The sequence below is a fragment of the Brevibacterium yomogidense genome (assembly GCF_016107685.1).
In the GTDB taxonomy this organism is placed as follows: Bacteria; Actinomycetota; Actinomycetes; order Actinomycetales; family Brevibacteriaceae; genus Brevibacterium; species Brevibacterium yomogidense.
Map to the genome: position 1 here is coordinate 1 of NZ_JABASY010000001.1, position 461,373 is coordinate 461,373.

Here is a 461,373-nt window from a genome sequence, read left to right on the forward strand (position 1 = left end):
ACTGCTAGACACCGGCGGCTTCAGACCACTTCTACACTCTCTTTTACGATGAGCCTCTTTACCTCCAGCTCGGAGGCTTCGACCAGTCTCTACCTGCACTTGGAGAAGACAACGACCTCGCTTTTAGACTTCGCGCTGCAGGCCACCCAGTGCTCGACTCACATGCCATGCGCATCGCGTATCGCACACGAGACTCCGGAAGCATTCGTCGCGTTGTGGCACGGCGCTCTGCATCCGCGCACGTATTACTCTGCACTCGATACGGCGTTCAGAAGTCGTCTGCGTTCGTAGGTGGCGGCAGGCTCCTGAAGTCGACGCTGAAACTCCCGTTCGCTGCGGCCAGGATGGCAGTCGAGCCTTCCGCGCGCGACCTCGAGGGGCTGCGCGCACGCGCGGCCGGGATCCTAGGGTTTTGGATTGGCACGGTGCGATACCGGATCCTGCGTCGCACTCCCCACCCCCGTCTTGGCGTTGGCTTGCAGTGGAACAGCGGACCGGATGACGAGGAACCTGAACTGCTGAGGTGATTAGCCTGACTGGCTATTCAAGGCCCAACCTTCTTGCGCTCTTGCACCATACGTTGGTGATCCGCATGCCTCCAGAGGCCATCTGACTCGTCGATGACATCAAGGGCGCGATCCAGTGTCATCCGGATATTCCGGCGGCTGCGGCATGCGGGGTTCCATCGAACTCTGCCTCGGAGGCGCGAACCTCCGATTGTTTTGCTCGCCGAGTTCCCTCGGCGCACCGGAAGGTGGTTGAGGTCCCGGATGTTGAGGCGCTGGCGGAGGCTGAGAGGTGCCAGTGTGCGGCAGCCCCCTCGAGAGCTCGTTTCGGTATCCGGATCCGGCTGGACCTGCCCCTTTGCACACGTCTGTTGATCGCTGGTTGGACCCCGGCTGAGCATGTCCGTGGTGTGCGTGAGGACCACTTCCATGTGGAGGCCCGTACGGTGAGGCGCCACCTTGGGGATAGGCGCTGTTCGGGTGTTGAAGCGTACCCACATAAGGCGGGCCTGTGCCGCTCGTTGCGGGGTATCCTGGCACGCCTGGTCCCGCGGGAGCATACGCCGTGGTGCGGGCACCCGCGGCAGTGCTCTTCTTGCGCAGAACCAGCACCAGAATGATGACGCCTGCTGCGATGAGCAGGAAGAGAAGCACTCCACCTGCGATGAGGACGACTCCCCAGGGGAAGCTCGATGCGTCTCCAGTGGCGGTGAGAGTGTCACCGTCGTACTCGCGAAGGTTCCACGTCGCCGTCTTCCCATCCGTTTCGGCCCCGTCAGCGGCGATCACGTTTCCTGGGAAGGTGATGGAGACCCGGGCTTCATCGAAAATCGATCGAGCGGACGACGGCATGCCACTCGAACCGAACGGATCGGAGCTGTCCATTCCTGCGGTCAGCGGGTTCGCCATCGTGAAGGAGATCTCACCATCGGTATGCACGACCTCGATGCCCTCGACACCTACATCGTCAAGGCCACTGCCACCGTTCTGAAGCTCTGCGGCCGGTACCCGGTCAAAGTTCACTCCCATTCCGATGTACCCGTCTTCGTCTTCGACGCGATCGACAGTCACACCGTCGGGAAGTTCAGGATCCGCCTGGGCGTCACTGACAGCATCGTCGAGCTCACTCGACGGATTCGATCCCATGTCTTCAAGTGCGATCGGGTCGACGAGGATCTGCATGGTCCCCGTCAGGGTTTCTTCCGCGTCGACGTGGAAGTCGGCGTTGAACTTTACGCACCCACTGAGAACGAAGAGCACGAGCGCGGCGACAGCCGTCGCAACGACAGAACGCGATCGCGTACGCGCGACGGGAGCGGCCATGAAAGGCTCCATTTCGACGAGGTGTACTTCTCGCCTCAATGTATCAGCGGGTGCCGCCGCGCGTCCGAGTCACAGCACCGTCTGCTCGTAGACATGTCGCCTTACCCACGCATGCATGGCAATCGCAGCGGCGGCGGCTGCGTTCATCGACCGAGTAGAACCGAACTGCGCGATCGAGAGTACGGAATCGCACGCAGTGTGGGCTTCTTCGCTCAGTCCAGGGCCTTCCTGCCCGAAGAGAAGGACACACGAACGAGGAAGGTCGTACGTTTCCAGTGGAACCGAATCAGGGAAGTTGTCGATGCCGATGAGCGGCAGGTTGCGCTCTGCTGCCCATCCGACGAGCTCCGCGACGTCAGTGTGATGGTACAGGTGCTGATACCGGTCCGTCACCATCGCGCCCCGACGATTCCACCGCCGCCGTCCGACGATGTGCACGGCTTCCGCGTTGAAAGCGTTCGCCGTCCGCACGACCGACCCGATGTTGAGGTCGTGCTGCCAGTTCTCCACCGCCACGTGGAAGCCGTGACGACGGGTGTCGAGGTCTGCCACGATCGCTTCCATCGACCAATAGCGGTACTGATCGACGACGTTGCGACGATCTCCCTCTGCCAACAGTTGGGAATCCCATTGCGCGCCCGTGGGCAGCGGCCCTTCCCACGGGCCGACGCCCACGGGCTGCGAGTCGGTCACTTCTTGGACCGGGAGCCACCCCGCGCTTTGATCCCCGCCTGACGGCCAGACCGCCCGGCTCCCTGCAGAAGAGTGCGCCGGTACGCCGCAGAGGCGAGCCAGAACACGATGACGCCGACCACCGCAGAGGCGGCTGCAGCGTACACACCCTCCCACCAGTCAGCCTGACCCGCCATGAAACGCATCGGCATGGCGACGGGCGAGGTGAAAGGCACGTACGACAGCCAGAGCATCACCGTGGATTCCGCACGCAGCACCAGCGGTGCCAGCACACCCGCGACGGACAGGAACACAACAGCGCCGTAGCCGACCCGCCGAGCCCTGCGCGAGGCGCTCGTCGCCGCCCACAGATGTGCAGAGACCACGATGAAGACCGTCATCAGAGCGACGAGGGCGAACCAGCCCAATGCCGGCAGCAGACTGACTGCGATGTCGGTGCGCTGTCCGATCGAGAGCCCCACCAGCAGCACGCCCAGTGCGATACCGGTGAACGTCAGCGACAGCAGAGTGAGCCCATATACCCGGCCCCACGCAGAGGACCGCGCGGGGATCGTCGCAGCGATCACCTCGGCCAGCCTGTTCCGCTTCTCCGTCCGCAGGTTCTGGTAGAGGGCCGCCCCCAGTGTGAGTGCGGCAAGGAGCACGACGACGCCCATACCCCAGGCCACGGGGTCACTCACTACGGGCGCGACTGCAGGCGGCTCGAGGTAGTCCACTGGCACAGGCTGATTGAGTGTGTCCAGAATGGCCTGCGGATCCCGGTCGAGTGCGAGGAGGGACGCCGGCTGCATGCCCGTCGGGTCCATGACGTAGACGGCTCCCGCTTCGCCGCTTCGCAGCATGGCCTCACCTGCGGCCTCGTCCTCCACTGAGACGACCGGTAGCCCGATCTGCTGCGAGAACGCATCTGCCTGTTCCTGCTCCACACCCACGACCGCGAGAGTGTCGGGCGCTTCACCGACCCCGTCCCCCGCCTGCTGGAACCCGATGACGAGCGCGGAGATGACGGCAAGTCCCAGCAGCAGCGCTGAGACGTAGAAGAGCGGGCTGCGGGAGACCGTCGACGTCTCCCGGTGTCCGACGAGGTAGGCCGCCTGCGACGGGGTGAGGTCATGGAACTCGCTCACCAGTCCGGTCTTCGGGAGGGTGGACGGGTCCTGCTGCTCTTCGCGCAGTTCCTCCGGAACCTCTTCCCCGTCCTCGATCTCCACGAACTCGTCGGCAAGATCGTCCGGATCCGTGTCCTCTTCGATCGCGCTGCTCAGGATGTCGTCCGTCTCATCGCCGGGAGCGATGTCGTCGTTGCGCTTCTTGTCCACCATCTGCTTACACCGACTCCTTGAACAGGTCTGCGAGGTCCCGGTTGAGAGGACCGAATGCGTGTACGCCCTCGACCGATCTCACGATCGCGGCTGCGGCGTCGTGGTCGGCGGCGGTGAAGGTCACTTCGTTCTCGTTCGCGACAGGCTCTGCAGCTTCATCGATCCGACCCCGTGCCGCTTCCGCCGCAGCGGGGTCGGCGAAACGTGCAGTGAAGTGCTTCTCGTCGCCCTGGAGATCGCCGAATGTTCCGTGCGCGGCGACTCGACCGTGGGACAGGACGACGAGGTCGTCGGCATGCTCCTGCGCCAGTCGCCACTTGTCCGTCGTGAAGAGGACGGGGACGCCGGACTCGGCGTGATCGCGGAGGAGTCCGAAAACCGCGTCGGCGGATTCCGCGTCCAGGCCGTCGAACGGCTCATCCAGTAGAACGACGTCAGGGTCCGCAGCGAGCACAGCCGCGATATCGACGCGTGCCACCTCACTACCCGATAGGTGGCTGAGCTGAGCGTAGGCACGATCCGCCAGGTCCAGTCGTGACAGCAGGGTCACCGCGTTCTTCTCTGCAGCGCCCAGGGTCATCCCGTGCAGCCTGGCGAGGTAGACGATCTGTTCGAGAACCTTCATGCGCGGGTATCCGCCGCGTTCGCTGGGGAGGTAGCCGAAGTTCTGTCGGTCGCCGTAGCCCAACTGGGTGCCTGCGAGTTCGATCGTCCCCTCATCGGCGTCGATGAGGCCCATGATCGTGCGCACCAACTCGGTCTTCCCCGACCCGCGCAGTCCGACGACACCGGTGAGGCGTGCCGCGTCCGCGGTGAACGAGACGTCCTTGAGATAGGTCTTCCGGCCGTGGGAGACCGTCAATCCCTTCACTTCGAGCACTTGATCGTCCTTCTGCGTGTGGGTTGTGCGGGTGGTGGAGCTGAGCGCTCACGTGAGCACGGCACGTGAGCGCCTAGGTCAGTCTGGTGGCCAGCAGGGCGTCGGGCAAACCCGAACACGGCAGATCAGAGGCTTCGCGGCAACCTTCCAGTGCGGGATCAGCACCCGCTCACCAGTGTGAGCCCCCGTCGAGAATACCCCTTGTCGCGGACCGCGGGCCCTCACGAACGGGACGGCTCAAGTTCACGTCCTCTCACACACACTCAGTCGAGTCCGAGGTCGCGGATACTGATAGCAGCCAGATAGGGAACACCCGCTTCAGCTTCCACGCGTTCCTTCGCGCCCGTGTCCCGGTCCACGACGACCACCACAGCGACGACGATCGCGCCGGCCTCCCGCAATGCTTCAACTGCCTCGAGGACCGAACCGCCAGTGGTCGACGTGTCCTCGAGCGCAACGACTCTGCGGCCTTCGACCGACGGGCCTTCGACCCTCCGACCCATTCCATATTGTTTCGCGGCCTTGCGGACGACGAACGCATCGAGCGGCGTGCCGCGAGCAGAAGACCGGTGCATGACCGCAGTCGCTACGGGATCCGCTCCCATGGTGAGACCGCCGATCGCGTCCACTGCTCCGTCGCCGTGCAACAGCCCCTGTTCCCCGAGGAGGTCGAGAACGACCTCGCCGACCAGAGGCGCTGACCTGTGTTCCAAAGTGACGCGGCGGAGATCGAGGTAGTAGTCGGCCTCCAACCCCGATGCCAGAGTCACCCGGCCACGCACCACCGCGAGCTCATCGATCAGGGAAAGTAGGCGCGCACGTGGTTCTGCAGTCTCAGTCATGGTCTCCATCATATTGTGTGGACGACGTTCTCCGGATCGACAGTGCTGAACTCACGATCGTTTGCGTCGTCGTACTCCGAACCCGCCGCTCAAGCTCCTCACGAGCCCCCGTGGCACTACCTGACCGATCGCGTAGATCGCCTTGTAGCGCGTACTCGGAACACTCACCACACGTCCACGTCGTGCGTCTCGCAGCGACTCGGACACGACATGCTCTGCATCCAGCCACAGCCATTCCGGACCGGCCCGCCGTACTCGCATCCGGTCGTGGAACTCAGTCTTGACGAACCCGGGAAGCACCGCGGTCACCGTGACAGGGGTATCGATGAGTTCCGAAGAAAGTGCCTCTGTCACGAGCAGTGCCGCGCTCTTCACCGCGGAGTACACCCCGTACGCACCCAGTGCGGCGAGTGACGACACAGTGACGATGCCGCCCCTCCCCCGGTCGCGCATGTGACGGGCCGCTGCCCGGCTCAGCAGCGTGACCGCCCTGAGCATGACCATGTCGTTCGCGATCAGCTGTTCAGGGTCGGTGTCCATCAGCGACGTCTTGAGACCGAACCCGGCATTGTTCACCAGGACATCGATCCGTTCACGATCAATGACGTCGATGAGGTCGTCGATCCCTTCCTGCGTCGCAAGGTCCACGACCTGCACCTGAACGACAATCCCGTAGTGTCGCTCCAGCTCGTCGGCACAGGCTTCCAACGCTTCACGGCCTCGCGCCGCGAGGACCAGGTCGTAGCCATCTAGTGCGAGCTGCTTCGCGTACTCCCGGCCCAGGCCGGCGCTTGCACCGGTGATGAGTGCTCGAGGTCGGGTCGGGTCAGCGGCGGTATTTCGCCGGGTTGTCGCGGTCTCCATGTGGTCAGTCATCCCGCTTCACACCTGGTCCGCGCGAGTCGACCCGTGCGGCAACCGGACCGTGAGCGATTGGGCGCAGTGTGCCACGGGTCCCCTGGCATCGTGGAACACCGCGTGGGTGATGCCCATGCCGCTGTCGCCGAATCCGACGTCGATGTCCATGCCGGCCCCGCCCGGAACAGGCGACCGGAGGAAGTGGATCGTGAGGTCGACGTTGGGGAAGAAGACCTCCTGGGGATCCTCGCGGACGGCGAACCCGTTCATGGCGTCGCAGTACTTCACGAAGCCGGCGTACGGACCGTCCTCCTCATGCTCGACCAGCGGCACGTCGGTCTCGACCCAGACCTTTCGGCGCCCCGGCCTGCCGTCCGCTGTTTGCGCGCCACGGAGGGAGGCGATATAGCCGCCGGGCCACAGCCCGGAGGGCTCGAGCGGCTGGAGCTCAGTGCTGCCGGGGAACGCCGTCACTTCCGTGCCCGCGACAGTGGACGTGTCGGAGCTGACGAGGCGCCATGCCCGCGCCGTGACGGACGTTCGCGGCAGTCCTGGGCTCACAGTGGTGGCGGCGCCCGAATCTGCGGCCCGCACTTCGGTCCCGGTGTGTGCAGCCCTGTGCACCATGCGTGCTTCGACGAGCTCGATCGTGCGCCCCGGTCGGACGACGTCGACCTCGATGTCGAACTCTCCCGAATGGATGACGCCGAGGATGTCGAAGGTGACGCGTGAGATCAGCTTCTCCGACGGAAGAGCGCGCTCCAGCTCGTGGAGAACCAACGCGGATGCCACGGCCATGTGCTGCTCACCTGCCTGCCACGCGCCCTGTGAGTGGAGGGTGGAGCGGAAGGAACGGTCGCCGGTGCGGACGAAGTACGCGTGCGGAACGGGCTCCCCGTCGGCACCGATGTGATGATTGAGAGCTGCTACCATGGCACCAATCTATCGAGCGTTCAGCAGAACCCAACCTCAGCCCGTTCCGATACGGTTGTGCGCATGCGCATTGTGAACTGGAACGTGAACTCAATCAGGGCGAGGGCAGAGCGGGTCGGGGCATGGTTGGACCGGTCTGACGCGGACGTCCTGGCCATCCAGGAACTCAAGTGCAAGGACACCCAGTTCCCGCGAGAGATCTTCGATGACCGCGGCTATGAGGTGGCATTCCACGGGCTCAACCAATGGAACGGCGTCGCCATCGCGTCTCGCGTCGGGCTGGAGGACGTGGAGATTGGGTTCGACGACATGCCGGGGTTCGGTGAAGATCTGGCTTCTGAAGCCCGCGCGATCTCCGCGGTGACCGGCGGCGTGCGAGTTTATTCCCTCTACGTCCCCAACGGGCGTGAACTCGACCACCCGCACTACACGTACAAGCTGCAGTGGCTGGAAGCACTGCGCGCTGTGGCCGCCGCGCGTCTGGCTGCAGACAAGGACGAGAAGTTCGTCCTTACTGGCGACTTCAACATCGCTCCGTTGGATGAGGACGTCTGGGACATCGACGCCTTCGCCGGCGCCACACACGTGTCGCCGCCGGAGCGCGCTGCGTTCCAGGCACTCCTGGACGCCGGACTCATCGAGACGACCCGCCCTCTTGCGCCCGGCCCCGCCGTCTACACCTATTGGGACTACCAGAAGCTGCGCTTCCCCAAGAAGGAGGGGATGCGCATCGACTTCCAGCTGGCATCACCTGCGCTTGCGCCGACAGCTGCGGCCGCCATGATCGATCGTGAGGAGCGGAAGGGCAAGGGCGCGTCCGACCACGCCCCCGTCATCGTCGACTACGACGTCTGACCACGCAGCTGCTGCGAGGTTGCTGGCCCTGACGCGGTTGCAGGCTTCTCCTTTAAAGAGGGAAGCGTGAAGAGAAAACTGCTCGAGACGCGGGTGAGAAGGAGCGGGACACCATACGCGGCGACGGCGAGAACCGGGAACAGAATCCACCACGGAAGTTCCCCAATGAGAAGCCACGTTGCGCCCACAGCCCCGAAATGAACAATGTAAAAGACCATGGATTCGCGCCCCACGAATTGTAGCGCTCGGATTCGTGGGGCTCGAGGAGCAACCCAGACGATTGCAGCTACCCCCGTAGCAGATGCCAGGAAGGCGACAGGACCTCGCTCGTAAGTCCCCACAGGCGACGCCACCCAGACCCCGAACCCAGCGCTGGCTACGAGCAGAACTGCGGGCACGGGCCAGCGAACGCCTTGCCACCTGCTCGCGAAGACCGAAAGGGCTGCACCCAAGAAGAAGAACGCCCCATACCAAAGAATTCGCCGATATGAGGAAGTTCCGACGAATGGTTCTAGCATGACCATCGGAACAACCCACAGCCACGCGGGAATCCACCGTATGAGCGGACCGACCAGGTAGCACGCCAGCAGCACTGCGAGGAACCAGAGGTGCCACGACCCTCCAATCCAGGTCCAAGGGCTCGCCAGATTAGACACATGCAATAACACGAGGTTAGTGATGAGCGTCCAAAGGACGAACGGCCACAGAATGCCTCTCACCTTGCCCCAATAGTAAAGACGCGATGGCTTTGCGAGCGAACGCGGCAGAAGCATTCCCGAAAGCACGAGCAAGAGTGGCATGCGGAAGGGTTCAAGAACACGCATGAAGTCAACCCACGGTGGTGCGCCTCCACCCAGCACGACTGGGATTCCGAAAATGTGGTGAAGGATCACCAAGAGGACTGCGAGTCCGCGTAGTTCGTCCATCCAGTCCATGCGTGCAGTATCAGGCTTCTGTTGAGTCACGACTCAAGCCTATCCGCCCTACCCATCCCACGCGGCGCAGTGCGGGCAAATACACCGACACGCCAACTGACTGGACCGCCCGAATACACCACCAGCACTGGCGCGGTGACGCCGTTCAGAAGTCGATGAGTGAGCGGCCAAAGACGAGGATACTGTTAGCTGCCAGTTTAGAGCCGATCCGTCTTTCGCCGCCTTTTCGAATCCTTAATTCCAGTAAACCAAGCGACGTCACGCGCGGTCGCTGCCATCACATCACGTGACTTTTTCACCCCATCATCCAGCCGCCGGCCTAAGGACACGGACGGCTGCTCGACCCCCACCGGCGCACCGAAGGTCGGACCACCCCGACGGATGTCGCTTTCACCTTCCCAACTGACCAAGCTTGGACGAAGTACCTTGACGTTGATCCCCATCTCGCGGCGGAAGTGACTGTAATGATCGGCAACCCAGCTGACACGTCCCGGTGTGGAAGCCATGTATTGCCGAGCAGCACCACGACTCACCAGGTATAGCCCGGTGCACCAAACGTTCCCCCAGTTATGACCAACCCTGTAGGCCCGCAGCCCCGTTCGCCCCACTATTCGGGAGAAGAGAGACAGTTGAGTTGGAAAGTCGTTGGCCAGAACTACGAAGCCCACGTTCTCCACTCGCGCCGCAACTGTTGAGATCACCTCGAGCGCACCTGGCGTGAACCGCGCGTCGTCCTCTGCGACGAGCGCGAGGTCACTGTCACGACCACAAGAGTTGGCAAACCGTTTGATTATCTTGAAATGGCTGAGTGCACAACCCATCTCGCCAGGGAGCGGACTTCTGCCGTAGCGATCCTCAAACAGTGCAGAATCGAAAAGCTCCAGCCCCTCCCCCACACGACCGTCGACCGCTCGGAATCGCAGGAAGCACGAAGTGCCCGGCTGGGCAAAAAATCCGTCGATGCGATGGGAATCCTCGAGAGCAACTACATGGGACTCAACGATCCGCGGATGCAATACGGTCATCTTGCCCTTCCAGGCCCTAATTCTCAGTTGACTTCAAGTTGACAGACACCAGGAGCACTTGCTGACCTTCCACTTTCAGCATGCTCATGTGACGGACACGTGTTTCACGACATAGTGTCATGATCCCTCTCAAGATACCGCCCCGCCACTCCAACATCCACACGTAGGGGCGTCCCCCGAATACCCGCTAAAGGCGAGTGCCTCGCACTATTACGTCGACGTCTAGTGAGCTCATGTCTATGGCACCGATGTGGTCCGCTGGAAATAGGCAATCATCGCTCAAAAGCTGAATGCCACGCATCTATGGCGGGACGTTGACGCTCACAATGTCTGGGCGCTTGCCCGCCCGACATGGCTGTCAGGTGCAGACCTGCATCAGCCATGGTCGGCCGGACAACCCGATGTCAACGACGCGACGCCCGGCGCCCATGTGCCGCTGCCTGCGGTTCGCGGAGCGAATCCCTGGCGCTCTAGAACCTCTGCCGGAAAATACGAGATGAGCAAAGAGTCTCAGCGATACCCTACGAGCTGCGCGTCTCTGCCCTCCGCACACAGGCATCCCACCAACTCGGCACGGCCGCTACAATTGATCGCCCAGAGCGGGAGGGCAAAGAAGCGTCCGACCACGCGCCCGTCATCGGCGACTAGGATGTGTGGCGCTTCGCAGACGGTCAAGATACTCGACCGGTCGATGCCACCAGCGTGTGCGGTAAAGCGGCATCAGAATGGGGCGTGCGGCATCAAGCTCGTCTTTCCGCAGCTTTTGAAATTCGGGTGAACCTGAGGTCGTTCCCATCTCTGTATCGAACCTGTACCCGGCTAGCACACCGTTGGGTTTCCGTTGCTGTAAGAATAGCCAATCGTCGCCGCCCCAGATCCGAAGCGCCTTCGGGACCGGCACGTAGTCACGAACTCGCATGCACATGAACGTCCCAAAATTTCCTTTGAAGCTGAAAAAAGGAGCTATTCTGACGCGCCGACGTCCCCGAGGAGATCGATTGAAGCTTCCCTCATCCGGACCGATGACACCAAACCACCCTCGATGCAGAACCTGGTACGCGTGTGTGAGAGCGTCGTCTTCAAAACGGACGTCATCGTTGATCAACGCAAGTAGCTGGCTCGCAGCTTCTCTCGCCCCCAAGTTCCAGGCGGGGTTCACAAAGATATTTCTACCCAAGTTCAAAACCCGCACCTTCGGCAAGTCCCACCTGAGCGGCGGGTCAGTGTTGTTGACCACGATGACTTCGTGCACAAGGGCGTGTTGCGCGCATTGCGTAACGATGTCATCCAGGTCAGGGGATCGCTGAAGGGTCGGAATAACAACGGTGAATCCTGAAAGGTTCCCACGATTCTTCACCCTCTCAATCTACACTGCACTTATGAATGCTGATGCTTGCATGCAGGGCCCACTACACGTCGGTCAGTGCAACAGGGGACGAACATAGAGACTTGGGATCTATTACAACGTATTCGTCGTTGTCGAGTTGTCCACCCGCCACTGCGGACGACGGCTCTCACTGCCCGGGTCGACCACCAGCACCCGCAGCGGCGGCTCCACCGGGAACTCGAACCCACCCGCGCGCGCCTGCTCCGCCGCCCGCAGTCTCTCCTCACGGCCGTGCATCCGCAGCTGGAGGTCGCCGTAGCGGAACGGATTACAGGTGAACACCTTCCAACGCAGCGCCCACGGCAGATACTTCGGACGCTCCGGCCCGTCCGCGATCCGCCCAGTGCCGGCCGGGCCCTCCACATCGATGAGCACGGTCACCCGTCGCTGGTCGTTGTCGTCCTGATGCCTCGCCGGCGACCTCGGCACCGTCGTGACGACCACCGATCGCACGACACCGCGCAACGCACCGCGCCCCGCGACCACACCGGCCCGCCCTGGACGCGAGCGTCGGATCAGCCAGAACACGACTGCGACCACCGCACCGAGGACGACGAGGAACACCACGGCCATGACGACGAAGGCGATGATTCCCAGGCTCATGCCTTCACCCTACGACCCGTTAGCAGACGGAAGGGCCGGGAGGAGAACACTCCCTCCCGGCCCTTCCGTCATGGCGGAGCGGCACTCATGTCACCCCGCTGCACGGCTCATCGCACGGCAACCACTCACCGCACCCTCACCGCACCGCGGTGAGCCTCAGCCCCGGTTCCTCGAACTCCGCAGGACGATCCACGGTGACGGAGTCCCCGTCGTGGATGTCGCCCGCGAGGATCTGCTTCGCCAGCCGGTCGCCGATCTCCCGCTGCACCAGCCTGCGCAGCGGTCGGGCACCGTACGCCGGGTCGTAGCCCTCGATCGCCAGCCAGTCCTTCGCGGCATCCGTCGCGGTGAGCGTGATCCGCTTCTCCGCCAGCCGCTTCTGCATCGCTGCGATCTGCAGGTCGACGATACGGGACAGCTCCTTCGTGCTGAGCGCGTCGAACACCACCACGTCGTCCAGCCTGTTGAGGAACTCCGGCTTGAACGACAGGTTGACGATCTCCATGACCTTCGACCGCTGCTCCTCCTTGCTGAGCTCCTGGTCGACCAGGAACTGTGAGCCCAGGTTGGAGGTGAGGACGAGGATCGTGTTCCGGAAGTCCACGGTCCTGCCCTGACCGTCCGTGAGCCGGCCGTCGTCCAGCACCTGCAGGAGGACGTCGAACACGTCCGGGTGGGCCTTCTCCACCTCGTCCAGCAGCACCACGGAGTACGGGCGCCTCCGCACGGCCTCCGTCAGCTGACCGCCGGACTCGTAGCCCACGTAGCCGGGAGGCGCACCCACCAGGCGGGACACGGAGTGCTTCTCCCCGTACTCGCTCATGTCGACGCGGACCATCGCCCGCTCGTCGTCGAAGAGGAAGTCCGCCAGCGACTTCGCAAGCTCCGTCTTGCCCACACCCGTGGGGCCCAGGAACAGGAACGAACCCGTGGGCCTGTCCGGGTCGGACACACCGGCGCGGGACCGGCGGATCGCGTCCGCGACCGTCTCCACGGCCGTGGTCTGCCCGATCAGCCGCTGACCGATCTCGTCCTCCGCGTGGAGCAGCTTCTCCCGCTCCCCCTGCAGCAGACGGCCGGCGGGGATGCCGGTCCAGGCGGCGACGACCTCGGCGATGTCGTCCGGGGTCACGTGGTCGCCCACCATGGGGCGGCCGGTGCCCGTCCCGGAACCGGAGCCGGCGTCGGCGGCCTCTGCGGCCTCGGCGGCGGCGATCTCCTTCTCCACGGCCGGGATCTCCCCGTACAGCAGGCGGGAGGCGGTCGCGAGGTCCGTGTCGCGGCGCGCGACCTCCGCCTGGTTCCGCAGCTCGTCGAGCTTCTCCTTCAGGTCGCCCACACGGTTGAGGCCCGCACGCTGACGCTCCCACACGGCGTTGAGCCCGCCCAGCTCCTCCTGCTTGTCCGCCAGCTCCTGCTGGAGTGCCGCCAGGCGCTCCTTCGAGGCAGGGTCGGACTCCTTCGACAGCGCCATCTCCTCCATCTTGAGGCGGTCGACGGCACGCTGCAGCTCGTCGATCTCGATGGGGGCGGAGTCGATCTCCATGCGCAGGCGGGACGCCGCCTCGTCGACCAGGTCGATCGCCTTGTCCGGCAGCTGACGGTCCGCGATGTAGCGGTTCGACAGGGACGCGGCGGCCACCAGGGCGGAGTCCGCGATCGTCACCTTGTGGTGCGCCTCGTACCGCTCCTTGAGGCCGCGGAGTATCGCGACCGAGTCCTCGACGGTGGGCTCGCCGACGAACACCTGCTGGAAGCGCCGTTCCAGCGCGGGGTCCTTCTCGATGTTCTCCCGGTACTCGTCCAGCGTGGTCGCACCGATCATGCGCAGCTCACCGCGGGCCAGCATGGGCTTGAGCATGTTGCCCGCGTCCATGGAGGAATCACCGCCGGCGCCGGCGCCCACGAGGGTGTGGATCTCGTCGATGAACGTGACGATCTCACCGTCGGCCTGCTTGATCTCCTCGAGCACGGCCTTGAGCCGCTCCTCGAACTCGCCGCGGTACTTCGCCCCGGCGACCATCGCGGACAGGTCGAGGCCCACCAGTCGCTTGTTCCGCAGCGACTCCGGCACGTCGCCCGCGACGATCCGCTGGGCGAGCCCTTCGACGACGGCGGTCTTGCCGACGCCGGGCTCACCGATGAGGATCGGGTTGTTCTTCGTCCGGCGGCTCAGCACCTGCACGACCCGGCGGATCTCCGCGTCGCGGCCTATGACGGGGTCCAGCTTCCCTTCACGCGCGGTCGCGGTGAGGTCGACGCCGAACTTCTCGAGCGACTGGAACGTGGACTCCGGGTCCTCGCTCGTCACCTTTTGCCCGCCCCGCACCTGGTCGAGGACGGCCAGCAGCGCCTCCCGAGTCGCGCCGGCGCGCTGCATCGCCTCACCGACGTCGCCGGTGTCCGCGGCAGCGCCCAGCAGCAGGTGCTCGGTGGACACGAACTGGTCCCCCAGCGCCTGCATCTCCTGCTCCGCTGCGTTGATGAGCTGCATGGAGGGCCGGGCCAAGCCCGGCTGAGTTACGGAGGATCCGGAGACGGTCGGCTGGCCGTCCAGGATCCGTTCGGCAGCCCTGCCCAGGTCCGCCGCCGAGGCCCCCGCCGCTTCCAGCAGAGACACGGCGATGCTGTCCGGCTGGGCCACGAGCTGCTTGAGGAGGTGGGCCGGTTCGATGTGTCCGTTGCCGCGGGCCACCGCGTCCTTCGCAGCGGCCCCCAGCACTTCTTGGCTCTTGGTCGTGAACTTCGCTTCCATAGGTCCTTCTTCCCACAGAGATGACGTGTATGCCAGATCAACATCACCAAAGTTGAGTCTATTCCACTCAAGGCTGCTTTTCTGGCCCTCCCCTAGAATCGAAGCGTTGATCCCGCCTGCCGTGTTCCGGCAGTGCTCGCTTCTCCGCCAAGGACGTCCTCCATGTCACACGACGCACCGCTGTCGACCGAGCCGTCGTCACCTGCTGCCCCGGGGGCGGACGATGCGGCGTCGACGGTGCGTCTCTTCACGGCGGGGAAGCACATCACGATGTGCTTCGCCCTAGAGCTTGCGGACCTCGCAGAGGAGATCCGCGAGCTGTGGGCACACGTGGTGGACGACGGAGAAGCGGCCCCTGATGCACTGGAGCTGCGGTTCATGGGGCACGGCTCGACTGACACAGGCGGCGCGGGCCAGGCTGCCGCCACGAGCGCCCCCGCGTACCGCCTGCGCCCCGACGACCCGGGCAACTCCTTCATCGTGTCCGGCCGGGTGACGACCGCGCTCATCCGGGACATGGCCGGCGAACGGATCCTCCTCCACGCTGGCGCCGTCGAGCTGCCGGACCTGGGCACGGTGCTGGTCGTCGGCCCGTCCGGCGCCGGGAAGTCGACGTCGACCGCAGCGCTGGGGCAGAACGGCACCTATCTCACGGACGAGCTCTCGATCCTCGACCCGGAGGGCTTCCGCGTCACGGCGTACCCGAAGCCCGTTTCCCGCGTCATGGAGCGCGGCGAGGCACACCCGTCACGGTCGGCTGCAGGCAGCCGGAGCAAGAGCGACATCGCTCTGAGCGCGCTCACACTGGAGCCCGGCCTCCACGGGACAGCGCCGTCTCACGTCCTCCTGCTCGATCGACAGCCTGCGGATGAGCGCTCTGCAGGTGGAGGTTCTTCTGCGGGCCCCCCTGTGACGGCGGAGCGCACCCCGACAGTGGAAGCGGTGCACACGCTGTCCGCGCAATCGTCCTCGACGTGGCGCGTGGACAATGGGCTCGCCCGGCTCATGCTGCTGCTGGACCACTGCGGCGGGGCGCTGACCGTCCGCTATCGAGAAGCAACCGATCTCGTGGCGCAGCTGCCCGACCTCGTCACGATCCCTGCCCACCACCCCGAGTGGCGGCACGTGCCCGGCCGCGGCTCCGCCGCGCCTGGTCCCGGCGAGTATGCGATCACCACGTTCAGCGACGCGGTCGCGCTCGCAGAATCGTTCGTCGTCCTGAGGAAGGGCACGCTCGTGTCGACGCAGGGCCTGGGGGCTCTCGTCTGGGACATCCTGGAGCTCTCCGGTCCCCTCACGAGGGAGGCGCTCCTCGCGGAGATCATCGACGTGCTGGGTGAGAACCCGCAGGCCGACGAACTGCTGGACAGCGCACTCACGTCACTCCTGGATGAGCGGCTGATCGTCCACGGCGGTGCAGCCGAGGAGTAAGAGGCCTGCCGGGGCCGGGGGCGGCCGAAGAGCAGAAGCCCCTCCCATCGCGGGTCGCAGGCCCCTAGCATGGGGACATGTCTGATCTCATCCTGTCCTCCACGCAGAACAACGTCACGACGCTCACCCTCAACTCCCCGCAGACGCGCAATGCCCTATCCATGGAGCTCATGGGCCAGTTGCGTGACGCGCTCGTCGCGATCGGTGACGACACGTCGGTCCACGTGGTCGTCCTCGCCGCCGAGGGCCCTGTGTTCTCCTCGGGGCACAACCTCAAGGAGGTTCGTGGCGCAGACCATGCGCGGCAGCAGGAGATCTTCGACCTCTGCACGGACCTCATGCTCACCGTCCAGCGGACCCCTCAGCCCGTCATCGCCCGCGTGCACGGCCTGGCGACCGCGGCGGGAGCGCAGCTGGCCGCCACCTGCGACCTCGTGGTCGCCGCCCGGTCCGCGGCGTTCGCCACGCCTGGTGTGAAGATCGGCCTGTTCTGCTCGACGCCGGGTGTGGCTATCGCACGCGCCGTGCCGACGAAGCAGGCGATGCGCATGCTGCTGACGGGCGACCCCGTCAGTGCGGAGCGCGCACTGGACCTGGGTCTGGTGTCCGACGTCGTCGACGACGCGCAGCTGATCCGGGCGACGGATGAGCTCGCGACGAAGATCGCACAGGCGTCGTCCGCCACTGTCGCGATCGGCAAGGAGGCGTTCTATCGACAGATCAGCATGCCCGTCGAGGACGCGTACCGGGAGATGTCGGACACGATGGCGAAGAATGCCGTGATCGACGATGCGCAGGAAGGCATCGACGCGTTCCTCACGAAGCGCGACCCGGAGTGGAAGGGTCGCTGAAGCCGGCCAGGGTGAGTTCCGGCACCTCCGGCACGGCGCCTCGCGCGTGTTCGGCACGTCTGCCGACCTCGGTGCCGAGCAGGGGCTAGCCTGGTGGGCACCCGCCCCGGAACGAGGAGTCTGCTGCCCCATGACCGTCATCGTCACCGGCGCTTCCGGACTGGTCGGAGGAGCCGTCGTCCGCGCCCTGCAGACACGTGGCACCCCTGTGCTCACCGTCGGAGGCCCCGACCCGGATCTGCCGTCGCGCATCCACCACATCGACTGGGATCTGCGGGAGGACGCCCCTGTCGATGCCACCGCGCTGGCGCCTCGGGTGACCGCGGTCGTCCACTGCGCGCGGATGAGTGACGACTGGGGCGACGCGGACGACTTCCACGCCGTCAACGTCGCCGGCACGCGACGCGTCCTGGACACCTACCCGCAGGCGCGGTTCATCCACCTGTCGTCGACGGCCGTGTACGGGCTGCTCGGTGAGCACACCCGCCTCTACGAAGAGGCCGGCCCCCGCGATCAGGCCGACTACCGTGACGAGTTCGCCCGCACCGCTGCGTTGGCCGAGGCCGTCGTCACCCGCGTGCAGCCCAAGGCCCTCATCCTCCGCCCTGCCCGCATCTATGCCCCCGGCGAGGACGACGGCGTCTACGCGTCACTGTCCCGCTTCGCCCGTCGTGGTGTCTTCGCACTGCCCGGTGGCGCGAAGGTCCACACGATGCTCGCCCACGTCGACAACGTCGTGACCGCTGTGCTCGCAGGATTGGACCGCCCGCACGTCCGCGGGCCGATCAACGTCGCAGACCCTCAGCCGTACGTCCTCCACGAGGCGATCAACACCTACCTCGCACGGACGGACCACCCGCACACACCCCTCGACACGCGGCCGGCGGATCTGGCGATCGCGCGCGCGTGGCTCGCACAGAAGCGGGTGAAGACGCCCTCTGCTCAGAATCGCCCCACGCACACGGTCACAGAGATCGAGGCGTACGTCCGCGCACGCAGCTACGACCTGTCGCGACTGCGGAACCTCCTGAGCGTCGAACCCGCCCAGCACCTGGCCTCGCAGGGCTGACGACCGCCAACCCCGCACCAAACTCAAAACTCCAAATCACATTTTGAGTTGTTTTGGACTTGTGTGAGGCTCCACCACTCAGAGGTGGACGGTATCCGCTGTCGCCGCGTACTCGTCGACGGTGTCGTTCGCGAAGGCATCCTGGATCTCCGCCTGCTTGCCCTCGTCGACGTTGAGGATCGCCTGGCCGTCACCGGACCGGCCTGCACCGGAGATCGGTGCGGAGAAGAACTGCACGTCACCCGAACGGATGCTGCGCAACTCGTACGCAAGGCCCGCGATCTTCGATGCATCCAGCTTCGCGTCGACCGTCATGTACGGGGAGAAGTCACGGACGATGCCCGCGACCTTCGCCGGGTTGCCCAGGGTGTCTGCCGTGACGATCTCGTCCATGAGGCCCGTGAGGTAGGCCTGCTGGTTGCGGATGCGCTGCAGGTCGCCGTCGGCGAACATCTTCCGTGCGCGGACGAACGGCAGAGCTTCTTCGCCGGACAGCTCGTTGGTGCCCTCCGTGTACGAATGCCCGTCGATCTCGAACGCCGTCTCCGACTGGACCGTCACGCCGCCCACGCTGTCGGTGAGCGCCTTGAAGCCCTCGAAGTCCATGATCGCGACGTGATGGATGGGGGCACCGATGAAATCGCTGATCGTCTGTGTGGCGAGCGGCAGACCGCCGTAGCTCATCGCGGCGTTGATCTTCGCCTTGCCGTGGCCTTCGATGTCCACCCACGAATCGCGGGGGATCGACATGACCTGCACACCCTCCCGGTCACCGCTGATGTGCATGACCATGATCGTGTCCGACCTGTTGCCGCGCGCATCACCTTCGTAATCGACGTCCTCGTCACGGGCGTCGGAGCCCAGCAGCAGGATGTTGAGGTCCGAGTCGGACACGGGCTGCTCTCCCCCGAACACCTCGTCCTCACCCAGCTGGTTCGAGTTCTTGTCCCACAGGCTGCCCAGGTAGAACACGTAGCCGACGACTGCCGCGATGAGGACCAGCAGGAGGACGAGGAAGCCTGCGAGCACCTTCCGGCCCGTCTTCTTCTTGTGAGGGTGCCTGCTGATCCGGGACGATCCGCCGCTGCGGGAACCGCGTCCGCGCCGGGACCTGCGGTCGTCCTGGCGTTCCTCGTTGAGCGAGTCGTAGTCGTACTCCGAGGCCGAGCTGCTGGCGTTCGTCCCAGGGCCGAAGAGCGAATCGAAGTCGGAGTTCTGTGTCACGCGCCGTCCTCGTACGTGTGTGTGCGCCGGTCCGGACGGGGTGATCGTCCAGCGCGCAGTGATGTGTGCCCGGTGAAGTCTACTCGTCAGTCAGTGATTCCCACATCCGAACGACGCTAGGCTCCCCCGGTCACCTCGTCCAGCCACTCCTGGGCCCGGTCGAACGCGTCGTCTGCGACGCGCGGATCCACGGCCTTCTTCGTCCCGTTGAGCTCCGTGCGGGTGGCCGATGCCATCGGGTACGAACCCAGGAACTGCACGTGGGCGGCGACCCGGTGGATGCCCCGCAGCGCCTCGGCAACCCGCGCTTCCCGCACATGGCCCAGAGCGTCGATGGAGAACTGGTAGAGGCCCAGGCCTCCTCCGGTGGGCCGCGATTCGATGCGGGACATGTTGACGCCGCGCGCGGACAGCTGCTCGAGCATCTCCAGCAGAGCTCCTGCCCGGTCGCTGGCCAGCCCCACGACGAACGTGCTGCGGTCCCAGCCGGTGGGCTCCGGGATGGACCCCGGCCGCTGGACGCAGATGAATCGCGTCTGGGCGTCCGTGTTCTCCCCGATGTCGTCGGCAAGCACCTCCAGCCCGTACGTCTGCGCGGCCAGCATCGGGCCGATCGCCGCCTGGTACGGCACGTCGGCCGACGCTGCGAGGTCTCGCGCGGCAGCCGCGGTCGAGGACGTGGGCTGGTACTCCGCCAACGGCGCGTGCTCCTGCATCCAGAGCCGCGCCTGCGCCTCCGCGTGCGGGTGTGTCCCATAGGAGCGCAGCGTCTCGAGCGTGACGGTTCCGGGCCGGGCGGCGAGGACGAAGCGGACGGGGACGACCGCCTCGGCGACGATCTGCAGGCGTCCGTACCGGGTGAGCGCGTCCAGGGTGGCCGGCACCCCGCCCTCGACGGAATTCTCGATGGGGACGACGGCGGCGTCCACCTCACCGCTGCGCACAGCCTGGAGCATCGCGTCCGCGGACCGCATGGGAATGCGCTCCGCGGTGTCGAGCTGGCCGCGTTCGGTGAGGAGGTCGATGAGGGCGGCCTCGGTGAAGGTCGCCGCGGGACCCAGGTAGGCGTAGCGGCGGGCAGCGGGCTGCGTCATGGGGTGGTGCCTTCTGGGTCGTGCGGTGAGCCGGTGTCCTGGGTCGGGCTCGTGTCCCCGGTCGGGTTCGCGTCCTGGGCCGGGGTCGTGTCCAGCGGCGCTCCGGGTGCGAGGATGTCGTGACCCGGGCGACGGCCGCCGCTCAGACGGCCCCGCAGCTCGCGGGCGGCGAGCGCGCGGGCGACGTCCCGGTACTGGGCGGCGCGGTGCAGCTGGGCCTTGAGGTCGCGGCCGGTGACACGGTGCTGGAGGTCGCATTCGACTTCTCGCACCCGCATGCCGGCCCACACGAGGTCGATCGTCATGCCGGTCTCCACACCCCAGCCGGCGGCGAACGGCTGGGTCGCGTCGAACGCGTCCCGCGTCATGCAGCGCATGCCGGACAGCGGCTGGGTGGCTTCGAAGCCGGAGAGTCGCTCGATGCCCTTCTTCGCAAGCCCCACGACGAACCCGAAGCCGCCGCCCTTGCGCTTCTGGGCGGGCAGGATCGCGATCGTCGCGTCGGCGTCACCGGCGAGGATCGGTGCGGTGAGCGGCGCGGTGTTCACCGCGGTGCCCTCGAGGTCGCCGTCGATGAACAGCAGCGCCCTGTGGCGGGCGCGCTCACCGGGGGCCAGCTGGGAGATCTCGCGGTTCCGCACGGCGAACGACCCCGTCATCATCGCCTGGGCCTTGCCCTTGTTCGTGCGGTGGGTGACGACTTCCGCCCCGGCCTCACGGGCGTGGACACCCGTGTCGTCGGAGGAGCCGTCGTCCACGACGAGGACGAGGTCCACGCCCGGGATGCGCTGCGCCGAGGCGACGGTCGCCGCGATCCGCTGCCCCTCGTCCTTCGCCGGGATGACGACGGCGACGGAGTGCGGTGCTCCGGCAGGGCCAGCCGCACCCGAGGCGCCGGAGGCTCGCGCGGTGCTGTCCGCCCCGTTCCCCGCTGCGGTGCTCATCGGATCGTGAGCTGGCGGGACACGACGCCCGCCTTGGCCCGGCGCTCTTCGTAGTCGAGCGGCGCGGTGACGGCTGCGGCCTCGTCGAACCGGGTGCGGAACGTCGCGAGGCCCTCTTCGAGGTCGTCCGGCTGGGTGTCCGGCGGGAACTCCCAGACGGGGACGGCGATGCCGTGGGCGCGGAAGCAGCCCCGGTACTTGCCGCCTTCGGTGCCCATGTCGTTCTGGCCCTTCGCGTGGAGGCGGGCGAGCGCACCCAGGACAGTGTCCTCGGGTGCAGTGTGGGCCCAGCGGACGTAGACGCGACCCGCCATGTTCGTCCAGTAGGCGGCGGGGGCGGACACGAGCTTCTCCGTGGGGCTGATCGCCTCGTTGGCCTGATCCAGTGCGGCGACGACGTCCTCGTCCCGCAGCGATTCGTCTTCGGGCAGCCAGAAGTCGAACGTCTCGTGCACCGTGACGGTGAAGGGGACGGAGGTGTCGAGGATGTCCTGGAGGCGTGGCCCCTCACCCGGCTGGGAGGTCACCTCCCGGTACGTGCCGGGCTCACCCTCTGCGACGGCCAGCAGCGCCGCGGCGATGTCCCGCGACGGGTCCGGGGAGGAGAACGGCACCTGCAGGCCCGCCATGAGGAGGCCGTCTGCACGGTGCAGCGCCTGCCATGCGGCGGGCAGCAGGGAGGCGAACGTGACGTCGTGCCCCCCGTACTCCTCCGTGAGCTTGGCGGTCGCGGTGGCGGAGGGGACGAGCTCGCGCAAACACACGAGGTCCGCCTCGAACGGCAGCCCCTCGAACGGCCGCGGCACCCACGCGCCAGCCTGTGCCTTGGCCAAACGCTTGGCGATGATCTCTTCCTTGGACTTCTTGGACTTCTTACCCATGCGGGCCAGTCTACGGTGGAGGGGAACGGTCACGGAGACAACGGCCTCGGCAAAGGAGCCAGCATGACACAGACGCCCCGGAACCAGACTTCCGCGGAACCGACGATCATCTACCCCGCCCGCCTGGTGCGCACGATGGACCCCACCTGCCCCACCGCCCCCGCCGTCGCCGTCCGCGGTGACCGCTTCCGGGCCGTGGGGACGGTGGAGGAGCTGCTCACCTACCCGAACGCGGTCGTCGACGACCGGTACGCGGACGCGGTCCTGCTGCCCGGGTTCGTGGAGGCGCACAGCCACGCCGGCACAGGGAACGTGTGGAAGGGGACGTACATCGGCTACGTCGACCGCACGGACCCGGACGGCGTGCACTGGCCCGGCTGCCGCTCGGTCGACGAGGTCGTCACCCGCCTCCAGGCGGAGGAGGCGAAGATCGAGGACCCCGACCAGACGATGATCGCGTGGGGCCTGGACCCCATCTTCTTCGACGGCCAGCCGCTGACAGCGGTCGACCTCGACAAGGTGTCGACGACCCGCCCCATCTACATCAATCAGGCCAGCGGCCACGCCGCCACCGTCAACACCGCGGCGATGCGGAAGTGCGGCGTCGACCAGTCTGCGGGCGTGGAAGGCGTGACGCTGGACGCGGACGGCAGGCCCAACGGGGAGCTGCACGAATTCGTTGCGATGGGGCTGGTGCAGGAGCTGGCGAAGAACAGCGACCTGCTGAGCGCGGACGCTGAGGCCCTGCGGAAGTTCGGGCAGAACGCCGTGAACACCGGCACGACGACGGTGACGGACCTGGGGTCCCGACTCCTCATGTCGGATGAAGGTGTGGACACGTACCGCGGCGCCGTGGGCGAGGACTTCCCCGCCCGCATGCACGTCTTCCACTTCGGTGCGGGCGTGGGTCCGGTGTCGTCGGGGCTGGAGGCCGATGCGCAGAGGCTGATCGAGCTGCGCGACTCCTCACACGACCGGCTGCGGTTCGGCTACGCGAAGCTCATGCTCGACGGGACGCTGCAGGGCTTCACCGCCCGCGTGCGGGAACCCGGCTACTACGGGGACCAGCCCAACGGGCAGTGGAACGTGAGCCCGGAGGAGTTCCACCGCGCGTTCGAGGCGTTCCACAAGGCGGGGCTGCTCATCCACGTCCACTGCAACGGCGATCAGTCCACCCAGCTGTTCCTCGACACTCTGGAGCGCGTCCTGATCGACCACCCGCGCCCGGACCACCGGCACACGTGCACGCACTCGCAGATGTCGACGCCTGCGCAGTACCGGCGGTTGGCCGCTCTGGGTGCGTGCGCGAACGTCTTCGCGAACCACATCTGGCAGTGGGGCGATCAGCACCTGGACCTCACGATGGGACCGGACCGCGCACGGCGGAACAACGCGGCGGCGACAGCGCTGCGTCACGGGGTGCCGATCAGCCTGCACTCCGACTCCCCCGTCACCCCGCTGGGGCCGCTCGCCACCGCGAAGCACGCCACGACCCGCCTCACGCAGTCCGGCCGGGTCATGGGTGAGACGGAGCGCATCAGCGCGGAGACCGCCCTCGAGGCAATCACCCTGGGTGGCGCGTACATGCTCAAGCAGGACGACCTCGTCGGGTCGATCGAACCCGGAAAGTTCGCAGACCTCGCCGTCCTGGCGGAGGACCCCCTGGACGTCGCGCCCGAGGCCATGGGCGACATCCGCGTCCACGGAACCGTCGTGGGTGGTCAGCACTACGCGAGCAACGTGCAGGACCGGTGAGTGCCGCGGCGCAGGCGGCCGCGGGGCTGAGAGCGCAGGCGGGTGAGGGAGCAGGCGGGTGAGGGGAGTGGGTGACTGATGGGGGCCTCGGCGGCGGTGGCGAAGCCGCTCACGCTGGTGAGCGGCTACCTGGGGACGGGGAAGACGACGCTCATCAACCACGTGCTGGCCAGTGGCGCGCTGGGGCGGGCGGCGGTCGTCGTGAACGACTTCGGGTCCGTGAACATCGATGCAGCGCTCATCCGTGCGAGCGGGGCGGACACGGTCGAGCTGACCAACGGGTGCATCTGCTGCCAGATCACCGACGACGTGCAGCGGACGATGACAGCGCTGGCGGCCCGTGACGACCTGGACCACGTCGTGTGCGAGGTGAGCGGGATCGGGAACCCGGCACAGCTGGGCGCGTGGCGGACGTACCCGGGGTTCCGGCCCGGCGGAGTCGTCGTGTGCGTCGATGCGGGGGTGACGCTGAATCGGCTGCGGGACGAGTTCGTGAGCGACATCGTGCACGCCCAGATCCGGGCCGCGGACCTGCTGGTGGTGACGAAAGCGGACTCCGTGAGCGACTCACTGCTGACGAAGGTGTGGGAGACGTGCGCGCAGATCGCCGGCGATGTGCCGGTCGAGGTGGTGCGGGACGAGTCGAACGACGCTGCGCGAAGCGGTGGTGCCTGGGAGCCGGTGCTGCGGGGGCTCGTCGAACTCTCGTCGGGGCGCGCGGATGGACGGGCAGATGGGCTGGCAGGCGGTCCCGCGGATGGGCACGCGTCCGCCCACACGTCGATGACCGTGGATCTGCAGGAACCGGTGGACGTCGACCGCGTCGTCCAGGTCCTCGATGCGCACGCCGACGATCTGGTGCGAGCGAAGGGAGTGGTGCGGGCCGCGGACGGGACTCGTGTCGTCGTGCAACTTGCGGGCGGCGTTGTCACGTCCCGTCCGGGACCCGAAGTGCCCGCCGGTTCTGGAGGAACGACCACACCCGCAGTGCCGGCAGAACCCGACGGCGCGTCCGCAAGATCGTCGCTCGTCCTCATCGCGGCCGGACCCCACGCCCAGCAGGCGCTGCACCGTGCCGCGCAGGACCTGGGGGCTCAGACCGACGCGTGACGGGTGCGGCGGGTGCTCGCACCACGGGTTCGCGGCTAGGCGGCGACACCAGTTCCGTCACACGGCCTCATGGCCGGTCATCCCGCCAGGTCGAAGTTCTTCTCGTAGGCGTCGCGCAGGCCTTCCCAGCCCACCGCCAGCGCGTCCTCTCCGATGACCCGTTCGACGTCCTGCCCGTCGAGCACCAGGGTGAGCACGGCGAAGCACACGTGCCAGCCGGCGGCGGTCATCGGCACCAGATCCTGCTGCGTGAACGTCTGCGTGAGCGCGAGGTGGGTCGAACGAGTGGCGCCCTCGAGCACGTCGTCCTCGACGTGCACGTCCGATTCCGCGAGCTCCCACAGCACCTCCCCCATGCCCCAGGCATGGCGCAGGACGGTGCCGGGCTCCAGCTCGATGACCCGGGCCTCGGTCGCGGGGGCATCCGGGGTCTCCCGCGCATGTGCGGGCCCCACATCGGTGAGCGGGCGGTCCGGGACGATCGGCGACCACAGTGCCAGCAGCTCCGGCTGCGTGAGGTAGTCCCACAGCCGCGACGGCGACGCATCGACCGTCAGACCCAGCGTCAGCAGCGTGGTCCCGTGCGCCAGCGTCTGCGACTCCGCGGACACGGGGACGGATGCGAGCGCGCCGGTGACGGCGGAGACGGTCGAATCGGACAGCGGCATACAGGACTCCTCATCAGTGCGCTCGGGACGCTTCGCGGCCTGCGCTCAGGCGCATTCCACCCGACCCTATCGGAGGGCACCACGCCGGGACGGACACGTGCGAGCGGGTGCCCCGACCCTGTCGGAACACCCGCTCGCACACGCGGGACGTCAGGCGATCATGCCCGCCTGCGTGCTGCGATGAGCGCAGTCGCGCCACCGGCCACCAGCAGTGCACCCAGGCCCAGCGTCATCAGAGCGCTGGTACCCGTGCGGGGCAGGCGCGGCGACTTCGGATTGTCGTCCTCAGGCGGCGGCGCAGGCGCATCGGTCGTCTCCGACGGTGAAGGCGACGGGGACTCCGGCGTCTCCGACGGTGCCGGCGACTCCGGGGTCTCCGACGGCTCCGGGGAACCCGGCGTCTCTGAAGGCTCCGGGGACTCGGGGGTCTCCGACGGTGTCGGTGTGGGGCTCGGCGTGACGATCTGGTCGCCGTCACCCTCACCACCGGCGTCGGTGACGACGGTCTCTGCACCCGGCTCGTCCGTCTGATCCGTGACGGAGACGGTCGCCTTGTTCTCCACGACCTCGACGCCCTCCGGCACGATCGTGGGGATGATGAGCGCACCGATCTTGCCGTCCGGCACGTCGTAGATCGTTCCCTCGACGAGGGTCTCCGTGCAGGTCACGTCGTGGTTCTCCGCGAGTTCGGAGCTGTCCCAGTGGCCCTTGTCGTCCAGCGTCCAGATCTCCACGCGGAGGTCGTCGCACACGAACGTCTGCCCCTCCTGCGCTTCGTCGACGAAGGTCACCTCGTCATAGCCCAGCGGGCCCATGACGATCCACTCCACGATCCCGGACTCCGGGTAGTAGGTGCCGTGCTTCTGCCCCTTGTCACGATCGTTCACCCAGTCGCCGTCACCCGGCTCCTCGATCTCGATCTTCACCGAGTCGTCGAGGTTCCACTCGATCGTCACGTCGTCACCCGGTTCCGCGTCCTCCGACACCTCGAGCCAGAAGAAGGCGGTCCCGGACACGTCGGTGTGGTCCGCCACGTAGTCCGTGAGCGTGAAGACGACGGCACCGTCGACGACCTCCGCCGTCGCGATGACGTTCCCATCCGGGTCGAGCACCTCGAAGGACTCCTTCATGGGCAGGAGCTCGTCCGGCAGCTGCATGCTGAAGGTGTCGCCCGGCTGCGCGGAATCCGGCACTTCCCAGGTGATGTCGACGCGGAAGCGGTCACCCGGCGCCACAGACCCATCGGTCTGCACGTCGGTGATGACGTCTTCGAGCTCCGCCGCATGTGCCTCGTTCTGCGTGGGCACGAGGAACGCGAAGACAAGTGTGAGCGCCGCGATCAGGGCGACGATCGGCAGCGCGGCTGGTCGCCGCTGCGCCTGTGTCCGTATTGCAGGTTGCACGTGGGATCCTCCCGTGGACTGATGTCGTTCGACGGTGCAGTCTCCGCGGTCACGTGTGTGCGGACTGCACCGAACCGCCCTCACGATACACGGACTGCACGGTTTACGGAATGTTCACTTTCTGCGGCGCACCATGACCGCGGCGATCAGCGCGGCCAGGAGCACGAGCAGCCCCAGCGCTATCACCGCGGGCGCGCTCTTCCACAGCTGCTGGTGCCACGCGTCGGCCGCCTGCGGCTCGCCGTCCCAGGCGGCGAGCCCGTCCTGGGCCCCCTCGCCGCCCCCGTCGCCGCCGGCCCCGGCGCCCTCACCCACGGCCTCGCCTCCGCCCTGCCCGCCGGAGGAGGTGACGATGGACTCGGCGGTCGGCTCGTCGGTACGTCCGTCGACCGTGATGGCGGCGGTGTTCTCCACCTCCGTCGCGTCCTCCGGCACCAGGGTCGGGATGATGATCGCGCCGATCTTCCCGCGCGGCACGTCCCGGATCGTGCCCTGCACGTGGCCCTCAGTACAAGTGACATCGTGATTCTGCGCGAGGAGTGAGCTGTCCCAGTGGCCACCCACGTCCAGATTCCAGATCTCCACCCGCATCTGTGCGCACAGGAAGACCTGCCCGCCCTCCGCGCTGTCGTCGAACGTGACGGAGTCGTGACCCAGCGGCCCCATGATGATCCACTCGACCACCCCGGTGTCCGGGTAGTACTCGCCGTACGTCTGCCCCTTGTGCCTGCTGTTGATCCACCCCTCGTCGGAGCGAGGCATGACCTCGACCGTGGTCGCGCGACCGCCACCCCAGCCGATGTCGACGAAGCCACCCGGCTGTGCACCGTCGACGACCTCGACACCGAAGTGGATGACCCCGAACACGTCCGCGTGGCTGTCCACGTATTCGGTGAGTGTGAAGTCGACGCCTTCGTCGACCGCGGCGGCGTGGGCGATGACGTCACCGCGGGGATCCGTCACGTCGAAGGACTCCTCCAGGGGCTGCAAGGCGTCGGGCAGCTCGATACCGAAGGAGTCATCGGGCCGAGCCTCGTCCGGCAGCACCCAGTCGACGTCGATCCGGAACGCCTCACCGGGAGCCGCGCGACCCACGGTGCGCAGGTCCGTGACCACCGTGTCGAGCTGCGCCGCGCTCGCCACGACCCCCGGAGTCAGCCCCGGCGAGGCGACGACTGCAAGCGCCGCGATCAGCGACGCCCACCACGACCACGCAGCAGGCACCCGCGAAGGAAGGATCCGACCGGCTCGGATGCTCCTGAGGGTTGGATCGACGATGGACACTCCTACTGAGAACGGCACTCTCGCCGCGCGGCCCGCCCGGAACCGCCGGCGCCCGGACCCCTCCGGGATCCCGTCATGGTACACGTCCTTCCGTTTTCGTACATGGATGGGCCGAGGCCGCCCACGGCCAGCGAGATGCGTTTCCTCCAGCTGGATCATGGCCTCCAGGCCGTTGACGCGGGTGGCCGCATATGACAGATTGCCAATCAAACGATCAGTAAGTATCCGCTCGAAGGAGAGTCCATGTCTGCACGTTTCCAGAACAAGGTCGCGATCATCACCGGCGCTTCACGGGGCATCGGCCTGGGCATCGCCCAGCGCCTCGTCGACGAGGGTGCACGCGTGCTCATCACCGCCCGTGGCGAGGACGCCCTCAAGGAGGCGGTCGACCAGCTGGGCGGGCCCGACAAGGCGATCTACGCGGCGGGGAAGGCCGACGACGCAGGACACCAGGACGAGGCGATCGCGCAGGCGACGGAAGCGTTCGGTCCGGTGGACATCCTCGTGAACAACACGGGCATCAATCCCGTGTACGGGCCGCTCATCGAGATGGAGGATCGTGCGATCTCGAAGCTGTTCGACGTGAACGTCCTGTCGACCATGCAGTGGACCCGCAAGGTGTACGAGTCCTCGATGAAGCAGCACGGCGGGTCGATCGTCAACCTGTCGTCCGTCGCCGCGGTCCGCCAGCCGAACATGATCGGCTTCTACGGTGCGACGAAGTCGATGATCACTCACATCACCAAGCAGTACGCGATGGAACTGGGCCCGGACATCCGTGTCAACGCCATCGCGCCGGCCGTCGTGAAGACGAAGTTCGCGGAGAAGCTCTACGAGGCGGGTGAGGAGAAGGTCGCCGCCGCGTACCCCCTCAAGCGCCTGGGCGTGCCGGAGGACATTGCGGCCCTCGCCGCGTTCCTCCTGTCCGACGAGGCGTCGTGGATCACCGGCGAACTGGTCGTCGCGGACGGCGGTGTCACGCTGGGCGGCGGCGCCTGAGGTCACGCCCCGCACCGCAACGGCGTGGAAGATTTCGGCGGCAAGCGCCCACATAGCGACACTGCGGACCACATCGCTTATGGAGTAATGTCAAGGTCAATCATGGAGTAATCACAAGGTCGACCATGGAGTAATCCACGACCCACCTGGCACCTCTTCCGGGGTGGACGCTAGAATCCACTCCATGACCGCCTACCTCCCGCGCATCGTCGATAACGAGCTCGCGCGTGGGCTCCTGACCGTCGGGGCAGTGCACATCCGGGGTCCACGGGCCAGCGGAAAGACGAGAACGGCCCGCCAGGTGTGTGCTTCAGAGATTCGACTGGACACGGAATCCCCCGAAGCCTCACTCGCACGCATGGAACCTCAGTCGGCACTCCCCGGGCCCGTACCGCGCCTCATCGACGAGTGGCAGGCTGTACCTGCGATCTGGAACCACGTCCGCCACGAGGTGGATGACAGAGCCGCACGGGGGCAATTCGTCCTGACAGGCTCTGCCACACCTGCAGATGAGGCCCCCAGACATTCGGGCGCGGGGCGCATCCGATCTCTCACAATGAGGACGATGACGCTGCAGGAGCGCGGCGTGGACGCGACACCCGTATCGCTGGCCAGCCTGTTCGACGGGAGCCTGGAGCCGTCTAGCGGCACCCAGGCATCAGTGTCCGATTACGCCGAATGGATGGTACGCGGCGGCTGGCCCGGCTGGACGGACCTCGACCACATGGATGCGCAGGACGCTGTGTCGTCGTATCTGGAAGAGATGAGCGAGCACGATTTCCCCGAACTCGGGGGACCCCGTCGCGACCCGCGGCGTTTCACTGCGTTCCTCACTGCCTACGCTGGGTTGATCGGTCAGCCCTCGACGTTCGCCGCGATCCAGCGCAGAATGGCAGATGTCACCGGCGCAGCACCGTCCGCCGAACTCGTGAGTTCACTGCACGGCTTCGCTGAGCGTCTGTTCGTCCTTGAGGACCAGCCGTCCTGGAGCACCCGGCTCCGATCCAAGACACCCTTGGTGCAGACCCCCAAGCGGCACCTCGCCGACGTGTCTCTCGCCCTCAGCCTCCTGCGTGCTGGAAGGGATCGGCTGCTCACAGACCTCCAGACACTGGGCATCGCCTTCGAGTCCCTTGCGGTGCACGAACTGCGGGTGGCGGCTCAAGCCATTCGAGCACGTGGGGTCTTCCACCTGCGGGACACCAAAGGTCGCGACGAGATCGACATCATCGTCGAAGACGCAGACGGCGCGTGGGCGGGCTTCGAAGTGAAGCTGTCTCACCAGCGTGTCGATGAAGCGGCCCACCAGCTCAATGCTGTCGCGTCCAAGGTCGAACGTGCACCGGCGGCCCTCGCCATCATCGTGCCCAGCGGTCCGGTCGTCCGTCGCTCCGACGGAGTGTGGGTCATACCGCTGGCCTCACTGAGCCCTTGACCCTGTAGCACGCCCCTACTCCCGCGGTGTCGCACCCACCCGCGCGGCGAACAGGGCGAACGCTGCGGTGAGCAGCACGGTGGCGAGTGTCGTCCACCCGTAGGCGGTCGTCATCGGCATGAGTTGGGTGAGGCCGGCGAAGATCGTCGACAGCACCGCGATGCCCAGCCCGATCCCGGTCTGCTGCGCGGTGGCGACCAGACCACCTGTGAGTCCGGCGGCCTCGTCCGGCACTGCCGCCATGACGACGGACACCAGCGGGCCCATCATGAGTCCCTGTCCCCCGCCGATCAGCACGCCGACCAGCTGGTACCACGCGAAGAACGGCTCCACCCCGGTGAGCGCGACCGCCCCCAGGCCCACCAGGCCCACCCCTTGGACCACCGATGCCATCAGCAGCGTCCGCCGTCCACCGGTCACGGTGCCGCCCCACCGCACCACGATCCGCGGTGCCAGTGCGGAGGCGATGACGAACGCGACGGCCAGCATCGCCGTCGCCGCCCCGGACTGCCACGGCGACAGCCCGAAGCCCTGCTGGCTGAGGATCGCGTAGTTGTAGGCGAATCCGCCGATCATCATGAAGAGCAGGCAGGCGAGCGCCATCCCGGTCCGCACCGCCGGCTCCCGCAGGATCTCCAGCGGGAGGATCGAGGCGCGGCCGGACCGCTCCCGCGACCGTGCGTGCAGGGCCAGCAGTCCGAACCCCGCCGCCGAGGCCCCCAGCAGCACCGCTGTCCACACCAGCGGGCCCGGTGGAGACAGGGGTGCGGCCAATTCGATGGAGGACACGCTGGTGAGTCCGGCGATGAGGAGCAGCAGGGCCACCGCGACGAGGGCGGAGCCGCGCGCGTCGAGTCCGAGCGGTTTGGGCGACCGGGTCTCCGTGAGGTGGCGGGCTCCCAGCCAGGCGATGACCGCGAGCAGGCCCACGCTGCCGAAGGCGGCCCGCCAGCCGATGGTCTCACCGAACGCGCTGTTGACGCCGCCGCCGATCACCTGACCGGCGACGGTGCCGCTGCCGGCGAACATGCTGTAGAAGCCCACTGCGCGCAGGCGTGCCCGTCCGGTGAGGATCGCCTGGATGCTCGCGAGCACCTGCGGCGTGGTGATGGCGGCGGCGCAGCCCTGGAGCAGTCGGGCGACGACGAGGAATTCGACTGTCGGGGCCACGGCGGTGAGTGTGGCGGTGAGCGCCCACGTCAGCGTCCCGATGCGGAACATGTGGCGCCTGCCCCACCGGTCGCCCAGACGCCCGAAGAAGATGAGGCCCGCCGCGAACGTGGCCGAATACGCGCCGACCACCAGCGAGGTCCCGGAATCCGATATCTGCAGGCCGTTCTGGATGCCCGGAGCGGAGATCGCCGCGACCGCGATCGTGTAGGTCGCGAGGAACGTGACGACGTACAGCGGCCAGACCGTGGAACGTGCGCCCTCCTGCGGCTGCTCCAACGCACCCTCCCACTTACCAGTCGAACACTCGTTAAATTACGAGCCTGAGGTCACTCTAGACCACCTCGTCACCGATTCCCGGCTTGTCAGGAGCCCCGCACCTCCATGCGCTGCAGCGGCCCTCCTGCGACCACCAGCCACAGCGCGGCCGCCGCTGCGATCGCAGCACCCACGAACATGAGCAGCATGGAGCCCACCGGGTAGAGCAGTGCCGTCCACGCGAAGCCGGTCGCCAGGCCGATGAACCGTGCGGTGTTGTGCATGCCGAACGCCAGGGAGTTCTTGCCCGTCGCGGACAGGGACACGGAGAACGCGGCGATGCTCTGCCCGGCGTTCGTCGCGACACCCATGAGCAGCAGCGCCAGCACGATGCCGATCGCCTGGACGGCCGTGAGCGCGTCTCGCGGCCCCCAGTCCAGCCACACCCCCAGGAGCAGCGGGACCGCGATGAGGACGGTGAGAGCGGCGATCGAGGTCGCCCAGCCGCCCCACCGCGCCCGCAGCGCGGACGTGAGACGTGCGGACGTCGCCATCGCCGCGGCCATCGAGAAGACGATGATGCCCACTGGCCCCGGGCCCAGGTGCAGGTTCTGCGCGATCCACAGGGGCAGGGACGACAGGACGATCCCCATGATGAACATCGCCGTCGCGGCGAGCGCGGTGGCGCGCGCGTACCGCCGCTCCAGCAGCGCACGCGGCGCGACGAGGCGGTCGGACCGCCTGGCCGCGATCAGCAGGAACGCGACGCCGCTCACCAGGGCGGCACCGCCCACCACGACGTCCGGGCCCCACGGGACGCGCTGTCCGATCATCGTCGCCGCGACGACGAACAGCCCGATCGACAGCATGAGAACCATGACGCCGGGTGCGTGGATGGGCACCTTCCGCCCCGGGATCCGCGGCACGGTGAGGAGCACCGCGACCAGGAGGACGGCGGAGAAGACGCCCGCGAACCCGAAGACGCCGCGCCAGCCCAGGAACTGTGCGACGAGGCCACCGATCGGCGGCCCCATCGCCTGCCCGACCCCGATCGCCGCCGCCCACGCCGCCAGGGCGGTGGCACCCTTCGCGGGCCACAGCACGGGGAGGGACCGCTGCACGCCCGGCGGGAACGTCGCACACGCGACCCCCTGGACCGCGCGCAGCACGATGAGCATCTCGAGGCTCAGGGAGAACACCGCGGCGAGCTGCGCGACGGACAGCAGCGCGAGTCCCACGGCGACGACGCGGATGGGCCCGAAGCGGTCGCACAGCCACCCGGCCAGGGGGACGAAGACGGCCATCGCGACGGTGTAGGCGGCGACGCTCAGGACGACCCGACTGTCGGAGGCGCCGAAGTCCTGCTTGATCCAGTCCAGCGGCGCGTTGATGATCGTGCCGCCCACGGTGCCGGCGGACGTCGTGCCCAGCAGCGCGAGGTACGCGAGCCGGCCGGGAGTGCGCGACGAGGCGCGGTCACGATCCCCGCCGGGCTGCCGACCTTCGCCGGGCTGTCCCCGATGTTCCCCCGGCGGTCGGCTCATCCGGTTCAGGCCTCCTGCGCGGACGAGCCGGCCGGCGCCTCGGGCGGGGTGCTGAGCCACTGGCGGATGCGGTCCGAATCCTGCCCCAGCGTGGGAGGCGCCAGGTCGTAGGCGACCTGCGTCCTCGACAGGGTGATGGGGTTGCGGACGGTGGGGACGACGCGGTCACCCGTGCCCGTCGGGACGACAGGGTCGAGGCCCATCGATTCGGCCAGCTGCACGCCCTGCTCGACCGAGTTGATCGGGGCGCACGGCAGTCCGGCGGCGGTGAGCAGCGCGTACCACTCCTGCGCGTCCTTGTGGGAGAGCGCTTCGATGAGCAGCGGCTCCAGGTCCTTGCGGTGCGTGTTGCGGGGGAACGCGGCGGCGAACCGGTCGTCCTCGAGCCACTCCGGGCGGCCCACACCGTTCGCCAGCATCGCGAACTGGCGGTCGTTGCCGCAGGCGATGATGAGGTCGCCGTCCTTCGTGGGCATCGGCTGGTACGGGTAGAGGCTGGGGTGCTCGTTGCCCATCCGGTGCGGCACGGTGCCGCTCGCGACGTACGCGCTCGACTGGTTGACCAGCCCGGACAGTGCGGACGACAGCAGGTTCGTGTCGACCTTCTGGCCTTCGCCGGTGTGCGTGCGGTGCTGGAGGGCTGCGAGGATGCCGATGGTCGTGTGGAGGCCCGTCATGACGTCGAAGATCGCCACGCCGGCGCGGAACGGCTGCCCGTCTGCGTCGCCGGTGAGGCTCATGAAGCCGGACAGCCCCTGGATCAGCAGGTCGTATCCCGGTTGCGGGTTCGATGGGCCGAACCCGGTCACCGATGCGTACACGACGTCCGGATTGGCGTCCTTCACCGCGTCGTAGTCCAGCCCGAACTTCTGCAGCCCGCCGGGCTTGAAGTTCTCCACGATGACGTCCGCCCGGCGCGCCAGCTCACGGGCGAGCTCCAGATCGTCCCCGTCTGTGAAGTCCAGGACGATGTCGTACTTGTTGCGGTTGATCGACAGGTAGTACGTCGAGTCGTCGCCGCGGACCGGGGGCTTCCACAGGCGCGTGTCGTCGCCGCCGGGGCCTTCGACCTTGATGACGGTGGCGCCCAGGTCCGCGAGCATCATCGTCGCGTAGGGCCCCGCGAGCACGCGGGAGAAGTCTGCGACCACGATCCCGGCCAGCGGGCCCTGGCCCTCCCGGTCGAGGATCTCGTGGAGGTCTTCCGTGCTCATGTGCGTGCGTGCTCCTTGTTCGAGTGGTTCAGCGGGGTTCAGCGGGCAAGGCGGTCGGTTCAGCGGAGGTAGAGGCGGACGGTGTCGATCTCGTCGCGCAGCAGGCGGACCTCCTCGAGGGTGGGCTCCGCGGTGGACTGCACGTGGTCGGCGATCTTCAGGTCCCAGCCGGTGGCGTCCTTCACCTGGTCGACGGTGACGCCGGGGTGGGTGTGGGTGAGGACGAGTTCGCCGAACCTGTCCTCCCGCTGCAGCACTCCCAGGGGTGTGATGACGACGCTCACGCCGTGGCCCTGGGGCGGGATCCCCTCACCGGATGCCCGCGCCGCGACGGGCGACGGGGAGGTGACGAAGTCCAGTTCCGCGGGGAACGACGCGTGGTCGTGGCGGCGGATGATGACGAAGACCTCACCGGCGTTCGACATGATGTCGGAGGCGCCGCCGGATCCGGGGAGGCGGACGGTGGGTCGCTCCCAGTCGCCGATGACGCTCGTGTTGAGCGATCCGTGCCGGTCGATCTGCGCTGCTCCCAGGAAGCCGACGTCGACGTTGCCGCCCTGCAGCACGTACCCGAACAGCGCCTGCATGCTCACGACGGATTCCGCGCCGGACACCAGCACGAAGTCGGCGATGCCCTCCGCCATCTCCTCCGGGTGCGCGCCGGTCACCCCGGATTCGTAGATGAGCTCGATGTCGCGGTTGAGGGTCCGGTGGGCCAGGTCGACCGCCAGCGTCGGCAGGCCGATGCCTGCGAACACGGTCGACTTGCCGGCGAGCATCTTCGCCGCCGCGCAGACGATGAGTTCCGTCTGCGAGTAGTCGGGCGCCGTCGCCGAGGCCGCAGCCGCCTGCCCGTCGATCGTTCCTGTCATCGTTGGGTCCCTCCGTCGTCGTTGGCCGCCGAGGCCGTCTCCCCCGTCGCACGGGCCCCCGCCGAGGCCGCTCCAGCTCCCGCTGGCATCCTCCTGCCGTAGTCCACCGGCTGCGAGGGCCGGGGGGCGACGGTGAGGGGGGCGAGCTGCTCCTCCCCGATGGTCGCGAGGTACTCCTCGTGGTCCGCGGTCCCCCGCACGTGTGTATCGAGCCATTCCTGCACCCACGCCTTGTCCTTGGCCTTCTTCGGCCACATCCGGTAGAACGCGTTGTCGCGGTCGTAGGAGCCCTGGACGTAGGAGGGGTGCGCGCCGCGCGGGACGACGCAGACGGCGTCGACAGCGTGGGCGGGGATGAGGGTGCGGTTGGGGTCGGAGCGGACGACCTCGTCGTCGACGATCTCCTCGACGGTGACGATGACGCGTTCCGCGGCGTAGACGGCTTCCTGCTGGATGCCGGTGATGCCCCAGATCTGCACGTTGCCCTTCCGGTCCGCGCGCTGCGCGTGGACGATCGTGACGTCCGGGTTGAGCGGGGGCACGACGTAGGCGGAGCCTTCACCGTAGGGGTTGTCGACCAGCCGGATGTCGGGGTTGATCTTCGGCAGGTCGGAGCCCGCGTAGGACCGGATCGGGATGAACGGCAGGCGGGAGGCACCGGCGTGGTAGCGCAGCACCATCGCGTGGTGGCTGTACTCCTCGACCTCGAGCGGTGCGGGGTCGTGGTCCTCCAGCCGGCGGCGGATCTCGTAGAGGGCGCCTGCTGAGCCGGACGCGAAGAACGAGCAGACCAGCCGGTCCACGCATCCCGCGCCGATCATCATGTCCGCCAGCAGATCCGGGGTCATGCGGCAGAACGTGAGGCCGCGGCGACCCTGGCGGATGATCTCGTGGCCCGCGGCGAACGGGATGAGGTGGCTGAAGCCCTCGAGCGCGATCGAGTCGCCGTCGTGCACCAGCGCCCGGATCGCCTCTGGCAGCGGCAGGACCTTGTCCTTCGCCATGTGTGTGTCCACCCCTCGTTCGTCAGCTGTGCCGACGCCAGATTAAGTCACTTTTCACAGGGAATCCAGTATTCATACTTACCAAGATGACATAAATCATGGCATAATCGTCTGTATGGAGCTCCAGCAGGTGCGTGCATTCCTCGCCGTCGCAGAGGAACTGCACTTCGGTCGTGCAGCGGAGAGACTGGGCATCGCCCAGCCGCCGCTCAGTCGTGCGATCCGTCAGTTCGAGCAGGAGCTGGGGGCGGAGCTGTTCCACCGCACCACCCGACAGGTCGCCCTGGCGCCTGCCGGGGAAGCGCTGCTGGCCCCGGCCCGCGCCCTGCTCGCTGCGGCTGAGACCGCCCAGCAGTCCGTCCAGATGGCGTCCGCCGGTGACGTCGGCCGGGTGCGCCTGGGCCTGGGCACCCTCTCGTCGCACCGGGTCGCCTCCCGGCTGGTGGCGGAGGCGCATCGGCGCAAGCCGGGCATCACGGTCGATCTGGAGAGCAACGTGTACTCGGAGGAGGGCATCGCCCGCCTGCACGACGGCACCCTGGACCTCGCCCTCATCCGCTGGCAGACGCAGCCGCCGGGCATCGCCGGCCGCCCCGCCCTCTTCGAGCGCCCCATGGTGGCCGTCCACGCGGAGCACCGCCTCGCCGGCCGGTCCTCCGTCACGATCGAGGACCTGCGTGACGAATCGTTCATCCTCCTGCCCACCGATCCGGGGTCGACCATCCGCGACCTCACCCTCCACTGGTGCTACGAGGCGGGCTTCAGTCCCCGCATCGTGCAGGAGGCCCCGGACTCCCAGCTGGTGAGCGCGCTCGTCGCCGCGGGGATGGGCATCACTGTCACGTACGACTCCGTCATGGCGCACCTCCACGACCCGAACCTGGTCGCGGTACCGCTGTCGATCGCGCACGACCCGATCGTCGTGTACCTGGCCCACCGCGAGGGCGAGCAGGCCCCGGCGCTGCGCGAAGTGCTCGCCGCCGCCGAGGCCGCGGTCCCCACCCCGATCCCGCCCCCGCACACTGCTCCCAAGAAGGTGGGCGCCCGGCACACGGCGTCCCCGAGCGCGGCCTCCCGGGACGCGACCCCCGCGTCCCACCAGTCGTCGGCCCCCGCCACACCCCTCTGACTCATCCGCCCGTCCCGACCTCACACTCATTCATTCCCGACCGCATCCACTGATCCCCGATCCACAAGGAGACACTGTGACCCAGACCCCCGCTTCAGCGAACGACATCGTCATCTGCGAGCCGCTCCGCTCCCCGGTGGGCGCGTTCGGCGGCCAGTTCAAGGACATCGCGCCGGAGGAGCTGGGCCGTCAGGTCGTCACCGCACTGCTGGAGAAGACCGGCATCGACCCCGACGTCGTCGACGACGTCATCTTCGGCCAGTGCTACCCGCACATGGAGGCGCCGGCGATCGGCCGTGTCGTCGCCCTGGACTCCGGCATGCCGGTGACCGTCCCCGGCCGTCAGGTCGATCGCCGCTGCGGCTCCGGTCTGCAGGCGGTCGTCGACGGCATGGGTGCGATCGCGACCGGCGGCGCGCAAGTCGTCATCGCCGGCGGTGCGGAGTCCATGTCGCGCGCACCGTTCTTCAACGAGGACATCCGCTGGGGGATCCGCGGCGGCAACGTCGAGCTCAAGGACGGGCTGGTCCGCGGTCGGCTGACCGCCGGCGGCAAGAACTTCCCGGTGCCCGGCGGCATGATCGAGACGGCGGAGAACCTCCGCGAGGAGTACTCGATCGGCCGTGAGGAGCAGGACCGCCTGGCCGTCGAATCGCACCGTCGTGCGACCGCCGCCACGGACAGCGGCACGTTCGCGGAGGAGATCGTCCCGATCACGATCGCCGCGACCCGCAAGCAGCCGGAGCAGCAGATCACGCTCGACGAGCACATCCGCCCCTCCGCCAACCTGGAGTCGCTCGGCAAGCTCAGGGCGCTGCGCGGGAAGATCGACGAGAACTCCACCGTCACCGCGGGCAACGCCTCCGGCCAGAACGACGGTGCGGCCGCCACGATCGTCACGACACGGGCGAAGGCGGAGGCGCTGGGCCTCAAGCCGCTCGTCCGCATCGTCAGCTGGGGGCTGGCAGGCGTCCCGCCGCGCACCATGGGCATCGGCCCGGTCCCCGCGACCGCAGCGGCCCTGGACCGTGCGGGTCTGGAGCTGAAGGACATCGACCTCATCGAGCTCAACGAGGCCTTCGCCGCGCAGGCCCTCGCCTGCACCCGCGAATGGAACTTCGGCGAGTCCGACTTCGAGCGCATGAACGTCAACGGCTCCGGCATCTCGCTGGGCCACCCCGTGGGCGCCACGGGTGTCCGCATCCTCACGACGCTGGCACGGGAGATGGACCGCCGCGGTGCCCGATACGGACTGGAGACCATGTGCATCGGCGGCGGCCAGGGACTCGCCGCGATCTTCGAGCGCGTGGAGGCCTGAGCATGACGGCCCCCTCCACCGGGACAGGCCCGGGACCTCGGCGTCCTCTGGACGGGTTCACCGTCGTGGAGAACGATTCGTTCGTCGCGGCACCATCGGCCTGCCTGGCGCTCAGCCAGATGGGTGCGGAGGTCATCAAGATCGACCCGCTGAAGGGCGGTCCGGACATCGACCGCTGGCCCATCACCCCGGAGGGGCGCTCCATCTACTGGGGCACCCTCAACCGGGGGAAGCGGTCCGTCGCGATCGACCTCCGCTCCGAGGAGGGCCGGGAGCTCGCCCAGGCGCTCATCACCGCCACCGGCGAGGACCCGGCGAAGACCGGCATCTTCGTGACGAACAACGTGGGCCGGAGCTTCCTCACGGACGACGTGCTGCGTGCCGAGCGCAGCGACCTCATCCACGTGAAGGTGCAGGGCACCGCATCCGGCGGCCCCGGCGTCGACTACACCGTCAACGCGGAGACCGGCATCCCCGGGGTCACGGGGCCGGCCGAATCGCCGAGGCCCGCCAACCACGCGCTGCCCGCCTGGGACCTGCTGTGCGGGCAGGCCGTCGTCACCGCCGTGGTGTCCGGGCTGCTGCAGCGGTCCACGACCGGTGAGGGCACCTACGCCGAGGTCGCACTCGAGGACATCGCCCTCGCCGCGGTCGCGAACCTGGGCTGGTACACGGAAGCACTCCAGCCCGCCGGGGAGCGGGCCAAGCACGGCAACCACATCTTCGGCACGTTCGGCACGGACTTCACCACCGCGGACGGCCGCTCCGTCATGATCACCGCGATCACGACGCGGCAGTGGCAGGCACTCGTCGACGCGACCGGCATGAACGCCGTCATCGACGCGCTGCAGGCCGCACTGGGCGTGGACCTGTCGCTCGAAGAGAACAGGTATGCGCAGCGGGAGACACTCGAAGCGCTGCTGAAGCCGTGGTTCGCCGCCCGCACTGTCGCAGAGGTGACCGATGCGCTCACCGGGACCGGCGTCCTCTGGGCCCCCTACCGCAGCATCGGGGAGGTGGCAGCGGACGCTGCCGGGGCCTCGGCGGCGGGGGTCGCGACCGGCGTGCTCCGGGGGCTCGCCTCGGAACAGCTGGGTGAGATGCTCGTGGGCGCGAACCCCATCCGATTCGACGGCCACTACCTCTCCGGCGAACGGCCCACCGTCCTCGGCGAGGCCACTCACCAGGTGCTCAGCGAGAAGCTGGGACTGTCCCAGACGGAACTGGGAAGACTCTCTGACTCCGGTGTCCTGAACAGTTGATAACGTAAGGGAACCGACCCGAACGTGCGGTGCGCCACAGCGCCGTGGAAGGGGAATGCGGTTCCCAAGGAAGGATTGATCACTCCCATGCGGATTGTCACTTTTGTCAAGTACGTGCCGGACGCCGCAGGCGACCGCTCCTTCGAGGCCGACAACACTGTCGATCGCGAGACCGACGGCCTGCTGTCCGAGCTCGACGAATACGCGATCGAAGAGGCCCTCAACCTCACCGACAAGGACAAGGGCTCTGAGACCATCGCGGTCACAGTCGGCCCGGACGATGCGAAGGACGCTGTGCGGAAGGCCCTGCAGATGGGCGCCGACAAGGGCGTGCACGTGAATGACGACGCCATCTCCGGCGCCGACGCCGTGGGCACCGCCAAGATCCTCGCCGCCACCGTCCAGAAGGTCGAGCAGGACGAAGGCCCCGTCGACCTCATCATCACCGGCCTGTCCTCCACCGACGGCCAGATGTCCGTCATCCCCGTCATGGTGGCGGAACTTCTTGGCCGCCCCGCCGCGACGCAGGGCTCCGCTCTGGAGGTCACCGACTCCACGGCGACGATCCGCCGCGACGGCGACACCGCTTCGCAGTTCATCGAGGTGAACCTGCCGGCGCTCGTGTCCGTCACGGACCAGATCAACGAACCGCGCTACCCCTCCTTCAAGGGGATCATGCGGGCGAAGAAGAAGCCTGTCGCACAGTACGACCTGGGCGACCTGGGCCTCGACGCCTCCGCAGGCGGCGCCGGCGCGTGGACGCAGATCACCCAGCTGCAGCAGGCCCCCGGCCGCACCGCAGGCGAAGTCGTCTCGGACGAGGGCGACGGCGGGCAGAAGCTCGTCGACTGGCTCGCGTCCAAGAAGCTCGTCTGATCCGTCCGCCCCACATCGACCACATACGCGAAGGAAGAGAAGCGCACTATGTCTGAAGTTCTCGTTCTCGTCGACCACGCGGACGGCCAGGTCCGGAAGTCCACGCTCGAACTGCTCACGTTCGCACGCCGCGTCGGCACCCCCGTCGCCGTCTTCGTCGGCGACGCAGCCGCCGGTGAAGCCGCAGCCTCCACGCTGGGCGAATACGGTGCGGAGAAGGTCCTCGTGGCCTCCGACTCCGCCTACGGCGAATTCCTCGTCGCCCCGCAGGCAGAGCTGCTCGCAGCGCTCGTGCAGGAGCGCTCCCCCGCTGCGGTCCTCGTGACCGCCGGTACGGAGGACCGTGAGGTCGCCGCCCGTGCCGCGATCAAGACCGGCTCCGGCATCATCACGGACGCCGTCGACGTCGCCGCCGATGGCACCGCCGCACAGCAGGCGTTCGCCGCGTCCTACGACATCACCGGCAAGGTGACGCAGGGCGTGCCGTTCATCGTCGTGAAGCCCAACTCGACAGCTCCGGAAGCGGCTGCAGCCGCAGGTGCGGTCGAAGCGGTGTCGTTCGCTCCGACGGACGCCGCGAAGACCGCACGCATCGTCAAGGTCGAGGAGAAGCCGGCATCCGGCCGCCCGAACCTCACCGAAGCGGCGATCGTCGTGTCCGGCGGCCGTGGCACCGGCGGCGACTTCGCCCCCGTCGAAGCACTCGCGGATTCGCTGGGTGCTGCCGTGGGTGCCTCGCGCGCCGCGGTGGACGCCGGCTGGTACCCGCACTCCCACCAGGTGGGCCAGACGGGCAAGGCCGTGTCGCCGCAGCTGTACGTCGCAGCGGGCATCTCCGGTGCGATCCAGCACCGCGCCGGCATGCAGACCTCGAAGAACATCGTCGCCATCAACAAGGACGACGAAGCACCGATCTTCGAGCTCGCCGACTTCGGTGTCGTGGGCGACCTGTTCCAGGTCCTCCCCCAGGCCACGGACGCCGTCAACGCACGCAAGTGACCCCCACGGCGTGAGCACGTGGCGTGGGCGCGGCGTGAAGTGCGCGGCGTGAAGTGCGCAGCGTGAGCGTTGCGCCAGCGCTGACACGCCACTGAAGTGGCTGACTGCGCAAGCAGTGAAGGGTCCTGCTGGACATGAACCCCCCTTGTGGGGAACATGTCCAGCAGGACCCTTACTCATTCATCTCCGTCCATCCAGTCACCTACGTCCGCGTACACGCCACCTCTTCACCTACGTCCGCGTTCCGGACAGATTTTTCGCGTCTGACGGTCCTGTACGCGGACGTAGATTCGCGCGTTTCATCACTTGTCACGCTCATCGGTCCAGCGCCGCCGCGAGCAGGGCGACGATGCGTGAGGTGGACATCTTCTTCCCCACGCGAATGCAGATCCACCCGGCCGCCTGGAACGCAGTCGAGCGTTCGAGGTCGTGGGAGAACTGCCAGTCGTCACTCCGATGGTGATCACCTTCGTACTCCAACGCGACTTTGGCGTCCACGTACGCAAGATCCGGGTGCAGCTCACCGATCGGCGTCATGACTGCGTGGCCGACAACGGGCTCAGGCAGGCAACAAGCCACGAGCTCGAGCCGCAACCATGTCTCCCGCGGTGACCCGACCCCGGAACGCGCTCTTTCCAGGGCCTTCCTCAACCTCCTGCTGCCGGGGAACATTCGCCCGTTATCCACGACCTCCTGTATGCGTCCAGGCGTGAGGTCGTCGTCTGCAGGGCCACTCCACGGACCGCACAGAGCTTCGATCACCGCGATGAGTTCGTTTTCTGAGAACACCGGGCTGATCTGCCGGAGCACCTCTGATGGCTCGGCCACTGCGATTCCCCATTCCGTCGTGTGCGGAAGCTCCTTCACGCGATGAGCGCGGAAGCCCGCAGTGCTCACGTTCGACCGAGACGGGGTGACATCTATCGGATGAATGGAAGAGGACGGCGGTACCGGCCACCCCAAGAACCGAGCCGCAACGACGTGAGAAAGGACCGCATCCGGCCGTCTCACCTGCAAAGCCGCAATCTTCGTGCGCAGGGCGAACCACTCGTCATCGGCCCATGAAGGGACTCTCAGGATCTCGGTGCGATCAGGGTGCACGTGCACGCCTCCGATGATCGGTCGACGCGACAGACGGGTCCGCACCGTGGTCGCACGCAGACCGTGGTGGGATGCAGTCGCATAGGTGACGAGGATCGGCACAGACGCGAGTCGAGTCGCACGGCGAAAGCTGCTCATGACGGCAGAGCGTAGGAACCGGCCTCACCCGACGTCTGCGGTCGGCCGAACCTGTGGACGGGCCGACGTTGTTCACACGGGGACTGTACGCAACGAAGACCACGAGTACGACAGGGCTTCGGACGCACAACGGGTGACCACGGGGACAGGCCCCGACTCACGGCTCCTGATGCGCCTACGTCCGCGTTCCGGACCAACTTCTCGCGCCGCGCGGTCCTGTACGCGGACGTAGGTGGTGAGGGGGCAGGGACTCCTAGTGTCGCGCGCGTCGATTTGAACTGGCCAGTAGGAGTTCTTACACTTGTTCAGTCTTGAAGGCCTGGGCATCGGGTCTGCATCACCCTCACGGGAAGATGTGCCCCCGCTGCCCGGGCCTTCAGCATGTTCGGGGCACTACCGACCGTCGAGTGGAGCGATCGCGTGCTCCACGCCCAGGGCGTCGAAGGCCACGCGCGCGCAGGACACGAGCCCGGCTTCCGCATCGGAAAGCAGGTCGACCGGGACCCCCACCGCCTGCTCGAGGATCTGCCGCACCATCGGTGAACGCACCACTCCCCCGGTCGCGGGAAGGCGGGAAGGACGTGCACCCAGACGATCCAGCAGCGCGGCCACATCGTCCGCCACATGACTGACGACCTCGGCATAGGCAAGACCTGCCGCGTCTGCTCGAGTGAGTGCCGCCTCGGCGTAGGCGTGTGCATCCGGCGAATGCGGGTCGGTGAGCTCAAGGAGGTCTCGGCGCGCGTGTTCGAGCGCCTCACCCGCGGCAGGCAGCCGCGCGATGGCGAGGTGCCCCGCCGGATGCACGAGCCGGTGGTGCTGCGGGTGCTCGCCTGTTTCCGCAGGCAGCGGAAGATCCGACGCGAGAGTGGGGTCGATGAACGCCACCCACCCCGTCGTCCCCAGGTGCAGGTAGGCGCTTCCCGGCACGCTGCCGACCATCCCGTCCGTCGCGGATCCCGCATCCCCCAGCGCCATGACGACAGGCGTCCCCGCGGGGACGTCGAAGGTGCGGGCGGCCTGAGCGGTCACGTGCCCGACGACGCCGGGGTCCACGAGACGCGGCAGGCGGAGGTGCGCAGGGACCAGCGCCGTGCCTTCGGGTGACCGCAACGGGATCCAGTCATCGGTGCGCGGGTCGAAGAAGCCCGTGGTGCTGGCGGTGAGACGGTCGCACACACGGACGTTCGTGAGAGCATGCGCGACCCACCCGGCGGCGGAGAAGAGCGCTGTCGCGGATGCCGCCATGGCGTCCGGCACGTGGCGGGTGACGTGGAGAATCTTGGGCGGCAGCGAGTCCGGCCCAGGCGGGGGTGTGACGGCCACCTGCGGCAGCCATGTGGGGTTGGTTACGGTGAGGGCGGCGTGCTCGGCAGCCGCGTGCGTGTCCGAGTAGAGGACCACCGGATGGGTGGGCCGGCTGTCCTCGCCCAGGAGGATGAGGTCCTGCATCTGCCCGGTCACCGCGATCGCAGCGAGCTGCGGGGGCGAGGAGCTTGGGGCTGCAAGCACTGCGTCATCGTCGGAGGAGCAGGGCGCCATGCCGGCGGTCGCGGCGAGGCACTGCTCGATCACGTCACGGACCGCCCTCCCCCAGTCCTCGACCTGCTGGTGCATGAGACCGTCGGGACCGCGGGTCGTCGACAGCGGTGTGTGCGCCTCCGCCGCCATCGTGCCGTCCGCGCCGATGAGAGCGGCCTTCACGTGGCTGGTGCCAAGGTCGATCGCCAGGACTGCTCCGGACGGGCCCGAGCAGCGCGATGACTGCGGTGTGGAGTGGACGAAGCGTGGGGGTGAGGCGTGCGAAGTCACCGCTTCATCGTAGTGAGCGAGGCGATCGATGTTCCGCCCGGACGGATTCCGAGCAAAGGACACCTTGTGGCTATGGCGTGCGTCACGTGAAGGATAGACTGAGAGCGAACTGCTGGACGATCGGGGAGGGACGCATGAAGAAGCGGTTGATTCTACTGGCGGGCGTGGGCGTGGGGTTCGTGCTCGGCTCGTATTCCGGACGCGCCAGCTACGAGAAGCTGCGTGCACAGGTCGACCAGCTGTGGTCCGATCCTCGCGTGCAGGAGCAGTTCGAGAAGGCCGGCGAGACGGTGCGCGAGAAGGCGCCGGAAGTAGCCCAGGCCGTCAAGGACAAGGCTCCCGAGGTCGCCGCCGGTGTGCAGTCAGCCGCCGCGTCCGCAGTCGCCGCGAGCAAGGACAAGTTCGACGACCTCACGCACGGCCACGACGACGAAGACGACGATCCGCAGGGCGATGACGCCGTCGACGATGCCCCCGACGGCGCGGACCTGGACGCGGACGACCGTCCCGTCGACGATGCGCTCTCCGCCGACTCCGTCGACCCCGACATCGTCTCCGACCCGTCGACGCTGCCGGAGGAGGAAGGGCCGGTCGGCCACTCCTGATCACCGAACCCGGCTGAAGGCGCAGAGGCTCTGCGACGACCGGAGGCGCGCACCCGAGCGGGGTGCGCGCCTCCGGTGTGTCTCGGGTTGCGACGGTGCGGCTGGGAGGCTGTGGGGCCTCGGCGACGGCTCAGAGGAGCGCCGAGCCCAACCTGCAGACGTTCTCCGCATACTTCCGCATCCACGAGCGATTTCCCCACTTCTCCGCGTCGAGCGGGACGGACCACACCTGGAAGTCCTCGCGCTCCAGCGCGTACATGCGCTGCGTGAACTCCTCGTCGACGATGAAGAGGGTGACCTCGTGGTTCATCGAGAACGACCGCTCATCCATGTTCGACGACCCGATGACCGTCACCTCGTCGTCGACAAGGATGAACTTCGCGTGCAGCACCGTGGGCGAGTGGTACTGGTAGATCGTCACACCCGCCTCGACGAGTTCGTCGTAGTAGGACTCCTGCGCCTTCCCCGCCACCCAGTGGTCGTTCGTCGCACCCACGTACAGGCGGACGTCCACCCCGGACTGGGACTCCGTCTTCAACGCCGTCAGCAGGGCGGTGTCCGGCACGAAGTACGGGGAGGAGATCACCACTTCCCGGTTCGCGTTGTAGATGAGGTGTGTGAAGAGCTGCAGATTGTTCTCCTGGTCGAACCCCGGACCTGACGGCACGACCTGGGCCATGATCCCCGTCGACTCCGGCGGCGCATCCAACTCCTCATCGAACTCGCCGAACAGCGCGTCATCGGTCTCCGAATACCAGTCGGAGGCGAACACCGCATCGAGCTCGTCCACCACAGGACCCGTGCAGCGGACCATGAGGTCCTTCCACATGAGCCCCCGCCGCAGGTTCGCCTTCTTGTTGTAGGACGGGTGGATGATGTTCTGCGACCCGGTGAAGGCGACCGTCCCATCGACGACGAGGATCTTCCGGTGATTGCGCAGATCCACCCGCTGGTACTCGCCGCGCCAGGGCCTGATCGGCAGGCTGCGCCGCCACATGAGCCCCGACGAGTCCAGCAGCTTCACGAGCGACCGGTATCCGGGATAGCCGATCGACCCGACGTGATCGATGAGGATCCTCACGGCGACACCCCGCTTGTGCGCTGCGATGAGTGCATCGAACAGCGGCCGGGTCGTGTCGTCGAGCGCCACGATGTAGAACTCGAAGTGGACGTACGTCTGCGCCCGATTCACCTCTTCCGTCATCTCGTCGATGCAGTAGACGGAATCGGTGATGAGCTCGAAGGAATTGCCGTGCACCATCGGCAGCGCACCCAGCTCGTAGTTCAGCTGCGCCGCAGTGCTGAGCGGGAGCACCAGGTGATCGGACCGGCCGATGATCGCCTGGTTCCCCGTCGCCGTCTTCACCCGCTGGTTGATCTCGTGCTGCTTCTCCCGCCTGCGCTGCGGCAGCTTGGGCGACCCGATGAAGAGGAAGACGAGGATCCCCAGGAACGGGATCATGAAGATGAGGATGAGCCAGCCCAGCGCGGCCGCAGGCTTCCGCCTGTACGGGATGGTCCCCAATGCGATGATGCGCACCAGGGCGTCGATGACGAAGAGCGTGATCGCGACCCAGCCAGGAAACTGGTTCTGGATCCACGGAAGAATGCCACTGGGGTCCATCTCGCAGCCTCCTCCCCCGAATGACAGCCGCGACCACCTGCACCGTTGGTCGAAAGCCTATCGGTAAGCGCCACCCCACCGTCGGCGGGGGCGCGCGGTCACCTGACGGTCGGTGTGGCCAACCGCCGGTCTGAGCGGTCAGCCGGGCAGCACGGTCGACCGGGCAGCGCGGTGAGCCGGGCGGTGCCGACAGGCACTGTCATCCTTCGATGAGGGGGACGAAGCGGAACGAGCCGTGTCGCGTGGTGGTGTGGTCGCTCCTGTCCGGGCCCGTGCGGATGATGCGCAGCATCTCGCCTCGCACCGGGATGACCATGATGCCGTCCGGGGTGAGCTGATCGATGAGGGTGACCGGGACCTCGGCAGCTTCGGCGGACACGAGGATCCTGCCGAAGGGCGCGCGGTCCGGCAGGCCCAGCACGGCCGGATCCGCGACGTGGATCGACGCCCACGTCATGGGCATGCCTTCCCACATCTGTGCGGACAGTGCCGCGCGTGAACGGCTCACCAGTGCCTCGACACGCTCCACGCCGTCCACCTCACCGGCGGAACCGACGAGGTCGCCCAGGATCGCAGTCGTCCAGCCGGAACCCGAACCCACGTCGAGCACCCGATCCCCCGGCCGCACCTCGAGCAGCCGCAGCATCGCCGCCACAGTCGCCGGCTGGGAGTTCGTCTGCCCATGGCCGATCGACAGCGGGCGGTCCTCCGCGGCCGATGCCTGCTGTTCCGGCAGAAGGAAGTCCGTGCGCGCGCGACGCGTCATGACCGTCGCGATGCGGTCGGCGGGGTCCGGCTGGTCGATGCTGTCGGCCACTGTGCTCATCCTCCAGGGTTGCGGAACGGGCCTCGTGTGAGAGGAACGCCGCCCTGCAGCGTGCCATTCCTGGCGTCGGGTCGCCCGCACCGCGATCAGCCGATCAGAGGTGGCGACCGCCTGCGATCTCCTGGACGGTGCCGGTCATGTACGACGACATGTCGGAGGCGAGGAACAGCACGACGGAGGCGACCTCGGACGGTTCGCCCGCGCGGCCCATCGGGATCTCCGCGAGCTTCGAGTCGATGACGTCCTGACGCATCGCCGCCGTCATCGCGGTGTTGATGAAGCCGGGCTGGATCGCGTTGACGCGGACGTTCTTGAAGCCCACTTCCTTCGCCGCCGCCTTCGTCATGCCGACGATGCCGGCCTTCGCGGCGGAGTAGTTCGTCTGGCCGAGCATGCCGACCTTGCCGGAGATCGACGACACGTTGATGATCGAGCCGCCGCCCTCCTGCTCACGCATGATGCCGGACGCGGTCTTGAGGCCGTTCCAGGTCCCCCGCAGGTGGACGGCGATGACCTGGTCGAACTGCTCCTCCGTCATCTTGCGCATCGTGGCGTCGCGGGTGATGCCGGCGTTGTTGACCATGACGTCCAGGCTGCCGAAGACCTCGACGGCCTTCCTCGCCAGCGCGTCGACCTGCTCGAGCTCGACGACGTTGCAGCCCATGCCGACGGCACGGTCGCCCACGCCCAGCTGCCTGGCGGCCTCGACGACCGCTTCCTCGTTGAGATCGCCCAGGACGACGTTGGCGCCTTCGGCGACGAACGCCTGGGCGATCGCGTAGCCCAGGCCCTGAGCTGCTCCGGTGACGACGGCGGTGCGGCCTTCGAGAAGTGCCATGTGGTGTCTCCTTCAGAGAGAGTGCTTCAAAGTGTGCAAGCTTCAGGGGGTCCGGGAGGCACGTGGGCCTCACGGCGTCGGATCGACGGGTCCCCGGCAGGAGCCTTCCCACCGGGGACCGGGTCGACCACGTCTACTTGTGTGCGCCCTTGATGAGCTGACGGGCGATGACGAGCCGCTGGATCTCCGAGGTGCCCTCGTAGATCCGGAAGAGGCGGGCGTGGCGGTAGAAGCGCTCGACGCTCGTCTCCCGCATGTAGCCCATGCCGCCGTGCACCTGCACGCCGCGATCCGCGACACGGCCCAGCATCTCCGACGCGTAGAGCTTCGACGACGACGGGCCCAGCTTGCGATCGGTGCCGTCGTCCCACCGCTGAGCGGAGTCCAGCACGAGCGAGCGTGCTGCCTGCAGCTCCGTGTAGCAGTCCGCGAGCATAGCCTGCACCAGCTGGAAGTCCGCGATCGGACGTCCGCCCTGCTGTGCGTTCTTCGCGTGCTCGATCGTGTCGTCGAGGATCCGGGTGGCCTGGCCGACGCAGATCGCGCCGATGTGCAGCCGGCCCTTGTTGAGCGAGGCCATGGCCGCGCGGAAGCCGACCTCCTCCTCGCCGCCCACCAGGTAGGCGGAGGGGACGCGCACGTCGTCGAAGAAGATCTCCGAGGTCCACGCACCCGCCTGACCCATCTTCTTGTCGCGCGGGCCCACCGTGACGCCTTCGGACGCCGTGGGGACGAGGAACACGGAGATGCCCTTCGACCCGGTTGCGTTCGGGTCCGTGCGCGCGAAGACCATGAGCACGTCCGACATCGCGGCGTTCGTGATGAACCGCTTCGAGCCGTTGATGATGTAGTCGTCGCCGTCCTTCACCGCCTTGGTCGTGAGACCGGACGGGTCGGAACCTGCGTCAGCCTCCGTGAGCGCGAAGGATGCGATGGCTTCGCCGGAGGCGATCTTCGGCAGCCATTCCTGCTTCTGCTCGTCCGTGCCGTAGTTCACCAGCACCTGGCCGGCGATCCCGTTGTTCGTGCCGAACAGCGACCGGTAGGACGGGGTGGTGTAGCCCAGCTCGAAGGCCAGCAGCGCGTCCTGGCGGGCGTTGAGGCCCAGTCCGCCGAACTCCTCGGGGATGGCCCATCCGAACAGGCCCATCTCTGCGGATTCGTCACGGATCTCCTGGGGGATCTCGTCCGTCTCCTCGATCTCGAGTTCGCGCGGGACGACCTTCTCGCGCACGTAGGCGCGGACGGTCGCGAGGATCTCCTGCAGCGTCTCGTCGTCGACGCCGTCTGTCATGGGGTAGGGGTTGCTCTCTGCCATGTGCGGGCCGCTCAGTCCTCTTCGACCATGAGGGAGACGGCTTCAGCGATCGCAGCGGGGCGGTCCTCACCCTCGATCTCGAGGACGTGGTTCATGACCACCTGCACGCCGGAGTCCTTCCGCGTGACCTCCTTGAGGGTCACGACGTCGCGGACCTTCGAGCCCACCTTCACCGGGTTGGGGAAACGCACCTTGTTGAGGCCGTAGTTGATCTTCATCTTCATGCCGGTGATGTCGGTGACCTGCGAACCCAGCAGCGGGAGGAGACTCAGCGTGAGGAAGCCGTGCGCGATCGTCGCGCCGAACGGTCCGGCCTTCGCCTTCTCCTCGTCGATGTGGATCCACTGGTGGTCACCCGTCGCGTCCGCGAACAGGTTCACGCGGTCCTGGTCGACCTGGAGCCATTCGCTGGCCCCCAGCTCCTGCCCGACGAGCTGCTCGAGCTCTGCCACACCGTTGATGACGCGCACCATTGCGTTCTCCTTCTCTCGACTCAATTCTTGCAACTGCGTTACGAATGGAGACTTACTCCAGACCATTTCTGCAACAGTGTATCGTCGCGGGGCGCGTTTGTCAGCGCTTCCGGGCAACTGATCGAACGTCCGGCATGACGGGGCTACCATCGGGGAAGAAGCCCCCATCGCAGCGGGCCAGACGAATCGAGGAGAATCCATGAGTTCCGAATCCGAGGCGCCCACCGCATCGCAGGACGCCGGCTCCGAGGCCAGCGGCTCCCGGGCGACAGCCGTATCCCAGGTCGCGCCGTCCTTCGACCTCGCGGGGCTCGTCAACGGTGACGACCGCGCGGACCTGTCGGGGAAGGCGGATCACGAGGCGCTCAAGCGTGCGGCGTCGAACGGGAAGGACGCTCAGGGCCGGCCGACCCATTCCTCCACCGGCGCACTGCTGGACTACGCGAAGAGGGTTCCGGTACGCCCGGCGACGAGCGTGATCATCCTGCGGGAGGCGGACGGCCTCGAGGTCTTCGTGCAGCACCGCGTGAAGACGATGGACTTCGCCGCGGGCGTCGTCGTGTTCCCGGGCGGCCGCGTGGACCTCGAGGACGTCGCCAAGTCCGACGGTCTGCCGATCGGTGACGACGACCTCGGGCGCCACCTGGACGCCTGGAAGCAGACGGACGCGGTCACGGTGGGCCTGGGCCGCAGCCTGGCGGACCCGGATGCGCAGCCGGAGCCTGCGGAGGCGACGCCGGAGGAGGCCGCGCAGGGAGTGCGCACGCTCCTGGCCTGCGCGATCCGCGAGGTGGAGGAGGAGACCGGGCAGCGGCTGGATCCGGGGCACATGCACCCCTGGGCCAACCTCGTGACCCCTCCCGGCCGGTCGAAGCGCTTCGACACGTACTTCTTCGTCGCCGAGGGCGCGGAGCTGGAGGACCTCACCCATCAGACGACGGAGGCGACGAACTCCGAATGGCTGGGTGTCGACGAGCTGCTGACCGGCGAGGCGGAGGGTCGCTACCGCCTCATGCGCCCCACGCTCGCGCTGCTCATGGAGCTGCAGGCGCTGGGCTCCCTTGGCGCGATCCTCGGGCATGCGACGAACGGCAACCGCACCATCGAGTCGATCCGCCCCAAGGTGCCGGGTATCCACTGACTTCCGGACTCCTACGGTCGCGGCCGCACTCACGGCCGGACACGAGGGAAGTAGCTGCCGCAGCCGCCGCTCACGTCATGTAGAGGTCACAAGACCTCCCGAACGCGGCACCACCTCAGGTCACAGCGTCGTGCGCACATCCCGCTCCGTCCACAGGTTCTTGCAACCGCCGCACCCGCGGCCGACCCTGAAGCGCATGACACCACTCACTCATGACGGTCCGGGCTGGCGGGTCGCCGTCCTCGCGGAGACCCGCCAGAACTGCCCTCTCATCCGGCGGCCCCGCGAAAGCGGCACGCCACCCTGGAACATGCCTGCCAGTGGCACTAGCACCTATCCAGCCAGAGGGGGTGGCGTACACTGATGAAACCGTAGAAGACCAGGGTCGTGAAGCGTTTCCTCACGTCGCAGAGTTGGGAATTGCTGCGCACCGGCAAGGGGTCGCACGAGCTCTGGGGCGACCCCACCACAGGTGACCGCCTCAGCCTTCCGGCCGGACACGGTGAAGTGAGCCCCGGTGTCCTTCGCCAACTGCAGGTTCTCCTGCCGAACATTCCAGAACTGCAGGTTCTCCTGCCGAACATTCCAGAGGAGTGGACGTGACGAAACGCGAGATCACTGTGAAGGCGTACCGCGAGGGCACGTGGTGGACCTTCGAGATTCCCGAACTGGGGGCACCGGCGTCCAGCGGGAGCGGAGCTTTCATGATGCCCGTCGGCCAGTGCCGGTCAGCAGCCAAAGTCGCAGACGAAGCCCGGCGACTCGCCGCACTCTGGATGGACGCCTCGCCTGAGGAATTCGAGGTGACGGTGGACTTCGCCCTCCCAGAGGAGATCACCACCGCCCAGCGCATCGCTGAACAGCGTGAGGCACGCGGCCGTGCAGAACTCGCTGAAGCCGCGAAGCTGAGGCGCCAGGCCGTCCGTGCACTTCTCGCTGACAATGTGTCGCAAGTCGATGCGGCTGCGGTTCTCGGCTTGTCCAGGCAGCGCGTGCAGCAGCTCGCGTGAGCGCTTGAACGGCAAGAACTGCACCTGACCGCAGGCCCAGAGCCCCCGGGCCGCACCCCCGGCCGCACCCACAGCCGCACTCACGGCCGGGCACGCGTGTCGCCCAGCGCCGGTTCACGCCACCGCGTACCCGCCGTCCGTCTCCGCCACGAGGACGCCCCGCTCCACGAGGTCGTCCAGGTGCTTCTGGCAGGTGCTGAGCTCGACTCTGTCCGCGAATTCGGGGCGCCTGCCCGGCCGGTAGACGACGCCGCGTCCCACCATGTCCGCGGCGGTGCGCACACCGTCACGCACCAGGTCGAGGACCGCGTTCTCCCGCCGGTCGACGACGTCGGCGAACACCTTCAGCGCGTCGAGGTACTCCGCCCGATCCCAGTAGGGCCCCTTGTGGTGGGCGGCGGCGTACACCTCGGCCTCGATCTGTGCGCAGCGGTCCAGCGTCGCCCGGAAGTCGGCGATGGTCGACTCCTCGTCGCTGTAGAGCGGCCCGAACGACGACAGGTCGACGTCGCCCAGGAAGACCACGTTGTCCGGCTCGATGAAGAAGCCGCAGTGGCCGGGCGTGTGGCCGGGAAGGTGGAGGGCGGTGATCCGCACGCCGCCGCCCAGGTCGAACACGTGCCCGTCGGCGAACGACCGCGCTTCCGGCACGGGCGACCAGCGGAACATCTCGCGCAGACCCGCGATCTCGTCGTCGGGGATCTCCATCGCGGAGGCGAAGACGGCCTCGGTGCGGACGGCCTCGGCGTCGCGTTCGTGCACCCACACCTCGGGGCACAGGCCCGCGTCCACCGTGTGGTCCTCGTGGTAGTGGCTCACCAGCAGCAGGTCGGCGTCGGCGGGCGAGGTGTGCAGGCACGCGTCGAGCATCGCCGTGCGGTCGGCACCGCGCACCACCAGCGGGTTCCCGTAGGGGTACTTGCCACCGTTCTCCGGCCGCAGCTGCACCGTGTGCGGCCCCAGCCGCAGGATCTCCGTGCCGTCGGCCACGGCGATCCCCGCGCCCGAGGCCCCCTCGCCCCGCGTGCCCGAGGTCGCCGGCGCCTCCCCCACCGGGGCACCCCGGCCTCCCGACTCGTTCGTCACGTCTCCTCCTTCGCAGACGGCACCGCTGCGTGCGGCCCGCTCCCGGCGGGCCGCACGCAGCGATCCGTGATCACTGCAGTGTTGCGGTCAGTACAGCGGTTCGCTGTGGTCAGTACAGCATCAGTACAGCGCTGTGCGGTCAGTACATGGGTGGGCGCGCGTCCCCGTCGAACGGGTAGCGCGCACGGAAGTCGTCCGCGATCTCACCCATCGTCACCCACTCCACACCCTCGTGCCCACCGATGTACTCGATGAGCCGCTCCAGCATGAGCAGCACCTGCGGACGGCCCGCCACGTCCGGGTGGATCGTGATCGGGAAGATCCCGTAATCCAGCTCCCGGTACACCCAATCGAACTGGTCCTTCCACAGCTGCTCGATGTCCCGCGGATTCACGAAACCGTGCGAGTTCGCACTCGCCTTGATGAACATCATGGGCGGCAGATCATCGACATACCAGTTCGCCGCTATCTCGACCATGTCGATCGACTCCCCGAACTCCAGCGGCTTCATCCACGCCGCCGCATCCTTCGAATAGTCGATATTCGTCCACGTCTCACCCAACCGCACGTAGTACGGGATGAAATCCGCGTGCGACTGGGAATGGTCGTAATCGAAGCCGAACTCCTGCAGCAGGGCGGCGGTACGCGGCGACATCTCCCACCACGGCGCCACGTACCCGCGCGGAGCGGTGCCCGTCGCCTTCGACAGCACCTCGACGGAACGCTCCAGCACGTCACGCTCCTGCTGCTCCGTCATGTCCTTCGGGTTCTCGTGCGAATACCCGTGCGCGCCCACCTCGTGGCCCGCATCGACGATCATCTTCAACTGGTCCGGGAACGTCTCCGCCGAATGCCCGGGCGTGAACCACGTCGCCTTGATGCCTTCCCGCTGGAACATCTTCAACAGCCGGGGCACACCCAGCTCTCCCGCGTAGATGCCCCGCTGGATGTCATTGATCGAGTCCTGGCCGCCATAGGAACCCAGCCAGCCGCCCACAGCGTCGATGTCCACACCGAACGACGCGAGAATCTTCTTCCCCACGATCGCACTCCTCTCAGTCACCGATCACCTGCCCCGAGGGCCACCTCATCCGCCCCGAGGGGTCACCCTCACGCTACGCCGCGGCACACCCGAGCCCCAGACCCTCTCGCCAGATGAGCGTTGCCGACGCCACTTTCCGTGTCAAGCGATTGCTACCATCGGGTACATGGAGAATCGCGACGAGGCCCAGACCTCCAGTGAGGCCCGGGCCTCCCGTGGGGACCAGACCGCCGACGGGGACCAGACCTCCGAGGAGGCCGAGACCCACGACGAGGCCCGATGGCTCTCCCCGGAGGAATCGGCGACCTGGCTGTCCGTCTGGACGATGACCGTGTGGCTGCCGACCCGGCTGGACGCTCAGCTGCGGGAGGATTCGGGGCTGAGCCTCGTCGAGTACCACTCGCTCTCCCAGATCGACATGAGCCCGGAGCGCACTCTGCGGCTCAGCGAGCTGGCGGCCGTCACGAACATGACGCTCTCCCACCTGTCGCGCGTGGTGTCGCGGCTCGAGGACGCGGACCTGCTGCGCCGCGAACCCGACCCTGAGGACGGCCGCTACACGCTGGCGATCCTCACCGACGCCGGTCACGATCGGGTCGTCGCCGCCGCCCCGGGACACGTGGAAGCAGTCCGGAAGTACGTCTTCGACGGCTTGAGCGACGAGCAGAAGGCCGCGCTGGGCGACGCCATGGGCCCCATCGTCGAGGCGCTGGTCCCCACGCGCATCGCCCGCCGCATCTGACTCTTACGACTGGCCCTTGGCCGCCTTCCGCGCCGCCAGCTGCTCCATCCGCTTCTGCACGGCGAGCTTCTGCTCCTCCGTGCCCCGGAGTTCGCGCAGCGCCTGCTGCTCGGCCACGAGCCCTTCGCGCATCGTCGCGGAATCAGCCATGTCGACCAGCTTCTTCGCCCACACCAGAGCGGATCGCGACTTGTCCGCGATCTGCTCCGCGAGCGCGTGGGCGGTGGCGACGGGGTCCTCGGCCAGCTCGTCGACGAGCCCCCATGCGAGCCCCTGCTCACCGGAGATCGTGTCCGCCGTGAAGATGAGGCGCTTCGCCTTGGACGGGCCGATGAGCCGCGGCAGCAGCTGGGTGCCCATCATGTCCGGGATGATGCCCCACGCCAGCTCCATCGCGGACAGCTTGGCGTCGGCAGTGCTGATGCGGATGTCTGCTCCCAGCGCGAACTGGAACCCGCCTCCCAGGGCGGGTCCGTGGATCGCAGCGATGACGGGGACGGCCACCTGCGACCAGATCTCCACGGCCTGCTGTGCCAGCGCCTCGGCGTCGCCGGGGATGTCCAGCGGCGATCCGGCCATCGTCCCTTCGACGATGCGCTTGAACTCGCCCATGTCCAGCCCCGCGCAGAAGGCCCTGCCCTCTCCGCGCATGACGACGGCGTTCACGCTCGTGTCGGCCGACAGCTGCTGTCCGGCCTCCAGCAGGTCGTAGAACATGTCCGGGGTGATCGAGTTGAGCGAGTCCGGGCGGTCGAGCACGACGTGTGCGATGGCCCCGAACCTCTCCACACGCACGGTGCCGTGCTGCATCGACGCGGTGGAATCGGGTGTGCCGGCGGCGGTGTCTGTCATGTCTCTCCCTTGGGTCGAGCGCGCAGGACCGATGCCTACGCCTGAACGAACGATCGAGTCCCGGCTCACATTACCCGGCCCCGTGTTCCGGGCTTGGCACAGAATGCCCGCCCCGGCCTCGGCGAGGTGTGGTTCGATAGGAGCACAGTCTCATCCGCACCGGGTCCGGTTTCCGCTCGAACCAGACCGCACGTCCGGCCCGCACGCACCTCCAGGGAGTCCCCATGAGCCAGCAGCAGCCCTTCGGCTCCGGCCCGTACACCAGCGGCCGTGGCGCCGGCCCTCATGGCACCGTCCACTACGGCGCACAGACGGGTGGGTCGCCGGCCGGTGGGTCGCAGTCGGGAGGGTCGCAGGGCGGGGCCAGGCCCGGCGCACCGCATCAGCACGGGTCGTCGCAACACGCGTCGTCACAGCGCGGGTCGTCGCAGCGCATCCCGCAGCCGGCCGCCGCGCCGACGCGGACGATGCCCTCCGGTCCGCAGACGACGTACGGTCCGGCCGCTCACCCGCAGATCGTGCGCGCCCAGGCCGCCCACGCCTACGACAGCCGATCCGCACCCTCCGCATATGCGATGGCCCCCGCGGGTCACGGGTACGCGCCCTATGCGACACCGCCCAAGTCGTTCGTCACGACCTGGCTGCTGTCCCTCTTCCTGGGCGGCTGGGGCGTCGACCGGTTCTACCTGGGCCATGCGGGGCTCGGGATCGTCAAGCTCCTGACGGGCGGGGGCTTCGGCATCTGGGCGCTCATCGACCTCATCCTGGTCCTGGCCGGCAGCATGCGGGACGCCCAGGGGCGCCCGCTCGCCGGCTACGAGCAGAACAAGTCGATGGCGATCTGGGTGACGGTCGGCATCATCGTCGTCGAGTTCGTGCTGATCATCGTCGTCTACGTCGTGCTCTTCGCCGCGGTCGCCGCGATGTTCACGGCCTTCCTCGCCCTGATCGGCGCCACGGCGTCTGTGAGCTGAGCGCCCCTCACCCCACCAGGGCGATGAGGCCTCGCACCAGCGCGCTGAGCGCTCCCGCCCCGGCCAGCGCGATCGCGATGCGGCGTGCCAGGTCCGGGCTCACGCGCCGGGACAGCAGCCCGCCCAGTCGGATGCCCGCGATGACCGCCACGATGATCGCCCCGAAGAGCCCCACGGGCGGCAGCTGGTCGACGGTCGTCGCCCCGGTGAACAGTTTCGCGAGCACGGAGGTGAGGCCGAACATCATGAAGGTGGGCTGCATCGTCGCCGCGAAGTTCCGCTGCGGCCAGCGCGCGAACTGCCCGTACATGACCATGGCCGGCGCCGCCACGCCCGAGGCGGTATTCAGGAACCCTCCCACCGCACCCGCCGCTGCGGTGAGCACCGGCAGTCCCCGGCCGGTCACGTGGGGGACGCGGGGCATGGTGAAGGTGAGGACGAGTGCGACGAGCACCACGGAGCCGATGACGACGTTGAGCCACCCGGCGGACAGCTCGCGCACCAGGAGCGCGCCCGGAAGCGCACCCACCACCCCCACGGACGCGAACAGGCCCCAGCGCTTCCAGTCGACGTCCTTGAGCACGGCGAACATGATGAGGAACCCGGAGCAGACCGTCGTCGAATTCGCGACGAACACGCCCAGCTGCGGCCCCATCGCCAGGGCGAGGCAGGGCGCGACGACCAGGCCGACCCCCGTGCCGGACAGCCGCTGCAGCGTCGCCCCGACCACGACGGCGATCACCGCGATCGCGTAGATCCCCATCTCCACACTCCGAGCCTAGACCCCGCCTGGACCTCCGCCGTCGGCTGTGGTCGGATGGTGGCATGAGCCACATCGTCTTCTTCCATTCCGCGGTCGGCCTGGACGACGGGGTCCATGCGATGGCGCAGACCCTGCGCGACGCCGGCCACACGGTCACGACGCCCGACTACTACGACGGCCGCACGTTCGACTCCGCGGAGGAAGGGGTCGCGCACCGCGACGAGGTGGGTTTCCGCACCCTCGTCGACCGCGTGAATGAGGCCGTCGACGGCATCGACGGCCCGTTCGTCGCGGCGGGGATCTCGCTGGGATCCGCGATGGCGCAGCGGCTGGGGAAGAAGGACCCCCGCACCCGGGCCGCGCTGCTCCTGCACGCCGGTGGCGAAGCGAAGCCCGTCGACTGGCCCACCGCCTGCGCCCTCCAGATGCACTACGGGGTCGACGACCCGTGGATCGACGCCGGCATGCCCGAGGTGCTCCTCCAGTCCGCGGCCCGTGCCGGCGCCCGCACGGAGCACTTCCTCTACCCGGGCGCCCAGCACCTCTTCGCCGACCCCACGAAGCCGGACTACGTGAAGGAGTCGGCCGACCTGCTGTGGAACCGGGTGCTGGGACTGCTGGACGACCTCGGCGACGGGTGATTCCGGGCCGGCCACCGACCGGCACCGCCCCCGGAAAGGCGACTCGGTCACACCTGAGCGCCTCCTGGGTTTCGGTTCGGAGGTTCGATACTAAGATGTATCCGGACTCCTGCAATGCTCCAGCGGCCCACGCACGTGCACCACGGTGCTCACGCTCCCCCGCGCGTGCCCGCTCCAGCGCTGTCGAAGTCCTCGGGAACATTCCTCGTCGGCCGTCTCACTGACCGTCGCGGGATGCGTCCGCAGTCGTCGGCCCCCACTACCGGCCGGACCGACGAAGCGCGTCGCGCTCTGCTCACGACCGCGCACCGCAGACAGAACAGACACGGAACGGACCCTCTTGAACGGCATGAACCAGATGAATGGCAACACGACTTTCCGGCACCAGAACGTCGCACTCCTGGGGATCGCGGAAGCCGTCGCCCCTGTCGAGGTCACCTCCGACGAACTGGACGGCGAACTGGGCGACGTGCTCCAGGAGCTGGGTCTGCCGACCGGCCTGTTCCAGCGCGTGGCGGGCGTGGAGGCCCGCCGGCAGTGGGACACCCCGGACGGATTCATCACCGGCAGCGCCGACGCCGGCCGCACCGCACTGGAGAAGGCCGGCATCGAGCGTGAGCAGATCGGCCTCATGATCAACGGCTCCGTGTCGCGGAAGTCGATGGAGCCGTCCGTCGCGGTGTCCGTCCACAACGAGCTGGGCCTGGGCACCCACGCCATGAACTTCGACATCACGAACGCGTGCCTGGGCTTCGTCAACGGCATGACGATGGCGGCGACGATGATCGACTCCGGTCAGATCGAGTACGCGCTGGTCGTCGCGGCGGAGGAGACGTCGCAGCTGCGGAAGAACACGGTGAAGCACCTGCACCGCGACGGCATCACCCGCGCAGAGTACCTCGAGGAGTTCGCGTCGCTGACGCTGGGATCCGGCGCCGCCGCCGCAGTGCTGGGCCCGGCGGACCGCCACCCGGAGGGCCACCGCATCAAGGGCGGCGTCACCCGCGCGGCCACGTGGAACCACGAACTGTGCGTGGGCGGCTGGGACGGCATGTACACGGATTCCCGCGCGCTCATGGAGAACGGGATCGGCCTGGTCGTCGACGCGTGGGGTGAGGCGGCGCAGGACGGCTGGGACTGGCGGGACATGACCAGCTACGTCACCCACCAGGTGTCCTCGAGCCACACGAACGCCCTGCTCAAGGCGATGAGCCTGCCGGCCGACCGCGTCCCCACGACCTTCCCGACCCTGGGCAACGTGGGGCCTGCGGCCCTGCCCATCACCCTGGCCCGCGAGGCGGAGACCCTGTCGAAGGGCGACCGCGTCCTCACGGTGGGTGTGGGCAGCGGCCTCAACGCCGCCCTCACCGAGATCGAGTGGTGAGCACCCCGTGAACCCCCGCCTGCCCGGCCTCCCGAACCCCCGCCCCTTCCCCAGCGCGGTCGTCTCCGATGCCCGTGCAGGCATCCCGGCCGCACCCGCGCAGCTGCCGCACGAGGCGGTGGGCGCAACGTTGGACGGCTTCGACCCCGCGTGGTCGCGGTTGGTCACCGTCGACACGCTGGACGGTCCGCGCACCTTCCACGTCCTCGACACGGGCCCGGTCATGGCTGCGGCCGGCACCGCGCCGGTCGGCACGATCGTCGCGGCCCACGGCAACCCCACCTGGTCCTACATGTGGCGTCACCTGGCCGCGGAGGGGCTCACCCGGGGCTGGCGCGTCATCGCCGTCGACCATCTGGACATGGGCTTCTCGGAGCGTCTCCCCCACGCCCGCGCACCTCGGCCGTCCGATCCCGGCATCCGCCGCATCGCGGACCGAGTCGCGGACTTCGACGCCGTCGTCACGACGCTGCTGGCGGAAGGCCCCACCGCCGAGGCCGCACCCGCCACCCAGCCGACCGGCACCCCGGACGCGGTTGGCGCCTCGGCCACAGCCGGCGCCCCCGCCCACCCGGTCGTGACGATCGGGCACGACTGGGGCGGGGTCATATCACTCACGTGGGCGTCCCGGAACCAGGATCGCGTCGCCGCGGCGGTCACGCTCAACACGGCCGTGCACGTCGCGGAGGGCGATTCCCTCCCCGCATCCCTGCAGACCGCGCTGGCGGGACCCATGCTGCCGATGTCGACGGTCCACACGGACCTGTTCCTGCGCGTGACCCTGTCGCTCGCGAAGGACAAGCTCACCCCCGCCGCCGAGGCCGGATACCGCGCTCCCTACCGCTCAGCCTCCCGGCGCGGCGGGATCGGCGGGTTCGTCGCGGACATCCCGTTCCCGGACACCCACCCGTCGTACTCGGAGCTGCAGCAGCTGGGCGAGGACATCGCGGGCTTCGAGAAGCCCGCCCTCATCGTGTGGGGCCCCAAGGACCCCGTGTTCCTCGAGCGGTTCCTGCGTGATCTGCGGCAGCGTCTGCCGCAGGCGGACGTGCACCGCTTCGAGAAGTCCGGCCACATGCTGAGTGAGCAGGAGGACATGCACGGCACGGTCCTCGACTGGCTCGACCAGAAGTTCCCCGGCGGCACGATCCCGACGAACGACCCGGCGACCACGGACGGCACGGCCCCGGCCGCCACCGGCGGCGAGCCGACAGCCGGAGCCGCCGCACCTGCTGACCCGACCACCTCCTCGGCCGCCGTACCTGCGGGGCCGGCCACGGCCTCGGCGACGGGTTCCCCCCGCTACATGTTCACGGCCCTCGAGGAGAACGCCACCTCCGGCGCTCTGGCCAGCGTCGACATGTCGCAGGACCCCGTCGCGAAGCTCACGTGGCGTGAGGTGAACGACCGGGTACGCGCGATCGCGGAGGGCCTGCACGACCTAGGCCTCAAGCAGGGCGACCGGGTGTCGATGCTGGTGCCCCCGGGCAACGACCTCACGACCGTCCTCTACGCAGTGCTGCGCGCCGGCGGTATCGCCGTCGTCGCGGACGCCGGGCTGGGGCCGCAGGGCATGACCCGCGCGGTGAAGTCCGCGGACCCGCAGTGGATCATCGGCGCGGTGCCTGGCCTCACACTGTCGCGCCTCGCGGGCTGGCCGGGCCGCCGGATCAGCGTCGACGCGCTGGGTGGTGCGCAGAAGCGGCTCCTGAACGTGGAGACGAGCATCGCGGACCTCGTGGCGGACGGGACGCCAGCCGCGGCCTCGGGCACGGTCGTCTCACCGGACCGCGTCCCGCTGCCCGACCCGGATGCGGACGCGGCGATCCTCTTCACCTCCGGCTCGACCGGGCCGGCGAAGGGCGTGCGGTACACGCATGCCCGGCTCGCCGCGCTCATGGGCGTGCTGCGGGACTTCTTCCAGGTGCGCCCCGGCACCTCGCTGGTGGCCGGCTTCGCGCCGTTCGCCCTGCTGGGCCCCGGCATCTCGACCGTGTCGATCACCCCGGACATGGAGGTGACGAAACCGCGCACCCTCACCGCGACCGCACTCGCGGAATCAGTGGTCGACGGAGAGGCGACGATGATCTTCGCGTCGCCGGCGGCGTACCACAATGTCGTCGCGACCTCGGGCGATCTCACGGCTGCGCAGCGGGATGCCTTCACCCGCATCACGCTCGTCCTGTCCGCAGGGGCCCCTGTCCCACTGGCGCTCATGGACGACCTCGCGGGACTCTTCCCGAACGCCGCGATCCGCTCCCCCTACGGCATGACCGAAGGGCTGCTGCTCACAGACATCGAACGGGTGGAGGTCGCGGACGCGCTGGCGAACAGCGACGGCGACCTGGGTGTGTGCGTGGGTCGGCCCGTCGACGGCGTGCGCGTCGCGCTGGCTCCGATCGGGGACCACGGGGAACCGTCGGACACTCTGCTCGAAGGGGAGGCCGCCCGCGGCATCCTGGGCGAGTTCGTCGTCCACGCAGCACATTCGAAGGCGGGCTACGACCGGCTGTGGAAGACCGACCGGGAAGCCGCGCGTGACACGGTCGACGGGCTGCTGTGGCACCGCACGAACGACATCGGGCACATCGACCGGGAGGGCCGGGTGTGGCTCGAGGGCCGCGTCCAGCACCTCATCACCCCTCCCACGGGGCCCCTGGGTCCGGGCGGGCCCGAGGCCGTCGTCGACACCCTGCCCCACGTCTACCGCTCCGCTGCGGTGGGCGTGGGACCGGCAGGCACGCAGGCGCTCGTCATCGTCGTGGAGCCCACGGCGGACGTCGCCGCGAAAGTCGCGAACGGTCCGGCACCGCTGAGCCTCAGCTCGATGGTGCGTGAGATCGTCGCGGAGCGCACCGGCGAGGACGTCGCCGCGGTGCTCGTCTCCACGACGTTCCCCACGGACATCCGCCACAACTCGAAGATCGACCGGCCGCGCCTGGCCCGCTGGGCGGAGCGCGTGCTCGCCGGTGGGAAGGTGGGCACACCGTGACGAGCCAGACTCACGAATCAGCGAGGAATACCGATGCGGCTACGGCGGCCCGGGAGACCAGCACTGGTGCGGACGCGGGCGTCCGCGACGGGCAGGCGCACGTCCTGGTGACCGGGGCCTCGGGCCTCTTGGGATCCTCGGTGGCGCGCAGACTCGTCGAGGCCGGCCACACGGTGACGACGCTGCAGCGGCGCCCCTCCGGCGTCGAGGGCGCCAGGGACGTCCAGGGGTCGGTGACGGACCCGGATTCGGTGGCCGCCGCACTCGCGGGCGATGGCGAACTGCCTCCTGTCACCGCGGTGGTCCACATGGCGGCGAAGGTGTCGATGGCGGGTGACCCTGCCGATTTCGACGCCGTCAACATCGAGGGCACACGCACTCTGCTCGCTGCGGCGAAGAAGGCGGGCGTGACCCGCTGGGTGCACATCTCCTCGCCGTCCGTGGCGCACGCCGGGACCGCGCTCATGGGTGACGGGGCGAGCCCGGCCAGCCCCGCCCTGGCCCGCGGCGACTACGCCCGGACGAAGGCCGCGGGGGAACTGCTCGCACTCGACGCGGATGCGGACGACTTCCGTGTGCTCGCGCTGCGCCCGCACCTCATGTGGGGGCCGGGTGACACGCAGCTGACGGAGCGGATAATCGATCGCGCGCGGGCGGGCCGGATGCCGGTCCTCGGTGACGGTGGTGCGCTGGTCGACATGCTGTACGTCGACAACGCGGTCGATGCGATCGTCGCGGCACTGCCGGCTCTGGAGCGTGTGCACGGTGAGGCGCTCGTCGTCACGAACGGGCAGCCCCGCATGATCGGCGAGATGCTGGGCCGCCTGGCTCTGGCCGGTGGGGCGGAGCCGCCGGCTCTGCGCGTGCCCTCCGGTGTCGGTCTGGTCGCGGGATCCGCGGTCGAGGCCGTCTGGACCCGCCTGCCCCAGTCCGCCAAGGATGCCGGGGACGGCGAACCGCCGCTCACCCGGTTCCTCGCGGAGCAGCTGACGACCGCGCACTGGTTCGACCAGCGCCGCACCCGCGAAGTGCTGCAGTGGGAGCCCGCCGTGTCGATGGAGGAGGGCCTGGAGCGCCTCGCCGCGCACTACGGCGGCACGACCGTCTGAGGGGCTGAGGCAGGTCGTTCGACCCCGGGAGGCGCGTGTCTGCGAGGACGCGGGCGCTGGCCCCACGGTCTCGCTGCGGCAACCGCGGGGTGTCCTCCACCATCAGGTCCTCCCCCTAGAGGGATACTCGGGTTTCACGCCCACCCCTCTCCCCGAAACACCGTCGAGCGGCTCGACCCCACGCCCCGTGGCGCGGCGTGTCGGACCCTACGGCGGCGCCTCGTCGGAGATGGCCGCGCTCGCCCCCGCCCGCCCGCCACACCCCACCGGGCTGGGAACCACTCGTGACAACTCACCTCGCCGCCGGTAGTGTCTCCCCCAGACATATCGAACGAATGTTCAGTAGTGCGTTTCGTTCAGATGACCGCGCATTCGAAGGAGAATGTCGATGGCAGGGACCGCCAGCCCGTCCGCTCCGGGGAGCGCCACTGCGCCCCCGCCCTCCACGCTCGCAGAGACACAACCTGCAGCCGCACATCCCGCGTCCGCACAACCTGCATTCTCAGACGCCCGCCCCTCCTCCGCCGGTGTGTCCCGCCTCAGCAGGTCCCCTTCCCTCATCGCGCGCCTCCTCCGCCACGCGCACGAAGTCCCGGACCGCCCCGCGGTGCGCTTCGAGGGACGCGAGACGTCCTGGGCGGACCACTGCGAGGCCGTCCTGCGCACCGCTCACGACCTGCGCACCCGCAGGGTCGGCCCGGGCGACCGCATCGCGCTCCTGCTGACCAACCGCCCGGAGTTCCTCACCGTCACCCAGGCCGCTGCCGCGATCGGCGCGATCGTCGTACCGATCAACTTCCGGCTCACCGCCGCCGAGGTCGCGTACATCCTCGGCCACTCCTCACCCCGCGTCCTCGTGACGGAGCCGCAGACCGGCACCCTCGCCGCAGACGCGGTCGGCAGCCTCGCCTCCACCTCCTCCCCCTCGCCCGCCGCCGAGGTGCCGGTCACCACGGAGCCGACCACCGCCTCGGCGGCGGTGTCCGCCTCCCCCGAGGGCGCAGCCCACCTTCCCGTCGTCCTCGACTGCGAGGAGGACTGGCTGCCCGACGTCGTCGCGCACGGCACCCCGCTGGACGTCGACGACATCCACGTGCCCCACGACGACACCGAGTACGCGATCCTCTACACGTCCGGCACGACCGGCCGGCCGAAGGGCGCCGTCCTCACGCACCTCAACCTCTACAACGCCGGCGTGCAGAACGGGATGCGCTGGGGTGCGAACGAGACGAGCACCGTCATGCTCGCCCCACCGCTGTTCCACGTGGGGGCCTTCATGTCGACGCATTCCGCGCTGGCGACCGGGGCGGCGAGCCTCGTCATCCCCAGCGCCGGCTTCGATGCGGCACGGACGCTGAAGTCCATGAAGGACGGTGACGTCACCTCTGCTTTCATGGTCCCCCAGCAGTGGCACCTGCTGTGCGATGAGATCGAGCGCACCGGCGAGACGGGACTGAGCCTCACGCACGCGTCGTGGGGCGGCGCGCCCGCCACGGAGAAGCTGCTGCGCCGCATGGCCGCGTGCATGCCGCACGCACAGATCGCCGCCGTGTTCGGGCAGACGGAGACGTGCGGCACCGCCGTCACCCTGTCGTTCGAGGATTCCCTGCGGAAGATCGGTTCGGTCGGCAAGCCCACGTCGGAGACATGGATCCGCGTCGTCGATGCGGACATGAAGGACGTGGGCGTCGACGAGGTGGGCGAGATCGTCTACCGCGGCACCTGCGTCATGAACAGGTACTGGGACGACGAGGCCGCCACGGCAGAGGCGTTCGCCGGCGGCTGGTTCCACTCCGGCGACCTGGTGCGCCGGGACGCGGAGGGCTTCCTCTACGTCGTCGACCGCGTCAAGGACATGATCATCTCCGGGGGCGAGAACATCTACTGCGCCGAGGTCGAGAACGCCCTCAGCTGGCACCCCGACCTCGCCGAGGTGACGATCATCGGTCGGCCCGACGAGACGTGGGGCGAGGTCCCCGTCGCGTGCGTGGTTCCGGTCGAGGGTACGGCGGCGCCGTCCCTGGACGACCTGCGCGGCTTCCTCGACGACAGGCTCGCTCGCTACAAGCACCCGAAGGACGTCATCGTCCTCGACGCTCTGCCCCGCACGGGGATGGGGAAGATCCACAAGAAGGCCCTGCGAGGTGCGGTATGACGGATGAGACGGCCCGCCTGCTGGCGGATACACGCGCATTCCTCGAGACGAATCCGCCCGCGGTCGCGACGGAGGAGGACCGCCTCGCTCATCTCGAGGCGCGCTTCGACGCGGGTCTCGCCGCCGTCCACTACCCGGAGGGGCTGGGCGGCCGCGGTCTCCCCCGCCCTCTGCAGTCGGTGGTCGATGACGCGCTCGCGGTTGCAGGCTCCCCGGACAACCGACCCACTCGCAACGTCGTGAACCTCGGCATGGCCGGGCCCACGATCCTCGAGGCCGGTACGCAGGAGCAGAAGGATCAGTTCATGCGGCCGCTGTGGACGGGCAGGCACGTGTGGTGCCAGCTGTTCAGTGAACCGGGGGCGGGCTCCGACCTCGCGGGACTCGCGACGAAGGCGGTGCGCGACGGCGACGACTGGGTCGTCACGGGTCAGAAGGTGTGGACGACGCTCGCGCATCTGGCCGACTACGCGATCCTCGTCGCGCGGACGGATCCGTCGGTCCCCAAGCACAGGGGCATCACCTACTTCCTGCTCGACATGAAATCGCCCGGTGTGACGGTGCGCCCCCTGCGCCAGATCACGGGTGAGGCGGAGTTCAACGAGGTGTTCCTCGACGAGGTCCGCATCCCCGACTCGATGCGGTTGGGGCCGGAGGGTGCCGGGTGGAAGCTCGCGACGGTGACGCTCAGCAACGAGCGGTCCGGCAGTGGGACCGAACCGCCCCGGGAATCCGGTGCGCCCGGCAACCTGTTCCGCGCGTGGCGGGAACTGCCCGCGGCGGAACGGGAATCCGGCCTGCGGGACGAGGTCGTGCGGGCGTGGATCCGGTCCGAGGCGATCCGACTCACTCAACGCGACGTCGGCATCCGCATGGCCGCGAGCGATCCTCCGCCGGAGGCGAGCGCGCTCAAGCTCGCGAAGGCGGAGAACAGCAAGCAGACGGCGTCCCTCCTCATGCAGGCGCTGGGCGAGCGCGCTCTGGAGCATGCGGACGGGTACGCGTTCACCCGGCCGGAGGAGATGAACTTCGACGTGGGCGGGCTCTCCCCCAGCTACTCCTACCTGCGCACACGCGCGAACTCGATCGAGGGAGGGACGTCGGAGGTGCTGCGCACCGTGATCGGCGAGCGCATCCTCGGTCTGCCGCGCGAACCCCGCGGCGATATCGACGTCCCGTTCTCGGAGGTGCCACGATGAACAATCACGACTCGACGAGGGCTGCGACGTCCGGTCGCCAGGTGTCCGGTGCGTCAACCACTGCCCGCGCGTTCGGAGACGCAGTCGCGGATGTCCTCGCAGCCGTCGGTGGCAACGCCCGCACGGTGGAGGAGCTGGACGCGGTCGTCGACCAGCGGTCCGCGTCCGCGGTGCTCACCGAGCAGCGGGCACGGCTTCTCGAGACGGGTTTGCCGGGGCTCCTGGTTCCTGAGACCTCGGGAGGTTCGGGCGTGCTCGAGGAGGGCGAGGCGTTCGCCGCACTCGTCGCAGTCGCGCGTGCTGCCGGTGCAGTTCCGGGGCCCGACATCGCAGGCCCGTGGGCTGTGGCGCCCACTGTGCTGCGGCTGGCAGGGGCCGACGAGGAGCTGGTGTCCGCCGTCGCCTCCGGCGAGGAGCGGCTCGCGCTCATCGATCTGGGGGCCGGTCCCCGGCAAACGTCCCCCGGCGAACCGGGTTCGTCAGCGGACCGAGGCGCGGCAGCGGACGAGGAGGCCGATCCTTCCAGCACGGTTCGTATCGTCGATGCGGACGACGCCGACGGGGTCCTCGTGCTCGCGCCCGGTCGGGTCACACTTGTGCACGACGTGCCGCTCACCCCTGCCTCGTCCTTCGATCCGACGCGACCGGTCTCGACCGTGAGTCGCACGCGGCTGGGCGGCGGTGACGTCCTCGCCGAAGGTCCGGAGGCGGATCGTATCGCCCGGGTGGCGCGGGCAGTGGGCCGTGTCGTCCTCGCCGCGGAGCTCCACGGCACGGGTCAGGAGCTGCTGCGCCTGGCCGTCGAGCATCTGCAGACGCGCATGGCATTCGGCCGACCGCTGGGCTCCTTCCAGGCACTCAAGCACCGGGCTGCGGATCTGTGGTCCGAACTGTCGCTCGTAGGGTCCCTGGTCGACGAGGCAGCGAGCCGGCTCGAGAAGCTGCTGGCAGGGGACGCGGCTGGAGCAGCGACGACGGCCTCGGCGGACGGTGGCACGGCGATGGCCTCGGCGGATGCTCCCTCAGGCGGTATCTCGACCGGCGTCTCGGAAGGAGAGTCGGCTGACCCTGCCGCGGAAGCACCCGCGTACGCGGCGGCAGCCCTGTCGCTCGCAGCGGACACCGTCGTTCATGCGGGTGAGGAGGTCCTCCAGCTGCACGGCGGCATCGGCTACACGTGGGAGTCGCCGATCCACATCCTCCTCAAGCGCGCGGTCGCCACCCGCGGTCGCTGGGGCACCCCGCACGAACTGCGACGGATCGTGGCAACCCAGTTCGACCTGTGATCCAGTTCGACCTGTGACCCGATTCGACTGCTGACCGGCGGATGAGTGACGTTGCCAGTCGACGAGACACCGCGTGCGGGTTCGAGCCCATCCCGCAGAACACGGCCGGTCGAACACGTAGGCGGTGTCTCGCAGGTGGTGCCTCCGGTGGCCCCTCAGAAGGTGTCCTGCCCACCGCTTCGAGCACGGGGCGACCGCCCAATGACCGGCCCCGTCCACCCAGAAACGGGCCCCGCCCACCCGGAGACACACCCCGACCACCCGGGGCCCCGCCCGCCCAGGGACCAGTCACCGTTCGGGAGGACACCCGAACTCGCCTGCCCTCCGGACCGGTAACTGGTCCCTCGGGGCTGGGCCGCACCAGCCACTCATCCGCGCCCAGCCACTCACCCCCGCACCAGCTTCTCACCCCTCCGTCACGAACTCCTTGCGCAGCACGTGCTTCTGCAGCTTGCCGGATGCGTTGCGTGGCAGCGCTTCCACGACCTCGAGCTTCGTGGGCTTCTTGAAGGAGGCGATGCGGTCGGCGATGAACGCCTGGATCTCCTCGAGCGTCGGTGGGTCGGCCGGGTCCGCCGGCACGACGACGGCCAGGGGCGTCTCCACCCACTTCGGGTCGGGCACCCCGATCACGCTGGCGTCCGCGACCTTGGGGTGGGCGGCGACGGCCTGCTCCACTTCGACGGAGGAGATGTTCTCACCACCGGAGATGATGATGTCCTTCGCCCGGTCGACCACGTAGTAGTAGCCGTCCTCATCGACCTGCACGAGGTCGCCGGAGTGGAACCAGCCGTCCGCTGTCGCTTCCGCGGTCTTGTCGGGCTTGTTCCAGTAGCCCTGCATGTAGCCCGGCCCGCGGTAGACGATCTCTCCGGTCTCGCCCTGCGGCACGTCCCCGCCCGCGGGGTCGACGACCCGGACCGCGACCATGCCGATGGGCTTCCCCACGGACCCCATCTTCGTGAAGGACTCGTCGCCGCTCAGCGCACACGTGGTCGGTGACATCTCCGTCTGTCCGAAGGCTGCGGAGATGATCGCGTTCGGGAAGGTGTCCGCCATCTGCTGCAGCGTTTCCCTGCTGGCGGGCGACGCGCCCCATGAGATCGCGGTGAGCGGCAGGTTCCGCTCCTTGATGCCCGGCAGCGCGCACAGCGCCTGCCACAGGGTGGGCACGAGGAACAGCTTCGACACGTTCTCCTGCTCGATGAGGTCCGCGAGCATCTCCATCTTCATGAGGACTTGCGGCGGTGCGATGACCGTCTTCGTCCCGTTGAAGAACGCGGGGTAGAGGAATCCCAGTCCGGCGATGTGGAAGAGGGGTACGACGACCATCTGCGCCTCGCCCGTCGTCCCGGCCGGTCCCATCCGGTTCGTGTTGATGGTCTGGGACGCGAAGTTGATGTGGGTGAGCATCGCGCCCTTGGGTGCGGAGGTCGTCCCGGACGTGTACACGATGAGCGCCGTCTCCGTCTCCGCGACGTCGACATGCGTGTGCACCCGGCCGGATCCCGCGATCGCATCGAACTCTTCACCGAACGTGACGAGGGGAACCTGCGATGCCGCCGAGGCGTCGGCCAGGATCCCCGCCCCCATCTGGTCTGCGAAGCCCAAGACGGCGCCGGAGTCGGTCACGAGGTAGTCGATCTCCGCCGGCACTGAGCGGATGTTGAGCGGCACGGCGATGGCCCCGATCGTGTTGATCGCGAGGATCGCTGTCGCATAGGCGACGCTGTTGAGACCCAGGATGAAGACGCGGTCGCCCCGTGTGACGCCCCGCTCCTGGAGGTCCCCGCCGACCGCGCTCACACGGGCTTCGAGACTCCCCCACGTCTCCGTTCCGTCTGCACCGGTGAGGGCGACCTCGTCGGGGCGGTCCTGCGCGTGGAGGCTCAGCATGTTCATCCAGTGCAGGCGCCTGCTCGCGGCGAGCTGCTCGTCGGGGCTGAGGGCGTCGAGTGCGGTGGGGCGGGGATTCGGCATGGTCGCTCCTCTTTGAACGATCGTTCAGTAGCTGTCGATGACACAAGAGTAGAGGCTGGGCCGTCAGGGGACAACAGCCCACCCTGCGCGGAGTGCCGCGCGGCCCACCACGGGTACCCGGAAGTAGCAGAAAGACCGGCAACGGCGGTGCAACGGGGCAGCATTCCGAGCCGCACCGCCCCGGCGTACAGTACGACTATGACACAGGACACACATGTCACGGACACCCCCGAATCCCGCACGTACGCGGCGGTGGCGCAGGCTGCGGCCGAGGATCCGCAGGCGTTCTGGTTGGGCGCCTCACGGGCGGTCGACTGGGTCACCGCCCCCACGCGCGCGCTCGATGATTCGAATGCCCCGATCTACCGGTGGTTCCCGGACGGCGAGCTGAATGTCGCGGCGAACGCCCTGGACAGGCACGTGGAGGCGGGCAGGGGCGAGCAGGTCGCGCTCGTCTACGACTCCCCCGTCACGGACACCGTCCGCGAATACACCTACGCGGTGCTGCGCGATGAGGTATCCCGCTTCGCTCGCGCACTGTCGGATCGCGGTGTGACGAGGGGCGATCGCGTCGTCATCTACATGCCGATGGTGCCGGAGGCGGCGATCGCGATGCTCGCGTGCGCGCGGCTGGGCGCGGTCCACTCCGTGGTGTTCGGCGGTTTCGCGGCGAACGAACTGGCGGTGCGCATCGACGACATGAAGCCCAGAGCGATCATCAGCTCATCCTGCGGCATCGAGCGCGATCGGGTCATCGAGTACAAGCCGCTGCTCGATCAGGCGCTGCGGATCGCGACCGCCCAGCCGGACTTCAGCGTGGTCGTCCAGCGGGACCAGCACCGTGCGGAGCTGCGCGAGGGCTTCGACGTGGAGTACGCGGACCTGCTGGCCGCCACCCCGGAGGGCATCGACCCGGTGACGGTGCGGGCCACCGATCCGCTGTACGTCCTCTACACGTCCGGCACCACGGGGAAGCCCAAGGGGATCCTGCGCGATGCGGGCGGCTACGCGGTCGCGCTGCAGTGGTCGATGGGGAACCTGTTCGGCCTGCACCCGGGCGACACGATGTTCACCGCCTCGGACGTCGGCTGGGTCGTCGGCCACTCGTACATCGTCTACGCGCCGCTCATCGCGGGCGTCACGACGGTGCTGTACGAGGGCAAGCCGATCGGCACGCCGGATGCCAGCGCGTTCTACCGCGTCATCGACCAGCACGATGTGAACGTCTTCTTCGCTGCACCCACTGCGATGCGCGTGGTCCGCAAGGAGGACCCGGAGGGCACCCACGCCCACGCCGCGGATCTCTCGTCGCTGCGCGCCGTGTTCCTCGCAGGCGAGCGCCTGGACCCGGACACGTACGACTGGACGACGGCGACGATGGCGGCCGCGACGGGCCGGGACATCCCGGTCGTCGACAACTGGTGGCAGACGGAGACCGGCTGGCCCATCGCCGCGAACCCGCTGGGCATCGAGCGGCTGCCACTCAAGCCGGGGTCACCCACGGTGCCCGCTCCCGGCTACCGGCTGCGGGTCGTCGATCCGGCGGGCGACGACGTGGCTCCCGGCACGGAGGGCCTCATCCTCGCCGACCTGCCGCTGCCCCCGGGCACGATGGCGACGATCTGGGGTGATGACGACCGGTTCGTCTCGAGCTACCTGTCGACGTTCGAGGGCACGTACCTCACCGGTGATTCCGGGTATCTGGACGAGGACGGCTACATCTTCGTGATGGGCCGCACGGATGACGTCATCAATGTCGCCGGCCACCGGCTGAGCACGGGCGTGCTCGAGGCCGCGATCGCCTCCCACCCCGCGGTGACGGAGTGCGCGGTGATCGGCGTCCACGACGACACGAAGGGGCAGTCGCCCCGCGCCTTCGTCGTGCTGGCACCGGACACCGACACCGAGGCCGTCCCCGCCGAACTCGTCGCACTGGTCCGCAACGAGGTCGGCCCGGTCGCCGCCCTCAAGCGGGTGGACGTCGTCGATGCGCTGCCCAAGACCCGTTCGGGGAAGATCCTGCGCAAGACGATGCGTCAGATCTCCGACGGGGAGGCCGACGTCGTCGTCCCCTCGACGATCGAGGACATGGGCGTGCTCGACGCCCTGAGGGACACCCTCACCCGCAAGGGCTGAACCCAGGACTGATTGCAAAGATGTGAGGCCAACTGATTTAAATATCCCCGAAATACTTGCAAGCCTTTCGATTGCGCTCATCACATTGATCGGCACAAACGTCTGGTCAGATATTCGACTCAAAAAACAGATCGCCCACAGCGAGCACACACTGAAATTGCAGAATATCGAGTCGCGTCGACAGCTTCACGAGATGCGACGAACTGAAGAGGATCGGTGGCGTCGCCGATATATTCTGGAATCGGGCTCCGACTTCTACGCCTGCTTCAAGCGAGTCGTTGAGCTCAACAAGGTGAAATTGCGAGCACGAGGGAAGCTCGTCGACGAGTATGCGAAACAGTACACCGATGCGGTCGCCGAGATGGGGCTCGCCTCGGAGAAGTACGGATTCATTGCAACCATCGATGGCCAAGAAACTTCACTGGAGATGCGCAGGACGCTGAATAAATTCGTCGCAGAGACTTCTCGTTTCACAAACAAGCCTACGCAGTCGAATTACGACACTCACATTCAGCCCCTTCAAAAGGAGCTCGAGAACCAGATGAATCAGTTTGCCCTCATGATCAGGCGCGACGGAGGGGTCGAGCTGGAAGAGTGAGTTCGAGCGTGCCCCGTGCCTGCTCTCTGGCGATGCCTAGCTGTCTGCTCCCGTCATCGCTTGAACAGTCCACCTGTTTCTCGTTGCAGGGGTGCAACCAGTCGATCAGTCATCTACGGGCCTAGTGTCCGTGTCCGAGGACTCAGCACCAGTCATCCCGGGACCCACTCCCGTAGCGCTGGAGCTTGCACCCGCTTCGGTGGGGGCCTCGCCGTCGTCCATCGGGGCGTCGTCCTCGACCGCGGGGAGCGTGCCGGTGGTGACGGCTGCTTCCTCCGCGTCGAGGTCCACACCCTGCGTGAACTGCGACATGTAGAGGCGGTAGTACGCACCCTGCGCGGCGAGCAGCGCGTCGTGGTCGCCCTGCTCGACGATGTTGCCGTCCTCCATGACGAGGATCGTGTCCGCGTCACGGATGGTGGAGAGCCGGTGGGCGATGACGAACGAGGTGCGGTCCGTGCGCAGCGCGGCCATCGCCTCCTGCACGAGCATCTCCGTGCGGGTGTCGACGGACGACGTCGCCTCGTCGAGGATGAGCAGAGCCGGCTGCGCGAGGAACGCGCGCGCGATCGTGATGAGCTGCCGCTCACCGGCGGACACGTTCGCTCCGCCGTCCTCGATCTCCGTCTCGTACCCGTCCGGCAGGGTGTGGACGAACCGGTCGACGAACGTCGCCTTCGCCGCGACCTTCACCTCGTCATCCGTGGCGTCCAGCCGTCCGTACCGGATGTTGTCCATGATCGTGCCGCCGAACAGGACGGCGTCCTGCAGCACCATCCCGACCTGCCCGCGCAGCACGCCGCGGTCCAGCGTGCTGATGTCCACGCCGTCCAGGAGGATGCGGCCGGAGTCGATGTCGTAGAACCGCATGAGGAGGTTGACGAGCGTCGTCTTGCCGGCACCCGTGGGACCGACGATCGCGACCGTCTGCCCCGGTTCCGCGACGAGGGAGAGGTCCGTGATGAGCGGCTTCTCCTGCGTGTAGGAGAACGCCACGTGCTCGAACTCGACGCGGCCCTGCACGGGCTGCGCCAGCTCGTTCGGCTGCGGAGCGTCCGGGTCCAGCACCCCGTCACGGTCCTGGGCGGACAGGTCCTCCTCCTGCTCGTCCGCGTCCAGCAGCTCGAAGATGCGCTCAGCCGAAGCGACACCGGAGATCAGCATGTTCGCCATACCCGCCATCTCACCCAACGGTGCGTTGAACTCGCGGGAGTACTGGATGAAGGCGGTGACCTGGCCCAGCGACATCTGTCCGGACGCCACGCGCAGACCACCGACCAGTGCGATGCCCACGTATCCCAGGTACGTCACCCACTGCATGATCGGCATGATCATGCCGGAGTAGAACTGAGCACGGAACGACGCCTCGTAGAGGTCCTCGTTGCGCTCGTCGAACCGACCGCGCATCGTCTCCTGGCGACCGAACACCGTGACGAGCTCGTGCCCCGTGAAGGATTCCTCGATGTGCCCGTTGAGCCGTCCGGTGTTCTTCCACTGCGCGGTGAAGAGCTTCTGCGACTTCGACCCCACGAGTCCCACGACGAGCGCGGCGATCGGCAGCGCGATGAGGGCGATGAGGGCCAGCTGCCACGACAGCGCGAACATCATGACCGTGATGCCGACGATGGTGAGCACCGCATAGAACAGGGACGCGAACGCCTGCTGCATCGCCGTCTGGACGTTGTCCACATCGTTGGTGGTCCGTGACAGCAGGTCACCGCGCTGGCGGGTGTCGAAGTAGCTCAGCGGGAGGCGGTTGACCTTCGCCTCGATCCTCTGACGCATCCGGTACACGACGCGCATGACGATCTCGTTGAGGACGAACCCCTGCAACCAGTCGAACAGGGACGCGACGACGTACATGCCGAGTACGAACAGCAGCAGTCGGGACAGCGCCGTGAAGTCGATCGACCCTTCCCTCCAGCCGTCGAAGATCACGTCCATCGCGTCGCCGAGGATGGCGGGCGCCCACACGGCCAGGACCGTGGAGATGAGCCCGAACAGGAACACCATGGCGACACCGAACTTGTGGTCCGTGAGCGTCGCGAACAGCCTGCCCAACGACGGCCAGAACGACTTCGCCTTGCGTGGTGCGGAGCCTTCGCCCCACTCGCCGCTGCCCACGTTGTCCTGGAGCTCTGCGATCTCGTCCTCGGAGACCACGACTTCCTTCGCGGTCCGGCTGGAGGCTCCGGGGGCCTTCGACCGGTAGGCGGGCCGCGCGACGACGGGGAACAGGTCCTCAGGACGGGTCCTGCCACCCTTGCGTGCGGTCGCGGCGCCCGTGCGCGTGCCGGATCCGCTCGTACACGATGTGCTCATGCCAGCTCCTCCGCCCGGACCTGCGAATCCACGATCTCTCGGTACGTCTGCGAGGTCTCCAGCAGCTCCTCGTGCGTCCCACGGCCCACGATCCGGCCGGCTTCCAGCACGATGATCTGGTCCGCCTCCGTGATGGAGGCGACGCGCTGAGCGACCATGATCGTGGTCGCGCCGTCGGTGTATCCCGTGAGCGCCGCCCGCAGGTTGGCGTCGGTCGTGACGTCCAGTGCTGAGAACGAGTCGTCGAACAGGTAGACGCGTGGGCGCGCGACCAGTGCGCGTGCGATGCAGAGGCGCTGCCGCTGTCCGCCGGACACGTTCGTGCCGCCCTGGGACACCGATGATTCCATTCCAGTTCGCGCTCTCTCACCGTCACCGGTGGTGCGGTGGGCGACGAAATCGGTGGCCTGCGCCGTATCCAGAGCGGCCCACAGCTGCTCGTCGGTCGCGTCGGGATCACCGAAGCGCAGGTTGTCCGCGATCGTCCCGGAGAACAGGTAGGGCTTCTGCGGGACGAGGCCGACCGCCGCGGTGATATCGCCGCGCGACATCCGGGTGACGGGCACCCCGTCGATGAGGAGCTCGCCGGCCGTCGCGTCATAGAGGCGCGGGATGAGGTTGACCAGCGTCGTCTTGCCGGAGCCGGTGGAGCCGATGATCGCCGTGGTCTTCCCGGCTTCGGCGGTGAAGGAGACGTCGTCCAGGACCGGGGCCTCGGCGCCGGGGTAGGAGAAGGACACGTTGCGGAACTCGACGGTGCCGTCCTGAGTCGTGGGCGCTTCGGGAGCCTCCGGCTCCTCGACGGAGCCGACGGTGGTGAGCACATCGCCGATCCGACGCGCGGTGATGATGGCACGCGGGAACATCATGAACATGAAGGTGCCCATCATGACGGCCATGAGGATCTGCAGGAGGTACTGCATGAACGCGGTGAGCGCACCCACCTGGACGAGCCCCTCATCGACGCGCACACCGCCGAACCACAGCACCGCAGCGGTGGCCAGGTGAAGGACCAGTGTGATGACCGGCCCCATGAGCACGAAGAGCCGACCGATGCTGATCGACGTCTTCGTGAGCGCGGCGTTCGCACCCGTGAAGCGCTGCGCCTCGTGCTCCTCACGGACGAAGGCGCGCACCACCCGGATGCCGATGATCTGCTCGCGCATGACGCCGTTCACGTCGTCGATGTTCTTCTGCATCCGCTCGAACAGCGGCATGAGGCGGCTGACCAGCAGACCGACGATCACAAGCAGGATCGGGACGGACACCCACACCAGCCAGGACAGGCCGGGGTCCTCCTGGATCGCCATGACGATTCCGCCGATCGACATGATCGGGACCATCACCATGAAGTTCAGCGCCATGAGGACGACCATCTGCACCTGCTGCACGTCGTTCGTGCCGCGGGTGATGAGAGTGGGGGCACCGAAGCGCCCCATCTCCTCCGCCGAGAAGTGGTCCACGCGGAGGTAGATGGCCTGGCGGATGTCGCGGCCGATCGACATGGACATGCGCGCGCCGAACCACACGGCGGCGATCGCGGCGACCACCTGGAACATCGCGACGGCGAGCATGATCCCGCCCACCCGCCAGATGTAGTCCGTGTCGCCCGTGGCGATTCCGTTGTCGATGATGTCGGCGTTGAGACTGGGCAGGTACAGCGTGGCCAGGGTGGCGGCCAGCTGGAGCACCAGGACGGCAAAGACATGACCCAGATAGGGCCTGCCGTAATGCCGGACGAGCTTCCACAGCATGGTGTTGCTTCCGGTTGAAGGGGGGGGTGCGTCTGCCGTTGCAGACGCGCGCTCTATTCTGCCCTACCGGTCAAGACCGGAACGGCTTCTGACGGGGCCTCGGAGCATGAGGTCACGCACAGCGCAGGCGGCGCCGACGGACTGCGCTGGGGCCGGCGTCCGCACACGACTCCCCCGGCCCACGGACGTCGACGGGAGGCGGGGTACGGCACAGAGGGGGTCGGGAACCGCTGTGGTTCCCGACCCCCTCCCCGACAGGCTGTCTGCTCACCGGGTCACCCCGGCCCACCGGATGCCCGGTTCACCGGAGCACCCGGGCTCACCGGATCATCGCGTCACGCCGGATGGCGCGGCCCGACGTGTGCGCCGACCGGAGCGGACGTGCCACTCAGCTGCGCCGGCGACGTGATGCGAAGAGCGCACCCACACCCACCGTGATCGCCCCGAGGCCCGCGATCAGACCGGACAGCGTGGCACCCGTGCGAGGCAGCTGCGATCCGCCGTCACCATTGCCGTTGTCACCAGCTCCGTTGTCGCCGGAGCCGTTGTCACCGGAGCCGTTGTCGCCGCTCCCCGACCCGTCGTCGCCCGACCCGTCGTCGCCGGAGCCATTGTCGCCGTTCCCCGAGCCGTCGTCGGATCCGTCGCCTCCGCCTCCGGGCGCATCCTCGTCGGCCACGACGGAGAACGTCGCGGTGAGGCCGTCAGCGGTGTCCCCTTCGTCGCCGACGACGGGTCCGTCGCCGTCCTGGCCGGCGTTCGCCTGGGCCGCCCCGTCCGCTTCCACGGTGACGGCGTAGTCGCCGATGTAGTTGTCCGCGGCAGACGAGACGGTCCCGTAGACGACGGTCGATGCGACGCCGTCCTCGTTCGCCTGTGCACTGAGGACCGCCGGCTCCACGTTCTGGCCCGAGGTCGGGTCGACGGCGAAGTCGATCTCGTCACCCGGCTCCAGGCCTTCCACCGACAGGGCCACGCCCGTGTCGGCGTCGAGGAAGTCCGCGATGCCGACGGTGTCCGTGCTCAGCAGCAGGCGCACCCCGTCCTGGTCGTCGCCCGGCTCATCCGAGGGGTCCTCGGACAGGTCGTCGCTCGGGTCGTCCCCCGGCTCGTCGCTCGAATCGTCACCCGGCTCGTCGGACGGATCCTCACTGGGGTCCTCACTCGGGTCGTCCGACGGATCTTCACTCGGGTCGTCAGAAGGGTCCTCGCTGGGATCCTCACTCGGATCCTCGGAGGGTTCCTCAGTCGGCTCCTCCGTCGGCTCCTCCGTAGGCTCCTCCGTGGGCTCCTCACCCGGCTCCTCACCCGGCTCCTCAGTCGGCTCCTCAGTCGGCTCCTCGCTCGGCTCCTCCGTAGGCTCCTCACCCGGGAAGAGCGCGTCACGCTGTTCGTCGGTCAGCTCGACGGTGTCGCGGTGGAGGAGCGTCTCCTCTGTGACGTCGCCGTGCGCCACCCAGGTGATGACGTCGTAGTCGGCGTCCTCGCTCAGGTCCTTCGTCTCCGCGACGATCTGCTTCGAGAACGAGCCGTCGCTGATCTGCCCCTTCCAGATGAACTCCGCCTGCGCGACGTTGTCGCTGGTGACGTCGGTCGACGGGATCGACCGGTCGACGATCGCCGCGTAGACGCCTGCCGCGTCCTTGCCGGTGCTCGCGGGCGGGAGGTCCGCGTAGTCCTGGCCGTCCACGGTCACGGCGAGGCCGTCCGCGTCCGCGGAGTCGACGGTGTGGCTCGTCGCGGGTTCCGGCGCGTCCGTGGGCTCGGGCTCAGGCACCTCTTCGGCCGTGTAGTCGATCGTGATCGGGGCGGCGGTCTTCTTCACGTCGACCTGGCCCCCGGAGGTGTACCAGTACGCCGCCTGGCCGGTGTCGACGTTGAAGTCGACCCAGTCCTGCGGGAACGATCCCCACCCGTCCTTCTCGCGGTCCTGCGGGCCGGAGGTGCCGTCGTCCGCGACGTCGATCTCCACTCCGGCATACTCCGGGCTGACCTCGATGCCGTCCTCGGACACGGTGACACCAGTGAGGTCGGCGATCGTCGCGTTCGGCTTGTCCTCGAGCTTCACCCACTTGGACAGGTCGTTCATGTCCGCGCCGTAGCCGGACAGCGTGCCGGTGACCTTCCCCTCGCCGTCCTCGACGACGAGCTTGGGGTCGTTGATCGTCCAGTACGTCATCCCGCCGTAGTAGACGAGGGTGAACGACCCGTCCCACTGGATCTCCGCGGAATTCGTCGCGGGGTCGACAGTGCCGGACCCTGCAGAGATGTTCGCCTGGTTCCACGAGCTCGACCCGGCAGCCGTGGTGAGACGTTTGCCGTCCGCGTCGTTGCTGCGGTCCGCCCACGTAGCGGGGATCTGCTCACCGGAGGCGTCCGGACGGGTGATGGTCGTGTTGCCCGCTTCTGCGGTGTAGTGCTTCTCGTCTTCTGCGTCCCACACGCTGGACCCACGGCCGCGTTCGCCGTGCACGTCACCCACTTCGCCGGCGACCATCCAGTTCGCGCCGCCGAAGAACGCGCCGCCGCCGGACTCCTCATTCACCGCCCAGCTGAACGTCGCATCGTCGACCGTGGCCTCGGCGGCCTGGGCCGGGGAGAACGGCAGCGTGATGCTCGCCACTCCCATGGTCACCGCGGCTGCGAGGGCGCCGTAGCGGGCGCCTCTTCTGGAAGCAGGTGTCTTCATATCTCTCTCCAGTCGTCATCATGAGCGCCCCGGGTGCACGACCCTCGAGGGCGGAAGCGGACACGTACGCGTGTCCGCTGGACGTCGTCGACCCGGGAACGGGGAGACAACGGTTCGGCTCACCGTTTTAGGTGAGACTCCACTTGCGAAGGTTAGGCATACCTTCATGTCGTGAGTTACAATAGCGGCGTTGAGTCTTGGAATCAAATGTGAGTTCCGTGGTCACCCCATGAACACCGATGAGCCGGGCTCAGCCCCGAACCACCACCCCTGCAGCACAGTGAAGGACGCCTCCCCATGCCCGTAGGACCCCTGAGACGGGTTGTCCGCATCCACCGCAGAGCCGTGCGCCGGACTGCCTGGATCGCCGGGACGCTCGTCGTCCTGCTCGTCCTGTGGGGCAACGGCATTCACAACATCGGCTCCGCAGGCCATGCCGCGAACGACTCCTGCACGCCGATCGAGGCACAGCCCGAACCGGAGCCGCCGCGGCTGCCCGGCACACCGCGCGACGAGCTGCCGGACCCCAAGGGCATCCAGGGGCAGACGACGGCGTACACGCAGACGTCCGCGATCGCCCCCGTCGCCCCGAACCCTGAGCTCAGCCAGCGGCTGCCTGCGACCGTCACCAGCGACGACGGGCCGGAGCAGACCGTCACGGACACGTCCCGCATCCTCGCGCTCAACCAGAACGGGGGCCTCGCCGCCGCGGTCGTGGGCCTGGGCCTGGGGTGCAATCTCATCGGCCGTGACATCGCGACGAGCGTCGAGGGTCTCATGCCGGGCTCCGACGACCTGCCGCTCGTCACGCAGAACGGTCACGAGCTCAACGCGGAGGCGATTCTCGACCTGGCTCCCACCGTCATCATCACGGACACGAGCATCGGCCCGTACGACACCCAGCTGCAGCTGCGCGATGCCGGTGTGCCGGTCGTCTTCGTGCCGCTGGGCTACGAGGAGGGCGTCCACGGTGTCGCCTCGCAGGTGCGGGCGGTGGGCGACGCGCTGGGCCTCACCGAACTGGGCGAGCGCCTGGCGGAGCGCACGAACGCGGAGATCAGCCGGACGATCCAGGACATCGGCAGCACGCAGGCGCCCACGGATCCCGCCGACAAGCCCCGTGTCGTGTTCCTGTACCTGCGCGGGAGCATCTACTACTGGTTCGGCCGCGGTTCCGGCGCGGACACCCTCATCCAGGCGATCGGCGCCCGCGATGTCGCGACGGAGGTCGGTTTCGACGGCATGGCGCCCACGAATGCGGAGGCGCTCGTCAAGGCCGCCCCGGACGTCATCGTCGTCATGACGCTGGGTCTCGAATCGGTGGGCGGCGTCGACGAGGCGGTCCAGCTGCCCGGCATCAAGCAGACCCCGGCCGGGAAGAACGGGCGGCTGGTCGACATGAGCGACTACGAGGTCATGAGCTTCGGCCCCCGCACCGCGTCCGTGCTCGCCGCGCTGTCGACCGCCGTCTACGACCCGGAGCATTCCTACCAGCCCGCACACGGCCCCGATGCCGTGGAGAAGCGCGTCGACGAGATCCGTCACGACCGCGCTCAGGAAGGAGACGGCGCATGACCGTCCGCACCCCCGCCGCCGAGGCCCCGGTCACCCCTGCCCGCCCCGCGCCTCCCGTGCGGCGAACCCGTGGTACGGGCCGCACCCCGGTGAGCATCCTCTTCCTCGTCCTCTCCGTCCTCCTTGTCGCGACGACGCTCGTGTCCGCGATGATCGGGCAGCTGTTCATCCCACCGCTGGAGGTCGTCGGGTCGTTCTTCCGCGGCCTGGGGCTGAGCTTCTCGTGGCTGCCGGCGCCCAGTCAGGAGTTCGGTCACGAGGCGCTGTGGGAGGTCCGCTTCCCACGCGTCGCGATGACGGTGCTCGTGGGTGCGGCGCTGGCGATCGCCGGCGCGCTCATGCAGGGCATCTTCGGCAACCCGCTCGCGGAGCCGGGTGTCGTGGGGGTGAGCTCGGGTGCCGCCGTGGGTGCGAGCTTCGCGATCCTGTTCGGCCTCACGTTCGCCGGTTCCTTCACGGTCCCGCTGTTCGCGTTCGTGTGCGGGCTCGCGACGACGGCGCTCGTCTACGTGCTGGCGCGGTCGAACGGCCGCACGGAGGTCGTCACCCTCATCCTCACGGGTGTCGCCGTCAACGCCGTGGCGGGTGCGGCGATCGCGTTCATCGTCTTCAAGGCGCCCACGCAGGCGCGCGAGCAGATCGTGTTCTGGCAGATGGGATCGTTCAACGGCTCCCGCTGGGAGCAGGTGAGCATCATCCTGCCGATCATCGTTCTCACGTCGATCCTGGCGCTGCTCCTGTCGCGTCAGCTCGACCTCCTGTCGCTGGGCGAGAAGTCCGCCCGCCACCTGGGTGTCAATGTGGAGCGGCTGCGGATCATCGCGATGGTCTACGTCGCGCTGCTCGTGTCCGCCGCGGTCGCGTTCGCCGGCATCATCGCGTTCGTGGGCCTCGTCGTGCCCCACCTCGTCCGCATGCTGATAGGCCCCGGCCACCGCGCGCTGCTGCCCGCCTCCCTGCTGGGCGGCGCGGTCCTGCTCGTCATCGCGGACCTGGGCGCGCGCACGCTCGTCGAGTTCGCGGACCTGCCGATCGGCATGCTCACCTCCCTGGTGGGCGGCCCGTTCTTCTTCTACCTGCTGCGCCGCAGCCGCGCCGCGTCTGGAGGCTGGGGATGATCTCACTGCTCAAGGGGCCGCGCCGACCCTCCCCCACCGCTCCGGGCACACCGCTCATCAGCGTGCGTGACGCCGTCGTGGAGTTCGGCGACCGCCGCATCCTCGACGGGATCGACCTCGACATCCGCACGGGCGAGGTGCTCGCGATCGTCGGACCGAACGGCGCCGGCAAGTCGACGCTGCTCAACGTCATCACGGGCGACGCGGAGGTGGTCCGCGGCACGGTGTCCGTCGACGGCGCCGCCTGGCACGCATGGTCCGGCCGCGAGCTCGCGATGCGCCGGGCCGTCCTCCTCCAGCAGGTCGACGTGTCGTTCCCGTTCACCGCGCTCGAGGTCGCAGAGATGGGCCGGTCCCCGTGGGCCAACCTGCCGGAGTCGCAGCACGACGGCCGGATCGTCGCAGGCGCGCTGGCCCGGACGGAGACGCAGGCCTTCACCGCGCGGAAGTACTCGTCGCTGTCCGGCGGCGAGCGCGCGCGCGTCGCCCTGTCCCGCGTCCTGTCGCAGACCGCCGCGGCGATGCTGCTCGACGAGCCGACGGCGGCGCTGGACATCCGCCACCAGGAGACCGTGCTCACGACCGCCCGGCAGTACGCGCGGACCGGCTGCGCCGTCGTCGTCATCATCCACGACCTGGACCTGGCCGGCGCGTACGCGGATCGGGTCGCGGTGCTGTCTAACGGCCTCATCGTCGCCGACGGCGCCCCGGAGGACGTCTTCACCGCCGACCTCCTGTCCCACGTCTACGACTATCCGGTGACCGTCGTCCCGGACCCCACCACGGGCGCACCCGTCGTCGTGCCCGTCCGCTCACCCAAGGACACAGTCAAGGAGGAGACGCCATGAGGCCCGCACCCGGAGCCACGGCGCACACCCGCCGCACCCACCCCTCAACCCGCCCCGGCAAGCCCGTCCGCTCCACCCCGCTGTCCGCGATGTCCGCCCTGGGCGCCGCGCTCCTCGTCGCCGCGCTCGCGGTGGCGGGGATCGTCGGTCTCTCGGCACCCGCGTCCGCTGCGGCGAAGGTGTCCGTGAGCGGCACGCCGTCCGTCGACGGGGAGAGTCAGCTGTCCCTGTCCGGTTCCGGCTACCAGTCGGTGCAGGGCGGGTTCGGCGGGATCTACGTGCTGTTCGGCTGGGCCGACGACTCCGGGTCGTGGCGGCCCAGCAACGGCGGCAAGACCGGTGAGGACTACCGGTACGTGTACGACGACGAGTCCAACCCGACCGGCTACCAGTTGTTCGTCACCTTCCCGGGGTCGTCGACGGCCTCGGCGGCGAACGGGGGCGAGCTGGCCTCCGACGGCACGTGGAGCGGCACGATCCGCATTCCCGGCGCGCGGTTCACGACCTACGACCGGGCGCAGAACGAGACGACCGTCGACTGCACGGAGGTCCAGTGCGGGATCATCACCATCGGGGCGCACGGGGTCGCGAATGCGGGCAACGAGACGTTCACGCCCCTCGACTTCCCTGCCGCCGCAGGTTCCTCCGACTCCGACGACGGGTCCGCCTCCGACGGGGACGGCACCGCCGCCGAGGTCCCGGCCGCCTCCGACGACTCCCCCGCCGCCGCCTCGGGAGACTCCTCAGACTCCGCAGGCGCGGGAGACGCAGGTGACGCGGGCGGCACGGCCGACAGCGCGGACTCAGCCGGTACCGCACCGGCCGCCTCCGGAACGGTGGTCGACCCTCAGCTGGTCGCGGACCAGCAGCGCCAGCAGACGCTGCTCACCCTGCTCGTGGCGGTGGGGATCGTGCTGGGGCTGTGCGTCATGGCGCTGTCGTTCGGGGTGGGCGGCTACCTCGCGATGAAGGCGCTGCTGCTGGGTGTGAACCCGGAGGCGCTGGAGAAGGTGCGGCGGAAGCGCGAGGAGCGTGCGGTCCGTGCCGAGCACAAGCGCCGCAGACGGGTCTCCGCTCTGCGCCGGCGGGAGGAGATCCGCAGCCAGCGCTCCGAGGCCCGCAACGACGGTCGCACGGACCGCGCCGCGATGGAGAGCCGGAACTCCGGCGCCACAGCGAGAGGAGCGCACAGTTCCCGTGGCTCCGCTGCAGGTGCGACGGTCGCTGGAACGTCCGGGAGCCGGGAGGCACCGCCGTGGGGCGGTCCTGCACTGCTGCAGTTCTTCGAGGACGACGGGCAGGCCGCCTTGGCGCAGAAGGGCCGGAAGGCGCAGAACGTGCAGAAGCAGAACGCGTCCACGATCGTGCTCGATCGGGTGGATGAGCTCGATCACAGGGACGACTTCGATCGGGTGGCTGACAGAGAGGAGACCTCGTGAGGAACCACAGTAAGCCGGCGGCTCTCGCGGCGCGGTCGGGGCTCACGAAGCCGACCGTCTCCACGCAGCGGACCACTCTTCCCGGCCTGCGGGCTCTCACGAAGCGGCTGAGCGCCGGTACGGGTGCCGCGGCACTGGTCGCGGCGGTCGGTCTGGTCGGCGGTGCTGCACCGGCCGCGGCGACCTCGACGGCTGCGACTTCGACGGCGGGGACCACGGAGGATGCGACGTTCAGCTGGGCGGTGAATGAGGAGTCCGGCGGCGGTGCGTTCTTCGGCGGCGCGAACTGGATGGTCGCAGGAGAAGTGGGCGACGTCCACGGGGAACGGGACCGGGGCTCGAGCGTGTGGGACGAGCAGGACGAGAAGCACTACTCGGCGAAGGCCGGCAACACGACGATCACCCGCCCGGACGCAGGCGGGAACCAGGTGCCCGCCACCTGGGCGGACCGCAACACCGACGCGGCCGGCAAGCGTCTCACGACGGCTGCCGGGTCGAGCTCGTGGAACCAGGCGAACATCTCGTCCGGCAGCGGCACGGTCGATCCCTCGACGAACTCCGCGGAGATCCGGTGGGACGGATCCTTCACGCTCGTCTACTACGGCGGGATGACGTACTGGACGATCAACGACCCGAAACTCGTCGTGAGCAACGGGACGGGGACGATCACCGGGACGCTGTCCGGCTACGGCGCGGACATGAACGATCTGTCGAAGTGGGTGATGCTCGACGACCGGCCGCACGCGACGATCGCGGAGCTCACCGACGTGGACGTCACCGATTCCGGGATCACGGTCACCCCGGAGTACGCCGGGGTGGAGATCGACGTCGAACCCGATGGCCCGTCCGGCCCGCAGGACCGGGAGAAGAACGGGTGGGGGTCGTTCCCGCAGGACTGGATCGACTTCAACGTGGGCACGGGTCAGGCGGCGTACTGGTACACCTCTGGCGGTCAGGTCGACGTGAAGAAGACCGCCGCGCCCGTCACGATCGACTACTCGACGGATGCGCTCGAGTTCCTGGAACCCGGGAGCGCACCCGGGGCCCCGGTCGACGTGGCCGCCTCCCAGGACTCGAGCAACTCCTCGACGATCAGCTGGGCACGACCGACGGCCTCGGGAACGGGTTCCGACACGACCTCAGCCGGCTCGGTGCCCCCGGCCTACCAGGTCCAGTGGGCGACGGGCGAGCGCAGTGAGACGAACGCCGGCAACGACGGCGACTGGACCGGCCGGACGGTGAGCGGGGCGGTGACGTCGACGACGGCCTCGGGCCTGGAACCGGCGACCACCCACACGGCTCGCGTCCGCTCGATGAACCACGACGAGGGCGAGTCCGGCAGCGCCTATTCGCTGTCCAGCGACTGGCGGTACGTGACGTTCACGACCGCGGAGCGCTCCACCCCCTCCCCCGCCCCCACGCCGGAACCTCCTGAGGACGACGTTGAGAACGACGGAGGCGACGGCGACGGCACGGGCGACGACGCTCCCGGTGCGGGCGACGGCGCGGTGTTCCGCTGGTCGATGAACCGGGAGGCGGGCTCCGGCGCGTACTTCGGCGGATGCAACTTCCTGTCCGCCGGGATCTCCGGCGACCACGGGTCGTCGCAGGTGTGGGCGGATGACGCGCTCTACAGCTCCTCGGACGGTGCGACGACGATCCGGAAGGCAGACGCCTCGGGCGGGTGGACGGAGGCGAGCTGGTCGACGAAGTGCGAGGACCGCAACGGGGCGACGCTGTCGACGAACGGCAAGGACCAGTGGTCGGAGCAGCAGGTCGTCATCACCGGCGGCGAGCGGGAAGAGCTGCCCGGCGGTGGCGAGCGCATCGCGTGGGACGGCGGCTTCACCGTCGTGTTCTACGGCGGCCTCACCTACTGGTGGGCGCAGGACCCCGTACTGGAGGTCGACGCGGACGGCAACGGCACGGTGACGGCGACCGCCGGCGGCTACGGCGCCTCGATGTACGACGCGTCGCAGTGGGGTGCACTCGACGAACGCACCCTCACCCTCGCGACACTGCGCGGTGTCGACACGGAGGCGGCCGACGCGGACGGCGGCTTCACCGTCACCCCCGACTACCTGGGTGTCGAATACGACGGCACCGGCGGCGAGGGCGACGCCGGCGACAGCCGGGTGGGCAGCGAGGAGGGCAACCCGACCCAGCAGGTGCCGAAAACCGCGGACAACGAAGCGCACTGGGGTGCGTTCCCCCGCGACTTCGTCGACTTCCAGGACGAGACCGGCCAGTTCTCCTACTGGTTCTCCTCCGGCGGGCAGCGCGACCCGTTCAAGCCGGCGGAGCCGCTCACCGTCGCCTACTCGGACGACTACGACCAGGGGCCGGGCGACTACTCCGGTGAAGGGGCCGGCCGATCCGCAGGCCCCGGCGGACACGGTGCCGGAGGAGGCACAGCGGGCGGGGGCGGTGACGGGGACCCGGCCGCGGCCTCGGCGACGGATCCGACATCCGGGAAGAAGCCCGGCGACGGTGCCTCACCCGCGGATGCCGACTTCGACGAGGACCGGTCCGCGTTCTCCCAGATGGCGCAGGACGCCGCCGGAGACCCCCGCCTGTCCACCCGCACCTGTGTCATCGCGGGACTCACAGCAGGTGCCGGCCTTGCGGCGACGATCACATCAGTGGTCTACTTCCGCAGAAGGCTGGGCCTCGACCCGAGGATGTTCCTATGACCGTGCGACGACGCACCGACACGACCACCCACCCTGAGGAGACCCCCATGACCGCAGTCGATTCACGACCAGCCGACACCGCTTTCGCCGCACGGGTGAAGACCGAGACGCAGGACGCGCATGATGAGGCCGAGCATTCGGCGTTCATGGGCGAACTGCTGGGCGGGAAGCTGGACCGGCGCGCCTACGTCGCGCTGCTCGAGCAGTACCTGCACCTCTACCGCGCCCTCGAGGCGACGGAGCGGCGATTCGTGGACGCCCCGGAGCTTGCTGGGGTCCTCGACACGCGCCTCGACCGGGTGGAGTCCTTGGAGGCCGACCTCGCGGACCTGTTGGAAGGAGCCGCTCCCGCCGAGCCCACGCAGGCGACCCAGGAGTACGTCGACCGCCTCACCGCGCTGCCGGACGGCGCCCCGGAACGCTACTTCGCCCACCACTACCTGCGGTACCTGGGCGACCTGTCCGGCGGCCAGGTGATCGGCAGGCTCGCCGCCCGCCACTACGACATCCCCAAGGAGTCGCTGCGGACGTGGAGGTTCGACGGCATCGAGAAGCACAAGCCGTACAAGGACCAGTACCGTGCCGCCCTCGACTCCGCTCCGCTCACCGACGCCCAGCGGGACGCGTTCATCGACGAGGCGCAGGAAGGATTCCTCCTGGCGAAGAGGCTGTTCGACTCTTTGGCGTGAGGGGATGCGGCCGCGCCTGACATGTCCTGAACTCCCCTGAGATCCGCTGAACCTCCCTGGACCCCCGTGCCGATCCGGTGCGGGGGTTCGTCGTGCCCTGTTTGTCCCGTGAACGACGCGCATTCAGTGGTCGGTGAGAGAACGCGAAGGACCTTGACAGTTATCTGATCGTTATACTCAGTCGCGGTCATGTCACGGAACGATCACGCGCGTCTCCGTGCGGAAGGACGGTCCCGACCCCACGTTCAGGGTCTGTTCAGCCTCTTTCGCCTCCCTGCGCTGAAGCGGTGTTTCCGCGTGTTCCAGGCCTTCGGTCGCTTGTGTCGCGTCTTCCGCGGATGCCACCGTGGTCCCCGCGCCGAACCTCGGTCGCCAGGCCGAACCTCGGCCCACAGGCCGAACGCGCCGCGCCCACAGGGGCGCCTCGAACCATCGCGTCAGAGCACATCGCTGCCGCACGCGATCACGCCCGCCCGAACAGCACGAATGGAGCACGCGCCATGCCCGCATCCTCGACGAAGTCCGTGAAGCGCACGGGCCTCCTCGCCACCGCACTCACGACGGGAGCGGTGGCCGCTGGTCTTCTGCTCAGCCCCACCGCGGGCCTCGCCGCCCCGGCGGCCGGTCCGTCCGGTGGAAGCTCGGCGAACGGCGCCAGCGCGTCGTCCGCTGAGGTGACGGCAAACAGCCTCACGGAGGAGCAGATCGACAACGCACGGACGATCATCGGCACGGGGAAGGCCGAGGACATCTCCGACGACGGAATCACGATCGCACTCATGACTGCCATGCAGGAGTCGAGCCTGCTCGACCAGGAGGGCGGCGACCGCGACTCCGCGGGCCTCTTCCAGCAGCGCCCCTCCATGGGGTGGGGGTCGCATGACGACGTCGTGGACCCGGTCTTCGCGACACAGTCCTTCTTCGGGACGAACGACTCGATCGACAACCCGGGTCTCCTCCAGGTCGACGGCTGGGAGGACATGAACCGCGGAACGGCCGCGCAGAAGGTCCAGCGCTCGGCCTTCCCTGACGCCTACGACAAGTGGGAGCCGCTCGCCGAGGACCTCCTCGACGAGCACGACGACGTCGACCCGATCGACTGACCGCCGGATACTCCGCCGAGGCGGTGACGGCTCCCGTGGTCAGCCGCGGGGACCGTCGTCGGGCACGGAAGGGTCATCTTCGTCGGGCAGTGACGGGGACGCGGCCTCGGGAGGTGACGCGTTCCCGGAAGGTGACTCGAAGCTGGAAGGGGACGCGGCCTCGGCGGCGGTGTTCTCCTCGTCGCGCAGCGACGCCTTCTCCTCGGCGGTCAGCGAATCCTCGCGAGGGTAGAGCTGCTCCCACACGATGAGGACGCCGATCGCGATCGTTCCGCCCACGGCACCCCGGGAGATCGGCCCCCACGGCCTGGGCCATTCGCCGAAGCCGGTCGTGGCCCCCAGGAAGAGGAGCACGAGGAAGGCGGCGGCGATCGCGACGATGTAACGCATGCCACGATACTGCCAGCACCGCTCCGTGGTACCAAACGGGCGGCGTCCCGGTGTTCGCCGTCACCTGTCTCATGAGCGACCGATACGATTCATCTCATGGCAGATCAGACGCACGCAGCCCAGGACCGCATCCGGTACTCTCCCGCCGGCGGAACGGCGGGCGGCGGTCTGCGACGCGGCCCGGAGCCGCTCCCCCCTGCGGGACCCGTCGAGATCTGCGAGCCGGAGGTCGGCGAGGTCCCCACCCCGGCGTACGACGCCCCCGCGATCGAGAAGACCGCCGAGGTCTTCAAGGCGCTCGCTGCGCCCTCGCGCCTGCGCATCCTCCTCGTGCTCACCCAGGGCGAGGCCAGCGTGTCGGAGATCGTCGACGAGACGGGGCTGTCACAGCCGCTCGTGTCGCAGCACCTCAAGCAGCTGCGCAGCCTCCATCTCGTCGAGGTGAACCGGGTGGGCCGCGAAGCGATCTACTCCTTCAAGGACGCCCACGTCTCCCACATCCTCATCGACGCACTCGACCACAGCCTCGAGCACCCCGACGACGAGTGAGGGCCGCTGAACTGAGTGACGGCTCTCACCGCCGGCTTTCATCTCTCACTGAGGGCGATGTGGAGCGAAGACTTCCTCGAAGAGCTGTTCGCCCATCGGGGTGAAGTCCATCTCCCCTTCCTCCCACCACTCATCGAGGTCTTCGAAAGACCCGGTGTCTTCCAGCCCCAACTCTTCCGCCACGCCGCTCCACTTCAGCGACGACTCCTGGATGCGAGCGTCGATATCGTCACCCAGCAGTCCCTTCTCCTTGACTTCCTCGACCTGTTCGGACTGGGTCTCGCCGATGATCTCCTCTGTTGCGGGATCGAACGGTTCGACCGTGCCGCCGGCCTCTTTCGCCTGACGCACGCTCTCCGTGTTCCCGTCCGCCACAATGCCGACGATCCCGCCGAACGTCGCCGACGCCGCATCGAAGATGATCTGCTGATACGCCAAGGGCAGTTCCTTGAAGCTCGAGCCCGCCAGTTCTGCGCCGACCGCACGTGAAGACATGCTGAAGTCGTCACTGCTATAGCTGATGTGTGGAGCAACTTCGAGAATCCCGCTCTCTGCGGACGGAAGCAGCTGCGCGAAGGTGCAGTTGACCGTCCCGCGCTGCAGCGCTTCGAACACCTCGACGTACTCCATCGACACCGGGGAGGCGCCGAGCGCTTCGACGACCCCCAGGTGCGAGGTGCTCGCCACCCGGATCTGGCGACCCGACCAGTCATCGGGTTCCGACCCGCGATCGGTGCACACGGAGTAGTAGCCGCCCGAGGCGACGATGGGAGTGAGCGGCACAACGCCCTGCGCTTCGTACTCGTCCAGCAGCCCTTCGGACTGCCAGCCGATATCTGCCGACACCGCGTTGTAGACCGCTTCGCCCACGACCGGTGAGATCGGCAGACCGGACAGAGACGTCGCGGCGGCGTCAAAGGTCGGGTACTCGCTCGGATTGTAGATCGGCAGGTTGTACGCCAGATCGAGACGGCCATCAGCCAGAGCGTCATCGATCTCGCCATATCCGGCGATCGCCTGCCCCCAGATGACATCGAGGGTGATCTTTCCGCCGGAGCGCTCTTCGATGTACTCCTGGTAGGCGTGGGCGGCCGGAGCCATGATCGAGTTCGGCGAGGACGCCGGCGGCTGATACTTCAGCGTGACCGGCTCCAGGTCTGCGAGCACTTCGTCGACCTCTTCCTGCGAAGCTCCGTACGCGTACCCGTCTCCGCTTCCGGACTCCGATCCACTGCCGCCGGCGGCGCCGGCGCATCCGCTCAGCACGAGGGCCGCGGTCGACATGAGCACCAGTGGCACCCTCAGTCTCTTCATAGTCAGACACCTTTGTCCTTGCTATCCGAATCACCGCCGCCGGACACCACTGTCCGTCGACAGGCTGGTCGCGGGCTCAAACTTGAACCCAGACTCAACTTAGCGAATGATCACTGAAGAGCCAACCTTCCGTTGGAGCCTTATCCATTCCGAGACCGGCGTAGCTCTCGACGACCAATTGCCCATGCCCGAGCGCGGGGTCCGCCAACAAAGCAGTTTTCCAAGACGGCCGTCAGAGGAACCTCCGCATCACTTCGCGAATTTCCGCCGCGTACTTGTAAATGTCTTCAACCCGTCCGAGGTCGTAAACCGCCTCTACCCGGTCTTCATCCAGAAGCCCGAGTCGTAGCCTGCTCAGGTTGTTAAACCTCAGCCGGCAGATCGTCTGCCGATTGTTGTCGTCAAGCAAGACGGGGCAGTACGACTTAGCATCGCGATACCCGATCCGAGCAGGATCAACGTCTTGTGCAGCGATGGCCTGCACGATGCGGAACGCCTGCACCTCTTCGTCAGTAGTCTCGATACCGTCCTCTACGATTTCGACCTGCTGTTCTGCAACCGACACTGCCTCGTCTTCACTCTGACCTTCTACCTCGTCCCCGAGCGCAGCTTTCAGCCGATTGTTCACTTGGTCTGAGATGAACTGCTGGAATCCCTTACTGACCAACGGCGTCAGATCCTCACGCACACGCTGTGTAATCCGGCCCTGGTAGACGCGATTCAGCACCAAGGTCGCAAAGTCCTGAGACAGGTCCTTGAACTCGCTCGCGAAAACTCTCTTTGCGGCAGAGACATACTTCAACTCTTCGGCCGCATTCAGCACCGAGTCCAGATCAAAGTGGCGCTTACTGAGCTTCTCGATCTCCGGAATCAGCGCTGCATCAATGTCTCCGAGGCGAAGCTCAAGGAACGGACGCTCATCCATCCGGTTGGGCTCGTCAAGGTCGGTGTAGAACCGGTACTCGTCGCCATTCGTCAGGATCGCGATCCGCGCCGACGTGACGTTGAAATACCTGTACAGCTGCGAAGCGTTTTCCAGACTGAGGGGTTCTCCCACCTTTTTCGCCTCGATGAGCATCGCAACTACCCCATCATTGACGATGGCGAAGTCGATCTTTTCGCCCTTCTTGATCCCTACATCCGCGACGAACTCCGGGATCACTTCCTCGACGTCGAACACATCGAAGCCCAAAACATCCCGGATGAAAGGCATGATGAGGGTGGTTTTCGTTGCCTCTTCCGTTGCGATGCTCGAGCGAGTGTTCTTGAGCTTTCGAGCAATGAGATCCAGCTGATCCTTCACAACCATCATCGGCGCTCCTCTTGATAGTGACACTGCTCACCAGTGGCTATAAGCATTAAAGCGCACAAAAACCCTTTTAGGAAACACGCGGGAGCCCGAGTGCCCCTATGGTTCTCCGCCACCTAATTCTCACTGCAGAAGACTGCCAAAACAGTCCTAGCTGGGCCGGGTCTTCAGTCGACACACAAAGCCATTCAAGCCGGAGCGCCGAATCATCGTCGTGGAAGATAGTTCAATCACCCCCCACGCCCTCACCCGTCGACTGCGTCGAGCGCCCTGTACGCCTCGCGGAGGTACTGGTCGCTGCGGACCGAGCCGACGACTCCCGGGCCCATCTTGTTCATCATGTACGCGATCGTGACCCTGCGGTCGCGGTCCATGACGATGACGGATCCGCCCCAGCCGCCCCAGTAGCCGATGCGGCCTTCGGGCACCGACGGCATCGTCGTGGGGTCAGCCAGGCCGAAGCCCATGCCGCGCCGCAGGGGGATGTTGAGCACCAGGTCGACACCGCTGGACTGCTCCTCGAACGCCAGGTCGATAGTCTTCTCCGACAGCAGACGGACGCCGTCCACCTCACCGCCCAGCGAGATCGCGGACAGCATGCGTGCCACCGACCGCGCGTTGCCGTGCCCGTTGAGCGCGCCCATGTCGGCCCGTCGCCAGTCCGCCGTGTTGGCAGCGTTCGCGTCGGCCATCGGCCCGGTGAACGTCCGGATCATGGGGTGGTCGGAGCTCAGCCCGGTGGATCCCGCTTCGAGTGGCGGTGGAGGGATGACGTCGGAGATCCGTCCCCAGTCCTCTTCGCGGGCACCTATCTGGAAGTCGGCGCCCAGCGGACCCGCGATCTCGTCGTCGACGAACTGCTTGAGCGTTCTGCCCGTGACCCTGCGGATCACCTCACCGATGAGGTGCCCCTGGTTCTGTGCGTGGTAGCCAGCCTCGGTACCGGGCTCCCACCAGGGCGCCTGCGCGGCCAGCGCCGAGGTCGACTTGTCCCAGTCGTACATGTCCTCGACCGTGACGGGCTTGTCCCAGCCGGACACCCCCGACGTGTGCGCGAGCAGGTGCCGCACGTCGATGTCGGCCTTGCCGTTCGCCCCGAACTCCGGCCAGTACGTCGCTACGGGCGCGTACGGGTCGATCTCTCCCGCGTCCATGAGCATGAGCGCGGCGAGGTAGGTGACGGTCTTCGTCGTCGACCACACGTTCACGATCGTGTCGTCGGTCCAGGGCTGCGTGCGTTCGACGTCCCGGTATCCGCCCCAGATGTCGACGACGTTCTCCCCGTCGATGTTGACCACCAGCGACGCCCCGAGGTCCTCCCCGGATTCGAGGTTGTCGTCGAATGCCGCCCGCAGTCCTTGGAACTGCTCGGTGCTGGTGCCCTGCGAGAGAGTTGGCTGCATCATCGCTCCTCTTCCCGTGACGCTCCGTTGCCTCACGTACTCCGGAGTATATGCAGGGCCCGCCCGAACGTTCGATCGACAGCTTCGGTCGGGGGCCGGGCACGAGACGCCGCCCGGTCTCGGGCACAGTGCCGCCGAGGCCCCGGTCGCCTTCCTGCCGACGCTCCTCGGGCTGCGGCTCAGTCGGCCAGGGAGGCTTGGAAGCGGCGGATCCGGACCAGCGCCTCGGCGATGTTGTCCGGTCCTGCAGCCAGCGACAGGCGGACGGCGTTGTGGCCGTTGATCGGGTCGAAGTCGATGCCGGGGGCCAGGGCGACACCCTCGATGTCCAGCAGTGCCGAGCACCATTCCGACGCGTCCGCGAACGGCCCCAGCACGTCGTCGATGCGGAAGTACATGTAGAACGCGCCGTCGGCCGGAGCCATGTCCTTCCAGCCCAGGTCGTCCACCGCGTCCAGCACGTGCTGCCGCGCCGTCTCGAACCCTTCGACTGCGGCGTCGCACTCCGCGTACGCCTCTTCCGTGAACGCCTCGACGCACGCGTGCTGCGCCGGCACCGGCGGACACAGCGACAGATTGCCGGCGATCGCATCGCAGGGGTAGACGAGGTCCTCGGGCAGGATCGCCCAGCCCAAGCGCCACCCGGTCATCCCCCAGTATTTGGAGAACGACGAGATGACGACCGCAGAATCCCCGCACTCCAGCGCCGAGGTGCCCCGCGAATCCGTGAACGTCACCCCGTGGTAGATCTCGTCGGAGATGAGCCGCACCCCGTTCGTCTCGCACCACGCATACAGGGCGGCGAGCTCCGGCTTGTCGATCATCGTGCCCGTCGGGTTCGCCGGTGACGCGAGCATGAGGCCCTTGAGCGGACTCTGGCTGTGGGCGGCCTCGAGCATCTCCACGGTGGGCTGGTAGCGGACGTCCGGACCGCACGGCAGCTCCACCACGTCGACGTCCTGTGCGCGCAGGATGTTCGAGTAGGCGGGATAGCCGGGCGTGGCGAGCGCGACCCGGTCGCCCGCGTCGAAGCTTGCGAGGAAGACCATGTCGAACGCGCCGGACGACCCGTTCGTCACCGCGATGCGCTCGATCGGGACGTCTACGCCGTACCAGCGCTTGTAGTGCTCCGCGATGCGCTCCCGCAGCGGCACGATCCCGAAGATCTCCGAGTAGCCCAGGTCGGTGCCGTCGAGCACGACCTCCGCGGCTCGACGACGCACACCGGCGGGTGCTCCCTGCGACGGCTCTCCCACGCACAGCGAGATGACGTCGCGCCCCTTCGCACGCATCTCGAAGACGCGGTTGAGGATGGCCATGACCGCGAACGGTCTCACCCGCGTCGAGCGGAGGGAGGTCGTCGTGGTCACGCGTGAAGTCTGCATCTGGTCCATGGCCCCACTCTAGGTCGCCAGACCCTCATTCCTCGTCCGGCAGCTCCCACGTGTGGACCGGCTTCCCGGTCTGCTGGTTCTCCGTGTAGAGACGGACCAGCTTGTGGAGTGCCTCGTTGCGCTCGTCCGACCCCACGGGGGCACGGCCCGCGAACGCGTCGAGGGCCTTCCGCTGCCACCACGCGCCGTTGCGGCCGGTGCGGGCGCGGGCCTCGTAGATGCCGATGTACTCGTCGATGACGTCGTCGTCGACCTCGAGCTCCTCGAGTCCCTCGCGGGCGTGCGGCGCGAGTGTCTCCAGCACGAGCTCCGTCACGTCGAGCGTCCCGTGCCGCGGCCACGTCATGCGGGCGCCGATCCCGTCGCGTGCCCCGCTCTCGAAGTTCTCCGCGGCCTCGGCGAAGGTCATCCGCGACCACACGGGACGGTTCTCACGCACGAGGAAGGCGATGAGGCCGTAGTAGAACGCCGCGTCCGCGATCATGTCGACGGTCGTGGGGCCTGCGGGCAGGATCCGGTTCTCGATCCGGATGTGCGCGTTGCGCTTGCCCGGCGCGTAGATCGGACGGTTCCACCGCCACACCGTGCCGTTGTGCAGGTTCAGCTCATGGAGATAGGGGGTCCCGTTGTCCGTGAGGATCGGCCGGCCGGACGCCTCCCGCGTCTCCGGGAGCAGCGGCGGGAAGAACTGGACGTTCTCCTCGAAGAGATCGAACACGCTGGTGATCCACCGTTCGCCGAACCACACGCGCGGACGCACGCCCTGATGGACGAGCTCCGGGGTGCGCGTGTCGATCGACTGTGCGAAGACCGGCAGCCGCGATTCGTGCCACAGCCGGTGGCCGACGAACAGCGGGGAGTTCGCCGCCATCGCGATCTGCACACCAGCGATCGCCTGCGACGCGTTCCAGGCGTCGGCGAACCGGTTGGGGGCGACCTGGAGGTGCAGCTGCATCGACGTGCAGGTGGATTCCGGCGCGATGTCCGTGAAGTCGTGTGCGTAGTGGTCTTCGCGGGACAGGTCGATGCCGACGTACTCGCCCCGGGCCTCGACGACGGCGGTCGACAGCGCACGGTACCGGTTCTCCGGGGTGATCCACCGCTCGTCCTCGAGCAGCTCCGTCGTCACCGTGGGCAGCGTGCCGATCGCGACCGGGTCGACCCCGTGCTCACGCGCTGCCGTCCGCAGCTTCGCGATCCGTTCGTCGAGCCCCTTCTCCAACTGCTTGAGGCCCGCGTCCCGCACACGAGAGATCGGCATGTTCACCTCGACGTTGTACGCCCCGATCTCCGACTGGAAGTCGCCGTCGTCGAGCGTCTCCATGACGTCCAGGTTCTTGAGCGCCGGCGCGCCGTGCTCGTCGACGAGGTTGAACTCGAGTTCGAGCCCGATCGTCCCCTTCGACTCGAAACTCGCGTTCTGCAAGTACGTGTCGAAGGTCTCCAGGTTCTCCTGGAGCTTGCGGCGATACAGGGTGCGTTCGCGCGGTGTGTATCGGACGGAACCGACTGCTTCTCCCATGGGGACAGACTGGCACACGGACACCGGTCTCGTCTCCCGTTTCGGCATTCGGATAATGTGGGTGGGTCCACGGTTCGCGCGGGTGCGGGTTCGGGAATCTCATGGGGCCGGTCCCGTTCCAGGACGGATTCCGCCCGCTCCGTGTCCCGGCGTCATGGCAGACTCGGAACCATGACGTCTTCCGCTTCCACCCCTGGCTCTACCCCCGCACAGTCCAGCCCCGCTGGACCGGCCGCTGCGCAGTCCGGCTCCGCACATCCCGGCCCCCCGCAGTCGGCTCCAACACGCCCCGCCACCGACCACGCCGCGCTCCTGCCAGCCGCGGAGTCCCGCCTGTCGCAGATGCTCGCGGACATCGAGCGTGCGATCTCGCTCGAGACGCCGTCCTCCGATCTCGATGCCGTCGCCCGAGGCGCCCAGGACTTCGCGGCCCTCATGGCCGACCGTCTGGGCGCGACCCCGGAGGTCCTCACAGTCGATGGCGTCACGCACCTGCGCCTGCGATTCGGACAGGGGCCCGCGAAGGTCGTCCTCGTGAATCATCAGGACACGGTGTGGCCGCACGGCACGCTCGAGCGCATCCCGTTCTCCCATGAGGACGGCGTGGTGCGGGGTCCGGGCAGCTTCGACATGCTCACTGGCGCGGTCATGTCAGTGCACGCCACCGCGATGCTCATCGACCAGGCCGGGCCCGAGGCCGTCGACGGTCTCAGCATCGTCGTCACCGGGGACGAGGAGGTCGGGTCCGCCACCGGTGCCCCGCTCCTACGGGAGGAGGCCGCGCAGGCGCGTGCCGCGTTCGTCATGGAGGCCGCTGCAGGTGAGGCGGGCTCGCTCAAGCTGGCCCGGAAGGGCACGTCGATGTACACGATCGCTCTGCACGGGCGGGCTTCGCACGCGGGGCTCGACCCGGAGAAGGGCGTGAACGCGGGGCTCGAGCTGTCGCACCAGATGCTGGCGGTCGCCGCTCTCGCGGACCCAGCTCAGGGGACGACCGTCACCCCCACCGTGTTCAGCGGTGGGACGACGACGAACACCGTCCCGGCGCTGGCCCGGTTCGACATCGACGTGCGGGCGAAGACGCAGGAGGAGCTGCAGCGCGTCGACGACGCCATCCGCGCGCTCACACCGGTGCTCGACGGCGCGACGCTCGGGGTGCAGGGCGGCATCAACCGCCCGCCGATGGAGCGGGCGATGTCCGAGCAGCTGTTCGCGCGGGCGGGCGAGCTGGCCCAGGCAATCGGTGTCGCGGATCCCACGGGTGTCGAAGTGGGCGGTGCGTCCGACGGCAACTACACCGCCGGTGACGGCATCCCCACCCTGGACGGCCTGGGCGCAGTGGGCGACGGCGCGCACGCGGAGCACGAGCACGCCCTGTCCGCACACATCGCACCGCGCACCGCCCTGCTCGCCGCACTCATCGCCGACCAGCTGCAGGGCTGAGGCCGACCAGCTTCAGGGCTGAGCGGAGCACCCTTCCCGCGCCGCCCCCTCCCGCCCGTCCCCCTCACGTCCACCACCTACACAAAACTTTGCCAGCTACGCAGTTATAGCTGCGTAGCTGGCGAAGTTTTGTGTAGGGGTCAAGGTTTCCCGTAGGTGGCGGTGGCAATACGGCCCCCATCCGCCGCGTTCGCCCCCCACCTCATGCGCGCCAGCGGCACGCCTGCCTCTCCGGTGTGCTAGTCCAGGTGGCGGAGGAACCGCTGCGGGTCGTCGAGGAACAGGCGCCAGTTCCGCACCAGGTCGAGGTCGTCGTATTCGACCTGCCGCATCCCCCACTCGCCGACCTCGTGGATCTGCGCACCGGGCAGCGCTGCGAGCACCGGTGAGTGGGTGGAGAGGACGACCTGCGACCCACTCACCACGAGGTCCTGCAGGATGCCGATGAGAGCGAGGCAGCCGGAGAACGACAGCGCCGATTCCGGTTCATCCAGCACCCAGAGGCCCCGTATACGCGCACGGTCGGTGATGTAGTCGAGGAATGCTTCGCCGTGACTGCGCTCGTGAAGGGCGCAGGGCCCCAGGGACTCCAGGTAGCTGAAGTGTCCGTGCATCGTCTCAGCCCGCAGGAAGACGCCCCGTTTGGACGCGCCCGCGCCGCGGATGATCTGCAGGTGGTCGTCGAGGTCGGATTCAGTGCGGCGAGTCTCGTGGAGGGCGGAGTGCGTACCACCTTCGGGGTTGAGCCCGAACGCCGCCGCGACTGCTTCCACGAGCGTCGACTTCCCCGCCCCGTTGTCGCCCACGAGCACTGTCGCTGCTGTGAGGTCCCACCCGTCGTCGAGCATCTGCCGCACCGGTGCGAGCGTCCCTGGCCATATACCCCGGTCGAGCGGTGCGAGCCGGTGCTCCTCGACCCGCCGGATCGGCAGCATGCTGAACGCCCTGTCGCCAGTCACGGGAACTCACCGCGGCAGGTCATACCGCCGTCTCCTGCCGCAGCTCTCCCCGAAGGCCGCCCTGCAGCAGCCGCCGACCCGCTTCCCACAGCTGCGCGTACTCGTCGTCCGGCATGAGCGACCCGCCGGTGAGCCAGGCGATATGGGTGCCGGACACCCCACCCCGCACGCCCGCCACCTGTCCTGCGGCTCTCAGCCCCGCGCAGGCGGAGGGTTCCAGGCGGAGGCCGGCTGCGGCCTCGGCGACGGTGAGGGTGCGCACCAGGTCGTCGTCGGTGACGGTCGCGTAGCCGCGCACCAGATGGCCGACGGCCTTCCCCACGAACCCGGACGGCCGCCCCACCGCCAGTCCGTCGGCGATCGTGAGCGCGCCGAGGCCCACATCCGCGACCGCCACCCCGTCGTCCTTCCCCGTGAGCCTGCCCAGCAGGAACGCCGGCATGGACACCGGTTCGACGAAGATGCACCGCACCGCGTCGCCGAACACGCTGGTGAGACCGTAGGTGATCCCGCCGGGCGCGCCACCGATCCCGCACGGCAGGCAGACCGTGAGCGGATGGTCGTCGTCGACCACGACCGAGGCCGCCGCCAGCTGCCCGGCAAGCCTCCTTCCCGCAACGGCGTAGCCGGCGAAGAGGCTCTGCGAGTTCTCGTCGTCGATGAAATGGGCGTGCGGGTCGGCGTCTGCGGCGGCTCGGCCTGCGTGGACGGCCTTGGTGAAATCAGTGTCGTGCTCGACGACCTCGACCCCGGATTCCCGCAGCATCGCCTTCTTCCACGCCTTCGCGTCGTGCGACATGTGGACGGTGACAGAGAATCCGAGCACCGCGCCCATGAGCCCGACCGACAGGCCGAGGTTCCCGGTCGACCCCACGACGATCCGCCGGTCCGCGAGCTGCGCCCGCACCTCGTCATCGAGGTAGACCAGCGGACCACTGCTGAGGTCGACGCCGAGGTCCCGTGCCGCTCCCAGCGCGACCTCGAGCACCTCGTGGATCCCTCCCCGAGACTTCACCGAGCCGCTCACCGCCAGCGCGTCGTCCCTCTTCACCCAGAGGTTCGAGGGGAACTGCTGTCCGAACTCGTCCGTGAGGGCTGTGGCGAGCGCGGAGACCTTCTCGAGCGGCGACTCGATGATGCCGCCGGTGCTGCGCGTGTCCGGGAACAGCTCCTCGAAGAGCGGGGCGAACCAGCGGAAGCGGTCCTCGGCGGCGTCGATGAGGGCCGGATCGAGGGGCTGGAGAGGAGCGCTCGGCGGAACCGGAGCACTGGACGGGGCCGGGGTATTTGACGGGGTGGGGGTGCTGGCCGGGGCCTCGGCATTTGACGGGGCAGGAGTCAGCGTTGAGTCCGTGGACGGCACACCCGAGGAGTCCATCGACCCGGGGAACCACACGACAGGATGACCCGCGACGACCTCGTCGAAGATCGTCTTACGCGCATCACTGGGCAGGTGTTCGCGGAGCGGCTCGTCCTTCATGTCTTGAACGGTACCGCGACAGGGATCGGCCTGACAGGATTGCCGCATGGACACGGACAGCAGAGAAGCTCCGGAGAGATCACCCACCGAGCGCACCGACACCGAACCCTCCCGCACCGAGCCCGCCCACACCGAGCGCACGGACCCACCCGTCGTCGCGAACGAGTACGACACCGTCGTCGGCTACATCGACTTCCTCCGGCAGACCCTCGCGTGGAAGACGTGCGGACTCGACATCGACCAGCTGCGGACGATGCTGCCACCTTCGGACATGACCCTGGGCGGCATGCTCGCCCACCTGTCGTTCGTCGAGGACTTCTGGATCAGCCTCGTCGTGGGCCGGGACATGCCCGAACCATGGGCCTCGACCGACTGGGACGCAGACCCGGACTGGGACTGGCACCTCGCCGCGGCCTCGGGCGCGGAGGACCTGTGGGGGCTGTGGGAGGCGAGCGTCGCGCGGTCCCGAGGGGTCCTCGGCGACCTCGTCGAGAAGCACGGCGCCGAGGCCGTCATGACGACGACGCACGAGGACGGGGGCAGCGGCGAGCAGATGTCCCTGCGCTGGATCCTCGTCCACCTCGTCGAGGAGTACGGCCGCCACGTCGGCCACGCCGACCTCCTGCGGGAATCGATCGACGGGCAGACGGGCGAGTAGAGCCCCTTGCTAGTGTGATGTCATGCAGCTCACATCGCTCCGCCTCCACCGCGTGTCCCTCCCGCTGGTCACCCCTTTCGAGACCTCGTTCGCACGGCAGACGGAGAAGCACTGCTACCTCGTCGAAGCGACCCTCGATACGGACAGCGGACCGGTCACGGGATGGGGCGAGTCCGTCGCGATGATCGCGCCGCTGTACTCCGACGAGTACGTGGACGGCGGCATCGCGGTGACGCGCGACTGGATGGCGCCTCTGCTGTACGACGTGGAGAACCTCACCGCGGAGACCGTCGCGTGGCACCTGCGCCCCATCATCGGCCACCGCATGGCGAAGGCCGCACTCGAGATGGCGGTGCTCGAAGCGCAGCTCAAGAGCAGGAACCAATCGCTCAAGGAGTACGTGGGCGGCGTCGTCGATGCGGTGCCGTCGGGCGTCTCCGTCGGCATCCAGCGATCCGTCCCCGAGCTGCTCGAGACCGTGGGCGGCTACCTCGACGAGGGCTACGCGCGCATCAAGCTGAAGATCAAGCCCGGCGCGGACATCGCACCCGTCGCCGCACTCCGGAAGGAATACGGGGACGAATTCCTCTTCCAGGTCGACGCGAACGCCGCATACACGCTGGCCGACGCGGCACACCTCAAGAAGCTCGACGAGTACGGACTCCTCTTGATCGAGCAGCCGCTGGGCGAGGCCGACATCCGCCAGCACGGGGAACTCGCGAAGCACATGTCGACGCCCATGTGCCTGGACGAATCGATCGTGTCTGCGGAATCTGCTGCGGACGCCATCTCCCTGGGCGCCGCCGCCGTCATCAACATCAAGCCCGGACGGGTGGGCGGCTTCCTCGAGGCGAAGAGGATCCACGACCTCGCGTCCGCACACGGCGTCGCCGTCTGGCACGGCGGGATGGTCGAGACGGGGCTGGGACGCGCGGCGAACGCTGCACTCGCCACCCTGCCCGGGTTCACCCTTCCCGGCGACATCTCCGGCTCCAAGCGGTTCTTCGACGAGGACATCACCGAGGAGATCGTCCAGCGCGACGGCGCCGTCGAGGTGCCCAAGGGGCCCGGGTTCGGCGTCACCGTCGACCCCGGCCAGCTCGCGAAGTTCTCCACGGAGACCATCGACATCCCCCGCTGACCTGGTGCGGCCGGGTGCGGGGCGGAGCGCGGGACTGAGGCAGCGGGACTGAGGCAGCGGGGTCCCGCTCGAGACGCACGCCGCTCCGGCAGCCAATCTCTGTTCGGGAGCGCGGACCACGCCGGTAGGCGAGTGCGGGCCCCCGCGATAGCCCCGCGGGCCCCCCCCGATAGCCCCGTGCGGGCCCCCGCGGTAGCCCCGTGAGGGCCTCCGCTCAGACTCCCGCCCGGACCCCACTACCTTCGTTACCGCACTCTGCTCTTGCTGCTGCCCCCAATGCTCTTGCTGCTGCCCCCAATGCTGCGCTTGCCGCGGTGCCGGAAAGCGCCGCGCTGCCCGCACCCTCGCGCCGATCACACGCCGCCGTACCCACATGCCTCTGCGCGCCCCCGCGCCCCCGCGCATCCGCACCTCCGCCTCCTGCGACGAACTCCTCGCACCTTCACTTCGCGCGAGAAGTTCCGGATTAAGCCCCTTGCACCGACACTCGTTCCATTCTAGAATAGAACTGACGTTCGGATGGTTCGCGCACAGCTCACAGAGGAGCCGACTTCAGAGGAGGGGGCGAACAGCATGACTGGATCAACGGAGCAGTCCCAGCCGCTCCCAGACGACACACCCGCCGCAAGCGACCGCCCTTCCGGTAGCAGCGCTTACGCCGCTGACGGCCTGGTCACGCTGGAACCCATTACTCACATGAACGCTCTGCGCGACGTCATCCACAACGGCCACCCGATCCTTCACGATGCCGACCTCCCGGATTGGGATGAGATCTTCTCCACGACTCTCTGCAACGAAGCAGAGTCTGCGGGCTCGGTCTCAGCACGTGTCGCACGATTCGCAACCCACAGCACCGCACTGGACCGGCTGCGCGCCGTCGAACTGGTGCACACAGCTACAGCAGTACTGTCTCTCGCCCTCTCATCAGATGTCTCCTGTGAACGAGTCGCGCGGCTCTTCGAGTCCGCCTTGCCCGCCTCAACCGCCCCTGCAAGCGATGCCACGACTTCCACTACTGGCTCGGGCGACCTTAGCGAGGCGACAGCGTTCTCTAGGACTTCCTTGCCGACGGATGCCTCATACAGTGACTCGGCTCTGCCGTCCTTCTGCACCCGCGCGGAGTATGTCCTCGACACAGCGGAGGAGACTGCGATCGCTGCGCGGGTCGACTCCCGCATGGGGAACACCCGGAGACTGATCGGACACGCACTGACCGCCTACATCGGTACCCCTCTGCTGCTGCGGGCTCTGCTGGAAGGGCGCCTGCGGTTCAACCGGTGGGAAGCCGTCATCCGGAAGTTCGCGTGGTTGCCGCTGAGGCACCTTCACGCCCTCGATGAGTACATCACAGGGCTGGATCCTCGCTTCTCACTTCACCAGTTCACGCGGAAAGTCGGCGAATTCGTCGCGAGCATCGTGGAGAAGCCGATTCTCGCCGCGCGCGTGCGCAGGGGCCGCAGAACGTGGACCGAAGACCTTCCCGGCGGCGAAAGCATCTTCTGTATGAAAGGACCCACTCCTCTCATCCACGCCCACCGCAACGAAGGTGAAGCCATCGCACGAGCGGCCCTGAAAGGCCAGCTCCACAGCCTCGAACTCACGCCCGTGGAGAAGACCATCACTCCCGCAGACGGCACAGTCGCCACAACAACTGACGAGACGACGCCCATGTCCGCGACGGATGAACTTCCACCACTGGCTTCCCTCTCGGTGACGGATGAGCGGATGCTGCAACAGATGATCTTCGATGTGCTCATCGGCGCACGCCCCCGCACGGAGACCGTATTGGAAGAGGTCGACACAGGCGAAGGCACGACCACTCGCTACCGGGTGGAGATCGCCTGCCCGGACGAAGCCACTGTGCTGCGGAAGCACGCAGCAGTGGTCGTGACAGTCCCGATGACCACTCTGCTCGGAGTGGACGACCGTCCGGGCACGATCGCAGGTACACCCGTACCGGCAGACATGGCTCGGATTATCGCGTCGAAATCGACAGTCTGGTATCGGATGCTCACGGACCCAGCGACAGGTCAGGTGCTCGACGAGGTCGCATTGAAGTACGAACCGGACCGCGCCACACGCATAGCGGTGCAAGGCAAGTGGCAGACATGCACCGCGCCGGGTTGCGGGCGGCCATCGTTGCACTGCGAAATCGACCACGGTGTCCCGTTCAACCACCACCAACCGGAACGGGGCGGCCGAACAGAGCCCGCGAACCTGCACCCGCTGTGCAAACGGCACCACCAAGCCAAGACAGAGGGAAAGCTCCGAATGCGCAGAACAACCGCTGATGAGATCGAATGGCTCATGCCGATCGGCACCGCCAGCACCACGGTGGCACCCCGCATCGACGATGGTGGCCTCCTCAGCGCTGCGTGCACACCCGGCGAATCAGCGGAGCGATCAGCCGCACGCCGACTCATCGCAGAGCGCGTCGAGCTCGACCCTGCGACGCAGCAGAAAGCCGCGGATGCGGTCTACGCCAACCTGTGGGCGGAGTTCACCGCACAGCAGGAAGCATGGGATCGGAGCCTGGCCCAGCGCGTCACTGTGCGCGATGAGCTCAGAGACGAACGGAAACGGTTCGAAGCGCAGATGGAGCAGCAGCGCGAACTGCTGGCGGAGCGAGAAGCACACGTCGACCGGAAAGCTCTCGAAGCTCTGCGACGAGATGAACGGGTCATGCGGGACGAGCGTCTCCTGGCACTTCAGCGAGCACAGTTAGAACAGCGGAAGCGCGAACACGTCTGCACCGGACGGACTCCCTCTGAGGATGAGCCTGTGCCGTTGAAGACGATCATTCCAATGCGGGTGGAGACCTTCGACCTGGGCCGGGGTACCACATACAGCGTGCACTGCCCGATCTTCCCGCATCCGGCTTTTCGCAGGACACAGGACCGTGAGAACAGAGAACTGCTCGGTCGCAGCACCTCGTCGAATCGTCCCACCCAAGGGGAGTGGGAGTCTGGTGAGTTCGACGTGCGTGGTCGCGAATACGCGAGAAAGAACTCGGCCAGGGCCTCGCTCGCGCTGGAACTCTTTGCCACGGAGCTCCACGATTACGAAGAGTCCCGAGCTGGACACGTGGCCATCACGATCGACGAGGCAATGCTGACCAAGAAGCCGACCCGCCTCGACCTCTCCCGGTTCTTTGCAACGGCTGGTCGATCCCTCTCCCAGACAGACCGGCCCCTCCCTCAGGCAGACCGTTCTCTCCCTGAGACTGACCGGGCCCTCCCCGAGACTGAGCGTCCCCGCCCCGGCACGGACAGTGCCCTCCCCGGAGCTGACCATCCTCGTTCTGAGACGGACCGATCGTCCGCGTCTTCGAGTAACGCAGCTCCCCCGCCGGCAGGCTGGGAGACGCTCGGTCTGAGCGGCGACTCCGCCGAACCCCCACCTTTCTGATCATGCGGAATCCACGGCAGAGTCGGGCGCTCTCCACAACCGACCAAAAATTGTGTTCCGTGAAGAGCCAGCAGTCCGGCTGTCAGCGGCCCGTTTACCCCTGGCCCCGATGTCCGTGGCCCTGATGCCGGCGGCTCCATATGGCGTCACCGCGGGCGTTCAGAAATGTCAGTCGTCTCCGTCGGACGAGCCGTCTGGCGCGTCATCGGGATCGTCGTCCGCGGGAGTCGACGTCCCTGGGCTCTCACCTCCCGGCTGCTCACTTCCTGCGTCAGCGGACGGCTCGCCTTCCGGCACTCCCTGCGATTCAGCAGATCGATCATCCTCAGACGGGACCTGCGAATCGGCAGATGGCCCGCTCTCCGAGGTCACCTGGGACTCGTCGGGCTCACCGACACCAGTGGAGTCGCCCCTTCGGCGCCGTGACTGTCGGTCATGCTCGTACAAGTGCCGCACACGGAGTGCCTCTTCAATGAGCGCATCGACGTCGAGACCGCCCGTCCACGGGCCACTCCACGACGACCCCGCATTCGCTTCGGGGCCACCGTCCGACACCTGCTCAGCCCCACTGCCAGACTCACGATCCTCTGCAGACCGCGCTCCGTCCGCGCTTCGCCCGTCCGCTCTCCCCAGCTTGTCCGGCTCGCCCGGTTTGCCCGGTTTGTCCGGCTCGCCCGACTTATCTGATCGGTCCGCGTGGCTGGCCTTGCCGACCTCCGCGTCATCCTCGACCCACAGTCCTGCGGGAGGAGCCGCTGACCCTCGGCCACCCTCGTCCCCCGGGGCGCCGCTCTCGTACCGTGCGCCGTCGGCGCCAGTACCACTCTCACCGTTTTCCGCCTCGGCGCTGTCATCTCCAGCAACGTCCGAATCCGGGTCGCCGGGCTGGAAGCCGGCAGGCCGGCGGGAAGTACCCGGGCCTCGGCGACGCCTCCGTGAAGGGTCCCCGAACCGAGCGCGCAACCATTCGAAGAGCGCCTCCGCGTCCTCGGGCCGCTTCAAACCTCCCAGGAGTTTCCTCGCGTCCTCCGGCAGCAGATCCAGCAGGCGGGGGTCGATCGGGAACCCACTTGTGGACGTGCCCCGTCCGGCCTTCCCACCCCAGTTGCCCAAGACGTCGGAGAGTTCCGCAAGAGAATCGTTCCAGTCCGAGCCCATCCCATGCCCGGGCAGGAATCGTCCCACCGGGCCGAGCGGACCGGCACCGCTCCCATCCACCGGAGAGCCGGAACCATTCCGTCCGACGAAGAGCCCCGACCCGTACGCGTCTCCACCTTCCATCCCGCCACGAACGGCGTGGGCCTGCGCGTCGGCCAAGCGGGCGTCGGCCTCGGCCACACTCACTTCAGCATCCGCGATCCGAGCTCCAGCGTCAGCCTGCCGCGTCTCTGCCTGCGCCCGCAGTACATCCGCCTCCGCCAGAAGCACCTCCGCTTCCGCCCGGCTGGTTTCTGCTTCCGCCCTACGAGCTTCTGCGCGTGAGCACTCCTCATCAGCTGCAGTGCGCTGGGTTTCGGCTCGCACCCGCTCCGCGTCGTCCTTCACCCACTGGATCCGTGCTTCCACATGCTGCACCGACACGTCTGTCAGCCGTGTCTTCGCTGCCAGCAGGGCGGCGTCCTCGTCCGCGCGTCGAGCGTCAGCGGCTTCGCGTTCAGCCTTCGCGTCATGTGCATGCGCCTCACGTCGAGCGGCCTCCGCCTGCGCTCTGGCGAGATCCGCCTGCGCGGTCGCGACTCCGGCCTGCTCCTGTTGCAGTCCGATCCTCCGCAACCATCGCAACGCGACCCCGACCAGGAGGACGCAGCCCGCGACGACGAGCAGCAGCAGGACGAGGGTGAGGATCTCAAGCGGGTTCATCTGGAACATGTCTGTCCTCTTCGAGGGCGTAGCGGCACTCCGGACATCCAGTATGGCGGATCGCTCACGCCACGGACCCTGAGGCAAACCCCCGCATCAGACTGCAGGAACCCGCGTCTTCACAACACGCCAGACCAGAGAGACCGTCAGACAGGGGAGACCCTCGGACCGGGGCCCCCTCAGAACGGTCGGCCTCGTCAGAACGGGGGCCCGACCACCACCATGACCGTGAAGATCACGGCGACGACGGCCAGGCCCGCCACCAGCGTGAGAACCGGGCGGGTGATCGCCCACGCGATCCCCTTCTCCACGACGCCGCCCGGCGTGCGGCCCTTCGGTCCGAGCTCCCAGGCGCCGTCCAGCTTGCCCCTGCGGATCGCGGCGACCTCGAACGGGATCGTGAAGAACGGCGGGATCGCGCTGCCCAGGCCCAGCAGGATCCACTTGGCGCCCCACTTCTGGGAGACGCCGACGAAGACCGTGACGAAGCAGAACGCGATGAACATGAAACCGTGGACACCACCGCCGATCGTCACCATCACCTCGGTCGTCTTCGTGACGTATTTGAGGAACATCCCGACGAGCAGGAGGGCCCAGGTGATCGCTTCGCCGATCGCGAAGAGGGAGAACAGGCGCTTGGGAGTCATCCCGCCATCGTTCCCCCTCACGCCCTCACGCCGCGTTGACCATCTGCATCGCGAGAATCGACCGCTCAGTCCGTGGGCGGAACGCCGTGGGCCCCGGAACCTCCCACAGGAGGTTCCGGGGCCCACTCAGCGAGCGCACCCGCCAAGCGAACTCACCCGTTCGGCTGGCTCGTCGGCAACCGCGGACTCGTCCGCGGCCGCCGATTCGCCCGCCGGTCGGTTCAGCTGCGGCGACGGTTGCGGGTCACCGTGACGAGTGCACCGCCACCCACGACCAGTGCCGCTGCGGCTGCGATGAGCGGCAAGGCGTCCGCGCCGGTGCGAGGCAGCTTGCCGCCGCCGTCACCGTCGTCGTCATCGCCGTTGCCGTCGTCGTCGCCCCCGCCACCGGGAGCGTCCTCGTCCGCGACGACGGAGAACGAGCCGCTCAGGTCGTCCGCCGCCGAGGCATCGGTCGCCGCCTGCTCGGTCCCCGCGTTCGCGTCCGCGGAGTCCACGCCGTCCACCTCGACGGAGTAGTCGCCGATGTAGTTCGACGCTGCCGTCGGGTTCGTGCCGTACACCTTGGTGCTGGCCACACCGTCGTCGTTCGCCTGCGCGGAGATTACCGCTTCCTCCGTGTTCTGGCCCGAGGTGGGGGCGACGCTGAAGTCCACGTCGTCACCCGGCTCCAGGCCGGTCACCGTGAGCTCGACACCCTTGTCCGCGTCGACGAAGTCGGTGACGCCGATGGTCTCCGGTGCGATCGACAGGGCGGGGTCGTCGGACGGCTGGTCCGTCGGATCGTCCGAGGGGTCATCCGTCGGATCGTCGGTGGGCTCGTCCGTCGGCTCGTCGGTCGGCGGATCCGTCGGCTCGACCAGGTCGTACGCCAGCGTGTGTGCGGCGAACGCGATCGCGGGGACGAAGATGTCGACCGACTCCTCCGACACGTTCTCGATCGTGTCGTCGACCGAGTGGTAGTTCCGGTCGTGCTGGACGCCTTCCACGCCGCCGAACATCTCGACCTCTTCCGCGGTCTTGATGTCGTCGGCACCGGAGAACAGGCCGGACGCGGGAACGCCGTTGTCGATGAACGCCTGGTAGTCGGAGCGGCCGGAGAAGTCCGTGCCGACGTGCGGCTGCTCGTTCGCGTCGAAGTAATCGGTGAAGATTGCCTCGAGCTCAGCGGAGCCTTCCGGAACGTTGACGTCCGGCGGCACCGGGACGTCGGATCCGTCGGAGTCGAGCGTGCCGACGATGAAGTTCTCGGACCCGATCATGTCGAAGTTGAGGTAGGACTGGATGCGGTCGAGCTCACCCTCCGACAGCCCCTCGACGTACTTGGTGGAGCCGACGAGTCCCACCTCCTCAGCACCCCAGAAGCCGAAGCGGATCTTGTGGTCGACGTCGGTCGGCTGTGCGGCGAGCGCCTCCGCGGTCGCGAGCAGCGCGGCGGAGCCGGACCCGTTGTCGTTGGCTCCGGGGCCCTCCTCCACGCTGTCGAGGTGTGCGCCCAGCATCTGCACGCTGTCCGCGTCGCCCGCGGTCGTCTCTGCGATGACGCTCCAGCTCTCGACCGTCGTGAACTCGGTCTCGAGCGTGAGGTCTCCGGTGAGCTCCTCCGGCGGGTCGGACTCCGCCGCCTCGAGGATCGCGTCCCGGAGCGCCTCGCCGTCGGCCTGCTGGAGGCCGAGCGTGGGTGCGCTGCCTTCCATCCGCTCACCGAGAGTGCCGTTGACCGGCCCTTCTTCGTTGTTGTAGATGACGACGCCGGCCGCGCCGGCCTCGGTCGCGTTGGCGGTCTTCTCACCGAACGCGCACTCGCCGCGCTGCACGAGCACGATCTTGTCCGCGACGTCCACGAAGTCACCCGCGGCGCAGCCCAGTTCGCCCCCGGCGCTGTCACCGTAGGTGTCGTCGGCCGGCAGTGCGAGGACGGCGGCGGACAGCGGCGGGTCCGCCGCTTCCGTGTACGCGAGTGTCTCCACGTCGTAGTCGGTGTCTCCCACGGAGAACGCCACGTCGCCGAAGTTCTGGTCCTCGACCTCGAAGTAGTCGCGGGTCACCTCGTAGGCGCCGGTCGCCTCGAGGACCCCCTCGACGTATTCCGATGCCTTCTCGTAGCCGTCGGTGCCGAGCGCCCGGTAGCCGTCGGAGGCGTTCGCCACCGAGATGTCGGACAGCTCCTGCAGGTGCGCCATCGCATCCGCTCCCGTCACACCCATGTCCGTGTGCTCGGTCGGCCCGTCCGGGGCCGTCGTTGTGGCGAGCGCGGGCGCCACCGTGGTCAGGCCGAGGGCGGCCGCGGCTGCGACTCCCACCGTGCCGCGCAGAGCGCGCCCGGCCTTCTTCCGTACTGGTTGCATGGTCATCCTTCCGATGCCGTGTCCGTCGAATTCCTTCTGGTGGTCACGCGTGGCGGTGAACATCCGCTCAGCGACCTGTGACCGCAATCACATGAAGTACACAGTAACGGAACGATCACGACAATGGGTAACGAAGCGGTAACGACGCACAAGATGCGTTGCACCTTCGAGCCCGCCGTCGATCAAGCGCTTGCGCAAATGTTGAATTCACGGCGCGGGATTCCTAGAATCTCCCACGGAGCGCAGCAATACGACAGACAGCAGCCGCACGACGGTCGCTGAAGGGAGCATCACGCGCATGGTGGACCACCAGCCGGACGAGCACAGCGCCGCACCGAGCGGCCGGGAGCTCACCCCGGACTCGGAGCGCGACCCGTTGACGAGCCCCATCTACACCGTCTCGGACACACTGTCCGGCCCGGACCGCGCCCTGGTTCGCCGCTGGCAGAAGCACCTGGCGAACGAACGGCTCGAGGAACGCCTCTACCGAACCCTCGCGCAGCGGCGGGAGGGTGAAGAGGCAGAGATCCTCACGGCCCTGGCGAATGCGGAAGCACGTCACCAGGAGCACTGGATCACCCTCCTGGGCGACTACGCGGAACCCCGCCGCCGACCCTCGTTCGGGACCCTCGTCCTCGCATTCCTGGGTCGCGTGTTCGGCTCCGTGTTCGTGCTGGCGCTCGCACAGCAGTCGGAGTCCCAGTCCCCGTACGCGACGGACCGCTGGGCCACCTCTCGCATGGCCGCGGACGAGGCGATCCACGCCGAGGTCGTCCGGGCTCTCGCACAGCAGTCCCGCGCGAGGCTGTCCGGCAGCTTCCGCGCCGCCGTGTTCGGTGCGAACGACGGGCTCGTGTCGAACCTCGCCCTGGTCCTCGGCGTCGCCGCGGCGGGCATGGCACCGGCCGCCGTCCTCCTCACCGGTGTGTCGGGCCTCCTGGCGGGCGCCCTGTCCATGGGAGCCGGGGAATACGTGTCGGTGCGGTCGCAGCGCGAACTGCTCGAGGCCTCGGTCCCGGATCCCGATTCGAACCACGCGATCCCGCACCTCGACCTCGATGCGAACGAACTCGCGCTGGTCTACCGGGCGCGCGGGATGGAGCCCGACCAGGCGACGGCCGCGGCGGAGGCGCAGATCCGCGCCGCGCAGTCCCCGGTCCGGCGCCGTCCCGTGGGCGGGCACCGCGGTGACACGTCGTTCGACTTCGGTCGCGCCGACGCGCACGAGGAGCTCGGGACCGGGCTGGGCGCCGCCGTGTCGAGCTTCTGCTTCTTCTCCTCGGGCGCAGTCATCCCGATCCTGCCCTTCGCGTTCGGCATGACCGGCACCGGCGCTGTCGTCGTCGCAGCAGCACTCGTCGGCATCGCGCTCCTCATCACCGGTGGCATCGTCGGCGTGCTGTCCGGCCGCGCCCCACTCCCCCGCGCGCTGCGGCAGCTGGCCATCGGGTTCGGCGCGGCCGCCGCCACCTACCTCCTGGGCCTCCTCTTCGGCGGCGCCGTGGGGTGAGAGGGGCACCCGCACCCGGCCTGAGGCCGGCCCCCGCCGAGGCCGACCCCAGTCCGAAACCGACCTGTCAGATCCCGTCCGGCACGACCTCGGCGGGCCCGCGCTTCACGGTGAAGCCGGGGTCGTCACGCTTCCGGTTCGCGACGAAGACGAATCCGCACTCGACGACCACCAGCCCCAGCCCCAGAGGAGCAAGGAGCTGGGCAGGCCACTGCGGCAGCATCGTGAGGCCGGCGAGGAACGCGGACTGGTGCATCACGTGCCAGCCGGCGAACACGGCCGCGGCGACTAAGACGACACCGATGACCACGATCTCCGCGGCCACCACCGTCTGGATCGTGCGGTAGCGGGTCCGGGGCGACATCCGGGGGATCAGCAGATCCATGTTGGGCATGATCCCCGACCCGCACACCCACGCCAACGACGGGAAGACGATGAGGGGCAGCAGGTAGTTCTCGACGATCTCGAACCCACCGGGGATCGACGCGCCGCCCATGTTGCGCAGCACCACGTCCAGGACGATGAACAGCATCAGCACGAAGACCGCCACACCGCTGACCACGGCCCCGGCCGTCGTCACCTTCGTGAAGCTGCGGTACGCCCGCATCTCGCTCTCACTCATTGTCGACACTCCTTACTCATCCCGCCAGGGATGGAATCCAGGTGACCAGCTGGGGGAACAGGATCATCACGACCGCGACGACCGCCGTGGTGACGAGTGCGATCCACAGCGCATAGCGGAACACGGGGCCCGACGGGACCCCGGTCGCTCCCGAGACCGCGTAGACCGACAGCCCCACCGGCGGCGAGATCGTGCCCACCGTGCACAGCATCGAGATGAAGACACCGAACCACAGCAGGTCGATGTCCGTCTCCGCGATGACCGGGAGCAGGATCGGCACGGTCATGAGGATGACCGCCGCACCCTCGAGGAACATGAACAGCACGAAGAACACCGCGGCCAGCACCAGCAGCAGGAGGAACGGCCGCTCGACCAGGGGGCCCAGCGCGTCGATGAGCCGGCGGGGGATGAGCGACAGCGACACGAACTTGCTGAACACCTGCGCCGCCACGATGATGAGCAGCACCATCGAGGAGATCTTGACGGTCTCCGTCAGCGCCGTCCTCATGAACTCCAGGTCGACCTTCTTGAGCGCGACGGCCGACAGGAACCCCGCGAGCGATCCGACGGCGCCGGCCTCCGTCGGGGTCACCATGCCGGAGTAGATGCCGCCGAACACCACGAGGACGATCACCAGCCCGGTCGTGAGAGCGATCGCTGTGCGCGCCACCCCGATCGGCTCCGCGACGAACGGCTCCCGCGGTGTGTCCCGCTTCCTCTCGTCGAGGGCGTACAGGACGATGACGGCGATCATGTAGACGACCATCACGGCGATGCCGGGGATGATCGCCCCCATGAAGAGGCTGCCGATCGCGGTCTCCGTCGCGACGCCGTAGATGATGAGGATGATGCTGGGCGGGATGATGCCGGCGAGCGACCCGGCCGCAGCCGCCGTCGCCCCCGCCAACGGAGCCGACATCCCGTAGCGGGTCAGCTCCGGCATCGCGACACGGCCCAACGCCGCCGAGGTCGCGGACCCGGATCCGGAGACCGCACCCAGGAGGCCGCCCGCCGTCACCGTCAGGGCGCTGAGCGGCTCCGCCCGGCCCTTCGACACCCGACTGACGAGCGTGAAGACGTCCTTCACGATCCCCGATTGGAGTACGAACTGCGCCATGAGGACGAAGAGTGGAATGGTCGTGAGCGCATAGGAGGACACCCGGTTGAAGGGCTGCGGCCCCGTGATCCCAAGCATGGCCCCGGGGCCCTCGAGCAGCAGGATGCCGAGGATGCCCACCGCGAACAGTGCGGTGTGGATGTGCACCCCGAGCGCCAGAGCCGTGAGGAACAGGACGAGGGTGATGCCGATGACGATCTCCGCGCCCATATCAGTCGCCTCCTTCTTCGAGTGCGTTGTCCGGCACCTGGCCGCCCGCGTCCTCCACGGCCTTCGCCCACTGCTCGGCGGCCGCACGGCCGGGGATCCCCCGCTCTTCGAGCATGGCGGTCCATTCCGACCACGTGCCGCTCGACGAGTCCTCGATGGGGGTCCGGACCTCCTGCGGCACGTCCGCGATGTCGACGAACGACCCGCCCGCCTCGTTCTCGTTGTAGTCGCGGATCTCGTCCATCCGGTCGATCCAGGTGCCGGCCGCGTCCTCGTACGTGTCGTCGATCGCCTGCTGCATGATGTCCTGCACCTCGGGGTCCAGGGAGTCCCAGGTCTCCTCCGTCATGACCATGCTGAGGTTGAAATGACCGAAATTCACTCCGGTGAGCGTCGTCCGGTAGAGGTCCTGGAGTCCGTAGTTGGACCAGTCGGCGACCGCGGCGAATCCGCCGTCGATCGTGCCCCGGCTCAGTGCGTCGTACGCCTCCGCATTGGGGATCGAGACGGTGTTGGCCCCGAAGAGCTCTGCGGTGATGTTCTGGACGCGCGACGCCGTGCGCAGCTGGAGGGACTGCAGGTCCTGCGTGGACAGGAACGCGGTGCCGGTCGTCGACACCGAGTACTCCGGGGTCGTGTGCAGCGGCAGCGCCTTGAGACCCTTCGAACCGAACTGCCACTCGTGATAGGTCTCCCCCTCGAACACGGCGTCGTCGCTCTCGACGAGGTTCTTCCACGCGGTGGACCCGATCATGGTGTCCGATTCCCGCAGCGGCAGCATCGTCACCTCGACGAGCGGGTACTGGTCCGGCTGATACGTCGGCAGCATGAGGGCGATGTCGATGACGCCGGAATCCAGCGCGTGCGTCTCGCTCCGCAGTTCGACCAGCTCACCGCCCGTGAACGTCTCGAACGTGATCTCCCCGTTGGTCCTCTCCTCCACCTCCTCCATCCAGGGGACGGAACCGGCGGTCCAGGCGATGTTGAGGCTGCTGAGGCCGGACGACACACGCAGGACCGTCTGCGGCGACTCCGCCTCCGCGGCCCCACACCCACTCACCAATGCACACACGGCCACTCCGGCCACAGCTGCCCGCAACGGCAGCGTCCTTCTTCTCATCGCGATCTCCTCATCGAGTCCACGGGCACAGCAGGTCAGGACAGACGCACCGCGAAGCGGTGCACACCCCGCTCACACTAGTGCGGCACGTCACGCGAGGTGAGGTGGACTCATGACACCCCTGGCCGCGGGATAGTGGCTGTTTCCGCCACCCCCTCGACGAGCCTCGTCTACGAGCGCTCGCGCGGCGCCTCCGCCTCGGACAGCATGTGCAGCCGCACGGCGACCTCGAGTTCGAGCGCACGGTGCGGCGCACGCCACTCCTCACCCAGCAGCCGCCCGATCCGGTCCATGCGCTTCACGAGCGTGTTCATGTGGACGTGGAGCTCCTTGGCTGCGCGGGTGAGGTTGCCGGCACAGTCGAAATACCGCGACAGGGTCTTCACGAGCTCCGTCCCGCGCCGGTCGTCGTATTCCAGCAGCGCACCCAGCTGCTCCTCGATGAAACCCCGCAGTTCGCCGTCGCGTTCGGGATCGAACAGGATCGAGTACATCGCGAGACGGGCGGTGGACATCCCCCTGTCCTCGGCGCCGATCCCGCGCAGCACCTTCACGCTCCGCGCCGCGAGGTCGAAGGGCCTCCGGAGACTGTCAGCGGCCTCGGCGACGGGGGCGATGCACACGAGAACGGGCTGCCGCAGGGACGACCGGAGCCTGCGGTGGACGTCGTCCGCCGCCTGTTCCGGGTCGTCCGCATGCAGCAGCATCACGGCCGTCCCGAAGTAGTCCCCTGCGATTCCGGACCACTCGGGTGACATCGCATGGAGGCGCCGGGCGAGCTCCGCGGATCGCAGGGTCTGCGACTCGACCACCGCCACGGCGTTGATCAGGTCGACGTCCAGCCCCCGGGCCGCAGCCCGAGTCCGCAGCTCGTCGGCGAAAGGGCGCTGCGCGAGGACCAGCTCCGTCAGGAGCTCACCTCGCACACGCTCCTCCGCTTCGACGACCGCGTTCTGCTTGAGGGTGAGCAGAGAGAGGATCTGCGCCCCGCGCTCCAGGATGAGGCGCTCCACGTCACTGGGCGACCGGCGGTCGGAGAGGACGACCGCACCCAGGTAGGCGTCACCGGCGAGCATCGCGACGACGCAGTGGGATTCACTGTCCTCTTCGAGAGTCATCGAGCGGCCCGTGGCGCGGCTGTCGGCGAGGGCACTGCGCAGGCGCTCGCGGGGCGGAGCCGGCAGACGGACGGCCCCGGTCGTGACGACGGGCGCGTCGTCGCGGTCATAGACGGAGACCCGCCCGCCCAGGTCGTCCACCAGGAGCTCCGCGACCTCGGAGGCGCCGCCACCGGTGAGGACCACCTGGGTGAGGGCCTCGTGCACGTGCGCGGAACGCTCCATCGACGCGTAGGCCTCCTGCACCTCGGCCAGCGCGCGGCGGCTCTCGTCGTAGAGGCGCGCGTTCAGCAGCGCGACCGCCGCGTGGTCCGCGAAAGCGCTCAGCAGCGCGACCTCGTCCATCGCGAACGGCCGCTCGACGCGCTCCCCCACGAACAGCATCCCGAACACACTGTCGCTGTCCCGCAGGGGGACGCCCAGAAGGGCGACGAGGCCCTCATCGGACGCGATCCGGTCGAAGCGCTCGTCGTGCTCGAGGGAGGCGTCGTTGAGATAGTCGCTCACCCAGAACGGCGATCCGGTCTCGAGGATGCGCCCCGCCACCCCGGTGGTGGTCGGCACCTGGGCCGCGCGAAAGGCTGGGGACAGTGCCCCTTCGGCTGCGTGCAGCTTCAGGCTGTCGCCGCTCTCGTCGAGCACGGACAGATACGTGACATCGGCACCGATGAGGTCGTGAGCGTGCCGGACGATCGACGCCAGCACCGTGTCGACCTCCCCGAGCGCGGTGAGCGCCCGCGCGGTCGCGTAGAGACTGGAGAGCCCGCGCTCACGGCGCGCACGAAGCTCCCACATCTCCGGTGCGGCCCACGCCGCAGCGGGCAGAGGCGCCCCGTGGCGTCCCGGTGTCCCGCGTTCGTTCGTCACACGCGGAACGGTACAGGAGCATCGTGTCGACCTCGGGTATTCACCTGTACCACCCCCATCCGGAAGAGGTGGCGGAAACGACCATCGCTTCCCGCTCAGGCCGCCCCTACCGTGGATCCCGACGACCCTCTGCATCCCGACGACCCTCTGGCGAAAGCAATGCGATGACACACGACTCCGAATCCACAGCACCCCGGCCCCTCTGGCGCCCCGACCCGGACACGGTGGCGGATTCTGCTTACGGACGGTTCGCACGCTACGTCGACGACCGGCACCGCATCGGCCTGGACGGCGCACTCGACCACGCACGGCTGTGGCGATGGTCGACGGAGAACATCGAGGACTACTGGCAGGCGGTCTGGGACTTCTTCGGTGTCAGGTCCCACACGCCGTGGGCCCGCGTCCTCGACGACCGGAGGATGCCGGGAGCGCGGTGGTTCAGCGGGGCCACACTCAACTACGCGGAACACGTCCTGACGAACGACCACTCCGACGCGGACGCGCTCATCTGCATCCGTGAGGACGGCACGCGGGAGACGGTCACGTGGGACCAGCTGCGCGGGCGAGTGGCCTCGGTTGCAGCCGCTCTGCGCGCGGCGGGGGTGGAGGCCGGAGACCGCGTGGTCGGCTACCTCCCGCCCGGACAGCATGCGGCGATCGGGCTGCTGGCCGCGTCCTCGATCGGCGCGGTCTGGTCCCAGTGCGCCCAGGACTTCGCCGCTCCGGCGGTCATCGACCGCTTCGGGCAGCTGGAACCCACCGTGCTCATCGCCGCAGACGGGTACGCCTACAACGGCAGGGTCTACGACCGGCGCCCCGACGTGGCGCGCGTACGGGACGGCCTGCCGACCCTTGCGCACACGATCCTCGTCGACCACCTCGGTCCCGGAGCATTCGCCGATGCCACCCCCGGCACCGAAGCCGCGGACACCGACCCGACCCGCGTGCCCGACCCGACCCGCGCACCGGATCCGTCCCGACGCCCCGGCACATCCCGCTGGGACGACGTGATCGCCCAGGAGGCGGAGCTTTCCTTCACGCCGGTGCCGTTCGATCACCCGCTCTGGGTGCTGTTCTCCTCCGGCACCACGGGGCGACCGAAGGGCATCGTCCACGGCCACGGGGGCATCGTCGTGTCTCTCCTCCCGATGTACGGACTGCACATGGACGTCCAGGACGGCGACCGGCTGTTCTGGTACGCGAGCACCAACTGGGTCATGTGGAATGTCGTGGTGTCCGTCCTGCTCACGGGAGCGAGCACCGTGATCTACGACGGCAGCCCGGTGTTCCCCGATGCCCGGCGCCTCTGGCGGATCGCCGAGGAAGAACAGGTCACGTGCCTGGGCACCAGCCCCGGGCACCTGCTGGCCTCGGAGCGTGCCGGCATCCGGCCGGGCGGCGAGTTCGAGCTGTCACGGCTGCGGATGATCGGATCGACCGGGTCGCCACTCCCTGCCGGCTGCTACAGCTGGGTCCACGACCAGGTGGGCAGCAGCATCCAGCTGTCCTCGATCACCGGCGGCACGGACACGGTCGTGGCCTTCGCGTGCACCACACCGGCGACCCCCGTCTGGCCGGGCGAGCTGAGCGCACGAGCTCTGGGCGTCGCGATGGAGTCGTGGAGCCCCGACGGGGAACCGCAGGTGGACGAGGTCGGCGAGCTGGTCCTCACCCGCCCCCTCCCCTCGATGCCCGTCTCCTTCTGGGACGACCCCGACGGCTCGCGGTACCGCGACGCGTACTTCGCGACGTTCCCCGGAGTCTGGCGCCACGGCGACTGGGTGACGGTCACCGACCGGGGGACCGTCCTCATGCACGGACGCTCCGACTCGACCCTCAATCGGAACGGCGTGCGGCTCGGCAGTGCTGAGATCTACAGCGCCGTCGACCGGCTGCCGCAGATCACGGACTCCGTCGTCGTCGGCGTCGACGAGCACGACGGCACGTACTGGATGCCGCTGTTCGTGACCCTGGCACCCGGCGCCGTCCTGGACGACGAGCTGTCGGGCCTCGTGCGGAACGAGATCCGGCGGCACGCTTCGCCGCGCCACGTGCCGGACGAGATCATCGTCATGGAGTCGCTGCCGCACACCCGCACGGGCAAGAAGATCGAGGTGCCGCTCAAGCGCATCCTCCAGGGGGCGGAGCCCGGGGAGGTCGTGAGCGCGGACGCGCTGGACGACCCGGGCGCTCTCACCGCGTTCATCGCCCTGGCGGAACGGCGACGGGCGGCCCGCTGAGATCCGCGGCACGGACCGCAGGCTTACGATGGGGCGCATGCAGACAGCCCTCGCACTCATCGATGTCGACTCCGGAACCGTCACGACGGCTGATCTCGAGACGGCGCAGTTCCCGGTCGAGGACCTCGCCATCCATCGGGGCGAGGGCATCTTCGAGACGGTCCTCGTGTCGGTGGATCCCGCTTCGGGCAGCACCCGCATCCACAGCGAGGAGCCGCATTTCGCCCGGTTCCAGCAGTCGGCGGCGATGCTCGACCTGCCCGCCCCTCCGCGGGAGCTGTTCGACGAGGCCGTCGCCACCGTCATCGCCGAGGTCGTCGGCTCCCTCGAGGAGTCCGTCACCGAATTCTCGGTCCGGTACGCGATGTCCCGCGGCCTCGATTCCCACGCGGACCTGTCCGCCCACCGCTCCGTGGGCACGCCGGCACGGGCGCGTGGCTGGGCGTTCCCGATCGCGGTCGCACCGGCGCAGCGTGCGCAGCGCACGGACGGGGTGCGGGTCGTCACTCTGGACCGCGGCTACGACGCCTACCTGGGCGAGAAGGCGCCGTGGCTGCTCATCGGCGCGAAGACGCTGTCCTACGCGGTCAACCAGGCGGCGGCCCGTCACGCCGTCGCGCAGGGCGCCGACGAAGCGCTGTTCGTGTCGCACGACGGCCTCGTCCTCGAGGGGCCCACGTCGAATCTCGTGATCCTCCGCGGCGACACGCTGCTCACTCCGGACCCGCGGGCCGGACTGCTGCACGGCACCACCCAGCGTGCCGTGTTCGCCGGGGCCGAGGCCGCGGGCCTCTCCACGGAGTACGCGGACCTCACCGTCGAGGACGTCGTCGACGCGGACGCGGCATGGCTCGTGTCCTCCGTCCGCACCGCCGTCCCCGTCGTCGCGGTGAACGGCAGGCCCGTCGCCCGCGACCTCGACGCGACCTCGCGGCTGCACGCATGGGTCCGCGCCGTCTGAGCGGCGCCGTCTGACGCGCGCAGACGCTAGGCTGAGAACGACGAACGTGCCGACCATCACCAGGAGGAGAACATGGGCAAGGTTGCTTGGCAGATCATCGGTGTGGGCGGTACCGCTCTCGCCGCAATGGCGACCCGGAAGGCGCTCGCTGCAGTGTGGGAGAAGTCCACGAAGCGCGCGGTCCCCATGAACCCGAACGACGACGAGATCGGGCTGAGCGAGGCGCTCGCGTGGACCATCGTGTCCGGCGTGGGTGTCGCGGTCGTCCAGCTGACGGTCCAGCGCTACGCCGCGAAGACCATCCGCAGCCGCTTCGGGGAGGACTCGCTGCCCAAGCAGATGCGCCCCACCCAGGCACGCCTCGAGAGCTGAGCGGAACACGTACGTGACCGCGCGCCCGCCGGGGCGCGCATCATCCGCGGAGCAGGATCGACCGGACGAGGTCGACCTGCTCCGCGGTCATCTGCCCGGGTGCGGACCCCGCACCCACCGTCGCGAAAGTCGCCGCTGACCCGAACTCCCCGGCGCACAGACGGGTGACGCGGCCCAACTCCCCCATCGCGATGCCGATGACGGGGACCTCGTGCGCCTGCGATGCCCGCGCGGTCGCCCCCAGCAGAGTGAGCACGTCCTCCATGGAGTGAGGCATGACCGCGATCTTCACGACATCCGCCCCGGACGACGCCATGACAGCGAAGGCGGTGTCGAGCTGCTGCGACGAGGGAGTCGCCTCCCAGGAGTGCGCGGAGACCACCGTCGCGACACCGGCTTCCTTCGCGGCCTCGAGCAGACGGGCCGACTCCTCGCGCCCCATCTCCACGTCGACGGCGGCGGGACGAAGAGCGATCGCGGCCTCGACGGCCTCCGTGTAGCGCTCCACCGGGCAGTGGCCGCCCTCGGCCTCCGACCGCACGGTCACCAGCGTGGGAATCCGCGTGCGAGCGAACGCGCCGTACGATCGCGCGAGATCCGCGTCCCATGCGGAGCCGCCGTATTGCTCGGAGACACCGGCCTGTTCGGAGTCAGCGGCCTCAACCACGAGCGGATCGATCCGCCATTCCAGGACGTCGACTCCCTCGTGGGACGACACGGCGATCGCCTGCCGAGCGGCATCATCTCCTGTTCGCGCGAGGATCGGGACGATGATCGCAGGGAGTGCGCGGGGGGCGAATGGCAGTGGCTTCATGCGGGCACTCTACCGACGACGGGGACGTCAGAGGAGAGGACCGTGGGCGGCACCCACTCCCTCCCCACATGCTCTCCGCATCCGTGCTCGGGCTCCCACTCTCTGCGCCTCACACCTGCCCCTCACGCGCCCCTCACTGAGAAAACTGTTCCGCACCACGGGATCATGGCCACAGCTTCGCACAGTGAACGCAATTCCTGAGAGACCACCCGGTACACCCTCGGAAACCGCCTAACAATAGGATAACGAGTAAATGGGCCCATTTGCGCTGGTCAGAGACTTCCTGAACATTCTCTCACCGCACAGATTCTGCGACAGCCGGAGAATTCCACATAGTTTTCCACAAGCACAGGGCTAGACTGGGCCGATGGAATCGTGGCAACGTCTCACCCCTGGTGGCCGCGCAGCCGGTCCGGGTCTGACCTGGGCCGCCGCTCCGCCACCGCCCCACTGAGAAGTGGCCACGACGCAGCTCACGAGACAGTCCTGACAGCGGCTGCCTCAGAGGCAGCACCCACTGTCCCCGATAGGAAGGATGCGGTCACGTGTCAGTAGTCCGCGCCTCGCACGTATGGAAGGTCTTCGGGCGGAACGAGAAGGAAGTGGTCAAGCGCATCAAGGCAGGCGCTGACCGCTCCGAACTCACCGACCTGGGAACCGCAGCCGTCATCGATGCGAGTTTCGAAGTCAGCAAGGGCGAGATCTTCGTCGTCATGGGTCTGTCGGGTTCCGGCAAGTCGACCCTCATCCGCATGATCAACGGCCTCTGGGCTCCTTCGGACGGCACGGTCGAGATCGCCGGGAACGACATCAGCGCAATGGGCTCGAACGAGTTGCGTCAGGTCCGCCGTGATCACATATCGATGGTCTTCCAGCACTTCGCCCTACTTCCGCACCGCACCGTCCGCGAGAACGCCGCCTACGGCCTCGGGCTCCAGGGCGTCGCCCGCAGCGAGGCAACGGAACGCGCAGACAACTGGCTCGACACCGTCGGACTGGGCGGTTGGGGCGACAAGTACCCGAACCAGCTGTCCGGCGGCATGCAGCAGCGAGTCGGGCTCGCCCGTGCGCTCGCCGCAGAGACCGACATCCTCCTCATGGACGAAGCGTTCTCCGCGCTCGACCCCCTGATCCGCCGCGAGATGCAGGACCAGCTGGTCGAGCTGCAGGCTTCGCTGGAGAAGACGATCGTCTTCATCACCCACGACCTCAACGAGGCCATGTACCTGGGTGACCGGATCGCCGTCATGCGTGACGGGCGGATCGCCCAGATCGGGACGTCGGAGGACATCCTCACGCGCCCCACGGACGACTACGTCGCGAACTTCGTTCAGGACGTCGACCGCACCCGTGTGCTCACGGCGTCGTCGATCATGCAGGACACGAACGCGGTCGTGCGCCACACTGCGGGGCCTCGCTCCGCGATGCGGCTGTTCGAGCGCGAACGCGTGTCCGGCCTCTTCGTCATCGACAGCACGCGCCACCTGCTCGGAACGGTGTCGGACCGCGATGCGGTCCGTGCCGCCCGTGAGGGTGCGACGGTGCTGAGCGACCACATCGAGACCGACGGGATCCTCACTGTCGGACCCGAAACACCGCTGTCGGAGCTGTTCGCCCCGTCCTCGACGGCACGCGTCCCGCTGGCGGTCGTCGACGACGAGAACCGCCTGCTGGGGGTCATCCCCCGCATCGCAGTCCTCAACTCGATGTCGCAGGTGGGTCCGTCGACCTCGGAGATGCCCGCGGTGACGCCGCTGCCGGCGACCGTGGAACCGCAGGACGATGTGGAACCGGGCCAGGACGATCCCGACGCTCCCGTGCCCAAGCCGGGTATCGCCGCTGCCGGCAACGGCGCGGACGAATCCGACGACGCCGAGGCAGCAGTCGGCGAGTCCACAGCAGAGGCGGGTGGCCCCACCTCCGAAGGCCCGGCCGACGACACGATGGGAGCTGACCGATGAGTTTCCTCGACTTCCTGTACCCGCGGGTTCCGCTCGGCAAGTGGGCATCCGACTTCATCGACTGGTTCGGCAACGTCTTCGGCTGGCTGCTCGACGGGTTCTCGTGGCTCATGCAGACCACGTATCAGCTCCTCTTCAACATCCTGGCCTTCCCCAAGTTCCTCGTCGACAACGGGACGATCGCGGACTCCAGCGTCCTGCGCGCGCTCCTCATCTTCGTGATGATCCTCATCTTCGCCGGGATCGCGTGGCTCGCGGCGAACTGGAAGGTCGCACTGTTCACGGTGCTGGGCTTCTACGCGATCTGGGCGCTGGACCAGTGGGAGAACTCGATGTCCACGCTGGCGCTCGTCATCGTGGCCGTCGTCGTCGCTCTCGTCCTCGCGCTTCCGCTGGGCGTGCTGGCGTCGAAGTCGCAGACGGTGTCGACGATCCTGAAGCCGATCCTCGACTTCATGCAGGCGATGCCCGCACTGGCCTACCTGGTCCCCGCGATCGTCATGTTCAGCGTGGGCATCGTCCCAGGCGCCTTCGCCACGATCATCTTCGCGATGCCCCCGGGTGTCCGCCTCACCGAACTGGCGATCCGCCAGGTCGACGGCGAGAAGGTCGAGGCGGGTCAGGCGTTCGGCGCCACGTCCACGCACATCCTCTTCAAGATCCAGCTGCCCCTCGCCATGGCCACGATCATGGCAGGCATCAACCAGGTCATCATGCTCGCGCTGTCGATGGTCGTCCTCGCCGGTATGGCCGGCTCCGGCGGCCTCGGTGGCGAAGTCGTGGGCGCGATCAGCCGCCTCAACGTGGGCATCGGTGTGGAGGCCGGCCTCGCGGTCGTCATCCTCGCCGTGTTCCTGGACCGCATGACTGCGGGGCTGGGGCAGAAGACTCCGCTCGAGCGCGCCAAGCGCGCAGCGGCCTGAACGAACAAGACAACTACACTACGAAAGGGAGTTCAGACATGAAGGCTACAAAGCTCATGCCTCTGACCGGGGCACTGGCCGCCGGTCTCCTCGCTCTCACCGCTTGCGGTGCCACGGATGCCGGCGAGTCCGATAGCGCGGGCGCCGGCGATCCCGCGGCGGAAGGCGACGTCGATTGGGCGGACTGCACGCCCGGCTCGGAGTCCGCTGAGACGGATCTCGGATCGGACGACAACACGGACATCACGATCGGTGCGTTCAACGGCTGGGACGAGTCCTTCGCCGCCTCGCACCTCACGAAGCACGTCCTCGAGGAGGACGGCTACACGGTGAACATCGAGTCGTTCGACGCGGGACCGGCGTTCACTGCCGTGGCGGGGGGCGACATCGACTTCGTCATGGACGGCTGGATGCCGATCACGCACACCGACTACATCGAGCAGTACGGCGATGACCTCGAGACGGCCGGCTGCTGGTACGACAACGCGAAGCTCACGATCGCCGTGAACGAGGACTCGCCCGCGCAGTCCATCGCGGACCTCGCGGACATGAGCGATGAGTACGACGGCACGATCTACGGCATCGAAGCGGGTGCGGGTCTCACACGCGTGACCGAGGACGAAGCAATTCCGACCTACGGCCTCGACGACTGGGACTTCAAGGTCTCGTCGACCCCGGCGATGCTCGCGCAGCTGCAGAAGTCGACGGATGACGGTGAGAACGTCGCCGTCACGCTGTGGCGTCCGCACTGGGCCTACGACGCGTTCCCGGTCCGCGACCTCGAGGATCCGGAAGGCGCGATGGGCGAAGCGGAGGTCATCTACAACTTCGCACGTCCTGGCTTCGCGGATGACAACCCGCAGGTCACACAGCTGCTGAAGAACCTCGTCATCGACGATGACAACCTCGCGAGCCTGGAGAACGTCATGTTCTCCGACGACAACTACGGCGGCGAGGACCTCGACGGCGCGGTGGACGAATGGGTTGGCGACAACCAGGAGTTCGTCGACGACTGGAAGGCAGGCGCTCTGGGCTGACGCTCAGCGCTCCACCTGATGGCCCGGCCCCGGAAGGGGGCCGGGCCATCGTCGTCTGCCCACGCTCCCCCTTCAAGCGAACATCCGACGTCCCACGAGATTCGCAGAGAAATCTGGAGGATCTTCACAACGATTTTCGCGCGATCTCACAGAGTCGCTACGGTGGCCCGACCGAGCCGCCGCCCGGCGCTCATCGACCCGTCAACACTGTTGATGCGACCACCGTTCACAAGGAGCACGATTGTCACCTGATCAGATCGGATTCGCCATCCTCATCCTGGGGCTGGCGCTTCTCATCGGAAAAGCGATCCGCGCCAATGTGCGCTGGGTGCAGAAACTCTTCCTCCCCAGTTCGATCCTCGCGGGAGTGATCCTGCTGCTGTTCGGGCCGCAGGTGCTCGGGCAGCTGGCCGGAGGCCCGCTCGCAGAAGCCGGTCTCTACACACCGGGGATCCTCGAGACCTGGGGAACCCTCCCCGGCCTGCTCATCAGCGTCGTCTTCGCCACGATGTTCCTCGGGCAGGACCTCCCACGCATCGGGCACGCCGCGAAGCTCGCCGGCCCCCAGGTGAGCTTCGGTCTGGCACTCGGGTCCGGTCAGTACGTCATCGGTCTGCTCCTCGCCATCGTGGTCCTCATCCCCCTCTTCAGCGCGAGCCCGATGGTGGGCGCCCTCATCGAGATCGGCTTCGAAGGAGGCCATGGCACCGCCGCAGGCATGAGTCAGGTCTTCATCGACCTCGGCTTCGAATCCGGGGCGGATCTCGCCGTGGGTCTTGCGACCGTGGGCATCGTCGGCGGCATCGTGCTCGGCATCTTCCTCATCAACTGGGCAGTGCGGAAGGGGCACACGGAACTCCTCGACGGCCAGGCCGACACCTCGGTCGAGGAGCAGCGCGGGCTCTTCCGGAAGGACGAGCACTACCCTGCCGGCCAGATGACGTCGCGCCCCTCGTCCGTGGAGCCGTTCTCCCTGCACATCGCGTTCGTCTCCGTCGCGATCCTCATCGGATGGCTCATCCTCCAAGGGCTCACGTGGATCGAATCCGTCACCTACGGCCAGACGGAGGTGCAGGACGGCGTGACGCTCGAGCTCATGGGCAACGTGCCGCTCTTCCCGCTCGCTCTGATCGGTGGCGTGATCCTGCAGGCGATCGCGAAGGCGCTGAAGTTCGACAGCCTCATCGACGCCCAGATCATGCTGCGGATCCAGGGGCTCGCGCTCGACTTCCTCATCGTCGCAGCGATCGCCAACCTGTCGCTCGAAGCGATCGGCGAGAACCTGGGCGTCTTCGTGATCCTCTCGATCGCCGGGATCGTCTTCAACGTCGTCATGCTGCTGGTCTTCGCGCCCAAGGTCATCGGCCGCTTCTGGTTCGAGCGCGGCATCGGCGACTTCGGCCAGTCGATGGGTGTGACGGCGACCGGCCTCATCCTCATGCGGATCACGGATCCCGAGGGCGAGAGCCCCGCGTTCGAAGCCTTCGGCTACAAGCAGCTGGTGTTCGAGCCGTTCTTCGGCGGCGGCTTCGTCACCGCCATGGCCGTGCCGCTCATCTTCTTCTTCGGGCCGTGGCCACTGTTCATCGGAATGGTCGCCCTCTTCCTCATCGCAGTCGTCGGCGGCATGCTGGCCTTCGGACCGCAGGCCAAGAGGGAACATGCGGAACGCGCCGCAGGGGACGCTCCGTACACGACGTCACTGCAGAAGACCTGAGTCCGATGCCCTCCGGGGGGGCACGCGGCAGTCACATCTTGAGCCACACGTCGGCGCCGTTCTTCACCACGGCGCCGGCGGCCTCGGCATCCGTGATCCACGCGCTGCTGTCGCGGGACGCAGTCTCCGACGGACGCGCGGAGGCCGCTGCCCCTTCGGAAGATCGGTCGGCAACACCGTCCGCGACGACGATGAGCTCGAACCCGATCGCGAGCGCAGCGAACGACGACTGGGTCAGCGCGTCGCGCGCATTCGAACCCGCGACGATGATCCGATCCACCCCCAGGTCGTCCAGCCCCTCCGCCAGGTCGTCGATGCCTTCGAACACATCCGGCACGTCGGAGACGAGGACGAGTTCGTCGTCTCGGGTCCCGAGCGCCGAATCGATCCGCAGCCGGGGCTCCTCCGGGGCGTCGTCATCGTCCCCGTCGATGTGCCGGACCGGGAGCTGCTCCGGTCGCCCAGCGGCTTCTGAGCCCGGTCCTCCCTCAGCCGTCTCGCGCGGTCCACCCCCGGCCGCGCGGTCTTCCCCGCCCTCGGTTCCTTCGGGGGCCTCGGTCAGCTCTTCGGGGGCGACGTGCACGATGACCCCGCCGACGCCTCGGGCGCGGTCGACCAGGTCGGCGAGCGGCTGCGGAGGCGACGACGGGAACTGATCGGGTGTCGCGTCGATGATGAGAAGTGCGTCCATGCCACCAGGATCCCACGCACGGCTGAGCGACGGCGAGCGGGCTCCCCGCGCGCAAGGAGCGGGAGGCTTCAGGGGCCGACCACGGGCGCCCGGCTCCCGACTGCAGGGGGCTCTGTCCGATACTGTGACGGTATGACGACGACGACATTCAAAGAGGCACTCCAGACCGGTGCGCCCCAGGTGGGCATGTTCACCCTCGAATTCGCGACGACGGGGATCGGAGTGCTGGCGGCGCAGGGCGGTGTCGACTGGATCCTGTACGACCTGGAGCACACCGGGTGGTCGCTCGACGACGTGCGCACCTCCCTCGCGGTGTCGCGCCGCACCGACATCGCGTCCTTCGTGCGCGTCGCCGGCCACCGCAAGGACCTGGTGAGCACCGCACTGGACGCGGGCGCAGAAGGCATCATGATGCCGTGGGTCGAAACCGCCGAGCAGGCTGCCCAGATGGTGTCCTGGATCAAGTACCCGCCGGTCGGCCAGCGCGGTTCCGCGTTCGGACTGCCGCACGACCTCTACAAGGGCGGCGACCCGGCAGTCAGCCAGGCGGACGCGAACGCGTCCACCGTGTTCCTGCCCCAGCTGGAGACTCCCACCGCCATCGACAACGCCCGTGCGATCGGCGAGGTGGAGGGCGTCGACGTGCTGTTCGTCGGTCCGCTCGACCTGTCGACCAACCTGGGTGTGCCCGGCCGCTGGGACGAGCCCGTCTTCCTCGACGCACTGGACGAGGTCGTGCGCGCCGGCAAGGAGACCGGCACCGCCGTCGGGATCTTCTGCCCCTCCGTCGACTTCGCGCAGATGGCGTGGGACAAGGGCTTCACGGTGCTGTCGGACGGCGCCGACCTATCCGTGTTCGCGCGAGGACTGGCGCAGGGAGTCTCCTCGATCCGCGCACACGCCACCGGGGACACCGCAGGGGCGCCCGCCGCACCGCGACAGGGGTACTGAGACGGTGCGGAGGAGACGCGCGGTGCCGTCAGCCGTCGTCGTCTGAGGCGTCGTCAGCTGCCGTGCTGCCATCCGACCACGTGGGAGCACCGATGGACGCACCTTCCACGGTGATGTTCTCGATCGACGCGGCGGCGAGGTCTCTCGTGGCACTGTCACCGGTCGAGAAGTAGTAGACGAATCGGATCTCGTAGACCTTCCCGGCGATCGGGTAGGCCACATTGCTGCCGATCGCCGACATCCCGCTCTCACCGTTCGCACCCAGGGTCTCGTCCGCGCCCAAGTCCGCCTGGAAGGTCCAGAAATAGCCGGGCCCGGCCTGCCCCGTGTGCTCTGCCACGACCGTCGTGTCGGGATCGGTGAACTGATAGCGCTGAGAACCCGCGACCGCGTCCGACGCCGAACTCCCGTACGTATCCGAGCAGGAGACGGAGAGGCGGGGACCGTCGAGGCCCCCCTCTGCGGGAAGGGCGTTGAACGACGTCGCCGCCGCGTTGCCCGTCCAGCCCTGCGGCACGTGGATCGTCGCACGAGCCGGGCAGCTGCCCGAGAACCTCAGGTGCTCCAGAGTCTGGTCCGCCAGAGCCGGATCCTGCGTCTGAGTCGGTTCCGGCTCTGGGCCCATCGTCGGCTGCGCGTCCACTCGCAGCGGAGCCCCCGCTTCATCCGACAGGCGCACCCCCACGAGGCCGCAGCCGCTCACCGCGATGATCAGTGCCGCAACCGCCGCCGCGCGGACCGGTCGACTCCACACACGCACAGGAGGAGTGCTCACGAGGGGGTCTCCCCGTCACGGTGAACCTCCGGCTGCTGCTCCGATCGCTGCGCTCGTCGCGTGGGATAGTCACCGGATGGCGGGTGCCCGGGCTGCTGCTGGGGGCCAGATTGCTGCTGGGGGCCGGGCTGCTGCTGGGGACCAGATTGCTGCTGGACGGGGTACTGATGTCCCGGATGCTGAGGGCCAGGGGGCGGCTGGGCGGGTGCAGCACCGCCCGTGGCGAGCGAGAGACCCTGGGGACTCCCCTGCTGCCCACCGTGGGGCTGCGAGCCGACAGGCTGTCCGCCGCTGGGCTGAGAACCCACAGGTCCGTGGGGTCCCGGCACAGGAGGCTGAGCGTGCGGCGGCTTGAACCGCCTGTACGGTCCCGAATCATGGCCCGGCGCACCCTGCGGAACCGCGCCGCCGGATGAGCTGGGCGGCACATCGCCACCTGTCGGGCCGAACGTCTCGCCGGTGCTCGTGTCGACCAGGGCACCGTTGACGGTCTGCATCCGCCGTTTCGAGGTCCGGCGGGGCGTACCCATGATGCGCTGCTCCTCGGAGTTGGGCTCCCGAGGCGGCAGCAACTGGCCGGCGCCCGAACCGGAATGCACCTTCTGGTCCTGGAACGGCTGGACGGGACGGGATGCCGCAGCCGCTCGCGCACCGTATCCGTCCAGCTCCTCAGGGGGCGGAGCGTCTCCCAGCACCGGGATCACGAGGCGCACGGACGTACCGACCCCCTCCTGGCTGAACAGCTCGACGGAGCCCCCGTGCCGCGTGACGATCGCGCGCACCAGGGACAGCCCCATGCCCGAACCGGAGACGGAACGGACACGCGACCCGCGATGCAGCTCATCCCAGACCGACTGCTGCTCGTCGACCGGAATACCCGAACCCGTGTCCGCCACCTCGACGACGACCCATCGGTGCTTGTCGATGATCTGCTCGTTCGCGCGCAGCTCCACGGTGTCCGTGTCCGACGAGTACTTGATCGCATTGCCCAGCAGGTTGAGGATCGCCGACAGCAGCAGGTCCTCCTCCCCCAGCACCTCGGGCAGCTTCCACGGCGCCCGCGCGACGGTCGCGACGATCATGCGGTCCTCCGCGCCCGGGGCGGTGCGCGCATCCTCCACTGCCTGGTGGATGAGCGCATCCATGTCGACCCGGCGGAAGTCGATCGACCGCGACTCCACGTCCGCGAGCTTCCTCAGGTCGGCCAGCAGGCGGGCGACGCGGCGCGCGGAATTGTCGATCTGCCGCGCGGAGGCAGAGATGACCGGTCCGTCGGGAGTGTCCTCCTCGGCGGCCGACCGCACGGTCGCGACAGAGGTGCGCAGCGCCGTGAGCGGGTTCTTCAGTTCATGATCCAGCCGGATCAGCATGCGGTTGCGCCGCTGCAGCGCGTCCGCGTCCGCCGCCGCCTGGGTCTGGGCGACAGCGGCCTCGCGCGTGGTGCGGATCCACCGGAGCAGGAACCACACACCGATCGCGACGACTGCGACGACGACGAGCAGGAAGATGAGGAGCAGCCAGACGCGGACCTCGAGGACCAGGTAGGAATTCATCGCGTCACCTCAGGGAGTCGGCGCCGGTCACAGACGCGACGAAACGGTAGCCGCGCCCCTGCACCGTGGCGATCCACCGCGGGTCCGCCGCGTCCTCGCCCAGCACTCTCCGCAGCTCGGCGACGCGCGAGTCGACGGCTCGGGTGCCCACCGCGTCGTCGAAGCCCCACAGGACCTCCAGCAGACGGGACCGTTCGACGAGCTCATCGGCGTGCACCATCAGATACTCGAGGAGGGTGAACCCCTTCGGGGTGATGACGAGTTCCCGCTCCCCCAGCCACGCGCGGCGCCCCACGCGGTCGAGCGCGAGCCCGAACGTCGACACGAGCACGGGTGCGTTCGCGATCGGCGGACCGTCGCTGTGCGTCCGGCGCAGCACCGCACGGACCCGCGCGACGAGCTCGTGGGGGTCGAAGGGCTTGTTGAGGTAGTCGTCCGCGCCCTCTTCGAGCGCCATCGCCCGTTCGACCGCTTCTCCGACCTGGGTGAGCAGTACCACCGGCACCCAGTTCTCCTCACGACGGAGCGTCCTCAGGACCTCACGTCCGTCCGCTCCCGGCATGAGGACGTCGAGGACGCACGCATCAGGTCTGTGGCGTCGGATCTCGTCGAGAGCGAGCATGCCGTCGTTCGCGGAGATCACGCGGAATCCCGAACGCTCCATGAACGGGACGACTGCCCCGAGGACGTCCGGTTCGTCGTCCGCGACGAGAACCAGCGGGGTGGTGGGCTCAGCGCCCCGTGTCGGACTCGTCATGATCGTTCGCTGTCCTGTCTTCTCCACTCGCCGACCCGCTTGCGGGGCCTGCGGAATCCGTGTCCCGGTCCTTCTCCGCCAGCTCTCTGCGTTCCCGCTCCGCCACTTCGCGCGCGTGGGCACGCGCGACGGCGTCGTCCAGTTCGTCACGGTACAGCATGGAGCGCCTCAGGTGCTTCGTCCTGTAGCCCGCCCTGCCGATCATGTGGGCGGCGACGGGGACCGTGAAGAGCTGGAAGAACACGATGATGAACATGGTCGAGACCGGCCCCCAGTGACGGATCTGCAGACCCACCGCGAACATCACCATGACCAGCCCGAACAACTGGGGCTTGGAGGACGCGTGCATGCGCGACAGCAGGTCGGGGAAGCGCAGGGAGCCGATGCCCGCAGCCAACGACAGGAGCGCCGCACCGGCGATGAAGACCGTGGACACGATGTCGAGGATCATGCCCCGTCACCTCCCCGGAAGTCGTCTTCGCGATGGTCCGCGTCGGACGACTGCGAATCGGAGTCCGCAACCGCCTCGTGCGGTCTGCTGTTCTTCTGCGGGTTCGCGGACGACCCTCCCGAGCTGCTCGGGGAAGATCCGTCCGGAGGATCCTCAGCACGGGTGACCTCCTGGCGGGTGCCGTTCTCGTCGAAGTAGACCCGCAGGGACGACGCCTCCAGCTCCGTCTCACGGCCCTCCATGCGGGCGGCCCTGTCGGGATCCACGAGCCGTGCTTCTTCGAGTTCCACTGCGAGTTCCGGGACGGACGGCTCGATCCCTTCGACCGTGCCGATCAGACCGGTGTCGTTGTCACGGCGGTGCATCCGCCGGTACCGCGCCGTGGTCCGCAGGTCCGCGCGGGACACGTAGCGCGAGACACCGACGGCACCCACGAAGCCGAACATCGAGATGACGAGCATGACTGGGAGCAGATCGGTCCGCCCGCTGAACGCGACGACGCCGCCCACACCGCACATGATCGTGGCGAGCAGCGCGTCCGTCGCGATCATGCGATCGAGGATCGACGGGCCCTTGACGATGCGGATGATGGCGACCACCGCGGCCGCGAGGAAGATCAGCCCGATCACCAGCCCGACGACTGTGCCCGGTCCGCCGTCGAGGTTCACGAGCGGGATGCCCTGCTGCCCATTCATCGCCGTGCCCTCGCTTCCTTCGCCAGGCGTGCCCGCCGTGCGCGCTCCCGGATGGTGAGGTTCTCGAGACGCGGCTTCTGCCCGCGCTCCCGTCGTGCGTCGTTGAGCACCTCGATGTCGTGGGGTGACCCGATCGCGTAGATGAGCAGGGTCTCGATCTGATGGGTCTTGGCCCGCACCTTCTCGAGCTCCTCGTCGTCGGCGCAGTTGAGGCCGTGGACGAAGACCACGGCCCGCGCGCGATCGATCTCGATGACGAGCGAACCGGGGATGAGCCCGTTCGTCATGGTCACGAGCGTGATGAGCAGGTCCGAGCGGGTGGAGAGGTCCACCGCCATGACGGACCCGGCGTCCACCGGTCGACGCCGCACGGTCAGCCACGCCACTTCTACCGACGCCAGGAGCACGTTGAGCATGAACCAGAGGATGAACAGCGTCGCGTAATAGAAGTTGACCCGCCCCGCCAGTTGGATGGGCGGCAGGTAGAAGGCCCGCACCACAGTGAACGCGACGACGACACCGCTCACGATGACCATCCCGCTGGCGGAATCCCACAGGAAGATCCAGACGATGATGAGCACGAGCATGTAGAGGACCTGTTCGACGAGGCTCTGCCGCCTCCTTCTGCGTGCACCCATCACCCGGCCTCCCCTTCGCCGTTCGGCGGCACCGGCGCGTAGCGCCCGTCGCCCACACCGTCCGCTTCGTCGTTGTCCAGGACGAAGGCGGTGTACGAATCCGCCCCGGTCAGACCCTGAGCTGCGCGTGAGGACACCTGCCAGAGCGGCTGGGCCAGCACCGTGAGCATGCAGGAGACGACTACCATCGCCGCGGTCGCGACGATCATGAGCGACGGCGGACGCAGAGTGGACGTCCACGTACCGGTCCGCGCGAGGGACTCCCGCCGCTCCTTCGCCTCCTCCACCAGCGCCGGGGTCGGCTCGTCCGCGTCGGCGGGATCCCGCCAGAACGCCAGGTTCCAGGACTTGCCGATGACGTAGAGGGTGAGCAGAGAGGTGAGCGTCCCGACTCCCACGAGCACTCCGACGAGCCAGTCGGAGGAATGGAAGCCCGCATCGAACAGGGCGACCTTGCCGATGAATCCCGAGAACGGGGGGATGCCGGCGAGGTTGAGCGCGGGGATGAGGTACAGACCGCTCACGACGGGCGCGAGCGTCGCCAGACCGCCGACCTTCCGGAGCGACGTCGATCCGGCCCGCAGCTCGAGGAGGCCGATCGCGAGGAACATCGCGGTCTGCGCCACGATGTGGTGCAGCGTGTAGTAGATCGCGGCGGTGAGGCCCAGGTGCGTCCCCATCGCCACGCCGAACAGCATGTAGCCGATGTGGGACACGAGCGTGAAGGACAGGATTCGCTTGATGTCCGACTGCGCGATCGCGCCGAGGATGCCGATGATGAGCGTGAGACCCGCGACGATGAGCAGCGGGGCGCGCAGATCCGACGTGGCGAAGAGCACGGTCTCCGTGCGGATGATCGCGTAGATCCCCACCTTCGTGAGCAGACCGGCGAAGACGGCGGTGACCGGCGCGGGCGCGGTCGGGTAGGAGTCCGGCAGCCAGAACGACAGCGGGAAGACCGCGGCCTTGATCCCGAAGCCGATCAGCAGCGCGACGTGGAGGATCAGCTGAATGTCGATCGGCAGCTCCGACAGCCGCTGCGACAGCTGCGCCATGTTGACCGTGCCCGTCGCGCCGTAGATGAGCGCGATGGCCGCCAGGAAGATGAGCGAGGACACGAGGGAGATGACGATGTAGGTGACGCCGGCGCGGATCCGCTGGGTCGTGGCGCCCAGCGTGAGGAGCACGTACGAGGCTGCCAGCAGCATCTCGAAGCCGACGTAGAGGTTGAAGAGATCACCCGCGAGGAACGCGTTCGACACGCCCGCGCAGAGGATGAGGTACGCGGGGTTGAAGATCGAGACCGGTGTGTCGTCGCTCTTCTCCGTCTGTGAGGAGTCCTGTCCCAGCGCGTAGAAGTAGACGCCCAGCGTGACGATGCTCGACACGACGAGCATGAGCGCAGCGAGACGGTCTGCGACGAGTCCGATGCCGAACGGGAGGGCCCAGCCTCCCACTGCCAGGACGTGCGGGCCGTGCTGGTCGACCTGCACGAGCAGGATGATCGACAGGATCGTCGTGGCGCTGAGCGTCACCACGGTGATGGCGCTCTGTGCCCGCGAGCTGCGGAGGGTGATGAGAGTGGCCCCCGCGGCCAGCAGGGGGAGGATGATCGGCAGTGCGAGCATGAGTCCCGCGTACTCGCTCATCGCGCACCCCCCGCCCCATCATCGTCTTCCGTCGCCGCTCCGGACCGCCTCAGCGCGGCGCGCTCCGCCGGCGTGCCGTCCTCATCGAGGTCGGGAGCGTCCTCGTCGATCGGCGTGAGTGCCTCGTCGCCGAACTCCGTGTCGTCGTATTCGCCGCTGGTGCCGGCCTCGTCCCTCGAATCACCCGTGGTCTCGAGTGCGACCCGCATGTCCTCGAGGTCGTCCTGGAGCGATTCGTCCCGCACGAATCGCCAGGACCGGTAGACCATCGCGAGGAGGAACGCGGTGAGCCCGAAGGAGATGACGATGGCTGTGAGGATGAGGGCCTGCGGCAGCGGGTCGAGCATCCCGTCCGTGGAGAGGTTCTCTCCGTCGGTGAGCGGGGGACGCCCCGGCACCCCGCCCGTGAGCATGAGGAGCAGGTTCGTCGCATTGCCCATGAGGAGGAAGCCCAGGAGCACGCGCGTGAGTGACCGGTCGAGCATGAGGTAGATGCCGGAGGCATACATCGCACCCATCGCGATGATCATGATGAGGGGGACGGTCACAGTCGGCCTCCCGCGCTCATGCCGTCCACGTCGAGCCGGTCCGTGCGGCCCAGGAGTTCGCGGATGCGGTCGTATTCCGCGGTGTCCACGTCGTCCGGGAGCTCCTCCGCGATCCGGTCCTCGTCCTCGACGAGCTGGATGTCGACCTCGGCCGCGAGGCTGCGGATGATGCCCACGATCAGGCCGATGACGATGAAGTAGACGCCCACGTCGAAGACGACGGACGACCCGAAGCTCACGTACCCCAGGACCGGCAGTTCGGTCGACACGTAGAACGACTGGAGCGCGGCATCGCCCCAGAGGAAGCCGCCGGCCGCTGTCCCCGCTGCCAGCAGCATGCCGATGCCCATGAGCAGACCCGACGGCAGGCGCACCGCTTCTGCGAACTCATAGCGTCCGCCCGCCAGGTAGCGGGTGATGAATGCGAGGCCGGCGACCAGTCCTGCCGCGAACCCGCCGCCGGGGTTGTTGTGGCCGGCGAAGAGGAGGTAGATGGAGAACACGAGGAACGCGTGGAACATCAGCCGCACGGCGACTTCCAGCACGATCGACCTGTTGTGGGGGGCCAGCGTGCGCCCCGCGAGCAGCCAGGCATTGCGCTTCTCCTCCGCCGTCGGCTCGTCCCACGCGAGATCCGCGTGCGCCGGCCCCTCCGGTGATCCGCTCATGTCGAGGCGGCGGGGACGCACCGTCTCCGTGACCGGGACGAAGCGGGCCCTGCCCCGCTTGGGGGCGCCCAGGGTCGAGATCCGCTCACCCTGGCCCGTGACGAACACGAGGCTCGCCACACCGATCGCGCACGCGATGACCACGGCGAGCTCGCCCATCGTGTCCCACGCACGGATGTCGACGAGCGTGACGTTGACGATGTTCAGGCCGTGTCCGCCCTCATAGGCGAGCCGGGGGAAGCTGTCGGAGATCGGCAGGTGCTGGCGCGCCCCCATCACCACGACGGCGAGCACCATCATGACGACGGCGAAGAGGATGGCGATGACAGTGCGCAGGGCGGGGGTCACCTTGCTGTCGCCCTTGCCGATCCGTGCCGGCAGACGCCGCAGCACGAACACGAAGACCACGATCGTGATCGTCTCGACGAGGATCTGGGTGAGGGCGAGGTCGGGTGCGCCCTGGAGTGCGAAGAAGACGACCATCGCATAGCCGGTGAGCCCGGAGACGACGACTGCGGCGAAGCGCTTCGTCATGCGGGTCACCATGATCGCCGCCATCACCATGATGGTCGCCGGGAAGACCTGCACGACGCTGTCCGCCCAGACGAGGTCCTCCGGCCACACGTCATTCATGAGCAGTGTGATGCCGAGAGCCCCGATCGCGAAGACGTAGATCACGCCCTGGTAGAACGGCATCGAACCGCGCTGTGTGCGGGCCGTGACGAAAGCGGCGAGCCGCTCCAGTCCGATGATCGTGTCGCGGTAGGCGCGGTGGAAGTCGATCCCGTTCGGCAGCGCCGACTGGAAGTGACCCACCTGCCGACGGAAGGCGAACATCGTGATCCCCGCCGCGATCGTGAGCACCGACAGGAGCAGTGCCGGTTCGAATCCGTGCCAGAGGGCGACGTGGAACGGCACCGCCGGATCCGCACCGGGGTCGACGGCCAGCGGAGCCGTCCAGCTGGTCGCGATCCGGTCGATGACACCTGCGGCGAACGCCCCGGCGATCGTCATGAGGGTGAGCACTGCCGGGGCCGCGGTGAAGAGCGGGCCGTCCGGCGCTGACCGGACCGTCGGCTCCACTCCCGGCTTGGAGGCGAACGCTCCCCAGACGAAGCGTGCGGAGTAGGCGACGGTGAGCACTGAGCCCAGGAACGCGCCGATGAGGGCGAGGAACGCGAGTTTCGTCCCGTGGTCCATGAGCGTGCCGTAGACCGCTTCCTTCGCGACGAAGCCCAGCGTGGGAGGGAGTCCTGCCATCGACGCGGCGGACACCGTGCCGAACACGGCGATGAGCGGGTAGGCGCGGCCGTAGCCGGAGAGCTTCCGCAGGTCACGGGTGCCGACCCGGTGGTCGATGATCCCCACGGTGAGGAAGAGCGTCGCCTTGAACATCGAGTGCCCCAGCAGCAGTGCGATCGCCGCTGTCGTGATGTCACGATGGCCGAACGACGCCATCATCGTCATGAAGCCCAGCTGGGACACGGTGCCGTAGGCGAGGATGAGCTTGAGGTCCGTCTCCTTGAGGGCCTGCCAGCCGCCCAGCAGCATCGTGAGGAGGCCGACCGCCACGAGGCCCTCGCGCCAGTACGGCATGTCCGCGAATCCGGGGGCAAGCCGGAGGATGAGGTAGATGCCGGCCTTGACCATCGCCGCTGCGTGGAGGTAGGCGCTCACGGGGGTCGGCGCCGCCATGGCCCCCGGCAGCCAGAAGTGGAACGGGATGAGGGCGGACTTCGACACTGCGCCGATGAGGATGAGGACGATCGCCGCCACGGTGAGCGGGTTGCCGTCGAACCCTGCCGCGACGATCTCCGTGATGCGTCCGGTGCCGTAGTGGACGCCCAGGAGGATCATCCCGACGAACATCGCCAGGCCGCCGAAGGTCGTCACGATGAGTGCCTGGAGCGCGGCGCGGCGCGCCTGCTGCCGGGCCGCGTACTGACCGATCAGCAGGTAGGAGAACACGGTCGTGCCCTCCCAGAAGATGAAGAGGGTCAGGAGCTCGTCCGCGACGACGAGGCCGTACATCATGGCGACGAACGCCATGAGCACACCCGCGAACCGACCCAGACGCACCTCGTCGGCGTCGAAGTAGCGGCTGCAGTAGATGAACACGAGGCCGCCCACGCCCGTCACCAGCAGCGACAGGATCCATGACAGCGCGTCCATGCGCAGCACGATCGACAGCGAGAGCTGAGGCATCCAGCCGAGCACTTCCACGACGGGCTCCGGTGCGTCGGAGAAGATCGTCGGGATGAGGGTGAGCGAATACACGAGCCCCGCGAACGGGACCAGGGCCAGGGCGACGAACGCGGTGCGGCCCAACGTCCGGGACATGAGGGGTGCGAAGACTGCTGCGAGGAACAGAGCTCCCAGCAGCACACCCATCGGCTCACCCCTCGTCGCTCATCCGTCGTCCGCGCTCGACGATTCTCCCACAGGGGAGGGAAGCCGACCGAATCCCCGTCTCACATTCTGGTAGTCGGCTTGCGATCCATTCAGGAGTGGAGGACTATGCCCCGCCTCCCCATGACGCTCGTCACAGGCGCGGGGGCCGCGTCAGTCGCGCAGCTGCTGGGCGGATACGAGGAAGCCGCTCTCGTCGACCCCCGCGCCGCCGCTCGCGGTCATGATCTCCGCCGCGCACTGCTCGAGCACGCGGATCGCCTGGGGGCGGATGACGCGCAGCTCGTCGTCGACGTCGGGGAACCGTCCGATGTTGTCCGTGTCGACCCAGCGCAGCGAATAGGCGATCTGGGGACCCGACACGTGTTCGGCGAGCGTCGTGGGGAGGTACTCGTCCAACTCCACGCGGATCTCGATGAACCCCGCGCGGGGGCCCAGCTGGTCCGTGAGGGGGACCTCGACGGCGTAGCCGTCGAGCTCGTCGGGCACATCGGGGCCCGCGAGCGCTCGTCCCCGCTCCGCCTCCTCCGGCTTCGGGGGGCGCGGCCACCGCACCTGCGGGGCGACGCGGGCGACGTGGGCGAGCAGTCTTTCCGGCGGCAGCCAGTTGGCGGAGTAGATGAAGAGGTTCGGAGTGACTTCCGTGTCCGGCCTCAGCAGTCTGAGGCCCCGCCCGGGCTCGTCCGCGAGCCGGACGACGAGCCGGAGCCTGCGGGCGATCGCGACGACCTCGTCGAGCACGCGCCCCTCCTCCCGGCAGGGCAGGCCCTCCGGGAACGCCGCGATGAGCCCGTCGATGTCCGGCAGCCACTCCGGCGGCGGCACCGGTTCCCGGTCGCGCGGGCATTCGAGAGCGAAGACGGCCGTGACATCGGTCGGGAACTGGAGCGCGTCGGCCATCGCGGCGTCGACTGCGAACGGGCCCACAAGCTGAGAGTGCCGCGACAGGCGATAGGCCCGCGCGCCGCCTTCGCCCGGGATGAGGTCTCCGACGGGCAGCTGGGGACGGAGGTTCCGCAGGAGGCTCACGACGTCGAACGGCTCGAGGTCGGGGTCCAGCAGGAGCAGGTGGGAACCGGCGAAGGCCGCGGTCCGGGGGTCGACACTCACCGGGATCACGCCTCGGCGGAGGGGGTGAACGCGGAGGACACGTAGAAGTCGCGGTGGGCGCGCGAGGCGGTGGGGCCCCGCTGTCCCTGGTAGCGGTTGAGGTTCCCGTCAGCGCCGTACGGCGAATCCGACGCCGACGACATGCGGAAGAAGCACAGCTGGCCGATCTTCATACCGGGCCACAGCGTGATGGGAAGCGTCGCCACGTTCGACAGCTCCAGTGTCACGTGTCCGGAGAAGCCGGGGTCGATGAAGCCGGCCGTGGAGTGCGTGAGGAGGCCCAGGCGCCCCAGCGACGACTTGCCCTCCAGCCGCGCGGCGACGTCGTCCGGGAGCGTGACCAGCTCGAGCGTCGACGCGAGGACGAATTCGCCCGGATGGAGCACGAACGGCTCCGACGGGTCGACCTCGACGAGCCGCGTCAGGTCCGGCTGATCCGTCGCCGGGTCGATCACGGAGTACTTGTGGTTGTCGAACAGGCGGTAGTAGCGGTCCAGGCAGACGTCGATGCTCGCGGGCTGGATGAGCGACGGGTCGAACGGGTCCAGTCGCACGCGTCCGGCAGCGATCTCTGCCCTGATGTCACGATCGGAAAGGAGGCTCACCCGGCCAATGTACCGCGCACGCGGACGACACGCCCCCTCCGTCACGAACTGCATTCCATTCGCACCGGACGCGCGCGGAACCTCGTCACGAGAGCCGCATATGCTATACAGTGGCTGGTTGAGTACGCCCGCGCACGTTGGTGCCTTCCCCTTTCAGCCAGAGGGTGCCGGGAGGATTTGCCGACTGCGCGGTCGTGTGCCACACCGACCGAAAGGCAACACTGTGAAGACTTCGAAAAGTCTTGTTCTTGCCCCCGCAGTAGCCGCCGCGGTTTCCGGCCTCATCGCCGTTCCCGCTTTCGCTTCCACTGCATCCGCTCCGTCGGAGAGCTCTGACTCGATCGAGCTGCCCGACCAGATCCCCACCGGCGGTCCCGCGACGGTGCATCCGTCCGCATCGCCCGACAGCTCCAGCAGGTCCGCCGAAGAGGCCGACCCTGAAGCGATCATCGACGCCGACCAGGTGTCGCAGAAGGACATCGCCGACAAGAACGTCGGCATCCGCTTCTCCGGCACAGGCTTCACCGAGGAAGGCAAGGCGACGGTCACCGTCGTCGGCACCGACGGCACGGAGTACACCCCCGACTCCGAACTCACCGTGACCGAGGACGGCGAGGTGAACGGCCGCTACTTCTTCACGACGACGAAGAACGCGAAGGTGCCGGTCGGGAGCTACGACCTCTACCTCACGGACCTCGAGACCGAGACGAAGACGGACACCGTCGAGTTCGAGGTCGTCGAGAAGGTCGACGAGACGGCACCGCCGACGGAGACCGCGGACCCGACGGAGTCGGCTGACCCGACCGAGACCGCCGAAGCGACTGAGACCGCGGAAGCGACCGCGACGGCTGATCCGACCGAGTCCGCAGACCCGACGGCGACGGCATCCCCCACGGAGACCGCAGACCCGACCGAGACGGCCGACCCGTCCGAGTCGGCCTCGCCTGAGCCCACCAAGACCGCGGAGCCCACCAAGACGGCAGAGCCGACGAAGACGGCTGAACCGGCACCGACCCAGACGCGGGACCCGCGGAAGAGCCCGGATCCGACTGCAACGGCCTCCCCCACGGAGACCGCAGACCCGACCGAGACGGCAGAGCCCACGGAGACGGCGACGCCCGATCCGACGGCGACCGCCACGGGGGATCCGGACGAGGTCTTCGAGCCGGAGATCGCGATCGATCCGACCGAGGTCACCTCTGACGAGTTCTCGGCACGCGACGGTGGCGTGACGATCACGCTCACGGACGCGAAGCCCGGTTCCGAGGTCACGCTCGCCGTGTCCCACAACCAGGGCAAGGTCTCCCGGTTCGAGACCTCGAAATCCGCGAACGACGAGGGCAGCGCGGTCTTCCAGCTGCACCCCGACGGCAAGGCCGTGCTGGGCGACTACACCGTCGCCGTGTCCGGCGACGGGTTCGACGACCTCGGCGGCGAATTCACCGTGGTGACGAACGGGACCGAGGTCGAACGCGACGACGATGACTCTCAGGGCGGCGCGGACGACTCGGACGACGGCGACAAGGGTTCAGGAGACGACGGCTCCGGTGACGGCGGTTCGGACGGCAGCGGTTCCGGCGACGCCGGGAACGGTCGCTCGGGCGGCTCGTCCGACGGATCCCGCTCCGGCAGTGCAGCTGATCTCCCGCGGACGGGCACCGAACTGACCGGCCTCGCGCTGGGCGCCGGTCTGCTCGTCGTCGGAGGCGCGGCAGTCGTCATCACCCGCCGTCGCGCCGCACAGGCCGACCCCGCGGAGTACTGACCCCATGGCCAGTGGCGGGGAGCCCTCGCGCCGCACTTCGTCCGTCATGGACCTGAGCGGCCTGCGGCTCTCCGGTGAACCGCTGACCACCGCACCGCTGCACGGCGGTGACGACCTCGTGCTCATGGGGCGTGAGGAGGACGTCACCGCCGTGCAGCGTGCTGTGGCGGAGCTCCCGGGAGCCCGCGCGGTCCCGGCCCCGCCGGGACCGGATCGGAGTCCTCAGGATGCGCGGAGACCTCGCGACTCGTGGGGGCCTCGGCGCCTGTGGGGGTCTCGGGACCGGCTGGGGCGCTGGCTCCGGGACCACACGGGGGTCGCGGATCCCGCGCAGCAGCAGAAGGCCCTCACACGTGTGGGGCTCGCCTCCGATGTGGGCCCGCGCACCCGTCTCGCAGAGCTCGACGCCGCAGCGCGGGTGAGGGCGCGCATCGCAGCGATCGTGCTCGTGGGCGAGAACGTGCCGGACGTGTCGCACGTCGTCCTCGACTCGCCGCTGGCGGGTGTGCCAGGCCATCAGCGCTCCGGGCTGCGCGCCACACTCGTCCGCGAACTGCGGGCCCACGGCCTGGGCGCCGTCCTGTCGACCGATTCGCCGGTCGACGCGCTGGTACTGGGTGCGCGGACGATCGAACTGGACGCGGAGCAGGTCGCGCAGGAGGGCGACCCGACCACGATCCTCGGAAAGCCTCGCGGCGGCCTCACCGCCTCGCTGTCCGGTGCCAACGTCATGTCGGGGCTGGCCCGCCGCGGGTGGCTGAGCATCGGCCACTCCCAGGTGAGGCGGCGCACCGACCTCGACGGCAAGGTGTACCTCGCGATCCCCACGGACGCGGTGATGCTGTCCGTCGACGAATTCGACCCCGCGTTCCGCGGCGAGTTCGTCTTCGAGGTGATCGTCATCGGCATCCGCGACGACGGCAGCGTCCTGCAGGTGCGCCTCTCCCCCGTGGACAACGAGGCGGGCCTCCCCCTCGTCGTCGACGTCCTCGACGCCTCTCCCCGCCGCGCCTGGACCGCGATCACCCCTGAACTGGGCGGCGAGGACTCATCGGGTGGAGGGGACACACCGGGTGGTGGCGATCCCGCGGCCTCTCCGGGGTCGTGGGCGCTCCTCCAGCCGGGGCTGGGTGACGTTCTGGAGACCCAGCTGGGACGGATCAGGATGGGTTCGAGGCTCTGGGCGGAGGTGGACACCCGCCGGATCCACGTATGGTCGGTCGAAGTGTGACCGACACGAGGGGATCCGCGGGTGTGAAAGAACACGGAGGGCCGAATCGGGCCCGGCAGCTGGCGATCGCCGGCCTGCTGGTCGTCGTGCTCACCGTCGCGAGTGTGCCCGTGCTCGGGATGGTCGCGTACGGTCCCGCCCAGACGGTGAGCGCGTACTTCGACGCCCTGGACCGTCGCGACGCGGAAGCGGCCGTCGGCAGGCTTCTCACCGGCGAGATCACCGACGGCTGGGCACTCACCGATGAAGCGCTCGACGGGGCTCCGTCGCTGCCCACCCGCGTGTCCGTCACGCATGCGGAGACCGACGGCGACCGCGCGACCGCCACGGTGGAGTACGACCTCGACGGCACGACCCGCACACAGGACTTCTCCCTCGTCCGCACCCCCGGCACCTGGGGCCTGTTCCCCGTGTGGCTCATCGATCCGGGGACGCTGCCCCGCATGGACCTCGTCGTGGACGGCGCGTCGACGGTCCGCATCAACAGCGCGGACGTCCCCGCTCCGCGCGACGGCCTTCCGGTCCTCTACCCCGTCGAGTACAGCGTGGGGTTCGCCGAACACTACTTCCGCTCCGGTGTGCAGAACACCGTGGTCGACGGGTCCGCGCCCGAGGTCGAGGTGCGGTTGGCAGCGGAGCCCACCGAAGACCTCCGCGACGAGGTCGACGACCTGGTGCGTGCGCACCTGGACGGGTGCGCCACCGCGACGACCCTCATGCCGGCGGGTTGCACGTTCGGCTTTGACTCCGTGAACCAGATCCTGGGCGACGTCTCATGGGAGATCGTCGAATACCCGGAGGTGCGCCTGTCGACGGAGCGGCGCCGTCTCGTCACCGCGCCCACGGAAGGCGTCGCCCGGGTGTCGGGCCGCTACCGCGACATCGTCACCGCGACGGAATCGGACTTCGACGAACCCATCACCTTCACGTTCACCGCGGTGGTGTCCGTCGTCGATGGCGAACCGCGCGTCGAACCGCTCGAGGCGGGGCTTGCGAGCGGCGACGGGCTGGGGTCGGACTCCGACGAGGAGCCCGACGACCAGCCGGTCGACGACGAAGGACCCGTCGACGACGCGCCCGTGGCCGACGGGCCGTAGGCGGTCACACTGCGCGGTTCAGTTCGTGCCGCGCAGGTCCAGGCGCAGGACGGACTCCCCACCGCTCACCAGGTCGACGGGGATGCCCCAGTCCTGCTGGTACAGGTGGCACGCCGCGTGCGGCGGGATCTCACCGCCCGGTTCGCCGTCGCAGGCGGCCGCGCGCGCGGTGATGTGCAGGACACCGGAGCGGATGTCCGGATTGAGCGTCAGCGACCGGGACATGCCCTCCGCGCTCCCCGCACCCGTCCTGATGAGTTCCGGCGGGGTCGACGACACCTGCAGGTGCGTCGGGTCCCCCCACCGGTCGTCCAGCTTCTGCCCCGACGGGACCGTGAAGCCGATCTCGAGCTCCAGGGTGTCCTCGCCGATCGTCGTCGACGGCCGCTTCGTCTGCTGCGCACCCTCCGCGACGACGAGCGCCTCCTTCGGGATCGCGATCGCCGTGAGCTGGTGGGCCGCAGACTCCGCGACGAGCAGGTGGGGGTCCCGGTCCTCGGCGGCCGTGTCCGCGGTGTGCTCGGGGAGCACGACGAGGATGTCGGACGGCTCCGCGAGCCCGCGCGCCAGGGTGCTCACCGTCTCCGACACCGGATCGAAGCGGCGGATCGCGCCGTTGTACGTGTCCGCGATGGCGACGGAGCCGTCGGGCAGTTCGGCGACGCCCAACGGGTGCTGGAGACGGGCCTCGGCGGCGGGTCCGTCCTGGAAGCCGAAGTCGAACAGACCGATCCCCACCTGGGTGCTGACGGTGCCGTCGCGGGGATCCAGTCGGCGCAGCGCGGACGTCTCCGAGTCCGCGACCCAGACGGTGCCGTCCGCCGAGGGCGCCAGGCCTGACGTCTGCGCGTACCAGGCGGGTTCGTCCGCGGACGCGGAGTCGCGCAGGCCCTCGTTCATCGTGCCGGACAGCTGGCGGACCACACCGGTGGCGGGATCGAAGTCCCAGATCGTGTGGTTGCCGGCCATCGCGATGACGACACGCTCCGATGCGGGCGCCCAGAGGACGTCCCACGGGCTCGACAGCTTGATCGACGTGCCCGCGCCTTCGAACGGGGCCTGCGCACCCGGGACGTCCACGACGTTGTCGTTCGCTCCGACCATGAACTGCTCACCGGTCCCGGCCAGTGTCGTGACTGTCGCGGCGGGAGCGTCGAGGCGCACTCCTCGCAGCAGGTGGTTGACCGTGTCCGCGACGACCAGGTCGTAGCCGACCGCGTCCGCGACCTGACGCGGCAGTTCGGTGATGCCACCGGGCTCGGAGAACAGCGCCTTGTCGCCTGCCCCGTCCGCGTGCCCGCGCACGCCCGTGCCGATGCGTTGGAGGATGCGCGTGCCGGACGGGTCGAACTCGACGAGCGAGTGGTGGCCGGAATCCGCGACGAGCAGGTTCCCCTCGTGCCCGGGGACATCCGTGAGACGGATGACCTTGCCGGGGTAGGACAGGTCGCGCTCCACCGGGGCCGGCGGGACGTACGGACCGCTGCCGCGGTGCAGGGTGCCCTGCGCGGCGTGCTCCTCGACGAGCTCCTCGATGAGGGACGCCAGCCCGGACGAGTGCCCCTCACCGGACATCGAGGCGACGATGTACCCCTCCGGGTCGATGAGGACGAGCGTCGGCCAGGCACGGGCGGTGTAGGCCTGCCACGTGACGAGGTCCGGGTCGTCCAGCACGATGTGCTCCACGCCGTAGCGCTCGACCGCCTGGTCGACGGCCTCGACCGTCCGCTCGAACTCGAACTTGGGGCTGTGCACACCGATCGTCACGAGCACGTCGCTGTACTTCTCCTTGAGGGGACGCAGCTCGTCCAGCACGTGGAGGCAGTTGATGCAGCAGAACGTCCAGAAGTCCAGCAGCACGATCTTGCCTCGCAGGTCCGCGAGCGACAGGTCATCGCCGCCGGTGTTGATCCAGCGCCGGCCCGTGAGTTCGGGGGCGCGCAGTCGAATGCTGTTGCGGGGGGCTGCTGCGGAGTTCTGCTGAGCGGTCATGCCTGTGATTCTCCCATCTGCGGGCGGTGCCGTGATGCGCCACTGTCACACGCAGTGCCGCTGTCATACGGAAGAACCCACCGGCTCGCGCCGATGTTCCCGAGGCCGCTTCGGGCCGGTCCACAGTGCGCCTGCTCTTCCCGCCCCACCAAGCACCCGTTCGTCGGCCCGCAGTGCCACCTGGAGCCTCCCGCGGCGTCCCCCTTTGAGACAATCACGGCATGACTGACCAGACTGCCTCCGCCTCTCACTCCTCCACGGGACCGCAGAGTTCGCAGGGTGACCACGACTCGCAGGATGCGCAGGCGATCCGCGAACGCCTCGCGCAGGTCTCCGACACCGTGCGCAGCGCGTCCCAGGCCGCTCACGGGTCCGCCGACGCCGTGCGCATCATGCTGGCGACGAAGACGCAGCCGGCCTCCCGGATCCGCGTCGCGCTGGAAGCGGGCTGCACCCTCATCGGCGAGAACCGTGTGCAGGAACTCCAGACGAAGGCCCCCGACCTGGCCGACATCCCCCACGAGCCCCACCTCATCGGCCCTCTCCAGCGCAACAAGGTGAACCACACCCTGCGGGCGGGTGCGGTGTGCGTGCAGTCGATCGACAACCTCGCGGTCGCGCAGAGGCTGTCCAACCGCATCGCGACGCTCCTGGCCGAAGGACACGACTCACTCGTCGCCGAGGCCCCGGGCACCCTCCGCGCGCACGGAACCGAGGCGTCCGGCACGGACGGCTCCGCAGCCGCCTCGGGCACGGCAGCCGCCTCGGACACGGCATCTCCCCTGCTGGACGTGTTCCTGCAGGTGAACACGTCGCGTGAGGAGTCGAAGTTCGGGGTCGACCCGGCCGCGGCAGAGGAGCTCGCCACCCAGGTGCGGGATCTGTCGCACCTGAGGATCCGCGGGCTCATGACGATCGGTCTGCCGGGTTCCAGCGACGACGAGATCCGGCCGTCCTACGCAGAACTGCGCGAACTGTCCGCACGCCTCCGCGACACGGGCGCCCTCCCCGCGGACGCGACTGAGCTGTCGATGGGGATGAGCGCGGACTTCGGGCTGGCGATCGAGGAGGGCGCAACGATCGTCCGCATCGGTTCGACCGTCTTCGGGGCACGCAGCTGAGACCGCAGAGGCGCAGCTGAATGAGCGGAGGCGCAGCTGATCCAGCTGCGCTTCCGCTCACCCGTCTCCACCCGCACCGCTGACGACGATCCCGCCCGGACACCAGGCAGGACGCGTCCTGTCAGGGCACCTGTAACATCAGAACTCCTGGAGGATCAGGGGGTCTTGGGAAGGCCCTTCGACTCGGGGTCCACGTTGCGGATGAGGATCGACGTGTCGTGGTTGCCCCAGCCGTCGTCGATGAGCTGCTGCAGCTTCTCGTAGACGAGCGAAGCCGCGGGCAGTTCGACGTCCTGCGTCTGGGCACCTGCGAGCGCCAGCCCCAGGTCCTTGTGCATGAGCATCGTGGAGAAGCCCGGCGCGAATTCGCGTTCGGAGGGAGAGGTCTCGACGACACCCGGCACGGGATACCAGCTGCGCAGCGGCCACGAATCGCCCGAGGACACCGATGTGATGTCGAAGAAGACCTTCGGGTCCAGGCCGAAGCGCTGCGCGAGCACCGCGCCCTCGACGACGCCCTGCAGGCTGATCGCCAGCTGCATGTTGTTGACGATCTTCGCCGCCTGCCCGGCCGCTTCGCCACCGGCGTGGAAGATGTTGCCCGCCATCGCCTCGATGACCGGCCTGGCTTCCGCGATCACATCGTCCGCGCCGCCCAGCATGAAGGTGAGGGTGCCTGCCTGCGCACCGCCCACTCCCCCGGACACGGGACCGTCGATGAAGCGGAAGCCGCGCTCGTGCGCTGCGGCGTGCAGGGCGCGCGCGGAATCGAAGTCGATCGTGGAGGAGTCCACCAGCAGCGTCGACGTCGAAGCCGACGCGAAGACACCGCCCTCGTCGAGGTAGACGGCGCGCGCGTGCTCGCCCTTGGGCAGCATGGTGAAGACGATGTCGGCACCGGCCACGGCCTCGGCGATGGAGCCTGCCGGGGTGACGCCGTCCTCCGCGGCCGCGGTCACGGCGGCCTCGACGACGTCGAAGCCGGTCACCGTGTGGCCCGCTGCGACAAGATTCTTCGTCATGGGCCGGCCCATATTCCCGAGCCCGATCCAACCGATTGTTGCCATGATGCCTCCTTGCATGATGTGTCCGTGATGCGGCGTACGTGTCTCCAGCCTATTCCGATGAGCGCGATCTCGGGAGGGTGCGCCTGCGCGGGTTCCGCACCGGTGGTGTGCGTGCGTGCAGATACCATGCGGTCATGTCGAGTCCTCACGCACAGCCGTCGCCCTCCCCCGCAGCGGGTCGACCAGCCGGGGCAGGGCAGCCTTCCGCGGCGGGGCCCGCTCCCGGGGCGGGTCTGCGGATCGCGCCGGACGATCTGCTCGCTCTGCTCGCGGTGGCGCGGCTGGGGAAGTACACGGCGGCAGCGACGAGCATGGGCGTGAACCACACGACGGTGTCCCGCCGCATCGCCGCGCTGGAGAAGGCGGTGGGCGAACGCGTGCTCACCGCGTCCCCGGACGGCTGGGAGCTCACCGGCCGCGGCCGTCGCCTGCTGCCCGCCGCCGAGGCCGTGGAGGCCGCCCTCACCGCGGCCTCCCAGCCCGAACAGCCGGGTACGAAGGGCGCCGTCGTGGGCACTGTGCGGATCGCGACTCCGTCGGGGTTCGCCAACTGGGTCGCACTGCCGGCGATCGCGGAACTGCAGCACAGGCACCCGGGGCTGCAGATCGAGGTGCTGACGGTCACCCAACCAGCGCGCCGCTACAGGTCCGGGGTGGACATCGAGGTCGTGGTCGAGCAGCCGGACGCTCCGCAGTCCATCGTCCACTTCCTGTGCCCGTACGCGTTGGGCCTCTTCGCGACGGAGGAGTACATCGAGAGGAACGGCGCGCCGGAAACCCGTGCGGACATCGCGGACCATCGGCTCATCTACTACCCGGAGCACTCGATCGGGGTGCAGGGGCTGGCGCATGCGACGGAGGGGCTGCCGGAACCGGCGGGGTTCCTCCGGTCGAACTCCGTGCAAGTGCACGTCCACGCGACCCTGTTGGGTACGGGGATCGGGCTGCTGCCGACCTACATGAGTGAGACGCGCGGGAGTGGATCCGGTCTGGCCGGTTCCGATGCGCGGGACGACGACGGGCCGCGGCTGGTCCGCGTCCTGCCGGAGTTCGAGAGGCAGATGGAGTACTGGGCGGCGGTCCGCCCCGAAGCGCTCCGCAGCCCCGCCGTCGAACACGTACTCCACGCCCTGCGGCGCAGCGCACGGATGACGTGAGCGGCGGATGACGTGAGGGCGACGTGACGGGCAGTGGCCGCTGAGCCGCCCACACCCTGCGCCCCGCGCTCAGCCTTCGAGGAGCACGAAGACGATCGACATGATGCCGACCAGTGTGACGACTGCCGCGAGCGAGCAGATCGACCTGACGTTCGGCCGCAGCTCCCCGGCCACGATGCCTTCGACGCCTCGCCGGTACCGCCGCTCCTGCGTGACCTGCAGTGCGAGGGCGGCGATCCACAGGACACCGACGGCGGGCAGGATCCAGATGCCGTAGAACGGGATCCAACGGAGCAGGATCGCGGATGCGACGAAGAGCGACACGACCGACCGCGCCCAGGCGAGGCTGGTCCGCTCCGGCTGCAGTCCCAGGTCGACGTGGCCCCGAGTGGGCGCCTGCACGCCCGTCCGCTGTCGCGCGCGCATCACATCACGAGGTACAGCACGGTGCCGACACACGTGGCACTGGCGACGACCGCCATGAACGGGACGATGAGGGGAAGCGGAAGCGGACGGTCATGCCGCATCGCGCGTTCGACCCGCACCCACCGCACTGCGGACCCGATCGCAAGCAGCGTGCCGATGCACAGGAGCACGATCGCGAGGAGGCGCTTGAAGTCCTGCGGCATGTCCGCGAGCGGCAGTGCGGCGAGGGCGATGCCGCCCGCCAGGAACGCGAGCGATGTCCTCGTCCACGCGAGGAACGTGCGCTCGTTGGCGAGGGTGAATCGCGGATCCGGTTCCCGGCCGCCCGGCAGGAGGGTGCGGGTGAGCCACTCCCTCTCAGTGGGCTCGTGCTCGTCGTCCGATGCGCTCACGCCGCGTTCCAGCCTCCGTCGATCGAGTAGCCGGAGCCGTTGATGGCCCGACCGGCTTCGGAGGCGAGCAGGACGATGATCGCGGCGACGTCCTCGGGAACGGGCAGTCCCGGCACCGCGGAGTGCTCGAGGAACACCTCGTCCAGCACGGCGTCCTCGCTGATGCCGCGGTTCTTCGCCAGTTCGGTGACCTGCGCTTCGATGAGCGGGGTCATGACGTAGCCGGGGTTGATCGCGTTGCAGGTGACGCCGTGGGGTCCGCCCTCCAGCGCCGTGGTCTTCGTGAGCCCCATGAGTCCGTGCTTCGCGGCGACGTAGGCGGATTTGTTCGCAGAGGCCCGGATGCCGTGGACGGACGACAGGTTGATGACCCTGCCCCACCCGCGTTCGTACATCGCCGGCAGGGCCGCCTTGGTGAGCACGAACGGCGATTCGAGCATGAGGGTGTGGATGAACCGCCATTCGTCGAGCGGGAACTCCTCGATCGGGTGGATCCGCTGGATGCCCGCGTTGTTCACGAGGATGTCGACGTCGAGCGGCACCTCGCGGAACCGCTCCTCCAGCGCCGAGGTGTCGGCCAGGTCCACCTCCCACGTCTCCGCGGTGCCCGCAGCTTCTATTTCTGCGGCCACGGCACGCGCACCGTCCCCGTCACGATCCGCGATGATGACGTGGGCGCCTTCCCGGGCGAACGCGAGCGCGGTCGCCCGCCCGATTCCGGAGGCTCCACCGGTGACGAGGGCGCGACGATTCTTCAGCAGTTCAGACATGTGACACACGATACTCGCAGCCTCGTAGCGGCGGCACACGTCGGGTGCACGGCCGGTCGGGTGCATGGCTCGGCAGAGACCAGTGCCCGGTCGCACTACGCGTCGGCGGAGCCTTCCCGGTAGATCTTCGCGCTACGGATCGTCCCGGGATCACTGATGAAGACACCGGGCGCGAGGTCGAAGACCGCGATGAGCGCTGCGGTCTTCGTCGTCCCGTCGTGCGTCCACTGCTCAGTCATCTCTGCGGCGACCGCGTCACCGCCGTCGATCACCCGCCGCAGCGTGAGGTGGGGGACGAGCGAGCCGAACGCGTCCGTGAAGAAATCGCGCAGGCCGCCGGGCGGGACGGTGTAGTCACCGGTCACCCACGTCGCGTCGTCGGTGAAGTCCGCCAGCAGCGCGTCCACGTCCCTGTCGTTGAACGCCCTCACGTGGCGCTTCACCAGGTCCTCGCGGGGAGTCGGCCCTTTACGACGAGTCATCGAAGCTTCTCTTTCGGGCAGGTGCGTACGTTTCGGTACCTCATACGCATTTCCTCCGTGTTTTTCGGGATATTCCACGTTGGGTGCCCGCCGTAGGATCCAGACCCCATCAACCTCTAATTCCGTAAGAATGAGTTGCACTAATGGAGCTTCCGGGACACTCTCTTCCTGCTCAGAGTACGAGGTCGGTCAAACGCCGCGCGCTGCTCACAACCGCATGGGCGGCTCCGGTCGCTATCGCTACGACGGCGGCTCCCGCTATAGCCGCCTCTCCTTCCGTCTGCCCGGAGCTGCAGGTAGAACGAGGAGCCTGGCTAGAAATTCGTTTTTTGTCGGTCGACTCCAAGGGACGATGGCAGAAAAAGAAGAGCAAAGCAGAAATGCGACTCTCCGTGGGGAAGGTTAAGGACTACGCGTGGGGAGCACTCGCGTTCATGTCGGACCAGGAAGATGTCTACGTCACGGCGTATACGTACGTTTACTCACTCACCTGGGAGATCGACATGAAATTCACCAAGGTGCCCTCGAACTGGAAGACCTCCAAGACGAAAAGCGGATCCCGGTACACCTACACGATGACCTACACGGGGAACCCGATCACGAAGGAGGCCTCCACCCCGTTGGGCAACGAGCCCCGCGGAGACTCTCCTCGCACCTTCATCCCTCCCGTCGAGTTCGGGATAGAGATCAACCAAAGTCAGTTCAAAGACGGGGAGACCGTGAGCGACGGGCGGAGAGGGTACGACTACGACACCTCCTTCCATATCGAATACAACGTGGATGTTCCTGGCGCCCGGTGCGACCTCAATCAGCAGGTCTATACGCGAGAGAACTCGCTCGACATTTGGCCTGACTGAGACATCACTCAATCGCGCGTGAAGCGTATCGACCCATACTGGCTCTCTCCCGCTCCATGTGCAGGCCCGCTCAGTCGTCCAGCAGTGCGGCGGCGTACATGGGGCGGGCGGCGTCCTCGCTGGGCGGGTGGAAGAGGCCGGCGGTGGCGTCGCGGAACAGTCGGCTGAGTTCGTGAGAGTTGCCGAACCCGCTGCCGCCGGAACACAGCAGCGCGGCCTCCGCTGTGCGCCGGGCCACCTTCGACGCGTTGATCCGTGCGCTCACCAGACGCAGCGGCCAGCCGGATCCGTGGTCCGCCAGTTCGTCGAAGTCCCGGGTGTAGGCGTCCAGCTGGGCGGGCACCGGCATATAATCCAGGTGCGCATCCGCCAGGCGCATGCGGAATTCCGGCGCCTCGGCCAGGGATACGCCCTTCTTCGCGGACTTCCGCTTCTTCAGTGCCTCGGCTCCCAGCTCCAGCGCCCGCCGAGCCACACCGGCGTACACGGAGGCGATGAGCAGCTGGAAGTTGCTGGTGATCGCGAACGTGAGCAGGTCCGGCACGGGTCCCGGCTCGATCCGCCGCGCCACGCGCGCGGGTTCCATCCGCACACCGTCGAGGATTGTCGCCCTGCTGTGCGAGGCCCGCATCCCCATGACGTCCCAGTCATCGGAGACCGTGATGCCCTCCGCACCGCGTTCGACGAACCCGTACACCAGGCGCGGGTCGTCCGCGTCTGATTCGTCGAGTCCGTGCACGATGAGTCGCGTCCACACGGGCGACAGCGACGTGAAGATCTTGACCCCGCTCAGCAGGTAGCCGCCGTCGTCCTGCCGCACCGCCTGCGTGTTCGACCCCTGCAGCACCCAGTCGTTCGCGGGTTCGCTGATGCCGAACGCGAAGATCTCGCCGTCGCGCGCCTCTTCGAGCACCCAGTCGAGCGACCTGTCGCCGCGGGCGCGCATCGCGTGGACGACCCCGGTGCACATGAGGTGCATGTTGATGGCGAGTGCAGTGCCCGGTGCTGCCCCCGCCAGTCGCTGCTGCAGCCGGGACACCTCGTGCAGGGACAAACCAGGCCCGTCCAGTTCGGTCGGCACGAAGAGCGTGAGGTACCCGCGCTCCTTCAGGTCCTCGAGGTCCTCGTAGAAGAACGCGTTGTCGCGGTCGTAGACGGCGGCACGCTCCCGGAATCGCACCAGGAGGTCGTCCGGCAGATACCGCTCCGCGAGCTCCGCATGCCGCGCTTCCCGGTCCGTCGAATCAGTCATCGTGCCTCCCTGGCGTGGTGTGGATCTTCCGTTCTCGTCTGTGTGGTGTCATCTGTGTGCGAACAGCACTGCGGCGTTGTGGCCTCCGAACCCGAACGAGGTCGACAGGACCGTCCCGATGTCCGCTTCCCGCGCAGCACCGGTCACGATGTCCCACCCGTCGAACTCCTGGTCGTCGAGGTTGAGCGTGGGTGGCAGGAAGCCGTCAGTGAGGCTGCGCACCGCGAGGACCGCCTCGACGACACCCGCCGCCCCCAGCAGGTGTCCCGTCGCCGACTTCGTCGCCGTGAGCGGCACGTCCCGCGCCCGAGGCCCCAGCACGTCCGCGAGCGCCGTCACCTCCGCAGCGTCCCCCGCGGGGGTCCCGGTGCCGTGGGTGTTCACGTGGTCGACGGCGTCCGGCCCCAGCCCGGCGTCCGCGAGGCACACGCGCATGGCCTGCGCCGCTCCCCGGCCCTCCGGGTGCGGAGCGGTGGGATGGTGGGCGTCGCTCGAGGCGCCGAATCCCACGAGCTCGGCCAGCACCTCGGCGTCGCGACTGCGGGCGGTGTCCTCTGCTTCGAGCAGCACGGCAGCGGCACCGGACGACATGACGAAACCCGCGCGGGCACGGTCGAACGGGCGGCAGGCCGCAGCCGGGTCGTCCTCGTAGCCCGCAGCGAGCGCCCGCATGTTCGCGTTCGACGCGAGGTTCACGGGTCCCAGGCAGTCCTCCATGCCGACGACCAGGACGGCGTCCGCGTACCCGTGGCGGATGAGCCGCAGCCCGTCCCCCAGGCCGATGGCGCCGGAGGCGCAGGTGGCGTTCACCGCGTGCGCGGTGCCGAGGGTTCCATAGCGCTGGCTCAGCAGAGCCGCGGCCGCATCTGCAGCGCCGTGGATCGCGAGGGTGAGCGGCACCGACCGGGGGCCTCCTTCGTCGAGCGCCCGCGTCGCCGCCTGCATCGCGTCGACGGGTCCCGACCCGGTGGCCGCGATGACGACGACGCGCTGCGGATCCCACGGCAAGTCGTCGGGGCCCGGGACCGCCGAAGCCGAGGCCGCCGAGGCTGGGGCCGCTGCGTCTGGGATCTCCACGGTCGTAGCCGCGTTCGGTCCGGAGGTCTCAGCCGTATTCGACTGCATCGTCGCCTGTGCGACCGCCTGGTCCGCTGCGGCGATCGCCCACTGCTGGACTGGGCTCAACCTGCGGGCGAGCGTGCGCGGGAGGTATGCGGAGGGATCGAAGTCGCGCACCTGTCCCCCGATGCGCACGGGGAGGTCGTCGAATTCCTCACCCTCGAGGACGCGGATGGCACTGTGTCCGTCCCGCACCGACTGCCAGAGCGTGGCCACGCTGTTGCCGCTGGGCGTGATCGCTCCCATCCCGGTGACGACAACCCGGCGGCCGGACGATTCCCGCCGCAGGTGATCCCCTCGTGCGTCCACGGAATCGCTCACAATCTCTCCGCCTTCCCGTCAACGACGAGCTCCGCGGTCGCTTCCCTGCGGATCTTCCCGCCCACCGTCCGCGGCAGCCGGGCCACGCGGTACCAGCGGCGCGGAACGAACTGCGGTGCAAGGCGCCGCTCCGCGTGCCTGCGCAGCGCTTCCTTGGTCGCACCTCCCGCGGCACCGGCAGCGGCTCTCCCTGCTTCGGTGCTCGCTCCGCCGACTTCGGCACTCGCTCCCCCGCCATCCCTGGCGACACCCGGTGCGGCCTCACCCTCCACGACGAGCGCGACCGCGCTTCCCAGCGAGGCGTCCGGGACAGCGACCGCACACACCGCGGTGAGGCGGGGGAAGCCGTCGAAGGCGCGTTCGACCTCGGTGAGAGCCACCTTGTGTCCACCTGTCACGGCGATGTCCCCGGCCCGGCCGACGAGTTCGAGCTGCCCGTCGACCAACCGACCCTGATCGTGGACGGTGGCCCATCCGTCGGAGCCGACGAGCACCTCGTCGGTCGTGCCTGCGAGGTACCCGTCGGAGCAGGCCGCGGCCCGGATCCAGAGGGTGCCGAGGTCGCCGGCCGGGACCTCGGCCCCGGAATCGTCCCGGATCGACGCGCCGATCCCGTCGTAGACGCTGATGAGGGTCCCATCGCCCGCACGGCTGTCACCGATGAATCCGATCTCCGCAGCTCCGTAGTAGCTGATGAGGCGCACGGTGGGCAGGATCGCCGCAAGACCGTCACGGATCGACGCCGGCAGGTTCGCACCACCGGTGACGACGAGGTCCAGGGACCCGAACCGGTCGTGGTCCCGTCGTGCGGCATCCGTGAGCGCCTTCACGAAGGCGGGGACCGCGACGACGCGGGTGATGTGCTCCGCCTCGACCCGGCGGGCGAGCGCCAGTGCGTCGAACGCGTCCGCCACGTGCACGCTGCCGCCGGTCACCATGCATTCGATGACCGCGTAGAGGGTGAGGCTGTAGGAGACGGGGCCGGGCGCTAGCGTCGCGACGCCGGGGAACGGTTCGAGGTGCGCGGTGGAGACGGCGGCGTTCTCCCGGTACTGGCGGCGGGTCTTGAGGAACGCCTTCGGGTTGCTCGTCGTGCCGGAGGAGAACAGCATGAGGAACGCTTCGTCGCCGTCCCGCACTGTCGGGGGTTCCAGCGCCGCAGACGATTGTTCATGCGGCGCTTGCGCGGCGGATGGTTGCGTCCTCCGGGCACTGGGAAGGGTTTCGAGGAGTGCGAGGAACTCGTCGAGACCCACGACGGTGCCGGTCCAGTCCCTCTCCTGCAGCGCGGGCGCCAGGTCCTCCGCATCCGTGATGACGACGCCGATCCCGGTGCTGAGGATGACGTCCACACGATGGTCGAGGGGCCAGCGCGGATCGATCGTCGCGGACACAGCTCGGAAGCCCGCCAGCCCCGCGATGAAGCGTGCGGTCTGGTAGGCCGATCCGACACTCATCGCGGTGATGGGGATGCCGCGGGTCTCCGGGGCGGGGACCGGCGGCCGGGACTGAGCAGCATGCAGACCGTCAATGGCGGCGAACAGCCGGGCGGAGTCGTCGATGAGCTCCCCGTACGTGAGACGGCCCTCCGCGCCGACGATCGCCGGCCGCTGCGGGTGCTGCGATGCCGTCTCCAGCATCGCCTGTGTCATCGGCACGTGCGAACCTCCTGCTCTCGGACTCCACCCAGTCTAAGGAGCACGACGGACACGAGCCGACGCCGTGCGTCACAGAGGGACTCGTCACGCGCGCCACCGGGCAGGTGACGGGCAGACGGGCAGGTGGCCGGCTGACGCAGGCGCCGAACCTCGGCCGGCCAGGTCCGCCGCGTACTGTGGAGTGATGACGACCGCAGCGAAGCGGGCGGGCGCCCTGTTCGCGGGGTGGCTCCTCCACGACATCGAAGAGGCCTTCGCCTTCCCCTCCACGACCGCGATGCTGGCCCAGCGCACAGGGAACACAGCGCTTGCGATGAATCATCGCCAGTCCGTCGTGTCGATCGGGCTCGTCGGGGTGCTGGTCGGCGTCTCCTGTTGGCGAGGAGCCCGGACCGGCGGCGAATCACGGCTCTTCCGCGCCGTCACTGCTGGTCTGGAAGGGCATGTGTTCACGCACGTCGCCGCGAGCATCGCCGCGCGCGGCTATACGGCAGGTGTGATCACGGCCCCCACGATCATGCTGCCTGCCGCGCGCTTCGCCCGCGGCGGGGCCCCTGCCAGCACGCGCAGCACCGTCGCAGGCGCGGTACTCCTCGTCGGTGCTGCGGCGTGCGCGCACGTCATCGCGCGGAAGCTGGTCCGCTGACAGGTGAGGCCGGTCAGAACGCGGGCGTCGACTCGAAGTCGTCGAGGACCGCCTGCACCTGCTCGCTCGTGAACGCCTCCTTGAGGGCTGCGACCTCGGGCGAATCCGCGTTGTCCTCGCGGGACACGAGTGTCACCGCGAACTGGGCGTCCTCCTCGAAGGTGAGCCCGTCCTCGAACGGGCTGAGGTCGATCTGGTTCGCGAAGGCCGGCAGGTTGAACACCGCGTCGGACTCCTCGTACGCCGCGTTGGCCTGCAGCAGCTCGACCTCGACGAACTCCAGGTCCCGGGGGTTGTCCGTGATGTCGTCCATGGTCGCTGCGAAGCGGTCGACTGCAGGATCGAGGGTGAGGATCTCCTCGTCGGCGAGCATCTGCAGGGCACGTCCCAGGTTGGCGCTGTCCGCTGGCAGGGTGACGTGCCCGCCGTCCGGCAGGTCGTCGATCGAGTCGAGGTCCTGCGAGTAGAACGCGACCGCCGTGAGATACACCGGCTGCACTCCCACCAGAGACGCGTCGTTGGACTCGTTGAACTGCTCCATGAACGGCACATGCTGGACGAAGTTCGCGTCGATCTCACCCGCTTCGAGCATCACGTTGGGCTGCACATAGTCGGCGACCTCGACCATCTCGATCTCGTACCCGTCGCCGATCGCCTCACTGGCGGCTTCGACGATGTTCGTCATCGGTGGCGTCGCGGCCGCGACCTGGAGCGTCGTCGTGTCATCCGCGCCTCCACCCCCGCATCCGGTGAGTGCCAGCGCGGCGACGGCGAGCGAGGAGACGGGAAGAAGGAAGCGGCGAGTGATCATGCATGTCCTTTGTGAGTGGTGATCCGGATGGGTGGTGGTAGAGCTGATTGATGGTCCGAGTGAGTGAAGGTCCGGGTGAGTGGTCAGCTGGCTGTCGGGTTCGTCTGGTGAAGTCGATTCCGGTTGCTTTTCATCCCGTCAGCGCTTGTCGAGGGCTCGTGAGACCAGGTGACCGGTCATCTGGAGAAGGAGGACGCAGACGATGATGAGGACGATCGTCACGTACATGAGCGCGAACTTGTACTCCTGGTAGCCGTAGCGCAGGGCGAAGTCGCCCACACCGCCACCGCCCACCACACCCAGCACGGTCGAATAGGAGACGAAGCTGATCGTCGCGGAGGTGAGGGCGTAGACGAGCCCGGATCTCGCCTCGACGTAGAGGAACTTCGTGACCGTCTGCCAGACGCTCGCCCCCATCGAGCGCGCTGCCTTGAGGATGCCGCTGGGGATCTCCAGCAGGATCTGCTCCACCAGGCGGGCGTAGATGGCGACCGCGACGAACGCCAGAGGGAAGGACGCGGCGGTCGTGCCGAACGTCGTCCCGAACACGAACCTCGTCACCGGGATCATGAAGACGACGAACAGCAGGAACGGGAAGGACCGGACGATCGTGACGTAGAGGTCTGCGAGCGCCCAGACGACGCGGTGCTCCAGCGGACCGCCCCGCCGGGTCAAGTAGATGAGTGTGCCCAGGGGCAGACCCAGCAGGACCGCGGCGATGATCGCGATGACCACCATGTAGCCGGTCTCGATGAGGGCCTGGGCGATCTTGTCGCCGTAGTCGACGAAGACGTCCCGGATCGCGCTCACCAGCCCACCCCGTCCTGCATCGACTCGTCTTCCCGCCGTTCACGCATCATTCCTGCAGTGCCCTCCGCGCGTGCTCGAGGTACGTCCCGACCGACCCACCGCGCCCGCTCGTCACCTCGAGGATCTCTCGCAGGCGGCCCCGTTCGAACACGGCGGCACGACGGCAGACGGTCTTCACGACGTCGAGTTCGTGGGTGACGATGACGATGGTCGCGCCGAATTCGTCGCGGGCGTTCTCCAGCAGGCGGAGGATGTCCGCAGTCGTGTGCGTGTCGAGCGCGGAGGTGGGCTCGTCGCACAGCAGCACGGTCGGACGCGTCGCAAGGGCCCGTGCGATCGCGACCCGCTGCTTCTCCCCACCGGACAGCTGCGCGGGGTGATGGTCCGCGCGGTGCTCCAGACCCACGAATCCCAGCAGCGATTCGACGAACTCCGGGTCACGTCGGCGCTGGATCGTGAGCGGCAGTTCGATGTTGTCGCGCACCGTGCGGTTGCCCAGCAGGTTGAAGCCCTGGAACACGGTGCCGATCCGATGCCGGAGCCTGTTGAGCTTGCGTGCGGACAGCGTCGAAGGGTCCACTCCGTCGACGACCACGGTCCCGTCGGTGGGATGGTCGAGGCACCCCAGGAGCTCCAGCAGCGTCGACTTCCCCGCGCCGCTCTCACCGAGGACTCCGAAGATCTCCCCTCGCTCGATCGCGAGTGACACGTCGTCGAGTGCCGTGACGACGCCGAATCGCTTCGTGACCGCGCTGAGTTCGACAGCGGGGCGCGAACGCCTTTCGGGTGAAGGCTCCTCGACGGAGCGCTCCTCGGACGACGCGGGGTGCACGGTGATGGCGATCATTCTCCACGGTGGGGTGACAGGATGCTGCGCGGATGTCGGGAGCATCCGTCCCTCACCCGCACCGAGTAAGTGCACCCTCATCCTAGTGCGGTCCCTTCGCGGAAACCGTGGTGAGAGCATTGCGTAGAGCACACTCCGGCCAGAGTGAGCGATGCGACCACGGGTGGCGCTCGGACCCCGGGAAGCACACGTCGACCAGGTCCAGGAGGCCACGATGAATCGCGAGAAAACCGACGGCCGCGCCCTCTACACCGCGACGGCGCACAACCACACGGGGCCGGACGGCGAGAGCTGGGCTGACGGTGGACTGCGCATCGCGGTCAGGTCTCCGCTGGCACCCGCGCGGTCTTCCCCGCCACCCGCGCGGTCGCCCCTGGACCCTGCACAGCCACCGCTGTTGCCCGCGCAGCCACCGCTTGCACCCACGCAGCCGCCCCTCACCCCAGCTCACACCACAGGCGACGCCGACGCCGGGGACGGACCACCGGCTGATTCCCCGGAGACCAACCCCGAGGAGCTGCTGGCACTGGCGTGGGCCACATGTCTGTCTGCCAGCGCGCGCATCGTCGCCGGCGATGAGCGGAAGGTGTCGGTGCGTGTGGAGGTGGAACTGCGGGAGGACACGACCGGCCCCGGGTACGCGTTCGCGCCCACGGCCTACATCGCGTTCTCCGACACGACACCGGGCGAGGCGGATGCGCTCGCTGCGGCGGCACACGCACGGTGCCCGATGTCGAAGCTGCTCACAGGCAAGGGCACAGCGAACATCGTCGCAGTGCCCTATCCGCCCGCCTGATACACGTCGACACCCGTCCGATCGCACCCACTGCGAGATCCGCACGCGGCTGACGCGGAGCCCCACCCCAGGAGGTCCGGGGAGACGAAACTACGTCCGCGTACAGGACCGGCGCATTCGCGAAAATGGTCCTGTACGCGGACGTAGGTGATGAGCAAGACGAGTGTGCTCGCGTGCCGTGTCAGGCGCCCCGGCGGTCACCCGTCACGTGGCGTGTCAGGCGCCGCGGCGGGTACCCGTCACGTGCCTGTCAGGCGCCCCGTCACGCCCCTTGTCACGCGCCGGGGATGTCGTCGAGCTTCCCGTGGCGGCGTGCCACCCGGGATTCTGCGTCCGTGCGGTCGACGTCCGCGAGGTCGACTCCGCGCGTCTCCTTCGTGAAGTAGAGCGCGACGAGTGAGATCGCGCTGGCGATCGCCAGATAGATGGCGATCGGGACGGAGGATCCCGTGTTCCGCAGGAGTGTGGTGGCGATGATCGGCGCGAAGGAACCCGCGACGATCGCCGTCACCTGGTAGCCGATGGAGACACCCGAGTACCGCATGCGGGTCGGGAACATCTCGGACATGATCGCCGGCTGCGGTGCGTACATGAGCCCGTGGAACAGCAGGCCCGCAAGGATGCCGATGAAGATCATGAGGGCGTCGCCCGTGTCGTACAGGGGGAAGGCGAAGAAGCCCCATGTGGCGGTGAGCAGGATGCCGACGAGGTACGGCGGCTTGCGGCCGATGATGTCGGTGGCCTTCCCGATGAACGGCACGATGATCGCATGGATCGCGTGGGCGCCCAGCAGGAGCCCGAGGATCTCTTCGCTCTCGACCCCCACCTGGAGCGACAGGTACGTGATCGTGAACGTGACGACGATGTAGTAGTGGATGTTCTCCACCAGCCGCAGGCCCATCGCGCAGAACACGCCGCGCGGGTAGCGCTTGAAGACCTCGATGACGCCGTAGCCCGCGTCGTCCTCGATGACCTCCTGCTTCGCCTCCTGGAAGATCGGCGCATCGGACACGCGCGTGCGGATGTAGTAGCCGATGAGCACGATGACGGCCGACAGCCAGAACGCGACCCTCCAGCCCCACGACAGGAACGCCTCGTCGGAGAGCACCGCGGTGAGGACGAAGAGGACGCCGGTGGCCAGCAGGTTGCCCAGCGGCACGCCGGACTGCGGCCAGGACGCCCAGAACCCGCGGGACTCCTTGGGCGAGTGCTCGGCGACGAGCAGCACGGCTCCGCCCCACTCACCGCCCACCGCGAAGCCCTGGAAGAACCGGAGGATGACGAGGATGACCGGCGCGGCATAGCCGATCTGGTCGAACGTCGGCAGACAGCCCATGAGGAAGGTCGCGACACCGACGAGCACGATCGAGAACTGCAGCAGGGTCTTGCGCCCGTACTTGTCCCCGAAGTGGCCGAACACGATGCCGCCGATGGGACGGGCGATGAAGCCCACCGCGTACGTCCCGAACGCCGCGATGACCGCGTCGAAGGGGTTGTCGGACGGCGGGAAGAGGATGTGGTTGAAGACGAGCGTCGCCGCGGATGCGTAGAGGAAGAACTCGTACCATTCGACGACGGTGCCGGCCATGGACGCGGCGACGACACGCTGCAGCTGCTTCCTCATCGACGGCTGCTCGGCGTTCGTCGCTCCTGGTGTGGTGGACATTCTCACTCCCGGAGGAACTGTGGAGGCCGCGCGTCCTGAGCTCTCGCTGCGACATCGCCGCGAGTCTCCGGGAACGCGCCGACCCCGGCGCGGAGTGCGTCAGAGGGCGTCGATGCCCTCAGCGCACATATCGCCCCCAGCATGGAGGCAACGGGCCCCGGTTTCAAGGCACACTGTGCGTTTCCGGTGTCTCAGCTCACTGCATTCGCGCACAGGCAGTGTGCGGCGAACACCACGGGGGCCTCCCGTCACCCGCCTTCGCGCCGCTGGTCCTCCGCCGCGAGTCCCGCCAGCATCCGGTTGTACGCGGTCAGCTCCGCGTCACCGGTCCTGGCCTCCGTCCGGTCGGCCCGCTTCGCCTCGCGGGACGAGGCGCCGTACCACTCGACCGCCATGAGGATCGCGAGTGCCAGGGTGGGGAACTCGCCGATGGCCCAGGCGATCTCGCCTCCGGTCCCCTGGTCGTCCAGTGCGCTCGCCCAGCCGTGGCCCATGTTGCCGTACCAGTCACCTGCGATGAGCGAGGTCGCGGACATGATCGAGATCCCGAAGAACGCGTGGAACGCCATCGTCGCGAGCAGGATGAGGAGGCGCAGCGGGTACGCGAACCGCTTCACGCCGGGGTCGACGCCCATGATCGACTGGGCGAAGAAGTACCCGGCGGCCAGGAAGTGCAGGATCATGAGTTCGTGCCCGATGTGGGTGTCGAGCGCGTACCACATGATGCCGGAGTAGTAGAAGACGATGAGGGAGCCCGCGAAGTTCATCGCGGCGACGATCGGATGCGACCAGAACGATGCGTACCGGGAATGGACGATGATGAGCACCCATTCGCGCACGCCGCGAGAACCGTCGCGCCGTGCGGGGATCCCGCGCATCAGCAGTGTGATCGGTGCGCCGAGCACCAGAGGGATCGGTGCGATCATGACGAGCACCATGTGCTGGATCATGTGCGAGGAGAACAGGACGCGCCCGTAGATGGCTGCGCCGCCGCAGGTGACGTAGAACAGCACCGTGAGTCCGAACAGCCAGCAGATCGTCCGATGGAGCGGCCACGAGTCGCCGCGGTCCCGCAGGCGCTTGACGGCGAGCAGGTAGAACACGGCGGCGCCCACGGTGACGACCGCCCACAGCGGGTCGATGCGCCATTCGGTGAAGAAGGTTCCCCACGTGGGCTCCGGCGGGAGCGGTTCACCGGAGAGCACTTCGGAGGCCGTGGGCCGCGACGGCGGGTCGTCGGGGACAGGGGGTGCGGTCCGCGACAGGACGACGCCCAGCGAGGTCGCCGCTGCGAAGAGGACGATCTCGCCCAGCACCAGTCGCCAGAACAGCAGAGCAGCGCTCACCGCGCCCGAGGTGGTCGTCGCCGCCCCGTCAGCGTCCGCCTTCCCCCTGGTCGCCGGGGGTGCGAGGGCGGCGCCGGGCAGCCTCGCGACGACGGAGCGGCGGTGGGTCCAGCCGATGACACCCAGGAGGACCGTGAGTGCGAGCTTGGTGAGGAGCACGAGGCCGTACGGCGTCGCCCAGTCGGAGATGCCGCCCATGCGCAGCAGCGCGTTGGTGAGCCCGGAGTACATGACCAGTGCGTAGGCGATGAGCGCGATGGTGGAGTACCGGGCGACGAGCACGCCCAGGTCCGCACGGCGGGTGAGGCCGGGCGAGATGAAGGCCAGGCAGAGGAGCCCACCCACCCAGATGACGACGCCCACGAGGTGGATCGACAGGCTGCCGACGGCTTCGATGTGCCCCTTCGCCTCGGCGGAGTGCCCGAGGATCGACAGGAAGAGGATGGGCAGGGCCGACAGGACGAGCGCTACCGCGACCCCTCCGTAGGACCGCAGACCGAATACCAGCATCGAGCCCACCGCGATGAGGCAGACGATCACCAGCCAGACGCGGCCCAGGTCGATGTCGGTGATGAAGGACCACAGCTGGGCGGAGAAGTCCCCCTGGAACGCCTGCGCGCCGGCCGTGTCGATGTACGTGAGGATGAGCACGGCGACGGAGCTGACGGTCCAGATCGCCGACGACACCTGTGCGATGCCCAGAAGCCGCTCCCATTCGGGGTCGATCCGCGAGGATTTGCGACCCGTGGTGCGGGGGAAGACGACGACGGCGAGCAGCAGCGCGCCGATGGTCACGGCCATCGCCGTGTTGAAGAGGAATTCCGCGGTGGGCAGGCCCCAGCGGCCCAGGGGCCCCGAATCGGCGAGCACAGTGGGGGCGGCGGCGCCGGTCCCGATGAGTCCGATCGATCCGACGATCGATCCGATGAGGACGTACAGCGGCAGGGCGGCGACGCGGACCTGTGGCTCGATCCCGGTCGTCGCGTCAATGGTCGGGGGTGTCCGGGACGCCGCAGAGCCCCGTGCACCAGTGGTTGGCCGCGAGCCCTTCGGCGGTGGGCCCGCGGCCGTAGACCCTCCAGTGCCCTTCGCGCTCCGTGCGGTCACAGGCGGCGGTCGCCCAGCGCGGGGAAGGACGTCCTGCGCGTGTGGATCGTCTCGATGTCGAGGTCCGCGGTGATGATCGTCTCGTCCGGGCCCGCTTCGGCGAGCACGTTCGCGGACGCGTCGAGGACCACGGAGTGTCCTCCCATCTGCGTCCTGGAGTGGAAGCCCGCGGTGTTGACGGCGACCATCGCGCAGAAGTCCTCTGCGGCACGGGCACGTGCCAGCAGGCTCCAGTGGTCCACACGCGGAGCCGGCCAGGCGGCCGGGACGACGAACACCTCGGCACCGGCGTCCAGCAGGGCCCGGAACTGCTCCGGGAAGCGGAGGTCGTAGCAGGTCGCCAGCCCCAGGGTGACTGTGCGCCCGTCGACCTCGATAGACGCCGTGACGACGTCCTCACCGGCCTCGAGCAGCTTCGGCTCGCCGTTGCCGAACCCGAACCGGTGGATCTTCCGGTAGGAGGCGATCACCTCACCCGCAGGGTCGATGAGGACCGAGGTGTTCCACAGTCCGCGCTCACCGTCCGGGATCGCGGGCAGCCGGGTGACGTCGTGGTCGACGGACTCCAGACGCGTGAGCGCCTCCGGCGTCGCCTCGATGAGCGAGCCCATGTGGAGGTAGGCGCCGATGTCCCGTGCGGCCTCGCGCATCGCGGACACGACCGTGCCGTCGAGCGTCTGCGCGGCCGCACCCCAGCGGCGGTAGTCGAAGCCGGTGGACGGCCACAGCTCCGGCAGGACGACGAGGTCCGCCGCGTGCTGCGTGCGGACGAGGTCGCCCACACGGGCCACCCGGTCGTCGAGCGTTTCGTCGTCGTCATAGCCCAGCTGGATTCCGGAGATGCGCATGACTCCAGGGTATCGCCGCGCCGCAGCCCCGCGCGAGCCGGTCGCTTCCCCGTTCCGAGGGGCGACGCCTCCCGTCCCAGTCTGTGAACGCCGAGCGGCCCGTGCACACGAAAGAGCGGCCGGACCCTCTGGGGATCCGGCCGCTCGTCAACGGTCATGCGCGTGAGCGCATCCGTTCACTTCTTCGTGCCAGCAGCAGCCTTCAGCTTCGAACCAGCGGACAGCTTGACGGAGTAGCCCGCCGGGATCTCGATCTCAGCGCCGGTCTGCGGGTTGCGGCCCTTGCGAGCGGCACGCTCGGTGCGCTCGACGGACAGCCAGCCCGGGATCGTGAGCTTCTCGCCGGCTTCAACGGCGTCCGTGAAGGACTCGAAGACGCCGTCGAGCACGTCGGAGACCTGCTTCTGGGTCAGTCCGGACTTCTCTGCAACCTCTGCGACGAGTTCGCTGCGGTTCTTAGCCATGGATGTGTCCTCCTTCAGGACTGTGTGCACGTGAGTTTCGGTGTACGGGTTTCCGACTGGTCCGAAACTACCAGACGAAGCACCCGGTTGAGCGGATCCGGCACGCAGATCCTCAGGAGATCACCAGCTGGACTTGGTGACGCCGGGCAGTTCGCCCTTGTGTGCCATGTCGCGGAAGCGGACACGGGACAGTCCGAACTTGCGGAGGTGCCCGCGAGGACGACCATCGACCTGGTCGCGGTTGCGCAGGCGCACCGGCGACGCGTCCCGAGGCAGCTTCTGGAGGCCCAGACGGGCCTCTTCGCGCTGCTCATCGGTGCTGTCAGGGCTGACGAGCTGACGCTTCAGGGTGGCGCGGCGCTCTGCATAGCGCTCCACGATCACCTGACGCTGCTTCTCGCGTGCGATCTTCGACTTCTTGGCCATGTGCGCTCAGCGCTCCTCTCGGAAATCGACGTGCTTGCGGACCACCGGGTCGTACTTCTTGAGCACGATGCGGTCCGGGTTGTTGCGGCGGTTCTTGCGGGTCACGTAGGTGAACCCGGTGCCGGCAGTCGACTTCAGCTTGATGATGGGGCGAATGTCCTGGGCCTTTGCCATCAGAGCTTCACTCCCTTCGAGACGAGGTCGGCCACAACCGCGTCGATGCCGCGGACGTCGATCACCTTGATGCCCTTGACGGACACGTTGAGGGTGACGTTCTTGCGCAGAGACGGCACGTAGTAGCGCTTCTTCTGAATGTTCGGGTCGAAACGACGCTTGGTGCGGCGGTTCGAGTGGGACACGTTGTGTCCGAAACCGGGGACAGCCCCGGTCACCTGGCAGATCGCTGCCATGTCTTCCTCCAGTTCACAGTTGGCGGCGGTGAAGCACCGGCCGGATCGAGCGAGTGTTGACGCATCCATCCAGCCGCCTGCCTGCATCCATCGCAGACATCAGCACAGCTTTCACCGGGTGCAGCTCCTGCGTGTGCGGACACACGCCTGTGGAGCCGCGATCGGTGAAGTTGCAGGCACCCGGTGAGGGTGTGCGTACATGGCCCGCCATGGGACGGACCACGTGATGTCTCACCAGCGCTGTAGCCGAAGCCTGTGAGAGAGGGCCTAGCGTACGTGCAGCGCTCAATGAGCACATGCGGCGAGCCGTGTCCACAGCTTCCCCGCTTCCGCGCCGGGCATCCGGGCGACCGCAAGGGGTTCTGCGGCGACACGCCGCTTTCACAACAGTCCACAATCTTATGCGAGGCGGGAGCGGACCGGCAAGTCGGGGATCGGCGCGGACGGGTCCGCGAGGACGGCGTCAGATGTTGCCGCACCCGTAGCCGCGTGTCAGAGTGACTGCATGCACTTCCTGCCACCTGCGCCCGTGAGGATCGGGTGCCGCACGAACGGAGACCGATGAGCTCCGACGGTCGGCCTCCGTCGTCGCGCCCGCGCATCCGCAAGGCGCACAGTGCGGAGCAGGAGTACTCGGGCCCTGTCGGCTCGGACAGCGCTCCCGCGCAGTACACCGGCGGCGTCCACTGGTACGGGGGCGACGGGGTGCTCTACTACCGCGGTGACGACGGCACCGAATACTATCTCGCGTCCGACGGGGCCTACTATCCGCGCGGGCTGCTCGCGGAGGCGCTCTCGTCTGCGTCCGGCTCGTCGGCGTCCGGCTCGTCGGCGTCCTTCGGCTCCGCAGGAACCGGCGGCTCCTCAGCGCTCCGCGGTTCGTCGGCAGCCGATGACCGGTCGACGTACTACGAGTACATCGCGCGGCACTCGGGTGAACTCCCGGCCCACCCGGGCTCCGGGTCGGGGCGACCGCAGGGCCACGCCGGCCACGCGCAGGGAAGTCCTCACGCGGGCCCCCACAGCGCCCTCGCCGAGGCCCCGGCCGGCTACCCGCCCGCGCCCCCCATGCCGTCTGCGCCACCGTTCGCTCCCGGGGCGGGCAGCTCACTGCCCACGAAGCCCCCTCACACGGAGCCCGTCGGGTCGCCCGGGTCCGCAGCCGTCGGCCACGTGGCGGGCAGTGGCTCAACCTCCGGGGCTGCCGCCAGTGCCGCACCCCATGCCACCAGTGCCGCCGCTGTCGCCGCGGGCCCCGGCACCGACAACGGGAACGGAGGCACCCGCCCGCGCCGCAGGTGGGTGCCCGCAGCGGTCGGGACCGTCGCGCTGCTGGCGGTCGTCGCCCTGGGCGTCACGCTGGGCTTCGTCTTCCTCGGACCCGACCGTGGCGTGCAGGCCACCGACATCGAAACGCCGGCCACCGATCCGACCGACCGCACAGCCGATGACACCCCCGAAGCCTCGGAGGGTGCCCCTCCGCCGGCGGAGGACCTGTTGAACGAGCACGTCGCAGACGGCACGCGCATCGCCCACGAGCAGCTGGAGGGCCAGTGGGTCGTCCAGCTGAGCGCCAAGAAGGAGGACCTGGAGGCCAACGGGCGCACGTGGGACGACGAGGCGATCCTCGAGGAGTTCGAGGAGAACCAGCGGCGGCACCCGGAGGCCGTGCTCCTGTGGAGCGGCGACTGGAGCAGCTTCCGGCTGGGCGACTTCTGGGTGACCGTGCTCGCGGAGCCTTACGACGACCCTGCGGACGCGCTCGCGACGTGCCGGAACCTGGGGCTGGACCGCGACAACTGCTTCGCGAAGAAGCTGTCGACGTCGGAAGGTCCCGACGGCACGACCGAGCTCAACGACTGAGCCGCACGCAGAAGGCCCTGAGCGACGGGCGGGAGCCGGAGCTCCCACACACACGCTCAGGGCCTTCTGCCGCGACGGGTGGGGCGTCAGACCGCCCGCACACCTCCGTCGTCTTCGCGGCAGCCGGAGCACATGCCCACGAGCTCGATCGTGAACTCGACGTCGCCGTACCCCAGCACCGAGGCCGACTGCGACAGAGATTCCTGCTCCGCCTCTGCGGCGATCTCCTCCGTGCGTCCGCAGTGGCTGCAGCGGAGGTGGTGGTGCGGGGTGTCGCTGCAGCGCCGGTAGAGCGCTTCACCGTCGCGACCGTAGGCCGCATGGATCTCACCCGCTTCGCTGAGGTTCTGCAGATGGCGGTAGACGGTCGCCAGCGAGATCTCCGCGCCGGCGGAGCGCAGGTTCATGTAGATGTCCTGCGCGGAGATCAACCTGCGGTCACGATCCATGATCGCGCGCAGGGAGTCACGCTGTGCGGAGCGTCGTTGACGACGCAGCGGTGCATTCTGATGTGGCGACATCGGCCACCCCTCTTTTGTTTACCCGTTCGTGCCTCCGTCATCCACGGTGAAGCGGCGCACGGAGCATGCTTTTCTGATGTCCGAGACCGGCAGGCCTTCACCAATCTCGGGATATTGCGTGTTTCAGAGTAACACTCGCAGTAGCCATAAGCATCTTGAAACAACATTAGTTTTAGTGACGGTCGCTACTGTCTCGCATTTCAAGAACTCCCGGGCGGGACGCACCCCCTGAGGCTCTGGCCTGCCGTTCCTCCGATTTTGACGTACCAGCCGACCGGTATTCGTCCGCCATTCTTTAGCCGCTTCGATCGCATTCCCGAGAGGTGCCAAACCTGAATGAAAATACTACTGGCCAGTATGCGGAGAATGAGGAAATGCTACCGAAGAGTAAACAAAGAAATGCGCACTCGAGTTCACTATCAATGCGTACAGATACGTAGGCGGGGCGGTGCGCTGCGACACATTGTCGCTGCGCACCGCCCCGCCGCGGGAACCGCAGGATCAGAAGAGCAGGCGGACCGGATCTTCCAATGCGTCGGCCACGTCGCGCAGGAAACGCGAGATCGTCTCGCCGTCGACGACGCGGTGATCCGCGGAGACCGTCACCGTCATCACTTCACGCGGAACTACTGACCCGTCAACAACCCAGGGCTTCGTCTGGACGCGTCCCACGGCCACGATCGCACTCTCGCCCGGGTTGATGATGGGGGTGCCCCAGTCGACCCCGAACACGCCCACGTTGGTGATCGTGATGGTCCCGCCGGACTGAGCTGCAGGCGACGTGCGACCCGAGCGCGCGACCTCGACGAGTTCGCCGATGCCCTCACCGAGCTCCCGCAGACCCATCCGATCCGCGTCCTTGATGTTCGGCACGATGAGCCCGCGGTCCGTCGCCGCAGCGATCCCCAGGTTCACGTAGCGGCGCAGGACCACGTCGTCCCCGTCCATGCGCGCATTCATGTAGGGGTAGCGCATCGCAGTCTGCGTCACCGCCTTCGCCATGATGAGCAGCGGGGACACGCGGACGGTCTCGCCCAGCGCGCGGTCCGCCCTGAGGCGCCGCACGAGGTCCATGGTGCCGGTGACGTCGACCTCCACGCCGATCGTCACGTGCGGAGAGGTGAACGCGGAGGCGACCATCGCGTTCGCCATCGCCTTCTTCACGCCCTTGACCGGGATGCGCTCCTCACGCTCCGCGGCCGAGGCGGCAGTGCCGGTCGTGCCCGCGGCACCCGCCGTTGCGGCCGGCTGCCCCGCCTCACTCGCGACGGGTGACGCAGCAGCCGCCCCCGCCTCGGCACCGGAGCCTTCGAGGTGCTGGAGGAGGTCCGCGCGTGTCACTTCACCGCTGGGCCCGGTCGCCGCGACGTCGCGGAGGTCGACACCGCTGTCCTTCGCGAGCTTCCGCACGGGCGGCTTCGCCAGAGGTCGTCCACCGGCCTCCGCGGCGGGAGCCTCGCCCCCGGGCGCAGGAGCGTCCGGGACGGCCGGTGCGGAGCCCTGCGCGCCAGCTGCAGCGGAGGCGGCGGCCGGGGTCTCAGGTGCGGGGGCCGCACCCGCGCCGGACGGTGCGCTCTTGCGAGGGCGGCGCTTCGAGGAGGAGGCGACGGCCCCGTATCCCACAAGGGTCGCGCCCGAGGTCTCCTCGGACGGAGCAGCGGGCGGGGCCTCGGCGGTGGAGGCAGTGCTGTCAGCACCGGTGGTCGCACCACCGGCGTCTGCTGCGGCAGGTTGCGCGGGCGGCTCCCCGCCCACGGGGCCGAACCGGACGATGGGTGTCCCCACCTCGACGGTCTGACCCTCCTCGACGAGGAGTTCCGCGATGGTCCCCGCGTGGGGGCTGGGCAGCTCGACGAGAGACTTCGCGGTCTCGATCTCGACGAGGATCTGGTTCACCGTCACCGGGTCGCCGGCGGCGACCTTCCACGAGACGATGTCAGCTTCTGTGAGTCCCTCTCCCGGATCGGGGAGGAGGAAGACGTCAGACATGGTGTCCTTTCGGTGACGCGGTCGTGCTCCGCTCAGAACGCGAGCGAGCGGTCGACGGCGTCGAGGATGCGATCGAGGTCCGGCAGGTAGTGCTCTTCGAGCTTCGACGGCGGGTACGGGGTGTGGAACCCCCCGACCCGCAGAGCCGGTGCCTCGAGGTGGAAGAAGCAGCGCTCTGTGATCCGCGCGGCGATCTCGGAGCTCAGCCCCAGGAACACGGGGGCCTCGTGGGCGACGACCAGACGGCCCGTGCGCTTCACGGACGCCTCGATCGTGTCGAAGTCGATCGGGCTCAGGCTGCGGAGGTCGATGAGTTCGACGCTCGCGCCCTCCTCTGCCTTCGCGTTCACGACATCCAGTGCGGTCGGCATGAGCGGCCCGTAGGAGACGAGCGTGAGGTCCGTCCCCTCGCGCACGACCTGCGCCGCGTGCGTGTCCGCACCGCGGGCAGCCGTGTCGACGTCGCCCCGCATCCAGTAGCGGCGCTTGGGTTCGAAGAACATCACGGGGTCGTCGCTGCGGATCGCATCCTGGATCATCCAGTACGCGTCATGCGCGGTCGACGGGGAGATGACCCGCAGACCGGCATGGTGGGCGAAGACCGCTTCCGGGCTCTCCGAGTGATGCTCCGGAGACCCGATCCCGCCGCCGTAGGGCACCCGGATGACCATGGGGATCGATTCGTGCCCGTGGGTGCGGGCGTGGAGCTTGGCGACCTGTGTGACGATCTGGTCGTAGGCGGGGAAGATGAAGGCGTCGAACTGGATCTCCACGACGGGCCGGTATCCGCGGATCGCCATCCCGATGGAGGTGCCGACGATTCCGGACTCCGCGAGCGGCGCGTCGATGACCCGCTGCTCACCGAAGTCCTTCTGCAGCCCCTCCGTCACCCGGAACACACCGCCGAGCTTCCCGATGTCCTCACCGATGAGCACGACTTTGTCGTCGTCCTCCATCGCCTTCCGCAGACCCGCAGTGATCGCCTTCGACAGAGGCATGGTGGTCGTCATGTCAGGCGTTCGCCTCCGCATCCGCGAACGAGTCGAGATAGGCGAGGTACGTCTCACGCTCCTCGTCGACCAGCGCGTGCGGCTCCGAGTAGACGTTCTCCCACATCGCCTCGGGAGACGGCGGGGTCATGTCGACGCACGTCTTGCGGATGCGGGCGGCCAGCTGGTCCGCCTCCGCGTCCACGCTCGCGAATTCGTCGGAGGTGATGCCCTCCTTCTCGAGGAAGCGGCGCAGGCGCAGGATCGGATCCTTCGCGGCCCACGCCTCCGTCTCCGCGTCGCTGCGGTACTTCGAGGGGTCGTCCGCGGTCGTGTGAGCGCCCATCCGGTACGTGTACGCCTCGATGAGCAGCGGGCCGTTGCCCGCGCGGATCGAGTCCGCACTGGCGCGCGCCACCGCGTAGGTCGCCAGCACGTCGTTGCCGTCGACCCGGATCCCCGGGACGCCGAAGCCCCTGCCGCGCTGATTGAGCGGAACCGGTGTCTGGACGCTCGTGGGCTCCGAGATCGCCCACTGGTTGTTCTGACAGTAGAAGAGGACGGGTGCGTTGAACGCGCCCGCGAACGTGAGTCCCTCCGACACGTCGCCCTGCGAGCTGGCCCCGTCGCCGAAGCAGGCGACTGCGATGGCGTCGCGATCGACGTCACCGGTGCCCACGTCGCCGTCCATCTGGATGCCCATGGCGTAGCCGGTCGCATGGAGGACCTGCGAGCCGATGACGATCGTGTACGTGTGGAAGCGGTTGGCCTGAGGGTCCCACCCTCCGTGGCTCTGACCGCGGAACATGCCCAGCAGCTCCGTGGGGTCGATCCCGCGCGTCCACGCGACGCCGTGCTCCCGGTACGTCGGGAAGACGAAGTCCTGCGAACGCAGCGCGCGTCCCAGACCGATCTGTGCGGCTTCCTGCCCCAGCAATGGGGCCCACAGGCCCAGCTGGCCCTGACGCTGCAGGGCGTTGCCCTCCGCGTCGACACGGCGCACCAGCACCATGTCGCGGTAGAAGCCGAAGAGGTCCTTCGTGTCGAGCTCTGCGGCGAACACGTCGTATTCGCCGGAGCTGACCCGATCGCCCTCCGGGGTGAGCATTTGAATCATGTGCGGTCCCGCCTGCCTCTTCGCACGCGCTCCCGCTGAAAGGTCGGATGTCATCGTTCTCTCCTCTCCTGGGCGCTGACTCCCGGGTGTGGGTGTCGCGCTCGGATGGTGGAGTGCCTGCGGTTGTGCGGGCACTCTCATCGTGATGCGTTTCACATCGTGGGATTCACGATACCCGAGCGCGCGAGCCGTGCCAAGCCGAGTTGCACGCCTGACGTGCGTTCTCCTGTGGGTCGCCCGACGGTTGTCCAGCGACACGGGAGCCGCTCCCGGCAGTGCCGTTCGCGTCTCCTCGCACCTCCAACGTACGGCCGTCGTCCGTGCGTTAGAGGTTGGGAACAGCGCTGGGCCGAACCCTGTGCGGCACCCCACAATCGCTTCGACGTCATAGTTTGACGTCCGAGTAAGTGCAGGTGAGGGGCCCAGGGGAAGCCGTAGTGAGCGGTGTCGCGGGCGGTGTCGCGGGCAGGTCATCGCCGGGTGGCGTCGAAGCTCTGGCTGTCGACGTTCTCTCCGTCGAAGAACTGGGGGTTCCGCTTCACCCACGCGGCGAGGGCGGGGTCCCGGCCCTCTTCCAGACCCGTGATCGTGTTGTCGTAGAGGTCGCCGTCGTGTGCATAGAGCGGCTTCTCCATCGTCGCGTCGATCCTTTCCGGGGACCAGCCCTTCTGCGCGAGTGCGTCCCTCTGCTGACCCTCATCCAGGTCGACCGTGATCGTGGCCCAGTGGGGCTGATCGCCGTTGCGCCCTCCGTCGAGGTCAGGGACGAGGTCCTGTTCATGCTCGATGGACAGCATGTCGACCCCTTCCGGCGGCGTGAAGTCGGTGACGGGCGAACCCACCGTGAAGGCGGACGTGACGCTCACCCTGTCGCGGAAGTCGTCGTCCGCCAGCAGCGACGCCGCGACGAGGCCGCCCTGCGAGTACCCGACCAGCAGCACGTCCTCGTCCGGATCGATCCCCGCCTCCTCGATGGCGGTCTTCACCGCCACGTGCTGCGCGGATTCGTGGCCTGCCGCCGTTTCGAGGTTGGTCGTGTGGTCCGTGGTCTCGTCACCCGCGACAGCAGTGTTCTTCGTGGTCGCGGGGATGTAGACGATGTGCCGCTTGCGCCCGTCCTCCCCCATGATCGACTCGACGCGCACCTGACCGTTCTCCAGGCCGCGGGACTGCCTCCACTGCCTCTCCCACAGCTGCCGCACGTTCCGGGGCGCGCGCACCTCGGGGACGCGACCGGTCACCGGGTCGACGCGGGCCCCTCGCGGTCCCTCCATGACCGGGCGGACGTCGACAGTCCCGTGGTAGCCGGGTCCGCGGCGCAGCGGCTGATCACCGAACAGTCCGAACGGGGAGAGGCCCACGAGCGCGAACGCGGTGAGCGTCTGAGAGTCCCGGGGGATCAGCCCCCACTCGAACGGCGTGTAGACGAGACCTCCCGGAACACCCATGAAACCGGCGACGAACCCGGGAAGCGCGTGCTCGAGGAGCACCCCCGTGACATCCGAGTGCGCGCCCGCCTGCCGCACGGCCCAGCCGGCACCACTCTGCAGCGCATCCAGCACCGACTCCGCCCCCCGTCCGGCCAGCTCTTCCACGTCGATCCCGCACACGTCGTCGATGCGGTCGAAGACGCCCGCGTCCTTCGCCGTGTCCCACACGAACGCGACCCCCTTGCCCACCACCAGCACCTCGGTCGCGGCGATGCCGATGGCCATCACCGTGAGGGGATGGAACAGCACGATCCTGGCGACGTGCCCCGCAGCGTTCGACACGGTGTTGACGACGAAGCCGAACGAACCGGCGATGATCGCGTCCGCAGTCTCGTAGGCCTCAGCGCTTCCCCGCAGCGCGATCGCGATCGCACGGATCCGCAGATCCGCTCCGACCGCCCTCGTGAAGAACGCCACGCACGCCGCTTCCAGAGCGATCCCCGTCACGGGGGACGCCGCGGCCGCCAGGATCGACGGATCGAGCTCCGCCCGGGCGAGGACCGCGAGCACACCCTCGAACTCGTCCGCGAGCGCGGCGAGGACGTCGGCCTGCGCCAGCATGTCGTCCAGGCGGGCGGTGATGCCCCCGGCTCCTCCTGTGACAGTGACGTCCTGGTCCGCCCCCGTACTGCCCCGAATGGTCCCTGCATAGCCCTGATCACGCCGCACCGTCATCGGGAGGCCTCCGGCCCTTCCGCACGACCGTCCGTGTCGAGCCGGTCCGCGGCGTGCGCCTGCACGCGGCAGAGCGCCTCAGTCAGTTGAGCGACCAGCTCCCGTCGCAGCACTCCGGGCTGCGGATGGACGACGGACCGCACCGCCATCGGCGGGCAGCCTTCAGGCAGCGACCACCTGCCGACGACGACGGTGTCAGCGGGCGCGGTCGACTCACCGACGAGTTCCGCGAGACGGCCGGCCACGAGTCCCGTGTCGAAGATCCCCAGGAGCAGTGCACCCGGCAGCGTTCTCACCTCGCCGCTCAGACCTGGGTCGTAGGGCGCCCACCCCACGAGCACCACGGACGTCTCCGGACCGCACGCGGTCTCTGCGATGACGGTGCCTTTCACACCCCGGTACCAGTGGACCGCCCGCACCTGGGTGGATTCCGCGATCGGGAGGGCGAGCGCGCAGAGCCGCTCCCCACTTCCCGACGAACCGCCACCGATGCGCTCCCCTCCGGAGTCCCCGTCGCCGGTGGGCATCCCGCCAGACGCTCCCTCGCTGGAAGCCCGCGGCCGCTGCGCCGCCCTGAGCCCGTCCTCCAGCCGCTGTGCCACGGATGCGGGGCGCAGCACCGTCGGCCAGGTGGACTCCCCTCGCAGCGAGGCGGTGAACACGTCGAAGGCGCTCACCACCCCCCAGGCCGGCGTCCCTCCCGGTCGCTCGCTCCGCGCCGCGGCACCCGTCACAGCCCACCTCCGAACGGCACCGGGTTCGGCAGTCCCGGGAAGGGACCCGTCCACGGGTCGCCCAGGGCCGATTCGGCGGCGGTGAGAGCGTCGGCCGCCTCCCGCAGGGCTTCGACGTGCGCGATGATCGCGACGACGACGTCGTCGGCCAGCCCGATGAGGTCGTGCGCGTCGCGCACCCAGGCGTCCAGAGCGCCCTGGAAGGCGCGACCCGCCTGCGCGTTCCAGTCGACCTGCCCCGCCTGCTGGCCCCGGACGACGAGGGCGCCCATCTCCTGGATCTGAGCAGCCCACACCGTCCTGTCCGCTTCGAGCGCTTCGATCGCAGCACCCACCACCGCCGCCGCGATTCCCGCCATGGCGGCCTCCCTTCCACTCGGTCCGCGTGTCCTCCGGCCCACCCGGCGCTCTGCCTCGATGCACCCTGCGACCCAGAGTCGGCGACACCTTCCGGCCCCGCGACAGGACCGGAGACCTGTGGACGGAGACGCCGCACTCCCCACCCCGCGGCACGCAGCGAGCGACAACCGCGCCGGACCCTGTGACCGGAGGAGGGTGAACGGGCGCACGCCTGCGACACGCCGCCGCGCGTGCGCGCCCCCGTGAGAGGATCGCGGTATGACGAACCGTGTGCAGCTCGCCCAGCTCGACCCCGCCCTCACGCTCGGTCCCCTCGACGGCCGGTACCGCGCAGACACCGCCCCCCTCATCGACTACCTCTCCGAAGCCGCGCTCAACCGTGACCGCCTCCACGTCGAGGCCGAATGGTTCATCCACCTCGCGGAATCCGGTGCCGTGCGCGGGACGCGGGAGCTCCTCGAGGACGAGAAGACGCAGCTGCGCGCATGGGCGGCGGGCTTCGACGGGGAGACGATCGACCAGCTGAAGACCTTCGAGGCGGTGACCGTCCACGACGTCAAGGCCGTCGAGTACTCGATCAAGGAGTTCCTCGACCAGATCGGTGCGGGCGACCTGTCGGAGCTCGTCCACTTCTGCTGCACGTCGGAAGACGTCAACAACCTGTCGTACGCACTGGGGGTCAAGGGTGCGGTGCAGGACGTGTGGCTGCCGGCCGCACGGACGCTCATCGACGCGCTGTCGGACATGGCGGAGCAGCTGGCGGACGTCCCACTGCTGTCGCACACCCACGGGCAGCCGGCGACGCCGTCGACCATGGGCAAGGAGATCGCGGTGTTCGTGCACCGGCTCCGCCGCCAGCTGACACGCATCGAGGGGACGGAGTTCCTCGGAAAGATCAACGGCGCGACCGGCACTTACGCCGCCCACGTCGTCGCCTCCCCGGGGGTCGACTGGCCCGTCGTCGCACAGAAGTTCGTCGAGCACCTGGGTCTCACCTTCAACCCGGTGACCACCCAGATCGAATCGCACGACTGGCAGGCGGAGCTGTTCGCGGACATGAGCCGCTTCAACCGCATCTGCCACAACCTCGCCACCGACATGTGGACGTACATCTCGATGGAGTACTTCACGCAGATCCCCGTCGAAGGTGCCACCGGGTCATCGACGATGCCCCACAAGGTGAACCCCATCCGATTCGAGAACGCGGAGGCGAACCTCGAGATCTCCAACGCGCTGCTCGATTCGCTGGGCGCGACGCTCACGACGTCACGCCTCCAGCGCGACCTCACGGATTCGACGACGCAGCGCAACATCGGTGTCGCGTTCGGCCATTCGCTGCTGGCGCTCAACAACCTCATCAAGGGCCTGGGCCGACTCGAGTGCAACACGGAAGCGCTCGACGCCGATCTGGATCGCAACTGGGAGGTCCTGGCGGAGGCGATCCAGTCGGTCATGCGCGCCGCGTTCCTCCGCGGCATCCCCGGCATGGACAACCCCTACGAGAAGCTCAAGGAACTGACCCGCGGCCACCGCGTCGACGGGCCGGCGCTCCGGGAGTTCGTGGGCACCCTGGGGCTGCCCGACGAGGACGCCGCCCGTCTCGCGGACCTCTCCCCCGCCGCCTACGTGGGCCTCGCCGCGCAGCTGGCGCGCACCGAGGTCACCGCCTGGCGCGCCACTCGCTGATCCGCCGCCGAGGCCCCGGTCGCCACGGCCGGGGCCGACACCATCCCAGCCACGGCCTCGGGCGCCGGGTCAGGTGCCCAGCCCCAGCCACGGCCTCCGTCCCGGTGTCAGCTGCCGAAGAGGTGCGTGAGGTACCGGCTGCCGAACAGACGGCCCGGGTCCACCGCGTCCCGTACGCGCACGAAATCGTCGAAGCGCGGGTAGAGGGCTGACAGGTCCTCCGCACCCAGCGAGTGGATCTTGCCCCAGTGCGGGCGACCGGCAGCAGCCCGGAGGACCCGCTCGACGGAGCGGAAGTACCCGGCCTCTTCGACTGCGTGGTACTGGTGCACGGCGATGTACACGGAGTCCCGGCCGGTCGCGGTCGACAGCGGGACGTCGTCCGCGCCTGCGGTCCGCACCTCGAGCGGGAAGGCGACGGCACGTCCGCTCGACTCGATGGCCGCCCTCACCTCGCGCAGCACCTCCGCCCCGTCCGCGAACGGGACGGCGTACTCCATCTCGCGGAACCGCACGCGGCGGGGCGACACGAACACCTCGTGCGCCGGTCCCCGGTAACGACGGTTCGACGCGAGCACGGTCGCGAACCGGTTGATCCGGGGCGTCGCAGCAGGAACCGCCCGGCTCAGCTCATTCACGAGCCCCAGACCGGCGTTGTCGAGCATCTCCTCCGCGAGCAGCCGCTGCAGCCGGGGCCGCCTGCGCACGTCCGGATACGGCCCGGCAGCGCCCGGCGGCACCCGCGTGTTCGACTTCGCGAGCGCCTCGTCCGCGTAGGGGAACCAGTAGTAGTCGACGTGATCGCAGGTGCGCGCACGGTCCTCGAGCGTCTCGACCATCTCGTCGAACGGGATCCGGGCCTCGTCCGCGACGAGGTCGAAGGCGTCCACACACTGCAGCTCGATCTCCGTGAGGACGCCCAGGGCGCCCACGCTCAGCCGCGCGTGGTCGAAGAGCTCCGGTTCACGCGTGGGGTCCAGCTCCCGGACCCGGCCGTCCGCGGTGACGAGCTGCAGTGCCGTCACGAGGCCGGCGAAACCTGTGAACCCGAGCCCCGTCCCGTGCGTGCCGGTCGAGAGCGCCCCGGCGAGGGACTGCTCGTCGATGTCGCCCTGGTTCGGCAGCGACAGCCCGTACGGCTCCAGCAGGGCGGGGATGTCGCGCAGGCGGGTGCCCGCACGGAACCGCACCGTCTTCGCAGCGGCGTCGACCGCGACGATCCCGGCGAGGGCGTCGAGGCTCACCAGGTGGCCGTCCGTCGCCGCGACCGGCGAGAACGAATGGCCCGCCCCCACGACCCGCAGCGTCTCCCCGTCGGCAGCAGCGTCCGCGACGAGACCGGCCACGGCCCCGGCGGTCGTGGGCCGGCGGAACGAGCGAGGGTGCGCGACGACGCTGCCGCTCCAGTTCTCGAACCGCGGGAGGGCACTCCCCGCGGCACCCCTGAGAAATCGCATTCCGCTCCGCCCGATCAGAAGGTCCACCCGAGTCCCCGGTAGGTCGGCCACGTGTCGACGACCCTCCCGTCCGAGACTACAGCGAAATGCGCAAGTCTCTCCGCGACCTCGCCCGCCTTGACGTGGCGGAAGAAGACGAAGTCCCCCGGCCGCAGACGGTCCGCGCTCTTCCCCCGCAGCGGGGTCTGGACCTCGCCGGGCCCCTCCGTGGCGGAGAACTCGAGGTCGGACGGCCAGGACACCACCGGCAGCCGGTCGTCCGCGATGGGCCCGGACGCCGTCCACCCGCCCTGGAAGACCACGCACCAGCCCGGCGCGGGCCTGCGGACGACGGGCAGCGCGAAGTACGCCGCCGGCTCGTGGAGGAAGTCCGTGTAGTGGTCGAACTGGACGGGCGAGTAGAAGCCGGAGCCCGCACCGATCTCCGTGAGTGAGCCCTCCGCCTCGCTGAGCTCGAGCGACCCCGTCCCGCCCCCGTTGACGAACTCGAGGGGCGCCACTTCCCGCACCGCGCGCACCGCCCGGGTGCGGCGCTCCGCGAGGTCCGCGATGCTCCGGACCTTCAGGTGGCGGATGAGGGGACCCTTGAGCCCCACACCACGGTCCGGCAGCCCTGCGATCTGAGCTTCGTAGGCGAGGATCCCGACCAGCCGGAAACCTGGGCGCCGCACCACGTGCTGCGCGAACTCCTTCGCCTGCTCGGGCGTGTGCAGGGGCGACCGCCGCACACCGAACAGGAAGCTCGGCCCGGTCTCGAACGGCCCGATCCGCGTCCCCGCGTCGAACTCGAGCGCGATCCGCACCGGTGAGTCGACTGCCTGCCGCGACGGGAGGGTGCGGCGCACACCGTCGATCATCTGCAGCTGCTCCGGCGAGTCCGCGACGAGTGTGATCGTCCGGAGGAGCTCCTCGTCCTCGAGCAGCTCCCGCAGAGCGCCGCGCTCCACCGTCGGGTAGCCGACGACGATGTCGTCGATCCCGCGCTCGCGGGCGAGGCAGACGGCTTCGGCGAGGCTGTACGCGAGGACGCCGGTGAACCCGTCGTAGGCGAGGATGTGGTCGACTGCCGCCGGCACGCGCAGCGACTTCGAGGCGACCCGGATCGCGAGGCCCCCCGCGCGTTCCCGCATCTTCACCGTGTTGCGGTCCATCGCGTCGAGATCGATCACGCCCAGGGGGCCGTCGAGCCCCTCGATCGCCGACCTCACCGATACCGGGGGATACTCGCCCCCGCTCGGGACTTCGCGCCTCTTCATGAGTGGGAGTCTAGGGCGGAACCCTACCGATCGGTACTCGCCGTTCGCTTTTCGGTCTTCTCAGGGGCCCCCCTCCACGCCGGGGTGGCCGCGGCGCCTGCATCGTCGCTGATCACAAGCTGCTTTGCGGTTAACTGCAAGCTGGACTCACTGTCGCTCGCAAGAGGATTTCACGTCCGCCCGCCCCGGTCAGGCGGTCGTCGCGTACTCGAGGACCGGGCGGCCCGCACTGCCGTAGCGGGGACGGCGCTCCAAGAGGCCCACGTCCGCCATGGCCTCGAGGTACCGGCGCGCGGTGACGCGAGAGACCCCGATCCGGTCGGCGGCCTCGGCGGCGGAGTACCCCTTCTCCGCCAGCAGTTCGAGGATGTGCTCCTGCACCGCGTCGGGCACGCCCTTGGCCCGCTGCGGGCCGCTTCCTGCGCGCAGGCCGTCGACCGCCGCGTCCACCTGCGACTGGGTGATCTGCCCGTTCCCGCACTGCTCCGCGTCCAGCGACAGGCGGAAGCTGCGGAACGCCTCGAGCTTCGTCTTGAACACGGGGAACGTGAAGGGCTTGAGTATGTAGTGGACGACGCCCAGGGACAGCGCCTCCTGGACGACCTGCATGTCGCGGGCCGCGGTCACCGCGATCACGTCGACGGGCACCTTCCGCGCGCGGAGGTTCCGCACCAGCATGAGCCCGTGGCCGTCGGGGAGGTTCATGTCGAGGAGGACGAGGTCGACCCGCGAGGAGTCGATGCCGATGATCCTGTCGGTCAGCGCCGCCAGCGCGTGCTGCGCATTCCGTGCGACGCCCACGAGGTGGAAGCCGTCCACCCGGTCGATGTACGCCGCATGCGCCTTCGCCGCGATCTCCTCGTCCTCCACGACGAGCACGCCGAAGGACTGTGAAGCCTCATGCGTCGATCCGGTCACGTTCGCCATGCGATCACCGTAGATCCCCCCGCGGCTGTGCGCCAGTGCCGTCGCTTCCCCGTCATCGCGCGGATCCCGGGGTCGTCTGTGCGGAGGAGCCGCCCACCTCGCGCACCGACCGGTCCGGGCCCGGACCCTCTGCTCCCGGCACCCACACCGTGAAGAGCGCTCCCCGCAGAGGCGGGACCATGTCCGCGAGCTCCGCTTCGTCGCACAGCTCCGCGCCGGAGCCCTGGACGTCGATCGCCCCGTGCATCCGGCGCACCGCCTGCACCGCGAGGGACAGCCCCACCCCGCGCGACGCGTGCTCCAGCCGGCCTGCGCCGGCGCCCGCCGTGGCCCCGTCGTGCTTCGTCGACCACCCGCGCTCGAACACGCTCTCCAGCGCGTCGTCGGGGATTCCGGGTCCGTCGTCGCTCACCTCGATGACGAGGCCCGAGGCGCCGGCCCCGGAGAACCGCACCCGCACCGTCCTGCGGTCGGCCGGGACGGCTTCCGCGCTCACGGCGTCGAACGCGTTGTCGACGAGGTTCCCGACGATGGTGACGAGATCCCGATCGTCCGCCGTGATGGAACCGCGGAGCTCCTCCGTGTCGAGCTCCATGCGAATGCCGCTCTCTGCCGCCTGCGACATCTTCGTGAGCAGGAGCGCAGAGAGGACGGGGTGGTCGAACCCGTCCAGCAGGTTGTCCGCCGGTCGCTCCGCCTGCTCGATCTCCCGGGTGGCGAACGCGACGGCCTCGTCGAACGACCCCGTCTCCACGAGCGACACGATCATGTGGAGACGATTCGCGTACTCGTGGGTCTGCGATCGGAGGGATTCGGAGAACGACCGCACGGAGACGAGCTCCCCGATGAGCTCCTGGAGCTCCGTGTGGTCCCGCATCGTCATGACCCACGTGTCCGGCGACATGGACGCGGGCTGCTGGTTGACGACGAGGATGCGCCGTGTCGTGTAGTGGATCTCGTCGCGGGCGTAGCGCCCCTCCGACAGGAGCGCCTTGAGCGAGTAGTCGAGGTCGAGCTCCTGCAGCGGCACAGGGGTGCGGGCGCGCTGATCGGGCATTCCCAGCAGCTCCGCCGCCTCCGAGTTGAAGAAGACGACCCCCTGGCTGCGGTCGACGAGCACGAGCCCCTCCGACACCGCGCGCAGGACCGACGAGTAGTAGTCGAGGACGGCGCCCAGCTCCTTCGTCCCGTAGTCGCCGGTGACGCGACGCAGTCCGCGCAGCGTCACCCAGTTCGCGGTGACCCCCAGCAGGACGGTGAGTCCGCCCATGAGCCAGATCGTGCGCGCCTGGGGTGCGAAGTCCGCGCGGATGCCGTCCGGGCTGAGGCCGACGACCGCCGCACCGACGACGCGGGCCTCCTCGTCCGCAGTCACCTCGCTGCTCGCCGCGTCCGCTGTCGCCGAGGCGCCCGACCGCGTCCGAGGCGCGCGCGACGAGGAGGTCCCCGCGTCTCCGCTGAGCGCGCCAGCCGCGTCTGCCGCCCCGTCTGAGTCTGTGCCTGAGTCTGAGCCTGCAGCACCGTCCGCATCGGAAGGGTACGCCACGATCGGTGCGACGGCGAAGAGCAGGTCGACGCTGCCGTCGATGTACCGCACGGACGTTCCGTTCGCGGCGATCTCGTCGATGTCGAGGCGCGACGCCGCCGCCCGAGCACGCGAGTTCACCTCGTTGTCGGATGTGACGACGACAGGGCGTTCGCGCGGGGTGTCCACTCCCCCCACGGAGGCGCTGCCCAGCCCCTCACCCGCCTCCAGCTGGGAGGCGGGGATGACCTCGACGACGTCGACGCCGTAGTCCGCGCGGATGTCCTCCAGCCGGTCGACGAGGACTGCGTTCTCCTGGGAGTCGGCGAGGAAGACCGGCAGCGGAGCCGGATCGGCGTCGTCCCTGTCAGCTTCGACCGCGACGATGTGATCGAGGACCAGCGTCGACCGCGCGAGCGATTCGGCGGTGCTCACGAGCTGCCGCTCCGCGCGCCGGTCGTTCTGCTCGCTGAGCAGGAAGTAGAGGAGTGTGCTGACGAGGAGGACGATGCCCACGAGCATCACCCCGTTGGCTGCCACGATGCGGCCGGCGACCCCTGCGTCCGCGAAGGGCAGGCGCCTGCGCTTCTCCCCGTTGGGCGGGGCGGCGCCGGGCATGCCGGGCACCCGGGGGCCGGTGGACCGGGCCGGTTCCGTGCGTCCGGAGGACGATCGTCTCAGAGGGGGCATTTCCTCAATTGTGCACGAGATGCCGCAGTCCGAGATGCCGGAGGTGTGCCGATTCGGCGACAACACGGGCATCGGACCACTGGCGAATATACCCCAAGGGGGTATACGCTGACGGGGTCGAACGATGAGAAGAGCTTGGCGCACCAGGAGGAACCTGATGCGCCGGGAGAGGGAGAGCGATCACGATGGAGACCACCACACTCACCGTCCAGGGAATGACCTGCGGACACTGCGTCTCAGCGGTGAAGGAGGAGATCGGTGCGATCGCGGGTGTTGCGGAGGTGCAGGTGGATCTCGTCGAGGGCGGCGACTCCCCCGTCACCGTCACGTCCGAGTCGCAGCTGAATCGCGAGGACCTCGCCGCCGCTGTGGACGAGGCGGGCTACACACTCGTCTGAGCGAGCGGTCCCGGTCGCCTGCGGACTGTCAGTGGAGGACGGGGCCGTCGATCTCGGAGTCGAGTTCCTTGCGGGACACGACCCAGTTGAGGATGAACGCGACGAGGGTGGCGACGACGAACGCGATCCCGCCGTACAGGGCGGGCATGCCCATGCGGAGGACGACGGCGAACCCCTCTTCGGAGAGCTTGCTGCCTTCGGTCGCGACGGCGGACACGAGGAACGTGACGATCCCCGCGATGAGGCCGAAGCGCACGGCGTCGCCATAGGGAACGCTCTTCCGGTTCTTGTGGCGGTCGCGGCGCTGAGAGTTCTTCTTTTCCATGTCCGGCCCAGTCTACCGCCGGCGCCTGCGCCTGTGCCGCCCCCGTCCGCGACCGGGTGTCCGACTGCAGGGCACATGGCACACTGTTTCTGTGTCCCGACCACAGCTCACGCTGCCCGGATGGGTCGCGGTGATCGCCGCGGCCATCCTCGTCGTGCTCCTCGCCTTCGCGTTCCTCATCAGTCCCGACCGGGGCCTGCGGGTGGAGGCGAAGGTGCAGCCCACGGGCGCGGCCCTCGTCCAGGACTCCGCCGTCCCTCCGTCCGACCTGCGGTTCGACATCGATCAGATCCGCACCCACCTGCTGGATCGCACCGCCGACGACGCCGCGACGATCGACGCGCAGGCGACGGAGGCGCTGCTCTACTGCGATGAGTGCATCAGCCACGGCACCCCCCTGGAGGTCGACGGCACCACGTTCCAGGTCGCGCTCCTCACCGCGCCGGGCACGGACACAGTCTTCTCCGCCGCCGTCATCGGCGAGCAGGCCGGTGAACCGGTCGTCCAACTGATAGTTTCAGGGCAGGATCTCACTCTCACACCGGGACGCGGCGGCACCCTGGTCGCGCAGGAGTCGCGCTACACGTCCACGGACGAGCCCTGCTGCCCGTCCGGGTGGTCGGTGCAGGTCTACAGGTTCCACGACGGACGGTTCGAAGCCGGCCAGAGGATCTCCAGCGCGGGGAACGCCTGACGTTCATCGCGCCGGGGCGTGAGCACCGCAGAGGTGAGGCCCGCACGGGGGTTCAGCAGGGGGGGGAGAGGCACCATGCACATCGTCCTTGTGGAGGACGACGAGGTGATCCGCGAGACGACGCAGATCAGCCTCGAGCGGTTCGGCTACACGGTGACCGCGTTCGAGGACGGCCGCGAAGGCTACGAGTTCGTCGCCGCACACGGCGCGGACGCCGTCCTCCTCGACCTCATGCTGCCCACGATGAATGGCGCCTCGATCACGCGGGCGATCCGCGAGCGGTCGACGGTACCGATCATCATCGTCTCCGCGCGGTCCGAACCCATCGACATCGTCCAGTCGCTCGAAGCGGGTGCGGACGACTACCTCACGAAGCCGTTCGACATGCAGGTGCTCAACGCGCGCATCCGCGCGGTCGTGCGCCGCTTCATCACGGCCGGCACCGGGTCGATGGGCTATTCCCCCGCTCCCGTCGCCGGACACACAGTGCGGGAGACCGCGATCGGCCCCGGCGGCCGCATCATCAGCGGTGGGGAGCTGCCGGAGGTGCTGGGCCCCACCCCCGGGTTCGATTCACCCCACCGGTTCGGCACATCCGGCACAGCAGAGCCGGAGCAGGTGCAGACCGGCCCCCTGCCCATCCAGCCCGTCCCCTCGCACGCCGGCTGGAAACGGCCGGCTGAACCCACTCCCGTTGCCGCCCCACCGCCCGCAGAGGCGTCGCCCGAGGTGGGAGCGGCTGGGGAGCCCGCAGGCGCCTCGGCCCCGGTTCCGACTCCCGAGGTCCCGTGGTCGTCCCCGGACCCGTCCGCAGTCCCCTGGTCGTCGCCCGAGCAGAGCGCGGTCCCGGCGGCGATGCCCGCAGCGCCGCAGTCGCCTCCACCTGCACAATCGGCCCCCTCGCCCCCACCGTCCGCCGCGCAGGCACCTCCTTCGCCTCCGCCGTCCGCCGCGGCGCCGGCCACCCCGCTCGATGCTGTGGGAAACCGCCGCCTGCAGCTGGGATCGCTCATGATCGACACCGGCCGGCTCACCGTCGAGATCGACAGCGAGGAAGTCCACCTCACCCCCACCGAGCTGCGGATCCTCATGCTCCTGACGGAGGAGCCCGGCCACGTGTACTCGCGGGAGAAGATCGCCTACACCGTGTGGGGGTACCAGTGGGCGGGCGACTCACGCGTCGTCGACGTCCACATCCAGCGGCTGCGGAAGAAGATCGGTGCGTCGCGGATCGAGACCGTCCGCGGCTTCGGCTACCGGTTCGCCGGCTGACGGAAGCGGAGCACCCCTGTGTCACTGCGCTGGAAGATCGTCCTCCTCGTCATCACGTCGGTCGTCATCGCCGCGCTCAGCTGCGGTGTCGTCGTCCGGCAGTCCGCAGCGCGGGCGGAGGCGGAACGACAGCGCGCGGACGTGACGGAACAGCTCAACCACGCCGTGTCCGTGTACTCCGACACCGGCGTTCTCACCCTCAACACGATGATCAACGACCCCGACCTGCCGGCGGAAGCCCGCGACTCCGCACTGGCCGGGCACTCCGTCACGACCATGCACCCGGTCGACGGCGAGGACTACCTGTGGGCCGCCGCCCCCATCCGGGTCGGCTCGCACGAAGCCGTCATCTCCGTGCGGCAGTCGACCGCGGAGTCGGAGCGGCTGCTCGCGGGGATCGACCGGGCGGTGCTCCTGGGCATGCTGGGGTCGGCGCTGCTGATCGGCGGGATCTCGACGTTCGCGGCGGGGCAGATCTCGCGCAGGCTCACCCTGGGTGCGCAGGCGGCACGGCGGATCGCCCACGGCGACACGTCCGCGCGGGTGTCCGACGTCATCGACTACGGCGACGACGAAGTGGCCGACTTCGCACAGGCCGTCGACTTCGCCGTCGAGAGGCTCACGGAGAAGATCGAGTCGGAGCAGCGGTTCACGGCGGACCTCGCGCACGAGATGCGGACTCCGCTCACCGGACTGGTGAACGCGGCGAACCTCCTGGAGGAGGAGTCCCGGCCGGCCGAACTCGTGAAGGAGCGGGTCGCACGCATGCAGGTGCTCGTCGAAGACCTGCTCGAGGTGTCACGACTGGACGCCGGACGCGCGGAGACGATGATGTCCTCCGTCGTCGTCGACGCGAGCATGCATTCGCTCATGAGCACTCTCGAGGGCTCCGGCGTCCTCGCGGGGCATGCCGTCGACGTCGAGTACGGCGCAGGCGACACCCGGATCGTCACGGACCAGAGGCGGTTCGAGCGCATCATCACGAACCTGCTGGTCAACGCCGTGAAACACGGCGGGGACCCCATCCGCGTCGACATCCGCCCCGACGCCGTCGTCGTCATGGACTCGGGTCCCGGCTACCCGCCCGACATCGTCGCGACCGGGCCCACCCGGTTCGTGTCCGCGGGCGGCGGGGGCATGGGCCTGGGCCTCGTCATCGCGCAGGGCCAGGCACGCCTGCTGGGCATGTCGATCGAGTTCGCGAACGGGGAGAACGGCGGCGCCCACACGACAGTGCGGTTCCCACCCGTGCCGGAACCGGCCTCACCGTCCGCCGCAGCCCCGGAGCCGCAGACCCCGACGGCCGGGTGATGCCGGGAGCACTGGCGGTGGGTTGGCGGCTGGGCGGTCCGCAGGGCACAGGCGGCCGTGGCGCACGGCACAGAACGTTCATTGCGCGTTTTCGTTTTTGAGTGCATCGTTTTCAACACCGTACTGGCTCAGTGCACTGTCTGTGATGTCTCAGGACTTGAGTGACAGTTCTGCCTCAGGACATCGGTGACACTGTCCACTCAGCCGCGCAAAAGCGCACTCAGTTGAGAAGATGCGCACTCAGCCGTGAAGGCGGGCGCTCGGCCGTGAAGGCGGGTGCCCGGTCGTGAAGATTCGCGCTCAGGTGCGCAGGGCACGGGCGTAGCGTCGGCGGTACACGACCTGCGCGATGCGCACCAGCGGGTCCGCGAAGCGCCAGATCCCAGCTCCCGGCCGCGATGCCGAACGCAGCACGAGGAAGACCCTGTCATCAGCCTCCCCCTCCGTCCCCGTCACGAGGAGGAACGACTCCTCACCCGTCACCGGATGGCCGGGCTCCGTGGCGTACGTGAAGCCGCGACGCGACCGAGACTCGACCACCGCAACGATCCGCGCCGGCTCCGGCAGCCGGAACGGCCCCAGGCGGACGTGGATCGTCGGCCGCTGTCCCGCAGCGACCTTCACGGGCCTCGCATCCCGACCCACCAGACCTGCCTGCCCCGTCCGGTCCGACCGACCCGCCTGACCCGGGTCCTCCACCTCGATGTCGAAGCCGCTGCGGATCTTCACCTGCCAGTGGAGGAGCTCATCCGCGGCCCGCTCGAACACATCGCGACCGTGCCCCACGAAGAACGCCGCTTCGAAGCAGCGGTACCCCGCGGGCCGGTCGATCCACCGCCCCCGCAGCGGCTGGGTGAGTGCAGCGTCAGCAGCCGCTCGGGCCGGCGGCCCAGCGTCAGCCGTCACTCGAGCGAGCAGCCCATCTCCTGCGCGAGCTTCACGACGCGGATGTAGCCCAGGTGGGAGTATGCCTGCGGGTGGTTGCCCAAGTGCTGCTCGGCGAGCGGGTCGTACTCCTCCGCCAGCAGTCCCGTGGGTCCGCGCAGCTTGTCGAGCTGTCGGAACAGCGTCCGCGCCTCCTCGTTCCTGCCCGTGAGCAGGAACGCCTCGATGAGCCACGTCGTGCAGATGTGGAAGCCGCCCTCGAGTCCCGGCAGGCCGTCGTCGTAGCGGTAACGGAAGACCGTGGGCCCCTCCCGCAGTTCGCGTTCGACGGCGTCCACCGTCGCGAGGAAGCGCGGGTCGTCAGCCGGGAGCATCCCGGACAGGCCCACGAACAGGCACGCGGCGTCGAGGTCGTCGTCATCGTAGGCGACGGTGTACGACTGCGACGTCTCACTCCAGCCGCGTGCGACGACCTCCTCCGCGATCTCCTCGCGCAGCCCGCGCCATGCGCCCGGCAGCGTCAGACCGAACCGGTCCGCGACCTCGATCGCACGGTCCAGGGTGACCCAGCACATCACCTTCGTGTACACGTTGTGCTTGGGTGGGCGCCTGGCCTCCCAGATCCCGTGGTCCTCTTCGTCCCAGCGCGCTTCGACGGCGCTGCCCATCGCGACGAGCAGCTCCCATTCGTCGTCGGCGATCTCCCCGCGGACGGTGACGATGTCGCGCAGCAGTTCCGCGACAGGGCCGAACACGTCGAGCTGGACCTGGTGCTCCGCCGCGTTGCCGACGCGGACGGGGCGGGAACCGGCGTAGCCCGGCAGGTGTTCCAGCACGGCTTCGGATGTGAGTGCGGAGCCGTCGACCGCGTAGAGGGGGTGGAGGAACTCCGGGCCCGGGGCCTCGGCGAGGATCCCGCGCAGCCACTGGATGAATCCTTCGGCCTCCGCCGTCGACCCCAGGTCGAGCAGGGCGCGGACCGTCATGGAGCCGTCGCGCAGCCAGGTGTAGCGGTAGTCCCAGTTGCGGACGCCGCCGATCCCCTCCGGCAGCGAGGTCGTCGGGGCGGCCAGCACACCGCCGGTGGGTGCGTGGCAGAGGGCGCGCAGCGTGAGCGCGGAGCGCAGCACCCCTTCTCGGACCTGCCCGGGCAGTTCGAGGGTCCGCGCCCAGTTCTCCCAGAAGCCCTCGGCGAGCACGCGCACCTGGTGCTCGTCACCTGCGAGCACGGAGTCGAGGAAGTCAGACGCGCCGCCGCACGCGAACGCCAGCACCAGCTCGCCGCCCGGCAGGTCCGCCGGGACGACGCGGGCGACCGCGGTGTGGGAGCCGTTCTCCTCGATGATCTCGAAGTCGACGCCGGGGGCGTGCAGCGCCATCGGCTCGGACGTGTTGTCGACGCGGACGACCCCGTCCTCGAGGTCGAGCGCAGTGGGTGCCGCGCCGTAGTCCAGGCGCGGCGCGAAACGGATCTCCGCGGGTGCCCTGCCGGTGAGGACGCGCACCAGCACCGTGTCCTGTGAATCGTCCGGCACGGGCGCCAGGTAGTCGGCGACCTCGAGACCCGCCCACCGGGTCACGACCGTCATCGTGTCGCCCCGGTACCGCTGGGTCAGCGGCCGGGTGCGGGCGACCTCGGCGTCTGTTGCGGTGCCCGTGTCGACCGGTACGGGGCCGACGGAGAAGTACCCCGCCGCCGAGGTGCCCAAGACCTCCGAGAACACGCTCGCCGAATGCGGCAGCGGGTGCGGCATCCAGCAGATCCGGCCGTTCGGGTCGACGAGAGCGGTCGAGTGACCGTTGCCCAGGAGGCTGTGGCGTTCGATCGGGATCGACGAGCGGCCGAACAGCCAGGACCTGCGCAGCTCGAAGAGTGATGCGAGGACGACGCCCACCGTGTACGGGTCCGGGATGCGCATCTCTGCGCGGGTGCCACCGTCCGTGCCCACCCGCAGGCCCAGGTCGCCGTCGCGCAGTGTGGCGAGTGCGGCCTCGTCGGCCACGTCGTCGCCGATGTAGACGACGGTGTCTGCGCCCAGCCGCTCGCGCAGCGCCTCCAGCGCGTCGCCCTTGGAGCCGGGGATGACCGTGAGGTCGTAGACGTCGCGGCCCTGGACCGGTTCGATGCCGATCTCCTCGCACGTCGCCGCGACCCACGCGGCGACGGCTTCCCGCTCCTGCGGGGTCCGGCCCCGCAGGTGCACGGCGGCACCCAGCGGCTTGGACTCGAGGAACACGTCCGGCAGGTCGCGGTGGAGTTCCAGCAGCGCCGACCGCAGGGCGGTGAGGCGGTCCTCCGTCTCCGGGGCGATGTCGTCGAAGTCGTCGATGCCGAATTCGCCGCCGTGCGACCCGACGAGGTGCACTTCGCGCGGCAGCCGCGACATCGCGGCGAGGTCACGCAGCGAACGGCCGGAGATGACGGCCGACTGTGTGGACGGGATCGACGACAGGGCACGCATCGTCGCGACGTTGAGGTCCAGCGGGAACGCGCGGGAGGGACGGTCGACGAGCGGGGCGATCGTCCCGTCGTAGTCCGTCGCGACGAGCAGCTGCGGGCTGCGCGCCACCTGCACGAGGCGGGAGAACAGCTCGTCGCCCAGCTCCCGGGCCGCGGCGGCCAGGTCGACGAGGAGCCCGTCGTGGCGCAGCAGGCCGTCGTCGATCCGCTGCGCGTCGAAGGGTCCGGGGGAGGTGCGGAGAGTCGCAGGGGGCGTCATGATTCTTCGGCCTCCGCGCCGGCCACCGTGCCCGCGCGACCGCAGGATCGACGGGAGTAGCCGCCCACCAGGGAGAAGACGCCGGCGATCATCGCGGCGGCCCCGGTGAAGCCGAGCACGCTCAGGGCGTTCATCTCCGTGCCCGCGAGCACGACGACACCCAGGAGCACGTGGATGCCTCCGACGATGAGGAAGTCTGAGCTCATGCGCTCATCGCGGTGGGTCCGCCAGATCCACAGCTCGATGAGTCCGTGGAGGACCGCCCACACGGCGATCGCGGCGCGCAGCTGGCCCGTCGCGTCCGCCAGCAGGAGGAACACGATGCCGGGGACGACCACGACGGCCTGTCCCAGCAGCGGCATGCGCATGTCCGTCTGGGTGCGCAGTCCCTGCGCGAGGACGAGGACGCCGTGCAGGGCGAGGTAGGCGAGCAGGAGCACGTCGACGGTCGTCACTGCGATGTTGAGGTTCGTGGGCGAGCCGATCTGCTCGCGCGGCCAGAAGACCGTGACGAGCCCGAAGACGACGGCGAGGCCGCCACGGAGCACCATCCAGGTGCCGAGCGAGCGCTGGGGCGAAGAATCCGAGGTCGAGATCACTGGGCCAAGTCTAGCGATGTCGTTCTGGGCGCGGGCTGAGGACCGGAAGAACGGCCGCTCTCACGCTCCCGACAGCGTGGAGACTGCAGGCGTTCACCCCGCGGCAACCGTCACGGCATTCGCACCTTCTACGGTGCGACCATGGCTCGTCCGCACAGCGTGCCCCGCTACGTCGACGCGGCCCGCGAGGTCCCCGTGGGTCGCACCGCCCTGTGGTTGTGCCTGGGGCTGGGCACGGGAATGGTGATGGGTGAACTCGCGAATCTGATTCTGCGCGGGACGCTCGGACTCCCCGACGCGGCGGGCGCTTCTCCCCCGGTGGCTGCCGCCCTCGCGCTGTGGCCGTGGGGGCTGGCCCTGGCGGCGAAAGCACTGCTGCTGGCGGGCATGCGACCGGCGGCCCGGATCGCGCTCGATCGCAGGACCGCCGCCCACCTGCGCCGCACCGGCGCCCCGGCGATCGCCACCGTGCTGCACGCGTCGGCGCCGAGCCCTGGACCGCAGGCGGCGGTCGACGTCACACTGCTGGTCGTCACGCACGCCGGGCGGATGTTCGCCACGGACGTCCACTGGACGCTCGACCCCGTCGACGCCGGGACGCTGCGGAGGAGGACCGTCGTGCCCGTGCGGATCGACCCGTCCGCGCCCCACCGCACCGTGCTCGACACCCTGGCGGATTCACGCGGCTCCGTCGTGGGGGCCAACTCAGTCACAGGGGAGGATTCACGCGTACCTGCCGTGGGAGTGGACCCGGCCGCGGCGTTCTCCGCGCGCCGTCGCCTCCGGCAGGCTGTCGGGCGCTTGCGACGGTCGTCGCGCGTGGCGGTGGTCGCGGGAGCGCTCGCGGGCCTGCTGCTCGTCGTGCTCTGAGGGGCACGGGCACGCGTGGGGTCCGCTCAGATCAGTCGATGTCGTCGAATCGACGGGTCCGGCGAGGAGCGAAGACTCCGCGATCGCGTTCGGGCGGCCTGCGGAACACGGACAGGTTCCGGCCGAGGACCGCACGGTACGACCACCCGCGCATGGGTGACGGGACCCGCCATTCGAGGCGCCACGCGAGCATGCGGAACGTGAAGACCAGGACGGCGATCACCAGCGCCCACCACGGCTCGAACCAGCCCAGTTCCTCGATGAGCGCCATGAGGCTCGCGCCGACGATCCCGGGGAGGATGTACAGGTCGGAACCATTGAAGACGGCCGGGATCTCGTTCGCCAGGACGTCGCGGATCATGCCGCCGCCCACACCGGTGAGGACGCCCAGGAGGATCGCCGAGGCGACGGGGACGCCCGCCTCCCACGCGATCGTCGTGCCGGTCGTGACGAAGACTCCCAGGCCCAGCGCGTCGAACGCGATGATGGGGACGCGTGCATGGAGCGCCCGCCGACCCAGCAGGTACACCGTGAGGGCGGAGATGACCGGCGGGATGAGGTAGATGGGCTCCTGGAGGGAGTTCGGGACCCGCCCCAGCATCACATCCCGCATGATGCCGCCTCCCAGACCCACCGCGAGTCCGAGCACCAGGCTGCCCATGATGTCGATGTTCTTCCGCGCGGCCAGCAGATTGCCGGAGGCGGCGAAGGCGAGGACCCCCAGGAGGTCGAGCGCGAGCATGAGCGGTTCCACGCGTCCAGGATATCCGGGCGAGTCATCCCAGTTTCCTCATACCAATGAGAACCCATGGGACGAGCGGAAAGGAAGCCAGTTCATACCTTTTACGACGCGACTTTCCGTGCGCCGGCTCGTAGCCTGGATGCGACCCGGACGACCACCTCGGCGTCCAAGAATCTTCCCCGAAGGGATGAACGTGTTCTCGCAGTCCTCCAAACTCGCCAACGTGCTCTACGACATCCGGGGCCCGGTCCTCGAAGAGGCGGACCGCATGGAGGCGGCAGGCCACCGCATCCTCAAGCTCAACATCGGGAACCCGGCCCCGTTCGGGTTCGAAGCACCCGACTCGATCCTCGTCGACATGATCAAGCACCTGCCGGAAGCGCAGGGGTACAGCGATTCGCGCGGCATCCTCTCCGCCCGGCGCGCCGTCGTCCAGTACTACGAGACGAAGGGGATCCGCTCGCTCGACGCGGACGACGTCTACCTGGGAAACGGGGTGAGCGAACTCATCACCCTCGCGCTGCAGGCCCTGTGCGACCCGGGTGACGAGATCCTCGTGCCGATGCCGGACTACCCGCTGTGGACGGCCTCGGTCGCGCTGTCCGGCGGCACGCCGGTCCACTACCGGTGCGCGGAGGACGCGGGCTGGGTGCCCGACCTCGAGGACATCGCCGCGAAGATCACCCCCCGCACCCGCGCGATCGTCGTCATCAACCCGAACAACCCGACGGGTGCCGTGTACTCGCGGGAGACGCTCGAAGGGCTCGTGAAGCTCGCCCGGGAGAACGACCTCCTAGTGTTCGCGGACGAGATCTACGAGAAGATCACCTACGGCGACGCGAAGATGATCAACCTCGCGACGATCACCGGGGACGACGTCCTCTGCCTCACGTTCTCCGGCCTGTCGAAGGCGTACCGCATCGCCGGGTACCGGTCCGGCTGGCTCGCGATCACGGGACCCCTGCACGCGGCCGGCAGCTACCTCGAGGGGATCAGACTGCTCGCGAACATGCGGATGTGCTCGAACGTCCCCGCGCAGCACGCGATCCAGGCGGCACTGGGCGGACACCAGTCGATCGAGGACCTCGTCCTGCCCACGGGCCGGCTGGGCGCACAGATGGATCTCGCCGCCGGGAAGCTCAATGCGATCGACGGGGTGAGCGCCCAACCGGCGGACGGTGCGCTGTACCTGTTCGCGAAGCTGGACGTGGAGAGGTTCGGGATCGTCGACGACGAACGGTTCGCGCTCGACCTGCTGCGGGAGCAGAAGATCCTCGTCTCCCACGGCCGCGCCTTCAACTGGGACAAGCCCGACCACTTCCGGCTCGTCACCCTGCCAGGTGTCGAAGTGCTCGATGAAGCGCTGGACCGGCTGGCGGAATTCCTCGACGGCTACGAGCAGAGGATGGACCTCGCGGCGTGAGGGGCGACCTCACCGCGTGAGGGCGCGCGTCAAAGCGCAGTCCCACTCACTGCGCGGTGTATCCCCCGTCAATCGTGAGCTGCGTACCAGTGACAAAGCGCGCCTCGTCCGAACACAGGTACAAGTACCCGTCTGCGATGTCCCGCGGTTCACCCAGGTGACCAAGGGGGTGCCTGTCTGCGAATTCCCGCGTGTACTCCTCCACTGTCTGCCCGTTCTGCGCGGCGTCGACTGCCGCCATCGGTGACTGGACGTAGCCAGGGTGGACGGAGTTCACGCGGATCGGCAGGTTCTGCTCAGCGCAGTACAGGGCGGCAGCCTTGGTCATGAGCGTCACCGCGCCCTTCGCGGCACAATAGGCGAAGAACCGCGATTCGCCGACGAGGCCGTCTACTGAAGAAGCATTGGCGATCGCGCACGGCTCACCGGTCCGCGCCATCGCCTCGATAGCGAGCTGCATCCCGTAGTAGACACTCGTCTGGTTCGTCGCGATCACCCGGTCCCAGTGTTCGGCTGTCGTCTCTGCGATGGAGAGGCTGCAGGAAATCCCGGCGTTGTTCACGAGAATGTTGAGCTTGCCGAACCTCTTCTCGGTGAAGGAGATGCAGTCCTTCCACTCATCGAGGTCGGTTACATCAAGTCTCAAGAACTCCGCACTGCCGCCTGCCGCTCGGATCGACTCGGCCTGTGCCCCGCCGAGATCCTCGTTCACATCCGCGACGACGACGTGTGCGCCCTCTGCGGCGAACAGCTCCGAAGTCGCCGCACCGATGCCCCGTGCGGCACCGGTGATGATGGCGGTCTTGTCTGCTAGGCGTAGTCCCATCAGCTAGCTTCCTCCACCGCACCCCGCCGACTGGACCGCGTAGGAAGGAACCGCTTCATGAGCTTTGTGCTTATGACGTAGACGAGCCCTCCCACGATCACCGACGGGATCGCTGCGGTGGTGTATTGGAAGAACGCCGCATTCGGAACGTACGTGTTCGGATTGAGGATGGCCGCATACGTCAGGGTGCCCAGAATCAGGCCGAGGATCCCCGCCGGGTTGAAGCCGCCGAAGTACCAGTAGGCCGATTCCCGTCCGGGCTGGTAGAGGGCAGCGACGGACAGCGTCTTCCGGCGGCCCAGGATGTACCAGTCGGCGATCTGCACACCGATCATGGGGCCGAGCATCATCCCCAGATAGGCCATGAAGACGGGAACGTTGTCGAAGATCAGGTGTGGTATCAGGACGATGCACAAAAGCATGGGTGTCGAGACGAACACGACGATCGTGTTCCAGGAGACCTTCCGACCGAGCCCGCGCGTCTGCTTGATCGCAAGTGTGGAGACGAAGATTCCGACCAGGGTAGAACCCAAGTTGGCCAGAGCAATGAAGATCAGGACGACGATCGCAGTGAAGTCGCCCGCGATCATCGGTGCCCAGATGGTGGGATCCGGTTCCCCAGTCATGAGCGCCCCGAAAAGACTGACCGAAGCCACCACTGCCCAGGCCAGGCCCAAACCGACCATGGTCGGCAGAATCGTCTTTCCCGCCTTCGACACCATACGGACCATTCCACCCATGTAGCCCCACCAGCCGAAGGTGCCCGCGACCAGCAGCTCGAAGACGCTCGTGTAGTTCACGCCGAAGCTGTCCGTAGGGTCGAGCGGCGCGGCGGTGGCGATAGCAGACCAGCCGAACTGGTCCAGGAGCAGATACAGCAGCCAGCCGGTCAGGATGACGATGCAGATAGCGATTGTCGGACCGGTCTTACTCAGCGACCTCGCCCCGCGAGTCACGAGGAAGGCGAGAACCACCAGGCCTCCGGCCGAGAAGAGGGTCGCGACAAGGCCCCGGGATCCTTCGCCGGCGACGCCGAGCACGATCATCGCCGAAGCCGCAGCACGGCCGAAAAAGATCATGAGGACCGTATTCCAGCCGATCGACGTGAACAGGAGGAGGCCAAGCCCGATCACCGCCCCACGGCTGCCCAACTGGGGCTTCGTTGACGTCGTAGTCTCGATGCCGTGCTTCGTGGCAGCCGGCACAGTGGCCAAGTTCACCAGCATCTGGCCGAGGAGAGCCCCTGCTGTCATGGCGATCATTCCGGCGACTGCGCCGACGTAGAGTGCCGCGGATCCGCCGATGACGAAGGACCACGTGGCGACGCCGGTGCTCGTGCAGACGGCGGCGAGGACGAGCGGCTTCCAGTTCCGCTCGCCGAGCGGGAGTGGCAAGCTGCTGCGAGCGATGCGCGTAGTTCTTGGCTGCATATTCACATCGCCCCTAAGGCGAGCAGGACAGCGGGTACGGCAATCCCGAGGATCGCCAGGAGAACGTAGTCGCCCCTGGAGTACTCCTCTCCGGTTGGAGCGCTGTCCAACGACACCAGATCGATCTCGATTTCCTCGTCGAGCACAATTCCTCTTCCACCCAACGACTACGCGACGCGTAGTCAATCAGGATTTGAGTGCCTGTTTGAGCAATTCGCAACACATTCGATTACGCATTGCGGCGTATCCGTGGCCAGGCTCACATCGTCGCGGGGGAAAGTCAACCCTCACCTGGAGCGCCGCCGACCGCGGGGAGGGTGACGACGGTCACCGCGGAACCTGGCCACGAAACACGCCCCTATTTTGCACCTATGGTTGACTTTGCGTAGCTCGCAGGGGGAGCCTATATGCACTGCGTTGCCAAAAGGGCATCCATCTACGCAATACGCACCCTGATAAGCAAAGCGGCTGTTGCAGAGGTGACTGGCACACGCGTCGATATCGCATGCACCCAACGGAAGTCTCTGAGAAGGAGCCACATGAGTGAGAGAAAGCCCTTGGTCCTGGGGATCGATGCCGGCGGCACGATGACCGACACCCTCCTCGTCGATGCAGACGGACACTTCTCCGTCGGCAAGGCCGCGACCACGCCCCACAACGAGTCCGAAGGATTCGTCGAATCGGCTATCGACGCGGTCGGCAACTGGGATATGGACCTGCAGAAGACGTTCGAACAGCTGTCCGTCGTCCTGTACTCCGGGACGGGCATGCTCAACACTCTGCTGTCACGCACCGGACGACGCATCGGTCTCATTGTCACCCGCGGTATGGAAGATGCGGTCCTCATGGGCCGTGGCCTGCAGACTTGGACGGACTACTCGTACCCTGACAGGCTGCACGCGGTCACGCACCAGGCCCCGGACCCGCTCATCCCACGCGATCGGGTGTTCGGGGTCACCGAACGCATCGACCAGTTCGGAAACGTCGTCATACCCTTCTACCCGGACGAGGCTGAAGAGGCCGCGAACGCACTCATCGCACAGGGCGTCGAAGGCATCTGCATCGTCTGCATGAATTCCTATGTCGATGACGCACACGAGCAGGGGATCGCTGATCTCGTCCAGAACGTGCTGGACAAGCACGAGGTCGACATCCCGATCCATCTGTCGTCTTCGGTTCGCCCGGTCATCCGCGAACAGTCGCGCCTCAACAGCACGGCGATCGAAGCGTACGCCGCTGCCGCAGGCAGGGATCAGCTCATCGGAGTGGAGGAAGCAGCACACGGACAGGGGTTCCGCTACGGCGTTCAGACCGTGCTGTCGTACGGCGGCCTTGCCGGGATCCGATACCCGCGACTGCACGAGACGATGATTTCCGGGCCGGTCGGCGGCATTCTTGGCGCGAAGTACGTCGGAGACATGATCGGGTCCGACTCCGTGATCGTCAGTGACATGGGTGGCACGAGCTTCGACATCGCAGCCATCACCCGTGGAACGATCCCGATCGAGAACGAGCCAACACTGGCTCGGTTCAAGCTCAACCTGCCCACCATCTCGATGGAGAGCATCGGCGCCGGCGCCGGAACGATCATCAAGGTCGACCCATTGACCAAGAAGGTCAGCCTGGGCCCGGAGAGTGCCGGATCGTGGCCCGGACCCGTCGCGTTCGACCAGGGAGGGACGGAACCGACCGTGTGCGACTGCGATGTCATCATGGGGCGTCTCAACCCCGACTACTTCCTCGGCGGCAAGGTCAAGCTCAATGTTGAGAAGGCTAAGCAGGTCTTCAAGGAGAAAGTCGCCGACCCTCTGGGAGTCGACATCTACGAGGCTGCCGAAGGCATGGCGAATCTCCTCGAGATGGACGCCAAGGACTCCATGAGTCAGATGATCTCTGCACGTGCAGTCGATCCACACGACTACTCGCTCATGGCCTATGGCGGTTCCGGACCGCTCCACATGGCGGAGTACAGCCGCGGGTTCGGCTTCAAGAGCGTTCTGACGTTCCCGTTCGCTGCGGCATTCTCTGCCTTCGGCTGCACCACCGCCGACTACTTGCGGCGCTACAGCCGGTCAGTGCAGCTCACACTGCCCCCGGACGCGGATGCGAACCACCGTGCGTCGGTCATCGCGTCGCTCAACGACGTGTGGGACGGACTGCGCACCAAGGCCATCCGCGAGATGGGCGAAGAAGGACACGACAAGGCCGATGTCGAGCTGCAGCTGTTCGCCATGATGCGCTACACCGGTCAGCTCGAAGACGTCGAGGTGCCGCTCACGATCTCCCGAGTGTCCGCTGACGCCGACCTCGACTACCTCGTCGAGGCGTTCGACGACCTCTACGCGGCCATCAACCGTCCCGTCGCGCAGTACAGGGAGGCTGGCCACTCGATCACCGAACTGGGGCTCATCGCCAAGGTAGACAAGATCAAGCCCACCCTCAAACGTCGTCCGCTGGAGGGGCAGAAGCCCAGCAGCGAGGCCTTCAAGGGCACCCGCGAGATGTACTACGGGGGCACCTGGCACGAAGCGAAGTTGTGGGAGATGGATCTGCTGAGGCCCGGCAACCACGTGGAGGGCCCTGCCGTCGTCGAACATCCGGCCACCACCCTTGTCATCCCTGCCGGCGACCACGTGTGGGTCGACGAATGGACGATCATCCACTACGAACACGCCGCCCCGGCCGACTCGAACAGCAAGTAGGAGGACCCGTTGACTGTCACAGACACCGCTTCCCCGCACACCACAAGCGCACATCCGTCGCTTCTGGACCAGCTTCTGGAAAGCGAACGCGTCATGCGCGAGACCGGCCACTACGCGGGGCTGGATCGTCTTTCCCTCCGGGAAGCCGATCCACTGGCGTATGAGGGCCTGCACACGAAGCTCCGCTCGATGGTGGTCTCCGCCCGCGAACTGGCGCGACGGATCTCTGCATCGCCGGGCGTCCGCGAAGTGGGCGAGAGCGTCGTCGCGCTCTATACCCCGGAAGGCGACGCGATCGCGCTGTCGACCGGGATCATGGTCCACGTCCACACTGCCAGCCGGTTCATCAAGTGGATGATCCAGAACGGCTATGAGGAGGACCCCAAGATCCGTCCGGGCGACATCTTCGCCAACAACGACGCCTTCATCGGCACGGTGCAGGCTCCCGACGTCATCGACGTGATGCCCATCCACCACGGCGATGAGCTGATCGGTTGGGTCGCCGCCGTGGCACACGAGCTCGAGGTCGGCGGGATCACTCCCGGCGGCGACGTGGCACTCGCCCAGGAGCGCTACACCGAGGGTCTGTTCGTGTGCGCGGAGAAGGTGGGCGAGAACGACGAGCTGCGTCGGGACTACCTGATCCGGTTGGAGCGCAACCTCCGCATGCCCATCTACTGGGTTCTCGATGAGAAGGCTAAGGTCGCCGCGTGCCTGGAGGTCCGCGAAGCCGTCAAGGCCCTCATCGACGACATTGGCCTCGACTACTACAAGCAGGCCACACGCGAATTCATCGAGGAAGGACGCCGGTCGCAGCTGGCTCGAGTCCAACAGCTCACCGTGCCGGGCACGTACCGCGGGCACACCTTCTTCGGGCATGTCACGGAGGGCAAGCAGGGTGTGCTGCCGCTTGGCAATCGCAATTGGCTGTATGCCATCCCGCTGGAGATGGACATCACTCCCGAAGGACGACTGGCACTCGACTTCGACGGTACGAACTCCTGGGGCTACCACTCGATGAACTGCACCCCGGCGGGCATGGACGGCGGCCTATTCGTCACACTCACCCAACACATGAACTTCGACGGCAAGGTCAACGACGGTGCGTGGATGGCGACGGACATGAACCTGCCCGAAGGGACCTGGACGAACCCGGGACGCGAAGACGTGGCGACCGCCACCTCGTGGGCCCTGCTCCTGCCCGCCTTCGGCCTGTTCCAGCGGCTGTTGAGCCGCGGGTTCCTGGGCCGAGGCTTCCAGGAGGAGGTCTTCGTCGGCCAGGTGAACAGCCCGATGATCGAGATGGGCGGAGAGAGTCAGTACGGCGACCGTTTCGGCATCGCACTGTTCGAGTGCGCTGCCGCCGGCAGCGGGGCACTGGCCATCAAGGACGGTATCGACACCGGCTACGTCGGCTGGAACCCAGAATCCGACATGGGCAACATGGAGGTCTGGGAGCAGGACATGCCGATGCTCTACCTCGGCAGGTCGATCAGTGCCGACTCCGGCGGTTCCGGGCAGTACCGGGGAGGGACCGGCTTCGAATCGGTGTGGACTGTGGCGAACACTCCGCAGCTCATCATTGCGACCTCGGAGCACTCGAGTCGCGTCTTCGACAACGCGGGGATGTGCGGTGGCTACCCCGCCCCCACAGTCCAGCTGCATCACGCGGTGCACGACGCCGGGATCTCGGAGCGCGGCCGCCGCGGTGAGCCGCTGCCGCACCGGATCGGGAACGACCCACACGAATCGGACATCCATCGTTACACCGACGGTGAGACGCATGTGATCGAAGGGCCCTACCTCGCCGAACCACTGCGGTCCGGCGACGTCTTCTCCCACTCGTACAACGGTGGCGGTGGTTACGGCGACGTCCTCGACCGGGATCCGGGTTCCGTCGCGCGCGACCTTGCGAACGGCTATGTCACCCGCGACTCCGCTCGCAACGTGTACGGCGTCGTTGTCGACCAGACGACGGGTGACACCGTCGTAGACGCCGAGGCCACGCAGGCCCGGCGTGACGAGATCCGCGAGGAACGCCGGACGAAGTCCATGCCGGTGTCGGAGTGGATCGCATCATCCCGATCGCGCATCGCCGAGCAGGAGCTGGCACCGGAGGTCAGGGAGATGTACCGCGACAGCATGGCGCTGTCAGAGCGGTTTGCCGGAGAGTTCCGTGAGTTCTGGAGCCTACCGGCAGATTTCGTCTTCGCCGAGCGCGAAGGCCGCTGATCCACGCAGGCACCGGGCGGCAGCGGGGCCCACGCTCGCTGCCGCCCGCACGCCGGTGCTCATGCCGGCGCACGGACACGAACAGGAGAGTGCAATGACGAGCTACCAGAAGTCAGAGATCGCCGAACTCATCGATGGGAAGCTGCCCTGGCACAAGACCAAGGCGATGATGAGCGCCCACAAGGATGACACTCGTTTCGACACCTACATCGCGGTCTTCCAGGACCGCGTCGCGTGGGACGATCCGATCCTGCTGCCCATCGGTGAGAACCTCTTCATCGTCCAGGGTGCCGATGGTCGTGTGGTGAAGTGCTCCTGCGGACAAGAGTACGGATCGTACAAGCAGAACTGGAAGCTCAAGGCACACATCCGAGTGCGTGATGACGCTCAGAGCCTGGGTGAGATCTATCCGGGCCGTCACATGTGCGACCCCGAATGGATGGAGATCCGGGAATTCATCTGTCCCGGTTGCGCCAGGCTGCTCGAGGTCGAAGCAGCTCCCCCCGGGTTCCCCATCGTCTTCGATTTCGAACCGGACCTGGAGACCTTCTACCGCGACTGGCTGGGCAAGCCGATGCCGGAGCGCGCAGAAGTTTGAACAGCCCGAGGCCGGGGTGAGAAAGGACGAAATGGCACCGATAACGAAACTGGCAGCTGTCACCGGCGCCGGACAGGGGCTCGGCAGGGGCATCGCCCTTCGACTCGCGGACGCCGGCTACGAGCTGGCGCTGCTCGACAGGCAGGACTGCGATGAGACGGCCGCGCAGGTCTCCGAGACTGGAGGGACCGCGGAGTCCTACAGGATCGATGTCGCCGACGAAGCGAGCGTTGCCCATGCCTTCACGCAGATCGATGAGCGTCAAGGGGCCCCGACCGCGCTGGTGAACGCCGCCGGAGTGTTCCTCGATACGCCCTACCTCGAGACGACCGCTGAGGACTGGGACCGTGTGATGGCGGTGAACGCACGGGGCCCGTTCCTCGTCGGTAAGGAGGCGGCGCGGCGGATGTCGGACGGTGGCGGGTCGATCGTCAATATCCTGTCGAACGCCTCGGTGCAGGGCTTCGCGGGGGAGAGCGCCTACTGCGCGTCAAAGGGCGGTGTCCTCCTGCTGACCCGCACGATGGCCGTCGAACTCGCACGGTATGGCATCAGCGTAAACGGGGTGGGGCCGGGGACCAGCCAAACGCCGATGGGTGCCGACTATCTGGGGGACGGTCCAATCGCGGCGCACGAATTGTCTCGCACGCCGCTTGGAAGGTGGGGCAGGCCCGAGGACATCGCCGAAGCCGTAGCATTCTTCATCGACCGCGCCACCTGGGTCACGGGTCAGGCCCTCTACGTGGACGGCGGCTTCCTCGCCACGGGCCTGCCGCACTTCGATACAGCTTGATCGAGCCGAGCAGTCACAGTCTGGCCTGGCAGCGTCCCGCAATCGCAGAGATCTGATCGACTACAGTGCCATTATGCGAGTGACCAGGCGTGACGCCAGCGATGGCCGGGGCGGGCGGAGCCTCGACACCCTTGACAGCAAGATCCTCGAGATCCTTCAGCGGGACGGCAGGATCTCGTACCGGGAAGTCGGCCGACGCCTCGGGGTTTCCGAAGGAACGATACGCAGTCGGGCCAACAGGATGCAGAGCGACGGTGTCGTGACGTTCGCCGCGATCGCCGACCCCATGAAGATGGGCTATCGAGTCATGGCGTTCTTCCTGCTGCAGGTGAAGGTCGGCTATCAGCAGTCCGCGATCGATGCCCTCACCGAATGGCCGGAGATCACCTACATTTCAGCCTGCATCGGTCGAGCGGATCTCTATGTCCAGGTGGTCTGCACGGATCATGATCAGCTCTGGTCCCTTCTCTCGGAGCGCTTCGCCGATGTTGAGGGTGTGGAGCACGTGGAGACGTTTCAGGAGATCAAGATGCACAAGGTCTCGTACGTCTACCCAGTCACGGGAATGAGCAGCGAGGCCGCGGGTCCCACCCAAGAGTGAGTGCGTCCCTCACCGCGTGAGGGCGCGCGCCTCCTCGAGCAGCTCCGGCACACCGGTCTCCAGCATCGGGGCGAAGTCGTCCCCGGGGCGCTCCCCCGCGTTCCATCGCGTGAACATGTCCTCGAGGAACACGGACGACTTCCACAGCGCGAGCACCCGGTACCAGTCCAGGCTGCTCACATCGAGGCCGGACCGCTGCGCGTACCGGTCCACGATCTCCTCCCGCGTGAAGTACCCCGGCTGTCGGGTCGCCGGGCTGAGGTCCGTGACGGAGTTCCCCGTCGTCCCCGCGTCGGCGTACATGGCCACGAGGTAGCCGAGGTCTGCCAGCGGGTCCCCCAGCGTCGCCATCTCCCAGTCGAGCACCGCCTCCACCCGGGCGGGCGCGCCGGGCGCGAACATGACGTTTCCGAAGCGGTAGTCGCCGTGCACCAGCGCCGCCCGCTGGGATGCCGGTCGATGGGTCCGCAGCCACTCGGCCAGTTCCGCGACCAGCGGCAGGTCCCGTTCGGTCACCAGCGGAGCAAGCCGCGTGAAGGTGTCGATCTGGCGCTCCAGGTACCCGTCGGGGCGCCCGAACGTCGTGAGTCCGGCAGCCTCGAGGTCCACCGCGTGGAGGTCCACGAGGGTGTCGACGAGCACCTCCGACGCCTCACGGCGGCCGTCCACCGTGTTGAGGGCCGGCGGGGTCTCGTCGATGATCACGTCGCCGGTGAGGAGCTCCATGACGTAGAACGGCACGCCCAGCACGGACTCGTCGTCGCAGACGGCGAAGATCTCCGGCACGGGCAGACCCACCTGCGCGACACCCTTCTGCACACGGGCTTCCCGCAGCATGTCGTGGGTGGACTTCGCGATCGGCGGACGGGGCCCCCGACGCAGCACGAACTCCCGATCGCCGCGACGCATGAGGTAGGTGATGTTCGACTGGCCGTCACCGATCCGCTTCCACGCGAGCGGCCCCTCCCCCAGCGACTCGGAATCCAGGAACTCCTCGACTCGGTCCAGCACCAGGAGGGGAGCCAGCGCGGACCCGGCGGCGTCCGCTGCGGTGCGGACGACCTCGGCGCCGTCCGGCTCTGTGTGCATTCCTGCTGTCATGGTTCCCCTTCGACGCTGCAGGCGAACGACCGTTCACCTGGGCCTCAGTGTCGCCGGGCCTGTGACCTGCGTCAAGTTGCCGGGGGTGCTCCCGGGCAGGGGTTCACCCCACCGCGCGGGTGAGCGCCCGGTCGAGGTCCTCCACGATGTCGTCGACGTCCTCGATGCCCACGGACACTCGCACCAGGTCGCGCGGTGGCGCCTGATCCGTGCCGGCCGCAGCGGCGTGCGTCATGGTCGCCGAGTGGCAGATGAGCGATTCCACCCCGCCCAGGCTCACGGACAGCCCGCACAGTTCGGTGCCTTCCGCGACCGCCCGAGCCTTCTCCTCGGTGCCCACGCGGAAGCTCACGATCCCGCCGAACCCCGCCATCTGGGTCTTCGCGATGTCGTGGCCGGCGTTCCCCGGCAGTCCGGGGTAGTAGACCTGTTCGACGCCCGCACGGTCGGTCAGCCATTCCGCGACGGTCTGCGCGTTCTCGCAGTGCTGGCGGATCCGCACGCCCAGGGTCTTGAGTCCGCGTGACGTGAGGTAGGCGTCCTGGGGTCCGGCGACGGCACCGCCGGCGAACTGCTGGAACCGCAGCAGCTCGGTAAGCGGCTCGCCCTCCCACAGTGCGTCGCCGGTGACGACGGCTCCGCCCAGCACGTCGGAGTGCCCGCCGATGTACTTCGTCGTCGAGTGCACCACCGCGTCCGCACCCAGTGCGATCGGCGTCTGCAGCGCGGGGGACGCGAACGTGTTGTCGACGACCAGCAGCGCCCCGTAGGCGTGCGCGACCTCCGCCCACGCCGCGATGTCCGCGACGGTGAGCAGCGGGTTGGTGGGGGTCTCGAGCCAGACGATGCGGGCCTCGGGGGCGGAGACTGCGGCTTCGAGTGCCGCGAAGTCGCCGGGGGCCACGAACTCGGTCGTGACGCCCCAGCGGGAGTACAGCTGGGTGAGCAGTCGGTGGGTGCCGCCGTAGCATTCGGCGGCGGCCACGACGGTGTCGCCGGGGCGCAGCGTGGCCCGCAGCAGCGCGTCCTCGGCTGCGACGCCGGAGGCGAATGCGAACCCCGCCGTCCCGCCTTCCAGCGCGGCGAGCTGTGTCTCCAGCCCGTTCCGGGTGGGGTTGCCGCCGCGAGAGTACTCGTACCCGTTCTTGAGGGTCTCGACCCCGGTCTGAGTGAAGGTCGACGTCTGGTAGATCGGCGGGATGACGGCCCCGGTGAGCGGGTCCGGCTCTTGGCCGGCGTGCACCGCGGACGTTGCGAACCCGCGACGGATGGGGCTCGGCACGGCCGGTGCGGCCTGTGCGTCGGACACCGCCGCCGAGGCGGCCGACGAGTCCGTGGTCGCGGCACCCGGGGCGCCCGGTCCGGTGGGCGCCGGGGCCGAGGTGGTGGCCGGGGCCTCGGGGGCTGGGGCCGTCGTCTGGTGCTGGGTGGTGCGGTACGCGATGCTCATGCCGACACCTCCTCGAGGTCGCGGGCGAACGCTTCGGAGGTGAGGGTGACCTCCCTGGTGACGGTCGCCTCGGCGGTGGCGGTGACCGTGTCGGTGACGGCGGCCTCGGCGGGGTCCGAGCCCAGGCCAGCGGCCTCGAAGGCCTGCACGAGGTCGGCCCAGAGGTCCTCGACGCACTCGCGGCCCACGGACAGGCGGATCGTCTGCGGGGTGATCTGCCCGGCGGCCAGCAGCTCCGGTGACAGGCGGCAGTGTGTCATCGAGGCGGGGTGGGCGACCATCGAGCGGGAGTCACCGATGTTCGCGGCCAGCTGGAAGAGCCGCAGCGAGTCGACGAACCGTTCGACGGTGGCGAGGTCGCCGTCGACCTCGAAGGACAGGACCGCGCCGGTGCCGCGGGGGAAGTCCCGGCGGGCGATCGCGGCGTTCGGGGAGCCGGGGACGCTGGGATGGCGGACGATCCGGGCGCCCGGGTGGTCGTGCAGGCGGGCGGCGAGTGCCTCTGCGGTGCGACAGTGCCTCTCGACGCGGATATCGAGTGTTTCGATCCCGTCGAGTGCCTGCTGCGCGTTGAAGGCGGACAGGGTCGGGCCCAGGTCGTGCAGGTACTTCGCGCGGACCAGATGGAGGTACGCCCCGTGCTCGCCGTACCGGTCGACGAGCGACTCACCGCCGAAGCGGGGTGTGGGCGCGGTGAACTGCGGCCATGTCGCGGGGGCGTCGGAGGGGCGGAAGCGGCCCGTGTCGACGATGGCGCCGGCGATCGCGGTGCCGTTGCCGGTGAGGTACTTCGTGACGGAGTGGACGACGATGTCGGCACCCAGGCGGCCCGGCTGCAGGAGGTGCGGAGTGGCGAGCGTGTTGTCGACGATCAGGGGGACGCCGGCGGTGTGCGCGGCGTCCGCGAGTGCCGGGATGTCCGGCAGGTCCGCGTGCGGGTTGCCGATGGATTCGACGAGGAACGCCCGCGTGCGGGGTGTGACGGCCTGCGACCAGGACGCGGGGTCGTGCGGATCCGCCCAGGTGACGGTGATGCCGAGTTCCGCGAAGAGGTCGGTGAGCAGGTCCGCCGTCCCGCCGTAGATGCGGTGGGAGGCGACGAGGTGGCCGGCCGGGACGTCCTCGCGGGCGACGACGTCGGGAGTCTGCCCGGAGCGGGCGAGCAGCGGCAGGAGGGCGAGCGCGACCGCCGCCTGACCGGACCCGGTCGCGACGGCGCCCACTCCGCCTTCGAGTTCCGCGATCCGGCGCTCCAGCAGGGCGACCGTGGGGCTGCCCGTGCGGGCGTAGGTGAAGGCGGATTCGCGCTGGGCGAAGGCCTCGCGGGCGTCACGCAGGCTGTCGAAGCCGAACGCCGCGGACAGGTGCAGCGGCGGACGCACCGAACGCACCGGGCCGGACGCCTGCGTCCCCCCGTGGATCTGCGTGGTGGAGCAGTCTGAGGCGGTGAGTGATTCTGTCATCGTTCCCCCTGGTGACGGGGCGCTCCGGAACGGATCGGAGTGCCGTGCTTGCAGATGGGAGGTCCTCCACCTGCCGGATCGTCATCTGGGGCACCCCGTCACAGCGGAAGGGTTGCCGATCGGCCGGCCAGAGCCTTGGAGCCGATTCTCGTGATCCTGGTGACGACCGTAGGGGACGCACGATGCCTATGACCGAAGGTGCGTCATATTCGCGACACGAAGCGTCATACAGTGACATGTGGGGCGGCGGCTGTGGTGCTCTCCTCAGCCACCCATCACCCAGCGATCCGACCCTCACTCCCGCGGCCTGGCCCGCACCCGGATCCGCTGCCCTTCCTTCCCGTGGACGTTGAGGACGTGGACCGCACCCTCTGCGGCGGGCCCGATCCAGTGGGGCACACGGGTGTCGAACTCCGCTGCCTCGCCGGGGCCGATGACGAGGTCGTGATCGCCGACCACCAGCCTCAGCGACCCTTCGAGGACGAGCATCCACACGTAGCCGCGGTGCGTGCGCAGGCTGTCGGGTTCAAAGGCGTGCGAGTCTCCGTGCGTCCCGTCCCCATCCGCAGCATCGTTCGGCCCGTGCACGTGCACGTCCGGAGTCACCGCGCCCTGCGCGGGCGGCCGGATGATCGCGTGTTCCACCCGCAGCCCGCCTGCCACCGGCGCCAACGGCATGATGATCCGCCCGTACTCCTCGACGGTCTCGAATCGCAGCCTGGGGTCGCGCGAGAACCGCACGCCCACCAGGTCGTCCAGGCTCACTCCGTATGCACGGGCGAGCGCCACCAGGTGCCCGAGCCCCGGGGTCCGCGCCCCCGTCTCCAGCCGCGACAGCGTGCTGACGGAGACCCCGGTCTGCCCCGAGAGGTCCGCAAGACTCAGCCCGCGTGCCTCCCGCAGATCCCGCAGCCGAGGCCCCACCACCACCTCGTGACCGGCCCCGTTCGCACTCCCACTCATGCGCGCCCCCTCCCTGCGCACCGCCTCCACGACGCGCGGTTTGCCAACCTGGCAAAGATTCTCGCGCAGCGGTACGCCTCGGGTCCACAGTTGCATCCTGTCGCACACGGAAAGGACACCTGATGAGCCCCTCGATGACCACCACGTCCACCCCTGCTGCCCCGGAGACCTACGATGTCGTCGTGATCGGCGGTGGAGCCGCTGGCCTCAGCGCCGCTCTCACGCTGGGACGCGCACTGCGCAGCGTCCTCGTCATCGACGCCGGCCATCCGCGCAATGCACCGGCCGCCGGTGCCCACAACCTGCTGGGCAATGAGGGGATCACCCCCCTCGAGCTCATCGCCCGCGGCCAGGACGAGGCCCGCTCCTACGGTGCCCACATCACGACCGGCACCGTCACGGACGTCACCGGGACGGTGGAGGACGGCTTCACCGTCTCACTCGACGCCGAGGCCCCCCGCACTTCCCGTCGCGGTGCGCCGACCCCTGCCCTCGCCGAGGCCCCCGCCACTGTCCGCGCCCGCCGCATCGTGCTGGCCAGCGGCGCGGTCGACACCCTTCCCCCGATCCCCGGCCTCCTCGAGAGGTGGGGCAAGGACGTCATCCACTGCCCGTACTGCCACGGGTACGAAGTGCGCGGCCAGCAGATCGGAGTGCTGGCGACCAGCCCCATGTGGCTGCACCAGGCGAAGCTCATCCGCCAGTGGTCCGACGACGTCACCGTCCTGCTGGATTCCCAGCCCGCGCCTTCTGCGGAGGACCGCGCCGCGCTCGAATCCCGCGGCATCCGCATCGTCGAAGGAACCGTGGGACGCGTCCTGAGCGCGGACGACCGGCTCACCGGTGTGGAGGTCGCAGGCATCGACGGACCGCTGCCGCTCGAGGCGATCCTCGTGGGGACGCAGATGAGCATCGACTCCGCACTCGTCACCTCATTGGGGCTGCACACGGAGGAGAACCCGATGGGCGAGTTCGTACCCGTCGACATGCGGAAGGCGACGAACGTCCCCGGAGTGTTCGCCGCGGGGAACGTCACCAGCGTCGGATCGATGGTCGCAGCCTCAATGGCCGACGGAGTCATGGCCGGCGCCGCCCTGAACATGGACCTCGTCGAAGAGGATTTCGCACACGCACTCATCCCCGCGTGACCAGGGACGAACCGCCCGCGATCGAGTGAGTGCGATTCGGCCCCCGAACTCGTAGCTCCGGGCCGAATCGCACTCACTCGAATTCACTGCGGCACCGCAACAGCACGCGCCGCACGAGCCCGCCCCGCGCGGTCAGCCGGCCCGCGGTCAGCCGCCCCGCGGTTAGCCTTCCGCGTCGAGGTCCGCGAGCACCTGCGCTGCGATCTTGAACGCGGTATTCGCGCTGGGGACGGAGCAGTATACGGCGGTCTGCAGGAGGATCTCCTTGATCTCGTCGCGGGTGAGTCCGTTGCGCACCGCGGCGCGCACGTGCATCGCAAGCTCCTCGTCGTGCCCGCCGGCGACCATCGCGGTGAGCGTCACTGCGGACCGCATCCGCCGGTCGATCCCGGGCCGCGTCCAGATCTCGCCCCACGCGTAGCGCGAGATGTAGTCCTGGAAGTCCCGGGTGAAGTCCGTGATCGCGGCATTCGCGCGGTCGACGTGCTCATCCGACAGCACTTCGCGCCGCACCGTCATGCCCGCGTCGTGCACCTGCGAACGAGTGAGGTCCGGCAGCCCCGCCGCCGTGACCCCCACTCCCGCCGAGGCCGCAGCCCCACCCGCTGCACCGGTGGTCCCAGCCGCCTCGGCGAGGAACCCGGACAGCAGTCGCCCGGTCACCTCCGGTGCTTCCGCAGGCACCAGGTGTGCGGCGTCGATGACGACTTCGAACCGTCCGTTCGGCACTCCGTCCACGATGGCCTGCAGGCTCGCAGGAGGGGTCGGCTGGTCGTGCTCACCGGCGACGGCGAGCACCGGTACCTGCAGGGACGCGAGCTGGTCGCGCACGTCGAACGCGGCGAGCGCCCGGCAGACGGCCGCGTAGGAGAACCGGTCCGCGTCCTGCAGCGAGTGCAGCAGCTCTGTCGTCACGACCGGGTTGGCCTCGATGAACCCGGGCGCGAACCAGCGTTCGGCGGATCCGGACACCATGGTCGGCGTCCCCGCCTTCTCGACGAGAGCGGCACGCTCCTCCCATGATTCGGCAGTCCCGATCTTCGCGCCGGTGCAGAACACGGCGGCGGCATCGACGACCTCGGGGTGGGCGAGCGCCAGCTGCAGAGCGATCGCGCCGCCCACGGAATCTCCGGCGACGGAGAACGTCTGGACGTCGGGCAGGACGCCCCGCACAGCGCTGAGGACGGAGTCCGCCAGTTCGTCGATCGTCACCGCGACACCCTCACGCGGCTCGACCGGTGCCGAGCGGCCGTGACCCGGCAGATCGACGCCCACCACCGTCCAGTCGCCGGGCAGCTGAGCGGCCGCGTACTGCCAGAGGGGCTGCACCGCGGTCCCCAGGGACGGCAGGACGACCAGCACGCGGGAGCCGGCGCCGGCACTACGGGTGGACAGGAGTGATGCGGTGAGAGTCGTCATCGTTCGGGTCCTTTCAGGGGTCATCCACAGCTCGGATGTCGTCGGAAGTGTCTCAGGCGGCGTCGCACCCCGCCATCGTCGTCGGCTTCTCAGTCGGTTTCCGCGTGTCCACCGTCGTCGGCCGCCTTTCCGAGGCGGGCGTCGATCGTCGCGAGGATCGTGTCGACCAGCTCTCCGGCGTCCCCGGTGTAGCCCGCGGGGTCGAGGAGCGCGTCGAGCCGGCCGCGCGTGTCGTCCGGCAGCAGACCCGCGAGCCGCTCACGCGCGTCCCACGCGTCGGTCGCCCCGCTCAGGGCGTCGCTGACCTGCGTCTTCGTCACCTCCGGCCCAAGAGCGTGGACGAGCCGTTCGGACACCACTCCCGGTCCGGCGGCCACGAGGTTCTGCCGCATCGCCTGGACGTCGACCTCGAGGCGCTCGGTGAGGTCGCCCAGCAGTCGCGCACTCGTGAGGGCACCCAGCTGCAGCCGGGCGAGCGCGGACCATTCCGCGTGCCACGCGCCGTCAGGCCGTTCGTCGACTGCCGACCCGACCGCCTGCGCGACGGTCGCCAACAGTCCGGGTGTCTCCTGCCCCGTCCTCGACAGCAGCACGGAGACCGTCGGGTTGGACTTCTGCGGCATCGCGGACGAGCCTCCGCCGCCCGCCTCCCGCAGCTCGCCGACCTCGGTCCGCGCACCGGTGAGCACGTCGCGGGCGATCCGCTGTCCCACGAGGCTCACGCCCGCAAGAGCCTGCGCCCACGTGAGCACCCGCACCCGGTCGACGTGCCACGGGTAGCCGGCCGGGGCGAGCCCCAGCCGTCGTGCCCACGCCTCTTCGAGGTCGCCCGGAGTCACACTCGGGTCGCTGTTCCCCGCCGCCGAGGCCCCGGTCCCGGACCCAGCTTCGGCCCCGGTCCCGACGATCTCCCGCAGCGCGGCCCGCGTTCCCGCGGCACCGCCCAGCTGGACCGTGAGGGACTGGGGTGCGGGCAGGGCGTCCCGCACATCGGCGACGCTGCGCGCCCAGTGCGCGAACCGCAGACCCGCCGTCGTCGGCAGGGCGGCCTGCGTGAGGGTGTGTGCGAGCGCCGGCGTGTCCCGATGCTCGCGCGCCAGTTCCGCGAGTGCGTCCACGACTCCGTCCAAACGTTCCCGCAGTGCGGTCACGGTCCGGGCGAGCACCGTGACGATCGCGGTGTCCATGACGTCCTGGCTGGTGAGCCCCCGGTGCAGCCCGGAGGCACCCGGCACGTCCGCGAGACGCGCCCGCAGGTGCGCCAGCAGCGGGATGACGGGATTCCCACCGGCGGCGGCCTCGGCGGCGATGTCTCCGACAGGGTGGTCGGCGGGCCCGCCCAGGGCGGCGACGGCCTCGGCGGCGGTGCCCCCGTCCACCAGACCGAGGTCCGCCTGGGCAGTCACCCACGCGGCCTCGGCACCTATGAGGGCACCCAGCAGCGCGTCGTCACCGACCGCCGCGACATCGCCCGAGGTCCCGGGCGCGTACAGCAGCAGGCTCGTCTGACCGTCTGTGCCGGCGGAGCGGGCCGTGCCGCTGCCGGCGGTGGTCCCGCCGGCAGCACCGGCTGGGGTCCTGGGCGTCGTCGTGGGGCGGTCGGATCCGGTCATGCGATCAAGCCTGCCTCAGAAGTCGTCGTTCCGGGGGAACTTGAGGAACACCGTCTCGTCGTCGCCCTGCAGGCGGACGTCGAAGCGGAGGCTCCCGTCGTCCTCACGGGTCGCGATGAGCGTCTTCCTGCGGTCGGCCGGCAGCTTCGACAGCAGCGGGTCGGCGGCGAGGGCGGCTTCGTCCTCGGGCAGGTAGATGCGGGTGAAGACGCGGTTGAGCAGCCCGCGCGCGAACACGCACAGCGAGATGAACGGCACCGCACCCGCCTCTGTGGGGCCCGGATCCACCGTCGAGAACGTGTAGTGACCCGCCCCGTCGGTCGACGCGCGACCGAAACCGGTGAAGGTGAAGCCGTCGCGGTCGAGCGATCCCGCCTCCTGCGGGATGACACCGTGCTCATCGGCCTGCCAGATCTCCAGCATCGAGTCCGGGACCGGAACACCTTCCCCGTCGAGCACGTCCCCGTGCAGTCGGACGGAACGGGCGCTGCCGGCGAGGACCAGCTCCGGGCCGCCCTCGTACGGCAGCGCGAACCCGTAGAACGGGCCGATCGTCTGGCCGGGCGTGGGGACGAGGTCCCCGGTCGTCAGGTCCGCGCCGGTGTAGGTCGTCTTCTCACTCATCGCCCTCGTCCTCCATCCAGGTCCGGTTGCTGCCGCTCAGCACGATGTCCCACCGGTAGCCCAGGAGGTACTCGTGCTCCGAGCTGTCGTGGTCGTACGCCGCGACGAGACGGTCGCGGGCCTTCTGGTCCGTGATCGACTGGTAGATCGGGTCGAGCGCGAACAGCGGATCGTTCGGGAAGTACATCTGCGTGATCATCCGCTGCGTGAAGTCCGTGCCGAACAGGCTGAAGTGGATGTGGGCGGGACGCCACGCGTTGTAGTGGTTCTTCCACGGGTACGGCGCAGGCCGGATCGTCTTGAACGAGTACGACCCGTCCGGACCGGTGATCGCACGCCCCACACCCGTGAAGTTCGGGTCGATGGGCGCCGGATGCTGATCGCGCTTGTGGATGTACCGGCCCGCGGCGTTCGCCTGCCAGATCTCCACGAGCTGACCGGCGACAGGACGACCGTCGCCGTCGACGACCTTCCCGTGCACGCGGATGCGCTCACCGATCGGCTCGCCGTTCGCCTGGATCGTGAGATCCGACTCCAGTTCGCCCACGTCTCGGTGGCCGAACGCCGGCGAGAACGTCTCGATCGTCTCCGGGTCCGTGTGGAACGGGTCCTTCGTGGGATGACGCAGGATGGACGACCGGTACGGCGCGTAGTCGAGCCTGGGCTGCGTCTCCACGGAGCCCTGGCCCTTCAATCGTTCGTACTCGTCGTGGATGCGCTTGATCTCCGCATCCATCTGCTGCTGCGTCGCCTGTGCGGCGTCCGGACCCAGCGTCGCTGGCTCCTCCTGCGATCCCTGTGTCGTGGGTTCCGCGCTCATGCAGACCTCCTCATTGCTTCGACGGCGTGTAGGTAAGGGTGTGTAGGTAGGTGGATCGTGTGGGACGGACGGGCTGGCATGGGGTGGGCCGGTCGGGATCGTGAACCGGGTGTGTGGCGCTGTCAGATGGTCAGGGTGCTCTCGCCGGGCCAGCCGGTGTAGGCCTCGGCGAGGTAGGCGCGGCCGTGCGCGGACTCCAGCAGCCCCCGCAGCTCGCCCTGCCGGCGGCGGAACTCGAAGTCGCTCGCCTGCGGGTCGAGGTGCAGGAGGGACGTCATCCAGGAGGAGAAGTTCTGGGCCTTCCACACGCGGGCGAGCGCACGGTCGGAGTACCCGTCGATCCCGGACTCGTCACCCCGGGTCACCGCGTCGCGCAGTGCTTCGAAGAGGACCCGCACGTCCTGGAGAGCGAGGTTGAGGCCCTTCGCGCCCGTGGGCGGGACCGTGTGGGCAGCGTCGCCGGCCAGCAGGAGGCGGCCGTGCCGCATGGGTTCGGTGACGTAGGAGCGGAACGGCAGGACCGTCTTGTCGAAGATGGTGCCCGTCGTGAGCCGGTAGCCGTCCGGCCCGTCGACGCGTGCCTGCAGCTCCGACCAGATCCGGTCCTCCGACCAGTCGTCCGGGTCCTCGTCGGGGCTGCACTGGAAATACATGCGCTGCACGGTGTCGCTGCGCTGGGAGACGAGGGCGAAACCGCGCTCCGAGCGTGCGTAGATGAGTTCCGGTGCGCTGGGCGGTGCCTCGCAGAGGATCCCGAACCAGGCGAAGGGGTACTGGTGGGCGTACCGCTGGCGGGTCGTCTCCGGGACCGTGGTCCGGCAGACGCTGCGGGACCCGTCCGCGCCGACGATCCAGTCGCAGATGATCCGGCGGGCGGTCCCGTCCGCATCCGTGAAGTCGATCGTGGGGCGGTCCGTGTCGAACCCGCCGGGCTGGGTGTCGCTCACTCCGTAGAAGACCGCCCCGCCGTCCGCGTCCCGCGTCTTCGCGAGGTCGACGAACACCTCGTTCTGCGGGTACAGCCACACGGACGCGCCCACCAGGCCCTGGAAGTCGATCCGGTGGTCGACGCCGTCGACGCGGAAGACGGTCCCCTCGTGCTGGTGCCCCTCCGTGTGGGCGCGGGACACAGCGCCGGTCCGGGTGAGGAGTTCGACGGAGCCCTGCTCGAGGATCCCGGCCCTGTGGGTGTGCGCGATCGTGTCGCGGTCGCGGTTGTCGACGACGACGCTGTCGATGCCCGCGGTGTGCAGGAGGTGGGCAAGCATGAGACCGGCCGGCCCCGCACCCACGATGCCGACGGTTGTGCGCAGCTCTTCCACCATGGGCTTCCTTGCTCCTTCAGGGACGACAGTTCATTCGATGACCGCAGGGGTGCCGTCAGTGTTCCAGTTCACGTCGTCGCCGTCCTCCGCGTTCCCATTGAATGAGAATCAAGGCGGCCCGTCGTCGTATCCTGGCCTCATGGCCAACTCGCGCAGCGGTGATTCGATGCTGAGCCGGATCGTGCGGATCCTGTCCGCCTTCGACCCCGAGCACCCCGCGCTGACCGTGGACTCCCTCGCCGACCGCGCGGAACTGCCCGCCTCCACCGCGTACCGGATCGTCGGGGAGATGATCGACCACGACCTCCTCCACCGGGACCCGGACGGGCGCATCCGTGTGGGCGTGGGCATGTGGGAGCTCGCGAACCGCGCCTCGGACACGATGACGATGGGGCGGATCGCACGGCCGCACATGCTGGCGGTCAACGCCCGCATCCGCGAGCACGTGCAGCTGGCGATCATGCGGGAGAGCGACGTCCTCTTCCTCGAGCGGGTGTCGTCACCGCAGGCGGGGCCGAACATCGCGCACGTGGGTGGGCGTCTGCCCACGCATGCGTCCGCGTCCGGCATCATCCTGCTCGCCCAGCAGCCGCCCCACGTCCGCGAGGCGTACCTCCGCGGGCCGCTCGCCCGGATGACGCAGCACACGATCACCGATCCCGAGGCCGTCCGCCGCCTGCTCGAATCCGCCCTCCGCGACGGGTTCGCGAAGCTGCCGGGGCACATGGTCGCGTCGTCGACGAGCTTCGCCGTCCCCGTCACCGGCCCCTCCGGCGAGGTCGTCGCCGCCCTGGGCTCGGTCGTCGATTCCGGCACGGCGCTGCCGGACCACCGCATCCGCGAGGTCCTCACGGCTGGGGCGAGCGCGATCCGCCGCGCCCTGCGGGAAGCACGCGACGGCAACGCGGGGTGATGCCGGTCGGCACAGGGCGCGCCGGTCGGCGTGACGGGGGCACACCGACCGGCGTGACGGGTGCACGCCCACCGGCGTGACGGGACCACACCGCCCGGCACGACGGCGTGGCGCCGGATGTCAGTGCAGAGCCGTCAGAAGGGGTAGCCGGCGATCGTCGAGCGCAGCGTGACCCACTGGGTCTCCGTGAACGATTCGATGTTAGCCGCTGCTCCGCCCACGCGGGATCCGTTGCCGGAGGACTTGGTGCCGCCGAACGGGGCCTGCGATTCGTCCGACACGGTCTGCTCGTTGATGTGGACCTTCCCGGAGTCCAGGCGGTCCGCGATGTCCATGGCGGTGCCGACGTCGCCCAGCACGCCGATCGACAGGCCGAACTCGCAGTCGTTCGCCAGCGCGACCGCCTCGTCGATCGTGTCGTACCGCATGACGGGTGCGACGGGCCCGAAGATCTCCTCCGCCCAGGCCCGATTGTCACGGTCGAGGTCGGTGAGCACGGTCGGACGGACGAACCGCCCGTCGCGGGTGCCTCCCGCCGCGACCGTCGCCCCGGCCTCGACGGCGGCCGTGATGATGTCCTCGCAGTGCTGTGCCTGCTTGTCGTCGATGAGGGGCCCCACGGCGACCTGTTCCGTGTGCGGGTCGCCCACGGGCAGCGCCGCGGCCTTCGCGGCGAGCTTCTCGACGTACTCGTCGTAGAGCGAGGAGTGCACCAGGTGCCGGCCCGTCGTCATGCAGATCTGTCCCGCGTGCATGAACGAGCCGAACGCCGCAGCGGACACCGCGGCGTCGACGTCCGCACCCGGCAGGACGAGGAGCGCGTTGTTGCCTCCCAGTTCCAGGTGTGCCCGCTTGAGCAGCTTCCCGCACGTCTCACCGATCGCCCGCCCCGCCCCGGTCGACCCTGTGAAGGCGACGACGGCGACCTCGGGCGCGGCGACCACGGCCTCGCCCACATCAGCGCCGCCCGGCAGCAGGTGGAGGAGGCCCGTGGGCAGCCCCGCCTCCTCGAAGACGCGCGCCAGGACGACGCCGCCGCTCACCGCGGTGCGCGGGTCCGGCTTCAGCAGCACCGCGTTGCCCAGCGCGAGTGCGGGGGCAACAGCGCGGATCGACAGGATGAGCGGGAAATTGAAGGGTGCGATGACGGAGACGACGCCCACAGGGCGGCGCCGCGCAAGCGACCAGCGGTCCTCGTTCGTCGCGAGCACGTCGCCCGTCGGGTGGTGCGGCAGTGCGGCCGCGTCGAAGCATTCGTTGGCGGCGATGTGGGTCTCCAGCCCCGCCTTCGGGGGGATCGAGCCGGCTTCGCGGACGATCCACTCCTGGATCTCCTCCGCCCGGTCCTCGAACAGCTGGCCGGCGCGGCGCAGCACGGCGGCGCGCTCCTCGGGCTTCCGCGCCGCCCATTCCTTCTGGGCCTCCGCCGCGATCGTCGCGGCGCTCCGCACGTCGTCGCCGGTCGCCAGCCCGACCGTGCCGAGGTTCTCCCCCGTCGCCGGTTCGACCACGTCCTGCGTCCCGGCGGACCCCTGCGTCCAGCCGTCGCCGTCGGTCCGTCCCGAACCGATCAGCCCGTCCCACACCGCGGTGTCCATGAGTGTCATCGTCGTGCCCTTCTCTCGATCGTCGATCCGTCCGGGCCGCTGCGCGCGGCCCCGTCTGCCTGCCAACGTACGTCAGCCCTCGCGTGTCACTCCCCCGCCACCCGCACGTCGATGAGCACGGGACCGGTGGCTGCGAGGGCGTCCGCGTATGCGGCTTCGAACTCCGCCCGGGTCGTCGCCCGTGTTCCGGGGACCCCGTATCCGTGGGCGAGCGCCACGACGTCCACGCCCGGCACGTCGAGGCCCGGCGAGTCGAGGGCGTCGAGCGCCTTCGCGAAACGGCGCAGCGCTCCGTACGTCCCGTTGTTCACGATGACGAAGACGGTGCGGGTCCGTCGCTGTGCCGCGGTGTGGAGCGCGGACAGGCCGTAGTGGGCGGACCCGTCGCCGACGACCGCGACCACCGTCGCATCCGGATCCCCCAGCGCGAAGCCCACGGCCGCGGGGAGGCCGAAGCCCAGGCCGCCGGAGGCCGGGAAGTGGTACATGTTCGGCCGGTCGACCGTGACGGTCTCGAGGAATGTGAGGTCCAGCGTCGTCGTCTCGTTCACGTACACGACGTCGTCGGTCCGCTGCGCGTCCAGCACCTCGAGCACCTCCTCCCCGCGCATGAGACCCTCCCGGGCATCCGCCGCCGAGGTGCCGGTCGCCGAGGTCTCCGTCGCCGCCGAGGTGGCACTCACCTCGGCGGTCGTTGCCTCAGTCGACTTCCCTGCCGGCTTCGTCGCCGTCCGGTACTCGAGGCGCGTCCCGCGGTCGGTGACCTCGGCCGCCAGAGCCGCGAGCGCCTGCCCCACCGCGGCCACGATCGCGTCGCCGTAGGGGGCGCGGGCGGCCTCGGCGACATCAGAGGTGAGGTGGAGGACCTGAGTACCGGCCGGAAGGTAGGAGTCCGGCTCCCAGCGGTGGTAGCGCAGGATCGGGGCGCCCACGACGAGCACCCCGTCGTGGTCTTCGAGGCGTTCCCGCACGGACGCGATGCCGGGAGGGAGCACGCCGCGGAAGTGCGGATGCGACGTGGGGAACGGGCAGCGGGTGGGCGACGGCGCGATCCACACGGGCGCACCCAGCCGCTCGGCGAGCTCGACGGCCGCGTCCTGCGCCCCGTTCGCGTCCACGTCCGGACCCAGCACGAGCACCGGCGCATCGAACCCCGCCAGGCGCTGCGCGACCTCCTCGACCAGCTCCTGCGACAGTCCGCCTGCCGTCCGCACCCGGCGGCCCGCCAGCAGTGCGTCGTCCGGCAGCGCGGGAGTGCGCCAGTCGTCGTAGGGGACGGACAGGTAGACGGGGCCGCGGGGCTCCGTCGCCGCCTCCAGCACGGCGTGGCTCACGGCCCGCGGGACGTCCTGAGCGGCGAGCGGTTCGTGGGAGTGCTTGACGAGCGGACGCGGCAGCAGCGCCGCGTCGACGTTCGCGAGCATGACCTCCTGCCCCACCGTGCCCCGGATCTGCTGGCCGGCCAGCACCACGAGCGGGGCGTGCGAGTAGTGGGCGTTCGTGAGGGCGCCCATCGCATTGCCCGTGCCGGACGCCGCGTGCAGGTTCACGAGCACCGGAAGACCCGTCGCGCGAGCGAACCCCTCCGCCATCCCCGTCGCCGCCCCCTCGTGGAGACCCAGGACGTAGTCGAAGTCGTCCGGCATCCCCGCGAGGAACGGCAGCTCGTTGGAGCCCGGATTGCCGAAGATCGTCGTGAGGCCGTGCGCACTGAGGATCTCGTACGTGCGCTCCAGGACCGTCGGCGTGTTCGCCGACACGTTCTCAGCTGTCATGGGGCCACGCTATCGAGGAAGGTCCATGCAGACTAATGAATTCGGCGGCACCCGCCCATAGATCGCCTCTATGGCTGCGGGTAGTCTGCTGCCGTGGATCTCGACCTCAACCTGCTCCGGACATTCCTCCTGATCCTCGATCACGGCTCCGTGACCGCGGCGGCAGAAGAGCTCCGGCTCACGCAGCCCACCGTCTCCCACTCCCTGCGGCGCCTGCGGCGCGCGGTGGGCGATCCGCTGTTCGTCCGCCAGGGCTCCCGCCTCTCGCCCACAGCGCGGGCGCTGGAGCTCGAACCGGTCGTCCGCGCCAGCCTGGGCGCACTGGACGACGCCCTGGACGCGGACACCCGCTTCGACCCCGCGACGACGACACGACGTTTCCACATCGCACTGTCGGACGTCGGCGAACAGCTCTTCCTCGGCAGGATCGTCGGCGCGCTCACTGCACAGGCACCGGAATCGCGCCTCACCGCCGTGCCGATGGACATCGACGACGTGACGGACTGGCTGCGCCGCGGCGAAGTCGATGCGGCGATCGCGACCGTGCCGATCGACGTGAGCGGACGGACGACCATCGTCGACGACGACCGCTACGTCGCGATCCTCCCTCAGGACTGGGGTCCGCAGTCACGCCCGCTCACGATCGAGGAGCTGCGCTCACGCCCCCAAGCCGTCATCACCCGGGAGGCGGGCCACGACCTGCTCGCCCGGGCCCTCGACGGCCTGGGGCTCGACACGGACGCGATGGTCCGCGTGCGCCACTTCTCCGTCATGCCCCAACTGGTGCGCGATGCGGGACTCATCGGATTCGTCCCGGCGTACATGGCGGCATACATGACCCTCGACCAGCCTGCGGAGTGGGGAGTCCGCGTCGCCGAACTGCCTCGCACCACCCCGCACTTCGACGTCACCCTCTACTGGAACGAGGGCATGACGGGCAGCGTCGGACCGCGCCGATGGTTCGTCGAGCTGGTGCGGCACGCGCTCGCGGGGAGCACGGTCCCGGGGCCGTTCTCCTGACCGGCCGCCGGCCTCAGGCCTCGGCCTGCTCCAGTGCGTAGAGCTCCTTCGCGGTGGACGCGCGCGGTCGGGGGATCATGAGGATCGCACCGAAGCCGATGAGGGCCGCGCCGGCGAACATGTAGAAGCCGCCGGGGTAGGCGAGGCCGAGGGTGACGAGGACACCGGTGGCCAGCGGCCCGAGGATCGCTCCCAGCCGACCGACCCCGGAGGTGAAGCCCATCCCCGTCGCGACGAGGGTCTTCGGGTACAGGTAGCCGACGAACGCGTAGATCAGCACCTGCGCGGAGAACACGAACACACCCGTCACGAGGACGACGCCGTTGAGCACCAGCGAATCGGAGATCCGGATGCTGAGCGCGGCGAGGAGGACCGCTGCGGCGCCGAACCACACGAGGATCGTCCCCTTGATGCCGCGGGCGTCGGCCACACGGCCGCCCAGCAGCAGGCCGATGATGCCGCCGGCGTTGAGGACGAAGAGCATGACGAGTGAGCTCGACACGTTGTACCCGGCGAGCTCCATGATCTTCGGCAGCCACGTGTTGAGCCCGTACACGAGCATGAGGCCCATGAAGGTCGCGACCCACAGCCCCAGCGTGACCCGCGACCGCCCGTCGCGGAACAGGTCGCGCACGCCGGACGGAGCGCTCGTCCCGCCTCCCGCAGCGGGCGACGCGGAGCCCGGGGTCTGGACCGGCGCCTCGGCTCCGGCTGCGACGAGGATGGGACGCGGCGCCGTCTCCGGGAGCCTCAGCCACATGGGGATGAGCGACAGCAGACCCAGCACTCCGCCCAGGTAGAAGAGCCAGTGCCAGTGCTCGTGGAAGGCCAGGGCGGCGAGCGATGCGAGGACCGCGCCCGCGTGGTAGCCGGTCATCGTCACGGTGGACGCGTTCGCCTTGCGGCCCTGTGGCGCCGATTCCTGCATCATCGTGACGGCCACGGGCATGCACGCGCCCAGTCCGAAACCTGCGATCAGGCGGGTGATCCCCATGAGTGCGACGTTCGGCATGAGGGGGAAGAGGAGCGTGAAGACCGAGAACAGCGCGACGCACCCCATGAGGGGGATCCGGCGGCCGTGGCGGTCGGCGATCGGGCCGATGCTCACGGCTCCGACCGCGACGCCCACCAGCGAGATCGTCGACACGAAGGTCATGTCCGCCGCGGTGACGCCCATGTGCCCGATCTCCGGATGAGTGAGGATCGGGATGGTCGCACCGAGCGCGACGATGTCGAAGCCCTCGAACATGACGGTCAACCAGCAGAGGACCACGATCCACCCGCGTGACGACTTGTGCATAGCTCTCCCTTGAGTGCCCTGTGTGTGAGTGACCTGTGTAACTGAAAGGAGTCTGCGCGGGCCGGCGGCATCGGTCCAATCGATTCCGTCACTGTCGGCATGCGGCTGCGTCTATGGAGGCGCGAAGGTGCAGGTGGGGCAGGGTTGTCTCACCTCACATCCAGAGTGTGGGACAGAATCTGTCAGGAACTTAGGTGAGCCTTGCCCTGCGTGTCGACGGGTCCGTACCGTCGATGACAGGCGCTCCGGCACTCTGACCGCAGCCCGACGACGACCCCCTTTGGAGGGCTCTTCTCATGCAGGCCACACGCACACCGGCCACCACCCCTGCGAACCCGGCCACGGCCTCGGGCCCGGCGATCTCTCCCCCGCCCACCACCGCCGAGGCGCCCCGCACCACCGCGGCCCGCGAACGGCAGATCTCGACCTCCGTCCTCGTCGTGGGGACGGGCGGATCAGGGCTGCGGGCCGCTATCGAGCTGCGGGAGCAGGGCATCGACGTGCTCGCGGTCGGGAAGCGGCCCCGCGACGACGCCCACACGACGCTCGCAGCAGGCGGGATCAACGCGGCACTCGCCACCCTCGACGCGCAGGACACGTGGCAGCAGCACGCCGCGGACACGCTGCAGGAGAGCTACGGCCTGGCGGACCCTCGCACCGTCGAGATCGTGACGGCCGGCGGTGCGCGCGGCATCGAGGACCTCGACCGCTACGGGATGCAGTTCGCCCGCGAGGAGGACGGTCGCATCTCCCAGCGGTTCTTCGGCGCCCACACGTGGCGGCGCACCGCGTTCTCCGGCGACTACACGGGGCTGGAGATCCAGAAGACCCTGGTCCGGCGCGCGGAGCAGGTGGGCGTCCCGATCCTCGAGCACGTCTACATCACGAAGGTGCTCACGAACGACGACGGGGCCGTGTTCGGCGCCTACGGCTTCCACGAGCACACCGGGGAGCGGTACCTCGTGTACGCGGACGCCGTGATCCTGGCGTGCGGCGGACACAACCGCATCTGGCGCAGGACGTCGTCGAGGCGGAACGAGAACACGGGCGACTCGTTCCGCCTCGCCCACGAGGCCGGCGGTCGGATCCGCGACGCGGAGCTCGTCCAGTTCCACCCGTCCGGCATCCTCGAACCGGAGGCGGACGCCGGCACCCTCGTGTCCGAGGCGGCCCGCGGCGAGGGCGGCATCCTCCGCAACGCCCTGGGCGAGCGCTTCATGTCGGTCTACGACCCGGAGCGCATGGAACTGTCGACCCGCGACCGGGTGGCGCTGGCGTCGTACACGGAGATCAAGGAGGGGCGGGGCACCCCGAACGGCGGCGTCTGGCTGGACGTGTCCCACCTGCCGCGGAAGCAGATCATGGAGCGCCTCCCCCGCGTCTACCAGACGCTCATGGAGCTGCAGATGCTCGACATCACGCGGGAGCCGATCGAGATCGCGCCCACCGCCCACTATTCGATGGGCGGCGTGTGGGTGCGGCCGGAGGACCACAGCACGGACGTGCCGGGACTGTTCGCGATCGGCGAGGCCGCCTCCGGCCTGCACGGCGCGAACCGGCTGGGCGGCAACTCGCTCATCGAGCTGCTGGTGTTCGGTCGGATCACCGGTGAGGCCGCCGCCGCGCACTGCCGCGGCACGGTCGTGCAGAAGCGGTCGCCCGAGGCGGTCCAGGCCGCCCGCGCCGAGGTCGTGGACCTGCTGGCCGCCGACGGCACGGAGAACATCCGCGCCTTCCAGCGCGCGGTCCGCGACACGATGACGGAGCACTGCGGGGTCGTCCGCGACGAGGCGGGGCTACGGGCCGGGCTGGCGGAGCTCGACGTGCTCGATGTGCGCGCCGCGGACATCGGCGTGCACCCCGACCAGGCCGGATACCAGGACCTCGCTCACGCGTTCGACCTGAAGTCGTCGCTGCTGGCGGCGCGTGCGACGCTCGACTGCGCGCTGGAGCGGCGCGAGACCCGCGGATGCCACAACCGGGCGGACTTCCCGCAGCAGGATCCTGACATGCGCGTGAACCTCGTGTGGTCCGGCCCCGGGCGGGTCGACCGTGAGCCCCTTCCCGAGGTCCCGGCGGAGATCGCGTCCCTCATGCGGGACGTGTCCCAGGACGGCAAGCTCGTGGAGTGAGAGGGGTGCTCCTCTCACTCCACGATGGTCCAGCGCCTACACCATGATCCAGCGCACCACGAGGTCGCCGAGCATCGTCCGGGCACGGCTCGCCGTCGGCTCCTCGAGCAGCTCGCGCTGGAAGAGGTGGCCGAAGGTGTGCTGGTTCGCGACCTGGAACACGCAGTACGAGCTGATGAGCATGTGGAGGTCGAACGGGGTGAGGTCGTCGCGGAAGATCCCCTCCGCGCGACCCCGCGCCATGATGTCCTCGAGCACGTCGACGGCCGGCTGGCCGAGCTCCTCCAGGGTGTCGAGCTTCTTCAGCACCTCGGCGCGGTGGATGTTCTCGATCATGACGAGCCGGATGAAGTCGCTGTGCTGCACGTGGTGGTCGTACGTCGCCTCCGCGAGCGCCCGCAGCGCGTCCGCCGGGCCCAGGTCCGCCACATCGATCGTGCGCTCGGCCTCGCGGATGCCGCGGTACGCATTCTGGAGCACGGCAGCGTACAGCTGCTCCTTGCCACCGAAGTAGTAGTAGATCATCCGCTTCGTCGTGCTGGTGCGCGCAGCGATGTCGTCGACGCGAGCGCCCGCGAGGCCCTCCTCGGCGAAGACCGTGGTCGCCACCTCGAGCAGCTCCCGCTTCGTGCGCTCTGCATCGCGCTGACGCGCCCGCACATCCGCGGAGTCGGTCGTGGTCATCTGCCCTCGTTCCCTGGTCCCATCAACACATGACGGGGATTGTCCCTCATCATCGTACGGATCTCATCGTCGCCGACCCCCTTCTCCCGCAGCAGGGGAAGGATCCGGTCGTGCAGATGGTGCATGGTCCACCGCGGTGCGTGTGCGCGCCTCCACGACGGCGGGGTCATGCGGCTGTGGATCGCCGCGTCGTGCGACAGGACGATCCGCTCCGCGAGCCCCTGCTCGAGCAGCGCGAGCAGCACCGCGACCCGCTGCGCGTCCGGTGCCGCGTGCTCCATACCGAAGCGGTCGAACCCGAGGAAGGCTCCCCGTGCCGCCAGCTCCTCGAGGTAGTCGAGGTCCCCGGAGTCACCGGCGTGCCCGATCACGATGCGATGCGGCTCCACACCGGCACGCTCGAGCACGTCGAGCTGCTCGAGCCCCCCGCGTGACGGGGAGTGCGAGTGCGTGAACACCGGGGCGCCCGTCTCCTGATGCGCGACGGCGGCCGCCGCGAACACACGAGCCACGTCGTCGGTGATGCCGTCGACGTCCGAGACGACCTTGAGCACGCCTGCCCGCACGCCTGTGCCGTGGATGCCGCGGGTGAGGTCTCCGATGAACAGCTCGATGAGCGGTTCCGGTCCGTCGACGAGTCGTCCCGGCCCGTTCAGCCGGAAGTAGGCCGGCAGCACGTCGTGCGTGTACCACCCGGTCGCGGCGATCAGGCGCATCCGGGTGCGCTCTGCGACGCGGGCCACCAGAACGGCATCGCGGCCGAGGCCGGGGACGGTGAGATCGACGACCGTGCGCACGCCCCTGTCATGGAGGGCGTCGAGGTGGGCGACGGCCTCGTGCACCGCACGGTCCTCGTCCCACTCGACGTCCGGGAGTGCCCGATCGACTTCCGGCTGCCGCACGAACAGATGCTCGTGCAGCAGCGTCTCGCCGATCGCCTCCCCACCGATGTCACCCGTGTATGTGGGGAGGGTGCGCACGGTCGCCGTCGACCTCACGATGCGGAAGCGCGGATCGCCTCGAAGACAGTGAGCGAGTCGTCGTCGAGGTTCTCCTGGAACCAGCTGACCGCCTGCTCACGGAACGCGTCGACATCGACGTCCGAGTGCACGTTCCAGTCGTCCCCGGACTCCCACTCCTCGATCGTGGCGCCGTCCTCCTCGTCGACACAGCTCGTGACCTCGTCGACCGCCTTCGCGACCGCATCGGACACGACCTGCTGCTGGTCCTCGTCGAACTCGTCCCAGACCTCGCCGATGAGTACGAGGTTCGTGTTGAGCTGGTGCTCCGTCAGGCTGAGGTCGCTCTGCACCTCCTGCAGGTTCTGCGAGGCGATGTTGGTGATCGGGTTCTCCTGGCCGTCGACGGTGCCCTGCTGCAGCGCGAGGTAGAGCTCCTCGTAGGCCACCTCGGTCGCGCTGGCGCCGAGCGCCTGCGCGTTGAGGAGGTACTGCGGCGATCCGGGGAAGCGGATGCGCAGGCCCTCGAGGTCCTCCGGCGAGAGGATCGGCTTGTTCGCGGTGAAGTGCCGGGCGCCTGCCGACCACACGCCGAGCGTGTTCACCCCGGTCTCGTCCGCGAAGTCGGTGAAGACCTGCTGCCCGTCGTCACTCGCGGCGAACGCGGCGAGGTGGTCGGCGTCGTCGAACACGTAGGCCGCGTCGAGCACGGAGACGGGTTCGTACACGGCGCCCAGGGCAGAGGCGCCCTGGATGTCCATGTCGATGTCGCCCGAGGCCAGGGCCGCGATGCGGTCCGCGTCACCGCCCAGCTGGCTCGACGGGTAGATCTCGACCGAGATGCCCACGTCGGCGCTCTCGACCTCGTCCTTGATGACGGCGGCCCCGCATTCGTGCTGCGGCTGGTCCTCGTTGTAGCTCGTCGCGAAGGTGAGCTCGAAGTCGCCGCCGCCGCCGCTGTCGCCGCTGTCCGTGTCACCGCCGCCGCAGCCGGTCAGCACCAGCGCCGGTGCGGCGACCAGAGCGACCCACGCTGCTCGCTTGGTTCGTGCATTCATGTCGGGTATTCCTCTCCTCGGTTTCCGGTCACGCCGGGGTCGCCGCCGCTTCAGCGGCGACCAATTCCTTCAGGTCCTGCGTCATGGCGGCCCGATCCGCGGGTTCGCCGGTGAAGATCTCGAATGCGTCTGCCGCCTGTCCCATCGCCATCCCGAGTCCGGACATCGTCTTCAGCCCCCGCCCCCGCGCAGCCAGGAGCAGGGCGGTGTCGGTGGGGCGGTAGACGATGTCGCCCACCCACGACCCGGCGGGCAGCAGCGCGGGGTCGAACGCCGTGCCGGGATGAGCGGCCATGCCGAAGGGCGTGGCATTCACCACCCCGTCCGCCGCAGCGAGCAGCTGCGGCATCTCGGACGACGACGCACCACGGACCGTGCCGTTCGTGAGCGGTGCCGTCTGCGCGGCCAGCTGCTCCGCGCGGTCGCGCGCAACGTCGACGACCACGATCTCCTCGATGTCACGCTCTGCGAGTCCGGTCGCGACGGCGGAGCCCGCCCCTCCCGCGCCGACGATCACGATGCGCCCGTACTGCGTGCCGCCGAAGGACGCGTCGAAAGCGGAGCCGAACCCCGTCACGTCGGTGTTGTGGCCGATCGTGCGGTCGCCGTCGAAGACGACCGTGTTGCAGGCGCCCACTCGGCTTGCGCTGGGGGCGAGTTCGTCGAGCAGCGGCATGACCGCCTGCTTGACGGGATGCGTCACGTTGAGCCCGTCGTATCCCATCCTGCGGGCGGCCCACAGCAGCCGGGCGATGTCGGAGGGGCCGGCCTCGTCTGGGTCGACCTCGATCGTCCGATACACGTAGCTCATGCCGTGGCGCGCGCCCTCCAGTTCGTGCATGGGCGGGGTGAGCGATGGCGCGACTCCCTGTCCCACGAGGCCCACGAGCACGGCCCGGCGCGATGTCGGGAGAGACGGTGCGGCGATCACAGGCCGAACACCCCCGGCATCCACATGATCGCCCCGGGGAACGCGATCGCGAGCGCGATGATGATGAGGAACGGGATGATGAACGGCAGCGTTCCCAGGAACACATCGCCGATCCGCGAGCGGGAGACGGACGCCGTCACGAACAGGACGGTGCCCACAGGCGGGGTGAGCAGGCCGATCATGAGCGCGATGATCGTGATGACGCCCAGTGTGATGGGGTCGACGCCGTACGTGTTCGCGATCGGCACGAGGATCGGCACGATGAGCACGAGGATGGCGGTCGCGTCGATGACGGTGCCCAGGATGAGGCACAGGACGACGACGAGGATGAGGAACACCGTCGGGCTGTCGCTCACCGCGAACATCGCCTCGGTCAGCATCTGCGGCAAGCGCTCACGGGCGAGGATGTATCCCAGCAGTGAAGCCGACGCGACGATGATCATGATGGAGGCGGTCGTGACGGCCGATTCCTTGAGTGCCTCGAGGAATCCCTTCCAGGACAGCGACCGGCGGAGCACGCCGATGAGGATGATGTAGGCGACGGCGACGGCCGCGGCCTCCGTGGGCGTGAAGTACCCGCCCAGGATCCCGCCGAGGATGATGACCGGGGTGAGCATCGGGAGGATGACGCCCTTGATCGAGGCGCGCACCTCGACCATGTCGAAGTCGCCCTTCTGGATCTTCGGGTTGCGCGACACGAGCACCGCCACGACGATGCACAGCCCGATCGCCATCGCGACCGCGGGGATGACCGAGGCTGCGAACAGTGCCCCGGTCGACACCGCGGCGAGCCCCGAATAGATGACGGCGGGGATCGAGGGCGGCATGACGGGCGCGATGAGGGACGAGGCGGACGAGACACCCGTCGCGAAGCGCCGCCCGTAGCCCTCACGGATCATGGCGGGGATCTGCACCTTGCCGAGCGCCGCGGCGTCTGCGACGGCGGAACCGCTCATCCAGCTGAAGCCGACGCTCGTGCCGATCGAGACGTAGCCCAGGGACCCTCGCACTCGTGCGAGGACGGCGAGCGCGAACCGGAAGAGGCTGTCGGCGATGCCGGCGCGGTTCGCAAGCGAGCCGAGGAGGACGAAGAGCGGCACGGCGAGCAGCGGGAAGCTGTCCGCGGCGCTGGTGACCTCACGCAGCGCGTTGCCGATCGAATTGCCGTTGGCCCACATGTAGACGACCGACGGGCCGAGGAACGCGAACGCCACGGGCACGCGCAGGACGAGCAGCACCGCGATCGCGAGGACGAGCAGGGTGAGCATCATGGCGCCACCTCCGCATCCTCGTCGAACTCACTGAAGATCGGTCCGGTGAGCGCGATCTGGACAGCCTGGATGAGCGAGCGGATCGCGGTGGAGACGACGCCGATGAGCACGGGGATGTACACCCACGACATGGGGATGCGCAGCACGGCGGACTTGAGGATGCCCTGCGAGTCGATCAGCTCGATCGCCTCGACGACCAGCATGCAGGCGACAGCCGCCACGACGAGCATCGCGAAGGCCTGCACGACGCGCACGAACAGCTGGCTGCGCGCGGCGTCGACGATCTCGAGTGCGATGTGTCCGCGTGTCGTGATGAGGATCCCCGCTGCCGAGAACGTGAGCCAGACGAGCCCGAAGCGGGAGACCTCACCCGTCCAGGCGACCTGCGCGATCGGCAGGTAGCGCTGCAGGGCCTGGAAGAGGACGAGCACGAAGATCGTGAAGAGGCAGAGGACGCCGATCGTCATCTCGAGAGCGGTGAGGACGCGCACGAGCGGTTGCCAGAACCGCCTCGCGGGGCGTGTCGGGGAGTCAGTCATGGGACGTCCTTGTCGGTCCATGGGAGCTGTCAGATGTGAACGTACCGGGTAGTTCATTAGCGGATCAAGCAGGTTCGGTACGGTGCGGCCCTTCGTTATGCGACTGCAATACGCGTGAGATCCGCGACGAGGCGGCGGACCGCGAAGTCGTACCCCTGCAGGCCCGCCCCGACGATGACGCAGTCGGCGACGTCGGACAGCAGGGAACGGTGCCGGAACTCTTCACGGGCGTGCACGTTGGTGATGTGCACCTCCGCGAAGGGGAGCGCGATACCCAGCAGGGCGTCGCGCAGCGCGACCGAGGTGTGGGTCAGCGCTCCTGCGTTGATGACGACGGCGTCGCAGTCGAGTCGTGCCGCATGGATCGCATCGATGAGCTCACCCTCGTGGTTCGACTGCACGGCGCGGATATCGAAGCCGGACTCCCCTGCCGCGTCCACCGCGATCCGCTCGACGTCCGCAAGCGTCCCCGGGCCGTACCTGTCCGGCTCACGTGTGCCGAGCAGGTTCAGATTGGGTCCGTTGACCACGAGGATGCGCCGGTTCACGAGGAGGACCCTTCCGCGCCGGGACCCTTCGCGTCCGTCCACGTGCTCACCTGTCGCTGCGCCGACAGGCGCACAGGAGCGTTGGGGGCGCCGTACCCGTCGTACTCGCCACGGCGCTCCACGAGCTCGAGGAAGACCCCGCCGAAGGTCGGCGTGTAGAAGTGGATGAACTCGCCGTGCTCGTCACGGTCGTAGAGCAGGTCGAGGCCCTGCAGGGTCTCCAGCAGTGCGGCGTCAAGCGCGAACCGCGCCTGCAGGTCGTCGTAGTAGTTGTCCGGTACGGGGAGGAAGTCGAGCCCCTTCTCCCGTGCGGCCCGCGCCACCGCGACGACGTCGTCGACACGCACGGCGACGTGCCGGTGCGGTACGGGCGCGGTCGGCGGCGCGAGGTTCATGGGGAGCCGGACGACGCGGTCGGGCGACCGCATGACCTGGCTGCGGACCAGACCCCGCGGGCCCGGCACCTCGGCGACCGGTTCCGCGTCGAGCGCGACGACACTGCGCATGAAGAGCACCGCCTCGTCGAAGTCCTGCCACGCGTAGCTCACGTTGATGTGGTCGACGTCGCCGTGGAAGGCGGCGTCGGTGTCCCCGCCCTCGAACTCGGGGACCCAGCTCGCGTCGGGGTCGTCGTCGTTCCAGTAGACCTCCGTGCCATCAGGTGATGCGACGGCGCGGAGCTCGACCTCGCCACGATACGTGCGGCGGTAGACCGGGTCCGCGCCGAGCGCCGCAGCACGCTCCGAGGCAGCGGCCGCGTCGTCGACGATGAGGCCGAACGCGGTGAGTCGCGGCGATTCGAGGCGCAGCTGCTCGTTGAGGATGATGCGGGCGCTGCCCGCCGTCCAGAGGCGCACGGGCTTCGACCGGTGGCGGCCTCGGAACGCGAATCCGAGTCGGTCGAGCAGCTGGTCGAGGTCGTGCAGGTCGTCGCCGGACACCTCGACGAAATCGATGCCGTGCGCGTGCTGCGGGGCGATGAGCCGTTCGGCGTGCGGTGCACGCCCGGCATCCTCCGTGCGGTCGGCGAGCCACGTCAGCGAGCGACGCGCGTGTGCGGCCGTGCGGAAGACGGCGGTCTGGCGGAAGGTGTCGTTGAATACTTCGAGCGACAGGGGGCCCGTGTACCCGGCGCGCAGGACGTGGCCCAGGAAGCCTGTGAGGTCGAAGTCCCCCTCCCCGGGGAACAGGCGGTGATGGCGGCTCCACTGCAGGACGTCCATGTCGAGCGCGGGGGCGTCCGCCAGCTGCAGGAAGAAGATCTTCTCGCCGGGGATCGTCTCGATCGCTGCCGGGTCGTGTCCGCGGCTCAGGATGTGGAAGCTGTCGAGGCAGACGCCGAGGTTGGGGCGGTCGGCCTTCTCGACGATGCGCCAGGCGCGCCGGTAGTCGTCGACGTAGCGCCCCCAGGCGAGAGCCTCGTAGGCGATGCGGATCCCGCGTGCAGCGGCGAGGTCAGCGAGCCTGCCGAGCTGCTCCGCGGCGAGGTCGTCGTCATCGATCGTGGCGGTGCCGGCGTTGCTGCACAGCAGCATCAGGTCGGTGCCCAGGCGCTCCATGACGTCGAACTTCGCGTCCGCGCGCCGCAGGTTGTCCGTGAACGTCTGCTCGTCGACACCCTCCACGTCACGGAAGGGCTGGAACATGTCGATGGTGAGGCCCAGACGCTCGCAGAGCGTGCGGATCTCCTCGGGAGACTCGTAGGCACCGACCAGGTCGGCGTCCATGATCTCCACACCGTCGAAGCCTGCGGATGCGCAGGCATGGAGCTTCTCTACCAGGCCACCTGAGAGGCAGACCGTCGCCACTGACGTTCGCATATTATTAACGTACCAGATAGTTCATTACGGGAACAGGGGCTCAGGACGCCCCTTTCCGATGTCACCCGGCGACGACGAGGTCGCGGCAGATCTCCATGTGTCCCAGGTGCTGAGCGCACTCGTGGAGGATGTGCTGGAGGACCCACGCGGCGGAGGCACCGGCCGCATCGGTGCGGCTGGTGCCGGAGGCGTGCGGGTCGCGGACCCCCTCCGCGGCCGCGACCTCGACCCAGCCCGGCAGCCGGGTGCGGAGATCCGCGAGAAGGGCTGCGGCCTCGGCGACGGTGCCGTGCGCGTGGAACTCCGCGTCACGGTCGCGGGGGTTCCGCTCCCCCGCGATGAGCGAGCCGCCCCAGAAGCCCGCCATCCCGTGCAGGTGCGCGACGAGCGCGAAGACGGTGTTCACGACCCCCGGCTGAGGTGTCCTGTTCACCGAGTCGTCGTCGAGCGCTGCGAGCACCGCGTCGATGCCGTCGAAGACCTCGTTCACGACGGCGAGGTAGGCGGTCGCGTCGATCGTGGCGGGGGTTGGGCGGGCTGCGGCGTTCATGTCCCCAGGATCGCAGAGGCAAAGCCGCACCGTCCGCCGACGCCAGCAGCGATCGTCCGACTGTGACCTCGAGTGCGCCGCCCTGAACAGCACCGATACCGGCTGAGGGTCACCAGCAGCCACGACAAGGAGGCTCTATCCACAACGAACGCCACCCTCTTCAGGCGATCTCACAGACGCGATATTTTTGCATGACGAATTCGAGTTCGGCATCGAACGCAGACCCGGGAGCCACCGGCAGACGGCACATCCTCGCAAAGGAGCGATCATGACGACACGTGCAGCTTCACCCTCCCCCGCGGCGGAATCCGGTCCGGCGCGCTCCCCCGCGGATTTCCCCGACCCGCCCGCGGCCCTGGTGGATCTCCTATCCGCGCCGTTCACGCCTCAGAAGAGATTCAGAGTGCCCAGGGCCGCGTGGCTGCGTCGGTTCGATTCCGTGCCCCATGCTGCTGAAGCGATCAGTGCGCTCCCCTCGTGGATCAACCGGGACGACGCCGTTGCCGCCTTCCGCTCCCATTGGCCGGACAACGTGACGGGCGCGTTCGCCACGACGATGGTGTGGGCCTACGGCGAGAAGGCCGGCTACGCCCCCTACCGCGTCCTGCGGGTTCTCACGGCGAGCCCGGAACCGGACGGCATGCCGGAGAACCCGCGCGTGAGGGACGTGCTGCGTCGCGCCATCGAACTGACCTGCACGGAAGGTGCGGCAGAGGGGTTCAGCTACCTCAACGACTGCACGCACAAGGTGAGGAGCCATCAGCGGGACGACGCGGACCTCCTGGTCGGAGTCGACTGCGGCCGCATCTACGGGCTGGGCCCGTCGTTCTTCACGAAATGGCTCCACATCGGCGCACTGGCACTCGGCGACGGGGCTGCGCCCACACCGATGCTCGACAACCAGGCCCTCACGTGGCTCGACGAGCACGCACGCACCGTCGACCGCGCATGCCTGACACAGGACCACCGACGGAAGGTCGAACTCCTCCACAGGAAGTGGCACGCCGAATCCGTCTTCTCCTCCTGCGACGACGACTGCCCGTTCACAACAGGTGACGCATCGAAGAGCTGCACCGGTCTGCTCCCCGGTGGTTCGGACGAGACCGGATGGTCGCCCACCACTCCGGAGGGAGACCTTCTGCGCCTGCGGTCCGGCCGCACGGATCACTACGCCCGGTACATCGAGCTCCTCACGGCGTGGGGTGCGCCCTTCCGGCTGGACGCCTCGCAGGTCGGCGACCGGATCTACCGCCTCATCCGTGACGACGGGGAGCAGAGGACGATCGCGGCCTGAGTGCGTACGAGTGACCCGTCGTCGGCCTGTCGCCCACGAGGTCGGCTCAGCGGATTTCCTTCCTGCCGACACGCCCCCATTCCCCATAGAATGGAAGTGGACAACGCCCCTTCCTCCACACCGTGGGGGCGGCCCCACGAGGCAGTGAGGACGAGAGTGAGCGATCACCGAGGAAACCCGAACCCCGTTGACGGCGGCGGGCCCGACGACCACTCCGCGTTCTGGGAGGACCGACTCGACGACGACTGGACGGAGAGCGGAGTCGGGTACAAAGCTCTGGGCCTCTCGTTCAACTCGTGGATGTACAAGGCGCGAGAAGAGGTGTTCCTCCGCGAAGCAGGACGCACCGGAGTCGACAGGTCCTCACGGATCCTCGACGTGGGCTCCGGCACCGGCCTGTACCTGCGGTGGTGGGAGCGGATGAGACCCGCCGAAGTCGTCGGCAGCGACCTGACCTCGTCCGCCGTGCGGAACCTGCGGGAGCACTTTCCCGACAAGCGGGTCGAGCAGCTCGACATCGCCGCGGGCACCGGCCCCTTCGAACCCGCCTCGTTCGACGTGGTGTCGTGCATGGACGTCCTGTTCCACATCACCGACGACGACAAGTACCGCTCCGCACTCGCGAACATCTCACGACTCCTCGCGGCAGGTGGCCGCTTCGTCTTCACCGAGAACTTCGTCCACCGCACCCATGAACGGAGCGCGCACCAGACGAACCGCAGCCTCGCGTGGATCACAGGCGCCCTGGACGACGTCGGACTCACCATCGAGCACCGCGTCCCCCACCTGGTGCTGATGAACGCGCAGGTCGACGCACCGTGGGTGTGGCGGAAGGCGTGGGGAGGCATGCTGCGGGCCGCAGCACTCACCGAATTCACCGGCAACCTCGCGGGTGCGACCCTGTACCCCGTCGAACGGATGCTGGCCCGCAGGCTCACTGAGAGCCCCACGACGGAACTCGCGATCGCGACGCGCGCCTGATGGGTGTCAGCCCACGAGGAGCCGCACGACCTCGTCGAAATGCTCTGCATGAGGATCGACGAGGTCGAAATGGTCCGCGCCGTCCAGCTCCCACAGCCTCGCGGGGAAACCACGGGGGAAGTCGATACTCACGGTCTGATCCTCCGTGCCGTGGAGGAGCTGCACGTCCATCCGCGCGGGAATGAGCGCCGCCCGCGAACGCGGGTCCTCTTCGAGATAACGCCCAGGATCCTCCTCCGGGCGGACACCCATGTACTCGAGGATGGCGCCCTCACCCAGGTGGTCGCGCACTTCCGCGACGAGGTCCGTGACCGCCGCGAGGGGCCGGACCCTCACGGCGGGCCCGTCCTCGGGCTGACGCGACGCCCACGACAGGGCGAGACTGCCGCCCGCGGAGTGCCCCGCGACCACCAGCTCCACGTCACGCGACCGCTCACCGGCCGCCGCGTCGTACACAAACGCCACCGCGGCCTCGACGTCTTCGAGGGTGTGGGGATGACCGCCCTCTCCCCCGACCCGCCGGTACTCGACGAGGGCGACAGCGACACTCCGGTTCCGGCTCGACCCGCGGTCGGTGAGCGCCGCCGCCATCGGACGCATGTACGACAGGGTGTACTGCTCGCGGAAATACCCGCCGTGGATCAGGGCGACGACTGTGTCCGCCGTGTGCGGATCGCCGAACCATTCGACGAACTGGTCCGGACGCGGACCGTACTGTGCACGGGCACCGGGGGCGGCCTCGGCGGCGAGTATCCGATCGAAATGCGCGTCCTCCGCGTCACCCTCCTCCATGCTGGTCATCCCCACAGTCGACTCCTCACCCACGGGTGTCTTCACCTGGCCCTCTCCCTGTTCACCATGACGTTCACTGCGACCGTCTCACGCTCGACTATCGCGCATCCGGTTCCGCCGCTGCTCCCACGACGTCCTCCACGTACGCGGTCGCCCGCTCGGACACCTGCGCGACGACCGTCGCGAACAGATCCGCGGCGGCGTCACCAGGCCAGTCCGAGGGCAGCGCTTCCAGTGCCAGGCCGGGGTCGCGATACGGGATGGGCCGCCACGCGTCGACGACGCGCAACTGCGTCACGAACGCCTCCCGCCTCGAGAAGGTGGGCGAACCCGCCTCTCGTGCGACGTCACCGAAGCGGTCGAGGAACTGCCGGTGCAGGTCCGCCGTCGCCCCGAGGTCCCACCAGGTGCCGCACACTGCGGCGAGGTCCTCCCCGGGCCGCAGCAGGGCGGAGTCGAACACGGTGACCCAGTCGCGCAGCCCGGCTTCGGCGAGCAGCGCCTCGAGCCTGGGCGCCAGGGAGTGCGGAGCGACGCAGAGGCCGTCCGCGACCGTGCCGCACCCCAACTGTGTGAGGAGTCTGCGGATCCGGTACCGGTCGGGGCGTCGTCCTTCCGGGACGGAGTACGACAGCAGACACCAGCCGTCCTCCACAGCGTGCCTTCGCCGGGAGAAGATCACCGCATCACCGCGCTCCAGCATCCCCACCACCTGCGGAGTGAGGCCGTACCCCTGTGTGTCGCCCCGGGTCTCCGGCTCGAAGAGCCCCTTCGCCTTCGCCCGCGACACGGCCGATCGCACGCCGGTCGCCGTGAGCCCCGCGTCCTCGAGCAGGCGCACGAGGTCGGCCACCGCGATCCACCCACCCAACCGCCGCACGTGGAGACCCACGAACGTGCGCAGCAGCGACGTGATACTCCCGGGGCGGGCCTCGAAGTCGTCGAGCCCGTAGAACTGCCGAGCCCCGCCGTCCCCTACCCGGACGGACTCGTCACTCACCGGCACCGGCGTCCAGCAGCGCGTCGCGGATCCCGGCGACCCCGGCATACACCTCGGCGAACCCCGTCGAGAGCGGCGACGGCCCCAGCCGCAGGCCGTTGGGCCGGCGGAAGTCGGGGATGATCCCGCGCTCCCACAGCAGCGGCAGTGCGGCCTCGCACAACTCGTGGTGGATCGTCACGTGACCACCGCGGACCGCCGCGTCCCGGGGCGACCCGAGCGTCACGCCCAGGGGCGCGAGCAGCGCGTCGGACAGCTCCACCACGAAATCGGTGAGAGCCACGGACTTGCCGCGCACTGCTTCCATGCCCGCCGCCTCGACCTGGTCGAGCATCGCTTCGAGCGGCACCATCGCGAGGACCGACGGGGTTCCGCTCACGAACCGACGGATCCCGGGGTGCGGTTCGTACGCGGGACCCATCTCGAAGGCGTTCGCGACGCCCATCCACCCGCGGATCGGCTGCGTCGCCGACGGGATGTGGCGGGCGGCGACGTAACCGAAGGCCGGCGATCCCGGGCCGCCGTTCAGGTACTTGTACGTGCACCCCGCGGCGAAGTCGACGTCCCATTCATCGAGCGTGAGCGGGAGCGCTCCCACCGAATGGCAGAGGTCCCAGACGACCAATGCACCCGCCCGATGCGCGATGTCCGTGATCGCCGGCAGATCCGCGATGTACCCGGTCCGGTAATCGATGTGGCTCAGCAGGACGAGTGCGGTCTGCGCGGTGGCCGCCTTCTCGACCTGTGCCGGCAGCACCCCGGTGACGCCACTGTCCGCATCATGCACGGGATCCAACCAGCGGACCGTGAGACCGCGGGCGTCCGCGATCCCCTGGACGAGGTAGCGGTCCGTGGGGAAGTTCGCGGAGTCCGCGATGATCTCGGTGCGGTCCGGCCGCGCGTCGAGTGCTGCGTGGATGAGCTTGTAGAGGACGACCGTCGTCGACTCGCCGATGAACGTCTGCCCCGGTTCCGCACCCAGTGCTGCGCGGCCCACCCGGTCGCCGACCGTGAGCGGCTTCTCGAACCAGCCTTCGTCCCATCCGCGGATGAGGCGGCCGCCCCACTGGTCTGCGGTGAAGTCGCGCAGGCGGTTCGCGGCGTCACGCGTGGGTCGCCCCAAGGAGTTCCCGTCCAGGTAGGACAGCACCTCGGGAGCGGGTTCGAAGGCATCGCGGAAAGCCGCGAGCGGATCGTCCGCGTCCAGACGGCGGGCCCGCTCCTCCAGGTGTACGGAGGTGTCGGTGCCGGATGAGGGGGTGTCGGACGGGCGACTGTGCGTCATCGTGAGGCTCCTGCTGACGGGTCGGGGGTGTGGGCGACGGGGCAGCCCGTGCCGACGGAGGAATCGGGGGTGCCGATCTCCGTGCGGACGGAGAACAGCTCCGGGAAGAACGTGAGGTCGAGGGCCTTCTGGAGGAAATTCACGCCGCTGGAGCCTCCGGTCCCGCGCTTCCACCCGATGATGCGCTGGACGGTGGCGAGGTGGCGGAAGCGCCACAGCTGGAAGTTCTCCTCGAGGTCGACCAGCTCTTCGCAGGTCTCGTAGACGGTCCAGTCGGTGTCAGGCGCTTCGTAGATGCCGGCGAACACACTGACCAGGTCCTCGTCGAACGTGTGGGCGACGGTGAGGTCCCGCGTCAGCAGATGCTGGGGGATCGCGTAGCCCCGGCGGGACAGGAGGCGCAGGAACTCGTCGTACAGGCTGGGGGCTTCGAGCTTCTCCTCGAGGACGGCGCGGGCGTGCGGGTCTGCGTCGAAGACGTCGAGCATCCCGCGGTTCTTGTTGCCCAGCATGAATTCGACGACGCGGTACTGCCACGACTGGAAGCCGGAGGAGCTTCCGAGGAACCCGCGGAACTCGACGTACTCGGACGGGGTGAGAGTCGCGAGGACCGACCACTGCTCTGTGAGCGTGCGCTGGATGTGCTTGACCCGGGCAACGCGCTTGAGGGCCTGCTGGAGCTTGTCCGCCGCGATGAGACGGCAGGCGGATTCGAGTTCGTGGATGACCAGCTTGAACCACAGCTCCGTGGTCTGGTGCTGGACGATGAACAGCAGTTCGTCGTGGTGCTCGGGTTCGCTCACCGGGTGCTGCGCCCCCAGCAGGCGGTCGAGGTCGAGGTAGGACCCGTATGACATCCGGTCGCGGAAGTCCTTCTCGATCCCCGCTTCGATCTGCCGCTCGTTCTGCGCGGCCGTGGTGTCTGTCGCAGGCGCGGATTCGGTCGTGTGCTGGGCTGCTCTGTCCATGGCCACACTGTATTGCACTTCCCTTCCGAGCGGAAGAATGAAGCAACATCACTGCTGTGGGGCGGCCCCCGGTGGTTAACTGGTCTCATCGCCGCAGGCGAATGCCTCCGGCATCATCGACGAACGGAGCACACCATGCCCGCCGCACTCCACCCCTACCTCCGGTTCCCCGGCAACGCGCGGGAGGCCTTCGAGTTCTACGGCGACGCATTGGGAGCACAGCCGCAGTTCGCCACATTCGGCGAGGTCGGCGCCGTCCCGCCTGACCACCCGGAGTCCGGCGCTGTCATGCACGGCTCACTCGAGGTCACCGACCTCATCCGCCTCTACGTCTCCGATGACATCGAGGGGATGTCACCGGAGCCGCACTCGCCCGGCAACAACATCACGCTCGCGATCATGGGTGACGACGACGCCCGCATCCGCAGTGCGTTCGATGCGCTGTCCGTCGACGGCACCATCCACGTCCCGCTCCAGAAGCAGATGTGGGGCGACGTGTACGGCGCGTTCCAGGACAAGTTCGGCATCAACTGGCAGATGAATATCGCTGCCACGGATCCCGAATCGTGAACGGGTGAACTCGCCATCACCCGCCACCCCTCAGTCGTCGACCGTCACACCCGCACCCCGCAGCTCTGAGGGGCTCTTCACGGTGAACAGCCAGTCGCGGACACCGGCCTCCGGCACGATGCGCGGCCGCTCCCGAACGCTGTCGGATCCCACGTGGTAGTAGCGGTACCCGTGCGCACCCAACAGCTCCTCGAGCTGTGGACCGTCCGCGTCGGTGAGGACTTCGCAGAGGACGTCGGGGCGGTGGGAGGAGAGGAAACCGGCCCCGTGCGCGAAGACGCTCGTCTCACCGCCTTCGACGTCGACCTTCATGACGACGGGGCCGTCGACGGCATCGGTGAGCGAGTCGAGGGACACGAACCCCACGTCCTCGCCGTCGTCGAACGTCATGTCGGATGACAGGAACGACGGGAGCGCGGACCCGCTGTCGATGGACGGCATGCGGGCCGTGAGCGCTGGGTCCCCCACACCCGTCTGGTGGACGACCGCACGATCGGTGAAGCCGTTGCGCATCATGTTCGCGCGCAGCATCCGGACGACCGGCGGCACCATGTCAAAGGCGTGGGCGCGCAGATCCGGGTGCGCTGCCAGGGTCGCGAGGGAGAAGATGCCCGTGTAGGCGCCGATGTCGAGGAAAGTCCGGGCGTCGGTGGCCAAGCGGACCACCAGGTCGACGGCGTACGCGTCTTCGGGCTCTGGCCGCCGGCCTCCGCCCCAGTAGAGCTCCTTCGCGATCTCGCAGCGGTCGGGCCGCAGCATGATGAAGTCCCCGCCGTCCGCCGTCGCCCTCACCTCGATGAGCTCGCGCGGCGCGGGCAGCCTCCCGTGACGGATACCGGGGATCCGCGGTGCCGCTGCCCGCAGCAGGGGGTGGAGGAGGGGGTGGCTCAGTGCCGTCTTCACATGTCTCTTCGCGCCGAACCAGCTCTGGCGGCGCGCACGGTCCGCGAAGCTTTCACGGGCACGTTCGGTCCCCTCGGATTCTGTTCCTGCCGCGGTGTTCATCATCGAAAGCCTTGGTCGGGGACGGGGGCTGCCTCCAGCCTATGCGGTCGGCTGGGGCGCATGGCACGCGGGCCCACTCGTTGACAACATGCCTTGCGTACGACAGCGTTGGGTCACCGGCACCTCTGCGGGAAGCGGAGGGCATCTGCGCTTCGCAGCGACACCCGGAGCTCCGCACAGACAAGGAGACAGGACATGGCTCATACGACACCGTCACAGGACTCCACCGCGACAGGCGGACCCGATGCCGCAACTTCCGACTCGGACGGCACGGACCAGCTGACCCTTCAGAATCCCGTCACCCGCTTCCCCGACATCACGCCGCCCAAGCAGGATCAGCCCGAACCGGGGCTCGACCAGGAGCTGGTCCCGCAGACGGACCGCGGACAGCACTCCTATCGCGGGACGGGCCGCCTGGAAGGGCGCAGAGCTCTCATCACCGGCGCGGATTCGGGGATCGGTGCTGCCATCGCGATCGCCTTCGCCCGGGAGGGTGCGGATGTCGCCCTGTCCTACCTGCCGGACGAAGAGGAGGACGCGCAGGAGATCCGGTCGTTCGTCGAAGAGGCAGGGCGGCGCGCGTTCCTGTTCCCGGGTGACCTCACGGACGCGGGCTTCTGCGAGTCGCTCATCGCCGATGCCGTGGACGCCCTGGGAGGGCTCGACGCGCTGGTGAACAATGCGGGCAGGCAGATCGCGGTCGAGGACATCGCCGACCTGTCGGACGAGCAGTGGCAGCACACGTTCGACACGAACATCCGGGCGATCTTCCGCCTGTCGAAGGCCGCGATCCCTCATCTGCCGCCCGGCGCCACGATCGTGAATTCGACGTCCGTCCAGGCGTACAAGCCGTCCCCGCACCTCGTGGACTACGCGGCGACGAAGGCGGCGATCGACAACTTCACGAAGAGCCTCGCACAGCAGGTCGCGCCCACGGGGATCCGCGTGAACGCGGTGGCGCCGGGCCCCATCTGGACGCCCCTGCAGGTGTCCGACGGACAGCCGAAGGACGCGCTCCCCCAGTTCGGCAAGAACACGTCGATCGGTCGTGCCGGCCAGCCCACCGAACTCGCACCGGCATACGTCTTCCTCACCTCACCGGAATCCAGCTACGTCATCGGAGAGGTGCTCCACGTGAACGGCGGCACCCCCATCACGTGACGCGAGGTGAGAGGGACACGCACACCGCTGGAGGCGCAGACCCGCAGGCACTGCATGTGCCGGTCAGCACCGTGGGCGTCGGCACAATGCCCGTCGCCGCGCACGCGCGTAGAGTGACCGCGTGACTCCGACTGATCCCACCTCACGCACGCACCGCGCCCCCGCCGTCACCCCTGTGTCCGCGCCGGACCTGGCACGGGCCTTCTCCCTGATCTCGACGACACCGGACTTCCCGGCACCCGGAGTGCTGTTCCGCGATGTGTCCCCGATCCTCGCGGACCCGCAGGCGTACGCAGACGTCCTCACTGCGGCGGCGGAACCGTTCCGCGACAGCGACGGATCGCCCGCCTTCGACCTGGTCGCCGGGATCGAGGCGCGCGGCTTCGTCATGGCAGGCGGGCTCGCCGCGCTGTGCGGAACGGGCGTCCTTCCCATCCGGAAAGCCGGGAAGCTGCCGGATCCGCAGGTGCACGTCGAGTACGGCCTCGAGTACGCCGATGCCGCGATCGAGGCCTCCGGAGACCTCACCGGGGCACGGGTCCTGGTCGTGGACGACGTGCTCGCGACCGGCGGGACGCTGCAGGCAGCGCACACGGTGGTCGAGAGACTGGGCGGAACCGTGGCGGGGTCCGCCGTGCTCCTCGAACTGGCTGCGCTCGAGGGACGCGCACTGGTCCCGAACTGCCACGCCGTCTTCACACTCTGACGAGGCAGCCGGACGCGTCGGTTCCGACCCCCGGCGCAGCTCACGGCTGACGGGGCAGCGTGAGGTACCGGCGCATCGCCTGGTCCCGTTCGCGCTCGACCTGTCGGTCCACGTGGTACTGGCGAATGGCCTTGGCGCGAGCGTCTGCCTGCAGCGCGGCCCCGGGAGCCGTCGCGGCAGAGGCGATCGACGAGTGTGCGACGTCTGTCGACGGCGCCTCTGCGGGTGCCCGCGAGGTCGCGCGGGCGGTTCCGCGAGCCCAGCGGATGAGTGCGATTCCGACGTTCAGCGCTACGCGACGAGGCATCGGATATGTGCGTGAAATGGACATGACTATTCCTCAGAGTTTGTTTTCGGGCACAATGAATAGCCCGATGGGAAAATCAGGGAGATGGCTTCAACGCCGACTGGAATGGGCGCTGACCTCTCAGCGGGGTCCCATTCTGCGCACGCTCATTGGACGCATGAGAGACGAGGATGAAGACTGCCGGATCGTCAGGCACAGGGGCCGAGCGCAGATGGTGCGAAGACGTCCCGTTCGGAATCCCACAGTCATACCCATGAGGGGTGCCCGGCAGGGTTTCACCTCAGGCGCATGACAGCACACGGGACTCGTCGTGGAGCTTCACCGCCTGCGGGTGCGGGTCAATGAGCCTGGAGCGTGCGTGTGGAGAGACGCCGGTCCAGGCGCGGGAGGGAGCCTCCGAGCGCACCAAGGGGCGATCCGCTGTACGCGACTGCGAGCTTCATTGCTGCTTCTGTCATCATCTTCGCCCCCTTCCGGCCGAATCGATGCCGCATCAGCGGCATCACACACGTGGATGTGGAGCTGTGAACTCCACGAGATCGTTATTCCCGACTTTCCGGCTCCGGCTCTCGCAAAGAATGCAATGCGCAAGCGAGAAAGCGCCGGTGAGAAAGTTCACGTTCACGCTAACACGATATTCAGGAATCAGACAAGGCCTCTGAAAGAAAAATTCAGCGAGCCCCGTCAGTCCGTCACTTCACATTCTTGAGCGTCGGCACCACGAGCACTGGAGAGGCGCTGCGATTGAGCACGGACTGGCTCACCGAACCCATGAGCAGACCTGTGAAGCCACCGTGTCCGCGAGTGCCGAGCGCCACGACGGACGCGGACCGCGTCGCCTCAGACAGCACGCCGGCGGGTGAGCCGTCGAAGAACTGCCAGTGGACCTCCAGGTCAGGGTGCGCCTCCTTCACCTGGGCCACGAGGGACGCGAGGTGTTCGGTGAAGCGCTTCCTGATGTTCGGGATCTCGAAGTTGTGGTCCACCGGGTTCGGGTACCAGGCGTCTGCATTGAGCGGTGTCGCGGCCACGAGCGTCAGCGGCCTGCCGAACAGCTCTGCGAATTCCGCGGCGGCCAGCGCGATGCGCAGTGCAGGATCGCCCAGATCCACACCCACAACGATCTCCTGCCGGAAGTTCAGTTCGTCCGCGACGTTGTGGAACGGACTCCTGCGCGGTTTGGACGGACTGGATTCGGACAGGAGCTCCGTCGGTTCGGGCGCCGCGTGCTCCCCACCCGGCTGGTCCTGCCCGGGTGCGAACAGCTTGCCGGGGTCAGGCGTCTCCCACCTCTCCGGGATGACGAGGGTCGGGCAGTGTCCGTGCGCGGCGAGCGCTGCGGACACACTGCCGAGGAAGCGTCCGGCGAACCGGTTCCGCCCCCTCTTGCCGACGACTGCCAGCCGGGACGACGCGCTCTCCCGGACCAGGGCGTCCGCTGCATGCTCTTCGTACGTGCTGACCGTCACCGCAGCGCCCGCAGCGTCGGCCTGTTCCGCGAACGCGTCGAGCGGCGAGCGCGCGTTGGACTCCATGATCTTGCGGTAGCTCTCTGTGATGGTGAGCCCGGATTCGTGGTCCGCGTACGCCACGCTGTAGCAGCCGACCAGCCGCAGCCCCCAGCCTCGCCTCTTTGCGATGGCCAGTGCGATGTCGAATGCGCGTGCGCTGTTGGCCGAACCGTCGACGCCCACCAGCACCTGATCGTTGACCTTGGATTCGCGAGTGTCATTCATGTCACGATTTTACTCCTGCTGACAACAGAACTGGCGCTTCGTGACAAGACTGATACGGATCGTCCCGCTGGCTGGCCTCCCATCGGCACACTTGCGCAACTGGAGGGTTGCACGTCCGTCAAAGCACGCGCACACTGGACAGCACGTCGCGCACGACGCATCCGCCAACGGCCACTGCGGCCGGAATACACGCAGGAGTCGATGATGACCCCCTCCGACCTCCCCGACACCCCCTCCCCGGCATCCCCGCATCCGGCGGCCCAGGACGTACCGGATGAGATCGTCCGCTCGATCCGCATCGCCGCTGGTCCGGAGACGGTCTTCGCAATCGTGAGTGAACCCGGCTGGTTCATCAACGACGGGACGTACCGCGAGCACTCGGTCGAATCCGACGGGAGGACCGCGCGGGTCACGGACCCCGTCCACGGCACCTTCGAGATCGGGATCGTGGAGCTCGAGGCTCCCCATCGCGCGGTCTTCCGGTGGCTGGGAGGCGATGCCGGCACCCTGGAGGACGCACCTCAGAACACGGTCACCTTCACGATCGTGCCCGACGACGACGGGGTCGTCCTCACCGTCACGGAGACGGGCTTCGCATCCTTGGACGCCGACGCCGTGGACAGAAGGCGACGCTTCGAGGAGAACTCCGCCGGGTGGGAGGAGGAGCTCACCGTCGCGCGGGACCGAGCGCGGGAGTTGCAGGAGCAGAAGCACCACACCACGGGCCGCAGACGATGACACCGACCCACCTGCTCACGGGCCCGGAGGCGGACGCCCTCTTCAGCGCCCTCGCAGACCCCACGCGTCGTCGGATCCTCCAGCGGCTGGGCGCCCAGCCGGACGACGCGGGCTCGGTGGGTCGCGGGCTCGGTATCAGTCGGCAGGCCGCAGCGAAGCACCTGCGGGTCCTCGAGGACGCCGGTCTCGTGTCCGCGTCCCGCTCCTCCCGGCGCCGGATCCACACGACGGACCCGGAACGGATCCGTGCGGTCTCCGAACTCTTCGGCGCAGTTGCACGCGGCTGGGAGAAGCGACTGGACAGGATCGCCGCACACGCGTAGGCAGTGCAGGCGGAGGGGACGACGCCATGAGCGCGGACACCGCCCCTCTCACCCGTGACCCGCTGCCGCTGCGCGGACGGAACATCCTCGTCACCGGGGTGAGCCGCCGTGCCGGAATCGGCTTCGCGCTGGCCTGCCGCCTCGCCGCGTACGGCGCGAGCGTCTTCTGCCACCACTACTCCCCGCACGACGAGCACCAGCCGTGGGGAGCGGACGACCCCGAGGCGGTGCTGACCGAGGTGCGCACTCACCTCGTCGGGGACGCGCGGGCGGTGGGGGTGGAAGCGGATCTGGCCAAGGCCTCGGGCCCGGAAGCAGTTCGTCGATGCGGCAGTCGCGCAGTTCGGCCGGGTCGACGGGCTCGTGTGCAACCAGGCCCTCAGCGGATCCGACGGTGCGCTGGGCGAGCTCACGGCGGACGACCTCGACCGGCACTGGGCGGTCGACGCCCGCGCGTCGCTGCTGCTCGCGCAGGCGCTCCTCCGGCACCACACGGACGGCGACCCGGCGGGGATCGTGTTCCTCACCTCGGGACAGGGGCAGGGGCCCCTGCCCGGGGAGGTCGCCTACGCCGCCGCGAAGGCGGCGCTCGCGGGGGTGACACTCACGCTCGCGGACCAGCTGGCTGACCGCGGGATCCGCGTCAACACCCTGAACCCGGGGCCGGTGGACACCGGCTACCTCACGCCCGAGGCGTGGGAGTCGGTCGCCCAGAAGTTCCCGCTGGGACGCTTCGGGGAACCCGACGACGCCGCACGGACCCTCGCCTGGCTGCTCACCGACGAAGCCCGCTGGATCACCGGGCAGGTCATCGACTCCGAAGGCGGGTTCGCACGCTGGCGGTAGCTGCGTACGTACCCGCGGGGCACCGCTCCCTGCGGCTCAGCAGCCACCGGCGACACGAAGGCCAGGCCAGAAGAGCAGCTGCTCACAGGGGTTGCTCGTGGGCGAGTAGTTCCAGATTCGCTGAGTCTTGCTATCGTATCCATCAGCAGAGACTGTCAGCGTGCCGTGCGTCGAATCGTCCTCACCCTTGCGCAGGTAGCCCCATTGGCCCCCGTCGCAGGCTGCGTTGTAGCCGATGAGCTTCTCGTCGCAGGAGTACGCGGACCCGACTCCACCATCCAGCCGGATGACGCCGTTCTCGTCAGTCGTCAACGTGAGCTCCTTCACGCGACGCGGGCTGCCGTCCTTCCACGCGTCGCTCGACGACATCGTGGGGTCCTCGACGAGCCAGAACTGCTTCTCATCAGCTTTCACCTTGAAGGTGACGCTCACTCCCGCCAACGGCTGGCCGCTCTCGTCACCGAGGGTGATCGAGATGCCGTCCGCGATCCACCCGTTGTACTGCTTCTGGTCACCGCTCAAGGAGCACTTCGGCGCACTCACAGAGTCTCCGCTGCACCCCTTGATGAGTCCGCTGTAATCCTCGCAGTTGTTGCTGTGGTACTCCGAGCAGTCCTGCTCGTCACTCTGTGACGGCGTGCCGCTCCCGCGGCAGTTCCCGTCAGGATCGACGTAGTGGTTCCACTCGCTGTTCCACCGACACCGGGATGCATTGATCGTGACCCCTGGTGGCACCGTCGGTGGATGACTCGCAGCCAACGCAGGTGCCCCACTCACGACAGTGGCGGCGGGCACCGCCCATGCGACGCCCGAGATGAGCGACCGTCGCCGCAACCCGTTTTCAGACATCCCCTACTCCCTCACTTCATGCACGACTGCGGCCCTTTCCGCTTTTCCTCTATTCCGTGCACCGTAAGGATATCAGCGGTGTACCTGCCGGTACGACGCCGGGGCTCCGCTCTCACCAGCGGCGTCTCCCGGTTCCGCGTGATCCCACAGCGGCAGTGAGCGCGCCTGAGCGGCCCACCACGCGAAAGGGGGCACCGGGACCACAGGCTTGGCCCACCACTAGGCGCTCCGCATCGTTCCAGGCGAGGACCGTGACCGCGACAAATACAGAAGATCGAGGAGCTGGGTGATCCCGACGGTCGCGGTGTGCTGCATTCTGCTTGTCACGCTGTACGCGTTTCCGTATACCGCAGTCGCCGGATGATAGCTTCACTGGATGGCTTGCGTTCTGCAACGACGCGTCCTAGGAACAGGCGGACCCGAGAGCGCGGCGTGACCACCAGCACAATCGGTCAAGCGGCCAAGCCCTCTGATCTGCGCGCGGCGGTCACGCCACGCTAGTCTTTGAGGGGACACAACCGTCACTCTGCGCTGGTCAACTCGCCCCGGCTACCAGACCCCCGGCAGCGCGCAGTCCTCGCGCACGCCGCGTCAGTGCTCGGGCGGCGGGCCGACCACGACCAGGTCGAGCTCCTCGCGGGCCCTCGCGAAGCCTTCTGCGGGGAACCACGGCGTCCCGCCCTCGACCTGGACATAGTCGTTCGTGGGAGTGTTCATGTACTCGAAGAACTTCTCGAACAGGTTCGTCGTCGGGAGGCCGAGCATCTGGGTGTTGTTCGCCCCGAACGCGAAGCTGTGGATCGTCCCCGCCGGAGCATGCACATAGTCACCGGGACGCAGGGCGAACTGCTCACCGTTGATGTGCACGCGCACCTCTCCCCCGATGCAGAGGAAGTTCTCTGCGTGCCGCCCGTGGAAGTGGAGCGGGATGTATGGTGCCTTCGCCCCTCGGGTCGACATCCCGAAGAACCGCTGCCCCGTGTGCCGAGGCCGGTTCACGTACGTGTTGACCTGCTCGAAGCTCTCGAACCGGTCACCTCGGCCCGCTTTCATGACGAACGCCTCCTCATCCTCCGGCAGCGCGTCGAGGACGTCCGCCCGCACGTCGGCGTGCTGCAGATCCGTGTGGACGGATATCCCGAAGCGCTCATCGAGTTCTGCTGAGAGCTCGTCGACCGTGTTGTGGGTTGTGCTGCGGAAGAACACGTGAGATCCCGTGACGGTCCCGGCGGATGCCGCGAGTGCCTGGAGCCCGTCGTCCGTCGTGTAGAGGAGGAACGTGTTCACGAGCGCCTCCGGGCGCAGGGAGAACGGGGTCCCCACGGGGATAGTCGCGGAGTCCCCGGCGACGAGGCGGGTGAGACCGTTCGGCAGCCACAGGGTGAGCTCGCCCTCGAGCGTCTGCAGGAACGTGTATCCGGTCGTCGACAGGAAGGGAGTGGCCGGGCCCGCCGGGGCCATGACCCGGGTGAGCGCGAAGTCGTTGTTCGTGTCGACGTGCCTCGCCATCGCGGTGATGTGCCAGGAGCCGAACGCGTAGCGCGGTCCCTCTCCGGCGCTCAGCGCGAACGGAGCGGGTTCTCCGGGGAGCTCGTCGACCACGGCCTTACGTGAGTGCATCGTCTCCAGGTCTGTCACGGGTTCCATCGGTGCGTTCTCCTGTGTGGTGGTGGGCGCGTGAGTAGTGGCCGCGACGGTTGTTGTCCCGCCGAGGTGGGTGTCGGGACGGCGAATGGTCACGACCGCTCCTCGAGGTGAAAAGCGAAGAAGTCGCAGATGAGGTCGAAGGAGGCATGCCTCCCCTGCGGGTCGAACGACCCGCGGTCGTACGCGCTGAAGGGCGCGTTCGGTTCCGCTTCGAGCCGACCGTTGTCCAGCCGGACTCCCGGCCCCAGCTCCATGACATCGCCCGGGTTGAGGAACCCGTGGCTGAAGTCCTCGATGAGGTACAGCAGCGACTGTCCGCCCGACGCCACGAGGTGCGTGTGGAGCGCCTCCGATTGCGACGGGGGTACAGCGGCGTCCGCCGTGCCGTGCAGGAGCAGGAACGGTGGAGGCGCCGGCGATGCGAGGTGCGCGGGGCTGGCCTCCCGTGCGCGCCGCATCAGCTCGTCGTGCTCCGCTGCCGAGGTCGCAGGGCCTCCCAGCAGGTCTTCCTCGGATGTGGGCCGGGATGGGTCCGCGTCCTGCCAGGGTGACAGCAGCGCCTCGATCGCGGAGGGCGGGTAGCCGCCCACCACGCATGACACGCGGGTTTCGACACCCGCATAGTGTTCGGTCGTGCTTTCCCCCGGCAGCACGTCCACGTGCGAGCTGAGCGCCGTGACCGCGGCTATGTGGGCACCCGCCGACGAACCCCAGAGTCCGATCCGCTCCGGATCGATACCCAGCTCCTCCGCATGGACTCGCAACCACCGGAGCGCCTGCCGCAGATCGCACACCTGCGCGGGATGGCGCGCTGAGGGGGCCAGCCGGTAGTCGATGCTCGCCATCGCGAAGCCCCGCCGTGCGAAGTGCTTCGCGAAGTCCGGCCGCGCCGAACGGTCCTGCAGCCGCCAGCCGCCGCCGTGCAGCCATACGATGACTGGCCAACCACGTCCGGAGCCGACCGGCGCTGCGTCGGGGACCACCAGGTCGATGAGCAGATCCGGTTGTGCGGGGGAGAAGGAGTCCGTGCGCATCATGCGGTTGCCGCCGTCACACAGGAGGCACCATCCGGGGCAGCACTGTCCCGGCCCGGTGCCTCCGCCGCGGGACCGACGGCACACAGCAGCGCGTCGGCCAATGCCCCGGACGGGTCTCCGCCCCGGTGCACTGCGGTGATGTGGTGGTCGGGGCGCACGAGGACCGCGTCCACGTCGCCCCACAGCGCACGTGCGGAGTCCGCGTCCGCACCGTCGAGCTCGGTTCTTCTCAGCGGAACGCCCGCGTCCTCTGCCGCTTCTTCTGCGCGGGCTGCAGCGTTACTCGACGTCGTTCCGTCGACGTTCTGCGGTGCGAGAACAAAAAGTGTGAAGGTGTCCATCCGCGGGTAGATGCTCGTGCCGTCCTCCCGCCAGAGGTGCGGGAGCAGACAGCCCGGGACCGCCTGGGGGCGGTACTCGACCGGGTCGACGAAGGGCACCTCGCCCTGCTGGACCCTCGACGTCCCCGCATACTCGTAGCCGACGACGAGTCCCTCGGAATGGAACTCACTCGTCTTGACGGCGAGTGCCTCGTGGACGCGCCTGCGTGCGGCGTCGCCCTCGACACCCGGCCGTGCGAGCGCCGGGTCGAGGAAGTCGTAGGCGAGCGCCTTGCCGTTCGCAGCGGCATCCCGGATCATGCGTGCGGCCACCGGACGGCGCTCCTCCTCGTAGCTTGCGAGCAGCGACTCGTCCGCCCACCCGCTGTGCACGGCGGCGAGCTTCCACGCGAGGTTCGCGGCGTCGGAGATGCACGTGTTGAAACCGTGGCCGCCCCAGGGCGGGTTGAGGTGCGCCGCATCGCCCACGAGAATGACTCGGCCCTCGGACTCCGCGTGCCCGTAAGAATCGGCGAGCAGCATCCTCGCGGTCCAGGAATCGGTCGCGAGGATCTCGATATCGACTTCGGGACCGACTCCCGCCATCTTCCTGAGCTCGTCCGCGAGCACGGCCTCGTCGTCGATCGGGTCGCAGCCCTGCAGGATCGTCCACCACGTTCCGTCGCGGTCGAGCTCTCCGATCATCCCCGCCCTGTCGCCCACGACCCACCACTGCACCGCTGGATCGAGCGTGACTGCATCGCGAAGCGCGCGTGACCGGAAGACCACGTTGAAATTGGGGCGCGGCGCGGTCATGCCCGCGAACGCGATGCCCAGCGATTTCCGCACCGACGAGGCACCCCCATCCGCGCCGATGACCCAGCGGGCCCTGAGACGACGCTCCGCAGAAGTGCGCTCGTCCTGCACGACCAGTTCCGGGTCGTCGTCCGAAAGGTCCGCGCGGACGGCTCGCACCCCCGTGACGAACGTGACGAGCGGCTCCCGTGACGCGGCCTCCCGCAGCACCTCCTCCACCTGGGGCTGAGGGATCTGCTGGCCGGCCTCGGGCTGGATGTCGTACCGGCCGTCCACCAGCTGGAAGGCGCCGTGGAAGCGTCGCAGTTCGTAGCCGGTGAGCCCCGTGCAGAAGAGGACGTCCTGCGAATAGGAGACGGGCAGCGCGGCCGCACGGCGGACCTCGTCCGCCAGACTCAGATCGGCCAGGAGTGACATCGTGCGGGCGTTCGTCGTCTTGGCTCGCGGTCGGAGGCGGTCGACCCCCTCCCGCGGGTCAACCACCACGGAATCGATACCGTGACGGGCGAGCGCCAGGGCGAGGTAGAGACCGCTCGGGCCGCCACCTGCGATCGCGACAGCGGTCGAGTGCGGAATGTTCTCCCATCCGTGTGCGCGTGTCACGCGGGTGCTCCCTTCAGCCGTGCGGCACCGTCGACGGAGCCGCCTTCCACGATCCGTGCTCGGATAGGCAGGACGATCGCGACGATCATCCCCAGCGCCGCCGGGATCGCGAACCACATCGCCGCTGCCGATGCTGAACCGCCGACGGAGGCCGCAAGACCACCGTACGTGGGCCCGAGGATCATGCCGATCCGTCCGATCGCCAGCGTCCAGCCCAGACCCGTCGCCCGGATCGCGGCCGGGTAGTACTGGGCGACGTGGTCGTTGATCATGTTCTGCGTGGCCATGCCGCCCACTCCCGCGACGAAGATCGCGATGACGAGCAGAGTGTGGTCCTGTGTGAGTGAGACGCCCACGAGCGCCAGTGCCGCAGCGGCGAACCCGGAGATCACCATGTACTTGGGGGCGGACATCTGTGCGCCCACCGCCAGCACGATCGTGCCGACGATGCAACCGACGGAGTAGATCGACAGGAATGCGATGGACGAACCGGTCGCGAAGCCTGCCCCCTGCATGATCACGGGAAGCCACGTCGTGATGCCCGTGATGGTGAGGAGACTGAGCAGGCAGGCGGCCCACATGAGCAGTGTTGCCCGGCCGCGGCCTTCAGCGAACAGTCGGGACACTCCACCGGGGCGGGCGGAGGCGCTTCCGGGTGCCGCGGCCTTGACGGCGGCGCGCGCCGTCCTGAACTCCTGCGACTCCGGGAGGAAGAGGAGCACGAGCAGGAAGACCACAGCGGACAGGCCGCCCAGGGCGTAGACGGGGCGGACTCCCACCGTCGGCACGAGGGCGCCGGCGGTGAGCGCACCGATGAGTGAGCCCACAGGCGGGCCCAGCAGCACAGCACCCACCGCAAGGGAGCTCCACCCCTTGGGGGCTGACTCGTTCGCAACGGCCACCGCGGTGGGCAGCAGCCCGCCCACCCCCAGGCACGTGAGGAAGCGGAAGACCGCGAAGAGCACGAACGACGGGGCGACAGCACAGAGCAGCATGCCGATCGTGAACGTCGCGAGCGTCACGAGCAGGAGGCGTCTGCGGCCCCACCTGTCCGTGAGCATCCCCGCGGCGAGGGATCCGATGAGCATGCCGACGAGCGCGAAGCTGCCGACGGTGCCCGCCAGCCCCTTCGTCACACCCCATGCGGGGTCCGCGAGGAAGCCCGGGAGGGTCGCGCCGTACACGTAGAGGTCGTAGCCGTCGCAGACCAGCGCCAGCCAGCAAATGGCGAGGATCGCCCACGCCGGAGTGTTCTTGTTCATGATCTTCGCCTTTGAAGAGAGGAGTCCGTCAGGAGTGGTGTGTGCGGATCAGACCGTCGCGACGACGGGGGCCGCCGCACGTCCGCTCTGCGCGTGCCGTGCGTCGTTCGCGACGACGGAGTTGGTGAGGGTGCCGAGGCGCTCGACCTCGACCTCGACGACGTCGCCCGGGTGCAGCAGCCATTCCGGTGACCGCGAGTAGCCGACGCCCTCCGGGGTGCCTGTCGCCAGCAGATCGCCCGGCTGCAGTGTGAATGTCCGGGAGATGTGCGCGAGGGTCGAACCCACGGTGTACACGATGTCCGCCGTGCTCGCGTCCTGCACGATCTCCCCGTTGACCCGAGTCTGGACGCGGAGGCCATCCCGCAGGTCCCCCACCTCGTCCGCGGGGACAAGAGGCCCGAGCGGGCCGGAGCCGTCCCCGTTCTTGCCGAGTATCCACTGGCTCGTGAGCTTCTGCGCGAGGCGGCTCGTCACGTCGTTGAATGTCGAGTAACCGACTACGGCGTTCAGTGCCTCGTCCTCCGTCGCATCGACGAGTTCGGAGCCGATGTAGGCGACGACCTCGCCTTCCCAGTCGAGTCCCCTCTCCGTCGCAGGGACGGGGATCTCCGCGCCGTCCACCGTGAGGCTGTGGGTCCAGCGGGCGAACAGCGTCGGGTGCTCCGGGAAGTCCTCCGCACCGTAGCTGCCCTCCGCGTGATGCTTGCGGTAGTTGAGGCCGATGCAGATCACCCTCGCCTCCGGCAGCACCGGCGGGACGACGGTGACGTCCGCGAGATCGACGACCGTCCCCGCGCACACTCGAGCCCGGCCGAGGTGGCCGGCGGCGTCAGACCAGAACTCCCGCAACTCCGCGACGACGGCGGCCTGCGTCTGCGAGATCTGCTCTGCGACATGGACGGTACGGGTGCCGGCTTCGTCTAAGGACGCGAGTCCGATCAGCTTCATCGCTGCTCCTCCTGGAGGTCGAAAGGATTCTGGGTGCGAGCGGCCCGGCTCCCCGAGTCCCTCGAAACCAGTTAAACATATGTATGTTTATGTGGTTAGAATGGGACTATGGCACACGTCACCGGAGATGTAAAGCACGTCGATCTCGGGCACACAGCCCAGGGCTCCCTGCTGGGCGCACAGACTCGGCCGAAGTCCCGCGGCGAGCAGCTGGCCGACGCGATCCGCGCCGCCATCCGCGAGCGCGGGCTGGACGCGGGGGACTTCTTCGGAACCCTCGAATCCATCCGCGAGGAGACGGGCCTTGCCCGCACCACGGTGAGCGATGCCGTCAACCTCCTGCGCGACCGCGGTGTCCTCGTCGTCCGGCCGGGCCGGAACGGCGGGCTCTTCGTCGCGAAGACCACCCCGTTCATCCGGCTCCGGCACACCCTCATGCGGTTCGACGAGGACCCGACGACGGTGGCGGATGCGATCGAGCTGCGCGAATCCCTTGAGGAGCTCATCGCGGTGAAGGCGGCCCATCATCGTTCGGAGAAGGACGTCGCGGACATGGAAGCGGTCCTCGAAGAGATGCGCCATGCCCCCACTTGGGACGACTTCATGCAGCTCAACTGGGCGCTCCACCGCCGCATCGCAGAGGTCTGCCCGAACTCCATGGCCCGCGCGGTGTACGAGAGCACCCTGGGTTTCCTCACCGGCGGACATGCGGAACAGGATGACGAGGTCGACTCGACCTACCGCCAGACCCGTCAGCAGGTGCACGACGACCTGGTCGCCGCGATCGCATCGGGCGACACCCGTGCCACCATCGCCGCGGTCGCGGCGCATCGCTCCTGAAGCGCACGACCCCTCCGCCTCCCTCCGCCCCCGTTTCGAAGGAGAAGCACATGGCCTCGTCTCACGACGCCCGCACACCCGCACAGAGCTCCCCGTTCCGGCAATTCCTGTACCCGCTGGGCCACCCGCGGATCGAGGAGCTCAAGGGCCTCGATGCCTACGAGTACGGCGACGTCGCCACGCGTCCCGGGACCTTCACCGGTGGTCTCATCGAAGGGTGGAAGCCGCTGTACCTCGAGGAGTTCCGCGGTGTGACTGCAGACGGAAGCCTCCTCGAGGGCCTCTTCCCGCTCTCCCCCGCACTCCCGGGCGAGGAAGCACCGGTGACGGCGATGGTGCAGGCCGCGCATGCACTGCTCGATGCGTGCACCGACGATGAGAGGGAGGCGCTGCGCCACGACGTCGACGCCCCGGAATGGCAGACGTGGGCCAATCCGGAGTTCATGCAGTTCGACACCGGGATCCGCCTCGAGTACTCCACCGACGAGGTGCGCGCGGCAGCGCTCGAACTCGTACGGGCGAGTCTGAGCCCCGAAGGGTACGAGCTGACACACGGCATGATGCGCATCAACGGGTTCCTGGGTGAGGTCGTCGGCCTGCCGAACATCCTCAACGACTACTCCTACAACGTGGCGATCTATGGGACACCCGACCTGGAGGCGCCGTGGGGATGGCAGCTGTACGGGCATCACTGCGCGGTCAACTGCCTCGTCGTCGATGGGCGGATGTCCCTCGCTCCGGTCTTCCACGGTGCGGAACCCAATGAGATCGACGAGGGGCCCGACGCAGGACTGCGCGCGTTCGACGACCGCGTCGACGCCGGCACGGACCTCATGCGCCTCCTCACTCCGGAGCAACGGGAGCAGGCGATCACGTACGAGAGGATCGTCGACCCCGCGATGCCGGAAGGGAGGGTGCATCCTGGCGACGAACGCCACCTCGCGGGTGCGTTCCAGGACAATCGGGTCATTCCGTACGAGGGTGTCCGGGCTGCGGACCTCGCCGACGATGCCCGGACCGCCCTCATGCGGCTCGTCGAGACGTTCCTCGTGATCCTGCCGGAAGGGCCGCGGGCGGCGAAGCTCCGCGAGGTCCACGAGCAACTCGACGAGGCACACTTCAGCTGGATCGGCGGGCACCGACCGGGAGACGTGTTCTACTACCGCTTCCAGTCGCCCGTCCTCATCGTGGAGCTGGACCACCACTGCGGTGTGTTCCTCGACTACGACCATCCGCAGCGGTTCCACGTCCACACCGTCCTGCGGGTGCCCAACGGCAACGACTACGGACGGTCGTGGGTGCGACAGTGGCAGGCGGCTCGCGCAGCAGCCTCAGCCGACTGACGGGCAGCGGCCGGTGGCAGCCTCCCACGCCGCCACCGCGTCGGCGTCCGTCTCCGCCTTCTCCGTCCGCAGCTTCGCGTCGACGATGGCCGTGAACTGCCGCACCTCATCGGCCACCCGCGCCTCGTCCCACCCGAGCTCCGGAGCCACGAGCGCCGCCGCGGCCGCGGCTGCGGCGACCCCGCGGTCCGGCACCTCGAACTCGAGGCGCAGGCGCCGGTGGAGGACGTCCTCCAGATGCAGGGCGCCCTCCGCGCGGGCGGCGTAGACGACCTCGGCTGCGGTGACGTGGGGAGCCCCGGGCAGCGGGGCGGCCAGCGCGGGTTCGGAGTCGATGAGCCCCAGCAGGTCCGCCAGCCTGCCCCCGTACCGGCCCAGCAGCCGGTCCAGACGCGCCTCGTCCCAGCCGTGGGCCCGCAGATCGCGGTTCGCGAGCAGCACCGACCGGCGGGAGGCGGAGAGGTCCGCGCCGTCCGCACCCAGCAGCGGCAGGTCCTCCGTGCGGGAACGGGACCGGGGGAAGCGGCCGCGCACCGCGAAGTCCACAGCATCGGCCGCCATGACGCGATACGTCGTGAACTTCCCACCGGCGATCGCGCTGAGACCCGGCGCGATCTCCATGACCGCGTGCTCCCGGGACACCTTCGTGCTGTCGTCCGCACCGTCGACCGGCTGCAGCAGCGGCCGCAGCCCCGCGAACGTGCCGATGACGTCGTCCCTGGTGAGGGGCCGTTCCAGGACGGCGTTCGCGTGCTCGAGCACCCGGTCGATGTCCGTCGCGGTCACCAGCGGATGGTCCACGGGCTCCGTCCACGGCGTGTCCGTCGTCCCCACGAGCCACAGATCGCCCCACGGGATGATGAAGAGGACGGACGTCTCCGTCCGCGTGATGACGCCCAGCCCGGGCGGCGCGTCGATCCGGTCGCGCGGCACCGTCACGTGGATGCCCTTCGACGCGAGCACCTCCAGCCCCGTGTCCGCACCCGCCGTCTCCTGCTGCTGCCCCGTCCACACCCCGGTCGCCAGGATCGTCGCGTGCGCGTGGACGTCGAATTCGTCGCCGGTCTCCTCGTCGCGGACCCGAGCGCCGGTCACCGGGGCGACGCCGCCCCCGTCGGCCGGGCCTTCCCCGTCGGCCGGGTCCTCCCCGGCCTCCCGCAGGTAGTCGACCACCCGCGCGTAGTTCGCCGCCGAGCCGCCCAAGCCTGCCGCCGACCGCACCAGCGCCTGCGTGAACCGGGCGTCGTCGACCTGCGCGTCGTAGTACTCGATCCCGCCGTGGGGTGTGAAGAGGCCGGGGAACCGCTCCGCCGCCTGCCCGGGGCCCAGATGCCGATGGGCCGGCACCGCCCGCTTCTGCCCCAGTCGTGCGGACATGACGTCGTAGAGGGTCACTCCCGATCCCACGTACACGCGGTCCGTGAGCGCACTCTCGAACGGGAGGAGGAACGACACCGGCCTCACGAGGTGCGGGGCGATCCGGGTGAGGAGGAGATCGCGCTCCCGGAGCGCCTCCGCCACCAGCGGGAAGTCGAGCATCTCGAGGTAGCGCAGCCCGCCGTGGATGAGCTTCGAGGACCGCGACGAGGTGCCGGTCGCCCAGTCGGAGGCCTCGACGAGGCCCACACTCAGCCCTCGCGAGGCCGCGTCGAGCGCGATGCCTGCACCGGTGACGCCCCCTCCGACGACGAGCACGTCCAGCGGGGTGGCGGGTGTCGTGCGGGCGAGCGCACGCAGTGCCGCGGCGCGGGTGGTCGGGTTGAGCGGTGCGGGGCGCACGGAGTACCTCGTTCGGACCGGGGGTCTGGTCCCTCAGCCTATCGGGGGCGCTGTGCCGGCGGACAGGACAAAGCAGGACAGGATCAGGGCAGGATATGTTGCCGTCCCCCAGGACATGCCGCATTCGCCGGAAACCGTCCGAACGTGCTCGCCGTGGCTAGATTGTGCATGTGACCGCGTCCGCGGTCCTCCCCTGCAGCGACCACCACGGAGGCCTTCGATGAGCCACAGCGCCGATACCGACGGCCGTGCGGCGCGCGCGCCCTCGCGGATCACGAAGCCGTCGTGGCGGTACGTCTTCCGCACCGCCGCGCGCGGCTTCGTCGCGGACGAATGCGTCGACCTCGCATCGGGCCTCACGTTCCGCATGCTGCTGTCCGTCTTCCCCGGCCTCGTCGCACTCGTGTCGATCCTCAGCCTGCTGGGGCAGAGCGGTTCGGTGGTCACACAGGTCCTCGACGAAGCAGAGCGGGTCGCCCCCACGGACACGTGGAGCACCCTCCGCCCGATGCTCGACACGGTCCTCGACACCCCGGCGCCCGGGTGGGGCCTCATCGTGGGTCTCGCGATCGCACTGTGGTCGGCGTCCGGCTATGTGAAGGCGTTCGGGCGGGCGATGAACACGGTCGTCGGAGTGCCGGAGGGCCGCGGCGTCGTCTTCTTCAACCTCGTCATGTACCTGCTCACCCTGCTCATCCTCATCATGGGAGCGCTCGCGCTGCTCGTGTTCGTCCTGTCCGGCCCGATCGCCGAGGCCGTGGGCGGCCTGCTCGGCATGAGCGGCGTCGCGCTGGCCGTCTGGAACGTCGCGAGGTGGTTCCTGCTCGCCGGCATCGTCGTCCTCGTCGTCGCGTTCCTCTACCACGCGACGCCCAACATCAAGCAGCCCCGCTTCCGCTGGCTGAGCATCGGTGCGCTCATCGCGATCGTCGTGTCGATCCTCGCGTCGCTGGGCCTGAGCTTCTACGTCTCCCGGTTCGGCACGTTCAACGCGACCTACGGCGCGCTCGCCGGTGTCATCGTCCTCATGCTGTGGGTGTTCATCGTCAACGCGATCCTGCTGTTCGGCGCGCAGCTGGACTGTGCGATCGAGAGGGTGCGGGAGCTGCAGGCCGGGCTGCCTGCGGAGGAGCACCTGCAGCTGCCGGTGCGCAGCACGAAGGCGAGCGACAAGCAGGCCGAGCAGGCCGCCGAGGACGTCCGCCGCGGCCGCAACCTCCGCCTCACCGCCGGTGCCAGCCAGGACGACCCGACTGTCCCTCCCCCGCCCAAGCACTGACCTCCCCTCCCGGCCCATACTGGTGTCCGTACGCAGGATCGTCTGACGCGTCGTCGTCAGATGCGTCGTCCGGAACGGAGCCCCTCCTTGCAACCACTGCGCGGCATCACCGTCGTCTCCCTCGAGCAGGCCATCGCGGCGCCCTACGCCACGCGGCAGCTCGCCGATCTGGGCGCACGCGTCATCAAGGTCGAACGTCCCGGCCCCGGGGACTTCGCACGGGCCTACGACTCCCGGGTGGACGGAATGTCCAGCCACTTCGTCTGGACCAACCGCAACAAGGAGTCGCTCACCCTCGACTTCAAGGCTCCGGAAGGTCGGGCGATCCTCGATGGGCTGCTGGCGAGCGCCGATGTGCTCGTCCAGAACCTCGCGCCCGGGGCGACACAGCGGGCGGGGCTGGGGTTCGACGATCTCCACGAGAAGCATCCGCGGCTGATCGTCTGCGACATCTCCGGTTACGGCCTGGGTGGTCCCTACGAGGACATGAAGGCCTACGACCTCATGGTGCAGAGCGAAGCGGGCCTGCTGTCTGTGACGGGCACGGACACGGACGTCGCGAAGGTCGGCATCTCCGTGTCGGACATCGCTGCGGGCATGTACGCCTATTCCTCCGTCCTGGCCGCACTCCTGGAGCGCGGCCGCACGGGAGAAGGGGTGCACCTGGACGTCTCCATGCTCGAAGCCACGGTCGAATGGATGGGGTTCCCCCTCTACTACAGCTACGACGGTGCTGCGCCTCCCCCACGGGCGGGAGCCGCACACGCGACGATCTACCCCTACGGCCCGTTCACCGCGGGCGACGGCACGGTCGTCATGATGGCGATCCAGAACGAGCGGGAGTGGCGCGCGTTCTGCGAGCGGTTCATGGACGACCCGGGGCTCGCGGAGGATCCCCGGTTCGACGCGAATGCGGTCCGCAACGAGAACCGGGACTCACTCGGAGCGCTCATCGCCGCGAGGTTCCAGGACCTCACCGGTGACGACGCCGCCGCACGTCTGGCAGCCGTCCCTCTCGCCCACGCGCACGTGAACGAGATGAGCGACGTGTGGGCCCACCCGCAGCTGTCCGCGCGGGGCAGGTGGTCATCCGTGGACACTCCGACCGGTCGTGTCCCCGCACTCCTGCCGCCCGCCTTCACGAACCCGTCACCGCGCATGGATCCCGTGCCGGCGGCGGGTGAGCACACCGATGCGATCCTCGGCGAGCTCGGGTGGGACGACGACGCGATCCGCGAGCTCCGGACGCGGCACATCGTCTGACCCCCGGTCGATCAGTGGGGCCCTGCGCCTCCGCCCAGGTGCACTGCGACGTTGTCGAGCAGCCGCGTCGTGCCGATGCGGGCGGCGACCAGCATCCGCCCCTCCTCACCGGGCCTCGGCTCACCCAGGTGCGGGTCGGTGACGACGAGGTAGTCCGGTTCGATCCCGCGCCCTGTCAGCACGCTGCGGGCCGCGGCGAGCGCAGCATCCGCACCGTTCGCGGCTCCGGCCGCCCCCGCGTTCAGGGCATCGGAGACCGCAGTGGCGAGTGCTCGCTCCTCCGACGACAGGTACGTGTTGCGGGAGCTCATCGCCAGCCCGTCCGCCTCACGGACCGTCGCACCGCCCAGCACCTGGACCCCCAAACACAGTTCCTCGGCCATGAGGCGGATGAGGGTGAGCTGCTGGTAGTCCTTCTCCCCGAAGATCGCGAAGTCCGGGCGGACCAGCCCGAACAGCTTCGCCACGACGGTGAGGACGCCCTGGAACATGATGGGCCTCGTCTCACCCTCGAGGATCCGGCCCATCGGGCCGGGGTCCACCCGTACGGTGCCGTCCAGTCCCGACGGGTACATGACGTCGACGGTGGGGGCGAAGACCACGTCGACCCCCACCTCGGCGCACTTCGCGACATCCGTGTCGAAGGTGCGGGGGTATTCGTCGAAGTCCTCGCCCGGCGCGAACTGCGTGGGATTCACGAAGATCGAGGTGACGACCGTGTCCGCCAGCGGGCGGACGTGCTCCATGAGCGACAGGTGGCCCGCGTGCAGGGCACCCATCGTGGGGACGAGTGCGACGGTCCCCGAGGTCGCCGCGGCGAGCTCCTCACGGGTGCGGACGATGATCGGTCGACCTGCCGTGGCCGTGTCGGCTGTGCCCACGCCGAGCGTGGGCCCTTCCGCCACCTTCAGGCGTCCTTCGTCGGGACGATGAGGACAGGGGCCACCGTGCGGCTGAGCACCGACTGGCTCACCGACCCCAGGAGCAGGCCGCTGAAGCCGCCGTGCCCGCGGGTGCCCAGGACGACGAGCGCCGCCGTGCGGGTCGCCTCCGACAGGACACCGGCGGGCGATCCGTCGAACAGCCGCCACTGCACGTCCAGCTCCGGGTGCTTCTCGCGCACCGTGTCCGTCATCCACGAGAGGTGCTCCGCACGGTACTCGTGCATCGAACGGACCTCCATCGCGCCCTGGCCCGGATACGGGAACCGCGTGCCGACGGTGATGGGGACGGCGGAGACGAGCGTGAGCGACCGTCCGGTGAGTTCCGCGTACTCCGCCGCCTGTGCGACCACGACGGGGGAGCTGTTCCCCAGATCGACTGCCGCGACGACGTCGCCGTCGAAGTTGAGCACGTCCGCCACGTTGTCGAAGGAGCGCCGCCGCTTCTTCTCCTCATCGGAGACCTCCGCGTCGGAGGCGGAGACGAGCTCCGCGGGCTCCGTCGCCGCCGCCTCTCCTCCCGGCAGATCCTGGCGCGGGGCGAAGAGGACCTCGACGTCGTCGGCGTCCCACTTGGCGGGGATGACGAGCGTGGGGCACAGGGAGTGCGACGCGAGGGCTCCGGACACGCTGCCGAGGAACCGGCCGGCGAACCGATTGCGGCCGCGCTTGCCGACGACTGCCAGGCCCGCCGTCTCGCTCTCCCGGATGAGCAGCTGAGCGGCGTTGCCCTCCTGCAGGTCCGTCGTCACGGTCACGCCCGCCGCTTCCGCCTGCGCGACGAAATCGTCGAGGGGCTTCTGCGCCTCGTTCGACACGGCCTCCCGGAACCTCTCGACCGCTTCTTCGCTCGCACCGTAGTCGTGGTGGGGGATCTCGTAGGTGGCGACGAGGTGCAGCGACCAGCCCCGCCGCTGGGCCAGCGTCAGGGCGATGTCGAACGCGCGGGCGCAGTGCTCCGAGTCGTCGACACCCACCAGGACGCGGTCGGTCGCGGCAGGCCCGCCGGCCGTGCGGCCTGCGGCGGTGGGGTCAGAGGCTGTGGCATCAGTCTTGTCCGTCATGGCCTCACGGTAGCGGGAGACGCAGATCACTGTGTAGTCCCCACAAGGTCCCGCGCCCTCTCCTGGCCCGCCCGACAGCGGGACCGGGACTTGAAAATGAGGTCGGACTCAAATATGAATGGGGGTGCGCCAGCTCACAGTGACGTCCCGGCCCGCTCCTCGCCCGCCCTCACGTCACTGGCACAGGACCACCGGCTCGAAGGAGAGCAACGAGATCATGCCTGAGGCTTCATCGAAGACACTGTCGTGGAACACCGCTGCGGAAGAGCTGGCCGCCCTGCGAAGGCTCTGGCCGGATGAGGTCCCCCGCCATCCGGCGGAGCTGCCGGCAGGTCCGGGGCTCGCGGAGACGATCCGCCACTGGGCGAGCACCCGACCCGAGTCCGTCGCCCTGAGCTACTACGGGTGGCAGGCGACCTGGTCGACACTGGAGCGGCGCATCGCGGCGACCGCCGGCTGGCTCGCCTCCCGGGGCGTGGGTGCGGGCGACCGCGTGGGTGTCTTCATGGGCAACAGCCCCCAGTACGTGGACGCCTTCGTCGCGATCGCGTGGCTGGGGGCGGTCTATGTGCCCATCAACCCCATGTACAAGACCGAAGAGCTGCGCCACCAGCTCGAGGACTCCGGCGCGATGCACCTCATCGCCCAGACCCAGATGCGGGAGACGGTGGAAGCGGCCGTCGCGCAGGTCGACCGGGATGTGACGGTCACGTGGACCGACCCCGCCGCGGTCTTCGCGGAACCGGACGCCCCCGCACCCTCCTCCGGGCTGCCGCTGCCCGTCCCGTCCCCCGCCGAGGCCGGGGACTGGGCGCAGGTCCTCGCCGCGTCACCCGTCCCACCGGTCCCCGTCGACCCCGACCGGCTGGCGGCTCTCAACTACACCGGTGGCACGACCGGCCGTCCGAAGGGGTGCGAGCACACCCTGGGGCACATGGCCTACACCGCGGCGGCGGCGATGGCCGGCACCGGCACGGCGGTCGCCGGAGCCACGCCGGACGTGACGCTCGGGTTCCTCCCCATGTTCTGGATCGCAGGCCAGAACCTCAGCCTCCTGCTGCCGCTCTACTCCGGCGGGGAGGTCGCGATCCTCAACCGGTGGCACCCCCGGGTGGCGCTGGAGACCGTCGTGGACCGTGCCGTGACCCGCATCGTGTCCCCCGCCGACGGGTATGTCGAGATGCTGGAGCTGCTCGACACCGACGATTTCGCGAACGCGGACCTCGCGTCGCTCACGCAGTGCCAGGCGGTGTCCTTCGTCCGCAAGCTCGACACCGAACTGCGGGAGCAGTGGCGGGGCCTCACCGGCATCACCCTGCGGGAGGCGTCGTACGGCATGACGGAGACCCACACCTCGGACACGTTCACCCTGGGCCTTCAGGACGGGGACCGCGATCTGACCGCGGAACCGGTGTACTGCGGGTTCCCCGTCCCCGGCACGCGCATCGTCACCGTCGACCCCGATCTCGAGCCTGTCCCCGTCGGTGAGGAGGGGGAGATCCTCGTGAACTCACCGTCGGTCATGACCGGCTACTGGCAGAATCCCCGCGCCACGGCCGAGGTGCTGATCGACGGGTGGCTGCGCACGGGCGACACGGGACGGTTCGACGAGGTCGGCGCACTCACGTACCTGGCGCGCACGAAGGAGATGATCAAGGTCAAGGGGATGAGCGTGTTCCCCTCCGAACTGGAGTCGCTCCTGCGCAGGCACCCGGACGTGGGCACCGTCGCGGTGGCGCCGCGTGAGGACGAGGCGAAGGGGCAGGTGCCCGTCGCGTTCGTCGTCCCCGCACCGGGCGCTCACCCGGATGCGGAGGCGCTCACCGCGTGGGCGCTGGAGAACATGGCCGTATTCAAGGTCCCGGAGTTCGTGTTCGTCGACGCGATGCCGATGACCGCGACGGGCAAGATCCGCAAGACCGAACTCATCGACGAACTCATCGAGCAGACAGATTTCAAGGGAGCCTGACCATCACGATGGACGCGACGCGCACACTCCTCATCGCCAACCGGGGCGAGATCGCCGTGCGGATCATCCGCTCCGCACGGGCGAAGGGCATGAAGACGATCGCCGTGCGCTCCGCGGACGAGGAGGCTCTGGGCGCGGCCGCCGGCCTGCACGTGCAGCTGGCGGACGAGGTCGTCACCCTGCCGGGCCGCGGTGCGTCCGCCTACCTCGACGCGCCCGAGGTCGTCCGCGCCGCCCGCAGCAGCGGCGCCGGGCTCGTCCACCCCGGCTACGGCTTCCTCGCGGAGTCCGCGCAGCTGGCACTCCTCTGCGCCGAGGCCGGTCTCACCTGGGTGGGTCCGTCCGCGGACGCGCTCACCCTGTTCGGCGACAAGCGCGCCACCCAGGACCGCGCGGAGTCGCTGGGCATCCCCATCCCCGCCGCCACCGGTCTGCTGACCACCGCGGAGGACGACGGCGAGACGGCACTCGCGGCGGCGTCGCAGCTGCTGGCCGCGCACCCGGACGGGATCGCCGTCAAGGCTGTCGCCGGTGGAGGGGGACGGGGGATCCGCCTCGTCCACGACCCTGCGGACCTGCCTGCCGCACTCACCTCCTGCGCCGCCGAGGCGCGGGCCGGGTTCGGGGACGACCGCGTCTTCGCGGAGGCGCTGGTCGTCGGAGCCCGCCACATCGAGGTGCAGGTGCTGGGCACACCCGAGGGCGTGCACGTGCTGGGCGATCGCGACTGCTCGATCCAGCGCAGGCGCCAGAAGCTCGTCGAGATCGCGCCCGCACCGGGTCTGAGCGATGAGATGCGGGCGCGCCTGCACGCGGACGCAGCACGTCTCACCGGCTCTGCAGAATACGCGTCGCTCGCGACCGTCGAATTCCTCGTCACGCACGACGACTACGTCCTCCTCGAAGTGAACCCCCGCATCCAGGTCGAGCACACCGTCACGGAAGCCGTCACCGGACTCGACCTCGTCGCCTGCCAGCTGGATGTGGCGACTGGAGAGGTTCCCGAGGCGCTTGCCGGACGAGCGCCGGAGGCACCCGCCCACACGGAGACCGAAGCCGTACGGGACTCCCCCACGACCTCGGCCGACCTGCTCGCACCGCGCGGCACCGCCGTGCAGCTGCGGGTGACGGCGGAGACGGTGATGGAGACCGGTGAACCCGCGCCCAGCGTCGGCACGGCCACGGCCGTGCGGTGGCCCACCGGCCCCGGCGTGCGGGTCGACACGTGGGTCGAGTCGGGCAGCACCGTCAGCGGTGCGTTCGATTCCCTGCTGGGCAAGATCATCGTGCACGGGCCCACCCTCGAGGCCGCGCTGAGCGCCGGGAACCAGGCGCTGCGCGAAGTCCGGATCGCAGGCCTCGACACGAACACGGGCCTGCTGCGGGCGATCGGCGAGGTGCTCGACCCCGGCGAGGAGACGACCACCTCCTACGACGCGCAGGCCAAACGGATCATCGACCGCGCCCGTGAGATCGACGCGGCCGCACGTGCCGCGGACACCGCCGCCGGTGCCGACGGCCCGGGCGGGCACGACGCGGAAGGGCAGGGTGCGGGAGGCGAGGCGGACACGGTAGGGGACCAGGACCTCGGCGACGGTGAGGAACTCCTGCGGGCACCGCTGGCGGGGACCGTGGTCGGGACCGGCGACGATCCCCGCGAATACGTGCTGCTCGAGGCGATGAAGATGCACCATCCCGTGAAGGGACCGGCCGCGGGCCACGTCCGTCATCTCGTGGCTGTGGGCGACTACGTGTCCGCGGGGACGCCGCTCGCCGTGCTGGGCGCGGTCGACGACTCACACGCGGAGGTCGCGCAGGAGGCGGAGCCGCACCCCGGTGTGGCCGAGGTCCAGGAGCGGCATGCTGCCGTGCTGGACGAGGCGCGGGAGGACCAGCTCACGAAGATCCGCGAGCGCGGGCGGCGGACCGCGCGGGAGAACATCGCGGACCTCGTCGATCCCGGCAGCTTCGTGGAGTACGGGCCGCTCGTCATCGCGGCGCAGACGCAGAGGCGCAGCGTCGAGGACCTCATCCGGCGCACCTCCGGCGACGGTCTGCTGGGCGGCACGGCGACCGTCGACGGGCGGGAAGTCGTCGTCATCAGCTACGACTACTCGGTGCTCGCCGGGACGCAGGGCACCCGCAACCATGCGAAGACGGACCGCCTCATCCAGGTGGCGGAACAGCGTGAGGTGCCGCTGATCCTCTTCGCGGAAGGAGGCGGCGGACGGCCCGGCGACACGGATCGTGCGCCCACCATCGGGTTGGGTGTACCGACGTTCGGCGCGCTCGCGAAGCTGCGGGGACGCGTGCCGCTCATCTCCGTGGTGTCCGGCCGCACGTTCGCGGGCAATGCCGCACTCGCGGGAGTGTGCGACCTCATCATCGCAACGCCGGAGGTCAACCTGGGCATGGGCGGGCCGGCCATGATCGAGGGAGGCGGGCTGGGCAGGCACCGCCCCGAGGACATCGGCCCCGCCCCCGTCCACCTGGCCAACGGCGTCATCGACATCCTCGCCGACGACGAGGCGGACGCGGTGGAGCACGTGAAGGAGGCGCTGTCGGCGCTGACACGCACGCGACGGGCGAGCGCGGATGCGGAAAGAGCCTTCGTCAGCGCGACGAACGGGTCGGCAGGCGGTACGACGGGTGGCACACCGAGCGGTGCGGTGGACGAGGACCTGGCCGAGGCCTCGCGGACGGTGGTTCCGGCGGACCGGCTGCGCGCGTTCTCGATGCGTGCGGCGATCGAGGCGGTCGTCGACCCCGGCAGCCTCACGGAGGTGCGGCGCGACTTCGGCAAGGGCGCCGTCACCGGGTTCGGCAGGGTGGACGGGCACCCGTTCGCGTTCATCGCGAACGACAACCACCACCTGGGTGGTGCGATCGACGTCGATGCGGCACGCACCATGACACAGCACCTCACGCTGGCGCAGGACCACGGGTTGCCCGTCGTGTCGTTCGTCGACACCCCCGGCTTCATCGTGGGCCCGGAGTCGGAGTACGAGCCGGGGGTGCGCGCGTTCGGCGACCTGTTCGTGGCGGGCGCGTCCCTCACGGTGCCGATCGGCGCGGTCGTCATCCGCAAGGGCTACGGGCTGGGCGCGATGGCGATGATGGCGGGCGGCACCCGGGCCACCCAGTTCACGGTGGCGTGGCCCAGCGGGGAGATGGGGCCAATGGGTCTCGAGGGCGCCGTGCGCCTGGGATACGCGAAGGAGCTCGCCGCGATCGAGGACCCGGACGCCCGGAACGCACGCGAATCCGCCCTGATCGACGAGCTGTACGAGCAGGGCAAGGCGATGAGCACGGCGATGCTGTTCGACATCGACGATGTCATCGACCCCGCCCTCACCCGGACGTGGATCCGCACGCTCCTGTGATTCTCCCGGCGCTCACCCGAGCGCCGGGAACACACCGCCCACACCGAGTACGAAGGAGTACCACGTGAGGACACGTTCACAGCACAAGAAGGAGCGGCGGCTCGCTCCCCGATGGTCGGCAGCAGGTGCCATCGCCGTATCCCTCAGCCTCGTCGGTGGTTGCGCCGGCGGAGTGGGAGCAGGCGGAGGGTCGGGCTCCGACGATGACAGTGCCGGGCTCGCACCCGGAGCAACCAAGGAGGAGTACGCGGAAGCGCTCGCCGGGATGGACCCGGTGACGCTCACATTGCAGAGCACAGCGTCGTCTGCCGACGACGTGGCAGCGTACCGCTCGAATGAACTGAAGAGGAGCGTCGAGGACCTCTCCGACGGGAAGATCACGATCGACGTCGTCTACGGCCCCTCGATCGCCGCCTACACGGAAGTGGATTCGGCACTCGCCGACGGGAGGATCGACCTCGCGTACATGATCCCGATCTATCAGCCTCAGGACTACCCTGCGTTCTCCATGCTCGCAGCAGGGACGGGCCTGGTGGGAACCTCCCCGCTCACCGAAGAGCTGACGATCAACGCGGCGATGCTCGAAGTCGCGTATGGAACCGACGCACTGTTCGAGGAATACGAAGCACGGGGCGTCACTCCGCTCATCCCCTTCAACGCGACGAGTTCTGTGATGGCGATGTGCACGGACGCGCACGAATCGCTTGAGGACTGGCAGGGAAGCGTCGTGTCGATCGGTTCGCAGTCGACCCTGGCCCAAGCTGAAGCGCTGGGTGCTACCGCGACGTCTCTCGAGTACACGGAGACCTTCGAGGCACTGCAGCGCCATGTGGTCGACTGTTCACTCGCGACGACGCTGTCCGCCACGATGACGGGCCTGTCCGAGGTCGCGCCCCACGTCGCATACTCGTCGACGGCCGGTTTTGCGCGAGGCGCGGGGGCTTTCGTCGCGGGTGTCGACTATGAGAACCTCCCCCTGGCCGCACGACAGCTGATCTTCGACCAGATGGGTGAAGCCTTCAAGAACTCGCGGAGGGCTGATCTCGAAGGCACCCATCGACTCATGGAAGCACTTGCCGAGGACGGCGGGTCCATGCACGAACTCGACGAAGCGTCCAGCGACGCCATGGTGGATTCGATCCACGACATCGTCGATCCCGCACTCGCGGAGGAGATCGATACGAGCATGGAGAGATGGCGGACCATCGTCGAAGAACTGGGCTATGTCGACGACGGCGACTTCGACACCTTCCCTGAGTGGCACGACAACACCGAGGAGGCTCTCGATGCCTACGCGGAACGCGTCTACGAGGAGCTGATGCTCTCGCACCGTCCGGAATGAGGGGAAGGTTCTCGTGCCGGACCAGAGGCTGGGACTCCCCGCCTGCCCCTGTCACTCGTGGCATTCTTGAAGACAGCGAGGAGCGAGGTCGGGGACGGAGCAATCATGAAGAACGTGAACGCTGAGCATTACACCTAGCACGTGCGTTGGTCGGCCGAAGACGCAGCGTTCATCGGCACGGTCGCAGAACTGCCGTCGCTGTCGTGGTTCGCGGACGAGCAGGCTGCGGCGTCTTCCGGCATACGGGCGCTCGTTGCCGATGTGCTTGACAACATGGAAGCGCACGGAGAAAGGTCCCCGCTCGCGCACAAGGAAACCGTGAACAGGCAGGCCGCCACTCCCCCTGCGTGACCACCCGTGAAGCCTGAGCGCGGGCTGATGACGTCCCGCGATCACTTCTCGGGTAGGGTGGTGATCACTTGCGAACCTGGCAACGGGTTCCCTGCGTCGTTTGGACGCCTCGTCATTCGAACCGTGTGTACTGCCGGTTCTAGTTTCCGAAGCACCTCCCTTGCGGCGAACGAGCCCACCAGCCGGTGTGCCCGCCCCTGCCACTGCATGGTCCTTCGGCATCCTTGATGCACTGCACCGTGCCCCGGCACGTTGAAAGGCTTTTCCATCAACGCTTCTCAGTCCTCCTCTGCTCCGTCCACGTTCGCGGATCTGGGTGTTCCCGCCCCGCTGGCACGTGCGCTCGCAGCAGACGGCAAGATCGATGCCTTCCCCATCCAGCAGGACACCCTGCCCGACACTCTTCAGGGCCGCGACGTCCTGGGCCGCGGCAAGACCGGGTCAGGCAAGACGCTCGCCTTCTCCATCCCCATGGTCGCCAGCCTGGGTGCCCAGCGGGATGCGGCGAACTTGCCGCAGCGCCCCCGCGGCCTCATCCTCGCCCCCACCCGTGAGCTCGCCACGCAGATCGACGCGGTCATCAGCCCGCTCGCGCAGGCGTACGGCATGCGGACCACCACGATCTTCGGCGGCGTGAGCGCCAACAAGCAGATCTCCGCTCTGCGGCGCGGCGTCGACATCGTCGTCGCGTGCCCCGGCCGGCTCGAAGACCTGCTCCAGCAGCGCGCCCTCACTCTGGACGCCGTGGAGATCTCGATCCTCGACGAAGCAGACCACATGGCCGACTTGGGCTTCCTCCCGGGCGTCACGCGGATCCTGCAGAAGACACCCACCGACGGGCAGCGGATGTTCTTCTCAGCCACCCTGGACAACGGTGTCGACAAGCTGGTGCGCCGGTTCCTCCACAACGAGGTCATGCACTCCGTCGACGCACCGGAATCGCACGTCTCCGCGATGACCCACCACGTGTTCGAGGTGTCGAACGACGACAAGAAGGACCTCGTCGCCATGCTGGCGTCCGGCACCGGTCGTCGCATCCTCTTCACCCGCACGAAGCACCAGGCGAAGCGGTACGCCAAGCAGCTGACGAAGCAGGGCATCCCCGCCGTCGACCTGCACGGCGACCTGTCGCAGCCGCAGCGCGACCGCAACCTCGCGGCGTTCGGTGGGGGCAAGACCCGCGTGCTCGTCGCGACCGACGTCGCCGCCCGCGGTGTGCACGTCGACGACGTCGAACTCGTCGTCCACGTCGATCCGCCGGCCGAGCACAAGGCATACCTGCACCGTTCGGGCCGCACGGCGCGCGCCGGCAGTGCCGGTGACGTCGTCACCGTCATGCTGCCGGAGCAGCGCAAGGACACCCAGGTGCTCCTGCGCAAGGCGAAGGTCAAGGTCACCCCGGTCAGGGTGACACCCGATTCCCCCGAGGTCGCCCGCCTCGTCGGTGAGATCGCCCCCCACGTCGAGCCCGCACCTCCCGCACCGCCACAGCAGCAGGGCGGCCGCGGCGGCCAGGGCGCAGGGTCCGGGCGCCGAGGCGGTGGTCGCTCACGCGGCGGCCGTGGCGGTGCCGGTGCGCCTCGCGGTGGCAGCGGTGAGCGCACCGGTGCGGGTCGCGGGTCCGGCGGGCGGGGTCGCGGCTCCGGTCGCGGAGCCTCGTACAGCACGTCGTCCGGCTCGTCCTCCAGCACGTCGACCGGCGGCGGCCGTTCCGGCGGCGGACGGTCACGCAGCCAGAGCCGCTGAGACCGATCGTCCTCTGATCCGTGCGGGTGGGCACTGACTCACCTGCGCAGCGACACCCCCCACCTGCTGCACAGCGACACCTGAATGAGCGAGACCCGCACCTGTCGAGGTGCGGGTCTCGCTCTGTCATTGCGAAGGCGGGGGACGGAAGCTCGGGGGCCGGTCGCCAACCGGACGGGCCGCTGCCCTGCGTCGGGTCGAGCTCAGCCCGGTACTCGTCGTCCGCGCTGCGCACCGCGCAGAATCCTCACCACAGTGCGGTCTGGTCCGACGCCCGGAGCGTGACGTCCGGCCCTTCCGCGAACGACACCTGGACGAGGTTCCCCTCCTCATGCTGGCGCGACGCGGAACCGTCGCCCCGGTAGACGAGGACCGAACGGACGTCCTGGTCCGCCTCCGCACCCGAGGCCTCGCGCGCCTCCTCGATCAGTGCGTCCAGGTCGATGTCGAGGTCGTCCTCGTCGAGGTAGACACCGCGGTTCCCCCGCGCGTCTGCCAGGAGTCCCGCGTCGTCCGCCTCGAAGAGGATCTGCCGGAAGGCCTCGTCCTCCTCACCGTCGGCGTCCGCGATCAGCCCGGTCACGGTGGTGAGGTCCGGCGACAGCGACACCTGCTCGATGTCCGTGAAGCCCGCCTCGTGCGCCCGTTCCACGGCGGCGGTCACGGTCGTGTCGCCCATGGGCACGACCGCGTCGAGCTCCGTCGCGACGGACGGCGGCTCCCACCCGTCCGGCGGGCGGACCTCCTGGGCGACCGGGGCCTCGGCTGCGGTCCCGTCCTCACGAGGGTCGTCTCCCCCTTCCACCACCATCGCGTACATCGCGCCTGCGGCGAGAAGCCCGGCGACGAACGGCATCACGAACCGTCGCCCGGGTGGGCCGGGAGCCGTGCTCTCCTCGACGCGGACCGGTCGCGGCGGCGGATCGAACGGGAGATCCGCGACCAGGGCGTCGAGCTCGTCGCAGGACACAGCCTTCTCCACCGCGGTCATCCGCTCCTCGTAGAGCGTATGGGTGAGGCGCCCCTCCGCCACACCCTCCGCGAGCGCCTCCGTATACGGAATGCGCTCCTTCCGCGACGGGCGCAGAGCCTTCCGCCTGCGCGCGGCGGGCTGACGGCGGGACGTCATTCGATCACCTCGAGGATGCGGGTCCCGTCGGTGGACCAGACGACGGTGCCCCCGCCGCTCCCGTACTCGTCGACCCCGAGCTGCACACTGACGACGGGATCCCCCGGTTCGACACCGGCGTACTCGAGGCCTGCAACCGGTACGTGGAGGTCCAATCTCGCCGCGGCGAGCGCAGTGCTCCCCGTCGTCTGCGCGTACACGTCCGGTGCCGCGAGGACCATCGCCGCGAAGAGGTCCGGGTCGACGACGGAGGCGTCGAAGCGTCCGTTCTCCGACTCCCCGTAGGTGCCGCCGGGGTCCGTGCTCACGCTGCCGTCCTCGTCGATGCTGACGATGTCGTAGGTCGTGCCCGCTGCCGTCGGCACGTGCGCGGAGGCGCTGGAATCGGAGAGGGTGAGCCGCGACATCTCGTCCTGGCCTGCTGCGAGCTCAGCTGCGCGCATGGCATCGCCGTACCCGATGTCGCCGTGGGCCCCGGCACGCGGGTTCCCCTCGTCCGTGTCGGCTTCAGCGCCGTCAGCGTCGGTGTCCGCTTCACGACCGTCCGCCTCGCCGGTGCCCACAGCGCGGGTGTCCGTGTCGACGGTGTCGGCGGCACGGGCGTGCAGAGCAGCCGAACCCGCAAGGAACCCTCCCAGACTGCCCACCAGCAGGGCTGCGACGAGCAGGAGCATGCGACGCGCCGCGGAGGTCTGCTCAGCCGTCGCTGCGTTTCGTCGCGCGGGTCCGCGGATCTGCGCGGCGGGGACGGGGAGATCCCCGCGCGGCAGATCCGCGATGAGCTCTTCGAGACGCCTGAGCGACGTCGCAGCGGCCGCCTCGTCGGAGCGCCTGCGGAACTCCTCGTCGTTCAGGCGGCCTTGGGCATATCCCTCGGAGAGGACATCGCGATAGGCGTCCCGCTGCCCGAAGGAGGGCCGTTCGGAGGGACGCGGGATCGACATGCCACCATTGTGGCCCACCGTCCTACCCGCCCGTCACTCGCGAGTGCCAGCCTCGCTCCCCACCCGGTAGCCCGCACCCTGATGGTCGTCCGCCAGCCACGGCCCGTGGCCGGTGATCCGTTCGCGCACGGTCTGACCCACCTGGGCCTCGGCGAGGACACCCCGGCGACGCAGCTCCGGGGTGACGTAGCGGCCGAACCGCTCGAGATCCGCAGGCCTTACCGCGGCGGACACGTTGAAGCCGTCGATATCGGCTTCGTCCATCCACCGCTCCAGCTCGTCGACGACCGTCGCAGGCGACCCGACGATGACCGGACCGCGCCCACCGATCGCCACGAACTCCGCGAGGTCCCGCACCGTCCACGTCTTCCCGCCCGCCAGGGTCGTGAACGCCGCAAGAGCCGAATGGTTGGCCTCCGTCTTGACGTACTCGAGTGGCGAATCCGGGTCCGCACCGGACAGGTCGACCCCAGTCCAGCCGCCGAACAGGGCGAGCGCGGACTCCGTGTCCACGTACGGGCGGTAGTCGTCCAGCCGCGCCTGCGCCTCCTCGTCCGTGTCCGCCACGACGATCGTGGCGAGCGTGAAGATCTTCACCGCGTCGCGGGGCCGCCCGCGCTCCTCCAGTCCGTCGCGGATCCCGTCGACCCACCCGCGCACCAGCTGCGGGGTGCCGCCGGACAGGAAGATCGCCTCTGCGTGGTCGAGCGCGAACCGCTGGCCCCTGCTGGAGGATCCTGCCTGGAACAGCAGCGGTGTCCGCTGGGGGCCCGGGGAGGCGAGCGCCTGCCCGGGGACGGAGAAGTACTGCCCTTCGTGCCCGATGTCGTGCACCTTCTCCGGGTCGACGAACACGTTCGCCTCCGCGTCCGCACGGACCGCGTCCGGCTCGAAGGAGCCCTCGAACAGCTTGTACATGACCTCCATGTACTCGTCCGCCCGGTCGTACCGCTCGTCGTGCGGGATCTGCCCTGCCATCCCCAGGTTGCGGGCCGCCGAATCCTGGTAGCTCGTCACGATGTTCCATGCGACGCGGCCGTCGGTGAAGTGGTCGAGCGTGCTGAAGGTGCGTGCCAGGAGGTACGGCTGCTCGTAGGTGACGGACGCCGTCACACCGAAGCCCAGGGATTCTGTCACCGCAGCCATCGCCGGCACGACGACCAGCGGGTCGAGCAGAGGGACCTGCACGCCGCCCTTGTTCGCCGCGGCACCGCTGCCCCCGTACACGTCGTAGACACCCGGCACGTCGGCCAGGAAGAGGGAGGCGAAACCGGCGTCCTCGAGGGTCCGTGCGACGTCCGTCCAGTAGGAGAGCCGGGTGTAGTCGGCGACCCGGGACTCCGGGTGCCGCCACAGGCCCGGCGTCTGGTGGACGGGGACCAGCATGTCGAAGGCGTTGAGCAGGATCGGCTTCTGGGTCATCGGGGTGCGTTCTCCTTGACGGAAGGGGTGCGGGGTGTCGTGCGGGCCTCGGCGCGGGCGGGGTCGTGGGCCGCGAGCGCGGCGAGTCCGGAGAGCACGCAGAGCAGCGTGAGGTAGCCGCAGATCAGCCAGGGGGTGTTCCCGCCGGCGACGAACAGGAGGGCGGCGATCATCGGCATGATCCCACCGCCGATCACGGTCCCCAGCTGGTAGCCCATGTTCACGCCGGAGTACCGGACCTCGATGGGGAACTGCTCTGCGAACCAGGCGGCCTGCGGGCCGTACACCGCGTCGTGGGCGAGGTTCATGCCCAGCACGACGACGATCGGCAGCAGGATGAGGGGCCCCGCATCGAGGAACGCGAAGAAGAGCCACCCGAAGACGCCGATGCCGATGATCCCGCCCAGTGTGACGGCCTTGCGGCCCACCCTGTCGGACATCCACCCCCAGAACGGGCCGGTCACCAGGCCGATGGCGGAGGCGATCATGACGGCGGTGATCCCGGAGGTGGAGTCCCCGCGCTGGCTGGCGAGGTACGTGAGCATGTAGACGGTGATGAGGTAGTAGACGCTGTTCTGCGCCAGCCGCAGCCCGATCGTCACGAGGAGGACGCGGGGGTGCCTGGTGACGACCTCCCACAGCGGCCGCTTCGGGACGTTCCCGGACTCCTTGTGCGCGAGGAACTCCGGTGCGTCGGACACGCCCAGCCGGATCCACAGGCCCAGGACGATGAGCAGCGCGGAGGCGACGAAGGGGATCCGCCAGCCGAACTGCGCGAACTGCTCGTCGGTGAGGACCGCCTGGACCGTGAAGAACGCGCTGGTCGCCAGCAGCATGCCGGCTGCCGATCCGATCTGGGTGAAGGAGCCGAAGAGGCCGCGGCTGCCCGCCGGTGCGTGTTCGACCGACAGGAGTGCGGAACCGCCCCATTCCGCGCCGGCGGACAGGCCCTGGAGGATCCGCAGGACCACGAGCCCGACCGCCGCCCACCACCCGATCGATTCGAAGGTGGGCATGAGGCCGATGAGGGTCGAGGCGACGCCCATCGTCACGAGAGAGGCGACCAGCAGTGCCTTCCGTCCGATCCGGTCACCCAGGTGACCTGCGACGATGCCACCCAGTGGGCGAGCGAAGAACCCGACTGCGAGCGTCGCGAACGAGGCGAGCAGACTCCCCAGCTCACTGCCGGTGGGGAAGAACTGGACGTTGAAGATGAGGGCGGCCGCGGTGCCGTAGAGGTAGAAGTCGTACCACTCGATCGTGGTCCCCACGAACGCGGACGCCAGCACCCGCTCCTTGCCGCGCCACGGCTTCGCACCGGTCGCAGCCGCTGGAACGGGCCCCGGCGGGGTGGCCGTCGCGGTGCGGCTCATGCGCCGGCTCCCGGTCCGGACGTCTCCGCCGCCGAGGCCGTGGTCGGTTGTCCGTGGACCGCACCTGCCGGTGTCGTGCCGTGGGCCGAGGCCGCATCGGTCTTCGACACCGCGTCGCCGATCGCGTTGAGGCCTTCCGGGAGGGTCCCGTTGATCCAGTAGTCGCCGATCGCCCGCGCACGGAACGCGATCGGGTTGTGGGTGGCGACCGTCTGCGCGTTGCGCCAGTGACGGTCGAGCCCCTTCGACGTGGACGTGGCGGACGCACCGACCGTGAGGAAGAGGTCCTGGGCGGCACCCAGGGCGAGTTCGGGGACGGTGATCTGCGCGTGCTCGACGGCGACCTCGGAGGCGTGGACCGCCTCGGGCGCGGGGACCGCGTGGTCGGGACCGTCCGCACCTGCGGCGATCGCAGCGGCGATCCCGTCGTCCAGGACGCGAGCGGTGTGGAGGACCGTGGCCTCCGCGGAGTACGCCTTCGCCGCGATGCGACCGGTGGCCTCCTGGATGAGCGGATCCTCGCGGAACGGCAGCCCCAGGCCGGTGTTGAAGGTGCGGGTGCGGCCGGCGATGGTCGCAGCGGCGTCCCGGCGGGCGGCGCGCGCGATCCCGGCGAGCACCGCGAGCAGGACGAGTTGGAAGAACGCGGCTTCGTGGATGGCCTCGACGGTGCCGACGACACGCTCGAACACCGCGTCGTCGTCGACTGCGACCTGGTCGAACGTCGTCGTGCCGGTGCCGGTGAGCTTCTGCCCGAACCCGTCCCAGTCGTCGGCGACGTGCACGCCCGGGGCGTCCGTGGCGACGGCGGCGAAGCAGCGGCCGTCCTCGCCGGCGACGGAGGCGGACACGCGAGTCCAGTCGCAGAAGATCGTCGCCGTGGAGTAGAACTTCTCGCCGGTGAGCTGCCACCCGCTCGCCGTGCGGGTGAGGACCGTGTTGAGGGTGCCCAGGCGGTTGCCGGCCTTCTCCGTCGACGCGTTGCCGACCGTCTGACCCGCGAGGACACGCGGGTACCAGGCGCGCTGGATGTGTTCGGGCTGGAAGCGGAGCGCCTCGACGAAGCCCGCGTGGGACCGGTAGAGGTGCGCGATGTTGGAATCGGCCTCGGCGAGGTCGATGAGGAGGCGGGTGAAGGTCTCGATGCTCGCACCCGGGCCGCCGTGCTCCGTGGGGACGCGCAGCGTGCCGAAGCCGGCCTCGTCCAGCGCGCGGACCTCCGCGAACGGCAGGTCGCGCTCCAGTTCGCGGGCGAGCGCGCCTGCGGCGATGCGGTCGAAGTGCGGCTGGAAGTGTGCGCGCAGGGACGCGTAGTCGCCGGGGAGGGACGCAGGTCCGGTGACCGGGGCCTCGGGCGCGGGAGCCTCAGAGGTGGGGGTCGCGGAAGTGGAGGCCGCAGAGGTGGGGGCCTCTCGCGTGGCGGCGGCTGCGGGAGCTGTGCCCGCTGCGGCTTCAGTGCTGGTCGACATCCGTGCTGCGCCTCCTGGAACGGCGGGCGGTGTGCCGCGCCTCGAGTGAACCGACGTGAGCGAACGTATCGACGGCCCCTGTCACGCAGCGTCATCCCCGTCACGCGATTTCACGGGACGTCACATGACGACGCACGGATTGACAGCGACGTGCCCACCCCGCTTCCCGGGCAGGCCCCTCGGGCGCGGGAAGAGCGACACGTAGTGTGGGGGCATGACGACGTCTCGCTTCACGCTCGCACCCGTCGATGTGCTGGTCGGGGTGGATGGGTCGGAGAACAGCGAACTGGCGCTCCACACAGCACTGTCGATCGCCCGGGAGCACGGCCTGTCCGTGCGGTTGGTGGGCGCCTACAACGTTCCCGTGATCCCTCATCGCCATGCCCCGGTGATCTCGCATGATCACCACCGCGGGGTCGCACACGCAACGCAGGACCGCCTCGAGGAGTACGCCGCTGCGGCGCGGAGCACCGGCGTCGACGCGGTGGCACAGGCCATCGAGGGGGATGCTTCCGGAGTACTCGTCGACGCGAGCCGCTTCGCACGGCTCACCGTGGTGGGCAGGCGTGGACGCAACAACACTCCGGGGCGACTGATCGGCACCGTGTCCGGCAGGCTCGTCGCGCACGCACACTCCCCCGTGCTCGTCGTTCCCCTGGGACGCGAAGACGACACGCACCCGGCTGTTGTGAGCGAATCCGATAAGGACATCGTCGCCGGAGTCGACCTGGGATCAACCGCTCAGCCGGTTGCAGAGGCGGCGGCCACAGCCGCCGAACTGACCGGAAGCCGCCTCACACTGCTCTCCGTCGCTCCCGCCGGAACACGCTGGCCCCTGTCCGAGGAGCGACGCGACGAAGCCGATGCCGAGCTGCGAGCTGCGCACTCCCAGCACTTGGACGAGCTCACGGCCACGGTCGCCGCAGCACACCCTCAGCTCGAGGTGCGTTCCCGTGTGGAGGACGGTTCACCGGCGGAGGCGCTCGTCGCGGCGGCTCGGACTGCGCATGCGGTGGTCGTGGGCACTCGAGGCCGCGGAGGGTTCGCGAGCCTGCTGCTGGGGTCGGTGAGCCGGGACGTGTTGAACGAGGCGGCCGCTCCCGTACTGGTCGTCCCCACGAACCGCCGCCGGTGACAGTGACCGCAGCGTCCTCAGAAGGTAGCCTGGATCCAACAAGCCCCCTTGCTTAGGAGGATCCTGATGAGTGAAGACGCTCAGGCCAAGGCCCAAACCGTTCAGCGCGTGTTCGAGACGGTACTCAGCTGGGAGGAGTCGGCACCGCGGGAGAAGATCCGCGACAAGTTCGACGAAGGGCTCGCAGAAGCGGGCGTCTCCCTGCCTGATGAGCAGATCGAGGCCCTCGTCGACCACGTGGCCGACCGGAGGGGCCCGGCACAGGTGACGGATCTGATCGATCTGCCGAGTTCCTGACCCGCAGAGACCGTGAGGGTCGTCCTACCGCGGCATGTCGACGAAGCGGGAGCGTGCGCCCTGGAACGCGACCGGGATGTCGCCGGTCGGGCCGTTCCTGTGCTTCGCGACGATGATGTCGGCCTCACCCGCGCGCGGGTGCTCCTTGTCGTACATGTCCTCGCGGTGGATCAGCAGCACCATGTCCGCGTCCTGCTCGATCGAACCGGACTCACGCAGATCGGAGATCATCGGACGCTTGTCCGTACGCTGCTCCGAAGAGCGGTTCAGCTGCGACAGTGCGATGACCGGCACCTGCAGCTCCTTCGCCAGCAGCTTGAGCGAACGGGAGAACTCCGACACCTCCTGCTGACGCGACTCCACGCGCTTGCCCGACGACATGAGCTGCAGGTAGTCGATGACGACCATCTGCAGGTTGTGCTGCTGCTTGAGGCGGCGGCACTTCGCGCGGATCTCCGGCAGCGCCATGTTGGGCGAGTCGTCGAGGAACAGCGGCGCCTCGTGAATGCGCCCCATCGTTGTCGCGACTGTCGTCCAGTCCGACGAGTCGAGCTCTCCGCGACGCAGGTTCTGCAGGGGGATCGCCGTCTCCGCGCTCAGCAGGCGTAGCCCCAGTTCGTCCGCGGACATCTCGAGCGAGAAGAACACGGTCGCCCGCGAGTTCTGGATCGCCGCAGAGCGCACGAAGTCCAGCGCCAGCGTCGACTTCCCCACACCGGGACGTGCGGCGATGACGACCATCTGCCCCTCGTGCAGACCGTTCGTCAGGTGGTCGAACTCCTCGAAGCCGGTCGGCACACCCGCAGGGCCGTCCACGTTGTCGCTGAGCTTCTCGATGTTGTCGACGACCCGGTCGATGACGGGGCCCAGTGCCTGGTAGTCCTCCGTCGTGCGCCGTTCGGTGACCTGGTAGATCTCCGCCTGAGCACTGTTGACGAGTTCTTCCGCATCACCTTCCGCGTCGAACCCCATCTGGACGATCCGGGTGCCCGCTTCGACGAGCTTGCGCAGCAGTGAGGTCTCACCGACGATCCGCGCATAGTAGCCGGCGTTCGCCGCTGTCGGGACGGATGCGATGAGGGTGTGGAGGTATGCCGCACCGCCGACCCGCGCCAGGTCGCCCGACTTCGTGAGGGAGGCCGCCACCGTCACCGCATCCGCGGGCTCACCCTTCGCGTAGAGGTCGAGGACTGCTTCGTGGATCGTTTCGTGCGCCGGCTTGTAGAAGTCTTCCGGACGCAGCACCTCGATGACGTCCGCAATCGCGTCCTTGGACAGCAGCATGCCGCCCAGCACGCTCTGCTCCGCCTCGACGTCCTGCGGTGGCGTCCGCAGCCCTGCGTCCGACCTCTGCCACTCGCCCGATTCGCTCACTCACACGTCCTTCACTCAACACACACTGCTTGCCGTCAGCGCATCTCAGGCTATCGTGCCCGGGCCCTCCGCGATGACCACGCGGAGGCCGTCCGAGGCCGTCCTCACCACTCCATGACGAAGATGCAGAACGGGTGCCCGGCCGGATCAGCGTAGACGCAGATCGGTTCTGCCGGATCGTCGGATTCGTCACGGATGAGTGTGGCCCCGAGGGCGAGCGCCCGATCGTGGCACTCCTCCAGTTCCGCCTCCGTCGCGACCGTGAAGTCCAGGTGCAGCTGCTGCGGCACCTCTGTGTCCGGCCACGTGGACCGCGGAACCCGCGCCGCGTACTGGAACGCCAGCATCTGCCCGGCGGCACGGGGGCTGGCGCTCTGCCTAAGACCCTGCCGTGAGCCAGGACTGCGGATGATCTGCCACTCGTCCGCGTCGTCGTCCTCCGGCCCGTTGCCGGGTGCATACTCCCACCCCAGCAGCCGCCGGTAGAAGTCCGCCAGCCCGTGCACATCCACGGTGTCGAGCACCGTGGACCTCAACCGCGGATACGTGGTGTGGGAGCCATCGTCGTCTCTCATGCACCCCAGTATGGGCACCGCCACGGACACGGGGAAGGCGCCGGAGGCCGGGGACCGGGGGCCGGGCGTCTGGAACCGGGCGCACGAGAACAGGGGCCGGAACGCGGCGGAGGCACGGGACCCAGCCGGGACCTCGGGCACGGGATGTCTTCGCGGCCCCATCAGCGAGTGAGTGCGATTCGGCCACCCCGCCGCAAGAAATTGGCCGAATCGCACTCACTCGCTGTACCCGGAGGAGACCGCGCACCCGGGCCCCGGCTCCCGGTACAGCAGCACCTGCTGGATGCGTGCGCTGTCGTCCGCCGAGTACACGCGGTAGTCCGGCCACGGCCCCGCGACGATCGGACCCCGCGACAAGAGCACTGAACGCGGGCGGGATCCCGTTCAGCGCTCTTGTCGCGCACCCTGGAGCGCCCTACCGTTATGACCACCTGGCTTAATGCACGTTCAGCAGCGTCGCTGGAGCAGTCAGCTGCACCGCCTGAGCGCGCGGCCACGACCAGGGGAGGTGACAGCGTGACCTACGAGTACCGCGGGCAAGACCGGGACGTGACGGGCACGGAGCCCGGGGGTGCCGAAAGGATCCGCACCGCCGCGATCGATCTCTACGGGCGGCACGGGTTCGACCATGTGACCCTCAAGGACATCGCCGCAGCGGCGGGCGTCTCCGCGCCGCTCGTCATACACCACTTCGGGTCCTCCGCAGGACTGCGGGAAGCATGCGACGAACACGTGGCGGAGTCGGTGAACCGGTCGAAGACGGCGTCCGTCCAGCGGGGGCACCTGCCGCGCAACTACGTGCTGGAGCTCATGCACTCGCAGAAGCACCTGCTGCTGTACCTCTTCCGCGCCTTCGCCGCCGGCGGTGAGGAAACGGACCGCCTCTTCGATCAGCTCGTCGACGACTCGCTCGTCTACACCGCGGCCGGCGAGGAGCTGGGCCTCGTGCACCCGTCGTCGCACCCGCACCGCCGTGCGGTCGTCATGCTCGTCCAGTCGTTCGGCGCTCTGCTGCTGCACCGGCAGATCAAGCGGCACTTGGGTGTCGATCCAGTCGACGGGCCGCCGGAGGACCTCGCTCCCTATATGGCGGCGCTCGTGGAGCTGTACACCCAGCCGCTCCTCAACGCTGATGTCTACCGGAACCTCATGGATATGAACGTCTCCTCAGCCGCACACACCGAGGCGACGCGCCCTTCGCCACAGCGCACGGAAGGACCACCCTCATGACCACGACGCACCCGTCCCTGTCGCGGCCCACCGCCACGCACCCGGTGATCAGCGCTCGGGCACTCACGAAGACCTTCGGCACCGTCCGGGCACTGGACGGACTCGACCTCACGATCGGGCACGGGGAGGTCCACGGCTTCCTGGGGCCCAACGGTGCGGGGAAGTCCACCACCATCCGTGTGCTGCTGGGGCTCCTGCGCCCCGATTCCGGCACCGTCCAGATGTTCCGGCGCGACCCGTGGAAGGACGCCGTCGAACTGCACCGCCGGTTGGCCTACGTCCCCGGTGACGTCGAGATCTGGCCGCACCTGACCGGCGGCGAGGTCATCGACATGTTCCTCCGGTTGCGGGGAAACTACAGCGCCCGTCGCCGCAACGCCCTCATCGACCGGTTCGAACTGGACCCGCGGAAGAAGGCCCGCACGTACTCGAAGGGGAACCGGCAGAAAGTCGCCCTCATCGCAGCACTCGCCGCGGACGTCGACCTGCTGCTCCTCGACGAGCCCACCGCCGGGCTCGATCCCCTCATGGAGGCCGTGTTCCAGGAGGTCATCCGGGAGAAGAAGGAGGACGGGACGTCAGTCCTCCTGTCCAGTCACATCCTGTCGCAGGTCGAGGCGCTGTCCGACCGGGTGTCGATCATCCGGGCCGGCAGGATCGTCGAATCCGGGTCGCTGACGGACCTGAGGCACATGACCCGGACGACTGTCGAGGTCGAAACCGCGCAGCCTGCCGACGCCATCGCGCAGCTGGACGGCGTCCACAGCTTCCGGACGGAGGCGGGCCGCACGGTCTTCGACGTCGACGGCGACCGGGTCTCCCAGGTCATGAGCGCGCTCGCACCGCTGGGAGTGCGCTCACTCATCGCTCACCCGCCCACGCTCGAGCAGCTGCTCATGCGCCACTACGGCGACGCGCCCGCCGCCCGGCACTGAGTGCAGAACCGCGAGGAGCCACGCCATGTCCCTCACCACACACCCTCCCCGCCGCGGCAGTCCCCTCACCGCCGCTGGCACGCTCGTGCGGTTCCTGCTGCGCGTCGACCGCATCCGTGCGCTCGTCTGGGTGCTGGGGATCGGGGCGATGGGCTTCTACTTCGCCCACGCCGTCCAGGTGGTCGCGAGTGACGACGCCGCACTCGCGGAGCTGGCGGGCCTCTACGCGGATCCTGTCGGCCGGATGATGGTGGGTCCCGGCTTCGGAATGGACGACCCGACGTACGAACGGTTCTATGCCGCCGGATACGCCTTCGTCCTGTACATCTTCCTCGCGCTCATGAGCGTCTTCACGATGATCCGCCACACCCGTGCGGACGAGCAGGCCGGCCGCGCGGAGCTCATGCGCGCGAACGTGGTCGGCCGTCACGCCACCCTCACCTCGGCGTTCGTCGTCACGATGCTCATGGTGCTCGCCGCCTCCGTCCTCATCGCAGGCGGCGCGCTGTCCGCAGGTTTCGCGTGGGAGGGCTCCCTCCTCATCGCGGTGACCGGGACAGCGGTCGGCTTCTTCTTCGCGGGTGCCGCGGCCGTGTCGGCGCAGCTGAGCGAATCGGCGCGTGGGGCCTCGGCGATGGCCGGCGGACTCATCGGCCTGGCCTACCTCGTCCGGATGGCCGGGGACGCGCCCGAGGTCGGGGGCACCGCCCTGTCGTGGGCCTCCCCACTGGGGTGGGCGCAGCAGACCGCTCCCTACGTCGACGACCTGTGGTGGCCCGTCCTGCTGCTGGCAGGCGGTGGGCTGGTGCTGTCCGCGCTGGGGTTCTGGCTGTCGACGAGGCGCGACGTGGGCGCCGGGATCCTGCCGGCACGGCTGGGGCGCGCCGAGGCCCGGCCGGCCCTCGGCACCCCGCTGGGACTGGCCGCCCGGTCCCTGTGGGGGACGCTGCGCGGGTGGGGCATCGCGCTGGTGCTCGCCGCGCTCATGTTCGGCGCCTACGCGCAGACGATGATGGACGCCGCGGATTCCCTCCCGGCGGAGATCGCGGACGTCTTCGCCGGTGAGGACATCATGCTGGGCTACCTTGCGTACATCGCCCTCTTCATGGGGGTCTTCGCCCTGGCCGCCGGGGTGAGCAGCATCCAGCAGATCCGCGGCGAGGAGGCGCACCACCGCGCCGAATACGGCCTGTCCGCCCCGATGAGCCGCACCACCTGGCTGGGTGCGCACCTCACCGTCGTCGTGGTGGGGGTCCTCGTCATCCTCGCCGGCGTCGGGGCGGCGATGGGTCTGGGTGCCGCAATGGTCCTCGAGAACGACGGCGGCGCCTACGTGGGCGACCTGTTCCTGGCGGCGTTCCTGCAGGCCCCGGCCGTACTCTGTGTCGTCGGGGTCGTCACGGCGCTGTTCGGCTGGCTGCCCCGGGCCGCCGCACCCGTCGGGTGGGTGATCGTGGGCTTCACCGGGCTCATGAGCACGTTCGGCGGGCTGCTGGACCCGCCGGAGTTCGTGCTGGACCTCGATCCCTTCCACCACCTCGCGGATTTCCCCGTCGAACCGATCGCGTGGGAGCCCATTGCGTGGCTCACCGCGATCGGGGCCGCGGGCATCGTGGTCGGGCTGCTGGGCTGGCAGCGCCGCGAAATCGGCCGGATCTGAGGCTCCCCGCCGCCGAGGCCCCGGTTCCGGTTCCGGTTCCGGTTCCGGTCGCAGTTCCGGTCGCAGTTCCGGTTCCAGTTCCGGGACCTGTCCCCGGAACGACCGGGGCGCCCAGGTGTCAGACCGCCAGGACCGTCAGCGGTCGTCGGCTGCGATCGTGAGGACGAGCTTCCCGGTGGTGCGGTTGGTCTCGCCGGCTTCGTGGGCGCGGGCCGCCTCGGTCAGCGGGAAGGTCTGTGCGATCGTCGCACGCAGCTTCCCCTCCTCGACGAGTGAGGCGATCGCCTGCATCCCGGCGTGGTCGGCCTCGACGAGCATGCACTGCGCGCGCACGCCCAGTTCCGCCGCCTTCTCCTGCAGGCCCTCCGCGGGGACGGGCACCGTCGAGACCATGATCCCGCCGGGCCGCAGCGTCTCCAGGGAACGCAGCTGGTTATCGCCGCCGATCGTGTCCAGCACGACGTCCATGTCCTTCGCGGCCTCCACGAAATCGGTCTCGCGGTAGTCGATCGTCTCGTCCGCACCCAGCTCCCGGAGGAAGTCGTGCTTGGGGGCGCTGGCGGTGCCGATGACGTACGCACCGCGCGCCTTCGCGATCTGGACGGCGGCGTGACCGACCCCGCCGGCCGCCGCGTGGATGAGGACCCGGTCGCCCTCCCCCAGCCCCGACGCGTCGACCAGGCACTGCCACGCGGTGAGCGAGACCAGCGGGATCGCCCCCGCCTGCACGTGATCGATCGCGTCCGGCTTCGGGACGAACGCCCGGGCACGCCCGACGACGTATTCCGCGTGGGATCCTGCCCCGTACGGGTACGGCAGCATGCCGAACACCTCGTCGCCGGGCGCGAAGAGGGTGACGCCCAGGCCGACCTCCTCGACGACGCCGGACAAGTCCCAGCCCAGCGTGTAGGGAGGGTCGTCCAGGAACCTGCGGCCGCTGCGGTGCTTCCAGTCCGTCGGATTCACACCTGCCGCGTGGACGCGGACGAGGATCTCGCTGATGCCGGGCTTGGGGCGCGGCACCTCCACCTCGTGGAGGACGTCGGGACCGCCGAACTCCTCCTGCCGCATAGCCTTCATCGTCGGCTGATCCTTCTGACGTGCGTCTTCGGACATGTGTGCCCCCTCGTGTTCTGACTCGTCGAGTTCCTACTGATCCGTGCAACCGGGCCGTAGCCCGTGCACTCTCTTCTACGGAGAAGGCTACGCGGCATCAACACGGGTGTCCCAGGGGACGGGCGAATCCAGCGGTTGCCTGAGAGGGCCCGGGTCGCTGATCCGGGCACTCGTGCACGTTCACAGGAAGGAACAGCGGTGAGCCTTCGAAGTGCCATGCTCGCGCTTCTTCGGATCGGACCGATGTCCGGCGCGTGAAGACCTGACCCTCACGCGGGTTCGGCCAATGTCACCCTCCGCACGGTGGGGCGGGTGAGCTGGAGGCCGCCACGCAGCACCAGCATTCCGATGCCGACCGTCGACAGCATGACGAGGAAAGTCACCGGTGACATGACCAGTGCGAACCCTGCCAGCGGGAGGACGAGCAGCAGCCCCAGGCCCGCGGACAGGGCGGACACCCACACGACCGGCATCATGGTGGCCCGCACGGTCATCGCAGCCACCGTGGATTCGTCCATGCCCGCCGCGTGCAGCTCGCGATACGTGTCCGCGCGGTCGTGCACCTGCGCCGTCTGGTTCACGACGGCGGACACGGTGATGAACAGCAGCGCGATGCCCAGAGTGAGCAGGATGCCCGTCCGCATGTCGCCGGCCAGGAACGTCTCCGGCCCGCTCATCCCGTCCATGTCGTCGATCCGCACGAGCATCGACACACCTGTGCCGGTCACGACCGCGATGAACGACGTCATCGCCAGCCCGGACACCTGCCGCCAGTACTGCTTGGGGGCGTCCGACACCAGCCGTGCGGCGATGAGCCTGTCCGCGGTCCTCGCCCGCTGCCCGCCCCAGTGCGCGACGAGCCTGACGAACAGCACGCCCAGCAGGTCGACGACGACGAGTGCGGTGACGAGGGCGAGCAGCAGGCAGACGACGACCATCGCGAGCCCCTGCGACGACTGCAGCAGGTTCACCAGCGCGTACGCGACACCCAGCCCCACGACGCCTGCGATCAGCCGCACCCACGGGAACCTGCGCTCGAGCGACCGTGTGCGGACTCCCAGCGGCGACACGACCAGCCGTCGCAGGCCCACCACCGCCGAGGCCGCACTCACCACCACGAGCACGCCCACCGCCGCGAGCAGTGCCCACCACGGGAGGATCATCTGCGTGTAGCCGAGCCCTTCCCCCTGGAACGGGATCATGCTGACGGGCAGCAGGAGCACGAAGTAGCCCACGACGCCTGCAAGCGCACCGACGACCGCGACGGTCACGGGACGTGAGACCGCGAGCACCGTGATCGTCCGCGGTGAGGCCCCCAGGAGGGACAGCCCGGACAGGCGGTCGGTCTCGCTGCGGGCGGCGAGGTTGGCGGCGGCCTGTCCCAGCGTCATCGCCGGGACGAGGAGCAGTGCGGTCGCGATCCCGGCGAGCACCTTGTAGGTCGCGAGGATCCCCGATTCGTCGGCGGCCGTGTCCCATTGGAGGAACGCCCACAGGCCTCCGGCCACCGTGAGGAACAGCGCGGAGCACGCGGCGAAGGCGACGGCCATGAGGATGCCCTGCGCGGACAGCACGGTGCGGGCACGGATGAACAGGGGCAGCAGACGGAGTGCCTCCCTCATCGGGCACCCCCTGCAGCGGCGCCCGGTGCAGCTGTTCCCGGTGTGGAACCGCCGACGGTGGCACCCGGCGCGACACCGCGCGTGCTCCCACCTGCGGTGTCGGCCACGATCAGGCCATCGGACAGGCGGACCGTGCGCGCACAGGTGGCGGCCACGTTCTCGTCGTGGGTGACCATGACGAGGGTGCGGCCGCGTCCCACGGTCGTATCGAGGAGGATCCGCAGGACCTCTGCGGAGGTGCGGGAGTCGAGGGCGCCGGTGGGTTCGTCGGCGAAGACGACCTCGGGTTCGGTGATCTGGGCGCGTGCCACGGCGACGCGCTGCGCCTGGCCGCCGGACAGCTGGCCGATCCGCTTGTGGGCGTGCTCCGCGAGTCCCAGGCTCGCCAGCCATTCCCGCGCCCTGCCGGTCGCCTGCGCCCGATTGGCTCCTGCGAGCATCGCGGCGACGGCGACGTTCTCCTCCGCGCTGAGCTCCGGCAGCAGGAGGCCCTGCTGGAAGACGAAGCCGAACCGCTCCCGGCGCAGGCGCGTGCGCTGGTCCGGGCTCAGGGAGGTGACGACGGCCTCGGCGGTGGTGCCCGGCTGCAGGGAGACTGTCCCCGCGTCGGGCAGGATCATGCCGGCGAGCACGTGCAGCAGAGTCGTCTTGCCGGACCCGGACGGGCCCATGATCGCGAGCGACTGCCCGCGGGGCACCGCGAGGTCGACCCCGGCGAGCGCGCGGGTGGGCCCGTACTCCTTGACGAGGCCGCGAGCGGCGAGCGCGGGCATCCCCGAGGCCGGGTCATGTCCGCCTGCGGGCGGCGGTGCCGTGGGGGTCGGAGGAAGGTCTGCGGGGAGGTGAGAGGCGTCGGTCATGACCCCATCCTCCGACGGCGGAGGCCGTCACCGCACGGGTGACGGCCTCCGGACCGGGTGGGGAAATCCTCAGGTGACGCGGTGATCCGCTCACGTGGTCAGGGGGTCATCCTCCGAACGCGGCGAGGATGCCGGGGACGGACAGGACGGCGACGTAGTAGCCCATGAAGAGGACTCCCGCGTGCACCTTCACCGTGCGGATGAGCATGCCGCCCACCAGTCCCACGGCGGTGACGACCATGAGTCCCAGCAGGCCGCCCTCCCACAGGCTCACGACCACGACGAGTCCCACGAACGCGGCGATGATCGCTTCGTGGCTCACCTTCGTGACGACGAACTTCGCCGCCGCGTGCGCGTACCGCATGGCGAACGGGTAGGCGATCGCCGTCGCGCACACCGCACCCAGGAGGGCGAAGATGAAGAAGTCGAACGTCGTGAGATGGTTCGAGATGTTGTTGACGATCCCGGCATCCGGGTTGGTCTCGAACACCGGCGGCGCGTTGAACAGCGGAGCCGCAGGTCCCGCGGCAACCGGGCTGAGCGGCAGGCCGAACGCGATGAGCGGGATGAGGGTCTCTGCGATGTACGTCGACTCCGTCGTGCCGTTCTTCGCGGTGATGACGCTGGTGACCCGCTGGTAGCCCTGCTTGATGCGGGCACCGACGATCTCACCCATGAGCACCGTGACGGCGACGGGTGAGAAGACGAAGGTCGCGCTGGAGACGACGGAGGTCGCGGCGGTCGCCGTCACCTGCGTCTTATCGAGCACCTTGAACGGGTTGGGGAAGGTGCGTCCCGCCTGCTTCGCGCCACCGGCAGACGCGCCGCCAGCTGACCCGATACCCGCCGAACCGCCGGCAGCCGCAGCACTCCGGGAGCCTCCCGCCGCGGGGCGGACGTCCGGTGCGAGGAACACGTGGGAGGGCCCCTTGCGGCGCATCTCCTTGCGGTTCTGCGGCACGAGCACGGTGACGAGGTCGTAGATCATGGGGCCGATCGCGACGCCCAGGAAGTAGCTGATCGACAGGGAGACCTCGAAGCTGCCGGTCCACGCCTGGAGGCCCAGGATGAATGCGACGAAGGGCACGAGCGCGACGACGCCGCCCAGTTTCGCCGGCGACGAATAGGCGATGCCGGCGGCGGCGATGAGGAAGATCCAGGGTGCGAACGAGGTGATGAGGTCACCGAACGGCGACAGGATCCACGCGAAGAGCACCGCGCACGGGATCGCGATGAACGCGGAGATGACGGCACCGGAGATCGCCTTGCGCAGCGCCAGGTGGGGAAGCCCCAGCGCTCTCATCTTCGCGGCGTCCTCGAGGATGGGGACGGCCAAGGTGTCGCCGGGTATGCCCAGCAGCATGGTCGGCACCGCGTGCGTCATGTGCTTGGAGATCGCCGCGGCCATGAAGAACGTGAAGACGCCCGCCGGCGGCACCCCGATGAGGATGACGACGAGCGTGAGGGGGGCGATCGTCGCTGTCTCGTCCGTGCCGGACACGACGCCGATGAGCGTGAAGACGATCGCGCCGATGAGGCCCATGAGGACCGCGATCGGCAGATCCTGGAGGAGCAGTTCCATCAGTGGTCTCCTCCTGCTCGGCCGTGCTGGGCGGCGCGGGATTCGGCGTCGCGGAAGGCGTCCGTGAGGCCTGCGGCCTCCAGTTCCCGGCGGGACAGGTTCGTGGCGTCCTCGAGGGTGCCGAGTCCGCGCGGGCCCTCACCCAGGTCGTCGATCGCCTGGGCGAGCTCACCGGATTCGTCCGCGTCCTCGCTGATGATGCGGGCAGGGGATGTGAACTTCGCGGTGATGACTCCGGCGAGCAGGCAGCCCAGGATGCCGGTGATGAGGGACCACACGTCGACGAGGTGCTCTTCGACGCCCAGGAGGTCGACGACCCAGCGGCCGCCGTACAGTCCCAGCAGCCCGCAGGCCACACCCACGACGACCCCGACCAGGAGGCGTTTCCCGCGGACGGTGTCACCCCATACGTGCAGGTACTCGCCCTGCTGCTCCGCAGTCTTCGCTGCGTCCCCTTCTGGTGCGCGCGACATTGCGTCCCCTCTCATCGAAAATGCGTGCCGGGCCCCGGCGGGGCCCAGTGCACGTCGGACCCCGCGGACGGGGTCCAGTGTCTGTCAGACCCCGCAGGGTCACGAGCGTGTCTCACCCCTTGCGCAGGGTGATCTCGCCACGGGCAGGCCGCCGGGTCAGTTCCCGCCGGTCTGCCGGGTCAGTGCGCGCTTCACCGACGATGCGGACGTCCGTCCGATCGCCTGGTCCACCGCGTCCGAGGCCCCCATGAGCTTCGTGAGGTCGATGCCCGTCTCGTAGCCCATGCCGTGGAGCATCCACAGCAGGTCCTCGGTCGCGAGGTTGCCGGTCGCCCCGGGGGCGAAGGGACAGCGTCCCAGTCCGCTCGCCGAGGCGTCGAATTCGCGGACGCCCGCGTCCAGAGCCGTCCGGACGTTGGCGAGTGCCTGACCGTACGTGTCGTGGAAGTGCAGTGCGATCCTATCCGCACCGATACCCGCACGGTCCATGTCTGTGAGCAGGGCCTCGGTCTGGCCTGCGTGGGCGACGCCGATCGTGTCGGACACGACCACCTGCCCGCACCCTGCTTCGAGGAGCCGCAGGGAGGCGTCGATGACGGCGGCGGGGTCGACGGGGCCCTCCCACGGGTCGCCGAAGCACATCGACAGGTAGCCGCGCGCCCTCACGCCCTGCTCCACTGCGGCCTGCGCTGTCTCGACCGCGAGGTCGATCGATCCCTGCAGGGTGGTCCCCATGTTGGCGCGGGCGAAGGATTCCGTCGCGGAGGCGAACACGCCGATGTCCCGCACACCGGCCTCCAGCGCGCGGTCCAGGCCCCGCAGGTTGGGGACGAGGCTCAGCAGGCGCAGTCCGTCGCGGGCGGGGAAGGCCCCGGCCACGGCCTCGGCGTCGGCCATCTGCGGCACCCGGTCCGGGTGCACGAAGGAGGCGACCTCGAGGGAGGTGACGCCCGCGTCCAGCAGGGCAGAGGCGAGGTCGATCTTGAGGAGGGCGGGCAGGGCCTGGGGCTCCGCCTGGAGGCCGTCGCGGGGGCCCACCTCGTGGACGGTGACCCAGCGGTCCGCGGAGTCCGCGGGCCGGGAGGTGCCCGCGTCGAGCGGTCCGGTGAGGACGTATCGGTCGTCGGGCATGTCGCTCAGCCCTGCTCGGAGCGGAGGATCGCGAGGATCTCCTCCGCCTTGTCGCTGCGGACCGTTCCTGAGGCCACCAGCCGGGCCGCGACCTCGCTCACCTCGTCAGCCTGGGCACCTGCGGCGACGGCGACCGTGCGGGCGTGGAGGGTCATGTGGCCGCGCTGGATGCCTTCGGTGGCGAGCGCGCGGACGGCGGCGGCGTTCTGGGCGAGGCCCACGGCCGTGATGACGCGGGCGAGCCGGTCCGCGGATTCCGCGCCGATGATCTTGACGTTCGACTGCGCGACCGGGTGCGATCGGGTCGCGCCGCCCACCAGTCCCACGGGCATCGGCACTTCGAGCGTGGCCTCGAGGTCGCCGTCCGCGTTCTTCTCGAAGTGGCTGAGCGCGGTGTAGCGGCCGGTGGCGGAGGCGTAGGCGTGGCAGCCGGCCTCCACGGCGCGGGTGTCGTTGCCGGTGGCGAGCACGACGGCGCTGATGCCGTTCATGATGCCCTTGTTGTGGGTGGCCGCGCGGTACGCGTCAGCCTCCGCGAAGGCGGCGCCCTCGATCATGCGGTCGGCGACCTCTGGCCCGCCCAGCGATTCCGCGGTGAAGACGGCTCGGGCGCGGACGAGGCGGCGGTCGGCGAGGTTCGTGAGGATCCGCAGGCGCGCTGTGCCGCCGGCGATGTCCGAGATGAGCTCCGACGTCCGCTCGGCCATCGAGTTGACGGCGTTCGCGCCCATCGCGTCGCGGACGTCGACGACGAGGTGGACGACCACGTGGATGCCGTCGGCCGTGTCGACCAGGCGAGGCAGGATGTCGACGCAGCCGCCGCCCAGCTTCACGAGGAGGGGGTCGACCTCGTTCGCGGAGGCGATGAGCTCGTCCCGGCGTTCGAGGATGCGGGACTTCGCAGCCTGCGGATCCTCGACATCCACGATCTGGACCTGCGCCTGCATGATGGGCCCCGTGGAGGAGGTGTGGAAGCCGCCCGAGGCGTGGGCCCAGCGGGCCGCGTTGCTCGCCGCGGCGACGACGGAGGGTTCCTCGGTGGCCATCGGCACGAACACGCCCTCGCCGTCGACGATGAAGTTCGTCGCGAGTCCCACGGGCACACCCAGGACGCCGATGACGTTCTCGATGAGCACGTCCGCAGCGTCGACGGTCAGGCCGTCCGTGGGTTCGAGCGCCTGCAGGTCAGCGGCGTCGAGGCCCGTCCGCTCGACGAGTCCCTCCCGGCGCTGCGCGGGGGTCAGATCCTTCGTTCCGGACCAGCGTGACTGGGTCACAGTGCACCTCATTCGATGAGTCGGCGAACATCCTCGTTCGCAGGCGACCGGCGGATCGGGGTGGGTGTCCGCACGGCACGCCTGCTGATGTCGCCAGACTAGGGGCCGGGGGCCACCCGGGATATGTGGATCCCACACATGAACGTGAGACGTAAACGTGGTTATCGCACTGTGAAGTACTCCGATCCCGCGAAGCTGCTCCGTGTCCTTGTGAAGACCTTCCTGGAATGGACACGCCACACAGCGAACAGCTACAGTTGTGACATCACGACTGGCTCGTCATCCCCGGCAAGGGGAGGCGGCCAGTTTTCTTTATAGGCTACGGACATGTCCAGCACGTACGCCAAGCGGTTCCTTTCGCTCGAAGAGCAACTCGAACGCCTCGTCGAACGCGGCATGTATGTGCGTGATGCCGAATGGGCGCTCAGAAGACTTCAAGCGATCGGGTACTACCGCCTATCCGGGTACTGGTATCCCTTCCGAGAGCGATCCGACAGCCCCTCCCAACCCAGGCCTTCGACGTTCTCCGACGGGACGACGCTCGATGAGGTCGTCGACATCTATTGCTTCGACGAGCGTCTCCGCGCCATGATGCTCACCGCAATCGCGCGGATCGAAATCGCTTTGCGCTTCTGGGTGGGGCATCGACTGGGTCGACGAGGACCATTTGCTCATACGGACGCGGAACTGCTTGATCCGTCATGGAGCAAACGGGAGGAGAGAGCCTGCAGTCGCCCCGATGCGTCTGGGTGTTCTTGGCAAGTCAGCGCACACAGTGAGTGGCTGGCGAAGCAGCAACGAGTAGAAGAGATCTCGAACGAAGCGTTCGTCGCGCATATCCACAACAACTACGGCAAGCCACTTCCGATCTGGACCGCGACAGAGACGATGACATTCGAGTCGCTCAACCGGCTGTACACGAATATGACGCCTCAGGACCGAGAGCAGATCGCGGTTGAGTTCGACGTGCTCCGGGAGGATGGCAACGGAGATGTCTCGACATTCGCCAACTGGATAGAGCATCTGCGACAGAGCCGGAACATCTGTGCGCACCATGCCAGGCTGTGGAATCGCAACCATTCCGCACCGCTTGCAGTACCTCATTCATCGCCGGAACTTCAGCATCTCCTGTCACCTCACGTGCACGAGGACGGTACGCGCGATATATCGCTGGGTGTACGTCGTGTCTACGGGACCATCACTCTCGTGGCGTATCTACTGGCTCGAATCGACTACTCGAACCAGATGCGAGACGAGCTGTTGGAACTCGTGTTGAAATTCGCGGCCGATCATCCCAGGAGGATGTCGGCTATGGGATTTCCCGCGAACTGGCGCGATGAAGCGATCTGGAGCAAAGACTACGGAATGTCCTCAGAGATGCGGACCCAGGCTCGACTGCTCCGACAAGTCGATTTGCTGTACACGAAGGACGCCGCGAACCAGCTGCGGAAGAAGGAAACTGAGGGAGGTCGTAGATCCCTGCTCAACTACTATCGCAAGAAGGGAGCTCTCTTGTCGGTACCTGGTGCGAGCGCCCACCGTTACCCTGCCTTCCAGTTCGACCCTTCGACAGGCGACGCCAAAGAGATCGTCGTCCTCGCCAATCGCCGTCTTCAGGAGGGGAAGCAGGGCACCGACGGTTCGCGCTGGGGCACGTTGGCATGGTGGCTCACACCTCTCCATTCTCTAGGTGAGAACACAAGCCCTCTCTACGCACTGGAATCGAACTTCTTGACGAAAGAGGTCCTCGACCGAGCCCTCGCGCCGCGGAATGACGAACGGTCGAGACTCTGAGGTCTCTATCTCACCGCATCCCGTATGAGGCTCATCCGCGGGGAGCCCGGAGTCTGCGGTCCAGACAGACGAGCCGCACCGCGGCCTCCGTGAGGAAGGCGCGGTCGGGGCTGCGCCACGACGGGCCCAGCAGCCCGTCCACTCGCCGCAGCCGCTGCGAGACCGTGTTGACATGGAAGCTCGTCGCCTCCGCCGTGGCCCGCAGATTCCGGCCGGAGCGGAAGTACGCCTCCAGCAGGGGCAGATCGTCCGTGTCGACCAACGGCCCGATGACAGCTTCGACGAACGCGTCGAGCGCACGGCGATCCGGGCCGAACAGCGTCGCGTATGGCTGGAGTTCCGCCGCCTCGACCACGTGCCCCGACCATTCCAGGGCCTCCACGACCGCCAGCAGGTCCGCAGCCGAACGGTGTGCGCGCCGCACGTCCGCGAGTACGGTCTCCTCACGACGTGTGCCAGTATCCGTGCCCGACCGACCCTCGGAAGGAAGTGAGGGGTCGACGCGTGGGGCCGTGTCAGGAGGTGCGGTCGCCTCGGACGAGGAGGCCGCCTCGGCGACCAGCGTCGCGTGGATCGCGGTGAGGTCCGCGACCTCCGCCATCCTCCGGTCGAGGACTGCGAGGACCGGCTGCGCCGACTGCTCGTCGGTGAGCGCACAGAGCTCCCCCGCGTGCATGCCGAAGACGACGCCCCGCAGCCCGGATGCGCTGCGCGCGTGGAAGGATGCTGCGACCCCGCGCAGGTCCGGTGCCGCGCCTCGGACCACGATGAGATGGCGTGCCTCCGCGAGGGGAAGCCCCGCGGCCGCCATCTGGTTCGCCGTGACCGCGGATGATGCGCCTGTCCCGCTCAGCAGTGCGGAGAGCAGACGGTCACGATGGCGGTCCTCCCGCAACCTGGTCGCCGTTGCGAGCAGGTGCGCGAACGCGCAGACCTGCGCGCCCCTCACAACGGTCTCCGGATTGAGCAGCGGCGATCCGTGCGGTGCGCGCAGCACGTGCAGACGCAGCTTTCCTGCGGTACGGGTCTCGACAGTGACGACCGCCTCGGTCCCGGCGGAATCGGGGGTGGGGACGAAACGAGCTCCGGCGGCCGGCGGCGGGAGGGAAGACGAAGCTCCTGCGTCGAAGGTCTGCGAGCCGGACGCAGCGACCACCTCACCCGCCTCGTCGACGACCACGAGACCTCGTGCCACAGCCTCCGCCAGCGCGGCGATCACCTCGTGGACGTCCTCACCGGACAGTACCGCGTCGAACAGCTCGTCCACGACGTCCAGTACCCGCCGCTGATCGCGGAAGTACTGCTCCCACGCAGCGGCCTCCGCGACCGCTTCATCACCCGACCTCTCGAGGTCACCGAACCGCAGAGCGCGCAGGAGCGCGATCGCCGCATGGTCGGCGAGCGCGGACAGGACGGCGACCTCGTCCGCGGAGTACTCGTGCCGTGACCGGGTACCCACGAACAGGACGCCCAGGACCGTCGAATTCGCCACCAGCGGCACCCCCAGCAGGGAGACGACTCCCTCGTCGCGGACCACGGCGTCCATCGTCTCCGATCGGGTGAGACCGTCCTCGTCGAAGTAGTCGACCACGGCCTGCGGCTGGCGGGTCTGCGCGATCCGAGAAGCGAGGCCGATCCCCGTGGGGACGGGGAGTGCGGCGAAGTCCGACCGCGTCACGCCCCGCGTCGCACGGACCTTGAGCTCAGCCGTGTCCGGGTAGTACTCGGACAGGTACGCGAGGTCGGCGACGACCAGTCCGTGGGCTGCGCGCACCAGATGGTCGAGGGTCTCGTCGACACTCGTCGCATTCGCCAGCCGGCGCGCACTCTCTGCGACCGCGACCAGTTCGCGGCTGCGCCTGCGCAGCCCGGCGACCTCGTCACGTGCACGGCTGAGGCTTCCCGTGAGAGCCCCGGCCCCGTCATCGGGCAGGCCGAGCCGGTGGACGATGTCCGCAAGTTCGTCGGTATCCGGCCCCTCGGGCCGCACGACGGCGCCGATGAGGGCCTCGGCCGCGCGAAGTGCCGTCATGGCCCGGTCGTCGCGCTCCCGGTCATCGCCCTGCAAGGCATCGTCGTTCCGGTCATCGTCCTGGGACGCGTCGTCCCGGTCCCCGTCACCCAGCCGTGTCACCGCTCACCCGCCGGGCAGGACGAGCGTGAGCGCGTGGATCGCGATGCCCACGAGCGCACCGATCACGGTGCCGTTGATCCGGATGTACTGGAGATCGCGGCCCACGTACAGCTCGATGCGGTCGGAGGCCTCCTTCGCGTCCCAGTCCGCGATCGTGTCGGAGATGACCGACGCGATCTCCGGACCGAACGATTCGACGAGGTCACCCACGACGGTCGCGATCCGATCGTCCATCTCCGACGCGAAGGCACGGTCCGTGCGCATGCGGTCCGCGGCCTCGGCCAGCAGTGCCCGCACACGGGCGTGGACGGCCCCGCCCTCGTCGAGGACGGCCGCCCGCAGCAGGCGCTTGAGCGACGTCCAGATCTCCAGCACCGCGTCGACGACACCCTGCTGGGTGAGGAGGTCGTCGATGACCTTCTCCGCACGGGCCGACAGAGGGGTGCTGCCACGGAGATCCGCCGACAGTTCGATGAGCCAGGCATCCAGCGCCTGCCGTGCCCGGTGGAACCGGTCGTCCCGGACGTCCACCGTCCACTCGAGGACCTCGCGGCGCAGCCGGTTCGACACGACGTCGTTGACGAAGCGGGGAGCCCAGTCCGGGGACTTCTGCTGGACGATGTCGTCGATGACCTGCGGGTTCTGCGACAGCCACGCGTGCGCCTCACCGACCACCAGGTCGACGAGGTGGTGGTGCGCGCCCTCGTCCACGACCTCCCGGATGAGCATGCCCAGAGCCGGCGACTTCCGCGTCGACACAAGCTTGGGGACCAGCACGTTGCGTGTGAGATCCGCGATGGCCTCATCGTCCACCCGCGCCAGCACGTACTCGAGCCCCTGCCCCGCCCGCTGCACGACGATGTCCTGGTTGCGGGGGGACGCCAACCACTCCCCGGCCCTGCGAGTGAGCTCCGCGCTGCGGATCTTCGCAGACACCGTCGACGACTGCAGGAAGTTCACCGCGACGAAGTGGGAGAGGCTCGCGCCCAGCGTGTCCTTCTTCCGCGGGATGATCGCGGTGTGCGGGATCGGTATCCCCAGCGGGTGGCGGAACAGCGCCGTCACCGCGAACCAGTCCGCGATCGCACCGATCATCGCCGCTTCCGACGCGCGGGCGACGAAGCCCCACACCCCCGTCATGTCCGTGAAGAGGTGCACGACGAGGAAGATGAGCGCCGCGAGGACCAGCAGCGACGTCGCGAGCGTGCGCATCTTGCGCAGCGCGACGGCTCGTGCCGCGTCCTCTGCTTCGGTTCCCGCGCGGGCGGGAACCGGTGGCGATCCCAGAGGGCTCTGATCTGACGGTTCGATGGTCACGACCCAACGCTACCGCGCGAACGTGTGACGGAGGGCGGGAACAGCCCTGTCAGTCGAGCCCCGTGATGCGGAAGCCGGAGTGCGTCTTGTAGCGGATGTTGATGCCGATCAGGATCGGGGTGATCCCTTCGACCATCCGGCTCATCTCGAGCCGCCCCGCGTCGACCACCCGCAATCCCTCGATCGTGCTGAGGAGTGCGGTGACGGCGTCCTTGTCCGCCTTGCTGTTCCCGCAGATGAGCGTGTCCTGCTCCAGAGTCAGCTCCGGGTTCGCGAGGTCGTCCGCACTGAGCGTGTGCAGACCGGAGACCACGCGGACGCCGTCGGGGACCAGCGCGGCGGCCTGCTGCGCAGCGGATCCGTGCCAGACCCCTGTCAGCTGGGTCGGCCTGCCCCCGATCGCCGTGCCCAGCGGCACGCACGCGTCGAGGACGATCTGGCCCTCACGCAGCCGGTCCTTCACCGACTTGAGCGTCCCGGCCTGGCTGGCGAAGGGGACCGCGACGAGGACGAAGTCGGCACCGTCCGCGGCATCACCGTTGTCCGCGCCGCTGAGTGTCCCCGACGGGACGAGCTCCGACACCCGCTCCGCCGCGGCCCGGGCCCGCTCCGCATCCCGAGAGCCGATCACCACCCTGTGCCCGGCTCCGGCCAGCCGGACGGCCATGCCGTGACCCAGGTTCCCGGTACCGCCCAGGATCGCAACGCTCTTCGCCTCTGCCATCTCGTCTCCTTCTCCTTCGTCTCTCTGTGCGTGCGCGCGGGTGCAGCGCTGTCCGTCGTGCACGTGCGCTTGCGGCACGTGCACGACGGATCAGACCTGTGCGCTCACTCGCGGTCGGTGCGCCGCGCGTCCGTGCCGCTCTCGTCGGACAGGCCGACATGGACGTCGTACGCGGTGCGTCCGCCGTCGTCCCCCGGATCGGTCGGGACGTCGTGCGGGGTCTCCTCGACTATGAGGGCACCCGACTCCGTCCGCCCGAGCACGCGGTGCCCGTACAGCCCGTAATTCTCGCGCAGGCGCAGCGATTCGAGGCTGTCGTGCCCCGTCCCGCCCACGGAGATCGTCGTGCCGCCCACCGCACTGTCGGCCACGTCCTCCGCGGGCGCGAAGAGTCGGCAGACGTGGTACATCACGAGGACGACGATCGTGCCGAACGCGATGCCGGACAGCGTGAAGGTCTCCGTCACGACCAGGCTCACGTCACCGATCGCGATGATGATGCCCGCAGCGATCGGGACGATGTTGATGGGCTTCGAGAAGTCCACCCGGTTCTCGTTCCAGATCTTCGCGCCCAGCAGCCCGATCATGCCGTAGAGCACGACCGTGATGCCGGCGAGCACGCCGCCCGGTGTCGCGGAGATGATCGCACCGAACTTGGGTGAGAAGCCGAACACGATCGCCACGAGACCGGCGACGTAGTAGGCCGCGGTGGAATAGACCCGCGTGTTCGCCATGACGCCGATGTTCTCCGCGTAGGTGGTGGTCGGCGAACCACCGATGGAGGTCGCCAGGACCGTGGCCACACCGTCGGCCGCGACTGCGCGCCCCATGTAGGGGTCGAGGTGATCGCCGGTCATCTCCTCCACCGCCTTCACGTGCCCCACGTTCTCCGCGACGAGCGCGATGACCGCAGGCAGCATGAGGATGATGAAGGCGGCGTTGAACTCCGGCAGGTGCCAGCCGACGACTCCGGCTGCAGCATCCGTGGCCGGCGGGAAGCCGATCCACGGCGCGTCCACCACCCCGGACCAGTCCACCCGGAAGTGGGTGTCCACGACGTCCGTGCCCGCGTTGTACGCGGTGATCTGACCGAACACACGGTCGAAGACCCACGACAGCGCATAGCCGAAAGCCAGGCCCAGCAGAATGGCGATCCGCCCCAGGAATCCGCGCAGAGCAACGGACATGAGGATGATGACCACCATGACGATGACCGCGATCCACTGGTCCTGCGGCCAGTACACACCTGCGACGACCGGTGCGAGGTTGAACCCGATGAGCAGGACGACCGCACCCGTCACCACCGGCGGCAGCACCTTGACGAGGATGCCCGCGCCCAGGATGTGGATGAAGACACCCACGAGGGCGAGGACGATGCCGGCGATGAGGATCGCACCTGTGATCTGCTGCGGGGTGCCTCCTTGTGCGCTCACCGCCGCGACGCCACCCACGAATGCCGCTGATGTGCCCAGATAGCTGGGCACCTTTCCGTTCACCATGAGCAGGAAGATGATCGTCGCGAAACCGCTCATCATCACTGCGAGCTGGGGGTTGAGCCCCATGACGATCGGGAAGACGAACGTCGCCCCGAACATCGCCACGACGTGCTGGGCGCCCAACCCGAAGGTCCGCGGCCAACTCAGCCGCTCACCGGGTGCCACCGCGCGGCCCGGGAGGACGCTCTTCCCATCCCCGTGCAGCTTCCATCCGAATGCTGACATGTCTCACTCCTCGTCCGGCACACCTTCGGGCCGTCTCAGGTGCAGTCGGCGTCGGTGCCGGGCTGCACGTCCATCACTTCTGTGACGCTGTGGATGCCTTCACGGCGTGCGGGGTGTTCCCGCACGCCGGGGCATCGGATAGGAGCTGATGCGTGTGGTCAGGGAATGGGCGTTGTTACGACTTCGCCTGCAGCCGCTTCGTGAACGCCGGAATCAGGGTCTCCCCGTACACCCGCAGGGTCTCCTCCTTGTTGTCGTGGTCCAGGTACCCCGCGAACTGCGTGACACCCAGCTCTTCGTACTGCCGCAGCTTCTCCGCGTGCTGCTCCGCCGTGCCGATCACGCAGAACCGCTCGACGATCTCGTCGGGGACGAAATCGACGTGGGTGTTCCCGGAGCGGCCGTGGTCGTTGTAGTCGTAGCCTTCCCGACCCTCGATGTAATCGGTGAGCGCCCTCGGTACGGTTCCGTCGGATCCGTACCGCGTGACGATGTCCGCGACGTGGTTGCCCACCATGCCCCCGAACCAGCGGCACTGGTCGATCGCGTGCCGATAGCCCTCCTCCGTGCCGTCCGTGACGTAGAACGGTGCGGCCACGCAGAACGACACCTCGTCGGGGTCGCGCCCTGCCGCTGAGGCGGCGTCGCGCACGGTCTTGATCATCCACTCCGCGATCTCGATGTCGCCGCACTGCAGGATGAAGCCGTCGCCCGTCTCACCGGCGATCGCCAGCGCCTTGGGCCCGTAGGCGGCGACCCACACGTCCAGCTCGGAATCCTCCGACCAGGGCAGGCGGATCTCCGCGTCGTTGATTGTGACGGACCGGGAGTTCGCCAGTTCGCGGATCACGCCGATCGACTCCCTGAATTCCCGCAGGGTGACCGGCTTCTTGTTCATGACGCGCAGCGAGGAGTCGCCACGGCCGATCCCACAGATCGTGCGGTTGCCGAAGTGGTGGTTGAGAGTCGCATACGTCGACGCCGTCACCGTGAGGTCCCTCGTCGCGGGGTTCGTGACCATCGGGCCGACGGTGATCCGCTTCGTGTGCTCGAGGATCAGGGAGTACAGGACGTACGGCTCCTGCCACAGGATGTGGGAGTCATAGGTCCAGAAGTGGCTGAATTTGTGCTCCTCCGCCTTCTTCGCGAGCGAGACGGTTCTCGATGCGGGCGGGTTGGCTTGGATGACGACACCGAAATCCATTGCTGAATCTCCTTCGATTCGATGGGATCCCTCGTGACGACCGGCCGTCTTCGCCGGCACGGCGTCACAGGGGCTGTTCAGGGGGCGGTGATCGCGTCGTACGTGTCGGGGCGACGATCGCGGTAGAACTGGAAGCCGTCTCGCGTCTCCCGCACCTGGCTCAGATCGAGGTCCCGGATGAGGATCTCCTCCTGCGCAGACGAGGCGACCTCCCCCACGTAGTTGCCCTTGGGGTCCGCGAAGTAGGAGGAGCCGTAGAACTCGACGGCCTGCTCGCCGTATTCGTTGTCCTCCCGTCCCACACGGTTGGAGACCGCGACGAAGTACTGGTTCGCCCCGGCGGCGGACGTCTGCTCCAGCTCCCACAGCCTGTTCGACAGGCCGGGCTTGGACGCGTTCGGGTTGAAGACGATCTGGGCGCCGGCCAGGCCGAGCATCCGCCACCCCTCCGGGAAGTGCCGGTCGTAGCAGATCGACACGCCGATCCTCCCGATCGCGGTGTCGAAGACCGGCCATCCCAGGTTCCCGGGGCGGAAGTAGAACTTCTCCCAGAAGCTCTCGACGTGGGGAAGGTGGTTCTTCCGATACGTGCCGAGGTTCGTCCCGTCCGCGTCGACGACGACCGCGGAGTTGTAGTAGACGCCGGGCATCTCCTCCTCGTACATCGGGAGGATCGTGACGATGCCCAACTCCTTGGCGAGGGCAGAGAACCGCTGGACGATCGGTCCGTCCGCGGCTTCCGCGAACGCGTAGTACTTCCGGTCCTGGGTGATGCCGAAGTACGGCCCGTAGAAGAGCTCCTGGAAGCAGATGGCCTCTGCCCCCTGCGCCGCGGCGTCCCGGACGAACTGCTCGTGCTTGTCGAGCATGGATTCCTTGTCGCCGGTCCAGGTGGTCTGCGTGACTGCGACGCGAACCATGGTCGCCTCCTCAGCTGTGGGGAAAGTGATCGGGTTCCTGGCGGACACCCACGGTCCGCAGGATGAGCAGGTCGGTTTCCGCGGGAGTCTTCGTCGGCTCCACGGGGCCTGTGTGTCCTTCCATCTTCGAGCCAGCCGTGTGATGTGTCTAACATTCAGTTCCGGACAGGCTCGCCACTGAAATCGATGAGGCGCTTTCCGTAGGACACGACAAGCCTCCTTCACACCTCTCCGGCATAGACTCCGTGACGGTGCACGCATGGGGGCGAGCGCGATCGGAAGGGGCAGCAGCGATGGAGGATGCAGGCGTCGACGCACTGCGGCAGCATGCGGACCCCGCTGCGCCACAGAGGATCACGGTGCTGTCCGGCGGGGTGGGCGGTGCGAAGTTCGCCCGCGGTCTGCGGCACTACGTGCAGCGGGTGGGCGCCGACCGTGCCGGCGACACCCCCGCACCGGCCACCGTCACCTGCGTCGTGAACACCGGCGACGACATGTGGCTGAACGGGCTGCGTGTCTGCCCCGACCTCGATTCGGTGATGTACGGGCTCGCAGGTGTCAACGACCGTGAGCGCGGCTGGGGACGTGCGGGGGAATCGGAGCGGGTGAGCGCGGAGCTCCTCGCGTACGGCGTGGGCGCCGACTGGTTCACACTGGGCGACCTCGACCTCGCGACGCACATCGCCCGGACCCAGATGCTGCGCGAGGGGACGGGGCTGGTGGAGGCCACCCGCGTCCTCGCGTCGCGGTGGGACCTGGGTGCCACGCTGCTGCCAGCGACGGAGCACGAGGTGGAGACCCGGGTCCAGGTGGGCGACCACCCGGGCGACACTCTCCACTTCGAGGAGTGGTGGGTGCGTCATCGTGCGGCCCTGCCCGCCCGGCGGTTCCTCCACGACGGCGCCCCGTCCGCGGTGCCCGCTCCGGGTGTCCTGGACGCCATCGCGGGCGCAGACCTCCTCATCCTCGCCCCGTCCAATCCCATCGTGTCGATCGGGGCGATCCTCGCGATCCCGGGCATCCGGGAGGCGCTGCGCGCAGCAGGCGCGCCCGTCATCGGGGTCTCACCGATCATCGGCGGTGCGCACGTGCTGGGCATGGCCGCGCAGTGCCTGCGTGCCGTGGGCGCCGAGGTCTCCGCAGCAGGGGTCGCAGAGCATCTGGGCAGTGCTGGGGAACCGGAGGGTCTGCTGGACGGCTGGCTCATGGACACCACCGATGCGGGATCCGTCGCCCGGGTGGAGGCCCACGGGATCCGTGCCGCCGCAGTGCCGCTGCTCATGACGACGGACGCGCTCACCGCGGACATCGTGCACGCCGTGCACCAGCTGGCCGCCCGTGTGGTGGCGGACCGCTGACCCTACGCGGTCACCAGCCCGCTGAGCGCTGCCTCCGTCATGGGCCCCACGCCCAGGCGGCGGGCCGCTTCGAGGTCCGCGCGCGTGTCGACGTCGCGGCGCAGGCCCGGATGGTCACCGGTGAGCGCGACGTGACCGGCGCGCACGTGCCGGGCGAACGACCCCTCCCCGAAGAGGGGGTGCAGTCGGACCGGACGGGACACCTCCTGCCCGACCACGGGGTTCGCGGTGAGGAGCACCGTGCCGGTGCCCTCGGCATCCGCGAGGACGGTCAGGCGGTGGTCCTCGGCTGCTGCGAGCACCCGGTCGATGCCCGCGCCCGAGGCGGCCGGCAGGTCCCCGGTCATCGCGGCCACCCGCCGCAGCGGCTCCTGCTGCCGGACGACGGCGACTCCGGCCTCGATCGCGGGGTTGAGTCCCGGACCGCGGGTCTCGTCGACGATCACGGCGCCCCGCAGCCCCAGCTCCGCGGCGGCACGCGGGTCCGCTGTCACGACGAGGACCCGTCTCACGCGGGTGGCTGAGAGCGCAGCGGCGACCGCGTCGAGTGCGAACGACAGCGCCAGTCGCCGCCTGCAGGCGCTGTCCACGCCGTCCAGGCGGCTCTTCGCGCTGTCCAGCCGTTTGACCGGGATGACGAGGTCCCACGACAGCGCGTCCGATCCCACCCGCCCACGGGCCGCCCGCCCACCGGCCGGCGCCCCGGCGACCGTTCCGTGCATCACGGCTCGATCCCGTGGTCGCGCAGCGCCGCCGCGTAGCCGGCGCTCCAGGATTCGGCGGCCCCGGTGTGGAACATGTCCTCGTCGGTCGCGCGCAGGAGCGATCGTGCGGTCCTCGTCTCCGCAGGATCCTCCCGATCGACCAGGTCGCCCAGACCGCGGACGACCGCCACGGGACACCCGGTCGCCTTGCCCTTGACGAGGTCCGCCGCCGCCGCGATCTCGTCCGCGACCGCGGTCACGGTCACGTTCATCTCCTGCCCGTACTCGTCGCGCTCGCCGCGCAGGTCGAGGACCTCCGTCATCCCCGCGACCCCGATGGCCGCGTCCGTCTGCCCGACCCTCCAGGCGCGCCCCAGCGTGTCGGTGACGACGACCCCCACGGCGATGCCCAGCCGGTCGCGCACCGCGGACACGATCGTCCGTGCCGACCGGTCGGGGTCCAGCGGCAGGAGCAGGACGGTGCCGACCGGGACGTTGCTGTTGTCGACGCCGGCGGCGGCCGCGATGATCCCCAGACGGTTCTCGACGATGCGGACCGTCCCACCGGGGGTGGGGCGGCTCGCGACCATGCGGACCGTCTCCTCGGTGATCGCCTGTTCACGGTCCGCGGCCTCGACGAAGCGGTCCTCCGCCTTGGAGACGATCTTCGAGGTCACCGCCAGGACGTCCCCGTCGCGCAGCCGCCCGTCTGCTGCTGCGATGATGAGGTCGGCCAGATCGTCCCCCGCCCGGATCTCACCGATGCCCTCGAGTGCGAAGATCTGTAGGCTCATGGACTGCTCCTCTCGTACTGCTACTGATGTTCAGGAACCGCTGCTGTCGTAGGAGGTCTGCATGGTGTCGATCGGTCTGTCGCTGCGTCTCGAGCACACGCACCCCCGCACCGCGGTCGACGTGGCGGTGCGTGCGGAGGCGCACGGCTTCTCCGGTGTGATGGCCGCGGACCACTTCCAGCCGTGGACCCCGGAGCAGGGGCAGTCCCCGTTCGTCTGGAGCGTCCTCGCGGCGATCGGCGAGCACACGACGGGCGATCTGGGTCCGGGGGTGACGACACCCAGCTTCCGCTGGCACCCCGCCGTCGTCGCCCAGGCGTCCGCGACGACCGCGGCGATGTTCCCCGGCCGGCACTGGCTGGGGATCGGGTCCGGGGAGGCGATCAACGAGCACGTGGTCGCCCAGTACTGGCCGGAGGCCCCGGAGCGGATCGACCGCATGTTCGAGGCGACGGATCTCATCCGGAAGCTGTTCGCGGGGTCGCTCCAGCACCGGGACATCCGCTACTCCGGTCGGTTCTTCTCGATGGAGTCGACCCGGCTGTGGACGATGCCGGACACCGCTCCCGAGGTCCTGGTCGCCGCATCCGGCCCCGTCACCGCGAAGCGTGTGGGCCGGTCCGCGGACGGGATCATCACGGTGGGGGCTCCGGGTGACAAGGTGCCCCAGCTGCTCACGCGCTTCGCGGAGGGCGCTCGTGAAGCGGGCCGGGACCCGCGCACGATGACGAAGGCGATCCAGCTGCACCTGTCGTGGGCGGGCAGTGCGGAGGAGGCGGAGCGGCAGGCGCTCGAGCGGTGGCCGATCGGTGCGATGCCGTTCCGCAAGTCCGACATCCGCTCGCCGTACGACTTCAAGCAGCTCGCCCGGAACGTGAGGACCGAGGACTTCGCCGGTCACGTCCTCATCTCCCCCGACCTCGACGAGCACCGGGACTACATCCAGGCGCACATCGACATGGGCTTCGACCGCATCTACCTCCATCATGTCGGGGAGGACCAGCGGGCGTGGGTCGAGGCGTTCGGGACGAGGGTCCTGCCCGGGCTGCGACTCTCCTGACGGAGGCTGCCGTCGGGCTCGTCCTCGGGGAGGCTCAGGGCGAAGACCGGGTCGAGGGTCCGCGGGTGGCGGAGGATTTCCGCGTCGACCCCGTAGACCTCCCGAATAGTGTCCGGGACGAGGACGCTTCCCGGATGTCCGGTCGCGTGGAGGGCCCCGTCGCGCAGCACGACGACCTCGTCGCAGACGCTGCCGGCGTGGGACAGGTCGTGCAGGGCGGTGACGATGGTGATCCCCTCGTCCGCGAGTGCGCGCAGCAGGTGCAGGATGCTCAGCTGCGCGTGCGGGTCCAGGTGGTTCGTCGGTTCGTCGAGCAGGAGCAGCTCCGGCTCCTGCGCGAGCGCCCGAGCCAGCCCGACCCGCTGCCGCTGGCCCCCCGACAGCGTCGTGTAGGTGCGGTCGGCGAACCGCGCGCAATCCGCGACCTCCATCGCGTACTCGACGCGCGCCGCGTCATCCGGGGTCGGTCCGCCGAACCGGAAGGTCGGCTGGTGCGGGACCCGCCCCAGTTCGACGACGTCGCGGACGGTCAGCGGTTCCGCGGTGTGGGCGTTCTGCTCGACGAGGGCGAGCAGGCGTGCGCGCCTCCGGGCGGAGAGTCGGAGCAGGTCGTGTCCGCCCCAGCGGACGGTGCCGGACGCTGCGGGCACCACCCCCGCGAGCGCCCGGAGGAACGTGGACTTCCCCGCCCCGTTGGGGCCGATCACGCCGGTCACGGATCCTCGGGGCAGCGAGACGCTCACCCCCTGGACGATCGGCGCGCCGCCCAGTTCGATCGTGAGTCCCTCGACGGCGAGTCCGTGGCCGGTGAGTCCTTCGCCGGTGAGTCCCATCAGGACCCTCCCTTCCGCCGTGCCAGCAGCAGCGCGAAGACGGGGGCGCCGATGACGGCCGTCACGATGCCCACCGGCAGCTCCCGCGGGTCGAACGCGGTCCGGGCCGCGGTGTCCGCCCAGATGAGCAGGACCGCGCCGGTGAGTGCGGACACCGGCAGGAGTGTGCGGTAGCCGGGGCCCACGAGGAGTCGTGCCGCATGGGGGATCACGAGGCCGATGAAGCCGATCGCCCCGCTCATCGACACGAGGACCCCGGTGAGCACGGCGGTGCCTGAGAGCATGAGCCAGCGCACGGCTGTGACCCGCACTCCCAGCGCTGCGGCGGCCGCATCCCCGAACGCGAAGGCGTCGAGCAGCCGGGCCGATGCGGCGATGGGCACCCCGACGACGACGAGCGCGGCGGCGGCGAGCGCGGTCTGGTTCCACTGCACTCCGCTGAGGGAGCCCATGAGCCAGCTCAGGATGTCGCGGTAGGAGTCCCCCTGCGCGTGCCAGAAGATGAGCAGGCTCGTGAGGGCGCCGCCCAGCGAGGACACGGCCACCCCGGCGAGGATCGTGCGCGCCGGGGTGAGTCCTCCGGCCAGGTGTGCGAGTCCCAGCGTCGCGAGCAGTGCGGCCATCGCGCCGATGAAGGCGGCGGCGGGCAGCAGCGCCTGCGTGCCGATGAGGAGTGCGACGACGGCACCGACCGAGGCGCCCGACGACAGGCCCAGGAGGTACGGGTCGGCGAGCGGGTTGCGGGTCGTCGCCTGCATGACGGCGCCGCAGAGCGCCAGCCCCGCCCCCACTGCGGCTGCCGCGAGCACCCGCGGCAGCCGGAGGCTCCAGATGATGCCCTCCTCGATCGGGGTCAGTCCCGGGTCCGCCCCGCCCCACCGGGACAGGACACTCGCCACGACGTCGCCCACCGTGAGGTCCGCAGGCCCCATCGTCACGGCGACGCCGATCGACAGGGCGAGCGCGACGACCAGGAGCACCCCGATGGCGATCGGGCGGAGGGAGCCCCCGGCGGGCGGCAGGTCGCCGGCCCCGCGGACGGTGACCGCGGGGCGCAGTCGGGGCGGCCTCGTCGCAGTCATCCGCGCTGCGCCTCGAGCTGGCCCGCCAGCTCCGTCACCGCGTCGGCACTGCGCACGCCGGCCTCACTCGCGGCGAACGGCAGGCGGAGGTAGCTGCCCGACCGGACCGCGCGCAGCTCGGAGGTCACCGGGCTGCTCTCCAGCCGGGCGATCTTGTCCTCAGCGGTGTTCCAGTCGGCGTCGATGAGGACGATGACCTCCGGGTCCGCCTCCGCGATGACCTCCCAGCTCAGGCTGGTCCACGTGTCGTCGACGTCCGCCGCGATGTTCTCGAGCCCCAGCTCCTCCATGATCATCGCCGGCGCACCGCTGCCGGCACCCACGTACGGGGTGTCCGTGCCGGACGAGTACCAGAGGGCCGTGGGCGCAACGTCCGCGGGCACGACCGCGTCGACGATGTCGCGCTGCTCTGCGACGAGATCCTCCGCGGCCTGCTCAGCTCCGAAGATCGCACCGGCTTCGAGGATGTCGTCGAAGACGTCCTCGAACTCCAGCTTCTCCGGCTTGTACCCCTTCTCCTGACACGCGGAAGGTGCCACGTACGTGGAGACTCCGAACGAGTGGAGTGAGTCCCGGTCCCCCGCACCGTCGGCGGAGAACGCGGATTCCCACCCCGCGAAGACGAAGTCCGGCTCCAGGTCGAGCACCACCTCCTGCGAGGGGACGTCGTCGGACACCTCCGGCACGCCGTCCGCCGCAGCCGCGAGCGCTTGCGGGAGCGGGCCGTCCGCGAAGGCGGAGCCCACGAGCCGGTCCCCGAGTCCCAGGGAGAGGACGAGTTCCGTCGCGGTCGACTTGATGGTGAGGATCCGTTCGGGAGGCTGGGCGACCTCGACGGCGGTGCCGCAGTTGTCGAGCTCGAGCGGATAGCCGGAGTCCCCGGTGCCCGAGGCTGCATCATCGGTGGCGGGGGCACCCTCTGCCGCGGACGGGCCGGGAGCCTCACCGCCGCAGGCGGTGAGCAGGAGCGCGGCGGCCAGGAATGCAGGGGCAGAGCGGAATGAGCGCATGAGTCCTCGTTGACACATCGGTGAGAGGGAAGACGGGTCGAAGTGCGCGACCGCAGTTCCAACGGCGAAGACTGCCGCTCGCCACCCGCTGTCGGGGTGGAATCCGTGGGCAGAGCGTCCCACTGCCGTGGATACTACGCGATGAGTGCGATCTCGAGAAGGCCCCCACGCCTGACAATGTGTCCTGCACCATCCCTCCGTGGCACTATCGACACATGGAGTTCCCGTTCACGCTCAACCAGCTTCGCTACTTCAACGAGGTGGCGCGCCACGAGAGCATGAGGATCGCAGCGGAGGAACTCCACGTGTCCCAATCGGCGGTGTCGACCGCCATCGCGCAGCTGGAGCGGGGGCTGCACGTGCAGCTCTTCATCCGCCAGCGGAACCGCAGCGTGACGCTCTCGTCTGCCGGCCGTCGCTTCGCAGCCCAGACCCGCGTCTTCCTCGCCCGGGCGGAGGCCCTGAGCGAGCAGGGATCCCTGCTGGGCGGGACTCTGAGCGGCCGTCTGACGGTGGGCGTGTACGCGCCCATCGCCCCGTTCCGCTTCCCCCGCGTGCTCACCTCGTTCGAGCAGCAGTACCCCGGAGTGGACGTCGACCTGGTCGCGGGTGACCTGGAGGTGGTCCGCAGCGCGCTCGTCGGCGGCGAGTGCGAGGTCGCGCTCATGTACGGGCACGGGCTGGGCCCGGGCTTCGAGACGCGGGTCCTCGAGAAGGTCCGCCCCCATGTCTTCGTCTCCACCGACCACCCGCTGGCGGAGAGCGGTGCCGTGCACCTGGCCGAATTCTCCGACGAGCCGTTCATCCAGCTCGACCTGCCCTATTCGCGCGACTACTACGATCAGCTGTTCCGCCTCGTGGGCGTCGCCCCGCAAGTGCGGTACCGCTTCAACGACTACGAGACGGTCCGGTCGTTCGCGGCGATGGGGCACGGGTACGCGGTCCTCAACCAGCACCCCACGCGTGCCACGTACTCCGGTGCGGAGCTCGTCGCCCTCGACCTGCTCGACGAGCTGCCCGGCATCGAGGTGATGGCCGTCTGGCCGGAGCACACGCGCCTGACCCGCCGGGCCGACGCCTTCGTCCGTGCGTGCCTCGAGAACTACCTCCCCTCAGCGGACTGACGGTCCGCGGGAGGGGCAGCCGGTTCCACGACGATGGGCGTCCCGACAACCCCGCTTCCCGACGGCTCATCGATTTCGGTGGCGAGCCTGTCCACAACTGTTCGTTAGACACGTCACATTCCAGCCGACACGATGGAGGAACTCCGGCCGGACCTGGCGGAGGCGGAAACGGATCCCGGCATCCAGGCCGATGCAGAGTCGCATCCCCCCGTCCCCCTCCGAAGACCTCAGGGCCGACCCCATCCCGGAAAGAGGCCGATGATGTCCGCTGTGCTTGCCCGCTCCACCAGGCTCTACAACAAGGAGCTCACGCCCGAATCGGCGACGAACACGTGGAAGACCCTGAATCTCTTCAACTGGTGGATGGCCGGTTGGCACTCGATGGCCGGCTACACGATGGCGATCGGGCTGTTCGCGTTCGGGCTCTCCGGCTGGCAGGCGATCATCGCGTTCATCGCCGGTGCGATCATCCTCTACGGCCTCAACAACCTCACCGGGGTGGCCGGCCAGCGGGAGAAGGTGCCGTTCCCCGTGTTCGCCCGCGCGAGCTTCGGGGTGTTCGGTGCGAACATCCCCGCCGTGCTCCGCGCGATCGTCGCCGTGTTCTGGTACGGCATCCAGACCTACCTCGCGTCGGCCGCTGTCATGATCCTCGTCCTCAAGATCGCGCCGGGGACCGCCCCGCTGACGGAGAGCACGTTCCTGGGGCTGTCCTCGCTCGGCTGGATCTGCTTCCTGGCCCTGTCCCTGCTGCAGTGGGCGGTGCTCCTGGCCGGCCTGGAGACGGTCCGTCGCCTCACCGACTTCGCGGGCCCCACCATCTGGGTCGCGGTGCTCGCACTCGCGGTGTGGATGCTGGCCCGCGCGGGCTGGACGATCGACCTGTCCGCGGTCACCACCCCGGAGACCCCGTCGGCGGGACGACAGGTGCTGGGCGTCGCCTCTGCCGCGTTCATCGTCGCCGCCTACATGGCGGGCCCGTCGCTCAACTTCGCCGACTTCACCCGGAACGCTCCGTCCGAGCAGTCGGTGCGTCGCGGGAATGCGCTGGGACTCCTCATCAACGCGTCCCTCTTCGGCATCGTCTCCGTCATCATCGCGCTGTCCGCGCACACCGTGTACGGGGACGAGTCGCGGGACCTGGTCGACCTCGTCCGCGACATCGACAACGTGACGGTCCTCCTCGTGACGATCATCGCGGTGTCCGTCGCGACGGCGGGCGTCAACATCATCTGCAACTTCGTGGCGCCGGTGTACGACCTCATCAACATCCGGCCGGAATGGTTCACCTTCCGCCGCGCGGGCACCCTCGTCGCCGTGCTGTCGGTCGCCGTCACCCCCTGGAACCTCTTCTCCAGCCCGGTGATCGTGAATCAGCTCATCGGCGGCATCGGTGCCTTCATGGGGCCGCTCTTCGGCATCATCACCGTCGACTACTACATCCTGCGCGCACGGCGCCTCCACGCGGAGTCGCTGTTCAGCGACGATCCGAACGGCGTCTACTTCTACCGCCGCGGGTACAACCCGCGGGCGATCATCGCGCTCATCGCCGGGGGTTCGATCTCCCTGCTGCTCACCTTCGTGCCCGCGTGGTCGGACGCCGTGCCGTTCGCGTGGCCGGCCGGGATCGTCGTGGGCGGCCTCGCCTATGCGCTGCTCTGCCGCTGGGCACCGCTGCCCGCCCACCCCGAACCGTCGGCTTCGCAGGCCGACCCTCCCGCCGAGGCCCCGGTCCGGGCGCGATGACACTCTCACCATCCATCCCCACCCCACACAGGAGGTCACGATGACTACCACACTCATCACCGGCGGAACCGTGGTCAACACGACCGGCAGGGTCGAAGCGGACGTCCTCATCGACGGCGAGACGATCGCCGCCGTGCTGCCCCCGGGTTCCCAGCTGCTCGGCTCGGATCTGAAGCGGACCGTCGACAAGGTCATCGACGCGAGCGGGAAGTACGTGCTGCCGGGCGGCGTCGACGCCCACACGCACATGGAGATGCCGTTCGGCGGGACGTTCGCCGCGGACACCTTCGAGACCGGCACGCGTGCGGCCGCCTACGGCGGGACCACGACGATCATCGACTTCATCACGCAGTATCCGGAGCAGCGGGTCATGGACCAGTACAACCTGTGGCACGAGAAGGCCGCGGGCAACTGTGCGATCGACTACGGGTTCCACCAGATCCTCTCCGACATCCAGCCCGAATCGCTCACCGCGATGGACGAGCTCGTCGACGAGGGCGTCACGAGCTTCAAGCTGTTCATGGCGTACAAGGGGGTCTTCCTGTCCGACGACGGCCAGATCTTCCGCGCGTTCCAGAAGGGCGCGGACAACGGCGCGCTCATGATGATGCACGCGGAGAACGGCTCCGTCATCGACGTCCTGGTCCAGCAGGCGATCGAGCGCGGGGAGACGGGCCCCATCAACCACGGCCTCACCCGGCCGTGGCAGATGGAGGAGGAGGCGACGCACCGGGCGATCATGATCGCGGACGTCGCGAACTGCCCGCTGTACTTCGTCCATGTGACGGCGAAGCAGGCGGCCACGCAGATCGCCGAGGCCCGGGGCCGCGGCGCGAACGTGTTCGGCGAGACCTGCCCCCAGTACCTGTACTTCAGCCTCGAGGACCAGCTGGGTGCCCACAGTGAGGAGTGGGGTGAGTTCGAGGGCGCCAAGTGGGTCGCCTCGCCTCCGCTGCGGTCGAAGCACGAGGGCCACCAGGAGTTCCTGTGGAAGGCTCTGCGGACGGACGAGCTGCAGATGGTGTCGACCGACCACTGCCCGTTCTGCATGAAGGAGCAGAAGGAGCTGGGCGCGAACGACTTCTCGAAGATCCCCAACGGGTTCGGCACCGTCGAGCACCGCCTCGACCTCCTGTACCAGGGTGTCGTCGACGGGAAGATCACCCTGGAGAGGTTCGTCGAGATCACGTCGACGACTCCGGCCCGCATGTTCGGCCTCTACGGCCGCAAGGGCGTCATCCAGCCGGGTGCCGACGGCGACGTCGTCGTGTACGACCCGGCCGGGCACACGACGATCAGCGCGGACACCGCGCACATGGCCATCGACTACTCCGCGTGGGAGGGCTTCGAGATCGACGGCAAGGTCGACACCGTCATCAGCCGTGGCAAGGTCGTCGTGCAGAACGACGAGTACCTGGGCCGCAAGGGCGATGGCCAGTACCTCAAGCGCGACACGTCGCAGTACCTCGTCTGAACTAGGAGACATGACAGTGACCACTACCCCTGAAGACGCCTTCCTCTCCGACTTCCACGAGGTCGCGACGATCGGTGCGACGGACGCCGGCGGTGTCGAGCGGCAGGCGGCGACGCCGATGGACATGGAGACCCGCAACTGGTTCAAGGCTTTCGCCCAGGAGCGGGGGTGGGAGACCGGCGTCGACGGGATCGGGAACCTCTTCGCCCGCGTGCCGCTGGTCGCAGGCGGCGACGGTCCGGCCGACGTGATCCTCGCCGGCTCCCACCTCGATTCGCAGCCGAAGGGCGGGCGGTTCGACGGCGCCTACGGTGTGATCGCCGCACTGCACGCGGCCGCGCAGATCGAACGCCGGGTGCGCGACGGTGAGATCGCGGCGAAGTACGACCTCGTCGTCGTCGACTGGTTCAACGAGGAGGGCGGGCGGTTCCCCCCGTCCATCATGGGAAGCTCCGTCTACGCGGGCCTCATGGACAGGGACCAGATGCTGCAGGTGAAGGACCTCGAGGGGGTGAGCGTCCGCGACGCACTCGAGGGGATCGGCTACCTCGGTTCGGATGAGGATCCGGGCGTGCCCCGCGTCGACACCGTGCGGGGATACGCGGAGATCCACATCGAGCAGGGGCGGATCCTCGAGCGCGAAGGGCTGCCGCTGGGGGCGGTGGACTCGTCCTGGTACACCCAGAAGCTCGACATCGAGGTGCTGGGCGAGCAGTCCCACACGGGGGCCACCGCCATGGCGGACCGACACGACGCCCTCGTGGGGGCGTCCCACGTCATCCTCCTGTTCCAGGAGATCTGCGAGCGGTTCCCGGAGGAGACGCTCGTGTCCTCCGTCGGGCAGGTGACGGTCGAACCCAACTCGCCCATCGTCGTGAACTCCCGTGTGCACCTCGTGGGCGATCTGCGCGCGAACGACCCGCAGATCGTGAAGGACGCGCGGGACTGGATGCTCGACGAGTTCAAGAAGGTGGAGGAGAAGACGGGGCTGAAGGTCGTGGCGCGCGATTTCGACATCCGCCCCAATCGCTACTACCCGATCGAAGGCGTCGAGCTGCAGGAGAAGGTCGCGGCGGACCGGGGTCTGGACATCCGTCGGATGCAGACGATGGCGGGCCACGACTCGGTCGCGATGAACACGGCCACTCCGTCCGTCATGATGTTCATCCCGTCGTTCGAAGGCGTCTCCCACTGCGAGCGGGAGTTCACCAGCGACGAGGACATGGTGACCGGTGTCCAGGCCCTCACCGATGTGCTGGTGCGCATGCTCGACGGTGCGCTCGACGACGTGGCCTACCCGGGGACACCGCCCGCCTGAGCCGGAACGTCGGGAGGCGGGTGCCTCGGCATATCCTCGTGAAGAACCGATAACGATTCTAAGGAAGCCCCATGCCGGACGACGTCACCCGAGCCCACGACGCAGCAGACCAGGACTTCTCGTTCGAAGCGGTGCCGCTCACGGAGCGACGGAGCTTCTGGCGGGTCGGCTTCGTCATGCTGGGCTTCACGTTCTTCTCCGCGTCGATGAGTGTGGGGGCCGGGCTGGGGAACGGCGTGGACCTCACCGGGTTCATCTGGGCGGTCGTCATCGGCGGCATCATCCTCGGCGCCTACACGGGTGCGCTCGGCTTCATCGGTGCGAAGACGGGTGAGGGGCTCGACCTGCTCGCCCAGCGGACGTTCGGCACACGCGGCTCCTACCTCCCCTCTGCGCTGATCGCCTTCACGCAGATGGGGTGGTTCGGGGTCGGTGTGGCGATGTTCGCCAACCCCACCGGTGAGCTGCTGGGGACCGGGCCGTGGCCGATCGTGATCGTCGCGGGCGCGCTCATGACGGCCTCGGCCTACTACGGCATCAACGCGATCGAGATCGTGAGCTTCATATCGGTGCCGCTCATCGCGGTCCTCGGCACGTGGTCGATGATCTCGGCGACCGAAGAGGGCGGTGGGCTCGAGGCGATCTTCGGGCAGTCGACGGGGATGCCGCTGACCGTCGCCATCGGCATGGTCATCGGCTCCTTCGTCTCCGGTGGGACGGCGACGCCCAACTTCACGCGGTTCGCGAAGAGCGCGAACAGTGCGGTCATCACCACTGTCATCGCCTTCTTCCTCGGCAACACCCTCATGTTCAGCTTCGGCGCGGTCGGCGGTGCCTTCAGCGGTGAGGACGACATCTTCTACGTCATGATCGCGCAGGGACTCATGATCCCGGCGCTCATCGTCCTGGGCGCCAACATCTGGACCACCAACAACAATGCGCTCTACACGACCGGGCTGGGCCTTGCGAACATCACGAAGGTCCGCAAGCGCCCGCTGGTCCTCATCTCCGGCGTCCTCGGGACGCTCACGTCGCTGTGGCTCTACGACAACTTCATCGGGTGGCTGAACTTCCTCAATGCCGCACTCCCGCCCATCGGTGCGATCATCGTGGTCGACTTCCTCTGGCGGAGGAAGGCGTACGCGATGCCGGACCGGGCGGGTCGACCCGTCGTCTGGGGAGCCGTCGTGGGCGTCGTCGCCGGAGGACTGGCCGGCTGGTTCGTGGACTGGGGCATCGGTTCGATCAACGCGATCGTCGTCGGAGTGGTCTGCTACGTGATCGGCGCGCTCATCCAGCGCGCCGGGAAGAAGGGGGAAGGGCATCATGCTGTTCAAGAATCTGCGGATTGAGGATGCGGAGTCGACCAGCGACGTCCGTGTCACCGACGGTGTCTTCACCGCGATCGAACCGCAGCTGGAACCGCAGGACGGCGAAGAGGTCGTCGATGCGGGCGGCCGTCTGGGCCTGCCCCCGATCATCGAATCGCACGTGCACCTCGATTCGGCCCTCACCGCCGGGGAACCGCGGTGGAACGAATCCGGCACACTGTTCGAGGGCATCGAGGTGTGGAGTGAGCGGAAGCGCTCCCTCACCGTCGAGGATGTGAAGGAGCGCGTGAACCGCGCCGTGCGCCAGCAGGCCCGGTTCGGCATCCAGTACGTGCGCACGCATGTCGATGTCACCGACCCCGAGCTCACGGCGCTGCACGCGATGCTGGAGCTGCGGGAGGAGCTGAAGGACGTCATCACGCTGCAGATCGTGGCGTTCCCACAGGAGGGCATCCAGTCCTTCCCCGACGGCGAAGGACTCATGCGGCGCGCCGCCGGAATGGGGGTCGACGTGATCGGTGCGATCCCGCACTTCGAGTTCACCCGCGAGTACTCCGTCGCCTCGCTCGACTTCGCGTGTGCGCTGGCGGACGAATTCGGCCTGCTCGTCGATGTGCACTGCGACGAGATCGACGACGAGGCGTCCCGCGGCTTGGAGACGCTCGCGACGCGTGCGCTGGAGAGGGGCCTGCACGATCGTGTGACGGCCAGCCACACGACCGCGACGCACTCCTACAACAACGCGTACTTCACGAAGCTGCTGCGCCTGCTCACGATGAGCGGCATCAATTTCGTGTCGAACCCCCTGGTGAACACCCACCTGCAGGCCCGCATGGACACGTACCCGAAGCGTCGGGGTGTCACGCGGGTGAAGGAGCTGACGGAGGCCGGACTCAATGTGAGCTTCGGTCAGGACGACATCGTCGATCCGTGGAACCCGCTGGGCACGGGGAATCTGCGGGACGTCGTCTTCAACGGGCTGCACGTCACGCAGATGATGGGCAAGCAGGAGATCGACCAGAGCTACCGGTTCATCACGCACAACGCGGCGCGCACACTGCATCTGGGGGCGGAGGACTACGGCTTCGGGGTGGGCCGTCCGGCGAGCTTCATCATCCTCGATGCGCCCACCTGGTACGAAGCGCTGAGCTTCAACGCTCCGGTCATCGCCTCCTACCGTGCCGGAAGGCAGATCGTGAGGACGGAGCCGACGACGACGGAGATCCTCTTCTGAACCGCTGACCCGGTGGCCCGCCAGCCCACCGGCCCACCGGGTCAGCGTCGTCTCCACCCCTGGAATGCGCCGAGGCCCCGGGAACCTGTGCAGGTTCCCGGGGCCTCGGCGTGGTCCGGCCGGTGGCCGATCCCTCATCGTGGTGACGAGCGGATCAGGCCTTGCCGACGACCTCGAACTTGGCGTTCGCGGTGATCTCGTCGTGGACGCGGACGGTCGCGGTGTGCAGACCGGCCGACTTCACGTGACCCGGCAGGGCCACCTGACGACGATCGAACTCTGAACCGACGGCTGTGCCGAGCGCTTCCGCGACGAGAGCCGGTGTGACGGCGCCGAACAGGCGTCCACCCTTGCCGGCCTTCATCTCGATGCGAGCGGTCGCCGCCTCGATCTTGCCCTTGAGAGCCAGTGCCTCGTCGCGGTCGGCGATCTGGCGGCTCTGGCGGGCCTTCTTGAGGGCGTCGATCTGCTTCTGCGCACCAGCGGTCCACGGCGTCGCCCATCCACGGGGGATGAGCAGGTTGCGGGCGTAGCCCGCCTTCACCTCGACGACGTCACCGGCTGCGCCCAGACGGTCGACTTCCTGATTGAGGATGAGCTTCCTGGTTGCCATTCTTCTCTCCTCCTATCAGCGAGTCGCGGCGGTGTACGGGAGAAGCGCCATTTCGCGAGCGTTCTTCACGGCCTTCGCGATGATGCGCTGTTCCTGCACGGAGACACCGGTGACGCGGCGGGCGCGGATCTTGCCGCGGTCCGAGATGAACTTGCGCAGCGTCGCGGTGTCCTTGTAGGTGATGGTTGCGGCTTCGCCGCGCTTGAGCGGGTTCGCCTTCTTCTTGATGGGCTTCCGGGGATCCGGCTTCGCCATGATGTGCTCCTGTGTGAGTGTGAGAAGTATCGATCAGAACGGTGGTTCGTCGTTGGCCGGGTTGCCCCAGCCGCCACCGCTCTGCGGGTTCGACGATGCCCACGGGTCCTCCTGGGCAGGGCGTCCGCCCTGCTGCGGGTTGGCACCCCACTGTCCACCCTGCTGGCTTCCCTGAGGTGCGCCCTGCTGGGGACCACGGCCTCCGCCGAAGCCGCCCTGCTGGCCGCCGCCCTGGTTGCCGCCACCGAAACCGCCGCCCTGCTGCTGGCCGCCGAAGTTCCCGCCGCCACCGCCGAAGCCGCCGCGCTCGTTCTTCGTGACCGTCGCGGATGCGTAGCGGAGGCTGGGGCCGACTTCGTCGACGTCCAGCTCGAACACGGTGCGGCGTTCGCCTTCCTTCGTGTCGAAGGTGCGTGACCGCAGGCGACCCTGAGCGACGACGCGGGTGCCGCGAGACAGCGTCTCTGCGACGTTCTCCGCCATGTCGCGCCAGGCACTGCAGCGCAGGAAGAGAGTCTCCCCGTCCTTCCATTCATTGGACTGACGGTCGAAGTTCCGCGGCGTGGACGCCACGGTGAAGTTCGCGACGGCTGCGCCGTTCGCGGTGAACCTCAACTCCGGGTCGGCAGTGACGTTTCCGACGACGGTGATGACTGTCTCGCCTGCCATGGTGACTCCTCTGCTGCGCAGGTCTTCGCTGCGGCTCGAGTGGATGGATGTGAATGGGGTTGAAGATCCGTGCGGACCTTCACCGTGGGATCAGATCGCGGATGCGATCACTTGGTGTCGGGGCGCATGATCTTCGTGCGCAGGACGGACTCGTTGAGTCCGAGCTGGCGATCGAGTTCCTTCACGGTGTCGGGCTGCGCGTTCAGATCGATCACCACGTAGAAGCCTTCCGACTTCTTGTTGATCTCGTACGCGAAGCGGCGACGGCCCCAGACATCCACGTTGTCGACGGTCCCACCCTGTGCGGGCACGACCTTGATGAGCTTCTCGACAGTGGTGCTCACAGAGCGCTCGTCCAATTCTGGATCGAGGATGAGCATGAGCTCGTACTTACGCATGTGTCACCCACCTCCTCTGGTCTCAGCGGCCACGGTCCATCCGTGGCAGGAGGGTAATTGCGTTGCGCTGTCCAGTGGTTCTGCGCACAGGGGCGCACAGGACAGCCGTTCGAGTGTACCGCATGGGCGAGACCGAGGGACGCGGCGCTGGACTGAGTCGTATGCTCGCGTCTCAACAGCTGACAGACTGGTGGCATGGACGCACAGCGCACGGAGTTCGACCCAGTCGCCCTGGGTGACCGCGAGACCACCCTGCTCGTGAAGTCGATCCTCATCCCGCGCCCCATCGCGTGGGTGGGCACCGTTGACGCCTCCGGCGTCGCGAATCTCGCGCCGCACTCGTTCTTCACCATGGTGTCAGAGGAACCGCCGGTCGTCATGTTCTCGTCGACCACACGCAAGGACTCCCTCAACAACGCCGAGGCCACTGGCGAGTTCACGGTCTCGCTCGTCTCCCGACCCCAGTTCGAGGACGCCAACCAGACGTCAGCACCCTACGATCCGGACGTGAGCGAGTTCGCGGCGGCCGGGGTCGCCGAGGAGCCCTCCGCAGTCGTCACCGCGCCGCGCGTCGCTTCGTCTCCCGCCGTCATGGAGTGCACCGTCGAGCGGATCATCCCGGTCGGAGGCAACTTCATGGTCCTGGGCCGGGTGGTCCACGTCGCAGTGAACACGCACACCCTCCGCACCGATGCGCGAGGGCGATCGCTTCCGTCCGCATCTGATCTGGACCCGCTCACCCGTCTGGGTCGGAACGAATGGGGCACGCTGGGCGAGGTCCTGGCGATCAGACGTCCGAACGCGCAGTAGCGGCACACCCGCAACACCCCTACTGGCCCGTATCTCATGTCGTCACAGATCGTCACCATTTCCTGAAACAACGCTCCTTGTTCGACCATGCGGCGCTGACCGCGGTATGAACGGCCTCGAACACTCCCAAGCGCTCCGTTCCGCATCATGCCGGGCCTCCAAGACTCTCAGCCAACTACCAGCCAGTGACTTTTCATGCGAGACTCACAGTGTCCATTTTCGCCTTCCCAAGGTTTCGTTTCTGGAGTTGAGAGTGATCACATCCCCCACACGGCTCGGTGCGCTCACAGCAGCATCGGCTCTCGCACTCGCGTGCGTCGGTCCCACCACGGCCCTCGCGTCGCCCACGACGGCCGACCGAGAGGCCGCCGCCGCAGCATCTGCGACCGGCAGCAAGACCTATTCCGCCGGCCAGTCAGCCACTGACCTCACAGAGGACCTGACTGCCGAAGACCTCGTCGCGTCGCTCGTGGGCTCGGGCATCGAGTACAGCAACGTCACCTACACGGGTGCCGATGAGGCTGCGGGCACCGTCAGCGGCATGAGTGCCATCGGACTGGAGTCCGGGGTCGCCCTGTCCTCCGGCAGTGTCGCCGGGAGCGACCGCGGGCCCTCTGCGATCCTCGGACCGAACGACAGCAGCTCGACCACGTCGAACTTCGACACACCGGGGGACGCCGATCTCGACGAGATCGTGTCGCCGGAGAGCACGAACGACGCGAGCGTCCTCGAATTCGACTTCGTGCCGGACACGGATCAGCTCACCTTCACGTACGTCTTCGGGTCCGAGGAGTACAACGAGTTCGTCGACTCGAGCTTCAACGACGTGTTCGCGTTCTTCGTCAACGGTGAGAACTGCGCGGTCGTCGACACGGGCGACGGCGAAGCGCCGGTCACGGTCAACACGATCAACAACGACCTGAACCCGGCCCTCTACAACGACAACGACATGGTGGCCGGACACCCCTTCGACACGGAGCTCGACGGGTTCACCGTCCCGCTCACCTGCGTGGCCAACGTGAATGCCGGTGAGTCGAACCACGTGAAGCTCGCGATCGCGGACACCGCGGACTGGTCCTACGACTCCGCTGTCGTCATCGGAACCGGGTCCTTCCAGGCGAACAACCCGCCAGTCGCCGAGGACGCGGTGTTCACCACACCGGTCGACACCCCCGTGGACACCCCGCTCACCGCGACGGATTCCGAAGGCGACGAGCTGACGTACACCGTGGTCGACGGTCCGGAGACCGGCGCACTCAGCGGTGACGCCCCGGACCTCACGTACACCCCGGAAGAGGGTTTCCTCGGTGAGGAGACGTTCACGTTCCAGGCCAACGACGGCGCGGAGGATTCCAACGTCGCGACGGTGACCGTCGTCGTCGAGGAGCCTGCGGCCACGCCGGACCCCACGACGGATCCGACGACTGAGCCGCCGGCCGATCCGACGACGGAGCCCACGGACAAGCCGTCTCCGGCACCGTCGGATGACCCGAAGCCGGGCGAGGATCTCCCGCGCACGGGCACGAACGTCGGTTTCGCAGCAGGTCTCGGCGCGCTGCTCACCGCAGGAGGCGGCGCACTGCTGTTCCTCGCACGCCGACGCAAGCTGCAGGGCTGACGGCCACGGTGGGGCTGTCGATGAGTGACAGCATCCGCTGACCGCCAGGCGGCACACGGAGGGCGGGAGAGTTTCGACTCTCCCGCCCTCCGTGCATTCATTCACTGCAGTGCCGGGTCCGCGCAGCGTCCCGCACCCGCGTGAGCGGTCAAAGCGGTCTCGCGCCAGTGGCGTCGGCGACCGGACGCGCTTACGCCTCCGCGTCGTGCAGTGTCTTCTCCCGGCGTGCCGCACGGCGGCGGCCCGTCCGGAACAGTTCATCGAGTGCGAAGGCCATGACGAGGGTGAGGGAGAAGAATCGCAGCAGGGTCAGCAGGCCCATCCACGTCGGTGCCAAACCGATCGACGAGTCGAGTTCTGCGACATCGGTCAGCGGCACCGCGATCGCAAAGCCCAGCTCCGCGAAGAACCACAGCCCCATGACGGGCAGCTGCCGCACCGCGAGTGCGGCGAACGGCAGCAGCCACAGCGACATCGAGGTCGAAGAGCTGGGTGCCAGCACGACGGACAGCGCAAGGAGCGCCGCGATCGTGAGCACCATCTGGCGCAGATGGGCGACGCCATCGGCTCTCTCCAACCGCCGGAGCACCGCGACAGGGCTCTCAGATGAGGAGGGATCCGCAGAGCCGCCGGAGACGGCGTCCTGGTCCACGGCCTCGGCGACAGTGGGTTTGAGCATCATCGTCGACGTCGCCATCGCGGCGATCGCGACGATGCCCAGGGTCCACACGACCAGCAGCCCTGTTGCGAAGGTGGGCTCGTCCCCCCAATTCTGTGTGAGGACGACGGACGCGATCGACCCGCGGTCCACCGCGTCGTCCAACCACACGGTGAGACGCGAGGGGAGCCGACCGTCCGCCAGCGTGAGCACGCCCGTCGTGAGGGCGAACCCGGCGAGGACCAGGACGGCGTGGCCCCGGTCCCGTGCGGCACCGATGAGCACGCCCACCAGCACGATGAGAGCCAGTGGTCCCGCGAACGCGGCGGTGGCGAGCATGCCGCCTGCAGACAGCAGCGCCGCCGTCGAACGGTCGCCGCTCAGCAGCACACACGCCCACACCGCCAGCGCCACGCCCACCGGGTCCAGGGACTGGCCGATGCTGAAGACGACGACCGGCGACACTAAGGCGACGGCGACCCACGACAGGCTCACCGCGCGGGGGCGGGGGGAGCCGAAGCCGATCGCTCGGGCGAGTGCGATGACACCCGTGCCCATCGCTGCGAAGGCGAGGGTGTTGAGGACGAGGAGGAGACCCATCGCCTCGGCTGCTGTTGCGCCCATGCCGGACATGAGGACGACGAACCAGTAGGTGAGCGGCGCGAAGCCGGAGAGGCCTGAGGTGATGCGGCCTGCGGAGTCCGGCAGCGTGTCACCGGTCATCGCCAGCGCCACGGGCGACTGGCACATGCGGAAGCCGGCGCGCGGCAGTTCGTACCCGCCGGTCTGGCACGGCACCTGCAGCAGCACACCGATGACGACGGACACACCCAGCAGGCCCATGAGCACCCAGCCGATGCTCGCGAAGGTGCGGCGATCGGGGCGTGCGAACCGCGCCCCCTCGCCTCCCCGCAGCGGTGAGGCGACGTCTGCGGGCGACACCGGGCGCGGTCTGCTTTCGGAGGTCCTTTCCATGGTGCTCAGCCTATGCGACGGGGCCCTGCGAGCAGGTGCCTGCAGGCGGCTGTGGGGAGTCCGGCCGGGGGTGCGTTCTCCTCAGACGACAAGATGCGGCCCGGGGGTGGATGAACCACCCTCGGACCGCATCTCCACGGGCTGGACGCTCAGGCGTCAGTCCTCGGAATTGTTACCCGAGTCGCCGCCGCCGTCACCGCCGCCACCGGAGTCGCCGCCGTCACCGTTTCCGCCGCCACCGGAGTCGCCGCCATCGCCGCCGTCACCGTTTCCGCCGCCACCGGAGTCGCCGCCGTCACCGCCGTCACCGTTTCCGCCGCCACCGGAGTCGCCGCCGTTGTCGTTGTCCTCGTTGTCATCGTCACCTGGAGGCTCGATACCGCCGGAGTCGTCTTCCTCTTCCTCCGGAGGTTCCTCTTCGCGTGCGTCGTCGCCGGAGTCGGAGTCCTCATCCGACGAATTGCCACCGGACCCGCCACCGGAATCACCGGAGTTGTCGCGACGGGGAGGAGCGGGTGCCTGCTCCGGCACGCCGGAATCGTTGTTCGGCTTGTCGACCTGTGGCAGCTCGCCACGTTCGGGGAACTGCTCGACCGGCAGGTCCATCGCCTCGACCGCACCGCGCATGTAGTCGGTCCACACCATCGTCGGGTACGAACCACCGGTGATCTCACCCCGGCCGCCATAGGGACCGATCTCGATCGGGTTGCCCTCCTCGTCGGCGCGGAAGATCGACACCGCGGTCGCCAGGTTGGGGGTGTAGCCGGCGAACCATGCGGAGTACGCGTTCTGCGACGTACCCGTCTTGCCCGCCGCAGGGCGACCCAGATTGTTCGCGTAGGAGCCGGACCCGCCGGTCACGACGTTGCGCAGGGCGTAGGACGTCTCCGCGGCGACCGCCGGGTCGAACGCCTCGTCACCCTCAGGGTCGGCTTCGTGCACGACCGTGTCTTCCGCGTCGGTGACCTTGTCGACGAAGTGGACCTGGTGGTGCACGCCCTCCTCCGCGAACGTCGCGAACGCTCCCGCCATCTGCGTGACAGTGGGGCTCGAGGTGCCCAGCACGTTCGACGCGTTGTTCTCCAGCCCCACCGTGTCGTCGGGGAAGCCGGCGCGCTTCGCCACGTCCACCGTCTTCTCCGGGCCCACTTCGATGTTCAGCTGCGCGTACGCCGTGTTGATCGACGACTGCGTCGCCTTCAGCAGGCTCACCGGTCCATAGTTCGAACCGCCGTAGTTGCGGACGACCCAGGGGGTGCCGTCGTAGTTGAACGTCGTGCCGCTCGTCCCGGTGAAATGATCCGTCAGCCGATAGCCGTTCTCCAGACCGGCCACCAGGGTGAACACCTTGAAGGTCGACCCCGCCTGCGCCGTGTCCTGGGTCGCGGAGTTCTGCGCGCGCTCTAGATAGTCCTTCCCGCCGTAGATCGCGACGACACCGCCGGTGGCGGGATCCACCGACGACAGTCCCACGTGCATGCCGTCCTTCATCTCCGGCAGCGCCTCGACCGTCTCCACCGCGACCTCCATCGCGCCTTCGTCGAAGGTCGACACGATGTCGTAGCCGCCGCGATTCAGCTGGTCCTCGGTGTACCCGATCGACTTCAGCTCAGACAGGACTGTCGACAGCAGGTACCCGTTCTGGCCCTTGTACTGGTTGTCCTCGGGCTTCGAGTTGACCTCCGGCATCTCCGTCGACGCCGCTTCGTCCTCGGTGAGGTAGCCCAGCTTCACCATGCTGCGCAGCACGTACCGGAACCGGTCCTCGTACGTGTCCGGGTCATCCGCGGGGTCCGCGGCACCGGGTCGCTGGATCATCGCGGCCAGCAGGGCGCTCTCGGGCACATCGAGTTCGCTCGCCGGCTTGTCGAAGTAGTTGTTGGCCGCCACCTCGATGCCGTAGCTCTGGCGGCCCAGGTAGATCGTGTTGAGATAGTTCGCGAGGACTTCGTCCTTCGTGAGCTCCTGGTCGATCTTGAGCGAGATGAACATCTCCCGGACCTTGCGGTCGATGGAGCGCTCGTTCGTCAGGTAGAAGTTCTTCACGTACTGCTGGGTGATCGTCGACCCGCCGCCCGCGTAGTCGTCGGTGACGACGCCCCACACCGCGCGGCTCAGTCCCTTGAAGGAGATGCCGCGGTTCTCGTAGAACGACTGGTCCTCCGCCGCGACCGCGGCGTGCTGCATCGATTCGGAGATCTCGTCGATCGACACGTTGGTGCGATCCTCCGCGGAGTACGACCCGAGCTCCGTCTCCCCGTCGTTGTAGTAGACGGTCGAGGTCTGTCCTGACGCCTCCGCGTTGGGTTCCGGGATGTCGGTGACCGCGTAGCCGATGCCGAAGGCTCCCAGCCCCAGCGCGACGAACAGCAGCACCGCGACAGCCCAGTGGCGGAATGCGGGGACCCACCGGCGCCATCCGGTCTTCCCGGGGCGGGGGTAGCCCGCCCAGCGCGACATCCGCGCGAACAGACCCCCCTTGGCACCGCCTGCGCCTGCGGCAGCGCCGGATTTCGCGGCGGTGCCGCCGCTGCGATGACGGCCCTGCGAACCGGCGTGCCGGGGAGTTTCGGATGGGGTCACGGAGTCCTCCGCTGTCGAGGTGTGGGACAGGTCGCCACACGCGCGGACCCTGCCGTCAGAGGTTCACTCCAACAGCCGACGACACGCGCACCGTGCAGACAACCCGTCGATTCAACCATGCGTTCATGGTAGGAGGCTGAACGTCGACGAGTTCCCCGTCACCCCTTGAGTGACGGGAAGTCCGTGTCCGCCCACTCGAGGATCCGTGTGCCTTCCGCCCCCGGGCCCTTCGCATCCGTCGCCGAGGCCGCGGTCCGGGCCCCGCCCGCACCCACCACGGCGTCGGGTGCGGGGATGCCGCCCGCCTCGCCGTGCAGCTCACGTTCGCGGGCGCGCAGCTCGACCCGTCGGATCTTTCCGGAGATCGTCTTCGGCAGGTCGGAGAACTCGATGCGCCGGATCCGCTTGTAGGGGGCGAGGTTCTCACGGCAGAACCGGAGGATGTCCTCGGCGGTCTCCGCGTTCGGCTCGAAGCCGCCTCGCAGGACGACGTACGCCTTGGGCACCGCGAGCCGCACCGGGTCCGGCGAGGGCACGACAGCGGCTTCCGCCACGGCCTCGTGCTCGATGAGGACGCTCTCCAGCTCGAACGGGGACAGCCGGTAGTCGCTGGCCTTGAACACGTCGTCGGCACGGCCCACGTACGTGTAGACGCCGTCGTCGTCCTTCGTCGCGACGTCACCCGTATGGTAGACGCCGTTCATGAACGCGTCGTCGGTCCGTGCCTCGTCGCCCCAGTAGCCGCTCATGAGGGCCAGGGGGCGGGGGTCCATGCGGAGGCAGATCTCTCCCTCCACGGTCTCCTCGCCGGTGGCCGGGTCGATGAGGACCGGGTCGAATCCCGGCATCGCGACACCCATGGCTCCCGGCTTCATCTGATGGCCGGGCGGGTTGCCGATCTGCAGTGTGGTCTCCGTCTGACCGAAGCCGTCGCGGATGGAGACGCCCCATTCGCGTTCGACGATCGCGATGACCTCCGGGTTGAGCGGCTCACCCGCACCCAGCGCCTTCTGCGGCGGACTCGCGAGCTTCGACAGGTCGGCCTGGATGAGCATGCGCCAGACGGTGGGCGGTGCGCAGAAGCTCGTGACGCCCACGCGGTCCATGACGCTCATGAGCTGTGCGGCGTCGAAGCGCGCGTAGTTGACGATGACGACGCAGGCGCCGGCGATCCACGGGGTGAAGAAGTTCGACCACGCGTGCTTCGCCCAGCCGGGGGACGCGATGTTGAGGTGGCGGTCGCCGGGCTCCAGACCCATCCAGTACATGGTGGACAGGTGGCCCACCGGGTACGAGGCGTGGCTGTGGGCGACCATCTTCGCCTTCGACGTGGTGCCGGAGGTGAAGTAGAGGAGGAGCAGCTCGTCCGCGCGAGTGGGAGCGTCGACTGTGAAGTCCTCGGATTCTTCCGCCGCGTCCGCGTAGGACACCGAGCCCTCGCCGACTCCTTCTGCGGGCGCATCGATGACGATGCGCGTGACCTGCCGGTCCACGTCGTCGAACTTCGCGGCGTCCTCGGCTGCGGCGACGACGAAGTCGGCTTCACCGCGGACGGCGCGGTCCTCGAGGTCCTTCGGGCCCAGCTGCACGGTGGTGGGCAGCAGGACCGCACCCAGGCGGATCCCTGCGAGCATCGTCTCCCACAGCTCCACGCGGTTGCCCAGCATCACCATGACGCGGCTGCCCCGGCGCACACCGGCCTTCCGCAGGAGGTTGCCGACCTGGTTGGACCGGCGGCGCAGCTGGTCGAACGACCACGTCTGCTCGCTGCCGTCGCCCTCGATGATCCAGAGAGCAGGATCGTCGTTGCCCTGGGCGAGGGGGTCGAACCAGTCGGTGGCGAAGTTGAAGTGCTCGAACTGCGGCCACTCGAAAGCGCTGCGTGCGGCCTCGATGTCCAGCCGGTGTGTGAGGAGGGAGTCACGGACGGCACGAAACTGCTCCGTGACGGTCTGCGCTGCTCCGGTCTCCTGCGTACTGCTGTCACCGGACTGGACAGTGGCCATGAGTTCTCCTTCGAATCCTTGGTCCGCCATGTGCGGGTTGTTCGCACGACGTCTTCGCAAATGTATCAGCCGCGGTATCACCCCTGGTCGGAGTACCAGTCGCGCAGACGGCGCTCCGCTTCCTCGGGTCCGATGACGCCGTCTTCCATCCGGATGTCCAGCAAGTGGCGGTATGCCCGGCCCACCAGCGGGCCGGGTGGGATGCCCAGGATCTCCATGATCTGCTGCCCGTCCAGCTCCGGACGGATCGCGTCGAGCTTCTCCTGTTCCGCGAGCGCTGCGATCCTGCGTTCGAGGTCGTCGTAGTTCCGTGCCAGCCGCTGCGCCTTGCGCCTGTTGCGGGTCGTCACGTCGGAGCGCGTGAGGATGTGGAGGCGGGTGAGCTGGTCACCGGCGTCGGTCACGTACCGGCGCACCGCGGAATCCGACCAGCCGGCGTCCCCGTAGCCGTAGAACCTGAGGTGCAGTTCCACGAGCTTCGCGACCTTCTTCGTCGTGTCCTTGTCGAACGTGAGCGCCTTCATCCGCTTCGCGGTGAGCTTCGCACCGACCACGTCGTGGTGGTGGAACGTCACCCCGCCGTTCTCGTCGAAGCGCCGGGTCTTCGGCTTCCCGATGTCGTGGAGGAGCGCGGCGAACCGGACGATGAAGTCCGGGGAGGTGAAGGGCGCGGGACCGTCCGCGGCGTAGGCCGGCTCGAGTGCGACGGCCTGGTCGAGGACGGTGAGGGAGTGCTCGTACACGTCCTTGTGCCGGTTGTGCTCGTCCTGCTGGTCTCGCAGCGCGGCGAATTCGGGGAGGACGCGTTCGCAGATCCCGGTGTCGACGAGCAGTTCGATGCCGGTCCGCGGGCGCTTCCCGGTGACGAGCTTGACGAGTTCCTCGCGGACGCGTTCGGCGGAGATGATGTCGATCCGCTCGCTCATGCGCGTCATGGCGTCGCGGACTTCGGGGGCGACCGCGAAGTCCAGCTGGGAGGAGAAGCGGGCGCCGCGCATCATGCGCAGCGGGTCGTCGGAGAAGGAGTCCTCCGGCGTGCCGGGGGTGCGGATGAGGCCGGCGGCGAGGTCACCCAGACCTCCGTGCGGGTCGACGAACACCCGGCCGGGGAGGCGGACGGCCATCGCGCCGATCGTGAAGTCGCGCCGGACGAGGTCCGCGTCGAGGGTGTCGCCGAAAGCGACGACCGGCTTCCGCGAGTCCGGGTCGTACTGCTCCGCACGGTACGTGGTGATCTCGATGAGGCGGTCGCCCTTGCGCAGGCCGATCGTCCCGAACCGCTTGCCGATGTCCCAGTGCGCGTCCGCCCATCCCTTGATGACGGCGAGGATGTCGTCCGGCCGCGCGTCCGTCGTGAAGTCGAGGTCGGGCATGTCGCGGCCCAGCAGCGCGTCGCGGACGGAGCCGCCCACCAGGGCGAACTCGAAGCCGCGGGCGGCGAACCTCTCCGCCAGCGGGTCGAGGATGTGTGCCAGCCCGTCGAGGGCCTCGAACATCCTCGCGTGCGCCTGTGCTGCGTCCACGCGGTCTCCTCCTGGTGCTCTCTGGTCGGTCACGATGCGGCTCTGGTCGGAGCGCGCACAAGCCTACCGCGCGGGCACCGTGTGGCACCGCCGGATGAGCCTGTCCGGGGCGCGGTGGTCTGCGCGGTGCGGACGCCGGCAACCGGAGGTGCAGGGTGTCGGCGGTCAGGTGTCGGCGGTCAGGTCGGTGGCTGCTCGGCAGCGCGGTGTGCGAGGTAGGTCGCGATGCGGGCGACGTCCGGGTCCTCGTCGTCAGTGAATGGTGCCACGACTGCCTGGACCACCGCGTCCGGTTGCTCACCCAGCGCCTGCACGAGGCGCACGCGGCCCGCCGATGGTGTCGACGGGTCCCGGAGCCGGTCGAGGATCGCATCGACCGCCGCCGAGGCCGCAGCGGCATCCGCTGTCCGGTTCCCCTCCGCAGCCCGTCCCCGGGCCGCAAACCGTCCCCGGGCCGCAAACCGTCCTCGGTCAGCTGTCCGTTCTCGGTCAGCAGCCCGTTCCTGGGCCGTGGCACGTCCCCCTTCCACTGTGAGCCGGGCGAGTGCTTCCGCCGCCTCCACGTCCTTCGTCCCGTCGACCACCATCTGCACGAGGACGTCGCGCAGAAGTGCCGCGGAAAGCACGTGGGAGTCGGTGGTCAGACGGGGGCCCGAGATCGGGTGGGCGTCGGTGGCGCCGTCCCGCGACGCGGCTGGAGAACCCTCCCTCCACTGGGAGGCGAGGGTGAGAGCGACGCGGGCCCGGACCTCGGCGTTGTCGTCGGTGAGGACGGAGGCGAGGAGGACAGCCGCCTCGGGCTCCTCGAGATCACCCAGGAGCGCGACCGCTCGCAGGCGGACGGCAGGATCGTCCGCACTGAGCGCCTCCGCGGCGGCAGCGACGACCGCGCTCGCGCTTCCCGCAGCGTGTCCGGCAGCCCATCGCAGTGCTCCGGCGACGTTGAGCTCGTCTTCGGTGAGTGCGGCCTCGGCGAAGGCGGCGGCGGGCAGCGCGTCCGGGGTGAGTGCGGCATCGTGACGCGTCCGAGGGTCGTCCGAGCGGACGGCGCGCAGAAGCGCGATCGTGATGAGGACGTCCTCCCAGTCGTCGGGCGAGCGTGCGCGGGTGTGCTCGAGGCGAGTGAGGAGCTCCTGCTCGGCCACGATACGGGAGCGTGTCCGCTCGATGAGAGCGTCCAGGGTGGGCGACGGCCCGAACGCGCCGTGCACGGACCCGCTGAGTGCATCACCCGCCTCGGCGAGGCTCATCCCGAGGGATCGCAGCGCCTCCACATGGAGGATCCGCCGGAGGTCCGCATCCGCGTACTCGCGGTATCCCGCGGCGGTCCGCTCGCTGGGGCTCACAAGGCCCAGCGCATCGTAGTGGCGCAGCATCCGCACACTCACGCCGGAGCGCCGCGACACCTCACCGATCCGCACGCGGTTCCTCCTCGCCACCGGCTCCGTCGCCGACATCAGCCTCTACCTCGCCGCGTTCGATGCCGAGGGTCGCCAGGAGATCCTCGTACAGCTGGAACCACACGCGGTGGCAGGAGTCGAGGGACGTCCGGTCGACCCACTCCGGCGCTCCTGCACGCGCACGGACGACAGCAGCGTCGAAGCGTTCGTCGTACCCGCCGAATCGCGGGAGGACGGCGGTGAGCCGCGTGATGAGGGGAGCGAGTGCGCGGCTGAGGTCCTCGAGTTCGTCGAGGATCCGCGCATCCCGGACGAGGTCGCTGTGATCATTCGTCGTGAGACGCCCATCCGTCCCGGGGAGGATCTGCCAGTCGGTCACCGCGCGCAGCAGCCGTGCGTTGAGGGGACGGAAGTCCCAGTGGACAGCGGGGACGACGCCGTGGGGATCCGCGATGCGGAGCTCATCCGACAGCTGGCGCTCGTTCTCCTCCTTCCCGGCGTCCGTGAGCGTCCACCCCGCCGCATGCGCGAAGGCGACGTGCTGGAGGAGGCCGTCCCCTTCCGCCCCGTGGAGGAAGGTCGACGTCGCGTCCCTGGTCGCATCTGCTCGCTCCGCGATCTCGTCGGTGCCGGCGAACCCCAGCAGGCGCACGGCGTGGAGGAGCCTCAGCGGTTCGGGAGAGGCCGTCATGACCGTCCTCCCACTCGGCCGGTGAGCCGGGTGAAGTGCTGCTGGCAGGCCTGAGGGGAGCGGAATCCCATCGCGTCCGCGATCTGCGCCCACGTGAGGCCCGCACCGCGAGCGGAGAAGAGGAGGCCCGCCTCCAGGCCATCGACCTCCGCGCGCGCTGCGGACAGCAGGGCGAGGCCGTTCAGCAGGGTGCCGGCGTCCTGACCACTCGCTTCCTGCGCGGCGCGCCACAGCGCGAAGTGGGCGAGGTCGACGGCGGACGGCGGGGCGGGTGCGGGCCGCCAAGGACGGGGCGACAGACCCTCTGCTCCGGCGGCACGCAGCTGCTGCGCTGCCGTGCTCTCCTGGGCGGCACCCGCTCGATCAGCTGTCGCCCGGTCGGCTGTTGCCCGGTCAGCGCCTACCCGGTCGACACCTGTCCGTTCGGACTCGTGCTTGCGTTCCATGCCCCCACCCTCCACAATCAACATAACGTTGTCAATGATTCGTTGAAAGAGTGTGTGCACGCGCGGCTTCTGGACTCATCGACCACGCCCCCTTCGTGCTGCAGATCCGGGACATCCCAACCCGCGCGTCCCGTTCTTCGACGGGTACGACCTTGAGGCACCGCTCCTCTCATCCGTCCGAATCATCCGTCGAGACCGAGCGCTCCCAGCGCGACGACGCGCTTCGCCTCCTCGATCACACCCGCGAAGCCGGCGTCCGGGTCCTCGAGGAGCCGCCGGGTGGCCTCGGCGTGGACCCGCACGGATACGTGCGGTGAGGCGGCCGCGCGGGTGAGTGGTGCCTCCGCGGCGTCGTCCAGGGCGACCAGCGCGCGGCTGAGGCTCTTCTGCACCTCTGCATCACCGCGACCCAGCTGTGTCGTGAGGACGTCGGCCAGCCACGGCTCGGCGGCGTCGGGCACGAGGACGACAGCGGCACGCCAGGCAGCCCGCGCCGCCTCGTCGTCCTCATCGCACAGCAGCGCTTCCGACAGGTGGGACCACGCCGCAGGATCACCGATCTTCGACAGGGTGTGGAGCGCCTGGCTGCGCGCCTGCGGCACCGCCGAACCCAGCGCGTCGAGGAGCAGCGGCACCGTCGCGGCCGCCTGGTGCCGGGTGAGCGCCCACGTGAGCATGTCGCGGACGAAGAAGTCTGGCTCCACCGCGCATCGGTCGACCAGCAGCGCCACCGCGTCCGGATCCGGCCGAGTACCGGCATCCAGGGCAGCCCGCAGTCGCGCCGACGGATCCGTGGCGGCGAGCGCGATGAGCCGCGACTGTCCGGGCAGGTCTTCCCGTGCCGCGCTCTGCTCGTCCCGCATCTTCCGACTCCCCATCATCCGATCACCGTCTGATCACCAGAGAAGTCCCTCACACCGTGTGAGGGTCAAGCCGACCTGATCAGCGGCTCGGTCGCGTCGTGCGCCCACCGTGGCATCAGCGGTTATCCAGAGCGCTTCGTTAGAGTGTGGGCATGTCACGACCCATGCCCACGCCGAGGATGCCGAAACCGGGGCCGTTCCCGGTGCGCTCCTCCACGACGGAGGAGACCTCCGCCGGCGGCATCGTCGTGGACTTCGACTCTCCCTCCCTCAATGTCGCGATCATCGCCCGCATCAACCGCGCCGGACGACTCGAGTGGTGTCTGCCGAAGGGCCACCTCGAGGGAGGGGAGACATCGGCTGAGGCCGCCCGCCGTGAGATCGCGGAGGAGACCGGCATCATCGGCAGCGTCATCGCACCGCTGGGGTCCGTCGACTACTGGTTCTCCGTGTCCGGGAACCGCATCCACAAGGTCGTCCACCACTTCCTGCTGCGCGCCACCGGCGGCTCGATCACGGTGGAGAACGACCCGGACCATGAAGCGATCGATGCGGCGTGGGTGCCGCTCGACCGCCTGGGCGCGACCCTGTCCTTCGCGAACGAGCGGCGCATCGTCGCTGCCGCCCGCTCGCTCATCTCCACCCTGCAGACCGACCGGCGCTGATTCCCTCCGTGTCGCGCGCTTCCCGCTCCCGCACACCCCGCTCCCTCCTCGCACGGTGGGCTGCGGGGGCCTCTGCGTGTGTGCTGGCGCTGGGGGCGCAGCTGGGGGCGTCCGGCCCGGTGGCCGTCGCGCAGCAGGCAGACGCCCCCGCCCCGGACAGCGCCGCCGAGGCCCCCACCACTGACCCGACCGCCTCACCCCACGTCGTCCTCGATGAGGTGACCCCGTGGCTGGATCAGGAGGGAGCCCTCACCGTCACCGGTCGGATCGTCAACCCCACTGCGGACGATTTCGCCCCGGCCAGCGTGTCTGTGGTCCGATCGTCGACGCGGATGTCGATGCGCGATGACGTGAACCGGTGGGTCGACCGGCAGCGATCGACCCTTCTGCTCGCGAGCTCGGACGACGAACCGGCAGACCCGCCCGCTGACGGCACCAGCGGTGCCGATGACGCCGACGACGGCCCGAGCCTCGCGGTGCCGAACCTGCCGGCTTCCGTCGCCCCCGGCGACCAGGTGGAATTCAGCTTCACGATCCCCGCAGACGTGTTCGGCCCCGGCGGGTCCGCCGTCAGCTCGTGGGGTGCTTACGGCCTGGGCGTGACGCTGAACGGCACCACCGCCGATGCCGGTGGCGAGGACGACACCGCCGGCAGTGGCGCGGGGTCCGCAGACGACGCCAGCACTGTGCAGACGACCGCACCGGCGTTCACCGTCTGGCACCCGGACCCCGGGATCGATCCGACGGAGATCACGACCGTCATCCCCGTCACTCTCGATGCGGTTCCGGACAGCGGTGCCCCCTTCATCGATCCCGACCTGCTGGAGCAGGCGGCGGATCCGGACGCCACGGGCGACTACTCGGGGGCGCTCCATCGGGTCACCGCGAGTGCGCGCGCTCTGCCGGACTCCGTCCTCGCCGTGGACCCCCGGCTGCTCGCCTCCGTCGGAGCCGCACTGGAGGTCCCCACGGAGCCGGACACGGGAACCGACGAGGGAACAGAGGCCGACGACAGTGCGTCGGACGATCCGAGCCCCCCTGCGGACACGGATGCCCCTTCCGAAACCGGTGCTCCGGACGACGCCGGCGCGCCCGCCGGTTCCGGTTCACCCGATGGCGCAGAACCGTCCGACGCTGCGGATCCGCCCGATGACCGTGCGACCGCGGACGAGCCCGAGGACGCGAATGCGCCCCGCCCGGGCGGGGACGTCCAGCCCACGGACGAGCCCCCCGACAGTGCGGGCGAGGCGGAGGACGGCTCCGACGAGCAGCCCACAGCGCCCAGCGAGTCCGCGCAGCAGACCTACCCTCACCTCGCCGCGTGGTACGAGGACCTCACGAAACTGAGCGGTGACCACGACGTCATGGCCCTGCCCTGGGCGGACGCACACCTCACCTCCCTGTGGCATGCGGACATGGGCGACCTCGCTGAGTCCGCGCTGGCAGACCGGGAGATCGTCGGGTCCCTGCTGGGCGGTCGGACCGGGGTGCTGTGGCCGGCGGACGGAACGGTCCGGACCGACGACCTCGGCGCGATGGCGGACACCGGCGCAGACACCGTCATCCTGTCGGACATCCAGCAGCCGGCCCTCACGTCGTACACGTCGTCCGCGAACTCCGCGATCGCGGCGGACGGCGCCCGTCCGCACGTCGGGGTGTCCTCCAACAGCGGTGACTCCCCGGTGGACGGCGGCAGCACTGCGGGTGACACGGCCGCAGAGGACGAGATGACGACGCTGAGGACGCTCGTTGCGGATTCGGGGCTCGCCGAGGCCGCCGCCGGACACACGTCCGCGTCCACGACGAGCGCTCCCGGCCAGTTCCTCGCGCTGTCCGCCGCCATCACGGCGGAGAGGCCCTTCGACTCCCGCTCCCTGCTCCTCACCCTCCCGCGCACCGCGGCGGGCAGCGGACTGACCGACTTCGCCCACGACGTGGCCGACGCACCGTGGATCGACGACACATCGCTCGACGCACTCTTGGACACGGAACCCGTGGCGCGCGCACCGCTCGTCGACCCCTCCACCACCGCGGGCGATGGCACGGGCGGTCCGGGCACGGGAGGCGCAGGCGACCAGCAGGGCAGTCCAGGCGGCGGACAGGACGGCACGCGGACTGCCCTCGCGGGTCTCCAGACCCGCTACGCATCCGGAGCGGACGCCTCGGACGCATTCGTCGACGCGGACGGGACACGCCGGGACATGGCACGCGCCCTGCTCGCCTGCACCTCCACCGGTGTGGTCGACGGCGGACGGATCGACAGCTGCGCCGATTCAGCGAGCGGCTGGGTCGGTGGACTGGCCGACGGGGTCCGCCCCGAGCCGGGTTCGTCCGTCCTCCTCGTCACCGGCGAACAGGCGATGATCCCGGTGCGCGTCGACAATTCGACGGACCGCACCGCCCGCGTCCGACTGCGCGTCGAATCACCCACACCCCAGCTCAACACCGAACTGTCCGACATCGTCACCCTGGGACCCGGCGAAGCGCGCAGCGTCGACGTGCCGGTACGCGGCCTCGCGAACGCGGATGTCCGATCGACCGTCCGCCTCCTCACCGTCGACGGCGACGTCCTGCCGCAGAACACCGAGTTGCTCGTGCGGGTGCGCGCGGATTGGGAGAACACCGCGACCATCGCGATCGGCTCCGCTCTCATCATCGTGCTGGTGGTGGGTCTGGTCGCGACGATCCGCCGCGGGCGGCGTAAGATCCCCAAGAATCAGCTCGATGCGGCGTTGGCCCGCGCACAGGACGGCTGACCACACCCGCCCGTCCGGACCTTCGACTCTGCTCAGACCTGCACCCCATGCGGAAGGACGTCAGTGGCCGCCAGGCTCTCATCCCTCGCCCGATCCTCTGCGGTCATGACCGCGGGCACCCTCATCTCGCGCATCCTCGGCTTCGTCAAGGCGACGCTGCTGGCCACCGCGATCGGTGTCACGGTGGGCGGCGCGGCAGACGCCTTCGACGTCGCCAACAAGGTCCCGAACAACCTCTACATGCTGCTGGCCGGCGGTGTGCTCAACGCGGTGCTGGTCCCGCAGATCATTCGCGCGGCAAAACGGCCGGACGGGGGGCAGGACTTCGTCAACCGGCTCCTCACCCTCGCGGTCATGGTGCTGGCGGGGGTCACCGTCCTCGCCACCCTCGCGGCCCCGCTGCTGGTCCGGCTGTACTCGTCACCCGCCTGGAGCGAGGACAAGCGGGCACTCGCGATCGCGTTCGCGTACTGGTGCCTGCCCCAGATCTTCTTCTACGGGCTCTACACGATGCTCGGGCAGGTGCTCAACGCCCACTCGAACTTCGGTCCCTACATGTGGGCACCCGTCCTCAACAACGTCGTCGCGATCGCGGGACTGGGCGCCTTCATCGCACTGTTCGGCGCTGGCGGCGTCCAGAACGCCGTCGGCACCTGGGACGTCACGAAGATCGCGGTGCTCGCGGGCACCGCAACACTGGGCGTCGTCGCGCAGGCGTTCATCCTGCTGTGGCCCCTCCGGCGGATCGGATTCCGCTTCCGTCCGACCTTCGGCTTCCGCGGGGTGGGACTGGGGACCGCGGGAGGCATCGCCACCTGGACGTTCAGCGCGGTCCTCGTCGGCCAGCTGGGCTTCATCGTCACGTCCCGCGTCGCGGCGTCGGCCTCGTCGGAATCGGGTGAGCCGCAGGCATCGCTCGCGGCGTACACACTCGCCTACCTCATCTTCATGCTGCCGCACTCGCTCATCGCGGTATCGCTCGCGACGGCTCTCTTCACGTCGCTCAGCACCTACGCCGCGGACGACGACACGGCCTCCGTCCGGTCCTCGCTGGGTCTGGGACTGCGACTCGTCGGACTCGTGAACGTGTTCGCAACCGCAGTCCTCATCACCCTGTCAACGCCGGCGGCGATGCTGATCGGCGGTGCCCTGGATGCCGAGAGCGGCCTCGACCCCCTCGACCAGGCCCGTGCGATCGGTCCGGTCATCGCGACGATGGTGGCCGGCCTGGTGCCGTTCAGCGCGAACTACCTCCTCCAGCGCGTCTACTACGCGTACGAGGACGCGAAGACCCCGTTCTGGGTGCAGGTCCCACAGGTCGTCCTCACCGCGATCGGGGTGGTGGCGTCCGGGACGCTGCTGCCGGGAGCCTGGATCGTCGCGGGCATCGGCGCGTCGATGAGCATCGGGTACGTCTTCGCCGCACTCGTGTCCGCGTTCCTGCTGCGGCGGAAGCTGGCGCGGCTGGGTGCGAAGGACCTCATCGTGTCGCATCTGAAGTTCACCGTTGCCGCACTCGTGTCTGCCGGGGTGGGAGCGGTGGGCATGCACTACCTCGACGACGGCCTCTATTCGAGCAGGCTCGGCGCGTTCGTCGTCTGCGCGGTCGGTGGCTCCATCATGCTCGCGGTGTACCTGGGCGTCTGCTACGTCCTCCGGGTGCGCGAGCTGCACCAGACGATCGCGACCGTCCGCACGAAGATCGGACTCTGAACCGCCACAGACCCCCGTCCTGAGGCCGGCTCGTTTCACACCTGAGATCCACTCGTGGCGGATTCGTGACATCGAGCTCCCAGACGACGCACATCGGTCGGGATAAACTGTGGGGACGCCTGTGATGATCGCCCATCGCGGCGAGAGCTTTTTTCGGGAGGACATCAGGTGCGGATCGAGCGCGGTACTGTCATTGCCGACAGGTACGTCGTCTCCGCTATCGAAAAGCCCTGGCTCGCCGATGCACCCGACGCGGGTGTCGTATGCCTGGCGCTCGATGCGATTCTCGACGTCCCCGTCATCCTCTACGCCGCTGATGAAGACCTCGCCGGTGATCTCAAGGACGCCGGCAGACGACTCGCCCTCGTCAACGATCCTCGTGTTCCGTCCGTCCTCGACGTGGGGGCCGCGGAACTCGAAGAGGACCGGTCGATCGTCTACGTCGTGTGCGAGCGGACCGCCGCCACGTCGTTGGCAGAAGTCCTGTCAGCCGGCCCGATCGGTCCGGAGGAAGCACGTGCGATCACGGGCGAGGTCTCCGAAGTCCTGGTGCATGCAGGGCGGCGCGGGTTGCACCACCGCTGCCTGGGACCGGAATCGATCGGGATCATGGCGGACGGCGATGTCGTGGTGCACGGCATCGCGATCGACGCGGCACTGTCCGAAGTGGCCCTGGGCCTCGAAGTCCAGACCGATACGACGGCGCTGCGCGAAGACGCTCTTGCGGTCGTCGACATCCTCTACGCCTGCCTGTCAGGACAGTGGCCCAAGCCGGAATCCCGTGCCGGGCTCGCTGCCGCTCCGCGGAAGAACCAGCGTGTCGTCGCGATCGAGGCGTTCCGCAGGGACCTGCCGGAGGACCTCACCGCTTTCCTGACGGGCATCACGTCGAACAGCGACCCCGGTCCCCGTTCTCCGGGCGAGATCGTCCGCTATCTTCGCGAGTGGAAGCGGGACACACTCGCCGACCTCGAGGGTTCCCCACTTCCGGACGAAGAACTCTTCACCACGGAATCATCGCGTGCTGACGACACCGCTGACGAAGACGATCCTGAGGCAGCGGCATCAGCCGCTTCCAGCGGCACTGCCGACGATGCCGTCAGTGGCTCGATCTCCGCAGCGGCCGCGAATACCTCAACGGCTCCGAGCACCGCAGAGCGGGAGCCGACCAGCACCATCAGCACCTCAGCGGGTGCTGGGGCTGTCGGCGCCAAACCGACTGCGAACACCGCGCCCCCTGTGAAGAAGCCCGCGGCGGCGACGAGCACCGGCGCAGCATCGTCGACGATCGGCATGGGCAAGACGGGCGCGCGCCCCACGACGACCCCGGCACGTCCTGTCACCCCGGCCGCTCCACCGCAACGGCAGGCGACGCCGGATCAGATCCAGGCTGCTCTCGCACGCATCGGGATGACCCGACCGGGCACCTCGGGCTACTCCGCCGGCAGGTCGGACGGCGTCGCGACGAAGCTCGATGACCAGCTGCAGATGCGTGAGGCGAGCGTCTTCCCGCTCAGCGCGGACGACCTCGCGTCCTCCGATGTGGAGGAGTGGACGCCCGAACAGACGTATTCCCAGTACGAAGACCTCTCCGCCTGGGAGTACGACAGCAACGTCACTGCTCCCATCGTCGACCGGGACGCTCTGTGGGGCGAATCGGAGGATGTCTCGACCCAGCAGATGCCGATCATCCCTGACCTGTCGGAGTATTCGGGAGGAGCAGACGGTGCCGCCGCGGCGAACGGCGCCGCGTCCGACGACACCGGCGAGGCCCCGGGTGCCACTGCGGACACCGTCACGTCGCCGGCCGTGCAGGACGACTCCGCTTCCGACGACGACAGTTCGTGGTTCCTCGGGGGCGTTTTCACCACCCGTGAGGAAGAAGTCGAACAGCAGCGCGTCGCCTTCGAGCGTGAACGTGCGTTGGAGAGGCGACGGGCGGAGGCTGCTCGACGCCGTGTCCTCGAAGCGGAGGCACGGACGTCACGCCAGCGCGAGACATCGAAGCGAGAAGCGGCGAATCGTGAGGCTGCACAGGGCACCGCGGCCTCCGCTGGAAGCAGTTCTCGGGCGACGACGGCGACGAGGCCCGTGCAGAAGGAGTCCAGCGCAGCGAAAGCGGCTGCGGCCGGTTCCGCCACCGGCGGCGGCTCGTCATCGCAGGGCACGGCGCCCGCAACACCGGCTGTCACGACATCCACGAACGGATCGTCCGCCGCCGCGTCAAGCTCTGGAGGAGCTGCTGCGTCCGCACATGCGACGAGCGGCGGGTCCGCCGCCACCGGATCAGCGGCTGGAGGGGGCTCGTCGCCCGGAAGCGGGCCGGGCACCGGATCCCGCAGCGCCCGGGAGAGGCGCCGCATCACGTTCCTCGTGCTCGCTCTGCTTCTCGTGGTCGCGGTCGTCGTCATCGGGATCTTCGCTTTCGGCGGTTCAGCGGACGACGAGGTTCAACCCGAAGCAGAACCCACACAGGAAGCACCCGTGGACGAGCAGGAGCCATCGGAGGAAGCAGAGCCCGAAGGCCCGGAACCCGTCATCGTGGGGGTCGAGGCGATCGATCCGGAAGGCGACGACGAGGAGAACTCGGACGAGGCGGAGAACGTGCTGCCCGGAGTGCAGGGCGGTTGGCGCAGCGAGAGGTACAACTCCGCGGCCTTCGGCGGTCTCAAGTCGGGGCTGGGCCTGGCCATCGAGCTGGAGGAGGAATCACTCGTCAGTCAGCTGGACCTGCTGGCCCCCGAAGGGACCACTCTCCTCGACGTGCGCGTGGGAGACTCCGATGACGTCGACGACGCGACGACTGTGGCGTCGGTGGAGCTCGATGGGAACACCACGGTCGAACTCAATGAGCCGGCCACTGCGCGGTACGTCTTCATCTGGTTCACGGAAGCGACAGCGGAAGGCGACGGGTACCGGGTCATGATCGACGAGGTCGACATCAGCTGAGCAGGGGTCGCCCCACCCCAGGCGATCGAGTCCGGTGGCGGACGTGGAATATCGCAGACGAACATCGTGTTTGCCTGCGTGACAAGTGTAGGAGGGACATGACAACCCATCATCGTCTAGTGATCGTCGGATCCGGACCCGCCGGATACACCGCAGCGATCTACGCCGCTCGAGCGAACCTGGAGCCCGTTGTGATCGCCGGTTCCGTGACCGCCGGCGGAGAACTCATGAATACGACGGACGTGGAGAACTTCCCCGGTTTCCCCGAGGGTGTGCAGGGTCCCGACCTCATGGAGGAGATGCGCAAGCAGGCCGAACGCTTCGGTGCCACCGTCGTGTACGACGACGTCACGGAACTGACGTTCGAGCCGGGAGCGCACTCCCTCGTCACCGGCCTCGGGAGCCGGTACACGGCCGAAGCGGTAATCCTCGCGACGGGTTCTGCCTACCGCGAACTCGGCATCCCGAACGAGAAGGCCCTTTCCGGTCACGGGGTGAGCTGGTGTGCCACCTGCGACGGGTTCTTCTTCCGTGACCATCACATCGCCGTCATCGGCGGTGGCGATTCCGCCATGGAGGAAGCCACGTTCCTCAGCCGCTTCGCGTCGAAGGTCACGGTCGTCCACCGCCGCCAGGAACTGCGCGCGTCGCAGACGATGCAGGATCGGGCGAAGGCCGATCCGAAGATCGAGTTCCTCTTCGACTCGGAGGTGGCCGAAGTCCATGGCGAGGATTCGCTCACAGGGCTGACGATCCGCAACGTCATCACAGGCGAGACGAGCGAACTTCCCGTCACGGGCATGTTCGTGGCGATCGGATCCGATCCGCGCACCTCACTCTTCGCGGATGCCCTCACGATCCGCGACGACGGGTACCTCCACGTCGAGGGACGCGGCTCCCACACCAGCATGGAGGGCGTCTTCGGAGCTGGCGACCTCATCGACCCCGTCTACCGCCAGGCCATCACCTCTGCCGGCTCCGGCTGCTCCGCTGCACTGGATGCGGAACACTACCTCGCGTCCCGGCCCCAGGCGGCCCCCGCACCCGCGGAGGCCGCGACGGCTCCTGCCAACGCCTGATCCATCACCACCTGGATGATCCACTGACCATCCCGTTCGCCCGGCAAGTGACCGGGCATTGAGGAGGACGATATGTCCCTGGAAGTCACTGACGCGACATTCTCTGACGAGGTCCTGAAGTCCGACAAGCCTGTGCTCGTCGACTTCTGGGCGCCCTGGTGCGGACCGTGCCGGATGGTCTCGCCGATCGTCGACGAGATCGGCGACGAACTCGCTGACCAGCTCAAGGTCGTGAAGGTCAACACCGACGACAACATGCAGACGGCCGGCCAGTACGGCATCACGTCGATTCCGGCTCTGTACGTCTTCAAGGACGGAGAAGTCGTCAAGCAGATCATCGGTGCACGGCCCAAGCCGGCACTGCTGGAGGAGATCCAGCCGCTGTTGGGCTGAACGAGTTTCGTCCTCAGCAAGACATCAGGCGTCCGTTGTACTATCAACGGGCGCCTGATGTGCGAGAGCCGCTGATACCCGTGAGGGAGCGCATTCCACCCCTCCAGAGACGAGATCGATGACACCCCACAACGCCACCTACCAGCTCGGAGCCTCCGACACGGTCCTCCTGACCGTGAAGGCACAGCTCGCTCGCCTGGGATACTCCGTGGGTGATGCCTCCAGCCCTGATTTCGACGCAGCACTGGACGCGACGATTCGACACTTCCAGCAGCGCAGGGGCCTCTTCTCAGACGGGATCCTCGGCCAGCAGACCTTCGACCAGATCGAACTTGCACGCCATCAGTTGGGCGATCGTGTCCTGCGCTTCGACCCCGTGCGGAACTTCCGAGGCGATGATGTGGCAGCGCTGCAGGAGAAGCTGTCCGGCCTGGGACTGTATGCCGCACGGATCGATTTCATCTTCGCCGAGACCACTGACGCCGCTGTGCGCGAGCTGCAGAAGAACCTCGGCCTCAATGTGGACGGCGTCGCCGGCCCCCGCACCCTGCGCGGCCTGGATGCAGTGACACGCGGGAGCGCGTCCGGCAGCATCTTCGCACTCCAAGAGAAGGTGAGGCTGCAATCGTCAGGCCCCTCGCTGGCCGGCCGCACGTTCGTCATCGACGCAGCGCCCCAGTTGCCGATGACTGATGACGCGACGCTCATCGAAACCTACGAATCGCAGTCGAGCGACTATTCGGCCGACATCGCGCAGCGCATCGCTGGACGCCTGGCCGCGGTAGGAGCATCCCCGTTCGTTCTGGACGGCACCAAGCAGGGTGCATCCGACCTCCTCGATTCCCGAGCCTCAACGCTCATCAGCGTGTCGCAGGACATGCACACCAACTCTTCTGCCAACGGGCTCGCCACTTTCTACTTCGGCACCGCGAACGGGCAGCCGTCGCCGGTGGGGAAGCGTTTGGCAGACCTCGTTCAGCGCGAAATCCTGTCACGAACCGACTTCAGGGACTGCGGCACACATGCGCGGTCCTGGAAGTCATTGCATGAATACTCCACGCCCACAGTCCACATTGTCGTGGGGTACATCACACACGAAGGCGATCGCGACCGTCTCCACTCTGCCCGAGTGCGAGATTCGATTGCAGAATCGGTCGCCGTGTCGCTTCAGCGGCTTTATCTGACGGAGGCCGTCGATCCGGACACTGGCGCCGTTGATCTTATCGCCCTCCGTGAGATGCTCGATCGCAAATCGTCGTAATCCTCACCGGCGCTCCGCGTGTTCCACGTGAAACACGCCGTCCGGATCCAAGGCGCTCGGCCTCAATAGTTCCCTCCCACCTATTAGTGTCGCGCGTCTATCAGAGTCTCTCGCGAGAAGAAGACACCAGGTAGCGAGCCACGCAGCGCTTAAGTATCCGCTCTTCTCAGCGTTGAAAGCACGACGGCTCCGCTCAACGTGTACACCAGCAGACAGCAATCATTACATGGGGGCGGTGGCGGAGCGTGCAGCTCGCATACTCCTCGAGCCGCCACCGGTCGAGCGAACGCTCCCGGCCAAAGTTTCACGTGGAACACAGACAGCAGCATTTCAGCACCGTCGCGTTGCTGAACGTGCCACGGCCAACGCGACACGAAGAGCCACCCAACGCGATAGCCAACGGATTGCAGCTTCGATCGTCAGGTGTGCGGGATCCACTACGTGCGACGCACTCAGTCAAGCGTCGACCTGAACAAACCAATACCTGGGTGATTGAAGCACGGTGTGTCAAAGAGCTCGACGTCGCGTTCCATGTGGGACTCGATGTTTCACGTGAAACTCAATGCGCCTATGAAGTAGTTCGCGAGTCAAACCGCCGACGAGTGATATCGATGTCTCCAATGCGCCCAGCTTAGAGGATTTGAAGTCCACTCAGCTCTCAACGCGCGAGAATGCCGGATCGAGATTGCGGTAGGAGAGAGCTGTACACACCGCTGAAAGAGAAGCTCAAAGATCCCTAACGGGCTTCTGCGACAGTGGCATAGACTTCCGGTCGACAGATTCGACGGTAAGAGCGGACACCGGTGCCGGGCCGTGTATAGCCTTTAGCCACTTACACTCAGAAGCACGCACGTCCGGAAAAAAGAATACTGAAGACGTCATTGAGCCGTCCGGAGGCGATGTTTTACGTGAAACCCGGGGTAGATGTTTCACATGAAACGGTCTGCACGAGCGTAAGCGTCTCCTTGGGTGACAAGCGTTCACACGATGGCGGCGCCGCATAACCCATCTACTTTCCCCGTCGCGACAGCGCAACAGTCCCCATCCAAAATCACACGATCGGCAACGGCAACACGAGGCGGGCCACGTCGTTCGGACCGCACAAGGACCCCACCGCGGGCGCCTCGAGAAAACCAGCCGGTCACCATCACCATGGCAGCTGACGTATTCGCCCGTGCCGGTGGCCATCGCAGACCCTTCATGGGAACTTGTTTACTATGTTTCACGTGAAACGCCTTCCGAGCACATGCTTGTTGCGGGAACAACGCCGGGGGAAGACGAAGGGCCGTACCAATCGGTCTGTATCGTAGGAGACTAGTCGGGACGCGGGCTTGGTTCACCGTACCTATGGTTGACCAAACACCACGCGGCAAGCCAACTTTGCAGTACTCTCTCAGTGACGCCTTCAACGCCCGTCTATCAAAACACGCGTTTCAACTAAGTACTAAAAACCCTCGACGTACCTTTGATCTTCTTGTTTCACGTGAAACACCACTCGAGCGTTGCGCTCGCGGACCGAATAATCCGGCGACGCGCGTTCTGCTCTTCAACCGGCGACGACCGGGCTTTACCGATGGCGAGCCCTACAGACGACTCGTGAAATTCTGGCGAAAAGCAGGTCGAAGGGTTTTGAACCCCTGATTGTTTCACGTGAAACGAGCGTACTCGGGGGCAGAATATGTTCCTCCATCTCCCGGGGGCCCCAACACAACGGGTACTCCGGACACACATGTGGCGATCGGTGCTCTCACTAGGCTTACCCACAGTGCCGGTGTCATGCAGCAAACGATTTCTTACAGATGCGATTGTCCGTGGTCTACACGATCCCCAGGCCCTTCAATAAGCATGCTATGGAACAGAGGGAGAATGTTTCATGTGAAACACACGAACCGTGCGCGTGGGGAAGCCTCGTCCTCAGGACGAAGAACTATCTGCGTCCCAACGTCCAAGCGTCGTCCTCGGCAACAGGAAGCATTGCAAACCGACTGTGATATTCGCGAGAGGGACGCTGTTCAGCTGATGGAGCCAAAGAAAAAGGCGGCTATCGACGTTTTGTCGATAGCCGCCTTACCGCGAGCGGTGCTACTCAGGCTGTGATGAAGAATCGAGGCCAAGCAGCATGAGAATCCGTGACAGATCATCACCGTTCGCAAACTCGACAGACAGCTTGCCCTTACGTTTGCCCATCACGACGTTCACCCGTGTGTCCAGGCGATCACCGAGGGAACGAGCCAGCTCAGCTAATTCTGGGTGCGTGTCCCGTGTTCCACGTGAAACGGTCACGCGGTCGCCGCGGTTCAGAAGAATGACCGCTTCTTCCGTGGCCCTTACCGACAAACCCTCCGCCACGACTCTTTGCGCGAGCACTTCCATATTTGCACCGTCACTCAATCCCAGAAGAGCACGGGCATGTCCGCTGGACAGAACACCAGCCGCCACACGTCTCTGAACCATCGCGGGAAGCCTCAGAAGTCGGATCGTGTTCGAGATTTGAGGACGAGAGCGTCCGATACGAGCGGACAGCTCCTCCTGAGTGCAGTTGAAATCTTCAAGGAGCTGAGCGTACGCGGCTGCCTCTTCCAGCGGGTTCAGGTCTACACGATGAAGGTTCTCGAGGAGCGCGTCTCGAAGAAGATCATCGTCGGCGGTAGCACGGACGATCGCGGGAATGGTCTTCTTGCCGGCCTCCTTAGAGGCTCGGAAGCGACGCTCACCCATGATCAGTTCGTAATGACCCGGCAGTTCCGGCCGCCGGCGCACCACAACCGGTTGCAGGACGCCGATCTCTCTGATGCTGGTGATGAGTTCGTCGAGGGCGTCCTCGTCGAAGACATCACGCGGCTGACGGGGATTCGGACGGATCAGATCAAGATCGATCTCTCCGAACGTCGTCCCCGGCACAGGAACCAGATCGTCGAAGCCATCGTCTTCATCAGTTTCACGTGAAACGGCGGTCTGGGAGGCTTCAGCTCCTTCCGGAGCGGGACCCCCGGACTCCGTCGACGCAGTATCGCCGCTTTGGAGATCGCGAACTGCTACACCTGCAGCGGGTTCTGACGAGGAGTGGGTCTGCACGGTTTCACGTGAAACGTAGACCCCGTCGACGCTTGGCTCGGTGGCTTCTTCAGTACCGGACCGCTCCTCGTTTACCGGCGGCGCCGCTACTTCTTTGTTTGAATTATTATTCGTATCTTGATCGTCTTTATGTTCGGTTGTTGCGTCGGACGAGTGATCGTTCGACAGATCAGCAGTAGGATCACGGGTAAGACCATCAGATTCAGCGACAACGCTGCTACCGGCAGCGCCGACAGGTTCCGCATTCCCTGTTGAAGAATCCTTCGCATTCGAAGGCTCGCCATCAGGAGCTCGACTCGCTGCCTTCGATCCGGCCGGCTTCTTCGTGGCGGCAACCTTGCCGCCCGCGCCGCTGCTGGCAGGGGACTTGCTGGCTGTGGACTTCGTGCCAGTGGCCGTGCTGGAGGTGGTCTTGCTGCCGGTGGTCTTGTTGGCCGTCGACTTGTTGGCCGTCGACTTGCTGGCTGTGGACTTACCAGCAGTGGTCTTACCAGCCGTTGCCTTGCTACCGGCCTTCCCGGTAGTGGTCTTTTCGGCAGTGGTCTCCGTGGCCGCCGTTGTCGTTGCCGACCCGGTCGATCGGGTGGTGCGCTTCGTCGCAGCAGAGCGACGCCCTGCCTGTGCACGCCTCATCGACTCTGCTGGATCGGACGAGCGACGTTCCTTCGCTGTTTCCTCAGGCCCGTCTACAGCGGCATCGGTCGAACGCTCGCCGCGAGGGAAGAAGACATCGGATGGCCGGCCGGGTTCCTGGCTGGGGATGAGTGAGCCCAAACCCCTGCCCAGTCCACGACGCTTCTCAGCCATTCCTGACTCCTCTCACAGAGATCTCCTCAGCCGCCTCGCGGTACGACAGTGCACCGGAGGAATTCGGTTCGTATGCGATGACGGTCTTCCCGTAGCTGGGTGCCTCAGAGATCCTCACCGACCGGGGGATCACGGTGTCCAGTACCTGGTGAGCGAAATGGGTGCGCACTTCCTCAGCGACCTGGGCACTCAACCGCGTACGTCCGTCGTACATGGTGAGCAGCACCGTCGAGATCCACAACTCCGGATTCAAGTGCTCCTGGATCATCTGAATGCTCTTGAGCAGCTGGCTGACACCTTCCAATGCGTAGTACTCGCACTGGATCGGGATGAAGACCTCCTGCGCAGCGACGAACGCATTCACTGTCAGAAGGCCCAAGCTGGGCGGGCAATCGATGAGTACGTAGTCCACACGGCGTCCGGCGGCATCCCGCGCTTCCAGATACTTCGTCAGCGCACGGTGCAGCCTCATCTCCCTTGCGACCTTCGAGACGAGATCGATCTCCGCACCCGCCAGATCGATCGTCGCAGGCACACAGGTGAGGGATTCGAACTCCGGAGACTGCTTCACGACATCCGCGATGTCGTAATCGTCGATGAGGACCTCGTAGATCCCGTCCACACCCACCGAATGGTCAATGCTCAAGGCAGTACTGGCGTTTCCCTGGGGATCGATATCCACGACCAGGACTTCCAGCCCGTGCGAAGCCAACGACGCTGCGATGTTGACGGTTGTCGTCGTCTTGCCGACGCCACCCTTCTGGTTCGCAACCGTCAGGATTCGCGTGTGTTCGGGCTTGGGAAAGGAAGTCGACGCAAGTCGCTCCGCACGTCGATGATCACGTGCGATCTGAGCTCCGAGCGGAGTCGACTCGTCCATAAGAGGCATGTGGATCACTCCGCGTTCGCTAAAGCAGGGTACGTCGTCATTCTACGTCGAGCCACGGACTTAGAGGCGCAGGACGTGCGCGTGAAGGGGTCCGTCTCATACCAGCACACTGGCCGCCACGTCACCCGGCCAGCGTTTCACGTGAAACAAGCGGCGGGCGCTGATCCCTGTCAGCACCCACCTATAGAACTCACGTTCTATTTGTGGTGCTGACGGTCGAGACTCATCGCCGCTGCAGCTCCACCACGGTCGTTGGTGTCTCGATCATTCCCTCGCCCAGAGAATGAAGAGTCGGGCCCACGAGCTTGCGCTTGCGGATCAGGCGCGCGGCCTTATCGAGCTCTCCCTGGACCGACGCCCCCTTGATGGCAAGGATCCGTCCCTCCGGCCCCAGAACAGGCACCGACCATTCGATGAGAGTCGTCATCGCCTTCACCGCACGCGCCGTCACGACGGTGAAGATTTCCTCGTCGACGAGGTCTTCGACACGTGCGCGTACGATGCGCACGTTCTCCAGCCCCAGGTCGTCCACGACCATGCGCAGCCACTCGACCCGGCGCTCCATGATCTCGATGAGCACGATCCGGGTGTCGGGTCGCGCGATCGCCCACGGGATACCGGGCAGCCCCGCACCGGAACCGATGTCGCCGACCACGTCGCCCTCTTCGAGCAGAGACGCGGCGACAGCGCAGTTGATGATGTGGCGGCTCCACAGGCGCGGGAGTTCTCGAGGACCCAGAAGGCCCCATTCGACTCCCGTCGTGGCCAGATGTTCCGCGTACCTGTCCGCCAGGCGGATGCGATCACCGAACAGCGTCTCTGCGTAATCCGGTCGCTCCTCGATCTGTGCGTCGGGAAGCTCTGCCGCCTCCGATTCGTGAGCCATGTCAGCGTCGCTCACGCAGGATGGACGATCACGTGACGGCGATCGCCTTCGCCTTCGGATTCTGACCGCAGGCCGGCTTTCGCCACAACATCGTGGACGACCTTGCGCTCGAAGCTGTTCATCGGGCGGAGAGCCACGGATTCCTGGTCGCTCTGCACCGATTCCACGGCCTCCTGCGCGACACGGCGCAGCTCGTTCTTCCGCTGGTCCCGGTAGCCGTCGATGTCGAGCATGAGCCAGGACCGCTGTCCAGTCTGTGCCTGCACGGTGAGGCGTGTGAGCTCCTGGAGTGCAGTCAGCACCTGACCGTCACGACCGACGAGGACGCGGAGCCCGTCGCCGCCCTCCTCGTTGACGACGGCAAGCTGCGCCCGACCATCGGCCACGTCGATGTCGATGTCTCCGTCGAGATCCGCGATGTCGAGGAGCTCTTCAAGGTAGTCGGCCGCGATGTCGCCCTCCTCCTCCAGCAGCTCCGTACGGCTGGGGCGCTGACCGCCGGTGTCCCCGGCGTCGGCCGCCCCGCCTGCGGACTCCGCAGCCGTGTCCGCGGACTCCGCTGACAGGTCGGTGTGCTCTGACGCTGCGTCGCTGTCGTTCGGGAGTGAGGAATGCTCAGTCGTATCCGTCGAGTCGCTCATCGTCGTTCCTCCATGTCGTGTCGAATCGCCGCTGCGGATTCGTTCGTCGTCACTTCTTGCGCTTCTTCCGCTTCTTCTTGCGATTGGCGCTGACAGGCTGTGGACGCTGACCGCTGACCTTCTTCTCCGGTTCGGGCTCAGGCGTCTCCGTCTGCTCCTTCATCGCGATGGGCGAAGCACCGGGGAGCGGCGACTTCCCCTTGCGCGCACGGCGCTCCATGAGATCGCGCTCCGCCTGGGAGCCGGGTGTCGGCATGTTGTGGATGATGAACATCTGCTGGAACATGGTCCACGAGTTGGAGACGAGCCAGTACATGAGGACACCCAGCGGGAAGTAGATGCCACCGATGCCGAACACCACGGGCATGAAGTACAGCATCATCTTCTGCTGCTGCATGAACGGGTTGTCCAGAGCCGCTTCGGACATGTTCTTCGTCATCATCTGACGCTGGGTCCAGAACTGGGTGCCCGCCATGATGACGATGAGGATCGCGGTGAGAATCTTCGTCCCGATGTCACCGGTGAGGAACGTCGACGACAGCGGGATACCGAGGACATCGGCACCATCCATCTGCTGCGCCAGCTCCACCGTCATGCCACCCACGGGGCTGATCTCGCCGGAGGCGATCTGAGGAATGTGGTTGATCACCCTGAAGAGGCTCAGGAAGATCGGCATCTGGATGAGCAGCGGCAGACACGAGGCGAACGGGCTGGTGCCGTGCTTCTTGAAGAGCGCCTGCTGCTCCTCGACCATCGCCTGTCGGGAGAACTGGTCCTTCTTGCCCTTGTACTTCTTCTGCAGGCGCTGGAGTTCGGGCTGGATCATCTGCATCTTGCGCTGCGACTTGATCTGACGCACGAACAGCGGCACGAGCGCACCGCGCACGACGATGGTGAGGCCCGCAATCGACAGGACCCACGTCCAACCCAGTGAGGGCTCCATGCCCAAGAAGGTCAGAAGTTCGTGGAACAGCGCGAGGATCCACGCGACCACCCACTGCAAGGGGTAGAGCAGCGTATCGAAGAAGCCCATTCACTCTCCTCGGTCCTGGCACGGTCCCCGCGACCACGACCCTCTGAAGTCTTTACCGCTTATACATTCTGCCATTGTTCGCAGGTCCGCCCTGCGCCCAGATCTGTGTGCTGCGCCTTTCGAGCACCGATCCCGTCACATGATCAACACCGCCCCGCGAGAACGGGTTGCACCGCAGCACACGCCAGCCCGCCATGAGCGTCCCGCGCAGGGCGCCCTTCACCTCGTAGGCGTCCAGCGCATACTTCGAGCAGCTGGGGTAGTACCTGCAGACATCCCCGTAGAGCGGGGAGATGATCGTGCGGTACAGCTTCATGAACCAGACGAACGGCATCCGCGGCGCGATGCGCAGCACATGAACAGCACGTGCGCGGCGCCCGGTCGGCCATGCCGGCAGTGACGATTCAGTGTCCTCACCGGCGCGCATCAGCAGCCTCGTCCCGCTTGCGCTGGCGGCGCTCCGCTGCGCGCAGCGCACGGTCCAGCGACCGGGTGAGCGCAGAGAAGTCCGCTTCCGCGGATGCCGGCAGCGCCCGGATGACGAGCAGATCGCCCGCTTCCAGTTCCGGCACGTGCTGTGCAGCCCAGGCGCGGGCGCGCCGCTTCACACGATTCCGTGTCACAGCGTTCCCCACAGCTTTGGAAACGACGAATCCCACGCGCGGAGCGTGGGATTCGCGGGTGCGCGCCAGGTGAGCCAGGGCATGACCGCTGGTCCCCTTCACGCCTGCCCGGAAGGCAGTGCGGAAGTCGACCGACGTACGGAGCCTGTTGTCACGAGGCAACACGAGGGTGACGCCTCAGCCTGATGATCAGGCGGACAGAGCGCGGCGTCCCTTGCGGCGGCGCGATGCGAGGATCGCACGGCCGGCACGGGTGCTCATGCGCTGGCGGAAGCCATGCGTCTTGGCGCGCTTGCGGTTGTTCGGCTGAAAAGTATGCTTGCTCACTTCTTACTCCATCGATCGTCGCCAGACACAGCTGACGTGCGGTTCCACTTGAGGCGGGATGCAGGCCGAATCCTTCGCGCTGATGAGATCTGCGCACTGACGAGTCGTCCGGCCGCCCACTCCTGCGTCGAGGGGAACACGGGGAAGTGCGCACACACCGGGGTTTAGACCCGCAACACAGGACACTCCATCGTAGGGGTGTGCTGGTACAGCGGTCAAACCGCCTGTCGAAGGCGACGTTCGGGCGACGGCGACATGTGCAGCGGGCAACGTGGAAGCGAACGTCGGGTCATGTGCTCTCGCACACAAGGTCGACTGATTCGCAGCATCAGCCGCACACAGGGTTGTTCACAGACGCCGTGAACAACCACGTCCACAAACGACACGGGTGTGATTTCCACACGGTTGTCCACCGATGTGGATGAATCCGGGACTCTCGTGGTTCGTATGCACAATCTGTGGAAAACTATGTGGACGTCATCGAGCCCTCCGTCCACACCTGTGGGCGGACCGGGCTGGGGAATCACAAGACGCCATGGACTTCGGAAGGACGAGGGTGGACACCACGCAGAACGATCCTGAGCAGATCTGGACCCAGGTCCTCACCAATCTGCTGAACGATCCCACCATCCTCAACCAGCACAAGGGCTTCCTCGCCGGCACGATGCCGAAGGGCATGATCGGCGATTCCATCTACGTGCTCGCTGTGCCGTCCGAGCTGCACCGCCGGAACCTCGAGACCGATCTGCGAGAGCCACTCGCCCGCGAGATCGGCAGGCTCGTCGGTCATGAGGTCACCCTCGCCATCGCCGTCGGCACCGCACACACGGAAGTCCCCGCCGAACCCGGTCCACCTCCCGCAGAGATCCCTGCCCCAGCTGCGGCGCACCCTGCACACGGTGAGACAACGCACGTGACCGACCCGCAGGAGGCCACCGCATACGGATCGCCCGCGCAGGGATCCGACGGTTCGGACCCCACCGGCTCCGCTCCGGCACACACCGGCGGAGCCACCGGCTTGCCCTCCCCCCTGAGTGGGATCACGGAACCTCCGATGCCCGCGCCCCGGACGGGATCCGCGCCGGCTCCTGTCGCCACCGCGCCGCCATCGCAGCACCCGGCCTCCTCATCGGTCGATCACGGCATCGGCAGCGCACCCCAGCGGTGGGTGACGTCGGAGCACGCGGAGCGCAGCGCCTCGGCGAGGGGGTCATCGGCACCCTTCTCCCACACAGGCACCCCTGCCCCCCACGGACCGGACGGTGAGAGCTCCTCCAGCCTGCTCAACCCCAAGTACACGTTCGACGCATTCGTCGTGGGCGCCTCGAACCGCTTCGCACACGCGGCCGCCTTCGCCGTGGCGGAATCGCCGGCGAAGGCGTACAACCCGCTCTTCATCTACGGCGACTCGGGGCTCGGGAAGACCCACCTGCTCCACGCGATCGGCCACTACTCCCAGCAGCTCTATCCGGAGATCCGGGTGCGCTACGTGTCCAGTGAGGAGTTCGTCAACGACTTCATCAACACGGTGGGATCGCAGACGACGTCGAACACCCTGCGGCCCGCGTTCCAGCGCCGCTACCGCGAAGTCGACATCCTCATGATCGACGACATCCAGTTCCTCCAGGGCAAGGACGCGACGATCGAGGAGTTCTTCCACACATTCAACGCGCTGCACAACGAGGACAAGCAGGTCGTCATCACCGCCGACCACCCTCCGAAGATGCTCAAGGGCTTCGAGGAGCGGCTCCGGTCGCGGTTCGAATGGGGGCTGCTCACCGACGTCCAGCCGCCGGACCTCGAGACACGCTTCGCGATCCTGAGGAACAAGGCGTTCACCGACAAACTCGACGTGCCGTCGGAGGTACTCGAGTACATCGCGAGCAGGGTGTCCTCGAACATCCGCGAACTCGAAGGCGCACTCATCCGCGTCACCGCGTTCGCGAACCTCAACGACCAGGTCATCGACGTGGGCCTGGCGGAGACTGTCCTCAAGGACTTCATCACCCAGGACGACACCCCGGAGATCACCGCCGCGGACATCATGGGGCAGACCGCCGCCTACTTCACCCTGTCCATCGAGGATCTGCAGAGCGGCAGCCGGTCACGCACCCTCACAACCGCTCGTCAGATCGCGATGTACCTCTGCCGCGAACTCACCGATCTCTCCCTGCCGAAGATCGGCCAGGAGTTCGGCGGCCGCGACCACACGACGGTCATGCACGCGAATAAGAAGATCAAGACGCAGATGGCGGAACGACGGGCGCTCTACACTCAGGTCACCGAACTCACGAACCGCATCAAACAACAGCATCGACTATGAAGCGTGTAATACACAGTTGTGGAAAACTCTGTGGGAAACGCCGCTCGGGACGTGGACCGAGCGGGGGACGGTTCCGCGTCGGCCTGGTGATGCCTGTGGGTCACATCGATGTGATTACACAGGCATGCACCGGCGAAGGCTCATGCGTGCACAGTCCGTCCACCAGCGATCGACACCGCCGATGCCCGGTCTCGCAACGATCTCGGGCGTCTGTCCACAGTTTCCACAGTGCCTACTACTGACTACCTATTCAACTCATCGCGATCCATCCTGCTGACCGCCCACTGCACGACAACCCATACACCCATACGAAAAACGCAGGGTCCTGTCTCTGCGAATCTGCACAGCGTGACGTGAGCGTATTCGAACAGCTCCCGCGAACAGACGTGCAGAAGCGCAGGTGACAGACCCGCAGGGATGAACCACGGATCCTCGCTGAAGTCAACGACCCACGCCGCAGACCGGTCCGACCTCTGCACGAGCAGGGCCTCGGGTGAGGTAGAGTGCATTCCTGCCCGTCCGCATGTCAGCGGGTGTGGCCGCAAGGCTTTCGCCCACCGTCAGAAGTCAGCAGTGCGAACCGCAGGAGTGTCGTGAACGCAGCATCCGAGCAAGTGAAGTTCCGAGTCGAGCGCGATGTGCTCGCAGAGGCTGTCACGTGGACGACGAAGGCACTCCCGCAGCGCCCGTCCTCCCCGGTCCTCACGGGTGTGCTCATCACTGCGGAAGCCGATGGCACGGTCCGCCTGGCCGTCTTCGACTACGAGGTCTCGTCGCGCACCGAGATCAGCGCCGAGGTGGAGGCTGCGGGGACGTTCCTCGTGTCCGGCCGTCTGCTCGCGGACATCTCCAAGGCTCTGCCGAACCAGCAGGTCACACTCGAGCTCAACGGCGGGAAGGTCGATCTGACCTGTGGCTCGTCGCGGTTCTCCCTCATGACGATGCCCGTCGACGAATACCCCGCTCTGCCGGAGATCCCCGAAGCGACAGGACTCGTCGCGGCCTCCGACTTCCAGCACGCCGTGTCCCAGGTGTCGATCGCGACGTCGAAGGACGACACGGTCCCGATCCTCACGAGTGTCCGTGTGGAGATCGAGGGCGACCGCGTCGCTCTGCTCGCCACCGACCGCTACCGCCTGGCTGTTCGCGAATTCACCTGGTCACCGTCGACTCCCGACATCGCCCGCAATGCGCTGATCCGCGGCAAGACGCTGTCCGACGCCGCGAAGTCGATGGGCGGCGACATCCGCATCAGCCTGTCGGAGTCCGGCGGCAAGGACATGCTCGCTTTCGCGGCGAACGGCCGTGAGACGACGTCGCTGCTGGTGGAGGGCGATTACCCCAAGGTCCGTTCGCTGTTCCCCAAGGACGCTCCCATCGCCGCAGTCGTGGAGACCTCCGCGCTGCGCGAAGCCGTCCGTCGTGTCGCCCTCGTCGCAGAGCGCAACACCCCGATCCGCTTCGAGTTCGCCGACGGTGCGATCACGCTGCGCGCCGGGGCCGGCGACGACGCGCAGGCGTCCGAGTCGCTGCCCGCATCCATCACCGGAGGGGACATCACGACGGGCTTCAACCCGCTCTTCATCTCCGAAGGACTCGCGCAGATCGAGCACCCGTTCGTGCGGTTCTCCATGACGGAGCCCAAGAAGTCCGTCGTCATCACGGGACAGAAGGAGCAGGACGGCGAGCACGACGATTCGTACCGCTACCTGCTCATGCCCATCATCCGTTTCTGAAGCACCGGAATCCGAGGTGGTCGCTGCGTGTGGGTGAGCAGACTCGCCCTGCGTGACTTCCGGTCCTACGACACACTCGATCTGGACCTGGACCGCGGGGTGACGACGTTCGTCGCTCCGAACGGCTGGGGGAAGACGAACCTCGTCGAGGCGATCGGGTACCTGTCGCGACTGCAGTCCCACCGGGTGCCCCACGACCTGCCGCTGGTGAGGGCAGGTCAGGAGCAGGCCATCGTGTCCGCCCGCGTCCACCGGGGCGAACGGCACGTGACGGCAGAGGTGACGATCAAGGCGAAGGGCGCCAACCGCGCCCGGGTCAACCGCACCCCCGTCCGTGTGCGTGAGATCCTCGGCCTGGTCCCCTGCGTCGTCTTCGCTCCGGAGGACCTCGACCTGGTGAAGGGCGATCCGGGTGAACGTCGGGGCTGGCTCGATTCGCTGCTGGTGGCCCGCAACCCCCGGTTCGCGGGAGTGCTCGCGGACACGGAGAAGGCGCTGCGGCAGCGCAATGCGCTGCTGAAGAACCTCAAGAACGCACCGAACCCGGGGCTGGCCTCGACACTGGACATCTGGGACCGGGCGTACGCCGAGGCCGCAGCCGCCCTGGTGGTAGGCCGTCGCCGGCTGCTCGCAGACCTCGCACCCCATATCGACACGCACTTCTCCGCACTGGCTGCGGACGCCCGCGAATCACGGCGAGCGGCTTCGGCACAGTACCGGTCACGGATCGACTACACGGCCGTCGACCTGTCCGCCGACGACGCGGTACTGCGCACGGTCGATGTGATCGTCGACGCCGTGCTGTCGCGCAGGAACAAGGAGATCGACCGGGGTCTCACCCTGGTCGGGCCGCAGCGGGACGACGTCGAACTGCTGATCGGAGATGTGCCGGCGAAGGGCTACGCGTCCCACGGCGAGAGCTGGTCCCTGGCCCTCGCACTCCAACTGGCCGGGTGGGACCTGCTCCGGGCGGACTCCGGCGACCCGGACGACCAGCCCGTCCTCGTCCTCGACGACGTCTTCGCAGAACTGGACTCCGGGCGCCGCGCCCGTCTCGCCCACATGGTCACGCAGGCGGAACAGGTCCTCATCACGGCGGCCGTCGGTTCGGAGATCCCCGCTGACCTCGTGGGACGGACGGTCGACCTCACCGCAGTGGCGAGCCCCCGATGACGCCGCGGCAGAGCCACAGCTCACCGGGGGGCCTCCCCAGCGAGCCGTCGCCCGGAACGGGTGGGGGCCTCGGCGCCGTGGACCGGACGCGGGCACCGCTGTCGGGAGCTGCGCTGGAAGCACTCGACCGCGCACGGCGGATGGCGGATGTCGCACCTCGGCCGGGGGCCGGGTACTGGCATGGCGGGCCCCGTTCCGGTGACGGGCGCATGGACGCCGCGGACCGGGACAGTGGCAGGCACGGTGGCCTCGGCGAAGTCGCCTACACCGGCGCGGGGAAGGACCCTCGGGACCCGCGACCGCTCGCAGGACTGTTCTCGAAGCTGGCGAGCAAGCGCGGATGGGAGACCAGCCTCGACGTCGCACAGGTGACGAGCAGATGGCCGGACCTCGTCGGCCACGAGGTCGCCGCCCACTGCACGGTGGAGCGGTTCGACCCGCCCACGCTGGTCGTGCGGACCTCGTCGACGACGTGGGCGACGCAGCTGCGGATCCTCAAGGACGGACTCCTCGACAAGATCGAGCGGGAGATGGGCCGCCGGGTCGTGGAGGACATCGAGATCCACGGTCCCGCTCAGCGTTCCTTCACCCGCGGCAGGAAGAGTGTGAAGGGACGCGGACCGAGGGACACGTGGGGGTGACGATGGACGGCTTGGGCGCCGCACTGCTCGAACGGCTCGACGGCCACGAACTGCTGAGCGTCGTGGCGATCGCCGTCCTCATCGCCGGCGTGCTCGTGGTGCCGAACGGGATCTGGCGGATCACCGGTGTCTGGGTCACGATGGTCCATGAACTGGGTCACGCACTTGCGGGAGCGGTGCGCGGCCGGACGGGGATGCGGATCCGGGTGAACACAGACCACTCCGGGCTCACCACCTCGACGGGCCGGTCGGACTCCGTCGCCTGGACGAGCTTCTGGGGATACCCGGCACCTCCCCTCGTCGGCGCGCTCATGGTGTGTGCGGCCGCCGCCGCGTGGACCACCGGCTCCCAGGTCTGGACGACCGCGGCAGTGGGCATCGTGCTGGGCGTGTCCGCAGCCGCCCTGCTCTTCATGCGCGGTCTCATCGCGGTCGGATCAACGCTCGCGGGCATCGCCGGCGCCGCAGCCCTGCTGCTGTGGGCACCGGAACCCGTCACCGTCCTCGTCCTCCTCGCCGCGGGACTCTTCGAATGGGCAGGGGGCGTTCGCGCGCTGGCCAATCTCACCCGCCTCCACCTCCGTCGGCGGGCGCGCGATTCCGACGCCTCCGTCCTGGGCCGCCTCACCCCATTCCCCTCTGTGATCTGGATCGGGGTCTTCTGGGTGATCGCGCTGGCACCGGTGGCACTGCTGGTCTGGGCCACCCGATGAAGAGACCCGTTCCTGCCAGACGCTCCGGCGACAGTGCGCGGTCTCCCTCACCCGCCTATGCTCGGGTATGACGATCTATGACGAGGAGCTCCATGCGTTTTGCCAGCACCGTCACCGACCTCATCGGTGACACCCCGCTCGTCCGCCTCAATCGGGTGACGGAGGGCATCGGCGCGACGATCCTCGCGAAGGTCGAGTACTTCAATCCCGGCGGGTCCGTGAAGGACCGCATCGCCGTGAATATCATCAATGCGGCAGAAGAAGCCGGAGCACTGCAGCCCGGTGGCACGATCGTGGAGCCCACCAGCGGCAACACGGGTGTGGGCCTGGCGATCGTCGCCCAGCAGCGGGGCTACCGGTGCATCTTCGTCTGCCCCGACAAGGTCTCCGAGGACAAGCGGGCGACACTGCGGGCCTACGGAGCGGAGGTCGTCGTCGTCCCCTCCGGTGTGGCACCCGACGACCCCCAGTCCTACTACTCGGTGTCCGACAGGATGGCGCGTGAGATCCCCGGCGGGTACAAGCCGGACCAGTTCTCCAACCAGAACGGACCACGCAGCCACTACGAGTCGACGGGCCCGGAGGTCTGGCGCGACACCGACGGCAGGCTCACCCACTTCGTCGTGGGTGCCGGCACCGGCGGCACCGTGAGCGGTACCGGCCGCTACCTCAAAGAGGTGTCGGACGGGGCGGTCCGTGTGATCGTCGCAGACCCCGACGGGTCGATCTACGCCGGTGGAGACGCCTTCGGCTACGACGTCGAGGGCGTGGGCGAGGACTACATCCCTGACACGTACGACCCCGCGATCCCGGACGGGTTCGAGACCGTCACGGACGCGGAATCCTTCGCGATGACCAGACGTCTGGCTCGTGAAGAGGGCCTGCTGGTGGGCGGATCCAGCGGCATGGCGGTCGTCGCCGCGCTGCGCACCGCGAAGGATCTGCCGGACGACGCGGTGGTCGTCGTCCTCCTGCCGGATTCCGGCCGCGGATACATGGGGAAGGTCTTCGACGACGACTGGATGGTGGAGCGCGGCCACATGACCGCGGACGACGTTGCGGCACAGACCGAGAATGGCGCGGTGGCAGACACCGCAGGAGGAGGAGCACAGTGACCGATCAGCCCGAGGCAGTGGACCGGCCCGACACCGCGCACCTGGGGTTCGACACCCTGGCGATCCGGGCGGGACAGGACCACGACCCGACGACGGGCGCGGTCATCCCGCCGCTCCACGTGTCCTCGACCTACGCGCAGGACGGGATCGGGGGCCTGCGGAACGGCTACGAGTACGGTCGCAGCGCGAATCCCACCCGCACCGCTCTCCAGACGCAGCTCGCCGTGCTGGAAGGCGGACGGTTCGGCCTGTCCTTCGCATCCGGACTGGCCGCCGAGGACGCGCTGCTGCGCGCTGCGCTCACCCCCGGTGACACCGTGCTCATGGGCAACGACGTGTACGGGGGCACCCACCGCCTGGTCGATCGGATCCTGGGGCCGTGGGGTGTGAACCTGCGGATCGTGGACATGACCGACGCCGAGGCCGTCCGCACCTCCCTGCAGGAGGCACCCGCGCGGGTGCTCTGGGTCGAGACCCCGTCGAACCCGCTCATGGGGGTCGCCGACATCGCCGCGCTCGTCCGGATCGGGCACGAGGCGGGTGCCCTGGTCGTCGTCGACAACACCTTCGCATCCCCCGCACTGCAGCGACCCCTGCTCCTGGGTGCGGACGTCGTCGTCCATTCGACGACGAAGTATCTGGGCGGCCACTCCGACGTGGTGGGCGGAGCGATCGTCACGAGCGACGCGGCCCTGGCGGAGAAGGTCGAGTTCCAGCAGTTCGCTGCCGGAGCGATCAGCGGTCCGCACGACGCGTTCCTCACGACCCGCGGACTCAAGACCCTCGCGATCCGCATGGAGCGCCACAGTGCCAACGCCGGGATCATCGCGGGGTTCCTCGATCGTCACGCGGCGGTGAAGACCGTCTACTACCCGGGGCTCGAATCGCACCCGGGTCACGACATCGCACGCTCCCAGATGAGCGGGTACGGCGGCATGGTGTCACTGGCGCTGGCCGACGGCCCCACCGCGCGGAGGTTCGCCGAATCCCTCGAGCTGTTCACACTCGCGGAATCGCTGGGCGGCGTCGAATCGCTGGTGAACTACCCGGAGGCGATGACCCACGCTTCCGTCCGCGGCACAGAGCTTGCGGTGCCCGAGGACGTAGTGCGCCTGTCCGTGGGCATCGAGACCGTCGACGACCTCCTGTCCGATCTGGAGAGGACCCTCGACTCGCTCTGACGGGAGTCGCGATGGACAGCTCCTCGACCTGTTCCGAGTGGAGGCCGCACAAGCGTTTCTGACGCGATCGGACCCCCTCCGCTGAGATTCACCTCGAATGCGGGTGGTTGATTCCGGAAAAACGGCCTTCCCGGGCCTCTGGGTACCCCCTGCGCGCCGTTGGACGCGGTAGAATGAGGCACAAGTGCCCATTTCACCACAGCGCGCGTGCGCGCACGCGATGAGGAGTTCCATGGCAGTCGACGAGACACCGCACTACGAAGCAGGGGACATCACCGTCCTCGAAGGCCTCGAGGCGGTGCGCAAGAGGCCCGGCATGTACATCGGGTCGACCTCGGAACGAGGGCTCCACCACCTCGTCCAGGAGATCGTCGACAACTCTGTCGATGAAGCGATGGCCGGCTACGCCTCCCACATCGAGGTGACGATCCTCGAGGACGGCGGAGTGAGGGTCGTCGACGACGGCCGCGGCATCCCCGTCGCGATGCACCCGACGGAAGGTGTGCCCACCCTGCAGGTCGTGCTCACGATCCTGCACGCCGGTGGCAAGTTCGGCGGTGGCGGCTACGCGGTGTCCGGCGGACTCCACGGCGTGGGCTCCTCCGTCGTCAACGCGCTCTCCATCCGCCTGGACGCGGAAGTCCACCGCGATGGCCGCGTCTGGCGACAGGACTACCGCCGCGGTGAACCGACGGGTGAGATCGTCGAAGGCGAGGAGACGGACCGGACCGGCACGGTCATCACGTTCTGGCCGGACGAGGCGATCTTCGAGACGACGGACTTCTCCTTCGAAGTGCTGCGGGCGCGCTTCCAGCAGATGGCGTTCCTCAACAAGGGGATGCGGATCTCGCTCGAGGACCTGCGGACGCAGGAGGTGGACCCCGACGACGTCCACCTCGACGAAGCGGTGCTGGACGGCGAGGAGCAGTCGGCCGACGCGAAGCCCAAGAAGGTGTCCTACTGCTACCAGGACGGCCTGCTGGACTATGTCGCGCACATCAACAAGATGAAGAAGTCGGACAACGTCAACGACGAGATCATCGCCTTCGAATCCGAGGACACGCAGCAGCAGATCTCGCTCGAGGTCGCGATGCAGTGGACGACGTCCTATTCGGAGTCCGTCCACACGTTCGCGAACACGATCTCCACGCACGAGGGCGGTACCCACGAAGAGGGGTTCCGCACGGCGCTCACGTCTCTCGTGAACCAGTACGCGCGCGAGCAGAAGATCCTGCGGGAGAAGGACCCCAACCTCACGGGTGACGACATCCGTGAAGGGCTCACCGCCGTGGTGTCCATCAAGCTGGGCGAACCGCAGTTCGAGGGGCAGACGAAGACGAAGCTCGGCAACTCGGAGGCGAAGACGTTCGTCCAGCGCGTCGTCCGTGACGAGTTCGGCCACTGGATGGAGGCGAACCCCCACCAGGCGAGGGAGGTCGTGCGGAAGGCGTCGCAGGCCGCCCAGGCACGGCTGGCCGCGCGCAAGGCGCGTGAGGCGACCCGCCGCAAGGGGCTGCTGGAGGCCGGCGGCATGCCGGGCAAGCTGAAGGACTGCCAGTCGAAGGATCCCTCGATCTCCGAGGTGTTCATCGTCGAGGGCGACTCCGCTGGCGGCTCCGCAACACAGGGCCGCAACCCCCACACGCAGGCGATCCTCCCCCTGCGCGGCAAGATCCTCAACGTGGAGAAGGCGCGCCTGGACCGGGCGCTGGGCAACGCGGAGATCCAGGCCATGATCACGGCGTTCGGCACCGGGATCGGCGAGGACTTCGAGATCGAGAAGCTCCGCTACCACAAGATCGTCCTCATGGCGGATGCGGACGTCGACGGCCAGCACATCACGACGCTGCTGCTCACGTTCATCTTCCGCTACATGAAGCCGCTGGTGGAGGGCGGGTACGTGTACCTCGCGACCCCTCCCCTCTACCGTCTCAAGTGGTCGAACGCCACCCACGAATACGCCTACTCGGACCGTGAGCGCGACGGACTGCTGGAAGCCGGCCGTGCGGCGGGCAAGCGACTGCCCAAGGAACTGGCGATCCAGCGGTACAAGGGCCTGGGCGAGATGAACTACCAGGAGCTGTGGGAGACGACGATGAATCCCGACCACCGCCTCCTCAAGCAGGTGAGCCTCGACGACGCAGCGCAGTCGGACGAGATCTTCACCGTTCTCATGGGCGACGACGTCGATTCCCGACGTCGCTTCATCCAGGAGAACGCGAAGGACGTCCGCTTCCTCGACATCTGAGGTGAGTGCTCCCGAGGTCCCGGCCGGGACCTCGGGCCCGCCTCCTTCCCAGCCCGTGACAGAAGAGAGATGAGCCCCTGTGGCAGACGAGCAGAATCCCACGCCGGAGCAGGATCCGGAAGAGACGACGACCCCGGAGGTCGACGTCGCGACTGTGACCGACCGCGTCGATTCGGTCGACCTCAACATGGAGATGCAGCGCTCCTACCTCGACTACGCGATGAGCGTCATCGTCGGACGTGCGCTGCCGGACGTCCGTGACGGCCTCAAGCCGGTCCACCGTCGCATCCTCTACGCGATGTACGACGGCGGGTACCGGCCCGACCGCAACTTCTCGAAGTGCTCCCGCGTCGTGGGCGACGTCATGGGCCAGTACCACCCGCACGGCGACACCGCTATCTACGACGCGATGGTCCGCCTGGTGCAGAGCTGGGTCATGCGCTACCCGATGGTCGCCGGCCAGGGAAACTTCGGCTCCCCCGGCGACGACGGTGCGGCGGCTCCTCGGTACACGGAGTGCAAGATGGCTCCGCTCGCGCTGGAGATGGTGCGGGACATCGAAGAGGAGACCGTCGACTTCCAGGACAACTACGACGGCCGCAACCAGGAACCGATGTACATGCCGTCCCGGTTCCCCAACCTCCTGGTGAACGGGTCGTCGGGCATCGCCGTGGGCATGGCGACGAACATCCCGCCGCACAACCTGCGCGAGGTGGCAGAGGGCGCCCAGTGGCTGCTGGCCCACCCGGAGGCGACGAACGAAGAGGCGCTCGAAGCGCTCATGGGGATCATCAAGGGCCCGGACTTCCCGTCCGGCGCGACGATCCTGGGCCGCAAGGGCATCGAGGACACCTACCGGACGGGACGCGGTTCGATCACGCAGCGCGCCGTCGTCGAGGTCGAGGAGATCCAGGGGCGCACCTGCCTCGTCGTCACCGAACTGCCGTACATGGTGAACCCGGACACGCTCGCGTCGAAGATCGCCTCCTACGTGCGCGACGGCAAGGTCGCGGGCATCGCGGACCTGCGCGACGAGTCGTCGGGACGTACTGGGCAGCGGCTGGTCATCGTCCTCAAGCGGGACGCCGTGGCGAAGGTCGTGCTCAACAACCTGTACAAGCACACCCAGCTGCAGGACAACTTCTCTGCGAACATGCTCGCCCTGGTCGACAACGTGCCGCGCACCCTGTCGATCGACGCGTTCCTGCGGCTCTGGGTGAAGCACCAGATCGACGTCATCGTCCGCCGCACCCGCTACCGGCTGCGGAAGGCCGAGGAGCGCGCCCACATCCTGCGCGGCTACCTCAAGGCGCTCAACGCCCTGGACGCCGTCATCGCCCTCATCCGGCGCTCCCCCAACTCCGACGAGGCCCGGACGGGCCTCATGGAGCTGCTGGACGTCGACGAGATCCAGGCGAACGCCATCCTCGACCTCCAGCTGCGCCGCCTGGCCGCTCTGGAGCGCCTGCGGATCGAGGAGGAGGCACAGAAGATCGAGGAGCAGATCAAGGATTACAAGGACATCCTCGACACTCCCGCGCGTCAGCGCAGCATCGTCTCCGACGAGCTGGCTGAGATCGTCGACCGCTACGGCGACGACCGCCGCACCCGCATCCTCGCGGGCTTCGACGGCGATGTGAGCATGGAAGACCTCATCCCCGAGGAAGAGGTCGTCGTCACGATCACGCGCGGCGGGTACGTGAAGCGCACGCAGACCGCCCTCTACCGCGCACAGCACCGCGGTGGCAAGGGCGTCGCGGGGGCGCGGCTGCGGGTCGATGACGTCGTCGACCAGTTCTTCGTCACCTCCACCCACAACTGGCTCCTGTTCTTCACGAACACCGGCCGTGTCTACCGGGCGAAGGGCTACGAGCTGCCGGAAGGCTCACGGGACGCGAAGGGCCAGCACGTCGCGAACCTGCTGGCGCTGCAGCCGGGCGAATCGATCGCGCAGGTGCTGTCCATCAAGGACTACGACGAAGCGCAGTACCTGGCACTCGCGACGAAGTCCGGCCTCGTGAAGAAGACCCGCCTGGCGGAGTACGATTCGAACCGCACCGGCGGTGTCATCGCCGTGAACCTGCGGGAGATGGCCGACGGGAAGCCGGACGAACTCGTCTCCGCACGCCTGGTCGACGGGGAGGACCACCTCCTCCTCATCTCCCGCAAGGGCATGTCGATCCGGTTCTCCGCGGACGACGACACGATCCGGGCGACGGGCCGTGCCACCTCGGGAGTCACCGGCATGCGGTTCCGCGGGGAGGACGAACTCCTCACCATGGACACCATCACCCCGGGCACCTATGTGTTCGTGATGACGGAGGCCGGATTCGCCAAGCGCACGCCCGTCGAGGAGTACCGACTGCAGGGCCGCGGCGGCATGGGCATCAAGGTCGCGAAGATCACCGATCAGCGCGGCGACCTGGTGGGCGGACTCATCGTCTCCGAAGGCGAAGAGGTCCTCGTCGTGATGGAGCGCGGTAAGGTGGTCCGGTCGAGTATCGACGAAGTGCCGGCCAAGGGCCGGAACACCATGGGTGTCGTCTTCGCGAAACCCGGCAAGAAGGATCGCATCATCGCGGTCACCCGCGGCCCGGAGGAAGCCGTCGAGGAAGAGGCCGAAGAGGCCCCTCTCTCCGACGCTGAAGCCGAAGCCGTCGTGGCGAACCTTTCCGAGCCGGCTCCAGAAGAGTCGGATGCCGACACTGAAGGTGAAGAGCAGCAGTGAGCGACAACGAGCAGAAGCCGGCGAAGGTGCTCCGCACCTCCAGCGGCAAGACGCGACTGACCGCACGTGACGATGCTGACGCGCCCGCGGTGCCAGCGGACGCGCCTGCGGTGCCAGCGGACGCGCCCGGCGACAGTGCGGGACCCGGTGGCGGAAAGCCTGCAAGCGGAAAGCCGGCCAGTGGCTCTCAGCGGGGTGCGGAGACCGACTGGTCGGCACCGACGGTGGGCACACCCCAAGCATCCGGTGGGCAGACGCGAGTGAGCTCCGCATCCAAGGGGATGCGCCTCACCGCTGGCGGCGGCGACACGAAGGCGCAGCCTGCTGCGGCCTCGGGACCGGATCACAGCCCGCTGGGCGGCGTGGGGTCGAGCGGTGCCGGCACAGGCAGCGGGGTGAAGGCCTCTTCCAGCGGCGTGAAGATGAGCGGGAAGTCCAAGAAGAAGGGCCCCCGCACCGTCCGGCTCACGATCGCGAGCATCGACCCGTGGTCCGTCATGAAGATGTCGTTCCTCCTGTCGCTGGCGATCGCCATCGCGATGCTGGTGGCCACCCTCGTGCTGTGGCTGGTGCTGCAGGCGACGGGCGTCATGGGCAACATCGAATCGACGCTGTCGGAGATCGCGGGCGCGGAGAGCGCAGACCAGCTGCTGGCCCTCGTGAGCCTGGGACGGGTCATGGCGACGGCCTTCGTGCTGGCCCTCGTCAACATCGTGCTCATGACCGCACTGTCGACGCTGTTCGCGTTCCTCTACAACATCGGTGCGTCCATCGTCGGTGGGTTCCACCTCACACTCACGGACGACTGACACACCAAGGACACCGTCCTTCTCAGCCGCGCGTCGCAACTGGTGAGATCGGCCGGAGCATGCGCCAGACGGCGGGCTCCGGCCGATTTTGTTTTGGGGCCTGCGTGTCGGTATAGTGGCTTCTCGGTTCGCAAGAACTCGGGGGCCTATAGCTCAGGCGGTTAGAGCGCTTCGCTGATAACGAAGAGGTCAGAGGTTCAAGTCCTCTTAGGCCCACGCATCCGGAAGGGAGAACATCATGAAGAGATGGTTCGCCCTTCTGGGATCCGCAGCACTGGCGGTCGGAACCCTGGGGTTCCTCCGCAGCCGCAATCGCGGCAGGCAGGAGCAGTGGTCGCAGCACACCGATCCGGTGTAGTCTGAATGCACCTTTCGGGGGTATGGCGCAATTGGTAGCGCACCTGCTTTGCAAGCAGGGGGTTAGGGGTTCGAGTCCCCTTACCTCCACTCGAGAAACTCGTGAGACAGTGGCTCGTGGTAGAAGATGGCCTCGGCCCGGGAAACCGGCCGGGGCCTTTCTTTGTCCGCCTGCCGGTTTGGTCTCAGTCCGCTCCTGCCGGGTGGCCTCAGCACGCCTGTCGGGGCGCCCGGCGTCCATCTACAAGAATTCTTTCCACCTACGCAGTTATATCCTTGTAGATGGAGAAGTTTCAGGTAGGTGGTGGGCTGGGGCGCCGGTGCCGGTGCCGGTGAGCGGGCCTGGGCAGTGAAGATCTGCTCTCGGCACGCTTGGTCTCGGCACGCTTGGTCTCGGCATAGGTGGGAAGGAGCACTCCGGGTGGAGGACCCTCAGGACATCGCCACGGGTTTCGTCGATGCCTGGAACCGCAAGGACGCGGAGGGGATCGCAGAACTGTTCGTGGAGGACGCGGACTTCGTCAACGTGGTCGGCCTGTGGTGGCGCACCCGCGAACACATCCGCCGCGCCCACCACGAGGGGTTCACCCGCATCTTCCGTCACTCCATCATGGAGGCGCGTGAAGTGACGGTGCGGAACCTGGGACAGGAAGTCGCCGTGGTCCACTGCGCATGGACGCTCACGGGCCAGGACTCGCTGGAGGGGCGCGACGCGGGACGCCGCAGAGGGATCATCAGCTTCACCACTGTCCGCACCCCTGATCAGGGGTGGCGAGCTGTCGCCGCCCAGAACACGGACCGCATCAACGGCGCAGAGACGCTCATCGCGACGGGTGACTCGCTCCAAGGGGCGGACTACAGGCAGAGGGGTTGAACACAGGTCCGTTCCATCTATGTCCACGGAGGCAAGCTAGCCTGAGTCGGCATCATGCAAGTCACACAGATGAGAGGTGTTCGGCGTGAGCGATGTGGAGATCAGTAACGTCCGCCCGTGGGGCGGGGATCCGGTGGACATCCGTGTGTCCGGAGGTGTCATCAGGGAAATCGTCCCTCACGACTCCCCGTCTGCTGAGGGTGCGGCTGCCCGTGACGATGCCCGCGATGCCGAGCACGACCTCGTCCGTCTTGACGGAGCGGGTCGACTCGTCTTCCCGTCGTTCTCCGACGTCCACGTGCACCTCGATTCCACGCGGGTGGGGCTGCCGTTCGAACCGAACGAGGTCGAGCGCCGCAACCTCTGGTCGTTCATCCAGAACGATCGGGACAACTGGCGGAACGCGGGGGCCTCCGTGACGGATCGAGCCACCCACACACTCGGGCGCGCGGTGGCGAACGGCATGACACGCGCTCGGAGCTACGCCCAGATCGACGCGGACTGCGGCCTGGAGCGGCTCGAAGGGGTCCTTGCCGCACGTGAAGCGCATGAGGACCGTTCCAGCGTCGAAGTGGTGGCCTTCCCACAGGCAGGGCTGCTGCTGGAACCCGGCGTCCCCGCACTCATCGAGGAAGGCCTGAGGAACGGGGTCGACCTCGTGGGCGGCATAGACCCCTGCGCACTGGACGAGGATCCCCGCCAACACCTCGACATCGTCTTCGATCTTGCTGATCGCTACGGCGTCGGCATCGACATCCACCTCCACGAACCGGGCGAGCTGGGCCTCTTCAGCGCCCAGCAGATCATCAAGCGGGTCCGCGCACTCGACATGCGGGGCCAGGTGACGATCGCACACGCCTTCTTCCTCGTCGGCCTGGCCGAGAGCCAGCGTGCGCAGGTGCTCGCCGAACTCGCGGAGCTCGACATCGCTCTTGCCACCGTCGCCCCCAGCAGCCGAGGCACTCTTCCCCTGCTGGAGATCCTCGAGGCGGGTGTGCGGATCGGCCTGGGTCAGGACGGGCAGCGCGACTACTGGTCGCCGTACGGCAATACCGACATGCTCGACCGGACGTGGCAGCTCGCCTTCACGAACAACCTGCGTCGCGATTCCGACATCGAGCGTGCGCTCGAGACGGCGACCCTGGGTGGAGCCCGCGTCATCGATCCGACCACGGATCATGGGGCCTCGCGTGGCGTGGGTGTGGGCGATGCGGCGGACCTGGTGCTCCTCCCGGGTGAGTATCCCGCGTCCGCGGTGATGGATCGGCCTGGCGGCCGCACGGTGGTCCATGCCGGCCGCATCGTGGCGGAGGACGGAGAACTCCTCTGAGCCAAGCTCTTCAGGAGAATTGAGCTCCTTACAGGCTGATCAGTGTGGGACTGCTCAGAACGAGTGCTCCTCCGCAGGGAACGTGCCCTGCGCGACGTCCGCTGCGAACGCGTGGGCGGCATCGGTCATCACCGTCGCGAGGTCCGCGTACTGCTTGACGAACCGCGGCATCTTCCCGGTACGCAATCCCATCATGTCCTGCCACACGAGTACCTGGGCGTCGCAGTCCTTCCCCGCCCCGATGCCGACCGTGGGGATGGAGACCTCTTCCGTGATGCGCCGTGCGGCATCTGCCGGCACCATCTCCAGGACGACGCCGAATGCCCCCGCGGCTTCCAGAGCCGTCGCTTCATCGACCAGAGTGCCCGCCGCCTCATCGCGTCCCTGCACGCGGTACCCGCCCAGCTGGTGTTCCGACTGCGGCGTGAACCCGATATGTGCCATGACGGGGATGCCGTTCCGCGTGAGCTTCTCCACCTGTGGGACCATCTCCAGCCCGCCCTCCAGTTTCACCGCGTGCGCACCCGCCTCCTTCATGAAGCGCGCGGCCGTCCGGAAAGCCTGCTCCGGCGACTCCTGATACGACCCGAATGGCAGGTCTGCCAGCACGAGCGAACGTGACACGGACCGACTCACCGCACGCACCAGCGGAAGGAGCTCATCGACCGTCACCGGCAACGACGATTCGTACCCGTAGACATTGTTCGACGCGGAGTCGCCCACCAGCAGCACCGGAATACCGGCCTCGTCGAAGATCTGAGCCGTGTACATGTCGTAGCTCGTGAGCATCGACCACGTCTCTTTGCGGTCCTTCATCGCCTGCAGGTGCGGGATGCGCACCCTGCCCTTGCGTGGGGGAGCCGTTGCTCCGCCGGATCCGTAGGGTGCCGTCTGCTCCGTCATCGTGGTCCTCCCGGTCGCGTCCGCTGGTGTCCGCGATCAGCCTAGGGAGAGATCTTCATGCAGTGTGATGTGTGTCATCCTCCGGACTCCGATGCGTGACTGGACGACCAGAGGAGCGGTCGCAGCACCACCCCCGGGTAACGCGGACAAGAGTCGTATGCGAAAGACTGTGGTCGAGAGCACGGGGGACCGGCCCGCGCTTGCCGATCGCGAAGGGACATGATGAGCACACAGAATCCGTCCGTCGAACAGAACGTGGACGCGTGGCTCGCCGCGTACGACGTCCCGGACGCCGATGTCGCGCACCTGGTCTGCGACCGGCACGACCCGGATGCCGTCGCATTCACCTACATCAGCGACGATCTGAGCGCCGAAGACGTCACCTACGGCCAGCTGAGGGAGCGGTCGCGCAGGCTCGCGACCGTGCTCGCGGAGCACGGGGTGGGCCCCGGTGATCGCGTGCCCGTCCTCATGGGCAAGCGCCGTGAACTCGTCGAGACACTGCTTGCAATCTGGCGGCTGGGAGCCGTCCAGGTCCCGCTCTTCACGGCCTTCGCGACCGGAGCGATCCAGATGCGCGTCGAAGGCTCCGCCGCGACGCTCGTGGTGACGGAAGCCTCCCAGCGGTCGAAGCTCGACCCGATCGAGGGCATCGAGGTCCTCGAAGTGGGCGAGGGCCTCGACGCACGCATCGATGCCGCAGCGCCACTGGCAGACAATGTCGCCGTCGGCGGGGCCGCACCCATGCTGCAGCTGTTCACCAGCGGCACGACCGGCAGGCCCAAGGGTGTGCCCGTGCCGACGCGCGCCCTGGCCGCCTTCCACTGCTACATGCATTACACGCTCGACGTGACAGCGGACGACGTCTTCTGGAACGCCGCGGATCCGGGCTGGGCCTACGGGCTGTACTACGGCATCCTCGGGCCGATGATCGCCGGTCGTCGCAGCCTCCAGCTGACGGCAGGCTTCTCCGTGGAGTCGACCGTCGCGGTCCTCAAGGAGTTCGGGGTGACGAACTTCGCCGCCGCCCCCACCGTGTACCGGACCCTGTCGAAGTCCGACCTGGTCACCGGCATCGACCTGCGCCGTGCATCGTCGGCTGGTGAGCCCCTCACACCGGACGTCGTCGCCTGGGCGCAGGAATCGCTGGGCACGGAAGTGCGCGACCACTACGGCCAGACCGAACTGGGCATGGTCATCAACAACAACTGGCACCCGGACATCGCGGAGCCGGTCCGCACGGGTTCGATGGGACAGCCGATGCCCGGCTACTCCGCCGGCATCGTCGACGGTCAGATCGCGATAGACGTCGACAACAGCCCCCTCCTCTGGTTCACCGGCTACCACGGCGCCCTGGAGAAGACCGCGGAGCGGTTCACCGACGACGGACGCTGGTACCTCACGGCCGACACGGGGAAGGTCGACGCGGACGGCTTCTTCTACTTCACCGCCCGCGACGACGATGTCATCCTCGCGGCGGGCTACCGGATCGGCCCGTTCGACGTGGAGAGCGTGCTCATCACCCACCCCGCGGTGGCGGATGTGGCGGTCGTGGGCCGGCCTGATCCGGAGGGGATCCGCGGCGAGGTCGTCGAAGCGTTCGTGGTGCTGGCCGATGGGGTGGAGGAATCGGACGACCTGCGCGCGGAGATGCAGAAGCACGTGCGCGACGGCTACTCCAAGCACGCCTACCCCCGCAGTGTGCACTTCGTCGATGCACTGCCCAAGACCCCCAGCGGCAAGGTGCAGCGGTACCTCCTCCGGGAGGGCTGAAGCACAGAGATCGGATGTGCATCACACCGCAGAGGTCTGTCGGCAGGGCCTCTGCGGTGCTAGTGTTGTCTCCTCACCTGCGCCGGACTGATGCCCGAACCCAGCCGCTCCGGACGCTGACGATCACATCCGCACCCCTGAGCACCACCGTGGCTGACCTGCCACCCGTGTGCCGGGACATCACACAGAGACTCGGAGCACAGCCGTGACCACCGATACCGGAAGCATGCCCGCCGTGAAGCGCAACGACGACATAGACCCTGCGGGCATGCGGGTCATCTGGCTCCTGCTCATCGCCGCGTTCGTCGCGATCCTGAATGAGACGACGATGGCGATCGCCATCCCGGAGCTCAACATCTCCCTGGGCATCCCGCCGGAACAGGGTCAGTGGCTCACGAGCGCCTTCATGCTCACGATGGCAGTCGTCATCCCCACCACGGGCTTCATCGTCCAGCGGTTCACCACCCGGCAGGTCTTCCTGGCGGCGATCGCCACGTTCTCGCTGGGAACCCTGCTGTGTCTCGTGTCCTCCGGTTTCCTCCCGCTCCTCCTGGGGCGCGTCGTGCAGGCGGCGGGCACCGGCATCATGCTGCCGCTGCTCATGACGACCATGATGAACGTGGTGCCACCGCACTCCCGTGGACGGATGATGGGCCGGGTGGGCCTCGTCATCTCGCTGGCCCCCGCGATCGGCCCGACGATGTCCGGCATCGTGCTCGACAACCTGGGATGGCGCTGGCTGTTCGGGATCGTCCTGCCGATCGCGCTCATCGCGATGGCCCTGGGCGCGAAGTGGATGACGAACCTCGGTGAGACATCCGGGGCACCCTTCGACGCGATGTCCGTGCCGCTGTCCGCCCTCGCCTTCGGCGGCATCGTGTTCGGCCTCAGCCAGTTCGGCGGCGCGGGTGGCGGTGACGCCGGCGGTTCCGCCGTGCTCGTGTACGGCTGGGGTGCGATCGGCGGCGGCGTCGTGTTCCTCGTGCTGTTCATCTGGCGTCAGCTGGCGCTGCAGAAGCGGGACGCCCCGTTCCTTGACCTGCGGGTCTTCGTGTCGCGGAACTACGTGCTGTCGGTCATCATCATGGCCGTCGTCGCACTGTCGATGTTCGGCACCTTCTCGCTCCTTCCGCTGTTCCTCCAGACCGTCGGCGGCCTGTCCGCGGCGCAGTCGGGCATGGTGCTGCTGCCCGGTTCGCTCCTCATGGGGCTTCTGGGACCGCTCATGGGACGGATCTACGACGCGAGCGGACCCCGTGTGCTGCTGATCCCGGGCACGATCATGATCGCCTCGGCGATGTTCGTGTACTCGACGGTGGGTCCGGAGACACCGGTGTGGTTGCTCGTGGTCGTGCAGTCTGTCATGTCTCTGGGGCTTGCCGGGTCGTTCACCCCGCTGTTCTCCGCGTCGCTGGGATCGCTCGAACGTCACCTCTACTCGCACGGTTCCGCAGTCCTCAACACCCTCCAGCAGGTGGCGGGTGCGGCGGGCACTGCGATGCTCGTCGCGATCTACTCCGCCGCCCTGCACTCGGGGCAGGCGGCGGGCCTGTCACCCGCTGACTCCGGTGCTCCCGGCGCACGCGCGGCATTCCTCCTCGCCGCGTTCATCGCGCTCGTGCCGGTCGTCCTCTCCTTCTTCATCCGGAAGCCCGAGGACCAGGAGGAGCAGGAACAGGTCCCCGCCTGACCGTGCAGCCCCTCGTCGCGTGGTGGGAGCGGCACCAGGTGCCGCTCTACCTGCTCGCCATGGTGGTCGCGGCCGCCGTGGGCCTCACGGTCCCTCCGGTCGCTGCCCCCGCCGAGGCCGCGATCACCCCGGTGCTGGGCCTGCTCCTCTATGCGACGTTCCTGGGTGTGCCCTTCGGCTCACTCACCGCCGCACTGCGTGAGGGGCGGTTCCTCGCGACCGTCCTCGTCGTGAACTTCGCGGTCGTGCCGGGCATCGTGCTCGTGCTGTCGCGGATCGTCGCACACGACGAGGCCCTGCTGGTGGGAGTGCTGTTCGTCCTGCTCACACCCTGCATCGACTACGTCCTCGCATTCACGCGGCTGGCGGGAGGTGCGCACGCTCGTCTGCTGGCGATGACACCCCTCCTCATGCTCGTCCAGATCGCTCTCCTGCCCGCCTACCTCGTGCTGTTCGTGGGGTCCGAGGTCGTGGGGGCAGTGGAGTTCGCCCCCTTCGCCGAGGCGTTCGTCCTCCTCATCGTGATCCCGCTGCTGGCCGCTGCCCTCACGCAGGCGGTCGCGGCACGCTCCGAGGCCGGCCTCCGCTGGGAGCAGGGCGTCGCGGGGGCGATGGTGCCGCTCATGATGCTCACGCTCGCGGTCGTCGTCGCCTCCCAGATCGCGGGCGTAGGGGCACGGGTCGGTTCGCTCCTGCTCGCGGTCCCCGTCTACGTCCTCTTCGCCGTGGTCATGGTTCCCATCGGGATCATCGCGGGACGAGTCGCGCGGCTCGACGTCCCCGGCACCCGTGCCGTCGTCTTCAGCGCTGCCACGCGGAACTCGCTGGTCGTCCTGCCGCTGGTCCTGGCGCTGCCCGCCCGCTACGACCTGGCACCCCTGGTGGTCGTCACCCAGACACTCGTCGAGCTCATCGCGATGGTCGTGTTCGTGCGTCTCGTCCCGCGCCTGGTGCGAGCCTGAGACACTGAGGGGAGCAGTGACCGGGGCGAGAGCCCGGGCACGGATCCGTCAGCGTGACCGGCAGCGGCCGGTCGGAGGGGGAGGTCGCACATGAGCGTCCAGGTCATCAGCGAAGACGTCTCGCAGGCACTCGTCGATGAGGCGCTCGCGCTGGAATCGGCCAGGGAGGCGTTCATCGCCTCCGTCACGGACGGCACCGTCTACCCGGTCGTCGTCGCGCCGGTCACCGACGAAGGCCATCGCTTCACCGTGAAGTCCGGTGCGAGCGGCACCTCCGCGGTCATCAAGGTCGGCAGCTACTGGCCGGGCAACGAGGCTCACGGGCTGGCCAACCACGGCTCGTCGGTCATCCTCCTCCACCCGGACACGGGACGCCTGCGTGCGGTCGTCGAAGCGGCGGCCGGCAACGCCTTCCGCACTGCGGCAGCCGACGCACTCGCCGTGCAGACCCTCGCCCGCGAGGATTCCCGTGTGCTCACGGTGATCGGCACCGGCCACCAGGCCCGCTACGAGGCCCGCGCCGCCTTCCGTGTGCGCGACTTCGACCGCGTGATCGTCGCGGGCCGCCGGCCCGAGGCCGCACAGACGATGGCGGGCGAGCTGCGGGAGCTGCTGGGGGCCTCGGGCGCGGGATCCTTCACCGTCGAGGCCGCAGGCATCGAAGAGGCCGTCCGGCAGGCCGACGTCGTTGTCACCGCGACGAACGCGATGGCACCCGTCATCGACGCGGACTGGGTGCGCCCGGGCACACACGTCTCCGCCATGGGCGCCGACGGTTCCGGTAAGCAGGAGCTCGGCCCGGCGCTCTACGAGCGCGCCGCACTCTTCTGCGACCTGCCGGACCAGTCGCGGGCGATCGGCGAGTTCTCGCACGCCGCGCCCGAGGTCCCGGTCACCGCACTGGGATCCGTCCTCACCGGGGACGCCCCCGGCCGCACGGACCCGGAGCAGATCACCGTCTTCGACAGCTCCGGCTTCGCACTGCAGGACCTCACGTTCGCGGAGGCGATCCTGCGCGCTGCCGCTGCCTGAGACTCCGTGTGAAGACGGCGATGTCGCGCGCGATCTCATCGGGGTGCTCACCGTTGATCGCGTGCGACGCGTCGGGATACACGTGGACGGACTCCGCACCGAATGCCGCGCGTGCGGTGGAGGCGGCGACCGCCGTGTCATTCATGACCGACCGTCCCGCGAGCAGAGCGAGGACCGGCACGTCGATGTCTGCCAGGTCGTCCTCCGGGATGCGGGTGGGCGCGGGCAGACGCAGCCGATAGTGCTGCATCCCCGCCTCGATCATGCGGGCCACCGGTACGTCCTCGACGGGTGCACCGCCTGCGGTGTAGGACGAGAACGCATCCCGCCACGATCGGGGCGTCCACGGCACACTCACCGGGATCGTCCGCAGGATCGTGGCGAGAGGGATGTCCGAGAAGACGAACGGTGGGTCGAGGAGGGTGAGCGCTGCGACGTGCTCGGTGGAGTGGAGCGCGAGGTTCACCGCCGACCAGCCGCCGATCGACAGACCGACGAGGTGGAACCGGTCCTCCGGGAGCCCCGCGAGGGTCTGATCGAGCCACGCGGCCTGATCCGCCTCCGTCTCGAGGGGCTTCTCCTGGATGCTCCTGCCCGGCTCACCCAGCAGGTCGAGCGCGTAGACGTCGCCGATGACCTGCAGCGACGGCAGGTTGTCCGCCCACACCGGCACTCCGGAGCTGCGTCCGGGGATGAGTACGAGGGGGTCGACCGGTGCTGCCGGGGTGTCTTCGGAGCGGGTGCCGGTGGGTTCGGTCGGTTCGGGATCGTCCCCGTCGGTGCGCGTCGACGCGAAGCGGTAGACCCGCACCAGCCCGTAGTCGGTGCGCACGTCGAGGGTCTCGTCAGGTTCCGGCAGATCCGTGAACGCGGAGTCGTATGCCCGGAGGTAGCGGTCGTGGCCCTCCGGGCTGTCCCAGTGCCCCACGGGTGAAGGGGTGCGCAGTGCGCAGATCGTCGCGACTGTGAGGACGGCAAGGACGGTGAGCGCGGCGGCCGCCTTCCTGCGGCGGGACCACGGCGTCCGGTGCGTCCACTGCTTCATGGCTCCTCATCTAACCGATCGGTCAGTGATTCAACCGTAAGGTAAGATGCGCAGTCATGACAAGGGAGAACGGGCAGGATGCCCTCCGCGCTGAGGGACGACGTTCGCGCACTTTCACGGAGCAGGCCCGCCGGGAGCAGCTGCTGGAAGCTACCGTCGACCAGATCGCGACGCGTGGATACGGGGGCGCATCGCTCGCACGGATCGCGGAGGCCGCAGGCATCACGAAGGCCGCAGTCCTCTACCACGTCGGTTCGAAGGACGCGCTGGTGAGCGCGGCGTACGCGCACGTGCTCGACGCCCTCGTGTCGTCCGTGGGCGCCGCGGTCGAACAGGCGACCGTCGTCGACCGGCCCGCCACCTACATCCGCGCGATGATCGCCCATCTGCGGGACCACCCTCAGCACACCGGCGTCCTCACGGAGGTGGGGATGGAGAAGGGCTTCGACCACGCCCGTGAAGAGCGGTGGGAGCCGCTCGCGGGTCTCCTCGGAGCCGCCGCGTCCGCCCGCCCGTCCGATGGGACCACTCTGCCCGCGGGCGATGTACGTGGGGGAGGGGACTCCCGTGCGCTCGCCGTCATCATCGGCGGGGCGATCGACGGCATCGTGGCGGAGCGACTCGACGACGACTTCGACGTGGACGCCGCTGCGGATCTGCTCGTCTCCATGCTGCCGACCTGAGAGAGGCACCCTTAGCTCACCCGCAGCGTCATCCCGGAGGATGACGCCGGAGGATGACGCAAGGCCACGCCACACCGCGATGATTCGTACGGGAGCCGGACGACAGGCCGCGGGTGATGGTGGAGACTTGAGTCGCTTCACACGCCTCGCCCTATGACACGCCCCGCCCGATCACACGAAAGCACCTCGATGACCGCTGCCCGCTCCACCGCCGCCTCCACCTCCCGCCGCTTCACCGAACTCGTCCGTGCGGAGGAGCTGCCCACCCGTCTCACCTGGCATGCGCGCGACACGATCGCCGTGCTCGTGATCCCCGCGACGTTCTTCGCGTACTACATCGCCCGCATGATGAGTGCTGAGGCGGAGGTGATCGGCACGATCGACGTCTCGCTGCGGATCCTCTTCTTCGTCGTCCTGGTCGTCGCGAACGCAGAGATGCTCGCCCGGCACTGGCGGGCGTTCTGGACGGCGAAGTGGCGCAGCCTCGGACTCGTCGCAGTGGGCCTCGTGGTCGTTCAGGCTGTCATCAGCGTGCTGAGTGCGCTGCTGCGTCCCCTCACGGAAGGTGTTCCGGATGCCGCCTCCCGGATCACCGTCGATCCGGACGCGGCCCTTTTGCTGCTGCTGTTCCTGTCGCTGGGGCCCACCGTCACCGCCCTCATCGAGGACTTCGTCTTCCGGCACACCCTGCTGCTCGGGCTGCCGGTGTGGTCGAACAAGACGCTCGCTGCCTGCGCCATCCTCATCAACGCCCTGCTGTTCGGGGCGATCCACTACGAGAACTTCGGCGGGCACCTCCTCCTCACCCTGTCCTACGCGGGGGCGGGCCTTGTCATGAACCTCGTCTACCTGTGGACGCGCAACATCTGGCACGTGCTACTCATGCACGGGCTCAACAACTTCCTTCTGGGCGGACCGCTCATCGTCCTGTTCGTGCACTGGCTGGGTGCCGCGGTGGGGTCGGGAATCTGACCCTGGCTGGAGGCGGTCGCTCCGGAGCCAGGGCGCTTGCCCGTCTGCATGCGCCTGGCCACCGGACGGCTACCGGGCGGTGGCGGAGATCGTCTCCCGGGCCTCGGCGGAAGCCTGGGACCGGCGGCGGGCCAGCAGGGCGAAGACGATGTTGACGAGCAGGACGACGGCGGCGAGGACATTGATGAGGAAGAATCCGCCCAGCTGGAGGGCGGTGCCCGCGAACGCGGCCATGAGTGCCCCACCCAGGTTCATCGCAGAGTCCGACATCCCCTGCAGGGGGACCCGCATGCGGTCGTTCACGCTCTTCACCAGCAGCGACGACCCGCCGATGAGGAACATCGACCAGCCGACCCCCAGCAGGAAGAGCGCGACGTTGAGGATGGCGAAGTTCGAGGTGGGCAGCAGCGAATCGTAGATTCCCAGCGCGACCGTCACGGTGTAGACCACCGCGCCCGCGGTGATGACGGCCCGGGGCCCCCACTTGTCCGACATCCAGCCGAACACGGGGGAGAACACGTACATGCCGAGGATGTGGATGCTCACGACGATGCCCACCGCTGTGAGGTCGAACTCCTGATGGTCCATGTGGACCGGTGTCATGACCATTACGTTCGTCATGATCATCTGCCCTGTGATGACCGTGATGACGGCGTAGCGGGCGAGGGGCTGGCTCAGGAGGTAGCGCAGCGCCTCGCCGAACCGGGGGCGGTCCTGCGGAGCGGAGCGTGCCGTCGTCTCCTGGTCCCCGGTGGGATGCGTGAGGGCGTGGCGCTCAGGGGTGAGGGTGAACGCGGCGGCGGCCGCGAGCGCGAAGCAGCCCATCGAGATGAGGTACGGACCGGCGAGCGGGTTCATGCCCAGGGCGTCGCCCATGCGTGAGCCCGGCTCCGTGAAGTTCGGTCCCAGCACGGACCCGACCGTCGTCGCCCAGATGACGATCGACATGGCCTGTCCCGGCTTCGCGGGGTTCGCCGTGTCCGAGGCGGCATAGCGGGCCTGCAGACCGGCTGCGGTCGACGACCCGCACAGCATCATGCCGAACATGAAGAGGGGGAGGAAGCCCACCGCGACACCGGTGAGGACGATGGCCGCTCCCAGTGTGCCCGTGCCGAACCCCAGGGTCAGCGCGGTCCTGCGGCCGTACCGCGAGGCGAGGGTGGACAGCGGGTAGGCGACGAGCCCGGCACCCAGGATGACGCTCATCTGGGCGAAGCCCGCCATCGCGGTCTTCCCGGAGATCTGCTCCGCGAGCAGGCCGCCCACCGCGTAGCCGGATGCGATCCCCGCACCGGAGAACAGCTGCGCCGTGAACAGCTTGGCGAGGGTGAGTTTCTGTGATGACACGAGGGGAGGTCCTTCAGCGGGGCAGACGGGCGGGCTTCTGGGATACAAGATGGATCCTACATCGCGTCGCACTGTTGCGGAAAGGCCAGGGGCGTCCCGATGTGTGGAGGCAGGATGGTCGGGTGATACTGGGTGGACGATCCCGCGGGACGAGCCGACGGGTCGAGCGAAGGGGAGTGGACTGGTGAAGGCCGAAGTTCCGTCCGCGCCGGGCGATTCGTCCGCCGCGGGACGCGCGTATCGGAACCTTCGCGACGCGATCCTCGAAGGCGAGTTCGCGGCGGGGGAGATGCTGGGCGAGAGCGGGCTCGCGGAGCGACTGGGCATGAGCCGCACACCCGTGCGCGCCGCGCTGGTGCGTCTGCAGGAAGAGCAGTGGGTGACGATCTACCCCAAGCGCGGCGCACTGGTGAACGGCCTGAGCGAACGGGACATCGAGGAGATCGCGGACGCCCGCTACGTCCTCGAGGCCGCCGCCGTGCAGCGTGCCACCCCCGGGATGATCGAGAAGCTGCTGCCGCGGCTGGAGGAATCGCTCGTGGACCAGGCGGACGCGCTGGCCGCCGGTGACCTGCGGCGGTTCATCGACTGCACGACCGGCTTCCACCGGATGTTCGTGGAGGCGAGCGGCAACGTCATCCTGCAGGAGATGAGCGATCGGCTGGCCGACCGCCGCCGGTACATGCTGTTCCGACAGGGCGAGCGGCTCATCGAGCGCCGCGAGGAGATGCTCGCGGAGCACCGGGCGCTCATCGACGCACTGCGGGCGGAGGACGTCGCACTGTTCGCGGAGACCCTCCGCACACACCTGCGCGACACCCACGACGCGGCGGTCGAACGCCTCACGTTCGTGCCGTGAGGCGTTCGACGCACTGAGGAACGACCCGGCGACGCGTGTGGTCTGATCCTGCAGCAGCGGTGCGGCGGGGTACCACCTCACGTAGCAAGGAGGATGCCGCCCAGCGCGAGTCCCGCAACGAGCAGTGTCGACAGGGCGGCGAGGACGAACGGTCGCGGCCCCACCGCGACGAGCGCCTTCACCTTCACCCCCAGGCCCAGCGCGAACATCGCGGTGGACAGGAGCAGGGTCTGGGCGATGCCCGCGGTGGTGAGCACCGCCTCGGGCACGGGGACGAACGACCGCACGACGACCATCGCGAGGAAGCCCGCGACGAACAGCGGCACCAGCGGCGGGAGCGAGGCCCTGCGGTCCTCACTCGCCGTGCGGCGGGCCTGCAAGCTGAGCACCGCGATGACGGGGGCGAGCATGAGGACGCGCGCCAGCTTGACGATCACCGCGACAGCGAGCGCACCGCCGCCCAGCACACCACCGGCCGCGACGACCTGCGCGACCTCGTGGATGGAGCCTCCCGCCCACAGGCCGGCCGTCGTGGAGTCGAAGCCGATGAGCCCGGCGGTGAGGGGCAGGAGCGGGATCATGAGGGTGCCGAAGAGGACGACGAGCGCGACGGCCGTGACGACGTCCTCGTCGTTCTTCTGCTCCGGGTCGACGACACCCGCGACCGCGCCGACGGCGGCGGCACCGCAGATCGAGAACCCGCACGCGACGAGGACGGTGAGCACCCGGGACATGCCGAGCGCCCGGCCGATCGCGATGGTCCCCAGGATGCCGAGCGCCACGATCGCCACGACGACCGCGATCATGCCCGCACCCAGACCCACGATGTCACCCAGCACGACCTGCAGCCCCAGCAGCACGATGCCCGCCCGCAGGACCGTCTTCGCGCTGAACGTGATGCCCGGGGCCGTCGACTGCGGCAGCGGCACGAGGTTGCCGACGACGATGCCCACGACGATCGCGATGAGGAGCGGGCTCACCCCCGGCAGGAAGGTCCCGACGACGGTGGCGGCGATACCTGCAGCCGTGCAGAGCGCCAGCCCCGGGAGCCGCATGCGGAAGGCGCCGGCGGTCTGAGCGCGGCGGGTGCGGGGTGCGGTTGCGGGATCGTGTGTCGCGGGGAGGGGTGTGCTCATGGGGTCGACTCTTCCAACTGGGAGGGGGCGCCGGTAGACGGCAGAATCGCACCGGGGCATATCATTCTGATATGTCATCTGAGCATGGGGTCGACGGCGGGCATCCTCGACCGGTCGATCTGCCGAACCTGCAGGCGCTCGCCCTCTTCGTCGCTGTCGTCGACGAGGGGAGTCTGGGCGCGGGTGCGCGCAGGATGTCGATCCATCAGCCGAATGCGAGCCGCCTCATCTCCCGGCTCGAGGCCGATGCCGCGACCCCGTTGCTCGACCGCCATCCGCGTGGCTCCCGACCGACACCGGCGGGACTCGTCTACGCTGCGCACGCGCGGGAACTGCTCGAAGCAGCCGACCATTTCACGGAATGGCTGAGCATCGCCCGCAACGACGAGGCTCCGGAACTGCGGGTGGGGGCGAGCATGACGATCGCGGAGCACCTGGTGCCCGTCTGGCTGACCGAACTGCGGAAGCGCACGCCGGGCACCCGTGTCCACCTGGAGGTGGAGAACTCGACGCAGGTCATCGATGACGTGCGGGCGGGCCGCCTGCGACTGGGGTTCGTCGAGACGCCGCACGTCCCGCACGACGTCCACGCCCACGTCGTCGCGGAGGACGAGCTGATGCTCGTGATCGCTCCCCACCATCCGTGGGCAGAGCGGACCGACCCTGTCGGGATGGAGGAGCTGGCGGCGACCCCGCTGGTCGTGCGCGAAGACGGTTCGGGGACGCGGGAGGCGCTCGAGGCGGTGGTCGGCGAAGGTGCACAGGCACCGCCCGCTCTGGTGCTGGGCAGCAACGCGGCGGTTCGCATCGCGGTGGCGTCCGGGGCGGGCCCCGCGGTGCTGAGCGCGCGCGCCGTGCAGGCGCAGCTGAACACGGGTGAGCTGCTGCGGGTCCCGCTGGCGGGCGCCGGCCTGCGCAGGTCCTTCACCGCCGTGTGGAAGGGTCCCCGGCGTCTCACCGGAGCGGCTGCGGATCTTGTCGCAGTAGCCGAGGCGTGACGGACCCGACCGGTCGGGTCCGGGCCGGGAGGTAGCCTTGTGCTGTGCGTCACAGAGTCGTGGCGCCTGTGGACGGGCACGGACGCCCGGAGGAGGTCAGACATGGTCGCGGTGCAGACGGTGAAGGGTCCGATCGACAGCGCGCAGCTGGGACGCACGTACGCGCACGAGCACGTGTTCGTCCTGGGGGAGGAGCACAGGCTCAACTACCAGGACTGGGACGAGGACGCGATGGTCGAGCAGGCGGTCGCGGACCTCACGGAGCTCAAGCGGCTGGGGATCGACACGATCATGGACCCCACCGTGCTGGGGCTGGGACGGTACATCCCCCGCATCCAGCAGATCGCGGATCGGGTCGACCTCACCATCGTCGTCGCGACGGGCCTGTACACGTACAACGAGATCCCGTTCCAGTTCCACTACACCGGTCCCGGCCTGCTCTTCGACCAGCCGGAACCGCTCACGGAGCTGTTCGTGAAAGACCTCACGGAGGGCATCGCGGACACCGGGGTGCGTGCGGCGTTCCTCAAGTGCGCGATCGAGGAACAGGGGATGACGCCCGGTGTCGAGCGGGTCATGCGGGCCGTCGGGCAGGCGCACGTGCGCACCGGTGCGCCCATCACCGTCCACACGAATCCGCACACGCGCTCCGGGCTGGATGCGCAGCGGGTGCTTCGTGAGGAGGGCGTCGACCTCACGAAGGTCGTCATCGGGCATTCGGGGGATTCGACGGACGTCGACTACCTCAAGGAGGTCGCGGACGCGGGGTCGATCCTGGGGATGGACCGGTTCGGCCTGGACGTCCTCCTGCCGTTCGAGCAGCGGGTCGACACCGTGGCACGGCTGGCGGCTGAAGGGTACACGGATCGGATGGTGCTCGCCCACGACGCCGCGTGCTTCATCGACTGGTTCGATCCGGAGGCGAAGCGGCAGGCGGTGCCGCAGTGGAACTACCGCCACATCACGGAGGACGTCCTGCCGGCGCTGCGGGAGCGCGGCGTAACGGAGGAGCAGATCGACACGATGCTGGTGGACAACATCCGCCGGTACTTCGAGTAGGGGCCGGTGAGCACAGGGAGGGGTGACCGCTGGTCCGTCGCTGAGCGACAGGCCCTCCAGGGTATTCTCCTCCCGCACCTGACGTCGGATGGGTTCCCGCCCATTCCTTGAAGTGAGGTATCACTGTGGGGAGTGTTCGGTGCGATGAAGGGGTGGTCATGGTGGGTGGGAACGACACGGGCGGGCGCAGCATGCCGAGCGGAGTGCCCTCGATCGATGAGGTGCTCACGGTCCTCGAGGACCGGTCCGTGGGCCTCAACGCGATCACCGTCACGACGGAGGACCGCGCGCGGACCCTCGCTGCGCGGAGTGCGGACCGTGTCGCAGCTGGCAAGCCGAGCCGCCCGCTCGAGGGCGTCGCCGTCGCAGTGAAGGACGTCATCGACATCGAGAGGTATCCGACGTCGATGGGCTCCGCCGTCGACACGGGCCGCGGGGAGCTCACGACCGCCCCCGTCGTCACCGCGCTCGAAGAGGCCGGCGCGCTCACCGTCGCGAAGACCAACTGTCAGGAGTTCTCCTACGGGATCCTGGGCGAGGAGAGCGTGTTCGGCCCGGTCGTCAACCCCCGGGGCGCGGACCTGTGCACTGCCGGTTCCAGCTCCGGTTCGACAGCGCTCGTGGCTGCGGGTGCGGTCCCCCTGGCCGTCGGGACTGACACCGCCGGCTCCGTCCGGATCCCCGCCGCGTGCACCGGCACCATCGGGTTCAAGCCGACCTTCGGTCTGGTTCCCGTCTACGGCGTGTTCCCCCTGGCGCACTCGTGCGACACCGTCGGCTTCTTCGCGCTCGACATCGACCTCATCCGTCAGGCCTTCCTCACGACCCGGATCGAGGGAGGCTGTCCCGTCGCCGTGGCCGGAGTCGGGGTGCCGCCGGGTCGTTCCGCCCACTCCGACGGATCTGCTCGCCGGATCCTCACGGCGGGCGACGATTCCGCGGCGGGCCGGCTCCTGGCATCCGTCATCGACGAATCCCTGCGCCTGTACGAGGTGCTCCGGAAGTACGAGGCCTACCAGGTGCACCGTGAGTTCCTCGAGACTCAAGGTGACCGGTACCAGCCTGTCGTCCGTCAGCGGGCGCTCCTGGGCGAGGACATCACCACCGCACAGTACGAGGAGGCCCGCGCGGGGCAGACCGCACTGCGGGAATCCGCGCTGCGACTCTTCGACGACGCGGACGTCATCCGCACTCCTGCGATGGAGGTGGCAGTCCCCACGTGGGCCGAGGTCGGATCCGAGCACCGCGACGCCTTCACCCGGTACTCCACACCGTTCAACGTGCTGGGGTGGCCCGCGATCACCGTGCCGGTCGCGGGAGACGCGGTCGACGCAGACGGCGCACTCACGACGACCGGAGGGGCGGGGGTCGAGAAGGCCGGTACCCTTCCGGAGTCCGTCCAGTTCGCCGCAGCACCGGGCGAGGACCTCGAACTCCTCGCGTTCGCGGAGGAGTTCCTCCGGGGCGCCTGACGACTCGTACGTTTTCTGAATCGTCTTGCCCCAACCTCTTGACGCCGCGCGTGAACTCATGTTCACTTAATGTGAACATAGATTCACTCAGCGTCGCGGATCACCCGCATCCGTGACAGAGGGAGGCGACGATGCCCACCGACACACCACAGGTCCCCGATTTCGAGGATGTCCTCTACGAGGTCGAGGAGACTTTCGCGGTCATCACGATCAACCGTCCGGAGGCGTTCAACGCGTTCCGCTCGCAGACGATCGACGAGCTGATCGAAGCGTTCACGTTCGCGTGGGGCGACACCCGCGTCCGCTCGATCATCCTGACCGGATCAGGCGAGAAGGCGTTCTGCGCGGGCGGCGACGTCAAGCAGAAGGCGGCCACCGGCGACTACGGTCCCAGTCGGTACGGCATGTTCCGCGTGTCCGAGCTCCACAAGCTCATCCGCGACGTGCCCAAGCCCGTCATCGCCGCCGTCAACGGTGTCGCGGTGGGCGGCGGGCACGTCCTCCATGTCCTCTGCGACATCAGCTATGCGGCCGAACACGCTCGCTTCGGCCAGGCCGGGCCCAAGGTTGGGTCGTTCGACGCCGGGTTCGGCACCGCGTTCCTCGCCCGCGTCGTCGGGGAGAAGCGAGCGCGGGAGATCTGGTACTTCACGGAGCTCATGGACGCGCAGAAGGCGGAGCGCTGGGGCCTCGTCAACGACATCGTCCCCGGTGAGGAGCTGCTGGACTTCGCGAAGGAACGCGCCCGTGCGCTGGGCCGTCAGGCCCCCACCGCCCTGCGCTTCCTCAAGCAGTCCTTCAACGCGGACTCCGACCACCAGACGGGCTTCACCCACCTGGCCATGAGTGCGCTGGACCTCTACCAGCACTCACCGGAGTCGCACGAGGGTGCCGCCGCCTTCTCAGAGAAGCGCGCCGCGGACTTCACCCCCTACGTCAACGGGTTCTGACCCTCAGGAGCACCACCATGGACTTCAGCATCACTCCCGAGGCGCAGGCGCTCGTCGACACCGCCGCCGGGTTCGAGGAGCGGCTCATCACGGAGGCCCGCGACCGGGAGGCCGCAGGCCGGATCGGGGCGGACCTCACCCGGGAGATGGGCCGGGCAGGCCTCATCGCACCGGAACTGGACCGGGACCTCGGCGGTGGTGGCCTCACGAAGGTGACGGCCGGCCTCATCACCGAGGCCGTCGCCCGGGGCGACCTCACGGTCGCGTACCTGCAGGTGGTCGGCTCGCTGCTGGGGCAGATCATCGCGCGGAACGCCGCACCCGAGGTCGCAGCCCACTACTGCGGGCTCATCACGTCCGGGGAGGGCACCGTCGCGATCGGCCTGTCGGAACCCGGTGCCGGCTCCGATGCCGGCAACCCGTCCGTCACGGCCCGCCGCGACGGGGACGACTGGATCGTCAACGGCACGAAGTCGATGTCGTTGGCACTCACCTCGACCGCCACCGTCATCTTCGCCCGCACCGACCCGGATGCGGGCAGGGGCAAGGGGATCTCCGCGTTCCTCGTCGACCTCGACGCGCGGGGCGTCACCCGAACGGCGGTGACCGACATGGGGCAGGCGGCCGTCGCCCGCGGCCTCGTCGACTTCCAGGACGTCCGCGTGCCTGCTGACCACCTGCTGGGCGCGGAGGGCGCCGCGTTCACCGAGGTCATGCAGGGGTTCGACTTCTCCCGCGCACTCATCGGCCTGCAGTGCACCGGCACCGCGGCACGCGCGATCGAGGACACGTGGGAGTACGTGAAGAACCGGGAGGCGTTCGACCAGCCGCTGTCGAAGTTCCAGGGAGTCGCGTTCCCCCTGGCGGAAGCGGAGACGAAGATGGCCGCCGCCCGCATGCTCTGCCTCAACACGCTGTGGCTGGGCGACGAGGACTTCCCGCACACGTCCCAGGCGGCGATGTGCAAGTGGTGGGCACCGCTCGAGGCCTACCACGCAGTCCACCAGTGCCTGCTGCTCCATGGCCAGAACGGCTACATGACCAGCAGAGACGTCGAGAAGCGGATGCGCGACGTGCTGGGCATGCAGATAGGCGACGGCACCGCCCAGATCATGAAGCTCGTCATCGCCCGGCAGTCCGCCGGCCGCGCCTACGCCCCCTGACACATCCACACTCGCCCGCACAGTGACCCACCCCGACGCGGGCCCGCACCCCGACCACACATCACCGTCCGAGGAGGACACCATGTCCGCACTGCAGAACCGCATCATCATCGTCACCGGCGCCGCGTCCGGGATCGGCAGGGGCATCGCGACCCGCCTGGCAGCCGACGGCGCGACCGTCGTCGTCGCCGACCTCGACGAGACGAAGTCGCAGGAGACCGCCGCGGAACTGGGCAACGACTCGATCGGCATCGCCACCGACGTGACGGACCGCGCCGCCGTCGACGCGATGACGGCGGCCGTCGTCAAACGGTTCGGCCGCATCGACACGCTCGTGAACAACGCCGGCTGGGACAAGGTCGAGCCGTTCATGGAATCGACCCCGCAGACGTGGGACCGCGTCCTCGCGATCAATCTCATCGGCACGCTGCACTGCACGCAGTCGGCCGCCGCCCACATGATCGAGGCCGGATCCGGCAGTGTCGTGAGCATCGGCTCCGACGCGGGACGCGTGGGCTCGACCGGTGAAGCGGTGTACTCCGCGGCGAAGGGCGGCATCATCTCCTTCACGAAGACGTTCGCCCGTGAGGTCGCCCGGAACGGGATCAGCGCGAACTGCGTCTGCCCCGGACCTGCGGACACACCGCTGTTCGCGGAGATCTCCGCGGACAATCCCAAGCTGCGCACCGCGCTGGAGCGGGCGATCCCGATGCGCCGCCTCGCCCAGCCGGAGGACCTCGCGAACGCCGTCGCGTTCTTCGCCCGCCCCGATTCCGCCTACATCACCGGTCAGACCCTGTCCGTCTCCGGCGGACTCACGATGGCCTGACCCGGCCCTCCCACCGCCGCCGAGGCCCCGGTCCCCTCCCGGGACCGGGCCGACCGGCCGGATGGGGCTCCACAGGACCCCTCACACGAGCAGATCGCAGCGCAAAGGAGCACTGAGACCATGCCCACCACCTTCGACACCCGACTCACAGCAGAACTCATCGACCAGCACACCTCCACCGGAGCCTGGGAGAACCGCCTCCTCCTCGACCACCTCGAGGAATGGGCGCAGAAGACCCCGGGCACCGCCGTGATCCACGACCCCTACGGATCCCACACCTACGCGCAGCTCCACGATGACGTGGACACGTGCGCACGCGCGTTCGTCGCAGCCGGAGTGCAGGCGGGCGACGTCATCGGGATCCAGCTGCCCAACTGGTACGAATGGGTGGTCATCCACCTCGCCGCGCAGAAGGCCGGCGCCGTGACGAACGGACTCATCCCCATCTACCGCGACCGGGAGATCGGGTACATGGCGAAGAAGGCGCAGGTCAGCGTCCTCGTCGTGCCCGGCACGTTCCGCAGGTTCGACTACACCGCGATGATCGATCGCCTGAGACCAAACCTGCCCGACCTGCGCCTCACCGTCGTCCTCGACGCACCCGGAGAGGAACCGTTCACGGCCCGCGACGGATTCGTGCGGTGGGACGACTTCCTGGCCGGCACCTCGGGCGCGGTGGCGGAAGGGGACGTGGAGCTGGGAGGCTCCGGCACCTCGACGGCGGACGTGGACTGGGCCGCACGGCGGCCGGAGCCGAACGACGTGGGCCTCATCCTCTTCACCTCCGGCACCACCGGGGACCCGAAGGGGGTCATGCACACGCACAACTCGGTGCTGTCCGCCGCACTGCCGTGGCCGGATGGGCTGGGACTGGGGGAGGGGTCGGTCATCCACATGGCATCGACCTTCGGCCACCTCACCGGCTACATGTACGGGGTGTGCCTGCCGCTGCTGGTGGGCGGGACCGGTGTCTACCAGGACGTGTGGGACGGGGAGGAATTCGTGCGGCTCGTCGGCGAGCACGGGATCCAGCACACCTCCGGAGCGACACCCTTCCTCCACGACCTCCTCGAAGCGGCGAAGACGACCAGCGGGGACCTGTCCAGCCTCCGGCACTTCTGCTGCATGGGCGCACCCATCCCCCGCCTCATGGTGCACGAGGCGACGCAGCTGATCCCCAGCATGAGCGTGTTCGGCGGATGGGGGCAGACGGAGTGCGGGCTCGTGACGATGACCGCGCCCACGGACTCCGCGGACAAGGTGACGTCGACGGACGGCCGGGCGCTGGGGGACATGGAGGTGCGGACCGTCGACCCGCTGGGTGAGGTCGTACCCGCCGGGACGGAAGGAGCCGTGCAGGTGAGAGGCCCGTTCCTGTTCGTCGGATACCTGGGCGAACCGGATCTCACCGCGGAGACGTTCGTCGGGGACTGGCTGGACACCGGCGACCTCGCGATCATGGACGAGGACGGCTTCATCAGACTGAGCGGGCGGACGAAGGACATCATCATCCGCGGAGGCGAGAACATCCCCGTCGCCTACGTGGAGAACGTCCTCTACGAGCACCCGGCGATCGAGACGGTCGCCGTGGTGGGCGTCCCGCACCCACGGCTGCAGGAGATCGCGTGCGCTGCCGTGACGGTGAAGGCCGGCCAGGAGCTCACGTTCGACGGGATGAAGGAATTCCTCGAGAGCAAGGGCGTGGCGAAGCAGTACTGGCCGGAGGAGCTGCGCATCCTCGAGGAGTTCCCCCGCACACCCAGCGGGAAGATCCAGAAGTTCAAGATCCGCGACGAGGTAACGTCCCGTACGGGGGAGTGACTCACGCTTCCCCACACGCGAACGGCCGAAGGGAGACCACGTGAGCATCGGTGGAGCGGACGTGTCCGCGGCCGTGCAGGGCGCCCGCGCGGAGCTGCGCGGTAGGCAGATCGTCGACGCCGCGATCGGCCTCATGCAGGAGAAGGGGTCGAACGCCGTCTCCATGCAGGCGATCGCCCGCGCCGCAGGAGTGAGCGTGGGACTGCTCTACAAGTACTTCTCCGACAAGGAGCAGATCCTCCTGGCCGTCATCACCCGCGTGCTGGGCGCGTTCCGCACGCGGGTGCCCCGGGCTGTCGAAGGTGTGCAGGATCCGGTGGTGGCGGTCGTGGAGGCGTTCGCGGAGTTCTGCCGGGCGGTCGACGACCACCGTCACGCAGTGGTGCTCACGTACAGGGAGTCGCGGTCGCTGTCACGGGACGGGCTCACGGAGGTGCAGCGGCAGGAGATCGAGACGCTGGAACCGCTGGTGAGCGCTGTCCGCGGTGCGGTGGATGCGGGAGACCTGCGGGACGTGCCGCCCGAACTGTTCGCCTATGACCTGCTGGTGCTCGCGCACACGTGGGCTCTCAAGAACTGGTACTTCCAGGCGCAGGGCGTCGGACTCGACGAGTATGTGGACATGCAGGTGCGGACCGTCGTGCTGGGTGCACTCACGGACGAGGCACGGGCGCGATGGCTGCGCCATGCGCAGTCGACGCGGTGAGGTGCCTGAACTGGAGCAGGATCAGTAAGGCTGGGCCATGGTGATGGGCTGAGTCAACCCAGCTGGTGGCAGGAGCCCATGTCATGTCCGGGACCGCATCACCACTGATCGCCGGGTCAACCAGCGCACGAATCTTTCGCAGAGCGTCTGACATGTCTGCGACATCGCGGATCGCCGGTACCTGACCCTTCATCGTGATGAAGTCCGCCTCCCACGTTTGCGGAGGTAAGCACGTAGTGGACGACCGGAGTCCGGGCTGGTGCAGCCGGTATTGGAAATCGGTTCGAAGAGGAGCAAGATCCGTCGTTCGTAGCACCTGCTCAGCCACGTGACACTTGGAGGGCTGACCGCGGTCACAGACAGCGGAGCAGTTGTGTCGTCCGACGACATGGAAAGCTGCAGTCGTACTGTCGAAGTCGATATCACTCCAACCTCAGACGGGCGATACACCTGGACCACGAAAGGCAACACAACTACACCGAACCGACTCTGACGCCCAGCCGTCTCCTAGCTGTGGACGAAGCGCGGTGTTGACCATATGCCACGACGCGCTGAGAACCACAGCGACCTGGGCGATAGGCCAGCAGGTCGATAACGATCGACTTCAATGCCCACAGAACCCCCAGCTGAGAGAACTTCGCTCGAGGATCCGCTGTCTGAAACATGTCTTGGAGCTACAAGCAGCGGCAGTAGGGCACCGATTTCTACGCACACCCGCGTTGGGATGGAGGGCTGTCACCACCGGCAGTTGCGCGAGCGGGCGATCGTCCCTCGCGGCGCGCCTACGAAATCGAAGGCGTGGCAGAAATCGTCCGGCTCGATCACCCGGCATTCGAAGAGAGCGTAAGGCGCGGTGGCGTCCTGCCCGGTGGCGGTGAGATCAAGCCTATTCAGGAGGCAGAAGGTATAAGGATCGGGCGTGGCGAAGTTCGGCTTCGAAACCTTCCACGTGGTGAGTGTCAGCACTTCTATCTTCAGGGAGACTTCAACGTCTATCCAGACAACGACGCGCCGACGCGTGATGGGCCGCCGGCTAAACCCTCAATTACGAAGAGCCGCTTTAGTGCGTCAAAGTTCGCCGTCAGATCCAGTCAACGACAACACAAACTTTCTTGGCGCAAAGTAGCAGACTGTCAACGAACTTCTGACATATCACAGTGACCCCGGTGGTTTCGGCAGTCACTAATTCGATGGGCGGGGGTCTTTTGCCCGGCTTGATGTCAGGAGTAGTGCGTGGGTGGTGCGGATCATGATTGCGGTTGCTTCTCGAACCGTAAGTGCCAAGTCGTCCCGACTCCCCATCCACGTTGGCCAAGTGCATGCGACAAGCAGAGCAGTGACCAGCAAATCCGCATCCTCGGAAGCTTCGGCGATTTCAGGGGCGAAGGTCAATCCAAGATCAGTGCGCAACCGGGCATTGTGCCGCGCCCGGTTCTGGCGGAGCTGAGGCGAGAATGGTAGCCGTGCTTGAGCAGCGCGAGAGGCGCCTGCGATCGATTCGAGCATTTGTGCGCGCTGCTGACAAAACCGTTCGACTCTTTCGTCGAGCGGTAGGTCTGCTGGCACCGGCTCGTATTCTGCGTACTGGATGGCTAATGTCTGCTCGCCAGTAGCTGCGAAGAGATTCTCCAGGTCAGGAAAGTGGGTGAAGAGTGCCCGCGTCGAAATGCCGGCACGGCGGGCAATCTCGACGGCAGTCGGCCTGAGATTGCCTTCTAGCATCAGATCCATGTTTGCATCGACGATCGCTTGCCGGGTCCGCTGCGACCGCAGCGTACGACCATCAATTCGCGATGCGGCCATATCACTACTGGTCCCCAATGTTAACCTCTTTTTCCTTCAAGTCTTGTCATAAGGCAGTCCTATCTGTTTGCTTGTGCGACCGTAGGGAGACGAGCCATCCAACTCTAAACCACGATGACTTCTTTCTCGGTACGGGTGTCGAGTGCTGAGGCCGTGCTCATTCGGTCCCGTAGCGCATCGCCGAGGTGGTAGACGCATAGCACCACGATGCCCAGAAGGATGCCAGGAGGAAGGATTAACAGCGGTGCGCTGAGAATGTTCCCGTAGGCCTCGTTAAGATCGCTTCCCCAGCTCGGGGTCGGGCGTTGGGGGCCGAGGCCGAGGAATGCCATAGCGCCTTGGATGACGAAGGTCAAGCCGGTATAGATAGTCAGCTGGATCACGACCGGCCGCAGGGCTTCGGGCAGGACATGCCGCACGATAAGGATCGGAGTGGGAACGCCGGATAACCGGGAACTTGCGACGAAGTCTTTGTCCCGGACGACGAGAACTCCGGCTCGAGTCAGCACCGCCGTATTGGGGGCAAGTACCAGCCCAACAGCGATCATTGAAGTGACGAGACCGGAACCAAGTGATCCGGTGATCGCAATAGCAAGGACCAGTAGGGGGAACGCTATCATTATGTCGCTGAGACGCATCAGCACACTACCGACGTATCGCGGCCAGAATCCCGCAATGGTACCCCACGGAATACCGAGGATCATGGCGACGCCAACGGCGATAGCGACTCCTCCGAACGCGTTCCGTCCACCCCATATCAGGCGACTGAGTACGTCCCGACCGAGATTGTCAGTACCGAGCGGGTGCGCCCAACTCGGTGCCTGATGTGTGCCCGCTAGGTCCTGCGCGATCGGGTCATATGGGGCTATCCAGGGGGCGAGCAGCGAGCCAGCTAGTAGAACGATGATTGTGGTGAGGGCAACCCACACTCCGGCAGGTAGTCGGAGACTCCGGTTGGGAAGTAGACGGAAGCTCATGAAATGCCCTTTCGGACAGTCGGATCGACGACCCCGGAGAGCAAGTCGACGGCGAGGTTTACTAGCAGTGCGATTAGGACGTAGACCAAGACAATCCCGATGATCACCGGGAAGTCGAGCAAATTAATAGCATTGAGAAGCGTTCGTCCAAGGCCTGGCAAAACAAAGATCTGCTCGAGAATCAAAGTTGATCCCAGTTGGCCTAGTGACAGTAGGCCCACCACGCTCAGCACCACGGGGAGTACTGAACGGAAGGCATAGCGCCAGGTAATGGTTCGCTCGGAGAGCCCCATGGCACGAGCCGTCCGGACATAATCGCTTGACATCGCGTCCGCCATAGCTGCCCCTACCTGACGAATAACGATGGCACTACCACCCATAATCATCGCCAGTGAAGGTAGTAACAAATGGTAGAGATTCTGTGCCGGATTCTCGGTGAAAGGTACGAATCCTAGTTGCGGCAGCAGGCTGAGCCAAACGGAGAAGAATGTTATGAGTACTAGTGCTAGGAAGAAATCTGGTATCGCCAGCCCAACGCCCGATACACTTCGAATCAAGCGACCCGGCCGCCTAGCAGCCCGCTTACCAGCGAAGACTCCGAGTGGGATTGCCACGATACAAGTCCCGAAGATCGCTAGAAAGGTGAGTTGAAGGGTCACCGGCAGGGTCTCGGAGACCATCTCTGAAATTGGGAACCCTGTCTGGAAGGACTGGCCGAAGTCTCCGGTTAGTGCTTTTCCTAGCCAGGAGAGGAATTGCTCGATAAAAGGCCGGTCGAGGCCAAGCTGTTCCTCGATCCGTGCCACCTGCTCTGGCGTTGCTTCCTCGCCCAAGCGGGCGTATGCCGGGCCTCCCGGGATGATTTTGACAAGCAGAAATGTGAGGAGACTGGCACCGATCGCAGTCAGCGGAAATACTAGAATTCGCTTGAGCGCGAACCTGCCAAGTGAGCCGCGGGCAAGAAACTCGCGTGAGCTCTGCTTGGTGCTGGCCTCGACGGGAACGTGAGGTGGTATCGAAGGTGTTGTCGCGGGGCCATCGTCCATAACTTTCCGGCGTCGCAGATTGCTGGCGGTCATAGAGACTCCTCCCTATAATTCGCTTTACCGTCTCGGATCTCTCGCCAGAAATGACAAGCGGTTACATGCCGACGTCCGTCAACCGTGCGATCGTCGAGGACTTCGTTTTGGGGCTTCTCCTGAGCACAAATTTCCTGCGCAAACGGGCACCTCGTTCGGAATCGACACCCCGAGGGTGGCCGCCGTGCGTCCGGGATCTCGCCCTCGAGCGGCACCATGCGAGCAGCGTTGGCACGGATTCTTGGCACAGCGCGAATGAGAGCTTGCGTATAGGGATGCCGAGGACGCTTCAGAACCTCGTTCACCGGACCAACCTCGACCAGTTGGCCGAGATACATTACGCCCACATCGTGAGCGATCCTGGCGATAGACGTCATGTCGTGAGAGATGAAAACGTAGGTGAGCTTGAGTTTGGTCCTTAGGTCGTCGAGCAGTTTCAGTACGCCAGCCTGCAAGGAGATGTCGAGCGCTGCGACGGGTTCGTCACACATCACGAGCGGTGCCCTGGACGCTACTGCTCTCGCGATCGTCACCCGCTGACGCTGGCCGCCTGACATATGGGTCGGGCGGCGGTCTGCAATCTCCGGCCCGAGGCCGACTTGGCCGAGCAGTTCAACCGCATCAGCCCGTAGGCGACGAGGAGTGATCAGTCTGCCTGGTTCCATCGGCTCGGCAACGCTTTGCCAGACCGGCCGTAGAGCATTGAGCGCGAGGACGGGGTCCTGGAAGATCATCTGAACTTGACCTCCTCGTCCAATGGAGGAGCTCGCGGGTCGTAAAGTTCCCGAGTTGGAAATTATTTCGATGGTGCCCTCGGAGACCGGTGCCAGCCCCGAAATAGCTTTGACGAGTGTCGACTTCCCGGACCCTGATTCGCCGATGATTCCTAAAGTACGTCCGCGCGAGACGTCTACATCGACTCGGTCGACAGCGTGTATCGCATCTTTGCCACGACCGTACCGGACGACGAGATTGCGCACTCGTAGGGCCGGCGAGGGGTCAGCCCCGGTGATAGAGAACGTCGGAATAGTCTGTGTGGTCATGCCACTCCGTCCAACGTGAGTTCGTCAATCCTGAGGCAGCGACTACGACCGCCATTCGGTGCGTCCTCAAGTATCGGTGAGTTTTCCGAACACCGCAGTTCGGCGTATGGGCACCTCGGGTGGAAACGACAACCGGCAGGAGGCCGTGCCGGGTTTGCTGGACTGCCAGCGATGCTAGTCCAGTCGTCGGGGCTTTCGAGATGGACGTCAGAAGCCTTGAGGAGGGCTGCTGGATAGGGGTGCTGAGGTGCCGTCAGTAGCCGGTCTGTGGCGTCATCGTTGACTATCTGACCGCAGTACATCGTGACGATACGCGAGCACAGTGAGGCCACTACACCGAGATTGTGGGTGATGAGCAAGACCGCGAGGTCAAACTCTTCCGCGAGCCGCCGCAGCAGTTCAATCACCTGAGCTTGAATAGTGACGTCAAGTGCTGTGGTGGGCTCGTCAGCGATTAGAAGCCGAGGGTTGCATAGGAGTGCCATTGCGATGAGGATTCGCTGACACATCCCACCAGAGAGGGCATGCGTGTATACGTTCATCGTGCGCCGAGGGTTGGGCAAACCAACCAGATCGAGCAGCTCCATGGCTCGGGCTTGGGCTTGTTTACGGGTAATTGTTTCATGAGCCAGTAGCACATCTATCATTTGCCTGCCAACAGTTCGCGAGGGATGCAGGGATGCTCGTGGCTCCTGGAATATCATGCTTATATGGTCTCCACGAAGGTCGCGGAGGGCGGCGGCGTCGAGTGTCAGAAGGTCACTCCCGTCGTAACGGACGGTGCCCGTCACGGTTGCGGTGTTCGGCAGTAACCCCATGATACCCAGCCCCGTCAGCGTCTTACCCGACCCCGATTCTCCTACGAGGCCGACTAGCTCACCTGGTTTTAGCGATAGAGAGACATTCTGCAATAACTGAGTGCCACCTAAGGACACGTTCAGATCCTCGATCGCCAAAAGCGACCTCGTTGAGCTCTCAAAGTGAGAGCTTCTCCCATTGAACGTTGCTGAGTCCATTTTTCCACCCTTCCGACGAATATCTTTCTCGCCCACGAAAAAACGATGTTGCACATCACGTCTCTCAGGGGGCGTGAGCCATAAAACCATGTCGACGACTCACGGCCGGCACGAGCGGCGTGCTGAGTGAAGGACGTCGGCGTCCTCGAACATGTAGAGAATTAGCGGACCACGGTGGCTGAGCGCAGCTCGTTAAGAACCCCGCCCACGCTGTATTTTTGAAGAATGCGCTGCTGTACGAGATGGAAGACCCTCTTCTTCCTACTCGCTGGGAGTCATGTCATCACCGCGGTCATCAAAGAGGTGCGTCGGGAAGTCCCGGGTCTTCGACAGCGTCCATTGTGGAGCCCGCTTCTCCCGGAAAGCTGATACTCCCTCGGGCGCGTCGGCGTGTTGCCCCGCCCAGCGGAAGAGCCGACGCTCCAGATCCAGCGCTGCCTCGCGTTCATTGGTTTCGAGGAAGGCCCTGGCAACGAGTTTGGTAATAGCCATCGACACCGGGGCTACGTTTTCTGCGAGGTCGTGGGCGATTCGCATCGCCGTACTGAGCACTTCATCGGCCGGCACAGCAGTGGTAGCGAGTCCGAGTTGAACGGCTTCCTTCCCGTCGAAGATCCTGCCGGTAAGCAGGAGGTCCATGGCGCGTTGGTAGCCGATTCGTCGCGGCAGGCTCCACAGTAGGTCCGCATCCGGGATGACGCCGCGACGGTTGAATACGAATCCGATTTTGGCTTCCTCAGCGGCGACGATGATGTCGGCCCGCAGCGCCATAGTGATTCCTGCCCCGACGGCCGAACCGTTTACAGCCGCGATCACGGGCGTTCGGATGCGGTCGGCGCTGGCTGGCTGGCCGGGGAATCGCCGCTGAGCCTCTTCTTTCGTTAGCGAGCCATCAAAAGTGCGACCTGCTGGTAGGAGTCCCGCTCCGGCACAGAATGCTCGTCCAGCACCGGTAAGGACGATGCACCGGATGGAATCGTCACTGTCGAACCCCGCTAAAGCGTGCCCGATCTCGGCTGACATGAGCCAGTCCCAACTATTGAGCTGTTCCGGGCGGTTGAGTGTGATCAGGCCAACTGGCCCTTTCCTATCGACGAGGATTGCCTCGTATCCTGGAAGTTCCGAATGCCTGATGCCCTGAGTGTTTTCTGTCGTCATTGCCTCTCCTTCGTTGTGTTCCGGCCAGTGTTGTCTGTTTAGATGCCGATTAGGTCGGCCAAGCGTCGGCGGTCGGCTCCCACGTTGCCGAACATTGACTGTGAGGCTTGGGCGCGCTTTAAATACAGATGTGCATCGTGCTCCCAGGTGGCACCAATGCCGCCATGAATCTGGACATTTTCGGCTGCCGCACGAAAAAACGCCTTCGCAGCAGAAGCCTTAGCGACAGTTGCGGCTGTGGGCAGCGTTGCGGGATCCTCCACCGCGCACCAAGCGGCGTACCGGGCAGCTGCGCGAGCTCCTTCGATGTCGACCAAGACCTCGGCACACTTGTGCTTGATCGCTTGGAACGAGCCGATTGGACGACCGAATTGATGCCGGACCTTGGCGTACGCGACGCTCATGTCAAGACATGCCTGTGCTCCACCTATCATCTCAGCGGCGAGTAGCACTGCGGCGACATCGAGTGTGGCTGCCAAGAGCTCTGCTCCTTGACCAACGTGGCCGACGAGCGTGCCAGGCGCCGAATGGAGGCTTACGCGTCCAAGGCCTCGTGTCTGATCGAAATTCGGTAGGATATTTCGGGTCACTCCGACTTCCGTGCCATCGACCGCGACGACCGCCTGGCCATTGTCTGTGTCTGCTATCACGAAGAGTATGTCCGCCACGCCGCCATCGAGCACGGGCGATAACTCGCCAGTTAGGTACCATCGGCGGGCCGAATTCGGGTTGGGGACAGCTTTCACCACGGAAGGCCTCAGTTTCCAGTCTCTACTCGGCAACTGCTGCCACGCGACAGTCCCGATCTCTCCGGACACAAGTCGAGGTAACCAGGTGCGTCGGGCCTCCTCATCGCCGCTGGCCAACAGCAAAGGCACTGCTAGACCACAAGTCGAAATCAGGGGACCCGGTGCCAGAACGCGGCCGCATTCTTCGGCGACGTATGACAGATCCTGAAGGCTGAGACCGGCACCACCGTCTTCCTCAGGCACTGCAAGCCCAGGTAGGCCAAGGTCCTGTGTGAGCTGACGCCACAGGACTTCGTCAAACGCCGTCGGTGAGGTCATCGTCTCGCGCACGCGTGTGATTGGGGTCGTGGCGGCGAGGAACCGCCGCGTGGTGTCGCGCAGATCTGTCTGATCTGAAGTAATCGCTAGACTCATCGGGAGCCTTCCTGATTGGCGGGACGGGGTTCCTTGGGAAGTCCGAGCACGCGTTCCCCGATGATGTTGCGTTGCACTTCGGCGGTGCCGCCCCAGATTGTGTGCGAACGGGTCGCGAGGAACTCCTCCTGCCACTCGCTTAGGGCGTAATCTTCACCGGTGACGAGAGCCTCATGGCCAACAAGCTCGAGTGCGATCTCTAGGAACTGTTGTTGGAACTCCGACCACCGCACCTTGCTCGTAGAACCGTTCGCAACGCTGGTTGCTGGCCGCCCAGAGGCGAGCTCCGCCACGAGTCCTAGTCCAGTTGCTTTGATGACCTGAATACGTTCGTAGGCCCAAGCGAGCTGCTCGCGGACTCTGACGTCTTCGTGCAAGCCGCGAGTGCGGACCTTTTCCACCAACCGCCAGAACTGCCTTTCGAAGGCGACGTGTTGTGTGGTCGCACTTCCTCCACGTTCGTTGCCTAGAGTCGTCATCGCGACGGGCCACCCTTGGTGGAGATCCCCGATGACGTTTTCGAGAGGCGCCCGCGCTTCTGTGAGAAAGGTCTCCGCGAACAGCGCCTTGCCTGTCATACGGGTGATTGGTCGGAACTCGACACCGTTCGGATGTCCCTCGACCTCCAGCGGCAGGAGCACGTACGAGATACCTCGATGCCTTGACATGTTCGGGTCGGTACGTACCAGGCAGAACATCCAATTTGCTTCGTAGTAGCCAGAGGTCCAAACCTTCTGACCGGTGATTATGAGCTCGCCGTCCACCACGTCGCCCCGGGTGCGGAGCCCGGCAAGGTCGGATCCAGCGTCAGGTTCAGAAAATCCTTGGCAGTAAACGTGTTCGCCGTTGATAATCGGTGGGAGGATCCGACTTTTCTGATCTTTACTCGCGTGCGCGATGACTGCGGGACCGACCAATGACTCACCCATGCCTCGCGTGAGGCGGGGGACGCGGGCTCGAGCGAATTCCTCGTTCATGATCGCAACCTCGACGCCTGTCAGCCCACGGCCGCCATACTCTTCGGGCCAGGCCACGCACATGTAGCGGGCCTCAGTGAGTTTTGCTGCCCAGTCGTCGAGCAGTGGTTTGAGCTCAGGCGATGGACCGCGTGGCACATCGACATCGCGAAGCGCCACCGGAGCGTTGTTAGCGAGCCAGTCTCGCAACTCAGCTCGGAAGTCTATAGATCTTGCGCTGTACTCGATTGGATCAGATGCGTCTTGGTGTTCCGGCTTACGTAGAGTCAGGTTCCTCACAAGTTCCTCCGAGGGGTGTCGGTGTCAGCAGTGGGATCGTCGGCGATGACACCGGTCTCGCGTAGGTGGCTGATGCGCGCGTCGTCGTATTTGAGCAGGTCCCGTAAAATCTCGTCGTTGTGTTCGCCGAATGTGGGCGCGGCGTTGCGGTGTGAACCTGGGGTACGGGAGTGGCGGAACGCTAGCGAGCTATACTCCCGCCGTCCGACTACTGGGTGGTCAAGAGACACAATCATGTTGGCCTGTTGCATCGCCGTTGACTGCGCGATTTCTGCGCCGTTGAGTACGGGGGCGGCCGTGACCCCACGCGCCTGTAGCCGAGCAGTGAGATCGCACTTGTCGTGATTGCGCGTGCGTTGGCCGATCAAAGCGTCGAGCTCTACTTGAGCGGTTTGACGAGCCTCTACGGTCGCGAACCGAGGGTCATCGACGATGTCCGCTAGCGACAGCACTTCACATAATGATGCCCAGGCCGTCTCGTCGCGCACGGAGATCGTGATCCAGTCTTCGTCTCCGCGACAGGGATATGCCGCGTGGGGCGCTGCGTCGCAGATGTGGTTGCCATCAGGTGCCCAGGTGTTCCCGGTCTCGGTCTGCTCGAGGATATATTCGCCGATCCAGGATGCCGCTGCTTCGACCTGTGGCACCAGCACACGCGTTCCGGTGCCAGTGCGTTCACGGAGTTCGAGGGCGGTAACGACTGCGGCCACTGCATGCAGCCCGCCCGCGGGGTCCATGAGGGCAGGTCCTGTGAGCACAGGCGTCCCGTCGGAGTATCCCATCAGTGCTGTCATACCCGACGCTGGTTCCATTGTCTTCCCCATCCCTTGGTGACTCGAGGCTGGGCCGCCAGGACCGAATGCCGGCATTTCGACCAAGATAATGCGTGGGTTGATTTGGCTTAAGGCGTGGTGGCCGACGCCCAACCGGTCCATTACTCCGGGAGCAAAGTTTGCGAGTACGACGTCGGCGTCTTCGGCAAGATCGCGCATAACAGCGTCTGCGCCGTTGGCCTTCAAATTAAGCGCGATCGAACGCTTGTCGATGTTTTGAGAGTTGAATAGGACGCTTTGGTTCTGTGCGTCGATTCCGGGTTTCAGGTCGGGGTAGTAGATCGGCGCTCCACCTACCCTGGGCCCACGCCAGGAATCCGGATGATTCGGTGCCTCTACCTTAATCACATCTGCCCCGAGATAGGCCAAACATCGTCCAGCAAATGGTCCGGACCAGGCTGTGGTGAACTCTAGCACCCGAATTCCGCTCAAGGGGCCTTTCATTGGAACACCTCGCTGAACATTGAACCGACACCGGCGGGAGCCAGTGGCGGACTTGCGGTGTTGATCTCGCTCTTCGCCGCACTGAAGTCGAAGAGGCGTCGCACAGTGGTCTGAGAGGCCGCTCCGGCAGCGGCCGATGCTGTTCCTAGTACGCGCCGGACCTGCCATTGATCGGAATTTATGAGTTCGTCGAGTCCGACTACCTTCTCGGCACTTACACGTCCTCGCTGGCAAGCTTCGACGACGTCGTCGGCTCGTAACGTCAATGACTTCTCCTGGACAATAGACACAATCTCCGGCCATCGTTCTAAACGGTCGCCTGAAGTGCGGTACCGACGATCAGTCAATAGTTCGGGGAGCTCGAAGACATCACATAGGGTGGGCCAGTTGCGTATTACGAACAGGACAACCCAGGCGTCGGCGCACCGCAACAGTGCCAAAAAGCCTGGATAGCGGGCACGGCTTTCAGCCGTCCCGTTGTAGCTGAACTGGCTGACAAGGTTCTGCCCCATGGCCGCTATGGACTCGAACACAGTGGCATCGACGCGTTGTCCTTGGTTTGATGTCCGACGCTCGTACAGTGCCGACACTACCGAGATGTACGCAGTGGTCCCAGCGGCATAAGAAGCCCGTTCACCGACCCCGTAGATTGGCTCACGGTCGGAGACTCCAGTCATGTTCATTACGCCACTGAGCGCCTGGTGGCTCATCTCGTCGAACGACCACTCGCTGTACTCACCGTCGCGAGGCGCCTCGGCGACGACACACTCGATGACCGATGAGCGGAGGTCGGACGTCGAGCGGATATACGATTGTTCGTCGCGCAGTATGACGTCTGCCCGGGACAACAGGTCATTGAGAGTAGCTGCGTGCGCCATCAAGTCAAGGTCGAGGCTAATGGAACGTTTGCCCTGGTTGAGGTGGCGGAACAGAAACGTCTCACCTCCCTCGGGGACCGGCCGACCACGAGTCCTCATTGGGCTGCCTTCTGGCGGTTCAACTAGGACTACTTTCGCGCCGTTCATCGCGAGCAACCGACCGGTATACTGTCCGGCGACACTCGTGGTTAGATCAACGGCGACGATGCCATCGAGAGCAAAGCTCGAGTTGTGCGCCTCCGTGCCTGTTGTATTCCCAGCTTGCCACATTGGATGACTCCGATTTCCTTCTCAATTCGCTCGCCGCGTGCCCCGCAGACAGTGGGAGTAGTAGCTTGACGGCTCTTATCAACTCAGCCCGAGGGGGGTGAAGTCCGCTTCACCGTTGATGGCGAACGAGTCCTCTCCACCACTTACGTCGGAAGACCAGGCTGAAACGAACGGGCTGAAGTGCAGGGGTATGATCGGGAGTTGTTCCTGAAATACTTCTGTCGCCGAATGGAGCGCTTCTAGCACCTCGTCCTCAGTCTGTGCTGCGTTTAGCTTCGAGAGTGACTCGTCACCACCGGGCACAGGTTCGTTACCGGCATTGCCGGACGAATCAGTATCAAGATGTCTACGATAGATTGTGATCCAGTCGGGCCCAGAATTCATTCCTGTGGAGAACAGGTCATACTCGTGATTGGTGTAAAAACTACTCGTCGCATCAGGCAAAGCTTTGGACTCGAAGGTGACCTCAATGCCTACTGCGGCGAGCTGTTGAGAGACAATCACTCCAGCATCCACGAAGCCCGATCCGTCCAGGGAAACGCCTCGTAATTCGAGGCCGTCTGCGTACCCAGCCTCGGACAGTAGATCTTTCGCCTTCTCTGGATTGTAGGCGTATGCCTCGTTGAGGTCCTCAAAGTGGAACGGGTGACCGGGCGGATAGGGTTGGACTGCCGGGACGTCACTGAGCCCGGACGTCACACTTTTGGCTAGCGCTTCTCTGTCGATGGCGTAACTAACCGCCTGCCTCACGCGAACGTCCTGCATCGGGCCTTGACTTCGGTCGATATTGAGGTCGGCCATTGAAACGCCAATTCCAGTATTCACCGCGATGTCACCAGCTTCTAGGTTGTCGACCACACTGGAGTGCAGGCGGTACCCGAAGTCCGCCTGACCGCTGGTGAGTGCAGCGGCTTGCGCCGACGGTTCGGTAATGATGGAGATCTCGATCGTGTCGATCTTTGGGGCCAGCGGCCCTGCCTCCTGGTAGTCCTCCCAGGCGGCGAGAGTCGCGGAGTTGCCGGGGACAAAGTCTGTCATCCGGTACGGGCCGGCGCCGACTGGCGCCGCACCATAGTTGTCGCCCGCGCCCTCGCGCGCTGCAGGTGAGGCCACAAGGCCGAGTCGAGAGCCGAGGAGGTCCACGAGCCCTGCGGTGGGAGCTCCCAGAGAGAACACCAGCGTGCTCTCGCCTTCGGCCTCGATGCTCTCGAGGCTTGGGACGTCCTGGTGCCCTATCGCAAGGCACTGCTCCAGGCTCTGTGTAACAGTTTCAGCGTTAAGCGGGGTCCCATCTTGGAAGGTCAGCCCTTCTTGAAGTTCCAGAGTCAGAGCTAGACCGTCCTCCGAAGTTTCCCACTCCGTGGCGATCCCTGGCGACAACTCACCCGTGGCTGGGTCGGTGCGGATCAGCGGCGCGTATACCGCTGACATGTACGCGAGCTCGCTGCCGTTGGGGGTGCCGCACGGGTCGAACTGATTTGGAGTGCTTCCATGTACAACGCGGAGGGTACCCCCTGAAGATTCTGCGCCTGAGGCTTCTGCATTGTTAGCCGAACCGGACGTGCATGCGCTTAGGATCATCACTGTGGCCAAAACGCTGCCAATGGTGACGCCCCTACGGTGCCGTGCTGTGCTGCGTGCTTTTCTCATGATCACCCTTCGTCATTGAGGAGCTGTTGCCGCAGTGGTCGGCCACGGCGACATTCGATCATCTATTTGCATCGGTACTGCAGTAAGCATATGTGACCTTCGCCATACTCTGTCAAGGGCTTGCCTCCAGCTTTCTGCCGGAATGTTCGCGCAAAGTGGGCCGCGACCGGCTGGGGGGTGCTGGCGGCCTGGCGGTCGCTTGAGTAATATGCAGTGATGGTGAAAGATTCGTTTGAGGTTTCTTCCGGGGTCCTCGACAGCGATGGCGCGAGTAGCGAGCTGCCCACGGACTGTATTGTCAGCGGCGGCGTGAGTGTCTGCCCGGTAGAGGTCGAGGCTGCGCTCGCGGCGCTGCCTGGGGTGAACGCTGCCGCCGTCATTGGACTACCTGATAATGACTTGGATCAGCGCGTCGTTGCCATCGTTGAGCCTGCGAAGGGAGCCGCACTCACTGCGGACAAGCTGGATGGTTACCTCCAGAAGACCCTCTCCGGGCGTCGTCGTCCGCGGGCGTACGAATTCGTTGACGGCCAACTGCGCGACGCTGATGGAGTGATTCGGCGGTCAACGCTAAGGGACGCGCGACTTCCTGGGGGGCCCAATGAGATCGAGGCGGTGTTGCCCAGTGCCGCCCGGTGGCGGGATCTGCGTACGGGGGCTACCGCGGTCGATGCAATTCTAGGAGTCCTCGATATCGAGCCCACCGGCGCGAACCATTTCGTCGGAATGAGTTTGGGGCAGCCATCGTTTCGGGTCTTCGGTGGTCAGCTCTTGGCACAGTCTTTCGTGGCAGCCGCGCGGACATTGACGGGAACAGAGTTCACTCTGCACTCGCTTCACGGGCACTTTCTGCGAGCCGGCGATCCCTTCGTTCCAAATCGCTTCGAAGTCACTCGCTTGCGGGACGGTCGATCCTTCCGCCTCCGTCGAGTCGATGTATGGCAGGCAGGGGCGCTCACTGCGACTGTAACCGTTTCCTTTCACAGAGCCGAACACACTGACTTAGACCATCAGCTTGAGCAGCCGTCTGTTGTTGGACCGGCCGAACTCCAGTCTCGCTATCCGTTCCCGCTTGATGAGTCCATTATTCCTGCCGGGCCCTTTGAATTGCGTGAGTCACCCGCCGGGCCAGGCTCTGAAGCGGAACCGGTCGATACCTGGATTCGAGTGGCGGCTTCGCTGCCTGACGATCCGCTGCTGCATCAGGTGTTGGTCATCTACCTCAGTGATTATTCGGTGGTGCGACAAGCATTCCGTCGGCACCAGTTACCCCCAGGTAGTACGAAGGCTGCCAGTTTGGACCACGTCATTTGGATGCACCGTCCTGCTCGAGCGGATCGATGGTTGCACTATCGGACGACTAGTCCAAGCGGCGGTAGCCACCGAGCGCTCGGCGCTGGTCTTATCTTTACGCATAACGGGCAGCTCTCCGCCTCGACGGGCCAAGAGATGCTCATCCGTCCACTCAAATGAGAAATCGCTTTGGCCCCTTGTTGAATCGTCGGGATCCTACCAGTTGGAGTAGTCATGATAGAAGATACAATTTTGTCCCCCGTCCATTCAATCACCATTGTTGACGGATGGCCGCTTTTTCACGATCGGTTCGATCGCGCTGCGATCATACCTCGGGAAGCGCCTGACAAGCTCCCGGAAAATAGCATTGGAAGCCGCAAGAGTGGCCCCGCGCAACCATGCCAGATGAGGGGTCTGTTCGTCCCGGGGAATGTGGTGAAGTTGGTATCTTTCCGTCAATTTGATGGGGCCCAAAAGACGATCGGGCAGTCGGTTGAAGCCTCAGGTTGTATAGCTGAGGAGCTACTCGCATGACCAACATTGCGATCCCGAGTTCTGCAACCCCCGGTCTCGACCTCGAGCGGTTCGGACGGTGGCACGCCGACGAGGGGTTCGGGCCACTCGTGGGTGAGTTGCGCGCTGAGCTAATCACCGGCGGGAAATCTAACCTCACCTACCGCGTGTACGACGATTTCTCGTCTTGGGTTGTTCGCCGACCTCCACTCGGGCACGTGCAGGAGACGGCCCACGACATGGGCCGTGAGTTCAGGGTCATGTCTTCCCTGGGGGCGAGCGAAGTCCCAGTCCCCGGCACATACGCTCTATGCACAGATCTTTCAGTTCTTGGAGCAAACTTCTACGTGATGGAGTATGTGCGGGGAATCTCCTACCGTAATGCTGAGCAGCTTCGGCCACTGGGCCCCGAAACTACGACCGCTGTCGTCGACTCGATGATCGACGTGCTCGCGGCTCTGCATTCTGTTCGTCCGCCTGATGTGGGCCTATCCAGCCTTGGGCGGCCGGAAGGCTTTTTGGGCCGACAGGTGCGACGATGGGGTCGTCAACTCGAAGGGTCGCGGAGCCGTGACCTTCCCGATGCCGATCGGCTTCTGCACAAGCTAAACGAGCGGGCCGACACTCATGCGGATGGCGAAACGTCGATTGTGCACGGCGATTATCGACTGGACAATTTGCTGGTCCGGGACGGCGCTGTGCACGCCGTCATCGACTGGGAGATGGCGACTCTCGGCGATCCACTAACGGACCTTGCCTTATTATTCGTGTACCACCGGTTAAACCAGATTTCGAACGCTCGAGGAGTGGCGACCGCAAGTATGGCGCCAGGTTATCCTGGTATCGAGCACCAACTCTTGCGTTACCAGGCCGCGAGCGGTCGCCGGGTCAATGACATGTCCTTCCACCTCGGCCTCGCGCACTTTAAACTCGCGGTGATCCTAGAGGGTATCCATTACAGGCACGTCCGGGGAGGGACCGTGGGAGACGGGTTCGCCGACGTGGGCGCGTCGGTTCAGCCACTCCTCGCCGCTGGCTTGCGTGCTATTCGCCGATCGACGCCAGGAGAATGATAAGCGGTGCTGCACTTCAACGTGTCGCGCCCGAAGCGTTTTGCGGATACGCCTCGACATGCGGGCGCGTATCGATTGCCGTATTGGGTTATTAGTCACGGGTGACGGGCCGAATGTGTGTCAAGCGGCCGAGATCCAACTTCTGTGTCAGTGGCGATGACATCCTGGTGGATATGGCCGTACTCGAGCACCGCGCGCCCGTTCACGTTCGCTCATTGACGAACCTCAGCGAGGCGCGCGTCTGCTCTTCGACTAACGATCGTTCCGCCCCTTGCGGTAGCGCTCCCTTGCTGGCGGCGGACAGCGGTCTGAGGTTCCTTGCGCTCGAACGAAACATAATCTTGAAACTGCAGTTGGAAGTCTTCGATTTCTTCCTCGGTTAGGCTGTTGCCGTACGTCTGGTTATTCAGGGAGGGCTTCAGTGTCTGGACCTATTCGCTATCCCCGTTGGTGAAGTCAAAGGTCAGAATCTCGATGCGCTTTGCTATGTTTGACTCCGGCAAAGAGTCCTGCAGAGCTTCAATAGTATTGCACAACGGATTTGAGTAGTTCTTATACTGGCCTGCGGTCGTGCACTTGCCGAGGGTTTTCCGGCGAATGCGATCTCGCTGAGCGTCTAACGTCGCGAATTGCTTCGAGTTCGACGATTTCTATCGACTGGCATGGTGTATTCTTTGTGTGAAACGTTACCGGGATTCGTGAACATAATTGCTTCGGCTCTCTTTTCGTCGGATTTATCGTTGTTTGTCGATGACGGATAGGCAGTTCCGGTTTCTAGGCTCAGTGCTCGGTAGAGAGTGGTGCCGATTGACTCCCGGGGCCTCGCCGATCTGGGCGACAGTCATGTCTTGCTAGCTCATAGAGCTTCTGCGTGGCGCGGAGCTTGTCTCTTGTAAGGAAGGGCAGATGCTTGCCGGTCTGCACTCGAGCTCGGGAAGCTTTCAGACCAGCGTTCGGTCGTCGATGGGGTCGCGCTCGAGCTCGGCCTGAGAGTCGAAGAGTAAAACACGAGCCAGCCGTCTGAGTAGCTGGTCAGAGACTGCAACACTCACCCTCCGCTTCTGCAAGGCCGTTAATTGATCGATCAGGTGCCGAATCGACCTTCCGAGGCGGCCTAGCCGCCCCACCACCAACGTGTCCCGGCCGCAGCTGATCTAAGGCGTGTCTGACAAAGTTTCGAGGCGTTCGCTGAGAACGTGTTCCTATGTCGCGTTTCCAGCTACTTTCGGATGCCCAGTGGTCTCTGATCGAGGACATGCTCCCTCACCCGACCGGACACAGAGGCCGGCCGTTCTCTGATGCCCGCAGGATGATCGAAGCGATCATCTACAGGTACCGCGCTGGCATTGCCTGGCGCGATCTCCCAGAGGTCTTCGGTCCATGGCAGTCGGTCTGGACCTGGCACCGCAGGATGGCAGCCGAAGGGACCTGGGACGAGGTCCTCGACACCCTCACCGCCGCCGCTGACGCGGAGGGGCTGATCGACTGGTCGGTGTCGGTGGATGCGACCATCGCGCGTGCGCATCAGCATGCAACGAACGCCACCCGCCTCACAGGGGGATCCATCGAGTTACAAGAATCTGGGCGTCGAGCCGCCTGATCACGCCGTCGGTCGCTCACGTGGTGGCTTGTCCACGAAGATCCATCAACTCGTCGATGGTCACGGGCTGCCACTGGTCACGCTGGTGAGTCCAGGGCAGGCAGGTGACTCCCCGATGTTCCTGCCGCTGATGCAGCACCTGCGAGTATCCAGGACTGTCGGGCGTCCACGAACACGTCCCGATGCGGTCCGCGCGGACAAGGCGTACTCCTCCGCGATCCGCAAGCATCTGCGCACGCGCGGGATCAAGGCCGTCATCCCCGAACCCGACGATCAGAAGGGACACCGGAAACGTCGCGGGTCCCGCGGTGGACGCCCTGTCGGGCTGGATGTTGCTGACTATAAGAACCGCAACGTCATCGAACATCGCTACAGCCACATCAAGCAGTGGCGCGGACTCGCCACCCAATATGACAAATACGCCCTCACGTATCGTGCTGCGGTCGTCCTCCACACAGTCATCGCATGGACCCGACATTTATCAGACACGCCCTAGGAGCTTGTTTAGCTCGGCACGTATTTCAGCGACCCCTAGGCCGTATCAGTGAAGACGGTTTTCGCCTGTGCGATCACGACATGATCCGCCAGGTCCGTCGTCGGGTCGCTGTTCCGTCGAGAATACGACGGCACCCAGTGATGATCCTGTCCGTGATCTGATCAGCTAGCGGGTAGAGCCGGTAATGCACACACTGCAGCCCCTCCCGCCGGTGGAGCCGATAGCTCAGCTCGACCGTGTGACTCGATCCGAACAGTGAGTGTTGCTCGATCACGAGTTCGATCGGGAAGCGGAGCAGGACTTTCGAACGGCTATCATCAGCGCGCACCTTGACGCGGAACTTTCGCCGAGTCACGTCTGCTCGTCGTTAGTAGCGATCGACCGATCCTCTGACAGGGGGACGACGAGTGGGTCGGTGTAGGTGTCTCTTGCTCATTCAACTGCTATTGACTTCAGCGCCTTCTTGACCGCCCGCCACGAACCGTAGCCAGAGCTGAGTGTCATGCCGCCTCATAAAGATGTCGGTGCAGCTCCAGGACTTCGAGTAGATCATCAGAAGAGGCGAAGAGCCGCTGGCGCGCATTCTCTTCGTGGAGATGACGAAGGTGGCCTGTGCTTGTGACGACATCGAGTCTTCGTGCGTCAGCGAGCGCTGTAGCGGCAAGTGCCAGATCGCCACTGGTTGCGAGGATGTCCGCGATCGTGGCTTCGCCGGTGAGGACTGGGACCGCATCGACGAAGGTAATGTAATCGCGCGGGAGCCGCGTGGTCCGCAGCGCCACGCCGGAGTGGGAAGTCGACAACGGGTTCGCAGTACGTTGTCGACGTCGGTCTGATCCTCGTGGGTTCCGGCCACATCTCCGATGCGGTGGAGAAGGCGCTCTTCAGCGGCGAGTGAGGGTTCGCGCCGTCCTTCCTTTCCGCCTCCCGCCGCTGTGTCCGCAGCAGTCAGTCGTTGATCAGACGGAGGAAGTCCTCGGCCAGGGGCACCGCTGCTTCCGCACCGAACCCGCCGTCCTCCACGAGGACCGCCACCGCGAGGTCGTCCTGGTAGCCGATGAACCACGCGTGCGTCCGCGGCGGGTCCTCATCCCCGTATTCGGCCGTGCCGGTCTTGCCGTGCACCGGGTCGCCGGGCACATCCGCCAGAGCGGAGGCCGTACCCTCTTCCACCGTCGCTTCCATGAGGTCCTGGAGGGCTTCGATGTGCTCCGGTTCGAGCTCACCGGTGCCGACAGCTGGCTCCGTGGTGCCGGCAGCGGCCTCGGGTGCGGTGTCTGCGGAATCCTCCGCGTCAGTCCCCGCGTCCGTCACCAGCACCGGTGCGACGCGTTCACCGCGGGCGACGCTCGCGGCCATGACGGCCGCGCCCAGGGGGCTGGCCTCGGCGAGGCCTTGCCCGATCATCATCGCGGCGTGCGTGACGGAGTCGTCGGAGGACGGCGCCTCACCCAGGAAGACGCTGTAGTCCGGGGTCTCGTCGGAGTCCGCGAGATCCGGCGACAGGAGCGTGGACTCGCTCCCGTCGAGCCCCAGATCAGCGGCTGCCGCGGCGAGCTGATCCCCGTCGACCAGGGATCCGGCGTCGACGAAGGCCGTGTTGCACGACTCCGTGAAGATCTCCTCGAAGGTCGTCTCGCCCAGGACGAGGTCACCCGCGTTCGTGAAGGTCCTGCCGTCCACAGTGGTCGACTCCGGGCAGGTGAGCACGTCATCGACCCCCTTGCCCTCCCGCAGCATCGCGAGAGCGGAGGCCACCTTGAAGACGGAACCCGGCGGATAGCGCCCGGTCAGTGCACGATCGAAGGCCCCGCCGTCGGGGTCGTGATTGGCGGCAGCGAGGACGTGGCCATCGCTGGGGCGGAGGGCGACGAGCGCGGCCGGCTCGTCCACATCGGCGAGCACGTCATCCGCGGCGTCCTGCACCTGCACGTCGAGTGTCGTCGTGATGGTCTCCCCGTCCTGTCCCTCGAGGCGGGTGAGTTCCACGGGGTCGTCCTCGGCGTCGGATGTCACTCGCTGGATGACGAGGGTGTCCTCCCCGCGCAGGAGGTCGTCGAAGGCCCGGTTGAGCCCACTGCGGCCCAGGACATCCCCCGCCGCGTACTTCCCGTCGGCCTTCTCGATGTCCTCCGCAGTGGCTTCGCCGACGCTGCCCAGCGTCGCCGCCGCGAACTCCCGCGAGCGATTGAGCGGCTGCGTGTCCTCCTGGAAGACAGTCCCCGGCAGCAGGCGGATGGAGCCGCTCACCTCGTCGTAGTCGTCCCGCCGCAGGGTGATGACGGGGACGAATACGTCATCATCGGCATCCTCGAGGCGTGCGGCCAGAGCATCCGCGTCGATGTCGAGGTGCTCGCTGAGGTCCGCGGTCAGCTCGTCGATCTCGTCCGGATCCTCAGGGTCCTCCATCCGGCGGGGCTCGATACCCACGCGCACGACCGGCATCTCGTCGCTGAGGACCTCGTCATCGGCACCCAGGATCTTCCCGCGAGTGGCGCTGCTGCGGTGAGCACGCAGCGCGTCGTCCGGTTCCAGATCGGGGTGGACGACTGAGGGTTCGTACGACGCCGTCCACTCCCCGTCGTCGCGGTTCAGCCGCATCGTCGTCGAATAGTCCCAGGTGCGCTCGCCCTGCGGCCAGCTCCAGTCGAGCACCGCGGAGGCGGAGTCACCGTCCTCGTCCACGGAGGCGACGGTGACGGTCGGCGCGCCCAGGGGCCCTGAGTCGTCGGGTCCTCCGAGGCCTTCCACTGTCTGCCGGTAGTCGTCGTCGATTCCGGCAGGGGTCCATCCCGCGGACTCGAGGTCACCGGTGGAGAGCGCATCGGCGAAATCCTGGGCGACGTCGTCAGCGGAGGTCCGGGGGAGCAGGACCACGGCTGCGACCACAACCAGGACGACGACAAGAGCTCCGGCACCGATCAGCATCCACGCGCGGGTGGACAGATTACGCATGCGCTGCACCGGAGCACACTCCTCGGTCATTCAGGTCATTCGCCAATGAATCAGCCCCTTCTGAGGCTGCCTCCATCGTAATCTGCTCACGATGACGGACTGAGAGAGGCCGCGTGAGTCGACTGGTGGGTGCCGCGCGGGTCATGAGGTTGGGGTTCCCTACGTCCGCGTACAGGACACATCGTCACCTACGTGTGCGTACAGGACCGTTTCAGCGTCGGGAACGGTCCTGTACGCGGACGTAGGGGCCAGGTGGCCGGGATTCGTCCTCTCGACTGAAGGGTCCGGGCTCCGTAGCGTGGGAGCAGCCCGTGTGTCCCACTCAGGAGGAAGCCGATGACCCCGCCCACTCACCCGCCGTCAGCTCACCAAACCCCGCCCGCCGCCCAGGCCCCCACCACGTCCGCGGTCCTCTCCCGTCCCGCAGTCCGTGCGTGGACGACCGATCCGGCGCCGCAGCTGCTCGACTTCCACCGGTCGATCCCCGGCTACGCGGCCACCCGGCTGGTGGAGCTGCCGGCGCTCGCTCGTGAACTGGGTGCTGCACGCGTGTGGGTGAAGGAGGAGTCGGCCCGCTACGGCCTGCCGGCCTTCAAGATGCTGGGTGCCGCGCACGCGATCGCCCGCGTCCTGTCCGTGCGACTGGGGGCGGAGGAGGCGGTGCTGCCCTTCGACGAGATCGCCGCCCGATCCGGCGACACGGGTATCCGTGAACTCGTCGCCGCGACGGACGGCAATCACGGCCGCGCGGTCGCGCACACGGCGGCGCTCGTCGGTCTGCCTGCCCGCATCTTCCTGCCGGAGGGTGTCTCCGACGAGGCGATCGCGGGCATCCGTTCCGAGGGTGCGGAGGCGACGGTGCTGGCACTGCCGTACGACGACGTCGTCGCTCACGCCGCGCAGCAGGGGCAGGCGGAGGGGTCGCTGCTCGTCCAGGACACGTCGTGGGACGGCTACGAGGAGATCCCCGCGTGGATCGTCGAGGGCTACGGGACGGTCCTCGCCGAGGCCGCCGCCCAGCTCGCCGAGCTCGATGCTCCCGCTCCCACCCTGGTGACCGCCCCCACGGGTGTGGGCGCTTTCGCCGAGGCCGTGGTGCGGTTCTCCCGCTCCGGCGGGTTCGCGGGGGGCGACGGCACAGAGGGCGGAACAGTCGCTGACGGCACGGTCGATGCGGGCAGCGGGGCCACCGTTGGGGAGGCCCCGCAGGTCGTGACCGTCGAGCCGGTCGCCGCGCCCAGCCTCATCGCATCCCTGCTGGCGGACCAGCCGGTGTCCGTGAACACCGGGCACACGATCATGGCCGGGCTGAACTGCGGGACGGTGGCGTCCTCGTCGTGGCCGGTGCTGCGTGCGGGTGCGGACCTCAACGCCGTCGTCACCGACGAGCAGGCGGCTGCGGCCGTGCGGGATCTGGAGGCGCTCGGCGTGGACTCGGGCCCGTGCGGCGCGTCATCGCTGGCAGCGGTGCGTGTGCTGCGGGAGCGAGGCCTCCTGCCCGAGGGCTCACACATCCTGATCATCAGCACGGAGGGCCGGGCGGCGAACCCGCTGCCGGAAGCGCTGCGAGCAGGCGGCTCGGACTACGAAAGGGCGCAATCGTGAGCGAGAGGACAGAACTGCGCGACGAGGTCGTGGCACTGACGGCGGACCTCCTCCGCATCGATTCGGTGAATCCGGGACTGGTCCCCGGAGGAGCGGGCGAAGCGCGGATCGCGGACTTCGTGATGCAGTGGCTGCGCGCACGCGGGTTCGAGTGCACGCGTGTCGAGCCGACACCCGGGCGTCCTTCCGTGCTGGCAGTCGCGCGGGGGACGGGAAGTGAAGACGGCCTCGGCGGCGGGATCATGCTGAACGGCCACCTCGACACGGTGTCGCTCGACAGCTATGACGGCGACGGGCTCGATCCGCGGATCGGGGACGGCAGGATCCACGGGCGCGGCACCTACGACATGAAGGCGGGGGTGGCCGCGATGATGGTGGCCGCAGCGCGGGTGGCGGCCGAGCCGCATGCGCGCGACATCGTGCTGGCGCTCGTCGCGGACGAAGAGGACGTGAGCGCGGGGACGGAAGAGGTGCTCGCGCACATGCGGGAGCGGGGTCTGCGGGTGGCGACGGCGCTCGTCGCGGAACCGACGAACGAGGACATCGTCGTCGCGCACCGAGGGTTCGCGTGGGCGACGGTGCGGGTCGACGGGGTGGCGGCGCACGGGTCGCGGCCGGACCTCGGGGTCGACCCGATCGTCAAGGCGGGGCGGCTGCTCACGGGGATCGGTGAGCTGGGCGACCGGTTGGCGGCGGGGGACGCGGATCCCCTGGTGGGCACGGGGAGTGTGCACGCGTCGATCATCACCGGCGGCGTCGAGGCCTCCAGCTACGCGGATTCGTGCACCGTCACGATCGAACGGCGCACCAGGCCGGGGGAGGACGCCGCGACGTTCGAGGCGGAGTTGCGGGAGATCCTCGACCCGATCGCAGCGGACGACGGGGCCTTCTCGTATGAGCTGGACGTGTACTTCGAGCGGCCGCCCTTCGCGACAGCGGACGGGTCTGCGGTGGTCGCGGCGCTGCGGGACGCGTACGCGGAGGTCGTGGGTGCCGTTCAGGGTGCAGGGACGAGCGGTGCTGTGGACGCTGGGACGAGCGGTGCTGTGAGTGCGGAACGCGCTGGGGCCGAGGCGACCGTGCGGGGTGAGCAGTTCTGGACGGACTGCGCCCTGCTCGCGGCGGAGGGGATCGACGCGGTGCTGTTCGGTCCGGCCGGCGAAGGAGCGCACGCCGCAGTCGAATGGGTCGACCTCGACTCGCTGGAGCGGACGACCCGGGCGATCGAGGGGACAGTGGCCAGGCTGGTGGTGTGAGCGGCGCCTACGTCCGCGTACAGGACGCATCGTCACCTACGTGTGCGTACAGGACCGTTTCAGCGCCGGGAACGGTCCTGTACGCGGACGTAGGGTTCAACGGGCGGGGGCGGTGGAGGTGAGGTGCTCCGCGTAGAACTTCTGCGCCACGTTGGGGTGTGAGCGCAGCCGGGATGCGAAGGCGTTCTCGCCGTAGACCGCGTGGAGCACGTCCAACTCGTCCTGGGAGACACCGCGTGTCTTCTCCTTGAGCTCCGCCGGAAGTTCGACCGTGGGCAGCTGGGAGCGCAGCGCAGGGTTGTAGAAGAAGGGGATGGAGATCCGGTCCTGCCCGGGCTTCGTCGGCAGGACACGGTGAACCGTCGCCTTGAGGTAGCCGTCGGTCGCGACCTCGAGCAGCTTGCCGATGTTCACCACGAACGTGTTCGGGATCGGATCCGCATCGATCCAGCGCTCGCCGGCCTCACCGTTCCCGGCCTCACCGTTCCCACCGTCACCGTCTGCCACCTTCACCTGGAGGCCCGTCGTCCCCGGCTGCGGGTACAGCAGTGTGAGGGTTCCCCCGTCGCGATGTTCGCCCACGCCCTGTGTGATCGCCCCGTCATCGGTCGCCGGGTAGCGGACGATCTTGATGAACGACGCCGGGTCGTCAGCGAACGCGCTCGCGAAGAAGTCGGCCGGCTGTCCCAGGCTCTGCGCCCATGCGGACAGCAGGCGATCGCCCACAGCCGACAGCTGCGAGTGCCAGCGGTCGGTCGCCTCCTTGAGCTCCGGCAGGCTCTCCGGGTACTGGTTGGGGCCGGTGAGCCGGTCGAACGGGAATTCGATGTCCTCATCCCGGATCGGGGCGCGGTCCAACCCGATGTCGATCTGCTCCCGCCAGTCCACCTCTCCGCGGGTCCGTTCGCCGCCGGTGCGCGTGTACCCGCGGAAGTGCGGGGAATTGTCGTTCTCGATCGCCAGCTTCTCCGCCGACGGAAGAGCGAAGAAGCGCTGCGCGACCTCGATGATCCGCGTGAAGTCCTCGTCCGGGATGCCGTGTCCCGTGAGGTAGAAGAAGCCGACCGTGTGGGTGACCTCCCGGAGCCTCTCCCGGAACTCCTGTGCAGTCGCGGGGTCGTCGGCCTGTGACAGGTCCAGGATGGGCAGGGTCTCGATGCTCATGGGTTTCTCCTCCATGTCGTCTCTTCGTGTGCTGCGGTGCTGTGGTCGCCCACTGCGCTCAGCCCGAGGCGCCCTCACCGGACGCTGCGACCTTCTCCTCCGATGCGAGCAGCTCCCGCAGCTCCTCTGCGGTCCAGTCCTGCTTGAACTCGAGGTTCCCGTTGTTGAGCTCCGACACCGCCTCCTGCACGTTCGGCGAGTGGTACGCGTCGACGATCGTCTGGAACCGCGGATCGTCCGCGTTGTCCTCCTTCGCGACGAACACGTTGATGTAGGGATCGTTCGTGCCGGAGTCCAGGTCGTCCTTGTAGATGATGTCCTCGTCGCCCAGGCCTCCTCGTGTCGCCTGGGTGTTGTTCACGACTGCGGCGTCCGCGGAACCGTTGAGCGCGTTGACGGTCTGGTTCGTGTCGACCGTCGTGATCGTGACGTCCCCGGATTCGATCTCCGCCGGGGTGGACAGGGAATCCCCACCGTCCACCAGTGTGAGTAGACCCGCGTCCTGGAGGTTCAGCAGCGCTCGTGCCTGGTTGGTGGGGTTGCTGGGGATCGCGATCTCCGCATCGGGGGGAAGGTCCTCGAGCGTCTCGTGCTCCGTCGAGAACAGCGCCAACGGGTAGACGGCGGTCGCCGCCACCGGTGTCAGATCGCCGTCCGAATTGACGTTGAACTGGGCGAGGAACGCGACGTGCTGGAAGAGGTTGAGGTCGACATCGCCGTTCTGGGTGGCCGAGTTGATCTGGGGGCCGTCGGTGAAGCTCTGCACCTCGAGGTCGATCCCCTCGGCAGCGACGATGTCGCGGATGAGCTGCCAGTGGGACTCCTGCCCGTCGTCCACGGCGATGGTGATAGTGCCGTCGTCTTCCTCTCCGGCAGAGGCGGTGCCCCCGCCGCAGGCGGACACCGCGGTGAGGGCGAGTGCTGCCGGAACGGCGATGAGCGCCCGCCCGAAGGGGAGGCGGCTGGGGGTGCGGGTCATGAGTTCTCCTCGTCTGGTCCTGCGCTGTGCCGTGTCGCGGCGACTGCGGGGGCCGCATGCGAACCGTGCGGACGGGGCCACAGTAGGAAGAAGACGACTCATCGCATTCCGCTGATCGTCACGGTGCTACCCGGGCCGTCGCATTCGAGGGAAGATGTCGCCGCATGTGACGAAAACGGTCGTTCTGCGTCGTGCCCGGCTCAGCGCCCCACGGTGGAGTGCTGTCCTGGTCCGGTCCATACAGTCCGCCCACCCTGTCCGCCCACCCTGTCCGCCCGCAGCAGTCCGCCTGCGCCTGCGCACGACTGGAGTACCCGCATGACCAGCGATATTCCGCACCCTCACGTCCGCTTCGTCGACGTCGTCAAGGAGTACCCGGGCCGTCGCAGGCTGTTCGGGCTCCGCGCGGGGTCCCCGGACACTGCTCACCGCGCCCTCGACACCGTCACCTTCGACATTCCGAGGGGTTCGGTCCTGGGGGTCGTCGGGTACTCGGGTGCGGGGAAGTCGACCCTGGTGCGGCTCATCAACGCACTCGAGACCCCGACGTCGGGCAGCGTCGTCGTAGACGGCACCGATCTCACGCGACTCGGTGAAGCCCGCCTGCAGAAGGTGCGTCGCGGCAGCGGCATGGTCTTCCAGCACTTCAACCTGTTCGCCTCCCGCACCGTCGCGGGGAACGTCGCCTATCCGCTGCGTGTCGCGGGGCGACCGCGCGCAGAGGTCGAGGCGAGAGTCGCTGAACTCCTCGAATTCGTGGGCTTGGCCGACAAAGCGCGGTCCTACCCGTCACAGCTGTCCGGCGGGCAGAAGCAGCGCGTGGGCATCGCACGTGCGCTGGCGGGCGCACCGACACTCCTCCTCGCCGACGAGGCGACGTCCGCGCTCGACCCGGAGACGACGGCGGAGATCCTTCGACTCCTCACCCGGATCAACGAAGAGTTCGGCACCACGGTTGTGGTGATCACCCACGAGATGGCGGTCGTGAGGGAGATCTGCGATTCCGTCGTCGTGATGGACGGCGGGCGGGTCGTGGAGCACAGCAGCGCCTACGACGTGTTCGCGGCACCGAAGACGGACGCCGGTCGCTCCTTCGTGGCGACCGCCAGCAAGGGTGCGCCCACGCCGGAAGCGCTCCAGCGGCTCCGGGAGCGGTACCCGGGCACGATCGTCACCGTCCGCATCGACGACAGCTTCGGCTCTCCCGACGTCACGCGGATCCTCGATCGCCACGGCGTCACCGGAACCGTGGTCTACGGCGATGTCGCCGAGGTGCAGAACAGGCCGCTGGGAACCCTCACCTACGAGTTGACGGGCGAGTCCGAGGCGGTTGCGGCCGCCGCAGCGGCACTCGCTGACGGCGGCCGCGCCACGACGCTCGCCGTGGCCGGAGCGGACGAGGTGGCCGCCTGATGGACACGAACTGGGACCTGCTGCGGCCGGTGCTGTTCACCAGCGTCCAGGAGACGCTCGTGATGGTGACCGTGACCGTCCTGATCGCCGGAGTCGTCGGACTCCTGCTGGGTGCTGCACTGTATGCGGCCCGCCCCGGCAATCTGTTGGAGCAGCCGGTCGTCTTCGCTGTGCTCAACATCGTCGTCAACATCGTGCGGCCCGTGCCGTTCATCATCTTCATCACCGCGGTCGGCCCGGTGACACTCGCTCTGGTCGGGACGACGATCGGTACCGGGGCGGCGGTATTCCCGATGGTCCTCATGGCATCGGTCGTGATCGGTCGTGTCGTCGAGCAGAACCTCGTCGGGGTGGACCCGGGCGTGGTCGAAGCGGCGCGGTCCGCCGGGGCGGGCCGTCTGCGCACGCTGTTCGGCATCGTCGTGCCGGAGGCGCTGGGGCCGCTGATCCTCGGCTACACCTTCATGTTCATCGCGATCGTCGACATGTCCGCGATGGTCGGTGTGGTGGGCGGCGGTGGTCTGGGCAACTTCGCGATCATGTACGGCTACCAGCAGTTCGACTGGGCCGTCACCCTCGTGACGGTCGTCGTCATCATCGTGTTCGTCCAGGTGGCACAGGCGGTGGGGAACTGGCTCGCCGCCCGGGTGCTGCGCCGCTGAATCCGTCCCCGCTGGGTCTGCGCGCTGAGCCGGTCCCCAGGCCGACGCGACTGCTCCCGCTCAGCTAGAAGTCCCAGTCGGCGTCGCTCGTGTCCTCAGCCTTCCCGATGACGTAGGAGGATCCGGATCCGCTGAAGAAGTCGTGGTTCTCGTCCGATCCGGGAGCGAGCGCTGCGAGGATCTCCGGGTTCACCTCTGTCTCTTCCGGCCCGAACCGGGCGGGATATCCCAGGTTCATGAGCGCCTTGTTCGCGTTGTAGCGGACGAAGACGGCGACATCGTCCATCAGCCCGAGCGGCTCGTACAGTTCCGATGAGTAGCGCATCTCCAATGCGTAGAGCTCGTCGAGCAGCTCGAGCGTGAAGGAGTGCATGCGGCTCTTCTCAGCACTGTCGGCAGCGTCGAGGCCGCGCTGGTACTTGTAGCCGGAGTAGTAGCCGTGCACGGCCTTGTCGCGCAGGATCAGCCGGATCATATCGGCCGTGTTGGTGAGCGTCGCGCGCACGGAGAAGTGAAGCGGAAGGTAGAAGCCGGCGTAGAGCAGCAGCGAGGACAGCAGAGTGGAGGCGACCTTCCGTTTGAGGGGATCCTCTCCGTAGTAGTGGACCATCACCGCCTTCGCCCGCGCCTGCAGGAGATCGTTCCCGATCGCCCACTCGTAGGCCGCATCGATCTCCGGGGTGCTGGTGAGAGTGCTGAAGACAGAGGAATAGGACCTGGCGTGCACGGATTGCATGAACGCGATGTTCGTGTAGACAGCTTCTTCGTGCTCAGTGCGTGCGTCCTGGATCTGGCTGACCTCGCCCACCGTCGCCTGGACGGTGTCGAGCATCGTCAACCCTGTGAAGACTCGCATCGTGAGAGTGCGCTCATGCGGGTCGAGCGTGTGCCACGCGGGCAGGTCATTGGACAGGGGCACTTTCTCCGGCAGCCAGAAGTTGGCGGTGAGACGGCTCCAGACCTCCAGGTCCTTCTCATCGGTGACGCGGTTCCAGTTGATCGGGCGCAGCCGCGCCCCCGGGTCGTGCCGAAAGGATGGTGGGGTGACTGATCGCTCCAGGATCGTCTGGGACGCATCGACGGTCTTCATGGATCTCCTCGTGGGTATGGGCGGGGGGGCAGGCAGCGGAACGAGAGGGCGAGTGCGGATCGCTCACCCGGACCAGAAGCGCGCGAGACCTCGCGTGACCTGTTCGGTGTCGGAGCGGGTCCCCAGCAGTTCGAATCTGTAGAGCTCCGGGACGCCGCACTTCCGCGAGATCACCGGCCCGGCAAGGCAGTAGTGCTCGCCGAAGTTCGTGTTCCCCGCTGTGATCACGCCGCGCAGCAGTGACCTGTTGTGCGGGTCGTTGAGGAAGGCGGCGACCTGCTTCGGCACAGCGTCTGAGGGCTCGCCGCCTCCGTACGTGGGGACCACGAGCACGAACGGCCGCGCAACGCGGATCATCCCCTCGAGGCGGGGCCGCAGTGGGATCCGGACAGCCGGTCGCTCCAGGCCCTCCACGAAGCGACGAGTGTTCTCGGACACGCTGGAGAAGAACACCAGGTCCGGGGAGTCCTCCGCGTCGAGCTCGTGGACGGGCACGTGCGTGCTCGTGGCAGCAGACCGTGACGACATCGATTCCTCCTCCGCAGTCCGGATCGCCTGACGCTTTCTGACGGAGCCGATCAGCCGGCCCGCCTACTTCTGAGCCGGAGCGAGCCGACTGATCGGCGTGGCACCAAGCGTATGTTTGCTAGACCAAACATTCAACTTGTGGCTATCGAAACATATAGAGAGTGCCCTATTCACGTCGTCAGTGACGGTCGACTCCCGCCCGTTTCGCGCCCCACCCCCGTGCCACGGCAGAATGGTGCGCATGTCCGCACTCGCCCAGGCCCTCGCGTTCAAGCGACTCGTCACGGACAGTGCGACCCTGCGGATGCTGCGGGCGGATCACGTCGCCGTCATCGCCGCGGTCCTGGGTGAGCACCTGGGTGCGCCGGGCACTCGTCTCGACACGGACGAGGTCCACGAGCGGATCGACGAGGACCTCGTCGACCTGCGCGACCACTTCGACCTGTCCGACCGCCGCGCCAAGGCGTACTGCGACGACTGGCGCAATGCGGGTCTGCTCATCCGTCGGCCCGCCACCGATGCGCGCGGCGAGACCTACGAACTGTCCGCCGCCGGTTTCGACGCGCTGCGCATCCTCGAGCAGCTGGAGACCCCGCAGGCCACCGTCACGGAGTCCCGCCTCGTCACCCTCGCGACCGCGCTGCGTCAGCTGGCGATCGAGACGGACCCGGACACCGGGCGCCGCCTGCGTGCCCTCGAGGCGGACCGCCGCCGCATCGACCGGGAGATCGAACGCGTCCGCAAGGGCGACGCGAAGACGCGGGTCCTCGACCCCAAGCGGGCGAACGAGCGTGTGACGGACATCCTCCACCAGGCGCAGGGGATGCCGGCGGACTTCGCCCGTGTCCGCGCACGCTTCGCGGAGCTCAACCACGCGCTGCGCACCAGCATCCTCGAAGCGGACGACGGCGACGAATCCGTCCTCGACGAGATCTTCCGAGGCGTCGACCTCATCGAATCCTCCACGGAGGGCCGCACGTTCACCGCGTTCTCCTCCTTCGTCCGCGACCCGGAGCAGTCGGCGGCGTTCGAGGAGGACGTGTCCGCGATCCTCGACCGTGACTTCGCGGGCCAGCTGACACCTCGGGCACGGCGAGCCCTGCGCGGCCTCATGCGCGACATGAAGGACGGCAGCCGGGAGGTCCACGGCAGCCTCACGGACTTCGCCCGCGGCCTGCGCCGCTACGTCTACTCCCACGAGTTCCTCACCGACCGCGCCCTGCGCACCCTCCTCCAGGAGGCGCTCGCCCAGGCGGTGCCCGCCCGCACCCACGTGAAGCCGTACGCGGACGTGGGTGTCGAGCTCGAGCTGTCTTCCCTGCGCATGTCGAGCGTCGGCTCGCTCGTCCTCCACGACCCGACGGAGTTCGACACGGGCGAGGCGCTGGACGAAGCGGACACCGTCACCGTCGACTTCGCGGCGCTCGCCTCCATCGCGCGGGAGAGCGAGATCGACTTCGACGAACTCGTCACGAACGTCAACGCGGTCCTCGACGATGCGGACGGCGCACCCGTGAGTGTCGCCCAGGTCCTCGTCCACCACCCCGCCACTCAGGGTGTCGCGAGCGTCATCGGGCTCGTGTCGCTGGCCGCCTCGCACGGTACGGTCGAGCCCGGCCGCACCGAGGAAGTCGCCTGGGAGGGTCTGGACGGCGTCCCCCGCAGGGCGGCCGTCGACCGCTACGTGTTCGAGAGGAACGTGGACCTATGAGTGAGACAACCGCCGCCGAGGCCGCGGTCGCCGAAGCCGTCGAGGAGGACTCGTCCGCGCTGTGGCGCGGGGACACGGGCACGCTCCAGGAGACCACGCGCCGCGTGCTCCTGGAACTCCTCAAGGGCCCCTACGTGTCCGGCGCCCAGAACCCGGGTCTGTGGGCGGCCCTGGTGGCGGACCAGGAGACGATCCGCTCCCGCCTCCACGACCTGTTCCTCGATCTGGTGCTCGATCCGTACGACGAGTTCGCGTTCACCCGGAAGGTGGAGACCCACGACCTCCAGGTGCCCAGCGCTCTGCGTGCGGAGCGCCTCACGTTCCTCGACACCGCGATGCTGCTGGTGCTGCGCCAGTTCCTGCTGGCAGCCCCCGGTGAGGAGCGCGTCATCATCGGCCAGGACGAGGTGTACGAGCAGCTGAGCGTCTACCGCGACGGCGACGAATCGACGTTCCTCCGCAACCTCAACGGCTCCTGGGGCCGCATGATCAACCGGCTGCGCGTCCTCCACTCCGCCGGTGAGGACCGCTTCCAGATCTCGCCCATGGTCCGCTTCCTCATCGACGAGGACCGGGTCCGCGAGCTCACCGCCGTCTACCGCCGCATCGCCGGAACCGACGGCACCGAGTACACCCACGACACCGACGACACCGAGTACACCGACGGGCAGGAGACGGACGCATGACGACGGGTGCTCTCTTCGACCTCGGGCCCGAGGTCACGGGTGTGTCGGCAGGCGACGGATCCGCGACCCAGAGCCAGTGGCGACTCGCGGAGATCCAGGTGGCGAACTGGGGGACCTTCGACAAGGAGATCCACCGGCTGCCGATCGCGCGGCAGGGCCACCTCATCACCGGGCCGTCCGGTTCGGGGAAGTCGTCGCTGCTCGATGCGATCGCCGCCGTGCTGACCCCGGACAAGTGGCTGCGGTTCAACGTCGCCGCCCAGTCCGCGGGTGCCCGGGCGGACCAGCGCAGCATCGTCTCCTACGTGCGCGGCGCGTGGTCGCGGACCACCGACGCCGACGAGGACCGCGTCGTGAGCCGATACCTGCGACCGAACGCCACGTGGAGCGGCATCGTCCTGCGCTACGAAGCGGCAGGTCAGAAGCCCGTTTCCCTGGTGCGGCTGTTCTTCCTGCGGGGCACCGGCACGTCGAACGCGGACGTCGCGGACCTCTGCCTGCTCGACCGGTCCGCGATCGACCTGGCCGACGTGCAGGAGTTCGCCCGCGGCGGGATCGAGGCGCGCAGGGTGAAGGCCGCGTTCCCCGAGGCCTTCATCACGACCAACGGAACCCACGGCAAGTTCTACGCCCGCCTGCGCAGCGTGTTCGGCATCGCGCACGAATCCGCGCTGCAGCTGCTGCACAAGACGCAGTCCGCGAAGAGCCTCGACAGCCTCGATCAGCTGTTCCGCGAGCACATGCTGGAGCGCCCCGGCACGTTCGAGTTGGCGGACACGGCCGTCGAGCAGTTCGAGGAGCTCAACGACGCCCACGCTCACGTCGTCCAGCTGCGGCTGCAGCGCGACCTCCTGGGGCAGCTGCGGGGTGCCGCGACGGAGTACGAATCGGCACGGGAGAAGGCGGACCGGGCGCGAGAACTGGCCGCCGCCGTGCGTCCGTACACCCACCGCCGCGCGCTGGACCTGGCCCGGATCGAACGGACAGCGCTCACGGAGAAGCAGTCCGGGCTGGCGACGGACGCGGAACAGGCCGAAGAAGCGGCCCGCAGCGCGGAGAACGACTTCGAGGCGGCACAGCGCCGCAGCCTCGAAGCCGGTGGTGCGGACGCGGAAGCGCTCCAGGACCGCATCCGCGACGCACGCGACGCGGCGCAGCAGACGGAGGCGCGCTGGGAGTCGCTGCGCCGCCAGCTCGCCCAGGCCGGCATCGACCGGGCCCCTCAGACCGCTGCGGAGTTCGCGGAGCTGCAGACCGGCATCGCGCGCACACTCGACGCGGCAGAGGGACCGGCCGGCCCCACCCACGAGCAGAACGAGCGCTACTTCGCCGCACTGCGGGAGCTGCGGCGCATCGACGAGGCGATCGCGGAGCTGCGCCGCAGCGGGTCAACCGTGCCCGGCAACCTCCTGGCCGTCCGCCGGGAGATCAGTGCGGGCACCGGGCTGCCCGAATCCGCGCTGCCCTTCGCCGCGGAGCTCATCGAGGTCCGCCGCGACTACGCCGACTGGACGGGCGCGATCGAGCGGGTGCTGCGCCCGCTGGCACTCACCCTGCTGGTCCGCAGCGAGCACATCCGCACCGTGCGGAAGTGGGTCGACCCCCACCGGATCCGCGCCCGCCTGGTGTTCGAGGAGGTTGCCGCGGAGCAGCCGCCGCCCCGCCCCGTGCGCAGCGACCTGTCCCTGGTCCATCGCGTGGAGGTGAAGGAGGACCGGTTCGGCGACTGGGTGCGGTCCACACTGGCGGAGCGCTTCGACGTCGCCTGCGTCGACTCGCCGGACGCACTGGACGACCACGTCCGCGCCGTCACGATCAACGGCCAGCTCAAGTCGTCGCGCACTCGCTACGAGAAGGACGACCGCTCCCGCATCGACGACCGCAGCCAGTGGGTCCTGGGTGACCGGGAGGCGAAGATCGAGGCCTACATCGGGCTGCGCAAGGACGCGGAGGCGGAGTACGAGGCGGCGAAGCAGGTGGTGGATGCGGCCTCGGCGGCCCGTGACCAGGCACAGCACCGGTCCGGTGTGCTCGCGAGCATCCGCGAGCAGTCGTGGAGCGCGGTCGACCGTGACGCCGCCCGGCGCACCGTGACGGACCTCGAGCTCAGACTCACGGAGCTCACCGCCGACGACGGGGATCTCCAGGCCGCAGTCGAAGCCGCGGACGACGCCCGTCACCTGCGCGACGTCACCCGCAAGGAGGCGGAGGAGGCCCGCCACCTGCTGCGCTCCACCCAGCACGAACGCGACGACGTCGATGCGGAGATCACCCGGCTGGAGCGGGGGATCGGTGACGGCACCATCCCCGAGGTCTCCGCCGAGGCCGCAAGCACCCTCGAGGACCGCTTCCGGACAGTGCAGCGCAGCCTCACCCGGCAGACACTGCCGGACGTGGGGCAGCAGGTCGCGACCCGCCTGCACGAGGAGCAGGACGCGGCACGATCCGCGGCCGGCCGCGCGGAGTCCGCGGTGACCCGGCTGGCAGTGCAGTTCAAGGAGAGGTGGCCTGCGGCCTCGGCGAACCTCACCTCCGACGTGTCGGACCGGGCGGGCTTCCTCGAGATCCTCGAGGGGATCGAGGCGCACGGCCTGCCGGAGTACGAGGCGCGGTTCCTCACGATGCTGCAGGAGAGGTCCCGGGACCTCATCGGGGAGCTGCTGAGCGACATCCTGGGCTCGTTCCGGGAGATCGAGGACCGGGTCGACCGGGTGAATGAGTCGCTGGGGAAGTCGAAGTTCGACGAGGGCCGGTTCCTCCGGATCAAGCCCAAGCTGCGGCGGACGGATACCGTCAAGCGGTTCATCGACGACCTCAGGGCGATCACGGCCGGCAGCTGGGACGAGCCGGACCTGGAGGCCGCGGAGACGACGTTCGACACACTTGCGGAGCTCATGCGCCGCTTCGCGTCCAGCGAGCACGTCGACCGGGTGTGGAAGAACCAGTGCCTGGACACGCGCCTGCACGTCACGTTCCTCGCGGAGGAGGTCGACGAGTTCGGCTGCGCGCACACGGCCTACGATTCCGGGGCGGCGCTGTCCGGCGGGCAGCAGCAGAAGCTCGTCGTGTTCTGCCTGGCAGCGGCGCTGCGCTACCAGCTGGCGGAACCCGACGAGGACGTGTCCCGCTACGGCACGATCGTGCTGGACGAGGCGTTCGACAAGGCCGACACCCGGTACACGCGCATGGCGCTGGACGTGTTCGTCGCCTTCGGGTTCCACCTGGTGCTCGCCACCCCGCAGAAGCTGCTGCAGACCATCGAACCGTACGTGGGTGCCGCGACGTCCGTGGAGAACCCGTCCCGCCAGAAGTCGGTCGTGTCGACGATGGAGTGGGCGGAGGAACCCGGTGAGTCGGAGGATCTCGGTGAGTCGGGGGATCCCGGTGAGTCGGGGGATCCCGGTGAGTCGGGGACCGGGGACGGATGATCACCGTCGTCGAGGCCCGGGCCGCCGCTGAGCGCTCAGCCTCGCCTGCTCACCCCTCGTCGGCGAGCACCCGCCCGTCCCGCGCACTCACCCCTTCACGTTGAGTGCGGGGTGGCCGCTGGCGATGGAGATGCGGTTGAACGCGTTGATGAGTGTGGTCGTCCACTGGACGGCGGCGATCTGCTGGGCCGTCAGGTGCTCCGACGCCTCGGCCGCGACGTCGTCGAGGTCGACCTCCGGATCCAGGACCGTGAGTGCTTCCGCGAGCGCCAGCGACGCCCGCTGCACCCCCGTGTAGACGGCCTTCCCTGCGTCCCGCCAGGCCGGCAGCACGTCGAGCTGGCGCTGGCTGATGCCGGCGGTGCGGGCGCGGGGCGCGTGGAGGCTCAGGCACGTGAGGCACCGGTTGATCTGGGAGACCCTCACGTTCACGAGTTCGATCGTGTCGTCGCCCAGGCCGGCGTCGTTCGATGCGGTCCGGGAGGCGACGGATGCCTTCGTCATCGCCTTGTAGACGTCCGGCAGCTCCTTGTCGATGAAGGGACGACGCATGCGGGTCATGCCTCCTTCGATGCCGCTTTGGCGGTGTCGAGGTCCGCGGGCCTGGCCTTGCGGACGGTCCCGCCGCTGCTCGCGAACTCCTCGCCGTTCTTCTCCACCCACTTCGCGACGAACGGGCACACCGGGACGACGGTCTTGTCGCGGCGGGCGGCGTCGGTCACAGCCTCGCCCACGAGGATGCCGCCCAGCCCGCGGCCCCCATAGGTTTCATCGACCTCCGTGTGGAAGAAGATCCAATCGTCCTCCGCGCCCGAGGCCGGGGTGAAGAACGCGCGCCCCGCCACTTCTCCGTCCGCGAGGGTGATCGCGTACGCGTTGCGCTCCTCGTCGAGTGTCACCGTGACGGCGGCACCGGTCTTGTCGGTGAGCTGCTGGTCGGTCATGAGACTCTCCTTCAGTTGGTCGTGTCGTTCTGGACGCGTGGTGGTGGATTCTTGCGGGCACGCATCCGCACCTTCGGCAGTGCGGGTGCGGGGAGTCGGCCCAGCCCGTCCCTGTTCTTTCCGGGACCGCCGTGGCCCACGTAGCCGTCGACCCGGCCGAACCGGTCGCCCTCTGCCTCCCATTCCTCGCGGTAGCGGGCGATCTCGTCGGAGTCGCGGCCGATGAAGTTCCACCACATGACGATCTCCTCCTCGAACGGCTTGCCGCCGATGAGGATGAGGCGGGCCGGTGTGGTGCCCTGATTCGCGATGCGGAGGCGCTCGCTGCCGACCCCGGTGTACCCGAGTACGTGCGTGAGGACGGGAACGCCCTCCAGTGTCACGTCGCCGGAATCGACCAGCAGGCCGTGTTCGAACGCGGCGTCGACCGGCAGGTCGAGGACCGCACCGGGCTCCACGTGGAGTTCCGCTCCCACGAGAGGCGTGTGGACGGTGACGGGCGACTCCGCACCGACGAGGCTGCCGATGAAGACGAGCGCGCTGCCGCCTTCCAGTGGAACGGGTTGCGGGACGAAGTGCTCGAAAGCACGGTCCAGCGTGTTCCGCACCGCATCCGGCAGAGCGAGCCACAGCTGGACCCCGTGCAGCACGGTGGTGTCCGGCAGGGACACCTCCGAGTGGCAGATCCCGGTGCCGCCGGTCATGAGGTTGATCTCGCCCGGCAGCACGGTCCCCTCCCCGCCGCCGGAGTCGATGTGGGCGATCGCCCCTTCGAAGAGCCAGCTGACGGTCTGCAGCCCGGTGTGGGGGTGAGGGGCCACGTCCATGCCGCGGGTGACGGAGACGTCGTTGGGGCCGTAGTGGTCGACGAAGCACCAGGCGCCGATGAGGGAGCGCTGCCGTTGGGGAAGGGTGCGCCGCACCGTCATGGACCGGGGTCCTCCGAGGGGGACGTCGCGGGCTGTGATGATCTCGACGGAGGCGCCGTCGGCGCACGCGGATTCGGGGCCCGGCAGGCCTTCGCTGCGGCAGAGGACCTCCGCCGGGTGTGTTTCGACGTTGCTCATGTTCAGCTCCTGGGTTCGACTCCTCCGGGGAGAGGGCTTCCACACCACCATATAGTTAAAGCCTGAACCATCAAGGGGTGCTCGAGGTCTTCCACCGCTCCCGCCATCGTCGCACGTTCCACCATGACCGGGGTCACGTCCGGCCGGGTCCTGTCTGTACCCTGCAGACATGGAGAACCGACAGGACATCGCGACGGCAGACCTCTACGACGAACGCGGCGACACCCTGGATTCCTGCGCCCAGCAGTTCCACGACGTGGGCGGACGCACGACGTTCGCGGGCCCCATCCGCACGGTCCGGTGCCTGCGCGACAACGCCCTCATCAAGGCGCTCCTCGCCACGCCGGGCGACGGCGCCGTGCTCGTCATCGACGGCCGGGGGTCGCTCGAGTCCGCGCTCATGGGAGACATGATCGCGGCCTCGGCGGTGGAGAACGGATGGGCGGGCGTCGTCATCCACGGGGCCGTCCGGGACCGGGCGGCACTGCGCGGCCTCGACCTCGGCGTGAAGGCGCTGGGCTCCAATCCGCGGAAGTCCGCGAAGGACGGCACCGGTGAGCAGGACGTCCCCGTCGAGTTCGGCGGGGTGACCTTCACTCCGGGCAGGATGCTGTGGGCCGACGACGACGGGATCCTGGTCGAACCGTGAGTTCAGAGGACCTCACAGCCGTCTTCGTCCCAGGCACACATGTGAGTCCCGACTCCTTCGGCGATGTCCCGGTGCCCGCACGGTGCACCGGGATCGGAGCCGCGTGGATGGAGCACGCGCGCCCGTGCACGCTGCTGAACGCGGCGCAGTACGCGGTGGACCTGGCGCAGGGGGAGCCGTGCGTGGTCGTGGGGCATTCGACCGGCGGTGCGATCGCGGCGACCGCGGCATTCGCGTTCCCCGACCAGGTGCGGGGGCTGCTTCTGATCGATTCCGGCCCGGACATGCGGGGTCACACGGCAGTCGCATCGATGCTCGAGGAGCTGAGCGACCCGGTGCAGGACGAGGTGCTCATCCGGCACGCGCGACGGAACGTGCCCGCGGGCAGTCCGGAGGCGTGGATCGACGCGATGGTCGACTACGCCCGGCGCGTGGGCGGTGACGTGGCGGCCGAGGTGCTCGCGGACCAGGCGGCGACGGACCTGCGGACCCACGGCACTCTGCCGCGGCTCCCCGTCGAGGTGTTCCACGGCGGCCTGGACCCCAAGCGGTCGCCGGACGACGCCGCCGCGTGGCGCGACGTGTTCCCCCGCGCACGGGTGGTCGTCGACGAGGCGGTGGGCCACACCCCGCAGCTGGAGGCCCCGCTCGCGGTCGGGGCGGCACTGGACCGGCTCATCGAGCGGGTGCGGTCGGCCGGGCTGCCCGGGTGAGCAACGGAGACGCAGGGGCACCCCGCGAGCCCGACGCGCCCCGCGACCCCGAATGGAAGCGGCTGCTGACCCCTGTGGTCCGGTCCGCGCTGCAGGGACAGGAGACCACGCGGTACGCCCTGTCCTTCGAGCTCTTCGCGGACGAGGCCCGTGGCTGGTTCTACTCCTCCACGCTGGAACCGCTGGAGCGCGGGCGGCTCGAGGCGGGCGATGCCTGGTTCGTGGGCGTGCGTCCGATGGAGGAGGGCAACCGGCCCGGCACCTACCGTCGCGGCGGTCTCACGTGGCGCTCCTTCGCCCAGCGGGGACGGGGCCCCGATGAACCGGTGCGGGCGCTCCTCGACCAGATCCATCGCCTGTCCCGCGACGACCGGAACCTCAATCCCGGCGACGCGGGCGTCCTGCGGCTGGACCGCTATCCCAGCCCGCTGCTGTGGACACTGCTGGAGCGTCTCACCACCGCCGGGGTCGCCCTGGTGGGCGGCGGCCTCCTCACCGGCGTGACCCTGGGGGCCGAGGCGCTCAAGCGGTTCGACCTGCGCCGCGACCGCCGGGGCCGCGTCCACGTCGAACCGGAGGTCGCGGTCGACGGCAGACGGGCCGACTCCTTCAGTCTCATCGGGTCCCACGGCTTCGCCGCTCTGCACGGGGACCTGTCGACCCCCGGCGCGGCGCTGGAGCTCACCCTCGCGCCCCTCGACCGACCCATCGCGCCGCACGAGGTCGACCTCATGCGCAGGCGCGACCCCCTCGTCGTCGACGCACGCGACGAAGCCGAATTCACGGACGAGTTCTTCCCCGTCCTCCGCTCCGTTGCGCCCGTCACCAGCGATGACGCGACGGTGGAGCTGCCGGAGGCGCAGCCGCCCCGTCTGTGCCTGCTCGTCGTGTTCGGCGCGGACGACGACGCGGAGCTCCACTGGTCGTGGCAGTACTCCGGGCCGCGCCGCGAGCTGCCGGTCCTCCCAGCCGGCGCGACGAGTCGGACCGATGACAGCGGGCTGCGGGGACGGGACACCGTCGCCGAGGCCGCAGTCCGTGACCGTGTCGCTCCCGTCTGGCCCGGGGCCGGCACGAAGGAGCGGGAGGATCTCGCGGGTGTGGACACGGCGGAGTTCACCGTCCGCGTGCTCCCGCACCTGGAGGCGATGGACTGCATCCACGTCGAGGTGAGCGGTGCGCGGCCGGACTACCGCGAGCTCACGGAACCGCCCACCGTCACGGTGACGAGTGAGGAGACGGAGTCCCGCGACTGGTTCGACCTGGGATTCCAGGTGACGGTCGCCGGCCGGACCGTCCCGTTCGCGAACGTGTTCAAGGCGATCGCGCAGGGGCGGAAGAAGATCCTCCTGCCGGACAAGTCGTACCTGTCGCTCGACCACCCCGCCTTCGACCGGCTCAAAGAGCTCATCGCGCGTGCGGAGGAGGTGGGGGAGTGGGACCCGCAGGCTCCGAAGATCTCACGCTTCCAGGTGAGCCTCTGGGAGGACTTCGTCGACGTCGCGGACGAATCCGAGGCGGCCGTCACCTGGCGGCAGACGGTGGGTGCGCTGCGGGACCTCGAGGACATCCCCCGTCCGGACCCGCCCGCCGGCCTCACCGCCCAGCTGCGCGGCTACCAGGAGGAGGGCTACGCGTGGCTCAGCTTCCTCCACGACCACGGGCTGGGCGGGATCCTCGCCGACGACATGGGACTGGGCAAGACCGTCCAGACCCTCGCGCTCATGGTGCGGGCGCGCGAGCAGGAACCTTCTGCCCCGTTCCTGGTCGTCGCTCCGTCGTCCGTCGTGGGGGTGTGGAAGGCGGAGGCCGCGCGGTTCGCCCCGGGCCTGAACGTGCGCGTCATCGACGCGACCCGCGCGAAGAGGGCGACGGCACTCGCGGACGAGGTGCAGGGGGCCGATGTCGTCGTGACCTCATACGCGCTGCTCCGGCTCGACGCGGACGACTACGCCGGGCTTCGCTGGGCGGGGCTGGTCGTCGACGAAGCGCAGTTCGCGAAGAACCGGACGACACTCGTCTACGACGCGCTCGCCCGCCTCCGCGCACCGTTCCGCCTGGCGATCACGGGGACACCCGTGGAGAACTCGCTCGATGATCTGTGGGCGCTCCTGTCGCTCACCGCACCCGGGCTCTTCCCCTCCCCGGTCGCGTTCCGGGAGAACTTCACGAAGCCCATCGCACGGGGTGTCGCGCCCCACCGGCTGGAGCTGCTCAAGCGGCGGATCCGCCCCTTCGTGCTGCGCCGGACGAAGGAGCAGGTGGTCGAGGAGCTGCCGCCCAAGCAGGAGCAGATCCGCACGGTCGACCTGCTGCCGGAGCACCGGAAGGTGTACGACGCGGTCCTGCAGCGGGAGCGCAAGAAGGTGCTGGGCCTGCTGGACGACGTGCGCACGCCGGGCATGGACCGTGGCAGGTTCATCGTCTTCCGGTCCCTCACGCTGCTGCGGATGCTGGCGCTCGACCCCGCGATCGTCGACGACGACCAGCATGCCGGGGTCATGTCCTCGAAGCTGCACGCGCTCATGGAGGACCTCGACCGCGTGCTCGGGGACGATCACCGTGTGCTGGTGTTCAGCCAGTTCACGTCGTTCCTCGACCGGATCGGTGAGGCACTCACGGACAGGGGGATCGGCCACGTCCGGCTCGACGGGTCGACGCGGAACCGGGACGACGTCGTCTCCCGCTTCCGGAACGGCGGGGCCGGAGTGTTCCTCCTGAGCCTCAAGGCCGGCGGCTTCGGGCTCACGCTCACGGAGGCGGACTACGTCTTCCTCGTGGACCCCTGGTGGAACCCCGCGGCGGAGACGCAGGCGATCGACCGCGTCCACCGGATCGGCCAGGACTCGTCCGTCATGGTCTACCGGATGGTCGCCGCCGGCACGATCGAGGAGAAGGTGCTAGATCTGCAGCGGAAGAAGACCGTGCTCACGGACGCGCTCTGGGGCGACGGGGAGGACGGCGCGTTCTCCGCGGCGCTCACCGCGGACGACGTGCGCGACCTCCTGGAGGGGTGACAGGGCAGCTCAGACCAGCAGGCCGATCCGCAGAGCGTCGAGGATCGCGGCGTGGACGTTGCGGCTGGTCGTCGCGTCGCCCACACGGAACAGCGCGTACCCGTCGCGCAGCTCAGGAGCCTCTGCGCGCTCGCCCTCCACCAGCGTGAGCACCGAACCTCCCGCAGCCTCTGGCCCGGCAGCAGCAGCCTCCGACCCTGCAACCGCAGCGGCAGTGGCCTCCTGGGGCCCCGCTGTGCCCACTGTGTCCTGCCGCGCAGACGCCCCGCTGAGCTCCCCGACCCGCAGAGCGCCCAGCGGGTCGACGAACGCGTCGTGATCGATCGCACCGTGGTTGCGGGAACCGTCGCGCAGTCCCCAGTACAGCTCGTCGTTGGGGGTCGTCCCGTGATCGACGACCACCGCGTCGACCTCCAGGACCGCGTCCGTGTCCGCGTACTCGCTGCGCAGCGTCGCCTGCAGGCCGCTGTCCGTCTCCTCGACCGCGAGGAGCCGCTCCGTCAGACGGGTCTGCACACCGTGCTCCGCCATCACCGTGAGATACGCAGGCGAATTCATCGAACCCACGTCCACCGCGAGGGTGCGCTCCGGCGTCGCGTAGACGACCTCGGCACCACCCCTCACCAGGCGTTCCACCGCGTCGACCGCCGGGTAGAATCCGTGGTCGTCGTACACGAGGACCCGCTGACCCGCCGTGACCGGTGATGTCATGACGTCCCACACGTCGAGCACGTGCTCGCTGCCCTCACAGATCTCCGTATCCGGCATGCCACCCGTGGCGACGATGACGACGTCCGGCGCGTACGACAGCACCGTCTCCTCGTCGGCGAGGACGTTGAACCGCACGTCGACCCCGTTCTTGCGGACCTGCTGCAGCCGCCAGTCGACGATCCCGATGAGGTCCCGCCGCCGGTCCGACCGGGCCGCGATCGCGACCTGACCCCCGTGGGTGTCCGAGGCCTCGAGCAGGGTGACGTCGTGACCGCGCACGCCGCACACGCGGGCGGCCTCGAGACCGGCAGGGCCGGCGCCCACGACGACGACCCGCCGCGACCTCGGCGCCGGTCCCAGCGAGCGGACGCTCTGCGGCAGCGTCGCCTCCCTGCCGGTCGCGGGATTGTGGATGCAGTGGGCGGACCCGGACACGTAGATCGCGTCCAGGCAGGCGTTCGCACCCACGCAGGGGCGGATGTCGTCCTCCCGCCCCTCGGCCATCTTCTTCACGAGATACGGGTCTGCGATCTGGGCGCGGGTCATGCCGATGAGGTCGACACAGCCGTCGTCGACGGCGTATCGGGCGGTGGGGACGTCCGCGATGCGGGTGGCGTGGAGGACGGGGATCGACACCTCCGACCGCACCTTCCGGCACAGCTCGAGGAACGGTGCGGACGGCGTGCCCATGCCGGGGATCGACTGCGCCAGCGCCCGATCGGACTCGATCCGCCCACCGGTGATGGAGACGAATGCGACGCCGTGCTCCACGTACTCCTGCAGGATCGCGATCGCATCATCGGAGGAGAGCCCGTCCTCCCGCAGCTGGTCCATGCTCATGCGCACGCCTACCACGAAGTCCTCGGGCACCGCCGCCCGCACCGCGTCGATGAGGCGCAGTGGGAAGCGCAGACGGTTCTCGAGCGACCCGCCGTACTCGTCGTCGCGGTGGTTGAGCCACGGGGAGACGAACGCGTCCATGAGGTGGCCCCAGTGCTGGAGCTCCAGGCCGTCCAGACCGGCGTCGGCGACCCTGCGGGCGGCGTCCGCGTAGTCGGCGATGATGCGGTCGATGTCCCAGTCCTCCGCCTCCTTCGCGAAGGAGCGGTGGGCAGGCTCCCGGTAGCGGCTGGAGGACACGAGTGGCAGCCAGTCGCCCGTGAAGTTCGACGACCGGGCGCCCAGGTGGGTCACCTGGATCATCACCTTCGTGTCGAGGGCGTGGACCTCGTCGGACAGTTTCCGCAGCCAGGGGACGACGTCGTCCGTGCTCAGGTCGATGTTGCCGAACGCGGCGGGGGAGTCGCGGGCGACGATCGCGGATCCGCCGATCATCGTGAGTCCCAGCCCGCCCTTCGCCTTCTCCACGTGGTAGCGGCGGTACCGGTCCGCGGGCATGCCGTCGTCGGTGTACGCCGGTTCGTGCGACGTCGACACGATCCTGTTGCGCAGCCGCAGGGGACCGATCGAGAACGGCGTGAGCAGCGGGTCCGAGGCGGGGGATGTCATGAGGGGGAACCTCCAGCGCATCGCGTGTCCGGCTCGCGGCGTTGCGAGACGGGTGATCGGTAATCGATTACCGAGTACATGTACTGTAGTGACACGGACCACACGAGCGCAAGGGGTGCGGATCAGCGCATCCCGGTGCAGGACGATGACCTGACGAGGAGGAGGTGGCGCATGTCGCTGCGGGAGCAGGCCCTCGAGGAGATCCGCTCGGCCATCAGCGTGGGTGACCTGGGGGAGGACCGGATCTTCTCCGCCGCGGGACTCGCGAAGACGCTGGGCATGTCGCTCAGCCCGGTGCGGGAGGCGATGATGTCGCTCGTCGCAGAGGGCACGGTCGAGGCGGTCCCCAACCGCGGATACAGGCTGGTCCCCGTCGCGCGGGCAGACCTCGACGAGATCCTGCGCCTCCGCCTCATCCTCGCGGAGCCTGCCGTGCAGGCGCTCTGCGCCTCCCGGGATCCCGCGACCGTGGCGGACCTCCGCACCGCCGCAGACGATGCCGTCACCGCCGCCGAGGCCGCAGACCGGAAGGGCTTCTTCGCTGCGGACCGCAGATTCCACTACCTCGTCCTCAGCAGGGGGCTGGGCGGCCGTGCCGCCTCGATCGGCCTGCGGCTGCGCGACCAGAGCCGGGTCGCCCACGACGAGGAGAAGCCGCAGCAGGCGGATCAGGAGAGTGCCGTGCAGCTGCACCGGCTCATCGACCTCATCGCGGAGGGGGATGCCGCGGGAGCGGTGGAACTCGTCGATGACAACCTGCGGTACTTCCTGAAATGACGGGCGCGGCCATGACGGTGCGCGGAGACCAGGACGGGTGCGGACCATGGCGGTCCGTGCACAGGGGAGGGTGACATGTCGATGATGCCGGTGCCGCCGCTGCACCTCACGGAGGAGCAGGAAGCGCAGCTGAAGGGTGCACACGGACCGGCGGTCGCGATGGCGATGCGTGTGGTCGTCGGGATCGCGCAGGTCAAGGGCGCGACGAGACTCATCGACGTGGAGGGTGTGCACATCGATTCATGTCTGTTCCACGGGCAGAGCGGCATCGACTTCGTGGGGAAGCTGGTGGACGCGGGGGCGCGGGTCCGGGTGCCGACGACGACGAACGTGGGTTCGGTGAACCTCCTCCACCCCGAGCTTCCCGCCCGCACCCCGGACATTGAGGCCGACGGCACGGAGCTCATGCGGCTCTACGGTGAGCTGGGGGTCGAGCAGACCTGGACGTGCGCGCCGTACCAGCTGCCGGATCGACCCGGCTTCGGTGCGCATGTCGCGTGGGCGGAGTCGAACGCGATCGTGTTCGCCAACTCCGTGCTGGGGGCGCGCACCGACAGGTACGGGGACTTCCTCGACGTCTGTGCCGCCATCACCGGTTGCGCCCCGCTCGCCGGGCTGCACCTCGACGAGGAGCGGCGCGCCACCCACCACATCGACGTGACCAGCATCTCGATCGACGGGGAGCACGTCTACCCGCTGCTGGGCTACCTCGTGGGGCAGGTCGTGGGGACTGGTGTTCCTGTGCTGACCGGCCTGGCGGGGGAGCCGACAGAGGACGACCTCAGAGCGCTGGGCGCCGCTGCGGCCTGCTCCGGCGGGGTGGCCCTCTTCCACATCGAGGGCGTGACGCCCGAATGCGGCCAGCTCAGCGACGTCTGCGACCCGACGCTCATCCCGACGACGGTGCTCACGGCCGATGACCTGACCCGTGCCCAGGACGAGCTGACGACTGCGACGCCCCACGCCTCCGTCGATGCGATCTGTCTGGGGACTCCGCACGCGTCATTGGCACAGCTGCGGCGGGTCGCCCACCTGCTGCGGCACCACGACCGGACTCCCCGGATCCCGATCTGGGTGAACACCGGCCGGTTCACGGCGGACGCGCTCGCCGTCGACCACCCTGAGGACCACGCGGCGCTCGTATACGCGGGCGTCCGTGTCGTCACGGACACCTGCACCTATCTGCTGCCGCGCCTGCACGACGACTGGCGGACCGTCATGACCGATTCCGCGAAGTGGGCGTATTACGGGCCGGCGAACGTGGGAGCACAGGTCGTCTTCGCGTCCCTCGAGCAGTGCGTGACGGCAGCGATGGCCGGCGGCGCCGGTGACGGGGGGCTCCGATGACCGGCGACCAGACGGACCTCGTCGTCGCGCGAGTGCTGCATCCCGGATCCGGGTCGGGCCGCACGTTTTCGATCGCACCGGTGTCCTTCTGGGGAGGGGTGGACGCGGACGGGACCGTGGCGGACGTCCACCATCCGGCGCACGGGGAGTCGTTGACGGGCAGGGCACTCGTCCTCGAGACGTCGAAGGGATCGTCGTCAGGATCGAGCGTGCTGGCCGAACTCATCGTGACCGGCCAGGCGCCGGCGCTCATCGTGGTGAGCGAACCGGACGCCGTCATCGTGTCCGGCTGTCTCGCGGCAGCGGAGATCTCCGGGATCCGACTGCCGGTCGTGCAGGTGACCCGCGGGGATCTCGTGCGACTGGGTGAGACGCGCGCACTCACCGTCGACTGCGCGGAGACGCCGATCGGGCAGCTCACGCGTGTGGGGGCCGACAGGTCCCCCTGAGGGGCCGCCCGTTGGGTCTGCTGCTGAGCCGGTCTCAGCCCTCCACGGTGAAGATGAGGTCGTGCCACTCCTTGTGGGGGTGCGGCGGTGTTCTCCATGAGCACGTGCTTGATCTGGGTGTACTCGTCCAGCGAGTACTGCGACATGTCGTTGCCGAACCCGGAGGCCTTGTAGCCGCCGTGGGGCATCTCGCTGATGATCGGGATGTGGTCGTTGATCCACACGCAGCCGGCCTGGATCTCTCGTGACGCACGCTGCGCGCGGAAGACCGAGTTCGTCCACGCGCACCCACGCCCCCACACACGCTGAAGGGGGACCGGCGCGATGGCCGATCCCCCTTCGACGCCGCGCCGCGCTCAGGCGGTGCGGGGCCCGCCACCGCACGGAGCACGCGCCTGAGTCGGAGCACGCACACCGGGCGGGAACGGGACATCTGTGGTGGGGGCGGGAGCGGCGGTGGCGGACGTTCGACCCTGCCTCACGCCAGTCGCGCCCCCATGACGGTCACTCCACGTACGTGTCCGCGATGTCCAGTGCGCGGTCGATGACGTCGAGGCCCGCCAGCACGTCCTCGTCGGAGATGTTGAGCGGCGGGACGACGTGGATGCGGTTGAAGTTGGCGAACGGGAGGACGCCGCCCTCCTTGATCGCACCGAGCACGCGGTTGAGGGCCTCGGACGAGCCGCCGTACGGTGCGAGCGGCTCCTTCGTCTCCCTGTTCTTCACGAGCTCGATCGCCCAGAAGCAGCCCAGCCCGCGCACGTCGCCCACGGACGGGTGCTTGGCCTTGATCTCCTCGAGGCGCGGGCCGATGACGTCGGTGCCCAGGCGCTTCGCGTTCTCCACCATGCCCTCGTCGCGCATCGCGCCGATCGTCGCGACCGCCGCAGCGCACGCCAGCGGATGGCCGGAGTAGGTGAGGCCGCCGGGGAACTGCCGGTCGACGAACGTCTGGTAGATCGGCTCGGAGATGATGACGCCGCCCAGGGGCACGTAGCCGGAGTTCACGCCCTTCGCGAAGGTGATGAGGTCCGGGGTGATGCCCCAGTTGTCGATGGCGAGCCATTCGCCGGTGCGGCCGAACCCGGCCATCACCTCGTCCGTGATGAACATGATGCCGTGCTGCTTCGTGAGCTCCCGCACGCCCTCGAGGTACCCGGCCGGCGGCGCGTAGATCCCCGCGGTGCCCGGGACGGTCTCGAGGATGAGCGCAGCGATGTTCTGCGCGCCCTCGAGCAGGATCATGTCCTCGAGGTGGCGCAGCGCCCGCTCCGTCTCCTCCGCCTCGGTCGTCGACCCGAAGTGCGACCGGTAGGTGTAGGCCGGCATGAAGTGGACGACGCCGTCGCCGGGCGTGTCGTTGGGGAACCGCCGGGGGTCTCCGGTCACGTTGACCGCGAGGTTCGTGCCGCCGTGATAGCTGCGGTAGGCGGACAGCACCTTCGCTCGTCCCGTGTGGAGGCGGGCCATGCGGATCGCGTGCTCGTTCGCATCGGCGCCGCCGTTCGTGAAGAACACGTGCTCCATGCCTTCGGGGGCGATCTCCGCGATGAGGCGGGCTGCTTCCGAGCGTGCGTCGTTGACGTGCTGCGGCGCGATCGTGCAGATGTCCGCCGCCTGCTCCTGGATGGCACGGATGACGGCCGGGTGCTGGTGGCCGATGTTCGTGTTGACGAGCTGCGAGGAGAGGTCGAGCATCTCCTTGCCCTCGCCGTCCCAGATCCGGGATCCCTCCGCCTTGACGATCGTCATGGGGGAGAAGGGGCCCTGTGCCTGCCACGAGTGGAACACGTGCTTGCGGTCCAGTTCGTGGGCCGTCCGGCCACGGGCCAGCATGTCCTCCGTCACCTGCGGTGAGGTGGAGTCCGTCGCCGAGGCGGCTGCGGCCTGCGCGGTCGTGTCACCGGCGACTGCGGCCGGGTTGGTCCTGTCTGTGATGGTCATCGTCGACTCCTTGATGTGAGGTGTGGGAAGAGTCAGCTGTTGGTGGGGAACCCGAGGTTGATGCCGCCGTGGCTGGGGTCCAGCCAGCGCTTCGTGACGACCTTGCCGCGGGTGTAGAAGTGGACGCCTTCCGCACCGTAGGCGTGGGTGTCGCCGAACAGCGAGTTCTTCCAGCCGCCGAAGCTGAAGTAGGACATGGGGACGGGGATCGGCACGTTGACGCCGATCATGCCGACCTGGACCTCGTTCTCGAACTTGCGGGCTGCGCCGCCGTCGTTGGTGAAGATGGCGACGCCGTTGCCGTACGGGTTCGCGTTGATGAGGTCGAGGCCCTCGTCGTACGACGGCACGCGGACCACGCAGAGGACGGGGCCGAAGATCTCGTCGGTGTAGATCGACATGTCCCGGGTGACCCGGTCGAAGAGTGTCGGGTTGAGGAACGCCGCGTCGCTGTCTGCGTCCGGGCTGGTGGTGCGGCCGTCGAGGACGAGTTCCGCACCGGCCTCGATGCCGGCGTCGATGTAGCCTGCGACCTTGTCGCGGTGGGCCACGGTGATGAGCGGGCCCATGTCCGATTCGCGCGTGCCGTCGCCGATCTTCAGGCCCTTCGTGCGCTCCGCGATCTTCGCGACCAGCTCATCCGCGATCGAATCGACGGCGACGACGACGGAGATCGCCATGCAGCGTTCGCCCGCAGCGCCGTAGCCGGCGTTGACGGCGGAGTCCGCCGTGATGTCGAGGTCCGCATCGGGGAGGACCAGCATGTGGTTCTTCGCCCCGCCCAGTGCCTGGACGCGCTTGCCATGGGCGCTCGCCGTCTCGTAGATGTACTTCGCGATGGGGGTGGATCCCACGAAGGACACAGCGTCGACCTGCTCGTCCGTCAGCAGCGTGTCGACTGCTTCCTTGTCGCCGTGGATGACGTTGAAGACGCCGTCCGGCAGACCCGCTTCCTTCCAGAGCTCCGCCAGCCAGTTCGCGGCGGACGGGTCCTTCTCCGACGGCTTGAGGACGACCGTGTTGCCTGCGGCGATCGCGACGGGGAAGAACCACAGGGGCACCATCGCGGGGAAGTTGAAGGGGGAGATGATCGCGGCGACGCCCACCGGCTGGCGGACGGAGTGGACGTCCACTCCGGTCGACGCGTTCTCTGTGTGCCCTCCCTTGAGGAGGTAGGGCATGTTGCAGGCGAGTTCGACGACCTCGAGCCCGCGGCTCACCTCGCCCATCGCGTCGGACAGCACCTTGCCGTGCTCCGCCGTGATGATCGCGGCGAGTTCTTCCTTGCGCGCGTTGAGGAGCTCGCGGAAGTTGAAGAGGATCGATGTGCGCTTGGTGAGCGACGTGTCGCGCCAGGCGGGGAACGCGTCCGCGGCGGCCTTGATGCCCTCACGGGTGCGGTCGGCGGAGGCGAGCTCCACCTTGCCGGATGTCACGCCGGTCGCCGGGTTCACGATGTCGCCGAAGCGTGCGTCGTCCGATGCGCTGACTGTCTGTCCGTTGATCCAGTGCTGAATGGTGTTCACGGTGACTCCCTCCGAAGCGAGTGATCTTCTGCTGCGTTGCGAATGATCGGGTGATGCTGGGTGATGCGGTGCAACTGGTGCTGTGCGATGTGTGCGGCACCCGGAGCGAGGAGTGGGGTTTTCATCGAAGAAGGGGGCCGCTGTGTTCTGCCGGTGGGCGGTGTCGCCTGCCGACGTGGTGTCGACGAACGACACCGTTCGCGCGACAACACCTCTATTATGTGCGTTTCCCTCGCCGCGGACCAGGTGCAGAGTGTCAACTTCATGCGAGCGAACATGACGGTCTGTAACATTGTGGAATGGCATCACACAACACCCCGAACGGTTCGGAGCCGGTGACGGTCCGGTCGATCCTCCACCTCGACGAGATCCGGGGCGCGCGCCCGCAGGTGCTGAACGGTTCCACGCGTCTGGACCGTCCGGTGCGCTGGGTGCACATCGCGGAGACGGAGGAGGTGCCGTCGCTGCTGGAGGGCGGGGAGCTGATCCTCAGCAGCGGCACGATGTTCCGGCAGTCCGCGGAGCGCACTCGGGCCTTCCTCACGCGCTTGGACGCTGCGGGTGCGGCGGGGTTCGTCATCGAGATCGTCGACGATTCCGGTCGTCCGTCGGCAGTGGACCGCGCAGTCCTCCTCGAGGCGGTCGAGGGACTCGACTTCCCGGTCATCGTGCTCGCGTCCCGTGCCCGCTACGTGCGGGTCACGCAGGCGGCGCACCGGCTGCTCATCGGCGAGCAGCTGGCCCGGGTGGAGCGCGCCCGCCGCGTGCACGACGTCTTCACCGACCTCAGTCTGCGCGGCGCGGACGAGCAGCTCATCGTCGATACGACGGCGGATCTGATCGGCAGCGGCGTAGTCCTGGAGGACGCGATCCACCGTGTGCTGGCCTTCAACACCGCATCGTCGTCGCCTGCGGCGCTGCTGGACGGGTGGCCGCTGCGCAGCCGGCAGCAGGTGACCGTCGGGATGAGGGGGCGGCGGTGGGGCAGGCTCGTGGCCCCTTTCGCAGACGCCGCGGACGACCATGCGAGCGAGGTGCTGGAGCGAGCCGGGCAGGCGATCACGCTCGTGCGGATGGCGACTCAGAACGAGCGCGACCTGCTGCAGCACGCGACGGACGCCCTCGTCCACGAACTCATGGGCCCCACCGACATGTCGGAGGACGAGGCCCGCGTCCGTGCGCGCGGGCTGGGTCTCGAGGATGCCTCGGTATTCGTTCCCGTGGCGGTGAAGATCACCGCGCCCGAGGCCGTGGACGGGGAGGAGGTCACCTCCCTCCAGCTGCGGGAGCAGGCAGTGCGCACGGAACTGCGGGCTGCCGCGAAGGAGGCGGGCACCTCGGCCATCGTGGGCGGACGGCGGGCGGGGATGCTCGTGGGCATCGTGGGCTGCCGTGGCTCTCGGTCGGTCGACGACGTGCTCACGACGCTGTTCCGCCACCTGGCGGAGGAGTCGACCGTCCCGCACAGCGTGGGCGCCGGTGATGAAGTGGCGTCACTCCTGGAAGCGGGGGCGCATCTGGAGAACGCGGTGCAGGTCGCGGGGATCGTCGCGACGATGTCGGTGCGCAGCCGGCCGTTCTACCGCTTCGCGGACGTGCGGCTGCGAGGGCTGGTGGCCGCGCTCCGGGACGACTCTCGGATGCGTGCCTTCGCGGAGTCCGAACTCGCCGGACTCGTGGTCGATCGTGCGGAGGCGGACGGGGGACGATCGCGGTGGTCTGACATCGACTTCCTCGAACTGCTCCTGCGGATGGGCGGCAACAAGTCCGCGATCGCGCAGGAGATGGGGCTCAGCAGGCCGGCGGTGTACGCACGGGCCGAACGGCTGGAGCGGCGGCTGGGGGTCTCGCTCGACGACGCGGAGTCCCGTGCGGCCCTCCATACGGCCGTGCTCTGGCAGCGGGCGCAGAAGTAGCCGGGAGTGGCGAGGCGGGTTCGGCGGTGCGCACACATGCGCCGGGAGCAGGAAGCTCCCGGCGCATGTGTGTGTCTGCCGTCGTGTGGCCGAATCCTGGTGGGGCTGGGCATCACGCCTGCGTGGGGCGATCAGCTGAGCCGTGTCGGTTCAGCCGTGCCGCATCAGCGGTCCTGCGACTCGTCGCCTGATTCGTCGTCGTTCGAACCGTCCACGTCCACACCCTCTGCCTTCGCTGCTGCGACTGCGGCGGCAGGTGCAGGCACCTGGCTGGTGACGGACGGGTTCGAGGTCTGGGCCGAACGCGGCGTGGAACCGACTGGACGAGCGTCTGCGGGACGGTTGCCCGGCAGCGGTGTCGACCACGGGTCCTCGACCGGACGCAGGCGACGTGCGACGGCGAAGGCAATCGCACCCGCGCCCACGACGCCCAGTCCGATCCACACCCACTTGCCGCCGCTGGACGTCTTCTGCGCCGTGCGCTTCTCGATGTCCCTGCCCGCCTTCTTGAGCGCCTTGCGCGCGTGCTTCACGGCCTTCTTGTCGCCCGTGAGGCGGCCGACCGCGTCGTCGAAGCCCTTCGAGGTCTCCGTCGAGGCGAGGAGTCCTGCCACGGACGAGGCCTTCACCCCGGCCTTCTCCGCCACGTCACGGACACGCTTCTCCGCCACGTCGCCCTGTTCGCGCAGCGCCGGTGCGACACGTGCCTCGTACTCCTTCTCCGCCGTCGCGCGGGCGTCGTCGAACTTCGACTTCGCGTCGCTCAGCACGTCCTCGACATGGGGGCGCACCGATTCCGCAGCGGACTGCAGACGGTCGCTCGCATCCTGGATGTGCGGGGCGGCGGCGTCGGACGCGTCGTGCAACCACGCGTTCGCGCGTTCGAGGTAGGGGCCGGACGCCTCCAGGGCCTGGGCCGATGATTCGCGGACGACATCGCCCACGGTGTGCAGCTTCTCGCCGACCTCGTCGATGAAAGTCTTCGGCTTGGACCTCTTCTTGAACATCTCACCCTCCGCGGTGTCGGCTGCTCGTCGATCCGGACGCCGGTTGGGACGTCCGGAGAACTTGTCGTCCGCATCAGTCTATGGGGTCGCACGGACTCGGCGCTTGTCGGATATCGCCTTCTGACGACACTGTGGGCGTACTGCCATGTTTCGAGGAGTCGAGTCCACGCGCCGTGAGTCCGCGGCTCGTGGAACAATGACGGCATGACTGTTTCAACTGGCAAGGCCATCCTGCACACCAACAAGGGCGATATCACGATCGAGCTCTTCGGGCACCACGCTCCGAAGACCGTCGCGAACTTCACGGGACTCGCGAAGGGCGACAAGGAGTACGTCGACGCGGAGACCGGGCAGGCGAAGACGGGCCCGTTCTACGACGGTGTGGGCTTCCACCGCATCATCAAGGACTTCATGATCCAGGGCGGTGACCCGCTGGGCACCGGCACCGGCGGTCCGGGCTACACGTTCGATGACGAGATCCACCCGGAGCTCCAGTTCGACCGCCCCTACCTTCTGGCGATGGCGAACGCCGGGACGCGCGGGGGCAAGGGCACCAACGGCTCGCAGTTCTTCATCTCGACGATCGCCACGCCGTGGCTCAACGGCAAGCACACGATCTTCGGCGAGGTCGTCGACGAGGAGTCGAAGAAGGTCGTCGACGCGATCGAAGCGGCACCGACCGGCGCGATGGACCGTCCCAAGGATCCCATCGTCATGGAGTCCGTGGAGATCATCGAGGCGTGACCCACCCGTCCCCGCCTCCGGCCAGACGGCCCCGTCCCGGGCTGCTGGCCGGAGCACGTGTCACACAGGCCATCGTCATCGTGACGGTGGCCTGTTGGCTTGTCGACCTCGTTCCCGGAGTCGAGCTGGGCATGCTGCTGGGGTTCTCCCCGCTGCTGGCCGCCGCAGAGCCGTGGCGGGCACTCACGGTGATGGTCGTCCATGCGGACGCACTCCACCTCCTCTTCAACATGGTGGGCGTCCTGCTGTTCGGCACGTTCGTCGAGAGGGCGCTGGGGCCTCTGCGCTGCCTCGCGGTGTATTTGCTGTCTGGCCTGGGCGGGTCCGCCGCGGTCCTGCTGCTGGCGGCTCCCTACGAACCCGGGTGGTTCTCCCTCCACGTGGGCGCGTCCGGCGCGCTCTTCGGGCTGCTGGGAGTCGTGCTCACCCCCACACGGTCGCTGGACCGCAACTGGGGCGGCGCGGTCGTGTTCCTCGTCATCAACGTCCTCTACAGCGTGGTGGCGCCCGGCATCTCGTGGCAGTCGCACGCGGGAGGGCTCGTCGTGGGCTTCGCGCTGGGCTGCGCCGCACTGCTGCCGCGCGCACGCGACCGTGACACGAGTGCATGGTTCTGGGTGGCGGCCGCGATCCTCGTCGCGACGATGGTCGTCGCCGTCCTGCCGGCGCTGCGCGCCTCCGCACTCATGACCGGGTCGCTCACCTGAGGCGCAGGACGGCCTCGTTCTCCGGAGGGATCCGTTCGTCTGAGCGCGACGTTGTCGTGACCGGCTGAGTGTTGCGGCTCCACCGGCTGCCGCGCGGCCCCTATCGTGAGCGGCAAGGGTCCTGTTCCGGCCCGCCGCCCCGATGAAGGAGATTCGACGATGAATGCCACCCCCTCCGCCTCGCAGATGGCACAGGACTACCCGGCCAGCGCCATCCGGAAGGTGTTCGAACGGGTCGCGAGCTTCGACGACGTCGCATCGCTCACAGTCGGTGAACCGGACTTCGACACCCCGGACCACGTCATCGAGGCAGCCGTGGAGTCGATGCAGGCCGGCGACACCCGGTACACCCCCAACGCCGGGATCCCGGAGCTGCGGGACGTCCTCGCCCGCATGTACACGGAGCAGTGGGGGCGCGACATCGGGCGGGCCGACGTGATGGTGACCGTGGGCGGCCAGGAGGGGATGTTCCTCGCGCTGCGCACGGCCGTCGACCCGGGGGACGACGTGCTCGTCACCGACCCGTCGTACGCGAACTATCAGGGGCAGATCCACCTCATGGGAGCCCGCGCCGTCGACGTCCCGCTCACGGAGGACAACGGCTTCATCGTGACCGCGGACCAGGTCGAAGCGGCGCTCACACCCCGGACCAGGGCGCTGATCCTCAACTCCCCAGCCAACCCGCTGGGTGCGGTCGTGCCGGAGGTGGAGCTGGTGAAGATCGCCGCGCTCGCCCGCGCACACGACTTCCTCGTCGTCTCCGACGAGGTGTACGAGCGCATCGTCTACGACGACGTCCGCCACGTGTCGATCGCCCAGGCGGTGCCCGATTTCCAGCACTTCCTCATGATCGGGTCCCTGTCGAAGTCCTACGCGATGACCGGCTGGCGGGTCGGGTACATCATCGGCCCCCGGCAGCTGCTCGCCACCACGATCCACATGAAGGAGGGCGTCACGTCGTGTTCGCCCGCCTTCGTGCAGAAGGCGGCGGTCGCGGCGCTCACCGGGCCCCAGGACGTCCTGCACGAGATGGTCGCGTCGTACCGCTCTCGCCGCGACGTCATCGTCGAAGGGCTGTCGGCCATCCCCGGGGTGAGCTGCACGGGAGCTAACGGAGCCTTCTACGTGTTCGCGGACATCAGCGCCTCCGGCCTGTCCAGCGATGAGTTCGTGGAGCGCCTGCTGGTCGACCACCGGGTGGCCGTGATTCCCGGGACAGCGTTCGGCGCGCAGGGTGAGGGATTCATCAGACTGTCGTATGCCGCGGACGTCGCAACGATCCGCAAGGGTATCGAAGGAATCGCCGCGTTGATGACCGCGATGCGTTGAGGTTCGTCAGGTCTGGAAGACGGCGGTTTCTCGCGGATCCTGATGGTTGTCCACACAGTTCTCCACAGCCGTGGATAGAACGACACAGGTGTGTTTCCACTGGTGACGGCGGTGCTACGAAATACGGTGAAAAACGTCACACAGGATGTCCACCGTTCCTGTGGACGGGCGGGCATGTGTGGACAGCGGGGGAGGCGCAGGTCAGAACGGGTGTGTGCGGCTCACGGTGACAAGGCGCCTAGTTTCCGGTCAGTAACATGCGGATTCGCGTCCGGCGGGGGTCAGTCGGCGTCGGTCATGAGGGGGTCGGCGGGCCCCAGCAGCCGCTCTGCCACACCCAGGAAGAACTGGGTGATGTAGCCGATCCCCAGCGCGTAGGCGATCGTGCCCACGCCGAACGTGCCGCCCAGCAGCACGCCGCTCACGAGGACCGCGATCTCCACCGCGAGTCGCATCGCCCACACGGGCTTCCCTGTCCGCTGGACGAGGCCCGTCATGAGCCCGTCACGGGGACCGGGGCCGAAGTTCGGGATGATGTAGAGGACTGTGGCGACGCCGTTGAGCACGATCCCCAGCACGAGCAGGACGATGCGGAACGCGAGCGAATCCTGATCCGGTACGAGCGCCATCGTGATGTCCATGAAGATTCCCACGAGGATCGCGTTCGACACGGTGCCGAGCCCCGGCCGCTGGCGCAGCGGGATCCACAGGATCAGGATCACGAAGGACGCGATGATCGCCACGACGCCCACGGACACCGTGACGCCCAGCGCGCCCAGCCGCAGGGAGACGCCCTCGTGCAGGACATCCCATGGGAAGTTGCCCAGGCGGGACTCGATGACGAGACCGGCGGACACGCCGAAGAGGACCAGCCCCCCGTAGAGGGTGACCAGGCGGATCCAGAGCGGATGTCCTCCCAGGAGTCGGAAGTTGCCGGAAGACTTCACCGGCTAGCGCCAGCGGGTCGACATCACGAGTCCGGCGACGAGGATCGCGAACCCGACTCCGAGGTTCCAGTAGCCCCACGCTCCGACGGGGTACGCGCCGCTGGAGATGTAGAACACGACGAGCCATGCGAGGCCCAGCAGCAGGACCGTCACCATCGTGGGGACGAACCAGCGGCCGTTCGGCTTGATGGTCTGCGTGCCGGGCGTGCTGGTGTACGAGGCGGTCTTGCGGTTCGCTGCGCGCTTCGCCGGGTTGCCGGACTTCGCGGAGCTCTTCGCGTCCGTCGTGGCGGTCTTCTTGGATGAGGAGGACTTCGTCGAGGTGCTTCTGCCGCCGGCCGTGGAAGCTCCACCCGCGGCCTTGCGGTTGCGACCCGCCGGCTTCGCCGCAGGCGTCACGGTGTCCTTCGACGTCTTCTCGCCGTCCGCGTCCGCAGCGTCCTCATCCGCCGGGGACTCCTTGTCCGTCGAGGCGGAATCGTCGAGCGGAGAGGGCCCTGCGTCGTCATCGGCATCGTCCGGCGCGGAATCCGCAGCGCCCGTGTCCTCTGACGCGGACTCCGCGGCGCCTGTCGCGTCGCCGCTGTCCGCAGTGATGTCGTCGTTGCCGGGAAGGCTGTCGAGATCGGTGACGAGGTCGTCGTCCAACGGCAGATCGGCGGCATCCGTGCCGGGTGCGTCCGGCTGGATGTCCGCGGAGTCGTCTGTCGGGCGGTCCCGGTTCGTGCGGTTCGACTTGGCCACGGCTCTCCTCGGGCGGTCGGCTGCAGTCCGACCGTTGTGCTGTCTCAGGCTGATGATCGTTGGCCAGTCTAGTCTTCTCACGCCCGTGGTGCGCGCATCCGGTGGGTGCGCAAACGTCTATCATGGGCGGGGTGTGACCGGTGAGACGGGAATCGGGCCGGGAAGGCACCGCGCAGGACCACTGAATGCGAGAGCCGGAGGGGCGACGTTGGACCAGCCTATGACGAGGCGTGAGCGCCGCGAGCGCGAGCGCGCCGCCGCGGAGGCTGCGGAACGTGCCCGGACTGCCGGCCCCCAGCAGGCACCCGCGCCCCAGCAGCCCGCCGGCTCCCCGCAGCCATCCGCACCCCAGCCACCCGTCGGATCCCCGCGGCCGCCTGTTGACCCCCCGCCGCCGACATCCGACTCATGGAGCCCTCGGCCCACGCCGTCACAGCAGAGCACATGGCATTCCGGTGCTTCGCAGGCTGCCGGCGGCCGCCCCGTCATCAAGCCCGCCTCCCGTTCCGCCGTGCGCACCGGCTCCGGTCCCGTGCACCAGGCGGCGGCCCACACACAGGCCCTGCCCGCGTCCCCTGCGGGTCCCGGCGGTTTCGGATCGGGACCACGGCACGCCGGACCGGGAACCGGGCTCGTCGGCTCAGCCCCCGGCCACTCCGCCCCTACAGCGGGCGGTGCCACGGCCCAGTCCGTTTTCGCGGCCTCGGCGGCCTCGCAGACCGCCTACGGAAACCCGCCCCCCGGAGGCGGACAGACGGCTGGGGGTGCGGCAGCGGCCTCGGCGGCGGGGTCGAAGCGCACCGACCGGAAGCGGCAGACCGAATACGAGCCGCTGGGACCCGTCCGGGGGACGATCCGTGCGTTCGGCGAACTGTGCATCACCGCCGGCATGGTGCTCATCCTGTTCGTCGTGTGGCAGCTGTGGTGGACGGACATCGCCGCGAACAAGGACAACGAGGTGCTCGCGGACCAGCTCATCACCGAATGGCGCGACAACCCGGACAACGAACTGCCCGACGACCCGGACACCCCGTACGTCGCGGAACCCGTCGACGAGAACTCCGGGTTCGGCATCATGTACGTCCCCCGGTTCGGGGACGACTACTACCGCACCGTCGCGGAAGGTGTGTCGCTGGAACCGGTCCTCAACAGGATGGGCGTGGGCCGCTACCCCAGTTCGGCGATGCCCGGCGAGGTCGGCAACTTCGCGATCGCCGGCCACCGCGTCACGTACGGAAAGCCGCTCAACCAGATCCACCAGCTGCGGCCCGGCGACGACATCGTCGTGCAGACCGCGGACGGCTACTATACGTACACGTTCCGCAACTTCGAGATCGTCCTGCCGGACGCCACCGAAGTGCTGTCCGCCGTGCCGATGCTGCCCGACTACAAGGGCAAGGACCGCATCATGACGCTGACCGCCTGCAACCCGATGTTCTCCGCCCGCGAACGATACGTCGCGTACGCGGAGCTCACCGACTGGACCCCTGCGGGCGACGGGGCTCCCGAATCGATTGCGGACTCGCCCGCCTATGACAAGGTCGGAGGGGAGGCCTGATGTACGGACTGCTGTGGCGTGCCCTGCCGGGGCCGTGGATCGTGAAGCTGCTCATCTGCCTCGTGCTCATCGCGGCAGCCGTGTACGTGCTCATGGAGTACGTGTTCCCTGTCATCGCCCCGCACATGCCGTTCAACGACGCGACGATCGAGGAGGGCGGATGACCGCGAGGATCCTCGTCATCGACAACTACGACAGCTTCGTCTACACGCTGGTGAGCTACGTGGAGGAGCTGGGTGCCGTCACGACTGTCGTGCGCAACGACGCGGTGACCGACGCCGAGGCCGCCGCCCTGCTGGCAGACCACGATGGGGTCCTGCTGTCGCCGGGCCCCGGCGTGCCGGCCGACGCCGGGGTGTGCCCGGGACTCGTCCGTGAGGCGGAGCGCACGCAGACACCGCTGTTCGGCGTGTGCCTGGGCCATCAGGCGCTGGGTGAGGCGTTCGGGGCGACGGTGGCGCATTCGCCGGTGCTCATGCACGGGAAGACCTCTCAGGTGGAGCACCGGGGGACCAGCGTGTTCTCAGGCTGCCGCAACCCGCTCGTCGCCACCCGCTACCACTCGCTGTCGCTCGTCGACGACACGATCGACACGGACGTCTTCGAGGTCACCGCCCAGACCCCGGACGGGGTCGTCATGGGCATCCAGCACCGCAGCGCACCGCTGGCCGGCGTCCAGTTCCACCCGGAGTCGGTCCTCACGGAGGACGGCTACGTCATGATCGGCAACTTCCTCGCGATGGCGGGGACGCCGGACGCGGTCGAGGCGGCACGCGGCCGCTCCCCGCTGGTGTCCGCCAAGCGCTGAAGCGTCAGCGCACGCGGTCCATCAGCGGTCCAGCAGGCGTCAGCGCACCTGCTCCAGCAGGCGGCTCCACTCGCTGAAGAGGCTGCCGAACCCGCGGTTCTCGCCATCGCTGTCACCGTCGTCGCCCGGTCCGGGGAACTGCGGGGGATCAGCGGTGAAGCTGGGCTCCGGGATGGTCGGTGACGGTGACGGCGGTTCGGTGGCGACCGTGATCGTCACCGTCGAACCCTGGTCGACGTCCGTCCCCGCAGCGGCCTGCTGCTCGAAGACCTCGCCCTCGGTGTGGTCGTCGGTCTCCTCCTCCTGCACGGAGCAGCTGAGCATGTAGGAGTCGCTCTCGAGCGTCTCGCACGCCTCGTCCTCGGACATGCCGGTGACGTCCGGGACCTCGACCTGACCGGAGGACAGCACGAGGTCGACGGTCGAGTCCATCGCGACCTCGGTCCCGGCGCCCGGTCGGGTCTCCATGACCTCGCCCCCGGGGACGTCGGGGGAGTTCTCCTCGATGTTCGATCCCGCGGTGAGCCCCGCGTCGCCGATCTTCTGCCGCGCGAGGGATTCCGTGTCACCGGCGACGTCCGGCACTTCGACACTGTCCGGCCCCGAGGAGACGAACATCGTGACCCGGTCGCCTTCGGACACCTCCGAGCCCGCGGCCGGATCCGTCTCCACGACGTTGCCGGATTCGATGTCGTCGTCCGCCTGCATCTCCCTGCCGACGACCAGTCCCAGACCCTCGAGATACGTCTCCGCCTCGTTGGCTTCACGGTCTGACATGTCCTCGAGCGCGAAGGTCGTGACCTCCGGCTCCGCGTTCATCGTGTAGATCCACAGTCCCAGGCCGGCCAGCACCAGGGCCAGGAGGGCACCGCCCACCCACAGCCAGGTGCGGCTCTTCTTCTCCTCCTCCTGGTTCTCCTCGATCTCGCCCAGCATGCCGGTGTGCGCGCCGACGGGCTGCATCGCCTGCTGGTCGACCGCCTGCGTGGGCGGCGCATCCCACCCCGCAGCGGGCGCGGAGGCCAGGAGCTGGGTCGCGGCGCCTTCCCCGTCGAGGCTGAGCGGACGACCGTCGCGCGCGGCCAGGGCGTCCTCACGGAACGTGTGGGCGTCCTGGTACCGGGCGTCGCGCCCCTTGTCGAGGGCGTGCAGGACGAGCCGGTCGACGGACGGGGGGATCGACGGCACGAGCGTCGACGGGGCGGCAGGCTGCTCGCCCACGTGCTGGTATGCGACCGCGAGCTGTGAGTCGCCCACGAACGGCGGGCGCCCGGTGAGCAGTTCGTACAGCAGGCACGCCGTCGAGTAGAGGTCGGAGCGGGCGTCGACGACCTCGCCGCGCGCCTGCTCCGGTGACAGGTACTGGGCGGTGCCCACGACGGACTGCGTCTGCGTGAGCGAACCGGTGTCCTCGAGGGCGCGGGCGATGCCGAAGTCCATCACCTTGATGTCGCCGTCCGGCGTGAGCATGACGTTCGCCGGTTTGATGTCGCGGTGGACGATGCCGTTGCGGTGGCTGTATTCCAGGGGGGCGAGCACGCCCGCGGCGACGTCGAGGGCCTCCTGCACCGTGAGCGGACCGTGCTCGGCCAGCACCTGGCGCAGCGTCTGCCCCTCGACGTACTCCATGACGATGAACGGGACGGTGATGACGCCGCCGCCGGGCTCCGTGAACTGCTCCTCGCCGGAGTCGTACACGGACACGATGCCCGGATGGTTGAGGCTCGCGGCGGACTGCGCCTCCCGCTCCAGACGCGTGTGGAAGCTGGGATCGCGGGCCAGATCGGAACGCAGCAGCTTGATCGCGACGCGCCGGCCCAGCCGGGTGTCGACGCCTTCGTGCACCTCGGCCATGCCGCCGCGGCCGATCACCCGGCGGATCTCATACCGATCGGACAGCTTGCGCACCTGATCCATCAGTAGCCTCCGTTCACAGAGCCCATGTCGTAGCTCGAGCTGCCGAAGTCCTGGCCGTCGGAAGCATCGTTGCCCTCCTGGGCTCCGCCGTCTTCGTCTGGGTCTGGCTCTGGTTCCGGCTGATCGTCTCCGTTGTTGCTGTCATCGGAGCCGTTGCCGTTGCCTCCGCCGGAGCCGCCCTCGTCGCTGCCTCCGCCGTTGTTGCCGCCGGAGTCGCCGTTGTTCCCGCCGTTGTTGCCGGAGTTGCTCCCGCTGTCGCCGGAACCGCTGCCGTCATCCGAGCCGCTGCCGGAGTCGCTGTCCGACCCGGAGTCGCTGCCGGAGTCCTCTTCCGGCACCTCGGCCGGTCCGGAGGACACCTCGATGGTGACGGTGTCGCCCTCTTCGAAGACGTAGCCGTTGTTGCCGGAGCGCACGTTGACGACGGTGCCCTCGGACTGCTGAGATTCGACCTCGACGGCGCTGACCTTGAGGCCCAGCTGCTCGAGGTTCCGCGTCGCGGTCGCCTCCGACTGGCCGATGTAGGCGTTGGGGTCGATCTCGACGGTCGTGTCCTCCTCCGTCACCTCGGCCGTGGGTGTGCCGGTCTCCACCGGCGCGGGCTCGCCCGGGCTGCCCAGGAAGATCCACAGCACCCAGAGGAGGCCGGCCACCACGAGCGCGATGAGCACGCCGATGGTCACCTTCATCCCGGTGCCCATCTTCTCCTTGTCCTCGTCGAGCTCCCCCTCCGGGTCGCCCTGCTGGGGGAGCGTCGCGGTCACCGCGGTGGGTGCCGGGGCAGGAGCAGCCGCCGCCGAGGCGTGGGCCGGGTCCATGACCCGGGTCCCGTCGTCGGCCGGCTGGTTGAAGGCACGGGTGACCGCTTCCGACGCGGCCGCAGCGGATGCGGCACCGGGAAGCATCTGGGGGACCGCGGCCTCGGCGGCGGCGACGTCCCCGTCACGCAGTGCACGAGCCGCCTTCGCGAGGGCCTCACCGGAATCGGGGCGCTCGTCCTGCTTCTTGCTGAGCAGACTCGTGACGAGCCGGCGGATGGGCTCCGACACCGTGTCCGGGAGCTCCGGAGGCGCCGTGTTGACCTGCGCGATCGCGATCGCGACCTGCGAATCGCCCGTGAACGGGCGGCGACCGGCCAGCGCTTCGTACATGATGATGCCCAGCGAATACAGGTCCGATTTGGGGGTGGACCCCTTGCCGGTGGCCTGCTCCGGTGCCAGGTACTGGGCGGTGCCCATCACCTGTCCCGTCTTCGTGAGCGGGGCCTGGTCCGCGACACGTGCGATCCCGAAGTCCGTGAGCTTCACCCGGAAGTCCGGGGTCACGAGGATGTTGCCGGGCTTCACATCGCGGTGGACGACCCCGGCGCGGTGTGCGGAGCCCAGCGCCTCCGCGGACTGCGCGGTGAGCTCGAGGACGTCCGCCTCCGGCAGCACGACGTTGCGGTCGATGAGCGCCGACAGGGGCTCCCCGGGCACGTACTCCATGACGAGGTACGGTGAGCCCGTCTCCTCGCCGTAGTCGAACACGGAGGCGATCCCCGGATGCGACACAGCGCCCATGCTGCGCGCCTCCGCACGGAACCTGTCGAGGAAGCCCTGGTCGGACAGGTACTCCTCCTTGAGGATCTTCGCGGCGACGTCACGGTCGATGACGTTGTCACGCCCCCGCCAGACCTCTCCCATACCGCCCACGGCGATGCGGCCGGTCAGCTCGTAGCGCCCTCCCAGCACGGTTCCAGGCTGTGGCCTCATCCGTTGATCACCGCTTCCATGACCTGCTTCGCAATGGGCCCGGCGACGCGGGCACCTGACGCTTCGCTGCCGGCGTTGCCGCCGTTCTCCACCACGACGGCGACCGCGATGTCCCTGTCGTCCGTCTTCGCGAAGGACGTGAACCACGCGTGCGGGGCAGCGCCCTCCGCGTGCTGGGCCGTCCCCGTCTTGGCGCCCACTTCGACGCCGGGGATCTGGGCCACCTGGCCGGTTCCACTGTTCACCTGTTCCACCATCATGTCTGTGAGCTGACCTGCGGAGTCGGAGCTGACGGCACGCGACAGCTCCTGGGGCTTCATCTCCGAGATCGTGTCGAGCGTCCGCGAATTGCGGACGTTGTCGATGAGCTGGGGCGTCATGACGACGCCGTCGTTGGCGACCCCCGCGGACACCATCGCCATCTGCAGCGGTGTCGCCCGGACCTCGTACTGGCCCAGCGAGGACTGCGCGGTCTGCGGTGCGTTGAGATCACTGGGGAACGTCGACGGGGTCACCTGGAGCGGGATCGACAGGTCTGTGCCGAACCCGAACTTGCGGGCCTGCTCGTCGAGGGCGTCGCCGCCCAGGTCCATGCCGAGCTTCGCGAACGACGTGTTGCAGGAGACGACGAGCGACTGCTGGAGCGTCACCGTGTCGGTGGAGCCGCACGCGCCCCCACCGGAGTTGCGGATCTTCGCGCTGGTCTCCGGAAGGTCGAGCTCCGCCGGACCCTGCAGTTCGGAGTCCTTCGTGTAATCGCCGGATTCCAGTGCCGCAGCCGCCGTGATGATCTTGAACGTGGAGCCGGGCGGGTAGAGGTTGCCGCCGATCGCCCGGTTGTACGCCGGGTTGTCCTCGTCCGCGATGAGGGAGTCGTAGGCCGCCTGCGCCTCCTTCGAGTCGTGGGTGGCCAGGTTGTTCGGGTTCCAGCCGGGAGTCGACGCGAGCGCGAGCACGCGCCCGGTCTTCGCATCGAGCGCGGCGACGGCGCCCTTCTGCCCGCCCAGGCCCTGGAACGCGGCGTTCTGCGCTGCCGGGTCGATCGTGAGCTCCACGGCGGCGCCCATCGGCTGCTCACCCGTGAAGACCGAACGGATCTTGTCGTAGAACAGTGCGTCGTCGGAACCGGACAGCAGCCCGTTCTCCGAGCGCTCCAGACCGCTCGCACCCGACACGATGGAGAAGAAGCCCGTCATGTCCGCATACTGCTCCGCGGGCAGCGAGTCCGCCCCGTAGGTGCGCTGGAACTTGTACGTCGAATCGGTGGGCACGGAGTAGGCGACGGGTGTGCCGTCGACGAGGATCGGACCCCGCTCGCGGGAGATCTCGTTGATGAACGTCCGGTTGTTGAGGGAGTGCTCATTCAGCGTCTGGGCGCTGAAGAACTGGATGTTGCTCGTGGAGCCGAACAGCAGTGCGAACATCACGAAGCCCACGACGGCGACGTGGCGGAGTGCCTTGTTCATGTGCGGCCCCCTTCCGGCTGGGTGCCGTGCGCTTCCTGCTGTCTGTCCTGCGGCGCGGTTTCCGGCTCGTCGTCCGTCACGAAGGTCGGGAGGACGCCCGTGGCGAACTCCTCCTGGGGACGGCGGGCGTTGTCGCTGATGCGCAGGAGCAGGCCGATGATGATCCAGTTCGCGATGAGCGAGCTGCCGCCGGCGGCGAGGAACGGCGTCGTGAGGCCCGTGAGTGGGATGAGGCGGGTGACGCCGCCGATCACGATGAAGCACTGGAGCGCGATCGTGAAGCTGATCCCCGCGGCGAAGAGCGTGCCGAACCCGTCACGGGAGGTGGACGCGATCTTCATGCCCCGTTCGAAGAGGAGCACGTAGAGGAGGATGATCGCGAACAGCCCGATCATGCCGAGCTCCTCACCCAGTGACGCGAAGATGAAGTCCGAGTCCGCGTAGGGGACGACGTGGGGTCGCCCCTCGCCCAGTCCGCTGCCCACCAGTCCGCCGTCGGACATGCCGAACATGCCCTGCACCAGCTGGTAGGAACCGCCGGGGGACTTGTTGTACTCCTCCGAGGTGAGGGCGTTCAGCCAGCCGTCGACGCGCTGCTGGACGTGGGCGAACAGCTGGGCGGCGACGACGGCGCCGACGGCGAACATGCCGAGTCCCAGGACGATCCACGTCTTCTTCGCCGTCGCGACGTAGAGCATCGCGACGAACAGGCCGAAGTACAGGAGGGAGGTGCCGAGGTCGCTCTGGAACACCAGGATGCCGACGCTGGCCGCCCACGCGATGAGGATCGGGCCCATGTCGCGCAGGCGGGGGAACTGGAGGCCCAGGAACTTGGGGCCGGCGAGCACCATCTGGTCGCGGTAGGCGACGAGGTAGCCGGCGAAGAACACCGCGAGGAGGATCTTCGCGATCTCGCCCGGCTGGAACGACATGGGGCCGATGAAGATCCAGATGCGCGCGCCGTTGATCGTGCGGCCCAGGCCGGGGACGAGCGGCAGGAGCAGCAGGATGAGCGCGGCGAGCCCGGCCGTGTACGTGTACCGGCGCAGCAGGCGGTGGTCGCGGAGGAACACGATGACGAGTGCGGCGAGCACGGTGCCCAGCGTCATCCAGATGAGCTGGGAGTTCGCGGCGGACCGTTCGAGCGCCATGTCGATCCGGTAGATCATCGCGAGCCCGATCCCGTTGAGCAGGACGGCGATCGGGATGAGGACCGGGTCCGCGTAGGACGCCCGCCACCACACGAAGACGTGGAGCGCGATCCCGAGGACGGCCAGCCAGATCGTGT

General features: G+C 68.0%; 388 protein-coding genes, 2 tRNA genes, 3 pseudogenes and 1 riboswitch (1 of these 394 only partly in view). Of the genes and pseudogenes, 167 read left to right on the top strand and 226 right to left on the bottom strand.

Features of this window, described 5'->3' with window-relative positions:
* Positions 1–626: 626 nt before the first annotated feature.
* From JFC09_RS00005 to JFC09_RS00035, 7 genes are all read right to left on the bottom strand, one after another.
* Positions 627–1,829: an LppM family (lipo)protein gene (locus JFC09_RS00005; RefSeq protein WP_198391946.1), complete on the bottom strand. Its 1,203-nt coding sequence runs from the start codon at positions 1,827–1,829 to the stop codon at positions 627–629.
* 69 nt (positions 1,830–1,898) lie between these two features.
* A complete protein-coding gene (locus tag JFC09_RS00010) occupies positions 1,899–2,522 on the bottom strand; it encodes a TrmH family RNA methyltransferase (RefSeq protein WP_332839590.1) in 624 nt (207 codons plus the stop codon).
* Entirely contained in the window at positions 2,519–3,844 is a 1,326-nt protein-coding gene (locus JFC09_RS00015; RefSeq protein WP_198391947.1) for an ABC transporter permease, read from the bottom strand. The genes JFC09_RS00010 and JFC09_RS00015 overlap by 4 nt, the downstream gene beginning before the upstream one ends.
* Before the next feature lie 4 nt (positions 3,845–3,848).
* Positions 3,849–4,724: an ABC transporter ATP-binding protein gene (locus JFC09_RS00020; protein ID WP_198391948.1), complete on the bottom strand. Its 876-nt coding sequence runs from the start codon at positions 4,722–4,724 to the stop codon at positions 3,849–3,851.
* Positions 4,725–4,987: 263 nt separating this feature from the next.
* Positions 4,988–5,575 (bottom strand): orotate phosphoribosyltransferase, encoded by a 588-nt coding sequence (pyrE, locus tag JFC09_RS00025; RefSeq protein ID WP_198391949.1) that lies wholly within the window; start codon positions 5,573–5,575, stop codon positions 4,988–4,990.
* A 42-nt stretch (positions 5,576–5,617) separates the two neighbouring features.
* Positions 5,618–6,430, bottom strand: coding sequence for an SDR family NAD(P)-dependent oxidoreductase (locus JFC09_RS00030; protein ID WP_198391950.1), 813 nt, complete (start codon positions 6,428–6,430; stop codon positions 5,618–5,620).
* A gap of 18 nt (positions 6,431–6,448) precedes the next feature.
* Positions 6,449–7,357 (bottom strand): acyl-CoA thioesterase domain-containing protein, encoded by a 909-nt coding sequence (locus JFC09_RS00035; protein WP_198391951.1) that lies wholly within the window; start codon positions 7,355–7,357, stop codon positions 6,449–6,451.
* 63 nt (positions 7,358–7,420) lie between these two features.
* Between JFC09_RS00035 and JFC09_RS00040 the strand changes: the two genes are divergently transcribed.
* Positions 7,421–8,212 (top strand): exodeoxyribonuclease III, encoded by a 792-nt coding sequence (locus JFC09_RS00040; protein ID WP_198391952.1) that lies wholly within the window; start codon positions 7,421–7,423, stop codon positions 8,210–8,212.
* Here the strand turns inward: JFC09_RS00040 and JFC09_RS17025 are convergent.
* The 5 genes from JFC09_RS17025 to clpB all read right to left on the bottom strand — a co-directional run bounded on the left by JFC09_RS17025 (position 8,200) and on the right by clpB (position 14,917).
* A complete protein-coding gene (locus tag JFC09_RS17025; protein WP_408610937.1) occupies positions 8,200–9,147 on the bottom strand; it encodes an acyltransferase family protein in 948 nt (315 codons plus the stop codon). The two genes, JFC09_RS00040 and JFC09_RS17025, sit on opposite strands and share 13 nt — an antisense overlap.
* 197 nt (positions 9,148–9,344) lie before the next feature.
* Positions 9,345–10,172 (bottom strand): glycosyltransferase family 25 protein, encoded by an 828-nt coding sequence (locus JFC09_RS00050; protein ID WP_198391954.1) that lies wholly within the window; start codon positions 10,170–10,172, stop codon positions 9,345–9,347.
* A 634-nt stretch (positions 10,173–10,806) separates the two neighbouring features.
* Positions 10,807–11,529 (bottom strand): glycosyltransferase family 2 protein, encoded by a 723-nt coding sequence (locus JFC09_RS17030; protein WP_198391955.1) that lies wholly within the window; start codon positions 11,527–11,529, stop codon positions 10,807–10,809.
* Between the two features lie 102 nt (positions 11,530–11,631).
* Positions 11,632–12,162, bottom strand: a complete 531-nt coding sequence (locus tag JFC09_RS00060) for a hypothetical protein (RefSeq protein WP_198391956.1) — start codon at positions 12,160–12,162, stop codon at positions 11,632–11,634.
* 136 nt (positions 12,163–12,298) lie between these two features.
* Positions 12,299–14,917: an ATP-dependent chaperone ClpB gene (gene clpB, locus JFC09_RS00065; protein WP_198391957.1), complete on the bottom strand. Its 2,619-nt coding sequence runs from the start codon at positions 14,915–14,917 to the stop codon at positions 12,299–12,301.
* A gap of 162 nt (positions 14,918–15,079) precedes the next feature.
* Between clpB and JFC09_RS00070 the strand changes: the two genes are divergently transcribed.
* From JFC09_RS00070 to JFC09_RS00080, 3 genes are all read left to right on the top strand, one after another.
* Positions 15,080–16,348 (top strand): hypothetical protein, encoded by a 1,269-nt coding sequence (locus JFC09_RS00070; RefSeq protein ID WP_198391958.1) that lies wholly within the window; start codon positions 15,080–15,082, stop codon positions 16,346–16,348.
* A gap of 77 nt (positions 16,349–16,425) precedes the next feature.
* Positions 16,426–17,199, top strand: a complete 774-nt coding sequence (locus JFC09_RS00075; protein WP_198391959.1) for an enoyl-CoA hydratase — start codon at positions 16,426–16,428, stop codon at positions 17,197–17,199.
* Positions 17,200–17,329: 130 nt separating this feature from the next.
* Complete coding sequence (locus JFC09_RS00080; protein ID WP_198391960.1) at positions 17,330–18,268, top strand: NAD-dependent epimerase/dehydratase family protein; 939 nt, start codon at positions 17,330–17,332, stop codon at positions 18,266–18,268.
* 78 nt (positions 18,269–18,346) lie between these two features.
* Here JFC09_RS00080 and JFC09_RS00085 read toward each other — a convergent pair whose 3' ends face one another.
* The 4 genes from JFC09_RS00085 to JFC09_RS00100 form a co-directional block, all read right to left on the bottom strand.
* Positions 18,347–19,492 carry an LCP family protein gene (locus tag JFC09_RS00085; protein ID WP_332839591.1) on the bottom strand — a complete coding sequence of 382 codons (1,146 nt, stop codon included), beginning with the start codon at positions 19,490–19,492 and terminating at the stop codon, positions 18,347–18,349.
* Positions 19,493–19,608: 116 nt separating this feature from the next.
* Positions 19,609–20,586: a prephenate dehydratase gene (pheA, locus tag JFC09_RS00090; protein ID WP_198391961.1), complete on the bottom strand. Its 978-nt coding sequence runs from the start codon at positions 20,584–20,586 to the stop codon at positions 19,609–19,611.
* The gene (locus JFC09_RS00095; RefSeq protein ID WP_198391962.1) at positions 20,583–21,530 is read right to left on the bottom strand and encodes a glycosyltransferase; all 948 of its coding nucleotides are present in this window, start codon (positions 21,528–21,530) and stop codon (positions 20,583–20,585) included. The genes pheA and JFC09_RS00095 overlap by 4 nt, the downstream gene beginning before the upstream one ends.
* Positions 21,527–22,411, bottom strand: coding sequence for a DUF5926 family protein (locus JFC09_RS00100; RefSeq protein ID WP_198391963.1), 885 nt, complete (start codon positions 22,409–22,411; stop codon positions 21,527–21,529). Before JFC09_RS00100 ends, JFC09_RS00095 begins: the two co-directional genes overlap by 4 nt.
* Before the next feature lie 63 nt (positions 22,412–22,474).
* On the opposite strand from JFC09_RS00100, the gene JFC09_RS00105 reads away from it, so the two are divergent.
* Both JFC09_RS00105 and JFC09_RS00110 read left to right on the top strand, forming a co-directional pair.
* Positions 22,475–24,166, top strand: a complete 1,692-nt coding sequence (locus JFC09_RS00105; protein WP_198391964.1) for an amidohydrolase — start codon at positions 22,475–22,477, stop codon at positions 24,164–24,166.
* Between the two features lie 78 nt (positions 24,167–24,244).
* The gene (locus tag JFC09_RS00110) at positions 24,245–25,276 is read left to right on the top strand and encodes a CobW family GTP-binding protein (RefSeq protein ID WP_198391965.1); all 1,032 of its coding nucleotides are present in this window, start codon (positions 24,245–24,247) and stop codon (positions 25,274–25,276) included.
* 77 nt (positions 25,277–25,353) lie between these two features.
* Here JFC09_RS00110 and JFC09_RS00115 read toward each other — a convergent pair whose 3' ends face one another.
* From JFC09_RS00115 to JFC09_RS00125, 3 genes are all read right to left on the bottom strand, one after another.
* Positions 25,354–25,944, bottom strand: coding sequence for an SRPBCC domain-containing protein (locus JFC09_RS00115; RefSeq protein WP_198391966.1), 591 nt, complete (start codon positions 25,942–25,944; stop codon positions 25,354–25,356).
* 158 nt (positions 25,945–26,102) lie between these two features.
* Positions 26,103–27,347 carry an Ig-like domain-containing protein gene (locus tag JFC09_RS00120; RefSeq protein ID WP_198391967.1) on the bottom strand — a complete coding sequence of 415 codons (1,245 nt, stop codon included), beginning with the start codon at positions 27,345–27,347 and terminating at the stop codon, positions 26,103–26,105.
* Between the two features lie 114 nt (positions 27,348–27,461).
* Entirely contained in the window at positions 27,462–28,571 is a 1,110-nt protein-coding gene (locus JFC09_RS00125) for an Ig-like domain-containing protein (protein WP_198391968.1), read from the bottom strand.
* Positions 28,572–28,874: 303 nt separating this feature from the next.
* Here JFC09_RS00125 and JFC09_RS00130 point away from each other — a divergent pair, with 303 nt between their 5' ends.
* Together JFC09_RS00130 and JFC09_RS00135 are read left to right on the top strand one after the other, a co-directional pair.
* Positions 28,875–29,630: an SDR family oxidoreductase gene (locus JFC09_RS00130; RefSeq protein ID WP_198391969.1), complete on the top strand. Its 756-nt coding sequence runs from the start codon at positions 28,875–28,877 to the stop codon at positions 29,628–29,630.
* A gap of 184 nt (positions 29,631–29,814) precedes the next feature.
* Positions 29,815–31,065, top strand: coding sequence for an ATP-binding protein (locus tag JFC09_RS00135; RefSeq protein WP_198391970.1), 1,251 nt, complete (start codon positions 29,815–29,817; stop codon positions 31,063–31,065).
* Positions 31,066–31,080: 15 nt separating this feature from the next.
* Here JFC09_RS00135 and JFC09_RS00140 read toward each other — a convergent pair whose 3' ends face one another.
* The 5 genes from JFC09_RS00140 to JFC09_RS00160 form a co-directional block, all read right to left on the bottom strand.
* Entirely contained in the window at positions 31,081–32,514 is a 1,434-nt protein-coding gene (locus JFC09_RS00140) for an MFS transporter (RefSeq protein WP_198391971.1), read from the bottom strand.
* A gap of 86 nt (positions 32,515–32,600) precedes the next feature.
* On the bottom strand, positions 32,601–34,037 hold the full coding sequence (locus tag JFC09_RS00145; RefSeq protein ID WP_198391972.1) for an MFS transporter: 1,437 nt from the start codon (positions 34,035–34,037) through the stop codon (positions 32,601–32,603).
* A gap of 5 nt (positions 34,038–34,042) precedes the next feature.
* Positions 34,043–35,251 (bottom strand): CaiB/BaiF CoA transferase family protein, encoded by a 1,209-nt coding sequence (locus JFC09_RS00150; protein ID WP_198391973.1) that lies wholly within the window; start codon positions 35,249–35,251, stop codon positions 34,043–34,045.
* A 59-nt stretch (positions 35,252–35,310) separates the two neighbouring features.
* Positions 35,311–36,123: a CoA-transferase subunit beta gene (locus JFC09_RS00155; protein ID WP_198391974.1), complete on the bottom strand. Its 813-nt coding sequence runs from the start codon at positions 36,121–36,123 to the stop codon at positions 35,311–35,313.
* Positions 36,120–37,127, bottom strand: coding sequence for a CoA transferase subunit A (locus JFC09_RS00160; protein ID WP_198391975.1), 1,008 nt, complete (start codon positions 37,125–37,127; stop codon positions 36,120–36,122). The genes JFC09_RS00155 and JFC09_RS00160 overlap by 4 nt, the downstream gene beginning before the upstream one ends.
* A gap of 115 nt (positions 37,128–37,242) precedes the next feature.
* On the opposite strand from JFC09_RS00160, the gene JFC09_RS00165 reads away from it, so the two are divergent.
* From JFC09_RS00165 to JFC09_RS00185, 5 genes are all read left to right on the top strand, one after another.
* Positions 37,243–38,256 (top strand): LysR substrate-binding domain-containing protein, encoded by a 1,014-nt coding sequence (locus tag JFC09_RS00165; RefSeq protein WP_198391976.1) that lies wholly within the window; start codon positions 37,243–37,245, stop codon positions 38,254–38,256.
* Between the two features lie 76 nt (positions 38,257–38,332).
* On the top strand, positions 38,333–39,574 hold the full coding sequence (locus JFC09_RS00170) for an acetyl-CoA C-acetyltransferase (RefSeq protein ID WP_198391977.1): 1,242 nt from the start codon (positions 38,333–38,335) through the stop codon (positions 39,572–39,574).
* Positions 39,575–39,576: 2 nt separating this feature from the next.
* Positions 39,577–40,836: a CoA transferase gene (locus tag JFC09_RS00175; protein WP_198391978.1), complete on the top strand. Its 1,260-nt coding sequence runs from the start codon at positions 39,577–39,579 to the stop codon at positions 40,834–40,836.
* Between the two features lie 87 nt (positions 40,837–40,923).
* The gene (locus JFC09_RS00180; RefSeq protein WP_198391979.1) at positions 40,924–41,712 is read left to right on the top strand and encodes an electron transfer flavoprotein subunit beta/FixA family protein; all 789 of its coding nucleotides are present in this window, start codon (positions 40,924–40,926) and stop codon (positions 41,710–41,712) included.
* 48 nt (positions 41,713–41,760) lie between these two features.
* Positions 41,761–42,711, top strand: a complete 951-nt coding sequence (locus JFC09_RS00185; protein ID WP_198391980.1) for an electron transfer flavoprotein subunit alpha/FixB family protein — start codon at positions 41,761–41,763, stop codon at positions 42,709–42,711.
* A 315-nt stretch (positions 42,712–43,026) separates the two neighbouring features.
* On the opposite strand, the gene JFC09_RS00190 is transcribed toward JFC09_RS00185, so the two are convergent.
* Positions 43,027–43,578, bottom strand: coding sequence for a hypothetical protein (locus tag JFC09_RS00190; protein WP_198391981.1), 552 nt, complete (start codon positions 43,576–43,578; stop codon positions 43,027–43,029).
* Between the two features lie 765 nt (positions 43,579–44,343).
* Positions 44,344–45,762 carry an FGGY family carbohydrate kinase gene (locus JFC09_RS00195; protein ID WP_198391982.1) on the bottom strand — a complete coding sequence of 473 codons (1,419 nt, stop codon included), beginning with the start codon at positions 45,760–45,762 and terminating at the stop codon, positions 44,344–44,346.
* 134 nt (positions 45,763–45,896) lie between these two features.
* On the opposite strand from JFC09_RS00195, the gene JFC09_RS00200 reads away from it, so the two are divergent.
* Positions 45,897–46,367, top strand: a complete 471-nt coding sequence (locus JFC09_RS00200; protein WP_198391983.1) for a hypothetical protein — start codon at positions 45,897–45,899, stop codon at positions 46,365–46,367.
* Positions 46,368–46,497: 130 nt separating this feature from the next.
* Here the strand turns inward: JFC09_RS00200 and cls are convergent, their stop codons facing one another.
* The 5 genes from cls to JFC09_RS00225 form a co-directional block, all read right to left on the bottom strand.
* Entirely contained in the window at positions 46,498–47,991 is a 1,494-nt protein-coding gene (cls, locus tag JFC09_RS00205) for a cardiolipin synthase (RefSeq protein ID WP_198391984.1), read from the bottom strand.
* 199 nt (positions 47,992–48,190) lie between these two features.
* A complete protein-coding gene (locus JFC09_RS00210) occupies positions 48,191–48,808 on the bottom strand; it encodes a protein-L-isoaspartate O-methyltransferase family protein (RefSeq protein WP_332839592.1) in 618 nt (205 codons plus the stop codon).
* Positions 48,809–48,911: 103 nt separating this feature from the next.
* Entirely contained in the window at positions 48,912–49,655 is a 744-nt protein-coding gene (gene fabG, locus JFC09_RS00215; protein WP_198391986.1) for a 3-oxoacyl-ACP reductase FabG, read from the bottom strand.
* 133 nt (positions 49,656–49,788) lie between these two features.
* Complete coding sequence (locus JFC09_RS00220; RefSeq protein WP_198391987.1) at positions 49,789–50,973, bottom strand: acyl-CoA dehydrogenase family protein; 1,185 nt, start codon at positions 50,971–50,973, stop codon at positions 49,789–49,791.
* An 11-nt stretch (positions 50,974–50,984) separates the two neighbouring features.
* Complete coding sequence (locus JFC09_RS00225; protein ID WP_198391988.1) at positions 50,985–51,446, bottom strand: MaoC family dehydratase; 462 nt, start codon at positions 51,444–51,446, stop codon at positions 50,985–50,987.
* A gap of 199 nt (positions 51,447–51,645) precedes the next feature.
* Here JFC09_RS00225 and JFC09_RS16200 point away from each other — a divergent pair, with 199 nt between their 5' ends.
* The 3 genes from JFC09_RS16200 (at position 51,646) to JFC09_RS00240 (ending at position 53,597) form a co-directional block, all read left to right on the top strand.
* Positions 51,646–52,587 carry an NUDIX hydrolase gene (locus JFC09_RS16200; protein ID WP_232482989.1) on the top strand — a complete coding sequence of 314 codons (942 nt, stop codon included), beginning with the start codon at positions 51,646–51,648 and terminating at the stop codon, positions 52,585–52,587.
* A gap of 387 nt (positions 52,588–52,974) precedes the next feature.
* Positions 52,975–53,190, top strand: coding sequence for a type II toxin-antitoxin system HicA family toxin (locus JFC09_RS00235; protein WP_198391989.1), 216 nt, complete (start codon positions 52,975–52,977; stop codon positions 53,188–53,190).
* Entirely contained in the window at positions 53,187–53,597 is a 411-nt protein-coding gene (locus JFC09_RS00240) for a hypothetical protein (RefSeq protein WP_198391990.1), read from the top strand. Before JFC09_RS00235 ends, JFC09_RS00240 begins: the two co-directional genes overlap by 4 nt.
* Before the next feature lie 114 nt (positions 53,598–53,711).
* On the opposite strand, the gene JFC09_RS00245 is transcribed toward JFC09_RS00240, so the two are convergent.
* Positions 53,712–54,683, bottom strand: a complete 972-nt coding sequence (locus JFC09_RS00245) for an MBL fold metallo-hydrolase (protein ID WP_198391991.1) — start codon at positions 54,681–54,683, stop codon at positions 53,712–53,714.
* A 139-nt stretch (positions 54,684–54,822) separates the two neighbouring features.
* On the bottom strand, positions 54,823–55,725 hold the full coding sequence (locus tag JFC09_RS00250) for a polysaccharide deacetylase family protein (protein ID WP_198391992.1): 903 nt from the start codon (positions 55,723–55,725) through the stop codon (positions 54,823–54,825).
* A gap of 166 nt (positions 55,726–55,891) precedes the next feature.
* Between JFC09_RS00250 and JFC09_RS00255 the strand changes: the two genes are divergently transcribed.
* Positions 55,892–56,467: a MarR family winged helix-turn-helix transcriptional regulator gene (locus JFC09_RS00255; protein WP_198391993.1), complete on the top strand. Its 576-nt coding sequence runs from the start codon at positions 55,892–55,894 to the stop codon at positions 56,465–56,467.
* 3 nt (positions 56,468–56,470) lie between these two features.
* On the opposite strand, the gene JFC09_RS00260 is transcribed toward JFC09_RS00255, so the two are convergent.
* Entirely contained in the window at positions 56,471–57,319 is an 849-nt protein-coding gene (locus JFC09_RS00260; protein WP_198391994.1) for an enoyl-CoA hydratase-related protein, read from the bottom strand.
* A gap of 224 nt (positions 57,320–57,543) precedes the next feature.
* On the opposite strand from JFC09_RS00260, the gene JFC09_RS00265 reads away from it, so the two are divergent.
* Positions 57,544–58,293, top strand: a complete 750-nt coding sequence (locus JFC09_RS00265) for a TM2 domain-containing protein (protein ID WP_232482990.1) — start codon at positions 57,544–57,546, stop codon at positions 58,291–58,293.
* Positions 58,294–58,300: 7 nt separating this feature from the next.
* Here the strand turns inward: JFC09_RS00265 and JFC09_RS00270 are convergent, their stop codons facing one another.
* Positions 58,301–59,056 carry a sulfite exporter TauE/SafE family protein gene (locus tag JFC09_RS00270; RefSeq protein ID WP_198392728.1) on the bottom strand — a complete coding sequence of 252 codons (756 nt, stop codon included), beginning with the start codon at positions 59,054–59,056 and terminating at the stop codon, positions 58,301–58,303.
* 62 nt (positions 59,057–59,118) lie between these two features.
* On the opposite strand from JFC09_RS00270, the gene JFC09_RS00275 reads away from it, so the two are divergent.
* From JFC09_RS00275 to JFC09_RS00305, 7 genes are all read left to right on the top strand, one after another.
* On the top strand, positions 59,119–59,697 hold the full coding sequence (locus JFC09_RS00275) for a dienelactone hydrolase family protein (protein WP_198391995.1): 579 nt from the start codon (positions 59,119–59,121) through the stop codon (positions 59,695–59,697).
* A gap of 358 nt (positions 59,698–60,055) precedes the next feature.
* Positions 60,056–61,081 carry a 3-oxoacyl-ACP synthase III gene (locus JFC09_RS00280; protein ID WP_198392729.1) on the top strand — a complete coding sequence of 342 codons (1,026 nt, stop codon included), beginning with the start codon at positions 60,056–60,058 and terminating at the stop codon, positions 61,079–61,081.
* A 7-nt stretch (positions 61,082–61,088) separates the two neighbouring features.
* Entirely contained in the window at positions 61,089–64,073 is a 2,985-nt protein-coding gene (locus JFC09_RS00285; protein ID WP_332839593.1) for an alpha/beta fold hydrolase, read from the top strand.
* A gap of 104 nt (positions 64,074–64,177) precedes the next feature.
* Complete coding sequence (locus JFC09_RS00290) at positions 64,178–65,182, top strand: NAD-dependent epimerase/dehydratase family protein (protein ID WP_232483057.1); 1,005 nt, start codon at positions 64,178–64,180, stop codon at positions 65,180–65,182.
* Between the two features lie 388 nt (positions 65,183–65,570).
* Positions 65,571–67,337: an AMP-binding protein gene (locus tag JFC09_RS00295; RefSeq protein ID WP_198391997.1), complete on the top strand. Its 1,767-nt coding sequence runs from the start codon at positions 65,571–65,573 to the stop codon at positions 67,335–67,337.
* Positions 67,334–68,536, top strand: coding sequence for an acyl-CoA dehydrogenase family protein (locus JFC09_RS00300; RefSeq protein ID WP_198391998.1), 1,203 nt, complete (start codon positions 67,334–67,336; stop codon positions 68,534–68,536). Before JFC09_RS00295 ends, JFC09_RS00300 begins: the two co-directional genes overlap by 4 nt.
* A complete protein-coding gene (locus JFC09_RS00305; protein ID WP_198391999.1) occupies positions 68,533–69,822 on the top strand; it encodes an acyl-CoA dehydrogenase in 1,290 nt (429 codons plus the stop codon). The genes JFC09_RS00300 and JFC09_RS00305 overlap by 4 nt, the downstream gene beginning before the upstream one ends.
* 405 nt (positions 69,823–70,227) lie before the next feature.
* Here JFC09_RS00305 and JFC09_RS00310 read toward each other — a convergent pair whose 3' ends face one another.
* Positions 70,228–71,802: an AMP-binding protein gene (locus tag JFC09_RS00310; protein WP_198392000.1), complete on the bottom strand. Its 1,575-nt coding sequence runs from the start codon at positions 71,800–71,802 to the stop codon at positions 70,228–70,230.
* Between the two features lie 198 nt (positions 71,803–72,000).
* Between JFC09_RS00310 and JFC09_RS00315 the strand changes: the two genes are divergently transcribed.
* Together JFC09_RS00315 and JFC09_RS00320 are read left to right on the top strand one after the other, a co-directional pair.
* On the top strand, positions 72,001–73,938 hold the full coding sequence (locus JFC09_RS00315; protein ID WP_198392001.1) for an acetate--CoA ligase: 1,938 nt from the start codon (positions 72,001–72,003) through the stop codon (positions 73,936–73,938).
* Between the two features lie 22 nt (positions 73,939–73,960).
* Complete coding sequence (locus JFC09_RS00320; RefSeq protein ID WP_198392002.1) at positions 73,961–74,536, top strand: hypothetical protein; 576 nt, start codon at positions 73,961–73,963, stop codon at positions 74,534–74,536.
* 105 nt (positions 74,537–74,641) lie between these two features.
* On the opposite strand, the gene JFC09_RS00325 is transcribed toward JFC09_RS00320, so the two are convergent.
* The 3 genes from JFC09_RS00325 to JFC09_RS00335 form a co-directional block, all read right to left on the bottom strand.
* Positions 74,642–76,858 carry an ABC transporter ATP-binding protein gene (locus tag JFC09_RS00325; RefSeq protein WP_198392003.1) on the bottom strand — a complete coding sequence of 739 codons (2,217 nt, stop codon included), beginning with the start codon at positions 76,856–76,858 and terminating at the stop codon, positions 74,642–74,644.
* The gene (locus JFC09_RS00330) at positions 76,855–78,612 is read right to left on the bottom strand and encodes an ABC transporter ATP-binding protein (protein WP_198392004.1); all 1,758 of its coding nucleotides are present in this window, start codon (positions 78,610–78,612) and stop codon (positions 76,855–76,857) included. The genes JFC09_RS00325 and JFC09_RS00330 overlap by 4 nt, the downstream gene beginning before the upstream one ends.
* A 388-nt stretch (positions 78,613–79,000) precedes the next feature.
* The gene (locus JFC09_RS00335) at positions 79,001–81,301 is read right to left on the bottom strand and encodes an LPXTG cell wall anchor domain-containing protein (RefSeq protein WP_198392005.1); all 2,301 of its coding nucleotides are present in this window, start codon (positions 81,299–81,301) and stop codon (positions 79,001–79,003) included.
* Positions 81,302–81,598: 297 nt separating this feature from the next.
* On the opposite strand from JFC09_RS00335, the gene JFC09_RS00340 reads away from it, so the two are divergent.
* The 7 genes from JFC09_RS00340 to JFC09_RS00370 all read left to right on the top strand — a co-directional run bounded on the left by JFC09_RS00340 (position 81,599) and on the right by JFC09_RS00370 (position 90,766).
* On the top strand, positions 81,599–82,876 hold the full coding sequence (locus JFC09_RS00340; protein ID WP_198392006.1) for a heme/hemin ABC transporter substrate-binding protein: 1,278 nt from the start codon (positions 81,599–81,601) through the stop codon (positions 82,874–82,876).
* Entirely contained in the window at positions 82,873–83,994 is a 1,122-nt protein-coding gene (locus tag JFC09_RS00345) for a FecCD family ABC transporter permease (protein ID WP_198392007.1), read from the top strand. Before JFC09_RS00340 ends, JFC09_RS00345 begins: the two co-directional genes overlap by 4 nt.
* Entirely contained in the window at positions 83,991–84,842 is an 852-nt protein-coding gene (locus tag JFC09_RS00350) for a heme ABC transporter ATP-binding protein (protein ID WP_198392008.1), read from the top strand. Before JFC09_RS00345 ends, JFC09_RS00350 begins: the two co-directional genes overlap by 4 nt.
* Positions 84,839–86,281: a hypothetical protein gene (locus JFC09_RS00355; protein WP_198392009.1), complete on the top strand. Its 1,443-nt coding sequence runs from the start codon at positions 84,839–84,841 to the stop codon at positions 86,279–86,281. The genes JFC09_RS00350 and JFC09_RS00355 overlap by 4 nt, the downstream gene beginning before the upstream one ends.
* Entirely contained in the window at positions 86,278–88,974 is a 2,697-nt protein-coding gene (locus JFC09_RS00360) for a fibronectin type III domain-containing protein (protein ID WP_198392010.1), read from the top strand. The genes JFC09_RS00355 and JFC09_RS00360 overlap by 4 nt, the downstream gene beginning before the upstream one ends.
* A 47-nt stretch (positions 88,975–89,021) precedes the next feature.
* Positions 89,022–89,663 (top strand): biliverdin-producing heme oxygenase, encoded by a 642-nt coding sequence (locus tag JFC09_RS00365; protein WP_198392011.1) that lies wholly within the window; start codon positions 89,022–89,024, stop codon positions 89,661–89,663.
* Between the two features lie 500 nt (positions 89,664–90,163).
* Entirely contained in the window at positions 90,164–90,766 is a 603-nt protein-coding gene (locus tag JFC09_RS00370; RefSeq protein ID WP_198392012.1) for a hypothetical protein, read from the top strand.
* A 39-nt stretch (positions 90,767–90,805) separates the two neighbouring features.
* On the opposite strand, the gene JFC09_RS00375 is transcribed toward JFC09_RS00370, so the two are convergent.
* Entirely contained in the window at positions 90,806–91,156 is a 351-nt protein-coding gene (locus tag JFC09_RS00375; RefSeq protein ID WP_198392013.1) for a hypothetical protein, read from the bottom strand.
* A gap of 96 nt (positions 91,157–91,252) precedes the next feature.
* Between JFC09_RS00375 and JFC09_RS16795 the strand changes: the two genes are divergently transcribed.
* A complete protein-coding gene (locus JFC09_RS16795) occupies positions 91,253–91,705 on the top strand; it encodes an ArsR/SmtB family transcription factor (protein WP_198392014.1) in 453 nt (150 codons plus the stop codon).
* A 45-nt stretch (positions 91,706–91,750) separates the two neighbouring features.
* Here JFC09_RS16795 and dctP (JFC09_RS00385) read toward each other — a convergent pair whose 3' ends face one another.
* From dctP (JFC09_RS00385) to JFC09_RS00405, 5 genes are all read right to left on the bottom strand, one after another.
* Positions 91,751–93,019 carry a TRAP transporter substrate-binding protein DctP gene (gene dctP, locus JFC09_RS00385; protein WP_198392015.1) on the bottom strand — a complete coding sequence of 423 codons (1,269 nt, stop codon included), beginning with the start codon at positions 93,017–93,019 and terminating at the stop codon, positions 91,751–91,753.
* Positions 93,020–93,251: 232 nt separating this feature from the next.
* On the bottom strand, positions 93,252–94,331 hold the full coding sequence (locus tag JFC09_RS00390; RefSeq protein WP_332839594.1) for a type I restriction endonuclease: 1,080 nt from the start codon (positions 94,329–94,331) through the stop codon (positions 93,252–93,254).
* A 242-nt stretch (positions 94,332–94,573) separates the two neighbouring features.
* The gene (locus JFC09_RS00395) at positions 94,574–95,734 is read right to left on the bottom strand and encodes a serine hydrolase domain-containing protein (RefSeq protein WP_232482991.1); all 1,161 of its coding nucleotides are present in this window, start codon (positions 95,732–95,734) and stop codon (positions 94,574–94,576) included.
* A 176-nt stretch (positions 95,735–95,910) separates the two neighbouring features.
* Positions 95,911–97,116, bottom strand: coding sequence for a pyridoxal phosphate-dependent aminotransferase (locus tag JFC09_RS00400; protein ID WP_198392733.1), 1,206 nt, complete (start codon positions 97,114–97,116; stop codon positions 95,911–95,913).
* A gap of 34 nt (positions 97,117–97,150) precedes the next feature.
* On the bottom strand, positions 97,151–98,647 hold the full coding sequence (locus tag JFC09_RS00405; RefSeq protein ID WP_198392016.1) for a glutamate-cysteine ligase family protein: 1,497 nt from the start codon (positions 98,645–98,647) through the stop codon (positions 97,151–97,153).
* A 171-nt stretch (positions 98,648–98,818) separates the two neighbouring features.
* Here JFC09_RS00405 and JFC09_RS00410 point away from each other — a divergent pair, with 171 nt between their 5' ends.
* Positions 98,819–100,090, top strand: coding sequence for a M20/M25/M40 family metallo-hydrolase (locus JFC09_RS00410; protein ID WP_198392017.1), 1,272 nt, complete (start codon positions 98,819–98,821; stop codon positions 100,088–100,090).
* Between the two features lie 239 nt (positions 100,091–100,329).
* Here JFC09_RS00410 and JFC09_RS00415 read toward each other — a convergent pair whose 3' ends face one another.
* Entirely contained in the window at positions 100,330–101,025 is a 696-nt protein-coding gene (locus JFC09_RS00415) for an AAA family ATPase (protein ID WP_198392734.1), read from the bottom strand.
* Positions 101,026–101,068: 43 nt separating this feature from the next.
* Positions 101,069–102,529, bottom strand: coding sequence for a D-serine ammonia-lyase (locus JFC09_RS00420; protein ID WP_198392018.1), 1,461 nt, complete (start codon positions 102,527–102,529; stop codon positions 101,069–101,071).
* 46 nt (positions 102,530–102,575) lie between these two features.
* On the opposite strand from JFC09_RS00420, the gene JFC09_RS00425 reads away from it, so the two are divergent.
* The 3 genes from JFC09_RS00425 to JFC09_RS00435 all read left to right on the top strand — a co-directional run bounded on the left by JFC09_RS00425 (position 102,576) and on the right by JFC09_RS00435 (position 107,736).
* Positions 102,576–103,187 carry a mycothiol transferase gene (locus JFC09_RS00425; RefSeq protein ID WP_198392019.1) on the top strand — a complete coding sequence of 204 codons (612 nt, stop codon included), beginning with the start codon at positions 102,576–102,578 and terminating at the stop codon, positions 103,185–103,187.
* Positions 103,188–103,209: 22 nt separating this feature from the next.
* Positions 103,210–104,328 (top strand): o-succinylbenzoate synthase, encoded by a 1,119-nt coding sequence (gene menC / locus JFC09_RS00430; RefSeq protein WP_198392020.1) that lies wholly within the window; start codon positions 103,210–103,212, stop codon positions 104,326–104,328.
* 1,062 nt (positions 104,329–105,390) lie between these two features.
* Positions 105,391–107,736: an HNH endonuclease signature motif containing protein gene (locus tag JFC09_RS00435; protein WP_198392021.1), complete on the top strand. Its 2,346-nt coding sequence runs from the start codon at positions 105,391–105,393 to the stop codon at positions 107,734–107,736.
* Between the two features lie 168 nt (positions 107,737–107,904).
* Here JFC09_RS00435 and JFC09_RS00440 read toward each other — a convergent pair whose 3' ends face one another.
* The 3 genes from JFC09_RS00440 to JFC09_RS00450 all read right to left on the bottom strand — a co-directional run bounded on the left by JFC09_RS00440 (position 107,905) and on the right by JFC09_RS00450 (position 112,591).
* On the bottom strand, positions 107,905–109,605 hold the full coding sequence (locus JFC09_RS00440; RefSeq protein WP_198392022.1) for a hypothetical protein: 1,701 nt from the start codon (positions 109,603–109,605) through the stop codon (positions 107,905–107,907).
* Positions 109,606–109,793: 188 nt separating this feature from the next.
* Positions 109,794–110,243, bottom strand: coding sequence for a DUF3817 domain-containing protein (locus JFC09_RS00445; RefSeq protein ID WP_198392023.1), 450 nt, complete (start codon positions 110,241–110,243; stop codon positions 109,794–109,796).
* A gap of 221 nt (positions 110,244–110,464) precedes the next feature.
* Positions 110,465–112,591, bottom strand: coding sequence for a M20/M25/M40 family metallo-hydrolase (locus tag JFC09_RS00450; RefSeq protein ID WP_232482993.1), 2,127 nt, complete (start codon positions 112,589–112,591; stop codon positions 110,465–110,467).
* A gap of 298 nt (positions 112,592–112,889) precedes the next feature.
* Here JFC09_RS00450 and JFC09_RS00455 point away from each other — a divergent pair, with 298 nt between their 5' ends.
* Entirely contained in the window at positions 112,890–114,101 is a 1,212-nt protein-coding gene (locus JFC09_RS00455; RefSeq protein ID WP_198392025.1) for a VIT1/CCC1 transporter family protein, read from the top strand.
* A 67-nt stretch (positions 114,102–114,168) separates the two neighbouring features.
* Here the strand turns inward: JFC09_RS00455 and JFC09_RS00460 are convergent, their stop codons facing one another.
* From JFC09_RS00460 to JFC09_RS00475, 4 genes are all read right to left on the bottom strand, one after another.
* The gene (locus JFC09_RS00460) at positions 114,169–114,723 is read right to left on the bottom strand and encodes a TRAP transporter small permease (protein ID WP_198392026.1); all 555 of its coding nucleotides are present in this window, start codon (positions 114,721–114,723) and stop codon (positions 114,169–114,171) included.
* 16 nt (positions 114,724–114,739) lie between these two features.
* Entirely contained in the window at positions 114,740–116,050 is a 1,311-nt protein-coding gene (locus tag JFC09_RS00465) for a TRAP transporter large permease (protein ID WP_198392027.1), read from the bottom strand.
* 1 nt (position 116,051) lies between these two features.
* The gene (gene dctP, locus JFC09_RS00470) at positions 116,052–117,170 is read right to left on the bottom strand and encodes a TRAP transporter substrate-binding protein DctP (protein ID WP_198392028.1); all 1,119 of its coding nucleotides are present in this window, start codon (positions 117,168–117,170) and stop codon (positions 116,052–116,054) included.
* Positions 117,171–117,340: 170 nt separating this feature from the next.
* The gene (locus JFC09_RS00475; RefSeq protein ID WP_198392029.1) at positions 117,341–119,155 is read right to left on the bottom strand and encodes a helix-turn-helix domain-containing protein; all 1,815 of its coding nucleotides are present in this window, start codon (positions 119,153–119,155) and stop codon (positions 117,341–117,343) included.
* A gap of 164 nt (positions 119,156–119,319) precedes the next feature.
* Here JFC09_RS00475 and JFC09_RS00480 point away from each other — a divergent pair, with 164 nt between their 5' ends.
* The 3 genes from JFC09_RS00480 (at position 119,320) to JFC09_RS00490 (ending at position 122,728) form a co-directional block, all read left to right on the top strand.
* Entirely contained in the window at positions 119,320–121,395 is a 2,076-nt protein-coding gene (locus tag JFC09_RS00480) for an acetoacetate--CoA ligase (protein WP_198392030.1), read from the top strand.
* Positions 121,396–121,432: 37 nt separating this feature from the next.
* Positions 121,433–122,356, top strand: a complete 924-nt coding sequence (locus tag JFC09_RS00485) for an aminotransferase class IV (RefSeq protein WP_232482994.1) — start codon at positions 121,433–121,435, stop codon at positions 122,354–122,356.
* Between the two features lie 72 nt (positions 122,357–122,428).
* Entirely contained in the window at positions 122,429–122,728 is a 300-nt protein-coding gene (locus tag JFC09_RS00490) for a DUF4235 domain-containing protein (RefSeq protein ID WP_198392032.1), read from the top strand.
* A 40-nt stretch (positions 122,729–122,768) separates the two neighbouring features.
* Here the strand turns inward: JFC09_RS00490 and aroD are convergent, their stop codons facing one another.
* The gene (aroD, locus tag JFC09_RS00495; protein ID WP_198392033.1) at positions 122,769–123,542 is read right to left on the bottom strand and encodes a type I 3-dehydroquinate dehydratase; all 774 of its coding nucleotides are present in this window, start codon (positions 123,540–123,542) and stop codon (positions 122,769–122,771) included.
* Positions 123,543–124,087: 545 nt separating this feature from the next.
* On the opposite strand from aroD, the gene JFC09_RS00500 reads away from it, so the two are divergent.
* The 4 genes from JFC09_RS00500 (at position 124,088) to JFC09_RS00515 (ending at position 129,180) form a co-directional block, all read left to right on the top strand.
* Complete coding sequence (locus JFC09_RS00500) at positions 124,088–125,503, top strand: quaternary amine ABC transporter ATP-binding protein (RefSeq protein ID WP_198392034.1); 1,416 nt, start codon at positions 124,088–124,090, stop codon at positions 125,501–125,503.
* Entirely contained in the window at positions 125,500–126,426 is a 927-nt protein-coding gene (locus tag JFC09_RS00505; protein WP_198392035.1) for an ABC transporter permease, read from the top strand. The genes JFC09_RS00500 and JFC09_RS00505 overlap by 4 nt, the downstream gene beginning before the upstream one ends.
* Before the next feature lie 38 nt (positions 126,427–126,464).
* Positions 126,465–127,463 (top strand): glycine betaine ABC transporter substrate-binding protein, encoded by a 999-nt coding sequence (locus JFC09_RS00510; protein ID WP_198392036.1) that lies wholly within the window; start codon positions 126,465–126,467, stop codon positions 127,461–127,463.
* A 241-nt stretch (positions 127,464–127,704) separates the two neighbouring features.
* Positions 127,705–129,180: a sodium/glutamate symporter gene (locus JFC09_RS00515; protein WP_198392037.1), complete on the top strand. Its 1,476-nt coding sequence runs from the start codon at positions 127,705–127,707 to the stop codon at positions 129,178–129,180.
* A gap of 31 nt (positions 129,181–129,211) precedes the next feature.
* Here JFC09_RS00515 and JFC09_RS00520 read toward each other — a convergent pair whose 3' ends face one another.
* A complete protein-coding gene (locus JFC09_RS00520; protein WP_198392038.1) occupies positions 129,212–129,871 on the bottom strand; it encodes an isochorismatase family protein in 660 nt (219 codons plus the stop codon).
* A 132-nt stretch (positions 129,872–130,003) separates the two neighbouring features.
* On the opposite strand from JFC09_RS00520, the gene JFC09_RS00525 reads away from it, so the two are divergent.
* Positions 130,004–130,822 (top strand): HpcH/HpaI aldolase family protein, encoded by an 819-nt coding sequence (locus JFC09_RS00525; RefSeq protein WP_198392039.1) that lies wholly within the window; start codon positions 130,004–130,006, stop codon positions 130,820–130,822.
* Positions 130,823–130,850: 28 nt separating this feature from the next.
* Here JFC09_RS00525 and JFC09_RS00530 read toward each other — a convergent pair whose 3' ends face one another.
* The 11 genes from JFC09_RS00530 to dcd form a co-directional block, all read right to left on the bottom strand.
* Complete coding sequence (locus tag JFC09_RS00530; protein ID WP_198392040.1) at positions 130,851–131,597, bottom strand: hypothetical protein; 747 nt, start codon at positions 131,595–131,597, stop codon at positions 130,851–130,853.
* A complete protein-coding gene (locus tag JFC09_RS00535) occupies positions 131,594–133,150 on the bottom strand; it encodes a sensor histidine kinase (protein ID WP_198392041.1) in 1,557 nt (518 codons plus the stop codon). Before JFC09_RS00535 ends, JFC09_RS00530 begins: the two co-directional genes overlap by 4 nt.
* Before the next feature lie 4 nt (positions 133,151–133,154).
* Positions 133,155–133,907: a response regulator transcription factor gene (locus tag JFC09_RS00540; protein WP_198392042.1), complete on the bottom strand. Its 753-nt coding sequence runs from the start codon at positions 133,905–133,907 to the stop codon at positions 133,155–133,157.
* Positions 133,882–134,358 carry a monovalent cation/H(+) antiporter subunit G gene (gene mnhG / locus JFC09_RS00545; RefSeq protein WP_198392043.1) on the bottom strand — a complete coding sequence of 159 codons (477 nt, stop codon included), beginning with the start codon at positions 134,356–134,358 and terminating at the stop codon, positions 133,882–133,884. Before mnhG ends, JFC09_RS00540 begins: the two co-directional genes overlap by 26 nt.
* Positions 134,355–135,053, bottom strand: a complete 699-nt coding sequence (locus tag JFC09_RS00550; protein WP_198392044.1) for a monovalent cation/H+ antiporter complex subunit F — start codon at positions 135,051–135,053, stop codon at positions 134,355–134,357. Before JFC09_RS00550 ends, mnhG begins: the two co-directional genes overlap by 4 nt.
* Positions 135,050–135,691 (bottom strand): Na+/H+ antiporter subunit E, encoded by a 642-nt coding sequence (locus tag JFC09_RS00555; RefSeq protein ID WP_198392045.1) that lies wholly within the window; start codon positions 135,689–135,691, stop codon positions 135,050–135,052. The genes JFC09_RS00550 and JFC09_RS00555 overlap by 4 nt, the downstream gene beginning before the upstream one ends.
* Complete coding sequence (locus JFC09_RS00560) at positions 135,691–137,340, bottom strand: Na+/H+ antiporter subunit D (protein ID WP_198392046.1); 1,650 nt, start codon at positions 137,338–137,340, stop codon at positions 135,691–135,693. The genes JFC09_RS00555 and JFC09_RS00560 overlap by 1 nt, the downstream gene beginning before the upstream one ends.
* Positions 137,337–137,888: a Na(+)/H(+) antiporter subunit C gene (locus tag JFC09_RS00565; RefSeq protein WP_198392047.1), complete on the bottom strand. Its 552-nt coding sequence runs from the start codon at positions 137,886–137,888 to the stop codon at positions 137,337–137,339. Before JFC09_RS00565 ends, JFC09_RS00560 begins: the two co-directional genes overlap by 4 nt.
* The gene (locus tag JFC09_RS00570; RefSeq protein WP_198392048.1) at positions 137,885–140,947 is read right to left on the bottom strand and encodes a Na+/H+ antiporter subunit A; all 3,063 of its coding nucleotides are present in this window, start codon (positions 140,945–140,947) and stop codon (positions 137,885–137,887) included. Before JFC09_RS00570 ends, JFC09_RS00565 begins: the two co-directional genes overlap by 4 nt.
* Positions 140,948–141,118: 171 nt before the next feature.
* A complete protein-coding gene (locus JFC09_RS00575; protein WP_198392049.1) occupies positions 141,119–142,075 on the bottom strand; it encodes a hypothetical protein in 957 nt (318 codons plus the stop codon).
* A gap of 5 nt (positions 142,076–142,080) precedes the next feature.
* The gene (gene dcd / locus JFC09_RS00580) at positions 142,081–142,734 is read right to left on the bottom strand and encodes a dCTP deaminase (protein WP_198392050.1); all 654 of its coding nucleotides are present in this window, start codon (positions 142,732–142,734) and stop codon (positions 142,081–142,083) included.
* Between the two features lie 169 nt (positions 142,735–142,903).
* Between dcd and JFC09_RS00585 the strand changes: the two genes are divergently transcribed.
* Genes JFC09_RS00585 through JFC09_RS00595 form a run of 3 tightly spaced genes read left to right on the top strand, consistent with a single transcriptional unit; the run spans position 142,904 to position 146,773 of the window.
* Complete coding sequence (locus JFC09_RS00585; protein ID WP_198392051.1) at positions 142,904–144,445, top strand: LPXTG cell wall anchor domain-containing protein; 1,542 nt, start codon at positions 142,904–142,906, stop codon at positions 144,443–144,445.
* Positions 144,446–144,491: 46 nt separating this feature from the next.
* A complete protein-coding gene (locus tag JFC09_RS00590; protein WP_198392052.1) occupies positions 144,492–145,676 on the top strand; it encodes a hypothetical protein in 1,185 nt (394 codons plus the stop codon).
* 23 nt (positions 145,677–145,699) lie between these two features.
* A complete protein-coding gene (locus JFC09_RS00595; RefSeq protein WP_198392053.1) occupies positions 145,700–146,773 on the top strand; it encodes a hypothetical protein in 1,074 nt (357 codons plus the stop codon).
* A gap of 18 nt (positions 146,774–146,791) precedes the next feature.
* Here the strand turns inward: JFC09_RS00595 and JFC09_RS00600 are convergent, their stop codons facing one another.
* Positions 146,792–148,765, bottom strand: coding sequence for an NHL domain-containing thioredoxin family protein (locus JFC09_RS00600; RefSeq protein ID WP_198392054.1), 1,974 nt, complete (start codon positions 148,763–148,765; stop codon positions 146,792–146,794).
* Positions 148,766–148,986: 221 nt separating this feature from the next.
* Here JFC09_RS00600 and JFC09_RS00605 point away from each other — a divergent pair, with 221 nt between their 5' ends.
* On the top strand, positions 148,987–149,886 hold the full coding sequence (locus JFC09_RS00605) for a YggS family pyridoxal phosphate enzyme (protein ID WP_198392055.1): 900 nt from the start codon (positions 148,987–148,989) through the stop codon (positions 149,884–149,886).
* Positions 149,887–150,041: 155 nt separating this feature from the next.
* Here the strand turns inward: JFC09_RS00605 and mmsB are convergent, their stop codons facing one another.
* Positions 150,042–150,953, bottom strand: coding sequence for a 3-hydroxyisobutyrate dehydrogenase (mmsB, locus tag JFC09_RS00610; RefSeq protein ID WP_198392056.1), 912 nt, complete (start codon positions 150,951–150,953; stop codon positions 150,042–150,044).
* A 134-nt stretch (positions 150,954–151,087) separates the two neighbouring features.
* Here mmsB and JFC09_RS00615 point away from each other — a divergent pair, with 134 nt between their 5' ends.
* The gene (locus JFC09_RS00615) at positions 151,088–152,110 is read left to right on the top strand and encodes a LysR family transcriptional regulator (RefSeq protein WP_198392057.1); all 1,023 of its coding nucleotides are present in this window, start codon (positions 151,088–151,090) and stop codon (positions 152,108–152,110) included.
* Between the two features lie 69 nt (positions 152,111–152,179).
* Here JFC09_RS00615 and JFC09_RS00620 read toward each other — a convergent pair whose 3' ends face one another.
* From JFC09_RS00620 to JFC09_RS00635, 4 genes are all read right to left on the bottom strand, one after another.
* Entirely contained in the window at positions 152,180–152,536 is a 357-nt protein-coding gene (locus JFC09_RS00620; RefSeq protein WP_198392058.1) for a DUF202 domain-containing protein, read from the bottom strand.
* On the bottom strand, positions 152,536–152,928 hold the full coding sequence (locus JFC09_RS00625) for a YidH family protein (RefSeq protein ID WP_198392059.1): 393 nt from the start codon (positions 152,926–152,928) through the stop codon (positions 152,536–152,538). The genes JFC09_RS00620 and JFC09_RS00625 overlap by 1 nt, the downstream gene beginning before the upstream one ends.
* Entirely contained in the window at positions 152,925–153,698 is a 774-nt protein-coding gene (locus JFC09_RS00630) for a 3-hydroxybutyrate dehydrogenase (RefSeq protein ID WP_198392060.1), read from the bottom strand. Before JFC09_RS00630 ends, JFC09_RS00625 begins: the two co-directional genes overlap by 4 nt.
* A gap of 95 nt (positions 153,699–153,793) precedes the next feature.
* Complete coding sequence (locus tag JFC09_RS00635) at positions 153,794–154,180, bottom strand: nuclear transport factor 2 family protein (RefSeq protein ID WP_198392061.1); 387 nt, start codon at positions 154,178–154,180, stop codon at positions 153,794–153,796.
* Between the two features lie 329 nt (positions 154,181–154,509).
* On the opposite strand from JFC09_RS00635, the gene JFC09_RS00640 reads away from it, so the two are divergent.
* Positions 154,510–155,037 carry a hypothetical protein gene (locus JFC09_RS00640; RefSeq protein WP_198392062.1) on the top strand — a complete coding sequence of 176 codons (528 nt, stop codon included), beginning with the start codon at positions 154,510–154,512 and terminating at the stop codon, positions 155,035–155,037.
* Positions 155,038–155,107: 70 nt separating this feature from the next.
* Here the strand turns inward: JFC09_RS00640 and JFC09_RS00645 are convergent, their stop codons facing one another.
* From JFC09_RS00645 to JFC09_RS00655, 3 genes are read right to left on the bottom strand one after another with little or no spacing between them, the layout of a single operon-like run.
* Positions 155,108–156,289, bottom strand: coding sequence for an acyl-CoA dehydrogenase family protein (locus JFC09_RS00645; RefSeq protein WP_198392063.1), 1,182 nt, complete (start codon positions 156,287–156,289; stop codon positions 155,108–155,110).
* 48 nt (positions 156,290–156,337) lie between these two features.
* Positions 156,338–157,729 carry a beta-ketoacyl-[acyl-carrier-protein] synthase family protein gene (locus tag JFC09_RS00650; RefSeq protein ID WP_332839596.1) on the bottom strand — a complete coding sequence of 464 codons (1,392 nt, stop codon included), beginning with the start codon at positions 157,727–157,729 and terminating at the stop codon, positions 156,338–156,340.
* Positions 157,726–159,381 (bottom strand): class I adenylate-forming enzyme family protein, encoded by a 1,656-nt coding sequence (locus tag JFC09_RS00655; protein ID WP_232483065.1) that lies wholly within the window; start codon positions 159,379–159,381, stop codon positions 157,726–157,728. The genes JFC09_RS00650 and JFC09_RS00655 overlap by 4 nt, the downstream gene beginning before the upstream one ends.
* Positions 159,382–159,571: 190 nt before the next feature.
* Here JFC09_RS00655 and JFC09_RS00660 point away from each other — a divergent pair, with 190 nt between their 5' ends.
* Positions 159,572–160,033 carry an HXXEE domain-containing protein gene (locus tag JFC09_RS00660; RefSeq protein ID WP_198392065.1) on the top strand — a complete coding sequence of 154 codons (462 nt, stop codon included), beginning with the start codon at positions 159,572–159,574 and terminating at the stop codon, positions 160,031–160,033.
* Between the two features lie 13 nt (positions 160,034–160,046).
* On the opposite strand, the gene JFC09_RS00665 is transcribed toward JFC09_RS00660, so the two are convergent.
* The 3 genes from JFC09_RS00665 to JFC09_RS00675 all read right to left on the bottom strand — a co-directional run bounded on the left by JFC09_RS00665 (position 160,047) and on the right by JFC09_RS00675 (position 162,501).
* Entirely contained in the window at positions 160,047–160,844 is a 798-nt protein-coding gene (locus tag JFC09_RS00665; protein ID WP_232482995.1) for a MetQ/NlpA family ABC transporter substrate-binding protein, read from the bottom strand.
* A gap of 138 nt (positions 160,845–160,982) precedes the next feature.
* Positions 160,983–161,654 (bottom strand): methionine ABC transporter permease, encoded by a 672-nt coding sequence (locus JFC09_RS00670; RefSeq protein ID WP_198392066.1) that lies wholly within the window; start codon positions 161,652–161,654, stop codon positions 160,983–160,985.
* A gap of 46 nt (positions 161,655–161,700) precedes the next feature.
* Complete coding sequence (locus JFC09_RS00675) at positions 161,701–162,501, bottom strand: methionine ABC transporter ATP-binding protein (protein WP_198392067.1); 801 nt, start codon at positions 162,499–162,501, stop codon at positions 161,701–161,703.
* Positions 162,502–162,715: 214 nt separating this feature from the next.
* Between JFC09_RS00675 and JFC09_RS00680 the strand changes: the two genes are divergently transcribed.
* On the top strand, positions 162,716–163,297 hold the full coding sequence (locus JFC09_RS00680) for an OsmC family protein (protein WP_198392068.1): 582 nt from the start codon (positions 162,716–162,718) through the stop codon (positions 163,295–163,297).
* Between the two features lie 274 nt (positions 163,298–163,571).
* Here JFC09_RS00680 and JFC09_RS00685 read toward each other — a convergent pair whose 3' ends face one another.
* The 7 genes from JFC09_RS00685 to rpmB all read right to left on the bottom strand — a co-directional run bounded on the left by JFC09_RS00685 (position 163,572) and on the right by rpmB (position 169,564).
* On the bottom strand, positions 163,572–164,963 hold the full coding sequence (locus JFC09_RS00685) for an MFS transporter (RefSeq protein WP_269770429.1): 1,392 nt from the start codon (positions 164,961–164,963) through the stop codon (positions 163,572–163,574).
* Positions 164,964–165,211: 248 nt separating this feature from the next.
* Positions 165,212–167,416, bottom strand: coding sequence for a cytochrome c oxidase assembly protein (locus JFC09_RS00690; protein ID WP_332839597.1), 2,205 nt, complete (start codon positions 167,414–167,416; stop codon positions 165,212–165,214).
* Entirely contained in the window at positions 167,413–168,264 is an 852-nt protein-coding gene (locus JFC09_RS00695) for a nitrilase-related carbon-nitrogen hydrolase (RefSeq protein WP_198392069.1), read from the bottom strand. Before JFC09_RS00695 ends, JFC09_RS00690 begins: the two co-directional genes overlap by 4 nt.
* 176 nt (positions 168,265–168,440) lie before the next feature.
* Positions 168,441–168,728 (bottom strand): HU family DNA-binding protein, encoded by a 288-nt coding sequence (locus JFC09_RS00700; protein WP_198392070.1) that lies wholly within the window; start codon positions 168,726–168,728, stop codon positions 168,441–168,443.
* Between the two features lie 120 nt (positions 168,729–168,848).
* Positions 168,849–169,154, bottom strand: coding sequence for a 30S ribosomal protein S14 (gene rpsN / locus JFC09_RS00705; RefSeq protein WP_198392071.1), 306 nt, complete (start codon positions 169,152–169,154; stop codon positions 168,849–168,851).
* A gap of 6 nt (positions 169,155–169,160) precedes the next feature.
* Positions 169,161–169,328, bottom strand: coding sequence for a 50S ribosomal protein L33 (rpmG, locus tag JFC09_RS00710; protein WP_087006391.1), 168 nt, complete (start codon positions 169,326–169,328; stop codon positions 169,161–169,163).
* Positions 169,328–169,564 carry a 50S ribosomal protein L28 gene (rpmB, locus tag JFC09_RS00715; RefSeq protein ID WP_198392072.1) on the bottom strand — a complete coding sequence of 79 codons (237 nt, stop codon included), beginning with the start codon at positions 169,562–169,564 and terminating at the stop codon, positions 169,328–169,330. Before rpmB ends, rpmG begins: the two co-directional genes overlap by 1 nt.
* Positions 169,565–170,125: 561 nt before the next feature.
* On the opposite strand from rpmB, the gene JFC09_RS00720 reads away from it, so the two are divergent.
* Positions 170,126–171,427 carry a hypothetical protein gene (locus tag JFC09_RS00720; RefSeq protein ID WP_198392073.1) on the top strand — a complete coding sequence of 434 codons (1,302 nt, stop codon included), beginning with the start codon at positions 170,126–170,128 and terminating at the stop codon, positions 171,425–171,427.
* Between the two features lie 86 nt (positions 171,428–171,513).
* Here JFC09_RS00720 and JFC09_RS00725 read toward each other — a convergent pair whose 3' ends face one another.
* The 7 genes from JFC09_RS00725 to JFC09_RS00755 form a co-directional block, all read right to left on the bottom strand.
* Positions 171,514–171,948 carry a Fur family transcriptional regulator gene (locus JFC09_RS00725; RefSeq protein ID WP_198392074.1) on the bottom strand — a complete coding sequence of 145 codons (435 nt, stop codon included), beginning with the start codon at positions 171,946–171,948 and terminating at the stop codon, positions 171,514–171,516.
* 501 nt (positions 171,949–172,449) lie between these two features.
* A complete protein-coding gene (locus JFC09_RS00730) occupies positions 172,450–173,937 on the bottom strand; it encodes a dihydrolipoamide acetyltransferase family protein (protein WP_198392075.1) in 1,488 nt (495 codons plus the stop codon).
* A gap of 32 nt (positions 173,938–173,969) precedes the next feature.
* Positions 173,970–174,947: an alpha-ketoacid dehydrogenase subunit beta gene (locus tag JFC09_RS00735; protein WP_232482996.1), complete on the bottom strand. Its 978-nt coding sequence runs from the start codon at positions 174,945–174,947 to the stop codon at positions 173,970–173,972.
* Position 174,948: 1 nt separating this feature from the next.
* Positions 174,949–176,097 carry a pyruvate dehydrogenase (acetyl-transferring) E1 component subunit alpha gene (pdhA, locus tag JFC09_RS00740; protein WP_198392077.1) on the bottom strand — a complete coding sequence of 383 codons (1,149 nt, stop codon included), beginning with the start codon at positions 176,095–176,097 and terminating at the stop codon, positions 174,949–174,951.
* A gap of 416 nt (positions 176,098–176,513) precedes the next feature.
* Positions 176,514–178,208 carry a lipase family protein gene (locus JFC09_RS00745; RefSeq protein ID WP_198392078.1) on the bottom strand — a complete coding sequence of 565 codons (1,695 nt, stop codon included), beginning with the start codon at positions 178,206–178,208 and terminating at the stop codon, positions 176,514–176,516.
* The gene (locus tag JFC09_RS00750; protein WP_198392079.1) at positions 178,205–178,885 is read right to left on the bottom strand and encodes a hypothetical protein; all 681 of its coding nucleotides are present in this window, start codon (positions 178,883–178,885) and stop codon (positions 178,205–178,207) included. The genes JFC09_RS00745 and JFC09_RS00750 overlap by 4 nt, the downstream gene beginning before the upstream one ends.
* Before the next feature lie 53 nt (positions 178,886–178,938).
* On the bottom strand, positions 178,939–179,301 hold the full coding sequence (locus tag JFC09_RS00755) for a hypothetical protein (RefSeq protein WP_198392080.1): 363 nt from the start codon (positions 179,299–179,301) through the stop codon (positions 178,939–178,941).
* Positions 179,302–179,560: 259 nt separating this feature from the next.
* Between JFC09_RS00755 and purB the strand changes: the two genes are divergently transcribed.
* Positions 179,561–180,988, top strand: coding sequence for an adenylosuccinate lyase (gene purB, locus JFC09_RS00760; RefSeq protein WP_198392081.1), 1,428 nt, complete (start codon positions 179,561–179,563; stop codon positions 180,986–180,988).
* 107 nt (positions 180,989–181,095) lie between these two features.
* Here purB and JFC09_RS00765 read toward each other — a convergent pair whose 3' ends face one another.
* The 4 genes from JFC09_RS00765 to JFC09_RS00780 form a co-directional block, all read right to left on the bottom strand.
* Complete coding sequence (locus JFC09_RS00765; RefSeq protein WP_198392082.1) at positions 181,096–182,445, bottom strand: D-arabinono-1,4-lactone oxidase; 1,350 nt, start codon at positions 182,443–182,445, stop codon at positions 181,096–181,098.
* A 14-nt stretch (positions 182,446–182,459) separates the two neighbouring features.
* Positions 182,460–183,701 carry an alanine racemase gene (locus JFC09_RS00770; RefSeq protein ID WP_198392083.1) on the bottom strand — a complete coding sequence of 414 codons (1,242 nt, stop codon included), beginning with the start codon at positions 183,699–183,701 and terminating at the stop codon, positions 182,460–182,462.
* 189 nt (positions 183,702–183,890) lie between these two features.
* A complete protein-coding gene (locus JFC09_RS00775) occupies positions 183,891–184,628 on the bottom strand; it encodes a response regulator (protein WP_198392084.1) in 738 nt (245 codons plus the stop codon).
* Positions 184,629–184,680: 52 nt separating this feature from the next.
* Entirely contained in the window at positions 184,681–186,843 is a 2,163-nt protein-coding gene (locus JFC09_RS00780; RefSeq protein WP_232482997.1) for a sensor histidine kinase, read from the bottom strand.
* Positions 186,844–187,028: 185 nt separating this feature from the next.
* Between JFC09_RS00780 and JFC09_RS00785 the strand changes: the two genes are divergently transcribed.
* The gene (locus JFC09_RS00785; RefSeq protein WP_198392085.1) at positions 187,029–187,241 is read left to right on the top strand and encodes a heavy-metal-associated domain-containing protein; all 213 of its coding nucleotides are present in this window, start codon (positions 187,029–187,031) and stop codon (positions 187,239–187,241) included.
* Positions 187,242–187,269: 28 nt separating this feature from the next.
* Here the strand turns inward: JFC09_RS00785 and JFC09_RS00790 are convergent, their stop codons facing one another.
* On the bottom strand, positions 187,270–187,566 hold the full coding sequence (locus tag JFC09_RS00790; protein ID WP_198392086.1) for a hypothetical protein: 297 nt from the start codon (positions 187,564–187,566) through the stop codon (positions 187,270–187,272).
* A 91-nt stretch (positions 187,567–187,657) separates the two neighbouring features.
* Between JFC09_RS00790 and JFC09_RS00795 the strand changes: the two genes are divergently transcribed.
* From JFC09_RS00795 to JFC09_RS00810, 3 genes are all read left to right on the top strand, one after another.
* Positions 187,658–188,260, top strand: coding sequence for a hypothetical protein (locus JFC09_RS00795; protein WP_198392087.1), 603 nt, complete (start codon positions 187,658–187,660; stop codon positions 188,258–188,260).
* Between the two features lie 75 nt (positions 188,261–188,335).
* Positions 188,336–189,532 carry a response regulator transcription factor gene (locus JFC09_RS16610; RefSeq protein WP_269770430.1) on the top strand — a complete coding sequence of 399 codons (1,197 nt, stop codon included), beginning with the start codon at positions 188,336–188,338 and terminating at the stop codon, positions 189,530–189,532.
* A gap of 18 nt (positions 189,533–189,550) precedes the next feature.
* On the top strand, positions 189,551–190,843 hold the full coding sequence (locus tag JFC09_RS00810) for a sensor histidine kinase (protein ID WP_198392088.1): 1,293 nt from the start codon (positions 189,551–189,553) through the stop codon (positions 190,841–190,843).
* Between the two features lie 300 nt (positions 190,844–191,143).
* Here JFC09_RS00810 and JFC09_RS00815 read toward each other — a convergent pair whose 3' ends face one another.
* The 3 genes from JFC09_RS00815 to JFC09_RS00825 are packed head-to-tail and all read right to left on the bottom strand — an operon-like array spanning position 191,144 to position 195,047.
* The gene (locus JFC09_RS00815) at positions 191,144–191,749 is read right to left on the bottom strand and encodes a DUF1990 family protein (protein WP_198392089.1); all 606 of its coding nucleotides are present in this window, start codon (positions 191,747–191,749) and stop codon (positions 191,144–191,146) included.
* Positions 191,746–194,448 (bottom strand): trehalose-phosphatase, encoded by a 2,703-nt coding sequence (otsB, locus tag JFC09_RS00820; RefSeq protein ID WP_198392090.1) that lies wholly within the window; start codon positions 194,446–194,448, stop codon positions 191,746–191,748. The genes JFC09_RS00815 and otsB overlap by 4 nt, the downstream gene beginning before the upstream one ends.
* Positions 194,445–195,047, bottom strand: a complete 603-nt coding sequence (locus JFC09_RS00825) for an HdeD family acid-resistance protein (protein WP_198392091.1) — start codon at positions 195,045–195,047, stop codon at positions 194,445–194,447. Before JFC09_RS00825 ends, otsB begins: the two co-directional genes overlap by 4 nt.
* 141 nt (positions 195,048–195,188) lie before the next feature.
* Here JFC09_RS00825 and JFC09_RS00830 point away from each other — a divergent pair, with 141 nt between their 5' ends.
* Positions 195,189–195,917 carry a hypothetical protein gene (locus JFC09_RS00830; protein WP_198392092.1) on the top strand — a complete coding sequence of 243 codons (729 nt, stop codon included), beginning with the start codon at positions 195,189–195,191 and terminating at the stop codon, positions 195,915–195,917.
* A 31-nt stretch (positions 195,918–195,948) separates the two neighbouring features.
* Here JFC09_RS00830 and JFC09_RS00835 read toward each other — a convergent pair whose 3' ends face one another.
* Positions 195,949–196,671, bottom strand: a complete 723-nt coding sequence (locus JFC09_RS00835; RefSeq protein WP_198392093.1) for a trimeric intracellular cation channel family protein — start codon at positions 196,669–196,671, stop codon at positions 195,949–195,951.
* 175 nt (positions 196,672–196,846) lie between these two features.
* Between JFC09_RS00835 and JFC09_RS00840 the strand changes: the two genes are divergently transcribed.
* Positions 196,847–198,082, top strand: a complete 1,236-nt coding sequence (locus JFC09_RS00840; protein WP_198392094.1) for a pyridoxal phosphate-dependent aminotransferase — start codon at positions 196,847–196,849, stop codon at positions 198,080–198,082.
* A gap of 46 nt (positions 198,083–198,128) precedes the next feature.
* Here JFC09_RS00840 and JFC09_RS00845 read toward each other — a convergent pair whose 3' ends face one another.
* From JFC09_RS00845 to JFC09_RS00855, 3 genes are read right to left on the bottom strand one after another with little or no spacing between them, the layout of a single operon-like run.
* A complete protein-coding gene (locus JFC09_RS00845; protein WP_198392095.1) occupies positions 198,129–198,908 on the bottom strand; it encodes a glucose 1-dehydrogenase in 780 nt (259 codons plus the stop codon).
* Positions 198,908–200,338: a cytosine permease gene (locus tag JFC09_RS00850; RefSeq protein ID WP_232483071.1), complete on the bottom strand. Its 1,431-nt coding sequence runs from the start codon at positions 200,336–200,338 to the stop codon at positions 198,908–198,910. Before JFC09_RS00850 ends, JFC09_RS00845 begins: the two co-directional genes overlap by 1 nt.
* A gap of 2 nt (positions 200,339–200,340) precedes the next feature.
* Positions 200,341–200,484 (bottom strand): hypothetical protein, encoded by a 144-nt coding sequence (locus JFC09_RS00855; RefSeq protein ID WP_198392097.1) that lies wholly within the window; start codon positions 200,482–200,484, stop codon positions 200,341–200,343.
* A 393-nt stretch (positions 200,485–200,877) separates the two neighbouring features.
* Between JFC09_RS00855 and JFC09_RS00860 the strand changes: the two genes are divergently transcribed.
* The 5 genes from JFC09_RS00860 (at position 200,878) to JFC09_RS00880 (ending at position 207,264) form a co-directional block, all read left to right on the top strand.
* Positions 200,878–203,040, top strand: a complete 2,163-nt coding sequence (locus tag JFC09_RS00860; protein ID WP_198392098.1) for a hydantoinase/oxoprolinase family protein — start codon at positions 200,878–200,880, stop codon at positions 203,038–203,040.
* 9 nt (positions 203,041–203,049) lie between these two features.
* Positions 203,050–205,272, top strand: coding sequence for a hydantoinase B/oxoprolinase family protein (locus tag JFC09_RS00865; protein ID WP_198392099.1), 2,223 nt, complete (start codon positions 203,050–203,052; stop codon positions 205,270–205,272).
* Between the two features lie 94 nt (positions 205,273–205,366).
* A complete protein-coding gene (locus JFC09_RS00870) occupies positions 205,367–205,870 on the top strand; it encodes an acetone carboxylase subunit gamma (protein WP_198392100.1) in 504 nt (167 codons plus the stop codon).
* A gap of 31 nt (positions 205,871–205,901) precedes the next feature.
* Entirely contained in the window at positions 205,902–206,663 is a 762-nt protein-coding gene (locus tag JFC09_RS00875; protein ID WP_198392101.1) for an SDR family NAD(P)-dependent oxidoreductase, read from the top strand.
* 79 nt (positions 206,664–206,742) lie between these two features.
* Positions 206,743–207,264 carry an Lrp/AsnC family transcriptional regulator gene (locus tag JFC09_RS00880; RefSeq protein ID WP_198392102.1) on the top strand — a complete coding sequence of 174 codons (522 nt, stop codon included), beginning with the start codon at positions 206,743–206,745 and terminating at the stop codon, positions 207,262–207,264.
* A gap of 9 nt (positions 207,265–207,273) precedes the next feature.
* Here the strand turns inward: JFC09_RS00880 and JFC09_RS00885 are convergent, their stop codons facing one another.
* The 4 genes from JFC09_RS00885 to JFC09_RS00900 form a co-directional block, all read right to left on the bottom strand.
* The gene (locus tag JFC09_RS00885) at positions 207,274–208,365 is read right to left on the bottom strand and encodes a phosphotransferase family protein (RefSeq protein ID WP_198392103.1); all 1,092 of its coding nucleotides are present in this window, start codon (positions 208,363–208,365) and stop codon (positions 207,274–207,276) included.
* Positions 208,366–208,468: 103 nt separating this feature from the next.
* Positions 208,469–209,815, bottom strand: a complete 1,347-nt coding sequence (locus tag JFC09_RS00890; protein ID WP_198392104.1) for a cystathionine gamma-synthase — start codon at positions 209,813–209,815, stop codon at positions 208,469–208,471.
* Positions 209,812–211,278 carry an O-acetylhomoserine aminocarboxypropyltransferase/cysteine synthase family protein gene (locus JFC09_RS00895; protein ID WP_198392105.1) on the bottom strand — a complete coding sequence of 489 codons (1,467 nt, stop codon included), beginning with the start codon at positions 211,276–211,278 and terminating at the stop codon, positions 209,812–209,814. Before JFC09_RS00895 ends, JFC09_RS00890 begins: the two co-directional genes overlap by 4 nt.
* A 39-nt stretch (positions 211,279–211,317) precedes the next feature.
* A riboswitch (SAM riboswitch) is annotated at positions 211,318–211,434 on the bottom strand.
* 138 nt (positions 211,435–211,572) lie between these two features.
* The gene (locus JFC09_RS00900; protein ID WP_198392106.1) at positions 211,573–212,241 is read right to left on the bottom strand and encodes a helix-turn-helix domain-containing protein; all 669 of its coding nucleotides are present in this window, start codon (positions 212,239–212,241) and stop codon (positions 211,573–211,575) included.
* A 134-nt stretch (positions 212,242–212,375) separates the two neighbouring features.
* Between JFC09_RS00900 and JFC09_RS00905 the strand changes: the two genes are divergently transcribed.
* The gene (locus JFC09_RS00905) at positions 212,376–213,389 is read left to right on the top strand and encodes an NAD(P)/FAD-dependent oxidoreductase (protein ID WP_198392107.1); all 1,014 of its coding nucleotides are present in this window, start codon (positions 212,376–212,378) and stop codon (positions 213,387–213,389) included.
* A gap of 162 nt (positions 213,390–213,551) precedes the next feature.
* Here JFC09_RS00905 and pcaDC read toward each other — a convergent pair whose 3' ends face one another.
* The 5 genes from pcaDC to JFC09_RS00930 form a co-directional block, all read right to left on the bottom strand.
* Entirely contained in the window at positions 213,552–214,832 is a 1,281-nt protein-coding gene (gene pcaDC, locus JFC09_RS17125) for a bifunctional 3-oxoadipate enol-lactonase/4-carboxymuconolactone decarboxylase PcaDC (RefSeq protein WP_456298515.1), read from the bottom strand.
* Between the two features lie 65 nt (positions 214,833–214,897).
* Positions 214,898–216,421 (bottom strand): lyase family protein, encoded by a 1,524-nt coding sequence (locus tag JFC09_RS00915; protein WP_198392109.1) that lies wholly within the window; start codon positions 216,419–216,421, stop codon positions 214,898–214,900.
* 15 nt (positions 216,422–216,436) lie between these two features.
* Entirely contained in the window at positions 216,437–217,045 is a 609-nt protein-coding gene (gene pcaG, locus JFC09_RS00920) for a protocatechuate 3,4-dioxygenase subunit alpha (protein WP_198392110.1), read from the bottom strand.
* Positions 217,038–217,865: a protocatechuate 3,4-dioxygenase subunit beta gene (gene pcaH, locus JFC09_RS00925; RefSeq protein WP_198392111.1), complete on the bottom strand. Its 828-nt coding sequence runs from the start codon at positions 217,863–217,865 to the stop codon at positions 217,038–217,040. The genes pcaG and pcaH overlap by 8 nt, the downstream gene beginning before the upstream one ends.
* Before the next feature lie 122 nt (positions 217,866–217,987).
* Positions 217,988–219,190, bottom strand: a complete 1,203-nt coding sequence (locus JFC09_RS00930; RefSeq protein ID WP_198392112.1) for a 4-hydroxybenzoate 3-monooxygenase — start codon at positions 219,188–219,190, stop codon at positions 217,988–217,990.
* 139 nt (positions 219,191–219,329) lie between these two features.
* Here JFC09_RS00930 and JFC09_RS00935 point away from each other — a divergent pair, with 139 nt between their 5' ends.
* Positions 219,330–220,103 (top strand): IclR family transcriptional regulator, encoded by a 774-nt coding sequence (locus tag JFC09_RS00935; protein WP_198392113.1) that lies wholly within the window; start codon positions 219,330–219,332, stop codon positions 220,101–220,103.
* Positions 220,104–220,237: 134 nt separating this feature from the next.
* Here JFC09_RS00935 and JFC09_RS00940 read toward each other — a convergent pair whose 3' ends face one another.
* Both JFC09_RS00940 and mdlC read right to left on the bottom strand, forming a co-directional pair.
* Positions 220,238–221,710: a benzaldehyde dehydrogenase gene (locus JFC09_RS00940; protein ID WP_198392114.1), complete on the bottom strand. Its 1,473-nt coding sequence runs from the start codon at positions 221,708–221,710 to the stop codon at positions 220,238–220,240.
* 86 nt (positions 221,711–221,796) lie between these two features.
* On the bottom strand, positions 221,797–223,485 hold the full coding sequence (gene mdlC / locus JFC09_RS00945; protein ID WP_198392115.1) for a benzoylformate decarboxylase: 1,689 nt from the start codon (positions 223,483–223,485) through the stop codon (positions 221,797–221,799).
* Positions 223,486–223,578: 93 nt separating this feature from the next.
* On the opposite strand from mdlC, the gene JFC09_RS00950 reads away from it, so the two are divergent.
* Positions 223,579–224,505 carry a LysR family transcriptional regulator gene (locus JFC09_RS00950; protein WP_198392116.1) on the top strand — a complete coding sequence of 309 codons (927 nt, stop codon included), beginning with the start codon at positions 223,579–223,581 and terminating at the stop codon, positions 224,503–224,505.
* A gap of 13 nt (positions 224,506–224,518) precedes the next feature.
* Here JFC09_RS00950 and JFC09_RS00955 read toward each other — a convergent pair whose 3' ends face one another.
* The gene (locus JFC09_RS00955; protein WP_232482999.1) at positions 224,519–225,805 is read right to left on the bottom strand and encodes an MFS transporter; all 1,287 of its coding nucleotides are present in this window, start codon (positions 225,803–225,805) and stop codon (positions 224,519–224,521) included.
* 296 nt (positions 225,806–226,101) lie between these two features.
* On the opposite strand from JFC09_RS00955, the gene JFC09_RS00960 reads away from it, so the two are divergent.
* The gene (locus tag JFC09_RS00960; protein WP_232483000.1) at positions 226,102–227,937 is read left to right on the top strand and encodes an L-aspartate oxidase; all 1,836 of its coding nucleotides are present in this window, start codon (positions 226,102–226,104) and stop codon (positions 227,935–227,937) included.
* A 36-nt stretch (positions 227,938–227,973) separates the two neighbouring features.
* On the opposite strand, the gene JFC09_RS00965 is transcribed toward JFC09_RS00960, so the two are convergent.
* The 9 genes from JFC09_RS00965 to JFC09_RS01005 all read right to left on the bottom strand — a co-directional run bounded on the left by JFC09_RS00965 (position 227,974) and on the right by JFC09_RS01005 (position 236,297).
* Entirely contained in the window at positions 227,974–228,621 is a 648-nt protein-coding gene (locus JFC09_RS00965) for a TetR/AcrR family transcriptional regulator (RefSeq protein ID WP_198392117.1), read from the bottom strand.
* Positions 228,618–229,601 carry a phosphotriesterase family protein gene (locus tag JFC09_RS00970; RefSeq protein ID WP_198392118.1) on the bottom strand — a complete coding sequence of 328 codons (984 nt, stop codon included), beginning with the start codon at positions 229,599–229,601 and terminating at the stop codon, positions 228,618–228,620. The genes JFC09_RS00965 and JFC09_RS00970 overlap by 4 nt, the downstream gene beginning before the upstream one ends.
* A 14-nt stretch (positions 229,602–229,615) precedes the next feature.
* Entirely contained in the window at positions 229,616–230,638 is a 1,023-nt protein-coding gene (locus tag JFC09_RS00975; RefSeq protein WP_198392119.1) for a DctP family TRAP transporter solute-binding subunit, read from the bottom strand.
* A gap of 28 nt (positions 230,639–230,666) precedes the next feature.
* Positions 230,667–231,569, bottom strand: a complete 903-nt coding sequence (locus JFC09_RS00980) for a shikimate dehydrogenase (protein WP_332839598.1) — start codon at positions 231,567–231,569, stop codon at positions 230,667–230,669.
* Positions 231,566–232,840: a TRAP transporter large permease gene (locus JFC09_RS00985; RefSeq protein ID WP_198392120.1), complete on the bottom strand. Its 1,275-nt coding sequence runs from the start codon at positions 232,838–232,840 to the stop codon at positions 231,566–231,568. Before JFC09_RS00985 ends, JFC09_RS00980 begins: the two co-directional genes overlap by 4 nt.
* The gene (locus JFC09_RS00990) at positions 232,837–233,379 is read right to left on the bottom strand and encodes a TRAP transporter small permease (protein WP_198392121.1); all 543 of its coding nucleotides are present in this window, start codon (positions 233,377–233,379) and stop codon (positions 232,837–232,839) included. Before JFC09_RS00990 ends, JFC09_RS00985 begins: the two co-directional genes overlap by 4 nt.
* A gap of 95 nt (positions 233,380–233,474) precedes the next feature.
* A complete protein-coding gene (aroQ, locus tag JFC09_RS00995; RefSeq protein ID WP_198392122.1) occupies positions 233,475–233,927 on the bottom strand; it encodes a type II 3-dehydroquinate dehydratase in 453 nt (150 codons plus the stop codon).
* A complete protein-coding gene (locus tag JFC09_RS01000) occupies positions 233,924–235,747 on the bottom strand; it encodes a sugar phosphate isomerase/epimerase and 4-hydroxyphenylpyruvate domain-containing protein (protein ID WP_198392123.1) in 1,824 nt (607 codons plus the stop codon). Before JFC09_RS01000 ends, aroQ begins: the two co-directional genes overlap by 4 nt.
* Before the next feature lie 61 nt (positions 235,748–235,808).
* Positions 235,809–236,297: a mycothiol transferase gene (locus JFC09_RS01005; RefSeq protein ID WP_198392124.1), complete on the bottom strand. Its 489-nt coding sequence runs from the start codon at positions 236,295–236,297 to the stop codon at positions 235,809–235,811.
* Between the two features lie 268 nt (positions 236,298–236,565).
* Between JFC09_RS01005 and JFC09_RS01010 the strand changes: the two genes are divergently transcribed.
* Together JFC09_RS01010 and JFC09_RS01015 are read left to right on the top strand one after the other, a co-directional pair.
* Positions 236,566–237,591: an 8-oxoguanine DNA glycosylase OGG fold protein gene (locus tag JFC09_RS01010; protein WP_198392125.1), complete on the top strand. Its 1,026-nt coding sequence runs from the start codon at positions 236,566–236,568 to the stop codon at positions 237,589–237,591.
* Between the two features lie 156 nt (positions 237,592–237,747).
* Complete coding sequence (locus JFC09_RS01015) at positions 237,748–238,572, top strand: class I SAM-dependent methyltransferase (protein ID WP_198392126.1); 825 nt, start codon at positions 237,748–237,750, stop codon at positions 238,570–238,572.
* A gap of 6 nt (positions 238,573–238,578) precedes the next feature.
* On the opposite strand, the gene JFC09_RS01020 is transcribed toward JFC09_RS01015, so the two are convergent.
* The 4 genes from JFC09_RS01020 to kynA are packed head-to-tail and all read right to left on the bottom strand — an operon-like array spanning position 238,579 to position 242,617.
* A complete protein-coding gene (locus JFC09_RS01020) occupies positions 238,579–239,409 on the bottom strand; it encodes an alpha/beta hydrolase family protein (protein ID WP_198392127.1) in 831 nt (276 codons plus the stop codon).
* A gap of 52 nt (positions 239,410–239,461) precedes the next feature.
* Entirely contained in the window at positions 239,462–240,364 is a 903-nt protein-coding gene (locus JFC09_RS01025; RefSeq protein WP_198392128.1) for a PaaX family transcriptional regulator, read from the bottom strand.
* Positions 240,357–241,649, bottom strand: coding sequence for a kynureninase (gene kynU, locus JFC09_RS01030; RefSeq protein ID WP_198392129.1), 1,293 nt, complete (start codon positions 241,647–241,649; stop codon positions 240,357–240,359). Before kynU ends, JFC09_RS01025 begins: the two co-directional genes overlap by 8 nt.
* A complete protein-coding gene (gene kynA, locus JFC09_RS01035; RefSeq protein WP_198392130.1) occupies positions 241,646–242,617 on the bottom strand; it encodes a tryptophan 2,3-dioxygenase in 972 nt (323 codons plus the stop codon). The genes kynU and kynA overlap by 4 nt, the downstream gene beginning before the upstream one ends.
* 135 nt (positions 242,618–242,752) lie before the next feature.
* Here kynA and JFC09_RS01040 point away from each other — a divergent pair, with 135 nt between their 5' ends.
* A complete protein-coding gene (locus JFC09_RS01040; protein WP_198392131.1) occupies positions 242,753–243,187 on the top strand; it encodes a VOC family protein in 435 nt (144 codons plus the stop codon).
* A 30-nt stretch (positions 243,188–243,217) separates the two neighbouring features.
* Here JFC09_RS01040 and JFC09_RS01045 read toward each other — a convergent pair whose 3' ends face one another.
* Positions 243,218–244,195: an FkbM family methyltransferase gene (locus tag JFC09_RS01045; protein ID WP_198392132.1), complete on the bottom strand. Its 978-nt coding sequence runs from the start codon at positions 244,193–244,195 to the stop codon at positions 243,218–243,220.
* A 192-nt stretch (positions 244,196–244,387) separates the two neighbouring features.
* Here JFC09_RS01045 and JFC09_RS01050 point away from each other — a divergent pair, with 192 nt between their 5' ends.
* Positions 244,388–245,353 carry an SDR family oxidoreductase gene (locus JFC09_RS01050; RefSeq protein WP_198392133.1) on the top strand — a complete coding sequence of 322 codons (966 nt, stop codon included), beginning with the start codon at positions 244,388–244,390 and terminating at the stop codon, positions 245,351–245,353.
* A 175-nt stretch (positions 245,354–245,528) separates the two neighbouring features.
* Positions 245,529–246,059 carry an adenine phosphoribosyltransferase gene (locus tag JFC09_RS01055; RefSeq protein ID WP_198392744.1) on the top strand — a complete coding sequence of 177 codons (531 nt, stop codon included), beginning with the start codon at positions 245,529–245,531 and terminating at the stop codon, positions 246,057–246,059.
* A 40-nt stretch (positions 246,060–246,099) separates the two neighbouring features.
* Here JFC09_RS01055 and JFC09_RS01060 read toward each other — a convergent pair whose 3' ends face one another.
* A complete protein-coding gene (locus JFC09_RS01060) occupies positions 246,100–246,390 on the bottom strand; it encodes a hypothetical protein (RefSeq protein ID WP_198392134.1) in 291 nt (96 codons plus the stop codon).
* Positions 246,391–247,058: 668 nt separating this feature from the next.
* The gene (locus JFC09_RS01065) at positions 247,059–248,102 is read right to left on the bottom strand and encodes a universal stress protein (protein ID WP_198392135.1); all 1,044 of its coding nucleotides are present in this window, start codon (positions 248,100–248,102) and stop codon (positions 247,059–247,061) included.
* A gap of 201 nt (positions 248,103–248,303) precedes the next feature.
* Here JFC09_RS01065 and JFC09_RS01070 point away from each other — a divergent pair, with 201 nt between their 5' ends.
* The 3 genes from JFC09_RS01070 to JFC09_RS16230 all read left to right on the top strand — a co-directional run bounded on the left by JFC09_RS01070 (position 248,304) and on the right by JFC09_RS16230 (position 250,009).
* Positions 248,304–248,840 (top strand): SRPBCC domain-containing protein, encoded by a 537-nt coding sequence (locus tag JFC09_RS01070; RefSeq protein ID WP_198392136.1) that lies wholly within the window; start codon positions 248,304–248,306, stop codon positions 248,838–248,840.
* Complete coding sequence (locus JFC09_RS01075) at positions 248,837–249,163, top strand: ArsR/SmtB family transcription factor (protein ID WP_198392137.1); 327 nt, start codon at positions 248,837–248,839, stop codon at positions 249,161–249,163. The genes JFC09_RS01070 and JFC09_RS01075 overlap by 4 nt, the downstream gene beginning before the upstream one ends.
* Positions 249,164–249,526: 363 nt before the next feature.
* Entirely contained in the window at positions 249,527–250,009 is a 483-nt protein-coding gene (locus JFC09_RS16230) for an SDR family oxidoreductase (RefSeq protein WP_332839599.1), read from the top strand.
* Positions 250,010–250,045: 36 nt separating this feature from the next.
* On the opposite strand, the gene JFC09_RS01085 is transcribed toward JFC09_RS16230, so the two are convergent.
* From JFC09_RS01085 to JFC09_RS01110, 6 genes are all read right to left on the bottom strand, one after another.
* Positions 250,046–250,552 carry a hypothetical protein gene (locus JFC09_RS01085; protein WP_198392138.1) on the bottom strand — a complete coding sequence of 169 codons (507 nt, stop codon included), beginning with the start codon at positions 250,550–250,552 and terminating at the stop codon, positions 250,046–250,048.
* An 897-nt stretch (positions 250,553–251,449) separates the two neighbouring features.
* Positions 251,450–252,598: a cupin domain-containing protein gene (locus tag JFC09_RS16800; protein WP_198392139.1), complete on the bottom strand. Its 1,149-nt coding sequence runs from the start codon at positions 252,596–252,598 to the stop codon at positions 251,450–251,452.
* Positions 252,595–253,542, bottom strand: coding sequence for an alpha/beta hydrolase (locus tag JFC09_RS01095; RefSeq protein ID WP_198392140.1), 948 nt, complete (start codon positions 253,540–253,542; stop codon positions 252,595–252,597). The genes JFC09_RS16800 and JFC09_RS01095 overlap by 4 nt, the downstream gene beginning before the upstream one ends.
* On the bottom strand, positions 253,539–255,281 hold the full coding sequence (locus tag JFC09_RS01100) for an FAD-dependent monooxygenase (protein WP_198392141.1): 1,743 nt from the start codon (positions 255,279–255,281) through the stop codon (positions 253,539–253,541). Before JFC09_RS01100 ends, JFC09_RS01095 begins: the two co-directional genes overlap by 4 nt.
* A complete protein-coding gene (locus tag JFC09_RS01105) occupies positions 255,278–256,543 on the bottom strand; it encodes an MFS transporter (RefSeq protein WP_198392142.1) in 1,266 nt (421 codons plus the stop codon). The genes JFC09_RS01100 and JFC09_RS01105 overlap by 4 nt, the downstream gene beginning before the upstream one ends.
* A gap of 48 nt (positions 256,544–256,591) precedes the next feature.
* Positions 256,592–257,494 carry a fumarylacetoacetate hydrolase family protein gene (locus JFC09_RS01110; RefSeq protein WP_198392143.1) on the bottom strand — a complete coding sequence of 301 codons (903 nt, stop codon included), beginning with the start codon at positions 257,492–257,494 and terminating at the stop codon, positions 256,592–256,594.
* Positions 257,495–257,602: 108 nt separating this feature from the next.
* Here JFC09_RS01110 and JFC09_RS01115 point away from each other — a divergent pair, with 108 nt between their 5' ends.
* Positions 257,603–258,334: a FadR/GntR family transcriptional regulator gene (locus tag JFC09_RS01115; RefSeq protein WP_198392144.1), complete on the top strand. Its 732-nt coding sequence runs from the start codon at positions 257,603–257,605 to the stop codon at positions 258,332–258,334.
* Between the two features lie 50 nt (positions 258,335–258,384).
* A complete protein-coding gene (locus JFC09_RS01120; protein ID WP_198392145.1) occupies positions 258,385–259,677 on the top strand; it encodes a DUF3500 domain-containing protein in 1,293 nt (430 codons plus the stop codon).
* On the opposite strand, the gene JFC09_RS01125 is transcribed toward JFC09_RS01120, so the two are convergent.
* A complete protein-coding gene (locus tag JFC09_RS01125) occupies positions 259,666–261,456 on the bottom strand; it encodes a glycerol-3-phosphate dehydrogenase/oxidase (protein WP_198392146.1) in 1,791 nt (596 codons plus the stop codon). The two genes, JFC09_RS01120 and JFC09_RS01125, sit on opposite strands and share 12 nt — an antisense overlap.
* 220 nt (positions 261,457–261,676) lie before the next feature.
* Between JFC09_RS01125 and JFC09_RS01130 the strand changes: the two genes are divergently transcribed.
* Positions 261,677–262,735, top strand: coding sequence for a YihY/virulence factor BrkB family protein (locus JFC09_RS01130; RefSeq protein ID WP_198392147.1), 1,059 nt, complete (start codon positions 261,677–261,679; stop codon positions 262,733–262,735).
* 87 nt (positions 262,736–262,822) lie between these two features.
* A complete protein-coding gene (locus tag JFC09_RS01135; protein WP_232483002.1) occupies positions 262,823–263,998 on the top strand; it encodes a CaiB/BaiF CoA transferase family protein in 1,176 nt (391 codons plus the stop codon).
* Between the two features lie 11 nt (positions 263,999–264,009).
* Here JFC09_RS01135 and panC read toward each other — a convergent pair whose 3' ends face one another.
* The gene (gene panC, locus JFC09_RS01140; RefSeq protein ID WP_332839600.1) at positions 264,010–264,903 is read right to left on the bottom strand and encodes a pantoate--beta-alanine ligase; all 894 of its coding nucleotides are present in this window, start codon (positions 264,901–264,903) and stop codon (positions 264,010–264,012) included.
* Between the two features lie 2 nt (positions 264,904–264,905).
* Positions 264,906–266,003, bottom strand: a complete 1,098-nt coding sequence (locus tag JFC09_RS01145; protein ID WP_198392149.1) for a universal stress protein — start codon at positions 266,001–266,003, stop codon at positions 264,906–264,908.
* A 217-nt stretch (positions 266,004–266,220) separates the two neighbouring features.
* On the opposite strand from JFC09_RS01145, the gene JFC09_RS01150 reads away from it, so the two are divergent.
* From JFC09_RS01150 to JFC09_RS01170, 5 genes are all read left to right on the top strand, one after another.
* On the top strand, positions 266,221–267,972 hold the full coding sequence (locus JFC09_RS01150) for an AMP-binding protein (RefSeq protein WP_198392150.1): 1,752 nt from the start codon (positions 266,221–266,223) through the stop codon (positions 267,970–267,972).
* Between the two features lie 8 nt (positions 267,973–267,980).
* Positions 267,981–271,355 (top strand): acetyl-CoA carboxylase family protein, encoded by a 3,375-nt coding sequence (locus JFC09_RS01155; RefSeq protein ID WP_198392151.1) that lies wholly within the window; start codon positions 267,981–267,983, stop codon positions 271,353–271,355.
* A 64-nt stretch (positions 271,356–271,419) separates the two neighbouring features.
* Complete coding sequence (locus tag JFC09_RS01160) at positions 271,420–272,697, top strand: type 2 periplasmic-binding domain-containing protein (protein ID WP_198392152.1); 1,278 nt, start codon at positions 271,420–271,422, stop codon at positions 272,695–272,697.
* Between the two features lie 141 nt (positions 272,698–272,838).
* Complete coding sequence (locus JFC09_RS01165) at positions 272,839–273,048, top strand: hypothetical protein (RefSeq protein WP_198392153.1); 210 nt, start codon at positions 272,839–272,841, stop codon at positions 273,046–273,048.
* A gap of 252 nt (positions 273,049–273,300) precedes the next feature.
* Positions 273,301–274,794, top strand: a complete 1,494-nt coding sequence (locus JFC09_RS01170; protein ID WP_232483003.1) for a DEAD/DEAH box helicase — start codon at positions 273,301–273,303, stop codon at positions 274,792–274,794.
* Between the two features lie 247 nt (positions 274,795–275,041).
* Here the strand turns inward: JFC09_RS01170 and JFC09_RS01175 are convergent, their stop codons facing one another.
* The 5 genes from JFC09_RS01175 to JFC09_RS01195 are packed head-to-tail and all read right to left on the bottom strand — an operon-like array spanning position 275,042 to position 281,131.
* Positions 275,042–275,923, bottom strand: a complete 882-nt coding sequence (locus JFC09_RS01175) for a DUF1707 SHOCT-like domain-containing protein (protein WP_198392154.1) — start codon at positions 275,921–275,923, stop codon at positions 275,042–275,044.
* Positions 275,920–276,867 carry a DUF1707 SHOCT-like domain-containing protein gene (locus JFC09_RS01180; protein WP_198392155.1) on the bottom strand — a complete coding sequence of 316 codons (948 nt, stop codon included), beginning with the start codon at positions 276,865–276,867 and terminating at the stop codon, positions 275,920–275,922. Before JFC09_RS01180 ends, JFC09_RS01175 begins: the two co-directional genes overlap by 4 nt.
* 33 nt (positions 276,868–276,900) lie before the next feature.
* Complete coding sequence (locus tag JFC09_RS01185; RefSeq protein WP_198392156.1) at positions 276,901–278,289, bottom strand: LLM class flavin-dependent oxidoreductase; 1,389 nt, start codon at positions 278,287–278,289, stop codon at positions 276,901–276,903.
* On the bottom strand, positions 278,286–279,662 hold the full coding sequence (locus JFC09_RS01190; protein WP_232483004.1) for an MFS transporter: 1,377 nt from the start codon (positions 279,660–279,662) through the stop codon (positions 278,286–278,288). The genes JFC09_RS01185 and JFC09_RS01190 overlap by 4 nt, the downstream gene beginning before the upstream one ends.
* A complete protein-coding gene (locus JFC09_RS01195; protein WP_198392157.1) occupies positions 279,659–281,131 on the bottom strand; it encodes an acyl-CoA dehydrogenase family protein in 1,473 nt (490 codons plus the stop codon). Before JFC09_RS01195 ends, JFC09_RS01190 begins: the two co-directional genes overlap by 4 nt.
* A 214-nt stretch (positions 281,132–281,345) precedes the next feature.
* Here JFC09_RS01195 and JFC09_RS01200 point away from each other — a divergent pair, with 214 nt between their 5' ends.
* Both JFC09_RS01200 and JFC09_RS01205 read left to right on the top strand, forming a co-directional pair.
* Entirely contained in the window at positions 281,346–282,266 is a 921-nt protein-coding gene (locus tag JFC09_RS01200; protein WP_198392158.1) for a universal stress protein, read from the top strand.
* Positions 282,267–282,332: 66 nt separating this feature from the next.
* Positions 282,333–282,563: a hypothetical protein gene (locus JFC09_RS01205; RefSeq protein WP_198392159.1), complete on the top strand. Its 231-nt coding sequence runs from the start codon at positions 282,333–282,335 to the stop codon at positions 282,561–282,563.
* 24 nt (positions 282,564–282,587) lie between these two features.
* Here the strand turns inward: JFC09_RS01205 and dnaB are convergent, their stop codons facing one another.
* From dnaB to JFC09_RS01220, 3 genes are all read right to left on the bottom strand, one after another.
* A complete protein-coding gene (dnaB, locus tag JFC09_RS01210; protein ID WP_198392160.1) occupies positions 282,588–283,937 on the bottom strand; it encodes a replicative DNA helicase in 1,350 nt (449 codons plus the stop codon).
* 104 nt (positions 283,938–284,041) lie between these two features.
* Positions 284,042–284,512: a VOC family protein gene (locus tag JFC09_RS01215; RefSeq protein ID WP_198392161.1), complete on the bottom strand. Its 471-nt coding sequence runs from the start codon at positions 284,510–284,512 to the stop codon at positions 284,042–284,044.
* Between the two features lie 216 nt (positions 284,513–284,728).
* A complete protein-coding gene (locus JFC09_RS01220; protein WP_198392162.1) occupies positions 284,729–284,869 on the bottom strand; it encodes a hypothetical protein in 141 nt (46 codons plus the stop codon).
* 159 nt (positions 284,870–285,028) lie between these two features.
* Here JFC09_RS01220 and JFC09_RS01225 point away from each other — a divergent pair, with 159 nt between their 5' ends.
* Genes JFC09_RS01225 through JFC09_RS01235 form a run of 3 tightly spaced genes read left to right on the top strand, consistent with a single transcriptional unit; the run spans position 285,029 to position 288,337 of the window.
* Entirely contained in the window at positions 285,029–285,742 is a 714-nt protein-coding gene (locus JFC09_RS01225; RefSeq protein ID WP_332839601.1) for a TetR family transcriptional regulator, read from the top strand.
* Positions 285,739–286,677, top strand: coding sequence for an ABC transporter ATP-binding protein (locus tag JFC09_RS01230; protein ID WP_198392164.1), 939 nt, complete (start codon positions 285,739–285,741; stop codon positions 286,675–286,677). The genes JFC09_RS01225 and JFC09_RS01230 overlap by 4 nt, the downstream gene beginning before the upstream one ends.
* 25 nt (positions 286,678–286,702) lie before the next feature.
* Entirely contained in the window at positions 286,703–288,337 is a 1,635-nt protein-coding gene (locus JFC09_RS01235; protein ID WP_198392165.1) for an ABC transporter permease, read from the top strand.
* Positions 288,338–288,472: 135 nt separating this feature from the next.
* On the opposite strand, the gene JFC09_RS01240 is transcribed toward JFC09_RS01235, so the two are convergent.
* From JFC09_RS01240 to JFC09_RS01270, 7 genes are all read right to left on the bottom strand, one after another.
* Complete coding sequence (locus tag JFC09_RS01240) at positions 288,473–289,453, bottom strand: NADP-dependent oxidoreductase (RefSeq protein WP_198392166.1); 981 nt, start codon at positions 289,451–289,453, stop codon at positions 288,473–288,475.
* Positions 289,454–289,722: 269 nt separating this feature from the next.
* Positions 289,723–291,075 carry an ABC transporter permease gene (locus JFC09_RS01245; protein WP_198392167.1) on the bottom strand — a complete coding sequence of 451 codons (1,353 nt, stop codon included), beginning with the start codon at positions 291,073–291,075 and terminating at the stop codon, positions 289,723–289,725.
* Positions 291,072–291,848 (bottom strand): ABC transporter ATP-binding protein, encoded by a 777-nt coding sequence (locus tag JFC09_RS01250; RefSeq protein ID WP_198392748.1) that lies wholly within the window; start codon positions 291,846–291,848, stop codon positions 291,072–291,074. Before JFC09_RS01250 ends, JFC09_RS01245 begins: the two co-directional genes overlap by 4 nt.
* 193 nt (positions 291,849–292,041) lie before the next feature.
* A complete protein-coding gene (locus tag JFC09_RS01255) occupies positions 292,042–293,517 on the bottom strand; it encodes a tripartite tricarboxylate transporter permease (RefSeq protein ID WP_198392168.1) in 1,476 nt (491 codons plus the stop codon).
* Positions 293,517–293,990 carry a hypothetical protein gene (locus JFC09_RS01260; RefSeq protein ID WP_198392169.1) on the bottom strand — a complete coding sequence of 158 codons (474 nt, stop codon included), beginning with the start codon at positions 293,988–293,990 and terminating at the stop codon, positions 293,517–293,519. The genes JFC09_RS01255 and JFC09_RS01260 overlap by 1 nt, the downstream gene beginning before the upstream one ends.
* A gap of 156 nt (positions 293,991–294,146) precedes the next feature.
* Positions 294,147–295,121 (bottom strand): hydroxymethylglutaryl-CoA lyase, encoded by a 975-nt coding sequence (locus tag JFC09_RS01265; RefSeq protein ID WP_198392170.1) that lies wholly within the window; start codon positions 295,119–295,121, stop codon positions 294,147–294,149.
* A 5-nt stretch (positions 295,122–295,126) separates the two neighbouring features.
* Positions 295,127–296,398: a hydroxymethylglutaryl-CoA reductase, degradative gene (locus JFC09_RS01270; protein WP_198392171.1), complete on the bottom strand. Its 1,272-nt coding sequence runs from the start codon at positions 296,396–296,398 to the stop codon at positions 295,127–295,129.
* A 327-nt stretch (positions 296,399–296,725) separates the two neighbouring features.
* Here JFC09_RS01270 and JFC09_RS01275 point away from each other — a divergent pair, with 327 nt between their 5' ends.
* Positions 296,726–298,192: an Abi family protein gene (locus JFC09_RS01275; RefSeq protein WP_198392172.1), complete on the top strand. Its 1,467-nt coding sequence runs from the start codon at positions 296,726–296,728 to the stop codon at positions 298,190–298,192.
* A 31-nt stretch (positions 298,193–298,223) separates the two neighbouring features.
* On the opposite strand, the gene JFC09_RS01280 is transcribed toward JFC09_RS01275, so the two are convergent.
* From JFC09_RS01280 to JFC09_RS01305, 6 genes are all read right to left on the bottom strand, one after another.
* A complete protein-coding gene (locus JFC09_RS01280) occupies positions 298,224–300,326 on the bottom strand; it encodes a helix-turn-helix domain-containing protein (RefSeq protein ID WP_198392173.1) in 2,103 nt (700 codons plus the stop codon).
* Positions 300,327–300,329: 3 nt separating this feature from the next.
* Entirely contained in the window at positions 300,330–301,643 is a 1,314-nt protein-coding gene (locus JFC09_RS01285) for a DUF445 domain-containing protein (protein ID WP_332839602.1), read from the bottom strand.
* 49 nt (positions 301,644–301,692) lie between these two features.
* The gene (gene npdG, locus JFC09_RS01290; RefSeq protein ID WP_198392174.1) at positions 301,693–302,367 is read right to left on the bottom strand and encodes an NADPH-dependent F420 reductase; all 675 of its coding nucleotides are present in this window, start codon (positions 302,365–302,367) and stop codon (positions 301,693–301,695) included.
* A 104-nt stretch (positions 302,368–302,471) separates the two neighbouring features.
* Positions 302,472–304,088, bottom strand: a complete 1,617-nt coding sequence (locus tag JFC09_RS01295; RefSeq protein WP_198392175.1) for a uracil-xanthine permease family protein — start codon at positions 304,086–304,088, stop codon at positions 302,472–302,474.
* 175 nt (positions 304,089–304,263) lie between these two features.
* Positions 304,264–305,292: a TIGR03842 family LLM class F420-dependent oxidoreductase gene (locus tag JFC09_RS01300; RefSeq protein ID WP_198392176.1), complete on the bottom strand. Its 1,029-nt coding sequence runs from the start codon at positions 305,290–305,292 to the stop codon at positions 304,264–304,266.
* Positions 305,293–305,369: 77 nt separating this feature from the next.
* A complete protein-coding gene (locus JFC09_RS01305; RefSeq protein WP_198392177.1) occupies positions 305,370–306,212 on the bottom strand; it encodes a nitrilase-related carbon-nitrogen hydrolase in 843 nt (280 codons plus the stop codon).
* Positions 306,213–306,505: 293 nt separating this feature from the next.
* Between JFC09_RS01305 and cofD the strand changes: the two genes are divergently transcribed.
* Entirely contained in the window at positions 306,506–307,570 is a 1,065-nt protein-coding gene (gene cofD, locus JFC09_RS01310; protein ID WP_198392178.1) for a 2-phospho-L-lactate transferase, read from the top strand.
* Positions 307,571–307,572: 2 nt separating this feature from the next.
* On the opposite strand, the gene cofC is transcribed toward cofD, so the two are convergent.
* Together cofC and JFC09_RS01320 are read right to left on the bottom strand one after the other, a co-directional pair.
* Positions 307,573–308,292: a 2-phospho-L-lactate guanylyltransferase gene (gene cofC, locus JFC09_RS01315; RefSeq protein WP_232483086.1), complete on the bottom strand. Its 720-nt coding sequence runs from the start codon at positions 308,290–308,292 to the stop codon at positions 307,573–307,575.
* A complete protein-coding gene (locus tag JFC09_RS01320) occupies positions 308,292–309,068 on the bottom strand; it encodes a coenzyme F420-0:L-glutamate ligase (protein WP_198392180.1) in 777 nt (258 codons plus the stop codon). The genes cofC and JFC09_RS01320 overlap by 1 nt, the downstream gene beginning before the upstream one ends.
* 61 nt (positions 309,069–309,129) lie before the next feature.
* Between JFC09_RS01320 and JFC09_RS01325 the strand changes: the two genes are divergently transcribed.
* A complete protein-coding gene (locus JFC09_RS01325) occupies positions 309,130–310,128 on the top strand; it encodes a TIGR03557 family F420-dependent LLM class oxidoreductase (RefSeq protein ID WP_198392181.1) in 999 nt (332 codons plus the stop codon).
* Here JFC09_RS01325 and JFC09_RS01330 read toward each other — a convergent pair.
* Genes JFC09_RS01330 through JFC09_RS01340 form a run of 3 tightly spaced genes read right to left on the bottom strand, consistent with a single transcriptional unit; the run spans position 310,053 to position 313,053 of the window.
* A complete protein-coding gene (locus tag JFC09_RS01330; protein WP_198392182.1) occupies positions 310,053–310,961 on the bottom strand; it encodes an ABC transporter ATP-binding protein in 909 nt (302 codons plus the stop codon). The genes JFC09_RS01325 and JFC09_RS01330 overlap by 76 nt on opposite strands.
* Positions 310,961–312,043 (bottom strand): putative F420-0 ABC transporter permease subunit, encoded by a 1,083-nt coding sequence (locus JFC09_RS01335; RefSeq protein WP_198392183.1) that lies wholly within the window; start codon positions 312,041–312,043, stop codon positions 310,961–310,963. The genes JFC09_RS01330 and JFC09_RS01335 overlap by 1 nt, the downstream gene beginning before the upstream one ends.
* On the bottom strand, positions 312,040–313,053 hold the full coding sequence (locus JFC09_RS01340; RefSeq protein WP_198392184.1) for a putative F420-0 ABC transporter substrate-binding protein: 1,014 nt from the start codon (positions 313,051–313,053) through the stop codon (positions 312,040–312,042). The genes JFC09_RS01335 and JFC09_RS01340 overlap by 4 nt, the downstream gene beginning before the upstream one ends.
* Before the next feature lie 215 nt (positions 313,054–313,268).
* Between JFC09_RS01340 and JFC09_RS01345 the strand changes: the two genes are divergently transcribed.
* The 6 genes from JFC09_RS01345 (at position 313,269) to codA (ending at position 321,280) form a co-directional block, all read left to right on the top strand.
* Positions 313,269–314,177: a LysR substrate-binding domain-containing protein gene (locus JFC09_RS01345; protein WP_198392185.1), complete on the top strand. Its 909-nt coding sequence runs from the start codon at positions 313,269–313,271 to the stop codon at positions 314,175–314,177.
* A 261-nt stretch (positions 314,178–314,438) separates the two neighbouring features.
* Positions 314,439–315,923, top strand: a complete 1,485-nt coding sequence (locus tag JFC09_RS01350) for an NCS1 family nucleobase:cation symporter-1 (protein ID WP_198392186.1) — start codon at positions 314,439–314,441, stop codon at positions 315,921–315,923.
* A gap of 40 nt (positions 315,924–315,963) precedes the next feature.
* A complete protein-coding gene (gene hydA, locus JFC09_RS01355) occupies positions 315,964–317,397 on the top strand; it encodes a dihydropyrimidinase (protein ID WP_198392187.1) in 1,434 nt (477 codons plus the stop codon).
* A gap of 10 nt (positions 317,398–317,407) precedes the next feature.
* The gene (locus JFC09_RS01360; RefSeq protein WP_198392188.1) at positions 317,408–318,715 is read left to right on the top strand and encodes a M20 family metallo-hydrolase; all 1,308 of its coding nucleotides are present in this window, start codon (positions 317,408–317,410) and stop codon (positions 318,713–318,715) included.
* Between the two features lie 71 nt (positions 318,716–318,786).
* Positions 318,787–320,067 (top strand): cytosine permease, encoded by a 1,281-nt coding sequence (codB, locus tag JFC09_RS01365; RefSeq protein WP_198392189.1) that lies wholly within the window; start codon positions 318,787–318,789, stop codon positions 320,065–320,067.
* Positions 320,042–321,280 carry a cytosine deaminase gene (gene codA / locus JFC09_RS01370; protein ID WP_198392190.1) on the top strand — a complete coding sequence of 413 codons (1,239 nt, stop codon included), beginning with the start codon at positions 320,042–320,044 and terminating at the stop codon, positions 321,278–321,280. Before codB ends, codA begins: the two co-directional genes overlap by 26 nt.
* A 154-nt stretch (positions 321,281–321,434) precedes the next feature.
* Here codA and rplI read toward each other — a convergent pair whose 3' ends face one another.
* The 4 genes from rplI to rpsF all read right to left on the bottom strand — a co-directional run bounded on the left by rplI (position 321,435) and on the right by rpsF (position 323,215).
* Positions 321,435–321,893: a 50S ribosomal protein L9 gene (rplI, locus tag JFC09_RS01375; protein ID WP_198392191.1), complete on the bottom strand. Its 459-nt coding sequence runs from the start codon at positions 321,891–321,893 to the stop codon at positions 321,435–321,437.
* 15 nt (positions 321,894–321,908) lie between these two features.
* Positions 321,909–322,148: a 30S ribosomal protein S18 gene (rpsR, locus tag JFC09_RS01380; RefSeq protein WP_198392192.1), complete on the bottom strand. Its 240-nt coding sequence runs from the start codon at positions 322,146–322,148 to the stop codon at positions 321,909–321,911.
* A 33-nt stretch (positions 322,149–322,181) separates the two neighbouring features.
* A complete protein-coding gene (locus JFC09_RS01385; RefSeq protein ID WP_198392193.1) occupies positions 322,182–322,817 on the bottom strand; it encodes a single-stranded DNA-binding protein in 636 nt (211 codons plus the stop codon).
* A gap of 107 nt (positions 322,818–322,924) precedes the next feature.
* The gene (rpsF, locus tag JFC09_RS01390) at positions 322,925–323,215 is read right to left on the bottom strand and encodes a 30S ribosomal protein S6 (RefSeq protein ID WP_198392194.1); all 291 of its coding nucleotides are present in this window, start codon (positions 323,213–323,215) and stop codon (positions 322,925–322,927) included.
* Positions 323,216–323,410: 195 nt separating this feature from the next.
* Between rpsF and JFC09_RS01395 the strand changes: the two genes are divergently transcribed.
* A complete protein-coding gene (locus JFC09_RS01395; protein ID WP_198392195.1) occupies positions 323,411–324,025 on the top strand; it encodes a flavin reductase family protein in 615 nt (204 codons plus the stop codon).
* Positions 324,026–324,278: 253 nt separating this feature from the next.
* A complete protein-coding gene (locus JFC09_RS01400; RefSeq protein ID WP_198392196.1) occupies positions 324,279–325,643 on the top strand; it encodes a choice-of-anchor L domain-containing protein in 1,365 nt (454 codons plus the stop codon).
* A gap of 190 nt (positions 325,644–325,833) precedes the next feature.
* On the opposite strand, the gene JFC09_RS01405 is transcribed toward JFC09_RS01400, so the two are convergent.
* The 8 genes from JFC09_RS01405 to JFC09_RS01440 form a co-directional block, all read right to left on the bottom strand.
* Entirely contained in the window at positions 325,834–327,276 is a 1,443-nt protein-coding gene (locus JFC09_RS01405; protein WP_198392197.1) for a hypothetical protein, read from the bottom strand.
* Between the two features lie 156 nt (positions 327,277–327,432).
* The gene (locus tag JFC09_RS01410; protein ID WP_332839603.1) at positions 327,433–329,859 is read right to left on the bottom strand and encodes a transglycosylase domain-containing protein; all 2,427 of its coding nucleotides are present in this window, start codon (positions 329,857–329,859) and stop codon (positions 327,433–327,435) included.
* A gap of 158 nt (positions 329,860–330,017) precedes the next feature.
* The gene (locus tag JFC09_RS01415; RefSeq protein ID WP_198392198.1) at positions 330,018–331,865 is read right to left on the bottom strand and encodes an AMP-binding protein; all 1,848 of its coding nucleotides are present in this window, start codon (positions 331,863–331,865) and stop codon (positions 330,018–330,020) included.
* Between the two features lie 77 nt (positions 331,866–331,942).
* Positions 331,943–333,388 (bottom strand): CCA tRNA nucleotidyltransferase, encoded by a 1,446-nt coding sequence (locus JFC09_RS01420; protein ID WP_332839604.1) that lies wholly within the window; start codon positions 333,386–333,388, stop codon positions 331,943–331,945.
* 179 nt (positions 333,389–333,567) lie between these two features.
* On the bottom strand, positions 333,568–334,809 hold the full coding sequence (locus JFC09_RS01425) for a MerR family transcriptional regulator (RefSeq protein ID WP_198392199.1): 1,242 nt from the start codon (positions 334,807–334,809) through the stop codon (positions 333,568–333,570).
* Positions 334,796–335,479, bottom strand: coding sequence for a transcriptional regulator (locus JFC09_RS01430; protein WP_198392200.1), 684 nt, complete (start codon positions 335,477–335,479; stop codon positions 334,796–334,798). The genes JFC09_RS01425 and JFC09_RS01430 overlap by 14 nt, the downstream gene beginning before the upstream one ends.
* On the bottom strand, positions 335,476–335,925 hold the full coding sequence (locus tag JFC09_RS01435) for an SANT/Myb-like DNA-binding domain-containing protein (protein ID WP_198392201.1): 450 nt from the start codon (positions 335,923–335,925) through the stop codon (positions 335,476–335,478). Before JFC09_RS01435 ends, JFC09_RS01430 begins: the two co-directional genes overlap by 4 nt.
* Before the next feature lie 182 nt (positions 335,926–336,107).
* Entirely contained in the window at positions 336,108–336,788 is a 681-nt protein-coding gene (locus tag JFC09_RS01440) for a HEAT repeat domain-containing protein (protein WP_198392202.1), read from the bottom strand.
* Positions 336,789–336,940: 152 nt separating this feature from the next.
* Here JFC09_RS01440 and JFC09_RS01445 point away from each other — a divergent pair, with 152 nt between their 5' ends.
* The 8 genes and pseudogenes from JFC09_RS01445 to JFC09_RS01475 all read left to right on the top strand — a co-directional run bounded on the left by JFC09_RS01445 (position 336,941) and on the right by JFC09_RS01475 (position 347,604).
* Positions 336,941–337,453 (top strand): NUDIX hydrolase, encoded by a 513-nt coding sequence (locus tag JFC09_RS01445; protein WP_408610934.1) that lies wholly within the window; start codon positions 336,941–336,943, stop codon positions 337,451–337,453.
* Between the two features lie 8 nt (positions 337,454–337,461).
* A complete protein-coding gene (locus JFC09_RS01450) occupies positions 337,462–340,209 on the top strand; it encodes a DUF6049 family protein (protein WP_198392203.1) in 2,748 nt (915 codons plus the stop codon).
* A 63-nt stretch (positions 340,210–340,272) separates the two neighbouring features.
* Positions 340,273–341,922: a murein biosynthesis integral membrane protein MurJ gene (murJ, locus tag JFC09_RS01455; RefSeq protein WP_198392204.1), complete on the top strand. Its 1,650-nt coding sequence runs from the start codon at positions 340,273–340,275 to the stop codon at positions 341,920–341,922.
* 168 nt (positions 341,923–342,090) lie between these two features.
* A complete protein-coding gene (locus JFC09_RS01460; protein WP_198392205.1) occupies positions 342,091–344,871 on the top strand; it encodes a protein kinase family protein in 2,781 nt (926 codons plus the stop codon).
* A gap of 98 nt (positions 344,872–344,969) precedes the next feature.
* Positions 344,970–345,950 (top strand): thioredoxin-disulfide reductase, encoded by a 981-nt coding sequence (gene trxB, locus JFC09_RS01465; RefSeq protein WP_198392206.1) that lies wholly within the window; start codon positions 344,970–344,972, stop codon positions 345,948–345,950.
* 72 nt (positions 345,951–346,022) lie between these two features.
* Entirely contained in the window at positions 346,023–346,343 is a 321-nt protein-coding gene (trxA, locus tag JFC09_RS01470; protein ID WP_198392207.1) for a thioredoxin, read from the top strand.
* Positions 346,344–346,461: 118 nt separating this feature from the next.
* Positions 346,462–346,656, top strand: a pseudogene (locus JFC09_RS16805) (peptidoglycan-binding protein); the annotation flags it as partial.
* Positions 346,657–346,743: 87 nt separating this feature from the next.
* Positions 346,744–347,604, top strand: coding sequence for an N-acetylmuramoyl-L-alanine amidase (locus JFC09_RS01475; RefSeq protein WP_332839642.1), 861 nt, complete (start codon positions 346,744–346,746; stop codon positions 347,602–347,604).
* A 2,082-nt stretch (positions 347,605–349,686) separates the two neighbouring features.
* On the opposite strand, the gene JFC09_RS16810 is transcribed toward JFC09_RS01475, so the two are convergent.
* The 8 genes from JFC09_RS16810 to rpmH form a co-directional block, all read right to left on the bottom strand.
* Positions 349,687–351,486 carry a ParB/RepB/Spo0J family partition protein gene (locus tag JFC09_RS16810; protein ID WP_198392209.1) on the bottom strand — a complete coding sequence of 600 codons (1,800 nt, stop codon included), beginning with the start codon at positions 351,484–351,486 and terminating at the stop codon, positions 349,687–349,689.
* Positions 351,479–352,375, bottom strand: coding sequence for a ParA family protein (locus JFC09_RS01485; RefSeq protein ID WP_198392210.1), 897 nt, complete (start codon positions 352,373–352,375; stop codon positions 351,479–351,481). Before JFC09_RS01485 ends, JFC09_RS16810 begins: the two co-directional genes overlap by 8 nt.
* A gap of 223 nt (positions 352,376–352,598) precedes the next feature.
* Positions 352,599–353,261, bottom strand: coding sequence for a 16S rRNA (guanine(527)-N(7))-methyltransferase RsmG (gene rsmG / locus JFC09_RS01490; protein WP_198392752.1), 663 nt, complete (start codon positions 353,259–353,261; stop codon positions 352,599–352,601).
* A gap of 11 nt (positions 353,262–353,272) precedes the next feature.
* Complete coding sequence (locus JFC09_RS01495) at positions 353,273–353,902, bottom strand: Jag family protein (RefSeq protein WP_198392211.1); 630 nt, start codon at positions 353,900–353,902, stop codon at positions 353,273–353,275.
* A 49-nt stretch (positions 353,903–353,951) separates the two neighbouring features.
* Entirely contained in the window at positions 353,952–354,935 is a 984-nt protein-coding gene (gene yidC / locus JFC09_RS01500) for a membrane protein insertase YidC (protein WP_198392212.1), read from the bottom strand.
* Positions 354,936–354,987: 52 nt separating this feature from the next.
* Positions 354,988–355,362, bottom strand: a complete 375-nt coding sequence (gene yidD, locus JFC09_RS01505) for a membrane protein insertion efficiency factor YidD (protein WP_198392213.1) — start codon at positions 355,360–355,362, stop codon at positions 354,988–354,990.
* A complete protein-coding gene (rnpA, locus tag JFC09_RS01510; protein ID WP_198392214.1) occupies positions 355,349–355,723 on the bottom strand; it encodes a ribonuclease P protein component in 375 nt (124 codons plus the stop codon). Before rnpA ends, yidD begins: the two co-directional genes overlap by 14 nt.
* Positions 355,724–355,747: 24 nt before the next feature.
* Positions 355,748–355,885, bottom strand: a complete 138-nt coding sequence (gene rpmH / locus JFC09_RS01515; protein ID WP_198392215.1) for a 50S ribosomal protein L34 — start codon at positions 355,883–355,885, stop codon at positions 355,748–355,750.
* Positions 355,886–356,441: 556 nt separating this feature from the next.
* Here rpmH and dnaA point away from each other — a divergent pair.
* The 14 genes from dnaA to JFC09_RS01585 all read left to right on the top strand — a co-directional run bounded on the left by dnaA (position 356,442) and on the right by JFC09_RS01585 (position 373,113).
* Entirely contained in the window at positions 356,442–358,208 is a 1,767-nt protein-coding gene (gene dnaA / locus JFC09_RS01520; protein WP_332839606.1) for a chromosomal replication initiator protein DnaA, read from the top strand.
* 593 nt (positions 358,209–358,801) lie between these two features.
* Positions 358,802–359,944: a DNA polymerase III subunit beta gene (gene dnaN / locus JFC09_RS01525; RefSeq protein WP_198392217.1), complete on the top strand. Its 1,143-nt coding sequence runs from the start codon at positions 358,802–358,804 to the stop codon at positions 359,942–359,944.
* 33 nt (positions 359,945–359,977) lie between these two features.
* Entirely contained in the window at positions 359,978–361,117 is a 1,140-nt protein-coding gene (gene recF / locus JFC09_RS01530) for a DNA replication/repair protein RecF (protein ID WP_408610935.1), read from the top strand.
* 77 nt (positions 361,118–361,194) lie between these two features.
* Complete coding sequence (locus JFC09_RS01535; RefSeq protein WP_332839607.1) at positions 361,195–361,758, top strand: DUF721 domain-containing protein; 564 nt, start codon at positions 361,195–361,197, stop codon at positions 361,756–361,758.
* A 2-nt stretch (positions 361,759–361,760) separates the two neighbouring features.
* Positions 361,761–362,471, top strand: a complete 711-nt coding sequence (locus tag JFC09_RS01540; protein WP_232483095.1) for a M50 family metallopeptidase — start codon at positions 361,761–361,763, stop codon at positions 362,469–362,471.
* 92 nt (positions 362,472–362,563) lie between these two features.
* A complete protein-coding gene (locus JFC09_RS01545) occupies positions 362,564–363,586 on the top strand; it encodes a pyridoxal-phosphate dependent enzyme (RefSeq protein WP_198392221.1) in 1,023 nt (340 codons plus the stop codon).
* The gene (locus JFC09_RS01550; RefSeq protein ID WP_332839608.1) at positions 363,583–364,767 is read left to right on the top strand and encodes a cystathionine gamma-synthase; all 1,185 of its coding nucleotides are present in this window, start codon (positions 363,583–363,585) and stop codon (positions 364,765–364,767) included. The genes JFC09_RS01545 and JFC09_RS01550 overlap by 4 nt, the downstream gene beginning before the upstream one ends.
* A gap of 232 nt (positions 364,768–364,999) precedes the next feature.
* Positions 365,000–367,015, top strand: coding sequence for a DNA topoisomerase (ATP-hydrolyzing) subunit B (gyrB, locus tag JFC09_RS01555; RefSeq protein WP_198392222.1), 2,016 nt, complete (start codon positions 365,000–365,002; stop codon positions 367,013–367,015).
* Positions 367,016–367,094: 79 nt separating this feature from the next.
* Positions 367,095–369,743, top strand: a complete 2,649-nt coding sequence (gene gyrA, locus JFC09_RS01560; protein ID WP_198392223.1) for a DNA gyrase subunit A — start codon at positions 367,095–367,097, stop codon at positions 369,741–369,743.
* Positions 369,740–370,552 carry a DUF3566 domain-containing protein gene (locus JFC09_RS16815; protein WP_332839609.1) on the top strand — a complete coding sequence of 271 codons (813 nt, stop codon included), beginning with the start codon at positions 369,740–369,742 and terminating at the stop codon, positions 370,550–370,552. The genes gyrA and JFC09_RS16815 overlap by 4 nt, the downstream gene beginning before the upstream one ends.
* A 142-nt stretch (positions 370,553–370,694) precedes the next feature.
* A tRNA-Ile gene (locus JFC09_RS01570) sits at positions 370,695–370,768 on the top strand.
* Positions 370,769–370,926: 158 nt separating this feature from the next.
* A tRNA-Ala gene (locus JFC09_RS01575) sits at positions 370,927–370,999 on the top strand.
* Positions 371,000–371,330: 331 nt separating this feature from the next.
* Positions 371,331–371,783: a YybH family protein gene (locus tag JFC09_RS01580; RefSeq protein ID WP_198392224.1), complete on the top strand. Its 453-nt coding sequence runs from the start codon at positions 371,331–371,333 to the stop codon at positions 371,781–371,783.
* Between the two features lie 85 nt (positions 371,784–371,868).
* On the top strand, positions 371,869–373,113 hold the full coding sequence (locus JFC09_RS01585) for an amidohydrolase family protein (RefSeq protein WP_198392225.1): 1,245 nt from the start codon (positions 371,869–371,871) through the stop codon (positions 373,111–373,113).
* A 54-nt stretch (positions 373,114–373,167) separates the two neighbouring features.
* On the opposite strand, the gene panB is transcribed toward JFC09_RS01585, so the two are convergent.
* On the bottom strand, positions 373,168–374,016 hold the full coding sequence (gene panB, locus JFC09_RS01590; protein ID WP_198392226.1) for a 3-methyl-2-oxobutanoate hydroxymethyltransferase: 849 nt from the start codon (positions 374,014–374,016) through the stop codon (positions 373,168–373,170).
* A 222-nt stretch (positions 374,017–374,238) separates the two neighbouring features.
* On the opposite strand from panB, the gene JFC09_RS01595 reads away from it, so the two are divergent.
* From JFC09_RS01595 to JFC09_RS01610, 4 genes are all read left to right on the top strand, one after another.
* The gene (locus JFC09_RS01595) at positions 374,239–375,789 is read left to right on the top strand and encodes an AMP-binding protein (RefSeq protein ID WP_232483007.1); all 1,551 of its coding nucleotides are present in this window, start codon (positions 374,239–374,241) and stop codon (positions 375,787–375,789) included.
* Positions 375,790–376,015: 226 nt separating this feature from the next.
* The gene (locus tag JFC09_RS01600; protein WP_198392755.1) at positions 376,016–377,479 is read left to right on the top strand and encodes an MDR family MFS transporter; all 1,464 of its coding nucleotides are present in this window, start codon (positions 376,016–376,018) and stop codon (positions 377,477–377,479) included.
* Positions 377,480–377,538: 59 nt separating this feature from the next.
* Entirely contained in the window at positions 377,539–378,441 is a 903-nt protein-coding gene (locus tag JFC09_RS01605; RefSeq protein WP_198392756.1) for an arsenic resistance protein, read from the top strand.
* Positions 378,442–378,531: 90 nt separating this feature from the next.
* The gene (locus JFC09_RS01610) at positions 378,532–379,473 is read left to right on the top strand and encodes an ornithine cyclodeaminase family protein (RefSeq protein ID WP_198392228.1); all 942 of its coding nucleotides are present in this window, start codon (positions 378,532–378,534) and stop codon (positions 379,471–379,473) included.
* Here JFC09_RS01610 and JFC09_RS01615 read toward each other — a convergent pair.
* Complete coding sequence (locus tag JFC09_RS01615; protein ID WP_198392229.1) at positions 379,433–380,518, bottom strand: alpha/beta fold hydrolase; 1,086 nt, start codon at positions 380,516–380,518, stop codon at positions 379,433–379,435. The two genes, JFC09_RS01610 and JFC09_RS01615, sit on opposite strands and share 41 nt — an antisense overlap.
* 56 nt (positions 380,519–380,574) lie before the next feature.
* Between JFC09_RS01615 and JFC09_RS01620 the strand changes: the two genes are divergently transcribed.
* Together JFC09_RS01620 and JFC09_RS01625 are read left to right on the top strand one after the other, a co-directional pair.
* On the top strand, positions 380,575–381,201 hold the full coding sequence (locus JFC09_RS01620) for a TetR/AcrR family transcriptional regulator (protein WP_198392230.1): 627 nt from the start codon (positions 380,575–380,577) through the stop codon (positions 381,199–381,201).
* Between the two features lie 189 nt (positions 381,202–381,390).
* The gene (locus tag JFC09_RS01625; protein ID WP_198392231.1) at positions 381,391–382,173 is read left to right on the top strand and encodes a CPBP family intramembrane glutamic endopeptidase; all 783 of its coding nucleotides are present in this window, start codon (positions 381,391–381,393) and stop codon (positions 382,171–382,173) included.
* 69 nt (positions 382,174–382,242) lie between these two features.
* On the opposite strand, the gene JFC09_RS01630 is transcribed toward JFC09_RS01625, so the two are convergent.
* Positions 382,243–383,520 carry an MFS transporter gene (locus tag JFC09_RS01630; RefSeq protein ID WP_198392232.1) on the bottom strand — a complete coding sequence of 426 codons (1,278 nt, stop codon included), beginning with the start codon at positions 383,518–383,520 and terminating at the stop codon, positions 382,243–382,245.
* Between the two features lie 184 nt (positions 383,521–383,704).
* On the opposite strand from JFC09_RS01630, the gene JFC09_RS01635 reads away from it, so the two are divergent.
* On the top strand, positions 383,705–384,379 hold the full coding sequence (locus tag JFC09_RS01635) for a GntR family transcriptional regulator (RefSeq protein ID WP_332839611.1): 675 nt from the start codon (positions 383,705–383,707) through the stop codon (positions 384,377–384,379).
* Between the two features lie 77 nt (positions 384,380–384,456).
* On the opposite strand, the gene JFC09_RS01640 is transcribed toward JFC09_RS01635, so the two are convergent.
* Positions 384,457–385,515 (bottom strand): YeiH family protein, encoded by a 1,059-nt coding sequence (locus JFC09_RS01640; protein WP_232483008.1) that lies wholly within the window; start codon positions 385,513–385,515, stop codon positions 384,457–384,459.
* A 71-nt stretch (positions 385,516–385,586) separates the two neighbouring features.
* Here JFC09_RS01640 and JFC09_RS01645 point away from each other — a divergent pair, with 71 nt between their 5' ends.
* The 8 genes from JFC09_RS01645 to JFC09_RS01680 all read left to right on the top strand — a co-directional run bounded on the left by JFC09_RS01645 (position 385,587) and on the right by JFC09_RS01680 (position 394,513).
* The gene (locus JFC09_RS01645) at positions 385,587–386,513 is read left to right on the top strand and encodes a LysR family transcriptional regulator (protein WP_198392234.1); all 927 of its coding nucleotides are present in this window, start codon (positions 385,587–385,589) and stop codon (positions 386,511–386,513) included.
* A 102-nt stretch (positions 386,514–386,615) separates the two neighbouring features.
* Positions 386,616–387,572 (top strand): phosphotriesterase family protein, encoded by a 957-nt coding sequence (locus tag JFC09_RS01650; protein WP_198392235.1) that lies wholly within the window; start codon positions 386,616–386,618, stop codon positions 387,570–387,572.
* 158 nt (positions 387,573–387,730) lie between these two features.
* Positions 387,731–389,044 (top strand): amidase, encoded by a 1,314-nt coding sequence (locus JFC09_RS01655; RefSeq protein WP_198392236.1) that lies wholly within the window; start codon positions 387,731–387,733, stop codon positions 389,042–389,044.
* Positions 389,045–389,175: 131 nt separating this feature from the next.
* Positions 389,176–389,994 (top strand): enoyl-CoA hydratase-related protein, encoded by an 819-nt coding sequence (locus tag JFC09_RS01660; RefSeq protein WP_198392237.1) that lies wholly within the window; start codon positions 389,176–389,178, stop codon positions 389,992–389,994.
* Between the two features lie 17 nt (positions 389,995–390,011).
* Entirely contained in the window at positions 390,012–391,157 is a 1,146-nt protein-coding gene (locus JFC09_RS01665) for an acyl-CoA dehydrogenase family protein (RefSeq protein WP_198392238.1), read from the top strand.
* Between the two features lie 82 nt (positions 391,158–391,239).
* Positions 391,240–391,986 carry an SDR family NAD(P)-dependent oxidoreductase gene (locus JFC09_RS01670; RefSeq protein ID WP_198392239.1) on the top strand — a complete coding sequence of 249 codons (747 nt, stop codon included), beginning with the start codon at positions 391,240–391,242 and terminating at the stop codon, positions 391,984–391,986.
* 120 nt (positions 391,987–392,106) lie between these two features.
* Entirely contained in the window at positions 392,107–393,807 is a 1,701-nt protein-coding gene (locus tag JFC09_RS01675; protein ID WP_198392240.1) for an AMP-binding protein, read from the top strand.
* A 40-nt stretch (positions 393,808–393,847) separates the two neighbouring features.
* The gene (locus JFC09_RS01680; protein WP_198392241.1) at positions 393,848–394,513 is read left to right on the top strand and encodes a TetR/AcrR family transcriptional regulator; all 666 of its coding nucleotides are present in this window, start codon (positions 393,848–393,850) and stop codon (positions 394,511–394,513) included.
* A gap of 735 nt (positions 394,514–395,248) precedes the next feature.
* On the opposite strand, the gene JFC09_RS01685 is transcribed toward JFC09_RS01680, so the two are convergent.
* The 13 genes and pseudogenes from JFC09_RS01685 to JFC09_RS01740 form a co-directional block, all read right to left on the bottom strand.
* Entirely contained in the window at positions 395,249–395,479 is a 231-nt protein-coding gene (locus tag JFC09_RS01685; protein WP_198392242.1) for a hypothetical protein, read from the bottom strand.
* A 216-nt stretch (positions 395,480–395,695) separates the two neighbouring features.
* Complete coding sequence (locus JFC09_RS01690; protein WP_198392243.1) at positions 395,696–396,316, bottom strand: TetR/AcrR family transcriptional regulator; 621 nt, start codon at positions 396,314–396,316, stop codon at positions 395,696–395,698.
* A gap of 104 nt (positions 396,317–396,420) precedes the next feature.
* Positions 396,421–397,020 carry an ABC transporter permease gene (locus JFC09_RS01695; RefSeq protein ID WP_198392244.1) on the bottom strand — a complete coding sequence of 200 codons (600 nt, stop codon included), beginning with the start codon at positions 397,018–397,020 and terminating at the stop codon, positions 396,421–396,423.
* Between the two features lie 123 nt (positions 397,021–397,143).
* Positions 397,144–397,293 (bottom strand): annotated as a pseudogene (locus tag JFC09_RS17035) (hypothetical protein); the annotation flags it as partial.
* Complete coding sequence (locus JFC09_RS01700) at positions 397,290–398,372, bottom strand: ABC transporter permease (RefSeq protein WP_198392245.1); 1,083 nt, start codon at positions 398,370–398,372, stop codon at positions 397,290–397,292. The pseudogene JFC09_RS17035 and the gene JFC09_RS01700, both read right to left, overlap by 4 nt.
* The gene (locus JFC09_RS01705; protein WP_198392246.1) at positions 398,369–399,415 is read right to left on the bottom strand and encodes an ABC transporter ATP-binding protein; all 1,047 of its coding nucleotides are present in this window, start codon (positions 399,413–399,415) and stop codon (positions 398,369–398,371) included. Before JFC09_RS01705 ends, JFC09_RS01700 begins: the two co-directional genes overlap by 4 nt.
* Positions 399,412–400,431, bottom strand: coding sequence for an ABC transporter ATP-binding protein (locus JFC09_RS01710; protein WP_198392247.1), 1,020 nt, complete (start codon positions 400,429–400,431; stop codon positions 399,412–399,414). Before JFC09_RS01710 ends, JFC09_RS01705 begins: the two co-directional genes overlap by 4 nt.
* A 261-nt stretch (positions 400,432–400,692) precedes the next feature.
* Positions 400,693–401,589 carry an enoyl-CoA hydratase/isomerase family protein gene (locus JFC09_RS01715; protein ID WP_198392248.1) on the bottom strand — a complete coding sequence of 299 codons (897 nt, stop codon included), beginning with the start codon at positions 401,587–401,589 and terminating at the stop codon, positions 400,693–400,695.
* Between the two features lie 38 nt (positions 401,590–401,627).
* On the bottom strand, positions 401,628–402,752 hold the full coding sequence (locus tag JFC09_RS01720; protein WP_198392249.1) for an acyl-CoA dehydrogenase family protein: 1,125 nt from the start codon (positions 402,750–402,752) through the stop codon (positions 401,628–401,630).
* Positions 402,749–404,008 (bottom strand): acyl-CoA dehydrogenase family protein, encoded by a 1,260-nt coding sequence (locus tag JFC09_RS01725; protein ID WP_198392250.1) that lies wholly within the window; start codon positions 404,006–404,008, stop codon positions 402,749–402,751. The genes JFC09_RS01720 and JFC09_RS01725 overlap by 4 nt, the downstream gene beginning before the upstream one ends.
* Entirely contained in the window at positions 404,005–405,285 is a 1,281-nt protein-coding gene (locus JFC09_RS01730; protein ID WP_198392251.1) for a CaiB/BaiF CoA transferase family protein, read from the bottom strand. Before JFC09_RS01730 ends, JFC09_RS01725 begins: the two co-directional genes overlap by 4 nt.
* Positions 405,282–406,433 carry a CoA transferase gene (locus JFC09_RS01735; protein ID WP_198392252.1) on the bottom strand — a complete coding sequence of 384 codons (1,152 nt, stop codon included), beginning with the start codon at positions 406,431–406,433 and terminating at the stop codon, positions 405,282–405,284. Before JFC09_RS01735 ends, JFC09_RS01730 begins: the two co-directional genes overlap by 4 nt.
* 78 nt (positions 406,434–406,511) lie before the next feature.
* Complete coding sequence (locus tag JFC09_RS01740) at positions 406,512–407,864, bottom strand: ABC transporter substrate-binding protein (protein WP_198392253.1); 1,353 nt, start codon at positions 407,862–407,864, stop codon at positions 406,512–406,514.
* A gap of 435 nt (positions 407,865–408,299) precedes the next feature.
* On the opposite strand from JFC09_RS01740, the gene JFC09_RS16615 reads away from it, so the two are divergent.
* Positions 408,300–409,556, top strand: coding sequence for an acyl-CoA thioesterase domain-containing protein (locus tag JFC09_RS16615; protein ID WP_198392254.1), 1,257 nt, complete (start codon positions 408,300–408,302; stop codon positions 409,554–409,556).
* Between the two features lie 350 nt (positions 409,557–409,906).
* Positions 409,907–410,962 (top strand): phosphotransferase family protein, encoded by a 1,056-nt coding sequence (locus JFC09_RS01750; RefSeq protein ID WP_198392255.1) that lies wholly within the window; start codon positions 409,907–409,909, stop codon positions 410,960–410,962.
* A 941-nt stretch (positions 410,963–411,903) separates the two neighbouring features.
* Here the strand turns inward: JFC09_RS01750 and JFC09_RS17040 are convergent.
* Entirely contained in the window at positions 411,904–412,092 is a 189-nt protein-coding gene (locus JFC09_RS17040) for a hypothetical protein (RefSeq protein WP_198392256.1), read from the bottom strand.
* Between the two features lie 74 nt (positions 412,093–412,166).
* Here JFC09_RS17040 and JFC09_RS01760 point away from each other — a divergent pair.
* Positions 412,167–413,058 (top strand): IS5 family transposase gene (locus JFC09_RS01760; protein ID WP_198392257.1). Its coding sequence is split into 2 segments (ribosomal slippage): positions 412,167–412,526 and positions 412,528–413,058, totalling 891 coding nucleotides; the frame shifts between segments, so codons are not numbered across the junction.
* Between the two features lie 500 nt (positions 413,059–413,558).
* Here the strand turns inward: JFC09_RS01760 and JFC09_RS01765 are convergent.
* Positions 413,559–413,840, bottom strand: coding sequence for a hypothetical protein (locus JFC09_RS01765; RefSeq protein ID WP_198392258.1), 282 nt, complete (start codon positions 413,838–413,840; stop codon positions 413,559–413,561).
* Between the two features lie 166 nt (positions 413,841–414,006).
* Complete coding sequence (locus tag JFC09_RS01770; RefSeq protein WP_198392758.1) at positions 414,007–416,013, bottom strand: penicillin-binding transpeptidase domain-containing protein; 2,007 nt, start codon at positions 416,011–416,013, stop codon at positions 414,007–414,009.
* A 336-nt stretch (positions 416,014–416,349) separates the two neighbouring features.
* On the opposite strand from JFC09_RS01770, the gene JFC09_RS01775 reads away from it, so the two are divergent.
* Complete coding sequence (locus tag JFC09_RS01775; protein WP_198392259.1) at positions 416,350–417,618, top strand: pyridoxal-phosphate dependent enzyme; 1,269 nt, start codon at positions 416,350–416,352, stop codon at positions 417,616–417,618.
* A complete protein-coding gene (locus JFC09_RS01780) occupies positions 417,615–418,874 on the top strand; it encodes a M20/M25/M40 family metallo-hydrolase (protein WP_332839612.1) in 1,260 nt (419 codons plus the stop codon). Before JFC09_RS01775 ends, JFC09_RS01780 begins: the two co-directional genes overlap by 4 nt.
* Before the next feature lie 96 nt (positions 418,875–418,970).
* Here JFC09_RS01780 and JFC09_RS01785 read toward each other — a convergent pair whose 3' ends face one another.
* Complete coding sequence (locus tag JFC09_RS01785) at positions 418,971–420,038, bottom strand: isopenicillin N synthase family dioxygenase (RefSeq protein ID WP_198392260.1); 1,068 nt, start codon at positions 420,036–420,038, stop codon at positions 418,971–418,973.
* Between the two features lie 58 nt (positions 420,039–420,096).
* Positions 420,097–421,017 (bottom strand): MetQ/NlpA family ABC transporter substrate-binding protein, encoded by a 921-nt coding sequence (locus tag JFC09_RS01790; protein WP_198392261.1) that lies wholly within the window; start codon positions 421,015–421,017, stop codon positions 420,097–420,099.
* A gap of 318 nt (positions 421,018–421,335) precedes the next feature.
* On the opposite strand from JFC09_RS01790, the gene JFC09_RS01795 reads away from it, so the two are divergent.
* Entirely contained in the window at positions 421,336–422,430 is a 1,095-nt protein-coding gene (locus tag JFC09_RS01795; protein ID WP_198392262.1) for a methionine ABC transporter ATP-binding protein, read from the top strand.
* Complete coding sequence (locus JFC09_RS01800; RefSeq protein ID WP_198392263.1) at positions 422,430–423,092, top strand: methionine ABC transporter permease; 663 nt, start codon at positions 422,430–422,432, stop codon at positions 423,090–423,092. Before JFC09_RS01795 ends, JFC09_RS01800 begins: the two co-directional genes overlap by 1 nt.
* Positions 423,093–423,156: 64 nt before the next feature.
* Here JFC09_RS01800 and nrdF read toward each other — a convergent pair whose 3' ends face one another.
* Positions 423,157–424,182 (bottom strand): class 1b ribonucleoside-diphosphate reductase subunit beta, encoded by a 1,026-nt coding sequence (nrdF, locus tag JFC09_RS01805; RefSeq protein ID WP_198392264.1) that lies wholly within the window; start codon positions 424,180–424,182, stop codon positions 423,157–423,159.
* A 63-nt stretch (positions 424,183–424,245) separates the two neighbouring features.
* Entirely contained in the window at positions 424,246–424,710 is a 465-nt protein-coding gene (gene nrdI / locus JFC09_RS01810; protein WP_198392265.1) for a class Ib ribonucleoside-diphosphate reductase assembly flavoprotein NrdI, read from the bottom strand.
* A gap of 241 nt (positions 424,711–424,951) precedes the next feature.
* Between nrdI and JFC09_RS01815 the strand changes: the two genes are divergently transcribed.
* Genes JFC09_RS01815 through JFC09_RS01825 form a run of 3 tightly spaced genes read left to right on the top strand, consistent with a single transcriptional unit; the run spans position 424,952 to position 430,535 of the window.
* Entirely contained in the window at positions 424,952–426,421 is a 1,470-nt protein-coding gene (locus JFC09_RS01815) for a DUF3375 domain-containing protein (RefSeq protein WP_198392266.1), read from the top strand.
* The gene (locus JFC09_RS01820; protein WP_198392267.1) at positions 426,418–427,107 is read left to right on the top strand and encodes a DUF4194 domain-containing protein; all 690 of its coding nucleotides are present in this window, start codon (positions 426,418–426,420) and stop codon (positions 427,105–427,107) included. Before JFC09_RS01815 ends, JFC09_RS01820 begins: the two co-directional genes overlap by 4 nt.
* Entirely contained in the window at positions 427,104–430,535 is a 3,432-nt protein-coding gene (locus JFC09_RS01825; RefSeq protein WP_198392268.1) for an ATP-binding protein, read from the top strand. Before JFC09_RS01820 ends, JFC09_RS01825 begins: the two co-directional genes overlap by 4 nt.
* Positions 430,536–430,622: 87 nt before the next feature.
* Here JFC09_RS01825 and JFC09_RS01830 read toward each other — a convergent pair whose 3' ends face one another.
* The 3 genes from JFC09_RS01830 to JFC09_RS01840 are packed head-to-tail and all read right to left on the bottom strand — an operon-like array spanning position 430,623 to position 432,546.
* The gene (locus JFC09_RS01830) at positions 430,623–431,096 is read right to left on the bottom strand and encodes a carboxymuconolactone decarboxylase family protein (RefSeq protein ID WP_232483009.1); all 474 of its coding nucleotides are present in this window, start codon (positions 431,094–431,096) and stop codon (positions 430,623–430,625) included.
* Positions 431,093–431,479 (bottom strand): GNAT family N-acetyltransferase, encoded by a 387-nt coding sequence (locus tag JFC09_RS01835; RefSeq protein WP_198392269.1) that lies wholly within the window; start codon positions 431,477–431,479, stop codon positions 431,093–431,095. The genes JFC09_RS01830 and JFC09_RS01835 overlap by 4 nt, the downstream gene beginning before the upstream one ends.
* A gap of 11 nt (positions 431,480–431,490) precedes the next feature.
* Entirely contained in the window at positions 431,491–432,546 is a 1,056-nt protein-coding gene (locus JFC09_RS01840) for a pirin family protein (protein ID WP_198392270.1), read from the bottom strand.
* A 169-nt stretch (positions 432,547–432,715) separates the two neighbouring features.
* Here JFC09_RS01840 and rraA point away from each other — a divergent pair, with 169 nt between their 5' ends.
* The 3 genes from rraA to JFC09_RS16820 are packed head-to-tail and all read left to right on the top strand — an operon-like array spanning position 432,716 to position 436,925.
* Positions 432,716–433,195 (top strand): ribonuclease E activity regulator RraA, encoded by a 480-nt coding sequence (rraA, locus tag JFC09_RS01845; protein WP_198392271.1) that lies wholly within the window; start codon positions 432,716–432,718, stop codon positions 433,193–433,195.
* On the top strand, positions 433,192–433,908 hold the full coding sequence (locus JFC09_RS01850) for an alpha/beta hydrolase (protein ID WP_198392272.1): 717 nt from the start codon (positions 433,192–433,194) through the stop codon (positions 433,906–433,908). Before rraA ends, JFC09_RS01850 begins: the two co-directional genes overlap by 4 nt.
* Complete coding sequence (locus tag JFC09_RS16820) at positions 433,905–436,925, top strand: DEAD/DEAH box helicase (RefSeq protein WP_198392273.1); 3,021 nt, start codon at positions 433,905–433,907, stop codon at positions 436,923–436,925. Before JFC09_RS01850 ends, JFC09_RS16820 begins: the two co-directional genes overlap by 4 nt.
* Before the next feature lie 9 nt (positions 436,926–436,934).
* On the opposite strand, the gene JFC09_RS01860 is transcribed toward JFC09_RS16820, so the two are convergent.
* Positions 436,935–439,145 carry an NADH:flavin oxidoreductase gene (locus JFC09_RS01860; RefSeq protein WP_198392274.1) on the bottom strand — a complete coding sequence of 737 codons (2,211 nt, stop codon included), beginning with the start codon at positions 439,143–439,145 and terminating at the stop codon, positions 436,935–436,937.
* A 171-nt stretch (positions 439,146–439,316) separates the two neighbouring features.
* Between JFC09_RS01860 and JFC09_RS01865 the strand changes: the two genes are divergently transcribed.
* The 3 genes from JFC09_RS01865 (at position 439,317) to JFC09_RS01875 (ending at position 441,718) form a co-directional block, all read left to right on the top strand.
* Positions 439,317–439,922, top strand: a complete 606-nt coding sequence (locus JFC09_RS01865; protein WP_232483010.1) for a GntR family transcriptional regulator — start codon at positions 439,317–439,319, stop codon at positions 439,920–439,922.
* Between the two features lie 75 nt (positions 439,923–439,997).
* Positions 439,998–441,269 (top strand): aconitase X, encoded by a 1,272-nt coding sequence (locus JFC09_RS01870; RefSeq protein ID WP_198392276.1) that lies wholly within the window; start codon positions 439,998–440,000, stop codon positions 441,267–441,269.
* Positions 441,266–441,718: an aconitase X swivel domain-containing protein gene (locus JFC09_RS01875; protein WP_198392277.1), complete on the top strand. Its 453-nt coding sequence runs from the start codon at positions 441,266–441,268 to the stop codon at positions 441,716–441,718. Before JFC09_RS01870 ends, JFC09_RS01875 begins: the two co-directional genes overlap by 4 nt.
* A gap of 34 nt (positions 441,719–441,752) precedes the next feature.
* On the opposite strand, the pseudogene JFC09_RS16265 reads toward JFC09_RS01875, so the two are convergent.
* The 3 genes and pseudogenes from JFC09_RS16265 to JFC09_RS01890 form a co-directional block, all read right to left on the bottom strand.
* Positions 441,753–442,002: pseudogene (locus JFC09_RS16265) on the bottom strand (aldehyde dehydrogenase family protein); the annotation flags it as partial.
* A gap of 220 nt (positions 442,003–442,222) precedes the next feature.
* A complete protein-coding gene (locus JFC09_RS01885) occupies positions 442,223–443,662 on the bottom strand; it encodes an aspartate aminotransferase family protein (RefSeq protein ID WP_198392278.1) in 1,440 nt (479 codons plus the stop codon).
* Positions 443,663–443,694: 32 nt separating this feature from the next.
* Positions 443,695–445,188, bottom strand: a complete 1,494-nt coding sequence (locus tag JFC09_RS01890; protein WP_198392279.1) for a CoA-acylating methylmalonate-semialdehyde dehydrogenase — start codon at positions 445,186–445,188, stop codon at positions 443,695–443,697.
* Positions 445,189–445,487: 299 nt separating this feature from the next.
* On the opposite strand from JFC09_RS01890, the gene JFC09_RS01895 reads away from it, so the two are divergent.
* Positions 445,488–447,104, top strand: coding sequence for a PucR family transcriptional regulator (locus JFC09_RS01895; RefSeq protein WP_198392280.1), 1,617 nt, complete (start codon positions 445,488–445,490; stop codon positions 447,102–447,104).
* 164 nt (positions 447,105–447,268) lie between these two features.
* On the opposite strand, the gene JFC09_RS01900 is transcribed toward JFC09_RS01895, so the two are convergent.
* Positions 447,269–448,111, bottom strand: a complete 843-nt coding sequence (locus JFC09_RS01900) for a hypothetical protein (RefSeq protein ID WP_198392281.1) — start codon at positions 448,109–448,111, stop codon at positions 447,269–447,271.
* Positions 448,112–448,315: 204 nt separating this feature from the next.
* Here JFC09_RS01900 and JFC09_RS01905 point away from each other — a divergent pair, with 204 nt between their 5' ends.
* The 3 genes from JFC09_RS01905 to JFC09_RS01915 all read left to right on the top strand — a co-directional run bounded on the left by JFC09_RS01905 (position 448,316) and on the right by JFC09_RS01915 (position 450,891).
* Complete coding sequence (locus JFC09_RS01905) at positions 448,316–448,855, top strand: peptidylprolyl isomerase (protein ID WP_198392282.1); 540 nt, start codon at positions 448,316–448,318, stop codon at positions 448,853–448,855.
* Positions 448,852–449,562 carry a rhomboid family intramembrane serine protease gene (locus tag JFC09_RS01910; protein ID WP_198392283.1) on the top strand — a complete coding sequence of 237 codons (711 nt, stop codon included), beginning with the start codon at positions 448,852–448,854 and terminating at the stop codon, positions 449,560–449,562. Before JFC09_RS01905 ends, JFC09_RS01910 begins: the two co-directional genes overlap by 4 nt.
* A 159-nt stretch (positions 449,563–449,721) precedes the next feature.
* Entirely contained in the window at positions 449,722–450,891 is a 1,170-nt protein-coding gene (locus tag JFC09_RS01915; RefSeq protein WP_198392284.1) for a pyridoxal phosphate-dependent aminotransferase, read from the top strand.
* Positions 450,892–451,172: 281 nt separating this feature from the next.
* On the opposite strand, the gene yczE is transcribed toward JFC09_RS01915, so the two are convergent.
* Together yczE and JFC09_RS16270 are read right to left on the bottom strand one after the other, a co-directional pair.
* The gene (gene yczE / locus JFC09_RS01920; protein ID WP_332839613.1) at positions 451,173–451,838 is read right to left on the bottom strand and encodes a membrane protein YczE; all 666 of its coding nucleotides are present in this window, start codon (positions 451,836–451,838) and stop codon (positions 451,173–451,175) included.
* Between the two features lie 3 nt (positions 451,839–451,841).
* Positions 451,842–452,582 (bottom strand): cell division protein CrgA, encoded by a 741-nt coding sequence (locus JFC09_RS16270; protein ID WP_332839614.1) that lies wholly within the window; start codon positions 452,580–452,582, stop codon positions 451,842–451,844.
* Positions 452,583–452,802: 220 nt separating this feature from the next.
* Between JFC09_RS16270 and JFC09_RS01930 the strand changes: the two genes are divergently transcribed.
* Genes JFC09_RS01930 through JFC09_RS01940 form a run of 3 tightly spaced genes read left to right on the top strand, consistent with a single transcriptional unit; the run spans position 452,803 to position 454,948 of the window.
* Positions 452,803–454,140, top strand: coding sequence for a class E sortase (locus JFC09_RS01930; protein WP_198392285.1), 1,338 nt, complete (start codon positions 452,803–452,805; stop codon positions 454,138–454,140).
* Complete coding sequence (locus JFC09_RS01935) at positions 454,140–454,304, top strand: hypothetical protein (protein ID WP_198392286.1); 165 nt, start codon at positions 454,140–454,142, stop codon at positions 454,302–454,304. Before JFC09_RS01930 ends, JFC09_RS01935 begins: the two co-directional genes overlap by 1 nt.
* On the top strand, positions 454,301–454,948 hold the full coding sequence (locus JFC09_RS01940; RefSeq protein ID WP_198392287.1) for an anthranilate synthase component II: 648 nt from the start codon (positions 454,301–454,303) through the stop codon (positions 454,946–454,948). The genes JFC09_RS01935 and JFC09_RS01940 overlap by 4 nt, the downstream gene beginning before the upstream one ends.
* Positions 454,949–454,987: 39 nt before the next feature.
* Here JFC09_RS01940 and pknB read toward each other — a convergent pair whose 3' ends face one another.
* The 4 genes in view from pknB to JFC09_RS01960 are tightly spaced (each overlapping or abutting the next) and all read right to left on the bottom strand, a layout consistent with a single transcriptional unit that may run on beyond the window.
* Positions 454,988–456,865 carry a Stk1 family PASTA domain-containing Ser/Thr kinase gene (pknB, locus tag JFC09_RS01945; protein ID WP_198392288.1) on the bottom strand — a complete coding sequence of 626 codons (1,878 nt, stop codon included), beginning with the start codon at positions 456,863–456,865 and terminating at the stop codon, positions 454,988–454,990.
* Positions 456,865–458,619 carry a protein kinase domain-containing protein gene (locus tag JFC09_RS01950; protein WP_198392289.1) on the bottom strand — a complete coding sequence of 585 codons (1,755 nt, stop codon included), beginning with the start codon at positions 458,617–458,619 and terminating at the stop codon, positions 456,865–456,867. The genes pknB and JFC09_RS01950 overlap by 1 nt, the downstream gene beginning before the upstream one ends.
* Positions 458,616–460,085, bottom strand: coding sequence for a peptidoglycan D,D-transpeptidase FtsI family protein (locus JFC09_RS01955; protein WP_198392290.1), 1,470 nt, complete (start codon positions 460,083–460,085; stop codon positions 458,616–458,618). The genes JFC09_RS01950 and JFC09_RS01955 overlap by 4 nt, the downstream gene beginning before the upstream one ends.
* Positions 460,082–461,373 carry the 3' portion of an FtsW/RodA/SpoVE family cell cycle protein gene (locus JFC09_RS01960; protein WP_232483011.1) on the bottom strand. It continues 157 nt past the right edge of the window, so only the last 1,292 of its 1,449 coding nucleotides appear in the window; its start codon lies beyond the right edge, outside the window; its stop codon occupies positions 460,082–460,084. The genes JFC09_RS01955 and JFC09_RS01960 overlap by 4 nt, the downstream gene beginning before the upstream one ends.

Coding starts and splice junctions, on each gene's coding strand:
- JFC09_RS00005 (WP_198391946.1), bottom strand. CDS start 1,829: ATGGCCGCTCCCGTCGCGCGTACGCGATCGCGTTCTGTCGTTGCGACG.
- JFC09_RS00015 (WP_198391947.1), bottom strand. CDS start 3,844: ATGGTGGACAAGAAGCGCAACGACGACATCGCTCCCGGCGATGAGACG.
- pyrE (WP_198391949.1), bottom strand. CDS start 5,575: ATGGAGACCATGACTGAGACTGCAGAACCACGTGCGCGCCTACTTTCC.
- JFC09_RS00030 (WP_198391950.1), bottom strand. CDS start 6,430: ATGGAGACCGCGACAACCCGGCGAAATACCGCCGCTGACCCGACCCGA.
- JFC09_RS00035 (WP_198391951.1), bottom strand. CDS start 7,357: ATGGTAGCAGCTCTCAATCATCACATCGGTGCCGACGGGGAGCCCGTT.
- JFC09_RS00040 (WP_198391952.1), top strand. CDS start 7,421: ATGCGCATTGTGAACTGGAACGTGAACTCAATCAGGGCGAGGGCAGAG.
- JFC09_RS17025 (WP_408610937.1), bottom strand. CDS start 9,147: ATGGACTGGATGGACGAACTACGCGGACTCGCAGTCCTCTTGGTGATC.
- JFC09_RS00050 (WP_198391954.1), bottom strand. CDS start 10,172: ATGACCGTATTGCATCCGCGGATCGTTGAGTCCCATGTAGTTGCTCTC.
- JFC09_RS00060 (WP_198391956.1), bottom strand. CDS start 12,162: ATGAGCCTGGGAATCATCGCCTTCGTCGTCATGGCCGTGGTGTTCCTC.
- clpB (WP_198391957.1), bottom strand. CDS start 14,917: ATGGAAGCGAAGTTCACGACCAAGAGCCAAGAAGTGCTGGGGGCCGCT.
- JFC09_RS00070 (WP_198391958.1), top strand. CDS start 15,080: ATGTCACACGACGCACCGCTGTCGACCGAGCCGTCGTCACCTGCTGCC.
- JFC09_RS00075 (WP_198391959.1), top strand. CDS start 16,426: ATGTCTGATCTCATCCTGTCCTCCACGCAGAACAACGTCACGACGCTC.
- JFC09_RS00080 (WP_198391960.1), top strand. CDS start 17,330: ATGACCGTCATCGTCACCGGCGCTTCCGGACTGGTCGGAGGAGCCGTC.
- pheA (WP_198391961.1), bottom strand. CDS start 20,586: ATGACGCAGCCCGCTGCCCGCCGCTACGCCTACCTGGGTCCCGCGGCG.
- JFC09_RS00095 (WP_198391962.1), bottom strand. CDS start 21,530: ATGAGCACCGCAGCGGGGAACGGGGCGGACAGCACCGCGCGAGCCTCC.
- JFC09_RS00100 (WP_198391963.1), bottom strand. CDS start 22,411: ATGGGTAAGAAGTCCAAGAAGTCCAAGGAAGAGATCATCGCCAAGCGT.
- JFC09_RS00105 (WP_198391964.1), top strand. CDS start 22,475: ATGACACAGACGCCCCGGAACCAGACTTCCGCGGAACCGACGATCATC.
- JFC09_RS00110 (WP_198391965.1), top strand. CDS start 24,245: ATGGGGGCCTCGGCGGCGGTGGCGAAGCCGCTCACGCTGGTGAGCGGC.
- JFC09_RS00115 (WP_198391966.1), bottom strand. CDS start 25,944: ATGCCGCTGTCCGATTCGACCGTCTCCGCCGTCACCGGCGCGCTCGCA.
- JFC09_RS00130 (WP_198391969.1), top strand. CDS start 28,875: ATGTCTGCACGTTTCCAGAACAAGGTCGCGATCATCACCGGCGCTTCA.
- JFC09_RS00135 (WP_198391970.1), top strand. CDS start 29,815: ATGACCGCCTACCTCCCGCGCATCGTCGATAACGAGCTCGCGCGTGGG.
- JFC09_RS00145 (WP_198391972.1), bottom strand. CDS start 34,037: ATGAGCCGACCGCCGGGGGAACATCGGGGACAGCCCGGCGAAGGTCGG.
- JFC09_RS00150 (WP_198391973.1), bottom strand. CDS start 35,251: ATGAGCACGGAAGACCTCCACGAGATCCTCGACCGGGAGGGCCAGGGC.
- JFC09_RS00155 (WP_198391974.1), bottom strand. CDS start 36,123: ATGACAGGAACGATCGACGGGCAGGCGGCTGCGGCCTCGGCGACGGCG.
- JFC09_RS00160 (WP_198391975.1), bottom strand. CDS start 37,127: ATGGCGAAGGACAAGGTCCTGCCGCTGCCAGAGGCGATCCGGGCGCTG.
- JFC09_RS00165 (WP_198391976.1), top strand. CDS start 37,243: ATGGAGCTCCAGCAGGTGCGTGCATTCCTCGCCGTCGCAGAGGAACTG.
- JFC09_RS00175 (WP_198391978.1), top strand. CDS start 39,577: ATGACGGCCCCCTCCACCGGGACAGGCCCGGGACCTCGGCGTCCTCTG.
- JFC09_RS00180 (WP_198391979.1), top strand. CDS start 40,924: ATGCGGATTGTCACTTTTGTCAAGTACGTGCCGGACGCCGCAGGCGAC.
- JFC09_RS00185 (WP_198391980.1), top strand. CDS start 41,761: ATGTCTGAAGTTCTCGTTCTCGTCGACCACGCGGACGGCCAGGTCCGG.
- JFC09_RS00200 (WP_198391983.1), top strand. CDS start 45,897: ATGAAGAAGCGGTTGATTCTACTGGCGGGCGTGGGCGTGGGGTTCGTG.
- cls (WP_198391984.1), bottom strand. CDS start 47,991: ATGGACCCCAGTGGCATTCTTCCGTGGATCCAGAACCAGTTTCCTGGC.
- fabG (WP_198391986.1), bottom strand. CDS start 49,655: ATGGCACTTCTCGAAGGCCGCACCGCCGTCGTCACCGGAGCAGCTCAG.
- JFC09_RS00220 (WP_198391987.1), bottom strand. CDS start 50,973: ATGGCAGAGAGCAACCCCTACCCCATGACAGACGGCGTCGACGACGAG.
- JFC09_RS00225 (WP_198391988.1), bottom strand. CDS start 51,446: ATGGTGCGCGTCATCAACGGTGTGGCAGAGCTCGAGCAGCTCGTCGGG.
- JFC09_RS16200 (WP_232482989.1), top strand. CDS start 51,646: ATGAGTTCCGAATCCGAGGCGCCCACCGCATCGCAGGACGCCGGCTCC.
- JFC09_RS00255 (WP_198391993.1), top strand. CDS start 55,892: ATGGAGAATCGCGACGAGGCCCAGACCTCCAGTGAGGCCCGGGCCTCC.
- JFC09_RS00260 (WP_198391994.1), bottom strand. CDS start 57,319: ATGACAGACACCGCCGCCGGCACACCCGATTCCACCGCGTCGATGCAG.
- JFC09_RS00265 (WP_232482990.1), top strand. CDS start 57,544: ATGAGCCAGCAGCAGCCCTTCGGCTCCGGCCCGTACACCAGCGGCCGT.
- JFC09_RS00270 (WP_198392728.1), bottom strand. CDS start 59,056: ATGGGGATCTACGCGATCGCGGTGATCGCCGTCGTGGTCGGGGCGACG.
- JFC09_RS00275 (WP_198391995.1), top strand. CDS start 59,119: ATGAGCCACATCGTCTTCTTCCATTCCGCGGTCGGCCTGGACGACGGG.
- JFC09_RS00280 (WP_198392729.1), top strand. CDS start 60,056: ATGAATGGCAACACGACTTTCCGGCACCAGAACGTCGCACTCCTGGGG.
- JFC09_RS00295 (WP_198391997.1), top strand. CDS start 65,571: ATGGCAGGGACCGCCAGCCCGTCCGCTCCGGGGAGCGCCACTGCGCCC.
- JFC09_RS00300 (WP_198391998.1), top strand. CDS start 67,334: ATGACGGATGAGACGGCCCGCCTGCTGGCGGATACACGCGCATTCCTC.
- JFC09_RS00305 (WP_198391999.1), top strand. CDS start 68,533: ATGAACAATCACGACTCGACGAGGGCTGCGACGTCCGGTCGCCAGGTG.
- JFC09_RS00310 (WP_198392000.1), bottom strand. CDS start 71,802: ATGCCGAATCCCCGCCCCACCGCACTCGACGCCCTCAGCCCCGACGAG.
- JFC09_RS00315 (WP_198392001.1), top strand. CDS start 72,001: ATGACACAGGACACACATGTCACGGACACCCCCGAATCCCGCACGTAC.
- JFC09_RS00325 (WP_198392003.1), bottom strand. CDS start 76,858: ATGAGCACATCGTGTACGAGCGGATCCGGCACGCGCACGGGCGCCGCG.
- JFC09_RS00330 (WP_198392004.1), bottom strand. CDS start 78,612: ATGCTGTGGAAGCTCGTCCGGCATTACGGCAGGCCCTATCTGGGTCAT.
- JFC09_RS00335 (WP_198392005.1), bottom strand. CDS start 81,301: ATGAAGACACCTGCTTCCAGAAGAGGCGCCCGCTACGGCGCCCTCGCA.
- JFC09_RS00340 (WP_198392006.1), top strand. CDS start 81,599: ATGCCCGTAGGACCCCTGAGACGGGTTGTCCGCATCCACCGCAGAGCC.
- JFC09_RS00345 (WP_198392007.1), top strand. CDS start 82,873: ATGACCGTCCGCACCCCCGCCGCCGAGGCCCCGGTCACCCCTGCCCGC.
- JFC09_RS00350 (WP_198392008.1), top strand. CDS start 83,991: ATGATCTCACTGCTCAAGGGGCCGCGCCGACCCTCCCCCACCGCTCCG.
- JFC09_RS00355 (WP_198392009.1), top strand. CDS start 84,839: ATGAGGCCCGCACCCGGAGCCACGGCGCACACCCGCCGCACCCACCCC.
- JFC09_RS00365 (WP_198392011.1), top strand. CDS start 89,022: ATGACCGCAGTCGATTCACGACCAGCCGACACCGCTTTCGCCGCACGG.
- JFC09_RS00370 (WP_198392012.1), top strand. CDS start 90,164: ATGCCCGCATCCTCGACGAAGTCCGTGAAGCGCACGGGCCTCCTCGCC.
- JFC09_RS00375 (WP_198392013.1), bottom strand. CDS start 91,156: ATGCGTTACATCGTCGCGATCGCCGCCGCCTTCCTCGTGCTCCTCTTC.
- JFC09_RS16795 (WP_198392014.1), top strand. CDS start 91,253: ATGGCAGATCAGACGCACGCAGCCCAGGACCGCATCCGGTACTCTCCC.
- dctP (WP_198392015.1), bottom strand. CDS start 93,019: ATGAAGAGACTGAGGGTGCCACTGGTGCTCATGTCGACCGCGGCCCTC.
- JFC09_RS00390 (WP_332839594.1), bottom strand. CDS start 94,331: ATGATGGTTGTGAAGGATCAGCTGGATCTCATTGCTCGAAAGCTCAAG.
- JFC09_RS00395 (WP_232482991.1), bottom strand. CDS start 95,734: ATGATGCAGCCAACTCTCTCGCAGGGCACCAGCACCGAGCAGTTCCAA.
- JFC09_RS00400 (WP_198392733.1), bottom strand. CDS start 97,116: ATGCAGACTTCACGCGTGACCACGACGACCTCCCTCCGCTCGACGCGG.
- JFC09_RS00405 (WP_198392016.1), bottom strand. CDS start 98,647: ATGGGAGAAGCAGTCGGTTCCGTCCGATACACACCGCGCGAACGCACC.
- JFC09_RS00410 (WP_198392017.1), top strand. CDS start 98,819: ATGACGTCTTCCGCTTCCACCCCTGGCTCTACCCCCGCACAGTCCAGC.
- JFC09_RS00415 (WP_198392734.1), bottom strand. CDS start 101,025: ATGCTGCCGATCCGGCGGGTCGAGGAGCACCGGCTCGCACCGCTCGAC.
- JFC09_RS00420 (WP_198392018.1), bottom strand. CDS start 102,529: ATGAAGGACGAGCCGCTCCGCGAACACCTGCCCAGTGATGCGCGTAAG.
- JFC09_RS00425 (WP_198392019.1), top strand. CDS start 102,576: ATGGACACGGACAGCAGAGAAGCTCCGGAGAGATCACCCACCGAGCGC.
- menC (WP_198392020.1), top strand. CDS start 103,210: ATGCAGCTCACATCGCTCCGCCTCCACCGCGTGTCCCTCCCGCTGGTC.
- JFC09_RS00440 (WP_198392022.1), bottom strand. CDS start 109,605: ATGTTCCAGATGAACCCGCTTGAGATCCTCACCCTCGTCCTGCTGCTG.
- JFC09_RS00445 (WP_198392023.1), bottom strand. CDS start 110,243: ATGACTCCCAAGCGCCTGTTCTCCCTCTTCGCGATCGGCGAAGCGATC.
- JFC09_RS00450 (WP_232482993.1), bottom strand. CDS start 112,591: ATGCAACCAGTACGGAAGAAGGCCGGGCGCGCTCTGCGCGGCACGGTG.
- JFC09_RS00455 (WP_198392025.1), top strand. CDS start 112,890: ATGGTGGACCACCAGCCGGACGAGCACAGCGCCGCACCGAGCGGCCGG.
- JFC09_RS00460 (WP_198392026.1), bottom strand. CDS start 114,723: ATGAGTGAGAGCGAGATGCGGGCGTACCGCAGCTTCACGAAGGTGACG.
- JFC09_RS00465 (WP_198392027.1), bottom strand. CDS start 116,050: ATGGGCGCGGAGATCGTCATCGGCATCACCCTCGTCCTGTTCCTCACG.
- dctP (WP_198392028.1), bottom strand. CDS start 117,170: ATGAGAAGAAGGACGCTGCCGTTGCGGGCAGCTGTGGCCGGAGTGGCC.
- JFC09_RS00480 (WP_198392030.1), top strand. CDS start 119,320: ATGACACACGACTCCGAATCCACAGCACCCCGGCCCCTCTGGCGCCCC.
- JFC09_RS00485 (WP_232482994.1), top strand. CDS start 121,433: ATGCAGACAGCCCTCGCACTCATCGATGTCGACTCCGGAACCGTCACG.
- JFC09_RS00490 (WP_198392032.1), top strand. CDS start 122,429: ATGGGCAAGGTTGCTTGGCAGATCATCGGTGTGGGCGGTACCGCTCTC.
- aroD (WP_198392033.1), bottom strand. CDS start 123,542: ATGAAGCCACTGCCATTCGCCCCCCGCGCACTCCCTGCGATCATCGTC.
- JFC09_RS00505 (WP_198392035.1), top strand. CDS start 125,500: ATGAGTTTCCTCGACTTCCTGTACCCGCGGGTTCCGCTCGGCAAGTGG.
- JFC09_RS00510 (WP_198392036.1), top strand. CDS start 126,465: ATGAAGGCTACAAAGCTCATGCCTCTGACCGGGGCACTGGCCGCCGGT.
- JFC09_RS00520 (WP_198392038.1), bottom strand. CDS start 129,871: ATGGACGCACTTCTCATCATCGACGCGACACCCGATCAGTTCCCGTCG.
- JFC09_RS00525 (WP_198392039.1), top strand. CDS start 130,004: ATGACGACGACGACATTCAAAGAGGCACTCCAGACCGGTGCGCCCCAG.
- JFC09_RS00535 (WP_198392041.1), bottom strand. CDS start 133,150: ATGAATTCCTACCTGGTCCTCGAGGTCCGCGTCTGGCTGCTCCTCATC.
- JFC09_RS00540 (WP_198392042.1), bottom strand. CDS start 133,907: ATGACGAGTCCGACACGGGGCGCTGAGCCCACCACCCCGCTGGTTCTC.
- mnhG (WP_198392043.1), bottom strand. CDS start 134,358: ATGATCCTCGACATCGTGTCCACGGTCTTCATCGCCGGTGCGGCGCTC.
- JFC09_RS00550 (WP_198392044.1), bottom strand. CDS start 135,053: ATGAATGGGCAGCAGGGCATCCCGCTCGTGAACCTCGACGGCGGACCG.
- JFC09_RS00555 (WP_198392045.1), bottom strand. CDS start 135,691: ATGGGTGCACGCAGAAGGAGGCGGCAGAGCCTCGTCGAACAGGTCCTC.
- JFC09_RS00560 (WP_198392046.1), bottom strand. CDS start 137,340: ATGAGCGAGTACGCGGGACTCATGCTCGCACTGCCGATCATCCTCCCC.
- JFC09_RS00570 (WP_198392048.1), bottom strand. CDS start 140,947: ATGGGTGTGCTGCTGGGAGCTCTGTTCCTCGCAGCAGTCTTCGCACCC.
- dcd (WP_198392050.1), bottom strand. CDS start 142,734: ATGCAGTTCGTGACGGAGGGGGCGTGTCGTCCGCGTGCGCGGTACATT.
- JFC09_RS00590 (WP_198392052.1), top strand. CDS start 144,492: ATGGACCTGAGCGGCCTGCGGCTCTCCGGTGAACCGCTGACCACCGCA.
- JFC09_RS00600 (WP_198392054.1), bottom strand. CDS start 148,765: ATGACCGCTCAGCAGAACTCCGCAGCAGCCCCCCGCAACAGCATTCGA.
- JFC09_RS00605 (WP_198392055.1), top strand. CDS start 148,987: ATGACTGACCAGACTGCCTCCGCCTCTCACTCCTCCACGGGACCGCAG.
- mmsB (WP_198392056.1), bottom strand. CDS start 150,953: ATGGCAACAATCGGTTGGATCGGGCTCGGGAATATGGGCCGGCCCATG.
- JFC09_RS00615 (WP_198392057.1), top strand. CDS start 151,088: ATGTCGAGTCCTCACGCACAGCCGTCGCCCTCCCCCGCAGCGGGTCGA.
- JFC09_RS00620 (WP_198392058.1), bottom strand. CDS start 152,536: ATGCGCGCGCGACAGCGGACGGGCGTGCAGGCGCCCACTCGGGGCCAC.
- JFC09_RS00630 (WP_198392060.1), bottom strand. CDS start 153,698: ATGTCTGAACTGCTGAAGAATCGTCGCGCCCTCGTCACCGGTGGAGCC.
- JFC09_RS00635 (WP_198392061.1), bottom strand. CDS start 154,180: ATGACTCGTCGTAAAGGGCCGACTCCCCGCGAGGACCTGGTGAAGCGC.
- JFC09_RS00645 (WP_198392063.1), bottom strand. CDS start 156,289: ATGACTGATTCGACGGACCGGGAAGCGCGGCATGCGGAGCTCGCGGAG.
- JFC09_RS00655 (WP_232483065.1), bottom strand. CDS start 159,381: ATGACACAGGCGATGCTGGAGACGGCATCGCAGCACCCGCAGCGGCCG.
- JFC09_RS00660 (WP_198392065.1), top strand. CDS start 159,572: ATGACGACCGCAGCGAAGCGGGCGGGCGCCCTGTTCGCGGGGTGGCTC.
- JFC09_RS00665 (WP_232482995.1), bottom strand. CDS start 160,844: ATGATCACTCGCCGCTTCCTTCTTCCCGTCTCCTCGCTCGCCGTCGCC.
- JFC09_RS00675 (WP_198392067.1), bottom strand. CDS start 162,501: ATGATCGCCATCACCGTGCACCCCGCGTCGTCCGAGGAGCGCTCCGTC.
- JFC09_RS00680 (WP_198392068.1), top strand. CDS start 162,716: ATGAATCGCGAGAAAACCGACGGCCGCGCCCTCTACACCGCGACGGCG.
- JFC09_RS00685 (WP_269770429.1), bottom strand. CDS start 164,963: ATGTCCACCACACCAGGAGCGACGAACGCCGAGCAGCCGTCGATGAGG.
- JFC09_RS00695 (WP_198392069.1), bottom strand. CDS start 168,264: ATGCGCATCTCCGGAATCCAGCTGGGCTATGACGACGACGAAACGCTC.
- JFC09_RS00700 (WP_198392070.1), bottom strand. CDS start 168,728: ATGGCTAAGAACCGCAGCGAACTCGTCGCAGAGGTTGCAGAGAAGTCC.
- rpsN (WP_198392071.1), bottom strand. CDS start 169,154: ATGGCCAAGAAGTCGAAGATCGCACGCGAGAAGCAGCGTCAGGTGATC.
- rpmG (WP_087006391.1), bottom strand. CDS start 169,328: ATGGCAAAGGCCCAGGACATTCGCCCCATCATCAAGCTGAAGTCGACT.
- rpmB (WP_198392072.1), bottom strand. CDS start 169,564: ATGGCAGCGATCTGCCAGGTGACCGGGGCTGTCCCCGGTTTCGGACAC.
- JFC09_RS00720 (WP_198392073.1), top strand. CDS start 170,126: ATGAGCTCCGACGGTCGGCCTCCGTCGTCGCGCCCGCGCATCCGCAAG.
- JFC09_RS00725 (WP_198392074.1), bottom strand. CDS start 171,948: ATGTCGCCACATCAGAATGCACCGCTGCGTCGTCAACGACGCTCCGCA.
- JFC09_RS00730 (WP_198392075.1), bottom strand. CDS start 173,937: ATGTCTGACGTCTTCCTCCTCCCCGATCCGGGAGAGGGACTCACAGAA.
- JFC09_RS00735 (WP_232482996.1), bottom strand. CDS start 174,947: ATGACGACCACCATGCCTCTGTCGAAGGCGATCACTGCGGGTCTGCGG.
- pdhA (WP_198392077.1), bottom strand. CDS start 176,097: ATGACATCCGACCTTTCAGCGGGAGCGCGTGCGAAGAGGCAGGCGGGA.
- JFC09_RS00745 (WP_198392078.1), bottom strand. CDS start 178,208: ATGACGGTGCGGCGTGATCAGGGCTATGCAGGGACCATTCGGGGCAGT.
- JFC09_RS00755 (WP_198392080.1), bottom strand. CDS start 179,301: ATGGCGGGAATCGCGGCGGCGGTGGTGGGTGCTGCGATCGAAGCGCTC.
- purB (WP_198392081.1), top strand. CDS start 179,561: ATGACGAACCGTGTGCAGCTCGCCCAGCTCGACCCCGCCCTCACGCTC.
- JFC09_RS00765 (WP_198392082.1), bottom strand. CDS start 182,445: ATGCGATTTCTCAGGGGTGCCGCGGGGAGTGCCCTCCCGCGGTTCGAG.
- JFC09_RS00770 (WP_198392083.1), bottom strand. CDS start 183,701: ATGAAGAGGCGCGAAGTCCCGAGCGGGGGCGAGTATCCCCCGGTATCG.
- JFC09_RS00775 (WP_198392084.1), bottom strand. CDS start 184,628: ATGGCGAACGTGACCGGATCGACGCATGAGGCTTCACAGTCCTTCGGC.
- JFC09_RS00780 (WP_232482997.1), bottom strand. CDS start 186,843: ATGCCCCCTCTGAGACGATCGTCCTCCGGACGCACGGAACCGGCCCGG.
- JFC09_RS00785 (WP_198392085.1), top strand. CDS start 187,029: ATGGAGACCACCACACTCACCGTCCAGGGAATGACCTGCGGACACTGC.
- JFC09_RS00790 (WP_198392086.1), bottom strand. CDS start 187,566: ATGGAAAAGAAGAACTCTCAGCGCCGCGACCGCCACAAGAACCGGAAG.
- JFC09_RS16610 (WP_269770430.1), top strand. CDS start 188,336: ATGCACATCGTCCTTGTGGAGGACGACGAGGTGATCCGCGAGACGACG.
- otsB (WP_198392090.1), bottom strand. CDS start 194,448: ATGACGCCCCCTGCGACTCTCCGCACCTCCCCCGGACCCTTCGACGCG.
- JFC09_RS00830 (WP_198392092.1), top strand. CDS start 195,189: ATGGCTCGTCCGCACAGCGTGCCCCGCTACGTCGACGCGGCCCGCGAG.
- JFC09_RS00840 (WP_198392094.1), top strand. CDS start 196,847: ATGAACGTGTTCTCGCAGTCCTCCAAACTCGCCAACGTGCTCTACGAC.
- JFC09_RS00845 (WP_198392095.1), bottom strand. CDS start 198,908: ATGGGACTACGCCTAGCAGACAAGACCGCCATCATCACCGGTGCCGCA.
- JFC09_RS00850 (WP_232483071.1), bottom strand. CDS start 200,338: ATGCAGCCAAGAACTACGCGCATCGCTCGCAGCAGCTTGCCACTCCCG.
- JFC09_RS00860 (WP_198392098.1), top strand. CDS start 200,878: ATGAGTGAGAGAAAGCCCTTGGTCCTGGGGATCGATGCCGGCGGCACG.
- JFC09_RS00870 (WP_198392100.1), top strand. CDS start 205,367: ATGACGAGCTACCAGAAGTCAGAGATCGCCGAACTCATCGATGGGAAG.
- JFC09_RS00875 (WP_198392101.1), top strand. CDS start 205,902: ATGGCACCGATAACGAAACTGGCAGCTGTCACCGGCGCCGGACAGGGG.
- JFC09_RS00885 (WP_198392103.1), bottom strand. CDS start 208,365: ATGACAGCAGGAATGCACACAGAGCCGGACGGCGCCGAGGTCGTCCGC.
- JFC09_RS00890 (WP_198392104.1), bottom strand. CDS start 209,815: ATGAGCATCGCGTACCGCACCACCCAGCACCAGACGACGGCCCCAGCC.
- JFC09_RS00895 (WP_198392105.1), bottom strand. CDS start 211,278: ATGACAGAATCACTCACCGCCTCAGACTGCTCCACCACGCAGATCCAC.
- JFC09_RS00900 (WP_198392106.1), bottom strand. CDS start 212,241: ATGAGTGGGAGTGCGAACGGGGCCGGTCACGAGGTGGTGGTGGGGCCT.
- JFC09_RS00905 (WP_198392107.1), top strand. CDS start 212,376: ATGACCACCACGTCCACCCCTGCTGCCCCGGAGACCTACGATGTCGTC.
- pcaDC (WP_456298515.1), bottom strand. CDS start 214,832: ATGACCCCTGAAAGGACCCGAACGATGACGACTCTCACCGCATCACTC.
- JFC09_RS00915 (WP_198392109.1), bottom strand. CDS start 216,421: ATGACCGGATCCGACCGCCCCACGACGACGCCCAGGACCCCAGCCGGT.
- pcaG (WP_198392110.1), bottom strand. CDS start 217,045: ATGAGTGAGAAGACGACCTACACCGGCGCGGACCTGACGACCGGGGAC.
- pcaH (WP_198392111.1), bottom strand. CDS start 217,865: ATGAGCGCGGAACCCACGACACAGGGATCGCAGGAGGAGCCAGCGACG.
- JFC09_RS00930 (WP_198392112.1), bottom strand. CDS start 219,190: ATGGTGGAAGAGCTGCGCACAACCGTCGGCATCGTGGGTGCGGGGCCG.
- JFC09_RS00935 (WP_198392113.1), top strand. CDS start 219,330: ATGGCCAACTCGCGCAGCGGTGATTCGATGCTGAGCCGGATCGTGCGG.
- JFC09_RS00940 (WP_198392114.1), bottom strand. CDS start 221,710: ATGACACTCATGGACACCGCGGTGTGGGACGGGCTGATCGGTTCGGGA.
- mdlC (WP_198392115.1), bottom strand. CDS start 223,485: ATGACAGCTGAGAACGTGTCGGCGAACACGCCGACGGTCCTGGAGCGC.
- JFC09_RS00955 (WP_232482999.1), bottom strand. CDS start 225,805: ATGCACAAGTCGTCACGCGGGTGGATCGTGGTCCTCTGCTGGTTGACC.
- JFC09_RS00960 (WP_232483000.1), top strand. CDS start 226,102: ATGCAGGCCACACGCACACCGGCCACCACCCCTGCGAACCCGGCCACG.
- JFC09_RS00965 (WP_198392117.1), bottom strand. CDS start 228,621: ATGACCACGACCGACTCCGCGGATGTGCGGGCGCGTCAGCGCGATGCA.
- JFC09_RS00975 (WP_198392119.1), bottom strand. CDS start 230,638: ATGAATGCACGAACCAAGCGAGCAGCGTGGGTCGCTCTGGTCGCCGCA.
- JFC09_RS00985 (WP_198392120.1), bottom strand. CDS start 232,840: ATGATGCTCACCCTGCTCGTCCTCGCGATCGCGGTGCTGCTCGTCCTG.
- JFC09_RS00990 (WP_198392121.1), bottom strand. CDS start 233,379: ATGACTGACTCCCCGACACGCCCCGCGAGGCGGTTCTGGCAACCGCTC.
- JFC09_RS01000 (WP_198392123.1), bottom strand. CDS start 235,747: ATGCGAACGTCAGTGGCGACGGTCTGCCTCTCAGGTGGCCTGGTAGAG.
- JFC09_RS01005 (WP_198392124.1), bottom strand. CDS start 236,297: ATGAACGCCGCAGCCCGCCCAACCCCCGCCACGATCGACGCGACCGCC.
- JFC09_RS01010 (WP_198392125.1), top strand. CDS start 236,566: ATGACGACACGTGCAGCTTCACCCTCCCCCGCGGCGGAATCCGGTCCG.
- kynU (WP_198392129.1), bottom strand. CDS start 241,649: ATGACGCACAGTCGCCCGTCCGACACCCCCTCATCCGGCACCGACACC.
- kynA (WP_198392130.1), bottom strand. CDS start 242,617: ATGGACAGAGCAGCCCAGCACACGACCGAATCCGCGCCTGCGACAGAC.
- JFC09_RS01040 (WP_198392131.1), top strand. CDS start 242,753: ATGCCCGCCGCACTCCACCCCTACCTCCGGTTCCCCGGCAACGCGCGG.
- JFC09_RS01045 (WP_198392132.1), bottom strand. CDS start 244,195: ATGATGAACACCGCGGCAGGAACAGAATCCGAGGGGACCGAACGTGCC.
- JFC09_RS01050 (WP_198392133.1), top strand. CDS start 244,388: ATGGCTCATACGACACCGTCACAGGACTCCACCGCGACAGGCGGACCC.
- JFC09_RS01060 (WP_198392134.1), bottom strand. CDS start 246,390: ATGTCCATTTCACGCACATATCCGATGCCTCGTCGCGTAGCGCTGAAC.
- JFC09_RS01065 (WP_198392135.1), bottom strand. CDS start 248,102: ATGAATGACACTCGCGAATCCAAGGTCAACGATCAGGTGCTGGTGGGC.
- JFC09_RS01070 (WP_198392136.1), top strand. CDS start 248,304: ATGATGACCCCCTCCGACCTCCCCGACACCCCCTCCCCGGCATCCCCG.
- JFC09_RS01075 (WP_198392137.1), top strand. CDS start 248,837: ATGACACCGACCCACCTGCTCACGGGCCCGGAGGCGGACGCCCTCTTC.
- JFC09_RS01095 (WP_198392140.1), bottom strand. CDS start 253,542: ATGATGCGCACGGACTCCTTCTCCCCCGCACAACCGGATCTGCTCATC.
- JFC09_RS01105 (WP_198392142.1), bottom strand. CDS start 256,543: ATGAACAAGAACACTCCGGCGTGGGCGATCCTCGCCATTTGCTGGCTG.
- JFC09_RS01110 (WP_198392143.1), bottom strand. CDS start 257,494: ATGAAGCTGATCGGACTCGCGTCCTTAGACGAAGCCGGCACCCGTACC.
- JFC09_RS01115 (WP_198392144.1), top strand. CDS start 257,603: ATGGCACACGTCACCGGAGATGTAAAGCACGTCGATCTCGGGCACACA.
- JFC09_RS01120 (WP_198392145.1), top strand. CDS start 258,385: ATGGCCTCGTCTCACGACGCCCGCACACCCGCACAGAGCTCCCCGTTC.
- JFC09_RS01130 (WP_198392147.1), top strand. CDS start 261,677: ATGAGCCACAGCGCCGATACCGACGGCCGTGCGGCGCGCGCGCCCTCG.
- JFC09_RS01145 (WP_198392149.1), bottom strand. CDS start 266,003: ATGACGGACAAGACTGATGCCACAGCCTCTGACCCCACCGCCGCAGGC.
- JFC09_RS01150 (WP_198392150.1), top strand. CDS start 266,221: ATGCCTGAGGCTTCATCGAAGACACTGTCGTGGAACACCGCTGCGGAA.
- JFC09_RS01155 (WP_198392151.1), top strand. CDS start 267,981: ATGGACGCGACGCGCACACTCCTCATCGCCAACCGGGGCGAGATCGCC.
- JFC09_RS01175 (WP_198392154.1), bottom strand. CDS start 275,923: ATGACGTCCCGCCGTCAGCCCGCCGCGCGCAGGCGGAAGGCTCTGCGC.
- JFC09_RS01180 (WP_198392155.1), bottom strand. CDS start 276,867: ATGTCGATCCCGCGTCCCTCCGAACGGCCCTCCTTCGGGCAGCGGGAC.
- JFC09_RS01185 (WP_198392156.1), bottom strand. CDS start 278,289: ATGACCCAGAAGCCGATCCTGCTCAACGCCTTCGACATGCTGGTCCCC.
- JFC09_RS01190 (WP_232483004.1), bottom strand. CDS start 279,662: ATGAGCCGCACCGCGACGGCCACCCCGCCGGGGCCCGTTCCAGCGGCT.
- JFC09_RS01195 (WP_198392157.1), bottom strand. CDS start 281,131: ATGTCGACCAGCACTGAAGCCGCAGCGGGCACAGCTCCCGCAGCCGCC.
- JFC09_RS01200 (WP_198392158.1), top strand. CDS start 281,346: ATGACGACGTCTCGCTTCACGCTCGCACCCGTCGATGTGCTGGTCGGG.
- JFC09_RS01205 (WP_198392159.1), top strand. CDS start 282,333: ATGAGTGAAGACGCTCAGGCCAAGGCCCAAACCGTTCAGCGCGTGTTC.
- JFC09_RS01215 (WP_198392161.1), bottom strand. CDS start 284,512: ATGAGAGACGACGATGGCTCCCACACCACGTATCCGCGGTTGAGGTCC.
- JFC09_RS01230 (WP_198392164.1), top strand. CDS start 285,739: ATGACCACGACGCACCCGTCCCTGTCGCGGCCCACCGCCACGCACCCG.
- JFC09_RS01235 (WP_198392165.1), top strand. CDS start 286,703: ATGTCCCTCACCACACACCCTCCCCGCCGCGGCAGTCCCCTCACCGCC.
- JFC09_RS01240 (WP_198392166.1), bottom strand. CDS start 289,453: ATGTCCGAAGACGCACGTCAGAAGGATCAGCCGACGATGAAGGCTATG.
- JFC09_RS01245 (WP_198392167.1), bottom strand. CDS start 291,075: ATGAGGGAGGCACTCCGTCTGCTGCCCCTGTTCATCCGTGCCCGCACC.
- JFC09_RS01250 (WP_198392748.1), bottom strand. CDS start 291,848: ATGCCCGCGCTCGCCGCTCGCGGCCTCGTCAAGGAGTACGGGCCCACC.
- JFC09_RS01255 (WP_198392168.1), bottom strand. CDS start 293,517: ATGGAACTGCTCCTCCAGGATCTGCCGATCGCGGTCCTCATGGGCCTC.
- JFC09_RS01260 (WP_198392169.1), bottom strand. CDS start 293,990: ATGTCGCGCGCACCAGAAGGGGACGCAGCGAAGACTGCGGAGCAGCAG.
- JFC09_RS01265 (WP_198392170.1), bottom strand. CDS start 295,121: ATGCCCGACGACCGATACGTCCTCACCGGACCGCTCGACGCGGGCACC.
- JFC09_RS01275 (WP_198392172.1), top strand. CDS start 296,726: ATGTCCAGCACGTACGCCAAGCGGTTCCTTTCGCTCGAAGAGCAACTC.
- npdG (WP_198392174.1), bottom strand. CDS start 302,367: ATGGCAGAGGCGAAGAGCGTTGCGATCCTGGGCGGTACCGGGAACCTG.
- JFC09_RS01295 (WP_198392175.1), bottom strand. CDS start 304,088: ATGTCAGCATTCGGATGGAAGCTGCACGGGGATGGGAAGAGCGTCCTC.
- JFC09_RS01300 (WP_198392176.1), bottom strand. CDS start 305,292: ATGGATTTCGGTGTCGTCATCCAAGCCAACCCGCCCGCATCGAGAACC.
- JFC09_RS01305 (WP_198392177.1), bottom strand. CDS start 306,212: ATGGTTCGCGTCGCAGTCACGCAGACCACCTGGACCGGCGACAAGGAA.
- cofD (WP_198392178.1), top strand. CDS start 306,506: ATGGAGGATGCAGGCGTCGACGCACTGCGGCAGCATGCGGACCCCGCT.
- cofC (WP_232483086.1), bottom strand. CDS start 308,292: ATGCACGGAACGGTCGCCGGGGCGCCGGCCGGTGGGCGGGCGGCCCGT.
- JFC09_RS01320 (WP_198392180.1), bottom strand. CDS start 309,068: ATGAGCCTACAGATCTTCGCACTCGAGGGCATCGGTGAGATCCGGGCG.
- JFC09_RS01325 (WP_198392181.1), top strand. CDS start 309,130: ATGGTGTCGATCGGTCTGTCGCTGCGTCTCGAGCACACGCACCCCCGC.
- JFC09_RS01330 (WP_198392182.1), bottom strand. CDS start 310,961: ATGGGACTCACCGGCGAAGGACTCACCGGCCACGGACTCGCCGTCGAG.
- JFC09_RS01335 (WP_198392183.1), bottom strand. CDS start 312,043: ATGACTGCGACGAGGCCGCCCCGACTGCGCCCCGCGGTCACCGTCCGC.
- JFC09_RS01340 (WP_198392184.1), bottom strand. CDS start 313,053: ATGCGCTCATTCCGCTCTGCCCCTGCATTCCTGGCCGCCGCGCTCCTG.
- JFC09_RS01345 (WP_198392185.1), top strand. CDS start 313,269: ATGGAGTTCCCGTTCACGCTCAACCAGCTTCGCTACTTCAACGAGGTG.
- JFC09_RS01350 (WP_198392186.1), top strand. CDS start 314,439: ATGTCCGCTGTGCTTGCCCGCTCCACCAGGCTCTACAACAAGGAGCTC.
- hydA (WP_198392187.1), top strand. CDS start 315,964: ATGACTACCACACTCATCACCGGCGGAACCGTGGTCAACACGACCGGC.
- JFC09_RS01360 (WP_198392188.1), top strand. CDS start 317,408: ATGACAGTGACCACTACCCCTGAAGACGCCTTCCTCTCCGACTTCCAC.
- codB (WP_198392189.1), top strand. CDS start 318,787: ATGCCGGACGACGTCACCCGAGCCCACGACGCAGCAGACCAGGACTTC.
- codA (WP_198392190.1), top strand. CDS start 320,042: ATGCTGTTCAAGAATCTGCGGATTGAGGATGCGGAGTCGACCAGCGAC.
- rplI (WP_198392191.1), bottom strand. CDS start 321,893: ATGGCAACCAGGAAGCTCATCCTCAATCAGGAAGTCGACCGTCTGGGC.
- rpsR (WP_198392192.1), bottom strand. CDS start 322,148: ATGGCGAAGCCGGATCCCCGGAAGCCCATCAAGAAGAAGGCGAACCCG.
- JFC09_RS01385 (WP_198392193.1), bottom strand. CDS start 322,817: ATGGCAGGCGAGACAGTCATCACCGTCGTCGGAAACGTCACTGCCGAC.
- rpsF (WP_198392194.1), bottom strand. CDS start 323,215: ATGCGTAAGTACGAGCTCATGCTCATCCTCGATCCAGAATTGGACGAG.
- JFC09_RS01395 (WP_198392195.1), top strand. CDS start 323,411: ATGGACGCACAGCGCACGGAGTTCGACCCAGTCGCCCTGGGTGACCGC.
- JFC09_RS01405 (WP_198392197.1), bottom strand. CDS start 327,276: ATGGAAAGGACCTCCGAAAGCAGACCGCGCCCGGTGTCGCCCGCAGAC.
- JFC09_RS01415 (WP_198392198.1), bottom strand. CDS start 331,865: ATGGCCACTGTCCAGTCCGGTGACAGCAGTACGCAGGAGACCGGAGCA.
- JFC09_RS01430 (WP_198392200.1), bottom strand. CDS start 335,479: ATGACGGCCTCTCCCGAACCGCTGAGGCTCCTCCACGCCGTGCGCCTG.
- JFC09_RS01435 (WP_198392201.1), bottom strand. CDS start 335,925: ATGGAACGCAAGCACGAGTCCGAACGGACAGGTGTCGACCGGGTAGGC.
- JFC09_RS01440 (WP_198392202.1), bottom strand. CDS start 336,788: ATGCGGGACGAGCAGAGCGCGGCACGGGAAGACCTGCCCGGACAGTCG.
- JFC09_RS01445 (WP_408610934.1), top strand. CDS start 336,941: ATGTCACGACCCATGCCCACGCCGAGGATGCCGAAACCGGGGCCGTTC.
- trxB (WP_198392206.1), top strand. CDS start 344,970: ATGACAACCCATCATCGTCTAGTGATCGTCGGATCCGGACCCGCCGGA.
- trxA (WP_198392207.1), top strand. CDS start 346,023: ATGTCCCTGGAAGTCACTGACGCGACATTCTCTGACGAGGTCCTGAAG.
- JFC09_RS16810 (WP_198392209.1), bottom strand. CDS start 351,486: ATGGCTGAGAAGCGTCGTGGACTGGGCAGGGGTTTGGGCTCACTCATC.
- JFC09_RS01485 (WP_198392210.1), bottom strand. CDS start 352,375: ATGCCTCTTATGGACGAGTCGACTCCGCTCGGAGCTCAGATCGCACGT.
- rsmG (WP_198392752.1), bottom strand. CDS start 353,261: ATGGCTCACGAATCGGAGGCGGCAGAGCTTCCCGACGCACAGATCGAG.
- JFC09_RS01495 (WP_198392211.1), bottom strand. CDS start 353,902: ATGAGCGACTCGACGGATACGACTGAGCATTCCTCACTCCCGAACGAC.
- yidC (WP_198392212.1), bottom strand. CDS start 354,935: ATGGGCTTCTTCGATACGCTGCTCTACCCCTTGCAGTGGGTGGTCGCG.
- yidD (WP_198392213.1), bottom strand. CDS start 355,362: ATGCGCGCCGGTGAGGACACTGAATCGTCACTGCCGGCATGGCCGACC.
- JFC09_RS01540 (WP_232483095.1), top strand. CDS start 361,761: ATGGACGGCTTGGGCGCCGCACTGCTCGAACGGCTCGACGGCCACGAA.
- JFC09_RS01545 (WP_198392221.1), top strand. CDS start 362,564: ATGCGTTTTGCCAGCACCGTCACCGACCTCATCGGTGACACCCCGCTC.
- gyrB (WP_198392222.1), top strand. CDS start 365,000: ATGGCAGTCGACGAGACACCGCACTACGAAGCAGGGGACATCACCGTC.
- panB (WP_198392226.1), bottom strand. CDS start 374,016: ATGACGGAGCAGACGGCACCCTACGGATCCGGCGGAGCAACGGCTCCC.
- JFC09_RS01595 (WP_232483007.1), top strand. CDS start 374,239: ATGAGCACACAGAATCCGTCCGTCGAACAGAACGTGGACGCGTGGCTC.
- JFC09_RS01600 (WP_198392755.1), top strand. CDS start 376,016: ATGCCCGCCGTGAAGCGCAACGACGACATAGACCCTGCGGGCATGCGG.
- JFC09_RS01605 (WP_198392756.1), top strand. CDS start 377,539: ATGGTGGTCGCGGCCGCCGTGGGCCTCACGGTCCCTCCGGTCGCTGCC.
- JFC09_RS01610 (WP_198392228.1), top strand. CDS start 378,532: ATGAGCGTCCAGGTCATCAGCGAAGACGTCTCGCAGGCACTCGTCGAT.
- JFC09_RS01615 (WP_198392229.1), bottom strand. CDS start 380,518: ATGAAGCAGTGGACGCACCGGACGCCGTGGTCCCGCCGCAGGAAGGCG.
- JFC09_RS01620 (WP_198392230.1), top strand. CDS start 380,575: ATGACAAGGGAGAACGGGCAGGATGCCCTCCGCGCTGAGGGACGACGT.
- JFC09_RS01625 (WP_198392231.1), top strand. CDS start 381,391: ATGACCGCTGCCCGCTCCACCGCCGCCTCCACCTCCCGCCGCTTCACC.
- JFC09_RS01640 (WP_232483008.1), bottom strand. CDS start 385,515: ATGAGCACACCCCTCCCCGCGACACACGATCCCGCAACCGCACCCCGC.
- JFC09_RS01645 (WP_198392234.1), top strand. CDS start 385,587: ATGTCATCTGAGCATGGGGTCGACGGCGGGCATCCTCGACCGGTCGAT.
- JFC09_RS01650 (WP_198392235.1), top strand. CDS start 386,616: ATGGTCGCGGTGCAGACGGTGAAGGGTCCGATCGACAGCGCGCAGCTG.
- JFC09_RS01655 (WP_198392236.1), top strand. CDS start 387,731: ATGGTGGGTGGGAACGACACGGGCGGGCGCAGCATGCCGAGCGGAGTG.
- JFC09_RS01660 (WP_198392237.1), top strand. CDS start 389,176: ATGCCCACCGACACACCACAGGTCCCCGATTTCGAGGATGTCCTCTAC.
- JFC09_RS01665 (WP_198392238.1), top strand. CDS start 390,012: ATGGACTTCAGCATCACTCCCGAGGCGCAGGCGCTCGTCGACACCGCC.
- JFC09_RS01670 (WP_198392239.1), top strand. CDS start 391,240: ATGTCCGCACTGCAGAACCGCATCATCATCGTCACCGGCGCCGCGTCC.
- JFC09_RS01675 (WP_198392240.1), top strand. CDS start 392,107: ATGCCCACCACCTTCGACACCCGACTCACAGCAGAACTCATCGACCAG.
- JFC09_RS01690 (WP_198392243.1), bottom strand. CDS start 396,316: ATGGCCGCATCGCGAATTGATGGTCGTACGCTGCGGTCGCAGCGGACC.
- JFC09_RS01695 (WP_198392244.1), bottom strand. CDS start 397,020: ATGATCCTCGGTATTCCGTGGGGTACCATTGCGGGATTCTGGCCGCGA.
- JFC09_RS01700 (WP_198392245.1), bottom strand. CDS start 398,372: ATGACCGCCAGCAATCTGCGACGCCGGAAAGTTATGGACGATGGCCCC.
- JFC09_RS01705 (WP_198392246.1), bottom strand. CDS start 399,415: ATGACCACACAGACTATTCCGACGTTCTCTATCACCGGGGCTGACCCC.
- JFC09_RS01710 (WP_198392247.1), bottom strand. CDS start 400,431: ATGGACTCAGCAACGTTCAATGGGAGAAGCTCTCACTTTGAGAGCTCA.
- JFC09_RS01715 (WP_198392248.1), bottom strand. CDS start 401,589: ATGACGACAGAAAACACTCAGGGCATCAGGCATTCGGAACTTCCAGGA.
- JFC09_RS01720 (WP_198392249.1), bottom strand. CDS start 402,752: ATGAGTCTAGCGATTACTTCAGATCAGACAGATCTGCGCGACACCACG.
- JFC09_RS01730 (WP_198392251.1), bottom strand. CDS start 405,285: ATGAAAGGCCCCTTGAGCGGAATTCGGGTGCTAGAGTTCACCACAGCC.
- JFC09_RS01735 (WP_198392252.1), bottom strand. CDS start 406,433: ATGTGGCAAGCTGGGAATACAACAGGCACGGAGGCGCACAACTCGAGC.
- JFC09_RS01740 (WP_198392253.1), bottom strand. CDS start 407,864: ATGTCAGCGGTATACGCGCCGCTGATCCGCACCGACCCAGCCACGGGT.
- JFC09_RS16615 (WP_198392254.1), top strand. CDS start 408,300: ATGGTGAAAGATTCGTTTGAGGTTTCTTCCGGGGTCCTCGACAGCGAT.
- JFC09_RS01750 (WP_198392255.1), top strand. CDS start 409,907: ATGACCAACATTGCGATCCCGAGTTCTGCAACCCCCGGTCTCGACCTC.
- JFC09_RS01770 (WP_198392758.1), bottom strand. CDS start 416,013: ATGCGTAATCTGTCCACCCGCGCGTGGATGCTGATCGGTGCCGGAGCT.
- JFC09_RS01775 (WP_198392259.1), top strand. CDS start 416,350: ATGACCCCGCCCACTCACCCGCCGTCAGCTCACCAAACCCCGCCCGCC.
- JFC09_RS01785 (WP_198392260.1), bottom strand. CDS start 420,038: ATGAGCATCGAGACCCTGCCCATCCTGGACCTGTCACAGGCCGACGAC.
- JFC09_RS01790 (WP_198392261.1), bottom strand. CDS start 421,017: ATGACCCGCACCCCCAGCCGCCTCCCCTTCGGGCGGGCGCTCATCGCC.
- JFC09_RS01795 (WP_198392262.1), top strand. CDS start 421,336: ATGACCAGCGATATTCCGCACCCTCACGTCCGCTTCGTCGACGTCGTC.
- JFC09_RS01800 (WP_198392263.1), top strand. CDS start 422,430: ATGGACACGAACTGGGACCTGCTGCGGCCGGTGCTGTTCACCAGCGTC.
- nrdF (WP_198392264.1), bottom strand. CDS start 424,182: ATGAAGACCGTCGATGCGTCCCAGACGATCCTGGAGCGATCAGTCACC.
- nrdI (WP_198392265.1), bottom strand. CDS start 424,710: ATGTCGTCACGGTCTGCTGCCACGAGCACGCACGTGCCCGTCCACGAG.
- JFC09_RS01815 (WP_198392266.1), top strand. CDS start 424,952: ATGTCCGCACTCGCCCAGGCCCTCGCGTTCAAGCGACTCGTCACGGAC.
- JFC09_RS01820 (WP_198392267.1), top strand. CDS start 426,418: ATGAGTGAGACAACCGCCGCCGAGGCCGCGGTCGCCGAAGCCGTCGAG.
- JFC09_RS01825 (WP_198392268.1), top strand. CDS start 427,104: ATGACGACGGGTGCTCTCTTCGACCTCGGGCCCGAGGTCACGGGTGTG.
- JFC09_RS01830 (WP_232483009.1), bottom strand. CDS start 431,096: ATGACCCGCATGCGTCGTCCCTTCATCGACAAGGAGCTGCCGGACGTC.
- JFC09_RS01835 (WP_198392269.1), bottom strand. CDS start 431,479: ATGACCGACCAGCAGCTCACCGACAAGACCGGTGCCGCCGTCACGGTG.
- JFC09_RS01840 (WP_198392270.1), bottom strand. CDS start 432,546: ATGAGCAACGTCGAAACACACCCGGCGGAGGTCCTCTGCCGCAGCGAA.
- rraA (WP_198392271.1), top strand. CDS start 432,716: ATGGAGAACCGACAGGACATCGCGACGGCAGACCTCTACGACGAACGC.
- JFC09_RS01860 (WP_198392274.1), bottom strand. CDS start 439,145: ATGACATCCCCCGCCTCGGACCCGCTGCTCACGCCGTTCTCGATCGGT.
- JFC09_RS01865 (WP_232483010.1), top strand. CDS start 439,317: ATGTCGCTGCGGGAGCAGGCCCTCGAGGAGATCCGCTCGGCCATCAGC.
- JFC09_RS01870 (WP_198392276.1), top strand. CDS start 439,998: ATGTCGATGATGCCGGTGCCGCCGCTGCACCTCACGGAGGAGCAGGAA.
- JFC09_RS01875 (WP_198392277.1), top strand. CDS start 441,266: ATGACCGGCGACCAGACGGACCTCGTCGTCGCGCGAGTGCTGCATCCC.
- JFC09_RS01885 (WP_198392278.1), bottom strand. CDS start 443,662: ATGACCATCACAGACAGGACCAACCCGGCCGCAGTCGCCGGTGACACG.
- JFC09_RS01895 (WP_198392280.1), top strand. CDS start 445,488: ATGGCATCACACAACACCCCGAACGGTTCGGAGCCGGTGACGGTCCGG.
- JFC09_RS01900 (WP_198392281.1), bottom strand. CDS start 448,111: ATGTTCAAGAAGAGGTCCAAGCCGAAGACTTTCATCGACGAGGTCGGC.
- JFC09_RS01905 (WP_198392282.1), top strand. CDS start 448,316: ATGACTGTTTCAACTGGCAAGGCCATCCTGCACACCAACAAGGGCGAT.
- JFC09_RS01915 (WP_198392284.1), top strand. CDS start 449,722: ATGAATGCCACCCCCTCCGCCTCGCAGATGGCACAGGACTACCCGGCC.
- JFC09_RS01930 (WP_198392285.1), top strand. CDS start 452,803: ATGACGAGGCGTGAGCGCCGCGAGCGCGAGCGCGCCGCCGCGGAGGCT.
- JFC09_RS01935 (WP_198392286.1), top strand. CDS start 454,140: ATGTACGGACTGCTGTGGCGTGCCCTGCCGGGGCCGTGGATCGTGAAG.
- JFC09_RS01940 (WP_198392287.1), top strand. CDS start 454,301: ATGACCGCGAGGATCCTCGTCATCGACAACTACGACAGCTTCGTCTAC.
- pknB (WP_198392288.1), bottom strand. CDS start 456,865: ATGGATCAGGTGCGCAAGCTGTCCGATCGGTATGAGATCCGCCGGGTG.
- JFC09_RS01950 (WP_198392289.1), bottom strand. CDS start 458,619: ATGAGGCCACAGCCTGGAACCGTGCTGGGAGGGCGCTACGAGCTGACC.
- JFC09_RS01955 (WP_198392290.1), bottom strand. CDS start 460,085: ATGAACAAGGCACTCCGCCACGTCGCCGTCGTGGGCTTCGTGATGTTC.